Consider the following 458,581-nt stretch of genomic DNA (forward strand, 5'->3'; position numbering starts at 1 on the left):
ACGGAATGTGGACAATTTTTCATACGCTTTAACAAAAACTTCCTGAGTGAGATCCTCTGCATCAGAGCGATTGTTTACCATTTTGTAAATGAAAACGTAGATCATATGCTGATATCGCTGGATGAGGTCGCGATACGCTTCGATGTCGCCTTGAAGAATCCGCTGAATGATTTCGGCGTCGGATTGCATTGAATCTTTGGCCTCCCTTCCCTCTATGAGACGCTGGTGATTCGTAAATGTTTCAGACCAGCGTTTCAATTTCTATAATATCGTATGGATAGCCTTGTTCGACCAGAAAAAGCTGGCGATGGAGCGAAAACTCCTGCTCTCTCGTGTCCCTCGTTACCAATGTATAAAAATGGGCGGTGTTGTTGTCTGTTTTGGGCCTTAAGATACGTCCCAGGCGCTGTGCCTCTTCTTGTCTGGAACCATACGTCCCGGAGATTTGGATTGCGACGTTGGCATCCGGCAAATCAACCGCAAAGTTGGCTACCTTGGATACGATCAGGCGTGTAATTTCCCCTTTTTTAAACTGCGTGTACAAAAGCTCGCGTTCTTTGTCCGGTACTTTTCCTGTAATAAGTGGCAGTTGGAGGGCCGTTGCCATCTGCTCCAGTTGATCGATATATTGCCCGATGATCAAAACGCGATCGTGGGCGTGCCTCTCCAATAGCTCGCGGACGACCTCCAGTTTTTTGGGATTTTCCGCCGCAATGCGAAACTTTTGACGAGCGGTTGCATGTGCATAAGCCTCCCGCCACTTCGGCTCAAAGGGGAGTCGAATTTCTCGGCAATGCGCCTCTGCGATCCAGCCTTGCTCTTCCATGACTTTCCACGGAATCTCGTACTTTTTTGGACCAATCAGCGTGAAAACATCTTCCTCCCGCCCGTCTTCACGAACAAGAGTAGCAGTCAGCCCAAGTCTGCGAGTAGCTTGAATCCCAGAAGTAACACGAAAGATGGGTGCAGGCAACAAATGCACCTCATCGTAAATAATAAGCCCCCAGTCGCGCTCTGAAAAGAGTTTCAGATGAGGAAAATCATCTTCGGCGGTGGGGCGGTATGTAAGAATTTGATAAGTCGCCACAGTTATTGGCTTGACTTCTTTGTTGTCACCAGTGTATTCGCCGACCATGTTTGGATCAAGTCCTGTTTTGTCCAAGAGCTCTGCGATCCATTGACGAACTGATGTCGTATTCGTGGTCAAAATGAGTGTGGCTGTTTGCAATTGGCAAATAGCACCAAGTCCAATGACCGTTTTTCCAGCACCACAGGGCAGGACGAGTACACCGCTTCCCCCGGTCACAGCGCCTCCGGAATAGAAGGCATCGACAGCTTCATTTTGATAAGAGCGCAAGGAGAATGCTCGGCCTCGGGATGTCGTTTCCCGCAAGCTGACTGCACAGGATTCGCCTTCTGTATAGCCTGCCAAATCTTGAACAGGAAACCCGAGCTTGATCAGCTCTTGTTTGATCAGTCCGCGCGCATAGCTTTTGATGACGAATTCATTCTCAAAAAGAGCAGCGATTGATTTATAACTGGTCACCTCTGCTAAAAGAAGTGGGTCTTCACTCATTAATACGAGTTGATCGCCAATGCGTTCCAAACGAAACAAGCCGTATTTTCGCATCGTATCTTCAATTTCTTTGACAATAGTTGGAGGGACACCGTACTTGCTGTAGCTGCCAAGCACTTCTGTTACCTCTTGTGATGTAAGACCAGATGCAGCCGCATTCCAAAGCGATAAAGGGGTGATCCGATACGTATGGATGTATTCTGGGTTCTTGATTAGCTCGGTAAAACCACTGATAGCTTGTCTGGCCTCGGGAAATAGAGGATGCTGCGTTTCCAACAATATCGTTCGATCGCTTTGAACGATCAAGGGCAGGTCTGGACGGTACGACAATAGACTCACCTCATTAAAAAAGGCATAGGAATCAGCACTATGGTATCACAATCTCAAAAAGAAAGAAAAACGAACAGGTAACATTTTGGCGTGGATGGGAAACAATATCCCAAAGCATGGACGGAAAGGATGTCGGGGAGCATGGCAATTTGGGGAAGCTTGTTTCATTTGATCTTGGTCATGATCCTCGTACTCCTGAACGGGTTCTTTGTTGCGACCGAATTCGCGATCGTAAAAGTAAGGGAATCGCGCATTGCACAGCTCGCAGCGGAAGGAAACAAGCGCGCTGTTGACGTCGAGAGAGTCCTCCGCAATTTGGATGCCTACCTCTCCGCGTGCCAACTTGGGATTACGCTGGCTTCATTAGGACTCGGTTGGCTGGGAGAGCCTGCCGTCGCGCATCTCTTGCATCCCGTTTTTCGTTATTTCCATTTAAATGAAACGGTTGTTACCAGTATTTCCTTTATTATCGCTTTTTCGCTGATAACGTTTTTGCATATCGTGCTGGGGGAGCTGGCACCTAAGACACTGGCTATTCAATACTCCGAAAAGGTGGTACTTGCGATAGCCAAACCGATCCAACTCTTTTACAAAATCATGTATCCCTTTATTCAAATGCTGAACTGGTCCGCGAGTCGTTTTCTTGCGCTCTTTCATATATCGTTAGAGCCGCATCAGGAAGCACATACAGAAGAAGAAATACGCATTCTTGTCAACGAAAGTCATAAAAGCGGCTTGATTGATCAAACCGAACTGATGCTGGTCGATAATATTTTTGATTTCTCGGAGACGATGGCAAGAGAAATCATGGTTCCGCGTACGGATATGGTTGTCTTGAACCTGCGCGATCCTTTTGACGAGAACGTCAAGCATGTCCAAAATGGACGGTTTACCCGATATCCAGTAGTGGATGGTGACAAGGACCATGTTGTGGGTAGTTTGCACATCAAGGATATGTTGACAGGGCTTTTGGAAGGAGAGAGCCATGACCTTCAGACCTTCATGCGTTCCATTTTGACGGTACCGGAGACGATCTCGATCAGCCGATTGTTGACTATGCTGCAAAAACAACGTGGGCAAATGGCGATTATCATTGATGAGTATGGAGGGACTGCCGGGCTGGTGACCCTCGAAGATATAATGGAAGAAATTGTTGGAGACATTCAGGACGAGTTCGACGATGAACGCCCAGAGGTAGAACGCAGTGACGGCATGCTGTCATTGGACGGGCGCATGTTATTGGAAGAAGTGGGCGATTATCTGGACATCGAATTAGAGTCGAGCGATGTAGATACGCTTGCTGGCTGGATTTACATGCAGATCGACCATCCGCCGCGCGTGGGGGATCGGGTAAAAGAGGGAAAGTACGAATTTGTCGTGGGAGAGGTCGACCATTACAGAATCACCAGGGTATATGCAAAGAAAGTCGGCAAAGCAGAAGAAGAAATCAGTTCCACGTAAGTGAGGAAAGGGGGGCTTCTCAATGCGTAATATAATTGCTATAATGGGACACAAGTTGCATAGATGGCAATGAGCCTAATTGCTTAGGGTGATTAGGAGCAGCGAAAGAGTAGAGACTAGAGGAGGAAGTACAGATGAGACGAGCAGTCAGTATGGTACTGACCGCATTGCTGGCGTTTTCTTTGGCAGCATGTGGCAACGAAACAGGTGGGAAAACAGAGACAGCAGCAACGACAGGCCAAGGGCAAACAGTGAAGCTGGGGCTGACGCAATTCGTGGAGCACCCTGCGCTGGATGCTATTCATAAAGGAATTTTGGATGGTCTGAAGGATGCTGGCTACGAAGAGGGCAAGAACTTGGAGGTAGACTCCCAGAACGCCCATGGTGACATGAACAATACGGTCTCGATCGCACAGAAGTATGCCGGAGATAAAAAGGATATTGTCGTAGCGATTGCGACGTCATCCGCTCAGGCAGCAGCCAAGGCGATTGCTGACAAACCTGTTATTTTCAGTTCGGTAACAGACCCGATCTCGGCTCAATTGGTTGGCAGTCTGGAGAAGCCAGACAAAAATGTGACCGGGACGTCCGATAAAGTATCGATGGAACAACAATTGAAGCTGGTGAAAACCTTCCTGCCTGAGCTGAAAAAGCTGGGCGTGATCTACACGACCTCCGAAATTAACTCAGAGGTACAGGTCAAAGAATTGGAAGACGCAGCGAAAAAAGAAGGCGTAGGAATCGTTAAGGCAGGCATTTCACAGCTATCCGAAGTGCAGCTGGCAGCTCAAAGTCTTGCTAGTAAAGCAGATGCCATTATTATCCCAATTGACAACACCGTTGTTTCTTCCTTTGAAGCGGTGCTCGGAGCAGCAGAGGCAAACAAAATCCCTGTATTTGCTTCCGATACCGATACAGTGAAACGTGGAGCGGTTGCTACTTACGGGATTGATTACTACCAAATCGGTAAACAAACAGGCAATATGGCTGCCCGTATCTTAAAAGGGCAAAGTGTTGCTGATACTCCTGTAGAGATTTCGAAACAAGCTGATTTGTATATTAATGAAACAGCTGCTGCAAAGTTTGGGCTCACTATTACTGAGGCACTCAAACAACAGGCGAAAGAAATCATCAAGTAAAAAGAGAGCGTCATGCTCTCTTTTTATTCTTTTAAAACCGTTTTATCCATGTTAAACTGTAGAAAAAATTCACGAGGGGGAATTCACTAAATGTTCAAACAAAAGAAGAGTATTAAAATTTTTCAGAGTTTTTTATTTCCTTTATTGCTTTTGTCTGTTACCGCTTGTGGACAGCAAAGCACTACCCCTGCAAACAATCCTACACCCGCTCCTGCAACTACGACGGCATCTGCCCCGTCTACTGAAACTAAGCAGCTGACCATTGGAATTGCCCAATTCGTTGAACACCCCGCTTTGGATGCAGCAAGAGAGGGCTTTATCAGCCAACTGGCTAAAAACGGTTACGAAAAAGACAAGCAAGTAAAAATTGATGTGCAATCCGCTCAAGCGAGCATGGATACAGCCATTCAGATTGCCCAAAAATTTGAGGCTGACAAAGTAGATTTGGTGTTGGCCATTGCGACTCCAATGGCACAGGCTGCCACACAAACGAGTAAAGAAATTCCGATCCTGTTTACTGCGGTAACAGATCCTGTAGAAACTGGTCTGGTTGCAGCGATGGACAAGCCGGGAGCGAACGTAACCGGTACATCGGATATGAATCCAGTCGAAGAGCAATTGAAGCTGATCAAAGAAATGAAAGCTGATGCGAAATCGGTTGGAATCATTTATAGTTCTGGCGAAGTCAACTCCAAAGTACAGGTAGATACTGCAAAAGCTGTAGCTGGCAAGCTTGGTTTAGAAATTAAAGAAGCGGCGATTACGAGCGCGACAGAGGTGAAGCAAGCAGCTGAGTCCATGGTGGGCAAAGTAGATGCTTTCTACGTACCAACTGACAACATGGTCGTATCTTCGATTGCAGCTGTGATCGGAGTCGCTGAAGCACAAAAAATTCCGGTCATCGCTGGTGAAGAAAACTCTGTGAAGAGCGGAGCGATTGCCACTTACGGAATCGACTACACGAAGCTGGGCGAGCAAACAGCCGATATGGCGACAAAAATCCTGAAGGGTGAAGCGAAGCCAGCTGATATGGCTGTTGAAATGCAAGCAGACATGAAGCTCGTATTGAATAAGAAAGCAGCGGAAAAAATGGGTGTGACGATTCCGCAAACCATGCTCGACCGTGCTGGACAAGTGATCGAGTAATAAATGCAGTAATTGGAGGATTTCTTCTATGAATCAACTGGCATTAATGGGAGCCATTGAGCAAGGTTTACTATTTGGTATCTTGGCTCTCGGTGTATATCTGACCTTCCGAGTCCTAAACGTTCCTGACTTGACTGTAGATGGTAGTTTTGCCTTGGGAGGCGCAATCGCAGCCAAATTCATTATCGAGGGCACTAATCCGTTTTTGGCCACCCTACTGGCTTTCATCGTAGGTGGTTTGGCAGGAGCTTTTACGGGCGTCTTGCATACCAAAGGAAAGATTAACGCACTTTTGGCGGGGATCTTGACGATGATCGCTTTGTACTCGATCAATTTGCGTGTTATGGGAAAAGCGAATCTGCCTCTTTTGCGGGAAGATACTTTGTTCACTTATGTGAAGGATATGGGCATTCCAAACCTGGCCGTAGGTGGAGTTACCTTGCTGTCTGGTGTAGCAATCATCTTTATCGTAGGTGTTCTGGTGTTGAAGCTCATCATTGACTGGTTCCTGCATACGGATATGGGTCTTGATTTACGTGCGACAGGTGACAACTCGAAGATGATCCGCAGCTTTGGGGTAAACACGGATTCAACAACGATTATCGGTTTGGCTCTCTCTAATGGCCTGGTAGCTTTAGCTGGTGCCTGGGTAGCTCAATACCAAGGCTTTGCGGATGTAGGAATGGGGATCGGGATGATCGTCATCGGTCTCGCTTCCGTTATTGTCGGGGAAGTTTTGTTTGGCAGCTCTTCGATTTTCCGAGTGACGCTTGCTGTCGTTCTCGGCTCGATTGTGTACCGTTTGGTTATTGCACTGGCTCTGGATAAAGGACTCAATCCTTCTGACATGAAGCTGATTACTGCCCTGATTGTTATCGTTGCCCTGACAGTCCCAACTGTGGCAAAAGGCATCTGGAAAAAGCAGGCGGTACGCACGGCAAGGGGAGGAAGCAGCGATGCTTAAAATTACAAACGTCAACAAAGTATTCAACGCAGGAACTGTGAATGAAAAGATTGCGCTTCGAAACGTCAATCTGCATGTTAAGAAAGGAGAGTTCATCACCGTTATCGGTAGTAATGGTGCCGGTAAATCGACGATGATGAACATGATCTCCGGCGGACTGACACCAGATAACGGAAGCATTCAGATTGACGGGAAAGATGTCACACGCTTGGCGGAGCACCAGCGTGCAGGTCTGATCGGCCGTGTGTTTCAGGACCCAATGGCAGGTACAGCGCCGAACATGACGATTGAGGAAAATCTGGCAATCGCTTTGGGTCGGGGAAAACGTCGTACACTTGGGTTTGGGGTGAATAATCAGAAGCGAGAGCTGTTCCGCGAGCAGCTCAAGCAGCTGGATCAAGGGCTGGAGAACCGTTTGAAGACCAAAGTCGGTTTTCTCTCAGGAGGACAGCGTCAAGCACTGAGCCTGTTGATGGCAACCTTCACGGAGCCGAAGATTTTACTCCTCGATGAGCATACAGCAGCGCTTGACCCGAAACGGGCGCAGTTGATTGTAGATTTAACCGAAAAAATCGTGGAGCGCTATAAACTGACGACAATCATGGTCACGCATAATATGGAACAAGCGTTGAACATGGGTAATCGTCTGTTGATGCTCCACGATGGGGGAATCATCCTCGACATTCCGGATGAGAAAAAACGGACGATGAAACCGCAGGATTTGCTTCGAGCATTCGAAACAGCCCGCGGTGGAGAAAGCTTCAGTGAAGATCGCTTCTTGTTAACCTAATCGGATCGAATCAGCCTTCCCGTTCAAGCGGGGAGGTTTTTTCGTTGGTGGAAAGATACACGTACATGAATCCGGCACCGATTAAAAGGATGCCTGCGACAATGGTGAAAAGCATCGTGCCGCCATATTGCAATAAGACAAGGCTGCCTACGTACGGTCCGCACATGCGGGAAATATCCCAATGCGTTCCCGTAATCGCGAAGTACCGCCCGCGCATCGTTACAGGTGATATCCGTGTGACGAAGGCCATCAAATGAGTCAGACCAATACTTTCTCCGATAACGAGCAACACTTGCAAGGCGAGAAGGACTGGTACGTTGTCGATGAACGCGTAGCCTAAGGATACGATGAGAAAGCAAATGTACGAGCCGCTAATTAACAAGCGAGCGGGCAAGTGCTGAGTCCATTTGACGAGCAAATACTCGAACAGGAGCAACAGGCCTCCTTTTACCGCAATGAGCAAGGCAAGTGTTTGCAAATAGTCTGGCAGCGTGTATTTCAGATGAAGCTGGAGATTCGTCTCGGTTTGCGCGTAAAACAGACTGATGGGCAAAGACAGCATCATAATGGCAAGGGCTGGTCGATAAACCTGCCAGGAGCCGCGTGAACGTACGTCTACTGCTTCTTCGACGGGAGCTTCTGGCAGCGGAGTTTGCGGGATTTTCCACCAGACGGCAAGAGTATAGATCAAAAGCGAGATCGCAGTAAACAAAAATGCCATAGCAGGATCGTACTTGTAAATCATGACTCCGACCAAAGGTCCCAATGCGGCCCCGATACTGCTAGAAGTATTGAGAAGGGCAAAGGCACCGGCCATTTGTGCAGAGGAAATCGTATCAGCGAGATGCGCTCGACTGACAGGGATAAATAGGGAGCGGCCAGCACCGTTGATGATGTACAGGATCGCAAAGCCCAGCATGGAGTCCGCCCAAGCCATTCCCAACATGGCGAAGCCTTGCAGGAAAAGGGCGAGAAGCATGATTGTTTTTCGGCGATAGCGGTCTGTGATGCCACCAGCAAATAGCGTCAGCAAAATCTCGGAGAAGGGCTGCAAACCAATGACGAGCATGGTCATGGTGACAGACCCGCCGATGTTCTCGCTCAAGTACAATACGAGAAATGGAGCGATCATGGCGCTGGATAAAGAGGTGAGTGTTTCGCCGAATAGACGGACCCAGAGGAGTGTCGGATACGTAGCAATGAATCGACGGAGTGCATGAGGGATATGTGACATAAGATAGTCCTTTCTTTCGGCTTTTTCCGGTTAGTTGGTGTTTTTAGAATTGTAAGGTGGCAAAGACCGGAGAAAAAGCGTACGATTAGGCGAATAGCTTTTTCATGTTTTCTGTGGGAATTGGTGGTGGCAAGATGCAGCTCGTTGAACAATACATGCGTTTATTTGCGGGGCGGTCTCATGAAGCGATAGGGCATCCCCTTGACATATCGTTGGCTGAAGTTGCTTCGATTTTATTTTGTACGTTGCGGAATGCGACGCTGACCTTGAAAAAAATGCAAAGCCAGGGGTGGGTAGTCTGGCAGCCGGGGAGAGGCCGTGGCAACCGATCTGTATTGACATGCTTACTTGCTCCCGAAGACTTGATTATGAGCGTTGCCAAAGAACTCGTGCAAAAAGGGGAGATTCGTGCTGCACGGGATATGATCGAGGAATACGGGGTAAATTTTCCTGTGATAAATGAAAAATTTTCACGATGGATGAATAGTCAGTTTGGACACCGTGTGAAGCGGGAAAAGGGAAGTATAGGCAGAGTCGATACCTTGCGTTTGTTTTACAGTCGACCATTCGCAGGGCTTGATCCGATTCATATTCTCCTGCGCTCCGAGTCACATATGGTCAAGCAGCTATTTGATTCTCTAGTCCAGTTTGATCCAGTCACGAGACGGATTGAACCCGCTATCGCTTTTTATTGGGAGGCTAGTGAAGAAGGAAGGCAGTGGACTTTTTACTTGCGGAAAGGTGTCTTATTCCATCATGGCCGTCCACTTGTTGCCGATGATGTGCGCTTTTCCTTCCTTCGTTTGATGGAGCATTCCTATAAACATCGCTGGCTAGCCGCTTCAATCGAGTCGATTACCGTCAAAGATGACTACGTATTGACGATTTCTTTGCATATGTCGGATGAATTGTTTTTACAGGCACTGAGTAAGGAATACATGGCGATAGTCCCCTGTGATTACGTTCTGGAGATGGGGGAGCAATTTGCGCAAATGCCAGTAGGAACGGGACCGTTTCGAGTAGTCCGCAACGACGATTCCATGCTCGTGTTGGAAGCGTTTACGCCATATTTTGGGGGAAGGCCCTTCTTGGACCGAATCGAAATCTGGTGCGTGCCTGGAATGGCAGCAGAAGCGCAGGTAGATGAGAGCTTGTTATCCGTAACGGCTTTGGATGATCATCGTAATAGGAGCTCTCTGGCATGGAGTGACGTTGGCAGATTGGAAGACTGTTTTCAATACGTCAGCTTGAATGGAGCAAAAAATGGTCCGCTGTCACATAGCGAATTTCGGGGTCTCATGGTGGCTATCATTTGTGGACAAGCCTTGAGACAAGAGCTACAGGGAACGAGGGAGCATGCAGTCATCTGGGGTAAAACTGATTCGTTCCAAATAAAAAGAGAGGTGCCGGATTCACAGGAGTTGGTTCGTATTTTCAAAGAGAGCGGGTATCAGGGAGAGGCGCTGTCGCTCTATACGTATCCAGACCTCGATCATATAGAAGATGCCCAGTGGATTCAGAAAACGTGCAAGGAATACGGAATTGCCATAGAGATCAGGTATGCATCCCCGGAGGAGCTTGCCTCGTCTTTGTTATTACAAGAGGCTGATTTAGTTGTGGATAGTGCGAATGTAGATGAAAGGACGGAGCTCTCTTTACGAGAATTTCTACAGGCTGGTGCGTTGAGTATTTCTCATCATTTAGATCCGCATGGAAAGGAAGAGATCGCGCATTGGATGAACCGCATGTCGTGCGTCCAAACAGCACAAGACCGACAAGCTTGCGTAGACAGCATCATGCATACGCTTGCGGCTTGCGGTACGTTTGTCCCGCTGTATTCGAATCGGGTAGAAATGCTTGCACATCCACGGTTATCTGGTGTAAGTCTGGATGCCTATGGCTGGATTGATTTCAGGCGCATTTTTGTTAGGGAATAGCATAAATTTGTCACATAATCATGTGAAACCGCTTTCGTTTTTAAACGTATTATTATATGTAGATATATAGTATGCTCATAACGTTCTTTGAGGAGGAACTATGCCGGTGTATACCAAAACCGAAAAGGACAAACACATTTTGTTTGCGTCCATTCGCTTGATGATCTGCGTCGGGCACGCCGATGGTTATATAGGAAATAAAGAGATAGATCGTATTCATGAAATCGTGAATTCAGAGCACTTTACATTGAAAGAGCGACAAATTTTAATGGATGACATGGACTACCCGAAACGTCCAGAAGTCATCGTGGAAGATCTGGTAGCCATGACCCAGGCTGAAAAGCTCGTTATGATGCGCAAGCTCTACCACATGGCATTGATCGATCGGAAGCTATCCCCGTCGGAAACCAAAGTGATTGCCCGCATCGCTTGCCTGATCGGAATCTCTGAGGAAAAGCAGCGTCAAGTAGAAGAGTGGATTCGCGAAGGAATTGTTTGGCGCGAACGATGGAAAGATATAGTAGAAGAATAGCTGGGGCCCCAATATGATTGGGGTCCTTTCGTTTTAGGAGGAAGCTTGGCGCAGCCTCGTTTTCTACAGTACAATAAGAAAAATAACGTCTTAGCAAGTGGCAACGCTATGGATGAAGGAGGAGACCCTATTTTGCGGATCTTGGTAACGAATGATGATGGCATCGATGCTCTTGGTATCAAGCGGCTGGTAGAAGCTTTGCTCACTTTGGAGGGAGCGGAAGTCTCTATAGTAGCACCGGTTGAAGAGAAAAGCGGGGTCGGACACGGAATCACTTATCGCAGTGCGCTCTCGCCTGAACAGCGTGATTTTTACGGAATGCCGGTGAAAGCGTGGGCGGTCAATGGCAACCCTGCAGACTGTGTAAAAGCTGCTTACCATCTCCTGTTTGAACAGGGGAAAAAGCCGGATATCGTATTCTCGGGGATTAACGTCGGGACGAATCTCGGACGTGATATTTATTACTCTGGTACGTGCAGCGGTGCCAGGGAGGCGGTCATCTTGGGTGTTCCCGGTGTTGCTCTTTCCTATGATAACTGGTTCGATCAAGACAACTACGGCGATGTAGTGGAGATGATTCGTCCGCTTGTAAAAGAATTTAGCGAGCGTGCGATCAAAGGGGAACTGGCGTCAGAGGTATTCTGGAATATCAATATCCCGCATGTACCGCTGAATGAGTTGAAAGGAATGGTTCCGGCCACCTTGTCTATGAACCACTATGAAGACAAATATAGCGAAGAAGCGGAAGGCTATTATTTAGCCCGTGAGTATCCTCAAGTCATGCCACTGGCGGAGCCACTGGACTATGATTTGCTCAAGCATGGCTATATTGCGATTACCCCTGTCCACATTGACGCGACAGACCGGACTCTCTTGAAACAAATGGACAATTGGACATTGCTAAAAGCCTGGGGAAAACAGGAGGAATAACACATGAACGACGACTTTTTTCCTCCGCTAACCCCCGATGACACCCTGCGTTCTCCAGAAGAGTCAACGCAGGGAGAGGTACTCGATCCCGTGGTTTATCACGATTTGTACAAGCTAGCAGAAGAAGAGGGGCTTCCTTACTTTGTCCGTCTTAGTGGCACTGGCGAAGTAGAGCTGTATTTAGTGTTCGAATCGGTGGATGCTTTCAGCGAGCAGACGAGAGATGCCGTTTCGCTCGAATTCAAGACGTATCAAAATAAATTGCTCGCGGTCATTTGGACACTCTCGGACCCGCTGAATCCGCTTGGTTTTCCCTTGACGTTCGACATAGCGCGTGCTAATGACCGAAGCATGGCCTTGAGATTGATCGAGCAGCCGTATACTTCTTTGCACTACCTGGCTTATGCGGATCGTGAGCTTACCCACATCTATTCCGAGTCCCTCTCTTTTTCCCCAGCGGAAGTGGCTCGTACGCATGAGATGATTCAGGCGCTCTATGAGGGAACACCCGATACACTTCCAGAAGAGGTGCAGGTGCGTGAGGAAGAGACCGAAAGCATCTCAGCGATGAGCTTGCCTGGATCTGTTTTTACAGAATCGGGGATGGCCTTCGTATTGCGCTACAAGCACATGAGAGATGTCCATGGTGAAGAAGGAGCCCAGTATTTATTGATGAGTACTGTGCAGCAAGCAGTGTGGGTTATGCGCAGGCACGCCCGCAGCGAGGTCCGGGATACATCCTTTACCGTATGGGCAGCGGAAGCGGGTGATTACGCAATGATCGTGCTGACACCAAGTCTCTCGCATTTATTCGAGGTTGTTCATATGTCAGAGGATGAAGCGAATCCGTTCTCGCGCTTTTTGATGACTTTGCCGGAGTATGTGCAGACGCAGGACGCTTCTCCTTTACAGTTGGGTGCCTATCCACTACTGCGTTATGAGAACGGTCGCCTCTATCATTTGGAGCTGGATGAAGATGTACAGAACGAGCTCGCGCAGATGTTTGCGAAAGCGTTTCCAGGGATGCCTGTCCCTTACCTGTAATTGTTGAGAGATTGTGAAAAAAGACTCTCCCCGGAATTTTTTCGTCTTCGATGAAATAAGGGTAAATAAGTCATTTTTCAACAAAGGATACGACAAGCAGGAATTCGAATTAAGTAAGACAGACATTCCATTGGGGAGAGGTGACGACGATGTACGCTGTTGAACCCAATTTGTTCCAAGCTGTTTCTGAATGCGCCCACCGTTTTCAAGGGGAGATTGAGCAACTGGCACAACGTCATGCACTTACGATCGAAGGAGGGCTTCCTGCCTTGGAGCTGCAGGTACATCCGCAGTTTCAGGCTTTGCTCGAGTACAATCTGTGGGGAGAAGCCGGTTTAGTTGTTATTCATGGGAAATTACATAAGCGCGATCACGTTTGGACAGACTCGTTTTCTGTTAGGATGAAGTTTTCCTTGACGCATGATCCCAGTATCGATATCGAAGGAAAGAAGCAACGCATTGAAGAGTTTTTATACGGGGAAGGAGAGTACTTCTGGAATATCCCTCCCGCTGGCCATGTCGGTCATAGTGAGCTGACGTTGCGCTTTACCTACCAGCCTGGCTCGAATCGTCTTGCGGAATATGTTCGGAGTATTTTGGGAATCGTAACCGGAAAGATGATGGCTGCCTAACGCGGCATGAAAGAGAATGGCTCTCCGTCACAGGAGGGCTGTTTTTTTTGAAGGAGGACAGAAATGCGCTTATTCCTAGCATTGGATATTCCGGCTGAGGCTGCCGCTTATATTGCCGATGTTCAAAAAAGGTTGAAGCAAGATGTGAAGGCGGATAGGTGGCAGTCTCTCGCTAATTTGCATTTGACTTTGCATTTTCTTGGAGAGGTGGATGAGTCGCTCGTACCCTCCATTTGCGAGGACATGGATATTGTCAGCGCGATCATTCAGCCATTTACTCTAGCTGTTGGCAGCTTTGGGGTTTTTCCGAATGCCTTGCATCCACGTGTGCTCTGGCTCGGGCTGCGCGGCCAACTTTCTCCTCTCAAACAGCTGCATTTATTGTTAGGGAGACGGTTTGAATTGCATGAAGGCCTGTCCTACGATCGGAAACGGTATCGACCGCATATTACGCTGGCACGTGGTCCGCATCGCAGTGAGGATGAGCTTGCCCTCATGGATTGGAATGAACGTTATTTAGCGCAGGAGCCGCCACAATGGAAGGCACGGCATTTCCATTTGTATCGTTCTGAGCTGTTGCGGGAGGGCGCGGTACATACGATTATCCACACGAGCACGTTTGATAAAGATCACAGCAAAAAACAAGCGTTGCTTGAATAGACTAAGAAGAAAGGATCAGGGAAGCCTTCCAGAAAGCGGTGGAAAACGGATGGGTGAGTTCACGACCGGCATTCTTTATCCACGCAAATACGAACCGAAAGTACTGATTGCCTTATCCAAGACAGAGCAGCCACACTTCCACAGAAACGTCAACAGCGACTGGAATGCATTTTTCCTGCAGGATGAGTGGCTGGAAACCTCCACGACGCTTGATTTTTTACTGAGACTGTCCAAGCAATTTGTTCCCCTCCTCTGGTTTCATGACGCTGAGGACAATGGCTGGGGCTTTCGTTTGTTCGATGCAGGCTTCGAGGTTGCGTCAGGGACAATCAGCTACTCGCTCGATGTAGAAATGGCGGAAGCGGAGTTTGGAAGGCTTTATCCAGAGATTGACCTGCAGGAAGGAATTGTAGACAGCGAGGACGTTCGGCAAAAGTATGAAGACATACTGGAGAGGGTAGTGCGTTCGGAGTTGTATCGGCGCGAGGTAGGTAAAGGGATCACACGTATCAAACCGCAGTCGTTTAGTCGTATCGTGGGTCCGAAGCAAATTCAGCAGTTACGTTCCCTTTTTGATTTGCAGTTGTTGACAAACGTTGATGACGACACAGGGGCTTCACTGTTGTACGACTCGGTTGACCTGTTCAAAGAAATTTTGGGAATCGAAGAGATGGTGTGGGTGAACTTTGCGTATTTAGCAAGCGGAGGCAGAGAGTAGGAAATAACGAATAAAGCGAACAAAAGCCCAGTGCATCATACTCGCACTGGGCTTTACACTGCCACTTACTTCTTTTTCCACTGTCCAAAAATTTCATCCACATCAAGCAGCATGATTAGCTTGTCGTTCAGTCGGGCAATGCCGTGCAAATACTTGCCCTCTACACCAGCGATAATGGGTGGTGCAGGCTCGATCAAGTTTTGTGGAATATTCATGACCTCAGAGACCGCATCCACGATAATCCCGATGTTCAACCCGTCCATCTGCAAATCGACAAAACGAGTATCATCCGTTTCTTCCATAGGTTCCAAATCAAACATTTTCCGCAAGTTGATTATTGGTAAGATCCGCCCACGCAGATCAATGACTCCTTCGACATAAGGTGGAGATTTTGGAAAACGTGTAATGGGCAGTGGCTTGATAATCTCACGTACGAGTGAAATTGACAGTCCATAATATTCATTCCCCATTTTAAACAAAATCTGTTGGTCAACAGCTACTTCTGCCTCCGAATCATTGCTTCTCTTCGTCAATTCCATGTGCATCATTCCTCTCCGAACCGCTTTCCATGTCTTTACCCATATTGTACCATGGGCAAACCTATTCAGGACGTTTTTTTGTGACAGGCAAAGACTTATGAAAAAGAACAGACCGACAAGCGCCAGGCTCGTCGGTCTGTTTTCTTGATTATGGTTCACGAAGGTCGTTCAATGAGATTCCTTGCTCGAGTGCGAAATCAAAATCATCCACATCGTAAAATTGAACAGGCACGATATATTCCAATATCCGATCCTGATAATCAGGCTGGTCTGTGAGAAGTGGGGCCTCAAATTTCATGGCCGTCAACAATAGCTGTGTCTCTACGGGATCAAATAATTCCCCCCACATGGCGTTGTCTTCTACTTTTACGATTGTCAGGGTCACGCCGTTCGGAAAAGAAAAGGGAACCTTGGACCATGGGGCTATCAGTCCTTTTTCCATTCGTTTGCGGTTGAATGGATCGGCAAAAAATTGGCTCATTTCTTTCATAATCCGACGGACATACTGATCATCGGCAGAATAGGGCATGATAGGTTCAGGACTCTGGATAAATTCGTCCAATTCATAGATTGTCGACGCGGGTATCAGATATTCTACTGGTTGCGATGGGACCATCAACTCCCCGTAGATAGCCAACATGATCGCTTCTATAACGAATTGTTTCGACATTTCGACAACCCTCCTCGTTACCATCATACAAAAAATCGGGGGTACCGTACAAGGGTGGCGAGTAGGGCTCAAAAAGTTCAGGAGGGTGCATCCTTTGTTTGAATCTGCTTTTTTTTCGTCGCTACTACTCATCATTACCATCAACCTCGTATTAAGTGGAGATAATGCCGTGGTCATTGCCATCGCTTGTCGGAAGCTCCCTGTCGAACAACGAAAGCAAGCCATTTTGTGGGGGACGTTTCTTGCTATTATCGTACGTGTGATCGCTACCATTCTTGCTGTTTATTTGCTGAAAATCCCGTATCTGTACTTGATCGGCGGAGTTATCCTCCTATGGATCAGCTACAACCTGTTACGCGAGGACGAGCGGGAGGAAGCAATCAACTCGAGTGAAGACTTGGTTCAAGCGGTCAGGACGATTGTCGTGGCAGATGTGATGATGGGACTGGACAATGTACTCGCTATTGCGGGGGCAGCGAATGGAGATATCGTCCTCATCGTGCTCGGCCTCTTGATCAGTGTGCCTCTCATGGTTTTTGGTAGCCAGCTCATTTTAAAAGCAATGGAGCGCTTTGTATGGCTTATTTATGTTGGTTCAGGTGTCCTAGCTGTGGCAGCGGCGAATATGATTCTCATGGAAAATAAGATGCATGAGTGGATTGGAGGGAGGAGCTGGCTCGAATATGCGATCAAAATGGGGTTGGTTGGTCTCGTGTTAGTTGCGGGGTATTTGCAACGTACGAAAACAACCGGCACCCACGAATGAAAAAACTGAGATGAATAACGAATCTCAGCTTTGTCTCAGGGCTATAAGGTTTTGACGATCGTCACACTCATCCATTCTTTATCGTAGAGATCGATTTCATAGGTGGTGGCTACTTCAGATCCATCTTCATTGGTTAACATACGGATCGTAGGCCGATTCACTGCCAATGGATTCACTTTGGAAACGACCCCGGTATGCCCTGTACTCAGCAATACAGTAGATGCAATTGGATAAATGGCGACGTGCTGCAGGAATAACTTGAGCAGGTCGAGGTCGAAATAGGTGTTTCCTGTAGCGAACAAGTACTCGGTAGCATCACTCGGCGAGTAGCTTTTCCGAAACGGTCGTGGGGAAACTAAGGCATCGTAAACATCCGCGATTGCGACGATGCGTGCATACTCGTGAATGTTTTTCTCACAGAGCTGACGGGGATATCCTGTTCCATTGTATCTTTCGTGGTGCTGAAGCGCACAGTGTGCGGAGACGACCGAGATATTATGTTGATTCCGTAAAATATTAAAGCCTTCTTCGGTATGATATTGGACACGTTGACGTTCTTCTACGCTTAACTCGGTACGCATGGTCCAGAGCTCCTTAGGAACCTGTGTCATGCCGATGTCGAACAAAAGCGCACCAATGCCCAATTCCATCATCTGCTGCTGGTTGTAGCCTTTGGCCATCCCTACCACACCAGACAGAACGGCGACATTGACAGCGTGGTGAAAAAGGTAACCATCCAACACGTGAAGACTGGACAGGTTGACCAAGATGTCTTTGCGACTACTCAGGTCTTGAAAGATTTCCCGAAAAACCTTTTGAAAACTGCTCCCGAATTCAGGTGCGGACGTACGGCGCTTGATCTGCGGCTGATCCATGAGGGTGGTCATCGTTTTGTACACGGCATCCACGGCTTCTTTACGCGTCTCATCGCGGATTACATCTTCCGGCATGATATCTTCTGTATTCTTGTCTTGAATGTAAAGCGTATCAATTCCCAATTGAACAAGCCGTTCAATGTAACGGGGAGTTAATTCTACCCCGATTCCCAACAGAACGTTCCCATTCTCTTGGAACACGCTCTTGGCGATGACATCGCCCGGCTTTACCGAAGTAATATGCAATTTTCTCACAACGAAAGCCCCAGTCCCTTTTTTGATAGAATGTAAATAGTCCTGATTTTCAGTCAGTTCGTTTAGTACCATTTTATCACAATAGAACACGGGGAGACTACCGTTGCCGAAGTACTTCGCTTAATTGTCATTTTTTTCCGTATTGAATAACAAGATTATTGCTCGGCTGCGCGATTTGAACGTGTAAACCAGCGGAATGGATTAAGTGACCAGCGAGGCTCGTAGCGGGCATAGCGCTCCTTGCGACGAGTCAAGCGCTGCTGCATAAGATCCAGTTCAAAAGTAACACGGCGCATTTCCAAGCGGAGGGACTCTTGCATTTCTTCAATGTCTGCAATCTTTTGCAGAATGGTCGATTGCATATGATTCATAGAGGAGAGTTGAGTGAGCTCCTGCTGAAATTGGACGAGTGTCTCGTGGACTGTTATTTCCACTTCTCGCATGCCCGTTCCCAGCTTGTTTGTGGCGCTCAGCGTAACGGCGGTTTCTTCCGCACCTGCGAGTTCTTCTTCCATGAGCATTTCCTCGGGCAAACGACCTTCTTCTATCAGTTGGCGCTGAATATCTTTTAACGAGCTGTTGCCATTGTCTTTTCTTTCCTTCACTTCCTTGAGCAGTTCAAAGCCTGCTTCGCTGATCAAATAGTGACCCTGCGGATTTTTCAGACGTTCCTGAGCAGGTACGAACAAGTCCAGCCAGTTACGCAGTGTACGAACATGCACATCAAGGCGATCAGCTACCTCTTTTGAAGCCATCCAAACTTGTACATCCATCAGAATCACTCCTTTTTTTCCTCTCGGTATTCCCGGTGGACTCATTATAGCACCAAAATTTTCCGGGTAAGAGAGAATCGACAAAGGTTCTAAAAACTAGTGATCTTTCGTCCGATTCGGACAGGTCGTCGTATTTTGTCAAATTTGTTAGTCTGCTCATAATGACCGGGACAGGCGCGTACATATAGAAGGAGTAAACATGTTTTTGCTCGTTGGGTGAGGAGAGGACCGGATGATGCAATCTGTTTTCTGGATTGTCCTTTTGACTGCTGCCTTGGCGAGCAGTATCGGGGGACTGCTGTTATGTCTGCGTGCCTGGTCATCCGGGGCATTGTTTGCGATGATCAGTGCAGGGGCTGGGCTACTGCTGGCGATTACGCTGCTAGATTTGATGCCACATGTCTTTTCTGACAAAAGCTTGTGGTTGATGCCATTTGTGCTCGTTGGCTTTGTTACGCTTTTTGCTTTGGAATTAATCAGCAAGTCGAGCGGAGAGTTCGGCTCCACGGGAATGATTGGGGTCATGACGGGGTTTTTATTACATGCATTTGTGGAAGGGGTCTCCTTAGTCGCTAGCCTGCGGATGGATTCAGAAGTTGGGGTATCCGTGTTGGTGGCGATGCTGCTGCACAAAATTCCGGATGGGGTAACCATCGCTTCTCTTTTGCTGGTAGCGACCAACTCGAGAAAGAAAGCATTTTGGGGGGCGACATCCCTTGGGATCGCGACGATTGCAGGAGCTCTTAGCTTTGGTTTTGCTGAGCGAATGTTTCCGCCGCATTGGTCTGGTATTATGCTGGCTATGACGACTGGTATTTTTTTATATGTATCCGCCAGCCATCTCGTCCCATATATCGGACAAACCAAAAAGGCACAGTACGGCGTTTATTTTGTTGGCGCGATGGCCGTATATCTGATTTTGTCTGCTTTTTTGCACGCGAGCCATTTGCATGCATAAAAGGTCCCTTTCCTAGCCAGTCTAGTCTGAAGGAAGGGAGTGTGGACAGACAGTATGAACCATCAAGAGCAAATGCAAAAGGACGATCTCTTGCAGTCACTCAATGAATTCCCGGTCATGGGGACGTCGTTGAATCCATTGCAGGAATCGTGGGCTTCCCCTGAAGCTCTATCAGCGCTAACCGATCAGGCCGGAAGTACCGATTAAATGTTTTTACACTGCCTCTCCCGTTTATTCACTCGTATCCATGGACAAGATCGGTTATAATGCAGGGGAATAAGTTGGGGAAGGGGCAGATACATAATGAATACATTGTTGCAAGGAAAGAACATCGTCATCATGGGCGTAGCAAACCACCGCAGTATTGCATGGGGAATTGCGCAATCCTTACATAATGCTGGAGCGAATCTGATTTTTACGTACCAAGGGGAGCGTCTGCGTGAAAACGTGGCGGCACTCACTGAAAAATTGGGAGTAGAGTCGCTGTTGGTAAATTGCGATGTCACCAAGGATGAGGATGTCGAAGCGGCATTTGCTGTAATCAAAGAAAAAGTGGGCGTTATTCACGGTCTAGCGCACTGCATCGCGTTTGCGAAAACGGAAGAGCTCGAAGGCGAGTATGTTAACACTTCCCGCGAAGGATATGCACTGGCGCAAGACATTAGCGCATTCTCCCTGGTCGCAGTTGCTCGTGCTGCTCGTCCGTTGATGACGGAGGGCGGAAGCATCGTGACTTTGACTTACCTTGGCGGTGAGCGCGTGATTCAAAACTACAACGTGATGGGTGTAGCCAAAGCTGCGCTTGATGCATCTGTTCGTTATTTGGCAAACGACTTGGGCAAAGAGAATATTCGTATCAATGCGATCTCCGCTGGTCCAATCCGTACGCTTGCTGCAAAAGGAATCCGCAATTTCAACTCCGTGCTAAAAGAAATTGAGGAAAAAGCGCCATTGCGTCGCACGATTGACCAATCGGAAGTAGGCGACACCGCTCTCTTCTTGTTCAGCAATCTCTCCCGAGGAATCACGGGTGAAATTCTGCACGTCGATGCTGGTTACAGCATTATGGGCGGCTAACCAGAAGCAAATTTCCCGAAAAAGAATAACAGGCCCCCTTTTCTCGCATACTATACCCAAATGCGTGAAAGGGGGCTTGTTTTATTATGTTTCCATTGATTACGAACATGGAAGAATTCTTGATTTATATGGGCGGCGGCTTTCAGTACTTACCTGCCCATCTCGGCGATGAAGCGGGAGGTGCGGGTCTTTCGTCCGAATCGCTCTCGGGGGATACCGATACACAAGCTGTGACGGGCCCGGGTAATCGCGACGTATAAGAGACGGCGTTCTTCTTCAAGCGCACCAAAGTCGCCTTTTCGCAGCTCATCCAATGTATACTCATGAGGAAGGGCACCTTCTACCAGATCGGGCAAGAAGACGTGGTCGTATTCAAGACCTTTTGCCCGATGGATACTTAACACATGAACAGCTTCGTCCGGGAGTGGCCGCATTGTGCGCCATTCTTTTTCTTGTCGTGCCATGTGATCGATATAAGCCAAAAAATCGCTGATTGTCCCATGGCGCTTGGAAGCTGCCAGTATTTGCTGCAGCTCATCACTCCAACGTTCCCGGCCATCTTCCCGGTCTTTCGCGCGTTTTTTCAGATAGTCGCGCAGTTTGCCATCCTCATAGATGAGCTCCAACGCCTGAGCAGGTGGAACGTCCTTGCACGCGGTGAGAATCTCATTGATTTGCTGCATGTGCTTGCGCTGATATGGTTTGAGCTGTGTCAAATGCGGGAGAACGTGCAGAATCGGCTTGTCCTCGATGATCGCTTGGCTGCGCAAGGTATTCCACATTTCGGCTGAGATGTAGAGGGTCGACAATATTTCTTTTAGTGCATCGGTATCATCCGGGTTTAACGCGAGCCGCAAATAATTCAGCGTCCAGCGAACCGTCTGGCGTTGGTAAAAGGAATCCTCCTCTTGTGTGTAATGAAAAGGAATCCCGGCTTCGCTCAGGCGCTCCAAAATGGGGCGTGCAGATTCATTGGTGCGGTACAAGATCGCGCATTCACCCAAAATGGCGCCCTGTTCACGGCGATGGATAATTTCATCGGCGATCCGGGAAGCTTGTTCTTCTTCGTCTTCCGGCTCGAATAAATAGGTGTCGCCTTCCTCACGATGAAAGGACTGACATTCCTTTGCCCAACGCTCCCGGTTGTGACCGATCAGTGAGTAGCCAAGACTGACGATCGAGGAATGGGAACGGTAGTTGACCTCGAGTGTAAATGTCGACGCCTGCGGAAAGTCTTTGGTGAAGCCCAAGATGTACTGCGGATCACTGCCGCGAAAGCCGTAAATGGACTGGTCGTCATCCCCGATGACACACAAATTGTTTTGCGGAGCGGCTAATAGCTTGACCGTCTCATACTGAATGCGATTGATATCCTGAAACTCATCGACCATCACATAGGTGATGCGTTCCTGATAACGGCGCAGAAGTCCTGGATCATCACGCAGCATTTCGTAGCAGCCAATGAGCATGTCGTCAAAGTCAAACCAATGATGCTTTTTCTTCGTGGCCTCGTACAGTGGATAAAGCTGGATTGCGCGTTTTTCTGCATCGTTCGTTGCTTCCCGATACGCGACCTCCTGAGGGAGGATGTATTCGTTTTTCCAACGGCTGATAATGCCGAGTGCTTCAGTGATCTCTGTTTCTTTTAACGTGGCAAGGTCGTCATGACCGAGCAGTGCGCCAGTCTCGCGCATCAACCGCCATTTTTGCCAATCCTTTTTCAAGAGACGCTGCTGATCCCAGCGTTCTGGCTGGTGATGCAGGAGCATTCGGTAAAAGATGCTGTGGAACGTACCAGCAATTAGCTCACGAGCTTGTCCAGCGGGTAGCTGGCGGGCAATGCGCTGACGGATTTCATCGGCGGCTTTGGTCGTAAAGGTCACGACCATGATTTGATTCGGCTTCACGCCCAAATCCGAGATCAAGTGAGTCGTGCGTGCAGTCATGACGCGTGTCTTGCCACTTCCGGCTCCGGCAAGGATGAGAAAAGGTCCCTCGGTAGCGTGCACCGCTTGCTGTTGTCCCGGATGCAGGGATTGATCGCGCATTTGCTCAGCCATGTGAGAGATGGTCTTTTTCGGCATGAAGCGTTTGCGGAAAACCGGTGGCTTCGGAGCTGGCGGAGGGGGCGTCGTGCTCGTGCCAATCGTTCTCTTTTTCGGAAGGCGAAAGGAGCCGATGCTCGTTGTATTTGCTTCGTCTACGTCTATGGATGCCTCGTTGTTGTCCTTCGTTGAGAAAGCGAGTGGTTCTTTCGCGTTATCGTCGCTGTGATCCTTTTTGGCCGTAGCAGCCAAGACAGCCTGAAAGGCGGTAGCGGCCGTCTCATTAATCGCTTGTAGCGAATCGAGAGGAGCAGGACCATTTTCCGTCAGAAGCGGGCACTCTGCTCCTTCCGGATGGAAGAAATGCGGCTCAAAGCTGATGCCAGCGTGAAGACGAAGCGCTGATGCACAGGCTGGACAGCGAACCTTGTCCTGTCGGGCAGCCATGCGCCAAAACGGTATGCGGTTGTAGTTCTCAGGTAGCAACAGGATGGGTTTGTTGTCTAGTAAAGCGTAGTTCATCAGGACACCTCGGAAACAAGAAGTGCCCCCTGTCGGCAGGGGACACTTGCCATTATGGTTGTTCTTTTTGATTAGGAGTGCAGCGACACGATATCCTGAGGGACAGCGGACGAATCTTCTGCTCCCAAATACGTGATGCTCACCCGTGTAATGCGATGGTTTTCTAGTTCACTGATCGCAAAAAGATAGCCTTGGAATGTAACGGTCGTGCCTTTTGCGACCTCTTCATTTAACTGGCTGTAGAGCCATCCGGCAATGGTATCGACCTCATCGGAAACGACTTCAATCGATATGTAATCATTCAGTTCTGTCAAGAGAGTTTTGCCGGAAACCGAGAGCGTATTGCTGGAGCTTTCTTCAATTTCAGGGCGCTCATTTTCATCGAACTCATCCTGAATATCACCGACGATTTCCTCCAAAATGTCCTCCATCGTTAACAACCCTGCTGTACCGCCATATTCGTCAATCACGATGGCAAGCTGGGAACGGCGCTTTTGCATTAAGCGCAAGACGTGGCTAATTTCCATGGATTCCGGCACCGTCAATAATGGACGAAGAAAATCAGTTAGCTCTGCTTTCCCTGTCGTGAGCGCAGAGAGGTAAAAGTCTGAGGTGTGCACAAAGCCAATCAGCCTGTCCTTATCCTCATGAGCGACGGGAAAGCGCGAATGGCGTGACTCTCTCATGATTTCGAGGTTTTCGTCAAACGTGTTGTCATCGTAGAGGCAAATCATATCAATCCGTGGAATCATAATTTCCCGGGCAAGGCGTTCGGAAAACACGAAGACATTGTCGACTAACGCCATCTCGGTCTGGTCAATGTGACCACTTTTATGACTCTGGTTCATAAGAAGGCGGATTTCTTCTTCCGTATGAGCCGATTCGGTTTCGGTGGCAGGCTCGATTCCTAGGCGTCTGATTAGTAAATTGGCCGCTCCGTTTAAAAGCCAGATGAGCGGATAGCTCAGCTTGTAGAAGAATATGAGCGGTGCGGCAGTCCATAGGGAAGTCGCCTCCGCTTTTTGAATCGCCAAAGACTTAGGCGCAAGCTCTCCGAATACGATATGGAGAAATGTGATGATAGCAAAAGCGATCGCAAGTGAGGTCGGACCGACCAAATAGGATGGGAAATGAAAAAATGCCATGACAGGCGCGACGTACTGGGCGACGGCAGGTTCACCGACCCAGCCTAACCCCAGCGAAGCCAGTGTAATTCCGAGCTGGCAGGCGGATAGATAGGCGTCGAGTTCTCGTGTGACTTTTTGCGCGTAGCGGGCACTTTTGTTATTGCCTTCACTAACGAGCTGGGTCAGACGAGTTTGGCGAACTTTTACCAACGAGAATTCTGCTGCGACGAAGAAGCCGTTCAGAAGAACCAAAAATACCACAAGCAGCAGATTCAGCGTAATCTCCCCTATCGGACTCTCCAAGCACACCTCCGCCTCCCGCAGTGCGAAAGGTGGAGCACTCACCTCCGATACGATAATGGTATTTTACATGTACGACCCAAAATAGATAAATATTCGATCTAAAACCTGTAATGGATACGCTTTTCATGAGCCATGCTACAGGTTTTCTTGTTACTCGTAAGTATACCAATAGGTCAACCGAACAGTCAAAACGTTCCGATTTGAACGAGCGCATTCTGCGTATTGCTTGGACATACCTGCTTCTTTCCATTCATAAACATAAACGAGCACGGTCCAAGGAGGGAAGCACATGTACTGGCTGCAAAAAAGTGTAGCGATTCTTACAGGGAGCGTGCTTCTAGGCATTGGGGTCAACCTGTTTTTGGTTCCGCATCGCCTAATGGAAGGGGGCATAATCGGGATCGGTTTGCTGGCGACGTATTACATGCAGATGCCGACGGGTCTGGTGATGATATTCGTTAGTATTCCTGTGTATGTCATCGTCTTTTTGTATGATCGCAGCTTGTTTTTTCACAGCTTTCACGGCATGCTGATTTCTGCTTTCTTTATAGACATTCTCTCGGATATGCGTGGTTGGAATCTATGGTCAACTTCCTTTTCCGCAGTTACTGGCGGCGTATTAATTGGAATGGGTGTTGGGTTGATGCTTGCTTACGAGACGAATACGGGCGGGACAGACCTGCTCGCGCAATTTTTTGCCAGACGCTACAAGCTGCGCGTTGCTTTGCTGATTTTTCTAATCGATGGGTTGATCGTACTTTGCTCGACTCAAACGATCGGGATGGAGAGAATGATTTTCTCTTTGCTGACAATCATCTCAGTTGCGGCGACTACGCAAATGTTCAGTGGACTGGGACGACCTTTGCCACCGTATACGATAATAGGCCCGCTTCTTTCGCGTAAAATGGATGATCACTCACCACGGCTCTATGTAATTACAAGCGCGAGATTTAGGAACAGGGAAGGGGAAGGCAATATTTTGGAGAAAATAAATAGGAAAAGGAAGAAATGAGGGACTGTTTTGTCTGGACAAGCATTTCAAATGATAACAGAGCGTGTCGGCTATTTTCCTGGTCACGTTAACATAGGACTTGTCATTGGTGAGCACGGAGCGGTCCTGATTGATTCTGGTCTGGATACCCAAAACGCCAAAAAAATCAAGAAAGGACTGGACGCTATCGCCCAGCCCTTGTATGCAATCATTCAAACGCACTCTCATGCAGATCATTTCGGTGGCAACGCCTACTTGCTCGGATGCTGGCCCGAAGCAAGGGTCTATGCGCCACCGCTGGAAGAGGCGATCATTCGAAATCCCATACTGGAGCCCATTTACTTGAACATGGGTGCAGCCCCACTTGATGATCTCAAAAACAAGTTTTTGCTGGCGCAGCCTTCTCGGGTGGACCACCTCCTTCCGCTGGATGAAGGGATCGAGATAGATGGCGTACCTTTCTTTATCCTTTCTCTGCCAGGGCATAGCTGGCAACAGGTTGGCGTCGTCTGCGACGAGATTTGCTTCGCTGCCGACAGTTATTTAGGCGAAGAGGTTTTGGAAAAGCACAAGCTGCCGTTTCTTGTGGATGCGCATGAGACCCTGCTCAGTCTTCATAAATTGCTTGCAACCAACTACAGGGGATACGTACCTGGGCACGGAGCATATACCACCACCTCTCATGATGCCGTGAACAAAAATATTGCTTGGCATGAGCGGATTTTCTCGGTGATCTGCGACCTTTTAGTAGAGGAGACAACACCAGAAGAAGCATTAACTCTCCTGTGTGAGCGTTTACACATTTCCATAGAAAATGCTTCGAGTTATGTGCTGTTTCGGACGGCGTTTATGGGTTACCTAGTCGGGCTTCAGAAAACAAAGAGGGTGGCATACCGGTTTGAACAAAATCGGTGGTTGTGGAGAACCGTTCAGGATGGAGCCGAGGGAGCAGAAAGGTAATCGGCGATTTCTGCTAGTTTATGCTCGGCAGCTTCGCGGACGGCCTTGGGAATGAAGAAAACTTCTTCGGATGAGGTATTCATATAGAACTTTGCTTCCAAATACGGATGACCCAGTTTGACATTCAGTTCCCCTTTTCCGGTCGTTGTGTTGGTATAGTTCGTAGGGATGCGCAAAAAATACGCGCTGCTGCTGGCGGAATCGTACATGACGACATCGTACGTGGGCATACTGTCCCCGCCGGATCGGTGAAAGCCTTGTTGCCGCAGCATTTTGTCAACATAAGAGAGTGGCTGAACGACACCGGTAAGGGTCTTGTTTTTTAACCGCATGGACATCCTCCTCGGTTCAACCATTGAGAAATCGAGCTTAGTCTCATACTATGTACGGCAATAACAATTCAGACTTGTAAATAAGGAAAAGAAGGAGTGGACGAGGATGGAACATATGGCAGATTTGCATACCCATACAAGAGCGTCAGACGGAACCTGCGAGCCTGCGGAAAACGTACGTTTGGCGAAGGAGGCGGGACTTGCTGCACTGGCGATCACGGATCACGACACGGTAGCAGGGATTCCAGAAGCAATCGAGGCTGCCCACGCACTCGGCGTGGAAATTATTCCGGGAGTCGAGGTGAGCTCCGTAGGGAAGGGGCAGGATATTCACGTTCTCGGCTATTTTGTCCCGTATGAAGACCCGGCTTTTGAAGAGCGACTTTTCCGTTTGCGGGAGACAAGACATGAGCGTAACCAACTGCTGATCGAACGGCTGCAAGAGCTCGGTATCGACATTTCATTGGAAAAGGTATACCAACGCAAGCAGGGCACGGACAAAAACATCGGGCGACCGCATATTGCAGAAGAACTGATGGAGCTGGGCGTCGTCTCAACGATCGCAGAGGCCTTCGATAAGTACTTGGGCAAAGGGGGAGCGGCTTATGTCAATCCTCCACGCATTACGCCGCAGGAAGCGATCACGCTGATCAAAGAGGCAGGTGGAGTGGCGGTGCTGGCTCATCCGGGTCTGTATGACGATGAGGAGCTGGTCCAGGAGTTGATTGTATTCGGATTAGACGGGATTGAAGTCAATCACCCGGACAACGATGAGGTACAAAAAATGCGCTACAGCAAGTGGGCAGCACAATACGGACTTGTTGTAACCGGCGGTTCTGATTTCCATGGTTGGCGTGGAGAGGAGCCGTTTCATGCGATGCTCGGCTCTCATACCGCAGAGATGGATGCTGTTGAACAGCTACGGGCGATTGCGGCGAAGCGGAAGGCGTAATTCATCCATACGTAATGGAAACGACCCTCTTCTCTTTTATGGGAAGAGGGTTTTTGGTGAACTTAAAACAATACGAGCAGAAATGATATCCCTAACCACAAGCATAGGGGGGTGAATAATGCCGTATCTTGACGGGCAAACTTCGTATTTTTTACTTTTTTAAAAAAGCCAATGTAGTTGAAGTCTCCCACAGCGCGCAGGACAAATACAGCGGCACAGACAATGCATCCCCATTGAATCAAAGCAGGGGCTAGGACGGGCGGGAGATAACCACTCTGGGCAAGCAAAAGGTAAGCGGCACAAGTGAGCAAGCAGGCAACGACGACCGTTCCGCCTTTCCCAGGCGAAAAAGTCGGGCGTGAATGATCTGCTGTGGTGGGAATGACGGAATCAGTCCCCCATTTTCCTCCGAAGGCCCAATAAAAATGCAGCAAGGACACGATGACTAAGAAGAGAGCGGATGAGATTGGGAAAACGTGTGTCATGGGAAAGCCTCCTATTGATTTGTAAGGATTTATTTACAAAAGATACGCATCCGTATGTTTTGGGTGAAAATATCCCTGCGCAAGACCATCTGTCAGGCAGGAAGGGGGTAATCAAATCCAAGTCATAAAATGATCCAAGGGTGCGGACATATCAAAAGGCGCTTCCAGATCTCTGCGCACAAGCCAGCCAATATAGAGGAGGTACGCGAGTTGAGCACGTGTCTTTGCATCAGTGGGAGCCAGCCCTTTTTTCTCATACAGGGCGGCTACGAAGCCGATCCTGCGCTGCTCGATTTCCACGAGACGTTTGGAAAGGGCAGAATGCTGTTTCGCCCAGTTGTAGATAGCGGCTTCGATTTTTCGCTCGCTGCTAAAAGCGCTCGACAACAGCTGTTCCAACGACATGCTGTCCGAGTGTGGCGCTCGAATGATCCGCTCGGTCGCATGCTCCTCCCAATAATCGATCATGGAGTCCAGTAGCGCTTGACGATCTGGAAAGTGATGATAAAAGCTTCCTTTGCTGATGTTTAGTTTTCTGGCGAGAGGTTCCACACGAACAGCGTCAATGCCTGCTTCAGCCAACATATCGAGCCCTGCCCGAATCCAATCTTCACGTACGTATTGCATGGTTCACCTCAAAAGATACGGTATCGTATGTTCCTGGTTCCATGTTATTCCACTGGTTGAGATGTGTCAAGAAGCGTTGCTTTTTGATGGAGAAAGTAGCAGAGGGCAACCGCAGGTGATTTCATACCTTTATCGGGTACCAATGAAAAACAACCTCGCTTCGCATGATGATCATAACGAAGACGAGGTTGTTTTTTCGAATGAGGGAATAGAGCTGCACGCAGCTTCTGTTATTCTCGAATGGATTTGACCATCGCAATATGTTCGATACCCGCATCGTCAAACAAGTCGCCAAAAGGTTCATAGCCGAGCTTTTCATAAAACCGTTGGGCTTGCGTCTGCGCGTTCAGCTTCAGGCTGTCAAACCCGTGTTGTTTGGCCAGCTCTTCCATCGCGAGCATGATTTTGCGGCCGAGTCCAGTACCGCGTTCTGTTTTGGCAACCGCCACCCGTTCAATTTTTCCTACCCCAGGTGCGTAGGTGCGGATACGGCTTGCGCCCACTGGCTTTCCATCGCGGTAGGCTACAAAATGAATCGTCCCGCCATCCAGTGTGTCATGCTCATCGATTTCCAAGTCTTCTGGTACTTCCTGTTCTTCAATGAAAACGACTCGACGCACGGACAGGGCATCCGCCAATTCTTGTACAGTGGTGACTCTTTGGATCTGGTAGGTTTGCAGGTTCATCGGTATTCGTCCTTTGTTAGAAAATATCCCTCCCTACAATAGACACGCAGGGAGGGTTCATATTGGAGGAAAGGGTGTTTATTTTTTGAGAAGGAAAGTCTGGTAAACGCTCCAGATGCCATCCTCGAGTTGATAAACCAAGTGGAAGCGATCAATCTCGCTGTTTAGGTCAATTTTTGCCATGCTCAGTTGGCCGGTTACATCCCGCAGCTCATCGTCGGACAGGTCGCGCCCGATGGTCAGATGCGGTACGTATGCGTAGGTTTCTTTTTCATTCACACACTGATTGGCAATCTTTTGATGCAGCTCGTTAAATGGTTCTTTGTTTTGCACAGCCAAATAGATCACGTTGTTGGTAGGGTGGAAAGAAGATACCCGATGGAAATGAGCCGAAAAGCTGTCGGTAGAGGAGGCAACCTGCTCCAGATGGCTCACCAGCTCAGGAAGCTTGGCTTCGTCCAGCTCAAAGGCTTCCTTCAAACGGATATACGGAGGAACCAAAGCATAGCCCGGGTCATAACGTTTCCGGTAAGAGTTCGCTACTTCTTGCACCTTGCTAGATGGGAATATTACGATACTGTACATCATCAGAACCACTCCTCCTTACTATCTATCATGCTCTACAAGATATTATTTTAACAGAAAATTCTTCATTTGTGTAATGTTAAGCGCTGGTCTGTATATTCCTTGCGCCAAAGGAAAGACTGTGTAGTGCAAGGAGGTGCCGCACTGCATGTATACGGCAATGATGATCACATTCATTTTTCTCGTTCTGCTTCTACTGTCTGTGCTGACCTTCACGATCTTGACTGCGATACGAAAAGGAGAATTCGAAGAGGCACTCGTATCGACTATCAAGGATGAAGGTCCACAAGAAGAACAGCCACGGTAAGTTTACCCGTAAAGCGTCTTTAATATACGCGGTAGATTGTGCTGCCAGTGGCCCCACGTATGGTCACCCTCAAACGTTTCATAAACGAGGGTGGCTTTTTTCATGCTCAAAATCTCGCGTAGCTCCTCATTGGCCGCTAGAAGATTCAATGTGCCGCGGCCCGTGCTTACTGCCGTTTCCTCCGTTCCGATCTCCAAATAAAAGGTTTGCGGTACGGAAAAGTCAGCGTCAGCTACCAGCCGATTTAACTTTGCATCCATGGCAATCGACTGACAGGCAACTTGTCCAAACGTATGTGGATAGTGAAGAGCCGTGAACAGAGAGACAACCCCGCCCAAAGATTCGCCTAGAAGTGTTCGTGCGTTTCCCAAAGGATGTGTGGAGTAATGCGTATCGACATAGCTCACGACTTCATCGGCGAGGAAGCGACGGTAGGCCATATGCTCCTTACCATCCGGATGATAACGGTCGTTCCGTTTGCTTTTCTCGACAGGGAGAAAGACAGCGATGATATCAGGCAATTCTTTGTCCCGATTCAATTGATCCAGCAAAGAAGCCATCCTGCCCATTGCCAAGTAATCTTCTCCATCCTGTACGTAGAGGACTGGATACGAGTAAAGTGGCGAGTAGCGTTGGGGTGTGTAGACAACCAGCTTTTCCGGCATCCCCAAATGCCGGCTTTCCAAGATGATTTCCTCAAGGGCCACTGCGGTGTCCTCCTTATTGGGATATTCCTTTCTTTATTATACAGGAGCGAGCGGGCATGCCCAACAGTTTGGGTGCAGGGGCAGTCAGGTTGTAGGCGAAAGATTGTCGCAATTTGGTCAGCGTGTGATACTATGATAGAAACGACTTCACTCGATTTGTGGAAGGGGTTGTCTCTTATATGAAGAAGCAAGTACACAGCACCGAAGTCAGAAACGCTGCTCTCGCACGTTTGGCAGAACGCGGAGTGACGGTGGATGATATCGCGGAGATCGTCTATCTCATGCAGTCGCCATACCATTCAGATCTCACAATGGCGCAGTGCATAGAGAGCGTAAAAGCGGTCTTGGAAAAAAGGGAAATGCAGCACGCCATCCTGGTTGGCGTTGAGTTGGATACGTTAGCAGAGAAGGGTCTCTTGTCCGAGCCGCTCCAATCCATCATCGCGGCAGATGAAGGACTGTTCGGATGCGACGAAACATTAGCGCTAGGCTCCGTATTTGGATATGGAAGTATCGCGGTGACCACCTTTGGACATTTGGATAAGCACAAGGTCGGGGTGATTAAAAGGCTGGATACCAAGTCGGGAGAGGGACGTGTTCATACGTTTTTGGACGACCTCGTGGCGAGCGTGGCAGCCAATGCCTCTAGCCGCATGGCACATCGGATGAGAGATGAGCAGGAGGCGGAGTTGGCACGAAGTGAGGCGTTGAAGCAACAGGGAGCCGAGCTGCGTGTCGAGGAGAAAGGGAAAGGGACGGAACAGGCGGGGTAGGTTAGGTTTGGGATGACGGAGTTTGTTTCGATCGTTACCTAATTATCTTGTTTGTTGTTGTAACCTTTTTTGGATAGTCTTTAGTCTGGAAGGAGCCAATTCTTCACCGGTGTAGCACAAGTGCTTGATGAGTCATGTATGGTAAGATGCTATCATGCAGGTAATCCTCTGTTTTGTAGGGGGGATGCGGGCAGCAGCGGTGGAGAATGGCTTTTTACAAGGTGAAAACAAGCCTGATTTCACTGGGTTTCTTAGTGTTCTTTTGGTACGGGTGAAAATTTTTACAAGAAATTATTCATTTCCTCTTGAAATCTATTTTGCGATGCTGTATAGTAATAAATGTGATCGACGTCCGATACGATTCGGGCCCTTAGCTCAGTTGGTCAGAGCGGTCGGCTCATAACCGATTGGTCGTAGGTTCGAGTCCTACAGGGCCCACCATTAAACGATCACACACATATCCCATGATCCGGTAGCTCAGTTGGGAGAGCACCATCTTGACAGGGTGGGGGTCGCTGGTTCGAACCCAGTCCGGATCACCATAATACAAACGCTAAAACCCTTGGTAATCAAGGGTTTTTCTTATTTTAACGCGACCCCGCTTGTTCCCCTTTTTTACGAACAAATGAAAATTGGTGCCGAAATGGTGCCCTTTATTCCACTAAAGATTTCTTGGTGCCATTTGGTGCCGAGAAGAACATTTCCCCGAAAGCATCGGCTGTTTCCTTTTGCATGTGTGGTGTAATGTGCGAGTAGCGATCCAGCATCTTCACACTTGACCATCCCATACGTTCAGCTATACGTTTATTGTTCTCTCTCATTTTCAAGAGCATAACAACATGAGTATGACGTAGATCGTGGAAACGAATTCTTTTCAGTCCAGCTTTTTCAGTAAGGCGATAGAATGTGCGATTGATGTTTCGTGGTGAAACAGGTGTACCTAACTGTGTGCATATCACCAGGTCGTTATCCTCGTAAATATCCCGGTTTGCCATTTTTTCCTCTTTGGTTCGGTGCCGAAGTTTGTCTAGCTCAATTGCTGTTATCTTATCGATACCGATGGAGCGGATACCTGATGCCGTTTTTGCTCCGGGTTCCAGAGTCTTTCCGTCATGGTTAAGAATTTGCCTAACGGATAGAGTCCTGTTTTTCAAATCTAGATCCTGCCACCGTAAGCCCAGTATTTCTCCTTGCCTCATTCCGGTTGTTACTGCAAGCAGGAGAGCGCAGTAATAGCGATCCTCTTTGGCAACTCCAAGAAGGCGGTGCGCCTCTTCATCTGTCCAATAGAACATTTCCTTTGTTTCAGCTTTGGGGCGATCAACAACAGCAGCTGGGTTTTTTATGATCATGTCCCATCCGGCGGCCTTTTTCAGTGATTCGTTGATGATGGTATGTACTTTTTGGATGTTCTCCCCAGAAAGCCGCTCAGACTCGTGCAGCTCGTTATAAAGATTTTGGATGTGCCGAGGGGTGATGTCAGCTAGGGCAAAGTCTCCCAATGCCGGCAGAATGTGATTATTTACCAATCCCGCATATGTTTCAAGCGTGCGCGATTTGACTTTTGTTTTCTTGTCTCGAAGCCAGTCAACCATGAAGTCTCGATAAATAGTTTTGGAGGCATTGAGGTTCAATCCTTGTCCGAGTTCATTCAAAAGGTCACGTTGGGCCGCTTCAGCTTCTTTTTTAGTTTTGAATCCTCTGCGCTTGATCCTTTTCCGTTTTCCATTCTCATCAATCTCAATTGTGAAATACCAGGGATTTTTTTGAACGTTCTTGTCTTTAGTTACTGCCATCTTCCATTTCCTCCTTGTTTGATAAAGACATTTTAAAATAACATGGATAAGTTAATTCGTCAGCCGCCTTCTGGTGATTTATTTGATGCAATGGAGTACAATGAACTCTTCTTGCAAGTGTAGACAGCCAGACTTTATTGATACCTTTGTTATTCTGTATTCTTTACTTTAGAACGAGTTTGAATAAAGTGTATCTTTCCTTTTTGCTAGCATTGCTAATGCTTCGTCAAAGTTACCAAGAGGATCTTTACTAGAAACTAAATTGAACATAGTTTCTTTTGACAGAAAATATGTATCCCGAACAAAAGGACTAGATAAACAAGCGTATTTATCAATTAGAAAGTCCTTGTCTTTTAAGTGTTCAAAATGCTTTGTATAGTTTCTTTTAAATTCAATAATTATAGGTAACATGTATTCATAAAGGGAAGTAGCATATTGCTTGGTTTCATCGTACTTAGGAATATAGCCTTTGTGAATTACATCATTTCGAAAGGTTACCCATTTTTGAGCAATCTTGGGAGGAGTTTTTTTGTAGTGCAATAACCATATAAAGTAAAATGCACCGAGTTGCCTTTCAGATTGTACAGTAACCATTTTCCAAGTTTCATTCATAGTTGAATAATTAACTTTATGAACACTTAGCAAAACTCTAATACAAAATTCGTAAAATCGTTCAAGAGAAGATGCATAGCTGGACACCGCTTCCCGAGTGTAACCGTCTAATAGCGCAAGTGATCCGAGTTCAAATAATGTTTCAAATTGAGCTTCGTTTAAAATTTGTACAGTTTTATGCCCTTTTTCACAATCTATCTCGTATATTGCGGTATCCTGAATCTCTATAGGGTAAAGTTTTGAAACATCATGGCAAGGCAAACAATTCAGTAGAATTTTCAATGTAATACCTCCTTAATATTTCTATAGTGTTGTATATCGGTTAAATTAAGAAGTGCTATCTTTACGAAGAATTTCACACCCACTGTCCTCTAATTAGCTGACACTCGCGACTGTCCTCTAATCCGAGGACAGTCAAACTTTTTCCTTCATTAGAGCGAAGCCTAAAGAAAATATTAAAGAAATATACTCGCGACATGTCACTCGTATTTAAGAGTGGCATTTTTTTATTTCTCTGAAGAGATACGATCGCGAAACAGAGCATCGAGGTATGCGGTGAAGAGCTGCTTGTCCTGATCGGTGACCGTGTGCCCGTGGTAAGTGATGCTCACGTTTTCTATAACTTCGGTTAGCTCCATTGATCGGGGGTGTTTTGCTCCAACTTCGTATGCGGGATTGAACCGTATGTGAAATTCGTGCGCAATGTCCTGCAGCTCTTGAAGCACATCCCATTTGAACTGAGCATTATCGATATCATTTATCATATTTGCGAATTGGTCAGGTATATCGTCTCTAATTCCGTTTTTGTCGCTAATAGTCACTTCTTTATTTGATTTCACATTGTGATTTTTGAATAACGCTCCGATTCTTTCGCTAATTTCTCCTTCTATTCTTCCAAGAAACGGATGCTCGCGATCGCCGATTAACAAATGAATGAATGATCTAATATGTTCATCAAAAACTCTCGATGTTGCCGAAGGCGAGTTTGGGCTATTTTCGTTAACAACTCCGTGTTTCTTTGCTGTTTCCAGTACCTCCATATATAAATCACCCATGTCTGAAGCGTCTCCTTTTTCATACATCAAATCAATTAAAGCCTCTGGGGTATACTCAAAGTTCTCATCGACATAGTTTTCAATGGAATTAACTAGGTCTTGTTTTACTTCCTCAGTGAATTTTCCACTAGGGGCCATTTTTTTAATCAACTCTCTAAATTCTTCTGTAAATTCAATGCGAAAATCATAGTGAGACATCATTTGAACTCTTTTTTCGTCCGTCAACCCTTCAAAATGTCCACTTTTTTCAAACATTTCACCATATGAGGTAGAAGTTAAATACTTAGAAAGGATTCGAAGTGTCTCTATTGTTGCTTTTTGTGTCCCCGCTTCAATTCTTGCTATTGTGCCGTTGCTAACTCCACTTACTGAAGCTAGTTTACGTTGGCTTTTATAGCCGCTTCTTATTCTCTGCTCTTTAAAAAACTCCCCGAACGCTACTTGGTTCATCTATATGTCCTCCGTAGATTGTTTTTTATATTTTAGCACAAGTGTTTCGTTGCCGAAACAAAATTGAATTTATTCTGCATTGAAACTGTTGCGTTAACTACACACTCATGATATATTATGTGTAGTCGGGTACACAAAGGAGGGGTAACATGAAAATTCGGCTTAAGGATCAAGGCTACTTTGAAGAGCTGCTTATTCGCAAGGGCCATTCGAAGCGATCATTTGCGGAAGCAGCAAACATCGGGCAAGTAACGGCTCTACAGATTGCCAACGGCGACCGTAACCCTAGCCCGCGAATCGCAAAGCGGATTACGGAAGCTTTAGAAGTGGAGTTTGACGAGATTTTTGTAATTGAAAAGCCCGCATGCTCAAAGGCGTGACGAATAAGTGGAGTCTTCCACACATCGCTTCGTTCGGATTGTAGGGAACGGATGGAGGTCGGTATATGCGAATCAAATGCGGAACCTGGCAGCGCCTGTTACTTGGAACTAAGCTGCAACTATTGAAAGCAGTAGCTCGAGGAAAGCGAGGCTGAAAACCGATGATGTTCCTATCAGATCACATGAAAGAGACAGCCGACGTAATGGCTGGGTTTATAACAGGCAGGCTGTTCGTTGAAAGCGGAACAGTTGGCATCCAGCAAGCTAATGGAGAAGAAATCTACCTGGGTGAACGGGATCACATCGAGGTTCGTAACGGTGACGTTTATCAGCGCATCACAATAGTGGAAGCATTGACCGCTAAGACTACAGAAGGTTGGCCTTTGTATGCCGGACTATATGCGAGGGTGAGGTAAAGGGAGAAAGAAACGATGGTTGTCATAGAAGTTTCGGACAGCGTGACTAAATTAATCATTGGAGTCTATTTCAGCAGAGAACGGGCAGAGCAAGAAGTGGCGAAGTCAGATAAAAGCTGGTGGGTGGGCGGACCAGTGTACAAAGAGTTTAAAGGCGTGTCTTGCGATATCTAAAACGTTTGAACACATGCGAGGGTAGTAAAAGGCTGCATATTTACCCAGCTACCATCAGCTTACTAGTAAAACGTGTGTGAACCGTCATGAAATTCACGACAGAAAAGAGGTGGTCATTCTCTTGAAGACGAGAAAAGACATTCTCCGTCCGATCCGAAAGTTGGTTCGCTCTCAATGTGCATCATTCAGCCCTGATAGTAACGGCCATTCCAACTGCTGCTATTTAAGTTCGAACACTCAGCCTCAATGTGTTTTCTATCGAGATGATGAGCAGTATCCAGAACAAATAAAGGCAGGAAAGGTTCGATGCCAATATTTTGAGATGCATGTTCTGCCTGTTGATCCGGCACTGGAATTAGCGTATTGGGGAAAACATCCAGCTGGCGAACAAGGTCAGTCCATCGGAAGGTGTGCGACTTGCGGGAATTCTTTTACTAAACGCTCGAACAGACAAGAATTTTGCTTGAAATGTCGTGAACTGCAAACCCGAAAAGTTAACCGCGCACGACAACGCAAAAAATATTGGGAAGACAAGGGTAAAATCCTCACGATTTAGACCATTAAAAAGCCTGTAACGGCGCGGGTTTGCAAAGTCGGTTTATCGGTGGTGAGTATGTTTACACCTAAAACCTGATTTTTGACCTCTAAAGCGTGAGAAAACAACAAAAACAAGGGGGATAACCAATGCGTACTTCAACGCGCAGGAAAACAAATCGCTCTATTAGCCCAGCGGTGATTGTACATACAGCTCAGCCAATTGAACAGCGACCAGATCCAAACCAGCTCATTCAGCAGTTGGCCCAGCAGATGGCACAAGCATTATTCCAACAGCAGCATGTACAGCCTGTGCAAAATAGACGAAACACGCTCACGGTGAAAGAAGCCCTTGAGGAAGTCTTTGAAAACTCGATTTCAGAGTACAAGCTCTACGCAATGTTGAGGGCTGGGGAAATACCACATGTAAAGATTGGGGCCAAGTATCTGCTACGGCGAGAATCTTTGGAAGCGTGGATGAGGCAGCAGGAGCAGGGGGCTGGCTCATGATTCAAGACAATTGGGAGGGCGTTTGGAAATTGCAGCTAGATTCTCTCAACTTGGTATCACAGAAGAAAGAGAAATGACAGCGTATATTGCCCGAAACACTAAGGTGAGAGGCAATAAAAGACCGACATTGAGAGATTTACAAGCCCTACTCCTCAACATGGACTCGCAAATGGAAGCGAAACAGTTTAAAAAATTGCGGCAGGGACCGGACTATGACTATCAGAGGGTATGTATGTAATCCGCAGTGATCATGAAAGAGAGGTGGTGATGTGAGAGGTTGGATAAAGTTGCACCGTAGTATTATGGAAAGTTCGACATTTCAAAAACTTACAGCAATACAAAAGCTAATTGCTATTTACATTGTGTTGAATGCAAATCACAAAGACGGCGTCTGGATCGATTACTATCGAGGAGCTGAGGTTGAGGTTAAGCGCGGTCAATTAATAACATCTCGGCAAAAAATTATCGATGAGTGGTTCAACAATGACAAAGATGTAACCAACCAAAAAATACGTACTTGTTTAACGAAATTAGAGAAACTCGGATTTTTAACCATCCAATCAACCAACTGGTATACGCTCATAACCGTTGTTAATTACGACATTTATCAAGGTGGTGATGAAGAATATAACCGGCACTCTAACCAAGACATAACCAAGACTCAACCAACACATAACCAGCAGGATAACCATAAACAAGAAGTATTTAAGAATGATCAAGAATGTAAAAAGAAATCTTCTTCCTCTCGAAACAGGTCAAAGACCTATTCCGAGGACAGTGATTATTTCAAAATGGCTCAATACTTTTATGAAAAGGTAAAAGCAGTAGCAGAGGAAGAAGAGCTCCAACATTTGATCATTAAGGCTGATCATCAAAAGTGGGCAGACGAATTTCGGAAGCTTGTTGAGCTAGATAAGGTCCATGACAAGCATTTAATTCGAGATGTAATTGACTGGGTAACATCGGACCCGTTTTGGAAAGTGAATGTCCTTTCCGCCAAGAAGTTCCGGGATAAGTTCGGAGAGTTGGCCTTGAAAATGAGGTCAGCTACAAAACCAAAGCAACAACAAAAGCTCAAGGCAGACCCACGCGACAAGGAAATTGCTTTCCAGCGATGGGTGCAGGAGGGGAACAACCCCGAGAGCTTCAATTGGGGAGATTCTTAGAGGGGAGGATGTGATGTGAGGGTACGGGTAGAGAAAACTACTTTCAAAGCTGTTGAGGAACTGCTCAAGAATGCACAGTTTCTTAAATACATCAATCTTGTGGGCGTGAAGGAGGACAAGCAGTTAACTGATGGTATCGTCCAGCAGCGTAAACAGTTTGTTGAACGAATTGAAAAAGCAGTTGCGCTTCTTGCTCCAAAAGAAATTCGGTTGGTAACCGAGCGGTACCTTTCACAGGATGGGAACTATGTCAAAGATTATGAAGTGTATGAGGCTATGCAGATCAGCGAGTTCACGTACTACAAATATAAAAATAGAGCAATGGAAAAGCTGGCTGAGATTCTAGGCATTAGCTCGGAAGGTCCAGATTCTCATTGGTGCCCACTTTGCAATCGAGGTGTTACCAGTGAAAGGGGCTGATGCGTTACATAAGGGTGAACGAAAAGCAATACTTCAATCTGTTGAATCCCTTCTTGAGAAGTACAGGCTTTGCAAATACCTAATTCCAGAAGACGGCCAATCCATTAGATCAAATCATGATATCGAATCACTGGAAAAGCATCGTACATTCTGTAGAAAGATTGAACAGGCTGTCAGTCAGCTACCGGATCGTGAACAAATTTTGATCAAAGAAAGGTATTTAGGCATCAATACCGATTATATCACCGACTATCGAGTGTATCGCGATCATTTCGATCCACCGATCAGCGAGGGCACTTATACCAAGATCAGGTGGAGAGCTATGTACAGGTTGTCAGTCCTGCTAGGACTTACAGAGTACCAATAAAACTATGAAAAAGGATGATTGAACATGGAAAAAGCTAAATTGATAGATATGGTTACAGGGATCACTTGCGAAGGTGAAAATATCTCGTTTGATGATTTTCTGATTCAGATGTCAGGGAGCGGCGAGATTTATGACGGTTACATTGGCGAACTAATAAGTGTTGCAACTACTGGGGATGTAGAGTGGCACGAGGTCTGCGATTATTTTGTGCCGATTGTAAGGGAAGTCCTTCTAGAAGCCATTCAAGAGGACGACAAAGCTATTTTTATTGGGTTAGCAGAGTCTATCATATTTGCTTGGAACCGGCTGAAGGCGAAACAGAATGCGTTAAAGGAGGCAGATCGGGAGTTTATCTTCAACGAGGAAACACCAGATTTGGCACACGTTGTGGAAAATTTGTTTCACAACTTAAACGAGGGGTGGGAGATAAAAGAAACAGTCTTTTGCGCTGCTGGAAATACCCGTGTTGTGATTAGCAAGAAGGACAAGGAGGTATGGGCTCATGAATCACAGCAAGCGTGCAATATGGTTAGCCGTTAATTCTGGACATGGCGATCGCCTAGTAGAAATCACACAAGAACATACCAGACTTGCCCGAGAATTAATCATAGATCGCTATCGATTGTCGGAGGAGGAGGTGGAGATTTACAAGGCACGTATCGAACAGCTACGCCGGGAGCGCGAAAGCATACTGAAACTGTTTCAGGAGGGTGGGAACGAGGATGGACAACAGAAAAACAGTCTCCCTAAGTCAATTGATCACCGTTATGAAAGACCGGAGTATGGATGCAAGTAAGGTTGAGGCACTCTTAGAAGAAATAAAGGCGGAAAGAAATAATAACCCCACTACGGCGAATAGTGAGGTTATCAAAAACACTTACCCTGCTTGAAACTAGGACATGCCGTCCAAAGTAGATTTTATAACAGCATGGTCTAGGATTGCCATATAAATTCTCATTTCGGTTTCACCCAATTAAAACAAAAGGAGCGATACAGATGTTTGGAAATAAATCGTTACAGCAACATGTTGATGAGTTTTTGGAAAAAGTGAGAGAAAGGGAGGGAAAGATCCAATCAAAAATCGAGGAACTGGAATCTCAATTGGAGTCTCTTATGGATAAAGTAAACGAGCAGACTTCAGCAATGATTGAATTGGAAATTGCGGGTGATGATAGGGGGGCTGAAAAGATTCTAAAAAGTAATCGGCAGATGCAATTACAAATTGAAGAAATCAAGTATCGTATTCAAGAATATCAGGCCCAGTTTGCAAAAACTCAACAATATGAGAAGAGCTTGGAAAAAGTGAAGGCTGCTGCAATTCAAGCTAAAAAGGAGCGGTCTGAGAAAATGACCATGTACAAGAAACAAGAAGAGGAATTGGAACAGCAAATGGAGGAACTAAAGAAAACAAAAGAACAAGTCATTTTGGATTGGCGGGTAGCTCATCACAGCGATATTGAAGGAGGTTTGATTAACCTTGCGCCTTATATTGACAGGAGGGCAAGAAAAATATCATATCCTGAAAATAAGGAATTTATACGTAGCTGGCTAGATGGCGAGTCTATAGAAAAGTACTTCAGTAAACCGATGGAAAAGCAATAAACAGGGCCTAACATAACAATGAGCAACACCGAATCGACAATGAGATATGGGAGTGAAAAAATATGAACAGATGGATAGAAAATCAAAAGAGAGTCAAAGAGTTGGAAAGGCTTGGAGTTCCACTGAACCACATTGTCAAAGCTGCTATTAAAGAATTAAGAAATGCTGAATATATTGACGTAGATCGTGTTAGATGTGAGTACCACCTTACTGAAGGGGATGCACTTGCTGCAGAGATAGTAGCTTCTCTCAAAAGAAAGTGAGTAACTAGGTTGGAAACATGTTTACTGCCCCACACTTTTTGTTGGTAACAACAAGGTAAACAATTCTTATTTACAGGAGGCTTAATGGCCGGAATTCAATCAGAGGGCTAAAAGAATGGGTATTGTTTTTGACGCGGCATACTTTTCCCCCTCAATGTATGGCTACAAATGCCCGTGCTCGGCTTTTATGAATGGTTAGAAAAAAGTTTGAAACATAATTCAGCCGCCTACGGGCGGTTTTTTGTTGGAGACGTAGTCTAGGGACGAATTGCACCTTGCAACGAACTTCAATGGTCGCCAGTAAGCAGGATGATTGACCTCGCTTTAATAATTCTACAACAAGAGATTTGAAGGATTTTCCACTTTTTTGACGAAACAGGGAAGTAGTCAAAAGGGAGGTGATTTTAATGTCTCACGATGCTTCTTTAGAATTAGAAATGGCAGTTCGTAGAGCCTTTGGTCGGGATGCAGGTCGAGGTACGCTATTAGTTGCGAACGCTGATTACATCGATATGGGCTTTGGTTTCGCTGCTCTTACTGGGGCAATTGCTCCATTCTATGTATACGCATCACCGGAAGAACAGGCTGATATCAGTGAGTTTCTCCAGCGTTACACAGAACTTAATGGTGGTAGGTCTAAAGATCATGCTGATTTGATTAGACAAGCTGCGAAGGATCTGGATAAGCTGATTCAAAAACTCAAGAAATAATGACTAATCTACAAGGTTGTTTTCTTTTCTCAATAAGGCCATGATAAGATTGTACAGCCTCATGTATGCATCAAAATGGGAATGCGAGGTATAGCTATGAAAATTGAGTTAGAATTTTTAGATCTATCCAAAACTAGGTTGCACATTGAAGATATGCACTATACCACCGCAGTACCAATTCCGAACATCGGTGAAAAAGTCGTAGTAGAAGGGCATATTTACGTTGTGAAGCAACGAGATTTTTTGTATCTTAGTGGCGGAGATACTGTAGTATCCTTCTGGTGCGAAGACCCTAGAGATAAGAAATAGCGAAACGGCACCCACGCGGTGCTTTTTCTTTTTACTCCATTCCTGGTTGCTGCTGGACTGCCATTCGCGGCAGCTCATACCCCAACACTCCCGGGCAACCCGACCACAGCGGTTAAAGGCTTGGATCGTGGCATCTGCCTCATGCCGAAGTAAGGGAGGAAAAGATTTTGTGGTGCTGGAAACTATTTCTATTGTTTAATCGTATTAGAGAAAAAAGATTATATAAGGAGGGTTATTTTGATTACCTTAAATATGATGGTAGAAGGATTTTCTCCAGTAATTCAGTTTCTGGCTGTCTTGTTTTTGTGGGTAGTTCTTCCAGGAGCTTTCGTGTATAAGCTCTTGGACCGAATGAAGTATTCCTACCAAATTGGGGCATTCATCGGATTAACAGCTCTAATCAAAGTTGGACCATGGTCATAGGGCACCTTGATATAGGTGCTTTTTCTTTTGTCTAAAACAAGAGTATACGTTCGGGTTCTCGGTAAGTTCCCGCTCTATTTCCCGAGAAAAAGGGGTAACAGCCAAAACCTTGTTGTACCAAGGCTTTATCCTCTATCATTTTTCAGAGGGGTAACAGCAAAGTAACAGCAAACGGATATAAACAATAATGATAAGAATGATAATAATAAAAGATATACTCGCGACATGTCACTCGTATTTAGAGTGGTTATATAATTTAAAAGAGCAGATCGGAAATGCTGATGTTTCGAGAAAATAATGTTTTAGACTAGAAAATAAAGTACTAGACTCGCAGGTTCATTATGCTAACGGGCAGTTTAACGCAGCAACTTGGAAACTTTCTCCTAAGAATTGCGTATATAAATCAAGGCAGAAAGAGTGTGGAATGAAAAATGAAATATCTTTGTTCAGTTTTAGTGTTAGTTGGTGCAGTGGTACCAATTGGGTGAACACTGGGAGGTTAATGGGATGAGAATGCCGAGCGACAGTGAGCTGACGTTTCTATTCGAAGGAGACGAGCGACAGCTTCAACAATTTATTGAAAATCATCGTGAAACATTAGAGCGCCATCGATTTGTGCTGGCGGACGAGCTTGCGATCGAGAAGCAAATTCCGATTGTGTTCGCTTACGTATACAGCATCATCGTAGATTGGGGAGAATTTGACGAGGAGATCGTTCGATTGTTCGGTGAACGGCTTCCGGATGAATCGGTGGAGGTGACGACTACGGACAAAGGATTGGACGTTACCTACAATGGACAACTGCATTCGATTGAGCTCACGTTTTCTGGAAAAGATCGCTATATCACAATTCGCGGGTTCCAGGAATTGATCAGGGACAAATACGAAATTCGTCTGTTTGAAGCCTCGTATCTTTCCGATACCCACGAGTTTTTGATATTACCGAAGCGGCAGTGGGAGGAACTGGATGCCCGGTATCCGGCGCGGAAGAGGGAGATGTTCCGCGTCATCGATGGCGATCTGGACTTTCCGTAACCTCAGGACATTATACGAAGGTGTGGCGGGGGCTTCAGTACGGCGGGTACGATAGCTCAATAAACCTGCCAGTCTAACACTTTATATTCTTTGCACAGCTGAAGTGATTGGAGGTAGAGCTGATGGTTCAAGTAAATGATCCAGTAGAACCGTATTTGAGCGGAAAAGGTAGTCATATGAAAAGCGGACTGATCGGACGTATTGTGTCAGTTGAAGAGGATAGTTGGTTGGTACATCTCTTTGTAAAGGACAATATGACTGAGAAGTTCTGATAGATAAGCAAGAGTGGTATCCGACACAGGACGTTGTACATCGTCGAGAGTTCAAAGATGTATAGTGGGATCACAACGGAATATATAAACATGAAGCCGCTCAGTAGTAGTGGCTTTTTTATTTGTAAGAAAGGAGCCAAGGAGAGATGGTATCGAAGTTAAAGCACATGCTGATGTTATGCTGCATTGTGTTACTAATCTATGGATGCGGTACAAGTAGAGAGTTTCTAGTAGTGAAGTACAATGGGCAAGGCAAGGTCATCGCCAGCCGTGATGTCAAAGGTAATCAACCAGTTAAGGATGAGGATGGAGTCTCTTTCTTCATGATGCAAGATGGACAGCAGCTATTCATACAGGTCAGTGGCAATGTTGATGTGATTGAAGTAACTGGCGATGTACAAGCCGCTCTGGAGAGGTTGGGAATCAAAGATGGTTAACTTACCTTGGATGATAGTGAAAACGTCGTGAGCAGGCTTTGAACCCCTGTAGACCTATCGCAAATATTTTACGGGTCCTTCTGGAAGCCGGGAAGAGTGCGGGTGAAGCGAGCCCCGAAATCTCGCTAGATTTATTTTTGAAAAATTACTTTCGCTTTTGCTTAATCCGATCCAAGAGATGACATTTTCAAATTTTGGCTTCATCTGATGACCCGAAAATTGGTATCCCTACTATACGAGGTTAAAACGAAAGTGAGGTGATGAAAATGGCGAAACCAAAGGCGAAGACTGATCGGCTACAAGACAGGGAAATTTCTACGTCAGAATTGGCTGTTATAGTGGCCAAATCCCCGCAATGGATTCGCCAATTGACGAGGGAAATACGAATAAGTAGGAAAAAGTGACTCGAGTCAATTGCAGAGTCTATAAGTTGTTTCAAATTTATTTGCACGTACTGCTTTGTTCACATAATATATAAGAACAGATGTTCTTTCCAGTGACGTACAACGTTGTTTTAGATCTGAAATCGCGCCAAATCTCCAATAGATGAATACATACGTTCGATTATCTAAGGCAATCAGTGCTAAGTATCATATTTGATCCTACGGCTGCTTGAGATTTTAGGTGAGTGGTCGGCTATACTCAGATAAACATTTATCAAATAAGGAATTATATACTAGGAATTTCAAAATATCGACAGGATAACCCATTGTAGTGTCGAAACGATACTAGGTATAAAGCATTATGCTGTTTTTCACGTTTGTTATACGATGGGAGATGATTCCACTGAAGAGAATAGTGTTTATACCTGGAATTATGGGTTCTTCATTATTTGAAGGTAATATCGAGCGCTGGTTTAGAGTTAAAAATAAACACTTAGAGCGCTTGGTTATGGTAAAAGGTAAATCTAAAAATCCTATAACTCCTGGTTTGCCTATAGAATACGGTGTGAACATGGTTGGGACGTTGTTTAGCAAAAATATTATTTATGCTCCAATTATTGATATGTTGAAAAATTTAGAAGGAAGTACTGTTAGCGCACACTTATTTGGGTATGATTGGAGATTAAATCTCTGGGATGTATGTCCAGAGCTACATGATTTTATTTCCCTATTTGACCCAAATGACGAAATAATTATTATTGCTCATAGTATGGGGGGATTGTTAACGCACACTTATTGTCAATGGGCAAGTGGAAGAGGAGTACTTCCAAGAATCAAGCAGGTTATAACTCTTGGAACACCCTGGAAAGGGTCACCTGACGCGTTTTCTTGCTTGATGTATGGAATGGATGAAGGTTTCTTTTTCCCTGATAAGGAAGTGATAAGAGACATCGGAAGAACTTTCCCGTCCTTGTACCAATTGTTACCTTCAAGAGATTATTGCTTAAATGGTTCTTTTGTAAGTGTTGGTGGACGCGAATTAACATGGAAAGATTATATGGATTATATAAAAACTCTACAGGGATGCGATGTATTTGATTTTGATCTCATAAACTTAAATTTGCACAATTCTCTAAAGAAACCGTGGCCGATTGGTGTCGAACATCATAATATCATTGGATATAATCATGGTTCTGTAGGGACACTTACAATTATTGGGCCTGGAGAAGATCTTATGACTCCAACGGATGGAGATGGCACAGTTCCAATCCTTGCCGCTAAGCCATATAATGAAGATACTAGTAACATTGTCTATGCCCACGCCAGCCATCAGGGACTAACTCATCATAGAGCGGTTTTAGAATGGATTCAGAAGTTAATTGGAACAGGAAAAGCTTCTCATGTTGATGGTATATTAGGGCGATATACCCCTAGAGAGGATTGGGTGGTGCAAAGGATTGCGTGCCCAGTAGAAGTTTTTGTTGAGGGAGAGGAAGAAACATTAAATAGTTCTTCTCAAGAAATTACTCGACATACCATAGGAGAAGTAACATATTTAATTCACAATGATCCGCATCCTAAGGATATAAAGGTATTGGTCGAACCATTCGATACCGGAAGAACTGAAATTGAAACATTACAATTTATCCAAAGTAAAGTGGAGTTAGTAAATAAGTTTCCTTCTATCAAGGCTGATCCGACACAATCAACGTTAGTTGAGTTGACATTTAATGACAAACATCCTGTTACAAGTGTAAAAGTTATTGATCAAATGCACAAATCGCATGTAATTCAAGGCATAGATGTTGTTCCAGATGGAACAAAAGCATTGCCAGAAACGTCAATGAGAATTGAGGCAATTGGTAAACACCATCAAGCCCACTATGACGAGAGAGGAGTAGTACTCTCTTTCAAGAACAAAAGTAAAAATGAAAAGGCTCCGAAAATCTTAGAAACGTTGATTAAAGTGAATGACAGTGAATTAATTAGCCACATTAATCAATCAACGGTACTAAGTATAGAGAATGGTTTTCTACAGTATGGGAGAAATGTTATTGAGTATTACTCAAAAGACATTTTCAATAATATTGAAAAACCAAAGAAAAGATACATCTTTGTGGAGCCAATGACCCAAGAGTTTATTACTACTTTAGAGCTTCATCCGGATTATGGAATAAAGCTCAGCTTATCTTCAAAGTATGTCGGTATTAAGTATGATTTTGAGTACCACTTTAGTAATGAAGATGAAATTTTTACGTATAGAGGTCCGATAAAGGTCCCTAGTGGTTGCAAACAAGTTTTTATTAGAGCAAAAAATGATTTTGTTAATGATAGCGCATGGTCATCTGTAGACTTGGAGCTAAACGAATTGATGGAAGCGGTCTGGGATGAAGCGGGTTATAACGAAGGTATCGCAGGAATATTATCAAGGTTACCTCAACCTGAGAGTAATGCGCTAAAAGTACTAATTGGAAAAGTTGAAAAAGGAAAAAATGACGAAATTCCAAAGTTAGGTAAAGCAGTTGAAGTTCATTATCCCAAAGTCACTTATATAATCACACTAATGCCTAATCTTGAAGTATATTTGGATTATCATACACAAATCATACGAAGAGACCAAGATTCAACAACTTTGAGTTTTATTATTTACGATAGTGATGATAACGTGGTGAAGGATTTAAAACCTTCTGTCAAATATACTCTTCTCCCAGCAATAAACCCTCTAAACGAGGTTTTCTATCCTGCCGTTACTAGCAATAAAAAGGGCGTTTATTCTTTTACAGTTCCAATTAAAGATATTTCTAATGAAGTGAATAAAATCAAATTCGATTTTAGAGATGTACATTATAGAAAAAAACCCCTTAAATCACACGTATTTAGATTACAGTAGAAAGGTGGACCGCTGATGCAAATGACGTTTTTGATACTATATGCTATTGGCGGTCTTGCCTTTTTGGGCTCCATGCTTGTTGCAACACATTCCAATAAAGGTGTATGGTTAAATCGACACTTTGGAATGCCATTGTTAAAAAGGAAAGTGGAATTAATTATATTCGGCGAAGTAACGTGGTTTTTGCTTTGGTTGATAGGAGCTTTAATTAGTAAGTCGCAACTCGTGCTGTTACTTGGAGTGCTTCCCATTGTTATTGGCTTGAGTACGTTAATTTCATATTTGTACTTTATTGTTAAAAAGAAAATTGGCGAAAAAAATAATTTCGATATCGCGAATAAAATTGTAATACCTGTTGTAAAAAAGTGGGCGGAAATTTTACCTGATGGAACTGTTATAGAAAATGTTTACTGCTACGTAAAATCCCACAATAATCAATTAGATGGAAGAATTACGATCGAGATAAATTATACTCTGGATCAGCAAATTGGGTGGGATCAATATGTGAAGATTCTTCAGAAGGAGTTAAGACAACCAGTACTGATTGAAGTAAGGTCTGGAGGAAAACGATTATATCCCAATTGGGGTTAGGGCTATCCGAAAAGTGGTATTTCAGCCCACTAACTAAAAAAAGCAAAACCCAAGAATGCCGTTAAATCAACATTCTTGGGTTTTTAATTTCGATGCAATTTACTCGAAAATGGACTTTTTAGACAGCCCCTTTATTTGCAAGTAGTTAGAATATAATTCAGCCAAAAGTATTCAGAGGGGAACTGCATGAGAAGGTAACTGTAAATAGCCATAGACCAGATTCAATACATCGAAATCATCTATCTTGGCAGCAATATCCAGACAACGAAGGGCACCTTGCATCCTCTTGTGACTGCAGGCGACCGGCTAAAAGCGTACTGACTTACAAGGCGGGTTCCGCGTGTCTTATATTCGACAACATACTTTCTATGCATCCAGTGGTGATCCGCCATGCTGTTTGATATCATATTCAAATTTTTGCGGGGGAGCGGGAACTATTCCGCCGGACACAGTAGGATGCCAACCGTTGACGAGTTATGCATTAAAACGGGGCGCAGTCGCGGTGCCATCATAGTTGTGCTTGAAGTTCTGAACCGTGAAGAATACCATCGAGTGGGATCGCATGCAACCTGATCAAATCGTCATACTGGAAGCATGGGAAAGGGATTGTGTGAGATTGCCTCAATGATAGAAAATCCGTTTTCTATTAAATTTGTACTGCTTGAGCCACGAGCTTTGTACCTACAGATGAAAGAGGACGAAAAGTTGGTAAGCAGGTCTGAATTGGAACACGATTTTTTTCAGTACATCTTTCGTAACTCAGCACAGGAGGACTTGCTGTGATAGTGACCTGATAGCAGCCGGTAAAAGCACGCAGCATGTGGGGAACGGCATGGACAGAATAAATAGCTAAAAATAATTGGGAAAAAATGATAAATGCAACATGGAAAAGTTAAAAACATTGGTCATTTACTGCTATGCTTTTTGCGAGTAAAATGAAGGTGGGTGCAGGCAAAAGGGAGAATGATTCGTGAAGAAAACCTGCTTAGCGATCATACTATCTGTATCCATCACGTGGTTATGGCCATGGGTTGTTTTTATCGTCACAAATGAATTTGTATTACTGAACTTAGCTGTAGTGGTTATTTACTTTATTTTTTTAGTATAAGAAGGATAAAGTAACCGGGGAGCACCTTTTCAATTAACTAAAAACAATATCTGCCGAGCACCCTTTAAGGGGGTTCCCTAGGCGGATATTATATAAAAATATGTAGTAATACAATAGGCGAACCCGTCTCCGCATTAAGCAGAGGCGGTTTTTTCGCTTTCTTTGGCTGCCATTCTTGCTTGGGCACGGGCCTTGCTTTGTGTGCAGCTTCTTCATCAGCAGCGGCCTGTGCTTCTTCCGATTTCGCAGTGTACCAAACGTTATCCAGCGCAGCAAAATGTGCGCCCTTTGATTGGATGTTGTCTCGTACTTCCTTCCAAGGTCGACCGTAGCGTTCAGCGCTTTTCAGCCAAAAGTAAGTTCTGTCTTTGACCACCTGCACAGCTCATACCCGATACCTGGGCAACCGTGACCACAGCGGCTAAAGATTTGATTCTGGGGTTGTCACACGCCGAAGTAAGTGGGGTAAAAAAACAAGCACCCGTTAGGTGCTGAAATAACTAAGGAACTAAATTGTGTAATATCATCTGTAATCAAGAAATTATCGCCAGATTGTATTACACTTTGACCTTCTTTAGCTAGTTTGTAAGCAACTTCTTTTAAGGTCAATCCATTTGGAAGAATAATTTCAATGAAACCGTTATATTTCATGTTGACATCTAAGGATGCAGGATTGTTGCTTACTGAGTGACCAGCTGCACGTCGCAAAAGTTCTGTTACCTGACAACCAAGGTCTTTTAAGAGAACATCATGGATTTCGTTCACGAGTTGTTCTGGGGGATGAATTGTTATTCTACCATTGGATGAAGGGAATAATCTGATACTTATTTCCAGCGCGGGGGTGTAGGGAACAGGGACCACATTTGAGTAAGTATGCCATTCAGCTCCTCCATCCCTGCTTCGTCTGCCTCTTATTCGAATACTCCAATCCTGCCCCGGTAAAGTCTTTATAACATAGTACAATTATGGAAACCTCCATGAGTAAGAGGATAGAAGATCTAACGAACGGATTTTCCTGTTGGTTACTGAACGAAAAATTCCGGTAAGTGAGATGATTCCATGAGCTGTTACGGGCTACTTTTTATGAAGTATGAAATTAGGGGAAGTTCCTACTGGTTTATTTTGACATAGTATGCGAAGATACCCGAATAGATAGAATTAAGAAGGAGCGAAAGCAAAATGGACAATACGGTTTCTATTAAACTTCAGAGTATTGAAGGGAAAAATCCTCCTATATGGGCAATAGGGAAACAAAACATTCGTTTTTGGTACTATGAAAATGAACATGGGGAGCAGTGGGTAGCTAAACTTGATAAAGAAACTCTAAAAGTTTCAGGTTTAGATATAGGATGGAAAGAGATTGAACTCACACTAGAGCAGGTGGAAGCTGAGAGAGAGCGCATTACCGAAAGATTACTACTGCTTTCTATCTCTAAAATTCCTAATGTTGGGGAAACATTTGCACGTTCTTACATGGAGACAGCTACAACTCGTCAAACCTCTGTTCAAAAACTTCCTCTTTCTGAATGGATTCTTAATAACGGAGAAATGCTTTGGATTGCCTCAGTTTTAACTGCCGCTATTCCATATATGAAATGGGAGAAAGAAAAAAATTAGTTTCAGATTGTTAGCACCTACGTGGTGTATTTTTTTTATTTAATAACTTAAACTAGCAGGTGAGAAGGAATGGATCACAACTTCCTATCAGACAAACAGATTTCAGAGATCGAGGAAAGGTACAAGAGTCTGCAGCAGCTCATGATGATGGATGTAGATGCGCTGATTAAAGAGGTACGTGCATATCGGGAGCTACTGAAGAATACGGAGAAAGAAAAGCTTAAATCAATGGGGACAGCACGATTGGATCAACTACGATTGGATCAACTACGAGTGGATGAAGAGATGCTGAAGGATTATCATGATGTTCTAACTCCTAAGGATATTCAAAAGATACTTGGGATTAGCGTCAATCACGCTTACGAATTAGTAAACTCTGGTCAATTTCATGTGGTTCGGATTGGACGATTATTCAGAATATCAAAAACGGTTTTTCTCCGCTGGTTAAAGGGACAATGACGGCTAGAAAAGTGGTGCCGAATCTGGTGCCGAAACGTAAAAATGGGCACCAATAAGAGCTAATGCCTAATAAACATATCAACCAACAGAATGCTGTAATATCAAGGTTTATTCAACTTCAACAAAACATAACAAAACTGGTCTGGCGTCTTGACAGGGTGGGGGTCGCTGGTTCGAACCCAGTCCGGATCACCATATATCGAATGATGAAACCCTTGATAATCAAGGGTTTTTCTTATGTCCTCATCCATCCACCCTGACAACATAATCCCTCTACATTGTCGCTTGACAACATTTTGACAACCTTTATTCAACTAAATTCATTTTGAGCGTTTCTGTTTCATCATTTTCTCGAAGTTGTCAGCAGCATCTTTTTGCATATCCGGCATGACATGGCTGTATACATCCATTGTAATTCAAACCCGGCTATGCCCAAGACGTTCAGATACAACTTTAGGATGCTCGCCCATCTGTAATAACATAGTGGCGTGAGTGTGACGTAGATCGTGAAAACGAATGACTGGGAGGCCGATTTTCTTCGTGATTCGTTCGTAGTGTCTCAGTAGGTTGCGAGGGTCTTGTGGTCAGCCGTCATCGTAGCAGACAACTAGATCATTATCCTCATAGCCCTCGCCAAACTGGAGCCGTAATTTGTTTTGCTTTGCCTTATGTAGTTTCAATTCATGCAATATAAACTGAGGGATCGCAATTCGGCGTTTTGCACTTTTGGTCTTTGGTTCTTGAAAGATGATGCCTTGATTAGAAGGCCGATAGAGAGTTTGCTGAATGCTAATTTTAGCATGTTCAAAGTTAATGTCTTTCCAACGCAAGCCGAGGAGCTCTCCACGCCTCATGCCAGTATAGATAGCCAGAACGAACGCAATGTAATACTTGTCTTTCTCAGCATAAGATAAGAACTCATTTGCTTGCTCAGGCGTCCAGGTGATGATTTCCTTTTGTGTGAGTCGACGTTATCCATGATGTTTTTAGGAATGAGCTGCCACTTTACTGCTTGGTTCAGGGCCTTTTTTAATACATCATGGATGTATTTGATCAAGCAGTACAGGTCCTTGGCGGCAAAGATGGACAAGCTTACCAAGACAGTAGCTTGCGAGGAAAAGTATTTTCGTCAATTTGGCGGGATTTCAAGGGATACTTCAGCGTTGACTCATATCGAAATACTCGAGTGCTTGATCTGGAAAGGCGAAGGAATACATCAATGATTGGCGACCACAGGGAAAACTCCTTCGAGAAATTGAAGATGTCAATAGACAGTTGGCGTTTTCGTAGGGGAGGAAGATACCATGAAATGTGCATTTTGTGATGAAGAGATCGTGGGGGACAATCCAGAGTGGATATTGGTAAGCAAGAAGCCATCTGTTGATCATTTTTGTACCTTGGGATGCCTGTCGGGGCATGTAGATGAAATGGCAATCAAGGCGGAAGAGAAAAACGGATTGATACACAAGATCAATTGAGTTAAAAACGGCACTTAATGCGGATCTTCTTTTCCAGGATCAATCCTACGAGGTTACCGATAAATTCGAACACAAAGATTATTAGTTCCACTGGCTTCACACTCCAATTACTCATCTTGTATTTAAATACGAATGTTACAGAAATTGGTTTCAATGCATCTTCACAACAAAATGCTCAGGGAGATAAGGAGGAACAAGTTACGAGCGAGTACAGAATTGATTTGGGCGGGGGACCCGTAGCGAATTGGCGGGAATTGAAGGTTGAAATCGAAAAGCAAAACAGTCCGTTCGATGAATACTATTACGTTTACCGCGAAGATGATCCGGAGGATGCGTACATTTTCCTATCGGATACTGAATTGACCGACTGGCTTGAACAAAAATATCACGATTGGGGTTACTGGGAATGCAAAGACCTTGAGAGCTACATGGATGACATCAAGGTTTGGCAGTTGATACCAAAAAGCACTGTTGAGCGCTGGCCTACCCTATATCGGAGCGCCAAGTCAACAAGCATTGTAGTTGATGACGAGCAATACTATCGCAAAACAAAAGGAATCAACCCAGAGTTCACGATCACAATTTCGCTAAGTTGAGTACTTTACAAAATGTGTATTTAGTGCAGGAACTATCGTTCCTTTCTGAAGCGAATGTATCGACTTTCTTTTACCTGATCCGAATAGATCTTCCGTCGTTTCTCAATTGCTGGGAGTTGGTGAAATGTGATCTTCGACAAAAGGCAAAGAAAAAAATAAGGGATGAGGGGGCTCTGATCATCACGATGGATTAACTGTTGATTCTTCAAGTGTGACACCACCTTTTAGTTTCATGATATCACCAAACTTTGGAGGTTAATAATAAGAAATCAGCCATACTAATTTTACTTAATAGTTATTGAATTAAATGAATCAGTTGGCTCCAATTGTTGGGATCCATTTCCATTAATTCGCCGATCTTCTTTATTGCTTCGAATACATCGTTTTGGATAATAATTCTCTCTTCAATAATAGTTGAACAAAGATGTTCCAAGGCAACGCCCCATTCATTGTGATCCAATAGCTCGAAAATGATGTCCATATCTTTTTTTGGCATTCCACTAGTTTCTTTTACAATCCGAATTATATTTTGACTTTGATTGGGATACATCATTTTCACCACCTTACTGTGATTATAGCAGGAATGGGGAAACAGCTTAACACAACGGTAATTTAGAAAATGTACTCTAAGGCTGTCAGAAATATCCCGAAGAGCAAGAGTATCCAGCCAATCACTACTGTTATGTAGGTTAAAAGCTTCCAGATTCCATAAACAGAGCCTTTTCGTAAACTAATACGACTCCACAGAATCATCCATAATCCCATCAGGGCCGCTTCATTTTGAAGGACTGGAAAAGCAACGCAAATTAATAGACCTGTGATGAAACCTAATAATATTAATTTTAATGAGCGAGTCATATAAAGTACCTCTCGAATTCCAGATTTATGTTTCAAACAATATATGCATTAAAATGATTATTCCTTGAAGTAAATACAAAATTTTACACAATACACGATTTATTAAATGAGAATTAAGAAAAGGGTAGGTGGTGTAGGTGAACGATAAGCTGATCGAACGTGTTTGCGAAAAATGCCCCGCTACTCAATGGGGCAAGAAATCGATCTGTAGTGTCCATAACCTCCACGTTGGTAAAATCGAAACCTGCCCGGAGTGGGACAATTACATCATAGAGAATCAAGGGTTAATGGATCGGAGCGGGCAGCTCGCCTTTATCAATCTCGAGCCAGCTCTTGAAGTTGTACAGAAGGTAGAGGAAGAATCAAGGATTACCATTGGATGGTGAAAGAGGTTGAGCGTCTAAGGAAGGAAATCGACAAGGCGATATTTTCGAATCCATCGATACAAGAGAAATTGGTCGCTACCTATGGTGATACAGGAGGCATGCCAAGCGGGAAAGGGTTACGCCTCTCCACTTTGACCATTTCGGAAGAGCGATACGAAAAGCAAATCGAGCGAATGAAAACCCTTGAGAACAAGGTGCGGCAAATCAATGATTTCGCAATCAGCTTGGGCGATAACAAGCACCGGACAGTCCTTGAATGTATGATGGACGGGATGCGTATGAACAGCATTGCCCGACATGTAGGAGTTTCCCGACAACGATTAAATGAGATGAAGCGGGATATCGTTAACCGATTAGCAAAGGAGCTGTACAGTGAGGAATTGTTAGGTTCCTGAAAGGTTGGCGGACTGACGTTTTTAAAGAAGAGCAGATGCATAAATACTCAGGCAATCCATGATGAAGAAGCCCTCGGGAATGAACCGAGTGGCTTTTGTGGTTCTAAAAACCTATGGTTATAATGGTGTGTTTGTTACTTTATGTCTATTGTTAGTGTGCGTTCCACATCCGATCCTCATTATGTGGGTATTATTTCCTTTTTATATATAGATTGGATATCGGATGTATCGATCAACATGAGAATCTCCCATCTGTATAGAAACCTTTACAGAGAGGAGGAGACTGTTTGCCCAATATTGAAGGTATCAATATCCAGCAGTCAAGTGCTGAACGCAAGAGCTACGTGGTTGTGGGAGCCATTTTATCATGCAGCAGCGGAAGTAAACAGAGTCGGTTAAAAGTGCCGTTCAGCCATGGTGTTTTTGTAAAAGGAAAGCCGCAAATGAATATCATGGATTTCGTTCCTAACGTTAATATCATGCCATTTGGAAAGTGTAGCAGCTTAAAGAATCCCACAGTCGCTTCTGCCACAGCAGCCAATAATGGTGTACTTACACCAATGCCATGTACACCTTTGACGACAATGCCATGGATTGATGGGAAAGCGGATAACCTGGTTGATGGCCACCCCGCATTGTTGAATAAATCAACCAATATGTGTTTCTATTGTGGGCAGATCAAGATTGAAGATGACGGGCAGGATTTGGGTGGTGTGACGATAGGAAATCAGTCGTCAGCAAATAGCGGGCCGCCTGCTGCTGGTTTTGGACAAGGACCAGCTTGCGAAAAGCCGCAGGAAAAGCCTAGCATGTGGGATAGTTTCGTCAAAGGAATCTCGATGCTGGGAGATGTTCCTGCTGCGATGCAAAAAGCGGCAAGTGAGTTGCCAAGCGCTTTGGAGAAAGCAGCAAATGATTTGCCAAAAGGTTTACAGAAGGCGGCAGAGGATTTACCTAAGGGTGTTGGAGCATTTGTAAGGGAAGGCTTTATCGAGCCAATACAAGAAGATTTGGATACGTTGCGGGATGATAAAGTTGATCTAGCGGATGGAATTGCAATTGGCGGACTTGCCTTGGGTGTACTTACGCTGGGGAGAAGTAAAAACATTAAGGATTTTGTGGATGCTGCAAGGAAAGGGAAGAAGAGAACTGGTGGAGGTCAAAACAATTTAAGGAAGATTAAAGATACTAATGGTCTACGTAATGAGCTACCTTTAACTGAGAGCCAAATCAAGGAACTTACAAATTATGCTGAAAAGTTAGGGATGCCGAAGGAAAACATTAATGTAGCAGGTCCTGATGATACCTCCCCGACAGGGTTATTATTTGATACGATTCTAAACATTAATAATGACGTTCTTCCTTCAAATGCAGCAGGGAAATTGTCTGCGAATAGCAGAATTACTGGAAAAGCAACCATAGCACACGAAGTAGTAGGGCATTATGAAGCGGGTCTAGCTGGAAGGTCCTTCCAAGTCATGGATGAAGAACTTAGGCCCATTATTAGGAATTTTGCGTTGGATGAAGCACAAGCAAGTATACGTGCTGCAAGGTTTGCTCCTGATTTAGCACAAACAGAAAGAAATATGCTTTTACGCGATGGAATATCTAGGCTACGAAACGCAGGAATCAGAATCAGAGATGTAAGGGAATTACTTTTCATTGATCGTCGATAGAAGGGAGAAAATCTTTTGGAAATAATGAGATTAGATAATGTAGTTGATATGCCCGGGCGGGGGTTGGTGCTAATCGTTAGCTTTGTTGAATCAGATACACACGACATTACACAACTAAAAAGAATAGTTGGTTCAAAGATAGTCGTAAGCAGCGTGAATGGAACGGATTTCGAATTTTGGGTTAAAGATATTAGTGTGTCATTTTCGATTTCAAATAGCCCACTTATAGGAATAAATATTCAAGAACGAGTGAATGTCGAGGAAATAAAGAAGGGATCAATAGTTTATTTCAATAGGGATTTGTCAGACGGTAATCCCATAGAGTAGAGTGTAGCAATGGATAGTATCTAGGACGATTTTACGATGATCATATCATACAGATTGGCTTCGATGGAGAAATATGTTCACTATACTTTTGAAAGGTTTACAAATCTGACAGACCTGACGTTCTTGACGGTTTTTGCAAGTCAATTAAAAAGCGCTCTATACTAAGGCTACGCACGATGACTAAACCGCTCGAGGGAATATAACCGGGCTGTTTTTGCTTTGGTCCGACAAGTTTGAAAGGAGGGAAGATTATTGAGCCAGTCGGTATACAAGTCACGGCGTTGGAAGCGGAAGCGGGAAGCTATCTTACGAAGCGATAAATACATGTGTCAGGAGAGTAAGCGGTACGGTAAGACTGAACCAGCTACTACTGTGCATCATATTTACCCGTTGGAGTTTTACCCTGAACTAGCGTTCGTGGACTGGAACCTTATTTCTCTTAGTGACAAGCAGCACAACGCTATGCATGAGAGGGTGACTCACGAGCTAACGGCATTAGGACTAGCTTGGCAGGAAAGAGTTCGTTCAAAGTTTGAGGAAAAATATCCCCCCACTTTTTAAAATTTTTTATTTTTTTCCGTGGACCGACTCGGCCAGCCCTTTCCAATAGCGCGAGTTCTGGGAAAAATTTTTTCGGGAGGTGATGGCGGTGGCTAAAGTGACGAAAGCGGCGGTGAAACGCACGACCATTCGTGATATGAAAAGCTTGGGAACGTACAAAAAAGAGTACGATCGGATCATCGAAATCTATGCAGAACTGGTGGAGCAATACGCTGTTTTGAATGGGCGCTTTGCTTCGGAGGGGTACCAATACGAAGTTTCAACGGCGGATGGTAGTACGAAAAAAGCGCCTATCGTCGCTACACTCGAATCCCTCCGAAAAGATAGTTTGGCGTACACGGATCGCTTGTGCTTGAATCCGAAAACCATCGACGGAATCAAGATTGAGAAGAAAAAGACGTCCGCGCTGGCTGCAGCGCTAAGTGGACTTGAGTGAGGCAAAGAACCTTGACGTTGTAATGAAGTACGCCAAGAGCATTGTCAAGGGTAGGAAGATCGCTGGCAGAGAGTTGGTTCAAGCGTGCCGACGATTTCTCAAAGACTTAGAAAACCCGGAGTATGATTTTCGAACGAAGGATGCAGAGTTTGTTATCGGCATCATCGAACGAACCTTTGTTCACGATAAGGGAGAGGCACTAGACGGGACGCCGTTACGCGGTAAGCCGTTCCTTCTTGAACCTTGGCAAAAGTTCATCATATACAACCTGCTAGGATTTTTTAGAGCAGGCACCGAGGAACGCCGCTATAAAGAGGCGTTTATTTTTATTCCTCGCAAAAATGGTAAGACTCGGCTTGTTGCCGCGCTGGCTTGGGCGCTCGCTTTACTTAGTCGCCGATCAGGGATGGTCAAGACCCTATTTAGTAGACAATGAAAAAAATACCTAGGCTGCAAACTGGCGTCGGTACTGAACCGGCGTCAGTTTGTTTAATTTTCTTTGTGGTCGATTGTTATTGTAAAAATGGATGAATTCCTCGATTCGTCTTTGTACCTCATCCATAGTTCGTATATCATAAGAATAGAGGGCTTCTGTCTTGAGATGAGAAAAGAAGCTTTCCATAGAGGCATTGTCGTAACAATTGCCTCGACGGGACATGCTGATTTGGGCGCCAACCTTTGGCACATGTCGTGATAAGCGTAGGACGTGTATTGGAATCCTTAGTCGCTGTGAACGATCAATCCAGTCACGTCCTTATGTTTTTCAAATGCTTTGAGAAAGGTTTGTAAAACAAGGTCATTATCATTTCGAAGACTCATGTGATATGCCACAATTTCATTATTAAACAGGTCTTTTATAGCTGAAAGGTACAACCATTTGTCACATACACGATACTGCGTCATATCTGTTACCCATTTCTGATTTACGAGTTGGTATTTGTCTTGTACACCTCCTTCTTCGTAATTTTTAACCACTTTTTTAGGACAGCATTCTCCATTTCTAAAAGCTTCAAGTAACGATCTTTATCTACATACTCCTTACGGCGTCCACGGTGATCCATCAGTCCAAAATCGCCATACAACCGGAATTGCCTCATCCACACTTTCAGCCGTTGAACATCCACTATCCCCAATTCATCAGCCACTTGCTGTTTCGTCATTCCCTGTAGCCTCATCTCAATAGCTTTCTTCTTCAACGCATAACTAAATGACTGGAATTTTTGCCCCTTTTTAGCCACGAAAAAGCACCCCCTAAAATATTCATCGGTTTTAACACCAGGGTGTTTTTCCAATGTTTACTTTAAGGGGGGTACTACAGTAGACAAGGGGCTTTTCTTTTTTTGTCACTCGTCATAAAACAGGAACAAATGTTCTTGGTGAAAAGGGTGATTAGATTTGCAGTCTGACATTGAGCGGAAGGTATTAAGCGTGATCGGAAACTATTCGGCAGATCGGCGTAGAACACCAACAGTAGATGAATAGTGTATCAAGACAGGTCGTGATAGAGGTGGCATCATAACAATACTAGAAGTGCTTTTAAAAGAGGACTACATGGAGTGGCATAAGTCAGAGCTAGATAAGATGGACGTGTTCGAAACGTGGGAACGAAAGGGACGGTTTTGTGACTAAGCATATCAAACCTAACGAAATACACATACTGATACTAATTTACTAATTTTCTATTTTAATATTTAGTTATTTAAATATTTATAACTATTAAATGTAAATAACGATGAACATAATGGCATATTTTTAGTAGTTATAAATATTTCAATTGACAATGATAATCATTCTTTTTATTATTTATTACGTTCATAATTTCATACTACTTTTTGAAAGAAGGAATTTATATTACAACACGTAGAATCATCTCAAAAATTCATTTATGGCTTAGTATGCTAGCAGGGGTTTTTATAGTACTCATTGGCTTAACAGGAAGTTTGCTTGTGTTTGAACCTGAAATAAACAGCATGCTGCATCCTAATTTGTATAAAGTAACGGAAGGTGAAAAAGTTACGTATCAGCAAGCCTTGCAGGGTGTATCAGAAGCACATCCAAAAGGTCAAATTGATCGTGTATACACTCCAAATGAACCTAACGCTCGAGGAGTTTATTTATTCCGCCTTAAAGAAGGAAAGGAACAACTAAACATATTTGTAGATCCAGGAACAGGATACATAAATGGAACATTAGGGGATAAAGGATTATTCAAGCTAATAACGGAGTTTCATGAAAAGTTGCTGTTAAAAGATTTCAATGGTGAGAAAATCATCGGTATGATTGGATTTATTTTCTTTTTCATTACATTATCAGGATTATATTTATGGTGGCCAGGGATAAAAAAATGGGCACGTGGGTTTATTTTAAGACGTAATGCCAACCCTTACGTACGGCAATATGATCTACATAAAGTCATTGGTGGAGTTTCCATTCCGTTTTTATTGGTTGTTTCGTTAACAGGAGCACTTTTCGCGTATGATGACATGATTTTTGGTTGGTTTGGTGCAGAAGCAAAGGTGATGCCTCCAGAAGAGCAGCTTATCTCAAAAGCTCTTCCCAGTGGGAAACTTCCACTTGATGAATTGTTCAGTAGGGCTGAAAAAGAAGTACCTCAGGGAACACTTATGCAGGTTAGAATGCCCAAAAAGGTGGAAAGAGGAAACCCAGAAGGCGCAGTGGAATTTCGTATCAGCAATTCATTTGATCCAGGCAATGGAAATGTAAAAGTATGGATAGATCAGTATAGCGGAAAAGTAGTGGGCAAGCTAGATCCACATGTTAATAGTGGGCTTATGTATCAAACATGGCACCTTCCATTACATACAGGTAGTTTTGGTGGATTATTTACTAAAATTTTGTATGCCATCGGTGGTCTTACTCCATCTATACTGATGTTCACTGGAGTCTATATGTGGTGGTATAAGAAAAAGAACAAACGGAAACAGAAAATCGACAAAGCCGTAGTATAAACACATGACGACGATGTTAAATCCCGTGTAACCTAACCTGAAATAATGAAATTCTTATGCCTCTCGTAAAACATTTTGAAATGAGAAAACCTCCAGCAATTAAAGTTTCTTATTCAACTAACGGGGTGCTTTAGTGAAATAAGGAATACAAAATTAATCAAACTTTATTAAAAAATCTCATACTTAAGTAAAAAAGGTTTAACTCCATTTTGATTAATATTTTTCAGAATGGAGTTTGTTTAAACGAGCTATTTAAAAAATCTGATTTCAAATCAATCATTACTCAATAATAGAAAGGCTTAGGAGTTGTTCCTAAGCTTTTTTTGGGTTTTAAATGAAAGAAATGTAATGAATATATCATTGGTTTTATGTAGTCAAAAAGATTCTTTTGTTAGCGTTCGGTACATCGATCGCATTCGCTACCCTTCGTACTGTAACAGGGGCCCCAGTCTTTTTTTCTTGCGATTCCCGTTCAGCAATACGGGCTAATGCTAATGGACGTAAATGTACTTTCGCCCAGCCGCTGATATTCATCTTTTTTGTGAGCTCCCACATTTCCTTTTCGAGCGGATCGTTCAAGTTAAAGCATACCGGCTTTGTTTCGGTTGTCATGGCTATCCCTCCCGTTGTGTTGTGCAGCGCTGTGTGATGCTGTGCTACTAGTAGAGAAATGTCACTCGTATTTAGTGTGGCATTTTTATTTGAGAGAAAGGAGTGGGAATGGTTGCAGCTTGTTCTACCGTATGTGCACCTTGAAAACTATCAAATCTACCCAAAACATGGTAATCTTCCCTTATAAGAAGACGATACGAAATACGCGACGATCAATGGGATCAAATTACGATGTTGAGAATATTATGATCGACTAGGAAACCGAGAATTTGGAGGATTACTTCAGTCAATATAAGCATGGGGCGACAAACTGCCTACAAAATGGAAGAAGTTTGGCGTATCCGTATATGAATAAAATGATAGAAAATAAAGGAGAAAATACACGATGGGAATCATGGCCTGTTACTTATCATTAAACGATGCTTTAGCGGATGAAGTTGCCCAGTTAGACAATTCCCATATCGTTGGGAAGATCGAGGAGCTTATGGAAAAACAACGCTGCCCCGTGTATGAGATGGATAAATTATGGGACGGATTGCATTATCTGCTAACAGGGATCTCTGCCTCACAGCCGATTGAGGACAATCCATTAAGCGAGGCTATTGTCGGAGTCCACGTGCTGGATACTGAAGAATTCGTAAGCGTCATTGGCTCTGATGAGCTTCCTCGCATTTTAGAAGCTCTTCATTCTATGGATAGGACCGTCTTGCAGCAACAATACAAGCCAGCCGATTTTAGAGCGAAACAGATTTATCCAGATATTTGGGTGGACGATGAAGCTGAGGAACGTTTCGCAGAACTTATAACGGAACTTAACCAGTTAGCTCATTTTTATGAACAAAGCCTTGCCCAGGGGCATGACATATTGATCAGCATTTATTAAAACCGCTTCTCTTTCATCGGTGTATGTCCAGAAAAGCTATTTGTTTCACTCATATCGGAGTAATGTGACGCTTTTCCTAGTGTATAGTTATAGCATAGAAAGTTATTCACCAGCCGCCTACGGGCGGTTATTTTTTTTCTCCATGACCCGGCAGCAGCTCATACCCAGATGTCGAGCCACCCTGATTACATAACTCCCAAGAGATTGTCGCTTGATAACATTTTAACAACTTTGATTCAACGAAAGCAACCTGAACGTCATTTTTTCATATTTCTCTCAAAGTTGTCAGCAGCTTCCTTTTGTATTTTTAGCACCGCATTGCAAGATTAGCCTATTGTAATTCATGTTGCAGGTATATCGAGCGGGGCAGATTCCGCACCGACAAGGCGGCATTTTTAAAACAAAGGTATATTTGTTATTTTATACCTATTGTTCTTGACCTTTCTATATCCGATATCTCAAAACAAGGGCATTGTTCCCTTATATATATTGGATATTTAACATATCGATCACCATGAGTCTTCCATCTGTATTGAATCCTTTACAGAGAGGAGGAGACTGAATGCCCAACATTGAAGGTATCAACATCCAACAATCAAGTGCAGAACGCAAGAGCTACGTGGTTGTGGGAGCTATTTTATCTTGCAGCAGCGGAAGTAAACAGAGTCGGCTGAAAATGCTGTTCAGCCATGGTGTTTTTGTAAAAGGGAAACTGCAAATGAACATCATGGATTTTGTTCCAAATGTAAATATCATGCCCTTTGGAAAGTGCAGCAGCTTACAAAATCCCACAGTCGCCTCAGCCACGGCAGCTAACAACGGTGTACTTACGCCAATGCCGTGCATACCTCTGACAACAATGCCATGGATAGATGGGAAAGCGGAACAAAATGGCCGGTGACTATCCGGCATTGTTAAATAAATCAACAAATATGTGTTTCTATTGTGGGCAGATCAAGATCGAAGATGACGGGCAGGATTTGGTGGTGTGACGATAGGAAATTATTCGTCAACAAATAGCGAGTCGTCTGCTGCTGGTTTTGGACAAGGACCAGCTTGCGAAAAGCCACAGGAAAAGCCTAGCATGTGGATAATTTCGTCAAAGGAATCTCAATGCCGGGAGACGTTCCTGCTGCGATGCAAAAAGCGGCAAGTAAGCTGCCAGGGGCCTTAGAGAAAGCTGCTAATGACTTGCGAAAAGGTTTGAAAAAGGCAACAGAGGATTTACCAAATGGTATTGAAGTGTTTGTGAAGGAAGGCTTTATCGAGCCAATGCAAGAAGACTTGGATATTTTGCGGGATGGTAAAGTTGATCTTGCGGATGGAATTGCAATTGGTGGACTTGCCTTGAGTGCACTTACGCTGGGCAGAAGTAAAACATTAAGGATTTAGTGGATGCTGTAAGAAAAGGAAAGAAGAAGACAGGTGCAGGTCTTACAAGAAGTACCGGGGATTCTACTAGTTCAATGGATCCAGTTAAATTTGATAGGATGAAAAAGGCATTTGAAAAACAGGGGGGAATAATTGACCAGTCAGAAGAGGCAAAAAGATATTTAGATTACCGTGGGGCAGAGGCTGTCACTTGGAATGAGAAAACAATACAATTAAGGCAGAATCCAACGATACCCGATCAAACGCCAAGAACAGTACTGACCGTAGAAATTGAAGCTGCCGAAAAACTAATAAAATACTGAAAAGGTTACGGCATTCCTAATATTGAAACAAGGGATATTGAGGAGGCGAGAATATGTTTTCAATTGAGGTCAAAACAGCTTTCTTTATCAAGGTTGCCAATATAGTCGCTATCGAAGGAAAGCCTAATGGGGATCTTAAGGGTAAAGTTCTTCATGATGAAACCGATAATTCAAAGTCTTATAATGTAAAAGAAGTTGCATTGGTTAACGGGCGGGAATACATTAGTCCCATAGAATCCATAACTCTTCAATTAGAGCCTGGAGACTATAATGCCGAGGATTTAATAGGAAAAAGATTGATAAGCTACGATTAAGAATTGATTGCGAAGTTTACTAATAATGGGGCTTTTTTCTCCTGAGGGATAACCAGTGCGGTGTCAATCCCTCATATAAGTAGTAAATTTGTTTAGGTTATCTAACAGGTTGACACATCTGACGTTCTTGACGTTTTTTGAAAGTGGATCGATAAACGCTCTATCTAAGGCTACGCACGATAAATAAGCCGCTCGGGTAAAGTACCGGGCGGCTCTTTTGTTGAAATGGTAAGTGAAGAGCATAGCGGGAAAAAATTCTGTCGTAAGTCAGGGGGTTCCAAGTTAACAGCGGGCCGTCTGCTGCTGGTTTTGGACAAGGACCAGCTTGCGAAAAGCCTAGCATGTGGGATAATTTCGTCAAATGAATCTCAATGCTGGGAGACGTTCCAGCTGCGATGCAAAAAGCGGCAAGTGAACTGCCAGGGGCCTTGGAGAAAGCTGCTAATGACTTGCCAAAAGGTTTGAAAAAGGTAGCAGAGGATTTACCAAAGGGTATTGAAGTGTTTGTGAAGGAAGGCTTTATCGAGCCAATGCAAGAAGACTTGGATACGTTGCTGGATGAGGATATCAATCTTGAGGATGCACTTGCAATTGGTGGACTTGCCTTGAGTGCACTTACGCTGGGCAGAAGTAAAAATGTTAAGGATATAGTGAATGCGTTTAAGAAGGGAACGGGCAAAACCCCTGTCCCTACAAAACCCGGTGGGGGAAGCAATGCCAAAGATTTTGTCAATCCACATTCTGAAAAGCACCTGTATGACCCAAGTAGACCATCTACCCCTAATAGGTCACAATATGGGAAAGATGTTAATGTACAGAAATTAAGGCAAGAAACAATGACTAATTCTGATAAGGCATTTTCAAACTTGCCAAATCCTAATAATCCGAATCCAAACCGGATAACCAAGTATTATAAACAATTTGACGGAAACATCAGTACACCTGATACTCCAACGGGAAGTCACAGAGTTTTTGAACACCTAGATGACCCTACCAGAAGTTCACACTTCCCTTATGTGCCAAGAAATAAAGAATGAGTGGGTGAGAGAAAGTGAGTTTATTGTTGTATCATGCTTATTTACCTGAAAATCACACACATTTTGTTTCGGAAGAACAAGTCATGCAAGAAGGAATACAATACTTTACAAAGTCTAATAATCGTTATAGTAACGGTGGTAGAGTAAAAATTGAAAAGACTGAAAGTTTGAGACCTTTTGGTATACCTGAATGGGTTAATTTTAAAGAAGCTATAGGTGTTGATATAGCTAATCGCTTTTTTAAGTCGTTTTGTTTTCCTGTGTTTACGGATAAAACTCTCGTATTTGATAGTGAGATATCCATCTCTATTTATGACCAGGCGTTCTACGATGATTTCAAGGATTTTGATGAAGAAGCCTTGAACTTTGACACAGGAGAAAGCATTGAGCATTGGATTAAGTTGTATTGGAATAGCATGGTGACACTGCAAGAATACTTGTTAAAAAGACCTTATCCAAAACCAGAGATATTAGTGTTTGAGTCAATACCTAAAGAGATTATTCGAGTGTGTGAAGAAAAATCGTAAACTATGATTTGATGCTTGATACATCTGACATTACTGACGGTTTTTGAAAGTGTATCAATAAACGCTCTATACTAAGGCTAAGCTCGATGCATAAGCCGCTCGGGTAAATAACCGGGCAGTTTTTGTATACTCATTATGGACATCTCTCCACATTTGGATCAAGATGGTAAATGGGGAGGCGGAAGTGTGCTTGATATATTTACATGGGTAGTGTCATTAATTCAATTCTTGAAAATGCTGTTAACAGAGACTCCAATGTGCTTACTGTTTATGACGCCATTGGTGTTATTTGTAATTGAGAATAGGGCAAGTATTGCTGAAATTTTGAATTAGCACCTAATTGTGGTGCTTTTTCTTTTGTTCTGCTACGAGATGCAATCACAAGATTGAAAAATGCTGGACTCCGTATACGATCGTTAAGGACGAACTTTATATTCAAGGCAGATAAAAAGGGAGTGTTTTAAATGCAAAAGTTAATGGACGTTGGAGATGTGTTTGAATCCAAAGAACATGGAACTATTATAGTTGGAATTAATCCTATTCTCGCTTCTTTAGATAGGATTGGTGACTGTATTGTAGTTCGGACACCTAAACACAAAGAGTTAGAATTGGAAGTTGTTTCAGTTCAAGTCTCTAATTCACCGACTGATAAAAAAATGCTAGGGATATGTCTTGGTAAATCGGTTAAACCGTCAAATATACCATTAGGATCGGTGGTATATACAGTTTCATAGTCAAAAATAATGAAAGCTTGCTTTTCGTTAGATAAAATTACGATGAATAAGTCGCCTAGATAAATAAGTATGTCTTAAGTCATGGAAACGTATTTTTGGAATGTCCACGCTCTTTAAGACTCGTTTGTATGTTCTGTTCAGATTCCGGGGGGATTTGTATGTCCTTAATGTCGTACAAACGACAAGCTTATTATCTTGATAACTTCTACCTCAAGCTTTATTCCCTTCAAAAATCACACTTCTGTACTTAGGTGACGCAGTGCCACTCTAAAATGTCAAAACTGGTAAATAAAAGCAGGAACCTGTCCTTTTTCGTAGAATATAACCCTCATATAAGTAATTGAGGTGAAAACGTTACATGCTGTTTGTCCTATTTTCAACATTGGAATACCTCGCGATATTTGCTCTTATGACTACGCTATTTCGATTTGGTTTTTTGGTGCATATCAACCGAATTCTCTTTGTGAGTCTGGTATTAATGCTTTTCTCGTTTGGGCTACGACAATTTACGCCATATGGAGACTACGCAACCATAGCTCAAGTCGCGATTATCTTTGGGGCATTAATCTTGGTATGGAACGTGAATTGGGGACATGCTGCCTTAATGACTATGATAACAGCAGGAATCTACTTGGGAATTCAGATGGTGGAAGTGTTCTTCCTGTCCGTCATAGGAACCCTAGAGACAATCGAATCATTACGGGATCGAACCATCTACACGGGGTTTATATTCCAGACAATCTCCGCATTCCTTACCTTTGCATTATGCTTTGGACTCCGGAAATGTAGACTGCAATTTACATTTGTCAGGGACGGAGCGCCGTTCTCTCTTTACCATAGAGTCAACATGGTGATTTTGTCACTGATCATTGTAACAGGTGTATTGATAACGGTCTTGTTTAAATTAGCAAGTACATATGGAATTGCTTCCTTAGTGTGGATTTTCTTTGGGATGGCAATCGGAATCACGATACTGGCATGGCTGGCTATAAAAAGGGATGGGGAATATGATTGAAACTCTTGCTGAAAGAATAGCAATCCAACTAAAGGCGATCAATCCACATGAAACGAAGTCAGTCCCTACCATGAAATTTGGGTTAATCCTTATCATCAACATGCTGCTCATCATTACGAGTAGCCTTACCATTTCACTCATGATAGGGACATTTCAAGGTACTTTACTTACACTGGCCGGATTTTTAGTACTACGTCAATTTTCAGGAGGTTTTCACTATTCATCGTCTGTCTACTGCACCATGACAAGTATAGTGGGAGCCGTATTCATCCCTGTCATTCCCCTACCTAATGATTTTGTCACCCCGATTATTATCATCACATTAGTCTTAGTAGCACTTTTTGCACCGCAAGATATGGAAATGCAATCACGACTATTCAAACAGAACCAGACTTTTCTCCTTAAGACCATCTCAATTATCATCGTCAGTTCATTATTTTACATAGGCAGCGAGACACTGATTAAGACCTTCTTTGTGCAATCGCTGACGCTAATTCCACTGAAAGGAGGTGGAAAAGATGAGAAATAAGGCGATGATGTTCGTAGCGAAGCATGTTTCAGTAATTGCTTCATTTGTTGCGGTATTGGCGGTAACTACAGCATCCTTCGGTTTCGTGGGGAAACCTGAGATTCCAGAGGAATTAAAGAAATAAGGGGCAATGAACGGTGACAACTGGTTGCCGCATTGCGACTCTGTAAATCTTAACTTTGTAAACAGAACATTGTATTGTACTTATAGACTGCTTCTTTCAGAGCGTTACAAATTATCTAACCCCCTTGGTAGACAAGGGGGTTTCTTGTTTTTTGAGCCTAATTCGTTGACGCCAACAACGCTGTTTTGTGAATCGTTAATGAATGGAAGTGGGCTGTCTCTTATTCAGAGAATCGATTTTTGAGACAGCCCTTTTCGCTTAATGTTTAATGAAACTTAGAAAGAGCGAATTTAGCTGTAAAATTCATTTTTTTCATATAGGAAGAATTCGCTCCAGCTTGAAATTGTACTGAAATATTGCCGTCTTTTTGTGCTTGGAATACGCGTCCGTAAGGTGAATTAGCTTGGTATGTACCAATCACTTGATTATCCGCATCAAAGACTGTATAAGAAATCGGGAATCCTGAATTGTTTACAAAAATCGTAAGTTCGTCGCCCTTTTTAAGCGAAAAAGATTCCTTTTGTGTCACTTCGTATGAACTCAGAGAATAGTATTTTGTAACCTCTTGCATGTCTAAAACCGTTGTTGCTGCGCTAGCTTTTGAGACTTCCAATCCTGGCAAAGATACACCCGATAGTACTGCAATTCCTAATGCCCCTGCTAAAATGGCTTTTTTCATAATCGTAATGCCTCCTTTTTTGCTCATTCATGAGCGAAAGTAAATATTTGGAAATTATAACCATTATAACTTCGGTGATAACGGTTATCAATAACTTTTTTGAAATCTCTCACGGCGTGATAAACAAGGCATAAAAAAAGAGAGTGATTCCATTGAATCAACATCCCCCTAAAAACGGGACACACATCCCCGTATCCGGACAAAATCCCTCATTCTCCTCGCACAACCTCTCCGTAAACCCAGGCTCCTCCAGCGCCAGAAATTTAAAATAACAAACAATTTCATGATTCCTTACAGCTACACTATTCAATTGAAAATCCAACAAATACTTCCGATCCACATGCTGATAGTACAATCCTTTCTTCGTAAACGGAGACGGGTACACCTTGGACGGCAAAGTCGGAATAATATCATGGACATTCACGATCCGAACACTGTTCTTTACAGTCTCATTAAACCGCGAAGCAAAGACCGGATCTCCGACACGCGGGCTCCCATATGTATACACAAAAGGATGCGCAAACTTTGTATTCAACGCAATATCCAAACCAGCAAGTGCGGCCAACCCTCCCCCTAAACTGTGCCCCGAAACAAATAGTCTTTTCGATCTAGGGAGCTTGCTCAACTCCCGAATCAATTCATCTCGCGCGGATTGATATATACAAGTAAACCCACGATGGGTCATTCCTGCCTTTCTGACAAAACGATAGGGGACTTGATACAAATCTTGATCAGACTCATTGTCGTTAAATGTGCGTGTACCCCGAAAAGCAACAACGATACTGTCTGATGACTCGGCTACAAAACCAAATACCTCCGGCTCCGGCTCCTCAACACCAGCCAATGCTTGAATCGTCGCGCGCTGACGATAACCTTTTGGCAAGATAAGTGAATCTGCTTCAAAAAGCTGATAGGCCTGATGGATCATGGCCGCAAGTAAAATCGCATCTTCGCTGTTATAAATACGAACGATCATTCATGTGTCTCCCTTTCTGGGGTTCCAGACTGTAAAAGCTAGCATTTGCCTTGAAACGGAATACACGTATCGGTATCGGGACAAAACCCTGGGTTTTCCATACAGAGCGTTTGGGCGTAATCAGGGTCAAGCTGTGTGAGGCTATGAAAATAGCAGGCGATACTATCATTGCGAGGCGTATTATTCAGTTGAAACGAGAGAGGAAACTTGCTTTTTACATGCTGATAATAGATGCCTTCCTGGGTAAAAGGAGGCGGATACTTTTGATCGGGGAAGGTAGGGAAAGAGTCGTGAACATTGACAATGCGTAGACTATTGGCAACGACTTTATTGAAGCGTGAAGCGAAGTGGGGGTCACCAATACGCGGACTCCCATAGGTGTAAACGATTGGGTGCCTAAACTGCGTGTTTACCGCAATATCGAAAGCTGCCAGTACTGCTAGCGCACCGCCGTAGTTGTGTCCGGTTATAAACAGCTTTTTAGATGCGGAAAACTGATTTATTTTTCTAACGAACCGATCCCGTGTTGATTGATAAAGGCATGTAAATCCACGTGAGGTTTTTCCTGCATCTGTAACAAAAGGATAAGGGACTTGTAGGATGTCATAGGCTGCCAAAAGGTCTGCTGGATATGCTGCGTACCCTCTGAAGGCAGCGATGATTTCATCTTTTGATTCTGCCACAAAACCATACAGATGTTCAGTTGGATTCTCTACGTCAGCAGAAGCGCGAATGGTGTATCGGAGTTGAAAACCTTTGGGTAAGATAAGCTTCCCTTCAAAATATAATGGATAAGTCTGGTAGCTCATGGCCGCAAGGAAAATGGCAGCCTGACTAGTAAACATGTTGTCTTCGTCCGAGAAAACCATGTAGACAAATTCCTTTCCGAACAAGAATAGATCGAACTCTTGTCTGTCCCTCCCAAATGAAAGCAGGGAAATCCTATTCGAATGATACTTATCATGAGCTTATGTTTTTAGGGTGGAATGCGTGCTTGTATGAAGAAAATAGCCAACTAGCCGTTCGGAAGTCTGATGAAAAAAGGCGAAATCATCATTCCATGGCTCGGTTCTGCCTGGGCGCACCACTATCCAGGCTGGAAGCAAAGGTGATTCCGAGAGCGGGCGAGATGTGGAGGGATGTACGAAGGGAAAAATAAAAAAGTAAGGACAAGAGAATTCCTTACTTTTCAAAACTTATCTTTCCGAATCAACAAATAAACAATCAACCCTATAATCGGAAAAACCAATAACGCAACAAGCACGATAATGGAGAACTCATTGCTATTCCCTCGTCTCCTCGCATCACGGTATGCCCAAATACTGATCACAATATTCAGCACGTTCAAAAATAAGAAGAGAAGGACCGGAAGAAGCATAATAAAGGTAGAGGGACCAACGCCTACACTAACCAAAGGATCACCTGCTTTTGAATATTTTCAAGACCTTCCCAATTATATAAAAAGATGAGGGAATTGTGTAATGGATTTATTCTATACGTAGACTCGGTCAAAAAGTAGAAGAATAGCCTAGTCGATAGAATATGTAAAAATTGGTATAATCGGAATGTATTCTTTCTACTTTTTACCATACTCGGAGGCGTGTAAGCATTGAGAAAAGCTTCGAACAAAATAAAATGGCTGTCGATGCTCTGCATGGTCGCATTGATAGCTGGGTGTCAACAGGAAACGATCAAACCGATCACATCGGAGAACACCGGCAAATCAACAGAGACCACAGCAAAACCAAGCCCTACTCCAGCCGTCACACCAAATCAAGAAACGGAGAAAGAACCAACAACTAAACCATTTCCAACCGCTAGCCCGGAAGAACAACAAAAAGAACCCCTGTCTCCTTATCAAGTTCTCCATAAAATACGTGAAATAGAAAAAGTGAAAGGGGGAACATATCAGGGGGAGTGGAAAGAGGATGAATACACATTTCACCTACCCGACAAGGACGGGGATCGCCGAAACGCCCGCTACTATGAACGTTCGACTCACCATGTAAAAGTAATTGGAAAAGAGGGTTTGAAGTATTTCTATCATCTTTTTGATCCCGCTACTTATCCACAGACAACCGTGGAGGCGGAAAGGATACAGGTGAATCCGGAAACATGGCAGCAAATGGACAAGATCGAGCAGAAGCTGTATACAAGCGAGGATACATTTCACGCCGAATGGTCGCCGAACTTTCAAGCAGTTGCCTATTATAAGGGAACTACCGAAGAGGGGCAGGCATACATTTGGAAGGTTGGCAACGATTTACCCTCCCCAATAAAAGAGGCTGCCATCGATCGCTATTTCTTTACATGGTCTCCCGATTCTACGTATCTCTTATTGGATACGGGAACGAGCCGACATCGGGGCGGACAAATCTATCAAGTGGCAAACGATAAAATGAGTGAGCCTTTTTCGTATATTTCCCAATTCCATTTCTCACCAGATTCGAAATGGGCAGCATTTTCTTTAGGAAGTGGGAGAGTTGCTAAAGAAAAATACGGGATGGAGGACGAAGAGACAGAAGACATATGGCTGTATGATTTGGCTACCATGAAGCAGGAAAAGCTGCTTCAGTCCGATGATCACACGGACTACTTCCCACTCGAATGGAAGAGTGAAACCGAGCTTCTTTATTGGAAGAAAGATTATCAGAAGAATAAGGAAGAAGAGTTAACGGTGACGATTCCTCAGAAGTAGGAACCCAATACACTCTATGGGATGTAGAGGGTATTGGCTATGTTTTGGAAGGAAACTTCCCCCGAACCTCCTCTAGAAAAGCCTGCATCGCCGGGGCCAAATAACGATTTTTCATATACGCCAAATAAACCGTCCGCTCCAACGCAGGCGAATCAATCGTTTTCCGAACAAGCGAAGCATCTGTTGATCCAAACAAATAGTTCTCCGGAATAATCGTAACCCCCAGATTCTCCCTCACTAACGTCAACGCGGTTTCAAAGCGCTCAATCTCAAATTTAATTTGCGGGTTGACTTGTTCAAATGAAAAGGCGGTTAAAATATCCTCTCTCGTCTGAAAGCCCTCTGTACTAATGATGAATGGCTCATTAGCCAAGTCTTTCAACCGAACCGATTCTTTTTCCGCCAGAGGATGATCCTTGTGCAGGACCAGCATTAAGCGCTCATCGTACAGAGGACGGGATTCGATATCTTCTTCATCGATGAATTGGTTGGTTATGAGCAAATGCGTATGATACTTCCGCAGTGATTCCTTTACAGCTTTCCCGCTCAGCACCTCGATTAGCTTGATGTTAATAGAGGGAAAACGCCCCTGATATCCACGAATGACTTTTGGAATCCAATGCTTTACGGACTCAATGATGCCGATGATGAGATCTCCGCTCCCGGTCAGCTTTACTTCTTCCATCTCTTTTTTCAGCATGTTCATTTGAGAAAGAAGCAGCAACGATTTCTGATACAAAATTTTACCAGCATCCGTCATTTCCATTTTTCTCGTATTTCTCTCTAGCAGAGGAGAGCCGACTTCTTGCTCCAGATTTTTGATCGCGTTACTCAAGGAAGGCTGTGAAATATGCAGCTTTTGTGCGGCTTTGGAGTAGCTCAACTGATCACAAACTGTCACAAAATAGTGCAAATGTTTAATATCCATCTGGATCGATTACTCCTATTTATAGCTTTAAGCTATCAATTTATTCAAATTATATATTAGAAATAATAAGTTTGTCATTATATAATCAATAAACAAAAGGTTCAGAAAGGATGAATAGCTTGCCAATGAATGTATCAGCAGATTTGTGGACCGGCCGGACTGACCATACGGAGAGAAGAAGCAGTTTTCGCTACCATCAGATTGTAGAAATATCGGACTTGGATACATTGCAAGCTGCCAAGGATCGCACAGTCGCTATCATTGGGTTTGAATGTGAAGAGGGAGTGAGGCGCAATCAAGGACGATTAGGTGCAGCCAAAGCTCCAAACGCAATTCGGCAAGCGCTTGCAAGCCTTCCTTGGAAAGTGGTGGAGGGAAAACGGATTGTTGATGTGGGGAATATTACTTGTCCAAACGAAGAGCTAGAAGCTGCTCAAGAAAAATTGGGGAACGCCGTCTCTGCAATCTTTTCCAAAGCCATGACGCCCATTATTTTAGGCGGAGGCCATGAGACATTGTATGGACATTACGTAGGTGTCCGAAAGCATATTGGAAAAGAGGCTTCTCTGGGCATTATCAATATTGACGCTCATTTCGACTTGCGTTCCTATGAAGTTCAGCCTTCATCGGGGACGATGTTTCGACAAATACTAGAACATGACAAAAATAGTAGCTATTTTGTGTTGGGGATTCAGCGCTTCGGAAATACGCAAGAGCTATTTGATAAAGCAGATGAGCTTGGTGTGCGCTATGTGTATGAAGAAGAGATGACAGACGCACGAATGGATGAAATTAGTTTATCTGTAAGCGAATTCATCGAAAAGCACGACCATGTCATGCTGACGCTATGTACAGATGTTTTAAATGCAGCTTTTGCACCGGGAGTAAGTGCTCCATCTCCTTTCGGCTTAACACCAATGGTTGTTCGTACTTTGATCCGTACCGTTGCCGCTCATAAGAAAACGCTTTCTTTTGATATTTGTGAAGTGAATCCGAGTTTAGATGAAAACGGCAGAACAGTAAAGTTAGGTGCTTACTTGACGAATGAAGCCATCATGGGATTACTAGAGAACTAAGGGGAGACAACTATGACGTTAGCACTTAATCAAGTAACGACGATTTTTCTCGCAGTAGCACTTCTCGTATTAGGTACATTCCTCGTAAAAAAGGCTAGTTTCTTGCAAAAGTTTTGTATCCCGGCACCAGTGGTTGGGGGCTTGTTGTTTGCTGTCATTGCAACGGCTTTGAAAGCGACCGGAATTTTACAAATTACATTGGATACTTCCTTGCAAAGCTTGTTCATGCTCACATTTTTTACTACTGTTGGATTGGGAGCGAGCTTTAAGCTGATCAAGCTAGGCGGTAAGCTGCTCGTTATTTACTGGATCGCCTGTGGATTTCTGGCTTTGGCCCAAAACGTAATCGGTGTGTCTTTAGCTTCTGTGTTCGGTATTCATCCATTGATCGGGATGATGGCTGGGGCTGTCTCGATGGAAGGTGGACATGGAGCGGCTAGCGCTTTTGGACAAACGCTTGAAGATATGGGCATTCAATCTGCGTTGGCGGTTGGGATTGCAGCAGCTACCTTTGGTCTCGTTGCCGGGGGCTTGGTTGGCGGACCGACTGTGAAATATTTGATTTCCAAATACGATCTGAAGCCGACGGAAACGGAAGAAGTAGTAGAGACAGTAGAAGAAAAAGGACAACCGATTCACTCGAGTACCTTCTTCATCCAAATCTTGTTGATTACATTCTGTATGGCATTGGGAACGTATTTGGGAGAGCTGTTCTCGACTGCAACCGGATTTGTTCTGCCGGGTTATGTGGGTGCAATGTTTGTAGCGGTGATTGTGCGTAACATCGTAGACAAGCTCAATCCAAAGGGAATCGACATGAAGAGCATCAACCTGATCAGTGACGTGACGCTCGGAATCTTCCTGTCCATGGCACTGATGAGCATCAAGCTGTGGGAAGTTGCCGATCTAGCGCTTCCAATGCTCGTGATCGTATTTGTTCAAGTAGTTTTCATCGTTTTGTTTGGGATTTTCGTCCTATTCCGTTTGCTTGGCAAAAACTACGACGCCGCAGTCATGGTCGCAGGCTTTACAGGGCATGGTCTGGGCGCTACTCCAAACGCAATGGCGAATATGGCGGCCGTAACGGGACGATTTGGTCCTTCGCGAAAAGCATACTTGGTGGTTCCGATCGTCGGTGCCTTCCTGATTGACGTGTTCGCAATGCCAATCATTATTACCACGATTAATTTGTTTAAATAAAGACAATTTAAAAATCCCTTCATGCTGGAGAAAGTCGAGCTGGAGGGATTTTTTGTGCTTACAATCACTTTGGCTTACTCTTAACAATCTAGAGTCTTACAAATAATAGAGAAAAAAGGAAATAATTTCTTGGTTGTTCGCATCGTGTTCGTATATATTTATATAAGAACGTACGTTCCTGTTTTGTTTAACTTTGCAAAGGAAATCTCACCCAGCGATACAAGTTTCAGGGTGGAGATGTAGAATGCTGGCTTGGTAAGAGACAGCAGGAAGGGGATGAAAAGGGGCAGCAACTCCTAGGCAAATTTGAGGCACGAATGCAGAGTCAAAGTTTGCACAAGTAGAAGCCGATGAAAAATTATTTCGTTTTTTTGCGAAAATTGTAACCTTTTGTCATTTTTTGCGTATTAATTGTCAGAAACAACCAAAAAGTAAAAATTGTGGAGGGAAGTAGAATGAGAGAATTTCATGCTGATGTAGTAATTATTGGGGGAGGTACTGGTGGCTGCGCAGCAGCACTGGCAGCAGCGAAATCAGGAAAATCAGTCATTATGACGGAAGAAACCGATTGGATTGGCGGTCAATTTACGAGCCAAGCGGTACCACCAGATGAGCATCCATGGATCGAACAGTTTGGTTGCACGCGCAGCTATCGCACATTCCGTGACAGCGTACGTGATTATTATCGCAACCACTACCCAATGACGGCAGAAGCCCGCGTCATCCCGAATCTTGACCCTGGTAACGGTTCCGTAAGTCGTCTTTGCCACGAACCAAAAGTAGCGCTAGCTGTTTTTTATCAGATGCTCGCTCCTTATATTAACAGTGGTAGACTTACTATTCTGACGAATCACAAGCTGCATGCCGTTCGCATGGATGGCGATAACGTATTGTCGATCACAGTAGAAGATCAGAAGCATCATGATTTTCGTGAACTAGTAGCACCTTATTTCTTGGATGCGACGGAATGTGGAGATGTACTCCCACAAGCCGGCGTAGAATACGTACTTGGCGCTGAATCAGTGGATCAAACAGGGGAGCCAAGTGCTGTTGTCGGGCCGCCACAGCCAAATGATATTCAGGCGTTTACGTATTGCTTTGCCATGGATTATTTGGAGGGAGAAGATCATACCATTGCCAAGCCGGAAATGTATGACTTCTGGCGAAACTACAAAGCAGACTTCTGGCCGGACAAGCTACTTAGCTGGACAGGCTCCAGCCCGCGAAATACTGCTGAATCTGTACGATATGAGCTGTTCCCGGGTACTAAATATTTTCCGCTCTTCACGTATCGTCAGATTGCTGATCCGAAAAACTTCCAAACTGGATTGTACAAGAGTGGCATAACGACCGTTAACTGGCCGCAAAATGATTACTGGCTCGGCTCGATCATTGATGTGCCAGAGGAAGAACGTCAGCGTCACCTCTACGGCGGTAAACAACTGAGTCTCTCCCTTCTGTATTGGATGCAAACAGAGGCTCCTCGCCCAGATGGTGGACAAGGGTATCCAGGACTGCGACTGCGCAAGGATGTAATGGGAACAGAGGATGGATTGGCGATGTATCCGTATATTCGTGAATCCCGCCGGATCAAAGCAGAATTCACCGTATTGGAGCAGCATGTGAGTGCATTTTTCCGCAAAAATGGCAAAGCAGAAGCCTTCCATGATTCCGTTGGGGTCGGCAGCTACCGAATCGACCTGCATCCGAGTACTGCAAACCGTAATTACCTTGATGTGTCTACCTATCCGTTCCAAATTCCGTTGGGCAGCTTAATCCCTGTGCGTGTAAATAACCTGCTGCCTGCGGGCAAAAATCTTGGGGTTACGCATATTACAAATGGATGCTTCCGTCTCCACCCAGTAGAGTGGAACGTCGGTGAAGTAGCTGGTTATTTGACAGCTTATTGCTTGCAATACGGACTGACTCCTCGCGCTGTTCGAAACACTCCTGATGAGCTGAAAAAGTTCCAAGCGTTCTTGTACGCGGAAGGCGTAGAGTACTTCTGGCCAACGATGTACGCACTGTAAGCAGTTGAACGATCTGGTTGCCTGAGTTCGGGATTTCACCGAACTCAGGATTTTTCATGGATAGCGCCAGACCATCCAGCTTTTAAGGCAGCTGAGTTGAACGAGGGGGCTTTCGACAAGAAATCCGTAAGATTTCGTCGACAGTTTCCTGAGGTGTCTGCTCGGAGGAATCGATCCACATGCCGAGCTTTGGTGTTTCGGTCTGCAAGATTTGATTGAGGTGGGGAATTGTCCAAGCACCATACCCTGTTTTGGTACGGGAAGCTTCTCTCTGTTCAATCGCTTTTTCATTTGGCGTGAGTACGACAACATACAATGGACGGCTCCGAATCATTTTAACAAATTCGCTCAAAAAGGGGCCGATCACAACGTCCTGTACAACGACATTAAATCCTTCTTCAAAATAAGTGTCTGCCGCAGAGGCTGTTATTTTGTAGCGCAACCACAACTGACGAATGGCTTCTTCTGACGGCTCGGGCATATATTCCTCTCTGCCATTTACAATCATTCGTCGGAACGAATCACCACGCAGATGGACGCCTCGATTCAGCTTTTCAGCAAGTAACTGAGCTACCGTTGATTTTCCCGAAGCCATAATCCCAGTAACGAGAAAAATGCATCTGTCTGGAACGTTAAGATTGGCATTCTCTTGCCACATCATCATTATCCCACCTTACTCATACAATATTAATGAGTTCGCGCGTGGAAATCATTGGATAATCCTCGTCTTTTTTGAATCATAACATGGCGGTCATGAAAACGCGTTTAAAAAAAGAGGTACAAATAGGATAATATTTCTACGTGTCGAAAAAGGAAGTACAGTCATACCAAAATGAGGGGGACTTTATCGTGATAGGTCCTATTTTTTTGCGCGGGGAATTCATAGAGAAATTTAGGGAGCATCTATTGAATGTGCCTTATTATCAGGTGGTTCATCAAGGAATAAGCTGTGTTGACAACGGAATGAAGAAGGGAAGCACGGATGGAGTAAATGAGATCATCAATCAATTTGTACAGGCTCGTTTCCCTATTATTTGTTCTGCTGGGAGTAAAAGCTCTATACCATTTTGGGACTTTCATCTCGCTTTACAATATGACGAGGAGAAGAGAACAGCTATCATCTGTGAGTTGCTCGTGCGTGAACTAAACCAGGATCATTGTAGAAAAGCGTTACTCATGGCGTATTATTTTTTGGTGAATCCGAAAATGGGCGTAGAAAAGATACAAGCCCCGATGAATCTGTCCGATTTGGCTGATTGCAAAGAATTTGAAGATATCATGATAGAGTTCATTCCGCACCAAAACATCACATATTTGTCTTAGAAGAACAATAACACATGGAGGTGTCAAGGTATGGTGAACCTGATCAAAATCAGAGCGAGTGTATTTATCCCCCAGTCATGGACGGAGCCAAGAACAGATCCGCAAACAGGAAAAACCATTCAATTCGAAGGCGATTCACGAGAATTTACTCCCTATGCCGTTAACACGATGCGTTCCAGAGTGGAGCAAGAGGTTGTCGTAGACTTTATGGAAAAGGAAATTTTTACTTATCAGAACACGGGAATCACGACAGAGAAAATCACGAATCCTGATGGCTCGATTCAGCTGCGAAAAGGAAAAGCGAGTACGGAGGGCATTTTGTGCAGGAATATGGTATGGAAATCGGATGAAGAAGTGAGCTTTGAAATGAGCGCAAGTGCGAGTAATCCCCTTAATGAGCATGCGCCTCCGGTGGACTACTTATTATCGGTAACGGCGAAAAGGGATGGTCTTGTACAGATCGAAGGAGCGCATGATGGCTTTCCTTGCTTTGAGTTTTATAAGCAAGCGGATTTTGGGCCGTTTGAAACGATTTATACCCATGATTTCCGCAAAACAGGTGATACTCCGGCAGCCTTGGGTGGTGAGATGGAATATCACTTTCGTAAGATACTGTAGTCCGAACGTTGTCACGACAAGTATATGGATCCAGACCATCGTCAAAGAAGGACTGTTGAGCTCGTTCTCGTCTTCGGAAAAAGAAGGAGCAACGCACAAGCAAGTTTAGTAATTCGGGACATTGCTTCATTCTATCATAAACCATATCATGAACTAGATCATGGAAGGGAGTAGGCACCAAAAATCTCCCATCCCACGGTTACGAGGAGGTTCTTACCATGAGTCACCCGACGATATTCGATCAATTCCCTGTCATCGAAACAGACAGATTGATCCTTCGACAACCTGATCAACAAGACATAGAAGATATTTTTGAAGTGTTGTCAAATGAAGAAGTGGCGAGATATGTAGGAATAGCAAGGTTTCAATCGATAGCAGAGGCTGAAAATGAACTTCAATGGTATCGAGACTTATTTGAACAAAAACAGGGACTCAGGTGGGCAGTCTCCGATCGTTCCACAGGAAAATTTCTTGGCAGTTGCGGTTACAAACATTATCATGCTGTACATAACAAAGCGGAGATTGGGTATGATCTGAATTTTTCGTGGTGGAATAAGGGGATCATGTCGGAAGCGCTGCGGCCCATCATCGCGTACGGGTTTACGCATATGAATCTAAACAGAATAGAAGCAGAAGCAGATACGCGAAATACGGCATCCATCCATTTGCTCCAAAAATTTGGCTTTCAAGTGGAAGGAATCCATCGAGAAACGGAATTTGAAAATGGGATGTACATTGATCTTGTGAAGCTGGGGCTGCTTCGAAAAGAATATGAGTTGAATTCATAAAAGAATCGTTGTCGATAAGCGGCGGGGGAATGTACGGAATCTTTCATCGTACAGACCCCCGCTCATTTTCTTCCCACCTCAACAGCCACGCGCAAAGCAGACTCAATCGCCCCTTGAATCCAGCCGTGATAATCATTCGAGGTGTGCTCCCCTGCAAAATAAATTTTTCCTTCAGGAGCACCAACGTGAGAAGCCAATTCCGTCTCCTGCAACGGTTTGAACAAGGCAAAGGCACCAGCAGCATGAGGCTGCAATGCCCAATTATGTGCGACCCCCGTAACGAAGGTAGTGTACACCTGCTCCCCATGAATGTCAGCTAGATGCTTTACCGCTTGCATCACTTGTTCTTCTTTCGACATGCTGAGCCACGGAAGATCGTCATCCTCCCATGTGTAACTGACCAATACGACACCCCCGGGGTGATCAAACCCATGGTTGGGAAAGTAGGAGAGGCGAATGGGCGAATCCGTTACGGTTTGTCCGCTCCTTATTCCTTGTGCTTCCCAGAATCGCTGAGAAAACTGGATGCCTATTTTGGATGAGGAAACATAGTGGAGTTGACGAATGGCTTTCCATTTTTGATAGGAAAACAGATCGTACGGTTCAACCTGAACAAACTGCAAGACGGTAAAAGGGATGGTAATAATCACGATATCACCAGTCATCTGAAATCGTTCGTCTGTGTCGGTACGCACGCCAGAAATAGTCATTTGATTTCCCGTCTGGACGATTCGCGTCATTTTATGCCGGAAGTAAATATTGTCCTGTAATTGGGGGAGAAATGCCTGTGGTAGCTGGTCAAATCCCCCTGCTATTTCGTAAAAGCGTGTTGAAGGATCGAACAGGATGAAGTCTCGTAAAATTTCGGGAAAGGCGAGCTCAGGGAAGCCCTCGAAGCCAGTCATGACCTTGATCATGTCGATAGCGGGGGCGGATAAGGAAGGGCCAACAGGATTGAAGCGTATGAACTGATCCATGGAAAAACGATCGTATTTTTTGACGACGATGGGCCAATTCTTCGCGGGATCGAGGTTGATAAAGTCGACGATAGGTTTAATGGCTTGCCCGGCCAATTCATCGAATGTACGGCCTTTTTCATGTGGGGCTACAGGGAAGCGGAGGATGTCAGGATCGCGTTGATAGATCCAACGTCTTGTTTTGATGCCATTTATTGAGAGGATGTCGTTGGGGGAGTTGTTGATAAACGGATGAAGAGGCAGAGCGAATTTCGTCACGTATGCCAGGGTAAGCTCGTGCGTGTGAGGAATACGCATGGCCCCAGCTTCTAGATAATGCCCATGGGTAAAAGGAGAGCGCAGTGTCAAAACTCTCCCGCCTATCCGGTCCGCTGCTTCCAAAATCGTTACGTTGTGTCCCGCTGTTTTTAGCAACGAGGCAGAAACAAGACCAGCCATTCCAGACCCGACGATGATGATAGTGAGGGGGGAGTGGGTTTTGGGGAGACCGTTGCGAATAATGGACAGCATGTCAGGTTGTGTTAAGGAGAAGGAGGGATTATGCATCGATTGTCTCCTTTCCATTTTTTTCGATACTATGATCCTATTCCATGGATGACTCAGGTATGCGTTGTGTAAGTCGATCATACAGGACTCTACCATTTTCATCCAAGAAATGATAGGATGGAGAAAAGGGGAACAAACGATCGGAGGAGTTCGCATGTTACCAATGAATGTTATCTGGAAACCAACGACAGGTGTCGGATATGAGCACTTGAGAATACGGGAGGGTTCGAATAGAATCCACGTAAATAGCATGGTGATCGGGAGGCTGGATGACGCTACCATAACCAGAATCCAATATGAAATTGTCATGGATTCAAATTGGGTCACGCGAGAGGTTTCACTGGCGATCATGGGCGAAGAAGGCGCTTTGCATCTCTCATCGGATGGCAAGGGAAATTGGACGAATGAGGTGGGTGAGCCCATTCCTGAGCTCGTTGACTGTATCGATATCGATATTTCTTGTACGCCTTTCACGAATACTCTGCCGATCCGTCGTTTGTCGTATTCTCCACGAGAACCACAGTCTATCCAAGTAGCCTATTTCTCAGCCCATGAGCTGACGTATAAACAAGTTCAGCAACAATATACACTGCTAGAAGTCAAAGGAGACTCGTCTGTTTATCAATATCGGGCAGGAACATTCGTGGAAAACATCACTGTCGATACAAATGGGTTGGTTCTGAACTATCCAGACCTGTTTATTCGTGAGCAGGTGTAGGGAGAAGGAGTGATTGTCGAGCATGGCTGAAAGGTTTATTGCGGGTATACTGGCCAGTTTTTTATTTACGTTTGGGATTGCACTTCTGTATTTTCAAGATCGATCCTCGGTTCTTCCCGTCGCGATGTTTACGTTCCCGACGGTGTTTCTATTAGGGATTCCGCAATCTCTCGTCATAGATTGGGTCATGAAGCGATTTTCATGGGGTAAGGGAAGTCTCCTTTTCATCCTAGAAGCAATGCTGTACATCGTGGCTGGAATCATCGCAACCATCATGCTTTTCTTAATCGTTACGCATACCTTTAAGCTGCTTCTCAAGTTTTACGTCCTGGGCGTAGCTGCCTCTTTGCTTTATTTTGTTTGCCTGCGTTTCTTAAGACGTAAAAAGAAAGCCCTGCATGTAGCGTAAGGAAAAGGAGCGAGTGCCATGAATGAATGGGTACAAGTCGTGCCAGGCAACATTTTGGAAGCGACAGAAAATATCATCGTGCAGCAGGTCAACTGCATGGGTGTGATGGGCGCAGGGCTTGCCAAGCAAATAAGAGTCAAATATCCAAGTGTTTATACGGAGTACAAGCGGCATTGCGAGCAGTATGCGGATGCGCGTGGCGACCTCCTTGGACAAGTACTGCTTTGTCAGGTTGGGGAAGAGAAGTACATTGCCAATCTTTTCGCACAGCTCGGTTATGGAAAAAAAGGAGTCTACACGAAATATGACATGCTGCAAAAAGGGTTGGAAGAAGTTCTTTCCCTAGCGAAAAAAGAAAATCTGACCATCGCCATTCCATACGGGATCGGCAGCGGATTAGCAGGCGGGGACTGGGATGTGGTGAGTAAGCAGCTTGACGATACTTTTGCTGGTTATGGTGTGAAGCTGTACAAATTCGAAGCGGATTGACGGTAGAAGATCACATGCGCTATAGTAAAGAGAACCATATCTAGGGAGAGATGTTGATGTCGGCGGTAGTTCTTAACTAAAGCAATTCCATACAAAAGGTCTTGATTCATCATTTGAAATTTTGCCATGTAGCAAGGTTTCTTTGTGCTGGATGATAATCGGCCTTGGAATTAGTTAAGAACAACGGATATCATACAATGCCTTAGGTGAAAATCCTATCATTGCGCCCAAAATCCGTGCTGTGTTCAGCGCGGTTTTTTATTTGGTTGCGTTTTGTTTAGGTATCCCAAAAAAAGGGCGGAGAATGACATTTGTTCATTCTTCGCCCTTTTTTATTTTTCATAAAAAAGGAGAAATCAGTCATGAATGAAAAAGCATTGCAATGTCTCGAATACGACAAAATCAAAGAAAAGGTAATGGAATACGCCTTATCGTACGCAGGGAAAAAGCATGTAGAACAAATGAAGCCGATGGACTCTGTCAAAGTAGTGCGTAGTAAGCTGGATGAAACAGCAGAAGCCAAGAACATCCTGCAAAATGGAGCCAGTGTACCAATTCCCGCGCTGGAAGGGATGGAGAAGATTCTTTCCCTGCTGGGGACGGGATATGTATTTGGCGTAAATGATTTTACCAATCTGTACTTGTTCCTTACGAGTTGCTCACAACTAATGAAATACATGGCGGCAAAAGCACAATTGGCGCCACGCGTAAGCACCTATGCAGCATCGATGTACGACGTCCCAAAACTGAAAAATGAAATTGAGCAAAGCATCCGTCATGGGCAAGTTGTCGATTCTGCTAGCAAAGACTTGTTAAAGGTGCGTAAGCGCACCATCGTAATGGAAGAGCGCCTGAAAAGACAACTGGATTCCATCATGAACAAATATCGTTCAATCATGCAAGAAAATGTGATTAGTACACGTAATGGACGCTATGTCATCCCCATCAAAAAAGAACATCGCAAGCAAGTGGCTGGCAGTGTCTTAGATGAGTCGGCGAGCGGTCAAACCGTCTATATGGAGCCGTCGGAGATCAGCACAGTACAGTTCGAACTCACAGCACTCAAGGCAGAGGAAGAACGCGAAGTAACAAAAGTACTGATGCAATTGTCCGCATTCGCGGAAGAATATGCGCATGAACTTACGGTGAATGTCGAGACCGTTGGCTTGTATGACTTCCTTTTCGCAAAAGCGAAGTACGCATTGGCAATCGGAGGCGCGAATGTCGAACTAAACGAAAAAGGGATTATCGATGTCAAGGAAGCAAGGCATCCGCTACTCGGTCCGAAAATGGTGCCGCTGCATATGAAGATTGGTCGAGAGTACAAATCGCTTATTATTACAGGTCCCAATACAGGTGGGAAAACATTGACGTTAAAAACGATCGGGCTGTTAACTATGATGGTGCAGTCAGGTTTGCTCGTACCAGTACAGGAGGGCAGTCGTTTCTCGATTTTTCGCAATATCGCGGTAGATATTGGGGATGGGCAAAGCATCGAGCAGGCGTTAAGCACGTTTTCCGCGCATATTCATAATGTCCTTGAAATCTTGCAGGTTACTGATTCCTCGACACTCGTTCTGATTGACGAGATGGCTACCGGTACAGATCCAGGAGAAGGGGTCGCCTTGTCGATTGCGATCTTGGAGGAGCTGCACCGAAGAGGCGCTACGGTGATCGTGAATACACATTTTAACGAAATCAAAAATTTTGCCTCTGCAACCGCCGGGTTCCAAAATGCACGAATGGAATTTGACGAGGAGACCTTGCAGCCACTGTATCGCTTGCGAATTGGAGAAGCTGGCCAGAGCTACGCATTCCTGATCGCACTGAAGCTGGGTATCCCGTCTGAGATGATTCAGCGGTCGCGGGAAATTACTCGGAATGGATTCACGACTACCACTACGGAAAGGCTGGAACAATACCAAGACGTTGCACAGGAAGAGTATGAGGCTCCCCATTATGTGGAGACACGAATAATAGAAAAGCCAGAAGAAGTGGAAGTAGCGGTGGAAGAGGAAAGACAAGAGCATCTTCCACAGGAGATTTCCGAAAAAGCCACAGATACGCCAGCCACGCCAACGCGTGACAAACCATTTGCTGTTGGTGATTGTGTGTTCATCTCCTATCTGGGGAGAACCGGCATTGTGTTTGCTGCGGAGGATTCCAAAGGCATCGTTGGCGTCATGATTCAAAATCAGAAATATAAAATCAACAAAAAACGCCTCGTCTTGCATATTGAGGGCAAAGAACTGTATCCGGCCGATTATGACATGGACATCGTGTTTGAGACAAAAGAGAACCGGAAGAAGCGCAAAATGATGAGTCGCAAGCATGTCGAAGGAATATCGATCGAGACGAAGCCGGAGGGGTGACGAGGAACGGGCAAAAAGCCGATTTTCTCAAAGAGAGAATCGGCTTTTTGATGTTGACAGGATGAATAGGCTACTTGGCTGTATGACTAACCGTCATTTGTTTACTAACAAGCACCATGATGATCGCCAATAGCAAGAAGTAGATTGGCATGGTGACGAGCGAGCCATTATGAAAATAACTCATGCCGCTGGTGATAAGACTGACGACGATGTAGTAGCCCAAACCAAAAATAGCGCCAGCAGTTCCGAGTACATCGCTGTAGTGGACAAGGGCTAAACTCAGGCAGTTTGGAATCATCATCCCAATCCCCAGCAGAAGAATAAAGAGAGAGGCTACCATAATCGCCAGCGAGACAACGGACGGACGGACTCCATACAAAGTGAAGCTTGTGAGGCATACTGCTCCTAACGTCGTCACTAGTGAGCCGATCAGGATAATGTTTTCAGCCGGGTATTTGCTTAGAAGTTTTTTCGAGAGCATGGCTCCGATCACAGAAGCCAACGCTACGAAAATACCTAAAAACCCAAACACACCAGGAGTCATGCCGAAAAACGCAATGAAAATAAAGGGAGCTTCGGCATAGTAACTAAACAACATGCCATTTGTCGCCCCAATTAAGAAACCAAAAGCCCAAATCCTTTTGTCCGTAACAAGTCGTTTGGCTACCGCAAGCGTGTTTATGCTTGAAGCTGTAGACGTTTTGGTCTCAGGCAACGAGACAAACGCGTAAGCAAAAATCGCTACGCTCATCGCAATCAGCGTGAAGAAAACAGCCTGATATCCAAACGATTGATCCACCCAACCACCGATTAAGGGGCCAATTGCAGGAGTAAAAGCGAGAGCAGCTGAAATCTGAGCAAAAACAGCATGACGCTTGGTCGTGTCAGTACTCTCTCGTAAGATGGTTTGGGTTACCACTGATCCTGCACTCGCACCGAAAGCTTGAATGAACCGGCTCCATAACAACCAGTCAGCTGAATCGGAGAGGAAGCAACCCAAGCTACCCAGGCCGTAAACGAATATTCCCCAGAGCATGGCAGGGCGTCGCCCGATAGCGTCAGAGAGTCTCCCCCAGCAAAATACGCCAAAGGCAAAACCGAGGAAGTAAATACTGAGTGTCAGTTGGATCGTATTGTTACTGGCATGAAGGCGATTGGCGATATCAGGTAACGAAGGTGTATAGATCGTTTCACTAATTTGCGGAAAACCCACCAAAATGATTAACAGTAACAAAGATGGTGTTGAGATTTTTCTATTCACTTATACATTCCCCCTACATTCCGAAAATCTCAAACAGCGTAGGAGGGAGATTACGGGATTGGGGGTTTACATTTGATCAGTCTGGAAAATGAAAGCATATTGTCACCTTACATAAGTAATAGGGGGAAATTTTCCAATAGAATAGCATTCATTGGGAATCGGTGACAAGTCATTTTCGTCTGGTGGTTTACTCACACTTTTCTCTTTTCCCTCGATGTAGGGATGACCTCCCTTTTTTATATTTACTGTTCTCCTACGATCACAACCTCAGGAACAAGGTGAATGCCTGATTGGCTGTGAACTTTTTCCTGAATCTGCCTCATGAGTGTCCATACATCAAGTGCGGTGGCATTGCCGGTATTCATAATAAAATTGGCATGTTTGCTCGATACCTGCGCGCCTCCGTACCGCATGCCCTTTAATCCAGCATCTTCAATGAGCTTGGCAGCAAAATGGCCCGGAGGATTTCTGAATACACTACCTGCACAGTCAAACGGCAGAGGCTGTGTTTTTAAACGTCTTTCTTTATAGTGGTTCCACTGGAGCTTGATGCTGTCGCTGTCGCGCGGGGTCAGCTCAAAAATCGCTTCCGTGATAATGACATCCACATCTTGCAAGGAAGAGTGGCGATAAGAAAAATCCAAATCTGCAGCAACCAGCGAGCGAATGGCTCCCGTTTGCGTGATCACTTCAGTTGAATGGAAAATGTCTGCTATATCCGATCCGTTCGCGCCTGCATTCATATACACAGCGCCGCCGACAGACCCGGGTATTCCACCTGCGAACTCCAATCCACTGAGCCTGTGCTTGTTTGCCAACGCTGCAAGCTTGATCAAGGAGTAGCCAGCCCCAGCGTAAATCTGATTGCCCAAGATTCGGGCATAGTCCAAAGCCTTGTGTAATGTAATGACCGCGCCGCGATACCCCTTGTCTGTGACTAAAAGGTTGGAGCCCTTTCCGATCACCATCCATGGGACATGATGTTCATTCAGTATTTGTATGACCATGATCAGTTGGGATTTACTGCTCGGTGTAATCAGTAAATCCGCAGGTCCGCCAATTTTCCAGGTAGTATGTGCCGCTAAAGGCTCCTGATAAGTCACTTCGACCTGTCGTTTACGGAGAAGGGAGAATACAGGTTTCATTCGTTTCACCTATCCTTCTTGGAAAAAAACACCTTGCACTACAAACACAGTATATGCACTGTTTTATATATATTCAACTAAAATGTTTAATAAATGACTGTTGCGTAGGTTTTGTGCTGAACAAAGAGTGTCACTTTATAAACATGTTTGTTGAATTAGTTATACAAAGGACATATACTGTGAGCGTATCGTTCTTTTCCAATAAAGGGGCGAAGAGAAAATGGAGAGATATAGACACCTATCAACACGTGAATACATTCTATTGTTGCTGAAAAGGGAAGGGGAGCTCAGCACAAAGGATTTGCAAAACAGGCTGGAGCTCACAAAGGTAGCTGTCAGCAGGCAAATGATCCACTTGGAAAAAGATGGTTTTGTTGTGTGCCGAGTAGGTCGTCAAAAAGCAGGCAGACCGATGCACTACTACTCGTTGACAGAGAAAGGTAATGAACAATTTCCGAATGATTACGGGCAATTAGCCGTGGATTTGATGGAGCATATCGTGCTGGCAGACGGGGAAGACCGAGTGGATCAATTTTTCGCAAGACAGCAAGAGAAGATTATCCAGATATACGAGGGGCAAATGGAAGGAAAAGAGTTATCTGAAAGGGTGGCAGAGATGGCAAGCATCCAAGATGACAACGGATTTATGGCGAGATGGGAACAGGTCGGTGATGCGGAATTTGTGATCACGCAGTACAATTGCCCCTATTTTAAAGTAGCAGATCGATATCAAATGATCTGTGCAAGAGAGCTTGATTGTTACCGAGCGTTACTGCAGACGAGCGTAGAACGGACAGAATGTGTGGCAATCGGCGGGAAGAAATGTGTCTATCAGATCCGTTCTACGCAATCGTAGCTGCAAAGCATCATCACGGCAAATGAAACGACAAATGGGAGGGAATGAAAACCATGACCAATTCGAATCCATGGGATGCTGACTGGGAAGTATCTGAACCAATGGCACGCGCACTCATCTTCCGTCAGTTTCCGCAGCTATCTTCTATGCCCATCAAGCTGATCGGCTATGGTTGGGATAATGTGGTCTTTCGAGTGGGGGATGAATATGTTTTCCGTTTTCCTAGGCGGAATGTAGCTGTTGAACTGATCAAAAAGGAAGGAGTGCTGCTGCCAATGCTTGCGGCATTCCTGACGATACCGTATCCGAAGCCAGTTTTTTATGGGGAACCAACCAATGACTATCCATTCCCTTTTTTGGGGTACACGTATGTACCGGGTACGTTTCCAAAAGGCTTGAGCGACGAGCAGCGTGCTTCATCGGCAGTGGCACTTGCGACGTTTTTAAAAAGATTGCACGGGTTTCCGCTCCAACGTGCCTGCGAGAACGGGATCGAACATGATCACAGGAACCTTCTGGACATTGCACAGAGAAAAGAAAAAATGCAGACGTTCTTGTCTACCTTAGCTGTACATATTTCTTGTGAAGATCGGGATGCGATCGCGAATTATTTAGGGCAAGTCGTGATAGACCGAATAAGTCCGCGTGAAGTGATTCTGCATGGAGACTTGCATGTGAAAAATATGCTGGTAGATGAAGCTGGGCATATATCAGGCATTATTGACTGGGGAGATCTCAATGTGGGTCACCCGGGAGCGGATTTAAATGTGGCCTACAGTTTTTTACCGCCACAAGCCCGCCAATCGTTTTTTCTCGCGTATGGAGAAGTGGATGAAGAGACAAAAATATTGGCCAGGATGATGGCCGTGTTCATTCCGATGCTGCTCTGGATGCAAGCCATTGATCACCATGACGAAGAAGTGGCAGAGGAAGCAAGAATGTCGATAAGGCGAGCACTCGCTGACGAATAGGGCATCGGTAAAATGTTTCAGGGGACAAGCGCTAAAGCTCATCCCCCGATTTTTTTATCCGATTCCTAACTCTTCCATTTTTCGATACAGGGTACTTCGCGCAATACCTAGCTTTTTGGCAGCAGCGCTGATGGACGGAGCTTGTGTGATGGCTTGCTGGATCGTCTGTCGCTCTAATTCGCGCAATAATGGTAACGGTTCTCCAGGAGCTTCTGGCAATCCATACTGCTGCTGCCACTCGCTCGGAAGATGGTGAGAGGTGACCCACGAATCACCGTACGCATGTAAAAAGGCTCGCTCCACGATATTGCGCAGCTCACGAATATTTCCGGGCCATGAATGCTGCTGCAAGATCGCCAGGGCAGATTCACAGATACTTGTCGGACCGCCAGCGTATTGGGTATGAAGCTGCTGGAGGAACTCGTCAGCCAAGGTTGCAATGTCTTCCTTGCGTTCGCGCAGGGATGGGATGCGTATTTGCAGGATGTTTAGCCTGTAGTAAAGGTCTGCACGAAACTGTCCATTCCGTACCTCTTCTTCAATGGAACGATTGGTGGCAGCGATAATCCGAATGTCCAATGGCTTTTCTTCGTGAGAGCCCAATCTCGTTACTTTGCGTTCTTCGAGGACACGAAGCAAAAGAACTTGAAGCTCCATGCTCATTTCCCCAATTTCATCAAGAAAGAGCGTTCCTCCATTTGCTGCTTCAAATTTTCCCGATTGCCCTCCTTTTTTTGCTCCCGTAAAAGCTCCTTCTGTGTATCCAAATAGCTCACTGGCGATCAGTTCACGCGGAAGTGCTGCGATATTGACGGCAAGAAAAGGGCCGTCTTTTCGCGAGCTAGAGGAGTGGATAGCACGTGCCAAGACTTCTTTGCCACAGCCTGTTTCTCCGAGCAATAGCGTATTGGATAGAGATTGTGCTGCGATACGCGCTGTATGTAGTTGGGCTTGATAGAGGGGACTATTTGTATGAATCTCTGAAAACGAGTAACTGCTAGCTGTCTTTGACAAGACTGACGTGCATGGGCGAATAAGAAAGAGGCGATACCACGTCTTTTCCCCCAGATCGAGTTCCTCTAAGTACCAATTGGTTAAGCGTTCTTGTTCCCAATCCTCCTCGAGAACAAGGCCTTCAACTAACGAAAATCGTTCTTGTGCCCGCTTGTTAGCAAAAAGTACGATGCGTTCGTCACTGAGTGCGATTAGGCATTCTTGGCTGTTTTCGGCCCATGCGAAAAGAAGACTCTTCCAATTGGGAACAGAATGAGAAGCATGCCTGAGAGCTGGAATCATAGGATCAGTTTGGAGGGCAGTGGAAAGGGATAGAGGAAAAAGCGGCAAAGAGTCATTGTGTAGCATACAGATAAGTGCATCCCTGATCAGAGAAAATTCGTAGGATGAAAGATTCGCAGAGGCCTGTAATTGCTGATAGAGAGAATGTAAGACAGCATGAGAGATCGCGCGGTGATGGGAACGCTCGATTGCGGAGGGAGAATTGAAAGACGAGAGCAGCATGCCAGCTTCAAAAATCGTTCTCGCACCCTTTCTTGGTTATAGTTTGTTTGTTCGATCATGGGACAGGTGTCCGACAAGGAAGCAGGGAAACAAACGACACACAATGACGAAAGCGATACAAGAGTGGAGGGACATTTCTGGTCAACGGCAGATCAACTGCATGACCTGTTTTGCGACAAGCTCTTTGTAGTAAGTATACAGGAGAAAATAGTCAAAAGAATCGGTATCATCAAATTTTTATCGGGACCAGCAAGCATTGGCATGTCATTTGCTTCTTTTTGTGAATGTACGGCATACGCAATTGAACAAGTGAGGGGGAAGCAGCATGCCAGAAGTTTTATTTCGAGTAGACTTGAACAAACCGATGGAGGAGCAGGATACACCTGGTCACAACAGATGGCATCCAGACATTCCAGCAACCGTTTCCGTGAATCCAGGAGCTGTTTTCCGCATGGAATGTAAGGACTGGACGGACGGGCAGATCGCTAACAACGATGACCCTTCCGACATTCGCGATGTCAATCTCAATCGCGTTCATGTACTCAGTGGACCTGTCTGGGTGAATGGAGCAGAGCCAGGCGACCTCTTGGTTGTCGATATTCTCGATATCGGGGCACTCCCCCAATCGGAATGGGGCTTTAACGGGATTTTCGCCAAAGAAAACGGCGGTAGCTTCCTCGTCGATCATTATTCACAAGCGGCTAAGTCGATCTGGGACTTCCACGGCATTTACACGAGCTCTCGCCATTTGCCAGGAGTCAAATTTGCAGGCATTCTTCATCCAGGCTTGATTGGTACCGCTCCTTCCCACCAGCTATTGGATCGCTGGAACCGAAGAGAGAGCGACCTCGTGGCGACAAATCCTGAGCGAATGCCGCCACTTGCGAATTTGCCGACCCCGCACAGTGCCGTGTTGGGTAGTCTTAAAGGAGCAGAGTTTGATCGGATTGCCAGAGAAGCGGCGCGGACTGTCCCCCCTCGTGAGCATGGCGGAAACTGCGATATAAAAAACTTGTCCAAAGGCACTCGCATTTACTTCCCGGTTTATGTAAATGGAGCGAAGCTGTCCATGGGCGATTTGCATTTTTCACAAGGAGATGGAGAAGTGACCTTCTGCGGTGGAATTGAAATGGCTGGTTGGCTGGATCTTCATGTGGACGTCATCAAGGGCGGGATGGCGAAGTATAACATCGTGAACAACCCTGTATTCAAGCCGGGTCCAGTAGAGCCTCGCTATACGGAATACCTCGTTTTTGAAGGAATTTCCGTCCACGAGACGACAGGGCAGCAGCTATACATGGATGCGCATGTGGCTTACCGCAATGCATGCCTGAATGCCATCGAGTATTTGAAAACAGCGATGGGTTTCACGGGGGAGCAGGCGTACATGCTACTGGGAACGGCACCGGTGGAGGGAAGAATTGCGGGGATCGTCGATATTCCGAACGCGTGCTGCACCTTGTCTATCCCGACAAGCATTTTTGATCGAGATATTTTGCCGAAGTAGCCAAGAAAAAGACCGCGAAAGAGGGAGCCAAATACGATGCCGAGATACGATTACATGTGCGAGGATTGTGGTCCATTTGTACAGTGGCTGAAGATGAGCGAGCTGACAGAAAGCGTTGCTTGCCCCGATTGCCAATTACCGTCAAGACGTTTATATGCAGCACCAGGATTGATCATGACACCGCAAGCGCTGCGCCAACGGATCGAGCGTGGTGTGGAACCGAAAATCGTACGGAAACAATCGCATTACCATGAAGGAGCAGGGTGCAGCCATAGCCACGGTAGTCAGACGCACTGGGGACATACCCACAGTCGTGGGGGCAAACGCCCTTGGATGGCCGGGCACTAAACGGAATTGCTGAAAAGGGCGTTCATTCGTTTTCACTCCTTCTTCACATGGTTGGTTCTAGCAGAAATAAACAAAGGCACTCTACAAGATTAGTAGAGTGCCTTTGTTGTAGCTTATGTTGTTTGTGCAATCAATTGGATGCGTGCTGGGATTTTCACTTCCAAGGTCATAACGGACGTGACGACCGTTTGCATGGTGCCGAGAAAATAGATTAGGACTCGCTTTTGTTTGTTAATCGCTGTGGCTGATTGTAGGGAGCGTCAGCGTATCAGTCTTTGCACATAGCAACCAATATTACAGCGTACCGCCAAAATCGTGTTGGCTAAAGTGAACGGCAACATTAAATCCATGAAACTGGATGTAGACTGGGACGATTAATCGAATTCGCTATCTTTCTCAACCGACCCTTTAATAAGTAGAGGGTCGGTTTTTTTGTGCCAGGGCCTCTATAAATTCGATCGCTTCTTGAACCGTAGGTATTTTTCGGACATTCTCTTCGGCAAACTGCTGAGCTTGCGGAAAGTTCGTAGAAGCGATTTGTTTTGCAGCAGCTTCTACGTCATAGGGTGTAAAGCGATGCTCATAGCTGTCACCATCAAGCAATAACCAGTATGCCCCTGGTTTGTCGGCATACGGCATGCCCACACTTCCGGCATTGAGAATACGCAGATCGCTAAGGTGACGTTCAAATTGGACATGTGTATGACCACAGATGACTGTTCGTTGCAGCGTCCCCTCAAAGTAAGCGGCCACAATTACATCAGGAGTGAGTGGGGTGAAAATATCTTCATCATTGGTGGGAATGGCGTGGCAGAATAGCACGTCCTCGAAATCTTCTCGTTTTAACGTGTAGGTAAGAGGGAGTTGCGCCAGAAAGTCACGATGAGAGCGGTTCAATTGCTCCGCAACCCATGACGTGATTTCTCGAACAGAATCAGACATTTCTAGACGTTGCATCTCTCCGTCAAATGTGAGGAGTACTTCACGTTCGCCATTACCACGGATGAATTGCACGGGTGTATCCAATTGGAAGAGTATTTCAAGTGTTTGGACGGGCATCGGCCCTGAGATGATATCCCCTCCGATGACAATAAGATCAGGCTTCACAACTTCAAGTTCTGCCAACGTTGCATGTAGTGCAGGTACATTCCCGTGAATGTCATACAAAGCTGCCACTCTCATCTCACATCGCCTCCCATTCATTCCTGATAGATCTTCAAAATCGTATTTTCAATGATCTGATTTGAACCTATAATGTATCTTGGGCATATCCGCTAAGCTGTGGTATAATTTGGAAGCCAAATTACGATTAAGGAGTATGGATGATGGAAAAAAAATTAATCTTCGGTCATAAAAATCCAGACACAGATTCTATTTGTTCAGCACTTGTGTACGCTGACTTGAAAACAAAATTGGGCGCGAATGTAGAGCCTGTACGCCTGGGTGTAATCAGCAGCGAAACGGCATTTGTGTTGAATTACTTCCAAGTAAAAGAGCCGCGCCTCGTAGAAACAGTGGCGAATGAAGTGAATGAAGTTATCCTTGTAGACCACAACGAGCGCCAACAAAGCGCGAATGACATTGAGCAAGTGCAAGTGGTAGAAGTGATCGATCATCACCGTATTGCAAACTTTGAGACGAGCAATCCTCTCTACTTCCGTGCCGAGCCGGTTGGATGCACGACTACCATTTTGAAGAAAATGTACAAAGAAAACGGCGTAGACATTCCAAAAGAGATGGCGGGCTTGATGCTTTCTGCTATCATTTCGGATACGTTGCTGTTGAAATCCCCGACATGCACCGAGCAAGATGTAGCGGCTGCTCATGAGCTGGCTGAAATCGCAGGTGTTGATTTACAAGCATACGGTCTGGAAATGCTCAAAGCGGGGGCAGACCTGAGCGACAAAACAATCGCACAACTGCTCACATTGGATGCAAAAGAGTTCCAAATGGGCAATGCGAAAGTAGAAATCGCACAAGTAAATGCAGTGGATGTAAATGATGTACTCGCACGCCAAAGCGAACTAGAAGCAGCTATGAATGCAAATATCGCTGAAAAAGGTTTGGACCTGTTCGTGTTTGTCGTAACCGATATCTTGAACAACGACTCTGTTGCGATCGCACTCGGCAGCGCAACAAAGGCAGTAGAAAAAGCGTACCAAGTAACATTGGTGGACAACAAAGCTATTCTGAAGGGCGTTGTCTCCCGCAAAAAGCAAATCGTACCGATTTTGACTGATACATTCCAAGCGCTGTAAGAAATAAGAAGGGCTGCCTATGCACAAGTTGCGGGCAGCCTTTTTCTATGGTTACATTCCTTGGGTAGGGTTGTTGTGCATTTGGTACAAGGTTTGCTGGGCATATGCATCGTCACTGTAATGGGTGATGGCATGTTTATCTCTCGCTTTGAGACTAAGCAGTCCTGTTAATCCCCATCCAGCACCAAGTACAGCTACAAAGAATCCGATGATATAGAGCATAGAAGTCCCCCTTGCACGGTTTTATCTATATTTTAGCAAATGATGAAAATAAAGTAACGCTATTTTTTGATGAAAATGTGTTTGACATTGACGGTCCGTAAATGTGTACGATCAATTTGTCAGGAGGAATGAACATGGAATATACGGTGCAAAAGCTAGGACTCCTGGCGGGTGTCAGCACCCGGACGCTCCGATACTACGATGAAATTGAGCTTCTCAAGCCGGCGAGAATCAATTCATCAGGGTATCGCATTTACGGACAGCTTGAGGTGGATCGATTGCAGCAAATCCTTTTTTACCGCGAGCTGGGTGTGAGCTTGGAGGAGATCAAGGAGATCCTGGATTCACCAACCTTTGATGCTGAACGGGCACTGCGGGAGCACCGCGAGAAGCTCCTGGAAAGGCGAGCGCAATTGGATGCGTTAATCGCCAATGTCAATTTGACATTAGCACAAAGAGAGGGGACCAAAGCGATGAGTGACAAACAAAAATTCGAAGGCTTCAAGCAGAAGTTGATTGACGACAACGAGACGCAGTACGGAGAAGAAATTCGTGTAAAATATGGAAGCGACCAGGTTGACAAATCCCATCAGAAAATCAAAGGAATGACCGAGCAGGAATACACTGCACTAGAGCAGTTGAATGAAGAACTCCATGAGACATTGGCACAGGCTTTTACGACGGGAAATCCTGCTCATGAGCTTGCCCAAAAAGCAGCGGATCTTCACCGTCAATGGCTCAGCTTTTATTGGGACAGCTACAGTAAAGAAGCGCACGCAGGTGTAGCCCAGATGTACGTTGATGACCCGCGCTTTACCGCTTACTATGACAAGGAACAGCCAGGTGTAGCCGAGTTTCTCCGCGATGCAGTGGCCATTTATACCAGCAAGTAAAGAAGTTTCAAACAAAGAAGCTGCGAGCAAGGCAGCTTCTTTGCGTTGTTAAGTTTCGTCATCCCCTTCTACTGCGAGAAAAGCTTTTGTCCCAATGGTGTTGGCAATCCATCCATGCTACGTACGTTGTTTTCTTGTTGATAAGCAAGCAGTTCCTGCTCGTCTTTAGCCAAGGTCCATTTTTGAAGGGTGTCGCGTTCTTTTGAAAAGGAATAGAAGGGAATGGCCCAACCGCAAGAAGTCTTTACTTCAAGGATGTTTACGGTAATGATTTGACGAGCGCCAGGCAGAAGCGGGAAGTCTTTTACGAGCTCATCCCAACGAGGCGTATCTGGGAGAATAACCGTTCCTTTGCCGTAGAGGCGCATGATGAGAGGGGGGCCTTCAAATGCACAAAACATGAGAGTAATCCTGCCATTTTCCTGAAGATGAGCACTGGTTTCATTTCCGCTTCCAGTCAGATCCAAATAGGCGACCTCTGTGGGCGATATTATGCGAAAAGAATCGTACCCTTTTGGTGAAAGATTTACGTGACCATCTGTGTCCATAGGAGCAGAGGCAACAAAAAACATCTGTTGCTTCTTAATAAACGCCTCATGCTCAGGTCGTAATTCAGAAAAAAGCTTCCCCATTTTAGCACCCCTCCAGATAATGGAATTGTCTTTGCTGCCATCATATTACCATGAGAATATGAAGACTTTGTGTTATTCATCCCCACTCCCTACAAAATAGATGGTAAAGTGTAAATATTCCCACAACATAAAGGCGACTCGAGACTTTTGAATAAGGAGGAGTATTTACATGCAAGCAACAGAGCCAATTTATTTAGGGGAACGCATCCATTTAATAGACGGTTTCGATATGGGCTGGGCGGAACGTACGGGGACGTATGTGATCACGGAAGAGAAGCTCACTTTGGTAGAAACTGGGCCAAGCCCCTCCGTCCCATACATCAAGGCCGGTCTCGCCAAGCTCGGTTATACACTGGAACAAGTAACATATATCATTGTGACGCACATTCACTTGGATCATGCGGGAGGAGCCGGACTGTTTCTGAAGGATTGTCCGAATGCAAAGATCGTTGTCCACCCGAAAGGTGCACGTCATCTCGTAGATCCGAGCCGACTGATCGCAGGGGCGAGAGCGGTGTATCATGATGAATTTGATCGATTGTTCGATCCGATTGTGGCAGTTCCCGAGGAGCGGATTTTGATTCGCGGAGACGGGGATACACTAGAGATCGGAGAGAATTGTGTGTTGGAGTTTCTGGATTCACCGGGGCATGCCAATCATCACTTCAGCATCTATGATCCCATAAGCCGCGGCATGTTTACAGGTGATACGGCAGGTGTGCTCTATCCACAGCTTAAAAAGGATGGCATACACCTCGTACTACCATCTACTTCGCCGAATCAGTTTAACCCGGATGCCATGTTAGCGTCTCTAAGCCGTTTTGAAGCGCGCGAGCTGAGCCGCATTTACTTTGGTCATTTTGGGATGTCAGAGCAGGTAGATGACGTGTACCGCCAAATACGCGAGTGGCTCCCCATGTTTGTAGCGGAAGGAGAGACAGCGCTTGCGGCTGGACATACATACGACGAGCTGTCACGTAAGTTATTTGAACGAGTCTCCGATCATATACAGTCACAAGGCATCAGCGGTGACCATGGAATTTTCGACGTACTCAAGCTCGATTTACAAGTATGCTCCATGGGCATTCTAGATTATTTGCACAAACGAGGGGAATAGCCCGCCATAAGCATTCCATTTGCCTGAACCTTTTGTTCAGGCGTTTTTCATTTCTGTTTGTCATTCTTTTTTCATCTAAGGAATGCTATGATGTAGGATGAGTCATGGACTGTGACAAATTCAAACGTAACAGCAAATAGGTGCCTCGTCTTTTTAACAAAAAGATCGGGTGAAAAGGGAAGTCGGTGAAAATCCGACGCGGTCCCGCCACTGTAAATCGGCTCGTTCCTGAGCCGTAAGCCAGGAGACCTGCCTGTTTGTTTTCGTGCCTGTTGCCTTCGCGGAAAGGATCGGCCTATTTCAGGAAGCAGACCATCTTTGGCTGTTTGCCCTGAGGTGCCGACCCTTTTGATTTCCGAATGGAAGCAAGGGTCGCTTTTTTTATTGGAAGGGACAGTCAATCAGACACGCAGAAAGGAAGTTCTACATATGAAACGTTCATTGCGATTCATGATCCCACTACTAGTTGCGGCGAGCCTCGCAGGTTGTGCGGGTAACGATAACGGCCAGCCAGCACCAGGGGGACAAACAAGTGCACCGCAGACAGCACCGCAAGAGAATGCGGCCGAGCAGCCTGCCAAACAAACAACGTATCCGTTGACAGTCAAGGATGCGACAGGAAAAGAAGTAACCTTTGCAAAAGCTCCTGAGCGAATCGTCTCAACATCACCTGCCGAGACAGAGATTTTGTTCGCGCTTGGCTTGGAAAGTCGGATCGTAGCTGTCTCAGACTATGACGATTATCCAGATGCGGCGAAGGCAAAGCCGAAAATTGGCGGAGTCGTCAAACCAAATGAAGAAGCGATTCTCGCTCAAACGCCGGATATGGTCGTTGGTGGGATTTCAATGGAAAAGCCAGTGGCTGACAAGCTGAAATCTCTCGGAATGCCCGTCTATATTACCCATCCGACAAAGATGGATGACATTCTAAACAATGTGTTGGCGATGGGAGTTATCACGAACACACAGGAACAAGCCGAAAAAGTCGTCGCGCAAATGAAGAAAGACATCGCGTACGTTCAAGAAGCGGTGAAAAATGTAAAACCGGAACAGAAGAAAAAGGTATATCTGGAATTCTCCCCAGGCTGGACAGTCGGAAAAGGAGAATTCATGGACGAACTCATCACGCTGGCTGGGGCGACAAACATTGCCTCAGACACCGAGGGATGGAATCCGATCAGTGAAGAAAAGATTTTGCAAAACGACCCTGATGTCATTTTGTACGCGAGCGGAATTACCGATGAAAAGACTGGTGTCAAGCTAGAGGATATGATCGCCAATCGCAATGGCTGGGATAAAATGAAGGCGATTCGTGAAAAACAAATCTTTGGTATGGACCAAAATATTTTGTCCCGTCCCGGTCCGCGTATTACACAAGGCTTGATCGAAGTAGCCAAGGCGATTTACCCTGACTTGGTGAAATAAAATGAAGAAGCGACTGTTCATAGGGGGAGGAGTTAGCTGTCTCGTCCTTCTGGCATCAATAGTCATCAGTATCTCGATGGGGGCGGCACACCTCCCCATTTCGCAGGTATGGCTCATCCTGCTCCATCAAATCCCGGGCTTGTCTGAGTGGATCACCGTAACGTGGCCGGAGTCATCTGAGCAAATTGTCATGAAGGTTCGTTTTCCACGCGTTGTATTGGCTGTCTTGATTGGGGCCTGCTTGTCACTTGCGGGAGCGGGCTTTCAGGGAGTTTTGCGCAATCCGCTCGCCGATCCGTTTACGATGGGCGTGGCATCCGGTTCTGCTGTCGGAGCAGCCTTCTTAATCCTTTTTGGCTTGCAAATCAGCTTTTTGGGTGCATGGAGCACGCCTGTCGTCGCTTTTCTTACAGGATTGCTCAGTTTATGGATCGTACTTGGACTCGCGAACACGCAAGGAAAGCTGCAAACGGAGACCCTGATTTTGTCTGGAGTCGTGGTGCAGGCTTTTCTCGGCTCGCTCGTTTCCTTTATGGTGTCGCTATCTGATCAGACGGTGAATGAGATCGTATTCTGGCTGATGGGCAGCCTGTCATTTCGCGGCTGGGCCTTTACGTACGTCTTGATACCGTACTTGGTCATAGGTGGAATGGTGCTGGTGAGCTATGCGCGTTCCTTGAACCTCTTTGCGTTGGGGGAGCGGCAGGCTGCGCATCTCGGCGTCCATGTGGATCGAACGAAGCTGGTGGTTTTGGTCATCTCGACTCTCCTGACTGCAGCGGCGGTTTCTATCGCAGGTATTATCGGGTTCGTTGGCTTGGTGGTACCGCATCTCGTCCGATTGCTAGTTGGTCCTGACTATCGTATTTTACTGCCGATGGCTGCGATCTGCGGTGGTATTTATGTGCTGTGGGCCGACACTCTTGCCAGAATGCTGCTAAGTCCAACGGAAATCCCGCTCGGTGTCGTGACAGCATTTCTGGGAGCACCGTTTTTCGCCTATTTATTGAAGCAAAATAAACGCTTTAGGAAGAGGTAACGTAAGCTTATGATCAATGTGCGCAACTTGCAAAAATCGTATCACGATACGCCAGTTTTGCACGGAATCGATTTTTGCGTGGACAAGGGAGAATTTTTTGGCATTATCGGACCGAATGGAAGCGGTAAATCCACCTTGCTGAAGATGATTTCAGGAGTCATCAAGGCTGATGCCGGAGACATTTTGCTTCAGGAGAAAAAGCTTCATTCCTATCCACGCAAAGAGCTTGCCAAAATACTGGCTGTTTTGGAGCAAGAGGGTCTTCCGCCAGTCGGATTCCGTGTTCGAGAGGTGTTGGAGATGGGGCGCTTTCCGTACCAAAATTGGCTTGGGGAAGAGAAGCAGGATGTCGCATCCTTCATTGATGAAATCGTACAGATGCTCGGTCTTGAACATTTGGAAGAGCGCACACTGGATCAGTTGAGTGGTGGGGAAAAGCAGCGCGTAGCTTTGGGGAAAGCATTGATCCAAAGACCTCAGGTGCTCTTGCTCGATGAACCCACGACTTACCTCGATATCGGGTATCAGATTCAACTGATGGACATCGTGCGAAAATGGCAAAAGGCGACGCAGGTGACGGTTATTGCTGTGCTGCACGATCTGAATCTGGCCTCTATATACTGCGATCGTATCTTGATGCTGCATAAAGGAAAGCAGATAAGCGTCGGTACACCAAAAGACATCTTGCAAAGTGACAGCATAGAGGCTGTATACGGAACCAGACCGATTGTCATGGAGCATCCTGTTCATCATTTGCCGCAAATTATTTTGCAATCGCAAGTGTAAGGAGACAGATGCATGATCGTACTGATTACAGGTGGAGCACGCAGCGGAAAAAGCACGTTTGCCGAAAAATACGCAGCTCATTTGGGCTCCTCGGGTGTTTACATCGCGACGGCACAAATCACTGATGAAGAAATGGAAGAGCGGATCTTGCACCATCGAGACCGCCGTTTGCAGTCTGGCTTCCCTTGGGAAACGATTGAGGAGCCGTACGGATTGACGGAATGGCTTGCGAAGCTCGGCGCACAGAAGGATATACAGGAACAACAGACAGTGATTTTGGTTGATTGCTTGATCCTTTGGCTGTCAAATTGGCTGTTGCATGATGGAGAGGAGCAGCCGTTTGAGCAAGTGCTCCAGCATGTGGATAGGCTGGTAACCAAGCTAAAGAACTACCCAGGTACCGTTTTACTGGTGACAAACGAAGTAGGCGATGGACTCGTCCCGCAACATCCGTTGGGCCGTATGTTCCGAGACTTGGCGGGGTTGATGAATCAACGCGTGGCTGCCGCTGCCGATCAAGTTTTTCTTGTCACAGCAGGGATTCCGGTGGAGCTTAAAGGACAAGCCTTCCGATTTTAGCTAGGTGAAAAGACGGTTTCGAGTCGTCTTTTCACCTTTTTTGTGATATAATACAAGAAAAGCCATGGAAGGGATCAGGATACCATGCGTCCCCATAGGACGATCTGGAAACGTTTTGACCTCTCCTACATCTAGCTTCGTAGTAGTCGACCGTCACTGAAGACGACTAACCTACTACGAAAGCGAGGCCATATGTATGAGTAGCGACTTATACTTTCGAAGTTCCTCGGTAGTCGGTTGGTCGTCTGTGCCTAAACCGACAAAAATGCGAGGAAACCATGATGAGGAGAGCGCTGCAGTTATCTAAGCGTTACAGTATGATTTTGTTTGGAGCTTGTTTACTTGCTTTTGCGTATTATCACATTAACTTTCAGAACCATTTGTCTGAAGGTGGGTTTGTTGGCTTGGGGTTATTGGCGAAATATGCCTTTGACTTGTCGCCAGCGATGGTGATGCTTTTGCTGGATATCCCACTGTTTTTGGTTGCCTGGTTAGTAAGAGGCCGCCAGTTCATTTGGGACACGATCTTTGCATCACTTGTTTTTACTGTATTTTACGAGTTGTTTGAACGATTTTCACCGATTGTCATGGATATGAGCAGAATGATGCCGCTGGCGTCTGTCTTGGCCGGTGTATTGACCGGACTGGGTACCGGATTGGTTCTGCGCTATGGAGCTGCGACAGGTGGAGACGATATTTTCTCCCTGTTGATCAGTAAGTACACGGGATTGTCCATTGGTACGGTCTTTCTTTTACTGGACGTCATTGTGCTTTGCATGTCGTTCTGGTTCGTACCGATGAAAGAGATGATGTATACCATTTTGGCCGTTGTCATTTCCAGCCAAGTCATCACCTGGACCGTCAATCATGGTGCAGGAATGGAGGTCATGGAAGAGGAGCACGGGCATGGAAGCGTCTCGATGACCCACCGGTAATGAGTAGATATTCAGTTGAAAAACATGCCTATACAAAAGCAAGCAAAAGGCCAAGTCGGTTTTCATGTCGACTCGGCCTTTTGAACGTTTATGATCGTTTTTGTACATAATAACCTGCTTTCCTAGTGGATACTAACCAACACAAAAGATATTATCGAAGGAAAGGACCTGCCATGAGCGATCCGTTTTTTAGCAACTACAAAGCATTCGTTGTCATACCAGCGGATGAGAAGCAAATGGGACCGGAGCCTTTTGACCCGAAGGATTACGTCAGCCATTTCATCTTGACGTTTTCGTTGTACGATGCGGTTATTTCCTCTTGGAGGGAAGCGACAAAGTATAAAGTGCAGGCAAAAAAAGGTCTGTCGAATGTGATCGATGGTTTCAACGCCAAACGCCGTGGTACAGCCCGTTTGCATTTGCTGGAAATGGAAGAAGACCAGGTGTATTTCGTCCTGGCCTTGTCGTTGAAAATCCAAAAAGACAATGAAAAAGCGGTCATGGAGATGATTACCAATCTGCTGGAGAAAGATTTCGCAACGGATTTGTTGATCGGCGAGACCTGGTATCAGATCATTGGTGCCAAAGGGAAATTCGAGCGTAAGCTGTTCTCGTACAGCGTCCAGCCGTACGATTATCGACCGAAGTAGTCTGCTAGCGCTTCCGTAATCGCCTGCGCAGCTTTGTCCTGATAGGACGATGTACGGACGATGCCTTCATCCTTTTGATTCGATAGAAAGCCAAGCTCAAGTAAGACGGATGGATCATTGTTTTCGCGTAGAACGTGGTAATTACCGAATGAAATGCCATTGCTTCCTAAGCCGATGCCACCTGCCAAGCGAGACTCAATCGCCCGAGCTAACGGCTCGTCTTTGTCTTGCGAATAATAAAAGGTGAGGGTACCGCTATTTGGTTTCACAGAAGAATTGTAATGGATGCTAATGAAGGCATCCGCTCCCTTTGATTCGCTAAAAGCGACACGCTGAGCTAGCGAAGGCTTTTCTGTGTCACTCGTCCTCGTCATGAAGACTTGCGCACCCCGCTGTCGCAGCTTGTTGGCGAGCAACATGGACGTTTTGTAATTCAACGTTTTTTCCATGCTATTCCACTTAGTTCCCTGTGTCCCGACATCGGAGCCACCATGTCCTGGGTCGATGACGATGACTTTTCCTTTTAAGCCTGGCGTTTTGGAGCTTTTGGACACCGGAGTGCTGGACTTGGCATCGCCAATATAAGTTGCTGACACCCAGCCTGTTTGTCCGCTGGAAGTTCTCGTTTGGACCCAGTCTCCTTGCTTTTGCAAAATGTCTACACGGGTTCCTCTAGGTAGCGAAAGAATAATTTCATGGCTCGTGCTTGGCCCTTTGCGCATTCGAAGCGAATCCGCCAAAACCGTGCCTTGTTTGCTTTTGACAGTGGCTGTATTGGCTGGTGAAGAAGCTGAACTCGCATTCGTTACCGCTCCTTTTTGCAAGTAATACCCCGCGACCCAGCCTACCTTTTGATTGAATCTAATTTTTGCCCAACCGTATGCTTCATCCGTAATCGTCACGACGGCTCCATTCGGCACGGTAGCGACAATGGAAGCATTGGGGGCTGGCTCACTGCGAACGTTCAGAGAGGTTGCAACCACTTTAGCCTGGATGACACTTGCTGCTTGCGTCGGTTCCGTAATAAACGGCCATGACAGACTAAGCCATAGCCCACATAGGAGAGACGCTTTTTTACATGTTGTTTTCATCATTTCTACCTCTGACTTGGATTAGCTACTATCTCACCTGAACTATCATAAGGGAAATGCAGGAAACCGAATAGGGTATGATTTCCTGATTTTTTGGGACAATCAAAGTGAAGTTTCGGTATACCTTGCCAAGGCGTTCGTTGCTGACTCTGCCATTCGCTGTTTGAGTTGATCGTTTTCTACTACTTTTACCCGCAGGCCGAGAAAACGAATGCGCGATAAAATAAACTCCTGTTCGTCGGATAGAAAGTGCAGGGTGATCGTGTACACCTGCGATTCTGGGTCAAAAGCGACCTCTTTGTCAAAACAGGAAAAGGCGTACAAGATGCGCTGGAGCTCAGCGTTGTAACGAGGGATGACCACAATTTTTGCCATCTGCTTGCGCTGTTGGATCTGTTCCGAAATGGTCGGTAAAAAACTGTCATACCATACATCTTCTATGTAAAGCTCATCGACGGAGCGAATGAGATGCAGCGGAGTCGTGATCAGGCGATTGGAAGACATGTTTAGCCAGATCAGGTACCAGGCCTTCTTGGCAAGTGAATATTCCAGCTTGTAGGGAACCCCTCGTTGATTACGAAAAACCGGGCCTTTGTTCGTGGCTGCGGTTATTTTTATGTGATTCTTGCCGAGAATGATTCGTCGCAGGGTGCGCACGAGTGGACTCCAGAGCTGTTTGGCCTGCGTTTGCGCTTTTTCCACGAATCGTTCTTGTTCGGTCGATTCACTCTCTGGTATGTGTGTTAAACGGCGAAGCTTATCGAGAGTAGCAGGCTCGAAAATTTCTGCCGCAGACGGATTCGCCAGCATCAAGGCCAGCCACGCTTTTTCGTGTGAGGTTACCGGATAAACACCGGCTTCATCCAGCCGCGTCACTAGCTGGTAATTATGTATCTTATCAAACAGATTCATAGTAGGCGAGCAGCTCCTCCCATTCTTTTTGGAATTGCTTGCGAAGAAACAGCGGTTCAAGAACTTCCACGCTCGAACCGAAGCTGCGAATCCACGGAGTAATTTCCATTGTGCTGTTCACGTTTATCTCGTACACAAAGCTCTCCCGTGATTCCTCTGTCACAATCCCCCATTGCCCTTGTGCCTCCACTCGCTCTTGGATAAAGGAATGCGGCGTGTCGCGAGGCTGAAAAAAGCGAAGGCGTACGGTTACGAGTTTTCCCGTATCAATCAGCCAACTGTGGGAAATGCGCTCATCTGCACTTGCTTGCAAGGAAGTGAAAATTTCCGGCGTAACGGATTTGCCTGTTACGAGCTTGGTCATACCTTCCACGCGGTATTTGCGCAGCGGACCATTGCCGCATCCTTGTGCCAGCAAGTACCATCTGCCGTATTGATGATCAAAAATAACCCGGAGTGGGATTACTTTTTGATGTCGGCCGGATGTATCCCGTTGGAAAGCCGGATTTGTATTTTGGGAATCGTAAAACTTTCGACGTTTGGGCGTGTAGTAGTGAAACTCAACGATTTTTCGCTGACGAATGGCTTCCGTGAGAAGCAAGGCTTGATATTCATCGAGAATACGTGAGACGAAATGATATTTGTATAAAAATGCAGATGCATCGGTTAGCTTCAAGCGATATTTGAGATAACGCTTAACTTTTTCCTGTAGAAGATAACCTGGGACGGCCGGTAGCTGTGTATTGGCCATGAAGTCGATGAAATCATACAGATCCAATAGCTCGTCGTCCGTCAGCGAATCCAGTAGCTCACCGTCCAATTGATAAACGTACGGTCTGACCTCACTAACATTTTTTATCGCACCAATTTCTTCGAGGTATTTCATGTCCTGGCGAATTGTTTTTTCATCCGGCTCTGTATCCACAAACGTCTCCAGTAATTCTTTAATGGAGAGAGGCTGTTGTTTGAGCTTTTCCAAGATGTGCGACAGTCGCTCTACTTCCGAATCCTTCAATGATTTGGCATGGTACAAAAACATCAAGAAATTGTCTGTTACCTCAAAATAGTTGTAACGAAGCTGCGCGTAATACTCTTTTTTCTCCTCATCGCCGACATGCTGATAAAAGGTCGATTGGATGTCCTTCAGCTTTTTTATTGTTTTATCAAGCGTATGAACGGAGATCCCGAGTCGCTCGGCTAACTGCTGCCGATTGTAGGCACCAGCGGTCAGAAAGAGGAGACGAAGCAATTGCAGCTCTTTGTCAAAGCTTTCGCGTGCCATTACACTCATCCTTATTCATTCGTCATTTCTTTCCAAATTAGTCCTCATATTACGAAGAGGCTGAAGAGAAGTCAATGAGAAAGTGAGGTTCGTAATACTTTTGCCATGTTCAAATCATATGTGCGGATGGAAAATAAGGGTATGAAAAACAGCGCAGGCTGTGAGCGACAGGAGAAATGGATGATGAAAACAATTTTGCATGGAAACAACCATCGTGAAGTGAAGCTGGAGCATGGAGATGTGCACGTTTTTGCGAACGACGAAGTCTTTACAAGCTTCGGTGAACGCGTATATCAAATGGCAGACAATAATTTGCGTATTCCGCGAAATGTTTATTTTTCGTATACCCCCGATGCGCATGTAGGCGTAGGGACTTGCATTGGGACGACCGCGGTTTGGAATTTTGCCGATGGATTTGTCTCGCCTTCTATCGTCGGATCAGACATTGGATGTGGAATGCGTGTGCATCTAACTCCGTTGCATCGAGACGACCTCAAAGACAAGAGCCTAAAACGGGCATTGATCGAAGCGATTGAAGCGTACGTCCCGACAAACGAACGGGGGAATACACATTTTACGGATATTCGCTTAGAGGAAGTGGTGAAGCATGGCTTAAAAGGACTTCCTGGTAACTACATTCCGGACACAGAAGAAGCGTCTGACACGCTGAGCCGTTCGTTCTCGCATGTGGAAAAGTACACATTTGAATTCGACCATTCCTTCCTGGAGCAAATACCGCAAAAATCTTGGAGTCGTGGGTGGGGACAGTTAGGAACATTGGGTGGAGGTAACCACTTTATTGAAATCCAGCATATCGAGATCGCGGAGGAGAACAGGGAGATTGCGAAAGCGTGGGGACTGTTCGACGGTCAGGTTGTCATCATGATTCATTCCGGTTCGCGGGCGTGGGGGGCAATGCTGGGGCGGGATTACACGAAAAGCTTCAAGGAAGCCATGTACAAATGGGGGATTCATAATCCCGAGCCGAGCCTGGTATATGCTCCGATTCAAAGCGAGGAAGGGCAACAGTATTTGAATTTGATGTACTCCGCGCTGAACTTTGCGGTAACGAATCGGCATATGATCGGATTTTCAGTGGAGCAGGCGTTTCGGGATATTTTCGGTAGTGAGATGCGTACACCAGTTCTATATGATTTGATGCATAATTACGCCTTGAAAGAATTCCATCGCAATACACCGATGCTCGTCCACCGCAAAGGAGCGACGAAGGCGTTGCCAGCAGGTCATTTCCAAAATCCGAAGGCTTATCGTGAAACAGGACATCCAGCTTTAATCCCAGGTTCTATGGGAACATCGTCCTATATCATGGTCGGTTCGGAGGCCGGAGCCAAAAACTTTTATTCGATCTGTCATGGTGCAGGGCGTGTTCGTTCCCGCAAAGCAACCAAGGAGCTTGTGACCATCGATCAATTCGAGCAGGCAATGCGCGTAGGTCAGGAAGATGAGATCATGGTGAATCACCGTTCGCTCGCTTCCATCCTTGATGAATGCCCGCAAGCCTATAAAGATGTGGATCAAATCATCGATTCAGTTGTAGGAGCAAATCTTGCCTCTGTCGTAGCAAAATGTAACCCTCTTATTGTTATAAAAGGAGTATAATGAAGAGTGGCTTCCTGAAAATTTTGGGGGGAGCCACCTTTTGTGATTTAACTTATACTAAATTATAGAAGGTAAATTGTGAACAAATTGCGTGAGAAGTTTAAAAAATAGGTTCGAATGTAACATAAATTGCTTCGCTTCCTCAACCGATACCAAAAGAGAGACAAAATAGGGGAGATAGGGGAACAGATATGCCTACATACTATTACTTCACCTGCCTAAAATGCCGAACCCGGGGGGGAGTATTCGGCGAACAGGCCTGGGGCTGGGGAAACTTTGACATGATTGAGTCCTTCAAATACTTGGCTCACCACATCCGTACATGCGGAGAAGATTCGATTCGCGTGATTTCTGAGGATGTAGATGATTATGTAGATCAACTGCACGGAGAGTACAACACCTTCCTTGAACAAACGAAGCATATATTTCCGCATTCCAAAGATTGGGAGTTCCTTGATCGATGGAAAACACTAAAAGTAGAAGAAATGAAGCTAAAATGGGTCGAGGAAAACCGGATCATGCATCCTGATGATCGGATGAAAATCTGCGGAGTTCTTGATACCGTGGACATCTTGAAAGAAGGGGCGGGAAGAGTCTCCTTTAGTGCTAGTGTGACGGATGACGATGGTAAAGTGTGGAAAATTGTAGCAAGCATGCGCGAATTACCCATCTTAAAACAATCGTATATCATCATTGGCGTCATGCAAGAGCATTCTATATTAGGGGAAGTCATCGAGGTGTTCAAGATGATTCCACGCGTCGCCGTTCAAGAGGAGAGGGGTAACAATCATGATTCTGGAGACAATCGGGCAATTACTAATTAAAGTGCGCGAGGAAAATCCACTTGTACATAATATGACGAACGTAGTGGTCACGAACTTTACAGCGAACGGCTTGTTAGCTCTGGGTGCATCCCCTGTCATGGCGTACGCCAAACAAGAGGTGGCAGACATGGCAAAAATCGCCGGAGCTCTTGTATTGAATATAGGGACATTGAATGAGCATGAGATCGAAGCCATGCTGATCGCAGGAAAATCGGCGAATCAGCATGGCGTGCCTGTTTTGTTTGATCCAGTGGGAGCGGGAGCAACAGCGTACCGAACCGAGACAAGTCAACATCTTGCGCAGGAACTCGACCTTGCCTTCATTAGAGGAAATGCAGCAGAGATTGCCAATGTCATCGGGGAGCGCTGGGAGATAAAAGGTGTGGATGCGAAGGAAGCAGGCGGAGATGTCGAGGACCTAGCGAGAGCAGCAGCGAAAAAGCTAAGGACAATCGTTGCGATTACGGGCAAGGTCGACGTGATTTCGGACGGAGAAATGACTTACTCGATCCATAATGGTCATCCAATCTTAACGAAGGTGACCGGAACTGGCTGTTTGTTGACCTCTGTTATGGGAGCGTTTGCAGCTATTGCAAATGACAAGCTGATCGCAGGAGCTGCCGCATTGGTATGCTACGGTGTTGCTGCGCAGCTGGCAGCAGAGAAAGTAGCTGGAGTAGGTCCAGGCAGCTTCCAAATCGAATTTTTGAATGCCTTGCATAACTTGACCGCAGACGATGTGCGCCGTTTTGGGGATATCGAAAAAAGGGAATAAAAATTCCCCTTTAAAAAAGGGGAGAAAAATGGCCGTAGAACGATTAAGCTAGATATGTTAGACAGTAGCTGTAATTTCGTAGTGAAAAAGACAGCAGCTTCTTCTGGTGCTCTGAGAGTGATAGAAATATAAATTCTACGTGATCATCATCGTATGGACGGACATAAAAACGGGAAATACCATGACAAATAATTTCTCTCTTTAACGTCGGCTCCACACTGGCGTCTGTTCGTATGTGCAATTCCACGCTGCGTACCCTCCTTGGACATTCAATAGAGTACCAAAAAAATACAAGGAAAAACAAGGCAATTATGTCTGTTTCATGTCCAAGTTGTTACCAATTTTCATATGAAAACTGACAAGGAGAACGATTCAGAAAAAACTAGCGAGGATTGCTGGGAAAGCACCCTGTTCGAGAGAAAAAATTCGAGATGAGTCCGGCCATTCTCCCTTTTTCCGTTGAGTTATTTACTTTATTTCGAAGGCAGCGTACGAGCTCCTGATCACAGTGACAAGAAAAATAGCCGTGCTTTTGATAGCATTCATCATGCCTCTTGCAGCATCTGTCGACATCATCAATTGGCGCAGCAGGCCCAGAGCATCCAGGCCCACACCAGTTTCCGTACAAGCAGGGGAAGCCTACGGATCGGCGTTTTCTTTTGGACAACTGACATCACTCCGTCTTGTCAAGGAATACTACTTGTAGCATATTGAACAGAAAGTGAAGTTGCTTTAGGCAATTTCCCTTTTTTCGTTTCAATAGATATTCGCCTGATATGAATGGCAAGGAGATGGACCAAGGGGGAAACTTTCAAAATATCACTTGAAATCATGTTGTGAATATGATAGATTAATTCTTGCCAAAGCGAATGCTTGCAGGCTTGATGGATGGATGTCCGAGCGGCCGAAGGAGCACGATTGGAAATCGTGTAGGCGGTGTCGAACCGTCTCGTGGGTTCAAATCCCACTCCATCCGCCATCATACTTGGCCCGTTGGTGAAGCGGTTTAACACAGCAGCCTTTCACGCTGTCATACAGGGGTTCGAATCCCCTACGGGTCACTATAACATCCCCGTATAATAAACCGGGGTCTCCGCAAAGTACTCGGAATATGCTTCATTGCGTTGGCGTCACTTTGTGGGGTTTCTGGAGGCTTAGCTCAGCTGGGAGAGCATCTGCCTTACAAGCAGAGGGTCGGCGGTTCGATCCCGTCAGCCTCCACCATTTTATATGCGGTCGTGGCGGAATTGGCAGACGCGCTAGATTCAGGTTCTAGTGGTGGCAACACCGTGGAGGTTCAAGTCCTCTCGACCGCACCAAGCAAACCCTATATATGGCGGTCGTGGCGAAGGGGTTAACGCACCGGATTGTGGCTCCGGCACTCGTGGGTTCAAGTCCCATCGATCGCCCCATCTATTTATGTTCAAAATGTAAAAATGAAATAGCCCAGCGGTGGCTCCTGTAAGGAACCTCCGGCTGGGCTTTCTTTGTATTTGTTTACGAGTGATCAGGCTGATAAAAGTGAAGGCGATTGCCAAAAGGATCGGTCACGCTCACTTCACGCGTTCCCCACGGCGTCTCCTCTAAACCAGGACGAGCATACTTGTACTCTTGACGCAATAGGGACTGATGAAAAAGCTCAATGTCCTCTACCTGTACGCGAATCGCTGAGCCAGGACAAGCATCCCCGTGATGCTCAGATAGATGAAGTGTGCACGACGGAGAGGAAATTTGCATGTACAAAGGAAAATGATCCTCGTACTGATGCTCCCAATCAATCTGAAAACCTAGAAACCCCACATAAAACTCTCTTGCCTTCTCAACATCAAATATACGAAAAATCGGCGTGATAATCTGATTCATTTGCCCAGACACCTCCGGATTGTATGGAGGGAGGCGAGGTGCATCCCTTCGTGAAAAATCGTTCGGACAAGCACTTGTGCAATCGTATGCATGCCGGATTCCGTTGCGGGAAATTCTTCTTCTAATCGATCCTTGTAAGCAGTTTGTATCTTCTGAGGTTGTTCTTGTAATAAGGAGACGAGTACTTCGAGTTTCGGTGGTGGTGTATCCCAGTCAGCAGGCTTTGTCCCGAAGTTAAACCATTCGGTGAAGCCAGGGGGGACTGGAATCGTTTCTTTTGTAAGGTGAGCGATCCATAAATACTGATCGAGATGAATATGCCCCAGATTCCACAAGATATTGTTGGAGAAACCATCAGGAATGATGTTCACATCTTCCTCCGTCAAGCCATCGATTGCTTTTAATGTCTCCTGTCGATAATCCTCTAGTTGCTGGAATAACACTTTATGCCGTTTTTCCATATCCTTTCCCCCTAGAGTGGTAGTCTTTGCAAATAAATTCGAGTTAAAGATTCTATCTTCCTTCTATAAGAAGAGGGAGCATCGTCAAAAAAGCGTGCAGAGCCAATTCGTCTGCACGCTTTTTGTATGCGGTTATAAGAAACGGCGCTACATTCTTTCCTGCTCGAGGGCGCGAGAAGGGGAGAATAGTTTCCGCCATTTTACTTGCGGTACGCAAATGGCAGCGAGGATCATGAATACGCCACCCCATTGAGGGAGAGAGACAGTCTCTTGAAGCACGAAACTCGACAAGAGTACGACAGTGGGCAGCTCCACTGCACTTAAAATGGTAGCTAGTCCATTACCGATCCGTGGCACTCCGACGGCTAAACAGAAGATCGGGATGACCGAACCGAAGATCGCAACCAAAAGACCGAGCGGCAGCAAACCTTGCAGAAGCTGACCATTTACCAAGAAAGTTGGTGGATAAATGATCGAGAGCATCAGGGCTGCCATACTAATCGAAACCGCGCTTCGCAAGTATGGATCCATTCCAGGGAGAATACGCCCGCTGAAGAAAATAACCAGGGCAAAGGTCGCGCCAGACATCAGACCGAAGATTAGTCCGACTAGGTCTACACTCTGAATACCGCTTTCGCTAAGTCCACTTGCAAGAACGGTCCCTGCTCCAAGCATAGCCAGAGACACCCATTTTTCAGCGGTCGGCCATTTGCGATCCACAACCGCCTCCAACAAGACACCGATCCAGGTGAACTGAAAGAGGAGAACGATTGCGAGCGAAGCAGAGACCCGGCTAACAGCCTGATGGTAAAAAAGACTGGTTGAGGCCATCATGAGGCTGGCTGGTGCCAAGAGCAACAAATACTTGAACGAAAACCGTTGCTTGGAGAAAAAGATGGCCATGATCGTCATGATCAAGGCGCCAAAAATCAATTGGCTTCCACTCATTTCAAATGGCGTAAAGCCGAGTTGAAATGCATGCTTCATGAAGATCGAGAGGACACCGTAGCTACACGCGCCAAGTAAAACTAAAAAGATAGATCGCCAGTATGTCATAAGTAAAAGTTCCTTTCGTATGACTAAACTCGGAAGAATAATGACTATTGTACTACAGGTCTAAAAGTGGTACAATAAAATTTTTGTCCACTCTTTACTGTGCTACTAAGGTAATTAGATAGCTGCATGCATTGGTAATATGGTAACGAATGAAAGTGTAGGGGACTCCTTATTCTTTGTGAGAATACATAGCTGATTTTTCATATTTCCGTTACACTACTCCATAGAGAAGAAGTTCAAAAAGTCGTCTATAGACAAAGAGAAGGCGAAACACATGGAGGAGCAAGGATGAGACAGGGGATTATTTACGCAATTGTGGCGTATTTGGCTTGGGGGTTACTCCCGCTCTATTGGAAGCTGTTTCAGGCAATGGGAGCATGGGAAATACTCGCTCATCGAATCGTCTGGTCGATTATTTTTGTCGCAATCATTATTCAGGTAACGAAACGCTGGCGCAGTATGTGGCGAGCGGTTACTGGTGTTAAAATGTTCGGAGCATTAGCGATATGTTCACTGCTAATCAGCGCAAACTGGCTCATTTTTATCTGGGCAGTGAATAACGATCAAGTCATGCAAACGAGTCTTGGCTATTACATGAATCCTCTCATCACCGTACTGCTCGGCGTCCTTTTCTTAAAAGAAAAAATGAATGCTGGGCAATGGCTCGCGCTTATATTCGCAGCTTTCGGAGTCATGTTCATCACCTTCCAGTACGGTGAGATTCCATGGGTCTCTCTATCACTTGCGCTGACCTTTGCTTTTTACAGCTTGGCGAAAAAGCTCGTCCGAATGGAGGCGATGATCGGACTGGCGTGGGAGACGCTGTTCGTGGCCCCTATTGCTTTCGGTTATTTGTTGATGCTACAGGTCAATGGGACGGCGACGATGTCATCCTTAGCGTGGTGGCAACTTTTATTGCTGACACTGGCGGGAGTAGCTACTGCCATGCCGCTCTACTGGTTTGCCCAAGCAACGACTAGACTCCCACTTTCCGTTGTGGGCTTCATTCAATATTTGGCGCCTACGATATCGCTTCTATCAGCTGTTTTCTTGTTCGGTGAGTCTTTCACCCAAACACATCTCATCAGCTTTGGATTCATCTGGTCTGCGCTCATCGTATTTACGGTGTCTTCCGTACGCATGAAACGAAAAGCTGCCCCAATCAATCCTGAGGTCGCGATCAAAAAACAAGCGTAACCATAAGAAAACTCCTGACACGCCGAGAAAGACTCGGATATGGTCAGGAGTTTTTATTTACAAGAACGTGATTAGCAAATCGCTTCGCCGTGCTTTTTCATGCGGTACGCACCGTGATTAGTAGGTCCCACATATTTATTGAGTGCAAACGAGTGGCGAATCGCTTCGGTAATAAATTCTTTGGCAACAGCTACTGCGTTGTTTACAGAGCTTCCTTTTGCCAATTCTGCACAGATTGCAGCTGAGAATGTGCAGCCGGCACCGTGCGTAAAGCTCGTCTCAAAGCGCTCTGATTCCAATACTTCGATCGTTTTCCCGTCATAGAAAACATCCACGGCATTGCCGCTTTGAAGTTTGCTGCCGCCTTTTACCACGACATAAGAGGTGCCGAAGTCGTGGATGCGTTTTGCCGCTTCCTTCATGTCATCGACACTTTTCAGTGCGCCCATTTGGCTGAGAATACCTGCTTCGAATAGGTTAGGAGTCGCAACAGTTGCCTGTGGGAGCAAGACTTCACGCAGGCTGATTGCAATTTCTGGATGGAGTGCTTCATCTGCACCCTTACAGATCATCACAGGGTCAACGACAACATTTTTCAAATCGTATTGTTTTATTTTACGGGTAGCGAGGTCAACCAGTTCAGTGGTTCCGAGCATCCCTGTTTTTACAGCATCTACGCCAATTCCTGCGAGTACGGTCTCGATTTGTTTTTCCAGGATCGCGACATCGATCGGAAACACTTCGTGAAACCATTCGTTATGTGGATCTTGGGCTACGATAACGGTGAGGGCGGTCATCCCGAAAACACCAAGCTCCTGAAACGTTTTGAGGTCTGCTTGCTGACCAGCTCCGCCGCTGGTGTCGGAACCTGCAATGGTGAGTGCTTTCTTCATGGTCATTGTGATTATCTCCCTTTGTATACCGCTGCACAATCGAAGCGGATCTATACTGTCATGCGCTGTAATGCCTCTCTCTATATTAAAGAGGAAGAAATCGGTGCTGTCAATAATATCCCCAAAATATAAAAACCGCCTCCCGTAACGGGCAAGCGGTTTATGTATGTGTGCATTTATGCTTGAGAAGCAGCGTGGTGAAATGAGAAGCTGATGGTAGTAGACATGGACTTGGAACGCTTGGTTGCAAGTTGCTTGGCTTGCTTTGCTGCCTCAAACATACTGGGTGCCTTGATGATTTCAACCCATCTGCGTGTTGCTGTTTCAAATAAAAAGCGATAGATAGTCATCTTCTTCGACCCTCCATGGTTTGGTGACATCTATATTGTAATACGTAGCAGACTGCAAAAGGTTACGTAGCTGTTACATATTTTTGAAGAAAGCATGGTTATTTACGTAAATCGTAAAATGTTTCTGAAAGTAGCGTTACGTTTTGCGAAATGTTACGTCTATAGTATGTGATGTTCCATTTTTAGAGAACGAATGAGGTGCGACAAACGATGGTCAATTCAACAGGAGAGCTGACGGTGACAGGGGTCAATCACAGCTACGGAACGGGAAAAATCAAAGTGCCCGTGCTGTATGATATCAACCTTCATATCAACAAGGGAGAATTCGTGGCTTTGTGTGGCTCGTCGGGGTCAGGCAAGTCTACGCTCTTGAACTTGCTTGCAGGTTTGACCAAGCCGGAGGAAGGGAGTGTCATGGTTAGCGGAGCACAGATTTCCAGCTACAGCGAAAATGAACTATGCATGTTTCGCCGTAAAAGTATGGGCTTTATCTTCCAGTCATATAATCTGCTCCCAAATCTGACAGCGTTGGAAAACGTAGAGCTTCCCTTGATTTTTGCAGGCGAAAGCAAGAAAAAACGTCGGGCGAAAGCAACCGAAATCCTCCACCGGGTAGGGCTGGAAGGTCGTATCGACCACAGGCCTAATGAGCTTAGTGGTGGACAGCAGCAGCGTGTCAGTATCGCGAGAGCGCTCGTCAATCAGCCTGGCATCATCTTGGCGGATGAGCCGACCGGGAACCTGGACTCAAAGACGGAACAAGAGATTCTCCTATTAATGAGAGAAATGAACAAGGAAAATGGGACTACGTTCATCATCGTTACCCATGAGCAGGAAGTAGCGGAACAGTCCGACCGCGTCATTTATCTCCAGGACGGACGGGTTGTACAAAAAAGGACAAGACCAGCGTAGGCGAGGGTATGAGGTGAACAAACAGTGAAGGTATTGGATTCTTTTCGCATCGTCTGGAGGAATCTGTGGCGAATGAAGCTACGGACAGCCCTCACGTCGGTTGGTGTCATGATCGGGACTGCTGCAATCGTCGCGATGATAGCACTTAGTTTAGGGCTTAAGGAAAGTGCGGTAAAAAGCTTGGAGAACTTCGGGAACTTGACAGAGATGGACGTCGAGCCATTGCGTTGGTACCAGGAAAAGGGCGAATGGGTTGATGTTCCAGAGGATAAAGTCAAGAAGCTGAATATGCAAGCGGTGCAGGAATTAAAAAAAATTCCTGGCATTCAGGCAGTTATGCCGATAAAAGAATTACGAGAGCAAGCGAAGCTGAAGGTAGGTAGACGAGAAGGTTACGTAGAGCTTATTGGGGTGGATGTGAATGAGTCGGCTGCCTATCGCAAAAATGATATTGAAAAAGGAAGCTATCTGACAGGGGCGCCACAAGAGATAGTGGTTGCTTTCGATGTATCCAGAGAATTGCGCGACGTAGAAAAGGAAAAGCGCGAGGAACGGAGAAGAAAGGCCGGAGCTGGACGGCATGAAATGTCTCAGATGCCACCTCCTGATATAGGGGGCGGAGAAGCACTGAGCTTGAATCTCGTAGACAGAGCGGGGACTCTCATCTTGTCACGCGAATATCGCATCGACGATGAACCGAAATACGAGAAAAAAGAACTGCGTGTGAAGGTTGTCGGTCAATTAAAGAAGTCTGAAGAACGTCGTTCGTCATCTGCGGTTTATGTACCGATTAACGTAGTGAAAGAGCTGAACGAGTGGGTCACGCGCAGTCGAGGTAACGAAGTCGAAGAGGGAGCATCGCGCAGATCACGTGATAAAGCCAAAAAGGATCCTTTTGAATTTGACAGAATTACAGTCAAGGTAGAATCTCGTGAAAAAGTTGAGGGTGTAGTCAAAGCGTTGAAGGAACATGGCTTTGAAGTATGGTCGCCTGCACGTGAGCTGGAAACCATCAATAACTTCTTCTTCGTGATTCAGATGGTCCTCGGAGGAATTGCAGCAATCTCCTTGCTCGTCGCAACCATTGGAATCGTCAATACGATGATCATGTCGATTTTAGAGCGAACCAAAGAGATTGGCATCATGAAAGTAATCGGAGCCACTGTGTTGAATATTCGTTGGCTGTTCTTAATGGAGTCAGGCTTTATTGGCTTAATTGGTGGACTAGCTGGTCTTGGCATGGCATGGGGAGCGGTTGAGCTCGTGAATTACTTCGGAGCGTCTGGTGGTCTCTTGGATAGTCTGAACATGGGGTACGGCGGTGGTGATCCAGAGGCTGAGCCAACAAAATTGGCGGTCATTCCGGGCTGGCTAGCACTCTTTGCGATTGGCTTCTCCTTTATTATTGGGGTGTTGGCGGGAATCTTCCCGGCGATCCGCGCGTCTCGTTTAAGTGCGCTGCAAGCGATTCGATCTGAATAAGTGATGAAATGTGAGGAACGTAAGATGAACAAGAAAAAATGGATCATTATCGCCACAGTCGTGGCCGTTCTTGGAGGGGGCAGCTATTACGGCTATTCGTACTTCAAGGGCGAAGAGGTTACAGAAGAAAATCCAGAAGAAAAACCGACTTTCCCGACAGCCGTCGTGGAACGTGGTGACGTCAAGAAGACGATCAACTCAGCAGGTACAGTGGAAGCGAAGGCACGTGAGGAAGTCAAGCCAGAGCTTAACGGCAAGGTGCAACGTGTGCTAGTCAAGGAAGGGCAGTCAGTGAAAAAAGGTGATGTCTTGTTCACGATCGACAGCTCGGATGCACAGCTGGAAATTCAAAAGCTGGAGCTGGAGATTTTAAAGGCGAAAAAAGAGCTAAGTGAAATTAAACAAAAGAAAGACAATATCAAGGCTACAAAAGAAGGCAAAGTGATTGATGTCCTTGTGGAAGAAGGGCAAGATGTAAGACCGGAACAGGTAGTCGTCAAGCTTGCAAATACCGACTATTTGAAAATTATTGGGCAATTTACTTCTTATGAGTCTGAACGATTCAGTGTAGGTCAAAAAGTGAAGGTATTCATTCCGACCTCCATGTATTTTGTGGATGGTGTTGTCACGGAAGTGGATAGAATTGGTGAAAAAGTAGAAGGTGCTGGCGGAATTCACAATGTCGAGGTATTGGTCAAGAAGCCTGGGGACATTTATGTCGGGGACAAGGGTGAGGTTCAGTTCACGGATGATAAGGGCCTCTTATATGTAAGCCGAAATCAGAAAGAATTCCAGCTGCCGGATGAAATAGAAGTCTTGGCTGGTACTTACGGGAAAATCGGCAAGATCAACGTGAAAAAGGATGATGTAATCAAAGTAGGGCAGCAACTGTTCAAGATGGATATGGAAGCGTCTGGCATGGAGCTCATGGAAAAAGAACTAGCGCTAAAAGGGTCCTTATTGAATATGGAGCAGAAAAAGCGTGAAATTGCGAAGAACCAAGTAACAGCGCCAATTAGCGGTGTCATCACCAAGCTAGGTGTAAAACAAGGCGAAGCGCCCGGATCAGAGCCTGCAGCCATTATTATGGACACGACTTCTGTTTACTTTATGGCAGCCGTCGGAGAACTTGATATTCCACAAATTAAAGTCGGACAGAAGGTCGATGTTTATGTGTATGCGTTTGGTACCGAGCCGTTTAAAGGCAAAGTCATAGAGCTCCCGAAAGAAGGAAAGAAGGAAGAAAAGGAAGTTCGTTTTGCAGTAAAAGTGGAACTGCTAGACAAGGCTGATTTCAAGCATGGAATGACGGGAGACAACGATATTATCGTCGCCCAAGCACAGAATGTTCTGCGCTTGCCAAGCAATGCGGTTGAAATTCTCGGGCCAGGTCAGGGAACGGTAATGGTGAAAGATCCGAGCACTGGAGATCCAATGCCGAAAGAGGTAGAAACCGGGATTGAAGGATATGATTTTATTGAAATCAAAGGTGGCTTGAATGAGGGAGAAGAGGTTCTCGTGACCAACTCCGACGGTATGTAAAAGCCAATCGAATTCGTTTATAAGCGATAGCCCCGTTGCCACTGGCCAAAGACCTAAGCAAACGGGGCTTTTTTTTACATCCATACGATTTTCAACGGTTTCTACGTAATGGTAACGTTGCGGACATTTGCGACGTCAAACTATGTATAGGATGGGAGATTGTATAGCCGTTTTCCTTTGCAAACTGGTCAGCAACAGGTACCATGGAGAGCTGTGCCACGGCAATAGGTTGGTCTGGAAACGTTTGGTGGAGCTGATACAGGGCGTCTTTTATCGCTTCTCTGTAAGCTTCTTGCTTGTTTTCCATGAGCAGGGCAAAAGCATTTTCGACGAGAGATACTTGTATCTCTGGATGAAGGTTGTGGGAATGGGCGTGTTTCACGAGACGCTCCATCGTAGGTTGGACAGTAGCGGGATTGGAGAATAGCAGAACTTGTGGCTTAGAATACCGGGCAAGCTCATGAAAAAAAGGTCCATCGATTGTGAAGATTGGGACAGTGGCTGTTGCCTCATCCTCTGGTGTTAGCAGTGCGGCATATTGCGTGCAAGTGATCACCATTGCATCGACCGCGCAGCTCTGCATCCAGCTTAGTTGCTCACGTAATTTGGTATGTGCTTGTTCTGTGGTATGGATAGGGTTTCCCGCGTTTTTCAGGAGCAAACCTGGATCAACAAAATGAATGAGCTCTACGTCAAAGGCTACGAACGCATCTGATAAGAGGGAAATATTCGAATAATGTCCATGGAGGCAGGCAATACGGGTCATTATGCAGCTCCCCCATGTAGAGTATTCTTCGCTGATTTCTTATGGGCAAGGACGCGAATACGCTTGTAATCGAGCACCCAATGTCCCTCTTGAAATAGAGCAGGACGGAGAATGTCAGTGACGTCCGTACATACTTGCTGGATTTCATCTGAGGACAGTCCCGCAAAAAAAGGACTGCAAAAAGAATTCAGCCAATGCGAAAGCCCCAGGCCCCCACCAGCCATGACAGTCGGGCGATCAAAATGGGAGGCAAGTACGACATGGAAGCCTTGCTTTTCCAAAAGAATTGTGTACGCTCCAATGCTGGGGAAATACCAAGGCGAGCGTTCATCGGCAGATATTCCTTTTCGTGCCAAAACAGTCCGTAATGCTTTTGTGATTTGTCCGCAATTGCCGTGTCCTCCAAATTCGGCGACAAAGCGCCCACCAGGAGCAAGAGCCAACCAAATGGTTTCAACGACTTCTGCAGGACGTTTCATCCAATGGAGTGCGGCATTGGAAAAGACAGCGTCATAGCTGGCATCAGTACGATACGTATGCGCATCGGCTACTTCAAAGGCAAACTGCGGATATTTTTGGCGAGCAGCCTCAATCATGGCGGCAGAAAAGTCGATTCCTGCCACATTTGCTCCCGCAAGCGATAGTTGCGCACATAGGTCACCTGTTCCACAGCCTACGTCAAGAATGCTTTCTCCAGGAGTCGGCTGTAGCCAGTCCACTAACCCTTTGCCGTATTCAGAAACGAAACTCATTTTGGCATCGTATAGCCCGGCATTCCATTGATTGGTTTGAACCATCTGAATCCCCTCCCTTTCATCCATTTTTACCAACTGGGGAGATATAAGTCAAATCTATATAAATTATAAACGAGATAGTATTTAACTATATCTAGCGCGCGAAAAAGCATGACGATCGCAAAGGATATTTCGCCGTTTTTGTCGAATAATCACAGTTGAAAAATTGTAAGGTAGAAAGTAGGAGGACAATTCGTGAAAAAATGGGTTGTAAAAGCACTTCTAGTGTGTTTGGCAACGGGCACCTTATTGTCAGGTGTGTCAGTACCGCCAGCCATGGGGGCCGGGGCAACAGCATCCATGAAAAAAAACAGCCAAGTATCTAAGCCACTCCGGAACCAGCCTGTTCACGATATGGTTATCTTTAACGATTATCAGGTTGCAGGATTGGATTCAAATGGTTGGAACTGGGTGAAGAACGATGAGTTTATTCTTCCTCCCGAGACACCACTTGATATTGACGTGATACAGACCACTTATGGAGCTGGCACCAACCTCAATCGCAAGCAGGTTTTATTGGACGGCGTAGAGTTATCGGAGTATCAAGCCGAAAATACCTCGTCACAGACTTCTTTCAAATGGCAAGTACCTCGGTTTACTATTTCAGCACAAAAGCTGTCCGCTGGTTCGCATACTTTGACCTTTATTGTGGCGGATGCCCAAGGGAAGAGCAGCACGTTGCATGTGCGATTTCTGGTAGAGGCCAAAAATTACCCAAGCATATTTAATGGAGAGAAGGCAGAGGGAGAACCAGTACCAAGTGGCGGGCAAACTGCGATTTTTGGAATGATGGGTTCACACGACTTTACCAGCTCTATTCCGGGCACATGGAAATTAACAAATAAGTCCACGAGTGCAGAGTTGAGGTCTGTTCCTGCGACCGTATTTTCGACGGGGACATTGTTGACGGGGCAGTACGAGCTCCTCTTCGTTCCGGATGATACAACCATGTCACCTTGGATGACGACGATTCAAGTAGGCGTTGCAGAGTTGTACATGGGAACGGATGCAAGCGGTCAAAAACTGACGCAAGATCAGAAAATAACAGCTCCAGCAGCACCAGGGAAGGTTTCGTTGTATTCGCCAACCCCAGGAAGGTGGTCGGTGAACGGAACAGGACAAACCTTGACAGACGCGCAACATTTTGAGGTAGACATTCCTGAGAGACTGGCTGGAATTACAATCGCTGTTACCTTTGAGCCTGTTTCGGGGAAAAAAGAGACATCGTCTATATGGGGCGAGACGTCAGCAACAACGGTTCACATACAAATACCAGGTGCACCAAATGCCTGTGGTCCTGTTGGTGGAAATGTCACGATGGATGTGTTGATGAAGCAGAACGAAAAATCAACACAGCAGGTAGAAAAGATGAACCTGTATTCCTCTGAAAATACAGTCAAGCTGTATCAGAATCCCGTTCATGTGATCTGGCTGGCAACTGCTGCTGAGCACGTCAAAAATGGAAGTGAAGCGGATGACGAAGAGGGGCCGGGGGTATGGGCGATCGATAACGTCATTGTCGACGAGAGCAAATTGAATTGGGATCACACGGCATTGCTGTTGTCCGGATACAAGCCAGGCCGCTACAAAATCAACTATTATAGCAAAAGAGACCCGGCGCAAGTATGGTGCGGCTATGTTCAAGTGATAGAAGATTTGCCTCCAATCAAGTCGTATCCGGCATGTCAGCCGGATGATACAGGTGTAAGTCCGCCAAGTTCGCCACTTCTTCTTCGAAGCGAGAGCGGCAAGGAATACCGGGACGGACAAAAGTTAACTGTGAACGCAGGCGATGATCTCGAAGAATGGGAAGACCTAAGGCTGATCGCTACTCATGCTGAACTTGTCGGATCCAAAAAGATCAGGGATAAGAGCGAAAAGAAGGCCTACTATATGCCGAATTTTGAATGGAAACATGGCGAGATTGGTATTGGTGCTAGTCGGGAGCACAGTAACGGTACCATTTCCTCAGAAAATCGGATCGAGATTTTTTTCGGGGAGGAAGAGATCACCAGCATCAAGCCTAGTAAAGGTGACGACGATGATGGAGAGGGACTTGAATCACTGAATTTGAAAAGGTATATCGATACGAATAAGCCTGGCGAATACAAGATCAAAGTAACGAATACGCTCAAGAATAAGACCTGCAAGGTTATCAGCTCCAAAAGAAAGTACACGAAGAAAAACGATGTAAATGAGCGCAATGAAACATTAACGTTTACAATTGAAGTGAAGTAGATAAGAAAACCCCCTTGCGTGTTGGCATGGGGGTTTTCGACTACAAGGGGAGGAAGTCCTGTGACAAATGAGCAGAAGGCGATCTTGGAAAAGTTCGGTTTTCGGATCGAAGGAGAGCAAGTGAAACATTTGAAGCTGGGGATCGTAAGAAATAAAAAAGAATTCGTCTTTCACGACACGTCAGAAGCGTTGCAGGACTACATCAAGTCCATCCTGCGCAACCAATGTCAGTGGAAGCGAGGAGAATCTGAGTGAGCAGCCAGGGAGGTTGTTGGGGTTGAAAGAGTCTAGGGAGACATTGGTTACGGCATTACGTGAAGTCGAGGCTTGGGAGAAGGACCAGAACGACTTGTGGTTTTGGGAAAAGCTTGGCAGACTTCCTTTTGTTCTGTTGGATCGGATTACGCCTGCATTCGTTCAAGAGAAGCTGGGAAAAGCCGTAGATGAAATGGCAGCCTTTCTTGAGACAGGTGGAACTTATTTGGTGCAGGATGAACCGATATACAAGCGGTTTGGCAAACGGTTAGAGGGACAGGCCCCGTCTTCTGTTAGTGGCAAGGAGGAGATTTGCGCTGTTCCGCTTACGATCATGAATGATGTCGCGATGGAGCTGAAGGATTCACGTGCGAATTTTGCCACGGTACAAGGTGCCACGACTGGATTCGGGGGGATATTTACCCTCGCGATCGATATTCCGCTATTGATGGGGACATCCCTAAAAGTATTACAAGAGATGGCTCTTGCCTATGGCTATCGACCTGAAGAGAAGAGGGAGCGGCTGTTTGTCGTCAAATGCTTGCAGTTTGCTTCATCAGACATCGTAGGGAAAAAAGCGATACTCGCTGAGCTCTCCCGCTTTGATGATCCACATGCACAAAGAGAGGTAATGGCGCAATTGCAGGGATGGCGTGAAGTCGTGGTAACGTACACAGAAAACTTTGGGTGGAAAAAGTTATTTCAAATGGTGCCCATTGCGGGTATTTTATTCGGGGCGTATTTGAATCGCTCAACCGTACAGGATGTCGCCGAAGCGGGGATGATGCTGTACCGCAAACGGCGCATCCTGGAGCGGCTACGTGAGAGCGATAAGAGCGGAGAGATTACGAAGACCACTCCTCAGCAGTAAGAGCGTAGAGGAGATGGTCCTCCCATACACCGTTAATTTGCAAATAGCGTAACGAAAGCCCTTCCTGGCGAAACCGGCCTTTTTCCAAGACGCGAATGGAAGCTTGGTTGCGGGGCATAACAGCAGCTTGTACCCTGTGTAGCCCAGCTTTCGTGAAAGCAAAGTGGAGAGCGAGACTTACTGCTGATGTCGTATAGCCTTTGCCATTGCACGCCTGATCCATGAAGTACCCAATCGTAGCATTTTGCCATGCGCCGCGTGCGACATTCGATAACGCTACACGTCCGATCATCTTTCCTGATTCTCTAGAGAATACGCCGAAAGCATAGGCAGTACCGCGTTCAAAATCAATCTGCGCTTGTGTAATCTGTTCTTGCTGTCCTGTGAGGGTCAGAAATGAAGCGGGGCGGATTGGTTCAAATGGTTGGAGAAAGTCATGATTACGCAGCCGAAGCTCTAGGAGCTCGGCTGCGTCTTGTTGGTGGAGAGGCCGTAAGAGAATCTCGTCCGTATGTAATGACATGAGATCAATCCTCCTTAAAAAGTTGGATTGATAGTATAGCATGTGCCAAAGTATTTGGGAAACACCGATTATCCGAGCAATTCAGCAAATGATACCCCAAATGCTTTGCAAGTTTCCACTTCTTTTGCAGTAGGAGAAAGCTCGATTTTCAATCCTTCCATTGGTGTTTCCGCGCCACGCTCACTCGCCTTTTTCAGCAAAATATCAACAGCTGCACCGACATGCTCGTAAGCGGAATCGCAAGAGCCAAAAGCAACAACCTTTTTCCCGCTGAGGTCAATACCGTCCATTTCCTCATAAAAATCTAGGCATTCGTCTGGCAGTTCGCCATCGCCCCATGTGTAGGCACCAAGCAAGATTCCGTCGTAAGCTTCGAGTTCTTTTGCGTTCGCATCCATCACTTCTTTTATCTCCAGCTCAGCACCAGTTGAACGAATACCTTCTGCAATTGCTTCAGCAATTTCCTGTGTATTCCCTGTCATGCTCGCGTATACCATCAAAATGCTCATAAAACGTAAAACCTCCAATTAGATAATGAGTATCATTCTCATCAATAAAAATAATGAAAATGATAATCGTTGTCAATAACTTTTTTCTTATTGCCACGTTTCATTGATTTTGGTAGAGTTAAATAAAATTATTATAATGTACTCTAAATAGAGGTGCGCCGAAGAAGAGTAAGCCTTTTCGCAATCTGCCAGGGGGCAGGAGAAGGAAGAAAGGCTAGAGCGCCGAAGCTTATGCTATGCCCCTACGTAGCACAGGCTGGGGTGTGTCATGAAAAATGAACATCCTGTCACAAGGGACCATACATCTTTTTGTGGAGCGCTATTTATGATTTGCTTACGTAGTATCAAAAGCAATGAGATAGCGAATGCACTCATTGCTTTTTTTGATTGACCATGCTGTTATTTTGAGGAGGATGTAACTATGAACATGATGGATGCTAACGAAATTATCGCGTTTATTCAAAAAAGCGAAAAGAAAACACCAGTGAAGGTATATGTAAAAGGGAATCTGGAGGGAATCGACTTCGGTGCGAGCTCCAAAGCCTTCATTACTGGTCCTACTGGTGTTGTTTTTGGTGAGTGGAAAGAGATTGAGCCAGTGCTCGCTGCTAACGCAGACAAAATTGAAGATTATGTAGTAGAAAGCGACCGCCGCAACTCCGCCATTCCTTTGCTGGATACAAAAGGGATTCAAGCGCGTATTGAGCCAGGCGCAATTATCCGTGACCAAGTGACAATCGGTAACAACGCGGTCATCATGATGGGTGCTTCCATTAACATCGGTGCAGTTATCGGTGAAGGTACGATGATCGACATGAATGTTGTAGTAGGTGGACGTGGAACCATCGGGAAAAACTGCCACATCGGCGCGGGATCGGTTATCGCGGGCGTTATCGAGCCGCCATCTGCCCAGCCAGTTGTTGTCGAGGATGATGTTGTCATCGGAGCAAATGCTGTCATTCTGGAAGGTGTACGCGTAGGAAAAGGTGCTGTCGTTGCAGCGGGTGCTGTCGTAATTGACGATGTACCTCCATACGTAGTAGTTGCGGGAACGCCTGCACGTGTGATCAAACAAATCGATGAAAAAACTCGTTCCAAGACAGAGATCAAGCAGGAGCTACGTCAGCTGTAAGGGAGAGAGTGCACATGGACTGGCGTTCGCTCGATGAACAATATATCGTCTCCTCTTACAAAAGACTTCCGATTGCCATAGACAAAGGCGAAGGAAATTACTTGTACGATACGAACGGAAAGAGTTATCTCGACTTGTTTACCGGACTCGCGGTAAATGTTCTGGGGCATTCTCATCCGCGCATTGTACAGGCTCTGCGTGAGCAGGGAGAGCGCTTCTTGCATATTTCCAATGTATTTTTAAACAAGCCGGCTATCCGTTTAGCCGAGCGTTTGGTTGCGAACAGCATCAGCGGTAAGGTATTTTTCACTAACTCTGGTGCTGAGGCCACAGAGTCTGCGATCAAGCTGATTCACAAATGGACGAAAAACGAGGGAACAGGTCGTGAAGGCATCGTTGTTTTACGCAACAGCTTTCACGGACGAACACTTGGAGCAGTGCGTCTGACGAGGCAGGCTCACGTCTATCAAGACTTTCCTCAGCCGGCTTTTCCTGTTTATGAACTGGATGCGGAAGACACGGCAGGATTGCGAGCAATTTGCCAGGAAGCAAGACCCGCTGCGGTCGTCATGGAGCCAGTCTTGGGTTCCGGCGGTGTCGTGCCGCTAACGGGAGCGTTCTTGCAAGAGGTAGCTGCGATCTGTGAACGAGAAGGCATGTTATTCATCATGGACGAGATACAGACAGGAATGGGCAGGACAGGAAAGCTGTTTGCTTATGAGCATGCAGGCGTAACGCCAGACCTTATCCTTTTCGCCAAAGGCATAGGGGGAGGGCTTCCCCTTGGCGGTGTCATCGCTGGTCCAAAGCTGATGAACCAGTTCAAACCGGGGGATCACGGAACGACATTTGCACCATCGCCACTGTCTGCAGCCCTGGGGAATGTCGTGTTGGATGAATTGCTTGATCCAGCCTTCATCGCTCACGTAGAAGAAGTGATTGCGTACCTGTGGTCAGGCTTGGAAGCGTTGCGAACGCGTCTTCCAGATCAACTGCAATCCCTTCGCGGAAAAGGCTTGATGGTTGGAATTCCGCTCTCTTCCACCCCGGAAGAGGTAAGCCACTTGCAGCAAGCATTGCTTGACGAAGGAATTCTCGTTGACGTGACGCAGAAAACGATTGTTCGTCTGCTTCCGCCACTAACGTTGACAAAAGCCGATGTGGACCGTTTCCTTACCGTGTTTGAGGAGCAATTAACAACTAGAACAGGTACGAAAAAGGAGGCGTAGACCATGACGACTTCCTTGTTTACACAAATTCGCCGAGACCTGCACCAAATACCGGAGCCCGGCTTTGCTGAAGTGAAGACGCAACAATACTTGCTCGATTATTTGAAAAAGCTGCCTCAGGAGCGAATCGAGATCAAAACGTGGCGGACAGGCATATTGGTCAAGCTGGCAGGAACAAAGCCAAAACGATTAATTGCCTGGCGGACGGATATGGATGGCCTGCCGATCGTAGAGGAAACGTCCTATCCGTTTCGCTCGCTTCATGAAGGGTATATGCATGCATGCGGGCATGACATGCATATGGCGATCGCCCTTGGCCTCCTAACGCATTTTACGGAGCATCCGATAGCAGATGATTTGCTCTTCCTCTTCCAGCCAGCAGAAGAAGGTCCTGGCGGTGCTTGGCCGATGTTGGAAAGTGAAGAGTTTGCAGGGTGGCGACCGGACTGCATTTTTGCCCTGCATATCGCGCCAGAATACCCAGTTGGGCATATTGCGACGAAGCCAGGAATCTTGTTTGCCAACACTTCTGAGCTGTACATTGATTTGGTTGGCAAAGGGGGGCATGCCGCCTTCCCGCACAAGGCGAATGATATGGTGGTTGCAGGAAGCCATCTTGTGACACAGCTTCAATCGATTATTTCGCGCAATATAGATCCATTGGATTCGGCCGTCGTAACGATTGGCAAGCTGGAGAGCGGGACGAAGCAGAACATCATCGCGGAGAAGTCCAGGTTAGAAGGGACCATCCGAACCTTTTCGATGGAATCGATGGCACTCGTCAAGAGCCGCATTGAATCTCTCGTAAAGGGAATAGAAGCGGGCTTTGAGTGCCAGGCAACGATTGACTACGGTGTTGGTTACTGCCAGGTTTACAACGAGGAGCAGCTAACGATAGATTTCATGCAATGGGTACAGGAACAATGTGAAGAGGTAACTCTCATCACTTGCAAGGAAGCCATGACCGGAGAAGACTTCGGCTACTTTTTGAAAGAAATCCCTGGCTTTTTGTTTTGGCTGGGTGTGCAAACGCCGTACGGTTTGCACCATTCCAAAATTGAGCCAAACGAAGACGCGATTGAGGTCGCTATTCGACTGGTCTCCCGGTATTTTACAAGGCTTTCGCAACAGGAGTAGTAGGTGTCAGGAGCAAAAAAGAGTGGCTGGATAGCCGCTCTTTTTTCTGTGTCATTCCCAATATTCTCATCAAGAGTAAGAAGTAGTTACGAGCATCTCTGTGCATAAGTCTTTCTTCCTAAGGTTTTGTGCTTGTGGATAGTGTGGATATTGTTGAAAAAACTTATTAGGGAAGCACAACTATTTCTTTTTCCAAACGTATAAACTAGGGAGAAGTAATTCCGGAATAACAAGCGCTACCGCGCACACATATAGGAGGATTATTGACATGAAAAAAGCATGGTTATCGGCCTTGTTGGCGTTGACTGTAGCAGCAGGGGTGGGGAGCACTACTGCGCTGGGAGAGGGTGCGATGCGCGTATTTTTCGGTGCGGAAACCGTAGCGAGTGAAATGCCAGCATCCAAGGCTGAATCGGTAGAATCAATAGTGAACAAGCTCGGTGGTTTCGTCGATTACGATCAGCAATCTGGCAAATTGCAAGTGATTAAGCCAAACGTAAATATTATTGTGGTCGAAGGGATTCAGCAGACCCGCAATAAAAATGTCGTGTTCAGCAACCCTGTCAAAGGATACAGCGATAAAAATGTGCCTCGTACGTTTAACGTATTCGTAGAGGTTGATGACGCGCCCGCAGCCAAAGACTTGCGCATGCAACTCGTGTTGATCGGACCGGACGGCAAAGAAGTGTCTAAAGGGAAAGAATGGAAATACTCCACGCAAAATGCAAACAGCTTTTATTTTTCTGAGCCTTTTGTATCTACGAAACTCGAAGCATACGGCACTTACAAAGTACAAGTTCAAATGAAAACCGAAAAATTCACTTCTTATGTAGCCGTCGGTGAAAATACATTTACAGTTGGGCGTTAAAAATTATGGCTTGGATGCGTTTCCACTTTGCATGTCCCCGTGCTATAATATAGGGAAAAGCCAATATACTTGGTAATAGCAAGTAAAAGAAAGGAACGATGGGAGCGAATGGAGACAAATCCCCCGCGATCGTCCACGGATGTAGAAGGCCCGAGTATACGCATTGCCTGGAAAGATGAGCAGTCCATTCAGGCAGAGTGGAGCATGACAAAGGAATTCGAGCAAGAAATAGAGCGAAAGTTTGCTATTCCATTTGCTGAACTGCCTTTTGTCCTACGCCTTTTTGATGTGACGTACCGCAAAGAGATCCGAAATGATGGCACTGACCTTTACACTGATTTTGATATCAACCACCGTTCTTCCGAATGGATTTTGTACGGAGTGACGCAAGGATTGGAATATTGCGTCGATCTGGGAATTCGGATGGTGGACGGAAGGTTTTATTCGCTGTCCAGGTCTCAAATGATTTGATCAACGTGCTCAAGCAACGTTACGACTGAGGCAACTGCATTTTTATACGAAACAGCCCCATTATCCACGAGATTTTACTTGTGGCAATGGGGCTTTTGATTTTTATTCATGGACTCATGGCTTCTGTCGCTGGTTGTCCAGCAGTCGCAGGGCAATTGCTAAAGCAGCCCATACTGGCATGGGTTCGTCTAACTTATTTAGCCATTCAGGTGAGGTCAGCAAGCCCTCCTGTAACGCGCGATTGCCCAGCTCCCATTTCCAGGGAGGAAACGTTTGTGGCTCTTCTGGGACAAATTGATCGTACTGGGTCAAGTTGTACGTCTGAATGAGGTTCGTCAGCTTTTCAGCGTATGCAGGATCGGTAGCGTAGCCGGCTTCTTCTAAAGCCTGTGCGGCTTGTGCGGGAGTAGCGGCTGCCAGCACGTTTTTATATGCGGGCTTACGTAAAAACTGGGCATGGTCTTCCATGGATTGCTGGTAATTTTCATAAGCGCGGAACTGGGAAGTACGTGTAACCGTCTTTCCGTTTTCCACCTCTTTGCTTTCGATAGTGACAGATCCGGCAGGTCCCGTTCCCTTTATTCCAAAGAGGTTGTACGAGGATGTCCCAGTTGCAGGATCAACAGGTACTTTTTGACCCCAACCTGACTCGAGTACGGCTTGCGCTATTGTAATGGAGGGGAATATACGATGGTTCTGATAAGACTTTCTGGCGTGGTCAGCAATCAGCTGAATAAATGCTTGGGCATCCATAAGCTCCCCCCTTTCCTCTCTTTGTTATTTGTATGAAAAAAAGAGATCGGGGGGAATAGGCCTGAACATGAAAAACAGTCGATATTTCTCGACTGTTTTTTCATGTTTCTTTATGGTTTTCGAGGTTGGAAATATTGAATACGCTTGTTGAAGAGGTGGAGCTCTGCTTTATAATCACGGGCCAGGTATCGACAGTACTCATTTGCCTTGTTTTTATCGCCGTGCGTCGCTGATTCAGGGAGGGACACTTGTATGTAATGCTTTTCGGAACCGTTTTCATTTTTGCTCCCGACTCCAACAACGATGGCTTTGTACATGTTTGGGTCTTTTCCTCTAAGAAGGAACCACGAGTCCTTTCCTTCAGGGCGTTCTTCTAGGTTGTAAGGGAAAGCGGCATCTGCATAGGTCCAGCCCAACTGCTTTCCTGTTTTTGAGGTCATGTCAACGTATCGCGTAAACTTGGCTTTCACGTCGTCAATACTTACAGATGCTGCGGTAGAACCATCAACGAAATAGATGTAGGCCGATTGAAGTTTCACGACTGCACTCACTCCTAGTACCGGTATTCTGTGCGTTTAGTGTAGCATTGTCTTCCACTCTTTGGCAATGAGGCAGTTGGCGACCAAAAATAATTGCGCGTCTTTTCTGAAAAGTGTAAAATATATATCATATTTATATGCCATTAGATGAACGATAAAGGATCATGGAGGAATATACGCATGCAGGAGGCCTCAATAAGACACGTATTCGAAGCTTTAAACACCATGCGCGCCATCGATGTGGTGAACAAAGAAGACTGGGAGCGGGCAGCGAAGGAAGCCGAATTGGATTCTTCCGTACAGCTAAACATTCTCTGGATCATCTACTGTTATGAAGGTGTACGCGTCACGCAAATTGCAGATTGGACCTTCTGGCATCCCTCATCGATTGTCATTCATATCAAGAAATTAATGGAGAAAGGCATGGTGACCATCGAAAAGTCGGAGTTGGATGGGCGTGTGGTTCACGTATACCCGACTGAAAAAGGAAAAGAAGTATTGGAAGCCAGTCGAAGAAGTGTACCAGATATTTTTAGATTGACGTATGCATTGGAGAAAATGGAGGAACGATACAGTACAGCAGTAGTTGAACTGTTCTTTGAATGTCTCTCCTTTGTCGCGCAATCGTTGCATGGTGCAGAAAAAGTAAGATGGATTCAAGAAGGGGAAGACAGGGTCATGAACCCGACGCGTCTGGTAAATGATGCTGTTTGGGTGGCAAAAACGTGATTTTTCGCTTATACTAGTGAATAATCCGAATATTTCACAAAATTCGGAGGCCAAAATACTGTTGAGGAGGGATTGCTGATGGAGCACTACGACCACTTATACGACGTATCGGAGAATGCTAATGTACGTTTTCTCGGATTTATTTCAGAGGGAACACGATACGACTTTGGCATGGTATTTACACACAAGTTTTATGGGAAGCCGTTGGTGATCTGTATGCAGACAGGGCAATCGACTCTTCTCAGTTCTGAAGATGCGGTGAATCCAGGATACCTGCAAAAAATTTTCAGGCTGGATTCGGAGAACGAGGCAGTAGCGCTTGCTGAGTTTTTTCAGGAGCATTTACCATCCATTCCATTTGAAGAAAATCAGTATTAGGTAACGAGCAGAAGTTTATCTTCTGCTCGTTTTGGTTTTTCTTTAAAATACGGCCTTCTGTTTTTAGTATAATCGTAAGAAATCAAGCAGTAGGAGGAACAGTGAGAATGGATGTACATAAATGGTCGGCCAAAGATTCTCGGGGAGCAATTGTTCTCGTCCATGGAACAGGAGAGCATCATGGGCGTTATGAGCATGTAGCAGCCTATTTCAATCAGGCAGGCTGGGATGTATATGCGGAAGATTTGCCCGGATGGGGGCGCTCTCCTGGGAGACGGGGGCATATTCAATCATTCGAAGACTATTTGTCCCGTGTACGTGAGTGGACGAATACTGCTCTTGCCGATGCGTCAGGAGAGAAGCCTGTATTTTTAATGGGGCATAGTTTGGGGGGGCTCATTGCGACTCGCTTTATTCAGACGGATGAGCGGAGTAAAGAGCTGGCAGGGTTAATTCTCACATCTCCATGCTTGAAACTCAAGCTGACTGTACCGGCGTGGAAGGAGCAATTGGCACAGTTTCTCGATCGGGTCTGGCCAACACTTGTCATGCCTAATGGAATCACTCCCGACATGGTATCGCGCGACGAAGCTGTTCAGGCTGCTTATCAGAACGATCCGCTCAATTATTCCAAGGTAAGTGTTAGATGGTTCACGGAATTGAACCGCTCTATGGAAAAGGCGTGGGAGGAAAGAAATCGAATCAAGCACCCTGTCCTTGTTTTGCAGGCTGGTGCTGATACATTGGTTGATGCGGATGCTGTGGAGCAGTTTACAGCGGGCTTTTCAGATAAACAAAGGTTTGTACGATACGCAGGCTTGCGGCACGAAATTTTGAATGAGCCTGAAAAGGAAGAAGTCATGAAAAAAATCGCGAACTGGTTGAATGAGAATATTTTGATCTAATGTGACATACTAATTATCAACAGATGCATCTTGACTCCGAATGGTGTAGCATATTAAGATGAATGTAACATAACATTTGTAGTAATATGTGAATCAATTGAATGCGGAGGGGACATAGATGGGAACTATCGTATGTCAGACTTGCGGAACCATCATCGAACATTTTGAAAGTAATTCAGTGAAAACGCTTTATGCGGCGTGTAACTGTGACTGCCGACCTGATGACAGACAGGAAAAAGAATAAAAAATAGTCGACAGGCCTATGTGGAGGCCTGTTTTTTTTTGACAACCTTTTCCGTATGGAGGATAATGGATAAGTGTGAGAATCGTTGTAAAAGGAGGAATTGTTTCATGAAGCGAAAACCGATGCAGGGAATGCTGGCTGCTGCACTTTTGGTCACATCTCTGTGGAGCGGGACACCGGCGCTTGCTTACAGTATTGGTGATGAAGAAAAAATCGAGGCAGGCAAGCCTGAAATTTCCGGAGCCGGTTATGACATTTCCAAAAAATATGCCGTGTGGATGGTTGAAGGGGAAGAAACCGTAACCCTTTACAATCTCGATAAAGGTACGCAAAAGCAAATTGGCGACAAGGAATCTGAAAAGACGAATCCAAAAGTCGATGGTGAGTATGTTGTGTGGATCGACTCCCGTGACGGAGGTTCGGACGTCTACCTGTATGACATCGCGAAGGAAGAAGAAACCCGTTTGTCAGATGGATCAGCATCAGTCAATGGTGTGGAGATCGGGGATAAAAACGTTGTCTGGACAGAGAACGGGGATGTTTATCTGTACAAAATTTCTACAGGAGATACAGAGGTCGTATCTGCGAGTGGAAAAGCAAGCAACCCAGTGGTAAGCGATGCGTACGTCGCATGGGAAGACGAACGTGATGGCAACAGCGATATTTACTATTACGATATCAAGAAGAGAGAAGAAAAGGCGGCTGTCGTCCAAAAAGGCGAACAAGGGCGTCCTACTCTTTCCACAAATAAAATTTTGTACGAGAATCGCTCCTATAATCAAATCAACGTGCATACCATCAGCAATGGCAGAAACAAAGAATTGACAAACGGTTCGGCTGACAAAGAATTTGTACATGTGTACAAAGACGATTATGTGTATGCTGAAGGTAAAGATCTGATCTATCGTACCGTCGATAAATCGTCCAAAAAGAAACTTGATTCCAACCTTTCTGGAAAAGTAGGGCCGAGAATTTATGGTGACTACGTTTTGTATGCCAAACAGGACAGGAATAAAGGGCTCCAGCTTCACCTGTATGATCTGGACGATAAAAAGCAAGTTCCGCTGGGGAGTGTAGGTGGCGATCCTGTTGATCCAGTCGGTCACGATCGTTACGTCGCTTATGTATCAAAGTCTAAGAATCACAATTCGATTGTTCTTTACGATATGGAAAAAGGAACGAGCAAATCCATCAGCGACCCAGATCACGATGCAGCTCGTCCTGTCGTAAGTTCCCGTTTTGTTGTCTGGTATGATCAGCGGGAAGACGCACTCTTTTCCTACGATATTCGTAAAGGCGTCCAAACGCAGATAACAAATGAAGATGATGATCAAAAGCCGAGTGAGAAGTTCTATGAAATCGACGGAGAGCGTTTATTGTGGGTCAATGTCGATCGCAGAGCAGAAGTGATCATCACGAATCTGTCCACTGGACAGCATACGCAGGCATCAAGGCTGAAAAGTGAACCGTCAAGCGTTGATATTTACGAGAACTATGCAGCCTGGGTAGTCCAAGATGGCAAAAAGAATGCAACGATCTTTCTCTACGATATCGAAGATGATAAAGCGAAAGAAATTCGTAAAAACGTAAAAGTAGAGAAAGCAGAGCTTGGCGATGATTTCGTGGTTTGGAGTGAAGATACTGGCAATTCCAAAACAGGTTGGGATTTGTATTATTACAACATCGACCGTCAAAAAGTCGATCCACTCCTACGCTATACGGACGGCGACCAGAAAAATCCACAAGCTTCACGAAATATGATTTTATTTGAAGACAATCGTCTGTCCGGAAAAGGCAAGCAGTTCAATTTTGAGCTGTATGATTTCAAAGAGAGGTCATTTAGCGATATCAAGTGGGATGATGACGCGGAAATGAAAGCCCCGCGCATGGGTGGAAATCGCCTTGTCTGGGTAGATGATCGTGACAAAGATCCTTACGTTTACACGTTGGCGTTCGCTCCGGGCGATGACGATGAAGACGATGATGACGATGATGATGATGAAACAGACGAGGACTGACTCTGAATAAAGAATAACTCGAGTCAGGCTACATGAGAGAAAAACAGACGAAAGGATTTCTTTCGTCTGTTTTCTTTTACGTCCGGGATAAATACGGCTTCAAAAGTACGAGTGCGACGAGAAATATAATGACGGCGACATAAGCAGGCAAGAGATGAGTAAAATCAACATAGCCAACAGTAAAATGTATGCCTATACCAGAAACGAAGCCAGGAATGCCTGCTAAAAACAATGTCCACCAAATCCACGCTTCTCCTCGCCTGATCCCCCAAAGACTAATCAGCAAGACGGCCAGCCCATTCGAAACTAATGCCCCGCCAAAGCCAGCGCGGTCATGAGCAATGACAGGAATTAATCGCTCATTGTATGACTGCAAGGTATCAGCAGACACACAGAGGAAGACGAGGTCGGAAGGAACGAAGACACCTGTGACGCCGATGATCGAAATGATGATACCAGCCCCTGTCAAACCAAATCCAATGATGACAAAGAGCAATTGTCCCCATAGAGCCATTTGCCAATCCCGGTCGTTGTGAAGCTGAGGCGGTAGGCGAGTCAAATGAACCTTTGCAGGTGTTCGTAATGCGAGCAAAAACATGGGGAATAACACGAGTGCTAAAATCGCGTGCACGTAATCAAAGTAACCGTATCCAATAAATAAAAAGAAGCTGGAAAATCCAACAGTACCGGAGACGAGCAAGACGGTCCGTGTCCAGTGAATTTCTTTACGTAGGCCATGGTAAGCCAGTTGGCTATACAAAACTCCTATGGATATCATCGTTCCTGCCAGACTAATCCGATCGTGCGACATAAAAGAGAGGATCTGTGCATTTAAGAGCGTAAGCTGGTCAGCTGACATTCCGAGAAAGCGTTCGTCATAGGGGAGGACGACGGTTGTTGCGGCTACCAGCCAAGCAAGTACCCCACCGATCAACATGCCCACGCCCAACAAGATACCCCATACCCATAAAGGAAATAAAAAAGCAGGTCGCTTTTCTTGAGGGGGGTCAGTGATAGGTTGTGATTGCAAGATGGCTTCGTTAATTCGCTTTGGCAAGCCGGGTCCAGAATAGACCAAGCCACTGTGCAACTGCACAAAATTGGCACCCGCTGCAAGAAAGGTCAGAGCATCTTGTGGCTCCAGAATCCCGCCGGATCCAACGATAAGGGCATCTGACCACTGTTCCCGTGCCCAGGAGACAAATTTGACGGCTTGCTCGTGTGAACTCTTCCCCGTGGTGTAAACAGGGGTGTTCGCGCATGGTGAATCTTCCTGAATGCTGCCTCCAGCGACAACTAGACCGTTGAGTCCTGCTTCTTTTGCCGAGGTAAGAATCGGGAGTGCTTCCGCTTCTGTAAGGCTCGGAGGGACCGCCAGCAAGAGTGGTAGATCCGTTTGGTTACGCAAACAGGAAAAATGTTCCACCCACGTGGTATGGCTCCATTCTGGCTGTCCAATATTCGTCCGCGTATCAATAGTGAAAAACGAACAAAAACCCTCCAATCTGTCGATTAGCTCTTGAAGCTCTTCTGTGGCTTCTCTCAGGCTGGTTTCTGGTTGGCAGGCCAATCTGACTCCGATCGGAATTTTGATGCCAGAAGCCCCCTTCAGGCGCCTCAGAAAAGTGTTTATACCATTATTTGACAAATAACCAGAATAGTGGATATCCATGGCGGTAATGTCACGTTGAACGGTGCCATGAGAATCGATCGGTTCTTTGGACACAGGTCCCAGCTCTAGAAACCCGAAGCCGAATTTAGACAGCGCCTGAATGGCGATGCATTCCGTATCCAATCCTGCACCCAACCCGACTGGGGTAGGGAACGTGATCGCGCCCATTGTTTTGGAGAGCTGCGAGGGTGGCTCCATATGTCCCATCCATTCGATGATGGACGGACCACCCGGAATTTTGGCCAAAGTACCGATTGATTTCAAGGTAATCGACTTGGCCCGTTCGGGTGGCATGAGAAAGAGAAGTGGCCGAAACATCGTTTGATACGACCAGTCTGGCATGGCAGCAACGCCCACCTTTCCTGATTTTTCCCATTTCTATCTTATCTCAAAATGTTTGCATAAAAAATAAAAAAGCTGCTCTCTCGTGAAAGAGGCAGCCGTTTTTTGATTCGGTTCACTTAGCCAGAAATGGCGGTTTGTCTTTTTACGACCTTGATCGTTTTTAGTGTCTCATCTTCTGGACCTTGTACGGGTAATCCGACTCGAATGTTTTCTTGAATGTACGCGATATTTTCCTCGGTGATTACCTCTCCAGGAAGGAAAATCGGGATGCCTGGAGGATACACCATGATGAACTCAGTGATGACTCGACCTGCTGCTTCCACCAACGGAATCGTCTCTGTTTCTGCATAGAAGGCTTCGCGAGGGGTGGTGGACAGCACAGGGATATTCGGTAGTGAGATGGTCGGCTTGTCTTCTGCTTGTACGTGCGAAAATTCAACGGACAGATCACGCAAGCCATTTACCAGCGTACGGATGGATTCTTCCGTATCTCCCGCCGTAACGAAGCAGAGGATGTTGTACAGATCGCTCATCTCTACCTCAATGTTGTATTTGTCACGCAACCAGTTCTCGACTTCCCATCCAGTGATTCCGAGATCGCGTACATGGATGAGGAGCTTGGTTGGGTCCATCGCAAAAGTCGCAGGCTTTCCAAGAATCTCCTTGCCAACACAGTAGATGCGCGGGATTTCGTTAATCATATCGCGTGCTTTTGCTGCCAGCTCCATCGCTTGATCCGCGAGCATTTTCCCGTTGAGGGCCAAATGCTGACGGGCCATGTCCAACGATGCGAGGAAGATGTAAGACGTCGAAGTCGTCGTGAGCATACTCATGACCGTTTTCACCCGATCGACATCGACGAGCCCTTCCCGTACATTCAAGATCGATGTTTGGGTCAAAGAGCCACCCAGCTTGTGTACGCTGGTGGCTGCCATGTCGGCACCTGCTTGCATGGCCGAAATCGGCAGTTCCTCGTGAAAATGAATATGCACACCATGAGCTTCGTCGACCAATACAGGAATTTCATAGTTATGCGCCGCCCGCACGATCTCACGCAGGTCACCTGCAATACCGAAGTACGTTGGGTTAATCACCAACAGGGCAGCAGCATCAGGATGGGCTTCCAGTGCTTTTTGCACGGCCTTCACTGTGATCCCGTGAGAAATACCCAGACGCTCGTCCATGGCAGGGTGAATAAAGATTGGGATTGCACCAGCGAAAATTATCGCCGACATAATCGATTTGTGCACGTTACGCGGTACGATAATTTTGTCGCCAGGACTGCAGGTCGCCATAATCATCGCCATGATGGCGCCGCTTGTACCTTGTACGGAAAAAAATGTATGGTCAGCACCGAATGCCTCGGCTGCCAAATCTTGTGCTTCTTTAATCATTGCCTTCGGGTGATGCAAATCATCCAATGGCGCGATGTTGATGAGGTCTATCGAAAGAGCGTTGTCCCCGATGAACTCGCGAAATGCCGGATGCATACCCATACCCTTCTTATGGCCCGGAATGTGAAATTGAATCGGGTTCCGGTTGGCGTGCTCCAACAACCCGCTGAACAAAGGAGTTTTCATTTGTCTCATTACGATCGCCTCACTTTACTAATCAAGAATAATAAGGGGAAAAACAAACAAATTGAGTATAGCAAAATAGGGGGGGAAAGCAAGCGAATTTTTATTCAGGGTTACGTGTGGTGGCAGGAGTTTGGCCCGTTAGCCGAGAAGGTCATTTACACGGGGTGATAAAAGGATGAAAACGAGAGTAACGGAGCTACTTCAAATAGCATACCCAGTCGTTCAAGGCGGCTTGGCTTATTTAGCTTACGCAGATTTGGCTGCGGCTGTGTCAAATGCGGGGGGACTCGGTCAAATTACGGCGATGTCCTTGCCGTCGGCTAAAGCGCTGCGGGAGGAAATTCGCAAGGTTCGTGCATGGACAGATAAACCATTTGGTGTGAATTATGCAATTGGTCAACACGGTCGACCGTATGAAGAAATGCTGGATGTGGCGATTGAAGAAGGGGTGGCAGCTGTTTCGGTAACAGGAGGCAATCCAGAGCCGCTGCTGCGCAGACTCGATGGTCATCCCATCAAAAAGCTTGTCTTGGTTGCGTCTGCCCGCCAAGCACAAAAAGCCGAATCAATTGGCGCGGATGCTGTGATGGCTGTCGGTCAAGAAGGTGGGGGTCACCTGGGGCGAGATGATATCGGGACGTTCGTTTTGATTCCTCGTGTGGTCGATTCCGTGAAAATTCCGGTATTGGCTAGCGGTGGCATCGGTGATGGTCGGGGGATTTTGGCAGCGCTTGCACTAGGTGCAGAAGGTGTGGAGATGGGAACGCGATTTATTGCGACGCAAGAATGTGTCCATGCGCATTCTGCCTACAAAGAGGCGTTGGTTGCTGGAACGGAGCATGATACCGCAGTTATCAAGCGCACACTAGGGGCACCTGCGAGGGTTGTTCGTACACCAGGCTCTGATCATATTCTTCAATTGGAAAAAGAAGGGGTAGGCTACGAGCAGTTAAAGAGCTTCATCAGTGGAGAGAACAATTGCACATTTATTTATGAGGGCGACAGCCAGCATGGCTTTGGTTGGGCTGGTCAGGTTATTGGATTAATTGATGATGTACCAAGTGTTCAACAATTGTTTGACCGCATGTTTAGCGATGTGAACAAGTCATTGGTTCGACTTCGGTCTTTTTCCTAAAACAAAAGAACAGGCCTGCGTTTTTCAAATGAAAGCGGACCTGTTCTTTTGCATATAACTTAACTAAAGAAAGCAAGAGTTGGTCTATCCACGAGAATTTCCTAATGTATAGAGCTTACTCAACACGCCAAATGTTTCTTCGAGACGACTCACCAATGCTTCTCCGTCTGCCAAGATTGGATCATGACGATCAATGGTAATTCCGCAGAGCAACTCCGCTTTTTTTACCTGTGCCAGTCTGTCCACCAGCTTTTTCACGCCAGCCGTGCCCAATTCTTCTTGAGACGTACTTGCTGGTTGCATATGATCCGGGGACCAGTGAAAGTGCTCCGGAACCATCGCAATGACCTCATCCAGACGCTTGTTAAACGCATGGCTGATGATCTCTTTGGAAGGAGACTCGTAGATTACCGCGTACCAAACGAACAAATGTGTTCCCCACAAACCGATTTGAAAGTGCGGGTGTTTTTTGTAACCGCGTTTATCATTCGCCCAGGCAACCCACGTATCTGCTGGTGGGTTCACCGTACGGCGTGCATGCTTTGCTATGTGCGTAAACATTTCATTCCCGGTTGCTACGGAGAGAAAAGGCGCAAAGTGTTGGCTGAGTGCTTCGAATTTGGGACGGATATTGGTTTTGATCGCGTCCATCCGAGCATCCAGTCCATCAATGGCAAAAACGTCAAAATCTTCTTGACGAAAGCCTGAAAACGTTGGCATGTAACAAACACCTCTTTTAAGCATCATCGAACCCTTACTGGAAAGAAAAGGGCGATCGTCCCCGTCAAGGGAGCTTGGAATCCTCCATATGATATCATACCATCCAGGAAAAAAATACATGCCGAGATTTATGAATAGCAAAACCAAAGCCTGAATAATATGATATACCACTCACTCCCTTGCGGCGAAAACAATATCTGAGTATTCTGTCAACAGGAGGAGCCCGTAGAAGATGAATCTCGGCATGGAGTTGGAGTATTTTCATTTGGCAGTTTGGTTTGACCGCAAAACATTGCACGCGATGGTGCAGGCCCTGGTGGAAGCAGGGGTGAGCGTCACGTGGAAAGAATCTCCCGAGCAGTTTCACCTCCTCGTGAACACCACAGATGGCCGATCCGACTGGAAAATGCAGCGTTTAAACGGGTCCTATAAGCTGCACATTACAGGCATTCCTGTCAATGACTCTCGGGTGGCACTGGTACTGTACCATTTCGTAGAGCGGGCGAAAGGGCATGCCATGATCAAGGTCACTTTTGCAGAGTGCGTCTTGCTGAAGCAAATCCAGTACGGAGAAGTTATCAGAATAGTGGAATTAAAAGGAGCTGAGAAAAAAGTGATCTATGAAAAATTTTGCAATGTAACGATGGATCAGGTAATTGCCGCGATGAAACGACGTGACTCGGAAGAACGCATCCCGGTGCTGCGTCTGGAGTTGGATTATGAACTGGCGACGTTGTATGATGCGATGCAAGCCAAAGACCAAAGTCAAATGAAGCAGTCGACAGAGCGACTAAAACAGCTCCGTCGGGAAATGTTGCTTTTGGAAGTGTAGGCAGACTGGAGGATAGCCAAAGGACGATGAGTTTGACACAAACCAATACGGAATGAAAAAGCGACATCTCAAACAAATGAGGGTGTCGCTTTTTTTGGTGGGAAAGTCGCTTATTTAGTAATTGTTGTTTTTATGAAAGACTTGTTTGAATGGGAGGCCCGACGGTTGTACAATAAAGAAGGTTTTTGACAGCATATTTACGCGCGCCCCGGAAAGGAAGGAAAGTTTTGGAAGTGTTCCTATCACAAATCCCCAATGTAGCGATCCTGCTTTTAGCCGTCATCGCATTGACACTGATCCTGTTATGGATCGTGATTATGCAGTCTGTCCGGATCAGTCGATTGAGGAAATCGATCAACCGGATTATGACAGGGACGGGAGGAGCCAATCTCGAGGAAGGCTTGCACCAACTGCTTGATCAGGTAGAGGAAATGAAAAAGCAGCATAGCGATCAGCAGTTTGCCATCAATCGTCTGTCACAACGGATGGCAGCGCAATGCGGCAAGGTAGCGATTATCCGTTACAATGCCTTCGGGGATGTCGGCAGTGATCTTAGCTTTTCGCTGGCGGTAACAGATGACGCTGGGAACGGCGTCGTGATCACCAGCATTTTTGGACGAGAAGAATCTCGCGTGTACGCCAAGCCGCTTGAGCAAGGGACATCGAGCTACCATTTGTCTGAAGAAGAACAGGCTGCGATCAAAAAAGCGATGACCTCAACGGCAGGGATATAAATCCCCCTGAATTTCAATGAAACAGCAAGCATATGAATGAATCAGGGAGTTCTTTTCATTTCTCTGCGTCTGATTGCGGATATTCCGGTTTTTTGCTAAAATTCATCGTCATTTTGCTCAAGACTTTTGAGGGCATCTGAGGTATAATAAAGAAGTCAAAAATGGCTTTTTTGCGAAAAACAAAAAGTAGGTGATCCGCCTTCATTACCCAAATCGATTTTCGATGCGGAGGGCAAGGCCAGGTTCTACAGCGTTCTTTTGTTGATACTTAGCGTATCTCCTCTGTTTTGGATAACTGTTCGGTCATACTCGACCCATGCAAACCAAAAGAATTGAGGAGATATTTATGGCACAGCGTTTAGCAACTAATTACGCCTCGGCCTATTTTACGGTGAATGAAGAAGAGCTGAAGCAGTTCGTTTCGCTTTTCACCAATGAACACATTTCAGTCCAAGTCAAAGTGTGTGACAATGGCGATCGTGACGTAATCTTGAATGACAAGAACGGCGAAATTCAATTGAGTTTCTGTCGGGTTGGCAGCCGCTACTCATGCGACAGCTCGTATCTGATCCGAGATCGGCAGCTGGCAAATGCCATGAGAAAAGCAATGAAAGCGTTCCGAGGCTATGGAATTGTCCACCGGATTTATGACGGCTTCACAATGGTGTATCACTACGATCAAGGATCGGTTGTGAGCATTCAGGAGCTAACCGGAGACGAAGAAGTGTCCATCTTTGAAAATAACTCTCTGCACATGGCCAATGAGCTGGAGGCTTTGTTCCAGCAGGATGGTAGCGAGCAGGAGATTGAGTCCTTACGTCATGAAACGGACCGATGGCTGGATTTGCGTAATTGGGCAAAGAGAACTGCCCCGGAAAAACTTCCAGCAATTGATGTTCGATTAGTAACCTTATCACGACGTCTATTTGAATTAGAAGTTTAGCGAAAAAAGGGTGCCAGAGGCGCCCTTTTTTATGTCCGTGATTACATAGCGAATAACAAAAAGCGGGTTCCTCCTAACAAGAGGTGCCCGCTATTTCTTTTTGCCCTTCCCTTAGCGCAATTGTAATGGTTTGATCATATTGTACCAAATAGCTCCAGCATGATCTGAGCTGGAAACCCCGTTGTTGAGGTATCCATGACTTTCATAGTAACCAATCAAATTTTCCTTACACGTCAGGGTGATCGTCTCCCGACCGGCCACGCTTGCTGATGCTTCCAGGTGTGTGAGGAGCACGGAAGCAATGCCTCGTTTTTGAAAAGAGGGGGAAACCGCTAGTCCTAAGATGGTTTGATGCCCGCCCGTTGTCGGATTTTCTTTAATCTCTTGAAATAAATCATCCGTAATGAAGGAGGATTCGATGACGGGTCCATTCACCAACCCCGCAATGACGCCATCCTCTTCCGCTACAAAAAAACTGTCTGGAATCAATCGAATGCGTTTCTCAAATGCTTCCTGTGTCGCAGCCTCTTCTGGTGAAAAGCAAAGCTGCTCGATGGCGATCAGTGCTGGCAAATCTTCTGCTTTGGCATTGCGGATAGTGATCATGTGTTCCGATCCTCTCCATTCTTGTTCATTTCCTTTCTCGAAAAGTTTAGAACCTTGCCTATTTGATGTCAACGAGAGCCACTTGTAGCAAGGGGGTGCCTTCATCCTGTCGAGAGATTGATTAATTTATTTTTTAGTTCTTGTTTAATCTTCAAAAAGGGTATTGTCAAACTAGGCCGATGCATGGTATTGTTGTTTTCGTTGGAAACAGGATTAGGAACCAGGATTCACTTTAAAGGGTGGATAACAACGGAAACCGCCCCCGTTAGTGAATGACGCAGGTCCTAGCGATGTTTAATATCACACTCGTTAGGAAGGGGGAACCGAAAGATGGAATATTCGACTTTCGGAAGACACGTTGCTGTTGACACATGGGGAGTTCAGTTTGATTTATTGAACGACGCAGAATTTTTGAAAAAGGAAATGATTGAGGCTGCTGAGGCATGCGGTGCTACGGTACTGAGTGTGCAAGCGAAGCAGTTTTCTCCTCAGGGTGCTACCGTACTGGTTCTTCTCTCGGAAAGCCACCTGTCCATTCATACGTATCCTGAGCGCGGCTTTGCTGCTCTGGATTGCTACACGTGTGGGGAAACCGTTGATCCGCAAATCGCCATCGACTACTTGGTATCCGTGCTGAAGCCGGAAAAAACTTACGCGAAGAAATTAGTTCGTGGTTTGGGTGAACTGCAAGTTGTTGAGCCAGAAATGAAACTGGTTGAAGCGGCAAAGTAAGTAACAAATGGAAAAGTTTTCAAGAGGTGCGGGCTCATTCCGCACCTCTTTTATATGGAGCTTCGATTTTTGTTTGTCATCATGGAGTGACAGGAGGAATTTTGCGGCCAATATCATGGAGCAGAGAACGAAATTCCGTGGATGTATTGGTGATCTGGCTGTTCATGCCGGGTCTCACATCAACTTGATTGGTCCGATGCGTCGCCTCTTCATAAATATCTGCATGGATGGCACGAATCCGATCAAATGTGGCTGGGTCGGAGGCTACTTTGATCGAGAAGTTGGGAACACGTGACCGAACAGCTGAGTGGACTTGCTGCTCGATTATGCGGGTTTGCTCAGGTCCAAAATTTTTCCGAACACGAATTCCGATGACGGCATCCGTACCACTCACGAGAACTGTAGCTCTCTCTACACCAGGCACTTCATCTGCCACCAAGGTGAGCTGTTCAGCCAAATCCTGATTGAAACCATTGACCGTATAGCCTTTGTGATAATTGCGGGCATTGATTCCGCCAGTGTAGGCATGATAATCGTGAGTGAGGCTTGTCCTTGCACCTGGGGTATGCTGATAGGTGGTACTTTGTGTGTGCGCTTGATTTTTTGGATGGCTGCTCGAGCTGGCGCATCCGGTTACCATGGTTGCGATGATAAGCAAGCCAACCAAACATTTTGGGCCGTACCGTTTCATACGTTGCCACCTCCATTTTCCTTAGTATGACGAAAATAAAGTCCCTTACTCTGGAAGTGGCTCCCGTAAAAAACTGCCCATTGTGCCGCGTTTCACTACCTGTTAATATGGAAGGTATGCATAATAGAGGAGGTTCACATGAAGCGTCTTGACATACGCAACATTGCAATTATTGCCCACGTTGACCACGGAAAAACCACGCTGGTTGACAAACTTTTGATCCAATCGGGCACATTCCGCTCGAACCAACAGGTAGAAGAGAGAATGATGGACTCTAACGACCTGGAGCGCGAGCGTGGAATCACGATCCTGGCGAAAACTACTTCTGTCAAATACAATGATTTCACGATTAACATCTTGGATACACCAGGCCATGCTGACTTCGGTGGCGAGGTTGAGCGTATCATGAGCATGGTGGATGGCGTTCTGTTGATCGTCGACGCCTTCGAAGGCTGTATGCCACAAACGCGCTTTGTATTGAAAAAAGCGCTGGAAGCAAAAGTTACCCCTATCGTTGTCGTGAACAAAGTAGACCGCGACAATGCACGTCCTCAAGAAGTTATCAACGAAGTGTACGACCTGTTCATTGATCTGGATGCGACGGAAGACCAGCTGGAATTCCCAATCGTATATGCTTCCGGTCTGCAAGGAATTGCTGGACTTGAGCCAGATAAGCTGGAAGGCGACCTTCGTCCACTGTTTGACACCATCGTAGAGCATATGCCTGCACCTGACGCAGACGAATCTGCTCCACTCCAAATGCAAGTAACCATGCTGGACTACAACGACTTTTTGGGTCGTATCGGGATTGGCCGCATCTATCGCGGAACCATGAACTTGAATGAAATGGTATCCGTCACTACGCGCGAAGGCGAAGTGAAAAAAGCGCGGATTCAAAAGCTGTTCGGTTTCTCCGGTTTGCAACGAGTTGAGCAAAAAACAGCAAGAGCGGGAGATATCGTAGCGATTTCTGGTATTGATGATATTAACGTAGGGGAAACGGTTTGCCACGTTGATCATCCAGAGGCATTGCCACTTCTGAAAATTGACGAGCCAACTCTCCAAATGACGTTCCTCGTGAATAACAGCCCGTTTGCTGGTCGCGAAGGTAAGCACGTAACTTCCCGCAAGCTGCGCGATCGTCTGATGTCTGAGCTGGAGACAGATGTATCTCTGCGTGTAGATGAAACGGATTCACCAGATGCGTATGTAGTTTCTGGACGCGGTGAATTGCACTTGTCCATCTTGGTAGAGAACATGCGTCGTGAAGGCTTTGAGCTGGGTGTGTCCAAGCCAGAGGTTATCATTCGTATGATCGATGGTCAAAAAATGGAACCGGCTGAGCTGTTGATCATTGATGTGCCTGAGGAATACACAGGGCCGGTTATGGAGACATTGGGTCAACGTAAAGCGGAGATGGTTAACATGATCAACAACGGCTTCGGACAAGTTCGTCTGGAGTTCATTATTCCATCCCGCGGATTGATCGGATATCGTACAGAGTTCTTGACGATTACACGCGGTTACGGTATTCTCAACCACTCCTTCGACAGCTATCGTCCACTTGTACCAGGAGCGGTTGGAGGACGTCACGCAGGGGTACTCATTTCCCACGAGACAGGAACAGCTACCACGTACGGCTTGATGTCCGTAGAAGATCGCGGAACGATGTTCATTCACCCAGGTACAGAAGTATACGAGGGCATGATCGTGGGCGAGCACAACCGTGACAACGATCTAGTTGTTAACGTATGTAAAGAAAAGCATGCGACAAACGTACGTTCTGCGACCAAGGATGAGACTGTCAAAATGAAGGCTCCTCGCATGTTGTCTTTGGAAGAGGCATTGGAGTATCTGAACGACGATGAGCTGTGCGAAGTAACACCTCAATCCGTTCGTCTGCGCAAAAAATATCTGAACAAATCAGATCGTGAGCGCTATGAGAAGCAAAGACGCTATGAAGCACAACCGCAAGCGTAAGATTGAAAAGAAAAGAACGCCACTTGATCCTTTTGGGGATGAAGTGGCGTTTTTATTTGGGCTTGTCCTTACAACAAACTCTCGATATCAGTGATGAGCTCCTCAGGTTGAGTACGCGCACTGATGCGTTTTATGACATGACCGTCTTTATCCACAAGGAATTTGGCGAAGTTCCATTCGATATCTGGATTTTCTTCGCTCGGGGTATGTTCCTTCAAGTGCTGATATAAAGGGTGAGCGTCAGGACCATTGACATCGATCTTTGCAAATAGCGGGAACGTCACACCGTAATTACGATCGCAGAACGTTGCGATTTCGTCTTCTGTTCCTGGCTCTTGTCCAGCGAACTGGTTGCAAGGGAAGCCGAGAATGACAAAACCCTTATCCTGATAACGCTCATACAGCTCCTGTAGCCCTTTGTATTGAGGAGTAAGGCCGCATTGGCTAGCGACGTTCACGATTAGCAGGACATGCCCTTTGAAGGCGGCCAATGTCTTCTCTTCACCGGAAATCGTTTTGACAGCAATATCATACAAGCTCATCCTATTCCCACCTTTTTCTACTGACATATCCTCATCATAGCATGTACGGCGAAAATCTTGCTAGCAACCTGGAAGAACCTACCGTTTTTTGACACAGAATCCACCACCTGATAAAGTAAGAAAGATAGCGTTTTCCTCAGAAAAAAGGAGTGACTATTCGTTTCATTCCGCCTATGAGTGGCATGTGAAGCGCTAGGAGTTTCACCGCTTGAAGACAGGAGAGATAAGTGATGGACTGGATACAAATCGCATCAACCTATGTGCCAACGAATCCAGATCAGCTCACAGCCTATGACAGCTTTCGCATATGGGCTGATAAATATCGGGCTTGGATTTTGTTTGCGGAATTAATTATTGTCTATTATCTTGGTTTTGCTACCCGTATCCGTATGCCTATTTTGAAAAACGTGCTCTTGTACATCCTTTTATTTGTTGGAGCTCTCATTTTCGCTATATTGGATGTGCAGCTTCCTGTGAAAAGTGCAATGTTCGTAGCAATCGCGATTCTCGTGATTGTAAAGGTAAGGATCAAACCGGAGCAAACTGGGCGAAAGTGAGGAGAACCGCGTGAAGTGTGAAGATGCACTTTTTAACTGGCTCCAAATTCAAGTGGTTGCCGATGCTCGACCAGAAGACCACTCTGCTTTGGAAACAGCCGCTTTTTTCTTGCAATTGCTGCAAGAGGATCATCAAATGAGCGATATCGGCTATCGTCAGGAAGGCAGCTGGTACGTGCTATTTGGGAACGTTGATTCACAGTCCGTGGAAGTGCAATACCCTGCTGAATCAGTTGAAGCTTTATTGGTCGCGATTGAAAGCGAACCGAAGTACAACTGCAATTAACGGGACAAAGACTCCCCTCCACTTGCCGAAATGATCCGGAAGTTGGGTGGAGTTTTTTTGTATCAAGCGCTTTTCATAGGTAATAAGACGCGGTTTCCTGGATGATGCAACTTTTGAAAATGATTTCCCGTCAATATGCATGACCCAAGCAAGCAAGGGGATTTTGGCAGACTAGAAGGGGGAACTACCATTGAAAAAGTACATGACCAAGCCCGTATTAGCAGTGGTGACAGCGGCAGGTATTCTTGGCTGTTTGACGCCAATTTTTGCCAACGCAAGCTCGATTGCAAGTCCAAGTGCCACAAAGGTAGTCATGAATGACGAAGGGAAGCAAGTCACACGCTATAATCTGAAAGAACTTGCCCAAAATGATCCAACCACTCTGAACATGCTCTTGAAGAATCAAGCGGATCACTTGTACATCATTGTAGATGAAATCAACTTGAATACGAAGCTCCAAACGTATATGGAAGAAAACAAAGCGGAGTGGGAGCGTATCTACAACGAGTACTACAGCGACATCTGGCTGGAAGTGCGCCTGACAGAGAATGCTGAAGAAATCGTGAGTGTAAATGCCAAGACGGAAAATAACAAGGTGTACATAAAGGGGATTGTGACTTCGGATGTCACCAAGGTGGTAGTGAAAAAGCCGAATTCCGACATCATTGAAGTCGTTCCGACCAACGAGCACTCTTTTACGGTCAGCTTCGAAGCTCCGGATGCTACTTATGATCCGTATGTAACCGTGAGTGCCTATGCAGGCAGCAAGCTGGTCGATAGCGAAAAGGTAAAGATCGTTCCTAAAGCAGAAGAAGATCAGGAAATGATCATCCATACCATGTCTGTATTGGATGCGAAGAAAAAGGAGTTAAAAGTAAAAGGAATTGTCAAGCAGGGGGCAGACAAAGTAACGGTCACCTATAATGGCGTGAAAAAAGACGCAAACGTGAAGAAGCTGTGGGATGGCGTAGGCAGCTTTACGGTTTCAGTAAAGGATGTACAAGCCGCAAAAGATCAAAAAGCCTTGATCGAGGTTTACGAGGATGGCAAGAAGGTTGATTCCGAATCCGTTCAGGTAGAAATCGTTAACGCTCCTGACAAGGATCAAACGACCGAATATGCCATCAAGGCGACTGCTGTAAACAATCCTGCCGCCAAGTCCATTCAGGTAAAGGGGACAGTAAGCGGCTGGAATAAAAAGGACGATACAGAATGGTTTGTGATCGCTCCTGACGGTAAGAAGAAAGAGATGAAACCAAATGACAAAGGCGAGTTCTCGCTGACATTGTCGTACAAGAATCATTCGTTTAGTGCCAAAACAATTCAATTCGCATTGTATGAAGATGATAAGCTGGTTAAGAAAGCTGACGTTGCATTAAGTACAAAAGCCATTGTCGAGCCTGTGAAGCCAACAGACGAGGATAAAGACGACGATGACGACAAAAAGAAAAAAGAAAAAGGGAAGCAGAAAGATAAGCATCCCAACGGCAACGCGTATGGCTATTGGAAGAAGCACGACAAACATCATAATGACGATGAAGACCAGGACGATAACGACGACAGAGACTAGTCTCTATCGTTAAGGCCGCTGCTTGTAAGTCTCGACGTACTCCACCAATTGTCTGATGTAATCCCCCAGAATAGGGATCGAAAGAAATTGCGTCAAGAGGGAGCCGAGGAAAGCCAAAACGATAGCAGTACCAATCGTCAATCCCAGACCCCGGGCAAGACCTGCGAGGAAATTGATCCAAAGCAGCTTGCGCGGGGCTGTGTAATTTTGGATCACATCTGCAAGTCGGATATCTTCCAGGAACATGGCAATTTTATGCATCCGCTCATTTACCTTCCGAACTTCCTGAAGCTCTTCAAGAACTTGATCAATTTGCTGCATGAGGCGATCTGTAGGTGACAAACTGTCCATCCCCTTCTCATCATTCGGTATTGTTACCTACCAGTCTAGGGAAAAAGACAACCAGAATCAAGGTGGAGAGGAAAGGTTTGCCTATCAGCTAGGCGAAGGGTAAAATGAATGTACAAAACGTTTGTTAGGAGGCATTGAAATGGCTGAAACTGTTTCCCAATCTCTTTCCGAAGATTTATTCAAGCTCTTGCAAAAGGAGCGTTTTGTTACCTTGGGCACAGTAGATCATGAGTCAGGGGCACCATCGCTCAGCTCCTTGTCCTGGACGTACGCTGTCAGCGCCGATACGATTCGTTTTGCTGTGGATAATCGCTCACGTATTTTGACTAATATTACGAAGGAACCGCAGGTTGTCCTGCATTTGATCGGTGCCGGCTCGTCTTTCGCCATTAATGGTCGTGCTTCCGTCAAAACAGACCGACTGGAAGGTGTTCCGCTCAAGCTGGCCATGGTAGAAATCAAAATTGAGGCTGTTCGTGATATTATGTTTTACGGTTCCCGTATTTCTGTAGAACCGCAATATGAAAAGACGTATGACAAAAACGCAGCTGAGAAGCTGGACAATCAAGTTATGACTGCCTTGAAAGAGGCAAATTAACGCTGGAAATAAATTGTTGACAAGAATCCTGCCGATCCTTTAGTATTAGGGTCAATCGAATTGAATAGCAATCTTCTTATCCAGAGCGGCGGAGGGACTGGCCCGATGATGCCCGGCAACCAATCACCTGTATTTTAACAGGGAGATAATGGTGCTAATTCCTGCAGAGTTATTCAACTCTGAAAGATGAGAAGGATTTGCTTACGGTGACGTAAACAAAGCCTTCTTTCAGAGGAAAGAGGGCTTTTTTGATGCCCTCGTATACTATTGGAGGGAGAGAAACAGACATGAAATTGGAAACGAAATTAATTCAGGCGGGAGTAGGCAGAGACGAAAAAACAGGGGCGGTGAGCTTTCCTGTTTACTATGCAACGGCTTATCGTCATCCTGCCTTGGGCCAAAGCACTGGATATGATTATACGCGCACAGCGAATCCTACTCGCACCATTTTGGAGGAGACCATCGCCGAAGCGGAATCAGGAGATGCAGGATTCGCTTGCGCCTCAGGAATGGCTGCTGTTCATACCGTCATGGGCTTGTTTTCCCAAGGGGATCATCTGATCGTTTCACTCGATCTGTACGGGGGAACCTATCGATTGTTTGAGCAAGTGCTCTCTCGGTACGGTCTGACGTTTTCGTACGTGGATTTGCGTGACATTAGTGCACTTAAAAATGCGATTCGCCCAGATACAAAGGCCATCTTCGTCGAGACACCAACCAATCCCCTGATGCAAATTACCGATATTCGAGCAGTCACGCATTTGGCGAAACAGCACAGGCTCCTGACGATTGTAGACAACACGTTCTTAACCCCTTATTGTCAACGCCCACTAGAGCTTGGTGCAGATATCGTCTTGCATAGTGCAACCAAGTATTTGGCAGGACATAACGATGTGCTGGCTGGACTCATCGTAACAAAAGGGGGAGAGTTGTCGGAAAAAATCCGGTTTTTGCACAATTCAGTCGGTGCTGTGCTTGGACCGCAGGATTGCTGGCTTCTCATTCGCGGGATGAAAACATTGGCATTACGGATGGAGCGTCATCAATCCAATGCGTTGATTGTAGCGGAAAAGCTGCGTGAGCATCCAGCAGTGGCGGAGGTATTTTATCCGGGTCTGCCTGAGCATCCGGGGCATGAGATCCAGGTGAATCAAGCGACTGGGCATAGTGGGATGGTAGCGTTTCGCGTACACGATGTGGAACAGGTGGGATTGTTCCTGCAAAATCTGCAAATCGTGTCCTTTGCAGAAAGTCTGGGTGGTGTCGAGTCATTGTGTACGTATCCGGCGACGCAGACGCATGCCGATATCCCACAAGAAGTCAGAGAGCATGTCGGTGTTTGTGATCGATTGTTGCGACTGTCGGTTGGCATCGAGCATCCAGATGATGTCGTATCCGATTTGTTTCAGGCATTGAATGCTAGTTTGGTCGTAGGGGGGAGTGTACGATGAATTTTGCAACCAAGCTCCTCCACGGTTCGACTTGCATGGACCCGTTCACAGGTGCATCGTCGGTTCCGATTTATCAAGCTTCGACGTTTCATCAGGCTGATATCGATCAGCCAGGTACATTCGATTATGCCCGATCAGGTAATCCGACCAGGCAGGCTTTGGAGGAAGCCATTGCGTCGCTGGAGGGAGGTGCACGCGGTTTCGCGTTCTCATCTGGCATGGCTGCTATTTCTAGCGTGTTCATGCTGTTTTCAGCGGGAGACCATGTTGTCGTGGCGGAAGATGTATATGGCGGCACGTTTCGGTTTTTGACCAAGGTATTGTCGAGAATGGGCATCTCCGTTACGTTCGTAGACGCAACAGATACAGAAGCCGTTCGTGCGGCCATAACACCGGCTACAAAAGGGGTTTATCTGGAGACCCCCTCCAATCCTACTTTAAAGGTGACAGATATTGCAGCGGTTTCTCGTATCGCGAAGGAGCACGGCTTGCTCGTCATTGTTGATAATACGTTCCTTACCCCGTATTACCAGCGTCCACTGGAACTTGGCGCAGATGTGGTCATTCATAGTGCAACGAAATTTATCGGGGGGCATAGTGACGTCGTGGCAGGACTGGCGGTGACAAGAGAGGCTGCGTTAGGGGAGCAACTCTACTTTATTCAGAATGGCATGGGAGCGATTTTGGGTGTGCAGGACTGCTGGCTTGTAATGCGTGGGCTCAAAACATTGAAAGCCCGACTGGATGTCAGCACGAAGACAGCCGCGAGCTTGGCTGACTGGTTGTCTACGCATCCACAAGTACACCGAGTCTACTATACGGGACTGACGGATCACTCTGGTCACCTGATTCAAACACAACAAGCGACAGGTCATGGGGCTGTTCTTTCCTTTGATGTAGGGGGCCGCGAGCGAGCAAAAGCGTTGTTTGATCGCGTAAAATTGCCGATTGTGGCTGTCAGTCTCGGGGCAGTGGAAACGATTCTCTCGTACCCAGCTACGATGTCACATGCAGCGATGCCTGCTGAGGAAAGAGCTGCAAGGGGAATTACGGATGGTTTGATCCGTTTGTCAGCTGGTTTAGAGGATTTCGATGACTTGGTGGCTGATTTGAAGCAAGCACTGGATCATTTGCCATCTGAAGCACCCGTCCATAAAGAAAAAGAGGTATTCTCCCGGGCTTAAATCCGGGGGATACCTCTTTTCTTTTAAGGTGTTCCTGTACGATTTACGTTGATTTTGTTTTGTCCTTGCGGCTCTTTGTGCATGCGTTTTTCTTTTACTTGAGAAGGTGTTTCTTCGCGAGGCTGCACACTGCGCGGTAGTTGGGGAATGATCCGACCTACGATATCCGCTAACTCTTCTGTAATTCCGGCGACAGGATGGCCGCGACGAATATCATCTCTCATCTCCCGTAATCGCTGTACGACGGCAGGGTCTGCGGTAACAACGGCATTCGCCCCTTGAGGATCTTCTTTCAGTGCTTCCGCAACCGTGTACTTAATGACGCCAACCTCTGGGCGATCCAAATTCGGGTCTACTGTAATACCGACAACAGCATATTTGCCCAAGACCACAGTAGTCGCGCTGTGTACCCTTTTCACACGTATTGCCAGTTGGGTGAGACGATCAGCGGTGGCTTGGGAAGATTGATTATAAGCAGGCTCAGGAGCTGTTTGTTGAACGCGCTGAGTATGAGTGGCATGCTTGGGCTGTTGGGCAGCCTGATTCGCCGGAGGGTTATTGCCCGACATACATGCTGTAAGCAACAAGCTAAAACCGAGGCAGTAGATCATGATCCGTTTCACAGGCATTCTCCCTTTCCCAGTATTGCCTTCCTTTGTGAGGAGGGCAGGGTTACAAGTATTTTGTTCTGGGCTGCCCATTTTCATTCTGCCACTAGGTCGTCTAACTCTGTCTACCTGAACATAGACTGTAGTACATCACGTCGCCGCACCTGAGCATCCCTCCAAAAATTGCATAGGGTATATAAGAAGGGTAATAGGAGGCGAGATTTTGAAGAAAATCTACGTACTGGACACCAACGTACTCCTGCAAGATCCAAGGGCGATGTTTTCTTTCGCTGACAACGAAATCGTCATACCAGCTGTCGTATTGGAAGAAATCGATTCCAAAAAGCGGTACATGGATGAAATTGGCCGCAATGCTCGGTACGTATCTCGGCTCTTTGATAGTTTTCGTGAGCTGGGGCAACTGCACACAGGCATTACCCTGGAAACAGGTGGGGTGTTTCGGGTGGAACTGAATCATTCCTCTTTCCACCGCCTTCAAAAACAATTCACGGAAATGAGTAATGACAACCGCATTTTGGCGGTCGCCCTAAACTTACAGGAGGAGGAAAACGGAAAACCACAGCCAAGACCAGTCATTTTGGTAAGTAAGGATGCTCTTATGCGAGTCAAGGCTGATGCATTGAATATTTCCGCAGAGGATTTTCTTTCGGATCGAGTAGTGGGGGAGTTCTCCAGTATTTACCCAGGGTATCAGAAGATGATGGTAGCGTCCGACATCATCAAGACTTACTACGCAACAAGAAAGCTGCAGCTGGCCGCCTGTTTTCCACGCTATCGTTTTTACCCTCATCAATTTTTAGTGCTGAAGGACGAATGCAACCCATCTATTTCAGCGATTGGAAAAGTTGACCCGGACGGAAAAATGCTAGAAATGCTTGTGTCAGATGATGATCCGATTTGGGGCATCCGAGCCCGCAACGTGCAGCAACGGATGGCAACCGAATTGTTGCTGCGAGATGATATCCCTTTAGTAACCATGACCGGTAAGGCCGGTACAGGAAAAACCTTGCTGGCATTAGCAGCGGGCCTGCTGCAAATTGAAGACCAGCAAAAATACAAAAAACTGTTAGTGGCAAGACCTATCGTTCCACTTGGAAAAGACATCGGTTATTTGCCCGGCGAAAAAGAAGAAAAGCTTCGACCGTGGATGCAACCGATTTATGATAATTTGGAATATTTATTCAACACGAAACGCCCAGGTGATCTGGATAAAATTTTGGCAGGCATGGGGAGTTTGCAGGTGGAAGCTTTGACGTATATTCGGGGGCGCTCCATCCCTGAACAATTTATTATCATTGATGAAGCACAGAATTTGACAAAGCATGAAGTAAAGACGATCCTGACGAGGGTGGGGGACGGCTCGAAAATTGTACTAATGGGTGATCCTGAGCAGATCGATCATCCGTATCTGGATGAGAGCAACAACGGTTTAACCTACGTGGTAGAGGTATTTAAAGACCAAAAGCTGGCTGGACATATCCAGTTGGAAAAAGGCGAACGGAGTGTGCTTGCACAGTTGGCCGCAGATTTATTGTAAAGAGGAGGTATGAAAAACGACGAGGAGGTCATACTATATTTGTCGAGCCCGATGATTCATGTGAGTAAACGGCGAAATGCCTTGCAGGAGGCGAAGATCCGTGGATAATCATGATCAAGCAATCGACGAAAGTCGTATGGAAATACACCGATTCCTTTAGCTACTTTTCTCTACGATGGAGGTTGAAGAGCCAAAGAGAATAACCGGTAGAACCCCATAAGCAATTCGGGCTCGACAAGGACCGCTCCTCATTGGAGCGGTTTTCATTTTTTGCAGATTCGGAGGAAAAAAGAAAAACGCGGATAAAAAATCCCGCGTTTTTGTCCGATTTTACTTATTTAGCAGCCGCGATCGCTGTTCGCAATGACGAAATACATCCGGTGTGCATTCCTTCATGGAAAAGAGTGAAGACCATCATTTCTCCATAAGTATGCATAGTGCCTTTGTCTCCTAGTTCAAACGGTTTGGGCAATGGATCATTCAAGCGGGATTGTAATTCTTCTTTAATACGCACATGTTGTTCCTTTAGCTCGGCAGCTAAGGCTTCGAGGGAAGGTCCTTCTTTTTGCCAATCAGCGGGCTTGGTTCCTGGAGCAAACATGGCTGCGTAATACGGAGGACATTTCATTCCTTCTGGTCCTAAGAGTAGGTAATCTTGGGTCAGAAGAATATGACCAATATTCCAGCGAATGTTGTTTGTGAAGCCATCTGGAACCACGTCTGCTTCTTCCTCGGTTATTTCCGTCATTCTCGCCAAAAACATTCCGCGAACCAAGTCGTACTGATTCCATACAAAAGAAAAGTTCTGCATAGTAATCCCTGCCCTTCCTCATATTTACATGCACTTCACATCTTACCGCATAAAGAACAAAGGGGAAATATTCAAACTGCAAAAAAATTTGCAAGTTGTCCCTCCAACTCCATACATATGTACAAAGGGGGGAAGCATGATGGTTACGTTGGATTCATCTATTTCTTTTTTGATTTATATAACAGCGGTGTCCAGCGCGGCAGCAGGAGTTACGGAAGCTTTTAAATCAGTCATTCCCTTTTTGGCGACCGACTATGAGGCGAAAGAAAATTGCTGGGAGGATCAGTATGAGGCTGCTCGATTGATGCACTACAAGCGTTTTTTCAATCTACTTATTTCCGTATTGGCTGCGGGTGTCATTTTTGGCATGCTTGGTTTGGACCCAGCACTCATTTTAACGGGTGCTGAATCTGCTTATGTAAAAAATTCTTGGCAGTTAGGAACATGGATGTGGGGAATTGTTGCGGTGTTTGGCTCGCCTTTTTTCGCATCACTCCTCAAAATACTAGAGAGCTTCAAACAATCGGTAGACAACAATTTGCCTCCTAATCGACCGCGCCGCAAAGTCAGCGGAACACGAGAATAAGCTCGTGTCCCTTTAGTTGCCCGATGCTTGCGGATACGCTAAGATAACCAAAAAAGCGGTAGCAAAGGTGGGCACAGCTAAATGATGTGGAAATGCTTGCGAATGACTGCGTTTTGGGTGTTGACAACAGTTGTCTTGGTGGCGTGCTCGGCCCAGTCGGGACCAACTGCTACATTTGACCCCGAAAATCAAAAGGAATACGGAGTAAACGGCATTTATCTCGGGCAGAACATAAAAGAAGCAATGGATATTTTGAAGCCGACCAAAGCTGATTTTATGGATATGGTGACAAGGCAAAGCTACTCGGTAGAGCAGATGGCGCAGGGTGAGGGAGAAGCAGTGATGGGGATGCTGCTGGTTGGTCAGAGTCAGATGATGATCAAAGTCCACAAAGGTGAATTGACTTCGATTATGCTGGGAGGAGTTCCTCGTGAGGACGCACAAAAATTCAAAACATATCGGGGACTCACTATGTTTGATAGTGCTCGGCAGCTAGAGAAGCTGTACGGCAAAGGAGTGGACGAACAAGAAGTGGTGTACGAAGGCAGCAAATACACCGCCCATTTTGGTTTTGTTGACAATCAAGTGGCGTGGTTTCGATTTGATCGTAAATCATCGTAATAAGGAAAAGGGAGTTCGTTTATGAGGAGCTCCCTTTTTTGCATGGAAAGGATTCATTTAGTCGGATGGAGCCAAACGAGCTTCACTTGATAAGCTTTCGCAATTCCCTCAGCCAGTGGAATCAAGCTTTGATCGATCAGGTAGGCTTCGGGTTGTTGCGTATGTTCGGGTATCACGCCTAAAACATGCTCGCGGAGTTGCTCCATGGCAGCCCACTGATCTTTTGATTGGGAGGAAGCCCCAGGCGTTACGATGGCAACGTGATCTGCATATACATACAAATGTTCATTTTGGGAGACAAAACCGATGTCATCAAGTTGATCGATCGTAGTTGTTGACGGGAGCAGTAAGAGAGAAAAGGCATCGCCTAACATGTTGGACTTCTCCAAAATGGTTTCTAGCTTCTCCTGTTCGGCTTGATTCTCTACAATAAAAAGCAGTTTATCCCGATCAAAGACATTGACATGATCTCCGATTTTATGTATGACTTGAGCATAGAAGCCAGGGAGCTTCCCCGCTGGTACATTCAGTTCAATTCCGTACATATGGCGCATGTCTAACCCCCATGTTTGCAACTTGTTTTTACTATCGTATCAAAAAATCAAGGAGGTTTCCTATGACGAATCAAAATCTTGCCATTGAATCCTATGAGTTGGGAGCATTTCAAACCAATGCGTATGTGGTGACAAACACCGCAACCAACCAAACCATTGTGATTGACCCGGGCATGGAGCCAGATCAGTTGCTTCGTGCTCTCGCAAATAAAAACGTCGTTGCTATTCTTTTGACGCATGCCCACTTGGATCATATTGGTGGCCTCAACCAAGTAAGAGAATGGACAAAGGCACCGGTTTACATTCATCCACTGGAGCAGGAATGGCTCACCAACCCTGATCTCAATGGATCTCGACGCTGGAATCTACCTGAACTCATCGTATGTGAGCGGGCTGAGCACGAACTGGAGGATGGCCAGACTCTAGAACTGGCAGGTCTTCACATTCAGGTGTTGCATACGCCAGGTCATTCGCCGGGAAGTTGTTCATTCGTAATTGGCCGGCACTGCTTCGGTGGCGACGTTCTGTTTAACCAGAGCATCGGGCGCACCGATCTCTTCGGAGGAGATTATGAGACACTGATGATCAGCATTCAGGACAAACTGTTTGAGCTCGATGATGAAACTATTATTTATCCAGGACATGGACCAAAGACGACGATCGACTACGAGAAAACGTACAATCCGTTTATCACAGGCATGCTTCGTTAGTCACTTCATCATTCTTTATAAAGGTTGGGAGAGGATTTTGTCAGGTGGTGGAGAAAAGGAAGGGGTCACCATTTTCTAAAGGAGCTATTCAATATGAAGCGAACATGGAAGTGGGCACTCATTCTCGTTATCGCCTGCACGAATCTGGTTGGGTGTGCGGCACCCACCGCCCAAGCAGATAAGACGAACCAAGCTCCCAACGTGAAAGTGCCTGATCCCAAAACACCACCGCAGACAGAGCCCAATCAGGAGACACAACCTCCGACTTTGCCATCAAGATTTCCGGAACAGCGTATCTCCCTTCTTGCTGTTGGGGATATCATGATGCATCAGGAGCAATTGGATGCCGTCTGGGACCCAGCAACGAAAAGCTATGATTTTAAACGTTTTTTCCCGAATGTCATCCCGATGTTCCGTGAGGCAGACTGGGTCATCGGCAATCTTGAGACAACGATGAGCGGTAGCAAGGCAAAATACTCAGGCTATCCGATGTTTAATTCTCCTGAGTCGCTTGCACATACGTTGAAGGAAATTGGATTTACTGCGGTATCGACAGCGAATAACCATTCGATGGACCGCAAAGAACAAGGGGTTCTGCAAACCATCAAATATCTCGATGAAGCTGGTCTACCGCATACGGGAACGTTTTCAAGCCCCGAGGAACGAGATGAGCCCTTGTTGTTGACCAAGGACGGATTCACACTAGCCTTGCTATCGTATACGTACGGAACGAATGGAATCGCGATTCCAGAGGGCAAGCCGTATCTGATCAATCTGATTTCGCCTGCGCTGATGAAAAAAGACATCGCACGGGCAAGAGAAAAAGGAGCCGATCTGGTTGCAGTTGCGCTTCATTTCGGAAATGAGTATCAGCGCATGCCCAGTCCTGAACAAATCAAGACCGCCGAGCAAGCTTTAACATTTGGAGCGGATTTGATTTTGGGTGCGCATCCACACGTGGTACAGCCTTATGAGTGGAAAACGGTTACCCTCGAAGATGGACGTCAACACAAAGGACTGATCACCTACTCATTAGGCAATTTCATCTCTGCGCAGCGATGGGACTACAAGGATGTTGGTGCAATCCTGAAGCTTGTGCTGTACAAGAATGAGTCAGGAGAGGCCAGCATCGAAAGTGCTGAAATGATTCCGACCTACGTTCATTTTTATCGAAAAAATAACAAGCGCAACTATGTCATTTACCCGGTATCAGAAACATTGGAGAAGCTGAAGCAAGGCCAGAAATACCCTGGGCTGACGAAAGAAGCGATCCAGTACATGACCCAATTGCAGAAGGAAATGCCGGCTCATGTCAATAAGGTTGTCTCCAAGAAAAAAGCCAGCTAACGAATAGCTGGCTTTACTTCTTTCCGAATCCAAATGGTAGATTAAATTGGAGTTGGAGCTTTAATTCCTCGTCCATCAGCGTGATGCCCTGCACTTGGATGTTGGGGGAGATCAGCTCCGGATAAAATCCGAGATCGTACGCTTCTTCCATTTCCTCCACGGTCGATTGAGGCAAGGCAAAGCCGTCAAAGTACAGCTCGGAAATGTGGAATTTGAGCTGGGTAGGAGAGACGAGCTCATAATTACCAACGAGCTTGAGCTCCATCTGATCATACGTACCTTCCACGGTCAGCTTGTTATCCTCAAAGGAGAAATGGGATTGTTTAAACAAGGCGTCTTTCTCTATCAAAAAATTGTTGAAGTCAGTCTGGTTGATCGTTAACGTATGCTTGAGGAGACCTTCCGATTGAATTCGATCCGGCGTCGCCAACTCGGGAACTTGAACCATGACCTTCGCGAGCATTCCGAAGAAGGTCTGGAAAGCGGGCAAACCACGTTTTTCCCAGTCTAAAATCAAGTGATTCATCATGGATTCCACAACGGTCGGGTCATCCAGTTTTTGTACATTCTTTTCTTTTTCAGCGGCAACGGCGAGCATCTCTGACAGTTGAAGCTCGTATTTTTTTCGCAGCACTTGAAGTTGTTCCAATCGATTCTTTTTGTCGGTTTGCATCGCGGTGAGCTTGGTGCGCTCAGTATGATAGGACTCTAGTCGAGACATGTCACGCTCGTACAAGATCTCGTAGAAGTCGTACATCAATAAGAACTGATTGAAATTTTCCGCATTTAATAGTAACGTCAGAAGATTGGTACGCTCGCCCATGTAATAGGCCCGCGCTACCTCACCGGCACGACGTTGTGTCGCTTCCATCACCAGCTTTTGCCGTTGTAAGTCGAGATCCATTTGAGCGATTTCTCCGTATGTCCGCATCTCTTCTTCCTTAAGTAAGGTGAGGGTTCGCTCCAGCTCTTTTTGAGTAAAATGCTGCTGCAGGATGAGCTGCTCCAAAGGAGTAGCGGGCTCTTCCTGGGCGAACACCGTTAGTGGACATACAAGTAGGAATAAGACGAGTAGAAATTTGCGCATGATTTCACCTTTTGCTTTTGCCTTTCCATATTGTATGCTTCTTTTCGTATTATAGCCTTATCTAGTTGAATTTGGATAGCAGGAGAAGAGCTTATGACAATGAACGAACTGATACGCGAGGAAATAGAAAGCCAACCAGAAAAAGCGATTACGTTCGCGCGCTTTATGGAGTTGGCCCTCTACCATGACACGCATGGCTATTATATGGTCGAACAACCCAAAGTAGGCAAAGCGGGAGACTTTTATACGAGTGCATCGGTACATCCCGTCTTTGCGGAAACAATCGCAGATGCTGTCTTGGCATTATGGGAGGAGGCGGATATCACTTCGCCTGTTCTCGTGGAGATTGGTGGTGGAACCGGAACTGTTTGCCGTCACATGCTGGAGCGCATCCGTGCGTGCAAGCCAGAGGTATACAAAGAGGTGACGGTCATTTTGATAGAGGCGAGTCCGTATCACCGGAAAATGCAGCAGGAGGCGCTCCAGTGGCACGAGGGTCCGAAGCGTTGGTATTCTTCCGTGAATGAAGCTGCCAAGCATGAAAAAATAGAAGGGGTTATTTTTTCGAATGAGTGGCTGGACGCATTTCCGGTACATATTGTAGAGAAAACCAGTTCAGGCTGGCAGGAAGTGTGGGTGCGTGTTGGAGCGGGCGGGTTGGAAGAGGGCCTGGGGGAGATGACACCAGCGCTAGGAGAATATTTGCGTGGGCTGAACTTGAAGCTGCCAATCGGCATGCGGATCGAGATAAATTTGGCGATGGAGCAAGCCGCACAAGAAGTTTCCTGCCTATTGAAAAAAGGATTCGTCATCACGATTGATTACGGTGACCTACAAGAGGAGCTCTACCATCCCAGTCGAAAAAACGGAACACTGATGTGCTATCATCGTCATCAGGCTCATATGAATCCGTATATCAACATTGGCCAACAAGACTTGACGACACATGTGAATTTTTCTGCGTGGAAGCAGTATGGAGAAAAGGCTGGTTTACGGGAAATAGACTATATGAGACAGGATCGGTTTTTGATGCGGAATGGCTTGCTTCATAAAGCCGTCGCCCATATGGATACAGACCCTTTCACGAGCGTTGCGATGAAACGGAATCGTGCTATTCAGCAGTTGATCGATCCTGCAGGCTTGGGTGGGCGATTTTGGGTCATGGTCCAAGGAAAAGGCACCCGGGAGTAAAAGAAGAAGAGAACACAAAAAAAAGATGCTCATGGCGAGCATCTTTTTTCTTACATTATCAATTGGAGCAAAGCGTGTTCTTGTGGGCCAACAGGCATTACGAAGAACGTGTAATACGTGAATCCAACAAAAGACAGGAACATGAAGCCGAAGAAAATGTTTAAGTATACTCGTTCAGTCAGATTCATGTAGCTCAGCGCTACGAAGAAAGCAGTCAAACTGAAGAAGATGAGCGCCATCGGGTACAATTCTCCCCAAAAGGCCATCAACGCGATCACAATGGTCCAGAAACCTAGAACGCGATACATACGATCCATTTTTGTCCCCCCTTTTTTGCCTCGATCGGTAAGATTTACAAGATTCCTCCCCCATTATATAGGACAGGCGAACACGTGTAAACGATAAAGGTATGACGGATTATTGTCACCCAGGGAGGAGAGACTGGACTTTCCGTGCTAATACTGAATCACCGTATAGTTGCAGGACTGGCACCCGCGAATTTTGGAATCATCCTCACGTAATTCAATGTTCCCCAAGTACGTTTCGAATATTCCCATCAACAGAGCGTTGTGCATCTGGCATACGGCATTCGGATATTTTTTTGCGCTGTCGGAGAAGGTGCAATTATTTACGCGAAAACGTAGCGTTCCTTCTTCCATTGCTTCGATGTCTGGTTTCAATCCCTGAGCCACGACAATCCGATGGACCAGGTCCAATTTTTCTTCCATAGAGGCTACTTCTAAATTGATTCCGCTTTGGACAACCGCCCGTTTTGCCATCTCTGTTCCAATGCGATGTCCCATTTTAATTAGAGCGGCTTCGCCAGCTTCGCCGAGCGAGAGCAGACTTTCAATCGCGATATCGGCCAACAGCTGATAGTCACGAGGTGGGAATTGCAGACTCACAACCTGTTCAGACAGTGAGTACAACCGACTGGGACGTCCTCCCTTACCACTTTTGTCTGTAACAGCAGTGAGTAAATTCACGTCCTCTAACTTCGTCAAGTGCAAGCGTGCCACATTAGGGTGGATAGAGAAGTGATCAGCTATATCCTGAACCGTGATAGGATCTTTACTGTAGGCGACAAATTGGTAAATGGAAAAACGGGTGGGGTCAGCTAAAGCACTGGTTAACTTTTGCGCATCGTGGTCCATGCCGATACCCCTTTCTCAAAACAATCTCCATAAGATCAAATTCAAAAAGTCGTCTTTTCAGCACCGAGAAAGAGGTGAGAACCTGAAAAAGGAGGAGCGGAGTGTAGGGGACCTACATGAGCACCGGACTTTGAAGGTGAACGCCTCTTTCGATGTTGCCCAAGCTTTCAGGGCTCCTTCGTGATCAAAAGACGACTTTTTGAACAATCTTCATAAGTGTATCCCATTTTGTGTTACTTGTTAAGGTAGCAGTGTGCTACAACAGCATATCACACGAATTTTCATCTAGTTTTTAAATTAACTACTATTGACATAGTGTTAATGAAGCAGTAAAATCCAAAGTAAGGAAAGAAATTTTATCAACTAACATTTTGTAAGAGCTTAAACGAAACATCAAGAACTGCAAATGGTAAGACTTTTATAGATGAAATCATTCGTGATAGTTAAGATGGAGGGGTAACCAATGGCCGTTGCTGAACGTACACAAACACAAAAATTAACGTTTTTCACTTATCCGAGCTGTACATCCTGTCGCAAAGCGAAGGCATGGTTGGCAGAAAACGGAGTGAATTACGAAGAGCGTCACTTGTTCAAAAATCCACCGACAGCAGAAGAACTGCTTACTATTATTAAAATGACTTCAAATGGCTTGGATGAAATCTTGTCGACGAGAAGTCAGCGTTTTAAAAACCTGGATGTCGATATTAATGATATGTCGGTGAAGGAGCTGCTCGAAATGCTTAGCGAAGAGCCGCAGCTTTTGAAGCGTCCGATCCTGACTGACGGTGAAAACCTGATCGTCGGATTCAATTCTTCCGCCATGAAAAATCTGTTGTCCTAATGAAGAGGGGGGAAAGACCTCCTCTTTTTTGTTTGTCCATCGAAAGGTAAAATAAAGCCACAAGTTGATATAAAGGTGGGAGTTTTGATGGAGACCTTGCTTTTGCAAAAACAGGGCGGTATCGCCACAATCACATTAAATCGGCCGCATGTACATAATGCCATCAGCGTGGAGCTGGTTGACGAACTACATCAGGTCTTGCAAGATTGCCAAGCCGATCCTAAGGTGAAGGTTCTGATTGTGACGGGGACGGGTAGAAGCTTTGTTTCCGGCGGCGATTTGAATCAGTTTATTGCAGCGCGCGGCTTTGAACAGGCGTATCCTTTGCTCAGTAAAGTGACAGGGCTTTTATCGACTGTGGATCAGTTTCCCAAACCGGTGATTGCCATGATTAACGGTGCAGCGGTCGGAGGTGGCTGTGAGTTTGCGGGCGCGTGTCATTTTCGTTTTGCCAGTGACCGGGCGACCTTCGGATTTGTACAAATCAGCATGCATATTACGACTGGCTGGGGTGGAGGAAGTCGGCTGTTGGACTTGCTGCCAGAGTCAAAAGCACTCGCTCTCTTGCTGACTGGTGACAGATTGTGTGCAGAGGAAGCCAAGTCCTACGGTTTTGTTGACGAGGTATACACAGAAGAGAAGCTGCATGAGGAAGTATATCGCTTCGCTCGAAAAATTGCTGCCCAGCCGCTAGCTGGCATTGAGGCGTACATGCAGATCCTGAAGTGGAAGCGTTTGGGACTTCCGCAAGATGAACGAATCAGGCGCGAAGTGAGTCAATGTGCGCATCTATGGGGTAGCTCTGAACACGTCGCCGTAGTGGAAAGCTTCCTGACAAAGCGCCCAACGTCCTGATCGATGCAGTCCTTTTCGTTTAAACATTTATTTGCTTGGACATACTTTTTCTAGTAGAAAGCGATTCTACAAGAGTAGGGAAAAGCATAGGATGAATTACATCATCCTTTTTAAAGGTAACGGGAGGGACTCATATGGTAGCTTCCAGACAAGACGCATGGACCGAAGATGACGATCTAGTGTTGGCGGAAGTCACCTTGCGCCACATACGCGAAGGCGGCACACAGCTTGCTGCATTTGAAGAAGTGGGTCAAAGGTTGGGAAGGACAGCAGCTGCGTGCGGCTTCCGCTGGAACAGTTGCGTGCGCAAAAGGTACGATGCGGCCATTTCGATTGCGAAAAGCCAAAGGCAGCAATTGAAAAAGCTCGGGAGGATTCAAGCACCGCCTCCTGTGGTGCCTGAGGTCGAGGTCGTCACGTTGCACACAAAACGCTCAGAAACACCAGTAGCAGAGGTACAAAGGTACGCGGATGTAGAGGAGCAGCAGATTGAAACAGTCATTCGCATGCTCGTCAATCAAAAAGAAATGACTCGTCGCTTGCGACAATTGGAACAAGAGTTGGAAGGAAAAGAGTTGGAGTTAAAAGAATTGAAAGAAGCCCACGAACGCGCTAGAAAAGAGCTGGATCAGGTTCAGGGTGTCAATGATGACTACCGTGCGTTAGTACAGATCATGGAACGTGCACGCAAGCTTGCTTTTTTACAGGAAGAGGATTCCAATAAAGCGATCTTCAAAATGGATGAAAATGGAAATTTAGAGCGCGTGGAAAAATAAGCGCAAGGCATGAAAAAAGAAGCGGTGATTGATCCGCTTCTTTTTGTTTACGCATTCATCTGTCGTTCACGTTGGTAATAGGGAGCTAGTCTTGCAGCTCTACGCTCTCTGGCAACCATACGTACGGGTTTTCACCACGATCACGCATGAGGTTGTATTTCACAGGTGTGAAGCCCATTTTCAACCAAAAATCGTCTGCGCGACAGCGGGAGTTGGTTTTAATAGGAGCTCCAAAGCTCTTCGCGTGGTTAACCAAAGCAGTTCCGTAATCTTTGTGACGGTAGTCGGGCAGGACCTCGAGCTTCCACAGCTCATAATAGTCTTGCTCTGGTTGGAAGTAACGGTCATATTTCCCGTCAATTTTGTAGAGGCTCATACGTGCTACCAGAAGATCGTTGTCATAAATACCGTAAAATGGAGATTCCGAATCGTTTTCCACGATGTTCGCCTCCAGGTCTTCCTTCATAGAAAGCTCCTCCAGGCCAAATTCGCGAAACTTCTGGAATTCCTCCAGTGTCTTATAGTTGATTTGCAAACGTCTTACTTCAAACATGGTTAGCCACTCCTCTCACAGCTCTTTGCCTTGGCCACCTTTCGGCCACGCCCCTTTATTATACACGATGATTGGCTTTTCCGAAGTGTTTTTCTTTTTTATATGGAGGGATTGGCAGGAATTGATTTTGCTTCCTTGGAAAAATTTTAAATTTCATCCTAGAACTATGATCATTCTCGTGGCAAAATAGAAAGTAGCATCACATGATACAAACCAGGCAAACAATTTGGAAGCGCTTACGGTTGTGGTCGGTTTGTCAAAGAGGGGAGCGTTGCCATGAACAAGGTATTAATCGCAAACCGTGGTGAGATTGCCAGACGAATTATTCGTACATGCAAGGCAAGAGGAGTGGCTACGGTTGCTGTCTATTCGGATGCAGACAAGGATCTGCCGTTTGTACGTGAAGCAGATGAGTCCGTCCATATTGGTCCACCGCCCGTTCCACACAGTTACCTGAACGTAGAGGCCATTCTTGCAGCAGCGAAAAGCACCGGTGCCGATGCTATTCATCCAGGCTACGGTCTTTTGTCAGAAAACGAAGCCTTTGCCCGCCGCGTTCTGGAAGAAGGTCTTCTATTCATTGGGCCTACCCCTGAGGTCATCGGTCAAATGGGCGACAAGCTGACTGCCCGCCGTATTATGGAAGCTGCGGGAGTGCCAGTCGTTCCAGGGTGCGAGCAGGCTATCGATTCTCCAGATGAAGCAGCTGTCATCGCGATGTCCATTGGATATCCCGTAATGCTAAAGGCTAGTGCTGGCGGCGGAGGAATCGGGATGCACATTTGTCGAGATGAGGCAGAGCTGCGTCAAGCCTACCAATCGGCGAAAGGTCGTGCAAAAGCGTATTTTGGTAACGATGCGATGTACTTGGAGAAATACGTGGAACGCCCGCACCACATCGAAGTGCAGGTCGTCGCCGATCAGCACGGAAACGTCATTCACTTATTAGAACGGGAATGCTCCATACAGCGCAGACATCAAAAGGTGCTCGAGGAAAGCCCTTCTCCCTTTTTGGACACAGCAACAAGAGAGCTACTGTGCGATGCAGCGGTAACAGCGGCGAAAGCAGTGGGCTACTCGGGTGTTGGAACAGTTGAATTTATCGTAGATGAACAGAAAAACTTTTACTTCTTGGAAATGAATACACGCTTGCAAGTGGAGCATCCCGTGACGGAAGAAATGACAGGCATTGACCTCGTGTCGCTCCAACTGGACATTGCCGATGGTCACCCGTTGTCGATCAAGCAAGAGGACGTCAAGGCTCTGCGCCACGCAATTGAGCTGCGCGTCTATGCGGAAGACCCTGTCACCTTCCTGCCATCGCCAGGGACGATTACGTTGTACCAGCCACCTGCATTTGAAGATGTTCGAATTGATGATGGGGTAGAGACAGGTACACAGGTGACTCCTTTTTACGACCCGATGATTGCAAAGGTCATTGTATCGGCAGCGACAAGAGAAGAGGCTGTGTACCAGGCGCAGAAGGCTATGGATCATTTTCTGATTACTGGCATTAAAACGAACATTCCGTTTTTGAAGGAAGTATTACAGGACGAACAATTCCTGGCAGGTAACTATACGACATGGTTTGTTACTGAGCGCGGAGCTGCGTCAAGTAACGAAAAACGCTAATATCCATAATAGGTAAGGGAGAGGACCATCCATGAAACAAGTAGCAGCCAATATGGCAGGAACTGTTATTAATGTCCTGGTGCAGCCAGGTGACGAGATCACTGAAGGACAAGACGTTCTTGTACTGGAATCGATGAAAATGGAAGTTCCTGTACAGGCTCAAGCCTCAGGCAAGGTTGTGGAAGTAAAAGCGAATATTGGCGATTTTGTCAACGATGGCGATATCATCGTCGTTTTGGAATAAGATTAGAATATCTCTAAACTGAGCGGCCGCTAGGTGAGGGGGGATTTGTTGTGCGTGTGCAAATCGTGGAGGTCGGTCCTCGTGACGGGCTGCAAAATGAGAGCGGGATCGTTCCGGCAGCAGCAAAAATCGCGCTGATTCATAAGCTGATAGAAGCAGGCTTGAAGCGGATAGAAGCAAGTTCGTTTGTGAATCCGAAATGGATACCGCAACTGGCGGATGCAGATGAGGTCTTGCAGGGAATCAATCGCAGCCAAGAGGTAACGCTCAGTGCATTGGTTCCAAATATTCGCGGTCTGGAGCGGGCGCGCCAATGCGGACTGACAGAGATTGCCCTGTTTATGTCTGCTTCTCAAACGCATAATCAAAAAAATATCAATAAACGGATAGAAGACACGTATCCGATCCTGCGAGAGGTTGCCCAGGAAGCGCTGGCTCTCGGGATGAAAGTTCGCGGATATATCTCAACGGTATTCGGTTGTCCGTACGAGGGAAACGTTCCGCTGGACAATAGCCGCAGGGTGACAGAGGCTCTGTTGGAAATGGGAGTGTACGAGATTTCTCTCGGGGATACGATCGGGGTTGCAACACCGAAGCAGGTTCATGAGGTCTTTGGAGAACTTGTGAAAGATGTTACGAACGAGCGCTTAGCCGCCCATTTCCATGATACGAGAGGAACGGGATTGGCGAACGTAGCAGCAGCGCTAGAGGAAGGAATCCGCATCTTTGACAGCTCAATTGGTGGCCTCGGCGGATGCCCGTATGCGCCAGGAGCTGCCGGCAACATTTCGACTGAAGATTTGGTCTACATGTTGCATGGAATGGGCTATGAAACGGGCGTCGATCTCGAGAAATTGATTGAGGCGGGGGCGTATATTGGGCAGCAGTTGGGCAAAGAGCTCCCCTCAAAAGTGCTGCGGGCATCGCTCGCAAGCAAACCAGCGGGATGATCTGTATTTTCCACACATTCGCAAAGAGGGGATAAAAGATGACGGTTTCCCTGCAAAGAGAGGGCGCAATCGGCGTGCTAACGCTGCAACGGCCAGAAGTTTTTAACTGCCTCAATCTTGAAACACTTGTGACACTGCGTGGCTTGATTAGTGAAATCAGCCATGATCGTGATATCCGGACGGTCATTGTGACAGGTGCTGGTGACAAGGCGTTTTCCTCTGGCGCGGATTTGAGAGAGCGGCGCTCCATGTCACCACAACAGGTCGATGTCTATATCCAAACGATTCGAGATACGTTCACGGAGCTGGAAAAGCTACCGAAACCAGTCATCGCGGCGATTAACGGACTGGCGCTGGGGGGCGGTACAGAATTGGCGCTGGCGTGCGATCTGCGAATCATGAGTGAACAGGCCCAGATGGGATTAACGGAGACCTCGCTCGGGATCATCCCTGGTGCCGGCGGAACACAGCGTTTACCTCGACTGGTTGGAAAAGGCGTCGCCAAGGATCTGATTTTTACGGCAAGGCGTGTATTTCCCCAGGAGGCACTGTCCATCGGGTTGATCAATCGGATTGTTCCCGCTGATCAACTCATGGAGACAGCCATTTCTTTGGCTGAGCAAATTTCAATGAATGCTCCACTTGCCCTAGCCCAAGCCAAGTTTGCCATCGATTGTGGAGTAGAGGTCGAGTTAGCTAGTGGACTTCAAATTGAAAGCAACGCATACAAGCTGCTCGTCCCCACGAAGGACCGCCTAGAAGGACTCGCAGCTTTTCAAGAAAAACGAAAACCGATATACCGCGGAGAGTGACGAGGGGGATTACGCTGATGACCAAACATTTGGAAGATACATTGCACGAAAAAATCGCCGAAGTAGTGCAAGGGGGCGATGCCAAGTATCATGACAAGCTCAAGGAGCAAAACAAGCTGTTCGTCCGCGATCGCCTCAAGCTATTGTTCGATGACGAGTTCATGGTCGAGGATGGGCTGTTCGCGAATGTCATGGCAGGCGATCTGCCGGCGGATGGAGTTGTCACCGCAATTGGCAAGGTGAATGGTCAAACGGTCTGCGTGATGGCCAATGATTCGACAGTGAAAGCGGGGTCTTGGGGATCGCGGACCGTCGAGAAAATAATTCGCATTCAAGAGACAGCTGAAAAAATGCGTGTTCCTCTTCTTTATCTCGTCGATTCAGCAGGAGCGCGTATCACTGACCAATTGGAGATGTTCCCAGGCCGACGGGGTGCTGGGCGAATCTTTTATAACCAAGTGAAGCTTTCCGGCAAAATTCCACAAGTGTGCATTTTGTTTGGACCTTCTGCGGCTGGTGGCGCTTATATCCCAGCTTTTTGTGACATTGTCATCATGGTCGACAAAAACGCGAGCATGTACTTGGGCTCTCCGCGTATGGCGGAAATGGTGATTGGTGAAAAAGTGAGCTTGGAAGAGTTGGGCGGCGCACGGATGCATTGCTCGGTCAGCGGATGCGGTGACGTACTGGCTGCCGATGAAGAAGAAGCGATTCAAGCTGCACGCAGCTATCTTCGTTTCTTCCCGGCGAACTATACGTTGACGCCACCGACTGCACTGGCGAAAGCCCCTGTGTCTACAGCGAAGGAAATCACGAGCATCGTACCGGAGAACCAAAATGCAGCTTTCAATATGCATGATGTCATTACAGCATTGGTCGACGAGGATTCGTTCTTTGAAATCAAAAAGCTATTTGCCCAAGAGCTGATTACCGGATTGGCGCGTCTGGATGGCAAGCCTGTCGGAATCATCGCCAACCAACCGCGTGTGAAGGGAGGAGTCCTGTTTGTCGATTCGGCTGACAAGGCGGCTCGATTCATCACGTTGTGCGATGCGTTTTCGATCCCACTCCTGTTCTTGGCGGATGTTCCTGGGTTTATGATCGGGACAGCCGTAGAGCGGGCAGGCATTATCAGACACGGGGCAAAAATGATCTCCGCCATGGCGGAAGCCACGGTACCGAAAATATCCGTCATTGTACGCAAAGCGTATGGTGCCGGTTTGTATGCAATGGCCAGCTCTGCGTTTGAACCAGATGCTTGCCTCGCACTGCCCGGTGCCCAAATCGCCGTGATGGGACCAGAAGCAGCAGTTAATGCTGTCTACAGTAACAAAATTCAGGCGATTGAGGACCCTACAGAGCGTCAAGCGTTTATTCAAGAAAAACGCAGAGAATATCAGGAAGACATCGATCTGTACTTACTGGCATCAAACTTGATTGTAGATGCTGTTGTGCCTCCAAGCGAACTAAGACGAGAATTAATCCAGCGCTACGAGGTTTACAAGGAAAAGCGTCACGTTTTTTCGGACAGAAAGCATGCTGTTTATCCCGTGTAAATCAGGGTTCAGGCTGTCGTCAAAAGGCGATAGCCTATTTTTGTACAAAAAACGTGTAAGAGCCTAGGAATATTTCGATAATTAGATCTTTTTTGTGACAATCAATTGAACAATCCCGAAAACTCTGTTATTCTTGAAAAATAAGCATTGATTAATGTGGGTGAACAAATGCTGCTAGAACCAATGACGTGTCAGGTGGTAGTTGTAGGTGGCGGGTCTGTCGGGCTGCTGTATGCAGCGAGGCTCGCACTTTCTGGACAACCTGTCACGATTGTTACACGCAGTTCACTCCAGGCAAATCAGCTAAATGAGCGCGGGCTCAGCTTTCAAAAGCTGAATGGCGAGACAGTCACTGTTCCCGTCGCTGCTCGTCCCATTGAAGAAGGATTGCCTGAAGGGAATCTGTATCTGTTAACTGTAAAGCAGCCAGATTTGCATAGTGTGCTTCCAGCTTTACAAGGGGTAGAGCTTAAGGCAAGAGTAATCGCTTTGCAAAATGGCATGGGTCATTACGAATTGCTTCGAACCGTTTTAACGGAGACACAATGCTTCTTTGCGATTCATACGGAAGGAGCAAGGAGATTGTCGCCTACAGAAGTCGTGCATACCGGTACAGGTACTTTGCGCGTAGGCTCTTGGGAGACTTCTGATTGCAATGATCCACTGATTCGCACATTTGTTGAGTGGGCAATATCAACAGGCATGGAGGCTGTCTATGAAAAGGCAATACAGCCCTTCGCTTGGCGCAAGCTCATCGCAAATGCGCTGATCAATCCGTTAACCGCGCTTTTTGAAATCCCAAATGGTGCTCTCCTCGAAAATTCACATACACAACAGCTCATGCGCGATCTATTTGTGGAAGCAGCTACAGTGGCTGCGTATGCCGGCCAAAAAATCGAGGATGCAGACTTGCAGGAAATTGTCTCCATTTGCCGAAATACTTCCCGTAATCTTTCCTCCATGCTGCAGGATATAAAGAAGCGCAGACCAACGGAAGTGCAATCTATCAACGGATATCTCGTCCAAGTAGGAAAAAAGGCCGGGATTCCGACTCCGCTGCACGAAACCTTGCTTCGCGTTATCCTTTTGAAGTCAGACATGGGAATACGGAAGGAGGGAGGCGACAGTAGATGACCTTTTTGGTGAATGTCTGGGCCTATTTGTGGGGGACGCTGACGGTTGTGCCGTTTCTCGGGTTTCCGCTCGTTTATTTCATCTTGTATGGAATGACGCGGAACAAGAAATTGGCAGGCCGCTTCGCGATAAATATCACGAATCTTTTGGTGATTCGCTCTGCCGTTTCCGCTTACGAACTGATCTGGCCCGAGGCATTTTCCGCTTGGTGGTGGGTATTCTGCTTTTATTTGGTGGTAATTATGCTCCTTGGGTGGGTACAGATGAAGTGGAAGGGGCGGCTCTCCCTCAAAAAGGTAGGATTTTCAGCCTGGCGATTGTCGTTTCTCTGGTTTGGAATCGTCTACATAGTGCTGTTTACGACCGGAATTATCAAAACGATGGGTGTCGTGTAAAGCACTGGTTATACATATCGTATTTATTCCGATAAGAAAGAAGGTTGGAACTATGCGACTTCCCATCGAGACCATCGGGCATAAGATTCGAATGATTCGGAAAGAACGCGGCTTTACCTTGGAAATTATGGCAGGCAAGACAGGGTTAAGCAAAGGTTTGCTGAGCCAAGTAGAGCGTGGAATTTCGCAGCCGTCTCTTGATTCGCTGTGGAAAATCACCAAAGCTCTGGAGTCACCCATCATTCATTTTTTCGAAGATATTGATCAAAAGCAGGTGCATGTGACTCGCTTGCAAAAACGCAGACAACTGGTCTTTCCTGAATCGACGGGCACTTATTCGCTGCTCTCGATGGGAGGTAGTGCCAAGCTGGGGATGCTGGAAGTGCGACTGATGCCTGGAGAAATGGCTGTCGATAAGTTCGTGCAGTCAGAGGGAGAAGAGTGCTTCACGGTCATTAGCGGCAGTGTAACAGCACGCTTCAACGATGAAGAGCATGTATTGGAAGCAGGAGACAGTATTTCATTTGACAGTAGTAAAACACACTCAATCGAAAATACAGGAGAAACGGAGGCCTTGTTAATCTGGTCCGTCACCCCTCCGCAATTTTAATGTAAGCGCAAAAGAGCCTGTATTACACTTTGACAACCCATTTAAGCGGGTTGTCTTGTTTTTTGTGGCTGTGGAGCATGTTATAATTTTGGTTGACCATGGCCCTAAGAAAGGTGAGCTAGCATGAATGTTGAATGTCTCGCGCTTCCATTGGCGAATCCGCTGGCACAGGAGTACCAGCAGCAAAATGCCTCTGCATTACAGTTTTTTGTGCATAATCCCTACCGTGAACAGTCCTACCGACAACGCGTGGAATGGCTTCAAAGTCAATCCTATCCTCACCGGAACCAGCTTGTGGAAGGGTTATATCGTTTTAATAAAGAGATGGGTACTCACCCTGAAGCACTGAAAAATATCGAGTTGCTCAAACAGCCAGACACATATGTGGTCATCGGCGGTCAGCAAGCAGGAGTTCTGGGTGGACCACTCTATACGGTCAACAAAGCTGTTCATCTGATCCAGGCAGCGAAGAGGCTGTCTGCCGAGCTTCAGGCGAACGTCATTCCGGTGTTTTGGATTGCTGGCGAAGATCATGACATCGATGAGATCGATCATGTGTACTGGGGAGCAGACGATGGGAAGCGCCTGCATAAAGAGCGACTGGCTCTGAACAAAAAGGGTCGCCAATCGGCAAGTGCGCTACCCTTGGACCCTGAACTGTGTGCGCAGTTCCTGGAAAGGTTTTTCCAGGGGCAGACAGAGACTGCTGACACCAAACAGATTCGTGAGTTGCTGACGCAGGCCGCAGCAGATTCGCGTACAGTCGCAGAGTGGTTTGCCCGCTTGATGGCAAAATTGTTTGGCAAGCACGGTCTTATTCTGGTTGAATCCTCGTTGCCGTTTGTTCGTGAACTGCAGCAACCCATCTTTTCACAGATCATCGAAAACAATGAGCAAATGGCAAAGGTATTGCTACGGGCAGCGGATCGGATTTCAACCGCTGGCTATCCACTTCAATTGCAAGTGGAAGAGCATCAAGCCAATCTGTTCGTCTATGAGGGCGATGCTCGTTTGCTGTTGGAACGTCACGGGGAGCGCTTTATCAATCGGAGACGTTCGTACAGTCGCGATGAATTGCTCAAGCAGGTAGCGGATTCCCCGGAGCGTTTTAGCACAAATGTCGTTACCCGTGGGTTGATGCAGGAGCATCTGTTTCCTACGCTTGCCTTCATTGGAGGTCCGGGTGAGATTGCTTATTGGGCGTTTTATCGGGAGGTATTCGAGCTATTCGGGATGCAGATGCCGATCGTATTGCCTCGTATGTCCATTACTCTTGTGGAAGGTGCTCAACAGCGACTGCTGGATAGCTTGGGGCTGTCTGTTGAACGAGTCTTGACTGACTTTACCACATGGAAAACCGAGTGGTCCAAAAAGCAGGCGCCACATCCGTTGGAGCAGCAATTCGCATCGGCACGGGAGTCGATCATGTCAATCTATCGTCCGCTGGTAGAGGAGGTCGTTTCTCTCGATGGCGGATTGCGTGGTCTGGCTGAGAAAAATAGTAAGCTGCTGTTGGAGCAAGTCTCCTTTTTGGAAGAGCGTCTGATTCGTTCGCTACAGCAAAAGGATGATGTGGAGCACGTGCGCGTCCAACGAATTGAGACCGCTTTGTTGCCTGAAGGTGGACTGCAAGAAAGAAAGCATTCGTTTTTCCCGTTTGCAAATAAATATGGCCTTGGTTTAATTGACCGATTAGTAGATGCGCCATTCGCGCATGATGGTACTCATCAACTTTATTACCTGTAAAATACAGCGCAAAATAGTCGGATCGTCCTAGAAGTGGGCCCGGCTATTTTTTTGTTGTTTAAGCAAGTGGAAAACTTTTCTTCAGATTATGCCGAAACTTTTCCGACAAATTCTGCGTCTTAGTAGTAATGGATTGTTTTGGGAAAGGTGGTACTCGGGATGCAGATTACATTACAACAAATCGGGAAAAAAGCCACTCTACTAGTTGTTAGCTTGTCGGTTTTATTGACGGGTATCGCAACCGCAGGAATGAAAACGGCCGACGCACGAGAAGAATACGTGGCCCATTCACCTGCATTTATCGACACAAATGGACATTGGGCAGCAAAGGAAATAGGGATTGCTACCAAAAAAGGATTGATCAAAGGATTTCCCGAAGGAACCTTTAAGCCAGAGCAAACGGTGACGCAAGAACAGTTTTTATCCCTGATTGAACGCGTCATACCTTCTTTCACAGGTCATGAGCCTGACAGCTCTATCAAAGAGACCTACTTGCAGGCTGCTGCGGGACGTTGGTCGGAAAAAACCTATCACCATTTGTCTTCAGCGGGTATCATGCCATCCGGGAAACCGACGGATAGCATAACGCGGTTGGAAGCGGCAAGAGCCTTGCTAGCAGCCATCGGGCATCAATCAGAAGGGGAAAAATATCGGGGAACGACTGCGAAGTTTTTCACGGATCTTTCGGTCGAAAATGAAACACAGGTGATGACGGTCTACCCTGCCTACAAAATGGGGATTTTGGCTGGCTTTCCAGATGGAAGCTTTCGTCCTGATGACAAAATCAACAGAGCACAGGCAGTCGTCCTGTTAAATCGTTTGGAAACAAAAATCAGCGAGCTATATCCTGGCAATGTATCGGAGAGCGAGAAAAAGGCAATGACACAAGCTGTCTCGTCCTTTGTAGGTGACGTGATGGAAAAGCAAAAGATTCGTCGCTTTGATGACTTGGTTGCGTATGTAAAGAAAAACAATCTGCCTGTCAGTGAATCGTTTTTACGCGAGCATTTTTCGTTTATGCAATATGAAGTGTATGATTATGTCCGGTTTCCGCAGTTTAATGAGCTGATGTACTTTGCAAAAATCGGGATGAATAAATACAGAATGACAGTTCAATATTACGCAGGAGATTTGGGTGGAAGCGTCGATCGCACGTTTTACCTTTCCTCGAGCGATGGCAAAACGTTTCGACTGATTGGAAAAGATGAATAAGAAAAGAAGGCTGGAAGGTGACCCCAGCTTTTTTTGTGTCAGAGATAACGGGATACAGCCCTAACCTACAGACGAGAGAAGTAGAGGAAGCGGGGGCTTGCGTTTACTCGTGCAGCAGAAATTTTAGGCTACGCGCAGTCGAGTGTGACGACCCAAATTCAAAACTTGGAAGCGATTAAACAGTTACTTCCGAAAATTTGCGTACAAGTAGAAGTGAAAAATGGTACACTGGTTATACCTACCTTTTCCTATCTGAATATCCGAGTATTCCAGCAGTTGATTTCCAATAAAAAGAAAGGGATGCCACAAGCTTTGCTGCGCTTTTTGGAGCTACTTACGGTAGAAACCGCAGTGCCGTAAACTACCGTAAACTGCCGATAATAGGAAAAACAGGTGATGGTTGAACGTGCGTATGATATGATAGAGAAGGTTGCTTTATGAGATAAAAGGAGGTCCATCCATACATGAACACAGTGTCTGAAAGCATCGTAAAAGATATGTCGTTGGCGCACAACGGCCATCTGAAAATTGATTGGGTAAAAGAACACATGCCTGTCTTAAACCGCATTCGCGAGCGCTTTGAAAAAGAGCAGCCTTTTGCAGGCCTGAAAGTTGCGATCTCCTTGCACTTGGAAGCAAAAACGGCTTATCTGGCAAAAGTAGTTCAAGCTGGTGGCGCTGAAGTAACCATTACGGGTTCCAACCCATTGTCCACGCAAGATGACATCTGCGCAGCATTGGTGGAAGACGGTATCCGCGTATTTGCGAAATACAACCCAGATCCTGCTGAATACAAAGAGCACCTGATCAAAACACTGGAAACTCGTCCTGACCTGATCATTGACGACGGTGGCGACCTGATCACTATTTTGCACAGTGAGCGTCGTGATCTGTTGTCTCAAGTGCGCGGTGGTGCAGAAGAAACGACAACAGGTATTCTGCGTCTGAAAGCGTTGGAGAAAGAAGGCAAGCTGGAGTTCCCGATGGTTGCTGTAAACGATGCATTCTGCAAATACTTGTTCGATAACCGCTATGGTACTGGTCAATCCGTATGGGATGGTATCAACCGTACAACAAATCTCGTAGTGGCTGGTAAAACTGTAGTGGTAGCTGGCTATGGCTGGTGCGGTAAAGGTGTAGCGATGCGTGCAAAAGGTTTGGGCGCAAAAGTCATCGTAACCGAAATCGACCCAATCAAAGCGGTAGAAGCTTACATGGATGGATTTGAAGTAATGCCAATGCTTGAAGCTGCGAAGCATGGTGACTACTTCGTAACAGTAACAGGTAACCGCGATATCATCAGCAAAGAGCATTTTGCTGTGATGAAAGATGGCGCAATCTTGTCCAACGCGGGTCACTTCGATGTCGAAGTAAACAAGGTCGATCTGAATGCCATGTCGACATCTTCCCGTATTGTGCGTAAAGATATTGAAGAGTTTGTCTTGACTGATGGTCGAAAAGTGTATCTGCTCGCAGAAGGCCGCCTCGTGAACTTGGCTGCTGGCGACGGACATCCGGCTGAAATCATGGATATGACCTTTGCTCTGCAAGCGGTATCCTTGGCTTATGTCAATGAACAGTACAAAAACATTGGCAAAAAAGTGCTGAACGTACCATTCGAGTTGGATCAAATGGTAGCACAGTACAAGTTGGAAGCTCTGAACATCGGAATCGACAAATTGACAGATGAGCAAAAATCCTACCTGGAAAGCTGGGTCGAATAGTTCCTCGAATCCCGTCTTTTCCCGGCAAAAAAATATGCGAAAAAATCCTGCTTACAAACGCAGGATTTTTTTTTATAATAACAAATAGGTACCAGGTGGGGAAAAGTGGGGGAAAGTGGAGCCAGCCGAAAGGAAAGTGGGGGACCAGGGCGTGTTCATGGGGGAATATCAGCACAGCATCGACGAAAAAGGCCGCCTGACGATCCCAGCCAAATTCCGTGAAGGGCTAGGCGCTTCCTTTGTTATTACCCGCGGGCTGGACCAATGTTTGTTTGCTTATCCGCAAGATGAGTGGAAACAACTAGAGGAAAGACTCAAGTCTCTCCCCTTTACAAAAGCAGATGCTCGCGCATTTACACGATTTTTCTTTTCAGGTGCCACCGAATGCGAGTGGGACAAGCAGGGAAGGGTAAACATACCACCCAATTTACGTGAACATGCAGGTATGCAAAAAGAATGTGTGATCATCGGGGTGTCAAACCGTGTAGAGGTATGGAGCAAGGAACGCTGGGAAGATTATTTTGCCCAGTCAGAAGGCTCTTTTGGAGAAATTGCCGAAAAACTGGTTGATTTTAATTTGTAGCAGCGAGAAGAACAGGAGTGACGACATTGTCGTTTCATCACGTAACGGTTTTGATGGAAGAGGCTGTCGCAGGGCTAAACATTCGTCCTGGAGGCATTTATGTAGACTGTACACTCGGTGGAGCTGGGCATAGCAGTTTGATTGCTTCCAAGCTGACGGAGGGCGGTCGCCTTATCGCCATCGATCAGGACGACTGGGCGCTGGATAATGCCCGCGAAAGACTCGCTTCCTATATGGATAGAGTCACGCTGGTAAAGAGCAACTTTCGTCATATCAAAGACATTGTGAGAGATTTAGGCTTGGCTGGCGTAGACGGGATATTGTTTGACCTCGGGGTATCCTCTCCGCAATTGGACGAGGGAGAGCGCGGCTTCAGCTACAATGCCGATGCGCCTTTGGATATGAGAATGGACCAACAAGCGCCATTGTCCGCCTATGACATTATCAATGAGTGGGAAGAAGAAGAGATTGCCAAGATTATTTGGCTGTACGGAGAAGAGAAATTTTCCCGCCGTATTGCCCGACAAATCGTTCAACAACGAAAGAAGCAGCCGATCAAAACAACAGGGGAACTCGTTGAGTTGATTAAGGAAGGAATTCCTGCCGCTGCACGCCGTACCGGACCCCATCCGGCGAAGCGTACCTTTCAGGCAATTCGGATCGCAGTCAATGATGAATTGGATGCATTCAAAGAGGCCGTCGTCGATGCTATTGAGGTTTTGAATCCAGAAGGTCGCGTAAGTGTCATCACGTTTCATTCATTAGAGGACAGAATCTGCAAGCAAATTTATCAAGACTTTTCAAAAGGGTGCACGTGCCCACCAGCCTTTCCGATTTGCACATGCGGAAATAAAGCGGTAGTAAAAGTCATTACAAAGAAGCCGATTTTGCCATCAGAAGAAGAATTGGAAGCAAACAAGCGTGCACGATCAGCTAAACTACGGGTAGCGGAGAAGCAGTAGACCGGGAACGACGAGAAAGGGGAGGGAGAAGCGATGAGTTATTACTACCGAGGAAATCTAGCTATGGAGTTGGAACAACAATCCCGCTCTGTAACGAAAACAACAAAGCGCACGGTTCGAATCAAGCCAACGATTCCGACCGGAGAAAAATTGCTGTATCTCTTATTTATCTCGTTAACCGTCGTCGGCTTGGGTCTAGTGGGTGTCCGCTACTCGCAAATTTCCCAGTTGAATTACGAAATCCAGAGCACCAAACATGAAAACCGTGTGACGGCAGAAAAAAATGCAACGTTGAAATTGCAAATTGAGCAAATGACCAACCGGGATCGCCTGCAAAAAGAAGCAGAGAAGCAGGGGATGGTATACAATCCAGCAGCTGTACATACGATCGGAAAACCAGATGTACAGGCGAGTTCTCTGCCACAAACACAAATCAAAAAACCTTAAATGTTACTGCTCGTTATGTGCGGTAACATTTTTTCTTAGCTGGGCCAGAGTCTGCTCCTGACTCGGCTAGGTTGCGTTCGTCTCCCCAACAGCCTTTGTTGGGGGGGGCGGGCGATCTTTGATGCGACGGAGTTGAATGGAGATGGAATGGAAACGAAAAGTAAATTGGCGAATTCTCATAGTAGCCTTATGTACGATTTTGATTTTTTCGACGTTGAGCTTTCGAATCTACTGGCTTCAGACCGTCAAAGCTAGTGCTATCATGGAAACTGCAAAAATGCAATGGGACAGGCAACATGTTTTGAAACCAAAGCGTGGAGCGATCTATGATCGAAATGGAGAGATTTTGGCGTATGATGGTAAGGCATACACGGTAAATGCAAGGCTGAAGCCACTTGATACGAGAGACGAAGATGTGGTGAAAGACCCTTACTACACAGCGAATATGCTGGCTCCTATTTTGAATGCGCCTGTTCAAGAATTGGTAAGTAATTTGACCAAGCCGAATAAAGTGGTGGAATTGGGACGCTACGGGCTAAAGATCAGCGAAGCGCAAAGGGACCGAATTCTGAGTTTGCAATACCCGACACTGCCAAGTGGTGAGAAGCTCAAAAAGAATCAGCTCCCAGGGATCTATTTGACTGAAACGACTCGCCGGGTTTATCCGAATAACGCCTTCGCTTCCCATGTAATCGGTTATATTGATTTGTATGATGAACCGAAAATGGGAATTGAGCTGCAAAAGAACAAAGAATTGGCTGGACAAAAGGGACATATTGCCTATCAAAAGGATCGTGCTGGCTACCAACTCCCAGACGGAGAAGGGGAGTATACTCCGGCAAAAGACGGCTCAGATGTATATCTCACCATTGATCGTCAGATACAGGATTATGTAGAACAAGCACTTGATAATGTGGAGAAGCAGTACAAGCCACAGGGCATGACGGTGATTGTAGCTGATCCGCAAAGCGGTGAGATTCTGGCTATGGGCAACCGCTCGCAGTTTAATCCAAATACATACTACAATGGGATTGAGAATTACAATAACCATGCTGTTACCACGATGTTTGAGCCGGGCTCTACGTTTAAGATTATTACGCTTGCGGCGGCGATTGAAGAAAAAATGTTTAATCAGAATGAAACCTATCAATCAGGTGCTTACACGATCAAAGGGCAGATTCCGATTCGTGACCACAACAATGGTCGCGGTTGGGGAACCATCACTTTTTTGGAAGGGGTTCAACGATCCAGTAACGTTTTGTTCGCTAAGTTGGGGTATGAACGGTTGAAGCTGGAGGGCCTGAAAAAATACTTCGAAAAATTCGGGATAGGGCATTTAACCAACATTGAGCTACCGTATGAAAAAAGAGGGAATCTGAACAACATTTATAAACCAAGATCTCCGCGTGACTGGGCTGCAACTACCTTTGGACAAGCCGCGACAGTCACGGCGATTCAGCAGGTGGCGGCTGTAGGGGCAATCGCGAACGGTGGAGAGCTATTGAAGCCGCAAATTGTAAAAGAACTGCGTGATCCCCATACGGGGGCAGTCGTAGAGCGGACGCAGCGTGAAGTTAGGAATCGAGTAGTAAGTGAAGCCACAGCGAAACAAACACGTGATATTTTGGAAACGGTTATTACAGCGGAAGCGGGTACGGGTAAAGCATACAAAATTGACGGCTACCATGTTGCAGGAAAAACCGGAACAGCCCAGAAGTATGAGCGAGGAAAAATTCTGGAGGGACGCTACGTCGCTTCCTTCATCGGTTTCGCGCCAAAAGACAATCCGAAGCTGTTAGTTTACGTCGTCATTGATGATCCGCAAACAGATGCGGGGTATGCGTCTTGGGGTAAAATGATGCTCGCTCCTATGTTTACATCCATTATGGAACGCAGCCTGCAATATTTGCAGCAGCAGCCTGACCTGTCGGCAGTCAAGAATAAACAGAATGAAAAGGCTTCGTCGAAAAAAGAAGCGCAGGCAACGCTGGCATCCTCACCAGCTACATCGAAGACATTGCCTAAGTTTGAAGGGATGTCCACAACAGCCGCGCAATTGCGGGCAAAACAGGACAATTTGACGGTCACGGTAGCCGGAACAGGTACAAAAATCGTCAAACAGTATCCGGAAGCCTATGATCAGGTCGTTCCAGGTGAACAGATCATCCTTGTAACGGACAGGGTAAAAGGAACGAAAATGCCTGATTTCAAAGGAAAATCATTGCGGGATGTCATGGAGTTCAGCTCACTGATCAATCTCGAAATGAAGTCGACTGGAACTGGCTTCGTCATCCAGCAAAGTATTCCTCCAGGAACGGTGATCCAGGGCACAGAGCTGCTTCAGGTAACGCTGCAATCCGTGTCGGAACCATCTGTACCGACTACCCCTCTTCCTGGTCAGGAGGGCAGCACAGTGCCTGCTACAACCACGCCAAACAATCCGGGAGCGAATCCTACTACAAATCCGACAGGAGGAAATAATCAGGCTCCGCCATCTTCCACTCAGCAAACTGGGCAAGGTGGGGCAGCGCAGCCGCCAGCATCTGGACAGGCGCCTCCTCCTGGCAAACCCGGAGACCAATCAACACAAACGCCGACAACTCCATAGTTCTAACTAGTCCCCCCTGCGAATAAGGTTAAGAAGAGACAACCTATTTGAGGGGGGACTCGCTTTGCGGGTATCCAATGCAACTGTACGCCGTCGCATTTTCATCATCTTGATTGTAGGGGTCGTTTTGTATTCGGCGCTTGTCACCCGATTGGGTTATGTTCAATTGATAGAAGGACCGAGACTCTCGCAAATGTCAGATGAACTGCTCAAGCGGGAAATTAAATTTTACCCCAATCGCGGTCGTATTCTAGACAGAAGTGGCAATGAGCTCGTGACGAATATGACTGTACCCACTCTTGTATCGGTAGGGGCGCAAATCAAAGACCCGAAAGAAACAGCGAGACAGCTCGCCATCATTTTGGAGCAAAAAGAAGAAGATGTATTTCGTGCCATTACGAAAAAAGAAATGAGTAACAACCAGATTCCAGGTGGAAGAAAACTGACTGTTGAAAAGGCGAGAAAAATACAAGAATTGAATTTGCCAGGGATATACTTGGCAGGGGATACGAAGCGTTTTTACCCGAACGGAACGATGGCAGCCCATATACTTGGTTTCACAGGCAATTACAATCAAGGGTTGACAGGTCTTGAAAAAATTTATGATTCCTTCTTGATGGGGACCGAGGGGCATATTTCATTTCCGTCAGATGCCAAAGGACGCGTACTGCCAGGCGGAACCGAAGACTACGTAGCACCTGTGAATGGGATGGACATGTATTTAACACTCGACAGTACCGTCCAATCGTTTATCGAACGTGAGCTGGATCAGGCAGTGGTCGCTTATCAGCCTGATGATGTACTGGCGATCGCCATGAATCCAAAGACAGGTGAAATATTGGGTATGGGAAGTCGCCCGACTTTTCAACCGGATGAGTACAGGGACTATCCCTCAGAGGTGTACAATAGAAATCTCCCTATCTGGAAAACATACGAGCCTGGTTCTACATTCAAGATTGTGACACTGGCCGCTGCTTTAAACGAAGGGGTCATCAATCTGAACGAGGGCTTTTACGATCCGGGATTCATTAATGTGGCAGGTAAGCGATTGCGATGCTGGAAGCGGCAGGGGCATGGACAGGAAACGATGCTGGAAGTGGTAGAGAATTCTTGTAACCCTGGCTTCGTTACGATGGGCCAACGACTGCAAAAAGAACGACTATTTGACTACATCAAAAAGTTTGGCTTCGGAAAAAAGACAGGGATCGATTTGATTGGCGAAGAAAACGGGCTGTTATTCAATTTGAATAAAGTAGGACCAGTAGAGCTGGGTACGACTTCTTTCGGTCAAGGGGTATCGGTAACGCCGATTCAACAAATGGCTGCCGTCTCAGCCGCGATCAATGGGGGCAAACTTATGAAGCCGTTTGTCGCCAAAGAATGGCGGGATAGTGTAACACACGATGTCGTAGCGAGGACCTTGCCGACAGAAGTTAGACAGGTGATAACGGAGGAGACTTCTGCCAAAGTTCGGCATGCGCTGGAAAGTGTAGTCGCTCAAGGAACAGGTAATAAGGCATATATTGAAGGGTATCGGGTAGGAGGAAAGACGGGAACCGCGCAAAAAGTAAAAAATGGCCGTTACGTCGATGGGGAATACATCGTGTCGTTTATCGGCTTTGCGCCGGCTGATGATCCGCAGATCGTCGTCTATTTCGCAGTAGACAATCCGAAAGCACTAGCGTTTGGTGGATTGATTGCCGCGCCGAGTGTAAAAAGTATCATGGAATCCTCTCTTCAACATTTGAATATACCCAAACGAAAAGATGGCATCCCCAAGGAAATTAACAAAGCACTTGGAGAAAGGGCGCCAATCGAAGTGCCGAACATGGTCGGACAATCCATGAGAGACGTAGTGACAACGTATGATACTCTGCCGCTCGTCGTTTCAGGTAAAGGTCAGTACGTCATCCAGCAGTCCCCTGCACCCGGAGTAAAAATTGATGAGGGCGGAAAAATTCGCATATACCTTGGTGACAAATCGACCAATTAGCTATAAAATGAGATTTCGAAGGCGGAGGGGAGTAGGCTTGTCTACGTTCGCTCTGCCTTTGTTCGTCAAGACTGCGCCTAAATGATCGGCGTAGCCAAGTACAAATGTTCAAATTTCTGTCTATACTAGTTGGAGAATGGGGTGCCTGTTTCATGTTTCTACGGGATCTGCTCATGCCTTTGTTGCCAGTAACGGTTTCGGGGGATGACAGCATGGAGATTACGGGTTTGACAGCAGACTCGCGCCAGGTAAAGCCCGGCTACTTGTTTGTCTGTCTGACTGGATATACCGTGGATGGACATACGTTCGCGGCCCAGGCAGTGAAGGATGGTGCCGTTGCCGTGTTATCCGAACAAGATCTGGACGTGCCAGCGACTATTGTCAAAGTACCGGATACCCGGCGGGCAATGGCTATGCTGGCTGATCGTATTTTCGGATCTCCTACGAAAGAAGTAAAAGTCATTGGCGTAACGGGGACAAATGGCAAGACGACCACTACGCATCTGATCGACAAAATTTTGTGCGATCAAAGTAAGCAAACAGGCTTAATCGGAACGATCCATATGAGAATTGGAGACGTAACGGAGGAAGTCAAAAATACGACTCCAGATGCCATAGATTTGCAAAGAAGCTTTCGTCGCATGTGCGATGTAAACACAGACTATGCGATTATTGAGGTTTCCTCTCATGCACTGGAGTTGGGAAGAGTCCGCGGTTGCGAAATCCATACAGCGGTTTTTACCAACCTGACCCAGGATCACCTCGACTATCATAAAACGATGGAAAACTATCGCTACGCCAAATCATTGTTGTTTTCCCAGCTGGGCAACGGCTATGACACAGACCGTCTAAAAACGGCTGTACTGAATGCGGATGATGAGGCGTCCGAATTATATGCCACCGTTACACCTGCGCGAGTCATTACTTACGGCATCGATCAACCAGCAGATGTAAGGGCAAAACAAATCGAAATCACAAGTAAAGGAACTTCTTTTACAGTCGAAAGCTTCGCTGGCAGTGCGCGTCTGAACTTGAAGCTGATGGGAAAGTTCAATGTGTATAACGCTTTGGCAGCCATCGCGGTTACACTGGCAGAAGGTATTCCGCTAGGAGAGATCAAAGCGAGCCTGGAACAGGTAGCGGGTGTAAATGGGCGATTTGAAGCAGTAGATGCTGGTCAGCCGTTTGCGGTGCTCGTCGACTACTCTCACACGCCAGACAGCTTGGAAAATGCATTGATGACTGTCAAGGAATTTGCCCGTGGCAACGTATTTTGCATTGTTGGCTGCGGAGGCGACAGGGATCGAACCAAACGCCCGATCATGGCGCAAATTGCAACGAAATATGCTGATCTGACCGTCTTAACATCAGATAATCCGCGCTCGGAGGAGCCGCAGGCGATTCTCGATGACATGCTCGCTGGCTTGTCGGAAGTGGCACCTGATCGTTATACGGCACTGACAGACCGACGCGAAGCAATTGCCCATGCAGTATCGCTTGCAAAGCCGGACGATGTGATCTTGATCGCCGGAAAAGGACACGAAACGTATCAAATTATAAAAGACCAGGTGTTGCCCTTCGATGACCGCGAAGTTGCGCGCGAAGCGATTGCCCGGTACAACCAAGAATAGAACAGATGCCACACACTGCATCGAAAGAAAGGAGGCTCGGGCATGTTCGTTGACAACGTCCTAATCGTCACGATCGTCGCTTCGTTTCTCATCGCCGTACTCATTGGCCCATTGTTTATTCCCTTCCTTCGCCGCCTGAAATTTGGGCAGGCAATTCGTGAAGAAGGGCCGCAATCCCACTATAAGAAGGCTGGAACTCCCACCATGGGAGGCACCATCATTCTTTTGGCACTCATATTTACCGTGCTGAAGTTTGCTAATGCTAAAATGGAAATTTACTTCCTGTTATTGGTGACTCTCGGATACGGTCTAATCGGGTTTTTGGATGATTTCATCAAAATCAAGAAAAAACGCAATCTCGGGTTGACCGCCAAACAGAAGTTTGCTGGTCAGATTGTCTTGGCAATCGGCGCTTATATTTTGCTGCTCATGATGGGGCATGACACGTCCATTCATCTGCCAGGTACACCGTGGAAGCTGGAGCTCGGCTATTTCTACTTCCCATTCCTGTTGTTCCTCTTGGTAGGTACAACGAATGCCGTTAACATCACAGATGGAGTAGATGGACTATTGGCAGGGACGGGAGCAATTGCTTTTGGTGCTTATGCCATCATCGCATGGTTTAGTCAAGATTATGATACCGCTATTTTTAGTGCGGCTGTTGTAGGTGCGCTACTTGGCTTCCTCGTCTTCAATGCACATCCGGCACGTGTGTTCATGGGTGATACCGGTTCACTCGGACTTGGTGGAGCGCTGGCGGGAATTGCAATCATGACCAAGACCGAATTGCTCTTGGCTATTATCGGTGGGGTATTTGTTGTCGAGACGCTCTCTGTTATTATGCAGGTAGTCTCCTTTAAGACACGTGGAAAGCGTATTTTCCGTATGAGCCCCCTGCATCATCATTTTGAATTAACAGGCTGGTCAGAGTGGCGCGTGGTTGTCACGTTCTGGCTCGTTGGTATGTTCTTTGCTGGATTGGGTGTATACCTTGAGGTGGTGACAATCAGATGATGCGTTTTCAAGATAAGCATGTCGTCGTTATTGGTATGGCAAAGAGCGGTGTCGCAGTGGCAAAACTGCTACACCGCTTTGGTGCTCATGTCGTCGTAAATGATAAAAAGCCACGTGAAGAAGCAGTGGGGATAGAAGAGCTGGAATCGTTGGGGATACCGGTCATTTGCGGTTATCACCCCGATGATCTCATTCATGAAGGCTTATCCCTTGTGGTCAAAAATCCGGGGATTCCGTATGAAGCAGCACCCGTCAAGCAGGCGCAGGCACTAGGCATTCCTGTTGTGACGGAGGTGGAGCTGGCCTCCCAGATTGCCAAGGCACCGATTATCGGCATTACAGGCTCTAATGGAAAGACAACGACCACTACGCTCGTTGGACTGATATTCAAAGAAGCGGGTCTGGATGCGAGAGTAGGAGGCAACATTGGTACCGTTTTGTGTGGTCTAGCGGAGGAAGCTGGTCCCGACGAATGGCTCGTTGCCGAATTGAGTAGTTTCCAACTGATGGGGACGAGGGAATTCCGCCCGCATATCGGTGTTTTGCTCAATCTGTATCCTGCTCATCTGGATTACCATCACACCATGGAAGAGTATTTGGCAGCCAAACTAAAAATGTTTGCCAACCAAACGGCAGATGACGCCGCTATTTTGCCATATGACCAACCAGAGATCGTAGAAAAATGCAAAGACCTCCCTGCAGCCATCTACTACTTTAGCAAGAGTCAAGAGGTACCAAAGGGAGCTTTTGTCAAGGATGGTTTGATCCTGTTTGCGGATGGGAATGGGAATACAGAGCCAATCGTTGCGATAACGGATATTACCGTTCCGCATCTGGATAATGCACTGGCAGCGATTCTTGTTGCGAAGCTCGCAGGCGCGGACAAGCAATCGATCATACAAGTTCTTACTACCTTCCCAGGGGTAGAGCACCGGATGGAGTTCGTAGATTCGATCCGTGGTGTCAAATACTTCAACGATTCAAAAGCGACCAATCCGGAAGCGGCATCGCGTGCCTTGCAAGCATGCAAGGAGCCAGTCGTATGGATTTGCGGTGGGCTGGATCGTGGTGTTGATTTTCGGGAACTGCTGCCTGTGATCCAAGGTCGGGTAAAAGCAGTCATCGCTCTCGGGCAAACGGCTCCGATTTTATTGGAACGTGCTCAGGAAGCAGGGATTAATGAGCGTATCCATGTCGATACTGTGGAAAAAGCCGTTCTTGCTGCTTCCCAGTTGGCCGAATCAGGTGATGTGGTCTTACTGAGCCCTGCTTGTGCGAGTTGGGACATGTTTCCTTCGTTTGAGACAAGGGGGAGCATGTTTAAGGACGGCGTGCATAGACTTAAAACAAGCCTAGCATAACGTCCCACTGTATCATCAAGAATATGACAAAAGCGGGACGGCATGAGAAAGGATGACCTGGCACAATGAGCAAGGTACGCTCTGCCCCCGACTTCATAATTATTTTTGCAACACTTTTTTTATTGGGAATTGGCATCGTGATGGTGTACAGCGCTAGCGCGATCGTGGCGCAAAAGCCGCCATTTTCCGATCCGTATTTTTTCGCCAAGCGGCAACTGATCTTTGCGTTGTTAGGGATTACATCCATGTACATTACGATGAATATCGACTACTGGGTGTGGAAGCAATTGGCCAAGCCAGGGTATTTGGTGAGCATCGGCCTGTTAATTCTGGTTTTGATTATCGGGATCGAAGTAAATGGCTCAAAAAGCTGGCTTGGTTTTGGCGCTTTTGGAATTCAACCAGGAGAATTTGCCAAGCTGGGCGTCGTTGCATTTCTGGCGAAGTGGCTCTCCGATAATCAGAAACAAATTGTTTTGTTCCGAAAAGGTCTTATGCCTGCCTTGGGAATTCCCGTTTTGTGTTTTGGCTTGATCATGTTGCAACCAGATTTGGGAACCGGGACGGTTTTGATGGGAACTGCGGTCGTTATGATTTTTGCGTCAGGTGCGCGGGTCAGTCATTTTGTCGGATTGGGAATGATTGGAGTCGTTGGCTTCATTGGCTTGGTTTTATCAGCACCTTATCGAATCAAAAGGATTACGTCCTTCCTCGATCCGTGGTCTGACCCGCTCAATACCGGCTATCAAATCATCCAATCCCTTTACGCAATAGGTCCCGGCGGTTTGTTGGGTCTTGGTCTTGGACAAAGCAGACAGAAGCATTTGTACCTGCCTGAGCCGTACAATGATTTTATTTTCTCGATTGTCGCGGAGGAGCTTGGCTTTATCGGAGGCACGCTCATTCTCCTGCTATTCCTCCTCTTGTTGTGGAGGGGAATGCGGACGGCGATTACAGCTCCAGATTTGTTCGGAAGCCTGCTTGCGCTAGGGATCATTGGCATGATTGCCATCCAGGTTGTCATCAATATTGGTGTTGTGACAGGGATGTTTCCGGTGACAGGAATCACGTTGCCGTTCTTAAGCTACGGGGGGTCATCATTGACACTGATGCTCACTGGTGTAGGTGTCTTGTTGAACATCTCACGTTTTTGTCGATAACAGAAACCTCAACGAGGAGTACGCAATAAGTAAGTAATTCAGTCTATTGCTACTCCTTCTCAAAAAAAGGGTGTGAACGTATGCGTGTCGTCTTAACAGGCGGTGGCACAGGTGGACATATTTATCCGGCGCTTGCGGTGGCGAGAGAAGTTTCTCGCCAAAATCCGCAGGCTGCCTTTTTGTATATTGGCAGTAAAAAAGGCTTGGAAGCAGATTTGGTTCCGAGATCAAATATTCCTTTCCAATCCGTAGAAATTAGTGGATTGAAACGCAAGCTGTCGTTGGACAACCTGAAGACCTTGTGGAAATTCGTCCGGGCTGTTGGCGATGCCAAGAAAATGTTGCGCGAGTTCAAACCGGATGTCGTAATTGGTACGGGTGGCTACGTATGTGGTCCAGTCGTATATGCAGCTTCGCGCTTGGGGATTCCAACTCTAATCCATGAGCAAAACGTAGTGCCGGGCTTGACCAACAAGTTTCTTTCTCGCTCAGCTACATGCGTGGCGGTTTCGTTTAAAGAATCACTTGCCTATTTTCCTCCGTCTAAAACGGTACTGACCGGAAATCCGCGTGCAACGGAAGTCATGCATGGGAATGCGGAGGCGGGTCGTAGCTTTTTGGGCGTGGACAATAGCAAAAAAATCGTGCTGATCTTTGGTGGCAGTAGGGGAGCGCGCGCAATCAATGAGGCTGTGCTTTCGGTGGTTACGCAGTTGGACAAATATGCTGATACTCATTTTGTATATGTGACGGGCGACGTTCATTTTGAAACGATTTCGGCACAGCTTCATGAACGGGGAACACTTCCAAGTAACATTTCTGTGCTTCCTTTCGTCCATAATATGCCGGATGTTTTGGCGGCGACGCATGTATTGGTTGGGCGTGCAGGGGCATCTACCCTGGCAGAAATAACGGCACTAGGTGTGCCTTCGATTTTGATTCCGTCCCCGTATGTCACCAACAACCATCAAGAGAAAAATGCACGGGGATTGGAGCGCGTAGGGGCGGCTCATGTTATTGTAGAGCGGGAGCTTACCGGAGAGAGCTTGCTACTTTCCTTGGAAAATATCCTTGCCAATCCAGCGAAATGGGAAGAGATGAAAAATAGTTCTCTTTCTATGGGGATGCCGCAAGCAGCGACGGAGATTGTGCGTCAATTAGATGCGATTACACGAAAAAAATGATCAGATAGGCGATTGTCACGCCGATCTGGGCGAACGCATAGTATGGAGCAAACACGTGAGAAGACTAGGTCCGACCTAGCAAACGTATCAGGAGGTTCACAAATGAAAAAGATCGCAGATGAACTCATGCAAGCAGGAATCGAAAAAGTGTGGACCGATGAACCCCTTGCTAATCATACAACGTGGCGGATCGGGGGTCCTGCTGATTTGTTAATCCAACCCAAGGATAAAGCATCCTTGCAAAAGGCCTTGCAGATCATCCATCGTCATGAAATTCCTTGGAGTGTAATCGGGCGCGGTTCAAACCTTCTGGTGAGGGACAGAGGGATACGTGGAGCCGTGCTTAAAGTGGCCGAGGGCTTGAGCCACTGTGAATTCAGGGGCGAAGAGGTGTGTGTGGGTGCCGGATATTCCATGATCCGCCTGGCGGTGGAGACAGGCAAGATGGGATTAACAGGTATGGAGTTTGCAGGAGGGATTCCTGGTACGGTAGGCGGCGCCGTCTATATGAATGCGGGGGCACACGGATCTGATCTTTCACGTATTCTTATTGATGCCGAGATCCTTTTCGAAAACGGCGAAAGTAAAGTGTTGAGTAATGAGGAACTGAGCTTTAGCTATCGGACTTCTCTTTTGCAAAAGCAAAAAGGGATCGTGCTAGAGGCCCGTTTTCAATTGCGGAAGGGCGACAGCGAGGAGATTGCGGCTACGCTCGCTGCCAATAAGGAACGACGGCGCAATACGCAGCCACTGCAGATGCCGTGTGCTGGCAGTGTGTTCCGAAATCCGCCGAATGACCACGCAGGTCGCCTGATTGAAGCAGCTGGGCTGAAGGGCTATCAGATCGGGGGAGCTCAGGTTTCAGAAAAACACTCCAACTTCATCGTGAATTGCGGAGGAGCAACGGCTGCCGACGTCCTCACCTTGATTACTCACGTTCGGAGCACCATTCTCGAGAAAAATGGGATTGACCTGCATCCGGAAGTCCTGGTGGTGGGCGAGGGGTAACACGGAGGTGAAAGTTTGGAGACTTTTGCGATCGAAGGCGGAAGACCTCTGTCCGGTTCGCTTCGGATCCAAGGTGCAAAGAACGCTGCTCTTCCTATTCTTGCCGCTGCTGTGCTCGCGGAAGGGCAATTCTATATCTATGACGTCCCCCATCTAAAAGACATTAAGGTCATGCTCGAAATCTTGACATTGCTTGGGGCGAATACGAAGCATGAGGACGGATGTGTCGATCTGGATACAACGTCAGTCTGTGTCCCGCAGGTGCCGGATGATTTAATGAGCCAAATGCGATCTTCGATTTTTTTGGCGGGACCACTCCTGGCACGTCTGGGTGAGGTCACGATTTCCAGGCCGGGTGGATGTGACATTGGAGAGCGCAGGATTGACTTGCATTTGGCAGGATTGACTGCGCTAGGAGCCAAAATCGAAGAATCGGAAGGCTACATTACATTTCGGGCCAAACAATTGCGTGGGTCGAATATCTTTCTTTCCTTCCCCAGTGTGGGCGCGACGGAAAATATTATGATGGCGGCTGTGCTGGCAAAAGGCACGACCCGAATTTGTAATGCAGCACGAGAACCGGAAATCATCGACCTCCAGAATTTCCTGAATGCAATGGGAGCACGGATCAGAGGGGCGGGCACCGATACGATTGAGATCAGTGGTGTACCTCGTTTGCGTTCCGTCAGTTACCGGATCATACCGGACAGGATTGTAACAGGAACTTATCTGCTGGCTGTCGGTATTTCACAGGGACATATCGAATTGACCAATACACTGCCTGAGCAATTGATGGCATTGATTGAGGTCGCCCGTAGCTGCGGTGTTGAAATCAAGACCCGCCATGATATAATGGAAATCAAAAGCACCTCCCGTCCACGTGCCTACGACCGAATCATCACCTCGCCATACCCTGGGTTTCCAACCGATTTGCAGGCGCAGCTGATGGTGTTTCTGTCACAGGCTAGGGGAACGAGTGTCATCAAAGAGACCATTTTTGAAGGAAGATTCAAACATGTGAATGAATTGGCGCGAATGGGCGCCTCTATATACGTAGATCTTGGCTCCGCAATTATTCGGGGTGTCAACAAATTGACCGCTACGAATGTCGAAGCTACTGATCTTCGAGCAGGTGCTGCCTTAGTCCTCGCAGGGCTTGCTGCAGAAGGTGTTACCACGGTGAACCAGATCCATCATATCGATCGCGGATACGATCGGCTGGAAGAGCAGTTGCGTCAATTAGGAGCCGGTATATCACGAGTATCGATTTGACCGAGGGAGAGTGGGCGGCATAATGTTATGCCGCTTTCCCTGTTTTGTTCAATGACATTTATTCGAAATACATCCAGTAATTTACTTTATACTAGGCAGTGAGCCTAAAAAACATGAGGAAGGGTACGGCCATGGCGGTATATGAGGAACGCATTCCGCAAGTCAAGCAACAACGCCCCAGAAGAAGGGGCAACCGCAAGCTGGTCATTCTACTGGTACTGTTTTTTCTTACCATTCTCATCATCGTTTTTATTCGTTCCCCTTACAGTAAGGTGCAAGAGATTCGGGTGATTGGTAATGATATTTATACGACGGAGCAAATCATTACACAATCTGGCTTAATGAAGGACATGCAGTTTCTAAACGTATGGGAGAACAGTGTACGAAATAATATGAAACCGCTAGAGGCCATTAAAGATGTGACGGTGAGCCGCTCTTTCCCCGGATTGATCACGCTACATATTACCGAACAAAAGCGCGTCGCTTTTTGGAGTGGGCAGGACAGAAGCCGCTATGCCTTACTGGATAATGGCTATGTGCTCAAACAGGTCAATTTCGCCAAGCGCGTAGTGGACAGGCCATTGATTAGCTCGTGGGCATCACCTGAGCTACTTCCCCATCTTGCCAAGTCGCTATCGAAATTATCGCCAGATGTACTCGCGGAGATTTCGGATATTACACTGACGCCAACGGTTTACGACAAGCAACGCGTAACGCTATACATGCGCGACGGGAATGAAGTAAGAAGCGTCATCTATAAGCTGGACAAGATGATGAACTGGTACCCGGCGATCGTGAAAGACTTGCCACCAGATACAAAAGGGGTGCTCTCTTTGTTTGAGCAGCCGTGGTTTATTCCGTACGGGGCTCAAGGGGCTATTCCTATACAGGAAGGGCAAGAGCAGCCACAGCAGTAAATGAAAAAGGGGAAAGTAGACAATGAGTCGTCGTCGCAAATTTCATTTATATTTAACCATCGTGACGTTTTCTACCGGCTTTCTAGTGGCCACTTCCTTCGAAACGAACAAGCTTACGCGCAAAGAACGGATGAATGATCAGCTGTTCCAACAGGAAACGCAATTGAATGACCGGATTTTAGCTGAGAAGGAGCAAAATCGGCATCTGGAAAATCAACTGCTCGATTTGCAGCGTCAGGTGGGAAAAGTGGAAGAGGCGATGGCGGAGCGTAAATCGGAGGCTGCTGATACACTCAGTCAACTGGATGCAGCGCGGATGCTGGCAGGGGTAGTCGCTGTCGAAGGTCCGGGTATCGTCATAACGATGCAGGATAGCCAGAATGCAGCGAACAGCGCAGACATCGCAAACTACATCGTGCATGAGCAGGACGTACGCCTGGTCGTCAATGAACTTCGTGCAGCAGGAGCAGAGGCCATTAGCATTAACGGACAGCGTGTGGTGAGCAATTCCGAGATTCGTTGCATTGGACCCACGATCATCGTAAACGGCATCAAGTCGGCCGCTCCATTCGTAGTAACAGCGATAGGGAACCCGGATACACTAGACAGTGCTTTGAACTTGCCGGGGGGTGTTTTGCACTCCTTGCAAGATTTTGTCCATATAAGCGTAGCCAAAAAAGAGAGGGTCGAGCTACCTGCCTTTGTTGGTGACGCGAAAACGAAACACTCCTAAATAAAAGGATGCGTTTACCTATGTTACAAAAAAGCCGTAAAATCACATTTATTCTTGCCATTATTAGTGCTATCATAGGTGTGATGTTGACTGTGCAATTACGAAGCAGTCTGCATCCTGTTCATAAAGAGTCTCGCAGCATCGCGGAACTTCGGACCACGTTGCAAAAAGAACTGGAGAAACACAAAAACCTGCTCGCAGACATTTCAAAGTATAATCAACTATACTACCAATACGAAACCTCACTCAGTGAAGATGAAAGTATCTCCGTTATGAAAGAGGAGTTGGCACGGACTCGCCGAATGGCTGGTATGGTAGGGATGGAGGGAGAAGGCATCGTGCTCGATGTTGTCGATGCCCATACGCCTGAAGCACCAGTTGCGGATGAACATATGCCTGTGCCAGTTGTAGGCGACTATACGATTGACGATGAAGATTTGCGCTGGTTGGTAAATATCCTGTTTGCAAACGGAGCACAAGCTGTTTCCATTAATGGTCATCGACTGATTGCTACCACTGCGATCCGCAATGTGGGAGACGTCATCCAAATCGATACCAGGACGATCAGGGCTCCGTATGAGATAAAAGCATTGGGGGAGCCTGAAGTATTGTTGTCCGCATTGAAGCTGGAGGGCGTAGAGGATAACTTCCAGCTGGCGAATAAAAAGGTGCTGGCAGAAAAACGGGACAAGCTGATGATTTCAGCGAATAACGAAACACGTGTCATTCAATTTATGAAACCTGTGAAACAAAAAGGAGATTCGTAACCATGTGGCTCCCGCTTATCGGATTGATTGTCGGTCTTGTTGTCGGCTTCCTACTGGATTGGCGTGTGCCCCAGGAGTATAGCAGCTATCTATCAATAGCCCTCTTGGCTGGATTGGATACGATCTTTGGGGGGATTCGTTCGTTTTTAGAACGTACTTTTAACGTTCGTATTTTCATGTCTGGATTCTTTTTCAACACACTTTTTGCAGCAGGCTTGGCCTTCATCGGAGGGTTCTTGGGGATTGATCTGTATTTGGCTGCGATCGTGGCTTTCGGGGTCCGCTTGTTTAACAATCTCGCAGTCATTAGGAGAATTGTTCTATCTAAATGGATCAATCAGCAAGAATAACGAGATGAAAAATGGGAAGATGGTCATTTTTTTGCAAAAAATCAATAAGAAAAAAAGGGAATGGTTGTCCTGTGTGGAATAATTTATGCAGGTGTTCTCATTTTAGCAAGAAAAAAGACGTAGCAGGGGAGGTGTCACAGGTTTGGTAAGCAATGAACTCATAGTCAGCCTAGACATTGGAACATCCAAAGTACGCGTCATGATCGGCGAGATCAACAATGGTTCCATTAACATCATCGGCGTCGGACAATCACACTCAGAAGGTATCAAGAAGGGCGTGATTGTAGACATCGACCAAACCGTGCATGCCATCCGAGAAGCAGTTGATCATGCGGAACGCATGGTTGGCGTTTCAATCGAAGAAGTGTATGTGGGTATCACTGGAAACCATATCGATCTGCATGAAACCCAAGGGGTTGTCGCTGTATCCAGCGAAGACCGTGAGATACGAGAAGAAGATATTCAACGCGTAATTCAGGCAGCGAAGGTTGTGGCTATTCCTCCGGACCGTGAAATCATCGAGGTAGTCCCTAAGGAATACATCGTTGATGGACAAGGGAGCATTAAGGACCCACGTGGGATGATTGGTGTCCGACTGGAAATGGAAGGGACCATTGTGACCGGGTTGAAAACGGTCGTACATAACATCGTTCGCTGTACTCAACGAACCAATCTACGTGTAGCTGGAATATTCTTGCAACCGCTTGCGGCTAGCACTGTTGCTCTATCCAAAGATGACAAAAATATGGGTGTCGTTCTTGTCGACATCGGTGCGGGTTCTACCACGATCGGTGTATTTGAGCAGGGGAAGCTGACAGCGACCACCGTGATCGGCATCGGTGGCGACCACATTACGAGCGATATTTCACTCGGACTGAGAACGCATACAGATGTGGCAGATCGTGTGAAAACCAAACACGGCTGTGCCCTTATTGACGAAGCATCTGAAGATGTGAAATTCAAGGTGAACCGGATTGGCAGTGAAGTCGAAAAGCAATTTACGCAAGTGGATTTGGCCAATATTATCGAGCCGCGCGCTGCAGAAATATTCCAATTAGTCGAGGATGCTGTATACAAATTGGGCTACCGCGACGAAATTGCAGGTGGCTATGTTCTTACGGGTGGTACCGTGGCTATGCCGGGCATGTTGGAATTGGCAAAAGAAGAATTGAACGCACCTGTGCGAATTGCGATTCCTGATTACATCGGAGTGAGAGATCCTGCCTACACCACCGGGGTAGGTTTGATTCAATATGCCTTGCAGTTGATGGAGCGCCGCAGCATTCGCGTCACCCCCTCATTCAAGGGCACTCAGAAGCAAACCGTCTCGTCTAAGCCCAAAGAAGGCGGCGGTTTGATGGAAAAAGTGAAAAACTGGTTTAGCGAATTTATTTAAGGGAGTTCGCTTTGCCGAGCTTAACTACGATGACGAAAACGGGGACCGTTTCGTTCCATTGTGTTTAGTTGACAGGCTTCTGTAGCCACGAAGTTTTCTTATGTTGAAGTTGGGGAGGACTAGCAATATGCTGGAATTTGATATGGATATGGAATCCTTTGCACGAATTAAAGTTATTGGTTGCGGGGGCGGAGGTAGCAACGCAGTTAACCGAATGATCGCAGGTGGAGTAAAGGGTGTAGAATTCATTACCTTGAACACCGACGCGCAAGCACTTCAGCTCTCTAGTGCAGATATCAAGCTGCAAATCGGGGAAAAGCTGACACGTGGACTTGGAGCGGGTGCGAATCCTGAGATCGGTAAAAAAGCTGCGGAGGAAAGCCGTGATTTGATTGAAAACGCTCTGCGTGGAGCTGACATGGTATTCGTAACTGCCGGTATGGGTGGTGGTACGGGTACAGGTGCAGCACCTGTTGTTGCAGAGATCGCTAAGGAAATGGGCGCTCTTACCGTTGGTGTAGTAACCCGTCCGTTCTCCTTCGAGGGTCGCAGACGTTCCCAGCACGGTGAGATCGGTATCGCTGCTCTGAAAGAAAAAGTAGACACACTGATCGTGATTCCTAACGACCGTCTCTTGGAAATCGTTGACAAAAATACACCAATGCTCGAAGCGTTCCGCGAAGTTGACAACGTACTGCGACAAGGGGTTCAAGGTATTTCCGACCTGATTGCAGTACCTGGACTGATCAACTTGGACTTCGCTGACGTGAAGACGATCATGACTGAGCGCGGTTCTGCTCTCATGGGTATCGGTGTAAGTAGCGGCGAAAATCGTGCGGCTGAAGCAGCTCGTCGCGCTATTTCCAGCCCACTGCTTGAAACTGCGATTGATGGTGCACGTGGTGTTCTCATGAACATCACAGGTGGTACTAACTTGAGCTTGTACGAAGTAAACGAAGCAGCTGACATCGTATCTTCTGCATCGGACCCGGATGTTAACATGATTTTCGGTGCAGTGATTAATGAGGATCTGAAAAATGAATTGGTAGTGACCGTGATTGCAACGGGCTTCGAGCATAGTCAACGCGCGGCGGAAGCTCCTCGCCGTCAGCAACAGCCGATCAACACGCCTGGCAATCGTCCGACACCAGTTTCTAATACGAATAACAGCCGTGCGAAGGAAGAAGAGGAAGACAAGTCCTTCTTCTCCATGGGCAACCTGGATAATCTGGATATTCCAGCATTCCTGCGCAATCGCCGCCGCAACAAAAACTAAAATGATAAACGACTGTCAAAAGCCTTGTTCCCGTCAGTGGGGACAAGGCTTTTTTTCTTTGAATCGATGAAAAATGTTAGACAAAAAAACCAAAAAAACACCGTCAAGAATTGACAGACTTTACATACACATTGATATATACTGCTTTTACTGATAGAAGTCGTCCTACTATTTACCATTTTTGCTAGGACACATGCTTGCTGCCAAGTCGGTTAAAAGATGAGGGGGAAAGCAAGTGGTTGTGTATCTTGATATCATTCTACTCCTGAATGTGGCTATTGATACCTTGTTACTCTGGTTTACTGCTTATTTTCGTAAAGAGCGCATGGTGTGGTGGAGAATGATACTTGCTTCTCTGTTTGGCTCCGCGTATCTGGTCTTTTTCTTTTTTCCTGTGTTTTCTTCGATGTATCAATGGTGGGTCAAACTGCTCTTTTCTGTCATCGTGCTTTGGATTGCTTTTGGGAACAGGAGGTTGTTGTCCTTTGCGCAAAACTTGATCATTTTTTACTTTGTCGCATTTGTGTTCGGAGGGGGAGTGCTTGGGCTACAGTATTTTTTGGCACCGCAGAGTGAGATTGTAAATGGATTGGTCGTCACGCATAATGATGGGTTTGGTGTTGGGTTCAAGCCAACCTTGGGGATTGTTCTGCTCGGTTTTATCCTGATCTTTTTCCTTGGGAAAAAGAGCTACCGCGCGATTCAGGAGCCGCGAAGAATCGAAACCTTTCTCGTCGATGTAGTCGTTACGCTGGCAGGGGAAAAAGTCATTTGCCGTGGACTTGTGGATACAGGAAACCAGCTCCATGAACCGATTACACGCATACCCGTCATGATTATGGAAAATCGCATGTTCGCACATTTGCTTCCGCCGTCGCTTCTCCGACAAGCCGATGAAAACGGTGGAGTGTGGGAGAAGCTGGACGGATCTTGGGACCATTTGCCCCTAGAATGGCAGTCTCGGGTACGCTTGATCCCGTATCGTAGCGTGTCAAGAGGAATGGATTTTTTACTCGCAATCAAGCCAGACCATGTCATGGTCGTGCAAGACGGGATTCGTTTTGAAACAGAACGGGTGCTAATCGGGCTTAACCCGATCCCATTGGCCGCAGACGGCAAGTATCAGGCCATCGTGCACCCAGCCATGATGGAAACTTATACAGAGGAATCAACCTTTATTCTCAAACGGGAGGGCTAATCATGTATGTAAAACTTCGCCTACAACTCCAATTGACCTGGTACCGAATCTTGCTCTGGCTTGGTGTACGCGCCGAAGAAGTCTATTATATTGGCGGGAGTGAAGCATTGCCTCCACCGTTGACCAGAGAAGAAGAGGAGCTGCTGCTCGGACGACTGCCGTCTGGTGATCCGGCTGTCCGGGGTATGCTCATTGAACGCAATCTTCGTCTGGTCGTTTACATCGCCCGCAAGTTTGAGAATACGGGAATTAACATTGAGGATTTGGTCAGCATTGGCACCATCGGCTTGATCAAGGCAGTGAATACTTTTGATCCAGACAAGAACATCAAGCTGGCAACGTATGCTTCTCGTTGTATCGAAAACGAAATCCTCATGTATCTTCGTCGCAATAATAAAATTCGTTCAGAGGTATCTTTTGATGAACCGCTTAACATTGACTGGGATGGCAATGAGCTGTTGCTCTCCGATGTTTTGGGTACAGAGAATGACACGATCTATAAAAACATCGAGGACCAAGTGGATCGAAAGCTTCTGAAAAAAGCACTGGATAAACTGTCTGACCGCGAGAGAATTATCATGGAGCTACGCTTCGGTTTAGCTGGGGAAGAGGAAAAGACACAAAAGGATGTAGCAGATTTGTTAGGAATCTCACAGTCGTATATTTCGCGTTTGGAAAAGCGAATTATAAAACGGTTACGAAAAGAATTCAACAAGATGGTCTAACGCATATTTTCCCAGCTTGGGGGGATACTGTTCCTAAACCGAAAGAGATGGTGGTTTTTGCCACCTTCTTGGTCGGCTACGCGTCAGTTACGCGGCCTTTCAAGACAACCGGGTTAGGGACTTTTTTCTTGCTTCGAGGAGGGAAAGACGTGACGCGCAATAAGGTAGAGATATGCGGGGTAGATACCTCCAAGCTTCCGGTGTTGACAAACAAAGAGATGCGGGAATTGTTTGAGCGCCTGCAAAGTGGGGAGCTGGCAGCACGCGAGAAGCTGGTCAACGGCAACTTGCGACTGGTGCTAAGCGTAATCCAACGGTTCAACAATCGCGGAGAGTTCGTGGATGACTTGTTTCAAGTGGGCTGCATCGGGTTGATGAAGGCGATCGACAACTTTGATCTCGGACAAAATGTGAAGTTTTCCACGTATGCTGTACCGATGATCATCGGAGAAATTCGACGCTATTTACGGGACAACAATCCGATTCGCGTTTCCCGCTCTTTGCGAGACATCGCGTACAAGGCCTTGCAGGTACGTGACAATCTGACCAACAAACATTCGCGAGAGCCTACCATTATCGAGATTTCTCAGGAATTGAACGTAGCCAAAGAAGACGTCGTGTTTGCACTCGATGCCATCCAAGATCCGGTTTCCTTGTTTGAACCGATTTATCAGGATGGTGGCGATCCAATTTACGTCATGGATCAGATTAGTGACGAGAAGAACAAAGATGTCACGTGGGTAGAGGAAATTGCACTTCGTGAGGGAATGCAGCGGCTAGGTGACCGAGAAAAAATGATATTATCCATGCGATTTTACGAAGGAAAAACGCAGATGGAAGTAGCAGAGGAAATCGGTATCTCACAGGCACAGGTCTCCCGATTAGAAAAAGCGGCAATTGCCCATATGCAAAAGCACGTTCAATCGTAATGAGAAACCAAATAGGTGACCCGGCGGTCTTGTACCGTTCGGGTTTTTTGTACGAGCGGAAACGTTAGTTTTTGAATCGCCTTTCTTTTTGCCAAAAATTCGGGCATATTCCTCTTTGGACTCATATACTGAAAGTAACGGAGAAAAGAAGGTGAGGAAGAATGGTAAAAATCTCTGACTTCCAGACCAAAGAAGTGGTAAATATTCTCGATGGGAAACGGCTTGGGCAAATTTCAGATTTGGAGATCGATCTGCGTCACGGGCGCGTAGAGGCTATCGTCGTACCGGGACCAGGCAAGTTTCTCGGCTTCTTTTCTGCTGGGAACGATTATGTCATTCCTTGGCGCAACATTGTGAAGATCGGGAAAGATGTGGTGCTTGTTCGGATGGAAGAAGCACTTAAAGTTGAAGTGAAAACTTCTGCTGGAGATGAATACTAACGAGTAAGGGGAGAAAGGCACGGATAGCCTTTCTTTTCTTTTCGGCTATGGTATGATTAGCCATATGAGGAAGGTGACAACATGAGAGAACCATTTGTCAGGGTAGAGGATAAGTCAATCCTATCGTTAACAGAGTGGGAGCAACAATTTCCTGGACTAGTGGCGGGGTTTACCATTCGCTCAGGCGGGGAAAGTGAACAACCGTACGGGTCTTTTAATATGGGGCTGCATGTGGGTGATGAATCTGCGAATGTAGTAGCCAATAGACGCAAGCTGGCAGAACAAGTCGGGATGCCATTTTCGGCGTGGACATGCGCCGATCAGGTGCATGGTAACCAGGTATGTCAGGTTACAGCAGGCGGAGCGGGAAAAGAAAGTCTGGAGGACGTCATATCTGCAACAGATGGTTTGTTTACCCTTGAAAAAGGAGTCATGCTGACCTCGTTTTATGCAGATTGTGTTCCTCTCTATTTTCTAGACCCCCAATCAGGTGCAATCGGACTTGCACACGCAGGCTGGAAGGGGACGGTGGGCCGTATTGCCGAGGAAATGGTGAAGGCAATGTCGAAGCACTATGAGGCAAAGCCAGAGGACATTTTCGTCGCAATTGGACCATCCATTGGCGGCTGTTGCTATGAAGTCGATGAGCGAATCATGACACAGGTACGTGCTTGTGCAGGCGATTGGGAAAAAGCAGTGATCTCCTCCACAGGGGAGCGGTATATGCTGGACCTTCGTCAGCTGAACACAGAGATATTGCTCGAAACAGGAATTTCTTCCGGGCATATTTTCTCGACGGATTGGTGTACAAGCTGCAGAACAGACTTCTTTTTCTCACATCGCAAGGAAGCTGGGATACAAGGAACTACCGGACGCATGGCTTCCTATATCGGCTGGAAGGAAAACCTATAGAAGAAAGGGAAGGGTTCGTTATGACCAAGGAACAAGAACTGTTAAAAGAGCGACTGCAATCTATCGAGGCAAGAATTCAGGCTGCTTGCGATCGGGCGAACCGTAAACGTGAAGAAGTAAAAATTATTGCCGTGACCAAGTATGTCGACGCAGATGCCATTGGGGACTTGCTCGCTGTAGGCGTAGAGAATATCGGGGAAAATCGCGTACAGGATGCCCTGCCCAAGCACCAGCTACACGGCGATAAAGGGATCTGGCATTTTATCGGGCACCTCCAGACAAACAAGGCAAAAGAAGTCGTGGGACGATTCCCGTACATCCATTCTCTGGACAGACTATCTTTGGCACAAGAGCTGAATCGACGTGGTGAAGCGCTGGATCATGTCGTAAAATGCTTTTTGCAGATCAATATATCCGCCGAAGAGACAAAATTTGGGCTTAGTCCCAATGACGTATTGGCTTTTTTGCGCGAAACCAGTAATATGAAACATATAAGTATCGTTGGATTAATGACGATGGCGCCTGTTGTCGAAAACCAAGAGGAAGCCAGAGAGGTGTTCCGTGGACTCTATGAGTGGAAGCAACGGATTAACGAAATGGCATTCCCACATGCACAGGTGGAAGAACTGTCCATGGGCATGTCTAGTGATTTTGAAGTGGCCATTGAAGAGGGAGCTACATATATTCGTTTAGGATCGGTATTGGTCAAGCCGGAGTAAAGGCTAGCAGGCCAAACCACGGAGTAAGAGAGGAGGAAGAGTATGGGTGTTATGAATAAATTGATGGGGTTTCTGGGGTTAGAAAACGAGGAATACATCGAAGAGACAACTACGGTCGAAGAGGAAAGAGAAGAGCAAGAATCCTCGCACAAACGCCAGCCGACGGGTCGAGCTAACAACGTGGTGCCGTTTCAAGCACGGGAAAAGGAGGGAATCCGTTTGATTCTCTGTGAACCCCGTCATTACAGTGACGCACAGGATATCGCAGACAACCTGCGTCATCGTAGACCCGTTGTGGTTAACCTCCATCGCGTGGAAAAAGACCAAGCCAAGAGAATTATCGACTTTTTAAGCGGGACGGTCTACGCATTAAACGGCGATATCCAAAAGGTCGGAGACACGATCTTCGTGTGCACGCCTGACCATGTAGATATTCAGGGTACGATCTCCAGTGTGTTGGAAGAGTAGCCATTTAAGATGAATGTAAAAGGGTGAGCTAATGAAAGTTTTCGTAGATATTTTAGATTTTGCCTTTACAGTATATCAATACATGATAATTGCTTACATTTTGATGTCATGGGTTCCTCAAATGAGAAGTACAGGCATTGGACAGTTACTGGAAAGACTGGTTGAGCCTTATTTGGCACCATTCCGCCGGTTTATCCCACCGCTCGGCTTCATCGATATCTCCCCAATTGTCGCATTGATTGCACTGCGCTTTGCCCAATCTGGCCTGTATGCCATTTTGGACCAAATCATGTTCTAGGCGAGTGAAACGATGAGCATATTTGACCATTTTTCAAAAGAAGAACGTCCCTTTGTTGAACGGGCGCTGGAAATGCTGACGCAAGTAGAGCGGAAGCAGGCCATGCGCCTTACTGATTTTGTAGACCCTAGGCAGTTGATGATTATTCAGAGTCTATCCTCACAAGTAAGAGATGTGAAGGTTTCTCCATATGGAGGATACGAGGGTGCCGAGCGAGTTCGTATTATCATCCACCCGGAGTATCTCCCTGTCGAGCCTGATGATTATCGCCTTACCTTATTGGCAATCAAGGCAGATCAGCGCTTTCATGTGCTGGAGCATCGAGATGTGATGGGGGCGATGCTGGGTGTCGGGATGAAGCGGGAGAAATTCGGAGATATGTTGACGGATTCAGCCGGCAGCTATGCGATTGTAGCAGAGGAAGTTGCTGATTTTGTCTGTACGCAGGTGACGCAAATTCATCGGACATCTGTTCAGTTTGAGCGGGTAGCATGGGAGGCGTTTACACCGCCTGCACCCAAGTTTGTAGAGAAAACGATCACCGTTCCATCACCACGAATGGACGCGATAATCGGAGAAGTACACAATATGTCTCGCGCAAAAGCACTGGTGCCAATTCGAGCGGGAAAAGTAAAAATCAACTGGAAAGTAATCGAAGACCCGTCTTATCAACTCCAAATGGGCGATATGGTTTCTCTTGCAGGTCATGGTCGGTTCAAAATTCTTGAAGTATCAGGCCCAACACGCAGCGGAAGACTTCGCATGATTGTCGGACTGGTTACATAAGATGCACCAAGTCGCAAAAAATTGTAAAATACGGCAGGAAACACTGCTAATCCTGTCGAAATGATTAAAGACGAATTATCGGGAAAAGTGGGGGGTTCATGTGCCATTAACGCCGTTGGATATACACAATAAGGAATTCAGCACAGGCTTTCGTGGGTATAACATTGACGAAGTGAACGAATTTCTCGATCAGGTGATCAAAGATTTTGAGCTCTTGATAAAAGAGAAAAAAGAACAGGAAGAGCGCGTAGCCATTCTGAATGAGCGCGTAGATTACTATAAGAGTTTGGAAGAAAATTTGAGCAAGTCGATTCTGGTGGCGCAGGAGACAGCGGAGGACGTGAAGTCGAATGCCCGTAAGGAAGCGCAGCTCATCTTAAAAGAAGCGGAGAAAAATGCAGACCGAATTGTCAATGAAGCATTGGCGAAGTCGCGCAAAATCGCAATCGAAATCGAAGAATTAAAAAAACGTGCCTCGGTTTACCGTATGCGCTTCCGGACGCTTTTGGAAGCACAACTGGAAATGCTGGAGAATGGCGATTGGGACAGCATTGAACAGCCTCAAGTTGATTCGCCTGTAACAGTTGAATAAATCGTTGACGTTCGAGCAATGATGGTATTATAATGAAAGACAACTTTTTCGAAATAAAGCACAAATCATAGACGATGAACGGGAAGAGTACGTGAGTCAGCACTGCCTAGAGAGTCGGGAAAAGGTGAAAACCCGGCCAGTTGCTTTCGCAGAAAATCACCCGGGAGTTCATATCCGAAAACCGAAAGACCTTGATGGTTGCACAGGTGAGTAAGTGAGCGCGTCATTCCCGTTACGAATGAGTGAAGTGGAACGAATCCGATGCAGGCTTTTTTGTCGTACGGGTTTGTTCAATCAGGGTGGTACCACGGGAGCTTTCTCTCGTCCCTTTTATGGGATGAGTGAGGGCTTTTATTTATTTAAGGAGTGAATCAGGCCATGGATTACAGCAAAACCTTAGCGCTACCAAAAACAGATTTCCCAATGCGCGGAAATTTGCCAAGCCGCGAGCCACAGATGCAAGCGGTATGGGAAGAGCAAAATATTTACCAACAAGTGTTAGATCGTACAAAAGACCGCCCGTCTTTTGTCTTGCATGATGGCCCTCCGTATGCGAATGGAGACATCCATATCGGTCACGCACTGAACAAAATCCTCAAGGACTTCATCGTTCGCTACAAATCCATGGCAGGCTTTTATGCGCCGTACATCCCAGGCTGGGATACACATGGTTTGCCGATTGAGCAAGCGATTATCAATGCACAAGGTCTGGATCGTCGCAGCATCGAAGTGAACGATTTCCGCCAGCGCTGTGAAGAATATGCTTGGTCCTATATCGACAAGCAACGTGACCAATTCAAGCGTTTGGGCGTTCGCGGAGATTGGGAAAACCCTTATGTAACACTCCTGCCTGAGTATGAAGCCAACCAAATTCGCGTATTCGGCGAAATGGCGAAGAAGGGTTATATTTACAAAGGTCTGCGCTGTGTGTACTGGTCTCCGTCTTCTGAAACGGCTCTGGCTGACGCGGAAATCGAATACAAAGACAAGCGTTCTCCTTCTATTTACGTCAGCTTCCAGGTAGCAGATGGAAAAGGCAAGCTGGACACAGAAACAGGCGTTGTGATCTGGACAACGACTCCGTGGACATTGCCAGCAAACCTTGCAATCAGCCTGCACCCTGAACTCGAGTACAACGTCGTGAAGGTAGATGGCCGCAAATTCCTGGTAGCCAACGGGCTGATCGAAGCTGCGAGCAAAGAAATTGGCTGGGAAGGCGTAGAGATTCTTGCGACCTTTAAAGGTCAAGATCTGGAAGGTGTAGAAACGCAGCATCCGTTCTACGATCGCAAGTCTCCACTCATCTTGGGTGAGCATGTAACCTTGGATGCAGGTACTGGTTGCGTTCATACTGCACCAGGACACGGGGAAGATGACTTTAACGTTGGTCAAAAATACAATTTGGGTGTGCTTTGCCCGGTAGATCACGAAGGTAAAATGACCAATGAGGCACCAGGCTTTGAAGGTCTGTTCTACGAAGATGCCAACAAAGTGATTACAGAAAAGCTGAAAGAAAACGGAGCACTCTTGAAGCTCAGTTTCTTCACGCACTCCTACCCACATGACTGGCGTACGAAAAAACCGGTTATTTATCGCGCGACAGAGCAATGGTTTGCGTCTATCGACGGATTCCGTGCGCAAATGCTCGAAGCGATTAAAAATGTAAAATGGATTCCGCATTGGGGAGAAACTCGTCTGGCTAACATGATCGCGGATCGTGGCGACTGGTGCATTTCCCGTCAGCGTGTATGGGGTGTACCGATTCCCATCTTCTATTGCAAATCGTGTAATGAACCGATCATTAACGACACGACGATCAACCATGTAGCTGATCTGTTCCGCAATGAAGGATCGAAAGTATGGTTCTCCCGTGAAGCAAATGAACTGGTTCCAGAAGGGCTTTCTTGCACCAAATGCGATTGCAAGGATTTCCGCAAAGAAACGGATATTATGGACGTTTGGTTCGACTCCGGTTCCAGCCACCAGGCTGTTTTGCGCGAAAGAGGCATTGCTTGGCCAGCTGACATGTATTTGGAAGGCTCTGACCAGTATCGTGGCTGGTTCAACTCTTCTCTCTCGACGGGGGTTGCCGTGTATGGCACAGCTCCTTACAAATCTGTCCTGAGCCACGGCTTTGCATTGGATGGAGAAGGACGCAAAATGTCCAAATCCCTCGGAAACGTCGTTGTGCCTCAACAAGTGATTGACAAGATGGGCGCAGATATCTTGCGTCTGTGGGTAGCTTCTGTTGATTATCAGGCTGATGTGCGCATTTCTGATGCGATTCTGACCCAGATCGCTGAGGTGTACCGCAAAATCCGCAATACGTTCCGCTTCCTGTTGGGTAACCTGGATGGATTTAATCCAGCAACAGACCGCGTAGCATACGAAGAGCTAGGAGAGCTGGACCGTTATGTTCTGGCGAAAGCGGCAAAAGTCGCGAAGCGTACACGCAAAGCGTACGATGAATATCAGTTCCATACCGTTTTCCATGCCGTTCACAACTTCTGCGTCATTGATTTGTCCGCGTTCTATCTGGACATTTGCAAGGATCGCCTGTATGTAGAAGCACCAGACAGTCTGAAACGCCGCGCTGCACAGACAGTGATGTACGATTGCTTGCTCAGTCTGGTGAAGCTGGTTGCTCCGCTCTTGCCGCATACAGCCGACGAGGTGTGGGCGTTCATTCCAGGCGTGGAAGAGAAGAGTGTACAGTTGACGGACATGCCAGAAGGCGACGAACAACATCTCAGCTTTGCAGCAGAAGCAGAAAGCAAATGGGATGCGTTCCTGGCGATCCGAGACGAGGTTCTCAAAGCCATGGAAGAAGCGCGCCGCAACAAGGTGTTCGGTAACTCTGTTGATGCGAAGCTGGCTCTGTACCCACAAACGGAAGACGTTGCGAAAACATTGGCAGCAATGGATGATCTGGCTGACCTGTTCATCGTCGCTCACGTGGATGTACACAGCGGGTCTGCTCCTGCAGAAGCGGTACAACTCGAAGGCATTGCTGCCGTGGTCTCAGCCGCAAATGGTGGAAAATGCGAGCGTTGCCGCGTAGTAAAACCTGATGTTGGTACTCGCGAATCGCACGCATCGCTCTGCGTACGTTGCGCTGATGTCGTAGAACAACACTACGCACATGTAACAGAATAAAAATCGGTTGATCAACCTGTCATTCCCTTTAGGGATGGCAGGTTTTTTGCTGTGAAAAACGTCCTGGACGTTTTTCATATAAGTCGAAATGAGCGCATGCGGACCAACAAAAGGGTCATGACGTTTTGTTGGTCATATTTCCTTCGGGACCAAGACATACTACCTGTTGAGGAAAACAAACAAAGGTGGTGTACAGCGTGGACCAAAAGATGGTGGCAAGCTTCCGGGAAAAGCTGCTGGAACAGAAAAAAGAACTGGAAGACCGCGTACAGGACCATTATGGCATGAGAGAACCGATGACAACCTCTTTGCAGGAGTTTGCCATGTACGATAATCATCCGGCAGATATCGGCAGTGAGATGTTTGAACGGGAAAAAGATTTGGCTCTAGACAGTCTCGATCGGGAGACATTAAAAGAGATTGATCAGGCCCTGCAGCGTATGGAGGAAGGTACATACGGCCTGTGTACGGTCTGTGGCGAGCAAATACCCGTGGAGCGACTGGAAGCATTGCCTCAGGCACAAACGTGCAAGGAGCACGCACCAGCGCCGTTAGTCAATGAGTCGCGTCCGATTGAAGAGGAGTTTTTGCAGCCACCATTCGGACGTACGTCTTTAGATGAAAAAGAAGGACAGAACGGATTTGACGGTGAGGATGCTTGGCAAATCGTCGAGGCATGGGGAACATCCAGCACTCCTTTTTCGTACCAGGAACCTGACAAAACGGATTACGAGGAAATGTATATCGAGAGCAATGAGCCGGATGGCTTTGTCGAAGCCGTAGAGGAGATCGGTTATACCGATATTGAAGGCTATCACGGACCGGACAGTGTGCATTTTATGAGAAGCGGCACGTATGAGGAGTATATGAGAAAAGGAGAAGGGAAAGGAAACTTCCTCTCCTATGACGATTATGAGGGAGAGCAAGCAGAACGAGAGGGCATGGATGACTACTCATGAGCAGGTAGCGGTCGCAGACCTGCAAATTGAGCGCGTGGAAACGTATCCGCTTCTTCATCGTCTCTCCCAAGCTTACGGCGATGCGAATGGGTATAAGCGTTATCGAACCAGTTATCTCATTCGGATTATCACACGGGCTGGAATAGATGGCTGGGGAGAAATTATCGATTGGCTCCCGACGCTCCACAAGGGCTTTTGTGAGCGCATTATTCCCTACTTGCTGGGGAAGCAGGTGGATAACAGAGTTGCTATTGTCGATGTCATAGGAAAGTGGCATCAGCGATCGGCTTCAGGTGTCAGTATGGCACTTACGGAAATTTTGGCGAAAGCGGCGGGGCTATCTGTGTGCCAACTGTGGGGAGGCCAGATTCTTTCTGGGATCCCGGTATATGCCTCCCTCCAATCCTACCGTGAGTCAGAAGACTGGATGCAGCAGTCATGGAAGCAAGTCAGCCAGCAAGTCGACGATGGGTTCAAGATGGTGAAAGTGAAGATTGGTGGGCGTTCTGTTCGAGAGGATCAGACGCATATCGAAAAACTGATGAATTTGCTTCCCAAAGAAGTTCAAGTAGCGGTAGATGCCAATCAGAGCTACGATTGTGCAACTGCAAGGAAGTGGGAGGGGCTTTTTTCCCGTTATGATAATTGGCTTTGGCTGGAGGAGCCGATGCCAATGGATCGTACAAACGAATATGTCAAGCTGCGTTCGTCATTATCCATCCCGCTTGCTGGCGGAGAAAACTTGATCCGTTGCGCGCAGTTTTTGCCCTTGTATGAGGAGGGAGCTATCGACATTGCACAGCCTGACTTGATGCATACGGGGGGCATTGACGATTATCGAACGCATTTGCAAATGGCCCGTCAATTTGGTTATCGCGTGTCTCCGCATTCTTTTGATGGCTCGCTGGCACGATTGTATACGTTATTTGCACAAGCTTGCTTGCTGGCATGGACCAAGATGGATAGCCACCCAATTGAGCCTGTCGAATGGGACGTCATGGAGAACCTCTTTACACAATTGTTTCCGCTGCGACCCCTAAATGGCGAAGTGACGCTCCCCGCTGGTGTGGGAATAGGCGTTGAACCTGACTGGGAGATTATGAACGCGTTGCGCTGGGACGGTAGCGCTTATGCGTAAGACAAGGAGTTTCGTATGGCACAAAATGCGAAAAACCTGATTGGGCTTGTCGGGGTTCCATTAGTTATGGTGCTGGGCAACTCAATGCTGATCCCTGTACTGCCTACAATGAAAACGGAAATGAAGCTCACCGCCTTACAGTCGAGCTTGTTGATCACTGCTTTTTCGATTGCAGCAGGTATGGTTATCCCTTTTGCTGGGTATTTGTCGGATCGATTTGGGAGGAAAATTGTCATTATCATCTCCCTTGCCCTGTATGGTCTAGGTGGTTTGGTCGCAGGGCTTGCCGCGTTGTGGATCGATCAACCTTATCTGGCCATCATGGGAGGGCGTGTTTTGCAGGGGATCGGTGCCGCCGGGACAGCGCCTATCGCGATGGCATTGGTAGGGGACCTGTTCGATGGAGCTTCGGAGAGTAGGGCATTGGGGCTCTTGGAGACATCAAACGGGATGGGAAAAGTATTAAGTCCGATTTTTGGCTCCTTGCTTGCTCTCATTTCTTGGTACATGGTCTTTTTAGCTTTTCCGATTATTTGCGGTGTCGTTCTCTTGATGTTTTTATTTCTGACCAAGGAAAAGAAGCAGGAGAAGAAGCCACTCCCCGTCAAGCAGTACATGCATTCGATCGCGCAAGTGTTCAAGCAGCATGGAAAGTGGCTTGTCCCCGCGTTTTTTATCGGGAGTATCTGCTTGTTTACGTTGTTTGGTGTACTGTTTTACCTGTCTGATTTATTGGAGGAAAAATACAAGATCGATGGTGTCATCAAAGGCTTCTTTTTGGCGATTCCCTTGCTCGTGATGAGTATAGCCGCGTATGTGACAGGAGTCATCATCAAAAAGAAGCTGAAGCTAATGCGTCTGTTTGTGATTATCGGTATGTTTTTGCTGGCTACGTCTTACATTCTGGCCAGCTTTGTCCAAGGGGCTTATGTCCTGATAGGCATTTTGGTCATCGGCAGTGTGGGGACGGGGATGATTTTGCCTTGCTTAAACTCCATGATCGTTGGGGCCGTACAAAAAACAGAGCGGGGCATGATTACTTCTTTGTATAGCGGTGTCCGTTTTATCGGGGTTGCGATCGGCCCGCCTATTTTTACCTGGTTGCTCGGGATTTCTCGCACGGTCATGTTTCTATCAATCGCAGGTTTATCGCTCGTTTTCGCTGTAGTTGCGATCTTTTTCTTGAAGCCAAAGCAGGTCGAGCAGCAAGGACAAGGAACAAAAGACAGCGAGACGCAAGCGTGGCGGCAAATATCAGAGGTATTGGGAATTGAACCGGAGACGGTACACGAAGTACAACGTGAGAGAGCCATCGAAAGGTATGGTTTTGATCCAAATGAGCTCGTCAAGCGTGTGTTGTCGGGAAAAAAGGAAAAGGAAAAACAATAAACAGGCTGTCTCTGTCGGTCATTCTCACCGAATACAATGTCGGAGAGCGACAGGGACGAGCCTGTTGATGATGGCTAGGACTCTGCGAAGGGATGACGTAGGGCTCGTTCGAGTGCGAGCGGATACACATCATCATGCAGAATGCGACTAAACTCCTGATTGCCTTTTACATCTCGCGGGATATCCGCAAATACAATGGTGGCAAGCACGTCTGAGCCACTTGGCTGGTTTGTGTAATGTGCTACCTTTGCGATATAAATGTCTTTTCGCATCGAGTCGTTGATGGTGTATTGTCCGATGCGCTCAATCCCTTCCAGAATTGCGCCAGTTTCTTCATAGACCTCACGAACTGCTGCCGCCAAGCTGTTTTCACCTTCTTCTACTTTTCCCCCTGGTAGCTCCACACCGCGTGTACGATGGCGAGTAAATAACAGCTTACCTTGATAAAAAGCGAGGATCAGCACGTGACCTGCTTGGTGGTTACGATACTCTTCTGGGGAAAAGGTTAGCTTGACAGGTAAGCCGAAATCGTCGTAAAAAGCGTACATGCAAAACTCTCCTTCTACATGCTCATTGATCTGTTGTTTTGAATTTGCAAGGAAATATGCTTGACCGCCTTCATCGCTTGACCAACTGCCAGAGACAAACTCGCATAAGCGGCTCCGTTGCTCACGTCTCCGACTGCGTATATCCATGGAGCGTTGACTCGTTGAGACGAATCCGTTTGCAAATAGTCATCGCCAAACGTATCCAAGCCATCGAAGCCAGCTGTGTTTCCATGAACACCAACTCGTGGCAGAATCCAATCAACTACGATCGTCTGCGGATTGCCTTCACGCTTAGAGGTGAGTGACAGAACAGTCCGTGCCTCTTCTTCCTGATGGTCGCTTACTTGTGTTTCCCATAGGACTTGGATGTTCGAAAGGCCTGTGATTTTCTTTTGCCATTCGGGTCGAGCACGCCAGCCACTGCTTCGAACCAACACATAGACTTGTCGGGCATGCAAACTCAAATTTGCAGCACTCTCTAATGCACGATCTCCCCCGCCAATAACGGCGATATCTCGCCCGGCGATGGTGTGCGCTTGGGCAGTTGTAGAAAACCAAGGCGACAGGACGCTCGGACAATCAGCTAGGGTCGGTATCTCATTCCAGCCTACTCCTGTGGCGATGAGTAAATAGTCGACACGATAAACGGATTTGGATGTGGTCACCTGTTTCGTTACCTGATCAATGGAAAGAATGGTTTCGTTCAATCGTATGTTTTGCTGCTGGATGAAAGGATGTGCGATCAGTACCTTTACAAGGGAAGCTCCCTGATCATATACAAGGGGCGGAAAGTCGGTAATCTCGTTGTAAATGTGATGCAATTGGCCGCCGAGTCTATCCGTTTTTTCGATAAGAAGACAAGAAAGACCTAATCGTTGGCACCATATTGCTGCGGACAACCCTGCGATGCCGCCACCTGCGATCAGCACCTGTATGTGTTCCACTCTCAAGTCCCTCCGATTCCCTTATTCATCTATCTAATTCCTCAGTTTTAGACTACCTGTTTCGATTCGCAAGTGCAAGAACTCTCAGGGAAAACCGATCGAGTTGAATCGGCAGGATTCTACATTTTGACGGAAGATTGTGGTAAAATGAAACGAAAGTTTTCCAGAATATATTGAAAAATGAAAAGCACAAAGCACTATGGACCCCGTGATACGAAAAAGGAGTGAACCGAACGTGCAAGCCAAGAATGACAAGCCTCAGGCTCCTGCAAAACAGCCGCGTAAACGGATGAAGCGTGGCCAGCGAAGCAAGCGGATGTATCTGCTCTTGGCGGGTTGCTTATTCCTCTGTTTGTTGGCCGTAGGAGCAGGCTTCGCCCTTAACCAGTTAGACAAGACCCTGGACGTCGTAACAGCCGACCCGTACAAGCTACCGGATCAACCTGCTGTAGAAAAGCCGTACGAGCAAAAGAAATCAATCGCCTTTGTCATCGTCGGGGTGGATACGCGCAAAAACATCGGCATGTTGAACACGGATGTCCTTGTCGTCGCAGTCGCCAATCCGGTTACCCAAAAGCTGAGCATGGTATCGTTGCCTCGTGATACCCGCGTTCAAATCCCAGGGTATCCGGGATATTACAAGGTCAATGAAGTATTTGCAATAGGGGAAAATATCAGGAAAGATGCGGAAATCAAAGGGAATCCTGTCACAGAAAATGGCATGACGATTCTCAAAAAAACGTTGAATTACATGCTGGGGATCTCGGTTGAGCATTATGTGCAGCTCGACTTTGAAGGCTTTACAGCGGTCATTGACAAGCTAGGTGGCATTACGGTTGACGTAGATCGCGATCTGGTATACGAATTGCCGAAGCAAGGGGTATACCGCAATTTGAAAAAAGGGAAACAAGTATTGAACGGCGAGCAGGCACTCGGCTTCGTCCGTCATCGCATCGATCGACGTGGAGGCGCTTACAACTCGAGCGACTTCGATCGCAACCGTAGACAGCAGCAGGTGATTCGTGCCGTGGCAGAAAAGAGCATGTCGATGGATGGATTAACGAGTTTGACAGCTGTGCTGGATACCGTTGGTAAGCATATCAAAACCGACCTCTCGACAGACCAAATAAAAGGATTGGCACTCGATTTTGCCAGCTTTTCGTCAAGCAACATGGTCACTTTGAATAATGGGGCGATCTGGAGTTCTCCTTATTCCTTGTGGCCGAGGGAGAACATGCAAGCGGTTCGAACTGCCCTGCAAAATGAAGTGGGTGTAGCTGGACTGAGCGAACAGCTCAGTAATGCAGCTGTAGCAGAAGTAGCAAAGGTCGAAATGAAAGCGGAGAAGAGAACGTCAGCTCCGAAGTCTACGTCTACAACAGGTACAAAAGAACAGCCAAAAACACAAAAAACAGCGACACCACGACCAAATCCTGCTCCAGATCCAAAACCGCCGACTGTACCAGATAGCAATGGCGAACCCAATCCTGCGTCGACGGATAGTAATATGCCACCACCAGATATTTTGGCCCCGCCTACACCGGCGACAGATACTGCTGACATCGGGCAAACTGGATGATCTTGAGCACACCCCCCAGGCAAAAGCACATATTCTATCGTACATAGACAGTCTTGCCTCTGCGGGAAGGGGAGTGCGTAAGTGATGAAAAACCTGCAAGAGACCATGAAGCAGTTGCAAAAAGCATCCGAAAGTTTGTCCAAGCTCGGTTTTGATCCGGATCATCCGTGGAAAGCATTGAGCCAGATGGGACAGGTGCTGGATACAAACTTTTGGGAGAATATCGCGACGCTTAATAAGCAAGCAGCACAAAAGACGGCCGCCGCAGCCTCGCCAACTGTACCACCCGTGAAAAAGAGGAAAAAAAAGACGAAGGAAAAACCGATGCGTTTCGTGCAGGAAGACGATTCGCATTTTTCCCCAGTCTCGGATATCTTCCAATCAGAGCAAATGCTCATTGTTTCCTGTGAACTCCCGGGCTTCGATCGCGATAGCCTGGAGATTACGCTCTTTGACCAACGTTGGTTGGAGGTCAAGGGGGCCATCAAGGCAAGTGAGCACCAGGGGCTTCGTACACAAGGGGAAAGAAGCTACGGTCCCTTTTATCGAAAGCTGGCTCTTCCGGTTCCCGTCAGTTCAAAAGGGATGAGGGCCCAGTATCAGGACGGATTGTTAGAAATCTATTTGATGCGTGGTAGGGCTGCGAACGAGCGAAAAACAACATTTAAGGCGAGCTTGTAAAAGCAGGTGGTAGTAGAAAATCAAAAAAGAACCTGGGCATTCCTACCAGGTTCTTTTTTATTGCACATAAACGGACGCGATGATACAATCAGATCACGACTGCTTATTTATAGAAATGCATAGATATAACATCTTACACCTTAAACGTACCATGCTGTTGAACTCTTGTCAAATGTTTTTTCTCAATTTAATGGTTAGGGGAGATAGTGAATGAGTTCTTTGGTACTCAGTTTTCAGGAAATGGAAAAAACGCAGCTTTTGCTCGTTGGCGGAAAAGGGCTACGTTTAGGCGAATTGTCAAAAATTCAAGGAATCCAAGTGCCAGAAGGATTTTGTGTAACAACAGTAGGATATCAAAAGGCCGTCGAATCAAACGAGAGGTATCATGCTTTGTTGGATCGACTAACCATGCTAAAAGTACAAGACCGAGATCAAATTGGTGAAATCAGCAGGAAGATTCGACAAATTATTATGGAAGCAGAAATTCCTTCGGATGTTGTGAAAGCCGTTACTCACTATCTCTTACAGTTTGGAGAGGAGCATGCTTATGCAGTGCGTTCGAGTGCGACTGCTGAAGATTTACCACATGCCTCTTTTGCAGGTCAACAAGACACCAATTTAAATATCATCGGCAAAGAAGCAATCTTGCAGCATATCAGCAAATGCTGGGCTTCCCTTTTTACGGATCGCGCGGTAATCTACCGCATGCAAAATGGATTTGACCACAGTCACGTTTATTTATCCGTTATCGTTCAGAGAATGGTTTTCCCACAGGCTTCCGGGATTTTATTTACCGCGGATCCCATTACATCCAACCGGAAGTTACTATCCATCGATGCCAGTTATGGACTTGGAGAGGCACTGGTCTCTGGCCTGGTATCTGCTGATTGTTATAAAGTGCAGGAAGCAGAAATCATCGATAAGAGGATAGCAACCAAAAATTTGGCTATCTACGGACGAAAAGAAGGCGGAACAGAGACAAAACAGATCGATCCTGATCAGCAAAAGACTCAAACACTTGCAGATGAACAAATTTTGCAACTGGAACGTATTGGAAGACAGATCGAAGCTTATTTTGGTTGCCCACAAGATATCGAATGGTGTTTGGTTGATGATACCTTTTCTATTGTCCAGAGTCGTCCAATCACGACTTTATATCCCATTCCTGAAGTGAATGATCAAGAGAATCATGTCTATGTATCTGTTGGTCACCAACAAATGATGACCGACCCCATGAAACCATTGGGATTGTCTTTTTTCCTGTTAACGACTCCTGCACCTATGCGCAAAGCGGGTGGAAGGTTATTTGTTGATGTTACAAATATGCTAGCTTCACCTGACAGCAGACAAATCATAGTAGATACCCTGGGACAATCCGATCCACTTATCAAAGACGCGCTTATGACCGTCATAGAGCGAGGAGATTTTATACAATCGTTACCAACAGATAAAAACGAGCAGAGTCTCGGTAAAAGCAATAAAGGTATAGCGTCTTTAGGTTTTCAAGAACCATTCGAAAACGATCCGACAATTGTTTCTGAGTGGATGGCGCGTAGTCAAACATCGATCGAAGAGTTAAAGCATCACATCCAAACGAAATCAGGACCGGATTTATTTGATTTTATTCGAGAAGACATCCAGCAATTAAAGAAGATTTTATTTGATCCACAAAGCATAGGTGTGATTACGGCTGCTATGAATGCTTCAAAATGGATCAACGAAAAAATGAACAAGTGGTTAGGGGAAAAAAACGTGGCAGACACGCTTTCCCAGTCTGTGCCAAACAATATTACTTCGGAAATGGGACTGGCGCTAATGGATGTCGCAGATGTGGTTCGTCCTTATCCAGAAGTAATTGACTTTTTACAGCATGTAAAAAATGATAACTTTTTGGATGAACTGGTTCAGTTTGAAGGTGGACAGGAAACGCGAGACGCTATCTATGCTTATCTCACGAAATATGGAATGCGATGTGCCGGAGAAATCGATATAACGAAAACGCGTTGGAGTGAAAAACCAATCATACTCGTCCCCATGATTTTAGGTAACATCAAAAACTTTGAACCGAATGCTGGCAAACGGAAATTCGAACAAGGGCGACAGGAAGCTTTGGAAAAAGAGCAAGAGTTATTAGATCGCTTGAAGCAACTACCGGATGGTGAACAAAAAGTCAAAGAAACCAAACAAATGATCGACCTCATCCGGAATTTCAGTGGGTTTAGGGAATATCCAAAATACGGCATGATTAATCGCTACTTCGTGTATAAGCAAGCTTTACTAAAAGAAGCCGAACAGCTTATACGATCTCGCGTTATTCATGAAAAAGAAGATATATACTATCTCAGTTTTGAAGAACTTCAAGAGGTCGTACGCACAAACAAATTGGATGATCAGATCATCAGCAAACGAAAAGACGATTACAAGTTTTTTGAAAAACTGACTCCCCCACGTGTCATCACGTCTGATGGTGAAATCATCACAGGTAAGTACAAACGAGAAAATCTGCCAGCCGATGCGATTGTAGGTCTTCCTGTTTCTTCCGGGATGATAGAGGGGCGAGCACGTGTCATCTTACACATGGAGGATGCTGATCTGGAAGATGGAGATATATTAGTGACCTCCTTTACTGACCCTGGCTGGACACCGTTGTTTGTATCCATAAAAGGTCTTGTCACCGAAGTGGGTGGACTGATGACCCATGGGGCAGTTATCGCGCGTGAATATGGTTTGCCAGCAGTTGTCGGCGTGGAAAATGCTACTACTCTAATAAAAGACGGGCAGCGAATTCGCGTGCATGGAACAGACGGGTACATTGAAATATTGTAGTCAGGGGGCCTCGTGCCTCCTTTTTTGTTTTTAGCCAAAATAAAAACAGTGTCAATGAAAAGCCATTAACACTGCGAGGATTAAATGTTCCCAAACATCGGTTGATCGACGACATTGGGGTCCAGTGTATTCGTAGCGTTGACACCATTGAGCGTGTTGACGACATTACCTGTGTTGCCGCCTCCTGAACCGGAGAATGTCTTGGCGGCTGTTTTTGGCGATATGTTGAGCGTATCTCCGAAGTTAACGGTACCCGAATTATTATTAATATTGACAGCTCCAATGACAGAAGGCACAGCCTACCCCCTCCCTCTAGTTGTCGGCTCTTCTTGGAAAATGTGACGAATATTTACGACTCGCGTTTCGAGTTTTATGGAATCGTTTGAACCAATATGGACGACGGAGGATCCTGCCACGAAAGGGACTTCCACTTTTCGAATGAAAATGTACGGACAGTCGTGGAACGTATCGATGCAAATCGGATGTGAGAGATTAGGGGGAGTTAAAGGAACGGAAAAGGCCGAGTAATTCTCGAACATAAATTCATTTTCATAGAAGATGGCCTGCTCACGTTGGACGGCTAATATGTTCGTGACAGCATCAATCTGCTGGGAATCACCTATTTGCAGAACAGATGAGGTATCGACCGAGAGAACATCCAGCTTACGGACATGACTGGTCCTTCGGTACATGGTGACAACCCTCCTTATGAAGCAGGCAGCGCAGTATCAATCGGGATCGTGGCTCCGACAATCATTGTTTCGGGTGGCGTTTCATAAATCGCTCTGAGATCTACTGTCTGTGTGTCCCCAATAAACAAGGAAGCGGCAGAAGTGAGAGCACTGACGGAGACCTTCTTTACACAAATGGCTTCGTTTATCACTTGATACCTCATCATGGTTCGTTCACCTCACGAGGCAAATTTTTCAGGAATGTTTCGCAGGTCTTGTCGATATCCCGTTTCACTTTTTGGACGGTATTTTGTACGAAAACATCGAACTGCTCTGGTTCTAGTTCATCGGTCGAAAGCTCGCTCAGGTAATACTTAATCCGTTGATCGATCTGCTTTTTAATGTCATCCAAGATAAACGCTCGATAATTGTTATCCAGTGGATAATTGCAATCTGTCTCGATTCTTTCAAGAACGAGGTAGGCATCTGTCTCCAAGTATTGATAAATTTCTTTCTGGACACGTTCAAAAAGTGGGGCATTGCTTTGGTGGGCATTAGGGATATCCATCGACTGATTGATAGAAAAATCACCGATTCCTGCATCATTTCCTTTCGGGTTTAAACCGATATTGAGAGTCCCTTCCAGTCGCTCAACCTTTAGCAGATCGAATTTGTACTCGTTTTTGATGACGGAAGGAATCTGTTTTTCCTTGAGATCATTTACATCTTGTTGCAGCTGTTCAATCATTTGCTGCAATTTCTCGATCTTATTGTTTTGCAATTGTATATAGTCATGTAGCTGTTGAATATACTTCATCATTTCGGGATCCATGTACATGACGACCATCCTTCTTCATCTAGCATACAACGAATTAGCCAAGCCGTGAAAGAGTACCAGGGCGTATGAGTGAAGGCTGAACCAATGGAATGAGGGGCACGAATTCTTCCGCACCGGTTCTGGGCTGCGGCCCCACCTGTGGAGCTGGCTCTGTGTATCCGCCGGTGTTGTACAGTTTGGATACGGGCTTAATAATCCCAGCGCTTCCTATTTGGCACACCGAAGAGTTGCTTATGCCTTCGATCTTGAGCGAATTGATTACGATATGTTGCGTCACAAAAAAATTCATGCGAAATCGCGTCCCTTTGCCCTGAAATCGTTCGTTTCTTCTACAAAAAGCGGGATATCATTGTCGGATTGTTCATTGACGTAGACGACGCTACGTGGAATTTTAAAGGACAGATTGGTACCAGAATTGAATGATCCTCCACCCGCGAAGGTTTTGGCATAAGTGGTAGGTGCGATTTTACGGACGTCTCCGACATTGAAAACGCCGCCCACGTTGTTTACATTGATGACTCCAACGAATGCTGGCATGTTCGGCACATCCTTTTGGGAGAGATCCTCTCTGTATTGTATGTCGTAGGCCATTGGGTGTTCATACCTGTTTTTGCGACCGAATTCATGTGAGCAGCATACGATGTATGGATAGGCACGAGTTTTAGGAAAAGGAGAAAAAGTTCCATGAATATGAAGGTGACGAATAAAAAAATAGACGTCGGTGATTTCAGCTTTGGTGGGGTAAATAAGTCGTCGATTGTGCTGATTGGGGACACAGATGTCCTGTCCTGCTTCTCTATTTTTGATACGCCGCCACATGCCGTGATTTATTCACCGCAGGTTCCTCTCCAGCCGTTAGACATTGGTTTGCGAAGAGGGTAGAAGTGTTTTTACATGTTCGCATATTTAGCTTGGTAGTGGCTGAGAGCCAGCAACGGCCAAATCCAGCGATAGCTGTGATAAGCAAAGTAAGTGCCGCCAGGACGTCCTCCGCCAGTCGGGTAGCGAGTCGTCCAGTCATTTGCTTGATTGTGAGTGAGCAAATGGTGAATCCCTCGTTGCAGCTCTGCTGTCGGCTTTGGTGACACGGCTATCAGTGCATCGGTTGCCCATGCCGTCTGCGAGGGAGTACTTGCTCCTAGGGGGACGTACGTTTTTTTCTGGTCGCTTTGGCAGGATTCCCCCCAGCCGCCGTCGGGATTCTGGTTGGCAACCAGCCACGCAACCGCTTTTTGGATGGCGGGATCAGTAGGGGAAAAGCCAACCGCCATCAGCCCGGTAATTGCAGCCCATGTACCGTATAGGTAAGCAATCCCCCAACGCCCATACCAGGAGCCGTCTGACTCTTGATGTTTGAGAAGCCAGCGGACTCCTTTTTCTACATGGGGATCAGTCAATGCTCGCCCGGCATCGTTTCCGAGGAATTCTAAGGTTCTGCCTGTCAAATCGGCAGAGGACGGATCTGTACTGACGGTATCGGCTCCTTCGATCGGCAGGTGGCGAATGAAATCAGCATCTGTATTTCGTTCAAAAGCAGGCCAGCCCCCATCGTCGTTTTGCATGGATAAGAGCCATTCGAGACCGCGTTTCCAAGCGGCTGCTGATGTTATATTCGTACGGGCGAGCAGGCGCAGAGAGCGCAGAGCTGCCGTCGTATCATCAATATCCGGGTTCATGGTGTTGTAGTCAGAAAAGCCCCAACCGCCAGGCTTTCCTGTTGGATTGCGGATTTTCCAGTCACCGTACGTATGCTGCTGCTTTTGGAGAAGGTAACGATTTGCTTTTTGAATTGCGGGATGTGTGGTAGAAAGTCCGCTTTTTTGCAGAGAAGAAGCCAAGAGTGCCGTGTCCCAGACGGCTGAGGTAGCTAGCTGCAAGTGTGCGCCGTTTTCATATTCGTAGACACTATTCATAAGCCCCTGCATCGCTTTTTGGATAAGTGGGTCTTTCGGAGAAAACCCCTGAGCGAGCAGCGCAAATATCATGAAAAAGGTAGAGGTCGAATAATTGTACAGAGTACCGTCCGGCTCGATTCGCGCCAGGATGTATTGTTCCAGGCGTCGTAGGGCGAGCTTGTGTAGTTGTCCGGGTAAAAAGGGGAGACGCTGCAAGGAATCGTGGATAGTGGCGAGGAACGATTGCCCCTCTTTGAGGAAATTCTCTAGGAATCGATGTGGATATAGACCACGAGAGATAGGTGTATCTGCGTATAGATCGGACAAGTCTGGCGCATTGTCAGGCTTTTTTACATAGTTGCGATCAGCCACAATCATCATGGGGGCAAGATGGACACGTGCGTACCCGACAAAATCGTAAAAGCTGACAGGGGAGCTCGGGGGAAATAGAGCAATCTCGACGGGAACGAGAAAATGCGAGGGCCACTGGTATTGGCCTGTCAAGGCTGTAGAGAATTTGGTTAGCATGTTCGCTTGTGTCAGCCCACCCTTTTCCAAGATAAACGAACGAGCCAGAGCCATTCTCGGTTCGTTCTTCGTATATTTGCCTGATAGCAGAAGGGCGTAATACGAATCAATCGTCGTAGACAGATGACCTTCATACTCATCTGGATACAGCTTCCATGCTCCATTATCGTGTTGGAGAGACGTGATGTGAGCAGTGAGCTTCTCCATCAAACGCTCATCATGAATACCAAGCGTGCGCAATAGGATGATCATGTGAGAATCTGTCATCGGTGAGCTTTCCAGACAAAAGCGCCAAGTGCCATCCTCTTGTTGGCGCTGTAACAAAAAGGCTTGAATGCGGTTGATTTCTTGCAGGACTTCACGCAACTCATTCACCTCCCGATAAAATACAACGTCTGAGAAAGAGAGGGGGAAGAGCATCGATGGGTTTGTCGTGGTATCAATACGCATCACGTCTGCCACTTGCCATGAATCTGGGGAAAGTCCGTACGGCGACGGCACCTTTGCCAGCACAAGATCAAAAGACGGTAGAGCGGATTAGACAGGAGACGCTCGCCCACAACCGTGACAACATAGACAGAACGCGCGCCTATTTGTCGTTTTTTCGAAAGCATCCACAAATTCATTGGGCGTTATTGGCCCATCTCGTATCGCGCAATGCGGGATGGAGTATGACCGATTTACGGGGAGAATTATTGCCTCATTTGCTTCGAACAAAAGAGCAGCAGGATTATTTTTCGTTTTTGGAGCGGGGAAACTGGCTGATTTTTTACGATGCGTACCCTCAATTGTTACTGTATGAAGAGAGTGTTAGGCGACAGACCAACCTTTTTTATTTATTGCCTCATCTGGGCGTCTCTACTTTCATGCAGGCGATTTGGAATCATTTTTGGAAGAAAACTGACAAAGAGCTGCTCGCCATTGGTTTGATTATCAATGAACAAAACTACTTGGAAGAACAGGTCATGAAAGACCCGGGCTATCATAATACAGTTGTCCGTACCATCCCGTTTGCCTTGCAGGAGCTTTTGCAACTGAATTTGATCTTACTTCCCCACCGGAAAGAGGCTGATGCGCAGGGAGGCTCCTTGCAGCTCGCAGGTGAGCGAGTGTTTCATTTTGCCTCCTTACCAGAGAGAATCAGCCTGGGAAAAAGGCTGTACAGTCTGCTGTTCGGGGGTACGAATAGGCAGGAGGCAGCATACGCTTGGGCAATGGAACAGCCACACACAGGCTCGCGAAAAGATTATTGGCCCCATCTTTTTCACGATGTGAATGATACAGCTCCCGGAGGGTCTTACCAGGTAAAACTCATGAACTGTCAGCTGCGCCAAGGGGCAAAGCGGCTGTTTTCCCCAACGCTGCGTCAAGTTTGGAAGCCTATCCACCATGAGCCGCCAAAGGAGTTAGATTGGTACAAAAACAAAAGCGATGTATGGCGGGCGCTGACTCGACCGGAGAAGACAGCCAATGCAGCAGAGATGAGTGAGGCGTATTGCCAGGCGTTGGCCAAAATCGAATGGGCTGTCGCAGCCAGAACGAGAATACTTGGCTAACTTGTAGTAAAATAGAGAGGAATACAGAACGTAAGACTGATCCTCGACGGGTTGCTTAGAGAGTTTTAGAAGGAGCGATTATCATTTGAAGACACTAATTATTGCGGAGAAACCTGACATGGGACGAAATATTGCCGCCGCAATAGATCCTAAAGCGAAAAATCACCGCACCTATTTAGAAGGTGAAAAATACATTATTACGTGGGCAATCGGGCACTTAATTGAACTGGCGGAACCGGAGGCGTACGACCAAAAATATAAAAAGTGGAACATCAATGATCTTCCTATCATTCCCGAGCCATTTAAGCTAGTGCCCAATCGGAAAACAATCGATCAGCTAAAAATGATCGGGCAGTTGGCCAAACGAAGCAATCTGCTGATTAATGCATGCGATGCCGGGCGGGAAGGTCAACACATCTTTTCGCTCATTCAGCGACATCTAAAATTGAGTCAACCTGTTAAAAGACTGTGGATCTCGGACTTGACCCCTGAAACGATCAGGAAAGGATTTGCGGAGATGAAGGATGCCGCAGCCTATGAAAACTTAACGAGGGCAGCAAAAGCTCGTAGTGAAGCCGATTGGCTAATCGGGATGAATGGCTCACGTGCGTTTACGACCAAACATAACGTGCTCCTATCTGTCGGACGAGTACAGACCCCTGTCCTTGCTCTCATTTATGATCGACAGAAACAGATTGAGGCTTTCTCATCAGTTACGTTTTATCAATTGGAAGGGCAGTTTTCGCAGGGGGAGAGGACGTACAAGGGTATTTGGCAAGGTGATCGCTTAACCGATCCATCTAAAGCAGAAATGTTGGCTCGTAAAGTGAAAGGAAAACAAGGGCGGATCGCATCCTACGAAGTAAAAGATACCAAGGAGTATCCATTCAAGCTGTATGACCTGACATTGCTGCAACGTGAGGCCAATGGCAAGTACGGTTTTTCCGCCAAGAAAACCTTGGATATCGCACAGGCACTCTATGAAAAACACAAGGTGATCTCTTATCCGAGAACGAATTCCAACTATGTGACAGAGCAAAATATTCCCGAAATGCACAACACCCTGTCGTCCTTACAAGGAACTGGATATGACGCTCTGGTAAAGGGTGCAAACCGTAGTTTGGTCCATAAAGGCAACAAATCTATATGTAATCCAGCAAAAGTAGACGACCACCATGCGATCCTGCCGACAAATCGTAAGGCTTCAGGGCTTACGCCAGATGAGCAGAAGTTGTACGATTTGATCGTTCGCCGCTTTCTGTCACAGTTTTATCCGCCAGCGGAATATAAGATGCATACGGTCATAACCAACGTGGAAAATGAATTGTTCAAAACGTCGGTGAAAGAACGCAAAAGTCTCGGGTGGAAGATTATTTATGCCGATCAGCAGAAGGAAAAGCCCAAGAATGGAAAAGGTACGGCCAAAGAAGAAGAGGATAAAGAAGAGATTGAAGTGAACGAGCCTTTTATCATTCAATCCGATGCCAGCGTAGTATGCTCGGATGCTATGGTAAAGGAGAAAGAAACACAGCCGCCCAAGCATTTTACGGAAGGAACGCTTCTAAAGGCGATGGAAAGCGCAGGCAAGCAAATCGAGGACGAGGAACTGCGTGATGCGATGAAAGAATCTGGTCTGGGAACGCCAGCAACTCGTGCCGCTACCATCGAACGACTGAAAAAGGTCGGATACGTTGAGATGCAGGGGAAAAAGGTTCAACTTACGCTAAAAGGCCGTACCGTTATCGAATTGATTAGGGGAGCAGGTATCGAACTTTTAACCTCTCCTGAAATGACGGGGCATTGGGAGCGCCGCTTAAATGAGATCTCCCGAGGAACCGCCGCTGACGGACAATTTATGGAGAATGTGAAGAAATTCGCTACGATGATCGTAGAAAAGGTTCGCGTACAATCTCGCGCTGAGAAGACTTTGTTTGAGAGTGAGAGTACCACGCAGAAAGGATCTTCGAAAACAAGAGGACGAGCTGGCGGGCGAAGTACAGGCAAATCAGGTGGCAGGACTGTCACAACAAAGGCTTCAACTCGAGGCGCAGCAAAGATCACTACTACAACTTCGAGTATCATCACCAAATGTCCACGACCGGGTTGCGGAGGCGCCATTTTCATGGGACGCAAAGGTTACGGATGTTCGAATTACAACGTGGGCTGTAAATTCGTTATATGGAAAGAGAATTACGGGCGTATGCTGACGGATACACAGATTAAAGCCCTCATTGAAAAAGGCAAAACGGGTAAAATGAAGCTTGAGCGTCAGGATGGGACACCATTTCAAGCAAAACTTATTTTGAAAAGTGTAGAATCGGGCGAGCTTACTTTCGAACAGTAATTTTTTGTGACACGTAAATCACCAATTTGTTTATTCAAAATAATGTTCTAGACCGGAGATGTTGATCCTACGCAATTCTTGGATAAAAAAATCTCTAGCCTTAGAAAAATAAGTTATATACTGACCACAATATATAATACAGCGGCAACCTAAGACCTGAAAATAAGTCTTAGGCTGGCCGCTGTTTTTTAAATGTTAGGAAGTCTATTTTCTTTTCGGTTACTCTTCGAAAATACGGAAATGTACCCTTGAATCCACGTTCGCGTAAGCTGGGAATAACGATGTTTTTCAGTGAGTTAAGCATTTTATCTCTTTCTACTGACAACTACAATTACCCCAACTTATTTCTTTGCTCGGTTAGACACTGGATTCGATAATTCGCTGTAGGGACGGTTGTCACCGAAGTTGGGAAGCACTGGCACGAGCGGCTCGCTGTCGGGCATGAGTTCAATCGGACGGTGTGCCCGGGTACCATACGCCGAGCCACTGTTCGGCGCCGTAGTCCTCGAACCGCTCTACCTCGGTGAACCCCAGCTTCGCCGCGACGCGCATCGAGGCCTCGTTGGCGGTCTGGGTGGAGAGCACCACCGGCTCGCCGGGATGCGCGTCGGCGAACCAGGCGAGCACCGCTGCGCATGCCTCGGTGGCGTACCCCCGTCCCCACGCCTGCGGCAGGAACATGTAGCCGAGCCCAGGCTCCCCGCCTTCTGGACGGATGTGACCCTTACGCTCCGGGTCGCGCCGATCGAGCGTGATCATGCCGATCGTTGTTCCGTTGAGCTCGACCACGAAAAAGCCGAAGCGCTGCCCGGGCACCTCGGGCAGCGCGCGCTCGAGCTCGTCACGCGGTCGGGAGCCGCCGACGTAGGTGCCCACCTCTGGTGAGGCGAACAGGTCGATCAGCGCCGCACGGTCCCGGGCCTCGGACTGGCGGAGCACGAGCCGCTCGGTCTTGATCGGGGCAGGTGGCCAGGCGACGGGGTGAACTGTGATCTCATCCGACATAGTGTAATCTCCCTTCTCTATTTAATTCTGTTTGTCCATGTCTGACAACATATATCATTCATGTATTCCTCCTCGAGACCACGTAGTACTTCTACGCAATAAGATCAGTCATTTTCATAAAAATAACCCCCTACCAAGGCTAGTTACTATTAGCTTCACTAGGTTAGGGAGGGGTTGATCCATATTTCGACCCCGTTCGTTGAACAAGTTACTATTGGGATTGTCCTAAATATATACCGTCAAGAAACGCGATTGAGACGCGTTCTGCTTCCTTCCTAGGTACAATTTCAGAACCTTGTCTAAGTCGTTGGTACATCTTGATCGTATTTTTTAGCGCGTGGTAGCAACTTTCAAAGCTGTGGATGGGAATCGTTCCTTTTAGTTCCTCCAGTTCCTTGAGAGCGTATTTCTCGAGCTTTCGAACCCCTCGAGGGGAATGACCGTTGCGGATGAGTACCAACGGCCCTAATACTGCATTGCGCATAAAAGTCAGTGTATCGATTAATTCGAATAATTCGCCTCTCCCTAATTTTGTGGCGCAGTAATGCACCCATACCCAGAAGCGATCTTCAATCCATTGAGATTGAGGGAAAGGTAGAGAGGGGCTTGTTTTACTGAGTATCGTTGCAATACCAGAACCTCTCTCCCAAAGAATCAGTGGGTTCTCGACTCGGGATTCGAGCTCTTCCAGTTGGACAAATTTAAGGTCGACATGAAGAGGGGCTGGACCATATAAACAAATAAGCAATCTCGGTTCCCCGACATGCTCGCCTGTGAATGCAGAAAGTAAATGACCGAGTCTTTCGGCAATTTGGAAGCGTTGTTCCATGATCTCATTTCGAAAAGCATAATTGTAGACGATTATTAAATCCAGATCACTATACTCATCCATTTCTCCGTACATCATAGATCCGCCTGCGAGGAGACCTATAAGTCGTTGATCTTGGCTTACATACTCAATCGCTTGCTCAATGAATCGATCATGTAAAGGTAACTTCATGCCAAGCACTCCTTAAAAAGTGACCCATAAAATGGGTATTATTAGAAAGTAACATTTACAATTAGTGGTAGTCAAGGGGATATAGGTCAATATAGCAACAGATCGCATTATCGGACGGGTACATTGAAAAAGGCAAAACGGGTAGAATGAAGCTTGAGCATCAGGATGGAACACAATTTCAAGCAAAACTTATTTGGAAAAGTGTAGAATTGGGCGAACTTGCTTTCGAATAGGTATTATTGTAGATGCGTTTTTGAAACGAAATACCGGTCGCGCTCTACGAAAAGTAAAGGTGAGCCAAATGAAAAATAAATTGTTGAAACTTACTTGCGTAACCATCGTAAATACATGTATAACGGGGACGGCATATTCAGGCCGAACTACCTAGCACGTACTCAAGGAGGAATAATCCATGTCCATTTTTAAAAGACTGCGTGATTTGACCATGTCCAATTTGTACGCATTGATTGAGAAAGCAGAAGATCCAATCAAAATGACAGACCAGTATTTGCGTGATATGCAAGAAGACTTGAGTGAAGCAGAGAAAGCGGTTGCCGCTCAAATTGCTTTGGAAAAGAAATTCAAGGTGCTGTATGAAGAACAGGAAGCCTTGGTGAAAAAGCGTGATGAGCAAGCTCACATCGCAGCACAAGCGCAGAACATCGATCTGGCTCGTCGGGCTCTGGAAGAAAAGAAAGCCGCCGAGCAAAAAATGAATGAATACAAGGACAGCTACGAGAAAAACAAGCTGGCAGCCGACGGATTGCGCGAGAAGCTGGCTGAAATGAAAAAACAGATTACCGAGCTGAAAAACAAGCGCGAGACATTGGTTGCCCGCGTCAATGCAGCAAAAGCGCAAAAGACGATCAATCAGGCAATGGGTAGCTTCGACTCGAACTCGGCTATGTCTGGCTTAAAACGCATGGAAGAAAAAGCACTGCAAATGGAAGCAGAAGCAGAAGCCAGCGGCGAGATTTACAAAAAACAGAGCTCTTTAGATGATGAAATTGCGAAGCTAAATAAGGATCAAGCCGTTGAGGACGAACTGGCTGCTCTGATGAAAAAATATGAGGGGTAAACCGCTTCAGGCGGTTTCCCTTTTTTTCAGACCTTATACACCTTGACGAAAGTGGAGTGATTCGCTTTGACGTGGAACGAGATACTAGGAATGCTGGTTTGGACAGGAGCTGGCGGCATTTTACTCTTTGTTTTAATGTGGATCGATTCGTTGTTTACGAAATACAAGGACATCACGGAAATCAAAAACGGAAACATCGCGGTTACGACGCGTTTTGTTATGAAGCTGTTTGCGCAAGGATATATCTTATCGCAATCCATTATTACCTCCAACCTATTGTGGACAGCCCTGCTCGTTTCTGTGATCTCATTTATCATTCTGTTCCTTTTGGAGAGAATCGTGGAATGGCTGTTAAAGCAAGTAGCCGGACTGGATCTGGAAAAAGGGACGCAGGAAGGAAAGGTGGCACATGCCATGATGGCTGGTTCATTCCATCTCGTGGGTGCCTTGATTTTGGCTGCATGTCTGTAAGACGTGAAAGGGAAGGGAGTACAGCATGAGTTTGATGAAGCGAATCCAAAACATTTTTGCCAAGCATGAGCCTCCTGCACCGGAGAAGAGCATCCTGACGGTGGGACCGGGTGATGTGGTCGATGTATCGCTCGTTACCTATCAAGTAATCGGGAAGGCGAGCAATGCGAGTCGCAAAGCCACGATGCTTACCTTGCAGGATGGAACGACCATTCGCTACCTGTATATCGAGGAACGGGAGAAGATCGTCTATCATCTGTATAGCGTCATTGATGGACGACTGGATTCAATAGACGAGGTACCGACCACGATTGAGATGGATGACGTCACCTACCATTTGGAGGAGCAATATAATGGCGCCATCCAGACTGTGGGAAAAGCGCCGTTTCACACGTCAGGGGAGCAGTACATTTGGCAATTCCAATCGGATCAACGCCAATTGCTGCGGATCGAGTGGCAGGATGGCCGTTTCATGCTCTATGAGGGAGAAAGTGTTCTGCCAGCGGACGTGCAGGTACTGCGGGGAGCATAGAGAGGAGGGACACGTACATGCCAAATCCATGGATGAAATCAATCAAGCTCCTGCTGATTCCGGCGTTGTTCCTCCTTACGCTAGCGGGTTGTGGCAGTCCTGCGGTTGGCGAGACATATCCGCTTGAATCTGTCTCTACCAAGGACAATGGACAGACGTCACGCATCTATCGTGCGGTAGACAAGACCGTACCGGAAGTAGCCTCGGAGCTGGCGGAGCAGAATACGCCAGATGAAATCTCCAAAGAAGATCCGCAGCATATGTTCCTCATTTATCCGGACGAGGTCTACCATTTGCAGCAAGACGCTGCCAAGCCGACGGATACGTTGATCGAGGTTGACAGTAAAGAGTACGTCCGGCAAAATTACGATTCTTCGTTTTTGCAGGGATATATTGTAGCCAGCGTACTGGATGATTTGTTCGACGGACTTAAGAAAAGTACAAAGGGTAGCTATCGTGGCTACTCTAGCAAGGACATATACAAGCCTTCCGGTACGTATCACGTGCCTACAATCGAGGACAAAAAACTAGCGCCGCCGATTACCAAAGAAGGTACGGGTAGTATTTTCAAACGGGGTAATGCGAAGAACGCGGATGGTACGGTAGGTTCTGACGGCAGCCTTTTCAAGAAGAAGGCGGATTCATCTTCTAGCGGTAGTTCAGGCAAAATTATTCGTTCTTCCAGCAGTCAATCGTCGAATTCGAGTGACTCTTTCTCATCCAAACGTTCGAGCTTTTCCCCGCCGAAAAGTAAATCGCCCCCACGAACGAAGGTTGGGGGTTCTGGGCGGATTACAAAACGCCGATAACTGTAAAAACAAGAGAGAAACGAACACCCCCAAACGATTTTGATAGCTCGTTTGGGGGTGTTTTTGTTTTGCTGATTAACGCGGCTTGGTCTCTACCGTATACACAATATCTTCATTTTGATATTTGTACACATACAAGAAGTATCGGCCTGGCTTTACTTGATAATGGGCACTTTGCAGATTTCCCTCCCGCTCTTGCGGGTACGTGACAGGCTGATCCAGATTTCCCTCATGGAATAGCATCCAAGTCACACCTTGTCCCTCTTGAGGGTTTAAAGAAATATGTATTTCTTCTGGTTTATCTACTTGGAAGGCAAAGATATCTTGCCAATCGTTTTCTTTCATGTCCCCTGAGACAGTCGTGCCAATCTTTAATGGACCATTTGCTTGCTCGGTAGAATCATTGCTCTCGTTTTCTTGATAGAGCTGCTCTTGTGGGCGATCTTCCCCCGTAACCAATAAGCGAAACGGTTGGTCCTCTTGTTCTGTACGATACGTATAAGCAGTCACATAGTAAGTCCCTGGTTTCGCATCGAATGATCCGATCAGCTTGTTGCCTTCACGCTTGGTGGGATAGGAGATATAGTTCTCTCTATCTGACTCGTGGAATACAAGCCATGCCACGCCATCTCCTTGCTTCGTTTCCATCTCTACTTGAAGCTGTTGGGTTGATTTCACATCGAGACGGAACTCCTGACTCGGTTTTTGTGGATGAATGATACCAGTGATCGGCTTGCCTAATGAGAGGGAAGATTCTTCAGGATCTGGAACTGGCTTTGGCTTTGGCTGTTCCGTTTCAGAGCCATCTTCTTGAGCCAGCTTCCCGTGGAACACGACATCATAAGCGAAGCGTCCATCTTTTGTCGTACGATAATTGGTGAAGTAGCTCGTAACCGTATCATAGCCATTCCAGGAAAGATCGGATAACTCCTTGAGAAATCCATCTGTGAGGCGGTTCATTTCTTGCCAATCCTGATATTCCTCGTGGGAAGCTCCACCCGTATAGACCCCACGCAAGGTGAAGCTGCGGAAATCTCCCGAGTCTTTTTCATCTGTTTTTACATCGCTCAGAGAAGCAACCTTTGCGATTTGACGATAAACCTCTTCTTTGCTCGTCACGTCCACTTTTTGTAAGTAATCATCTGAAACGAGAGGAACATCCAGCTTTTCATACTGGTCGATCAAATCTTCTAATGTTTCTTGATAGTCACGTTCAAGAGCGCGGTCACGGCTGAATTTTTCGATCAAGTCATCATAAGCAGATACATCATTGGAACGGATCGTATCATTAATTTTATCCAGACGAGCAAAATCATTCTTGAACAGATGGTACTGAAGAGCGAAGGAGTAGTCATAGAATGCCAGGGTTCCGTATTTGGCATGCATCATATCGGCCGCAGTGTAATCGAGATAAGGCGCTGCATTTCGAATATTGCCTACAACTGACTGGCGAGGCTTGATTCCTTCTGTTCGGGTAGCACCTGCGAAAAACTCAGCTCCGCCTTCTTCATACCAAGGCAAGCGGCTGTTTTCATAAATCTTTCCCTGTCCCCACATGCCCGGTACTTCATACCTGCCTTGCAAAAAGTGGACGAATTCATGACGGAACAGCTCTTCCAGACTGTAGATGCTTTGTTCTTTTGTCCGATCGTAGGTGAAGAAAGTACCGGTACCCTCAATGTAAATACCACCGTTGTCTGTGTCGTATCCGTACAAGAAGCGATTCATTTTATATTCATCAGGCGTATTGTAGATGACAATGGTCAGCACATCATCCGGATTGCCGCTCTCCAACTCCTTATCATTACCGATGACACGATGGAATTGTGCCTTTACTTCTTTGGATGCCCAATACAAGCGTTCAACCTGTTCTTCTGTTAGCTTATCTCCCGTTTTGAACACAACCGCTCCGTCATCAAAAGTAAATTGCTGCGGAAGATAATGCTTTTTGCCCTCTTTTACCATTTCCTCGAGGTCGATTTTTTTGCCATTGGCATCCTCGCCATATGCTTCCGCGATTTGTTGCGCCGCAGTGAAGTACGGCTCGCTCCACTTTTTATAGGTTTTCATTGCTTTCGTCAATATGTCATTGGCTTTGTCAGGATCACTGTAGTAGCTTCCTAATTTCCCTGTATAATACAGAGCATTGTTCGTCAACCATACGTGATCAGCGGAAGTGTCACCGTTTTCCGCCATGTCAAAAATGGGGGCGAGAAATGCGTCGATGCTGCCTTTTAGCTCATCTCTTCCTGAATCATCTACTCCCCAAATCAGAACATAACCAATACCTTGAAGGACGCTGTAAAAGGCCTCGCTTGCTTCGCGATCATCTGACCATTTATCCCGATTGTCATTAAAGTCTTCCATTACTTTTGAGAGAATGCCGATTGTCTCTGAATCAACAGTCGTGTTGCTAATTAATTTTCCCGTAGAACTAATGATTTCATTTTGAGTCTTTGTACCTAATGTGAAATTTTGATTGGAAGTAATGGCTTGAAGTGCTGGAATAATCTTTTGCTTATACTTTGGCTCCATCAAATACTTTAATTCTTTATGGTAGTACCCCAAGTAATACCCCGAACGCAAAACCTCTACATAGGTATGGATACCCTGCTCGTCATCCTTGGTGAAGTTTTTGCCACTCTCTTGCAGGGCATCGATGATGGCTTGAACCCGCTCCTGATCCTCATAAAATTCCTGGGTGTCGTCGTTGTAAGTAAACAGCTCAGGGATTTGCGTCCAACTGATTTCCTTCAACAATTCAACAAGCTCTGAATTGTCCAATGTTTTCAGATGCGAGATGCTGTATTTCTCCTGTTTGGCTGCTTGGCGTAGCTGACTCTTCGACATCTTTTCTTGAACGGGTGTATGACCAATTTGCGAATCACTGGGCTCTTGGGATGGGCTTGGCAGCGTGTTTTTGGCTTGAGCTGCTAGTGGCAAGCCTGTCGATATCGTTGAAATTGCAATTGACCCTGCTGTTACCATGCTAATCCATGAACGATTCATTTCTTTCGTTGACTCCTTTTTCATTCTTTTTGGAAGTGGAAGTGAATATTTTATAGTATCGGTATCAAACATGAAAATACTTACAAATAAAACAAAAGGTAGCGGAATATAGCTCTTTCTTCCTGTTTGGAGAAAAGAAAAGAATGTCTAGAGAAGTAGCTTTGTAAGAATGAAAGAAGAGCGACTTTTGTTTGCCTATGACGAAAACATGATTGGTGATCGACAAAAGAAGAAGGGATGTGCATCCAGCATTCGACAGTCTTTGTTAGGAGCATTGGCTATGATTGACAGTGGGAAAGCACAGATAGGCGAAGTTGGCGGAGGAGAGTGCTAGAAGATGCTGGATAAGATTCTCGAACTGCGTTCACGATCCATTTCCATTGCACAAATTGCCAAAGAATGTGGCTTAACGATCGGTCAAGTTAAGTATCGCCTGCAAAAAGACCGTACGAAGCCAGTGACATCACCTCCCGCAAGAACGGAATTGGAATGGCAATTGCCTGCGTTTTATGGTCGGGATCTTGTCAAAGTCATGGCACAAGAACCGACCGTGTTATTCGTCTATTGGGAAATCACTTGGCCGCGTATGAGAATGGTCGCATCGTACCTGCAAGCCGATTATCGTCACATCCAGAAGGGCTTGCGTCTATATGATGTTACCGAACGGTTATTTGATGGAAAAAATGCGCACTCCGTCCGAGATGTGTTCGTACATGAAGAGGCTCATTCCTGGTACGTGAAAGATGTAGAGCCAGGACGTACATACATGGTTGATTTTGGTTTATATGAGCACAATCGGTTTTGTCCGATTTTACGCTCGGAAACAGTGATTACCCCGCGAAATTCAAAAGCGAACTGGGGGGAAGCGTTCATTGATCCCGTCCATGATCCAGCTACACCTTCCTGGTTTGAAAACTTTTCCTCCTACTCGTTGTATACCAAAACATCAAATAAGTGAGGTGTCATTTGTGCACAAAGGTTATCTCTCCCTCGTGTTGCATGCCCATCTGCCTTATGTCCGTCACGGGGATCGGGACGATCGCCTGGAAGAGCGCTGGGTGTATGAAGCCATGCTGGAATGCTATCTTCCCTTGCTCATGGTTTTCGACAAGCTCCTCTCAGACGGCATTGCTTTTCGCATGACCCTTGCTATTTCTCCGACATTACTTTCCATGCTTGATGATGATCTGATCGTGACACGCTTTCGTACACATCTAGCAAAGACCGTTGAATTGGCTGGGAAGGAAGTCAAACGAACCGCATCTATCCCCCAAGAACACCGTATCGCCAAAATGTACGTGGAGCGTTTTCGAGGCATCATTGCCTATTGCCGAAAGTGGGATTTTCAACTGATCAAGGCATTTCGGCATATCGCGGATAGCGAATGCCTCGAACTCATCACTTGCGCAGCCACGCACTCCTTTTTGCCCTATGTGGAAACAGAAGAGGCGATTCGGGCACAGCTTCAGGTGGGCATCGATACACATGAGCGGATTCTTGGAAGACGTCCGAAGGGGATTTGGCTGCCAGAGTGCGGGTATACACCAGGACTGGATCGTTTGCTAAAAGAGGCAGGACTTCGTTATTTCTTTGTAGACAGTCACACGATAGAGCATGCAACGCCATTACCTCGCAGAGGGGTGCTGGCTCCCTTGTTCACACCGCATGATGTGGCTGCCTTTGCCCGAGATGAAGTTGCTTCCCGCCAAGTGTGGAGCTCGATCGATGGTTATCCAGGGGACTATGACTACCGTGAATATTACAGGGATATCGGGTTTGACAGAGAGATGAGCTATATCGAGCCGTACATCCATCCTGACGGCATTCGTGTGCATACGGGTTTGAAATACTATCGGATCACTGGAAAAGAAGGGGATAAAGACTGGTATGAGCCAAGCTGGGCGCGCGAAAAAGCAGCGTCACATGCGGGACATTTCTTGTATCACCGAGAGCGTCAAGTGGAGGAAGCCAGTCACTGGATGGATCGCAAGCCATTGGTCGTCGCTACTTATGATGCGGAGCTGTTTGGTCATTGGTGGTTCGAGGGTCCGCAGTTTTTGGATTTTCTTATGCGCAAAACGGTGTGCGATTCAAAAGAAGTGAAATTAATGACACCATCTGAATATTTGGAGGAGTATCCAGAGCAGGATCGCGGTCACTTGCCGATGTCAACGTGGGGGAGAAATGGCTACGGAGAAGTCTGGCTGAACGAGAACAATGGCTGGATATACAGGCATCTGCATCAAGCGGAGCGGGAATTGATCACAGCGATTACGACCTATTCTGAAAAGAAAGGAGATCACCTTGCCTTACGCTGCCTCAAGCAGGCCGCACGCGAATTGATGCTGGCTCAAAGCAGTGATTGGGCGTTTATTTTAGATGGTCAAACGGTCACACAGTATGCGGTGCAACGCATTCATGACCATTTGGTTCGCATGCGGGCTCTCTTGGCGATGTATCGAGAGGAACAACTGGATGAAGAGGCAATTACGCAAGCAGAAGCTGACTTTCCGATCTTTCCTGACTTGGATATCACGTTCTATTTGCCTAAACAAACGCATAGAGTGAACGTATCGCGTCAATTGGTAGCGGCTACGCAAGGGCAGTCTTCGACAAAAACAGTTTTGATGCTTGCATGGGAATTTCCCCCTCATGTGGTAGGGGGGCTTGGTCGGGCTGTCTACGATCTCGCCAGGCATCTTGTCCAGCAAGGAATAGCGGTGCATGTGCTGACACGTGCGACAGATTCATGCTCCGTAGATGAAACGATGGAAGGGGTTCACGTACACCGTTTGCCTACGTACATTCCCTCTGAACAAGCTGATTTTCTGGCTTGGGTGTTTCAACTGAATTTGGCGATGGTCGATGCTACTTCCCAGCTCTGGTCACTCGGGGTGCGACCAGATATGATCCACGCTCACGATTGGCTAGTCAGCTGGGCTGCGATCGAACTGAAACGGAGGTACTCTCTACCGCTCGTCAGCACGATTCATGCATTGGAACATGGTCGGAATCAAGGCATTCATACAGCGTTGCAGCAAAGAATTCATGAGTGTGAACGTACACTAACACAAAGCTCTGACGCGATGATCGTTTGCAGCAAGTATATGGAGTCGGAAGTCATACGCCTGTTTGGAACAACAACATCCCAATTACGTGTTATTCACAATGGTGTCGATCTCATTCCTCTACCAGATGTTAATCGTGAGCAGCTTCGGCAGGAATTGGCGATAGGGGATGGTCCTATTCTCTTTTTTGTAGGCCGCTTGGTCCAGGAAAAAGGGGTTCACCTATTGTTCGAAGCCATGGCAAAGCTGCGTGCTGAGTTTCCGCATGCAAGGTTGCTTGTAGCTGGCAGAGGACCGATGCAGGATGAGTGGAAGCAGTTGGTTCATCAGATGGGACTTTCTGAACAGGTCCACTTCGTGGGCTTCGTAGACGATAGAAGGCGAAATGAACTGTTCGCCTTGGCTGATGTGGCGGTATTCCCGAGCCTGTATGAGCCTTTTGGAATTGTTGCGCTGGAAGCGATGGCTTTGGGTACGCCTGTTCTGGTTGCGGATACGGGAGGGCTGCGAGAGCTCGTTCGCCATGGCGAAAATGGCGCCATGATGTACACAGGCGATCCCGAATCGCTGACGAATCAGCTCCGCTGGCTACTGCGCGACCCTGATCAGCGGAATCGACTGGCCCAGACAGCTATGCAAGATGTTAAAGCGCTTTATAACTGGACACTTCTGGCTAGTCAAACCATCGATCTATACCGTTCACTGGGCGTACCCGCTTAAAATCGGCATGACAACATAGAATGCAACGATGAAGGAGGAAGAAAAGAAGATGAAGGCAGTCATCATGGCTGGGGGAAAAGGTACACGACTACGTCCGTTAACATGCCACACGCCAAAACCAATGGTGCCACTCTTAAACCGGCCTTGCATGGAGTACACGATTGAGCTATTGAAAAAGCATGGGATTACAGAGATAGCAGTGACACTCCAGTATCTGCCTGATGTTATCCGCGATACGTTTGGTGATGGAACTCGCTACGGTGTTTCGCTCGTCTATTTCGAAGAAACGATTCCGTTGGGCACGGCAGGCAGTGTGAAAAACTGCGCCGATTTTCTCAATGAGCGTTTTGTTGTAATCAGTGGAGATACGTTGACAGACATCGATTTGTCGGCAGCCATACGTTTCCATGAGCAAAATAACGCACTGGCTACGTTGATTTTGACGCGCGTGGAAACACCGCTGGAATTCGGAGTTGTCATGACAGATGAGGGCGGACGCATTACCCGTTTTTTAGAAAAACCGAGCTGGGCGGAGGTTTTTAGCGATACGGTGAATACCGGGATATACGTCTGCGAGCCCGAGGTCTTGTCTTATATAGAAGAAGAGCGGGAAGTGGATTTCAGCAAGGAAATTTTCCCGTCCTTTTTACAAGCAGCAAAGCCTCTATACGGATATGAGGCAAACGGTTATTGGTCTGATATTGGCTCTTTGGAGGTTTACCAGCAAGCCCAGTTTGATTTGCTGGATGGACGCGTACATCTTGAAATAAAAGCACAGGAAATCGCACCGCGCATTTTCTTGGAAAATGATGTTCGCATCGATTCATCAGTCCGTTTGGAAGGCCCTGTCTATATCGGTGAAAATGTACACTTGCAAGCTGGAGTTGCCGTAGGTGCTTATTCCATTCTGGGGAAAAATACGATGATTTCGTCTGGTACGAAGCTGTCCCGGGCGATCATTTGGGAAAATAGTGTCATTGGGAAAAAGACAGAGATCACAGGAACGACCCTCTGCCGCAACACTAGAATTGCAGATTGCGTACAACTCGGGGAAGGGGCGGTCATTGGAGACCAGTGCTTGATAGGGGCGAAGTCAGTGGTAAAGGCAGGGATCAAAATTTGGCCGGATAAGGAAGTCGGGGAAAATGCGATTGTCACCACCTCGCTCATCTACGGTGCCAAGCAAACCAAAAATTTGTTTGGGACGCATGGAATCAAGGGTATTGGCAACGTTGATATTACGCCCGAATTCGTTACAAGACTTGCTGCTGCGTATGCATATTTATTACAAGCAGGGGATAAAATTGCTCTTTCGGCATGCTCACACCCATTTGCTCAGCTATTGAAGCATAGCATCATGACTAGCTTGTGCTCTTCCGGAATTGATACCGTCGATCTCGGGATTGGGAATTCGCCCTTGATTCGATACGGAGTGCGCACGCTGGATTGCAAAGGCGGCATTCATATTTATATGGCAGAGCCTGTGGATGATAAAGAGTTTGTTATCCAATTCATCGATCATGCGTGCTTGCCGATTTCTCGTGATATGGAGCGCAAAATTGAGAATGCTTACTGGCAAGAGACGTATGTTCGCAACCTGAATCGGTTGGGAGCACTACAAGTCGAGCATCAGGTACAAGAGGCTTATCTTCACGCTTTGGTCCAACAGTTGAATGTATCGTCCATCCAGCGTCAGCGCTTCCACCTGTTGATCGATTGTGAACAGCGTTTTTTCCCGAGTTTTCTTGCGCCTCTTTTGCATGCACTGGGAGTTACTGCCGATTACAGCTCCATACAAGAAGGTATTCGTAAAAAGGGAGCGGATTTAGGCGTTCGTCTCGATAAAAATGGCGAGCAATTTACCTTGTTTACCGAGCATGGAGAGAAGCTAGGAAACGAGCAGATCACGGCTCTGCAACTGCTGGCTTGCAGTGGTCAACACCGGCGCATTGGTCTTCCTGTGAGTGCACCGATTGAATTGGAGCATATGGCCCAGCTATTGCAAATGGAGGTTGTACGCACCAAGGTCTCACCGCGCTCCATGATGGAGGTATCGAGCGAACAGCGTTTTCATCCGATGTTTGACGCCGTGTACAGCCTCATGAGAATTCTTTCGTATCTCGCTTCTGAGGAAAAACCGCTCAGCGTTTTATTGGAGCTGCTGCCAGCGTGCCATATGGAGAAAAAGACTGTCTTTTGCCCATGGGCAGCAAAAGGGAAGGTCATGCGCAGAGTGATGGAAGAAAACAAAGGCAAGCTGGTGGAGCTCGTCGATGGAATCAAGGTATACGATTCGAACGGCTGGGTGCTGATTTTACCCGATTCAGAGGATTCGCACGTAAAGGTGATTTCGCAAGGGGCGACGGCAGAGACCGCAGCTACGCTTGCTTCTTCCTACGCGAGGCGAATTGCCGAATATCAGTTTCACGAAAAGAGAGAGATCGACAGCCTATAACGAAAAGGACGTGAAGGCATGCCGAGACCGCTCGTCGTCGGGAACGGAAAACTGCTGATTAATTTTGATGACAAGCTGCACATGCGAGATCTCTATTTTCCGTATGTCGGCCAACTGAATCATGTCGGGGGACATTTTAGCAAGCTGGGGCTTTGGGTGCAAGGTCGCTTTTCATGGCTGGATGAAGACGGCTGGACGCGAAAGCTCGGATACGGACAGGAGTCTTTGGTGACAGATGTTCATGCCCATCATGAACATCTGGGCATCTCCCTGCAAATCGCAGATGGGGTACATCAGCGTGACCCGATTTATTTGAAAAAGGTGTCAGTCCGAAATCTTGCGAGCGAGGTGCGGGAGGTCAGGCTGTTTTTTCATCACGATTTCAGCCTGAATGAGACGGAGGTAGGGGATACCGCTGTTTTTGACCCCATCCTGCGCACCATTTATCACTACAAGCGCAATGTGTACATCATGGCGAATGGAAAAACGGATACGGGTGGGATCAATCAATATAGCGTCGGGATCAAGCGGTTCAACTACGCGGAGGGGACCTGGAGGGACGCGGAGGATGGTCTTTTGTCCGGCAATCCGATCGCACAAGGCTCCGTAGATAGTACGATCTCTTTTTCCCTCATACTGCAACCCCAAGAAGAGAAGGCGCTCTTTTACTGGATGTGCATTGGTGAATCGTATGAGGATGTCAAAGGATTGAACCAGTATGTACTGGAAAGTGATCCGGAACATTTGCTCAGTCGGGTCGCGGTGTATTGGCAGCGTTGGGTCAATAAGGAAGAGCGGGACTTTGCTGATCTTCCGGCAGAGGTTGTCAATCTGTACAAGACCAGCTTGCTTCTCGTGCGCACGCAAATCGATCAAGACGGAGCGATTCTCGCTGCGAATGACTCGGATATTCTTCAATTCAATCGCGACCATTACAGCTACATGTGGCCAAGAGACGGGGCGTTGATTGCGAGTGCGATGGCGAAAGCGGGCTACACGGGAGTGATCGCACCCTTTTTCCGATTTTGCGCGGATGCATTGAACAAGGAAGGGTATTTGCTGCACAAGTACAATCCGGATGGGTCTGTCGGCTCCAGTTGGCATCCCTATATCGTTGACGGAGAAATTCAGCTCCCGATTCAGGAGGATGAGACGGCGCTTGTGCTGTACGCGCTCTGGGAGCAATACAAGAGCGGCAAGCAAATTGAAGACTGTCAAGCGCTCTATCCCACGCTGGTTCGTCCAGCGGCTCGCTTTTTGCTGGAGTATGTCCATCCAGAGCTGCAACTCCCAAATCCGAGCTACGACTTATGGGAAGAGCGACGGGGAATTTTTACGTTTACCAGTGCTACGGTTTTCGCAGGCTTGATGGCTGCGGCTCGTTTTGCCCAGTTGTTCGGGGATGAACGGCGCTACAAACGCTATACAGAAGGGGCAGAGCGCATTCGCGGGGCAATGGAAAAACATCTGTACGACCATGAAATCGGGCGTTTTCTGCGTGGGATTTATGTTAGAGCAGATGGGAGTGTCGAAAAGGATTTCACGGTGGAGAGCAGCTTGTTCGTCTTGTTTGCGCTTGATGTGTTTTCCGTAGATGATCCGAGAGTTGAGCGGACAATGGATGCTGTCAAAAAGAGTTTGCGGGTAGACACGGCGATTGGTGGAATTGCTCGCTATCAAGGGGATTACTATTTCAAAAAATCACATGACACGGTGAAGGTACCAGGAAATCCATGGATCATTTGCACCTTATGGGTGGCTGATTGGGAAATTGCCAAGGCAAAATCGCTCGATGAACTCCAAGAGCCAAAGAACAGACTGACCTGGGTCGTACGGCATGCCCTACAAAGCGGTGTGCTATCCGAACAGCTCGATCCGTATACAGGTGCTCCCGTATCCGTTGCACCCCTGACGTGGTCGCATGCTACTTATGTGGCCACTGTTTTGCGATATTTGGAGAAGGTGAATGAGCTGCGGTAACGAGGGGAGAGATGAGGGGATGACAACGATCCGTTTCGGTACGGACGGTTGGCGCGACATAATCGCAGATGGCTTTACTGTCGAGAATGTCCGTATTGTCGCACAAGCCATCGCCAGCTATACCAAAGAAATCGGTCAACAGGAGCAGCCTGTTTTGGTCGGGCACGACACGCGGTTTCTGGGGAGACGCTTTGCAAAGGAGGTTGCAGCTGTCCTGACCGCAAATGACATTCGTACCTATTTGGTGAACGAGGCAGCGCCAACGCCTGCCGTAGCCTTTGGAGTGAAGCATTTTGCAGCGAGTGGCGCAATCATGATCACGGCCAGTCACAATCCACCCGAATATAACGGAATCAAATACATTCCGGATTACGCTGGACCAGCAACGCCTGCGATCACGCAAAGATTGGAAGAGTGGATCACCGAAACCTGCCAGACCAAATCGGTGCATACGATTACCCTCGCGGAAGCAAAGGCCCGCAAGCTGCTACAAGTCATTGTGCTGCGTCCTCATTACGAGGCGCATCTGAGACGGATGATAAACATGGATGTTTTGAAAAACTCTTCCTTATCGGTTGTTGTCGATGCCATGCATGGTGCCGGTATGGGCTACGTGAGCGGTTTTTTGTCAGAGGCGGGGGTGACAAACGTCGGAATCCGAGAAGTCCCGGATGCGGCTTTTGGTGGAGATTTGCCTGAGCCAAACGATAAGCATTTGCATTTGCTAAAAAAAGAAGTTGTAGAACGCCAAGCATCTCTAGGTCTAGCCAATGACGGGGATGCGGATCGCTTCGGAGTCGTCGACCGCTTCGGACAATATATCACGCCAAATGAAGCACTCGTCCTGCTGACCTATCATTTGCGAAAAAATCGTGGCTTTACCGGACGGATTGTCAGGACAGTAGCAACCACGCATCTACTAGATCGGATGGCTACGCATTATGGTCTTGAGCTGGTGGAGACGCCGGTCGGTTTCAAATACGTCGGTGAGGAAATGCGCAAAGGCGACGTGCTCATTGGTGGAGAGGAAAGTGGCGGTGCCAGCATTCTCGGTCACATCCCAGAGAAGGACGGCGTACTCATCAATTTGTTGCTCGCGGAGATGTGCGCGTATGAAAACAAAGGAATCGATCAAATACTGAGAGACGTATACGAACAGTTCGGCGAGCTGTTCCATACGCGGCTTGATATAAAATTGCCGGAAAAGGATCAATGGGTACAGCAAATGATCGCTACGCCACCTGCACTTATAGGTCCTTATCAGGTTTTAGAGATTCAACGAGTGGATGGGGTCAAGCTATTGCTCGAGGAGGGTCATTGGGTCTTGATCCGTCCTTCTGGCACGGAACCTTTGGTGCGTATTTATTGTGAAGCAACGAATGCGACAGCCTTGCAGAAGCTGCAAGATGCGATTCACGAATGGTTTTTGGAGATTAATGTGTAAACTCAGAAGGAAGAGCCTGCATGAATGTGCCAGGTTCTTCTTTTTTTCGTGGGGTCCTTTAATGCGGCTGCGGAGAAGAGAAGAATATTTCCAGTCTAGGCTCCAGGCTCCGTCCCGCTGTGGGCTAGACTGTCCGCTCCGAAGGGATTCGCGGGGAAACGCAAAAGTGGTAGCCGCTTCGTCGTACAGGCACGGTTGCGTTTCTTTTGCCCGCGAATCCCTTCTCCGCTCGGCAGGACTCCACAAGTCGCTACGTCTGGAAATATTCTTCTCTGTCGTAACTGATGATATTTCTTCATTCTTTCAAAGCTTTAAAAAGCGGGGGAAACTCGTAAAGCTCGTAGAGGAAACAGGAGAAATAAGCGAAGATCTTAGGGACACCGACCGAGGCGCAATGAAAAAAGAGAAACAAGCTTTTAGCGTCCACCTCTGAGATGCCTCCTGAAAGGACGACTTTGGACGCGGGTTTCGCTTTTTTTCATGAAGCCGGGCAGTCAATCCCACAGGCGGTGGCCCTAGAATCTGAGCGTTTTCTCCTGTTTCCTCCCAGCCACAACAGTTGCTTGAAGATCCGTCTATGCGGCTGCGGAGAAGAGAAGAATATTTCCAGTCTAGGCTCCAGGCTCCGTCCCGCTGTGGGCTAGACTGTCCGCTCCGAAGGGATTCGCGGGGAAACGCAAAAGTGGTAGCCGCTTCGTCGTACAGGCACGGTTGCGTTTCTTTTGCCCGCGAATCCCTTCTCCGCTCGGCAGGACTCCACAAGTCGCTACGTCTGGAAATATTCTTCTCTGTCGTAACTGATGATATTTCTTCATTCTTTCAAAGCTTTAAAAAGCGGGGGAAACTCGTAAAGCTCGTAGAGGAAACAGGAGAAATAAGCGAAGATCTTAGGGACACCGACCGAGGCGCAATGAAAAAAGAGAAACAAGCTTTTAGCGTCCACCTCTGAGATGCCTCCTGAAAGGACGACTTTGGACGCGGGTTTCGCTTTTTTTCATGGAGCCGGGCAGTCAATCCCACAGGGGGTGGCCCTAGAATCTGAGCGTTTTCTCCTGTTTCCTCCCCACCACAACAGCAACGTACAAGACCCCCATTTACCAAATCAAAAAAATGAGGTATTCTTGTCCATATGCAATCCTTTCATTGGAATTGGACAGGACTACCTGGCCTCACCAGTGCAAAGGATTTTTTGCCCCTTATGTAGGAAGTGTCTGAATGATCGTAGTAGATGAACCTTCATCAATTTTGTTTTAACGTAATTCGAAGTCGGTAACTGATGAGAGATGATGAGAAACGATGCGGATCGATCAGCATATATTGCAAGCTTTTTTACAGGAAGTTCAAGTGGAGAGTCTGTCGCCAGATGATCCAGTCGTCGTACACCACACGCCATACCCGTGGGAGCTGGTCGGTACCGGCAATTATGCTGCCGTATTTGCCCACCCGGACTATCCGAAGGTAGTGATCAAGCTGTACGCACCTGGAAGACCAGGGGCCGAACAGGAAATCGAAGTCTACCGCAAGCTAGGGGAGACTCGTTCCTTCCCCGTCTGTTATGATTATGGAGAAGGATACTTGGTCATTACGCGGATGAACGGCATCCCCCTGTTTGACTGTGTCCGCTTTGGTATTCCGATTCCTCCGCAGGTGATTGAAGACGTGGAGGAAGCGCTAGAAGAGGCCCGCAGGAAGGGTTTGTTTCCGCATGATGTCCACGGGAAAAACGTATTAATGGATCAGGGACGAGGTTATCTGATTGACGTATCGGATTACTATGTCAATGATACAGATACGAAATGGCGTGATTTACGAAAGGCGTATTACAAGGTGTATCTGCCATTTATCAAGGATCGTGGATGGAAAATTCCATTGTGGATGCTGGAAGCCGTACGCAAAGGCTATCGATTATGCAAAAAAGGAAAGCGCTTGTTCACGTAGGCTGTCTCTGGTAAAATGATCATTTGACATTGTGTTTGTACAGTTGCTGGTCGAAGCAGAATAAGGAGGACATTCCATTGTTGTACTATCTCATTGCGGCAGTAATTATTGCGCTTGATCAGTTTACAAAGTTTTTGGTTGTGAAGTATATGGAACTAGGAGAATCCATTCCTTTGATCGCGGACGTATTTCATCTAACTTCCCATCGAAACATGGGAGCGGCGTTTGGCATTCTGCAAAATCAACGCTGGTTTTTTATTGTCATTACCACGGTCGTTGTGATTGGGATTGTCATTTCTTTGATTCGCTTGGGAAAAAAACAACCTCGTGCATCGTTGGCGCTGTCATTGGTCTTGGGTGGAGCCGTCGGGAATTTCATTGATCGTGCGATGTCGGGTCAGGTCGTAGATTTTCTCAATTTTACGTTGATTAACTTCCCGATCTTTAACGTGGCTGATATGGCCATCACGATTGGTGTGGGGATTTTGCTTCTCGATGTTTTTCTGGATGGGAAGAAAAACCGATAGTCATGAGAATAATAGTAGGAAAGCTCGGATAGGTGGAGAACATACATGAATGACACGCAAATGTTTGAACGATACGATTGGACGGTAGAGCCAGCGGATACAAGCGAGCGAATTGATAAGTTTATCACGCTGCAAAATGAAGATTGGTCCCGTTCACAGGTGCAGGCTTGGGTGAAGGAAGGTCGTGTTACTGTAAATGGTGAACCGATCAAAAACAACTACAAGCTGCAGGTAGAGGACGAAGTGACCCTCCGTGTTCCGCCGCCAAAAGAAATGGCGATCCAGCCAGAGGAGATGTCCTTGGATATTGTATACGAGGATAGCGATGTCGTGGTCGTGAATAAGCCACGTGGTCTCGTCGTGCATCCTGCTCCTGGTCATTACAGCGGGACTCTCGTCAATGGACTTTTGGCACACTGCAAGGATTTGTCCGGAATCAATGGCGTTTTGCGTCCAGGAATTGTCCACCGGATTGACAAGGATACATCCGGCCTGTTGATGGTAGCCAAAAACGACAAGGCACACATGGGATTGGCTGAACAATTGAAAGCACATACGGTCAGTCGGAAGTATGTTGCGATTGTACATGGTGTCATCCCACATGAAATGGGAACGATTGAAGCACCAATCGGGCGCGATCCGAAAAATCGCCAGCAAATGGCGGTCGTTTTTGAAAACAGCAAGCCGGCTGTTACGCATTTTATCGTGCTGGAGCGCTTCAAAGAGTACACGTTGGTGGAACTGAAGCTCGAAACAGGACGTACTCATCAGATTCGTGTACACATGAAGTACATCGGCTATCCCCTGGCGGGCGACCCGAAATACGGTCCGAAAAATACATTGGAGCTCGATGGACAAGCTCTGCACGCGAAAACATTGGGCTTCATCCATCCCCGTACAGGAGAGCAGCTCGAATTCGAAGCGCCAATGCCGAAGGAAATGCTTGACGTCATCGAGTTTCTCAAACAAGCGTAAGAGAACAGGAGGAATAGCCGTGCTAAAAAGATTAGCGCATGTGACGATGTACGTTCACGACTGTGAAGATGCATTGCGGTTTTACACGGAAAAACTCGGTTTTGAAAAACGCATGGATTCTCGTATGGATGATGGTTCTCGTTGGCTCACCGTCGGTCTTCCTGGGCAGCAGATAGAGATTGTATTGCATGACCCTACCCATTGGCATCGGGAAGAGGTTGCGCAGGAAATGCTTCGTCAGGTCGGCAAAAATCCAATGTGGGTTTGGGAGACGGATGATTTTGGGTCCACATACGAAGCACTACGTCAACGCGGCGTGAAGTTTGTGAGTGAACCAAACGAAATGATGTATGGCATGGAGGCTGTTTTCGAGGATCTGTATGGCAATCGTTTTTTGTTGTTGCAGCCAGTCATCCTATGACACTTACATAATGGCAGTTGGATTGGAAAACGCTAGTAGAGAGCTTATTACTTTCTTCTGGCGTTTTTTTATCATTCAATAAGAGTGTAAGGAGTGAATCCCTGTGAACGGAAAATGGGGGAAACTGATCTGTCTTTTTGTCCTTTTGGTTGTACTTGTCACAGCAAACAGTGAAGCAAAGGTGGCAGCCCAAAGCCAAGGGCCAGAGCGTGTGAACAAGGAAATAAGTGTTCCGGCAAAAATGGCATTTACGAGTAACCAACATTTGTTTTTGGTAGACGGACGGGATGCAACGGGAAAGATAAAGCAAATCACCAAGGATGGCTATGCGCAGATCGTGGGCTGGTCGCCAGATGGCAAGTGGCTCCTGTTCGTGAAATACAAAGGCAATGACAATTACTCGACACCAGGCTACGTGTGGATCGTCACAGCTGACGGTAGCAAAGCTGTGCAGGTAGACGAGCGAGCGGTTTTTGAAATGCCGAAATGGTCCCCGAAAGCGAACAAGCTAGCGTACACCGTGAATATCGGCAGTAATGAAGCGCCGAGGCCATTGCTGATTGTAAAAGACGTCCATGAGCAAGGAGAATTCGCTTTGCAAAGTACAACGAAGGCTGATTTCGCAGATTTTGCCTGGATGCCGGATGGGAAAAACATGCTTGTCTCGCTTCCTGCCGAAAAAAATAAGCCGATGACGCTGGCCTTGCACACGCTTGCAGGTAAACCGTTGGCTACCTACCCGATTGCAGAACCGCCAAAAGTGGAGGAAGGTATCTACCCTTGGGCAGCGATAGGATTAAAAGTATCTCCGGATGGGAAGGCTGTGGCCTACTTTGTCCGATATAACTCAGGCTCCTTGTCTGCTGATGGCGTACCTATTCAATGGTTTGATTTGACACAGCCTGCCAAAAAGCCAATTGTGCTCGGTACAGGATTGGCTTATCCTGATTGGCTTGCCTGGACACCAAATAGCGAACAGCTCGCTTTTGTTGATGGCACTGACCGGATCGCCACGAACAACAAACAGTTGAAGCTGGCAGATCGAACAGGACAGGTCAAAACAGTCAGTCCTGGTCCAGTGGCGGTAGACACTTATCCGGTATGGATTCCAAAAGCTCCGTACAGTCTTCTTTTCACCCGAGGATTGGCTACGGCGTATTCATACGACCCAAAGAAGGTCATGGTACCAGAACAAGGCATCTGGCGGCTGTCCGCAGATGGAGCTGAGCAGCAGGTGACAAAAGGGGAAGCGAATACAGCGGACTACTATCCTACGCCGTCTCTAGATGGGAAACAGCTCCTTTTCTTGCGTTTGGATCGAGCGGAGCATGGCTCCCTGTTTATCCAAGGAATTGGCGAGGATGCGGACAAACAAGTCGAGCTGATCAAAGACATTACCGGGGACATTGGTTATTATGCGAACTACTTGCCACCGTGGGTCAGCGTCTATTGGGAATAGTTAGACTTTTCCGGGCTGCATTGACACCCGTCCAGAATCGTGACATAATTCTACATGACGAATGGAACCTTTAAATCCAGTCCAGTGAGGCTGGCAAGGGCACGGAATGACAAACAGGCGGGACGTTTTATAGTCCGGTTAGTTTGTCCGAGGGCTTCTTGTCTCCTGACAAGGAGCCTTTTTTCGTAAGGTCCACTGTTCCCGTCGAAAAGGGGGATATTGAGATGATCAACAAAAGCGTTATTATGGATGAAGCCGCAATTCGCCGAGCGCTTACACGAATCGCACATGAAATTATCGAGCGAAACAAAGGCGTCGAGGATCTCATTATCGTGGGCATCAAGACCAGAGGGATCTACCTCGCGCAACGCCTTGTGGAAAGAATCGAAATGATTGAAAACGTGAAAGTCCCAGTCGGTGAGCTGGACATTACGTTCTATCGTGACGATCTTCAGCACAAGTCCGAAGATGCCATTTTGCAAGGCTCCAAGCTCCCGGATCAAATCACAGGCAAAACTGTGATTCTGGTGGATGATGTTCTCTACACGGGAAGAACAGTGCGCGCCGCATTGGATGCACTGATTGATAATGGCCGCCCACGGATGATTCAACTGGCTGTTCTGGTTGATCGCGGTCATCGCGAGCTGCCAATCCGCCCTGATTTCGTCGGAAAAAATCTCCCTACTGCTCGAACGGAAATTGTCGATGTACAATTGGCAGAAGTGGACGTTATGGACATTGTCTCCATCCGACAGCTACTGTAAAAAGAATAGATTCCTCTTTAAAAACGATCCTGTGAGGTCGGCAAGAGGCAAGATACTTCCCATGACTATGGCGAAGCTAGCCTCTTTGTGTCCGCACAAAGAGGCTTTTTGTATAAAAATTTGTATAAAAGAAGTTTTGAATGAATGAAACAACACAGGGGGCATACAGGCATGAGCCAGAAAAATTACATCGATGTAGACGAAACACCACATATTTCGCGATTGCTGCCACTTAGTATTCAACACTTGTTCGCGATGTTCGGCTCGACTGTATTGGTACCGATCTTAACGGGGTTGGATGTTGCAACGGCCCTCATGGCAAGTGGGATTGGAACCCTTTTGTTCCTATGGATCACCAAAGGAAAGCTGCCGAACTACCTCGGTTCTTCCTTCGCTTTTATCGGTCCGATTATCGTCGTGAGTCAATCACATGGAGTAGGGACCGCGCTCTTGGGTTGCTTCCTTTCCGGGATTGTGTACATCATCGTCGCCGGTATCGTGAAGAAGGCAGGGGTCAAATGGCTCGATCGGGTACTGCCACCAGTTGTCATCGCCTCTGTCATCGTCGTGATCGGTCTGAGCCTGGCTGGCGTAGCAGTAGACATGGCAACGAAAGTCACTGTAGATGGTCAACCACAAATGTCACTGACTTCGATTGAAATCTCGCTCGTTACGGTGGTTATAACAGTACTTGCAGCGGTCATGCTGCGTGGATTCCTTGGTCTCATCCCCATCTTGATCGGTATGGTTTCTGGTTATGTATACACGCTGCTGCGTCACCCTGATTTGATTAACTTTCAAAAAGTAGTAGAAGCAGACTGGTTCATCACGCCACAAAAAATGTTTACGGAGCACTTCAAATTTACCGAAGTCATGAGTGCGATTGGTGACGGCTCTGCATGGATCGCAGCACTGGTCATCGCGCCAGTCGCTTTCGTCACGCTGGCAGAGCATTTGGGTCACTTGCTGGTAACGAGCAAGGTCATGGATCGCGATCTGATGAAAAATCCGGGTCTGCACCGCAGCTTGCTCGGAGACGGGGTGGCGACCTCACTGGCAGCCATTATCGGAGGTCCGCCAGCAACGACGTATGGAGAAAATATTGGTGTCCTTGCAATGACGAAGGTATACAGCCGAGTGGTCATCGGTCTGGCTGCTGTACTGGCAATCATGTTCGCCTTCGCTGGTAAGGTTAGCGCCATTTTAATGACGATTCCAACGCCGGTATTGGGCGGTGTCTCCATCATCCTGTTCGGTATCATCGCGGCACAAGGCTTGCGGATGTACGTCGAGCACAAAGTGAATTTTGCAGACAAGCGTAACATGATTCTCGCAGCGGTCATCCTCGTCACGGGAATCGGCGGATACAAAATCAGTTTTGCAGGTACAGGTATCGCTTTCCTGAACGATCTGACCATCGATAATATCGCACTCTCTACCTTCCTGGGAATCATTCTGCACCTGATCCTTCCAGGAAAAGAGTCCGCGATGGGAGAAGCCCACCTTGAAGAACAAAAACAAATAGACTAGACGTTCCCAATCCTTTAAATCCAGTCCAGAGAGGCTGGCAAGGCAAAGAACGCTGTTTTGGTTGCCCGAAAAAGGCACTCAACCAGCTTCTTGTCTCGCTTGCCTCCAGATGCAAAGCGATGCCAAGAAGCTTTTTCTTTGTGAAAAACGTCTCGACGTTTTTCATAAAACAGGATTTGACCGCTTGCGGTCTGCAAAAGAACGGGCTTGACCGTTCCTTTTGACCAAAAAGAATCGGAGGGATTCATGATGAAAAACGTAGCGCACCTGATTGGCCTCAAAGACTTATCGAAAGAACAGATCATCCAGCTCCTCGAGCGAGCAGAGTATTGGGCTGCCAGACCAACTGAGCAGGCGGATATCCTGCGCGGACGGTTTGTCGCGAATTTGTTCTTCGAGGCCAGCACCAGAACCCGCTTTTCTTTCGAAGTAGCTCAAAAGCGGCTGGGCGCACATGTTTTGAACTTCATTCCGGAAACCTCCTCTACCGTAAAAGGCGAGACGGTCTATGACACGATCCGCACCTTGGAAGCCATGGGCGTGGAAGCAGCCGTTATCCGCACCAAGAAAGAAGGACTGCTGCAAGAGTTGGCAGAAAGAGTAGACCTGAAGCTGATCAACGCGGGAGATGGAACGAATGAGCACCCGACCCAATGCCTGCTCGATCTATTGACCATGAAAAGGAAGTTTGGCAAGCTCTCTGGTCTCACGGTAGCGATCATTGGAGACCTGCGCCACAGCCGCGTGCTCGGTTCTCACCTGTATGCGCTGCCGAAGCTCGGCGTGAATCTGTTGCTCTCAGGTCCTGCTACGATGATGCCAGCGCATATCCCGCAAGGTGTCAAAATCGTGGAAATGGAAGAAGCAGTTCAAACAGCAGATGTGGTCATGATGCTGCGTGTTCAGCTGGAGCGTCATGCGGAATCTCTCTATCTATCGAAGGAAGAGTATCACAAGGCGCATGGACTCACACTGGAAAGAGCCAAAATGATGAAATCCGGCGCAGTTATCATGCATCCGGCACCCGTCAATCGCGGGGTTGAGATTCATACTGATTTGGTAGAATGCGAAACGTCCTTGATTCAAACTCAAGTGACTAACGGAGTTGCAGCAAGAATGGCAGTTCTAGAAACTCTTTTGAAAGGGAGCGAAATGACATGGGAATCATCCTTGGCAACGGCAACGTACTAAATCAGGCGGGGGAACTCACCCCGATGGAAATATTGGTGGAAAAGGGAAGAATCACAGCGAAGGGGGAGACACTCGATCGCGAGGGTCATGAATGGATCGATTGCCACGGCGGCATGATTAGCGCGGGTCTGATCGATGCCCACGTACATCTACGTGAGCCAGGCTTTGAACATAAAGAAACGATCGAAACAGGGGCAAAAGCAGCGGTACAAGGCGGATTTACAACAGTAGCATGCATGCCGAACACACGACCATCCATCGACAGTGTCGAGACCGTGACCTACATTTTGGACAAAGCGAGCGAGGCTGGTATGGCGCGCGTGATCCCGTATGGTGCGATTACCGTTCGCCAATTGGGAAAAGAGCTGACGGATTTCGCAGGGTTAAAAGAAGCGGGGATCTTCGCACTGACAGATGACGGCGTTGGTGTGCAATCAACAGCGATGATGAAAAAGGCCATGCAAAAAGCAGCAGAGCTCGGTATCGCAATCGTCGCTCACTGCGAGGACGAAGACCTGTTGATCCCGGGAGCAGCTTTGCATGACGGGGTGGTAGCAGCTCGACACGGACTCCCTGGAATTCCTTCTGAATCTGAGTCCATCCACGTTGGCCGCGATATTTTGCTGGCAGAACAGACAGGTGTACACTACCACGTATGTCACATCAGCGCGAAAGAGTCGGTGCGTCTGGTACGCGACGGAAAACGTGCTGGCGTAAATGTAACGTGTGAAGTCAGTCCGCATCACCTCTTGCTGTGCGACGAGGATATCCCGGACAATCTGGATACAAATTGGAAAATGAACCCGCCACTGCGTTCTCGTGAGGATCGCGCTGCACTGATTGCGGGATTGAAAGATGGCACCATTGATATGATCGCCACAGATCATGCACCACACACCCAAGAGGAAAAAGCAAATGGGATAAACCGCGCACCATTCGGAATCGTCGGACTGGAGACAGCATTCCCGCTCCTGTACACAAATCTCGTGCAAACCGGAGAGCTGACCTTGAAGAAGCTGGTTGAGCTGTTGACCGTGAAGCCAGCAGAAGCATTCAAACTGCCGTACGGACGTCTGGAAGTAGGCGCGCCAGCAGACCTGACTGTGATTGATCTGGAAACGGAAAAAACAATTGACCCAAGTACATTCGCAAGTAAAGGGATCAACACACCATTTGCTGGTTGGGCATGCAAAGGCTGGCCGACCCTGACGCTGGTTGATGGGAAGATCGTATATCAAAACGTGTAAAACCGACTTGCAGACGAGACACAAGTTTTTACACGATAATGGAGGAGGAGCATAAATGCGTGCAAGATTGATCTTGGAAGACGGAACAGAATTTATCGGGACGGCATTTGGAGCGACAAAGGAGTCCTACGGGGAAGTGGTTTTCAATACAGGGCTGACTGGCTATCAGGAGGTTTTGTCCGACCCATCCTACTGCGGACAGATCGTCACCATGACATACCCGCTAATCGGAAATTACGGGATCAATCGAGACGACTTTGAAGCTGTTCGTCCATACATTCACGGCTTCGTTGTTCGCGAGCATTGCGAGGCACCTAGCAACTGGCGCAATACGAACACACTCGATGAACTGCTGAAAACATACGACATCCCAGGTATTGCTGGAGTCGACACCCGGATGCTGACGAGAAAAATTCGTTACCACGGCACGATGAAGGGCATGATTACAACCAGTGAAGCCCCGTTGGCTGAGTTGGTTGCTGCCCTGAACGGCACGACATTGATGACAGACCAAGTATCACGCGTTTCTACGAAAGGCGTCTTCAGTTGCCCAGGTACAGGTCATCGGGTAGCACTGGTAGACTTCGGAGCCAAGAGCGGGATTTTACGAGAACTGACCAAGCGCAACTGCGACGTAGTCGTCGTGCCTTACAATGTGACAGCAGAAGAGATTCGCCGCATTCAGCCGGACGGAGTTCTCTTGTCCAATGGCCCTGGGGACCCGAAGGACGTACCGCAAGCTGTAGAGATGATTCGCGAAATCTTGGGTGAATATCCTCTGTTCGGAATTTGCCTCGGTCACCAGCTGTTTGCACTGGCATCTGGCGCTGACACGACAAAAATGAAATTCGGACACCGTGGCGGTAACCATCCGGTAAAAGAGCTGCCAACCGGACGCACATATATCACATCCCAGAACCACAGCTATGCAGTCAAAGAAGATTCACTGGCAAGCACGGAACTGGAAGTTACACATATCGCACTCAATGATGGCACCATCGAAGGCGTACGTCATGCAGCGAAGAATGCATTCTCAGTACAGTACCATCCAGAAGCAGCTCCAGGTCCGTATGATTCCGGCTACCTGTTCGACCAGTTTCTTGCGATGATGGAAACCGCTAAGGAGGAAAAAACTCATGCCAAAACAAGATAATCTGAAAAAAATCCTTGTAATCGGCTCTGGACCTATCGTTATCGGGCAGGCTGCTGAATTTGACTATGCAGGCACGCAAGCATGCGAAGCGTTAAAAGAAGAGGGCATGGAGGTCGTTCTGATCAACTCCAACCCTGCGACCATCATGACCGATACAAACATGGCGGACAAAGTATATATCGAACCAATCACACCTGAATTCGTAGCGCGTGTCATTCGTCAAGAGAAGCCGGATGGACTACTGCCTACGCTTGGAGGTCAAACAGGCTTGAACATGGCTGTTGCCCTCTCAGAAGCAGGCGTTCTCGAGCAAGAAAATGTAAAGCTGCTCGGAACCAAGCTGGAATCGATCAAGCAAGCAGAAGACCGCGAACTGTTCCGCTCCCTCATGAACGAGCTAGGTGAGCCAGTACCTGAATCCGTCATCGTGAGCACGGTAGAAGAAGCTGTCGATTTTGCAAACGAAATCGGCTATCCCATCATCGTTCGTCCTGCCTACACCTTGGGTGGTACAGGCGGCGGAATTTGTGAAGATGAAGAAACCCTCCGCGAGATCGTCGCAAGCGGATTGAAATACTCCCCGATTACGCAATGCTTGATCGAGAAAAGCATTGCGGGCATGAAAGAAATCGAGTACGAAGTAATGCGCGATGCCAACGACAACTGCATCGTTGTCTGCAACATGGAAAACATCGACCCAGTCGGCGTTCATACAGGTGACTCCATCGTAGTAGCGCCTAGCCAAACCCTGGCTGACCGCGAGTATCAAATGCTGCGCACGTCCGCGCTGAACATCATCCGGGCGCTTGGCATCGAGGGTGGCTGCAACGTACAATACGCACTCGACCCGCACAGCTTCCAGTACTACGTGATCGAAGTGAATCCACGTGTGAGCCGCTCTTCTGCACTGGCTTCCAAGGCAACAGGCTACCCAATCGCAAAGATGGCAGCCAAAATCGCAATCGGCTACACGTTGGATGAACTGAAAAACCCGGTGACAGGCCAAACATACGCATGCTTCGAGCCAACACTGGACTACATCGTCAGCAAAATTCCACGTTGGCCGTTTGACAAGTTCCAATCCGCCAACCGCAAGCTCGGTACGCAAATGAAAGCCACTGGCGAAGTCATGGCGATCGGTCGGACTTTTGAAGAATCGATCATGAAAGCCATCCGTTCCTTGGAAATCGGCAGCTATCACATCGAGATCGAGGGAGCTGGCGAAATCAGCGAGGAAGATTTGAAAGCACGACTGGTTCACGCAGATGACGAGCGCCTCTTCCTGCTGGCAGAAGCACTGCGCCGTGGCTGGACGATCGAACAACTGCACAGCCTGACCAAGATCGATCTGTTCTTCCTGCACAAGTTCCATAAAATGGTTGCCTTTGAAGCACAACTGGCAGAAGGCTTGACGAGCGAGAAGCTGTACGAAGCAAAACGCATGGGCTTTACGGACCGCAAAATTGCCGAGCTGTGCGGTGAGACAGAAGAAGCAGTACACGCTATGCGCAAAGAAAAAGGCTTTGTACCTGTATATAAAATGGTAGATACTTGCGCGGCAGAATTCGAAGCGCAAACACCGTACTACTACTCCGCATATGAAGTGGAAGACGAGCGTATCGAGACTGGCAAAAAACGTGTAGTCGTGCTGGGCTCCGGGCCAATCCGCATCGGTCAAGGAATCGAGTTTGACTATGCGACTGTCCACGCTGTCTGGGCGCTGAGAGAAGCGGGCTATGAGGCAGTGATCATCAACAACAACCCGGAGACTGTTTCTACAGACTTCAACACGTCTGATCGCCTGTACTTCGAGCCGCTGTACATCGAAGACGTCATGAACATTCTCGATGTAGAAAAGCCAGAGGGTGTCATCGTACAATTTGGCGGGCAAACCGCGATCAACTTGGCTGACAAGCTGACTGCACGCGGAATCAAAATCTTGGGTACGAGTCTGGAAAACATCGATGCAGCGGAAAACCGCGAGAAGTTCGAAGCGCTGCTGCGCGAGCTGGAAATCGCCCAACCACCAGGGAAAACAGTGACGTCCGTCGAGCAGGCAGTAGTGGCAGCAGAAGGTCTTGGCTTCCCAGTCCTGGTGCGCCCATCCTATGTACTTGGCGGACGTGCGATGGAAATCGTCTACAACCAGCCCGAGCTGTTGGAGTACATGGAAAAAGCGGTGAAGGTAAATCCTGATCACCCTGTATTGGTAGACCGTTACATGGTTGGGGTAGAAGCGGAAGTCGATGCGATCTGCGACGGCGAAAACGTTTTGATTCCAGGTATCATGGAGCATATCGAACGTGCAGGGGTGCACTCCGGTGACTCTATCGCTGTATATCCTCCACAATCCTTGTCCCAAGCGATCAAGGATGAACTGATCGACATGACGACAAAGCTGGCGCGTGCCTTGCAAATCAAAGGCTTGCTCAACATCCAGTTCGTCATCTATAAAGATCGCCCATACGTAATCGAGGTCAATCCGCGTTCGTCCCGTACGGTGCCATTCCTCTCCAAAGTAACGGGGATTCCAATGGCGAACATCGCAACGAAAGCGATCCTTGGTCACTCGATCATCGAACAAGGCTTTACACCGGGCTATCATCCAGAGGAAACGATGGTTTCTGTCAAAGTACCAGTCTTCTCCTTCGCAAAGCTGCGTCGCGTTGATATTACGCTCGGCCCTGAAATGAAATCGACCGGAGAAGTCATGGGACGTGAAAGCACATTGGCAAAAGCGTTGTATAAAGGCTTGGTCGCAGCGGGCATGAATATCCCGACACAAGGTACTTTGCTCGTGACTGTTTCTGATAAAGACAAGGAAGAAGCGCTAGACATTGTGAAACGCTTCCGCCACCTCGGCTTCAAGCTGATGGCGACCGCAGGCACAGCCGATTATTTGGAACAAGCAGGACTGCAAGTCACTCGCGTAAGCAAATTGTCCGAAGGCACGCCAAACCTGTTGGATGTGATCCATACAGGCGAAGCGAACATCGTACTCAATACATTGACAAAAGGCAAAACGCCACAACGGGATGGCTTCCGCATTCGTCGGGAAGCAGTAGAGAACGGCGCCGTATGCTTGACTTCCCTGGATACAGCTTCCGCTCTCCTGCACGTACTGGAGACGATCACATTCTCTACAGAAGCAATGCCAGCTCAGCGTGCTGGTGCCAAAGTGGCAGTAACCGTATAAAAAGGGGAGAGCAGCGTGCAACAACAACTAACCGATATTCGCGAACGCATGATTGTCGCGCTCGACTTTTCCACACTGGATGAAGTCAAAAAGTGCATCGAGTCGCTACAGGGGCATATCCGCTATGTAAAAGTGGGGATGGAGCTCGCTTACGCCGAAGGGCCAGCGATCGTTTCCTTTCTGAAGGAAAAAGGACTCAACGTGTTCCTCGACTTGAAGGTTCACGATATTCCCAATACAGCTAAAGGTGCGATGAGAAGTCTGGCGCGTCTGGGAGCAGACATGGTAAACGTTCATGCGGCAGGCGGCGTAGCCATGATGGCGGCAGCGAGAGAAGGCTTGGAGCAAGGGACAGCGGCAGGTGCTGCTCGTCCCCTCCTGATCGGTGTGACGATGCTGACATCCACTGGTTTGCAAACGATGAATCAAGAATTGGCGATTCCGGGAGCGGTGGAGGATGTTGTGGTGCACTATGCACGGATGACCAAGCAAGCAGGTTTGGATGGGGTCGTTGCTTCTCCACTAGAAGTGCCGATGATCAAAAAGGCTGCTGGAGACGCATTTGTAACCGTAACGCCAGGAATTCGTCCACTGGGAGCGGATCAAGGCGATCAGACGCGTATCACGACGCCAGAACAGGCATTCCGCTTGGGCAGTGATTACCTCGTGATCGGACGCGCTATTACGGGTGCTAAAGATCCAGTAGGGGTATGGCAAAGCATCGTCGCAGCAGTGGAAAATGATCGTTCGTAAAGTAGCCAGCTGGAGGGAATAAGTGAAATGACGACATTGACAACCGCTAAGCAAATTGCAGCGAATCTTCTCGAAATCGGGGCAGTTCATCTGCGTCCGGAGCAACCTTTTACATGGACGTCCGGGATCAAATCCCCAATCTACTGCGACAACAGGATCACAATGTCCTATCCGCATGTGCGCCGTGCCATTGCGAGAGCATTTGCAGATTTGATCAAGGAGCAGTACCCAGATGCGCAAGTCGTGGCTGGAACAGCGACTGCTGGTATTCCACATGCTGCATGGGTAGCAGAGCTGCTTGATCTGCCTATGATCTACGTACGCGACAAGGCAAAAGGCCACGGTCGCCAAAATCAGATAGAGGGTGCATTGGCGGCTGGTCAAAAAGTCGTCGTGATTGAAGACCTGATTTCTACAGGAGGTAGCTCCTTGAAAGCAGCGCAAGCAGTACAGGCTGAGGGAGGAGAGGTACAGGGGGTCGTAGCCATTTTCAGCTACCAATTCCCGGATGCCCAAGCCTTGTTTGAGGAAGCAGGCATTCCTTGCACCACCATATCGAATTACACAGCACTTCTGGAAGTAGCTTCAGAGCAAGGAGTTATTACTAGCGAACAGGAAAAAGTATTGGGTGAATGGCGTAAAACCCCGCGTACTTTTTTTGAATAAGTAGTGATGAAGAGTAGGGCGGCGTTCAAACCGTTCTACTCTTTTTTGTTTCGTCATGGATCGTAATATGGTGGGTGACCCTGCGCCTGGATTGTACAGTATTTTTTGACGTGTGCTCTTGCTGAGCAGGTTCCATATCCGGCTTTTACCAATGAAGCGAGGACAATAGTAGACAGTTTATTCGAAAGTCACCAATTGCTTAAAAAGTCGGATTGCTTCTGTTATTTCAAGCCGATAAAACATCTCCGTTCCTTTCTTTTGAACGTTTACTAGGCCCGCTTGTTTTAATATTTTCAAGTAATGAGAAACCGTAGCTCTAGACATGGGAGTATGCTCGAGCGCTACGATTTGCTGCCGAATCGAATATGGATTCTTCCTTGTTTTTGCAACCCATAAAAACAGCGAGAGTGACCATGGCGGCGGAACGGCAACGGTAAGAACAAAGCGTTTTTCATGTAAAAGAGCTAACTTTAGTTAGTGTTAGAAGGAATTTGGGTAATGATATCATATTTATGAATGCTCTTAATCAGGCAGGATATCAGAAAAAGTTCGAAGGAGGAAGAGCGATACACAGAGGAAAGACAAGTCGGTGTATCCAGGCCTGAAAGAATGCAAGCAGGTATCTGATCAAATGACAGAAAAGTACAATGATTGCATACAAGGAGGATTATGGTACATACCAGACCTTTTGAATATGAGCAAGACCAAGCATTTATTTGGGAATTGTACTGTTCTACGAGAACCGAAGAAATGGCTTTTTGGGGGTGGGGTGAGTCGGACAAGCTTGCTTTTTTACAGTCGCAGTTTATCATGCAGCAAAAATCTTACCAAATGCAGTTTCCCGCTCAAAATCATCAAATCATTCTCCGATCCGGGCAGCCTATCGGTCATTTGATCACGGATGCGAGCGGAGAAGTACTGCATCTCGTAGATATTTCTTTGCTGCCTGTATATCGGGGCCAGGGTGTTGGTTCTGGCATTATTGGCGATCTGCAAAAAGAGGCTGAAGCTATCCAATTACCGATCCGTTTACGCGTTTTACAAGGGAATCCGGCCTTTCGATTATATGAACGATTTCATTTCATCGTGACAGACTCAACGGGGCTGTATATGCAAATGGAATGGCAGCCACTTCTGCAAAAATGACCAATCTGTTTGTTTGACAATGGAAATAACCACTGTACATAAGGAGGAAGCAACATGGCAGAGCCATTTCTTGGAGAAATCAGGATGTTTGGGGGAGATTATGCACCACAAGGATGGGCATTATGCGAGGGACAGATTTTATCTATTTCGGAAAACGACACATTGTTTAGTTTGATTGGATTCACATATGGCGGGGATGGACAAACGACTTTTGCGTTGCCTGATTTACGGGGGCGTATCCCGCTCCATCAAGGGAAAAATCCGAGCACAGGAACAACCTTCGCGATAGGTGAAAAAAATGGTGTAGAATCAGTCACCTTAACCGTCTCACAATTGCCCGCGCATACGCATACGGTCCATGCATCATCGCAGCCAGGAACGCAGAATAGCCCTGCCAATGCTGTATGGGCAAAGAATACGCAGCTATATTCAACAAATGCACCTGATGGATCGATGAACGCTTCCAGCTTGAGTACTGTAGGTGGAAATCAACCACACAGTAACCTGATGCCGTTTACGGTTATTAATTTCATCATTGCCCTGTATGGGATCTATCCTCAACAAAATTAACATTTCAATCGAACAGGAGGATTTTACGTGGAACCATTTCTTGGAGAAATTCGATTTTTTCCCTTTCCATTTGCGCCAAAGGGTTGGGCTTTGTGTAATGGTGCGTTGTTGCCTCTCAATGGAAACCAGGCACTGTTTTCCTTGTTAGGAGCTGTTTATGGGGGAGACGGGAAAAACAATTTTGCCCTACCAGATTTAAGAGGGCGTGTCCCCGTTCATAAAAACAATCAACAAGATCGTCCAATCGTACCGCTTGGGATGTCAGCCGGAGAAGAAACGCATGTATTAACAACAAACGAAATACCCGCTCATACCCATACCGCGACGGGCTCGAATGCAGCTGCCAATGAAAAAACAAGCACTGGGAACTACTGGGCACAAGCATCCACCACTACCTATGGGACAACCCCTGATACAACGATGAGTGAGAGTGCGTTGCAAACGGTAGGAGGCAGTGCACCTCATACGAATATGCAGCCGTATTTGGTCGGGAATTTTTGCATCGCGATTCAAGGGATTTACCCGCCAAGAAACTAGAGGAGGCACTATCATATGGATCCGTATATTGGAGAAATTCGTATCTTCGCTGGCAACTTCCCGCCGAGGGACTGGGCTTTTTGTGATGGACAATTGATATCGATCTCTTCCAATCCTGTCTTGTATTCGATATTGGGTGTGAAGTATGGTGGAGATGGTAAAACGACATTCGCGCTTCCCAATTTAAGAGGCTCAGCTCCGATGAACCAGGGGACAGGTCCTGCTTTGACACCGCGTGTGGCAGGTGAGACAGGTGGCGATGCCAACATTACTCTGCTGCAAAACGATATTCCGGCGCATACTCATGTTCCGAATGCGTGCTCAACTCCTACAGTCGATTCACCAACAGGCGCGAATTGGTCATCCACTGTTGGTCGGGGAGCTGTCATTCCTTACTCCAACACGAGTGATGGGACACAGCTTAGCCCGCAAGCAATCGGCACTACAGGCGGGACTCAACCTCATAATAATAGGCAACCTTTTCTTGGACTCTCGTTCATCATTTGTGTAGAAGGCGGAGCTTTTCCAGCGAGAGGATAGGAACCGTATCTTGGACGCTCAATGCTGTGTAGCAGAAGGCGTCTTTTTCGAATGACGGCGATGGTCACAGCCCTTCTTCCATCTTTTCCTACTTTTCGTATTCTTCTTGCGAGACGTATGCATTATAATGGATATGTCCGTGATACTACACGATCGCTTGAAGCAGGACGATCGCAGAGGATGAAGCAGATGACGAAGATAGAGATACTGAGAAGTATGTTGACGAGCGATCAACGCAATGCACCAGTATGGCTGTTATTAGGGTTAGAGCATGCTGAGCAGGGGGATCGTACGGAGGCTTTACAGGCGTTTACGCAGGCCCTTGCCTATGGTAATGAAGCGATGAAGGAAAAAATTGTGATCGAGCTCAACAAGCTACAAAAAGAATCCCCATATTCGCGGACGTTAAAAGGGATCAATCAGAAGGATTCCTCTACATATACGATGTTTACACCTAAGATACGCGTCATTGAAGGGGGCAAAGGGAAGACCAACGCGAAATCGGTTCAACTCGTTGAGAAAACGGCGGGTTTTGGAATGGTCGGCGGGCTTGGACGAGTAAAAGAGGCAATTTTTCAAAGACTCCTACATCCTATTTCGCAACGGTTGCCTCAAAAGAAAAGTACCCTTTTACTTTACGGACCATCGGGGTGCGGAAAATCTTTGCTAGCAAAAGCAACGGCAGAAGAATGCGAGGCTCATTTTTTCTCCATGGCGATCACAGGCGGTCGAGGTATGTATACGCCGTCGAACAGGCCGTTCAACATCGATGACTTACTGACAACAGCCCCTGCCAATAAACCGTTTCTGTTCCTTTTAGATGAACTGGACGGTTCCAGCCATTACGAAGAGCATGCGAACTCCTATCCTAGACAGGAGTTCGATTCCAAATGGCTTCAACAGATAACAAAGGCAGGCGAGTACGACGAACGATTCGTCCTGATGGGCGCAACCAACGTTCCTTGGGAATTGGAGCCTTCCATGCTCCGAACCGCTGGCTTTGATCACTGGATTTTTGTTGGACCGCCAGATCGGCAAGCACGGGAGGATATTTTTCGCTTAAAACTGGAGGGGCGTCCTTCTGAGGTGCTCGATTATGAGCAATTAGCAGGATGGACAGAGTTTTATTCGGGGGCAGACATCGAGTATGTAGTGGAGCTCGCGATGGAGCAGGTATGGCATGATATCGTAACAAAAGGGGTCGATCGCCCGATTCAAATGAGCGATCTACGGGAGGCCATTGCAGCTACATATCCAACAACCATTGAGTGGTTGAGGACTTTGAAAGAACATTTGAAACAAGTGGATGACAACGGAATTTATGATGAAGTGTGGGACTACCTGTCTCTTCACAGTAGAATCTGAAATCCACGAAAAGACTGTCGGCACGCTATCAGGCTGCGGTCTTTTTTTGGTCTAAATGTTAGAATATTGACTCAATACAGTCTTTTCTGTACGCTGAGTGTAGGCACGAACAGTTGCTGGAAGGTGGAGGATACACGATGAAAATCATAGATATATCCCGTCCGTTCATGGCAGGTATGCCGACCTGGCCAGGGGACACTCCCTTTCACTATGTCGTAAACTGGCCCAAAGCGGAGAGTGGCTCAGTCAATGTCGGTAAAGTAACGATGAGTATTCACACAGGCACCCATGTGGATGCTCCGTTTCATTTCGATGACGATGGTCGAAAAATAGCTGAATTGCCCCTAGACTTGTACATCGGTGAGGCAAGAGTGGTAGAGCTTGCTGGACGCTCCAGCATTGGCCCAGAAGATTTTTCCCAGGTTGATCTGGAGGGGGTGGAACGGCTGCTGCTCAAAACATTATCATGGCGTGACCCTCATCAATTTCCTTCAACCATCTGTCATCTGCGAGCGGACTTGCCAGTGTTCCTCGCCAAAAAAGGTATTCGGCTGATTGGAGTAGATGTCCCATCAGTCGATCCGTTGGACAGCAAGGAACTGGCTGCTCATCATGGGCTTCACCAGCATGATATTCATATTTTAGAGGGGCTTTTGCTCGATCATGTCGAACCGGGTGATTACGAACTGATCGCACTGCCGCTGCCTTTGGTAGAAGCTGATGGAAGTCCGGTACGTGCAATCTTGCGTGGTTCGTAAGGCTGCATATTGATAAAGCAGTGATTTTCTCGAATAATAACAGGGTAACCACAAACACCATCATCACGGCGTACGTATGAAGGGAATGAAAAAGTAGATGGAAGCGATGACCTTTGTCCTTTTTGGCGCGACAGGAGATTTAGCAAAACGCAAAATTTTCCCTGCGCTCTTTAATTTATATGTAGATCAAAAGTTGCCTGCTGCCTTTTCGATTATCGGTGTGGGGAGAAGGGACTGGTCTAATGACGAATTTCAGGAAACTGTTCGCCAGTCTGTCCATGAGTTTTCTCGTCGCGCCCAGATTGATTCCCACGAGCTAGACGCTTTCTTGTCTGCTTGTCGTTATGCGGCAGTAGATGTCATAGAACCAAGTGCATATGTAACGCTACATGATCTGGTGCTGCAAAGAGAGCAAGAGCTGCAGATCCCGCAAAACCGGATGTTTTACTTGTCAGTGGCCCCGCAATATTTCGAGGGAATTGCAACCAATATCAAATCCAGCGGGCTGGGTTCAACGACAGGCTGGAAGCGTCTGATCATTGAAAAGCCGTTTGGACATGATTTGCAATCCGCCAAAGAATTGAATGAAAAGCTAGGGAAAGCATTTTTGGAAGAAGAAATATATCGCATTGACCATTACTTGGGAAAACCGATGGTGCAAAACCTCGAGGCACTCGAATTTGCGAACCCGATCTTCCAGGCCCTTTGGAACAATCAGTACATCGCCAACGTGCAAATTACGGCGAATGAAACGGTCGGCGTCGAGGATCGGGCTGGATATTACGAGCCAGCCGGAGCACTACGCGACATGCTCCAAAATCACATGCTGCAAATGCTCATGATCATCGCCATGCAGCTTCCAAAGCGAATCACCTCCGCCCATATCCGCGAAGAAAAACGCAAGGTAATGGCCGCCGTGCGTCCAATGAAGAAAGAAGAAGTCCGCACCCACGTTATTCGCGGTCAGTATAGCGCAGGACATCTTCAAGGAACGTCTGTAGCTGGTTACAGGGACGAGCCTGGTGTCGATCCTGTTTCGATGACAGAAACGTATATTGCCACTCGTGTCTGGATTGATGACCCGTTTTGGCAAGGGGTACCTTTTTATATTCGAACGGGAAAAAGACTGCAAGAGAAATCAACCAGGATCGTCATTGAGTTCAAAAATCCGCACGAAAAGCTATACCAGGAGCAAAATGAAACGACATCGCCTAATTTGTTGATTATCAGCGTGAATCCGAACGAAGGTATTGCCTTGCAGGTAAATAGTAAGAATCCGACAAATAGCGGTAAGATTGAGCCGGTGACCGTAGATTTCAGTGCAGGGACAAATGACGTGCCAGAAGCGTACGAGCTGCTCTTGTTCGATGCGCTCCGAGGGGATTCCACCTACTTTGCACATTGGGACGAGGTCCGGCTGTCGTGGGAGTGGGTGACACCGATTTTGGAAGCCTTCGCTGAAAATTTGGTGCCACTCTTTACGTACGAAGCTGGCTCATTCGGACCGAAGGCCGCGGAGCAATTGCTTGCAGCAGACGGATTCGTGTGGTGGCTGGATAAGGTCGAAGAACGAGTGCCAATCACTTCAACAAGATAGAAAAAAGAAAAGGGAGCGGATGAGATGCGATTTGGCGTAATCGGAACGAGCTGGATCACCGAAGAATTTATCCAGGCTGGTCAAAATGTAGAAGGATTTTCTCTTCAGGCTGTATATTCACGTACCTTCGAGCGCGCCAAGGAATTCGCTGAAAAGTACCATGCTCCATTCGCCTATAATAGCTTAGAAGAAATGGTAGCAAGCAAAAATATGGACGCCGTCTATATTGCGAGCCCCAACTCCTGCCACGCGGAGCAAGCGATCCAGTGCATGGACGCGGGGCTGCACGTATTGTGTGAAAAGCCACTGGCTTCCAATACGATTGAGGCAGAAGAAATGATCAAAGCAGCGAATAGAAATGACGTGCTGCTCATGGAGGCTGTCAAATCTACACTGTTGCCCAATTTTTTTGCGATACAAGACAACCTGCACAAGCTGGGAAAAGTACGACGCTTTATTGCTAGCAATTGCCAATATTCCTCTCGCTATGACGCCTACCGCGAAGGGAAGGTTTTACGTGCTTTTGATCCTGCTTTTTCAAACGGAGCCTTGATGGACATCGGTATCTATTGTCTTTATCCATTACTCATCCTTTTTGGCAGACCAGACGATATCAAAGCAGAAGGAATTGTGCTTGATTCTGGAGTGGATGGAGAAGGTAGTATGTTGTTGAAGTATCGAGAGATGGATGCAATCATTAGCTTCTCGAAAATTACGACCTCCTATCAGCCAGCAGAAATTCAAGGGGAGGACGCTACGATGGTGATCGATCGAATCAACCATCTCAAAGAAGTGGACATTCGTTACAGGGACGGGCGAACCGAACACGTAACAAGGCCTCAGACCCCGAAGACCATGCATTATGAAATAAGAGAATTCCTACACTTGGCGAGGAGCGGGGCCAGACAATCTGCAACGAATTCGCATGAAGTTTCCAAAATGACCATGCAGGTCATGGATGAAGCGAGAAGACAGATGGGGATTGTTTTTCCAGCGGATCGAAAAAAACAGTAGGCAAAGGGGAGGGCGTTTGGGATGAAAATGTATGATGTAACCGCCACCGTTTACGAAGGAATGACAGTGTATAAAAACAAGCCAGAAAAGCAACCGAAAATACGTACGGCTACCAGTGGCTATGTAACCGAATCGAGAATCGACATGGATCTTCACACGGGTACCCATGTGGATGCTCCCCTGCACATGGTGAATGCTGGTGATACATTTGAGAGTATTTCATTGGAAAAGCTAGTGGGCAATTGCAAGGTTCTCGATCTCACAGCGGTAGAGGACAGGATCACCCGCTCCGACTTGGAGAGCTTCGATTTGGTGCGAGGAGATTTTGTCCTGTTTAAAACGAAAAACTCTTTTGAAGAGGCGTTCTCTTTTGAATTCATCTTTCTGTCAGAAGAAGGTGCGGAATATATAAGTGAGCTGGGGGTGCGGGGCATTGGTACCGATGCACTTGGAATCGAACGCAGCCAGGAAGGTCACCCCACACATAAAAAATTGTTTGCAGCGGGAGTCATTGTCGTGGAAGGCTTGCGGCTAGCAGAGGTCCCGCCAGGCGAGTATTTTCTGGTAGCTGCACCACTCAAGCTGATCGGCACGGATGCAGCCCCGGCAAGGGTCCTATTGTTTGAAGGCTTACATAGTAACTTGTCTATTGAAACTGAATGACGAGGAGTGGGAAACATATGCTCAGACGACCAGAGCGCGATGAATACGCTGCTTATTTTGACTATTACATGGGTCTTGTACCGGAGGGGGAGCTCCAAACGATCCTCACGCAGCAAGGAGAGAGGATCGTCGCGTTAGTTTCGTCCCTTGCCCCCGAACAAGTTGATTATCGGTATGCGCCAGGCAAATGGACGGTTAAAGAGGTGTTGGGTCATCTCATCGATGCAGAACGAATCATGAGCTATCGCCTGCTGAGAATCGCGAGAGGAGATCAGACACCCCTCGTCGGTTTTGATGAGAATGCTTTTGTTGAAAACGGGTGTTTTCAGCTAAGAGACCTGTCTGATTTACTGGAAGAGTATAAGGCTGTCCGTGCTTCCACCATCGCGCAGGTGCGAGGAATCTCGCCAGAAGCGTGGTTGCGTACAGGACTTGCCAACGGAAACAAGCTATCTGCAAGGACATTGGCCTATGTGATTGCTGGACATGAAGCTCACCACACTAGCATTTTGATAGAACGGTACTTCGGGTAAGGTAACGTAGCAGTGAGAATAGACAATTTCATAGGTGGAAACAGGTTCCTTAGGGCGTAACCAACTCGCCACAAGGATAATAGGGAAGCTCGGTGCAAATCCGACACGGTCCCGCCACTGTAAGAGGGGAGTCAGCGTCCAACAAGCCACTGGTCTATCAAAATAGACGGGGAAGGCGACGCGAAACGATGATCCCATAGTCAGGAGACCTGCCTGTTTCGACAACACTGATAGACCTACGGGAGATAGGGAGGTGTTAGAGATGGCTTGCAAAAAACAGCGAGTGGACAAGTACGTCCCTCCTTTTCTGGCATTTTCTAACGATCGTCACGGTCGAGCGGAAAATGCTCTTTTTATTTTGGGCAGGATAAAAGAAGAGGAGGGCGTGCGATGATTCAACTTTTCATTTGCCAATGGTGCGGATATGTTGAGGAAAAAGAGATACCTAAGGAAGGCCAGGAGGGCGTGTTTCATTGCGCTTGCTGCAGTATGGAAGAGGTGGAAAGCCTGTTCATCCACAATTGAAAGCCTTGCCAAATTAGCTTGCAATCAGAAAAGAAAGAATTTTGTTGACGCTTGCCTTGGAATTTCTTAGAATAAAGCTCAACAGCATAAATAGTTCTTATCCAGAGAGGTGGAGGGTCTGGCCCGATGAAGCCCGGCAACCGTTGCATATGGCAATAAGGTGCCAATTCCTGCGAGACGTTTCGTCTCGAAAGATAAGAAGCGGGTTACTCCATTAGTAGATGAACCTTCTTCTTAGCGAAGAAGGTTTTTTTAATTTCATATTTTCTTTATCCAGAGAGGTGGAGGGACTGGCCCGATGAAGCCCGGCAACCGTCACGCATATTTTGTGACAAGGTGCCAATTCCTGCAGGACATATACGTCCTGGGAGATAAGGAGGGGGAGCATTAGCTGCTAACAAGCCTTCTTCTTATCGAAGATGGCTTTTCTTTTTATCTAAAACTCGGGGTATGGGGTGGTCAGGATGAGTACAGAAGTGGTACGCGTGGGATTATTGGGATTGGGAACAGTTGGTGGAGGCGTAATCAAAACGATCCGTTCGCAACAGGAGAAGCTGGCTTCTCGTCTGGGAAAACGAATTGAGATCGTCAAGGCATTGGTGCGTGACTCGGAAAAAGAGCGGGCGGTTCATGTCGACCCTGCTTTACTGACAACTGACTTTGAGGATGTATTGAGAAGCGATGTGGATATCGTGGTGGAGGTCATGGGTGGTGTAGAACCTACCTATGACTACGTCCGTGCTTTAATTGAAAAGGGCTGCCATGTGGTAACTGCGAATAAAGAGCTCCTGGCGAAAAAAGGAACAGAGCTAGTCGATTTGGCCAATCAGTATCAAGTGCATCTTGCTTATGAAGCGAGTGTGGCAGGGGGCATCCCGATCTTGAGCGTGCTCCGGCAGTTCCTTCGCACGAACGATATCCAAGGTGTTCGCGGTATTCTCAACGGAACAACGAACTTCATTTTGACGAAAATGGAAGCAGAGCAGCTCTCATACCAAGAGGTGCTCAAGCAAGCGCAGGAGCTGGGCTATGCGGAAGCAGACCCTCGTTCGGATGTAGAAGGCTTTGATGCGATGTATAAATTGTATATCTTGACACAGCTTGTTTATGGAGAAGCGCTGCCTTTAGCGGATGTTGTTCGCAAAGGGATTGCAGATTTGTCAGCGGGTCACATTCGGATTGCGAGCGAGTTGGGGTACCGGATCAAGCTGATCGCGCAGGCTTATCAAGCCGAACAAGAAATTCGCCTATCTGTTGAACCAACCATGCTTCCACTGAGCCATCCGTTGGCGCAAATCCACGACGCATTTAATGCTGTCCAGCTATCCGGTAACATCGTGGGAGACTTGTTGTTTACAGGAAGAGGGGCAGGAGAGCTCCCCACAGCGAGTGCAGTCGTGGAGGATTTGGCCTATTTATTGACACAGCCATTCACACCGCATCCTACCTGGAAAGAAAAAACGGCTGACAAAGCTGGAGTCACGGTGGACTCGGCAGAACACGTCCTCTGTTATCTTGAGGGCTCGTGTCATACTGCTACGCCAGATCGTGTCTTGCATTTCCTCGAGCAAGTAGGAGTGAACGTTCATAAATTAAAAGTCCAATTCGATTTGGGGGGCGTCTTGCGCGCAGGTTTGATCGTGACAGGAATCAGTGAAGAGCATGAGTCCTTATTGAAAAATGATTTTGGCTTAGAAGTACGATGCTTCCCCATTATCGAATCTGCGTAAGTAAGAGGAATAATAAGAAGAAAAGCCGTATTTCTAGTTACCTGGAAACACGGCTTCTTTTGTCAGGGGCAGTCTCCACTGCTTTTGCACGCGGCTGCACACGCCCGTCACTTTGTATCTCGACACTCTCAGAAATGGATTCAATGCGTTTTAGTAGGGCAGCGCCATTGCTTTCATTCATCGGTACAGCTTGTCCCAATTCTGCGTGAAACGGAAGCATCGTCAGCTCACAATCACCACTTTTCGTGCAGGTTGCTTGCAGGACCATCGTTTCCCAAGTCTTGGGTTCGGTTGATCGTGTGAAAATGAAATTGCCGAGACTGTACGCAATCCATTTGTCGTTGTATCGTTCAAAACCTTGAAGGACGTGAGGATGACCGCCGACAATCAAATCTGCACCAGCATCGATGTAGGCACGAGACAGCTCTTTTTGATGATCGATAGGATAATCGTAGCGTTCCTTGCCCCAGTGTGAAATCACCACGACGAGATCCGCTTGATTGTTTGCTTCACGGATCGCTTTCACTGCCAATGTAGGATCATAGGAAGCGGCCATACCTGGCTGGGAATCACCTGCAAACCAGCTCGTTTCGGGAATGACCCTGCTGAAACCGAGAATCGCGATCTTGATGCCGTTCTTTTCTATGAATATAGGCGAATAGGCACGGCTAGCATCCTTACCGGCGCCGACGTATTGAATCCGGTTTTCATCCAAAGCGTCAAAAGTATCCAGCAACCCGGGAACTCCTTGGTCCATGGAGTGATTATTGGCGAGATTTACCACATCAATCCCAGCGTTTTTCATGGCAGGGACAGCAAGTGGCGATGACTTGTAGACATAATCCTTGTTCTGAGCAGGAACACCTGTGGCGGTGATCGGCGTCTCCAAATTGGCAATGGTGATATCATCTTGCAAAAAAAGCGAGCTTACATGTTTGTATGGGTAGTCATAGCTGTTTGCGAGTAGGGTTTTCTCAACATTTCCTGACATCATGATGTCACCGACAAAGGTGAGCTGCACGGAAGTCTTTTGGTTTGCGGTATGATCAGGAGCAGGCGGCGTGTACGGGTTGGCATGTTCTCTATCCATAGCTGTTTGGAATAGGTAGTAGGTTCCGACGACGAAGATGGCCAACACACTAAATAAGAGCGTGCTCTTTCCGGCACGTACCCATTTTTTGCGTGAGTGCTTGCGCCGAGCTTTTACCCGGCTTGATCTGGTCTCGTTCATTTTTCCCCCTTGTCATTCTATCCTTACATAAATGAATTTTGATATTCTATAAGTAATACGAAAAGAGGCGAAAAAAGGTGCGATTAACTTTTGATCATTTGGTTCATTTTGTACAGCAAACTCCAAAGGAAGCAGCGGAACAATTTTGTCAAGCGGGTTTTCATGCGGTTGTTGGAGGGCGTCATGCGCCTTGGGGGACATGGAATAGCCTGAGTTATTTCGGGCTTTCTTATGTTGAATTTTTAGCGGTTGAACACGAGGAGCTTGCTCGACATTCGGAGAATCCCCTCGTACGTCAATGTATCGCGGATGAGGCAAAGGGAGAAGGATTTGGACAGATTGCGCTTCGGACCAACGAGATGGATGCGTGGGCAGAGCGTTTGCGAAGCCAAGGCTTGCAGGTTACTGGACCTGTTGCGGGAAGTCGTACGCGTGATGATGGCACGACGCTTCGGTGGCGGATGTTGTTCCTCGAAGATGCAGATAGTGCTCTTCTCCCGCCATTTCTCATTGAATGGTCGCAAACGGATGATGAGAGAATAGACGATTTGACGAATCGTGGCATCATTGGCGCACATCCGAACGGTGCAGCCCATCTCATATCTGTAGGGTATGCCGTGACAGATCTGGAAGAAGCAACAGCACGTTGGCAAAGCTGGTTTGGGTGGAAGAAGAGCGAAGTATTCCACGATAAAGAACTGGGGGCCATCTGCCAAACCTTTGAACTATCGGGAGGAAATGTAGTGCTTTGCCAACCGACTGAGGAGGGATTGGCGCAGACTGCATGGGAAAATCGCGGGCAAAGACCGTTTTTTGCGAAGCTGGCAGGAGCAAGCAAGAATAGCGAGTATAAGATTGGTGGAGGATCTTACTTTCTCGCAGCGCTGGAATAGTCTTTAGAAACAGGTGTGAAGCGAATGCAGATTTCTTTTTAGATGACTGAATCATAAAAGAAACCACCTCGCAATGGAGGTGGTTTTTTACTAGGTGCCAGACATCTTTTTGGTTAAATTCCGGTACATCACCAGCATCGCGATACGCCAAGGTACGAGCATACCGAATGCGAGCAAGAAGAACAGTCCACCTGTTTGAATCGGTGTAAAGCTATCTTTGATCAACAGCTTAATAATCAGCCGGATGACCAACAGACCGGACAAAATGAAGAAAAACGCACGGGACCGTTTCAAATACACATCTTGCCCAATGATTTCGAAACGTGACGTCATAATCAACGGAATCGAAAAGAAAAGCCCAACCACAAAGGCTGCAATATCAAACTTGGGTGGTAATTGCGCCTCCGGGACCAAGAACATCGCAAACCCTGTCGCCATAAAGAATGGTGGCAAAATAATGCTTTTTGCGGAAGCTGGCTTTTTTTGCCGACGCATTCTCACAAAGATCACTGCAATAGCCATCACGAGAGGCAGCAGGATTCCCAAAATGGGAGAGGAAAGTATCTGCATGGAAAAACGCCTCCATAAGTGTTCAACATACTTTCACTAGTGTACACCAAAGTATGGTCTGTGGGAAAGCGTTTGTCATGGTACGATACCTTCCGATACTAGGCAGCTGCTTCATCGTGGGATCGAACATCCAGCTTATGCTTTTTACTGTAAAAGAAAGTTAACAAGCCAAAGAGCAATGTCACTGAGCCGATGAAGAGGAGGTAGCTGCTAATGCCGAGAAGGTCCAGCCCAACTCCTGTAATCGCGAGAGCCAACAAGAAGAATCCACGATCCAGCATGCTTTTGAAAGAAAAGAATCGCCCTTGCTGGTGTGGAGCTAGGCGCTTCTGGAAAATCGTTGCGGTGACGGGGAAAAAGAAAGCAACGACAAAGCCGAACACGGAGAAGGAAGCAAGCACCATGAATTTGTTATCAGCCAAGGACATGCCAAATTGGGACAGCGCGAAGAAAAAGAGCATGATGGTCGATGCTGCCACGAGGTTTCTGCGGCCTATCCAACGTTTTGCCAAGAGACCGCCAATCAAAATGCTGATTCCTTCTGCCGCATAGATCCATCCCATGAGCTGAGGCTCCCGTTGCAGCTCGCTAAAGTTCAAGATCATCAGGTTCAAACCGCCAAGGAACAAGGTGATCAACCCATTATTAATCAATCCGACAAACAAAGCTGGGTCTTGCCGCGAGATCGTCAATATCTCGCGAAACTCCACTTTTTCCTGAATCTTCCGAGAAGTCACTGGCGGAATGCGGAGAAAGAGCGTAACGACAGCGAGTACAGCGTACGCGATGATGGAGCACACATACAGCATGGACAGGTCCATGGATACAACGAGTATACCGCCGATGGCCGTTCCCCCAATGCGCGAGAGGGTGGAGATATTCAAATATGCGCTGTTCGCCTTGAGTAATTCGTCCTGGGAAAGGATGGCTGGCAAGGAGGCCTGCACGGTCGGAAAATAAAACGCAGCAGAGCATTGCATCACGATCAAAGATACGATCATCCACAGTAGAGAATCGTTTGCAAGAGCTGGGAACATGAAGACGGGGCTGAGTGTTCGGACCAAGCTGGCAAACAGCATGATCTTGCCTTTGTCGTACATGTCAATCACCACACCCGCTTTAGGGGCGAGGAGAATGCTGACCACCAATCCACACATCAGAATCAAGCCCTTCACCGTATCAGAAGGAACGAGTTTCTGCATGAACGCAAGATTGGCAATAATCGAAATCCACATGCCCGCTCCCGCGACGATCTCTCCGCTCATTAAAAGCAGAAAGGTACGATTACGCCATAACATGAGAGCCACTCCAAACATTCGTTAGATAGGTAAAAATTTGAACCGATCCATTCATTTGATAAAAAGCGATTTATCTAGTATAGCATCCATGCAAACGCTTGTATATTTATTGTCATTGTGGGTATTCTTCGTATTCATAACGGACAAACTAACGCAATACTGCGGCCATTACGCCCAAAAGGAGCTATTCGTAAATGGCGCGAAAACGAACGTTACTACTGTTGATCGTGTATGGATTTGCTGCGACTCTCACGATCTTTTACGGACTGGTGGAAAAGCATAGCGTCATTCTCACCTTCTTTTCTTTTCATGTGCTCGTTTGCATCTGTATCCCCGTCATTCATGGATGGTGGGAGAGAGATTTACGAAAGCACTGGCGTTTCGCGTGGGGAAGTTTTGAATGGCAGGGCACTTTATACGGACTGGCAAATGGTGTTCTTATGTTGACAGGAGTGCTGGCTGGACTTTGGTTGCTCTTGCAGGAACCAGGAAGACCTGAAGCCGTTCGAGCTGGCATGGAAGCATGGGGGATTGAACGCCGCTGGATTTGGGGTTTTTCGTTCTACCTCGTTTTCATTAACTCGCTGCTGGAAGAGCTGTTCTGGCGAGGCTTCGTCTTGCAGCGGTTGCGCGCATCCTTATCCCGGTTGATGTCCATTTTTCTTTCCAGCTTTTTTTATTCCCTGTATCACCTGATTATCTCTACGATCCTCTTTGGTTTTCGAAACGGTTTGTTCATTACGGCGATGGTTTTTGGAGCAGGGCTGATTTGGGGATGGATGAAAGGAATGTTTCCTTCGATTTACCCAATCTGGTTTAGTCATTTGTTTGCGGATTTGGGTCTCGCACTAGCTGTGGTTCTCTGGATTTATTGACCGGATAGGGGGGCGAAACGGATGCTGGCGATTCACGAAGAAACGAGACTTCGCAAGCGATTGCTCAGTATACTTCGGCAAAACAGTGAAGCATTTCAACTCTACTATGACACGTACGGGTATACCCCGATTGAGCCGTTGCTGGATTATCTTCGTACGCTGAAAGGGTGCTCATACATAACTAGGGAAGATCTTCACCAAGTGGTGGAGTTCGATCCTGAGCGGAGTATCGAATGGGAGAAAGGAGAACTCATTCGAGTAACCTACGGATTTTTGCCCACGATTGCAAAAAGCAGGCTCATCGAGATTGTACCACCTGACGTTTTCTATTACGGGACACATCGAAAGTTATTAAAACAAGTACTCACTGGCGGCTTGTTGCCAATTGCCAGTGAGTATGTGCAGCTTGCGGATAGACCGGAGCATATTGGAGAGCCGACAGACATATTGCGGCTCGTCACTGTGAAAGCAAAGGAGGCCCATGAAGCCGGCATTTGCTTTTACCGTGTGGGCGAGCGCTATTGTTTGAGCGATGCTATCCCGCCCCGTTATTTGCAGGTGTACGCAGACTAGTTTGACTCGTTGTTTCGACGTGCTTCGCGCATTTGCAACTGGTGCTTGCGTTCTGCTAAAACGTCGCTTCGATCCCTCAAGGTATGCTTATTCAGCAAGTAGGCATCTTGCATATCGCTATCCCGGTGTTCAGGGTGATTTTGCGTCGTACAAGCCTCTTGATACGCGTGTTTCAAAGCATCGGACATGGGCAGGGACAGGCTTCGATAGGGCTGACCATTTTGCATTTCCGTCAGGCGCTCTTCAAGCAGGCTCGCCAGACTGTCACTATCCAACCCAAGCTTTTGGATGTCTAGATGATGCTTTTTGACAAGGGATATGGCGCTTGTGAGCATTTTAATTGCACCTGACTGATTCCCGCGTCTCTGGTGATATAGAGCGACGGAGATTTGAATCAAACCAACCCACACTGGTTGTCGCTCATGTGGAGGAGCGCTTTTCCAATACTCCTCGAGAATCTCATGACACTCAAAATAATCACGTTCTACATGAAACTGGATCAAATAATCCAGATACGGTTGCGGGTACATAGTGATCTTCACCTCACTGCTTGGTTTTCAACGGTTCGTTTATGTACTATTATAAAGCATAAGAGTAGAAAATGAGGTGTAAAACCATTTATGACAAGAGATGAACTCGTAGCCGTATTGGAAAAAAAGCGAATGACCGAAATCATAGAACTGATCGAGGATGCTGAAGCGGGAGAACTGGAAGAGCTCGAGCTCGTGGAAAGCCTGGGATTGCTCATGGATCAGGAGTTGAACAACGAAGTCCTTTCGTTATTGGAGAGCTTGGGTGTTACTATTATTTACCTGAGCGGCGATGAAGAAGACGAAGACGAAGAAAACGACGAAGACGACGAAGACGACGACAATTAGTAAAAAAGAGAACCAACCTTGTGCTTAGTGCCAGGTTGGTTTTTTGCATTCCTTACTTTTGCGTCCATACGCGATTTTTATTTCGTGTAGCGGGGAATTTTTCCCCTCTGGAAAGCTCGATGATCATCGGATTCTGCACACTTGCACCGGACTCACCAATTTCCATGTACACGGCATTTTTTGGAGACTTTTCTCCTTCACGAAAACGGCTGTGTTCTCCCACGAAGGCACCTTCTTCCTAAGGAATTGTCATCTGAATTAGTATGACCCGGTACACTTGCTTCATGCCCTCCCTACTATTGACGATGGATTTTGAATTCCTATACGATCCAATGATTTTTGGAGAGGTCCAAGCCCGGTTATATGGTGAAACCTTATTTGCGACCACCGTGGTATTAATGAGTGCGCAAGCTCGTTACCCATTAAGTCAGATGCATGAGTAAGCTGGAGTTACGCGATCCGATCAGCGATTGACCACTCCTGCTGCTGAATAGCCTACGAGACATCCGCTGATTTTGACTAGTGTATAGACTTCTGTCCATGCCGATATGCCTTCACCTACATACCTTGTAGATGTAACGAACAGGAAGGAGTGAGGTTAATGAGTTGCGGATGCAGAAGATCTCGTCGCAGATGCTTTAAATGCTGCGAAAAGAAAGTGTACAGAAAGCATTGCTTCTACAAGCCACACTACAAAACCCATTGTAAGCCATACGGTCGTAGTTGTGGACACGGTGGACACGGTCACTTTGGAGGCGGTTTTGACCACTTCGGAGGCGGCTACGGCGGCTTCGATGGTTACGGCTCCTCTCATGGTGGCGGGTATGGTGGAGGGTACGGCGGCGGTTACGGTGGAAGTCACGAGAGCAAGTATTAATAGAGAAAGGCGCCGTGACGGCGCTTTTTTCGTTTCTTCGCAAGTTTCGCGCAATTTGTCGTACAATAGAGGAAAAGGATTAATGGAGGTATGGATATGCAATTCCTGAATGGGAAAGAGGAACGAATGTGGGCGATGATCGTACATCTATCTGCCTTCCTTGGTTTTATCGTTCCGTTCGGCAATGTACTAGGACCTTTAATCGTATGGTTGATCAAGCGTGAAGAGGGGGCCTTTTTTTATCAGCATGGAAAAGAGGCACTGAATTTTAGCATCTCGGTGACGATTTATGCCGCCATTTCAAGTTTGCTGATCATCATTTTTATCGGCGCACTATTATTGGGAGCCCTCTTTATTTTTTGGGCGATCTTCGTTATTATCGCTGCGGTGAAAGCGAATGAGGGAAAAGAATTCCGTTACCCGCTCACTCTCCGGTTTATCAAATAACCGTTCTTGGAAAAGTCGTTCCATTTGGGACGGCTTTTATATTTGTTTGAATTTTCTATTATGAAAGAGGGTGAACAGTCGTTCACCTCGAATTACAAGAGAGTGTAGTCGGTGAAGGGGGAGTCAAATCATGTTGACGGGAGTGACGATAGTTGATTTTTCTCGCCATCTTCCAGGTCCGATTTGTACGATGCGCCTGTCCGATTTGGGGGCTGAGGTCATCGAGGTGGAACCTTTTCACGACAAAGCTCACTCACCGTTAACCGGGCCTTCTTACCCGGAAGCTAGAGAGACGGGAGCGTTTTACCTGCGTTCACATTGCAATCATAGAAGTATTTCCATGAATTTGCGGACGAATGAGGGAAAAGCGCTCGCGTTTGCTCTGGCCAGACAGGCTGATGTCGTGGTGGAAAGCTATCGACCAGGTGTGATGCGACATTTGGGACTGAGATGCACCTTGTGGTCATTTATTGCTCCGTGACGGGCTATGGCCAAAGCGGTGAGCTATACCAAATTGGGGGCATGACTTGAATGTCCAGGCAGTGAGCGGATTTCTCTCACTGGTTCGCGATCTAGAAGGAAACCTGTCGTTGCGCGGCGCTTGTGGAACGTGCGCGGACAGGACGAGGAGCTTATTTGGATGTTTCGTCGGCTGACTTGTTTAGCTCTTGGACAGGGCTTCATGCACTGTTTCTGTCCAGAACCCAAGCCAAGTGGAGTGAGCTGGGCAGTGAAGTGGATTGTTGTCTGACCGCCATTGAAGATTGGGAAAACTGGGCAGACAATCCATACGTTGCGAACAGGGAGATAGCATATACGCTGCCTTATTTGAAAAAGAAGTCGCCCGTACAAGAGGGGAGTTTCGCGCATCGTTACAGGGCAGAAAGGTTGTCACCCCCGTGGCACACCGTTTACACGTACGAGCTGCTCAAACGCAAGCTGAACCTCACAGAGGAGGATTTGAGCAGGTTGCAAAGGCAGGGGGTTATTCCTCCTGCTTCTTCATAGGAAAGGGTGAGAAAAATGATGGAACAGGATCATCATACGCAACTGATCGTATCAAAAGCTAGTGGAATCTGCACGATTACGCTAAACAGACCGCATGTTCTCAATGCGATGACGGTTGAAATGTTTTCCCTTTTACAGGACGCAATCGCAAAAGCTTCAGCAGATGAGGAAATCGATGTGCTTATTTTGCGGGGAGGAGGGGGGAACTTTTGCTCCGGTGCTGATTTGGGCGTATTGACTGCGCTGGCGGATAAGAGTGATGCTGATCAATCATTGACGATCATTAATGATTTCATTACCAACTTACATCAAATGCCTAAGCCTGTGATTGCAGTCATCGAGGGAGTAGCCGTCGGAGCGGGACTCAATCTCGCGTTGCATGCTGATTTTGTCATTGCGACGGAAGATGCCCTGTTGCAGGAGCCTTTTGTCCAGATCGGTCTGACGACGGATTTTGGCGGGACATACCTTTTGCCGAGGCTTGTTGGTACGGCGTGGGCGAAGCGGCTCGCATTGCTGGGAGAAAGGATTACAGGGAAAAAAGCGGAGGAAATCGGCTTGATCTATCGGGCGGTAGAAGCCAGTCAAGTCGAAAGTGAGGTTGAAAAATTAGTTGCTGCGGTACGTCGCCTGCCGAAACAAGCATATGCCGTAACGAAAGAAGGGTTGGGACGCTGCCAGGCAAACGGCCTAGAATACGCTCTGGCCTGGGAAAAGCAACAGCAGCCGTCCCTGATCGCACGTCCTGAATTTCAGACGCTTGTCCAAGCGAAGGTAAAGCGGACGTAGCGATTTTTTGGCAGAGAAATACTTAGCTCATGGGATTGATTAGATTGAAAAGTCCAAAGGGAACTTTATCCGTTGAGCAAAGGGCCATTCTGTGATAAAGTAGGGATATCAAGATCCTGCGATGTACGATAGGCCGTAAATGTTTCTAACCTTATACGTGTTTTTCGGGAGACGGAAACTGTGATGGATGTCAGGCCCACCTCCTTTTTGGATGCATGGGAAGGCTGAAGTGCAGAAGGGTCGCCCACCTGTGTGAGCGCAGGTTATAGAAACATGAGGTCAACGGCAGAGCGGGGACTTGGCCGTTTATGAATGCAATGAATCGCCGATAGCAAAAAAAACCACTTGGAATCTGCTTCCAGGTGGTTTTTTTGTGCCTCAATTAATGAGTGGTTTTGTTTTGCTTTCCCGAGCCGTGACCCTGCCCTTGTTTTTGGGAGCCCTGGTCTTGATCTCCGTGATCGACAATGGTCAGGTCCTTTTCAAGCGTTTGGGAGTCTTGGGCATCTTGAAGAATTTGATACATTTGCAGGAAATTCGCTTTTTGTCCCTCAGGAATTCCTTTAATGCGGACGGTCAGCTCTTGCGGTCCATTTTGCTGTTGTCCGCCTTGGCCTCCGCCTTGACTGTTCGCTTGCCCGCTGTGTTCATTTGAACTCGGTTGTTCATCGAGAAAGCTGAGAAACATCGAGTCGCTGTCTTGGTCTTGTTGGTTGTTTTGTCCGCCGTCGTGTGATTGCTGTCCTTGTCCGTTTCCACCTTGTCCACCTTGCTGCTCAAACAGCACGTTGAATTCGTTAAGATCGGTCTGGATGATGCCAATGACGTTCATCCTGATCCTCCTTCCAAAATAAAAATGATGCTTCAGCCCGGATGTTTGGAATGGTGGACACCGTGCCGTTGCAGGTAACCATGGAAAAAGTATTCGACCACCGTAATGGCAAATGTCGTCAACAACAAACCTGATAAGGATATGGTCTGACCAAACAAGTAACAGCCAAGCCACAAGGAGGCATACACGAACAAGAAATCAGCGGAGCTCGCAAACGTATTGTTTGTACGTGGGAGGATTGTCAAATCCAGTACATAACCAAGTAAACTGACAATCACGCTTGCGAGCACGGCAAACGTAAGGGACGTCCCCGACCACCAAAGCCCTGGAATGGCAATGATTCCGTTAAACAAGAGCTTGAGAACGATGTTCAAAGTGCGAACACCACCTTTCATGCCCTTAGTATGAACTTAGGTAGTCGCACTATTCGTAGAAGAGGTGTTTGATTTTAAACGGCGGATCAGTGCTTCGTTTGGTGTTACATACAGTGTTCGTTGTTGCTCGTAGATCACATAGCCAGGCTTGGCCCCGCTCGGTTTTTTTACATGCTTGATAAGCGTGTAATCCACGGGAATTTGACTTCCTTCTTTGGCACGACTGAAATAAGCCGCCAGATTCGCTGCTTCAAGCAACGTCTCGTCCGAAAATTCCCGAGCGCGAATGACGACATGGGATCCAGGGATATCCTTGGTATGCAGCCAAGTTTCCTGCGACGATGCGAGCTTGTTGGTCAAATATTCATTTTGCTTATTGTTTTTGCCGACCAAAATTTCAACGCCGTCCGAAGAAAGGTACGAATCCAGCTCTGGTCTGGTATCTTTTTTCTTGCGCGGACCGCGTTTTTTACGATCACGCATGTAGCCTTGCTCAACGAGCTCCTCGCGAATTTCTTCGGCATCTTTTAAGGTAGCATGCTCTAGCTGAACCAATACACCGTCCAAATACAAGAGTTCAGCCTGCGCTTGCTCAATCTGCTCACTCACGATGGAAAGGCTGTTTTTGGCCTTGTTATACCGCTTGTAATACGACTGCAAATTTTCCGACGGGGTCTTCAATGGGTCGAGCGGAATCGTGATGGTACCTCCCGCTTCGTCATACCAGTTGACTGTGACGAGCTCGCGATCCCCTCGCTTCATTTGGTGCATATTGGCAGTGATCAATTCACCGTACAGGCGGAACTGATCTGCTTCATGCGCATCTTGCAGTGTTTGCTCGAGCTTCTCGATTTTCTTTTCATTTTTATTGCGTTCAACGGTGACAAAACGAATTAAATCGTGCGCACGCTGCTTGACAGTGTCACGGAGCGCCTTTCCTTCGTAAAATGCCTGCAAGCATTCTTGGACGGAAGGATAGGGAGTGGTAACCCCGTTTGAGAGATGTGTCAGCTCGACGACGTGAAAATATGCTTTGCCGTTTGCTTCTACAATGGATGGTACATACTCATGATTATCGATTGTCTTCATCACTTGTGAAAAGGCAACCCACAGTGTTTCACGATTCGCGAGTCCAGCTCTGTGCAATATTTCTTTTGCCAAGAGGGGACTGATCCCGGTATAGCCTTCTACGATTTGTTTATCCAAACGACCCCCGTTCCAGTCGAGGGAAGAAATAAACACTTGCTCGTTTACGGTGAGAGGGTCGCGTTTATCTTGGCTCGGAGGAGAGACGTAAGGTCTGCCAGGCGTAACTTGTCTGTACTGGCTAATGGCGAGCGTCACATGCGTGGCGCTATCCAAAATCATTCCGGTTGCAGGATCGATGAGGATGATGTTACTGTGCTTGCCCATGATCTCTACAATAATTCGGCGGACAGCCGTGTCACCCAGCTCATCCCGGGTGCGTACATCGATGTGAATGATTCGCTCCATCCCGATTTGCTGGACAGATTCAATTACGCCGCCCTCACAATGCTTGCGCAATAGCATGCAAAACATCGGAGCTTCCAGCGGATTCGTGAAATCTTCTGTCGTGATGTGAAGCCTAGGATAGGTCGGGTTTGCAGACAGGAGGAACTTTACCGTTTCTCCTTGTGTCCGTACTTGCATAACAATATCGCTATGGTGGGGCTGGTGGATTTTCGAGATGCGTCCTCCTACCAGTTTATGTAATTCCCGCGCGACGGAGCGGGTTACTACGCCATCAAATGCCACAAAGGTCACCTCAGATCAGGAAAATGGCTAGAATAATAGATAGAGAGCTGCCAGTCACAGTGTAGCATAAGTCAGAGCAAGGAGGAATCTCCTCGTGGTGGGGGGTGTTCGGTTGACACTGCCGAGAGTTGTCTCCTATAATAAATTAACGATTTTGCGTCTATGGAAGTGAAAACTTGTGATTCGAAGCATGACTGGTTACGGTAGAAAAGAAGATAGCAAAGGCTCCATTCGAGCAACAGTCGAGATTCGTGCAGTGAATCACCGCTTTTCTGAGATTGTTGTGCGCCTGCCCAAAGCATGGAATATGCTTGAGGATTCGACTCGTAAGCTGGTTGCACAGTATGTCAGAAGAGGGCGTGTCGATGTCACCGTCTCAGTGGAAGGGAAAAATTCTTCTGCTACGGTCATGGGCATTGACTGGGATGTAGCTGAACAGCTAGTCTCCATTTCCCGCGAGATGACTCAGCGTTTTTCGCTAGAGACGCCATTAACCGTCAAGGATCTGCTACACTTTCCTGGCGTGATACATACCAAAGAGTCAGAGGACAATGTGGAGGAGCTGGCAGAGTGGCTCCAAGACCTGGTCAGGGGCGCGGCATTTGATCTCGTTTCGATGAAAGAGACCGAGGGTAAACTGTTGCACGCTGATCTAGCTAGTCGCCTAACTGCCATCAATACATGGACGCGGGAGATCTCCCAGTTGGCCCCACTATGTAGGGAAGATTACAAGGGCCGACTTGAGCAACGCGTAAGTGAGTGGGCCGGTTTGACACCTTTTGAATTGGACCCTGCTCGTGTAGCGCAAGAGGTTGCCTTTTTCGCTGATAAAAGTGATATTAGTGAAGAGTTGACCCGTTTAGATAGTCATTGCCAACAGTTTGCCAATCAATTAGGCAAAGATGAAGCAATTGGTCGAAAGCTGGATTTTCTGCTCCAGGAAATGAATCGGGAAGCCAATACGATTGCTTCCAAAGCGAATCATTTACGCATTCAGCATCTGGCAGTCGAGATCAAGACAGAACTGGAGAAGATGCGGGAGCAAATACAGAATGTCGAGTAGCATGAAAGGATGGCTGGGCCGTCATGGCAATCAAGCTAATCAATATCGGTTTTGGCAACATCGTTAATGCCAACCGCATTATCTCAATTGTAAGTCCGGAGTCCGCTCCTATCAAACGGATCATCCAGGAAGCGCGCGATCGCAACATGCTTGTGGACGCTACCTATGGGAGACGTACACGTGCGGTCATTATTACAGATAGCGATCACGTCATTTTGTCAGCGGTACAACCAGAAACAGTGGCACAGCGCTTGACTACGAAGGATGACGAATCGGACGAATAAAGTAGGAGTGTAAACAATGAGTATGGTTGATCGTGGTCTCCTTTTGGTTCTTTCTGGACCAGCTGGTGTGGGAAAAGGAACAGTATGCAAGGCGCTTCGTGAAGTGTTGCCTGATCTGGTGTATTCTGTTTCCGCTACCACCCGCCAGCCGCGTCCAGGAGAGGTAGAAGGAGTTAATTACTTTTTTAAAACCAAGGAAGAGTTCAAGCGGATGATTGAAGAAGATGCTCTCCTGGAATGGGCAGAATACGTGGGGAATTACTACGGAACCCCTCGTCAGTTCGTGGACGATATGCTCAATGCGGGGCGCGATGTCATTCTTGAGATTGAAGTTCAGGGTGCTCTTCAAGTAAAAGAGAGCTTCCCGCAAGGTACATTCCTGTTTCTGGCTCCGCCTGATTTAAACGAACTGGAAAACCGGATCGTGGGACGTGGGACAGAATCACAAGAGATCATTCGCAAACGCATGGAAGTGGCGCGTGCTGAAATCGAGCTCATGGACCACTACGATTATGTAGTCGTCAATGACGTCATCGAATCGGCGTGCGATCGTATCCAAGCGATTATTACAGCGGAGCATCTGAAAAAAGATCGTCAGGTTCACAAATATCGCAAATGGTTACAGGAGGTTGAATAGAATTATGTTGTATCCATCCATTGACGAATTGACCGAAAAAGCTGAGAGCAAGTACATCTTGGTAACAGTCGCATCCAAGCGTGCGCGTCAGCTTCGCGAAAACAGCGAAATTCAAGTGGTTAGACCCAAATCCAAAAAGTTTGTAGGTCTGGCGCTGGAAGAGTTCATCTCCGACGAGCTCGTTCACGAGTTTTTGGACGGTCGCAAATAAGCAGTCACCTTTAAAAACAACCTCGCGAGGTTGTTTTTTTCGGATTTCGGATAGGGGAGAAAGGAGAGAGTGCAGATGCATTCGCTTGCAGGAAAACGAATTGTTCTTGGAGTATCTGGCGGCATCGCCGCCTACAAGGCTGCCGCACTGACCAGCAAGCTGACACAAGCAGGTGCATTGGTGCATGTCATTTTGACAGAGGGCGCCTTGCAGTTTATTCAGCCTTTGACGTTTCAAGCCTTGTCTCACCTGCCTGTTTATACAGATACATTTACAGAGCCAGACCCGCATGTGATTAGCCATATTGAACTGGCTGATCGAGCTGATCTCGTATTGATCGCGCCAGCAACGGCAAATGTGATTGGCAAAATGGCGAATGGCATAGCGGATGATATGCTGACGACGACTGTATTGGCAACGAAAGCGCCTGTCATGGTCGCGCCTGCTATGAACGTCAATATGTACAATCACCCTGCGGTTATCGCAAATATGGACAAGCTTACGGCTTATGGTTATCGGTTTGTTGAACCGGGTGTCGGGCTCTTGGCATGTGGCTGGATTGGCAAAGGACGTTTGGCGGAGCCAGAGGAAATCGTCGAAGCTGTTCGTCAATGGTTTGCTTCCGATGAGACGAGACAAACGATCCGAGAAAAAGATTTGCAGGACAAGCACGTACTGATCACAGCGGGACCGACTCGTGAAAAAATTGATCCCGTTCGTTACATAACTAATCATGCCTCAGGAAAAATGGGCTACGCCATCGCGGAAGCGGCACGAGACAGAGGGGCTACGGTCACACTGATTAGTGGGCCGACTACCTTGGCGCGTCCTGATGGAGTAGAATTCATCGCGGTGGAATCGGTACAAGAAATGTTTGATGCCGTCATGGAGCAGTTGCCGAACTGTGATATCGTCGTCAAGTCAGCAGCCGTTTCCGATTATCGACCGAAGCATGTAGCTGAACATAAGATGAAAAAGGGTGATGGTCCACTCGACCTTGTGCTGGAGAAAGCCCCCGATATTTTAAAGACGATTGGTGAGCGGAAAACGAAGCAATTCGTCGTAGGCTTTGCAGCAGAGACCCAAAATGTATTACAGCATGCCCAGTCCAAGCTGGAGCGAAAAAATCTCGATATGATCGTAGCCAATAACGTATTGCTCGAGGGAGCAGGTATGGGGAGCGATACGAATATCGTGACCTTGCTTACCCGTGGCGGAGAGCAACTGGCATTGGATAAATTGAGCAAGCGGGCTGTGGCAGACAAGCTGTTTGATGCTGTCCTTGCCGTGCAAACGCATAAACCGCTCCAAGACCTGTCATGATTGCCCAAATTATCGTGGACGTTCCGGTCAATCGAACGAATCGACCTTTTGATTACCATGTTCCGCCTTGGCTGCGTCCACTGATTCGCGTTGGCAGCCGTGTGGTTGTCCCATTTGGTCCCCGTCAACTGCAAGGCTATGTCATTGGGATCGTAGAGGATGACGAAGCCTTACCAGACCGTTCGCGCCTAAAAGATGTCGTGCAGGTACAAGACGACACTCCTCCTCTTACGCCAGAGCTGCTAAAGATGAGCGAATGGATGTCCAAGCAATACTTGTGTCCGTGGGTAACGGCTGTACAGGCGATGCTACCGGCTGTGCTCAAAGGGAAGTCGGAGAAATGGCTGACGGCGACAGACGCATTAGACGAAGAGGCATGCGGAAGATCGGGGCTTCTGTGGGAATTGTTTCGCAAGCGGCAACTACCGCTAACCGAAGTGGAGAAACAATTTGCGGAGGAGTATTTGCTCGTTCCGGGTTGGATACAGAGTGGTCTGCTTGCTACGGAGTATCAAGTAAGGGACAAAATTACCCGCAAGCAGCAATCTTTTGTCCGAAGCTTATTGGATGAGGGGAAGCTGGAAGAAGCGATTGGTTCGTTGCCAGCACGGGCAGAGCAGATGCGCCGTGTCCTTCAACTGATGCTCGTGCACAAGGAACAGTCCCTATCTGTACAAATGCTGCGGGATGAATACGGAATTACGCGTTCTCCGCTAAAAAGCCTGGAATCGAAAGGCTGGATCGCGATCGAGCAAGTGGAGGTTTACCGGGACCCATATGCCAATCGACGTTTCCAGGAAAAGCAGAAGCCTGTCTTTACCCCGGTACAGAAAGAGGTACTGACACCTATCTTGCAATCGATTGAATCGGGAACGTATGCTTCTTACTTGCTGCACGGTGTTACCGGAAGCGGTAAGACGGAAGTGTATCTCGAAGCGATCGAACGTACGTTGGAAAAAGGGCGCGAGGCGATCTTTCTCGTTCCGGAAATTTCACTGACGCCGCAAATGGTGGAGCGCTTCAAGGCCCGTTTTGGTGCAGACGTAGCTGTTTTGCACAGTGCGTTGTCACAAGGAGAGCGCTATGACGAGTGGCGCAAGATCATTCGCAAACAGGTCAGAGTGGTGGTAGGTGCACGATCTGCCATCTTTGCTCCGTTTCGGAATGTTGGTTTGATTGTGATCGATGAAGAGCATGAGAGTTCGTATAAGCAAGAAGAGACCCCTCGCTATCATGCGCGGGAAGTAGCTTTGTGGCGCGCGAAAGAGAATCAGGGAGTACTTGTCATGGGAAGCGCGACTCCTGCCTTGGAGACGTATGCGCTGGCTACCCGAGGCCGATACGAGCTGTTGCGTATGCCGGAGCGTGTCGGGAATCGCCCGATGCCAGAGGTACATGTCGTGGATATGCGTGAGGAGCTTCAGGCCCAGAATCGTTCGATGTTCAGCCGGAAGCTGCATGAGATGATTGCGGATCGATTGGCAAAAGAAGAACAGATGGTCATTTTCCTGAATCGAAGAGGCTTTTCAACCTTTGTCATGTGCCGCTCCTGTGGCTATACGATGCGCTGCATTCATTGTGATATCTCGCTTACTTATCATAAAACGAATCATACGGCACGCTGCCATTACTGTGGATACACCATTGCACAGCCTAAGCATTGTCCGGAGTGTCAAAGTGAGCATATACGCTTTTTTGGTACCGGAACGCAAAAGGTAGAGGCAGAGCTGGCAAAACTTTTCCCGGGTATCCGGGTTATCCGAATGGACGTGGACACGACCTCGAAAAAAGGCTCCCACGAAGAGCTGCTAAACAAATTCCGCACAGGTCAAGGTGACGTTCTGCTCGGTACGCAGATGATTGCCAAGGGGCTTGATTTTCCACGAGTGACGCTTGCGGGCATTATTGCAGCGGATACTTCCTTGCATCTGCCTGACTTCCGTGCAGCGGAGAAGACATTTCAGCTCCTGACGCAGGTAGGTGGACGCGCAGGGCGGCATGAGCTGGACGGCGATGTCGTGATTCAGACGTATACGCCGGAGCACTACAGCATTATTCATGCGACCAAGCATGATTATCCCGCTTTTTATCAGGATGAAATGATGCAGCGCAGACGAACGGGGTACCCGCCGTATTTCCGTCTCGTATTAATTACATTTAGCCACGAGGATGTACCTGTTGTGATCCGCGGTGCACACACAATGGCTGACTATTTGCGGCAGCGTTTGGCCCAGACAACGGTCCTCTTGGGCCCAGTTGCTTCGCCCATTGCAAGGGTGAAGGATAGATTTCGTTTTCAGATCATGCTAAAATATCGTGATGAACCGCAACTGTCAGACCTGCTCGCTCAGGCGACGGCTGCGTTTGAAGAATGGAACAAACAGCAGAAAGTATTGATGACGATTGACGTCGACCCTTACGTACTGCTTTAGGGAGGATATGAAACACATGGCGATTCGCACAATTGTAAAACATCCAGATCCGATTTTGCGTGAAAAGGCAATGGTCGTAACCAAATTTAATTCCAACTTGCACAAGCTGCTTGATGATATGGCAGACACGATGTACGATGCAGACGGTGTAGGCTTGGCTGCTCCACAAGTGGGCATCTCCAAGCGTGTCATCGTGATGGATTGCGGTGATGGACTGATTGAAATGATCAATCCGGAAATCATTGAGCATGAAGGGGAGCAGTACGATTATCCAGAAGGCTGCTTGAGCATTCCTGGTGTGCAAGGAGACGTTCGTCGCCACAAGTGGATCAAGCTGCGGGGGCATGATCGTAACGGGAATGTGGTTGAGCTGGAGGCAGACGACCTGTTGTCCCGTTGCGCTCAACACGAGATCGATCATTTGAACGGTGTTCTCTTCATCGATGTAGCTGACAAGGTATACAAAGTAAACCCGAACCAGGAAGGGGAATAACCATTTGAAAGATGCTCGCATCCTGTTTATGGGTACGCCTGACTTTGCTGTATCGAGTCTTACGGCTGTCCTTGAAGCAGGCTACAACGTGATTGGAGTCGTAACAAAATCCGATCGTCCCGTTGGACGCAAGCAAGTATTGACGCCGCCCCCCGTGAAGGAGGCGGCTTTGCGTCATGGACTTTTGGTATTGCAACCGGAGAAAATCAAGGCAGAGGAAGCGCTTGAAGAAGTGTTGGCGCTCAAGCCTGATCTGATCATTACCGCGGCGTATGGACAGATTTTGCCTAAAAAGCTGCTCGATGCACCGAAATATGGCTGCATCAATGTGCATGCTTCTCTTTTGCCGAAATATCGTGGGGGTGCCCCGATTCATAAATCAATTGTCGAGGGAGAAACAGAAACAGGCGTGACCATCATGTACATGGTGGAAGCTCTCGATGCAGGGGATATGCTGTCCAAGGTAGTCGTTCCGATTGAGGAGCGCGATACCGTGGGGACCATGTTTGACAAATTGGCTGCGGCAGGCTCTGAGCTGTTGCTGGATACCGTTCCACGCCTATTGGCTGGTGAGCTCGTAGCAGAGCAACAGGATCATTCGGCAGCGACATTTGCTCCGAATATTAAGCGTACAGACGAAAAAATTGACTGGAGCCGTTCGGCTGAACAGATTTACAACCAAGTCCGCGGCTTGAATCCGTGGCCAGTCGCGTTTACTACATGCGAGGGCAAGATTTGGAAGCTGTGGTGGGTAGAAAAAATGCCTGCGGCAGGTGAAGGCAAAGAGCCGGGAACGATCATCGCCCGCGAGGAAGACGGTATCGTTGTCGCTTGCGGTAGCGGTGCAGTGAAAATAACCGAATTGCAGCCAGAAGGCAAAAAACGTATGAGTGCACTCGACTTTTTGCGTGGAGCGGGCAGCAACATTGAAATCGGCACAAAGGTAGGAGAATAGTCCGTGGCAAAAAAGGGAGCTCGTGATATCGCCCTCGATGTTTTGAACAGGGTAGAAGAACATAAGTCCTACAGCAATCTTGAGTTGCGCAATGTCTTGGATCGGGAAAATCTCAGTGCAGCAGATGCAGGACTGGTGACAGAGCTTGTGTACGGTACCATTCAGCGCAAGATGACGCTGGATCATGTCCTGTCCCATTTTGTCGGGAATAAAAAGGTCCAGACCTGGGTTCGTAATTTGCTGCGTCTCAGCTTGTATCAAATTCACTATTTAGACCGTATCCCTGAACGCGCAGCCGTACACCAGGCGGTTGAAATCGCCAAAAAACGCGGTCACCAGGGGATTGCTTCGATGGTCAACGGTGTTTTGCGCAATGTGTTGCGCCAGCCGGATGTGTGGGAGCGTCAGCCAAAAGGCGGACGTGCCTTGCAAATCGCCGTAGTCTATTCTCATCCAGAATGGCTTGTGCGTCAGTGGCTTAGCGTATATGGCGAAGAGACGACGATTGCGATTTGCGAAGCGAACAACAGAACGCCGCATAGCTCTATCAGAGTCAATGCATGGAAAACGACGAAGGATCAAGTGCTGGACAAGCTAGCGGAAGAAGGGCTGGAAGGACAAGCGTCTGCTGTCAGTCCTCATGCTATTCTGATGGAAGGCGGACATGCAGCAGGTTCTCGCATGTTCAAGGAAGGTTACTTCACGATCCAGGATGAGAGTTCCATGCTCGTAGCACCAGCTCTTGCTGCGCAACCAGGCATGCGTGTACTGGATGCTTGCGCGGCACCTGGTGGAAAAACAACGCACATAGCGGAAATGATGGAAAACCGCGGGCAAATCATTGCGAGTGACGTGCATCCGCACAAACGCGATCTGATTACAAATGCAGCGAAAAGACTCGGGATTACGATCATCGAGCCAATCGTCAGTGATGCACTAGACCTACCTGAAAAAGCGCTGGGGACTTTCGATCGAATCCTGCTGGATGCGCCATGCACCGGATTTGGCGTGATTCGTCGCAAGCCTGATCTAAAATGGAATAAAGCGCCGGAAGATGTCCGTGCGATTGCTCAGTTACAGTACGAACTGCTCAAGACATTGGCACCGATGCTTGCTCAAGGTGGTGTCATGGTTTACAGCACATGTACGATCGAGCCAGCAGAAAATCAGGAGATTGTTCGCCGCTTTGTCGAAGAACACCCTGAATTCGTATTCGATGATACACTGGCACAAGACCTGCCTGAGGCTGTCAGAGGGCATGTCGATGAAACCGGAGCCTGCGTACAAATTTTGCCTCACCATTTCGAGAGTGATGGATTCTTTATCGCGCGATTGAAACGAAGAGGATAAGGTAACGGACGTACAAACAAGGGGTGGCGCACCAACAGGTGGAAAATGCCACTCCTTTGCCTTTGTTTGCGAGCGCGCGGATTGGTTTACACTAGGAAAAGCGACGCATTTGTGAATCTGGATGTCAAAACCGTTTGAAGCGAGACGCCCCACGAGGTACAATGATAGAATGGATTTAGGCAAGCAATGATTTTGAGGATGTGGAGATAGAATGCCGTTAACGACATTTACTGGCGCAAAGCCGCTTATTTACAGTTTGACGCAAGATGAAATGAAGGAATGGCTGGTTAGTGCCGGCGACAAAGCATTTCGTGCGCAACAAATTTTTGACTGGTTATATGTAAAGCGCGTCACTTCTTTTGACGAGATGAGCAATTTGTCCAAGGAGCTGCGCGAAAAGCTGGCTGATACATTCCGTATGGAGCCACTCAAGGAAATCACGCATCAGGAGTCGCAGGATGGGACGATCAAGTTTTTGTTCCAGCTTGTCGATGGACATGCGATTGAGACGGTGATTATGCGTCATAACTACGGAAACAGCATTTGTGTTACGACACAGGTGGGCTGCCGTATCGGATGTACGTTTTGTGCATCTACATTAGGGGGACTGAAGCGTAACCTGGATGCAGGTGAAATCGTCTCTCAAGTATTGACGGCACAACGCAGATTGGATGCGGAGGGTGAGCGTGTCAGTCACGTGGTCGTCATGGGGATTGGGGAGCCTTTCGAGAACTTCGAGAGCTTGATGGCGTTCTTGTCCGTCATCAACGATAACCGAGGACTGAATATCGGTGCTCGTCACATTACGGTTTCCACCAGTGGAATTGTGCCGAAGATTTACGAGTTTGCTGAACGAGGCGGACAAGTGAACCTGGCGATTTCCCTGCATGCTCCAAACACGGAGCTGAGAAGCCAGCTGATGCCGATCAACCGCGGCTTCCCGCTTGCTAAGCTCATGGAAGCATGCCACCATTACATTAACAAGACAGGGCGCCGCATCAGTTTTGAGTACGGTCTGTTCGGCGGGAAAAACGATCAGCCCGAGCATGCAGAGGAGCTGGCCGAACTCATTGGTGACATGCTTTGCCACGTGAATCTGATTCCGGTGAACTACGTACCAGAGCGTGATTATGTACGCACGCCACGCAATGAGATTTTTACGTTTAAACGCATTTTAGAGGAAAAAGGAATCAATGTGACCATCAGACGCGAGCAAGGCAGTGACATTGCTGCTGCTTGCGGACAATTGAGGGCACAACACGCTAAAGAAACCGTGGGGTGATGCCATGGAAATCGCGATGAAATCCCATGTTGGCCGCGTTCGTCAGGTTAACGAGGACTATTATGCCTGTGTGACCGATTTAAACGGACGCGTGCTCGCCATTGTAGCAGATGGTATGGGTGGCCATCAGGCTGGTGATATCGCCAGTCGCCTTGCTGTTGAGCGAATAGTAAAAGAACTGCGTCACCTAGATGGGGACCTCGAAGCAGAGGATGTGCGTGAGCAATTGATGAACGCCGTCCTGCTCGCGAATAAAGAAGTCTTTGAATATGCAGTTGAACATCCAGAGTGCAGTGGCATGGGCACAACCGTGGTTGCTGCTTTGTTCGATCATTCCTCCGTGATTACTGCGCATATTGGCGACAGTCGCCTGTATTTTTACAACCAAGACGGTCTGGTCATGAAAACAGAAGACCATTCCCTTGTCAATGAGCTTTTGAAAAATGGACAGATTACAGCCGAGGAGGCGTCTGTCCACCCTCATCGCAACGTCATTATGCGGTCGCTAGGGACAGAACCGGATGTGCTCATTGATCTTGGGCAGTTTGAATGGTCAGAGGGTGATATCGTCTTGATTTGCTCAGATGGACTGAGCAACAAAGTCAGTCATCCATCCTTAGAAGAAAATTTGCAGCAACAGATATCGTTACAAGCGAAGGTGGACGGTTTGGTTCAGGAAGCACTGGATGCCGGTGGGGAAGATAACATAACGCTGGTTGCCGTACGAAATACGCTTGATGCCGGTCAGGAAGAGGGGTGAGAGAGATGGAAGGTCAACGACTGGGAGGACGATACCAAATAGAGTCCCGCGTCGGTGGGGGCGGTATGGCCATTGTATACAAGGCCAAAGATTTAATTTTGAATCGTCCAGTGGCAGTTAAAGTGCTGCGTTCACAATTTGGTACGGACGAAGATTTCGTCAATCGTTTCCGACGTGAAGCGCAGGCGGTGGCGAGCTTATCTCACCCCAATGTGGTTGGGGTGTATGATGTCGGTCAGGAAGGCGATACCCATTACATGGTGATGGAGTACATAGAAGGCTATACGTTGAAAGAGGTCATCATTCAACGTGGCGCGCTGCCGGTAGAAGAGGCAGTGCGGATCGCCGAGCAAATTTGCGATGCACTCGATCATGCGCATCAAAACCAGATCATTCATCGAGATATTAAGCCGCATAACATTATGATTGGAAAAAATGGTCGGGTGAAGGTTACGGATTTCGGGATTGCGAGAGCCGTTACTTCAGCAACGATTACGCATACGAATGCGATGCTTGGCTCTGTCCATTATTTTTCGCCAGAGCAGGCACGCGGTGGGATTACCGGGGAAAAATCCGATATTTACTCGCTGGGGATCGTCTTGTACGAAATGGTAACAGGTGAACTACCGTTTTCTGGTGATTCGCCTATATCAGTGGCGCTCAAGCATTTGCAGGAGCCGCTTCCAGAGCCGCGCCAAGTCAATCCGGCTATCCCACAGAGTGTGGAGAATGTCATTTTGAAGGCGCTGGTAAAGGATCCATTTCTCAGATACGCATCCGCAAGTGAAATGCTAGAAGATTTGGAGACCTGCCTGTTCCCAGAGCGATTAAACGAAGAAAAGCTGACGTTCCCGGTGGATGAAGAGATGACGCGTGTGGTGCCGATCATCACACCCGACATGCTCGAAGGCCACACCAATGGTAAAACCGGAGGAGCGGGGCGTAGCCGCTATGAGCAGCGTACAGAAGAAGAGGGTGCCAAACCAGCCAAGAAACAATGGTGGGTCAAAGCTCTGCTGTGGGTAGGCGGTATCGGACTGTTTTTCGTACTGGCATTCTTCGGGTTTAACTTACTGTTGAATCTGTTCCCGTCCGTTCCAGAGGCGCGCGTACCTCATGTGGTAGGGATCGACGTGTCGCTCGCTGAGAAGAAGATCCAGGAAAACAAACTCGTTGCCCGAATCGTCGAAGAAGCCGATGATACGATAGAAAAGGGTATAGTGATAAGACAGGACCCTGCCCCTCCGATGGGGTTAAAGGAAAATTCCGTTGTGACTTTGTATGTAAGCAAAGGACAACAAGAGATCAACATGCCAAATCTGGTTACGTTGCCGCGAGCAACCGCAGAGGAAGCTTTGAAAAGTAATGGCTTCCAACTGGAGAATGTCAATTTCGTAGAGGAAGCGGACGACAAGGCCGAGGTAGGGACGGTTATCAAGCAGTCTCCAGCCGCAAATGAAAAGGTGTTCCCGACCAAAACCAATGTGACGGTCACGATTAGTAAAGGAAAAGCCTTCGTGAAAATGCCGGATGTTCGTAATATATCGGTAGAAGCTGCACAAGTAGAATTGTACAAGTTAGGACTGGGTGTTGGGAAAATCACCAAAGTGCCTACTTATACGACCGACAAACCAGGTATTGTTCTCAGCACTCACCCTTATGATCCGGGAATGGATGTGCAAAAGGATGTAGCGGTTCCGCTTGAGGTCAGCAATGGCCAATATCCGCAGGACGCCAAACTGGCAAACGTTCCGGTTTATGTAGAGGTTGTACCTGGTGAACCACTGGAAGTGAAAATTGAAGTGACAGATGCTCGTGGAGAGGCAAAAGTTTTCCAGACGGACACGATCACCGAAAATAAAGAGTACGATGTACCAATCGTCTTGGCACCACAGAAGGACTCGGTAGTTAAGGTCTTTGTGAAACGATCGACTGATCAAGGCTTCAATGAATACCAGACGATTCCAGTTTCGTATAACAGCTTGCCATAGTGTAGTGGAGGGACATGAATGCCAGAAGGACGGATTGTGAAAGCGCTCAGCGGTTTCTATTATGTAGCCGACGAAGGGCGAATCTACAGTTGCCGTGCAAGAGGGCTCTTCAAGAAAAAAGATGCAAAAGTAAATCCACTGGTTGGGGATTGGGTCGTCTACGATGCGATCAATGAAGAAGAAGGTTATATCATGGAGGTGGGCGAGCGGACGAATGAGTTGGTTCGTCCGCCCGTTTCCAATGTGGATCAGGCGGTACTCGTCTTCTCGATGTACAAGCCGATGTTCAGTCCGTTGTTGTTGGACAAGTTCCTGACGCACACAGAGCGTGCAGGGATTGATTCCGTGATTGTCTTATCCAAAGCCGATCAGGTGTCGGAAGAAGAAGTCAACGAAATCGTGGAGAAGTATGAAGCGATTGGCTACCGCGTAATTCCGACCTCAACGGCGGATGAACGCGGTGTCGAGGAAGTTCGTGAGATTTTGCGAGACCGCATTTCGGTGTTTGCAGGTCAATCAGGTGTAGGCAAATCCTCCCTGATCAACATGCTGTTTCCGGGTGTCAGCCTGCAGACAGGAGATGTCAGCCAAAAGCTCGGACGCGGAAAGCATACAACGCGTCATGTCGAGCTGATTCCGCTTGCGGGCGGCGGCTATGTGGCAGACACACCGGGCTTCAGTTCATTGGAATTTATCGATTTCTCCGAGCTTGACCTGGCGGAATCCTTCCGGGATTTTGCCGATCGCAGCTCGGAATGCAAGTTCCGTGGCTGTCTTCACGTAAGCGAGCCAGCTTGTGCCGTGCAGGCCGCGCTGGAGGCTGGAGAGATCAGTGAACAGCGCTACGAGCACTACAAACAATTCCGCGAAGAGCTAAAAGAATACCAACGGAGGAACAAACCATGGTAAAAATCGCACCTTCTATCCTATCTGCTGATTTTGCCCGTCTGGGTGAAGAAATTCTCGATGTCGAGAAGGGAGGAGCAGACTGGATTCACGTGGATGTGATGGATGGACATTTCGTTCCAAACATTACGATCGGCCCTCTGATTGTGGAGGCGATTCGCCCAGTGACCAAGCTGCCGCTCGATGTGCACTTGATGATTGAGGAGCCAGATCGCTACATTCCGCAATTCGCGAAAAGTGGGGCAGACTGGATTACTGTTCATCAGGAAGCATGCCGTCATCTGCATCGCACGTTGCACTTGATCAAGGAGCAAGGTGTGAAAGCGGGAGTGGTATTGAACCCGGCTACACCGATTTCCACAATCGAGCCAGTCCTTGCTGATTTGGATATGGTTCTCCTTATGACAGTGAACCCTGGTTTTGGTGGACAAAAATTCATTCACAGCGTTGTGCCAAAGGTTGCCCAGTTGCGTCAAATGCTGAACGAGCGTGGCTTGGGACATGTGGAAATCGAAATCGATGGCGGTGTTAATGCACAAACAGCACGTTTGTGCGAGGAAGCAGGAGCGACTGTCCTCGTTGCAGGCAGTGCGGTATTCAATCAGGCAGATCGTGGTCAAGCGATCGCTGCGATTCGTGGACAGTAAGAATAACGCTTAGCTGGTGTAAGCTGACGACGATATGCAATCGGCGTCAGCTTTTTTTGTGCTTTCCTCTGTTTATAGTTCGTTTGTAATCATCTGAATATTATAACTAGTTATGTGATAAATCAATTAATAATAAATATAAAAGTATAATTATAGTTCATACTATAAATAGAATGGAATCGAATAATCCTTACTAAAATAAGGGTTATTGGTGATTTATGGTAAATCTTAATTAACAAAAATAAAACATTCTGGAAAATATTGCTTTTTGATAAATATAATGATTAAATCAAATTGTACAGATTGTGGTAAAAATTTCCTATCTAAAAGATACTGGCCAGTATCAAGAAATGTTGTCACCCTCTAAAAAAATCGGGAGTTGATCAAGTATGAAATCGTTATGGAAAAACAGTGTAGCGGTTCTCTCCATTCTCTCTATCCTGCCATTTTCACAAACTGCCGTACATGCTGAACAAAAACATTCGGAGTCGACCACGGCTTCTCAAGTAGGCGTGCAAACGAAAAAATTGTCTATCGAAAAAGAAGATACACTGTCAGAGGCTGAACGAGCATTCGTAGGAAAAGTAAAAGAGCGGAAGGGTGTACATCGCCAAGGCGACCTGTATGTGGTCTCCCGTGGTGAATTGCCTACCTCTGGCTATAATTTGAAGGTTGTTGGAACTAAGCAAGGATGGGAAATGCTCACGGTTTATGTAGAGCTGACAAATCCTGCTCCAGAAGATATTATAATGCCAGCGGTGCAAACACCTTATATCATTGTGCGTGCAAGCCTGCCGCCATACACAACAATGGTGTTTATGGATGCAAAAACAGATAAGGTGTTGTTCCAATAAACTGCTTGATGTATAGAAGTAAAAAAAGGCCGGATGATTATATCCGGCCTTTTTCGTCGTAGAATTGCTATTCTCGATGTAAGATGGGTGCTAATTTAAGGCTGATTCGATGTTACATACGTACCAGCGATCAAATCATGGATCGAGCGTTTATCCTGACGAACAGCAACCATGATAGCGCTGACGATTATACCAAGACCGAGTGTAATGATGTACACGATCCCTCCGACCAAGTCGCGTAACAGCATGGTTCCGATTCCTAAAGGTTCTCCATCGACTCGGGCGATGCGAATACCGGCAATTCTTTTGCCAACGGTATAGCCATGCCAAAATACAGGCACGAGGAGGCTGTAGAGCGAGGAAATGATATTCGTAACAAGATTGTCTTCTGTATCGCCTGTAATGATATAGGTGATCAGTACTAGCGGTAATCCGATAATGAGTGCATCTAGCAGTCCGGCACCGAGTCGGCGCCAAAATCCTACAGGATTACTTGGCGATGTGGTGTTTGGTTCCATATTTTCCCTCTCCTTGTTATTCGAATAGGAATATATATGTCTGCCCATTCGAAAATAGTGCAGATAAGGCTCCGTCGTTAAGTAGACGGAGCCTTAATTTTCCATAAAATTATACACCTGTAAATTTATTATGACAAGGTTAAAAACATTCGAAGCATTACGGCAATCCTGCCAGGAATGGCGTCAATGACGATATGCTCATGGGAAGCGTGTGCTCCATCACCAACTGGTCCCAAACCGTCAAGCGTTGGTGTGCCTGCAGCTGCGGCGAAGTTTCCATCGCTGGTTCCACCGACACCTTGCTCTGTCAATTCAAAACCTTCCAGACGCGCTTGTTCCTGCGCATGCAAGAACAGTTGCTCTGTACCGGCAGTTCGTTCCATAGGAGGTTTAGTGATTCCGCCTTCTACAAGCAGCATGGCTTCCGGATGGACAGGGGTCAGTTGACTCATCAATCGGGTAATCCGCTCGCTTTCCTCGCGGCTTTGAATACGAACATCAATTTCGGTCATGGCAAAGTCAGGTACGACGTTCGATGCACTTCCGCCTGTAATGGTACCGACAGATAAGGTTGTGCCCGCTTCATAATTCGTAAACGATTGAATAGCGAGGACGTGGTGAGCCAGCTCAGCAATCGCATTGATCCCCTTGGCGTGATCATTGCCAGCGTGTGCAGCGCGGTCTGTTACCTTTAGAATGAAGTCTCCGCCGCCTTTGCGGCTCGTTTTCAAAGAGCCATCTCCAGCAGCGGGCTCCAGTACCAATGCATATTTACTTCTTTTTGCTTCCTCTCTAATGAGCATTTCGGAGGAAACACTACCAATCTCTTCGTCGGTGTTCCAAAAAAAGACGAGCTTATTTTTGGGCGAAAGATTATGCTCCATCATGGCGCGCAGGGCGAAATAGCTAAAAATGATCCCTGCTTTCATGTCGTATGTACCGGGCCCATAGAGTCGGCCATTTTCCTCGCGACAAGGCTCAACGGCTAATGTTCCAATGTCTTTTACGGTATCGAAGTGACCGAGAATGAGGATTTGTTCATCGCCATCTCCATACTCCATTCGTAGCTGATTTCCGTATTGCTCTTGTGGCAAGCTCTCCACGCGACACCCTAATTGGCGAAAGCGTTCTGCAATCAGGCTGCCTAATCGATCGACAGCTTGCTTGTTATGGGTGGGTGTTTCCATCTCTACATATGTACGCAGTTCCTCGATAATTTCTGGGAGCTGCTGCCGAAAATAGGACGTCCAGTTTTTCTCCATGTCAGCCTCCTGTCATTCCTTTTACTAGCACTATAAAGCTTTGGTTACTTTTCTGCCACAAAAATAAAGATTTGCATATAAAATTCGGTATATTCTTTATTTTAAACGCAAGTAAAAAATGATTGAAATTGTTCAGATTATGAGTAAAATAATCATTGTGATGCATAAAAATAAGTTTTTATGCAAATTAATACTGCGAATAGACTGCTTTATGCGTAAAAATTACAACAACGGGGGTTCATCATGAAGAAAACAAAATCATTTATCTCTCTGGCACTTACTTCTATGCTTGCGGCAGTCGTGATCGCTGGATGCGGTACAGGCAATCAAACCGCAACAGGACAAGCACCTGCGCCTTCTGCTGGCGACAAGAAAACATTGGTCATGGCTACTTCTGCTGACTATAAGCCGTATGAATATCACGATCTGAGCAGCGGTAAAGATGAAATTGTCGGCTTTGACATTGATGTCGCGAAATACATTGCAAAAGAGCTTGGCTACGAACTGCAAATCAATGACATGAACTTTGACGGCCTGGTTCCTGCGCTGCAAACGAATCGTGCGGACTTCGTTATGGCTGGCATGACTGCAACACCTGAGCGTGAGAAGAACGCTGATTTCTCCACCATCTATTACGATGCGAAAAATACGATTGTAGCAAAGAAAGACAGCAATCTTACCAAGCCTGAGCAATTGGCTGGCAAAAAAGTGGCGGTACAGCTCGGTTCTATTCAGGAAGGGGCAGCAAAAAAACTTGCAGATACTGTTTCCGGCTTGCAGATCACTTCGCTGAACAAGCTGCCTGAGATCGTGGAAGAAGTAAAGACGGGTCGTGTAGATGCTGCCATTATCGAGGATACAGTAGCGAAAGGCTTCGTGGAAAACAATGACTCCTTGCAATTCACGACAATGGAAGAAAATGAAAAAAATGGCTCTGCTGTTGCTTTCCCGAAAGGGTCGCCGCACGTACAGAAATTTAATGAAGTGATCAAAAAGATGCAAGAAAACGGGGAAATGGACAAGCTGATCAAAAAATGGTTCGGTCAATAATCTCCAATCATCGAAGAATAACTATGTGAGCAGCAAGAGGGGAGAACGGGCATGAATTTGGATTTCGCGCAAGTCGTGCCCCATATTCCTTTTATATTGAAAGGGATACAGGGGACGTTACTTGTTACGTTGATTTCGGTTGTATTGGGATTTTTCTGGGGCTCTATCCTCGCACTCATTAAAATATCGAATGTGAAGATTCTCAACTGGCTCGCAGTTGCGTATACGTCTGTTTTTCGCGGAACACCTTTGATTTTGCAGCTTACTTTTGTGTATTATGCTACGCCACAGCTTACCGGCTACACCATTTCGCAACTGGAAGCAGCAGTGCTAACATTTACACTGAACTCGGGTGCTTACATTTCCGAGACGATTCGCGGTGGCATTTTGGCGGTGGATAAAGGGCAGTGGGAAGCGGCAAAATCTCTTGGCGTGCCTTATCACCGGATGATGCTGGACATTATTTTGCCCCAGGCTGTCAAAAATATCTTACCTGCACTTGTTAATGAAACGATTGCACTGTTAAAGGAATCTGCACTCGTCTCCACGATTGGTCTTGCAGACATCATGCAGAACGCGAACGTGGTCAAGGGCGCCATCTACAAGTATTTTGAGCCATACCTGATCGCTGGTACCCTGTACTATGTGATGGTCATGCTGTTGACTTGGGTAGCCCGCGTAGTGGAACGGAGGATGAGACGCAGTGATTAAGATCGATAACATTACGAAGTCATTTGGACAACTGAATGTGTTGAAGGGTATCACGACAAACATCGGTAAAGGGGAGGTTGTCGCCATCATTGGTCCATCTGGATCGGGGAAGTCAACGCTATTGCGTTGTATCAACCTGATGGAGACGCCAACGACGGGTACAATTACAATCAATGGACAGGAAATCACAGCTCCGAAAGCTGACGTGATGGACATTCGTCAGCAAATCGGGATGGTTTTCCAGCATTTTCACCTGTTTCCGCATATGACGGTATTGAAAAACCTGACCTATGCTCCGATGAAAGTAAAAGGCATGTCTGCGGCACAAGCGGAACCAAAAGCGAGAGAACTATTGGCGCGCGTAGGGCTGGCAGATAAAGCGGATGTCTTTCCATCACGTTTGTCAGGCGGTCAAAAGCAGCGTGTTGCGATTGCCCGTTCACTCGTCATGGAGCCGAAAATTATGCTCTTTGACGAGCCGACCTCTGCTCTCGACCCAGAGATGGTCAAGGAAGTTTTAGAAGTTATGAAGGGCCTGGCTGATAGCGGAATGACCATGGCGATCGTCACGCATGAGATGCGCTTTGCCGAAGAAGTGTCAGACCGTATTTTGTTCCTTGATGATGGTCGTCTCTTGGAGGATACGCCACCAGGTGAGTTTTTCCAAAAGCCAAGAAGTGAGCGTGCCCAGCAGTTTTTGGAGAAGGTTCGGTAATAAGACTAGCCGCAGTGCCGATGAGGCAGCGGCTTTTTTCTTTGACACAAGCATATACTTGGGCTAGAATCAGAAACATTATCAGTGTAAAAAAATTTTTGTTTATTCTATTCTGAGGAGTGACTATTTTGGATCGTCAACGGTTGGTCATTTTGTTGGAAATGGCGATGATGGCGGCTCTTGCAATCGTATTTAGTCAGATTAAGGTTTTCGAAATGCCACAGGGCGGCTCTGTGTCCCTCGTGATGGTCCCGATCGCCTTGATCGCTGTTCGCCGTGGACTCGCCGCTGGTGTCATTACAGGGCTTGTTGTCGGATTTCTTCAATTGCTCTTGGGCAGTACAGTTGTCCATCCAGTTCAGCTGTTGCTGGATTATCCGCTTGCTTTTGGAGCGTTGGGTCTCGCTGGGTTTGTTCGCCTGTCTGGCTACGAAGGAGCGAAGCAACGAATCATGGTACTGTGGAGCGGCTTGTTCATCGGCGTTATTGGACGATTTGTCTGCCATTTTCTATCGGGTATTATTTGGTTTGGCAGCTACGCGCCAGAAGGTGTACCAGTCTGGCAATATTCCCTCATTTATAACATCACGTATCTACTGCCAGAAATGATTATCGCGGGAGTCGTTTTGACAGTCGTGCTTAGCAGTGCATCTCAGCTGCTGTTTCCCGCACGCGATCGAGTTGCATAAAAAAGAAACGGTATCAAGTACAAACTATCCACATAATGTAATCAGGCAGCGAGGTTTCGTTGCCTGATTTTTTACTTCTTAAGACATATACTTTTTTCATGTGGCAGGATACATGTTTATCCGACAGCAGAATATGATGTAATATGCACGTTTTTGAGAACACCTAAAGGAGGTGCTTACGCGAAATGGGATTGCGCTCCTATCGCCTGCGACAGGGGGGCGCCTTGCGACGTGTTCTCGGGGTTGCGTTGGCTGTCGGGGGAATCACCATTTTCCTGTATTGGGCACCTCCGTGGGTTTGGTATAGCCTATTGGCATTAGCACTCATAGGGGCCGGCGTGTATTTGTATCGTGTGTAGTAATTTCGGTGAGGAGGGGTAGCATGCGGTTTTACACCATCAAGTTGCCGAAGTTCCTTGGTGGCATGATTCGGGGCATCATCGAGGCGTTCAACAAGAAAAAGTGAAGCTTCGGCCCCGAGCCTCCTTTGGGAGAAGAGTGGAGAAACGGGAGAAATGCAAAAAAGCACCTCGAGGGTGCTTTTTTTCGCATAGCTGAGATCAACTATACGCGAGTTACGAGACCGGATTTCAGTGCTCGAGTACTTACATAAACGCGCTTCGGTTTTCCATTTACGAGAATGCGCACTTTTTGTACGTTGACACCCCAAGTGCGGCGAGTTGCGCGCATGGAGTGGGAGCGAGCGTTTCCAGCTTTAGCAGATTTACCTGTTACAAAGCAACGACGTGCCATTACAATCCACCTCCCTTGTTACATATAAACGGGATTTCCTTTGTGGGAAATACAAATACTCGACTATATTAGCACAACATTGCTGTCAATTGCAATACTTGACAAGATGATTTACCCCTACTTTCTCATAGGGTTGATAGGATCGACAAAACGCTTCATTTCTCTTTTGTGTTAGTGTAGAATTGTAAGGAAGCACGGTTACGCTTACCTATGACGGTCAAGCTGTTTAACAGAGGAGGAGTCCTTGCATGACAGTGGAAATGAATACATCGCTAGGAAAGATCGATGTTACAGAAGATGTGATCGCACGGATTGCTGGAGGTGCGGCCATGGAAGTTTTTGGACTTGTGGGCATGGCTTCTCGCAAAGCGTTGAAAGATGGAATCGCTGAGCTGTTAGGAAGAGACAACCTGAGCAAAGGTGTCGTCGTACATAACACAAATGGCGAAGTAGTATTGGACATGCACATTATCGTCAGCTATGGCGTCAAAATTTCCGAGGTGGCAGGCAACGTTCAACGCCGTGTTCGATATACCTTGGAGCAAACGGTAGGCATTGATGTGACTGCTGTTAATATTTTTGTGCAGGGAGTTCGTACAGACAGGGATATGTAAGGAGGAACATCAGTTGGTACATACGCGTCTAGATGGCGTGCTGTTTAGCCGGATGGTTTACCTGGGGGCGAACCTTTTATCCGACAACGTCAGAGTAGTGGATGGATTAAACGTCTTTCCTGTGCCGGATGGCGATACGGGGACAAACATGAATTTGACTTTCTCTTCCGGTGTGGAGGAGCTAACTCGAAAAGAATCCCCCCGAATCACTGAATCAGCAGCTGCTTTGGCAAAAGGTCTGTTAATGGGCGCGCGCGGTAACTCCGGCGTGATTTTGTCCCAGTTATTCCGTGGCTTCAGCAAATCAGTCAATGGAAAAGATGAGGTTAACGCCCGTCAGTTTGCCGATGCCTTGAAAGCTGGTGTTGACTCTGCATATCAAGCAGTGATGAAGCCGGTAGAAGGCACGATTTTGACTGTTGCCCGTGAAGCGGCGGAGATGGCTGTGCGTGCAGCGCGCACGTCAGATGATATTATCTCTGTCATGGAAAAAACATACGAGCAGGCGCAATCTACGCTGTTGCGTACGCCGGAAATGCTGCCTGTTCTAAAAGAAGTGGGCGTAGTCGACTCAGGTGGACAAGGTCTCTTGTTTATTTATGAAGGGTTTTTGCGAGCGTTGCGCGGGGGAGAGCTATCCGCCGATCGTGAGCGTTCGGTACCTACAATCGGTGAGGAAGAGCTGGACAAGCTCATTTCTGAGCAGCATCATGCACAAATCCACATGAAAACAGAAGACATCACGTACGGGTACTGTACGGAGTTCATGGTTCATGTCGAGCATAGCACCGAGCCGAATAAAAAGCCGTTCTCTGAAGCGCTGTTCCGTAGCCATCTGGATACGATGGGCGATTCACTACTCGTCGTCTCTGATGATGAAGTCGTCAAGGTACATATTCATGCAGAGCATCCGGGAAGCGTACTGCAATACGCTCAGCAATTCGGCAGTCTGCATCGATTGAAGATAGAAAACATGCGCGAGCAGCATGCGAACATTCTCAAAGCGGAAGAGAGCAAAGGACACGCGAAGCCAGAAACAGTTGCTCAACCTGCAACAGAGCTGCTTCCATACGGATTGATCGCGGTCGCTGCTGGTGAGGGAATCGCTACGATTCTGCGCAGCATGGGTGTGCATGTGGTAGTAGAGGGCGGCCAAACGATGAACCCGAGCACAGAGGACTTCATGAAGGCCATCGCAGGACTGAACGCCCAGCACATCATCATCCTGCCAAACAACAGTAATATCATCATGGCAGCACAGCAGGCATCCGAGCTCGCAGAAGTTCCTGTTTCTGTCGTACCGACGAAGAGCATTCCGCAGGGATTGGCAGCACTAGTCAGCTTCCGTGCAGATGCCCAGCTGGAAGCAAACGTGCAAGCGATGACCAAGGCGATTGCCCAAGTGAAAACAGGAATGGTGACCCACGCGGTTCGCGACACACAAATGGGTGAGGTACAAATCAAAGAAGGCGATTTTATCGGCATGGCTGAGAAAGAAATCGTCACAGCAGGCCCCGACTTGCTAGCTTGCGCAACGACGCTGCTCTTGGGAATGGTGGATGAAAACTCAGAAATCATTACGATATTCTTAGGAGAAGATACGACAGAAGATCAGGCTCATACTTTGGAAAAAGCTTTGTCTGATGCGTACCCGGATGTGGAAGTTGAGATCCAGGCAGGCGGTCAACCGTTGTATCCATTCATCTTTTCTGTCGAGTAAAAGCCAACTTTTTGAACACGAATAAATAGGGAGAGGAGCGATCGAGAATGCCAATTGTGATTCTTACCGACAGCGCGTCTGATATCGATGCGGCTGCGAGGCAGTCATTGGGGATCGTGGCCGTCCCGTTGAAAATCATGTTTGGGGCGGAAACGTATGTGGACGCAGTCACTATCTCGTCTTCGGAGTTTTTCGATAAGCTGAAGCAATCGAGCGTGATGCCGACGACCTCGCAGCCGTCTCCGCTGGAATTTGCCGAAGCGTATAAAGCAATCCATGAGAAATATGGCAAGGACGTGCAAATCATTGCCATACTCTTATCCGGTTCCTTATCGGGGACGTATCAATCAGCGATGATCGCCAAGTCGATGTTGGACGAAAATATCGACATTACGGTGATCGATTCTCGCAAAGCTTCGTTTGTTCATGGAATGATCTGTGTGGAGGCTGCCAAATCCGCTCAAGCAGGCAAGAACAAGGAACAGATTCTGGATCAGATTGATCGTTATTTGGATGAGGTGCAGGTATACTTTATTGTGGATACGCTGGAGTTCCTGCAAAAAGGCGGTCGGATTGGCAAAGCATCTGCCGTCATCGGCTCGCTCTTGAATATCAAGCCGATTTTGACACTGGATCCGGCCGGGTACGTTTCTGCTTTTGACAAGGTAAGAGGGACGAAGAAAGCTCTGAATCGCGTATTTGAAGCTTTGCAGGAATACGCGCAAGGCGAGCCTGTGAAACTTGCTGTGCTGCACAGCAGTGTTCCAGATCAAGCGGCTGAGCTCTTGGAGCGACTCAAGCAAGAGTTTACGGTAACGGATTCTTGGTTGGAACAGATTGGTCCCGTGATCGGTACGCATACAGGTCCAGGTCTACTCGGGATCGTCATGGTAAAAGACAGGTAAGGCATATATGGTATGGAGAGGAGCTTCCCTGAGGTAGGGGGCTTCTTTTTTATACGTGAAAAATAAGGGGGAGGTTTTGGTGAATAAGGATGAAGTGTACACGCTTCCTTGACGACCCCCTTTCTTTTCAGAGGGAGTTTTTTCATATAACCTGATTTGACCGCATGTTGTCAGCATAAATCGGTTATGATTGCTTTACGTACAGTTTCCTCTGTAGCGCTTTCAAAGGCTGTAGGATACAATGAAAGTGAATCTTGCCCCACCCCTTGTGATTCAGGAGGAGAACCGGTTGAAATACAAAAGCGTATTTGATATTATCGGCCCAATCATGGTTGGACCATCTAGCTCCCATACGGCTGGTGCAGCCCGTATCGGGCGTGTGGCTCGCAAGCTGTTTGGCAGAATGCCTTTGCGAGCAGAAATTGTTTTTTACGGCTCATTTGCAAAAACGTATCAAGGACATGGTTCTGATGTGGCGACAGTGGCAGGAATTCTTGACTTTGACACGTCGGATTTGCGCCTGAAAAATTCGCTGGTGATTGCAGAAAAGGCTGGCATGGAAGTGGAGTTGTCCACTTCTGAGGTTTTGACAGAGCACCCGAACACGGCGCGGATCAAGCTATCTGATGATGAGCATCAGATTGAACTCGTTGGTGTTTCCATTGGTGGCGGGAAGATCGAAGTGTTGGAAGTGAACGGGTTTTCCTTTCAGTTGGGCTTCGATACACCGACGCTCTTGGTTTTGCATGAAGATCGCTTTGGGATGATTGCGGCTGTGGCAAAGGTACTGACCCAGCACAACATTAATGTGGGACTCATGGAAGTGTCTCGACACACACGCGGTTCGCGTGCTTTGATGGCAATCGAAACGGATTCGACGATCTCCCCGGAAGTCCTGGAGGAAATTCGGCAAATCCCCCATATCTTTGACGTATCCCTGCTCGCAATGAACTAAGCAAGAGGACGAGCAGGATTAGAGGAGTGAACAACCAGATGTTTCGTAATGTGGCTGAACTAGTAGAGTTGGCCGAATCCCAGGGAAAGAAGATCTCCCAGGTGATGATTGAAGCAGAAATGGAAGTTTCCCAGCGCAGCCGGGATGCCATTATGCAAGATATGTACGCCAACCTTGATGTGATGGAAAAAGCAGTGCGTCGCGGGCTTACCGAAGATATTCGCTCGCATAGCGGGTTGACGGGCGGCGATGCGAAAAAGCTGCAAACATATATGGAGACCAAGACGTTTTTGTCCGGTCCCACACTTTTGAATGCCGTCTCAATGTCTGTGGCGGTTAACGAAGTAAACGCAGCAATGGGTACGATTGTCGCAACGCCTACAGCAGGAGCATGCGGCATTGTACCAGGGACGTTGTTTGCCGTATCTGACAAGCTGCAGCCAACCCGTGAGGAAATGGTCAACTATTTGTTCACAGCAGGCGCTATTGGGTATTGCATTGCCAATAACGCATTCATTTCGGGTGCAGCGGGTGGTTGCCAGGCAGAGGTAGGTTCTGCAACAGCTATGGCTGCTGCGGCGATTGTAGAAATGGCTGGCGGTACCCCTGAGGAATCTGCCCAAGCAGTGGCGATCGCGTTGAAAAATATGCTTGGTCTGGTCTGTGACCCCGTAGCCGGACTGGTTGAAGTGCCATGTGTGAAACGAAATGCGATGGGAGCAGCGATTGCGACGGTAGCCGCAGATATGGCAATGGCAGGCATCAAGAGCGTAATCCCGACAGATGAAGTCATCGATGCCATGTACCGAATCGGTTGCGCCATGCCGACTACGCTGAAGGAAACCGCACAGGGTGGTCTTGCTGCTACGCAAACGGGCCGCATGATCGAAGCCAAAGTGTTCGGCGTACGGATGGAGAAGTAAGATGGCTGGTGCATATCAATCGCCCGTCTCCCTTTTGCACGGGGTAGGGGAAGAGCGGGCGAAGGCATTTGCAGGACTGGGAATCAACAGTATTGGTGATTTGCTGGAGTATTTCCCGTCTCGCTACGAAGATTACCGTGTGCGCGATCTGACAGAAGTAAAAGACGGAGAGAGGGTCACGCTGGCAGGTACGGTGTACGGCGAACCCTCTGTTCGTTTTTATGGAAAAAGAAAATCACGCCTGTCCGTCAAGGTTGTCATGGATCGTGTCGTGGTGACGGCTGTCTGGTTCAATCAGACGTTTGTCAAAAGCAGGCTGTCGCCAGGCAAGGAAATACTCGTTACAGGAAAATGGGACAAGCACAAGCTCCAAATCACTGTGAGCGAAATGACAGAAGTAGACTCCGAACGCGCGACAAAACGAGGCGAGCTCGCCCCTGTCTATCCACTTGGCGGCGATATGACGCATACACTGCTGCGCAAAACCATTCAACTGGCGTTGCGTCAATACGGCAAGGAGATTCCTGAGATCCTTCCTGCGGATATTGTGGAGCGCTACCGACTGATGCCGCGGATTCATGCCTTTCATTCGATTCATTTTCCGGAAAATGCGGAAGATGGTCGTCAAGCACGGCGACGGATTATGTTCGAGGAGCTTTTCTTATTCCAGCTGAAAATGCAAACACTTCGCAAGATTAATCGGCAGCAAACGGAAGGCGTTGCTTTGGCAATTCCGATGGAAGAGGTACGGGAATTTGTCAAAGGGCTACCGTTCCCGCTGACAGATGCGCAGAAACGAGTAGTAAAAGAAATATTGGATGACATGCGGGCCCCTCATTCGATGAATCGGCTGTTGCAAGGGGACGTAGGCTCGGGGAAAACCGTCGTAGCTGCCATCGCGCTGATTGCTGCGGTGAAAGCAGGTTATCAGGGAGCGCTGATGGTACCGACGGAGATTCTCGCCGAGCAGCATGTGCAGTCATTGACGAAGCTTTTATCCGATTACGGCATTCAGGTCGCGCTCTTGTCAGGCTCCTTGACCGCTAAACGGAGACGCGAAGTCATCGGCTCTCTGCAAATGGGGTTAATCGATGTCGTGGTTGGTACCCATGCGCTCATTCAAGAAGATGTCTTTTTCTCCCGTCTTGGTCTCGTGATTACGGACGAGCAGCATCGATTCGGTGTGGAGCAGCGGCGAATTTTACGGAATAAAGGCTTGTCACCTGATGTCTTGTTTATGACTGCAACGCCAATTCCGAGAACACTGGCAATTACGGCATTTGGCGACATGGACGTCTCGACGATTGATCAAATGCCTGCGGGGCGCAAACCGATTGAGACGACATGGAAAAAGCATGATCAGTTTCCGGCTGTGCTGGAGCAAATGCGGGATGAGCTGCGCAAAGGACGACAGGCCTACGTGATTTGTCCGCTCATTGAGGAGTCGGAAAAGCTCGATGTGCAAAATGCGATTGATGTCCATGCTCAGCTCACACACATTTTCCCTGAATTCGGCGTAGGCCTAATGCATGGGCGACTGCCAGCGAAGGAAAAGGATGCAGTCATGCAAGCCTTTCTGGCGGCAGAGCATGCTGTCCTGGTCAGTACAACGGTCGTAGAGGTTGGAGTAAATGTGCCGAATGCTACCTATATGGTCATTTATGATGCGGAGCGGTTTGGTCTTGCTCAGCTTCACCAATTGCGTGGGCGGGTAGGACGTGGCTCTGAACAGTCGTATTGTGTGTTGATCGCCGATCCGAAATCCGAGATTGGAAAAGAGCGGATGCGTGTCATGTGCGAGACGACGGATGGATTTGAGCTGTCGCAGCGCGATTTAGAATTGCGCGGACCGGGTGATTTTTTCGGTACAAAGCAGAGCGGCTTGCCGGAGTTTAAAGTCGCTGATTTATTAAGTGATTACAAAGCGCTGGAGGTAGCAAGACAGGAGACTGTCAAGCTGGTAACAGAGGACTCCTTCTGGCGCGACGAAAAGTATCACTGGCTGCGAGACTATTTAAAGAATGAGGGCGTGCTGGACGGCGTCGTCTTCGATTAGGAAAGGAAGCCTTCCCACTTCAAAAGCGTGTGGGGAGGCTTTTTCTTTTTTGTGAGGTGAAACTTTAAGCAGGGTATCGACGTCTATCCTCTGTAAGGTAAATTTTTCTAGGAAGAGAGGCGAGTTTTTTGTCTTTGCGAAAAATCCGGGGAATGAGTATGTCCATTGTGTTCGCATTGCTTATCATGACAGGATCTGACTTCGCGCAAGCAACCTCCACGGACAGTCGGATTGCTCAGACTGGCCCATCCCATACCACCAGCCAAACAACAAAGGAATGGAAGCAAAAGGAACTGCCTTTCGACTACGCGGCGATGAAAGAAGACGTAGTCATTCAGCTAAACGATGCTCCGCAACTCCGCTCTCCTCGAAGAGCGGTCGTGGGACCTGCACCACAGGCGTACACCCTCTTTTTTAAAGAAGCTGTGAACCCCGGAACAGTCGAAGCGGCCATCCGCAAAAATGCTCAGGAAGAGACCAAAAAAGTGGACTTGGGTTTCGTGGAGCCGATTTTTACGTTTCACTGGGTGCACGACCGCCAACTTCAATTGCTGGCTACCCTTCCTGACACGCTTGCCAAAGACAGAAGCTGGACGGAATATGTTATAAACGTAGCAGGAGCGAAGACGGTAAAGGGAACTGTGTTTGACGATACGAATAATTTCTCGTCGGTGGTGTTTGCTCCGTCTCAGATTTGGCGAGTCTCCGTCGATGGCAAGGTGAAAGAAAAAATGACGGACTTTGCCGTCAGGACTCCCATGGAGTTTATCGACCCTGAGGAACGGTATGTGTTGCTGGAGCGATTTACAGAATATTGCGAGTGCGACGCGCGTTTCCCTATGCTGTATTCGATTTATGACACACAGACAAAAGAGCTGACTGCTTATCCAGTGGAGCTGACTGACAACTATAGCGGTGCAGGCGACTTCATGGCAGATCGCCGCGGTTTCTTTTTCGCTCATCCACCAAAAGGGACAGAAGTACCGAAAAGCGACTTTGCCACTCGTATCAAGGTAGATGGATACGTACATGGAGCCAGCTTTAGCCATGATCGCAAGCATGTATTGATGGCAGTAGGCAAGACCGAACAGAAAAAAGATCTCGATCTGGTCGTGTACGATTTGGCGACTGCAAAAGAACGGCGCCTCCCAGGTGTAATCAAAGGATGGGTTCCAACAGATGAGATGAATGGGCAAGTCCAGCCCGTCAGTTTTATCGATGATGGACGCTACGCGACGTTTGAAATGAGAACAGAGGAAGAAAGCTTTGAGGAGCTTCGTCAACGCTACGATTGGCAGTCAGGCAAGGTGATCAGCTGGAATCCACCCGTTCCCAAAGAAGCTTGGTCTGGCTATATCCAGTCGACAGATGGCGCTTATCAAATGTATTGGAATGCAGGGGTGTTTAAGGGCGACGTCAAGCTAAAGGAAATGAAGCCAGAAGCGGTATGGATTCCAGGCACTCACCATTTGGTTTATATCGATTGGGAAAAAGCGGAACAAGGAGCGGAGTCCGTGTCGTCGCTCTTCCTGTTCGATGCTGATCGTAAGCAACAATCTGTGCTGGTGAAAGGACTGCCAACGAGTGTATCTATTTTGGGTGCTAGCAACGACGGCAAATGGCTGTATGTCACGACTCCCGAGCTACTTGCCCCTTAGCATGTGAAACCCTTCCGATAGGTAAAGGCTGCGGTCGTTCATTTCTTTTACATCCAGCCAGAGTCGAGGGGCTTTTTGCTCGATGAATGCCGAATGCTTGATCTGACGCAGGATGTTGCGACCGTTGCCTTCGCCCTTTACTGCGATTGTAATACACATGAGTTCAATACTTTGATGAGGATTGGTCAACCCGGCGATGATGACGTAGCCGACGGGGTGGCCTGTTTCTTTTTTTCGGCAATCATATGGAGGATGTCCGGGCTGCCAAGTGCGTGGTGGTACCGCTCTTCGCTCCACGGGATAATGAACGGTATTCTCTGGCGCATTTTCTACTTCGCATACGAATGGAATGTCTGCCGGTGTCGTGCGGCGTAAGTGGATGGTCATGCGTGTTTCTCCTTTTCAGCTTAACATTTGCATACCATAATCAGATTGCCGTCGGGATCGCGGAAGTTGAACCAGTGACCATGCTGGACAGGAACGACGACTTCCACTCCGTTCTCCTTGAGAAATGCATAAGAGGCTTCGATATCCTGTGTGTTGAAATGAAATAAGGGAGCATCATCTGTGATGCGCTTCGGAAAGATTTTGCTGTCTAGAACGAGCGACAGTCCGTTTTGTAAGGGAATGCAGTATATATGTCCGACTATAATCTCACCGTCCGCGGGAAGGCCCAAGAGACGGCAGTACCAGTCGCGTGCGCGTTCGATATCGCTGACGGCTACAAAAATGGCTCCGATTTGGGGGAGCAGCGGGGAAGCGGTTTTCATTGTGAGAAAGCTCCTTTCAGTAGGCGTTTTTCACAAGGTCGCCCCGACATCATCGTGCACGAAATGTCGGATCGCCTGATTTTGCTTCTGCTATTCTGAGGGGGAAAGGGAGGTCATTACCATGGATTTGCTTGCAAAGCTGAATGAAGCTCTGGACTATATCGAAGACAATTTGACCAGCGAGATTGACTACAAAGAAATCGCCCGGGTGGCTTGCTGCTCCGAGTATCACTTCAAAAGGATGTTTTCTTTTCTTGCTGGTGTTCCGCTATCCGAGTACATCCGGCGTCGGCGCATTACGCTTGCAGCTTTTGAGCTTGCGGACAGCAACGAGCGGGTCATTGACATTGCGATCAAATACGGATACGGATCGGCTGATTCCTTTGCCAGAGCTTTTCAGAATGTGCATGGCGTCACTCCGACAGAAGCCAGACACATTGGCCATTCCTTGAAGGCTTATCCGCGAATGACCTTTCATCTATCCATTAAAGGAGGCAATGCCATGAACTACCGTATGGAAGAAAAAGAGGCATTTCGCATTGTGGGTCTGAAAAAAAGAGTCCCGTTGATTTACCGTGGAGTTAATCCAGAGATTGCGGCCATGTGGGCTTCATTAGATATGGCGAGGATTCAACAACTAAAATCGCTATCCGATGTTGAACCACTTGGACTGATCAGTGCGTCCACGAACTTTTCAGAAGGTCGGCTGGAATATGGCGAGCTCGATCACTATATCGGCGTAGCCACTACAGCAGATTGTCCTGATAATCTGGCAGTACTCGAAGTTCCTGCTTCCACCTGGGCGGTATTCGAAGCAGTGGGTCCTTTTCCTGATACGCTGCAAGATGTCTGGGCCCGGATTTATTCGGAATGGTTTTTATCCTCCGGTTATGAACAGGCTGAGGGTCCAGAGATTTTGTGGAACGAAAATAAAGACACTTCATCCCCGACCTTCCGAAGCGAAATTTGGATTCCTGTCGTGAAAAAGTAACCCCTTCTTGGATTCGCTTTCGCTTGCGGAACACCTACCAACGTGTGCTTATCCGAAAAGAAATAATTACCAACTTTTTTTTACGCGAGACAGGCATAAAAGGGAACGTTTGTTTGCTATAATAAGAACAAAGCAACAAGAGAACATAAGTTCTTATTTAGGGGATGATCGTGTGTCCAATGCGAACAAGCGGGTCGTGTTTTTGATCGACATGCAGAGCTTTTATGCCAGTATCGAGAAAGGGGCCAATCGAGAGCTGCGAAACAAGCCGATTGTCGTCGCAGGTGATCCAGAGCGGCGCAGCGGAGTCGTGCTGGCAGCGTGTCCGATTGCCAAGTCATACGGAGTGGTCGCGGCCGAAGCACTGTGGCAGGCACAGCAAAAGTGTCGCCAGCTCGTCGTTGTTCGTCCGCGCATGGAGATGTACATTCGCATCTCCATGCAAATCACTCGCATATTCGAGGCATTTACTGACAAGGTGGAGCCGTACTCGATCGACGAGCAGTTTCTCGACGTGACAGGCAGCGTCCATCTGTTTGGTGATCCGTTGCAGATGGCTGCACAGATTCGGCAGCGCGTCTGGATGGAGATAGGAATCAACTGTCGGGTAGGCATCGGAGAGAACAAGGTACTGGCCAAAATGGCATGAAGACAGACGAATAATATGTGTACATAATTAAAAACGCTGCTATAGCAAGGGATATATAGACATCTTCGTCTGTACATAATTCAATAACAACTCAACTACTTAGCAGCGCCAAAGAAGTAGTTGAGTTCCACATGGCTCTGTAAAATAGCATAATAGTTTCTATTTTATTAACAAGGTGGCCCTCAGATGGAGGAGCAACCTGTCTAAACCTTTGAATCCGACCTTGATTATAAAATGGCCAGTGAATAAATTGGAGAAAAGAGGAATTTAAAGTGTAATGGCGAAAATATTAATAGTTCTAATGAGCTATAGGAGAAGACCATAATTACATTTTAACGCTGGATTAGAGAGGGATCTAATTGTCATATACAATTCAATCAAGTGAGAAAACTAAGTCTATAGGCTCTGACTTTGAGACAAAGGCATTGTTATATTTGATGAATTTTAGAGATGATAGTCATGAAATTCATTATTTTGTTATTGATTTCTTCAATGACCTCACAGGATTAGATAGACTTTCTAACAAGTCATGGGACCTGCAGTCGAAGGCTGCGAAGAAGAACTTTCAGGGTGATATTGGTAAGGAATTAGTTACTTTATATAAAAACTATTCTTCTAGTTTTAGCTTTGACCACTATATTCTTTTTCTAGGTGGAATCGCAGATTCAATCAGATTAGATAATTCGAAGAATATATTCGATATTTGCAATATAAAATCTCAGTCGCTTACAAAAATAGAAAATTCACTTCTAAAAGAATGTATAAAGAAAACGTATATTACTGCGGAGAAAGCAAGCTTAACTGAAATAAAGAAGTTTTTAACAAGAGTAATTTTTGTAATTGATGACAAAGAGAAGAGTGAATACATTAAAAGTATAATCAAAGTGAATCCTCTTATTATTCCATCTGATACTGTATTAGAACAAATTTTCAACCAAATTCGAGATGTACAGTCCTCAAAAAAAAATAACAACATGGTTGAAGGTATTGTGTTGCAAACTAAAGATGAGTTTATTTTCTATAACAGGCATTTAACAAATCAAGAAATAAAAATGATGGTCTTAAATCGTATTATTAATAACAACATCTTGCAAAGAGGCGTTACACCTTCGTTCATACCTGTGTTCAATCGAATACCGGCAACAGAGCAAAAAGATATGTTGGAAGATTGTCAGCACAGTATTGCAAGAACAATTTTTGATAAAAACAATTCCGAAAATTTTTGGAACCTTTTTAATGATATTTATGAGATTATAACTAGTAACAAGACTCTTTCTATTGATTTGGCATATAGGTTGGTAAACAGAGAATTGCTTGAAAAGTTACCATTTTTGAATATGATTTCAGTAATCTATTTCATGGCAGTAATTAAGGACGGTATTTATGATAATTAAAAAAGTGTTAATTGGAAACAATAGTGAAGCATTTATGGAAGAGAGATTTTCCTCTGGGGTTAATATTATCTCGAGTGACGATAACAATAAAGGTAAAACAATTGTAATACAATCAATGATGTATGCATTAGGAAACGATCCAATTTTCCCTTCTTCCTTCAGAGTTAAAAATTATTACTTTATTGTTGAACTGGAAATATCTAAGAATGAATTGGTGTCAATATGCAGAAAAGGAAATTCATTTATAATTATTTTTAGAGGGAATATTTCAATCTTTGATAACTTATCTGAATTTAAGTATTTTGTTAATAGAAATTTGTTCAATATTCCAACTATACTGAAGGATGGTTCTAAGAAACTTGTTGACCCAATGTTACTTTATCAGATGTTTTTTGTAGGTCAAGATAATAAGGACACTTCAAATATCTTTTTAAACGGATATTATAAGAAAGAAGATTTTGTAAATATGTTATATAGCTATAATGGTATTCTTACCACTTCCAGAGGAGAAAACGAGGAGATAAGGAAGAAAATTAAATCAATAGTTAATGAGAAAAAAGTTATTGAGAACAATAATAAAATATTAAAGTCTGCATTTTCGGCAATTGGTATTGCCAGTATGGCAAACGACAGGGAGAAGTTTGAGGCTAAACTTTCTAAGGTTGAGAAGATAAAAAATAGTATTATCCAACTTAACTCAAAGAGAAACAATGCTGCATCGAGGAAGATTAAAAACGAGATTACACTCAAGGAATTACGGTCTCTTAATCAAACACTAAATGCAGGAGAACTTCATTGTTTAGACTGTCATTCCGTAAACGTTGGATATTCAACTGCGGACAGTGCATATACTTTTGATATATCAAGTATTGAAATACGGAATCAGATTTTAACATCCATCGAAGATAAAATCAATGCATACAAAGATGAAATTGATATGATCTCACTAGAAATTAATCGATTTCAAGAAGAGTTGAAATCATTATTATCACAAGATGAAGTAAGTATCGAATCATTGTTAATGTATAAATCTGACCTTGTTAAAGCAAGCGATGCTGATTCAAAATTACTCGCATTAGACAATGAACTTAAGAATCTACATGTTATGTTGAATGAACACGAAACTCTTTCAATAGATGCAGATGCTAAAAAGAAAGAGATGTACTCAATAATAATTGAGAAAATGAATGAATTTTACAAAGCAGTGGATCCCCAAGGCAATATGATATTTAATGACTTGTTTTCCAAAAGGCAATCCGTATATTCTGGGGTAGAAGAAACTGAATTTTATTTATCCAAGTTGTATGCATTACTCTCAGTGCTTAATCATCCATTTCCTATAGTTATGGACTATTTTAGAGATGGTGAGTTATCCTCCAGCAAAGAAAGAAAAGTTCTTGAATTGTTTGGAAAAAGCAAAAATCAAGTTATCTTAACAGTTACTCTAAAGGAACAGGAACTTGGAAAGTACGATAACCATGAATTTATCAATCATATAGACTATACCCCGCACACTCCTTCTAAATTATTAACTACTACATATGTGGATGCATTTTTGGCAGAACTTAAGAAATTTTCATTAAGTTTTGAGTGACGGGAGGGACTTTGAATAAATACCAGATCCGTATCTGATCGGCGAGTTGACTCGCATCACTAAAAACTTTAGAAGATAGTGATCCGGACGGAAACAGATCGGGCGAAAGTCCGAATCGCAAGGAGGCGTTCAATCCAGGCGAAAAATTTTCTTCTTCGAATTCCCTCATTTATATAATGGAACTAAAGAAAAAACAGAGTTTGTGTAATCAAACTCTGTTTTAAATTTTTTTAATGATATGCTTCGGAAGTTGCTTAAAGGAGCCATCTTCATTATTTAAGTAACTCATGACCTGATCAGGAGGAAAATAAATATCTTCGAACCGAAGATGGGGATACGCACTCCAGATATGCGCTAAACCACGTGCATATAATTCCTGTGACCAATCTTCAAATACATCTCCAGAAGGCTGGGTGACGTGGACAACTCGTTCATTATCCGTTTCAATGGTCATATACCGTGGAGGGTAAATGGCTAAAAATTGCTTGTAATTGATTTTGGCATAGATCTCCTTTAATTGGATGGGATGAAGGGTTTTATCTTTATACTTATCAAAATAATTTTCGCCAAATTCTGCTTGAACGCCTGAATCCTCGATACATAGAATAAATCCGATATCGTTCATTTTCATGCCATAAACCGTTTGAAAATAGCTGTCAAAGTAATTGAAGTTTGATTCATCCCAATCCTCAGCCTTATATTCATACATTTTAAATATAAAAATCGAATAAGGTTTTACCGGGATGTATTGAGTTGGAAACCTAATTCCCTGCAATAACATATGCAATGTATGGAATTTTTCCATCGCTTCAGGACTCATAATCGTACCGGCCATCGGGTCCCTTCGATCGATATTGAGAGACAATTTCTTAAAGAATAGACCGTATAGGATTTTGGCAGCCCAGTAAAAGATTTTGTCTTCATCCAACTGTATAAATGAGCCATAACCGCCATCTACGGCTTTCGATATTTCGATTTCCAGTTGAGATAAATGTTCATTGTTGCACGTATTGCAGCAGGGGATTTTTAGCATCCGATAGGGAATTACCGTACCATTTACTAAGGTGATGGTCTGATTCCAAAGATTAAATTTGTGCTGCAGCCATTTTGGAAAGATGTGTTCGTCTGTGTTATTTGTTAGTTCATCGCCGCACAAAAAGCAATGGTTTGGGGAAAGGGGCATGTCCATTTGAAATCACAACCTTTATATTTATCTGTTTTACCTTCCCAATTTTACCATAATTGATAAAATATCAATGGAAAAAGATTCGTAAAAAAAGCTTCACCCGCATGGATCAGCTCAACATTGTGATATTACTTTGGTAGTTATATTAACGATTTTAGGAACAATATATAATTTATCCCAAAATGATATACAAACGGATATTGAAGAAGCCTTGAAAATGTTACTTAAACGAGGTTTCCTTATCAACTAGCGGGTACGATAGTGGAACAAACACAAATAGAGGCTGCTGGTGTTAAAACCGGCAGCCTTTGCAACTAACTGGCAGATTAAGATAACTCTTGGAGAACCCTATTATAAAAAAAGAGTAGGTTCACTAACGGTTTCGATAACGCTAGAAAAAATAGGGTTTCACCTAGTAGGCATGTACAATATGGATTTGATTTTTAGTCTTGTTCGATTGAGTAACTTTCTTATCAACGAACATCAGGAGCACTAAGCGTGGTGACCTGATGCGCCTGAAATAATTAGAGGCTTTCTTCAAAAAAGCTTAAAAGAGAGGGGGCTTAGAAAATTAATGGATGGAGGATTTTAATAATGAGAAACCGACTGAACAGAACCACTCACTCTCAGATAACGCAGAATACAACACGGCATCCCAGGAATTTAGATGCGCTCTATGTCGGCTGCTTGCTTGCTTTTTTAATTCGTTTCTTACACCGTCTGGACCATCTTCAGCTGCCTGTTCCAATAAATATGCGATAGATGCTAACTCTGATCCGGCATGAGACCCATATAGCGTGGCAAGGTTGTATACTTTAAAATGTTGTCTTATGCGAGCCTGTTTAGTCTCTTCCCAATGTTCTGGGGGACTGACAAAGTAGCTTAAAGACACGGGGGTGGTTTGTTCAACTTCTGCATAAAGCCATCGGTCCGTGACAAAAAAGTCATCAAAATAAGGATGAATGGTTACCTCTTTAGCGGAGGCAGGCTGTGTAGCCCTCTTATCAAAATTGCATTCAAAACATGACGGTATCAGATTTACTGGGGTAACGGCTAATGTAGGAAAAGTTGCTTTTGGTAAGAAGTGATCTAAGGTTCTGACCTTTCTGTGACCGCACAATGGACAAGTGTTCTGCGGAGAAGCTGTTCTAATCTTCATATAGTACTCTCGGCCGGGCTGCCCATCCTTAGCCATTTTCGTATTATAAATTTTTTTCATGTCATCACAGCTAACTATTCCTGCAACACTGTTATGTCGATTGATTGTGTGAAGTTCACATTGAGCGGCTTTATCCTCGAATTCTTGTGATGCCCGAATAATCTCTTGTTTACAATCCTCGAGTCGCGCTTTAAATTCTGCATCCTCAATATTACTTATACAAGCAAGAAACACAGTCTCTGGAGAAAAAGTTGGTTTAGGGAGTTTACGCATCTTGATCTGTTTCCTCTCGACGACGTGCTGCTAACAGGTTTCTAATAATCGCTCTAGCCTCTAAACCAAGCTCGTCATTAAAGTAATCAACAACGCTGTCATAGTCACCGAAAGCCTTTACAGCTTTAGAGAGCATTTGATGAAAGCCCGAATGGGTAACCTCTAAATCAAAGACAGCTCTGGTTAAAATGCCAACATTCTCCCCAAATGTCTCTAAATCGGGTCGGTGTGCTGAAGATTCACTCCCTGTTTTCTGAAGGATATAGACACAACTACTAGGTACCTCTTGGAGTACCACAGGAGAATGAGTAGCTACAATAGCAACACCATTCCTCTTAATTAATAGATCTGATAATACGCGTGTAAATGCCGAGAGAAGTGGTGGATGTAGATGCCCTTCAGGTTCATCGAGTACGACCAAGGAACGGTCCTCCACCTTATCTACCAGTTTGGTAATGGTAAGCAATACGATTGCATGACCAGAACTAAGCTTACGAAATAGCACTGGGGCGGTTTTCTTGAATACAGGTTCGTCCATTTGCATAAGTGAAGAAAACTCATATTCTTTAAAAACGGGGTCGGTCTCCAACATTTCTATAGCGTTTAACCATCGGTTTTTTTTAGCTCCAACTCTACACTCCATAAGACTAGTTATTAATTCACGCTGTAGTTCTTCAGGACTTTTTGGTGAAGCAATATACGTATCTCCATTAGTTTTTGGTCGCTTTAGACCTACGTAAGAGTACTGTATTCCTTTATCTTTATTCGATTGTTCGTCCAATGGTTCGGTTTTATCAAAGGCACTGAAGGAAACCGCGACAAGATTAGAGAAAATATTCTCATGGTACATATTCTTAGATGTAAACTCCCCATAAACTTCAGGTTTAGGCGTGATTATAGAATTTATCATATTCGTGAGTAACCGTGTTTTTCCAACACCGTTGCGACCAATTAGGATATGTATATTTGTGGGGGGGTTTGACTCTGGTTCAACCAAAAAATCAAGTTCTAGAGGTGTTTCTCCTTCAAAAGACGGTTCAATGTATTTAAAACGATAACGAGTTAATCTGGCACCACCATTTGCCATATGACGAAACTGTCCCATAACTGTTGTCAGTGTAATACCCCGTAGGAGCGAATCCATAGTTACTCTTTCGTTTAACGCCTTTTCAAACAAAGTAGGATAAAATGCGATATCATTTAACGCCTGAAACACCTTCATTCGAATTTCCTCACCACAGATGTTGTTAAGGTTATCATAATAACTATCATCTTGCCCAAGCGAAAAAAAATTCTCACCTAAACTATCGAAGGATTCAGGAATTTCTGGTCTCCCATAATTTATTGTAGGACTCATACCAAAACGCCCAATTTTAACTCCACCGATATAATGTACGGTGCCCTCTTTGTCGACATAAGCCAAGGTATATAAGGTATGCCATTCACGCCAATCGTTCCAATTGTCATGAATAAGATAAAGTTGCGAATGTGGTGAACTGGGTGGACTAAAACTAGGTGATTTCTTATATTCAATTAACATATGATAATTATCCTCCCTAGAATTTTTGAACAATTTTATAAATATCCATAATGCCAAACGTTACAATTTACGTTAAGAACGTTGTTTTATAGCTACATTTCGATTTTTGAGGCAACAAGGGCATTTAGCCTATAGCTCCATCTTATCGATCTTACATTATCATACTAATTAGTCATTTTGTAGGGTTATGTAGGATGTAACGAAATCCGTGCAGCTTATTTACCAATTCGTACTCAAGGATCTCTGCCCGCTAACCATGCATTGCCCTCGAATTCTAATTAAATGAGCGTTACTTGAAAGGCTGGTGTTTAAGGTTAGTTTCTATTATCTACAATCGTGAATTACTCAAATCTGAATCGGCTACACAATCTATCAAAAGATTTGATAGATTGTCGTCCTGTTCCATTATTCGGCTAAGTAAGAACCATTTAATGAAGCTGTTGCGGGCGGGATAGTGAGATATCGAAGTGGATTTTACCCATTTATAGGATATACAAGTGATATAATGTTATTGTCAAATTTATTATACTAACGGGGGGATCTCTATTCCTACTGATCAAGCCAGATTTCTACAACTAAAACTAAATCAAGTCTCTCAAAGGCATGGTTCGGATAGAGTAGCACTTTTTCGTGGGTTTTATGAAGATATTACTGACGAAAGATTAAAGGAAATGTTTTCAATTTTCCATGCTCAGTTCAACGATTTATTTTCATTTATGAATGATAAAAGCTACGCAACTGGTGGCGGACATTACAATGCTGATGCAAGTAGAGATCTCATTGATCTAATTGAACAGGTCAGAATAGTTCAGTCTACACTCAGAGATGAATTTGCATTTGAGATAAATGACTATTATGAAAAATTAATGGGGAAATGCAGATCTTTTTTATCAAAAAGTAGAGGAAGTACAATCCCGGAAGATTTCCCTTCAATTAATCTTATAGAAGACCAACCTATTTTCATCCTCTCCGAAATTAAATTTATTCCAGGCGTGAAAGCAAGTGTATCAACAAAATTGCGATTTATAGGAGAAGGATCCTACGCAAAAGTATTCAAGTATAAAGACCCTCATTATGGTTCCTTTTTCGCTGTGAAAAGAGCAGAACACGACTTGCGACCCGATGAGTTGGAGCGGTTTAAGAATGAATTTAAAGATCTTAAAACCCTGGATTGCCCCTTCATTATCAAGGCATATAGCTATGATGAAGAAGCAAATGAATATGTCATGGAGTATGCAGACGAGACATTAAGCAAATACATTTATAGGAATAACAGTACACTAACATTTAAAAAAAGGAGGGTTTTGGTAGAACAATTATTTCTTGCATTTAAGTATATTCATTCAACAGGAATACTTCATAGAGACATTAGTTATACGAATATTTTAGTTAAAAATTTCGGAGACAGTTCGACATTATTAAAAGTCTCGGATTTTGGTTTGGTTAAACGCGCAAGCAGCACGCTAACCAGACAGGGGACCGAAATAAAAGGGGCTATCAATGACTACACTGACCTGACCGCAGTTGGTTTTGAAAATTACGAGATAAGACATGAAACATATGCTCTTGGAAAAGTGATTTATTTTATCCTTACTGGCCGATCTAACGGGTATCATCGAGAAAAAAATGATGCGCTGAATGAATTCATATCAAGAGCAATTTCACCTAATAAAGGAATTAGGTTTACTAGTGTAGATGAGATGAGGGATGTATTGGTCGGAAAGGTATATCCTTCTCTTCGAATAAGTGAATTAAGTAAATAAAGTATATTACGATGTTAGATCGTCTTTGGTAAACAATCTGTAGTGTATTATTGGGTCTGGATCGGAAAATGCTACACTGATACAAAATTAATACTTAACAACAGGTGTGAATGGCCATGGAACCATCTATGTGCGTAAAGAGAGCTATAAACGATATGGCGGATCACGGGCAGTTATGCCGTGTCTTGCCGGAAGGAGTCACGCCGGTCACGTCAAGGCGACCAGAGGGAGAGATGCCTATTTCGAGCTCGGTTCCACGCAACAACATAATGGCGATCGAAGATGCGGGCAAGCGTACGATGGAATTTGTCGTGCTGTTCATAACGAACGTGTTCGATGAACCTGAGTTCCATTGGCTCTCCAATCCATATGCCAGCGAGAACAAGGAGCGGTACAGGATTTCTGAGGCCGGTGCGCGGGTGTTCTTCTGGTGGCCAGAGAAAGGCAATGAATAATGATGAGACGTGGGGCTAGTATAATCATTTAGTATCCATAGGAATTCGGTAAAAATGGTAATTGATAAACTGCAGAAGTTCAAACTTGTCCTCTGACAACACTTATCGGAGGATAGGAACATATCCAGTAACGACCGCGATCTCGCGGTTTTTATTTTACTGGTATAATTCTTGCCTGAGAAATGGGAGTTAGTTCTTTGGCATTTACAATTTCAGTGTAAATGGAGCTGGTCAATATTATTGTGGAGAGGAGTTATCATTTGCTTTTCTCATCATATTGAGAATTAGAACTTTTGCAACTGACTTCAATTTTAATATGTCTCTGTAATACGTTAAGAGCCCAGTGCATTGTTTCTGGGCTCTTAGCGTTAACCGATCATTTGCTCTAATAACTCCGAGGCTAGCGTTCTCGAACCACTCAAACCCTTTACATACTTCAATGGCCCCTCACTCGACCACTCGATCCCCTTAAGTTTCTTAATATGACGTGCAGCTGAAGTAAGATCGACTTGTTTACGGGGTTCCTGTATGCAGGTTACAAGAACTTGGGAACCTGCGATTGATAGAGCATCTAAGCATACAATATGTGTTAAGCGTTGGCCTTTATAGTCCATCCATTCTGAAGGGAACAATTCCTTCATTGTAGAGAAATAAAATGTGGCAAGAGAAAGCTTTTCCTCCTTTGTGAAAACACTTAGTTTTTGATTTTTAAACAACAAGCTTAATGTTCGGTATAAGTTTTGAAGTGTAATATGCCTGCTTTTGTTACGTTTGCCGAGGATACTTCCATTATTATGGAAGGGGCTACCGCTCTGGATTAAGAGCTGTGTTGCAACCCAACTAAGTTCATCAGAATCTCTACGTAAATATTTACTTAATGAGGAGCCTATGCCTTTAGCTTTTGTATTAATCGTATCAAAAAGCCTAATCTCCTCATCTTCATCGAGATAATGAAAGGAAAGGAACGGGATGTTTAAATCCGAATTTGTTTCTTGAATGTACCGCTTTATACCCCCTAAACGATGTTGCCCATCCATTAAAGAGGCCTTACCTTTACAGATTAGACGACCATATGCCGGTCGAGCACGATCGTAACAAACAAACTCCCACTTCGATGCAGCGTTGAGTAGGATAGGTGTGAAAAGTGCATCTTCTCCTTTTGAAAGATAAATTGCAAAATCGTGGCTTCTTTTTTGATCGACTGGCCTTTGATATCCTTTACCCGACGGATCATCATATGGCTTTACATAATACAATCCCATTATGGTTGACGCAGATATATTACCCTGATAGGCAATTTTACCTCTGATTTTACTGACTAGAACATTCTCTATAACTACTTGATTTGGAAGTGTTGTGTCCATATTTCATTCTCCTGTAATGACTATAGTATCTTGGTAACAACAATAATAGTTTTTATAAGATCTAAAATCAATTGGTTTTATATGTTATGACTATATTTAATTGCCTGCATGACTTGCCTACTCTTTAAGAGAGGTGGTTTTATGGCAGGGTTAATTAATCAAATCGGGAAACAAATACGTATTCTTCGAAAAAATCGTGGACTTACACAAGAGCAGTTGGGAGAGAAAGTAAAATTACCTCAGTCATATATCGGTGGTGTAGAGCGAGGGGAGAAGAACATCTCAATCGAAACCCTTGAGCGGTTCATTCTTGCTTTAAAAGTTAGCCCTTCTGAGTTATTTGGAACGGAACTACCTTCTGATAAGGAAAAGATTCTGGACTTACTCAAAGTGTTACTTCAAAATCGTAGCTTAAAAGAAATAGAGATCATTTACAACCTATCCAAAGACGTGCTAAGCGCTTTTGATGCCAAAAATGCTGATTAGACTGCTTCAAAAAAGTGGTCTTAAACCGACCACTTTCCGCAGCCGCTGGTCTAGTTGTCGCTATTTCTGAACATATCGGAGACATATTTTGAAATTCGCATACTTATTTCTGCTCGTGCTACATCACGCACTATAGCGAAGGTATCCTCATAACCTCGACACACAAACCGATAATACAGCGCGCTATCTATGCGTTCTTCTTGAAATACTTTAATATTTTTTGCCTTCAGTTTTTTCCTGACCTCACTTAGATCCAGATGGATTCGTGCCATCAATACTTGGGAAGCTTTGAGGTAAAGATTTTTCAATGAATAGGACGAGAGGCCGATTTCTGTACTGTTTTTATCGACTATCGTTAAGATCATCGGCAGAAGAACCGAATCCCTTATTAATTCAAGTTCTTCTTTGCTGGGTAACTCTGGTTTGACCGGCTTTTGTTGCAGATTCTTTCTGCTTAAATATTGTTCTCGGTGTTCTGGAAGCATCATTCGACTAGATTCCCATCGTCCATTATTCTGAAGTTTTTTACTCATCTATAGTGCCCTCCTATTTTCGCACTACGCTCTTGAGCTTGTGCTGCTCCCAATAAAGATGATGCGCGCAAAATCGCTGTGCTTCCGTAGCGATTCTTTATTTGATCTGTGGTGCGTTCTAGCCTTTTGTACCTTTCTCTATTACCGAAGAAGGAAAGTTGGTACTCATCATCACGGCTCAAATTTGATACCACTATTCCAAGTTTTCGAATCGGTTGTTCATCCCAATGGGTATAAAACAACTTCCGAGCTGCTTCAAACACCTCATTGGTTATATTGGTTGGATCGTCAATCGTGATTTGTCTAAAAAATCCCGTAGGTCTGTCAAAGTCAGCACCTTGAGCTCCTACGGATACCACTTTTCCGATGTAGCCTTTGGCACGACAACGGCGACAAACTTCTTCGCTTAACTCAAGCAGTATGACGTCGATATCCTCCTTATGGGAATAGTCACGCGGCAAAGTCGTTTGATGTCCAATAGCTTGTTGATGATCGTGTGTGCCTGGCGTAACTGCGCTTGGGTCTATGCCGTTCGCAGTTTGCCAATACAATTCAGCTTGTATATCACTATTTTTACCCATAACAAGTTTCATTCTACGTTTGAAATCACCAAGTGGAAGTTTGGCTATATCGCCAATTGTCGCAATGCCTATTCGGTTAAAGTGAGCCGTCATCCGTGAACCGACACCGAACATTTTGTTGATGGGCTGAGGCCATAACAGACTATCTATATCGCTTTTAGGAAGTGTGAAGATACCCGTTTCACTTTTTTTAGCCCATATGTCAGTTGCCATTTTCGCCAACATCTTCGTTGAACTTATACCCACCCTAATCCAAACACCGGTAGACATCATTACCTTGACTTGTATTCGTTTTGCAATTTCTTCTGGAGATCCAAAATAAGAAAGCGATCCGGTCACATCCAAAAATTGCTCGTCAATTGAAAATGGCTCAACTAAGTCTGTAAAGGATTCAAAGATCTCAGTAATCATTAGTGATACATCGATATAAGTCTGCATGCGAGGACGTATAACGACTGCATCAGGACATTTAGCGAGAGCCTGACCCAATGTTTCTGCCGTAGTTATTCCAAACTTTTTGGCCACAGGACATGCTGCTAAGACGATGCCTGATCTTCTAGCCGGATCTCCGGCCACAATAACGGGACTATTGCGATATTCTGGACGTGCTGCCTTTTCAACAGATGCATAAAATGATTGGCAATCCGCCAACATTATTACGGGCACCACAATGACACCCCCAAATTAATGCGAAAATATGTTCTTATTATATATCGAATGTACGTTCGTAATACAAGGGATAAATCATCCAGTTCAGGTATTTTTTCCACCCTAATATTTTTCTTCAAGCTCTCAATACAACAATGGTCCCAGAACTCCTGAATAGAGTTCTGGGACCATTGTATGCAAAACCTTGGGCAAAAGGCAAAAGAGGGGTAATCAAATGTAAAATAATTAAAAGAGTCTTTCGCGTAAGAAACAACTGCAAAAATCCAATTATTATTTCGATGAAATTACCAAACTTTCTTGAGATATCTGAATCAGAAACGGCTATTCCTTTGACACTTCACAATTGTACAGCACATACTCATTTAAATTGTGGTCATACCGAACTCCATTGCTATCCATGTAAATTTTATAAACCAGATGACGAAACATATAAAGAACATGAGGCGCAGCTTTTACGATTCATTATTATGGCACTTCAGGATCAGTCACGGGCTAGGTAAAAAATATTGGGAAAAAGAGATGCTTACATTAAAATTCGAGGAGATTAATCCTCTAATTAGCAACAGTTTTAAAAAATTGTTCAGACATTTTGGGCTAAACAATAAAGATGTAAGCAAATTGGAGAAATACTTACGAAAGGTTGCTAAAAACTACATAACAACGCAAAAGGGCTCAAGGGTAACACCTACACCTGTTAGAAGCAATGGAATTAATAAAGGAGACCAAATCATGGTAAGACCGAAATCGTATTCACAAAGGGATTTAAAAAGGTAATATGATAAAATTAACGAAAGTAATGGTTTCGAGGTATATAGCTGAGAAACTGGGTTTGAAAAGTGATCGTATGCTTTGGATGAGTGACAGCGACTCGAGACAGTTTCTTGATGAGTGGTTTGATCGTTTAAAACAGGAAATCGAGATAATAGCCGGTGAGACTACATTTTCAGGCAATATTAACACTGGAAATGAGTTAGAGAGAAGAATAAAACAATTAAAGATTCAAATTGAAGTACTATTGAACGAAAATAAAACCTTGAAAGAAGAAAATTTTCATTTAAGAATGCTTTCCTTTGATAAATTCGGTAAAGCTGACGCTTAGTTCAAGAATGCTACCATACGATAGTTATGATAAGAGAATGAAATGCGACCGTTGCTTGAGGTTAGTTTTAGTTCTAAGCAGGTGTGCCCTCCAAGCATAATGAACATATCAGATTCAACCAAACATATTCCCATATCGGAAATAATCCAGTGTAAATACGAATAACCGAGATGCCTCAGTAAAGTAACTCGCTTCGAAAGTTCAACCAAATAGCGATAGTCGACTGTCCCTTTATACGTGTATACATTAGAAGGGGCAAGATCATCCAGGTGTTCTTTTGTTACCTCAGAGACTTTGTTGATCTCAAATTTTAACGAATGGAATGAAATGGGAGTTGTAGCAAATGGCATTAGTTCGTCCTCGGCTAAACGATAACTTTAACCTACCGTTTACCCAAGAAGAAGTTGATTTTGCTATTCCATTCTTGGATGAAGATATCCCACTTTATTTGGATCCCTTTTTGCTCTGGAAATCACCCTCAATGCAAGATAACTCGTTACATACTGCGGTTGTCAATGCGTTTAACCACCTTGGCTACCTTATGAATAAGGGGAACGATAAGGAAGCTATTGAAATCTTAATTCGTGCGTCTGAATGCAATGAAGCTGGTCTTGGAATGTCTAAGACGAGAAAAGGGGCAAGGATTGGAGAAAAAACAGCTCGAAATATCCTTTCTCTTTTTAACGACATTCCCCAAGTAAATAAAAGCGGCTTCGTTCACTTTGAGGAAATTCAGCTCTTTGTTGACCAGATATCTAGTGACCGTATAAGCGATATCGCATGTAATTTTTTGGAATCATTTCTTATCGATTTTACAATGTCTGAATGTGAGAAACACTCTATTCCAATGTCCAAAATCAGTGTTCATGACATTTATGACTATAAAATGAACAAATTTATAGTGGAAGAAGTATTTCTACCTTCTAATCCCGAAACTCAACAACCTATTCTATTGATGCCCAAACGATGGCTTCGTGTACTTCCTTGGATTAACTATGAAGACTACTTTAAAGACTATTTCATCAAAGAGGTTAGTAAAGAAGACCATGAAACTTCAAGAGTTAAGGTGCTAAACTTTAATCGGCAGAATTATGATGTAGTAAAAGCATATATCTCAACAAAAGAAAGAACGCAAGCTGACTGTAAGAACGACCCGTTATTTAGACCGATCCCTATTACTTCAGCAAAAAGAAAACTTTCTACGATTTTGAAATTACCAACAGGGAAGACGGATAATGCTGACAAAAAATATGAAGATCATATTGTTCAGTTGATGGCTTCTCTCTTGTATCCGCAAATGGATTTTGCTGCAGAGCAAAGTCGTACAGATTCAGGTGTACTAATTCGAGACCTAGTATTTTATAACAATAGATCGTTTGATTTTTTAAAAGATATTTATGATGAATATGGCAGCCGACAGATTGTTATGGAGCTAAAAAATGTAGCAAAGGTAGAGAGAGACCACATATACCAATTTAACCGTTACCTAAACGACCATTTCGGTAGATTTGGTATCATTGTAACAAGAAACCCTTTACCAAGGAGTGTTTTCAAAAACACGATTGATTTATGGTCAGGACAGAGACGATGTATCATCGCTCTTACTGACCAAGACATTGAGATGATGGTTACAATTTTCGAAAGCAAGCAAAGATTACCAATTGAAGTAATAAAAAAGAAGTACATTGAGTTCACACGATCTTGTCCATCATAACGCAAAAGGAGGGGGAATATGGATATTAGTCACTTTGAAAAAGTAGAAGCACAGTTGCAGGGATTATTTAATGAAATTACTGCTCTATCAAAGAAGAAGCCAGATGATGCAATTAACAAATTTAAACTTAAATTTGTTAACCAAATTATTGTAGAAGCGAATAAAATCCTTAAACAGGAGAAACCATTTCCTGATTTTTACTCTTTTGAGGAAGATGACTTACCTACAAACAGTGACGTTGTTATGATATTGTCACAATACATAAGCTGCTTAGAGAAATTACGGTCAGATAATATCACCTCTAACTTAGGCAGTTGGTATTGGAGGGTAAAGGGAGAGCAGACAAGTATCAAAACAGCTCCCCCTAAGAAGATAGCTCCAAGGATTTGAGCGAGAGGGTGTATGAAATGGTTAAAAAAAATAATGAAGATAAGGAAAAACTCCCTACAGAACTTCAGGCTGAACGCTTTGATATGTTGGAGCCAATGTTGGAATCTCATTTACATGAAGTCAGGGAGTTCTCTAAAAAGAAGCAGGATGGCGTACTAAGCAAACTAAAGGTGAACCTAATTAACAGAGTTCTCACCGAAATCAAAGAGGTACTAAAGTACGATCCAACAATTGAATTTCTCGATTTACTTGATGACGAAACCCTCCCTCAAAATGGCGAGGCAGTACTTATCCTTGGGCAATATCAAGCTGCGATGAAACAGTTCCGTTCAAAATATTACGGATGGAATTCCAGAGATGCTCAAACCCGTTGGAGGACCCAGGAAAGACCTTAAGACCCTACTGAGTAGGGTCTTATTTATTTGCAGGATAGCGTCTTTTAAACTTGATTACCGCTTAGATCAGCCCCCATTGTAATGACAAGTTGGGCTATTTGACGCTTATTCAACAACCATAAAACGACTATGCATGTAACTCTAGATGTTATTTATTAAATAAATAATTGTATATATTTTACATAGAATACAGTATTTACAATAAGAGGGAATTGTATTACTATTCTGTTAGCAGCTATGAGTTAGCAGAGGTGAGTTAATAAATCAGCCTGTAAGGAGGTGGCGAAATGACGAAAATAGAAAAGCAAAATAATTCAGTAGAAACCCAAAAGTATACATCTCCAAAATTAGTTAAGCTAGGTTCTGTTGTTCAGCTTACTTTTGGAGGAAGCTCTAACGGTGGGGACTTCTACGCTTCAGGTCATCGTGATTAAAGGTTGTAAATAACATATCCCCGACAATTACCATGGTAATTGTCGGGGATAAAAATCTTTTGAAAGGGGGCTTCACTTGAAATTATCCAGTGGTATTTCGTCTTTTCTGTTAATAATCGAGGCAATTATTTCGTTAGTAGTGGTCTGGATCCTTTTACGATTATTTAAAATGAAGACAATTAATTGGCGTTATGAAACTAATCGTTCAAATCCAGCTCTTATTAGAAGGATTTATAATGCTATATGGACCGTCAGTCAATATATGCCCATTTCATGTAGATGTTTAGAGGTTGCCAGTGCTGTTAAATTTGTGGCTGCAGTTCATCGCTTAAAAGTAACAGTTGTAGTTGGAATCAAATCTTGCCCATTTGTATCCCATGCCTGGATTAATTCACATGATTTACAAATGGGTGTTGAAAACCCAGAAGACTATAAAGTTATAGGAGAATTTTAATATGCATAATTTACACGATTTTTATGGGGAAGTAGGTGATACCCAATCATTGATCAACACGGATTTTACCTCCAAATTATTGTTATGGGGAAAGTCTTGCTTCTTAAGCTCGAAGAAGAATGAAGTTCTTGAATCTGATACGAGGTTTACAATTGCGGTTAGAGGGGCAGGTTTAAAGGCTTCTCACGTTCTTAAACTAATTAATATGGAAGGAATAAATGGTTTAAAAAAGGTTGATGGCAACTGTTCAGTAGTAGTAATTGACCGAAATAAACAAACAATAGTTATGTACCGGGGACCAGTTGGAAGGTATCCTCTTTATTGGAGACAAAGAGACAATATGATTAGTTGGTCGACTGATATAAACCATTTGGAAAAAGAAACACTAGACGCGCTATATTTCTATAGATACTTCATAGGAATGGGTTTAGTTGATTGCTGGGAAGAAACTCCATACAAGGGGATACATCGAGTGCCCAGAGGTCAGGCAATCATATTTAATAAATTCGCTAGGCCGGAAGTTCTTTTTAATGACCAATTGAATCCGAAAACAGGAATGGAAAATATAGGTGAAACAGAGGTGTTTGAACAATACCTAAATCTATTACAAAACTCATTAATTAAGCACCGGGGACAGTCCGCTCTATTCGAATGTAGTGGTGGATTAGACTCGTCGTCGCTCTTAATTGCTAATAAACAATTAAACCATACTGGTGACAGTTCAATTACATATAGATGGAGTGCTTTAAAGGGTCTTGATGAAAGTAATCAGGCTCAAATGATATCACAACAAGCCGATATCCCATGGAATATCGTAGAGGCTGATGAACTATTACCTATGTCTCACATTCATACTTTTGCTGAAGAGCATTTTCCAGACGAACCATCACTAGATTTATTTTTCTATCCTTGGCGGGTACCCATATTCCAAATGGCTAAAAGATTGGGTCATAAAAACATAATAAGTGGACATGGAGCCGATCATTTATTACAAGGAAATTACTGCTTCATAGCAGATTTACTAAAGCAAATGAAAATTAAAACTGCATGGCAACATGCACTAAGCGCTTCAGATGCTGCCTTCGCTAGTGGATTAAAAGCATTCTGGTTTTTGAAGTCATATGGATTGTTTCCTTTATTACATTTATCTCAGAAACCACCATTAATATCAAACTGGGATCCAGCTATTCACAATAGGTTTATAACCCCTAGTTTTATGGTAGATTTCGGAGAGGTAAAAACAATAATGAGAGATATGGAGAATGATATTAAAAAAATTAAACTAAATACTGAGTATGCAACACAACTAAGTAGAACCATGAGTACTATTACACAGATATCAGATTCTGAAGCTTTGGGACGTAACTTTGGTATCGAATTAAACTTTCCGTACATAGATAGACCATTAATTGAATTTATTCTTGGTCTTCCATATAGTTATACAATCCAAGGAAGTGAAGCAAAGGTTATTACAAAACGTATATTTAAAAAATATTTTCCAAAAGATTTTGTAAGAGTACAGGGCGATTATTATCGACTAACTTTTTTGGCTCTACAAAAATATTGGACAGATATCATGAATTTGATTGTAAATAGTCCATTATGTGAGGCAGGGATAATTTCAAGAGAAAGAACAATTGATTTTCTAGAAAAATGGCGTGCTGGGAAAGAAGTAGATTCAACAAGTACTATTATTGCATTAATAAGTGCTTGTTTCTGGATAAGTAAATCGAAAATGTCATTTTAATACTGTGGGGGGAAATAATGAGTTTCCACAATGTAAAAAGAATATTAGCTCCTTTTGCAAAAGAGAAAGTACTAGTAGTGTTCTCGGTATTAGCTGGGGTATTGGCTGCCCTTTTAAATATATCTAGACCAATTCTCCTTGGAAAGATTATTAGCGAGTTGGTTGAGGGCTCCTACTACAACGCTATGTGGCAGTGGTATATCGCATTATATTTCCTTACCTGGCTACTTACGTGGTCCATTTCGTTCCTTTTAGATTATCTTGCGGCCAGAGTTAGTCAAAACATATTAATTAATTTTCGATTGAATATTCTTCGTCACTTCATACGTCTACCATTTCTGGAAAGTGAGAAGATGCCCCCAGGAAGGCTTGGGATGTACGCGACATCTGATCTTCCAAACTGGTCAAATCTCTACGGAATCGTATTGGCACAGGTTGTACACGCAATTTCACAATTTATTGGCGCAGCGATTGCACTTTCAAGTCTCGATGCCAAGCTTACATTATATTTAGTGCCATTTTTAGTAGTAAGTCTTCTAATACCCATCCTCAGTAGTCGTAAAATGATAGGTTTAAGTAAAAGTGCTCAAGATGGAATCAGTAGTGTCATGGAAGATGTGTCAAGTTTATCGCAGGGAATACGTGATCTTATCAGCTTTCAGGCTGGAAAATGGGCAATGGATCGTTATAAAAAATCATGTGAAACTGCATATAAAGCTGTGATTAAACGTGACTTGGCACAATCTGGATTACGAATAGTAAGTGGAGCAACAGAAATTGTTGCTTATGTCTTAATATTGATAGTTGGAAGTGGGCTTGTCGAAAGAAAAGAATTGGGTGTTGGAGAATTGGTGGCTTTTTTGGCGACTATAGAACTAATCTTCTTTCCTGCTCGTTATGCAAATAGTTTATTTAGTCAAATTCAGTATTCTGTTGCATCAGCGAAACGCGTGTGGGAATTTATAGATTTACATGAAGATAAAACTATTATTCCACATGCAAATGGTGTTCAAATGAGTTCAGTTAGTTTTACCTATCCAGGGGCAACAAAAAAAACATTAGATAATATCAACTTGGATGTTCAAGCGGGAAAGCTAATTGCTGTTGTTGGAGAAAGTGGGTCTGGAAAGTCTACTTTGCTCCAAATTATTGCAGGTTTATACAAGCCTACTGATGGGAATGTAAATTACTTGAAAGGCGCGAATACGCCAATATGTTGCGCTTGGCAAGATCCACATCTATTTCACAGCACTGTTTCGGATAACTTGTCTCTAGGACAAAGTTTTCAATTAGACGAGTTGCGAAATGTTGCGATTAGTGTGAATGTAGATCATATGGTTATGAACCTTCCGAACAGATACGATGATCAAGTGATTAACAGAGGAGAAAATTTTTCTGGAGGAGAAAGGCGACGATTATCATTGGTTCGAGCACTTGTTCGTCAACCAGAATTTTTGATCTTAGATGAGCCAACAGCAGGTTTAGATTCTGAGAATGCAAGGATCGTTTGGCAATCAATATTAGAACTAGGTCCTGATGTAACTAAAGTGATCAGTACACATCAAATGGAGGAAGCAAGACAAGCAGACCTTATTATCGTTCTTAAAGAAGGAAAAGTAATTAGGTCAGGTTCTCCCAAGGATCTTATAGGTGAGCATGGTCATTACGCTATACTGACTTAAACAAACTTAAGTTCTTAGAAGGAGATATGAATTTGAAATACAAAATTATGGAAACTGTTTCAAGTGTTGACATTGACGGACAACGATATTTAATGGATTCAAAAACAGCTAATTACTTTTCTTTAGATCCAATTAGTATATATGTTTGGGAAATGTTGAAGGAGAGTAATGATTTTGAAACCATAGTAATAAGGGTTGTAGCAGAGTATAATGCTCAAAAAGAGGACGTAATCGTAGATATTCAATCCTTTATTCATGATCTAATTGAAAATGGATTGTTAAAGGTAGTATCTTAAAACATACATGACTTTTCCACCATACAACTAATACGAAAGTTGGCTTAGGGGTAGAACGGCTTTTCGTGGGGACTTAGATGCTTATAGTGAAGAGACACATAAAAATTTTGAAAGTGCTTATCATGAGTTGACGTTGTTATTACTGATGTAGTAGATCCCCCCTTAGGAAAGCAAAGGCTGCCGATATGGATACCGGCAGTCTCTTTTTGTAGAAAAATGATTAAGTTGTGTTTGACCAGTTCTGCCAACATTTTCGCAAGAGTCCCTATTAAACGGTCTCCAAGTTTTTCAGAGGGATAACTGATCGAAAAGCTACTCAACATTTGACTTAATACGATTAACTCTATAAACGAGAATGTTGCGGAGTATTGTGGAGAAGTTAGGTTGAGACTAGCGACAGGACGTCAACGGGAAACACTTACAGGTTGACGTCTTTTTTTGAGTGAAAGAGTCTTTGACCCAGATTTTCGCAGTGATGGTCTTTCATAATAAAGTGAAACGATTTCATTTCCCAACTTACAACAAAAACAACTCCTTAGAAAGGAATACATAACTTTAACTAATCGGGTAACTCATCATATTCAACTCCCATGAAAATTAACCTCTATGTGTATTATTAAAAATGGCAATACTAAAAAAGACGTAGCTCATTCATTTTTTAAAATTGCAACGTCTGAGTTTTCTGCTTTGTAGATTTTTCTTTGATTAAGAGGCTTCAGTAATAGTAACGGTATATCCCAGCTTTTCTAATCTTTGAACGGAATGTCTTACTATGAACTGCTGTTTTTGCTTCTCAAAATAATCTTCTCCTAAATCGACATACATTTCTTTGCGGGTAAGTAGATAATAGGAGATTCTTAGCATGGCATGAGCTACAGAAATTGCTGCTCGTTTTTTACCTTTTCGTGCTGCTGTTCGCCTATACAAAGCACCGAGGTAATTTTTCGAGCCTCTTACTGAATGAGCTGCTTCCGTTAATGCAGATTTTAAATATTTGTTTCCTTTTTTTGCTTTAGATGACTTTCTTCTTTTTCCGGCGCTTTCGTTGTGCCCAGGCACTAGTCCTGCCCATGAACATAAATGTGCTGCACTTGGAAATTGTTTCTCAATATCTGTTCCAATTTCAGATAAGATTTGTTCAGCCATACGAGTAGCAATTCCTGGTATGGAGTCTAATCGTTCAACATCTTCTTGGAAAGAAGTGACTCGCTGAGAGACCTCACGGTCTAATTTTTCGACTTGTTCATTCAGAAATTCAATGTGATTTAAGATGGTTTTTATCATAAGACGTTGGTGTGGGTTCACATATCCTCGAAGAGCTAACTCTAGTTCGTCTTTTTTTCGTTTCATAGTACGGCGAGCGAAGCTTGCAAGTTTCTCAGGATCTTCCTCACCATCAGCAATTGCATGAAGCATATCTCGACTGGAAACTCCTAAAATATCGGATACAACAGAAGAGAGTTTAATGTTGGCGCCCTCTAAAACCTTTTGAATTCGGTTATGTTGTCGGGCTCGCTCTTCAATTATGCTTCGACGATATCGAACTAGCTCTCTCAACTCGCGCTGATTTCGATTGGGAATATAGCTAGCTGTAAGTAACCCATGTCGGAGAAGTTCAGCGATCCATTCTGCATCTTTGACATCTGTTTTTCTTCCGGGAACTGCTTTCATATGAGTAGCATTAACCACCAAAAATTCAATTGATTCTGCTTCCAATAAATTGACGATTGGCTTCCAAAAAACACCCGTGCTTTCCATTGTTACATGGGTGCACCCTTGTTCTTTAATCCAGTCAATTAGCTTTAATAAGAAAACAGTCTTAGTTGAAAATGTTTGAATCTCCTTTCCTTCTGGTGTAATGATGCATGCAGTAATACTGTCCTTATGAACATCCATACCACACGATCGTTCAATGATTACCTTCATTGAAAACATCCTTCCTACGGCACTACCTATAAGGAGGCTGGTGCAACAATCATAAAAGGACTAATCTCCCATGAGTGCTTCCCGAAAGGGAGCGACAATCTATGATGCACCATGATCGTTGGAGTCAGACTAACGGATGGGCTCGTAGCACCAACTTAAAACGACCTTCCTCTCCAGCCGTAGTAGCAGTATAGACAGATTCAAACCATTTTCATCATCTTTGGTGCAGCAGCGCACGGGTTCAGTATAAAGTTTATTTTCCAAATTCTAGATATTTCTTATCCGTGAACTGGATAGTGTCAACAATTCCAGTCTAGAACATTGTTTCCAAAGAACAATACTTTGACATATCTGCGATGTTGTTTCAGTCTAAATCGAAAGTTGCATCATCTAATAGGGTCTTTTTTCTAAATTTATATATCTACAATGATATATCTTTACATTTTCATACATTTTTTTGTGTTAAGTCTTGATAAATCGACATGCAGAGCTTTTATGCCAGTATCGAGAAAGGGGCCAATCGAGAGCTGCGAAACAAGCCGATTGTCGTCGCAGGTGATCCAGAGCGGCGCAGCGGAGTCGTGCTGGCAGCGTGTCCGATTGCCAAGTCATACGGAGTGGTCGCGGCCGAAGCACTGTGGCAGGCACAGCAAAAGTGTCGCCAGCTCGTCGTTGTTCGTCCGCGCATGGAGATGTACATTCGCATCTCCATGCAAATCACTCGCATATTCGAGGCATTTACTGACAAGGTGGAGCCGTACTCGATCGACGAGCAGTTTCTCGACGTGACAGGCAGCGTCCATCTGTTTGGTGATCCGTTGCAGATGGCTGCACAGATTCGGCAGCGCGTCTGGATGGAGATAGGAATCAACTGTCGGGTAGGCATCGGAGAGAACAAGGTACTGGCCAAAATGGCCTGCGACAATTTCGCCAAGAAACGGGAAGAAGGCATTTTTTGGCTCAAGCGGGAAACGTTAGCGGATACGCTCTGGAAGCTTCCGATTGAAAAGCTGTTCGGAGTAGGCTCACGCATGAAGCGTCATTTTCATCGAATGGGCGTCTATCAGATCGGGCAGCTGGCAGATATGAGGCCGGCCATCCTCACTCGACATTGGGGAGTGAATGGGGAAGTGCTGTGGCGCACGGCTCACGGAATCGACGATTCACCCGTGGCATTGGATTCCTATGATTCACAAAAAGGGATCGGTCATCACATGACGTTGCCGCGGGATTACCATACAGCAGCGGAAATCAAAGTGGTGCTTTTAGAGCTGTGCGAAGAAGTGTGCCGTCGGGCGCGGAAAAAGGAGCTGATGGGCTCTGTTCTGTCTGTGGGCTGTCGTGGAGCCGATTTGGCTGCTGGAACGGGCTTTGGGCGGCAGATGAAGCTCACGGAACAGACGAATGATGCCATGACTTTGTACGAAGCGGCCTGCTTTCTGTTTGACCGTCATTGGCAGGAAACGCCCGTCCGCAGTATCGGGGTCAATCTGGGGCAGCTTGTTCCTGACAACGTGGTGCAACTCAATCTGTTCACGGACAATCACAAGCGGCGTTCGTTGGCACAAGCCATGGATGATATCCGGACCCGATACGGTCAGGACGCCATCCTGCGTGCCACCTCTGCCTTGGAAGCGGGACAGGCGAAAGAGCGCGCACGTAAGATCGGAGGACACTACAAATGACGGAGCCGATGGTGTCAGACGAGCAGGAATTGATACGCCAGTATATTTTATTTGGCATTTTGTTTCGGGCGGTCATGGTCGATCTGGGGCAGATGCGGATTGTGCCATTGAAGTTTTCTTATCAGATGATGTTCGATGAGCTCTCGCGGTGGGCGGAGCGGCAGCATCACCAGCTGCGCCGCATCTTGGGGCAGAGAGGATGCACAGTCGTCAGCTCACGACGTCAGGGACATATGTATGTCGTCCACTATCGACAACGCGGGTATGTACGAGAAGCGATCTATACGATTGAGCTATTGCGGGCAGAGTGTCAGGAGCTCGTCCATGTGTGGACCCGATATGAACAGCGAGGAGAGAACAAGCGATGAGGGAAAAACGTGTGTCCAAAAAGGAAAATGTATTCGTAGCCAGTCGGTTTGTGCTGCCGGAGCATCGGGAAATGTATTTGCGCATCAAGGAAGAAGAGCGCCGCTATGTACCACCCGAGCTGGATCAGGAGCAGCTCAGCGCCTTTAGCGAGCTGGTATGGCAGGCGTTCCAGACAGAGAGCATCCTGACGCTGACCTATTATGACGGACGAGAGCCGCGAAGCCTGTCTGCCCACATTATCCATATTGATCAAGCGGCGAGACGCCTCAAGCTTCGGGTAGGCTCCGAGATTCACTGGGTTCCTTTTGCCAGGCTGCTGCATGTGGAGCTGGCAGCGAGCTCCTGAATGAAGGAAATGCAGGTACATGATGGGCAAGACATGAAAAGTACGCGGAAATCGGCAAAAATAGGCCCCTTTTTCAAAAGCAAGCGGCAAAAAACGGCGTGCCGCGTTGAAACGGTGTGTGCGAGGAAGATGTGAGATTCCTGAAACGAAAAGCGGTCAAAAACAACCGTTTTTCGTGTTTTTTTGGCTTACACGGATTTTGCCAGAAGGGAGGTTTCCTTGTATTGTTAGATTATCTTTTGAAGCATATATTTGACGGATAGAACAAAGGAGATTTTGCATGCTAGCACAAGAAATGGGTGTCATATTCACCAAGCACGCCGATCAAATTACTTCCAAGCGTTGGGGAGAATTCATGCAACAATTGGAGGAAAAAGGCCTGTACGTGCTCATTGAGACAGACACGATCGGAAGAGTGATGAGTCCATTGGGCGGATTGATGCCCATGCCGTGTAAAAGTGAGACGCTCCATATTGTGACAGCTGATGAGCTGGAGCAGCGCGGCTTGCCGCTCGGTCACCACATCGTAACGAAAGCGAAAGAAAAAGTAGTCCAACCATAATCGAAAAAACCAGCGCAACCTTTCCTGTGGGAGCTAGCCTCCAAGTGGGAAAGGTTTTTTGTGTGAAAAACGTCCCCTCTCATCGGGGGATCGAAGCATCTCGACGTTTTTCGTAAAGGTGGATGCGACCGCTTGCGGTCAAACAAAACGGTCATGACCGTTTTGTTGTTCCAAAATAAAAGAACTCCGGCTAGGGGCAAGAACTATCCGGCAATCGGCGGCAGAGGGCGGAAGGTCACATTATGATAAGGGGTAGGACAAAAGAAGCAAGCAGGAGAGAGGAGAACAGGAATGACGACAATGGAGAGCAAAGAGGGAATGCAGCCCAAAAAAGGCGTGCGTCGCTTGCTGGAGATTGCGGATGAGAAGCGCGGATTGCTCGTCGTCTCGGCAATATTGTCTTCCGTAAGCGCAATATGCATGTTGGTGCCTTATGCATCCGTCTATTTCATTTTACGCGAACTGTTAACGCATGCAGCGGCTCCCGCTATGGCGGACGGGGCATACATGATTCGGTGGGGAGTTATTGCGCTTTTGGGACTCGTGGGAAGTCTGGTCATGATGTATGCAGGCGGGATGGTGTCTCATATCGCTGCGTTTCGCATTTTGTACGGAATGCGGGTCAAATTGGCTTCGCATATCGGCCGTTTGCCGCTTGGCTGGCTCAACGGAACGTCTACCGGTGCAGTCAAAAAAACATTGGAGCAAAATGTGGAAAAGGTCGAGACGTTTGTCGCGCATCAGCTTCCGGATTTGGTGCATGTAATCGTGACGACGGTGCTCATGATCGGTGTAATGTTTTACTTGAACGTCTGGCTGGCGCTGGCCTGCGTCGTGCCGATCATACTGGGACTGATTGTACAGATCATTACCTTTTCCGGGGCGAAAACAAAAGAAAATATCAAGAGGTACTACGATTCACTAGAACGGATGAATGGATCTGCCGTCCAGTATGTACGCGGAATGCCAGCGATCAAGGTTTTCGGGCAGACGGTTCATTCCTTCCGGCGCTTTTATGCGGATATGATCACCTATCGGGACTATTGCGTCAAGCATACCGATGATTTTCAAAACGGATTTTTGGTGTTCAAGGTGATTCTGAGCTCATTTGCGGCCTTCATTCTCCCGGTAGGGGTGTTCATGCTGAGTCAAGACCCGCAAAATGTTGCGTTTGCGTCTGTTCTGCTCTTTTTCCTCGTAATGGCGCCAGGTGTATCTGCCCCGATGTTTAAGCTCTTGTTTTTGACCTCTACCCTGCGTGACATTGGCGAGGGTGTGGAGCGCATGGATCGGATTTTGGCAGAGCAGCCCGTTGCCGAACCACTTAGCTCCCAACGTCCACAGAGCTTTGATGTCGCATTTGAAAACGTCTCTTTTTCTTATGCAGCAGAGGGAAAAACAGGAGGAGAGGCACTTTCTCGCATCTCTTTTTTGGCGAAGCACGGGCAGGTGACAGCTCTGGTCGGACCATCTGGTGCAGGGAAGTCTACGGTAGCGAATCTCATCCCGAGATTTTGGGATGTTTCGGAGGGAGCGATTCGCATTGGCCAGATAGATGTCCGGGAGCTGTCGAGCACCGATTTGATGAACACCGTAGCATTCGTCTTTCAGGATACGTTTTTGTTTTACGACACGGTCTACAACAACATTGCCATTGGATTGCCAGAGGCAACGTCAGAAGCGGTCTATGCAGCGGCGAAGGCAGCCCAATGCCATGATTTTATTCAAAAGCTCCCGAAAGGCTACGACACCCTGATCGGGGAAGGGGGAGTCTACTTGTCCGGGGGAGAAGAGCAGCGTGTGGCGGTCGCACGGGCGATCCTGAAAAACGCACCGATTCTTGTTCTCGACGAGGCGACTGCCTTTGCCGATCCTGAAAACGAGTATGAAATGCAACTGGCTCTGGCAGAGCTGATGAAGAGCAAAACCGTCATTGTTATCGCGCATCGCCTGTCGACGATTCGGGATGCCGATCAAATTTTGGTGTTGGAAAAAGGGAAGCTGATCGAACAAGGCAGGCATCAACCATTAGTAGAGGCTAACGGGCTCTATGCCCGGCTGTGGAAGGCTTACACCGATGCGCAAGACTGGCAAATGGGCGAAGGAAAGGAGAGTGTGGATGCAGATGAGTATGCTAAACAATATCACAGCAGGTAAACCAAGGGCGCTGATCAAACCCGTTATGTACACGACACTTGCCAACCTTGCGCAAATCGTGCCATTTGCCTTGCTCGTGGAGGCGGCCCGATTGATTTTTGAGCCGTTTGCCCAGCCGAGTGCCCCATTGAATATCGAGCGACTCTGGTGGGTATGCGGATGGATGGTAGTCTCGTTGCTCCTATTGTTTCTATGCGAAATTCCAGCGTATCGCACACAGTTTCGCGGTGCCTACAGCACGGCGGCAGAAGGGCGAACCAAGCTCGCAGAGCACCTTCGCAAGCTGTCACTCGGTTACTTGAACAAAAGAGACCCAGGGGATTTGGCCAATATGATGATGGGAGATTTTACGATGGTGGAGCACGGGATTTCCCATCTCGTACCGCAAATGTTGGGGGCGATCATCATGCCAATCATGGCGATCGTAGGTCTTTCTTTCATAGATGGGCGGATGGCACTGGCCTTATTTGCTGCGTTTCCTATAGCGATACTCTTGGTGCTGATGACATCGGGACTTCAACGCAGGCTCGGAGCGACGCATATGCGGGCAAAAATGGACGCCGCCAATCGCTTGCAGGAATATTTGAACGGCATTCGCGTCATCAAGGCGTACAATTTGACCGGCGAACGCTTTGTACGGCTGGAGAAATCCTTTCGCGAGTTCATGCAGCAGAGCATACGAATCGAAGGCTTGCTGGGACCGATTGTGCTCGCCGCCATCGCTTTTATCCGGGCGGGACTCACACTCATGGTTATGGTCGGCGTGTATTTGCTCGTAGCGGGTAGCATAGACCTGATCACGTTTGTCATGTTCCTGCTAGTTGGGACACGTATCTTTGATCCATTGACAGCTGCACTCGTCAACTATGCAGAATTCCGTTACCACGAACAGGCGGGGGAGCGGATCGTCCAGTTGCTGTCGGAGCCGATCATGACAGGCGAGCAGCAACCTCCCTCGGAAAACGACGTGAAGCTTGCAGGCGTCTCTTTTGGCTATATCGAAAAGAACGTCCTCAATAACGTGAGCATGCACATGCCAGTCGGTTCGTTTACAGCGTTGGTTGGGCCGTCCGGCAGTGGAAAAAGCACCGTGATGAGACTGATCGCCAGATTTTATGATCCGTCGCAAGGCACTGTTCTGCTAGGCAATCAACCGCTTGTCGACATGGACCCGGAGGCACTCCTCTCCCGCGTGTCGATGGTGTTCCAGGATGTGTATTTATTCCAGGACACGATTGCAAACAACATTCGCTTCGGAAAAAGGGAGGCGACACAAGCTGAGGTCGAAGATGCGGCCAAACAAGCCTGCTGCCACGAGTTCATCACGAAGCTGCCCAATGGCTACGATACGCTCGTAGGAGAAGGGGGAAGCACGCTTTCAGGCGGAGAGAAACAACGAATTTCCATTGCCCGAGCGATCTTGAAAAATGCCCCGATCATTCTCTTGGATGAAGCAACAGCATCACTGGACCCCGAAAATGAAGCGCAAATCCAGAAAGCGATCAATACGCTTATCGAGGGAAGAACGGTTATCGCCATTGCTCATCGCTTGAAAACCATCCGTAATGCTGACAACATCTATGTGCTAGAAAATGGCGCGGTTGTCGAATCGGGACAGCATGATGAGCTTGTGAAGAAAAACGGTTTGTATGCCCGGCTGTGGAAGCTGCAACAAGAGACAAATGGCTGGAGACTCTCTTCCTAAATAAGCGAAAGGAACCCGCTAGGCCAAGTCAGCCGATGCGGGTTTTGTTGTGGGGACACCTTCGATTCAATTGTTCGCTTTTTTAGCAGCAGGAACCTTACGGAATAGCTTGGTCATGCATACCCACGCGATGAGAGGGCCGATTCCGATGCACAGGATCAACCAGTTCAGCGTAAGAGGAGAGACGCTCAAGGATGTTACCAGCAGAAAGATCAGAATTCCCACGAGCCGACCAACGTCCAGAGCGAACTCTCGCAGCACGACATATTCGACCCGATTGCGTGCGCTCTCTTCATTAGTGCCAATCAGATCAAAGATCGTGGAGAGCATGGGCACAGAAAACAGCGGATAAGCGATGGACACGGCAATCCCGAAAATAAGCAGTGTCGTAAAGCTCACCTGCCAAAAAAATACGAAGAGAATCCCCCACATGATGACAGAACCAGTGAGCATTCCCCACTTGCGATAGCGAGGAGCAAACCATTTGGCGATCAGGAAGTAGCTCACAAGCCCGACGGCGGATGTAGTCAGCCAGTAGTTCCCGAGCGTCATCTCGCTTCTCGTGGAAATGTAGACGAGTAGACCAATCACGAAACCGAATACGCCTTCACGCAGTCCTTGACCAGCCAAAGCGCCTGCCGCCCAGCGCCACTCGGGCTCCTCTCGCAAACAACGCAAGGAAAAGCTCCAGGAATACGTCCCTTCCGATTGGCGTTTTTTCAGAAAAAAGCTAATGAACACGCCGACGACAAATAGCGCAAGAGAGATCCCGAAAATAAGGGAGTAGCCGCTGTTGCCGGGAAGCCGCGTAATAAGCAAGCCTGATATCCATGGAGCGAGCATGCCGCCGATGGAAGCAAGAAGCCCTGCCCAACTGTTGAAAAGGTCACGATTGGCAGCATTCGTAATTTCGAAGTACACCACATTAAAAGACAACCAGAAAAATCCATTCGCCATACCCTGAACGAGCCCAAGAGGTACGGCATACGAGACAGCTTTGGGACCTGCCAGAAGAACGAGCAAATAAAAAAGGGCAGAAACTGCCATTCCGGCACGCAGGACATTCATTTTGTTTAGACGCTTCACGTACCAGCCCGCAAGCCAGAAGGTCAGAGCACCCGCGAGATGGGCGGAAAAAGTAAACCAAGCGATGGGGGCAAATTGACTTTTTACCTTCCACAAATAGATGTTCACAAACGTGCCAGAAAGGGCGCCAGCGGCAATGAATACGGCATTGACCAAGAGCAGCAGCTTGGCTTGACTGTCCAGACGACCGGATTGCTTTTGCGAAGAAGGCTTGTGGCGCGACATGTTCAGACCAGTGGACTCCTGTATTTGAAGGAAGGGTGGAAGGTGTTTTTTTGTTTTTTGTTGCATACGTTCCCTCCGCGCAAAAATAGGACATGAACATAACGTGCCCTACCGCTACTGCTTTCAACAGGAAAGTGAGTGAACACCATGTTTTCCCAAATGAAAAAGCGAAGGTCGAAATTTTTTGAACGTTAGTTCATTTCAGGGAGGAAAACGACTAGCAGCAAACAAATTAAGAGGGGATAGGCATACGAAAATACAGAAGCGAACAGAAAAGAGGTCACGAGATGGCGATAACCATTTTCAGAAATGGACGCATTTACACAGGAGATTCCAGGCATTTGTTCGTACAAGCGCTGGTCGTTCGGGATGGAATTGTCCATGACTTAGGCAGCGATGCGGACATGCTTCTTCAATACGGAGGCAGTGAAGCAACAGTCATTGATTTGCAAGGATATACCGCTACCCCAGGTTTGATTGACAGCCACCTACACTTGGGATGGCTCGGTCTGACCTTTTTGCAGCTAGATTTGAGTAAGGCTCGGTCCAAGGACGAGATGCTGTTTCTCTTGAAAGAAAAAGCGCAAGCCACACCGGAAAATACGTGGATACAGGGCTACGGCTGGGATGAGAATTTGTTCGCGGATGGCGGCGGCATTCCGACCATCGAAGAGCTCGATCAAGCTGCACCACATTGCCCGATTCTTCTGGCACGAATATGTGGACATGCGAATCTGGTCAACAGCAAGGCATTAGAGCGATGTGGCTATCATCGTGACATGGAGGTGCCTGCGGGGGGCGTCATTGTACATGATCCTGTAAGTGGAAAGCCAACGGGCGTGCTGTTGGAAACTGCCTCCAACCTGATTACGAAGCATATTCCGAAACCTGACTACGATCAGTTGAAGCCAAGCCTGCGCAGCTCGATTCGCTATGCAATGGCGCATGGATTGACAGGGGCACATACAGAGGATTTGCGTGAATTGGGCGGACTTGCGCAAACGTATCGGCTCTATGATGAGCTCATCAATGGTGAAGAGCTTGCGTTACGGAGCAACCTGCTTGTCTTCTATCCGCATATGCATGAGCTTCGCGATTTAAACATGACGGCAGGTTATGGCAACGCTCATGTGCAAATCGGTGCGGTGAAAATTTTTGCAGATGGGGCATTAGGACGCAGGACGGCTTACCTGTCAGCTCCGTACGCTGATGATCCGAGTACTAGCGGTTATCCTGTGCATGAGCAAGACGAGCTGACAGAGCTGGTTCGACAAGCACGTGGACTTGGGATGCCCATAGCCGTACACACCATTGGCGACAAAGCACTGGAAATGGTGCTGGACAGCTTGGATCAGTTCCCGGCAGTCGCCTATCGGGATCGCCTTATACACACACAAATCTTGCGGCCGGACCTCCTGGACCGCTTGAAGCATCCCCATCGGATTGCAGATATCCAACCGCGTTTTCTCGCAGGCGACTTCCCGTGGGTGATGGATCGCGTAGGACAGGAGCGGATTCAATACTCGTACATCTGGAAAACGATGATGGACTACGGAGTCATTTGCGCTGCGGGCTCGGATACACCGGTAGAACCAATTGATCCACTGTTGGGGATACACGCAGCCGTCACGCGCAAAGCACCAGGAGAAACACACGATGGATACTTCCCGCAAGAAAAACTGACAATGGAGGAAGCGATTCATCTGTTTACATTAGGCAGTGCGCAGGTGACGAACGAAGATCATGTCAAAGGCACGCTGTCTCGTGGAAAATATGCGGATATGACCGTCTATTCCAAAGATTTATTTACCATCGATCCAGACGAGCTCCTCTCGACAAAGGTCATGATGACCATCATTGGCGGAAAGGTTTGCTACACGTCGTGATTGCAAGGCTAAAGCCGAATGACCTCACGGAAATTCGGCTTTTTCTTTTCTTATCGAAATCATTTGGCGATTCGTGTGAGTGGGACCTTGTAGTGCCAGCCAATCCGTTTGTTTTATAGGAGAAACTAATCTTCATCTCCCGTTTTTCCCCGATACATATGGGAGTGTGGATGCCTTCCGTCTACGGTTGTGTATCCCTCGAAATAATGAAAATGACCACCATTTGGTAATGAGATGGCAGGACCTGTTGTTCCTTTAATTCTGTGCGTATGACCATCGCTTATGGCTGTCACAGTATAATACTTATGAACGTGTGGAACCCCTGTTGGAGCTGGCTCCGTCATTCCTGCATAATAGTGAGCGTGACCATCATCACACGAGGTACATCCTGAGAACGCGTGAGTGTGGACGGGTCTACCATCCCAGGTTGAAATATACAAGGTGTGGGAGTGGTTAAAACCATCTCCACTTGATTCTATAACAAATCCTGTCACAGGTATTCGCATTGATATTCCCCTTTTCTCAAACGCGTCATGAAATTACGGACCTTATGGGCAAATGGAAGTGGATCATCAATTGATTCAACATGAATGTACATGATACTAGGACTGTATTGATTGGAAAACGAGAGGCTTCTCTGAATACATGGTCAGAACCCGCCCCCAAAAACGTATTTCTTCTAGAGCGGATTTTCAGTGATGATATATGCCTATGAATATAGTCAGAAGTTTGAAATAGACTCACGCCTAGCCAGCCAAGTTGGATAAGCCCATTTTGAAAAAGAGGACGGAACATTCACCATCGAGCCAAATGAATAATACCCGACATACGTTTGCCATAGAGCTTAAGGAGCTTTATTTTCCTCCATATTTTTGCAAGGAGAAGGAATACCACAGGAAGAAGTAAAAGAACAAAGTTTTGAATGGACGACCGGTCGAATATTGGACCTCTTTGGTCACCGAAGAACGCAATTAATGGGTTCCGAAAAATGAAAAATTACAATGGGCAGACAAACAATAAAAATGTACATGGCTATAAGGGAAGGCTTAAAAATTCTCGCGTATGAATGAGAAGAGGGAAAACAAGGGACTCTCGAGGAATGCTTGAACCAATTGTCTAACATGATCGGGGCTCTGAAAGTTCTTAGCGGGGCAAAACAAAGCGGTAGTCTAGGAGGGTATTATCCTGGACTACCGCTATTTTATGGGCCCGACCTACTTTTCAGACATACTTGCCAGATGCTCCTCAAGACGATCCATGGTCTGTTCGGCACCTGGGACGGCATATGTTTTCACCTTATCGAACACAGCAGCAGTTTCTTCAAAAACGGTGCGATAAGTGAGTTTGGTCTTGCCATCCAGATCCTCGAAGATGGCTGTCGATAGAAAATGAGGAAACACAGTATGTTTGAAGACGATTCGCTCAAGTTGAACGACCTCGACGAAGACGTTGGTGTTGGGAAAATCAACGCCATCAGGACCGTGCATGATAAACTGCCATGTACCACCTGGTTTTAGATCAAACTTCTGAGAAGTCGTCGTAAAACCTCGAGGCCCCCACCACTTCGCCAGGTTCTCCTCTTTCGTCCAAGCATCAAAAACAAGAGCGCGTGGAGCATCCAATATGCGGGTGATCACAATCTCGCACTCACCTACTTGCGCTGCGATTTTGTTTGTTTCGCTGTTTTGGTTCATGTCCATCCCTCCATACTAAGTAGCTTCGTCATGGATAAAATCATTTTTTCTATCATAGCAAATAAATCAGGAGTGGATTTCTTTCAGATTGCTATCTTGCATAACCCATCCGCAAAAACTCAACTCAGGATAAGTGGGTCGTTTTTTTTGTCAGCTGCTTTCCGCGTAGCAATCTCTTCACATCGATTTCCGCAATCAGCACACTAATCAAAACGAGACCTGCGCCTATGTACCCGCGAACAGACAGTGTTTCGCCTGTGACCAAGAAGGCAAACAGGGCAGCGAAGACTGGCTCCAAGGAAAAAATAACACCCGTGTGCGTGGCGGTGGTATATTTTTGGGCCACTGTTTGAACGACAAAGCCAATTGCGCTGCACAATACGCTAAGGGCGAGCACGGCGATCCAAGCATCTGTTGTTTGCGGCAATGTCGGGGTCTCCAGTGCAAATGAAAAAACAATGCCTAAGAGCGCCGTAAAGCCAAGCTGGTAAATTCCCAACTGAATCGTATCCGATTGATTGGCCCATCGGCCTGTTACGGTAATATGTGTAGCGTAAAAAAGGGCGCCAGCTATGCACAGAAGGTCTCCTTGGCTGACGCGAAATTCAGTGCTTAGTGTGAGCAGGCCGATACCGATCATGGCCAGTCCAGCGCCGACAAAGACTCTTTTTTCGGGACGGTTTCTCAAAAGAATAGATAAGAGCGGAACAAAAATAACGGTCAAGCTAACGAGAAAGCCTGCCTGGGAAGCTGTCGTTGATTTCACTCCGTTCGTGATGGTGGCAAAAACCCCGAAAAGGAGCCCACCGAGTATAAAAGCATGAAGCAATGTTTTTCGATTTGTGCCACGCAAGCGCTTATGGAACAAGGCTGCTGCTAGTAGAAAAGCAATGCCAAAGCGGATACCGATCAGATTGAAAGTCTCCAAATCCTTCAATCCCATTTGCATAAATACATACGACGTTCCCCAAAACAGGGTGACCAAAATCATAGCCAAATCGGCTTTCACTTGCGGTTTCATGATGGGATAAGCCTCCTTGCCCGGGAAAAAGCGGGTCCTAATCAGTGTTGCGCCATAAACAGTATACGAGTATCGTTTAAATAAGAAAAATGAATGTTTGTGATGATTTTCATGAATCAGATTCATGGAAAGGAGACGAAGAAGGGTGAGTTTGAACAAGTTTGAGGTAGTGATCACTGTTATTGAGTCGGGAAGCTTAACCAAAGCTGGAGAAATACTAGGTCTGACACAATCCGCGATCAGCCATGCGATTGCGAGTCTGGAGCGGGAATATGGGTTTTCGCTTTTGATCAGAGGACGATCGGGCATTAGCCTCACAAGTAATGGGGAGCGATTGCTACCATACATGCGTGAGACCTTGCGCTGTCATGAGCGGATGAAACAAGAGGTGCTTGCCATCAATGGGTTGGAGGTCGGGACGGTGAGAATTGGAACGTTTACGAGTGTATCCACGCAGTGGCTTCCGGGAATCCTCAAGCGGTTCCAAGATCAGTATCCGGCGATCGAGATTAAGCTAATGGAAGGGTATTACGATGGAATTGAGGGCTGGATTCAAACCGGAGAGATTGATTTCGGCTTCGTCTCCTTACCGACAACAGAGGATTTGGAATCTATTCCTTTAAAAAAGGATCAGATGTATTTGCTGGTGACAGAGGAACACCCGCTCTACAAAGAGGAGCGGGTGCATGTGAGCCGACTGGCCGAGGAGACATTTATCATGCCGAAGACGGGCTGTGACAATGATATACAGCGTTTGTTGGCCCAGTATCAGATTGAGCCGCGAATCAAATATGAAGTAGGGGATGATCACGCGATTATTGCCATGGTGCAAAATGGGCTTGGGATTAGCATTCTCCCGGAAATGATTTTGTTCCGCTTGCCAGCCAATATGCGGATGATCCCGCTTGAAGGAGAGCATTACCGTTCGCTGGGGGTGGCAGCAACCTCTTTTTCCAAGCAGTCACCGGCTGCCAAACGCTTCTTGCAGTTTGTAACCGATTGGGTAAACGAGCAGCAAGCGTAATTCAGACAGACAAATCCCTCCTGACTTCCTTCGCCAGCGGCTGCTTTCGGACAAAGGGCAGGTACAACAAGAAAAACAACGCGAGTGCTACTCCTTCCAACGAAACGATGTACCACGGATACGGGCCCAAAAAGTCAATCAGACTGGGATTGTCCGGTTTGCGCGAGACAAATAAATAATTTCCACCGGTCCATTGGTTGACGAAAAGTGCGACGAGCAAAAGCAGGTTTAAAAAGCCCATCGTTTTCCATACAGAACGGACAGTCGGACGGTAGCCTTCTACCCACGTCATGTACAGGCAAGCAAGGACGATTCCCGCGTGGGCTACGAAAAAATGCACAAAGCGAAAATGCGGAAATGGGTAAAACAACTCGGGTGTAAGCAACGCCTGCATGGCGCCACCAATCCCGGCAAAATACGTAATCTCATACAGTCCGTAGCTTCTCGTCATCAGCATCACGGCAGAAAGAAGGAGAGTCACGCTACATAGCTGCAAGGGTAATGTGTAAGCAGCCGTCCAGCTCTCGGTATAAACATGCCAAAGCTGATAACAAATCTCTGATAACAGCAAGACACCCGCAAGTACGTAACGTGTAGTGAGTCGATTTGTCGGGGCTTGGAGCTTTTGCCGAAATAAATAGGTGAGCACGACCAGACAGAGCACAAGAATCAAGGTGATAACGTGAGAAGTGGAAAACAGCCGAAACGGCTCCCCTGTCAGAAAAAGTGAAAAATAAGGTGAGGTCATGATGATCTCCTCTTTGTTTATTATTTTTTATATTTGAAAATTCACGAAATTTTAACAGATAGCTATTTGTATGATATAAATCTTTGGTTATAATATAAATAGACTACGTTACATCATTGAGAGGAGATATAGTCTTGAACTTAGTGCTCACGGAAAAACAATGCAAGTCTTGCCGGGCTCGCTTGACCGAGTATGAAATCGAGAACAATGGTGCGCTCTGCATGGAATGCTTCAAGGAAGAAGAAGACGAGTAAAAGCAAGGCATACGGCAACTGACTGTCTACTGCTATCTAATAATAAACCCTTTCAATCAGGCCCTCTCTTTTCATAGAGAGGGTCTGATTTTTTTGCAGGTCTTATTCTGGGAGCGGAATGATGAGTTCCATTCTTCGGCTGCCGTCTTTCATGCTTGTTTCAAACAAGATGAGTGTCAGTGTGCTGTTCGGCTCCGCTTTTTTCACTTTCAGTGTATGAGTAAAATCTCCCCAATCAGGAGCAGCGGTTGTAGCCTGCACGAAACCTTGCGTTAGCTCGTTATGTCCATCTTCTACAACGTAATTGAGTACAGCTTCAAATACGCTTGCCTGTCCTTTGATTTCAAACGTGTCTTGGGCGGTTTTCTTCACAGTGACATTGCGGAAAATATCATTGGCATAGACAGTCTCCTGTTGAGCTGGCTGTTCCGTTGGTGGCTTCTCAGGCGTTGTAGGTGGTTCAGAAGCAGGTGTCTTGGGCTCAGTTGCAACGGGTGGCTTCTGTTGTTCTGTTTGAGGGGAAGGGCTATCTGTGCCACTCGTGCATCCTTGCAGCAAGCCGATCGTCAACAGCAGCAAAAGCATTTTTTTCATGGTATCCCTCGATTCTGTCTGGTATGAAATGGTACCTATAAATAGTAAGACGTAAAAACAAATAATAGTGTTTCAGGTGGATGAGTCTTCCTGCATCAAACTGTGGTAGAATGGAGAGGAAGTAGCAACCATTATCCTAGAAGGCTGGTCTGATAACAATGGAACAACAGACGTTTCGAGTGGAAAAAGACTTTCTTGGCGAGAAGCAAATTCCAGTAGAGGCTTATTATGGCGTGCAAACGATGCGAGCAACGGAAAACTTCCCAATCACCGGGTATCGTCTTCATTTTTCCCTCATCAATGCAATGGCAATGGTAAAAAAAGCAGCTGCGATGGCAAATATGGAAGTTTCCAGATTGAATCCGCGGTTAGGAAATGCGATTGTTACTGCGGCGGAAGAAATCATGCAAGGAAAGTGGCATGATCAATTTATCGTCGATCCGATCCAAGGCGGAGCAGGTACTTCGATTAATATGAATGCCAACGAAGTGATCGCGAACCGTGGTCTTGAGATGCTTGGTGAGAAAAAAGGAGATTATTTCCACTTAAGCCCAAATACACATGTCAACATGTCTCAGTCTACCAACGATGCGTTCCCAACAGCGATTCATATTGCAACACTCACGCTATTGGAAAAGCTGCTCGTGACGATGGATAAGCTGCATGATGCATTTGGCCAAAAAGCAAAAGAATTCGATGATGTCATTAAAATGGGCAGAACGCATTTGCAAGATGCCGTTCCGATTCGCTTGGGCCAAGAATTCGAAGCATACCGTCGGGTGCTTGAGCGCGATATCAAGCGTATCAAGCAATCTCGTCAGCATTTATACGAAGTGAATATGGGAGCAACTGCGGTAGGAACAGGTTTAAATGCTGATCCTCGTTACATTACAACAGTAGTCAAGCATCTTGCCGATATCACAGGCTTCCCATTGACAGGTGCAGAGCATCTCGTGGATGCTACACAAAACACAGATGCGTATACAGAAGTATCAGCAGCGCTGAAAGTTTGCATGATGAATATGTCTAAAATCGCGAATGACTTGCGCTTGATGGCATCAGGACCTCGAGCTGGACTGGGAGAAATCTCCTTGCCGGCGCGTCAGCCAGGCTCCTCCATCATGCCAGGAAAAGTCAATCCTGTTATGGCAGAGCTCATCAACCAAGTAGCGTTTCAGGTCATCGGAAATGACCATACGATTTGTTTGGCATCTGAGGCAGGTCAGCTAGAACTGAACGTGATGGAGCCTGTGCTTGTCTTCAACTTGCTGCAATCGATCAGCATCATGGACAATGCATTCGATGTCTTTACGCGCCACTGCTTGGAAGGAATCGAAGCAAACCGCGAGCGCATGAAAGAATACGTGGAAAAAAGCGTGGGCGTCATCACAGCGGTGAATCCTCATCTCGGATATGAGACTGCTGCACGCATTGCCCGCGAAGCTATTTTGACAGGAAAGTCTGTACGTGAGCTGTGCTTGCAACACAATGTACTGACAGAAGAAGAACTGGATCTGATTCTCGATCCATTTGAAATGACGCATCCAGGTATTGCTGGAGCATCCTTACTGGATCGCGACTAAATCCAAAAACTCCCGCGCTTTGCTCATGCGAAGCAGCGGGAGTTTTTGCTTGAAAAAGGAAGGGCTTGCGCTACTTTTTCGGAAGCTGATCCAAGCCCTTGAATTCATAGCCTTGCTTGCGTGCTTCATCGATTATCGTCCCGAGAGCCTCCGCATTGTCTTTGGAGACAGAATGGAGCAGAATAACAGCACCAGGATGCAATTGGGCCATCACATTATCATAAGCGTATTTTGCCCCACGCTGGACTTTTGTATCCCAATCCTTATAGGCGACCGACCAAAAGACATTGGTATAGCCCAAATCTTTGGTAACAGCAAGTGTGCGATCACTGAAAATTCCTCTAGGAGGTCGCAAGTAATGCATGTTAGCCTGTCCGGTTACTTGCTGGACCGCATCGCTTACTTTCGTCAGTTCGTCTTTGATTTTTTGATTCGGTACGGTCGTCATATCGGGATGGCTCCACGAATGGTTGCCGATCAGATGGCCCTCTTTTGCCATTCGCTTTAATAACTCCGGCTGTTCCTTCACAAAATGTCCTGTCACAAAGAAAATAGCGGGGACTTTTTTCGCGAGAAGGGTATCTAAAATCTTTGGCGTGTAGCCATTTTCATAACCGTTGTCAAACGTCAAGTAAAGCTCTTTTTTCGTGGTATCACCTAAAAAAACCGCACCGTGACGATCGACAATGCCTTTAAAGCCTTCCTCGTTGATAGAGGGTAACTGACCATTCTTGCTCTTTTTAAAACCAAAATGGTACGGGTGATCTGGTGAGGCCATAATCGAGTCAACTGGCAAGGCACTTGTAAGCAACAAGCTAATTCCGATCAACAAGCTTTTGATCCATCGTCTTTTCAATAATGAGCTCTCCCTTCTGTAGCGAAGTCATGATGTATGTAAGGTGATTCCCTCAAAAGTTTGTCCAGTCTACTTCCAAATATGTAAACGATACGTAGGCAATAGGGGCTTGTTAGGGAGACGGGTTACTTGCAAGGGCAAGTTGTGTAAAAGTCTACCGTGAGGACGGGGACAGCTGTCCACGCATGAAAAAGAAACTCTTCATATAGTATCAATGTCGACAGTGAAACTGTTGGCAAATGCTTCCAAGAGATCATCTATACCCAGGAGGTGTGGTTAAATGGACGAATGGTTGGAGCAATTACGTGAGGCACTTGGTGAAGGTGCAGAAGAAATGGAAGTAAAAATCGAATACGAAGATGGCACTACGAAAAAATTATACTTTGGTAATAATGACGACGATGACGATGAAGAAGATGAAGATGAAGAAGAGTCTGCGGAAGAAGATTCTGATGCCGAAGATTCCGAGGACGAAGAATCTGACGACGAAGATTCCGATGACGCTTAATTGATTTTTATATGGGAAAAAAGATACGCTTTCATGCGTATCTTTTTTCAGTTGCATTCTGTAATATTAAACATATTTCAAAATGAGGATGGAACAGAAAATGAGCTTTCAAGTGAGCCATCAAATGATAAAAGAATGGTGTGGTCGCCTTTCTTATGAGAGAGGAAAGACTTTTTACCGTTCTGGGAACGTGCTTGTGGAGCATTTTCAACCGGAACCTGCTTGGATCAGAACGACAGTGAGCGCCGGGAAAAATAATTATCAGGTCACCATTGAACTGGACGAGTCTGGTATGGCAGCAGTGTGCAGTTGCCCGACTTTGGCGTCGTACGATCAGTACTGCCAACATATCGCAGCCTCGTTGTTAACCATGCGTGATCTACTAGTAGTCGAGCATCCTAGCAGCTTTTCCACTTCCATTGAAACGAGACAAGCAGGCATGACAGATCAGCCTGATTCCCGGCTAACAGAGGGACTGTTCGGCTTGTTTGTGGACCGCCCGCTTCGGACAAGCCATCATCGTGTGTTGCTGGATTCACGAACAACGCTTGCCTTGGAAATCATATGTAAAATCGTTCCGTACGGCTTTCGCAAAAGCATGATCGGAATAGAGCTAAAGCTAGGGCCAAAGAGGTTGTACATCGTAAAGGACATTCGCGCGTTTTTAGACCAGGTGGATAAGCAGCAAGTGTATCGTTTCTCTAGCCAATTTACCTATGATCCGAATTTGCATCGCTTTTTGCCAGAGCATGAAGCCATCCTCCGTGAACTCCTGCAAATTTACCGCACGGAAAAAATATATCGAGAGACAGCAAGCTACCATTATCAGGAACAGAAGCATGTGGGTGGCGAACGGGTTCTTCTTGTTCCACCCTTTACCTGGGAGCGATTATTTGCTTTGCTACTTACCGCACCGTCTGTTCACATTCAGCATCATGACCAAATGTATCCAACGTTTGCCTGTATAGATGAGCCGCCGCCACTCCACTTCGAATTCGACCAGACCAAAACCGATCAATATCAGCTGGAAGTCCAAGGATTCAAGCAAATCACGGTCTTGGAAGCTTACGGATTGTTGCTCGTAGATGGCAAATGGCACAGACTGCCAAAGGAACAATGCCGCAGTTTGGCAGAGCTAAAGCACTTGTTAGAATCTCATAGCAGTGAGCGGATTCACATTCCCGCAGAAAAAATCGAGCCTTTCATGGTGCAGATTGTTCCGGCCTTGATGAAACTGGGGGAGGTACAAATTGCAAAGGCCGTCTCAGAACGAGTCGTGCAATTCCAGTTAAAAGCCAAGCTGTATTTGGATAGGGTAAGAGATCGGTTGCTGGCGGGGGTTGAGTTTCAATATGGCGATATCGTCATCAATCCGCTGGAAGGGAATGAAGGAGGAGGGCAACGTGGCAGTGAGCTGATTTTGATGCGTGACGGGGAGCAGGAGCGGCAGATTTTGGAGCTGATGGAGGAAAGTGCCTTTACCCGCACGGAAGGAGGGTATTTTCTAGATGACGAGGAAGCTGAATACGACTTTCTTTACCACGTCGTCCCCAAGCTGGAAAAGCTGTTAAAGGTATACGCGACCACTTCGGTAAAAATCAGGATTCAGCCTCTCCACTTACCACCAAAAGTAAAAGTGGATGTCGACGAGCGAACAAATTGGCTGGATTTTCGCTTTGATATGGATGGGATACCCGAGTCCGAGATCCGAAGTATTATCCAATCGGTAGAAGAAAAGCGCAGATATCATCGGCTGTCGAATGGAGCCCTTCTTCCACTGGAGACAAAGGAATTTGAGCAAATCAATCGTTTTTTGGACGAGATGGGCATGCAATATGCGGAGCAAATGGGAAGTGGTTTCCAATTACCTGCTTTTCGCGGGCTGCGCTTGCTTGATATCCCCATGCAGGGACAGTCTGTTCAGCTGGGCAAATCGTTGCGCCAGTTTTTGGAGAATATGCGTAACCCCGATAATCTGGACTTTCCCGTGCCGGAATCTTTGCAGGCGACACTTCGAGATTATCAAAAGTTTGGCTATCAATGGATGAAAACACTGGCTCACTACGGATTTGGGGGAATTCTCGCAGACGATATGGGCCTGGGGAAGACATTGCAAAGTATTACCTTTCTTCTCTCTGTTCTGTCGGAAATCAGGGAACAAAAGCTCCCAGCGATTATCGTGGCTCCTGCTTCTCTTTTATACAATTGGCACAATGAAATCAAAAAGTTCGCGCCAGAAATTCGTAGTGTTATTGTCGATGGCACAAAGGAAGAGCGGAATCAAATCGTTAACGAGCAGTCAGAAATCGATGTGCTCATCACTTCGTATCCGCTCTTGCGTCGTGATCATGCCCAATTCGAGGAGCATTCCTTCCACACCTTGATCTTGGATGAAGCGCAGACCTTCAAAAACTATGTCACCCAAACAGCCCAGACAGTCAAACGAATAAAAGCCAAGCATCGCTTTGCTCTTACAGGAACACCTGTGGAAAACAGGGTAGAGGAGCTGTGGTCCATCTACGATGCTGTTTTCCCAGAGCTTTTTCCGGCGCGAAAGGAATTCCTCGACTTGCCGCGAGATACGATTGCGAAGCGGACGCGTCCATTTTTATTGCGCAGGCTAAAGACGGAGGTACTGAAGGAATTGCCGGCCAAAATTGAAACGTTGCAAAGCGCAAGGCTGTTGCCAGAACAGAAAAAGCTGTATGTCGCCTATTTGGCGCAGCTTCAACAGGAAACAGTGAAGCACCTGTACAACAAAGGCTTTCAAAAAAATCGGATCAAAATTCTCGCAGGCTTGACGAGACTGCGCCAGATATGTTGTCATCCAGCGCTGTTCGTCAAAGAGTATGACGGCGGGTCAGCCAAGCTCGAACAGCTATTCGAGATCATCGGTGAGTGCAAAAACGCTGGGAAGCGCGTTTTGCTCTTTTCTCAATTCACGGAGATGTTAGGAATGATCGGACGCGAGCTGGGGTATCACGGTGTCCCGTTTTTCTATCTGGATGGACAGACACCAGTAGCAGAGAGACTAGAGTTGTGCAACCGATTTAACGAGGGAGAGCGGGATTTGTTTCTCATGTCTTTAAAAGCTGGGGGAACAGGATTGAATGTGACGGGTGCGGACACTGTAATCTTGTATGATCTGTGGTGGAATCCTGCAGTGGAACAACAGGCGGCTGATCGTGCCCATCGTATCGGACAAAAGAACGTTGTCCAAGTGATCAGGCTTGTTGCAGAGGGGACGGTCGAAGAGAAGATGTACGAGCTACAACAAAAAAAGAAAAACTTGATCGAGGAAATCATTACACCTGGGCAAGAGGCAATCTCATCTTTAACCGAGCAAGAAATACGCGAATTGCTGATGATTTAACATGAACAGCTTGACTGTCGCTACCACGCGAGGGGTCAAGCTGTTTTTTTGCGAGACCTTATCCCTGTGCGAATAACGAATTGGCAGACTCCCAATGATATTTGTCCGGTTCGAGATCAGGACATAGCGAATAGCTTATGGAGAAGGACGAAGCATCACCACAGAAGTGTGGGGGGAATGGAATGGAACAATATGTGATTAAGCCATGGGATACCCGAGAAGGGAATGTGGAAACGCCGGCTAACTGGGATTTGACAGTGCCACCAGAAGTAGATGCGATCGCAGAACAAGTGGTCAAAGAGTATGACATGTCCGTAAAGAGCCGTACGCTCATTACTTCCAAGCCAGACAAAGGCGGGGCTATTTGGCGCATCGAGACAGATAAAGGTCCGCGTAGCCTAAAGGTACTGCACCGTACGCCTGAACGCAGTCTCTATAGTGTGGCTTTTCAAGAATACGTCGTCAAACAGGGGGCAAGGGTACCAGCACTGATTCCTGCCCGAAATGGCAGTCTTTTTGTAGAAAAAGGCGGGAAACTCTGGATTGTTACCGATTGGATTGCTTTGCAACCGGCAACAAAAGTAGATTTGGTAGGCGCGCAAGAGCTTTGCTACGGTCTTGGTGAATTCCATCGTCACTCGAAAGGCTATGTTCCGCCCGCAGGAGCCAAAAACTCTTCCCGTTTATATCGTTGGCCCAATCATTATCAAAAGATTGCCAAAAAAATCGGGTGGATGCGGGAAGTAGCAAAAGCCTACAGTGAAACCCCAACAAGTAATTCCATTTTGGCCGTCGTCGATCACTATGAACAGCAAGCATGGGCAGCCTTAGAGAAATTAAAAACATCTGCCTATCCGAAAATGATCAAAATGGGAGAGGCGCACTGGGGATTGGTGCACCAAGATTACGGCTGGTCAAATGGTCAAAATGGTCCGGGAGGGCTTTGGGTCATCGACCTGGATGGCGTGTCGTACGATTTGCCGTTTCGGGATTTGCGCAAGCTCATCACCAGTACGATGGATGATATGGGCGTCTGGGATGTTACTTGGATGCGCGGTATGATCGAAGCCTATCATAAGGCAAATCCACTGGATCGCGAATCGTTTGAAGTGCTCTTAAATGACATGGCAGTGCCAAACGAATTTTATAAGCATCTCAAAGAGATGTTTTATGATCCAGCCACCTTCTTGTCGACAGAAGCGGAAGGCATTCTGCAGCGAGTTTTGACGGGAGATAAAACGAAAGATGCGGCATTGGCAGAGCTCGCGAAAGACATCAGTAAATACGAACCGGGCAACTATGATCAAATAACGGAAGTGATTGAACCGCAAAGGTTGGCATCTGGTATCAAGGAATTGTTACCTGTTGCGTTGTCCATACCAACAGCAGAGGCTTTAGTCGAGGAACCGAAAGCCAAAAAGTCTACGAAGATTAAAGAGTCAAAGGATAGAGACTCAAAGGTCAAGGGATCCAAAGAAAAAGAGTCCAAACTCAAGAAGTCAAAAATCAAGAAGTCCAAAGACAAAGAGCTTGTAATCGACCAGGTAGCCAGTTCCCGTCCGACTTCCGATATACCGCAAGAAAGCCAGCAAGATGGGGCAAGGGTGGAAAGTAGCAGCACAACCCGCAGAGGTCGGATCTCATTTTCGGGAAGTGCACCGTTCATGCCATCAGCACCACTCGCTTCAAGTGAAGAACGAAAACTTGTCCGTCGAAACAAAAAGCGGGTAATGAGCTCTGCTGCCTCAAAAAGCAGCAAAAAGTCAAGCAAGCCTCTAAGCAAAGTACGGATCTCTATCGAGGTAAAAAATAAATCACCAAAAGTAAAATCCTCAAGTCAAGCGGGTAAAAACAAAAAAGGAACTGTGTGGACATCTAAACAGCAGTCCCGGACCGTCACTTCCAACAAAAGCAAGAAGGTTGCCAAGACAGCGAAACCAGTCCGTAATACGCAGTTAAAGAAGCAGCGTCAAAAACCAAAGAAATCGAAAGGCAACTAATGTAAGAAGTCGGAACGGGAAAGGAGAATACGGATGAAAGTTATCATGGTCTGTACAGAAAAATTGCCAGTCCCTCCTATACGAGGGGGAGCGATTCAGACGTATATTGCAGGGATTGCAGATATTCTAGGGAGGCATCACGAGCTGACTATCCTGGGAACGTCGGATCCCACGCTATCGAAGGATGAAATAGTTCGCAATACTCGTTATGTGCGGGTAGATGGTCAAGGGGTGTTCGATATCTATGCGCGCGAAGTAGCTGCTTTTCTGAGTGCGAACAACTATGATGTCATTCATGTTTTTAACCGACCGCGGATGGTTCCTATCATTCGTGAGGTATGCCCGAACGCACGTATCATTCTAAGTATGCACAATGATATGTTTGATCCGGTAAAAATAGGGCAGGCAGAAGCTGCTAGGGCCGTTGCTGAAACAGAACGGATCATCACTATCAGTGATTATGTCGGCCGGGTTATTGCTTCGTTGTATCCCGAAGCCGCAAATAAACTTCGCACGATTTATTCAGGTGTGAACTTGGAAACGTTCGTTCCGGTGGAAGGGTCTAATACGGCGCAGAAGATTCGTCAGGAACTGCGGGCGACGCACAATCTTGGCAACAAACAAGTGATCTTGTTTGTAGGACGACTGACACCGAAAAAAGGGGCCGACATTCTGGTTCGTGCGATGAATGAACTCCGCTCCTACCATTCCAACATCGCTCTCGTCCTGGTTGGAGGGTCCTGGTACGGAGAAAATAAAATCAGTGACTATGCAGCATATGTACGCTCATTAGCGAATCGTTCGCCTGTTCCGGTTATTACAACGGGATTTGTTCCGGCAGATCAGATTCACCACTGGTTCTGGGCGGGGGACGTTTTTGTCTGTCCATCGCAATGGGAGGAACCACTGGCACGTGTTCATTATGAAGCGATGGCTGCCGGACTGCCCTTTGTCACGACAAAGCGGGGTGGAAATGCTGAGGTGATCATAGGAGGCAACGGACTGTTAGTCGAGCAGCCGGAAGACCCTCAAGCGTTTGCTGTACAGCTGAAACAACTATTGTCTAGCCGCGACCTCCAGCGTCAAATGGGGAGAAGCGGACGCCAGCTTGCCGAACAGAGATTTACATGGGAACGAGTCGCAAGAGATGTGCTAGACGTATGGAATAACAGGGGTAGGTAAAACCAAAAAGTGAATGCTACAGCCCACTTCCCTAAAGAGAGTAGAGAAGTGGGCGTTTATTTATACCTAGGGGACGAAGAGTCATGCAATGTCCCGCCAGTGGACTGGCCTGTCTGAACAAAAGGGCTAGTCCTACATGCATTTGTACGAATTGGGGGAGAAGCGGGGAATCTACTACGCACAAACTCCCCGCATCTTTAGGCAATCCAAAAGCCTCGCAGAATATCAGCTTGTTCAATTGGGTTCTGCATTTGGAATAATCGCGACGATATGGGTGATTGGAATAACGATAGAGGCTCCGTTGGTACGTGAGGAGGATAAGGTCCATAATTCAATGAGTCCTTCATCCACTCTAAGAAGCTTGCCGACTCGGTAAGAACGACTCTCAGGTCCCATATCTGTCGTCAGTAAGACCTCCACAAGTTGATCGTTTCTCATGCATTTGCTGAGTTCTTGGCGAAGCCCTTCTATACATGCTTGATCCGCTGATTCTTCCGTTTCGACATCTACCTTTACTATTGGTGCCGGGATGACGATTGGCTTCGGAGCTTCTACTTGTACATAAGGTGCCTCTACTTGTACAACAGGCGATTCTACCTGCACAACAGGAGCTTCTACTTGAGGCGTGGGGCTGGTCACATTCACTTGAGGTGCGCGAACGTAGATACGCACAAAACGGCGTAATTGCCTGAGCAGACTTTTGGATTTGCGTTTGGTAGATCGCTTCTTGCAGCGGCATAAGCGGGCTTGCTTTGCTTTTAGCTTCTTCTTTCTCAATCCTTTCAAAGTCAACACCCTCCTTACTATGCATGCAATATCATATTCAAGAGAGGGATGACCGCATTGGACTAACACCTGATTTGACAAAATCAGGCAGGGAAACATTAGCAAAATTAGATGATTTTTTTAAAAAAGCAGGAAAATCGTGTATACTTATCAGGTAATCTCAAAAAGATAGATGGAGGTTTCTCATGAATCGTACGCCGATTGCCCCCATGGGAGTGGGGAAGCTGTTGGACAAGAGCTTTTCAGTGTATCGCCAGCATTTTGGAGCATTTTTTTTGTTGGCTTTAATTTGGTTCGGTCCATTATTACTCCTGCAGCAACTGCTTCTAGTTGACCTTACCCGAGTGCCTTTGCTCGCACAAGATACAGAAGGTCTAGACTTTGCAGAATCGTTAGGCGCAAGATTTGCTGGACAAGAAGAATTTATGACACAAAGCATTCCTATGCTGCTCCTATTCATATTCCTTGTCGCACCGATCCTTTTGATCATCGGCTATCCGCAAATGCTTTCCGGTTCTATTTTACTGACGAAGGCTGCTCTTGAGGGAGAGACCTTGAGCTTAAAAGATGCCTTGAAGGGGGCACTTCGCCGATTTTGGCCGCTCGCGGGCAGTACTTTCCTATATGGAGTAATTGCGTTTGCAGTGTCGACAGCATTTGTCATCGTATATGGATTGATTTTCTTTATGATCGGCTTCGCTGGTGGAGCGACATTGGAGTCCATGTTTGATCCGTCAGATGAAGGCGGCATTGTGCTTATGATCGTTCTGTTTATATTTGGCTATTTATTCTTAATTGCCGGGATGATGCTCGTACCGGGCTTTTTCTTAATTCGTTGGGGTTTTTATATGCCGATTGTTCTGTACGAACGTGATGGTATCGGAATCGGCGAGAGCTGGAATTTGACAAAAGGAAACTTTTGGCGTCTATTTGGTCTTTTTGTTGTTCTCAGTGTGATTTATTCCATGTTCTCTAGCGGCATACAATTAGTACTCACTGGTGTCTTAGGTACATCTATCCTCACGCAAATGCTTCTGGTTGCACTTACCTGCCTCCTGAGCCCTTGGATGGCCATTGTTTACGCTTTGGCTTACTTTGATCTACGTGTGAGAAAAGACGGGACAGATTTGCAAGAGCTAGTAAGCCGTCAGCTTGCCACATCTGCACCAGTAGAACCAGCAGAACCAGCAACTCCAACCCCTGCACAAGAGCCGGGAGTTACACATGATTAGCACGAGTCCTTGGGTAGATGACAAGGAGCATTTACAAGAGATTCTAGCCAGAGACGAGTTCAATTTGCCCCAAAGCAGTGGAGAGAACTGGGTTCAAAAAGCGATGGAGTTTCTGATCGAGTTGATCGCAGATCTTTTTCAGTGGACCCATATTCCAACTGGTGCGGCTAATACCGTATCTACACTCGTGCTCATTATGGCAGTGCTGGGACTGGTTGGCATCATTTACTGGTTGTTCCGCAGAATGATTTGGGAACAGAAGAAGCATCGACCGCTGTTTATGGACGGTGAAAAAATACGTTCTCATGCAGACTATTTGCGTGATGCGAAAGAAAAAGCAGCACGAGGAGAATGGCGGGAAGGAGAACGCTCGTTGTTTTTGGCGTTGTTGGTTTATTTGCAAATGAAGTCATGGGTTCGTGTGGAAAAATGGAAAACGAATTGGGAATACGCGGAAGAAATTGAGGCGAATCAGCCGAGCTTACGCGAAGTGTTCGGCCGCTTTGCACGAGAATTCGACGCTGTTTGGTACGGGCAGGCACTTGTTGATGAAGGGGCGTTCTGGCAGCGTGTAAACGAACTGGAAGGCATCTGGCGCGAGGAGGGACAGCATGAATAGTTTGCGCACCTATCGTGTCGGAATCGTTGTGGCTACCTTGTTGCTCATCATCGTGGGCTGGTTGATCGTCAAGCCTACAGCTAAGCAACTCCCACCGTACTTGGCTTCGTCTGCACAGCCAAGCGGAATCAAGGCAGTGCTCGTACTACTGGAGGAAAAAGGTAAGCAGGTAAAGGAATGGCGGCAGCCTATGCGTTTTTTACCAACAGCAACTGGGCAGGCCATGCTCGTAGTAGAGCCGGAAAGACTGATGCCAGAGGAACAGATAGCCATTCTGGATTGGGTCAGTGAAGGCAATGATCTGATTCTCTTTCAGTCGAGACCAGAGTGGGAAGACCTTCCCTTTTATACGGAGAACATCCGAGGTAAAGAAAATCAGGAGCGAAACATTCAGGGACCTCTCGTTCAGGGCAGGTTCATGGGCAAAGCAGGCACCTCATTGAGATTTTTAGAAGATGACGACATGGAGCCACTTCTCTACGATGATCAGGGGATACTCGGAGGAAGAACAGAGGTGGGAGATGGCAGTGTTACGTTTTTTCTCGTACCGGAATGGCTAACGAATCAAAAAATTGAGCGACTGTCCCACTTTGAAGCGATCTGGCCGTATGTACAAGGAGATTGGTCTGTTCTTTGGATAGACGAATACCATCATGGCTTGCAAGAAAAACCAGGTTTTTTGGCGATCTATCCGGGATGGCTCATAGCCGCTTGCATGCAACTCGGTATCCTGCTTTTGCTGTATGTGTGGTGGAGAGGAAAACGTTTTGGACCAGTCTATACGCTTAGGGAATGGACGGTGCGTCGTGGTGATGAGACGTTGCTCGCCGTGTCTAGCTGGTATGAGCGAAGAGGGCTGGCACAGGATGCGTTGCGCCATCGAGAAGCGTACATGCGACAACTGTTGTACGATCGGTGGGGAGTGCACCAACGAGCTGATCGTCTGGAAATCGTGCGATATGCCAAAACAAGATGGACAAATCAAGAGGCAGAGAGATTCGACCATCTGCTGGAACGACTGGATCAGGCAAAAAACGAAGGGCGATACTCGCCAAAAATCTTGCTTGCAGACAGTCTTTTGTTGGATGAGATTACGAAGCGTTTGGAGAAGGAGTGACAACTACCGTGGAGCAATTGTTGCAACAAATGGAAAAAGAGCTGGTTGGTCAGCGGCAAAATGTTCGGCTGATGCTAACCGCTTTGGTTGCCGGTGGACACGTCTTGCTAGAGGGCGTACCCGGTATCGGAAAGACGAAAATGGTAAAGACCTTATCTGAGTTAATGGGGGGCGTGAGCAAGCGCGTCCAGTTTACGCCTGACATGATGCCATCGGACATTATTGGTCATGTGGTGTTCAATATGCAGCAGAACCAGTTTGAGACAATCAAAGGTCCTGTTTTCGCAAATTTATTGCTGGCGGATGAGATCAACCGGACTCCTCCGAAAACCCAAGCGGCCCTTTTAGAAGCAATGGAGGAGGGGCAGGTGACGATTCATGGTGTCACATATCCTTTGCCAGATCCGTTTTTCGTCGTCGCTACGCAAAACCCGGTGGAGTACGAAGGAACGTATGTGCTGCCGGAAGCACAGCTCGATCGCTTTTTGTTCAAGCTAACGATGTCGTATCCTTCCCATGAAAATGAAAAGCAAATCCTCGCGAAACATATTCCCAACAAGCGCAGCCACGAGCCTAATCAAGAGCCGCTCTTTACCTGGGAGGCGATTTTGGAGAAGCGACGCCAATTAGAAGAAGTGGTTGTGGATGATTCAATTCTGGAGTACATTACGACACTGATTCGCAATACACGCGAAACGAAACGATTGCTCTTAGGTGCCAGCTCTCGCGCCGGAATCGCCGTGTTGATGGCGAGCAAGGCCTGGGCACTTTTGGACAATCGCAAGTTTGTGACGCCTGATGACGTGAAGATGGTAGCCCGCCCTGCATTGCGGCACCGACTCATTCTGTCACCGCAGGTAGAATTGGAGGGGGGTACCAGTGACCACATCATCGAAGAGACGCTGGCGGCTATTCCAGTTCCTCGCTGATTTTTTGGCAGACCGATTTGTTTTGCCATCTAAGCGACTGCTCGTGGCAGTTTTGCTAGGCACACCTATCGCGGTCGTCGGATTTCTACTTGAGATTGGCTATTCGGCATTCTTTTTGTACAACGGTTTACTCCTGATCGCTAGCATCTTGGATTGGGTTACCATCCCAAAACGGCGAGACTTGGAGATCCGGCGAATCCTGCCTGAGCAGACGGATATCGGACAATCGTTTTCGATCGAGCTTGAGCTTGCCAATAGAAGCGGGCAATCCGTTTCGTACTCCATCGTGGATGATCTTCCGCTGTCATTTGAAGAAGCCGGACCACTCACAGGTGTGATGGAGCAACCCTTAACCAACATCAGTTTTGAAACAAGAGGAAAAGAACGTGGAAAATACGTGTTCCGCTGGCTTTTCATGCGTTGGCATGGCAAGCTAGGCTTGTGGTATCGCCAAAGCCGCTTTGCGTGTGAACAAACGATCAAGGTATACCCTGACCTTTCAGCCGTTCGTGGCTATTTGGCTTCCTTGCAGGAGAGCTTGATCGTCGACGGGAAAAAAATCATGCGCAGGGCGAGAGCGGGGACGGAATTCCATGCGATCCGCGATTACGTGCCTGACGATGATCCGCGGATGATTAACTGGGCTGCTTCAGCACGCTCCCGACGTTTGATGACGAACCAATATCGACCAGAGCATGGCAAGGTGATTACCATTCTGATCGATTGCGGCAGGTTGATGGGCGTCGAGCTGGATAATCAGACGAGACTGGATCGATCGCTGGAGTCTGCGCTCACGTTAGCGGCAGTGGCATTGCGTCAAGGAGATCAGGTGGCGCTTCTAGCCTATTCGCATGAGATTAAGACGTACATACCTCCAGGCAGAGGGCTGCGTCACTTGCACACCCTTTTGGAAGCAACCTACAACCTGACGAGTGATTTTGTAGAGGCTGATCCGGCGAAGGCGCTTGAATTTTTGAATCGCCAGCAGAAGAGAAGGAGCTTGGTGGTTCTTTTTTCAGATATGGAAAACTACCTCGTCGAAGATCAGTTGAGCAATTATTTATGGCGGATGCGCCGTTCGCATTTGCTCTTGCTGCTGTCTTTGGCAGATCCGCTTCTACATGAATGGAGTCATATAGACACGAGCAACAGCAGCTTGGCGTTTACGAAGGCAGTAGCTCAACGGTTCCAGCTCGATCGCAGAGCGTTTCAACAAAAAATGATCGGCGCGGGTATCCAGGTACTGGACGTTCCGGCCGATCAATTGACGCTGACGGTTATCAATACTTATTTAGACATCAAATCAAGAGAAGCTTTGTGAGAATTGGGTCTGTACCCGATGAGGTACCAGGCAATCAGCAAAAGTAATGTGCCGACAGCTACGATGTACTTGGCTTCGAGGGAGAGACTCGATGGCGTAATATAGCCCTCAATGATTCCCGCGATGAACAAGAGTGGGATGGTAGCCAACAGCAGATGCGCAGACTCTTTTGCCGCCTCCAAAAATTGATGTCTTCTTGCATAGCGGCCGGGCACAAGCAGGCGGTATCCCATGTGAAGACCTGCTCCACCAGCAATGAAAATGGCAGTCAGCTCGATCACGCCGTGTGGCAAAATGTAGGCCCAAAACGCATAGCTGCTATCTGCCTGATAGTAGACAGCTGCCAGAGCTCCAACCAGAAGGCCATTGAATAAGAGAAGGTAGATGGGGACGATCCCAAACGTAATTCCACTGACAAAGGCTAGCATCGCGACTTTGATGTTGTTGGTCATAATCGTCGTGGAGATGACTGGACTGTCGAGAGATTCGTGCCCATCTCCCAGCTTGGATGGATCGATCTGCTCAGCCATCCCTTGTGGTAATACATAATACAGGTTGTGTGGATCGACCATGACGGCGGCAAAGCCAGAAATACCACCGATGATGAAGAGAAGCGCTGCCACACCAATGAAGCTCATTCGCTTATGTACGAGACCCATCAAGTAGCTGCCAAAGAACTGCTTGAGCTGCTGCCAGCTACCAATTCGCTGCTTATAAGCCAAATTATGTGCACGTAAGACGAGTTGGTTTAAGTAGAGGGTGATCTCGTCTGCAGGATGGTAGGAGCGTACATAGGCCAAATGAGCAGATGTTTTCTTATATAGTTGTGTCAGGCGATCAATATCGGTTGCACTGATGTGCCGAGGTTGTCGGGTAAAACGCTCCACTAATTGTTCTAGTTCGGCCCAAGAGGCTTTATGCTTGTGCCAAAACGAGGTAATATCCATGTATAATGCCTCCTTCATTAGAAAGTGTGTATTAACTCGAAAAAACCTCAAAGTTTCGAGGGGGGGAGAAAACCATTATGAATGAACCGACATACGTCAGTGGGTCAAATCGAGAAGCGTCTGTCGTTACACCCGAGCATGTAATGCTGCGATTTCAGACGGCAGGTCTGGGCAGCCGGGCCACTGCGATGCTGATTGATACAGGAATCTTGCTCCTGGTTAATCTTACTGTATTTATTTTGTTTGGTATAGTTTTATTTGGAAATGGAGATGATTTTTTCCTGGATTCTGACAACTACGCGTTGGCCATCGTCCTCCTGGTTATCTTCGTAGTCAATTTTGGCTACTATTGGCTACAGGAAGCATTCTGGGGTGGACAGACCGTTGGCAAAAGGCTAGTGGGAATCCGGGTCATCCGTGATAATGGACAACCTGCGACGTTTGTTTCCTCGACGATCCGGAATCTGTTTCGCATCATTGACGCAATGCCAACTGGTTATTTTCTCGGGGCGCTCGTTTGCTTTTTCCACCCCCGTGATAAGCGAATTGGCGATATGGTGGCAGGCACGATTGTCGTCGTGGAGTCAGGACAGCGCTCGACTCTTTTTCAGAAAAAGAAAGACAATCAACCGAATGGCTTTGATTTGAATCATGCGCTACTCGTGCTTGATGAGCGCCAAAAACAGGCGATTACCCGTGAGGACTGGCAGCTGCTTTCCTCCTTCATTAGCAGATTATCTTCATTAACTCAAGCGAAAAAGTATGAACTCGGGAATCAAATAGCCAGCATCATGCGGAAAAAATTAGAGCTTGTTGACGAACAGACCAACAAGGAAGACCCGATCCTGTTTTTGCAAAGACTGCACAATCAGCTGCAAAACGAATTTCAACTCCGAAAATAAAAGGAGGTGCCGCCAATAAAATGGCGGTATTTTCTTTTATTGACGTATTTATCCATGATTCAGCAAAATGCTGCTTCAAAAACTTTCTATGTTATAATGAAACCTCATTCTATGTCACAGAAAGGAGGAGGGAGCCGATGGACGACAAATACATGGGAGCGTCATCGACTTCGTCACCGACACTGCCACTCCCGGCAAACGGGAAGCAGAAAGGAAGACGCAGAAGAGGCAGCCTTTTTCAGGCATTGATTCCCTCCCAGACAGAAGGTAAGCGTCCTTTACTACCAATCGTTTTGGCCGTTCTGGTCTGGGTAGGACTCGCTTATGCTGGATATGCCTTTGCTGTTTATACGTTGGACAAGCAGCAGCAATTTGTGAACCAACGAATTGATCAAATTCAAGAAGATAATCAAAAGCAGATGAAGGCACTGGGAGATCAATTGGCTCTGGTCCAGGAAGAAATGCAAAATGTCCAGAAGGGTCTGGGAAGTCTGGAAGAAGATCTGACATTGACGGGTGAAACCATTGGTGGAACTAACAAGACCAAAGAAGCCCTGCAGGATCGGGTTGACCAGCTCAACAAACAGCTGGTTGATTTGAAAGCATCGCTGAAAAAATTGGAGGATGCTGCCCGTGCTTGGTAAGATCAACCGTTTCTTTCTCTTTCTGTTGGCGCCTGCTCTCGGTTTTTTGGTCGCTTTTGCGCTGGACAATCCCGTGGACAAGCTCCAGACAGAAGGCCTGAAGCTTTCTTCTGCCGTAGCGAAGAGCCAAGCAGATGAGCTGGGGGAACGGCTCAACGACACCAAGGTGCAGCTTCGTAACGTAGAAATCGTCATCGAAGACATCCGGGATCGCTCGAAAAAGGAACAGAAAGAATACGAGCAACAACACAAGAAGATCAGCAGCGCACTTGAAGCGAGCAAATCCCAGACACAAAAATCTGCGGATGTATTGGACACGATCTTGTCCAACATGCTAGGCAAGCCGATCGGTCAACACTTCGGTAAAAACTCGACAGTGAAAGTCTATTCCCTGCAAGAAGGCGGATACCGCGGTTATATGGCCAAAGTTCGCCTCAATGATCCGAATACGTTGAAAATGGTACTGGCCAACAACTCTGTGAAAAGTAAGGGAGAAACGACCAGTCAAGCAGGTAAGCGTACAGGAGCTATTCTTGCGATCAATGCAGGCGGCTTTATGGCGGACAAGCAGGGCAACTTGACTCCGTTAGGTATTACGGTTATTGACGGCAAGATTCGAACCTTTTCCAATAATGCAAAGCTGAGCTTTGTCGGTTTTAACAACAAAGGTCATCTGGTCGGATCAAACATCAAGACGCAGGCCCAAATTACGCAACAAGGGATATTGCAAGGAGCGAGCTTCTTGCCGCGTCTCTTACAGGACGGAAAGCGATTACCTATTCCTCGTGAATGGGCGAATGCGCGTCAACCACGAACGCTGATCGGCCATTTCGACAACGGCGATTTGCTGCTGATTGTCATTGATGGAAGGCGAGACGGCTGGAGTAATGGTGTTACGCTGGAGGAAGCGCAAAGAAAGCTGCAAGAGTGGCATGTCGTGGATGCGTATAACCTCGACGGCGGCGGCTCCAGTGCGTTTTATTACAATGGCAAGCTGTTGAACAAGCCTTCTGGTGGCAAAGAACGACGTGTGGTGAGCAATTTGGTCATCATGCCATAAGCAATAATCGAAACACTCTTCTGAGAAGACGACAAGTCTTGCTGCAGAAGAGTGTTTTTTTCTGTAGAGAAAAGTTTGCCTAGGCAACTGTGAATGTGGGTTGACCTTAAAAAATGCTGAAAATTATAATAATAGTAGTTGTAATGAAATGGAATAGGAGGGATCGCATGAAAAAAGGGATGTTGGTTGCCCTCTCGATTGTTTCCGTGCTTTCGTTTCCTCATTTTGCTGTGGGAAAAGTCCCAGGTGTGCCAGCAGGTGTGCAAGGAGCTACAAAAGGAATTGTCGCTGTCTCTCATCCAGCAGCGGCGCAGGTCGGTAGGGATATCTTGGCAAAGGGCGGCAATGCGATTGACGCTGCGGCCGGAATCCAATTTGCTCTGAATGTAGCAGAACCGTATATGTCCGGTATCGGCGGCGGTGGTTTTATGATGATTTATGTGAAGGATCAAAACAAAGTGACGGTGATAGATAGTCGGGAAGTGGCGCCTTCCAAGGTGACTCCTACTATGTTTTTGCGGGCAGATGGTACGCCGATCCCATTTGAGGAGAGACATACGAGCGGTCAGGCCGTAGGAGTCCCAGGTACATTGCTGGGAGTAGAGCAGGCATTGGAATCGTATGGGACATGGGGCTTGGCAAAAGTGATTGAGCCGTCGATTGAACTGGCAGAAAAAGGGGTTCGCGTCAACTGGGTGTCCGCTCAATTCATTGCCAATTCCATGGAAAAGCTGAAGAAGCACGGGACGGCTGCACAGGTGTTTGCGCCAAACGGCGTTCCACTCAAAGAAGGCGAGATGCTGGTTCAGCCCCAATTGGCGAAAACGTTGAAGATCATCCGCGACAAAGGTTCAGATGCCTTGTATGAAGGGGAAATTGGGAAGGCTCTCGTCGAGGTAGTACAAAGAACGGGTGGCTCCATGACTCTCGATGATTTGCAGGCGTATCAAGTACAAGAACGTGAGCCGGTTCGCGGCATGTATCGCGGATATGAAGTGATTTCGATGGCGCCCCCCAGCTCTGGCGGCTTGACACTCATTCAGATTTTGAAGCTGATGGAAGGCTACGATAACCAAAAGGACGGAAGTGGGTCGGTAGCCTATTTGCATCATCTGATCGAGGCCAATCACCTCGCCTATGCAGATCGGGCGGCGTTTATGGCGGACGAGGATGTTTATCCAGTACCGAAAAAAGGGCTGATTGCGGACGAATACATCACCAAACGGCGTCAGCTCATTCGTGAAGAGACAGCGAATACCAAGGTAGAGGCAGGAGACCCTTGGAAGTACGATCCTGGCAAAAAGCCAGAGGTGTCCATGAAACTGAGAGATCAATCTCCAATCAAGCAGACGACGCACTTCTCTGTGATGGACAAATGGGGGAATATCGTTGCGTATACGACCACGATCGAAGATATTTTTGGCAGCGGTGTGATGGTTCCTGGTTACGGCTTCATGCTCAATAATGAGCTGACAGATTTTGACGCGCTTCCTGGCGGTGTCAATCAGGTCGAGCCTGGCAAGCGTCCACGTTCGAGCATGACGCCAACCATGGTGTTAAAAGATGGGAAGCCTTTTTTAGCAATTGGCTCACCCGGTGGCTCAACAATTATCGCCTCCGTATCGCAGACGATACTCAATGTGATCGAGCATGGAATGGAAATTGAGGATGCCATCCGAGCACCACGCATTTTTTCTAGCAGCTATCCGAATGTGACATGGGAAGCAGGCATTGACCAAGATGTCATCCTGCAATTGATGGCAAAAGGTCACGTCTTTGCTCAGGAACCGACGAACATTGGCAACGTCCAAGCGATTGTGTACGATTTTGAAACGGGAAAAATGTACGGCGGAGCAGATAACACACGCGAGGGCACTGTACTCGGTGTCGATGCTATAGCGTATACGGCTGCTCAGCCAAGCCAGTCTCCAAAAGAAAAAGAAGGCCCCTTTGATTTACGAGTAAACGGCAATGTCTACCCATATACAGCAGAGCAAAAAGTGATGGTAGATGGGGTAGCGTATGTTCACGCCAAAAAGCTGCTGGTAGGGCTGGGACAAAACGTGACGTCCTTCCAGTCTGATGTGGTCATGGTGAAGGGGATTCCTTACTTGCCTGTCAAAAAAGTTGGCGAGAAGCTGGGCTACACAGTCATGTGGAAGGAAGGAGAGCGGTCCATCGAGTTGAATAGCAAAAAGTAGGCTGATCAAGGAAAGGATGTAGCAAAAATGAAGAAGGTACTTGTACTCGGCGGTACGCGATTTTTTGGAAAGCGATTGGTCCAGCTTCTCGTTGAAGCTGGGGCAGACGTTACGGTGGCGACGAGGGGGCGTACCGAAGTGGAGTTGCCTGCCTCTGTCAAAAGAATGACGCTTGATCGCGATGACGTCCATTCACTAGCGGCTGCCGGAGAAGAGCAATGGGACGTGGTGTACGATAACATCTGTTATTCCTCCCAGAATGCAATGGATGCGTGTAAGGTTTTTCGGGGGAAAGTGGGTACGTACGTTTTGACCTCAACTTTGTCCGTCTACGATTATGCCGAGGAAGCACTACAGGAAGAAGCATTTGATTCATACACATATGCAATCAGCCGGAAAACGAGAGACGAGACAACCTATCAAGAGGGGAAGCGTCAAGCAGAAGCCGTCTTTTTTCAGGAAAAGGCCTTCCCTGTCATAGCTGTTCGTTTTCCGATCGTACTGGCGGAAGATGATTACACACGTCGGCTATGGTTTCATATGGAGCATGTGCAAGAGGGTCGACCGATTGGTATCACGAATCCCGCTGCCCGGGTGTGCTTCGTACATGCACAGGAAGCAGCTCAATTTTTGGCATGGGTGCCGACAACGTCCATCACAGGGCCAGTGAATGCGTGCTCGGATGGGACTATTTCGCTTGCTGAGCTGATGGAGACAATTGCGCAAACAGTCGGAAAGCCTGCCCAAATCGAGCAAACGACAGATGCGTCTGATGCGTCTCCCTTTGGATTTGTAGCATCCTTTTACATGGATAACGGTATGGCTAAGGCGGCGGGCTTCCCATTTTGGTCGCTGGATGAATGGTTACCGGCGCTTGTCAAACACCTAAACGAGGAATACACCTTTTGAAAAAGCGTGACCTATCTACCTTTTCTTTCGTAGTACTCCATGGTAAGGTAGAGCAGAACATATGTGTCTGTAAGGAACCAGGAGGATCGATCATGAACAAAAATCGCACTAGCAGCCTTGCGATCGTCGCAGCACTATCAGTAGCATTACTCAGTGGATGTGAACCTCCCTCATTAAGCGGATTGCTATCCAGTGAGTCGAATGGACAGTCCGCGGGAGAGGGAACGCAGTCAACGACCGTTGAGCCAAATAATAAGGAGACAGCACGTCCAGAGCGGGCATCTCTTGCAGAGACGATAAAAGAAGTGGATGGAGTGCCGACCGTTACGAATGCAACAGATCTATCGGTTGTCGTAAATAAACAGCGGGCATTGCCTGGCGATTATATTCCACCAGATTTGGTAGAGCCGAATGTTCCGTTTCCTTTTGATGAAAAAGTGGAGAAGCGATTGCTGCGAGCAGAAGCCGCACAAGCATTAGAAGAACTGTTTGCTAAAGCAAAGACAGAAGGTATGGAACTGTATGCCGTTTCCGGCTACCGTTCGTATAAGACCCAAAAATCGCTGTACGAAACGTATGTAAGGACGCAAGGTGCTGAACATGCCGCTGCTTACAGTGCCGTACCTGGCAAGAGCGAGCATCAGACTGGCTTGGCAATGGATGTATCCGGATATGATGCAAGTACACGTTTGGAAGAATCATTTGCTGAGACACCTGAAGGAATATGGCTGGCGGCCAACTGTGCAGACTTTGGGTTCGTCATTCGTTATTTGAAGGGCAAGGAAGATACGACTGGATATGCGTATGAGCCTTGGCATTTGCGTTATGTAGGGAAGGAAATGGCAAAGGAAATTATGGCAGGTGGCCTTACTTTAGAGGATTATTTTTCTGAAGCGGCAATGGCCCACAAATAACGTCATCGAAAACGAAAAGAGCCGCCCCGATAAGGAGCGGCTTTTTGCTGCCTGGATCCATGTTAACGTGGAAGGCGAATCTGGGACAGAGGCCAGTATACAGCTTCTGCACGTCCTACTACATGATCCAGTTGAACAGGGCCAATGACGCGGCTGTCCATACTGTTGTTGCGATTATCTCCCATGACAAACACACTGCCCTCAGGAATCTTCACAGGATCAAAATCTTCGGTTAACGTTACACCTGCTGTAGAGGTTTTTAGCTTGTTTTCGACCAAATATTCTTCGCTGAGCGGTTGGCCATTGACAAACACTTGATCATTTTTGGCTTCAACGGTGTCACCAGCTACTGCGACCACGCGCTTGATCCAGTTGTCGCCAGTTGCATCTGGATGAATGATGACGATATCGCCAGGTTGCGGTTCTTTGAGGTAGTAAATCGCTTTGTTGACGATGACACGCTCGCGGTCATGCAACGTACTTTCCATGGAACGGCCTTGAACGACGTAGGGAGCCATGACAAATACGTAGATAAAGGCAGTCAATCCGCCAATCAAGACAAACGATTTTAACCAATCGAGCAATTCCACTTTCCATTTTGGTGTAGGGTTGGTTTGGTCCATTGAAATTCTCCTATGTATGTAGTTTCTTTGGCAAATGCCTCGTGAGTGTAAGGCTGTCTTCCCATTATACATGCTTTACGAATAGATACGAAAGATGATTCAAGGAAATAATTGGCTTCGTGGATGTTGCGGGGAAAAATCGTAACATTATTTTGCTAGCTTACCTATTGTCAGTTTTTCCTGTTTGAGTTAAGATGTTCTTGAAATAAGTTTTACAATAAAAATATTAAGTGGTAAACACTTTGTCTGGCTCATACATATCTTTCGTGAAAAGAAATAATTTTGGGAGTCCTATTGATCTTCCGGTACTTAGGCTATATAGTTTTATAGTAAAAGTACTTATATTATTAATTTTCCGAAAATAGGTGATGTCGTGAGCAATATGTCCCGTGCCAGTAAACTTGAGGAACTGGATCGAGTATTTGTCGAGATTGCTCGTTTCTTTATTAACAATTGGCTAGAGGAAGAGTCAATCAGTCCGAAGCAGTTTATCTTGCTGCGTGTGCTACATCAAAAAGGACGAAGCACAGTTTCTGAGCTGGCGACTATTTTGAAGTTATCCAATAGTGCCACCACAATCGCACTCAATCGCTTGGTCAAGGCCGGTTTTATTGACCGGGTTCGAGATGAACAGGATCGACGTGTCGTGTGGGTCACTTTGTCACAACAAGCCGTTCCGACTCTGGAAGGACTTTTGTGCCACAGGAGAGCACTAGTAGGAAAGCTGCTGGAGAATCTGTCTGACGACGAGTTAGAGCAGTTTACGTATTTTCTCAGGAAAATGCAGCAGTGCATATAGCATGCCTTCAAGTTCGTGTCTGGGGACATTCGTGTAAGACAAAAGTGTGTACCGCGGAATGGGAGTGTACACATATGAATAAGAAAAACACACTGATCATGAGTTCTTGTATCCTAGGAGCGGCTCTCTTCACACAAGCTGCATTTGCAGAAGAGGCAGTAAAAGCTACTGAAACGACTACTGCAACAGAAGCAAAAACAACTGCAACTGAAGAAAAACCAGCAACTACAGAAGAAAAACCAGCAACTACTGAAGCAAAGCCAGCTACTGAAGCTACAACAACTGCACCAACAACTAAACCTGAAGTAAAACCTGCGACTCCACAAACAGTTAGCCCAATTCAAGGGCTGAATCAACAAGGTGGCTGGGTTATCATGCCAGGTAAAGATGAGTTTGTATGGGTGAGTGGCCAATATGTTCCAGTAATCTCTAACGTATCTGGCTGGGCAATGATGCCAGGAGTAGATCAATTTGTTACAACTAGTCGCGTAACTCCTGTGAGTGCTCCAGCAGCTGGTTGGACAACGATCGCTCCAGAATCCGATAACGAAAAATAAGCATAGCTGATGATAAAGACGCTTTGTCCCTCGATTGGGCAAGGCGTCTTTTTTGCTAAATCTGGAGATTCCCGTGCAAACTAAAGCGGATAGAAACCAAAAGGAAGGAGGAACGAAAATGGCAGGTTATGAGAAGGGTCAGGCTCGATCCAGGGCGAGAGAGTTGGGGACTGAGGATGCAGGCGGAGCCGTCTACTATCAAGAGGCAGACGAGTATACGGCTGGTCTGGCTACGACGCAGGAGCTGGTCAGTGACATGTACAAGATGGGAACCATTGAGGACAGGGAAGATAAGATGTAAAAACAGAGGAAAAGAGCAAGGCCAGCCCGGATGCAAGGAGGCTGGCCACTTTTTGTTTCCATGATAAAAAATTTTTTATTGACTTAGTAGATGGTATCAGTAAAAATACAAGAGGAATCAGAAAATTTAAAAAGGGTGTGCCACGAATGAGAGACTCACGATTAGATCAATTAGCGTACAATCTGGTTAACTATTCTGTACGAGTACAGCCAGGGGAAAACATTTTGATCAACGCGAAAGGGGACACACCGGATTTGGTGCAAGCCCTCGTGCGTGAGATTTACAAAGCAGGCGGCAATCCTTATGTTCAATTGATTGATCCCGCCGTAAGCCGAGAAATCGCAATGAATTGCAATGAAGAGCAGTTAAAGACCATGGCTCAACATGAAGTTGAACTCATGGAGAAAATGCAAGGTTATATCGGGATTCGTGCAGCGAACAACATCAATGAGATGGCTGATGTTCCAAGTGACAAGCTCGGCATCTATTCTCGCCTATATGAGCTGCCAGTAATGAACGTGCGCGTGCCTAAAACGAAGTGGGTTGTTCTTCGTTATCCGAATCCTTCCATGGCACAACTTGCGAACATGTCTACAGCAGCTTTTGAAGATTTTTACTTCCAAGTATGTAACCTGGATTACGCGAAAATGGATAAAGCAATGGACAGTCTGGTTGACTTGATGAATCGCACAGACAAGGTACGCTTGGTAGGACCTGAAACGGATCTCACCTTCTCAATCAAGGACATCCCTGCTGTGAAATGTGCTGGCCTGCGCAATATTCCAGATGGCGAAGTGTATACAGCACCTGTGAAGGATTCCGTAAATGGCGTAATCACTCATAATGCGCCAACACCATACCACGGCTTCACATTCGAAAATGTTCGCCTGACCTTCAAGGACGGCAAAATTGTGGAAGCAACAGCGAACGATACCGAGCGCTTGAATCAAATTTTGGATACGGACGAGGGAGCGCGCTTCGTTGGAGAATTCGCTATCGGTGTGAATCCTTACATTCGCAACCCTATGAAAGATATCTTGTTTGACGAAAAAATAGACGGAAGCTTCCACTTCACGCCTGGTCAATGCTATGACGAAGCTTACAATGGCAACAAATCATCTGTGCACTGGGACATGGTTTCCATCCAGCGTCCGGATTGGGGCGGAGGGGAAATCTGGTTTGATGACGTCCTAATTCGCAAAGATGGTCGTTTTGTCATTGCAGAGCTTGAATGTCTGAATCCAGAAAACTTGAAAGGGTAAGGTAGCGCCTACCCAAATCATTTGTCGTACTGCCGGAGCCTTTCGTGGGCAAGCATAATATCCATTTCTAGCTGAAATAGCATGTGCAGATTGCTTGAAGGAAGAGTCATTCTGCGTGCTGCGTGGTAGAGAAGGGGCTTGTTTTGTTTGATGACTGTCATGATTTCCACAACGGGAGGAACGACTTGCTTGATTCTTAGCAAATTTTGCAAATAGCGAAGAAGGGTTTGAATACTAGTCTGGTCATCCTTGTTCGGTACCGCTTCAAGCAGGGCGAAAAAGTCTCGGACGATGATACGCTTTGTCTCCTGAGGCTCCACTATGGTTGTACGATTCACTTGATCCACCTCACGGGAAAGAGTAACAGCTTCTTTTCTTTTCCCGCTGAATGACAAGTGATAAACCTTTTGTTTGTTAAAAAGTCTTTGGCATGTGTATGTGCCAAAGACTTTTCGTTTTTATGACTCACGATGACCATCGTAGACGCTTGCTTCCTCCAGGGGAATCCGTATGCGCAGGAGCAGCCAGGCATTCAAGAGAGAAAACGTCAGGGCAGTTGCCACAGCAGAAAATGTCAGGGGGAGTAAAAGCAGCTCAAGCGATACGACCAAGTAGTTGGGGTGACGTATGAACCGGTAAGGACCTCGCTTGATCAAAGCCTCGCGCGGGAGTATGAAGATGCGGGTATTCCACCGCTTGCCCAAGCTGCGAATGCACCAGTAACGAAGCCCTTGCGCGATCAAAAACAGGCTGAACGAAACCGCCCACCAAGAGGGCAGAACCATGGCGCTGCCTTTTCCCACCACTTCGAAAATAAGCGAGAGAAAAAAGAGAAAATGAAGAAGGACGATGTATTTGTAATGACTCGCCCCAACCTCGTAGCCCCCTTTTGAGCGGATATAGCGGGCATTCCTCACGGCAATGAGAAGCTCGACCAGTCGCTGCAACACGACTCCAGCCATGACAAATCCAAAGAAGAGCAACATGACTATCTCGCCTCCAGAAGTAAGAGCTCGGAGCTAAATCCAGGTCCAAGCGCAGCGACCAATCCACGATCTCCTGACTCCCAGGCCTTCTCCATGCTTTTTTCCAAGACGAACAGAACCGTAGGGGAAGACATGTTTCCAAAATTGGTTAGGACATCTTCAGAAAAACGTGTGGCTTCTGTGCCAATGCCCAAAGACCGCTGGTAAGCCGTTAAAACCTTGGCGCCACCTGGATGGAAAATGAAATGACGTAGATGGTCAATAGACATCCCATGCGGTGACAAAAAGCTCTCAACGTTTTCTCGCATCGAAGAACGAATGAGAGTAGGGATGTCGCGAGAGAAAATGACTTTTAACCCCGGATCGGTCAATTCCCATCCCATGACATCTACGGTGTCCGGCCATGTTGTCGTTCGCGCATCACAAAATTGAACCTTTGGCGTGTCCGAAGAGGACAAGACTTGATCTCCTTCTATTAATACGGCTGCAGCTCCATCTCCAAAGAGGCACGTTGCAACCAAATTGCTTTTGGACAAATCTTGTCGGATGAAGGTCAAACCGCACAGCTCTACGCTTACAAGCAATACTCGTCGGGTGGGATAAGCCTGGGTGTACTCACATGCACGCGACAATCCCATCGCTCCACCGGCACAGCCAAGACCCCACAACGGGACACGGGTTGCTTGCGAACGGAGTCCTAAACGGTGGAGCAAGCGGGAATCAAGGCTTGGGGTAGCAATGCCAGTGCTTGATACGAAGATCAGACAATCGATGGATGACGGCTCGACTCCGGCTTTCGTCAAACATTTTCGCGCTGCTTCCTCTGCCAAGGCTTCCGCATGCTCGATATACAATTGATTTTTCTCTGCAAACGGCCGATCCTCCAAAAACCAATCCATTGGCATACTAAAATGTCGCTTCTGAATGTGACTGTGTGCAAACACGTGTAACAAACGGTCTAAATCGGGAAAAGCATCTTGAAAAAATAAGCGTGCCAGCTTCATGGAATCCTCTTGTGTAATCTCGTGGGAAGGTACTGCTGTAGCCACTGCTTCTATACGGGGCATACATTCATTCACTCCCGTCAATTTTTAGTAGCCATTAGCTTCCCCTTTCCAATTGGTTCCAATTCATGCTGTGCCATGTACGTAGACCACAGGCTGATTGTCAGAGTTTTTCTGTGATTCACTTGAATAAATAAGTGGCAGTTTCGTGGCTTTGCTTGAACTTACAAAAAAAGATAGGTAAAATATTCCTGATTATATGAAAAAAGACCTATAATAATTTTCGGGAGATAGGTCTAATGTATGAATAAGAAGAAGGTTACATCGGATAGATCGGGGGTAGTGTACTTTGGGTTCACGCTGGATTAGCTTGGGGGTGTCCTGTGTGATCATCTCGGTTTGGCTGATCGGATACGGATTGCCGACGGATGAGAGTGTGATTGTCTTTCTTTTACTAGTGGCTGTTATTCAGACACTTGCTGCCTATCAAATAGGGAAATATATAGATCAGTTGCGGCAGATGGCTTATCACGATTCACTTACAGGCGTTCTCGTCAATCGCAGGTTTCTGGACAAGTTGGTCGAAGAAGTAGAGTTGGCAAAAAGCAATCATCAATCTGTTACTTTATTGTTTATTGATTTGGACAATTTCAAAATATTTAATGATTCATTTGGTCATTTGGAAGGTGACCGACTCCTTTGCCAATTTGCTAGGCTCTTGCAAGCAAGTGTACGGAAACAAGACACGGTTGGAAGATGGGGTGGGGAAGAATTCGTCGTTTTGTTATCGCATACAGACACAAGAAAAGGACTGGCCATCGGGGAACGAATTCAAAATCAAGTGCGAGACACTCTTTCAGGTGTCACAGTTAGTATCGGAGTAGCCTCGTATCCACACCATGCTGCAACTGCGGAAGAGTTAGCAAAAAAAGCAGATATGCTGATGTATGAAGCGAAAAAAAGAAAAGATTGCATGATGGTGGCTTTCGAATGAAAAGCTAAATATTGGCAAGGCGAACACCCGTCATCTCTCTTGACACGGGTGTTTTTTTTTATTGTAAAGAGCATTTACAAAAACTTAATAATTCCTTAAAGAAAAATATACACATTTGACCTTGATTTTAAATTTACGGAAACAATAACATTCGATATAATCTGTAGGGTGTCATCTAATCAAAGGAGTGAAGAAGTCCCGTATGTTGAAATCAAACAAGTATATCTTCTTTGATCTGTTCGAACAGCAGATTGCCACTGTGCACAAAGGAACTCATCTTTTCTATGAAATGATAGGAAACTATCAAGATCTAGAAACAAAGGTTAAGGCAATCAAGGCTGTCGAGAAAGAAGGAGACGTAATCGTTCGTCGCATCATGAACGAGTTGAACTCTACTTTTATCACTCCGCTTGAGCGTGAAGACATTCACCAACTCGCTCATACGATGGACTCGATGATCGACTACATTGACGGTGTCGCTGATCGTATGTATCTGTACCAAGTGACTCAACCAGATCCACGTGTATTGGCACAAGCCAATATTTTGGTGAAATGTTCGGCTAAGCTGATCGAGCTGATCCGCACACTGCGCAAGCTGGATCATAAAGTCGTTACACAAATTGCTGGGGAAATCAAAGATTTGGAGCATGAATCTGACTCCAACTACCGCAAAATGGTATCTGATTTGTTGAATTCACCTGATACCAACCCAATGGAAGCGATCAAACTCAAAGAGATTTACGATAAGCTCGAAGACTGTGCTGACTTCGCTGAGGACGTTTCCAACCTGGTAGAAGGGATCGTGTTAAAGAATGCCTGATCTTTCGCCAGAGGTGATTATTCTCGTACTCGTCGTCATCATGGCGCTAGCTTTTGACTTTATCAATGGTTTTCACGATACGGCGAACGCGATTGCAACTTCTGTTTCAACGCGAGCATTAAGTCCGAGAACCGCGATTATTATTGCATCCTTGTGTAACCTAATTGGTGCACTCTCGTATACGGGAGTAGCGAAGACAATTGGGGGAAGCATTACCGATCCATTCAAGCTGGAAAATGGATTGGTCGTCGTTTTGGCCGCGTTGACATCTGCGATTTTGTGGAACCTAATCACCTGGTGGTTCGGAATTCCTAGCTCGTCCTCGCACGCGATTATCGGCGGCGTTGCAGGTGCCGCTTTTGGTGCCGCAGGAAGTGGTGCCATTAACTGGTCAGGCTTCATTAGTATTATCCAAGCGTTGATCGTATCACCGCTTGTTGCCTTTGCTGTTGGTTTTGTCGTGATCAAGCTTGTGTCTTGGTTTGTTCGTAACTCAGCGTATCACAAAACCAATAAAGGTTTCCGTTCGATGCAAGTATTGTCAGCATCTTGGCAGGCTTTCAGCCATGGAGCCAACGATGCACAAAAAACAATGGGCGTAATCACCCTTGCTCTGATTTCTGGAGGATTCTTGGTACAAGAACCGGGCGAATTCGTTATTCCACTGTGGGTAAAACTTTCAGCTGCTCTTGCAATGGCTTTAGGTACAGCCTTTGGTGGATGGCGGATCATCAAGACCTTGGGTGGTAAGATTATGAAAATCAAGCCAATTTCCGGTTTCTCAGCAGACCTGTCTTCTGCCTTGATTATCACAATCTTTACAGCTTTGAAACTGCCAGTGAGCACAACGCATGTGATCACATCCGCCATCTTGGGGGTTGGGGCATCGCAAAAGCTGAACGCAGTAAAATGGGGCTTGGCTGGCCGGATTTTGGTCACGTGGGTCATTACCCTTCCGATTACCGGACTATTGGCTGCTGCATGCTACGTCGTCTATGACGTATTCCTGTAGAGCTACATCTTTATCCAACAGACAACAGACACCTTTTCGTGTAGAGTACGCGGGAAGGTGTTCTTTTTCATTAACTTGAGCCTGTTAAACGCTCCCATAAGCCGGGCTTGGGTTTAATTTGCACGAGGCGGACGGCAGAGAATGGGACATAGTCAAGCGAGCCATCCCGTTCTTCAATTAATATGCCATTGGAACTGTAATCATACAATTTGCCTTCTACATATGCGGATAATCCTTGGCCGATCCTATCAGGAGCAAAATGAATACGTACGTAGCGATCGAGATACTCTTCCAAAAGTCCATCATCCATCATAATCCCCTCCTTTTCTCATTCTTTCTCCTAGTTATTTCCTGCATTACGACAATTCAGACAAGGCAAAGAAAAAACCACCCAGTCGGACTGACCTGAGTGGCAATGGATATGGCATGTTGACGTTATTCGATCGAGTTTTGGGAATGCCCGGCCTGCTTGCTTTTGCGTGCAAACACGAGCATCAAGATGACACCGGCTGCAATTAAGCACAGACTGACTAATTGAGCGACACGTAGAGTATCGGCTATCAACAAACTGTCTGTACGCATCCCCTCGATGAAGAAGCGTCCAATCGAATACAGGATCATGTAGCTGAACAAAACCTGTCCATCGAATTTTTTGAATCGGTACAGCATGAGCATGAGAATGGCGAAAACGACAAGGTTCCATAGCGATTCATACAAGAATGTAGGATGGTAATATTGTCCACCGATAAACATTTGCTCGCGGATGAACGCAGGGAACTTTTCCATGAACTCGGCAGAGACAACATCACCATGTGCTTCCTGGTTGATAAAGTTTCCCCAACGACCGATGGCTTGACCCAAAATAACACTCGGCATAAAAATGTCAGCCAAACGAAGGAACGGCAGATTGTGTTTTCGAATATACCAGGCTCCTGCCAGAACACCACCGATTAAACCACCGTGAATAGCCAAGCCGCCTTGCCAAACTGCGAAGATGTCCAGTGGGTTGTCTTTGTACTGCTGCCATTCAAACGTAACATAATACAATCTTGCACAAACGATGGCTGCTGGAATGATCAGAACCACCATGTTCAAGACGTGATCGGGATCAATGCCAGAACGTTTGGAATTGTAGCGGGCGAGATAAGTACCCAAGAAAAACGCCAGCCCCATTATAATGCCATACCAGTGAATCTTTAAGGGGCCGATTGCAATTGCGATCGGATCAATCATGAATGTGCCTCCTTGCCTCAAAACATCTGTGCCAAGTATAGCACAAATCGGCGGCTGGATTCCAACTAATGGCTTACTGGGACTGCAAAAAGCCGAGGATGGCATCAAGGGAGGCCCGTTTTGTCGGAGCAGATACGGATGAGAATAAATCCCCGAATGTTTCCAGACGTTTGGGAACCGTATAAACGGTAAAGTCTGTGGGATGACAATGGGGAACCTCTTCCCACAGGAGTGGTGTTGATACGGTTGCCTGTTCTTTAGCACGGGTTGAATAAGGGGCTGGCAATGTTTTCCCCCGCCAGTGTTGCAAATAGTCAATGTACAGCTTATCGCCCCGATTCTTCACGAAGCGCTCGATGGTTAAAAGTGAGGGATGCTTGCTGACTAAATAGGATGCGATGAAATGTCCGACTTGGCGCGTCTGTTCAAACGAATAGCAAAGTTCGATCGGAACATAGACTTGCAAGCCGCTGGAACCAGATGTCTTGACCCAGGAAGGCAGCTGTAATTCATCGAGCAGCTGCTTCAATAAGAGGCAAGACTCTATCACAACAGCAAAATCATCTGTGGAAGGATCGAGGTCAAACACGAGCTCTGTCGGGGTCTCATCCTTGGCGAGGTGGAAGGATACGTGCCACTCCAATGCTGCTTGATTCGCCATCCACACGAGTGTAGCCCGGTCATTGCACAGTACGTAACGTACATTTTCCCACGTATGCGTTTGTATCCAGTCGGGTGCATAGTCAGGGGCGTTCTTTTGATAGAAGTGCTTGTCGCCGATTCCGTGCGGGTAGCGAATGACGGTTAAGAGCCGATCCTTGCTATACCGGAGCAGTGGGGCTGCAACAATCAGCAAATAACGCAAGTAATCTAGCTTGGTTACCTTGGCGTCTGGCCATAGAGGCTTGTCAGGGTTTGTAATGGGCAATGTGTGATTGTCGATCGTCAGCTCGTACTCTTTTGTTGCAGGGCGCAATGATGTTTTCACCTTCTTTTGAAACGGTATAGGTGTTCCTACTATCTCCCATCCACGATTCTCTATGTAATGGGAATACCTCTTTGCATATATTTCCTGCGAATCAACCATAATACGGGTAGCTTTCCAGTGGTTGGTGATGAAATGAAATTCAAAAAGAAAGATAAAATGAAGGAACTGATTGAGACAATGAATGCCTGCAGCTTGATTGAGCTGGAGGGTATACCGATTTCGCCTCAATTGGGAGAGAACATTGATCTGTTGAAAAAAATGTTCGCTGATTGCTCCGATTTTGTCATACGAGAATTCCGCCTAAAAAACAGTGTCGGTGCGATTGCTGTCTTCGTAGATGGGCTGATTGATACCAAAGAGGTCAATTCTGCACTAAAATCGTTAATGGTGCTTGAAGACGGCGATGAAGATATAAAAGTGATAGAAGAGTCACTTTTGCCTGTTTCCCAGATGGGAAGAGTAGACGATTATAAAAAGCTACTACAGGCTGTACTTTCAGGGGATACAGGTATTCTTGTAGAGGGAAATACAGAAGCGCTTACGCTCGGCATACGTGGAGCAGAAAAACGCTCCGTTAACGAACCAGAAGGGGAAGCGGTCGTTCGGGGGCCGCGTGAGGGTTTTATAGAAAATATTCGCACGAACACGTCGATGCTGCGGCGCAAATTGCGAACACCTCGATTGAAAATGAAGTCCTTGGTAGTTGGACGTGAGACAAACACCAATCTGGTGGTTGCCTTTCTGGATGGGATAGCTGATCCAGAGATCGTACGGGAGGTCACTACTCGAATCAGTAAGATCAATTTAGATGCTGTGCTGGAAAGCGGATATATCGAAGAGATGATCCAGGATAACACATACTCGCCTTTCCCTCAGGTTATGTATTCTGAGCGTCCAGACACGGTTGCTGGGGCATTGCTGGAGGGGCGTGTCGCGATATTTGTGGATGGGACACCGATGGTTTTAATCGTGCCTGTTACGTTTTGGATGATGATGCAGGCCAGCGAGGATTATTACGAGCGATTTCAAATGGCTACCCTTGTTCGACTGCTGCGTTATGTTTTTCTCATCGTTTCGCTCATTACCCCTGCTTTATATGTGGCTATTACGACCTATCACCAACAGATGCTACCAACCACGCTCCTTTTAAGTATTGCGGCTGCGCGCGAGTCTATTCCTTTTCCGGCTATTGTGGAGGCTTTTATCATGGAAATTTCTTTTGAAGCCTTGCGAGAAGCGGGGATTCGTCTCCCGAAAACAGTCGGGCAAGCCGTCAGTATTTTAGGCGCGCTGGTCGTTGGTCAGGCAGCCGTGCAGGCAGGGATTGTTTCTGCTCCTATGGTTATCGTCGTATCGCTCACGGGGATTGCCTCGTTTACCATCCCGCATTTTAATGCATCGATTTCACTCAGAATGCTGCGCTTTCCGATCATGATTGCCGCTTCGATCCTCGGTATCTATGGAATGCTGGTAGTGTTATTGCTAATCCTCGGGCATATGGCCAACCTGCGTTCTTTTGGAGTCCCTTATTTATCGCCGCTAGGACCGCTGTCGATCGGCGATCTCAAAGACGTACTAATAAGAGCCCCATGGTCGATGATGGAAAAACGCCCGAGCTTTTTGGGAGTTCAAAATGCAAGGCGTATGAATGATGGTTTGGCTAATTCTATTCAGCAAAGGGGAGGGCAATCAGGGGTGACAGGCAACCGTCATCCAAACGAGGAGGGACAATCGTGAAGACTGTTACCCGCATGTTGGTTGTGTCGGTCTGTATGTTCCTAGTATCTGGTTGTTGGGATCGGCGTGAAGTAAATGATATGGCTATCGTCATTGCGATGGCGATGGATAAGGAACCAGACGGCAAGTATCGGTTATCTATTCAAGTCCCCCTAGTCAGCAGCCTAGGCGCCCAATCCGGAGGTGGTGGGGGGACGAGTGGCGATAAGAGTTATTACGTTGATTCCGCAGTGGGCAGGACAATTCGGGAAGCGAATGGATTGATCCAAGCAAGAATGTCTCGTGAAATTTACTACTCCCATCACCGGATGATCGTCATAGGCGAAGAACTGGCGAAGGATGGAGTGTCGGATGTGCTGGATATTGTGGCGCGCTTTCCGGAAAACAGATTGACAGCTTACATTGTCATGACAAAAGGCAAAGGAATCGAATTACTAACTGCACAGCCGCAATTTGAACGTTTTTCAGGAGAAGCGATGCGTGAGTTGGTCAAGATGGGTGGGATTTCGGTAACGTTGAAGGATGTGGCCCAGATGCTCAGTACACCAGGGCTTGATGCCATTTTACCCGTTCTGGCAGCAGTGGATTCTCATCCGAAAGGAAAGTCAAAAGAAATAGAGGCGATAGGGGTAGGTTTATTTCGACACGACAAGCTCGTAACCATCTCGAAGCCCAAAGAATTGCTCGGCTTGCGATTGTTCCAACGTGATTTTACCCCGTTTTCTGTTGTGCTCCCCCTTACCAAGCACGAACGGCTTACGATAACTCTTTCGAAGGGAAGGGCGAATATCAAGCCCGTGATAAGGAAGGGTCACATCCATTTCAAAATTGAACTAAACGCTTCTGCCGTTGTGGTGGAGAATTTATCAAACCTCGATCTCGAGGAAGAGAAAAATATTAGAATGCTGCAAGCGAAGCTCGTCAAGCAAATCAATGACGGCGTGACCCATATGATGCACACGATCCAAAAGAAACAATCAGACTTCATTGGGTTAGGAATCGCATTGTCAAGGAATTATCCGCGAGAGTGGCAAGACCGATATCGGAACAAATGGAATGAGGAACTTCCGAAAATCACATATGAAATCCGAACCAAAGTGAACGTGGTCAATTTCGGACAGACAACGAAGAATATAACCAAAGGTGAAGATGATCATGAATAGAATATTTCTGGTCTTTTTTGTCTTCATGCTGTTACTTTCCATTGGAGAATTCATCCTAAAGCGAAAAGGCATGGATGGAAGACAGCAGCGAGTTATTGTTATTTTCTACACCCTAACGATTATTTTTCTATTCGCCTTGCAATTCCAGTATTATCAAGTCCTGCCCACGAGTAACTTCATGAACATTTTCTCACCCCATGTAAAGCGGTGGATGGATCAGTTCGTATAAGGAGGCCCAAGTATGATTCACAAGCAAGTTGTCAATCATCGACAAATTGCCTGGCTCGTCGGCAGTGTCTTGATGACAGGGATGATGATCAGTTTCTTGCGGACTGTCGTTCAGGTAGCAAGGATGGATGCTTGGTTCTCTCAAATTCTCCCCATCTTTTATGCGCTTTTTATCGCTTACGTTTTGAGTGAGCTGGTTGAGGCTTACCCTGGGAAGAATATCTTTGAAATCTTGTTTATTATTGGCGGGAAGTGGATTGGTGGAGCTATCAATCTACTCATTTTGTTTTACATTTGGATCATCCTGGCACTCGATATTAAAGGGGCTGCTGATTTTTTACATATCTCTTTATTGCCTACCACGCCATTGGAGGTCATCTTGCTCGTCTTCGTCCTGCTGATGATGTACTATGGTAAAACGAGTCTTGAGGTGGCGGCGCGGGTAAATGAGTTTTATTTTCCTCTTTATTTCATCATGTGCATTTCGTTATATTTCCTGCTGATTAATGAATACAACATAGAGCGATTGGAACCAATCTTAACCAGTAGCTTGAATCGGATCGTGGTCAGCAACTTTTTACCAGTAGGTATATATGGTGATATTTTTCTCATGGGGGCATTCTTACATGCCATTGTAGAGCCGCGGCTATTTTATGCTGCGATGAAGCACGGGGTCATCCTTGTCGGCTTTGGAACGACGATTATGCTGGTCGTCTTGCTCGGGGTAATGGGCTATGTTATCGCCAGTCGACTGAATTTCCCCATCTATATTCTCGTCCAACAAATCCACGTCACAGATTTTCTGGACAGGGTCGAAATGATCCTCTTTAGTGTCTGGTTCCCCGCTTTCACAATTAAAGTCATTGTCGCTTACTTGGCATTTTTAGTGGGGGTTGGATCATTTGGGGGACAACGGCATTACAATACACTCAATGCTCCGTGTGGATGGTTTATCGTTGTATCGTCCATATTCGTGTTTCCAAATATAGCCCAAATCGATGAATTTATTAGTTATAGCTTCCCGTTGATCGTGCTCGTTTTTCAATTGCCGTTGGCGCTCCTTTTGCTCATTCACGTAAAGCGAAAGAACAAAGGAAGAGAGCAAAGCCTCATTCCAGAAGGAACGAAGCTTTATCGATTTTACCGGTCGATGGTGTGGACCACGACCGTTTGTTTAAGTGGTTGTGTAATCGTGATATTGATTGGCGACTTTTTTAGGGATAAATCAGCGGTAGGTGGGGTTGCGACAGCTGTTACGTACATAGCCCTCCTACTGATAGCGCTGTTGACGAGCTATGGGGAAATGCAGGCTCTAAATCATGGCAAGCAAAAGCTGGGGAGGGCAAAACAGGCTGGATCGTTTCGACAATGAGGTCGAAAGTCAAGGGGACCTTACTCCAAAACACACTGGTGGGGAGGGATATCCACAAAGCCTTGTATGCTTGGCTGTCGCAAGGAATGCCCTTCTTTCCACTCTGCAAATTTGATTTTGACGGTAATTTCCGGCTGTATCCATAAGGTATTGGCTGCGCGTGGTGGCTTATTAACAAAAGACATCTTTTGTTGGACAAGGGGCTGGATTCTCTCCGTGAAAGCGCGCCAGTCCGTATGCGTTAATTTTCCGGTACCGGCATGACCGATGTACCAAAAAGAACCTTGTTGATCGAAGAGGCCCAGAAGCAACGAATTGACAATATGATCCCGAAGCGTAACGCCACCTACGACAGCGATGAGATCCCGGTAGTACTTTTTCTTTCTCCAGCGTTGATCTTTCCCATTGATCAAGTAGCTGCTTGACGCATCCTTCATAATAATTCCTTCCATGCCCTGCGCTTCTACGACACGGTAAAGAGCGTCTCCATCTGGAAAGTTCTCAACTAGCTGCACATGAGGAGTAGGAGTGATGATCTTGCCCAGTAGTTGTTGTCGCTCTGACAGTGGGTAGGAAGTTACCCATTCATGATTCCAGTACAGTACATCGAAGACCATGTATGTCACAGGAACGAGCTTTTGTACCTGGGGGACCTTCTCTAAACGGCGCAGCCCGTCTCTCCTCATGACCTCGTAAAAAGAAGGCTTTCCGTCCGAACCGAGTGCGATTATTTCTCCATCCAAAATCACAGAATCGGCACGACAATACGAGTGAAGATCGGTCACTTCGGGATAATGGAAAGTCCGTTCATTTAGTTTTCGATTGAACAGTTTGACCTCGTGTCCATCGTAGTATGTAAGAATGCGAACGCCATCCCATTTCACTTGGCCTATCCATTGTGGTCCAACAGGTATAGCTTCGGTGCTGGTAGGCTCAAAAGGAAAAAGCGGAGTTAGTTCCATAGCTGCCACCTTTATGTTTAGTTGGGACTTGCCCAGTTTTCTAATACAGTTTCACGGATGGGCATGAACTATACGAGTGGTGCTGGCGGATGCATTCCTGTTTGAATTTTACGAAACTTCTTTATTGATTAAGTATTGAATTCGGGCTATACTACCTGTATTAAGTAACGAATGGTTTAGCGGATTGGGCTGTATCTGGTTGAGCTTCTTCCTCCTTCCGTGGTACGTCCACCACACCTCATGGGAAGGGAGCTGTTCTCTGATATGGCCCTCTTTGTGTCTCGCTCGGGTTGCGAATGTTTGTTGTTCACTTTCTTTAATCCTTTTTTCATTGATATACAATGAGAGACTTGTTTATAATGACTGTGCGAACTCATTTACGAAAGAAGGAATTGACTTGCCGTTTCTTCGGTTTAAAGGCTTTGCGAAGCAAGACATAGAGCCCATTTCTCAGATTCTTATAGAAGAGTTTTCTAAATTTGCTGAGGTAGCTCCGGAAAAGGTGAAATTGGAGCTGCTTCCGGTAGAGCAATTGACGAACAGTCCTTTGTCTGTAGAGATCATGATGTTTCCCCGTGAACAAAAGCAACATGACGCGATTGCTAGCGCCATTCACGGCATTTTGAAGAAGCAAGGCTTTTTGCATATCCATATTTTCTTCATCCTGCTATCGCCTACTCTCTATTATAAAGAAGGACTACCGTTGCAAGTCGGAATGGCGAAATAAGCAAGAAAAAAGGTCGAGATCCTCCAGAAAGGATTTCGACCTTTTCTATTAATAATAGAGGCTTTCGGATTGCAGGCACTTGGAGCATGTTCGCGTAAGTGGAGTTTCGATATAGACGTGGCTGCAGTCTTGTTGAATGAGCCGCAATTGTTGTTTAGATTGCTCTAGCTCAGCCTCTAGTCGAATAATCTTTTCGCGTAAACGACTGGCTTCCTCCATAGGCATCCCCCTTGATTACGACTGGTACAAACGGCTTCCTTGTTCGCGAAACTCACGTGATTTTTTCTGCATCCCTGCAAGAATGGCGGGATCTTGGGCAGCCCCTTGTTCATTGGCGATGTGACGAATGTCGTGCGATATTTTCATGCTGCAAAATTTAGGCCCGCACATGGAACAAAAATGGGCCGATTTGGCGGCTTCTGCTGGCAACGTTTCGTCGTGATATTCGCGGGCGCGCTCTGGGTCCAAAGACAAATTGAATTGATCATTCCAGCGAAAATCAAAACGAGCTTTGGATAAGGCATCGTCTCGCTGTTTTGCTCGCGGATGGCCTTTTGCGAGATCAGCGGCATGCGCTGCGATTTTGTATGCGATTAAACCGTTGCGGACATCCTCTTTATTGGGTAGACCGAGATGCTCCTTGGGCGTTACGTAGCAGAGCATCGCTGTTCCGAACCATCCAATCATGGCAGCGCCAATCGCTGAAGTAATGTGGTCATAGCCGGGGGCAATGTCAGTCGTGAGCGGCCCGAGTGTGTAAAAAGGAGCCTCATGGCAAATGGACAACTGTTTATCCATATTTTCGCGAATGAGATGCATAGGGACGTGACCAGGGCCTTCAATCATGACTTGTACGTCGTATTCCCACGCAATTTTTGTGAGTTCTCCCAATGTTTCAAGCTCCGCGAACTGCGCCTCGTCATTTGCATCCGCAATAGAGCCAGGACGTAATCCATCTCCGAGGGATACACAAATGTCATAGGCCTTCAGAATTTCGCAAATTTCAGCGAAATGCGTATACAAAAAGTTTTCCTCGTGATGGGCCAGGCACCAAGCGGCCAAAATCGATCCGCCGCGAGAGACGATGCCGGTAACACGGTTTGCTGTCATGGGGATGTAGCGCAAAAGAACGCCAGCATGAATCGTGAAGTAATCGACACCTTGTTCTGCTTGCTCAATCAAGGTGTCTCGGTAAACCTCCCATGTCAAATCCTCGGCTCTCCCATTTACTTTTTCAAGTGCTTGATAAATCGGAACAGTACCGACTGGAACAGGACTGTTTCGGATTATCCACTCCCGCGTGGTGTGAATATGTTTTCCCGTCGAGAGGTCCATAATGGTGTCGGCACCCCAACGAACAGACCAAATCATTTTTTCGACTTCTTCTTCCATCGAAGAGCTGACGGCTGACGTTCCGATGTTGGCATTGATTTTGACATGAAAATTGCGGCCAATGATCATCGGCTCGCTTTCCGGATGATTGACGTTAGAAGGGAGGATCGCACGTCCAGCGGCGATTTCTGCCCGTACAAATTCAGGGGAGACACCCTCGCGAATGGCAACGTATTCCATTTCCGGTGTGATGATATTTTTTCGGGCATAATGAAGCTGGGTAACATTTTTCCCTGGCTTTGCCCGTTTTGGTTTGTAGTCCTCTCGAGGGAAAGTGGGGAGGGCGGCTGCCTTGTCTTCGTTTCGGAAGCCGTCATCAACCAGTTGTGGTTCGCGACCAACATACGTTTCCGCATCATTTCGCTCATCGATCCACTGGTGGCGGATGGAGGGCAGTCCTGCTTGAATGTCAGGAACGTAACCCGCTGCGGTGTACTCGCCACTCGTATCGTACACGCGAAGAGGAGGATTGGGTGTGGAGCCAGACAATCCTTCGGTAGGGTGAAGGGAAATCTCGCGCATCGGGACACGGATGTCCGCACGACTACCTATTTCGTATACTTTGTGACTGCCTGGAAAAGATGACACCAATGACATAAGAAAAAACCTCCTTGTTTTGGTTGCACGAAAGCGAGAACCGTTTAGGGAGGCGAAAGAAACTGCCCGCGAAAAAGCGCCGCATAAACAATATGCGACGCCAACGCGAGAGTAGAGAAGAAACGGGTATCCTAAAAAGATACACGCATCTTTTCGTGTCGTATATGACATTCCTCCGCTGGCATTACCCAGTTCAGGTTCAACGGTCGATGGCACAGTACCATCCTCTCAGCCTGGTGATTTCCAAGCTCCCGTGCTTTTTTGTATTTTGGTTTGCAAGAATAGGATAACGGGAAGTCCATTTTATTTCAAGGAAAATTTTCCAGTGGAAAAATTGTGGGTGTGCAACACATTTTCCTCCCCCCTATTCTCGTGAATCGGACTAAAACTGTTTCTGTAGACCCACATGAATCCTATCTGTTACGATGAAGTTCGAAAAAAAGCAACTGCTTCCAGCGCTTTGATTTTCCTCGTTGTCGAAGCAGGATGGAGAAGTATTTTGAGGTGATGAGGTATGGATGTCTATTCGGATCTAAAACAAGGAGAACGTGGAGCATGGGTGAGTATTTTCGCCTACATTTTTTGCTCTGTATTAAAAATAGGAGTTGCGTATGTCACTGCATCGGAAGCCTTAATGGCGGACGGTCTTAACAACTCAACGGATGTCGTCGCATCGATTGCTGTTTTGATCGGGCTGCGTATTGCAAGGAAACCACCTGATAAAGATCACCCGTATGGCCATTTCCGGGCGGAGACGATTTCAGCACTTGTCGCATCATTTATTATGCTATTTGTCGGAGTTCAGGTCGTTACGAAGGCCGTGCCATCCTTGTTTGACTCACATCATTCGGCTCCTGACCTGTTGGCAGGGTGGACAGCACTTGCAACTGCCGTTATTATGCTTTTCGTCTATCGCTACAATAAAAAGCTCGCCATCAAAACAAACAGTCAAGCACTTCATGCAGCGGCCGCTGACAACCGTTCAGACGCATTCGTTAGTATCGGGACGTTTATTGGGGTAGCTGGCGCACAGTTTCAATTGCATTGGCTCGATCCATTAGCTGCTTTTGTCGTTGGTCTTATTATTTTAAAGACTGCTTGGGACATTTTCAGGGAGGCAACCCATCGTTTGACAGATGGCTTTGACGAGAGCGAGCTTGCGGACCTGCGGGCTACGATTTCCTCCATTTCAGGAGTAAAGGATATCAGCGACATCAAAGCCCGCTATCACGGAAGCAGCGTGCTGGTTGATGTTGTGATCCATGTCGATCCAGGTCTGAATGTAGTGGAGAGCCACACCATCACCGAGAAAGTTGAAGAACAGATGCGCAAGATTCACCGGATTAACGCCGTTCATATCCATATTGAACCATGCAGGAAGATGGCCCCTAGCTAGATACCATGATGTGAATACGAAAAACCTGTCCAAAAGTGGGCAGGTTTTTTGTGTAGCCTAACCAGAGGTAGCCTTCTTTTTGCGCAGTGTTTTGGTTGTAGAAGTAGTCGTAGTCTTTTTCGGACTGGCTGCGGTCTCCTTTTTCGATGTCTGCTCTTTTTCGGACGAGGAGGCAGCAGTGGTGCGTTTTCGCGCAGGCTTTGACGGAGTCGGTGCTGGCTCGATTTTGATGGGCACTGCGGCTTGTCCAGCTGTAGACTCTAAGCTTTCTTTAAGGGCCTGCATGAGATCAATGACATTGGTTCTTGCCACAGTAGGTGCGGTGGCGATTTCCTGACCCTCCAATTTTTTCTCAATCAGTTTTTGCAGGTCGGATCGATATTCATCCGTATATTTTGCCGGATCAAAAGGGATTGTCATATTGATAATGAGCTCAGTTGCCATCTTTAGTTCGTTTTCGGCCAACGGTAGAGCCGCTTCAGGCAAGGCGGGCACTTGACTGACGGGACGTACCTCATCTGGATAGAAGATGGTCTCCAGCATGATGCAATGCTCATACAGTCGGATAACGGCCAGGCTTTGCCGATTGCGCATCGTCACCTGTGCAACGCCGATCTTGCCTGTCTGTTCCATGGCGGAGCGAAGCAGGGCGTACGCTTTTTCACCAGTGTCCTGTGGGGATAGGAAATAGCTTTTATGAAAATAAACGGGATCAATCTCCGACAAGTCTACGAAGTCGATAATTTCAATAGCTCTGCGTGTTTCTGGCGTTATGGCTTCCAGATCATCATCGTCGATCATGACAAAATGTCCTTTTTCGTATTCGAAGCCACGGATGATTTCGCTCGTATCTACCTCGCGCTGGCAGTGCGGGCACATTTTTGTGTACTTGATCGGGGTATGGCACTCTTTATGCAGTTGGCGAAAGCGAATATCGCGCTCTTCCGTTGCAGTAAACATACGAACAGGTATATTGACGAGGCCGAAGCTGATTGAGCCCTTCCACACGGTATGCATGCGGATACCTCCTTCACAGTTATTTTTGTATAGTATCTGTATCCGCCAAGAAGAAGTGCCGAGGGAATTGAAGGTGGAAAAGTAAAAAGCCAGCCGATTCGATCCGGCTGGCTAGGTATGCAGCTACTGTCCATGTTTGACGATGTCCGATTGATCTGCACGCGATTGCATGTCACGCGCTAGCTCGACGTCTTTGCCTGTGCGGTCCGCAATGGACTGGGCTTTGGACGCCTTCAGCTTTTGTGCAGATGGTCGTTTTTCTGCCATGAACGACTCACTCCTTTCAGGCAATCTACATGTAGGGGGTGTTGCAGGTACATGTAGTATGCGCTGGACAAAAAAAAATACCCCATCGCCAAAAGGCGAGGGGCAGCCGTTCAACTCCTCCCGATGAAGGGAGCGATGGCACGAAATGCTCCTATCAGACACGTCGTGCGCCAAAGTGAACAGCCTTTCAATTATGGGAGAGGAGAAACCGGAGGAAGAGCTTATGGGGAAACGTAAGTCTTCTCCGCGGTTGTCAGCGACACCGTTGCGTCGCTATTCATCATCTTTTCCAATCGAATGGGGTTATATACCTTTCTTGTGCATAAATTTTTCCAGTTGCTAATTTTACGGGTGTATGCAGTTGTGATAGTATGATATCATTCTCAGTCTTAGAAAATCGCGTCATAAAACATACATATAGGAAAGCAGACAGGTGAAATGAGTATGCGAGTCATCGCTGGTGAACACAGAGGAAGACGGTTGGCAGCAGTTCCGGGCAAAGGAACCAGACCGACAACCGATAAAGTCAAAGAATCGATTTTTAATATGATTGGTCCGTATTTCGATGGCGGGTGGGCATTGGACCTATACGCGGGAACAGGTGGTCTCGGGATCGAGGCATTAAGTAGGGGAGCGGATCGGGCTGTATTCGTGGAGCGAGATCACAAAGCATTTGCTGTGGTAAAACAAAACGTCAGCGCTTGCAGGCTGGACGATTATGCAGAACTATATCGGATGGATGCGGACCGCGCCATTCGCACACTGCGTACACGCAATCAAAAATTTGATCTCGTCTTTTTAGACCCGCCGTACGCCGAGCAAAAAATTGTCGAAGAAATTGAGATGTTGCAGGAGCTGGGAATGTTGGCGGACGGAGCGTGGATCGTGGCTGAGCATGATATCGCAGACTCCTTTCCGGATGCGATTGGTCATTGTGTGAAGGACCGAGCGGCTAAGTATGGGGATACGGCCGTTACTGTGTATTATTACGATTTGGAGCCACAAGCTTAACTTTCAAATCATGGTGCGTAAAGAGCACTAAGGGAGGATAACCCGCTATGGCAATCGCCGTATGTTCAGGAAGCTTCGACCCTGTTACTTATGGGCATCTCGACATTATTGCGCGGGGTGCCAACGTTTTTGATAAGGTCATTGTCGCCGTCTTAATCAATTCAAAGAAAAACTCATTGTTCAGCGTAGAAGAGCGTGTTGAATTGCTTCGTCAGGCAACGGCTGACATGAAAAATGTAGAAGTGGACTCTTTTGACGGCTTGTTGATTGACTATATGAACAAAAAGGGCGCACAGGTGATCATTCGTGGCCTTCGTGCTGTTTCTGATTTTGAATATGAGATGCAGGTCGCCTCGATTAATAAAAAGCTCGACGAAAATATCGAAACGTTTTTCATGATGACGAACAATCAATATTCGTACTTGAGTTCAAGTATTGTGAAGGAAGTTGCGAAATACAAGGCGAGTGTCGCCGATTTGGTGCCACCGATCGTAGAAGAGGCACTGAAGCGAAAAATGGCCGAGTAGATTATCGCGTCTTGCTGCGGTTCATGCGCGAGAGAGTCAGGCTGGTGCACAACAGAATCGCACTGAAGCCAATGGCGAGTCCTCCTGATAATAGCAAGGTCTCCCACCAACTCGTCGTCGGGATCTCAGCTTTCACATGCGCAAATACAGGGATGGCTTTGTCCATGAACCAGGAGCTGGCTGTGGCAAGTGGCCCCCAAAAGACAAAGGTCAAAACCGCAGCTAGCAAAGCGTGCAGGGATCTGGCAATCAAGTAAGGGGCGACGCGAATATCCGTTTCACTCAAGATACTTGCGACCTGCGCGTGAACACTCAAACCACCCCAAGACAATATCGCACTGGCAATGGCTGCTTTCCAGACCAAGGAAACTTCATCAGGTACAATGCTCGCTGCCTGTGCGCCAAGGGTTACTTCGAACAATCCAGCCACGATTGCTTGAGAAAAAGCTGGTGGAAAACCAAAGGGACCGAGAATGATCGAGAGAAGCGTACTGATAATTTGTGTCAGATGAATCGTGGAGAAAAGTTGGATTAATACCGAAAAAACGATGATAAAGCCACCGATCATGAGCAATGTATTCAGAGCGGATTGCACCGCTTCTCCCATTAATTTTCCGAACGGACGTCCATCGCGGATACGTGCCCGATGCATTGCTTGTAGGGCGCGTAAAGGAAGAGGCAGTGAATTTTTCTCCAATGGGGCTGAAGTAATCGCAAAAGGCGCATGAAAACGATAGATCACACCCATGAGTACAGCTGACAAATAATGAGTCAGAGCTAGAATGATGCCCATTTGCTCACTGTGGAAAAAGCCAATTGCTACTGCTCCCATGACGAATAAAGGGTCTCCCGTTGTTGTAAAAGAGACGAGACGTTCACCCTCGGCCTTCGTCACATTGCCTTGCAGACGCAGGCGTGTAGTCAGCTTTGCGGCTACCGGATAGCCGGACGAGAAGCCCATAGCCAGTACGAACCCGCCAGTGCCCGGAACGTTAAACAGTGGGCGCATTAATGGCTCCAGTAACACACCGACGAAATGAACGACGCCCAGACCCATCAACACCTCAGACAGCACAATAAAGGGAAGGGTAGAGGGGAAAACTACCTCCCACCATATTTTTAGACCGCGTACGGCAGCTTCAAAAGATATCTGCGAATAAGCAATCAACGAAATAACAATGAAAACTGTCGAGAGGGCGAGCAACAGAGTAAGTAGGGGTGAGTGGCGTGACATGGATTCCTCCTGAATCGAAGAAAAGTAGTAGTACATGTCTACGTGGCAGGCGGGAGAACTATGCGTAAGCTTGGTCGACGAATATCTCCCAAGTGTGAAAGATACAGCGATTTACCACATAGGCTGGTTACAGGGAGGGGTTTTTCCATGCAGGAAAAGCGAAAACCAATCGTGGGTGTAGCCCTGGGGTCGGGCGGAGCTCGCGGTTTTGCGCATATTGGTGTATTGAATTCGCTAGAAGCACATGGCATCCAGATTGACATGCTGGCTGGCTCTAGTATGGGGAGTTTGATTGGGGCCGTCTATGCCAACGGAATTGAACCGCACATGATGGGAAAGCTTGCCTTGAATTTAAAACGCAAGCATTGGCTTGATTTGACCGTACCCGGCATGGGCTTTGTTACAGGGGAAAAGATCAAGCAATTGATTCGTCTGTTAACGCACGGAAAGCGCTTGGAAGAGCTGAACAAGCCGCTTGCGATTGTAGCCACGGATATTGAAACAGGAGAGCGAGTCGTATTTCGGGAAGGCCCAATTGATCAAGCGGTGAGGGCAAGCATATCCATTCCAGGCATCTTCGTCCCTGAAAAAGTAGGGGGGCGGCTTTTAGTCGATGGAGGAGTCATTGACCGTGTGCCTGTGACGGTGCTGCGTGAAATGGGTGCCGATATCGTGATTGCGGTAGATGTCGCCCAATTCGATACACGGATGGAGGTCAAAAGTATTTTTGATGTTATCGCCCAAACGATTGATGTCATGGAAAGGGAAATTCTGAGACATCAAATCATTGCGGCAGACATCGTAATCAGGCCGGATGTTGGACACTATAGCAGTATCGCGTACACAGGTGTCGAAGAAATTATTGAGCTAGGCGAACGTGCGGGTACTGAACATATTGAACGCATTCAGGAACGAATTGCAAAGTGGGAGGCACAAGAATGAGTGAGGAACAGCTTTATGCCAATAGACGCAGATCTACAGGAACCAGAGGCTTTAGCTGGATACTTGCCTTGGTTTTTGTCTTGCTGGGTATTTCTTTTTTTGTACCGACAAATTATTACGTGAGTCGTCCGGGTTCAGCGATTGAGTTGGGGCCGATGATTCAAGTAGAAGGCGGCAAGAAAGACGAGACTGGCTCCTTCATGCTCACGACAGTTCGAATGGGCGAAGCGAATTTGCCGTGGTATTGGTATGCAAAAATGGCTCAGGATGTTGAGTTGTTGCCCAAGGACCTGGTTGTCAGCGAGGGCGAGGACAGCGAAGATTTTATCCGTCGTGAACAAGCGATCATGGACAATTCACAAAAAATTGCGGAGGCAGTCGCATTCCGTCTTGCTGGCTTCGAAGTGAAAATTGAGAAGCAGGGTGTGTGGGTGATGGGTACTCTGGAAGGGTTCCCTGCGCATAAAGCATTGCAAATCGGAGATGTCATTACGTATGTAGACGGGGTTCGTACATCTGAGGCAAAAGATTTGCTAACAGCCCTCTCTGCAAAAAAAGCAGGCGATCAAATTGAAATTACGTACACTAGAGATGGACAAGAGGCCAAAACGATGTTAACCTTGGAACCACTACCTGAATCCAAGTCAGTTGGAATTGGTGTACGCCCTGACAACAAACAGGAAATCATCATTCCAAAAGAAGTAACCATTGCCTCTCAAGGGATTGGTGGTCCTTCTGCGGGATTGATGATGACGCTGGAGATTTATGACCAGTTAAATACGGAGACGGATTTGACAAAAGGCTATAAAATTGCAGGAACAGGCACGATTTCGTTAGACGGAAAAGTAGGTAGGATCGGTGGCATTAATCTAAAGGTAATCGCAGCGGACAAAGCGGGTGCAGAGATCTTCTTTGCTCCACAGGATACGCCAGATACGAGCTCCAATTACGAGGAGGCGTTAGCAACTGCCAAGCGGATTGGAACGTCAATGAAAGTGGTTCCTATCAAGACGGTAGAAGAAGCGATTACGTACTTGAATGGTCAAAAACCGAAATCTACCTGAGCAAACTAGCTGTCAAGCAAAAATGGTTGACAAAGCTTTAGGCAGGGTCTATAATCATCTTTGTTGTGCATGAGGTGAAAATGCTATGAACATTAAGTTAGCAGAGTTAGAGCACCGAAAAGGAGAGCCATTGCCATTCCAGGTAACTCTGGATGCAGATGAGCTGAAGAAGCGCCATCATGAGATTCGTGGGATTACTCCTGTGACTGCGAGTGGTGAAGCCGTACAGCTGGGCAATCTCTATTACGTAAAAGGAAGCATGAAGGCAGATGTGAATTTTGTCTGCGCGAGATGCTTGAATCCTTTTGTCGATCAGGCAACAGTAGATTTCTCTGAGACATTTGCGCTTGCGGATGATCCGATTCTACAAGATGATGAGGACAGCGATATCCTTCCTCTGGAAGGCGATGAAATCGAGCTGGACTCTCTATTGCAAGAAGATTTCTTACTGGCAATGCCGACCTTCCCGCTTTGCGAGGAGGATTGCAAAGGTCTGTGCCCGACTTGCGGTGTGAATCGTAATGAAGTGGCATGCAGCTGCAAGAATGAGCGTGTTGACCCGCGATTGGCTGGGTTGGCTGACTTTTTCAAAGACAGCAAATAAGTATTCTTACTGTATTCAAGATGATTCGCCGACCATCCGTGGCAGCGTCTCATTTTTGAAGGATGGCATAAGCATTTTGCCTATACTGTCCACCCAATAGAGCTTCTTAGCATTTGTCAGTTGAAGGAGGTGTAAGGAAGATGGCAGTACCTCAACGGAGAACTTCCAAAACCCGTAAAAGAATGCGTCGTACGCACTTCAAATTAGAGATTCCAGGCATGATCAAATGCGATAATTGCAGCGAATACAAGCTTGCGCATCGTGTTTGCCCAAGCTGCGGTCACTACAAAGGCGTGAAAGTAGCGAAGTAATATTCGCTGCTAAGAAAGCAAGGTGAGAAATCGCCTTGCTTTTTTTGTTCCCTTCTAATGCTTATGATTACTTACAAACACTTATTATGACTTGCGTAAATTACTTAAATGGCTTATAATGATGGCAAGATAAGGATGGGGTTGAGGCTTTCGTGTTTCAAGAGGAGAGGCTTGCTGCAATTCTTGCGTATTTGCAGGAGCACCAGCGAATCAGTGTGCAAGAGGTAGTTGAGCAGTTTGGGGTTTCCCGTGACACAGCGAGGCGTGATATCGTCAAGCTGGAGGAGCAGGGTCAAATCCTGCGAACCAGGGGAGGAGCAGTATTGCCCAGCCTCAACAAAAAGAACTACTCTCATCAGGAACGAATGCAGCTTGATTTGACAGGAAAGCGCAGTATTGCGGCAGCAGCGGCTCGTCTGATCAAAGATGGCGATTACTTGCTGCTCGATGCGTCCACGACTGTTCAGCTCACGGTGGAATCCTTGCAGACCTGCGATCATGTCATCATCACGAATTCATTAGCAACTGCCGCCAGTATGTCCCGAAAAGAAGGCGTTCTGGTCAAGCTTTTGGGCGGAGACGTACATGCAGAGGATCAATGTGTGCTCGGTACACGTGTGATTCAAAACCTAGCTGATTTTCATGTGGATAAAGTACTGGTTGGTGCATGCGGTCTTACAAAGGAAGGGCTTATGTCCACGCAGGAAGATCACGGCTTTTTGATCAAAGAAATGATCAAGCGCGCCGATCAAGTGATCATACTCACCGACCATACCAAGTTTGGAAAAAGTATGCTGTATCGCGTTGCAGGTTTTGACCAGATTGATATTATCGTGACCGATAAGCTGCCTGAAAAGGAAATGGCTGAAGCTTTGCACGCCAACGATGTAGAGGTGATTGTAGCTTCTATATGAAGCTATTGATCCATAAAAAAGAGGATAAGTTCTATTTGGCTGGCGTGAATGGGTGACCAGCGTGACAGCAAATGGATTTATCGAAAGAGAGTCCTTCAAATAGGAAGGGCTCTTTCTTTTTTCTTGCATTTGTGTACGGCCCCTGCTATTCTGGTAATCCTGACTTTTCCAAGAGGAGGGTTCTATGGTCTATTGGCGGATTATTTGCAAGAGCTATCGTCGAAATCTTCAGTATCGTTTATCGCATGTCATCAACAATGTCGCAAGCTCGATTTTTGGGCTTGTTTTTATTGCCATTTGGACAGGTGTCCTTTCTGGAAAACAAGTATACGGGCCATATGATGTCAAAACGATGGGGTATTACATCGCGATTTGCCAAAGTGTTCTCTGGATGACAACATTTCTGTCCCCAGGTCTGAATGTGCAAATAGGAGTAAGAAGCGGGGCTGTCAGTCTGGATATGATCAAGCCTGTTCATTATCTCTGGTACATGCTCAGTCAGGAATTTGGACGACTTTTGTACAACGCTTGTTACCGAAGTGTACCGATCGGCTTGTTGCTAGGATTAGCGGTGGGCTTCTTTTTTCCCTCCCAGCCGTTCACTTACTTTTGGTTTATCCTCTCGCTTCTGCTAGGAACGTACATAGGCATGCTGCTCTTTTATCTCGCGGGCATTTCTTCCTTCTGGACGACAGAAATTCGCTGGGTACACCTCATCCTCTTGTCATTGATATTTGGGCTAGGTGGACAAATGATTCCGATAGACTTGATGCCTGGGATGATTGGAAAGGTAACGCCTTATTTGCCCTTTTCCGCTATGATTTATTATCCAGTCATGACTTTGCTAGAGCTTGCACCTCCATATGGCATGCTTGTACAAGCTGGCTGGGCGCTTGTTTTAACGGCAGTTGCTTTGCTGGTGACGAACATGGCAAGAAGAAAGCTAGAAATTCAAGGAGGATAATCATATGTTTGCCCTCTATCGAAAACTGATTGCGGCCAGCATTCGCTCGCAAATGCAATACAAGATAAATTTTGTCACGAGCGCTGCCACGACCGGAATGATTATGGTGCTTGATTTTATTATTCTCTCTGCGATTTTGTACCGATTTCACGATGTGGTCGGATGGAATATTTACGAGGTTGGGATGCTTTACGGAATTTCATCAGCATCTGTCTCCTTGTATCGACTGTTTGCCCCGGAAATCAACGACTTTGAGAAGTACATCGTACAAGGGGAGCTCGATCAATTGCTCATCCGTCCCGTTTCACCGTTGCTTCTGTTACTGACACGTAATCTTGATTTGTCGAGAGTGGGAGGGGTAGTGCAAGGGGTGTCCGTTTTAGTCATCTCATTGTCGGGACTTGCGTCGGAAGGGAAATCGATCATGGCGTTGGTGCTATTCTCACCGATTGCCATTTTGTCTGGCGGATTGATCTATTTCTCGATTGGGCTTGCTACGGCTGGGGTCGCCTTTTGGACGCATCAGATGAAGGACATGCTTACCTTTACGATTTATGCGCCAGCCAATGCTTCCAATTATCCGATCGGGCTATATCCGAACTGGCTCAAATGGCTGTTTTTCTCGGCGATTCCGATCGCATATATAAATTATTTGCCAATGCTGACGCTGCTGGGCAAAGGGGGAGAATGGTTTTATCCGATACTCACCCCGGTAGGCGCAGCGATTGCTTTTTATTTCGCCCGTATGCTATGGAATGTCGGGATTCGACACTACCATAGTACAGGGAGCTAAGGAGGGGTAACATGATTGAAGCAAAGCACATCGAAAAATCATTTTTTCTGACAAAAGCGAAAGAGGGGCGCTTTGCTTCTCTGCGAACACTCTTTTCTCGTGAACGAAGGGAAGTCAAAGCCGTCCACGATATCTCTTTTTCCATTGACAGAGGCGAGTTCGTGGGATATATCGGACCGAATGGCGCAGGAAAATCGACAACAATCAAAATGCTCGCAGGAATTCTTCATCCCAGTCAGGGGGAAATACGAATAGGCGGATATAGTCCGCAGCGGGAAAGAATACAAGTAGCCTCACAAATCGGTGTAGTGTTCGGGCAGCGAACGCAGCTGTGGTGGGATTTGCCAGTCAGAGATTCCTTCGAAATTTTGCAAGCGATGTACAAGATTGATGACAAAGCATATCGGCGATCAATGGAGGCGTATCAGGAATTGCTGGACCTCCATGAATTCCTGGATACGCCAGTGCGTAAGTTGTCGTTAGGCCAAAGGATGAGAGCTGATTTAGCGGCGGCACTGCTGCATGATCCGCCTGTCCTATTTTTAGACGAGCCTACGATTGGGTTGGATGTGGTCGCGAAGACTCGCATCAGAGCTTTTTTAAAAGAAGTGAATCAGACCCAAAAGAAGACCATTCTATTGACGACTCATGATATGGACGATATTGAGCAGCTCTGCAACCGGATCATCGTGATCAATCATGGCAAAAAGATGATGGATACGAGCTTGGCCAATTTGCGACACCAAATAGGGCTGCCAAGCCTCGTACGAATTGAATTTCGACAACCGCCAGAAAAGCTTTATGAGCTAGAGGGAATCGAGCGGATGGAGCTATCAGAGAATGTGCTTTCGATTTACTTCGACAAAGGAAAAATCTCCTCGCCGCGAATCCTTGCCGAAGCGGCGGGTTGGGGTGAGCCTTTGGACATCCAGATGAAAGAACCGGGGATTGAGGAGATCATTCGTCTCATTTACCGCTAGGGAAAGCTACCTAATTTCGTGATCCACACTTGTAATTCCACATCTTCTCCCTTATACTGTGTTTTGGTACCAGGTATTAAAAACAGATCGCAATCATACATAGCACAACTGAATCCTGCTTAAGGGGGTGTTTTGCATCGCCCGCTTGCCAAAAAAAGATCGCCAGTCGCGCTTAGTGCAGTATCTGGCGGATAACCCATTTGCGACGGACGAAGATCTGGCTGAGTTATTTCACGTCAGTATTCAAACTATACGCTTAGACCGACTGGAATTAGGCATACCGGAGCTACGTGAACGAATCAAGACAGTCGCAGAGAAAAGTCTTGATCCTGTAAAATCATTGGGCATCGATGAAATCATCGGTGAAATGATTGATCTACAGCTCGATTCACAGGCCATTTCCGTATTGGAAATTAAAGAAGAGCATGTTTTTTCGAAAACACAAATTGCCAGAGGGCATTATATATTCGCTCAGGCCAACTCATTGGCAGTAGCAGTAATTAACGCAGAGGTAGCGTTGACAGCTACAGCGAGGATCCGCTATGTTCGTCCTGTACGAGCAGGGGAAAAGCTGGTTGCCAAAGCGGTGGTAAGAAGCCGTAACGGCGACGAATGCAAGGTGCGTGTAGAGACGAAGGTCCAAGGTGAATTGGTCTTTACCGCAACCTTCCGAGTCGTTGAAATGTCGAGCTGCCATAACAGCATGAATGAGGAGTAAGGAGGAGTCACGGTTGCGAATTGCAGTGGATGCGATGGGCGGCGATCACGCACCGAAGAGTACCGTATTAGGGGCGCTTGCTGCCATCAAAGAAAACCCGGCCATTACAGTGGTATTGGTGGGAGAGGAACAGGCTATTCGGAACCACTTGCCGCAGGATATTCCGGCAAACATTGAAATCGTTCCTGCAGCGGAAGTGATTTTGCCAGATGATGAACCGGTTCGAGCAGTTCGGCGTAAGAAAAATTCTTCGCTGGTCGTAGCAGTTGAGATGGCGCGCGAGAAAAAAGTCGACGCGATGATCTCGGCTGGGAATACGGGCGCATTAATGACAGCAGGCTTGCTGTACGCAGGTCGCATGGATGGAATCGAGCGCCCAGCGCTTTGTGCCTATATCCCGAATACAAAAGGCCGCGTAACACTGACGTTGGACGTCGGAGCCAATATGGATGCTAAGCCGCATCAGCTAGTACAATACGCGTTGATGGGGAGCCTGTATGCTGAAAAAGTGTTGGGCTTTGAGCATCCAACAGTAGGCTTGCTCAATGTCGGGACCGAAGAAGGAAAAGGGAATGAATTGACGAAAGCGGTTTTTCCTCTCCTTCAAGAGGCTGACTTGAACTTTGTAGGAAATGTGGAAGCACGCGATGTTATGCAAGGAGCCTGTGATGTGCTCGTATGCGACGGCTTTGTAGGAAATGTTTTGTTGAAGGCCGTAGAGGGTACTGCTTCCACAATCTTTTCGCAGTTGAAGCAAGAGTTTACTTCCAGCCTGATTAATATGCTGGGAGCGGCTATTCTGAAACCGGGATTGGTACGTTTTAAAAAGAAAATGGATTATGCGGAATACGGTGGTGCCCCCTTGCTGGGATTGAAATCCCCTGTGATCAAGGCCCACGGTTCTTCGAATGAGCGTGCGATGAAAAACGCGATTGTCAGTGCTACGCGGTTTATTCAGCAGGACGTGAATGAGATTATCCAGCAATCTTTACAGAAAAATACTTTGGGAGAAAGCGAGTGAAGCAGATGAGTGCAAAGCGTTCAGTAGGAATTTTGTCTACAGGCTCTTATACCCCGGAGCGGGTGTTGACGAACTTTGATCTGGAGAAAATGGTGGAAACCTCTGATGAGTGGATTGTTTCCCGTACTGGCATCAGAGAACGCCGCATTAGCTCACCGGAGCAAGCTTCCTCCGACTTGGCTTACGAGGCTGCCAAAGAAGCGCTCGAAAAAGCAAACATCAGCGCAGAACAGTTGGATATGATCATTGTCGCTACCGTAACACCTGACATGTCGTTCCCGTCTACTGCTTGCTTGCTGCAAGAAAAGCTGGGTGCTACACGTGCGGCTGCCATGGATCTTTCCGCAGCATGCACAGGCTTTTTGTACGGAATTACGACAGCGACTCAGTTCATCCAAAACGGTTTATACAAAAAAGTTTTGGTCGTAGGCGTTGAGACCTTGTCCAAAATTACGAATTATAAAGATCGAAATACATGTGTCCTGTTCGGAGATGGTGCAGGTGCGGCTGTTATCGGTGAAGTTACCGAGGGCTACGGCTTCCAGTCGTTTGAGCTTGGTGCAGATGGGTCAGGCGGGTCCCTCTTATGCATGCCTGCAGGTGGTTCCAGAACGCCTGCCTCTGCTGAGTCTGTTGAACAAGGACTGCATTATCTCTACATGGCAGGCGGGGAAGTTTTCAAATTTGCTGTTCGCGTGATGAATTCAGCAACAGAGGCTGTCTTGTCCAAAGCGGGCGTTTCGAAGGATGAGATCGACCTGTTGGTGCCGCATCAGGCAAACAAACGCATCATCGACTCTGCCGTACAGCGTTTCGGTCTTTCTGAGGATAAAGTTGCGATCAACCTGGATCGCTATGGAAACATGTCTTCTGCTTCCATTCCCGTAGCGTTGGATGAAGCAGTAAAGGCAGGGCGTGTAAAAGAAGGCGACAACCTGATTCTGGTAGGGTTTGGTGGCGGCTTGACTTGGGGAGCGACGCTCTTGAAGTGGTGCACGACCCAGGCAGAAGGGAGCAAGTAGGAATGGGAAAAGTAGCCTTTGTTTTTCCGGGGCAAGGTTCACAATTTGTAGGAATGGGGCAAGCGCTCGCCGAACAATCGGAAGCGGCCCGTCACATATTTGAGCAGGCTGATGAAGCGCTCGGCTTTTCCTTGTCGGATCTGTGTTTTGCAGGGCCAGAAGAGGAATTAAAGCTGACAGCAAACACACAGCCAGCCATTTTGACAGCAAGCATCGCTGTGATGGCAGCATTGAATGAAAAGTTGCCTGACTATAAGCCTGCGTTCGTAGCAGGTCACAGCTTGGGTGAGTATTCTGCTCTGGTTGCAGCTGGGGCTTTGTCCTTTGCAGATGCAGTCAAAACAGTGCGAGCTCGTGGTCAGTTCATGGAAGAGGCAGTGCCAGCGGGACAAGGTGCAATGGCCGCTGTCCTGAACATGGATCGCGCAGCACTGCATGCGGTTTGCGAAGAAGTAACAGCATCTGGGCATCCTGTTCAATTAGCGAACATGAACTGCCCAGGGCAAATTGTCATTTCTGGCTCTGCTGAAGGTGTGAAGCTGGCCGGTGAAAAAGCGAAGGAAGCGGGCGCAAAGCGTGTCCTTCCCTTGAATGTAAGCGGTCCGTTCCACTCGAGCTTGATGCAGCCAGCAGCAGACAAACTGCAAGCAGTTTTGGTTGGCGTTACGGTACAAGAAGCGACGGTGCCTGTTGTGGCAAACGTAACGGCTAGACCAGTGTCTGAGGCTACCGTTATTGTAGATCAATTGGTTCAACAAGTTTCCGCCCCAGTTTTGTGGGAGGATTCTGTACAATGGATGGTCGAAGCAGGCGTGACAACCTTTGTAGAAATCGGTCCAGGAAAAGTTTTGGCTGGTTTGATCAAGAAAATCGCACCAGCACCAACGGATATGACGATTATCTCTGTACAGGATATGGATTCGCTTACTGAACTTTTGAACGGAGGGGTACTATGCTAACAGGAAAAACTGCACTGGTTACAGGGGCTTCCCGTGGTATCGGGCGTGCGATTGCATTGAAGCTGGCAGGCGCTGGGGCTAATGTAGTTGTCAACTACGCAGGTAGTGAAGCGGCAGCGAGTGAGACTGTTGCCCTTATTAAAGAAATGGGCCGCGATGCCATCATGATTCGCGCGAACGTTTCTTCTACAGAAGATGTCAACGACATGTTCAAAGCTGCTTTGGATCATTTTGGTGCGATCGATATTCTCGTGAACAACGCGGGAATTACTCGCGACAACCTGATCATGCGCATGAAAGAAGAAGAGTGGGACGATGTGATTGCGACGAATCTGAAGGGTGTATTCAACTGCGTAAAGGCAGCGACCCGCCCAATGATGAAGCAGCGTTCAGGCAAAATCATCAACATCACTTCTGTGGTAGGTGTTTTGGGGAACGCAGGACAAGCAAACTACGTGGCGGCAAAAGCTGGCGTTATTGGCTTGACGAAGACGGCTGCTCGCGAGCTGGCTAGCCGTAATATCACGGTGAATGCTGTTGCACCAGGATTTATCGATACAGAAATGACTGCTGTATTGCCGGAGGATGTAAAAGCAGGACTCACAAGCCAAATTCCGCTTGCCCGCCTGGGACAAACAGATGATATCGCATCTGTCGTGCTGTTCCTGGCATCCGACTCAGCCAACTACATGACAGGCCAAACCCTGCACGTAGACGGCGGAATGTACATGTAGGAAGAAAATCTCAATCGAGCGTTTTTTCGAAAACTGGTTTTTTGAAAGCTCATCCACTATAATACGGGAGAGGGGGTGAAGCAAGATGGCAGATACTTTGGAGCGTGTGAAGAAAATCATCGTTGATCGTCTGGGTGTAGATGAGTCCAAAATTACTTTGGAAGCTTCTTTCAAGGAAGACCTGGGCGCTGACTCCCTGGATGTGGTTGAACTCGTAATGGAACTCGAAGATGAGTTTGATTTAGAGATTTCCGACGAAGATGCTGAAAAGATCACTTCTGTTGGTGAGGTTGTTAAATACATAGAATCTCACAAGTAGTTGATCTGTTGGAAGTCCCGTACCATACGGGACTTCTCCTTCAATAGCCACCTGTACATATTCAAACAAATACACGTTTTGCATGCAGTGAATGTAAGAAGCTGACTGCTGACTTTCATATAGAGGTGATTGCAATGAAACGCAGAGTGGTGATTACTGGTGTTGGTGTCGTTTCTCCAGTAGGGAATGACGCGCAGACTTTCTGGAACAGCTTGCTGGAAGGGAAATCAGGCATTGACCGTGTGGCTGCCTTTGACGCTTCTGATTATCCAACACAAATTGCAGGCGAAGTGAAAAACTTCGATCCTGAGCAGTATATGGACAAGAAAGATATCCGACGTACAGACCGATTCGTTCAGTTTGGATTAGCTGCTGCCAAAATGGCTGTAGAAGATGCAAAACTGGAGATCACGCCAGAAAATGCGGAACGAGTGGGTGTATACATCGGGTCCGGAATCGGTGGTCTGACTACATGGGAAGAACAGCATTCCGTTTTGTTAGAAAAAGGACCGCGTCGCGTGAGTCCATTCTTCATTCCGATGCTGATTGCAAATATGGCGTCCGGTGCAGTATCCATTCAATACGGTGCAAAAGGACCAACGTCCAGCGCGATTACCGCTTGTGCGACAGGTACAAATGCGATCGGTGAAGCACTGCGTCTGATCCAGTTCGATCACGCAGATGTCATGATCGCAGGTGGAGCAGAAGCTACCGTGCGTCCGATGGCATTTGCAGGCTTTTGCTCAGCGAAAGCGATGTCCACCAGAAACGATGAGCCGCAAAAAGCAAGCCGTCCGTTTGACCAAGATCGCGATGGCTTCGTAATGGGCGAAGGTGCTGGTGTTCTGATCATGGAAGAGCTCGAGCATGCGAAAAAACGCGGAGCAACGATCATCGCGGAAGTCATTGGCTACGGGATGAGTGCAGATGCTCACCATATTACTTCTCCATCTCCTGGTGGCGAAGGGGCAGCGCGTTGCATGGCAAGCGCACTGAAAGACGCTGGCGTTGACCCAACAGAAGTCCAATATATTAATGCACATGGTACTTCTACTGGCCAAGGAGATATCGCTGAAACACAAGCGATCAAGAGTGTGTTTGGCGAGCACGCATACAAACTGGCTGTCAGCTCGACCAAATCGATGACAGGCCATCTGTTGGGCGCTACTGGTGGTGTCGAGGCAATCGCGACGGCATATGCGCTGCGTGATCAAGTGCTGCCTCCAACAATCAACTTGGATAATCCGGACCCAGAATGTGATCTGGACTATGTTCCGAACCATGCGCGCAAGGCGACCGTCAATGTGGCTGTTTCCAATACATTTGGATTCGGCGGTCACAACGCAACGGTAATCTTGAAGCGATACGAAGCATAAATGAGCCCTACTGATAGAAAAAGTAGGCAGTCTCCTGGGATGGTGGTGAGGGTGATGAATTTTGCACAGCTGCAAGAAACGATAGGCTTTCGCTTTCGCGATGAAAGCGTTTTGCGGCAGGCATTCACCCATTCTTCCTACGTGAACGAGCAACGCGGCAAACGAATATCAGACAATGAGCGGCTAGAGTTTTTGGGGGATGCTGTGCTGGAGTTGACCGTCTCCCAGTTTTTGTATAAAACTTTTCCGAAGATGAGCGAAGGGGAAATGACGAAGCTGCGTGCAGCCATTGTCTGTGAACCTTCTCTCGTCAAGTTTGCTGAACTGTTGAATTTTGGCGATCTCGTATTGCTGGGAAAAGGGGAAGAGCTGACAGGTGGACGTCAGCGACCAGCCTTGCTAGCGGACGTTTTTGAGGCGTTTGTAGGTGCGCTGTACTTAGATCAGGGGTTGGACGCAGTCTTTTCCTTTATGGAAAAATACGTGTACCCGCGCATTGACAAGGGAGAGTTTGCCCAGGTAACCGACTTCAAGAGCCAGTTGCAGGAATTTGTTCAACAAGACAATCTGGGAGACATCCATTACCGAATAGTAGAAGAAAAAGGACCAGCTCATAATCGAGAATTCGTATCTGAGGTGCTTTTGAACAATCGTTCGCTTGGCATCGGCTCTGGCCGCTCCAAAAAAGAAGCGGAACAGCAAGCTGCTGCAAGAGCATTGGTCAAGCTGGGGGATAAATAATCACTCGTCAGCGAGAAGGGCTGCATCATCTACTACAAGATGGTGCAGCTTTTTTCTTTCGGGTGGGAAACGTAGGGAAACTACTGCGAGATGACCGCGATCTATGATACACTTACCTACAGATGACCATGTAGGCTCGTAGTAGGTAGCTCCTGTTCGATGCAGGAGCTTCTTTTCGGGTACCATCCGATCCTTGCATGTTTGTAAGTCTGTCCATTTGGCAGGCAGTCTTGGATGGTTTCTTAAGGAGGACCGTACGTATGTATTTAAAACGCCTGGAGCTGGCTGGATTCAAATCCTTTGCCGATCGCACGGAATTGGAATTTGTACCAGGGGTAACAGCGGTAGTGGGACCGAATGGAAGTGGGAAAAGTAACGTTTCTGATTCGATCCGCTGGGTGCTGGGGGAACAGAGCGCGAAGTCGTTGCGTGGAGCGAAAATGGAAGACATTATTTTCGCGGGCAGTGACAAGCGCAAGCCAGTGAATTTCGCAGAAGTGACACTCACCTTGGACAATACAGATCGTTCGCTCGATGTGGAATATTCGGAGGTGTCCGTTACCCGCAGAGTGTATCGTTCTGGTGACAGTGAGTACTACATAAACAACAGATCCTGCCGTCTAAAAGACATCATGGAGCTGTTCATGGATACCGGGCTGGGTAAAGAAGCGTATTCGATTATCGGTCAAGGAAAAATTGAGGAAATTCTCAGTACCAAGTCCGAGGATCGCCGTGGAATATTTGAAGAAGCAGCCGGAATCGTCAAATACAAAACACGCAAGCGCGAGGCTGAGAAAAAACTCGATGACACCGAGCAAAATCTGGTTCGGATTCACGATATCGTCAGTGAAATTACGGAGCAGATCGGACCTTTGCAGGAGCAGGCAGAGACTGCAAAGACGTACAAGGAGCTTCATTGCCAGTTGGTTGAGCATGAAGTGGCTCTTTACGTGCAGCAAATTGAAGTCGCTCATACGAAGTGGGAGGCAGCTACAGGACGCGTAGAGGAACTCAAGCACCTGTTAATCGGACAAACGACCGAAGCATCCAAGCAAGAAGCTGAATTGGAGCAAGCGCGTTTTCATGTCACCCAAATCGACCAATCTATCGAAGAACTGCAACAAGTACTTTTGACAGTCAGTGAAGAGACCGAGAAAGTCGAAGGACAACGTGAGGTATTGCGGGAGCGTATGCGCAATCTCAATGCCAATCGCCAGCAGACGATGGAGCAGATGCATCGGATTACCGAGAAGCAGCACGGGCTTGAGGCAGAACTGGCAGAAGAACAAGAGCGGGCCAAGGAAGCAGATCGCCGAATGACCGAAGCCCACGCTTCGCTGCAAGAAGCAGAAGGTCAATTTTTTTCCATGGTGCAATCACTGACGGATGATGTAGAGCGTTTGAAGAGTGATTACTTCGAAAAGCTCAACGAAATGGCGAATCTGCGGAACGAAAATCGCCATCAGGAGCAGCTTCTCAAGACAAGCGAGGCTAGAGTCGAACGCCAATTGTCTGGGAAAAAACAGCTTGATGATGAAGAAGAGCAGCGACTAGCTCAGTTGAGCCAACTCCAAGATCAGCTGGAGAAGATCGTTTCTACCATTCAAGAAACCGGCGTCAGATACAAAGAGCTAGTCGAGGGCATGCCCGAAGGACAAGCCCGGCTTGAAACAGCCCGCCGAGAGTTGCGCCACTGGGAACAAAAGCGGGAAGCAGCGAAGTCGCGTTTTGACTTGTTAAAAGAAATGCAGTCGGAGTTCGCAGGGTTTCAGCAAGGGGTAAAAGAAATTTTGAAAGCACGCGAGCGGGGCTTCAAAGGGATCCATGGAGCGGTCGCTGAGCTCGTTGTCGTACCACAGCAATACGAGACAGCGATGGAAGTCGCATTGGGCGGCGCCCTGCAAAACGTCGTCGTGGACGACGAAGCATCCGGTCGTGCAGCCATTGCTCACTTGAAGCAGCACAATGCGGGTAGGGCGACATTTCTACCACTCGATGTCATTCGTCCGCGCACCTTGCAGGCAAGCGACAAGCGCCAGCTTGAGGCGGAGAGTGGAGTCGTTGGAATCGCGAGTGAGCTCGTGACCTTTGAGGAAGCGTACCGCCCCATCCTTGAAGGTTTATTGGGCAACGTCATTATTACGGAAAAGCTGGAGCAGGCAAACCGTGTGGCCCGTACGCTTGGCTACCGCTATCGCGTCGTGACGCTGGAAGGCGATATCGTGAATGCTGGTGGTTCCATGACAGGGGGGGCCTTGAAAAAGAACAGCACGAACCTGCTTGGACGCAACCGTCAATCAGAAGAGCTGGAAGCGCAGCTGGTAGAAATCGACCAGGCAATTTCTGGGCATACTACCCTTATGGAGCAGCTGACGAAGGAACTGGCGCAAATGCAGCAGGAGCAAGAAGCTCTGCGTACCGAAGGCGAAAGTCTGCGACTGAAAGAACAGGAAGTAAAAGGGCTCTTGCAGCAAAAAGAATCGGAAGGCAGATCCTTGGGCGAGCGAGCAAAGCTCGTTGAACAAGATATTGAAGGCTATCGCCGCGAGATGGAAGAAGCCAAACGAAAGCAAGAGCAGCTGCAAGCGTCTTTGACTGCCATGGAGCAAGAGGAAAAAGAGCTCGGAGCGCAAATCGCAGAAGCAGAGGCGAAGCGTCAAGAGCAGCTCGAATCCAAAGAAGAAATGAATCAAAAAATAACAAGCCTCAAAGTACTGAATGCGCAGGTCAAGCAAGAGTATCAATCACGCTTGGAGCAAACAGAACGTTTGTTGGAGCAAAAAAGCCAATTGCAGCGCGAGTGGGAAGAACAAAACGCGAACTTGGCATCTCTTGATGAGCTGGAGCGTACAAACGAATCGTCCGGGCTTGAGCTGGATCAGCGCATTAGCGAATTGCGCCAGGATAAAGACCGTGTAGCCGGCTTGATTCAAGAGCGGCGAAGTGAGCGGGCAACTCTCTTTTACAAACAGGAGCAAGTGGAACAGCAGGTGAAGGAAATCCGCCGTGAGGTCAAATCGCTCGAGGAAAAGCTTCATCAGGAAGAAGTAAAAGTCAACCGCAACGAGGTAGAGCTCGATCATCTGTTGAATAAACTCTCCGAAGAATACGAAATGAGCTACGATCTGGCGAAGCAAAAATATCCGGCACGTGGCGAGATTCAGGAAGAGACACAAGTGGTCAATCGTCTCAAAAAGCAAATTGGGGCACTTGGCACTGTGAATCTTGGCGCGATTGAGGAGTATGAGCGCCTGTCCGAGCGTCAGCAGTTCTTAAGCTCGCAGGAAGCTGATTTGAATGAAGCCAAAGACATGCTCTATCAAGTGATCCAAGAAATGGACGCAGAGATGTCGCGCCGCTTCAAAGAAACATTTGATGCGATCTCGGAGCAGTTCCGCGACGTGTTTGTCCAACTGTTTGGAGGAGGACGTGCAGATCTTGTACTCTCCAACCCAGATAACCTGCTTGAGACGGGCATCGATATCGTGGCACAGCCACCTGGCAAGAAGCTGCAAAATCTTGCGCTCTTGTCCGGGGGCGAACGTGCTTTGACTGCAATGGCCTTGCTATTTGCCATCCTGCGTGTGAAGCCAGTGCCATTCTGTGTATTAGATGAGGTAGAGGCCGCTTTGGATGAGGCAAACGTTAACCGTTTCGCCGAGTACATGCACTATTTTAGCAACCAGACGCAGTTTATTTGCGTCACGCACAGAAAAGGCACGATGGAGAGCGCAGACGTGCTATATGGTATTACGATGCAGGAGGGCGGCGTGTCCAAACTCGTCTCCGTGAAGCTGGAGGACAGTGACAAGTTTATCGAATCTGCCTCTTAAAACGGATTTGCCAATCAATTGATATTACCCGCAAAGGAAGATGATCATGAGTTTTTTCAAACGCCTTCGTGATGCTATTGTCCATAAGTCCGAAGAGGTCACCCAGAAGTTTACGGATGGTTTGGCTAAAACGAGAGACCTGCTAGTAGAAAAAGTAGAGGATCTGGTACGTCGCTACAAAAAGATCGACGATGACTTTTTTGATGAACTAGAGGAAATTTTGATTACGTCCGATGTGGGCGTTAATACCGTAATGGAGCTCATTGACGACTTGCGGACAGAGGTGCGCAAACAAAAAATCGAGAATGCGATCGACCTGCAGCCCATTCTCTCGGAAAAACTGGTTGCCCTTTTGAAAAATGATGATGCTGCCGATACGACTCTGAATGTAGAGGACGGTCGTCTAAATGTCATTTTGTTCGTAGGAGTAAACGGCGTAGGGAAAACAACTACGATCGGTAAAATGGCGCATATGTTCAAACAGCAAAATAAAAAAGTGCTCCTGGCAGCAGGTGACACGTTCCGTGCAGCAGCGATTGAACAGCTGGAGGTTTGGGGAGAGCGTGTTGGAGTTGACGTAATCAAGCAGCAGCAAGGCTCTGATCCAGCTGCAGTGATCTACGATGCGATTCAGGCAGCCAAATCCCGACAGGTCGATGTCCTGTTGTGCGATACTGCAGGTCGCTTGCAAAACAAAGTCAATCTCATGGAAGAGCTGGCGAAGGTTCACCGCGTATTGCAACGCGAATTGCCAGGAGCTCCGCACGAGGTCTTGCTAGTTTTGGACGCTACGACTGGGCAAAATGCACTCTCGCAGGCGAAAACGTTTGGGCAGTCTGCTGGAGTAACAGGCTTAGTCCTGACCAAGCTGGATGGTACAGCAAAGGGCGGTATCGTCATTGCGATTCGCAACGAGCTGAACATTCCGGTGAAATACGTCGGCTTGGGTGAAAGAATGGATGACTTGCAGCAGTTTGATCCTGAGCAATTTGTTCATGCGCTGTTTGCTGGATTGATCCAAAAAGATGAAACGGAAGAGCAGGAAAACGCGTAAAAACATAGTGTTTCCAAGATAAAAAAATGATGTCAATAAAAAACCTTGACACTAGGTGTGGAATTAGGTACTATAATCTACGTGCTGTAAAGAAAAAGTCTTTACAGTTTGAAACGAGTACCTCATAGCAAAGGATTGGTTTCATGTTAGAAAAGACCAATCAAGTCAATCTCTTGTTTGACTTTTACGCGCCGCTACTCAAGGGCAAGCAGCAAGAATATCTTGAGCTGTACTATCTGGACGATTTATCGCTCGGAGAAATTGCCGAGATGCATGAGGTCAGCCGCCAAGCTGTTTATGATCATATCAAGCGGGCAGAGAAGCAACTGTTCGAATACGATCAGAAGCTTCGCCTCGCTGAGCGTCATGAAAAGCGCATGGCCGTGTTGAATCGAATGAACGAGCTTGTAAATGAGCTGTCGGAGAGCGAGACAAGAGACGAGCTGAACACTTTGCTCCACCAACTGTCAGAGATGGATTAGGAGGGCTCGCATGGCGTTTGAGAGCTTAGCCAATCGGCTGCAAAACGCGTTTGACAAACTGCGCGGCAGAGGGAAAATAGACGAGACCATCGTGAGTGAAGCGATGCGTGAAGTACGTCTGGCCCTGCTGGAAGCAGACGTTAACTTTAAAGTAGTAAAAGACTTCGTTGCTCGTGTCAAGGAGCGCGCAGTCGGTCAGGAAGTTATGAAAAGCCTGACGCCTGGTCAAATGGTGATCAAGATCGTGAATGAAGAGCTGGTCGCTCTGATGGGCGGAAACGTCGCTCAGCTCACGATGGCGCACCGACCGCCGACCGTCATCATGATGGCAGGTCTGCAAGGGGCAGGTAAAACGACCACAACCGGTAAGCTGGCCAAGTACTTGCAAAAGCAAAACCGCAAGCCACTTCTGGTAGCGGGAGACATTTACCGTCCTGCTGCGATCAAGCAGCTTCAGGTTTTAGGGGATCAGCTCAATGTCCCTGTCTTCACACTCGGTGATCAAGTCAGTCCTGTCGATATCGCTCGCCAAGCGATTGAACACGCGAAGACGAATCATCTCGACGTAGTCCTCATCGATACCGCAGGTCGCCTGCATATTGACGAAGCGCTGATGGACGAGTTGAAGCAGATTCGCGAGGTAACCAAGCCCGATGAGATTTTGCTCGTCGTGGACGCGATGACAGGTCAAGATGCCGTCAACGTAGCAGAGAGCTTTAACAGCCAGCTCGAATTGACTGGTGTGGTTCTCACGAAGCTCGACGGTGATACTCGAGGCGGTGCGGCACTGTCCGTCAAAGCTGTCACTGGCAAGCCGATCAAATTCGCGGCGATGGGTGAAAAGCTGGATGCGCTCGAACCGTTCCATCCGGATCGTATGGCTTCCCGTATTTTGGGTATGGGGGACGTCCTCAGCCTGATTGAAAAAGCACAGGCATCCGTGGATGAAGACAAAGCACGCGATATGGAACGCCAAATGCGTCAAGGTGAGTTTACCTTCGATATGTTCCTGGATTCCATGCAGCAGCTTCGCAACCTGGGTCCTTTTGAAGACATTCTCGGCATGCTGCCAGGAATGAACAAGATGAAGGGCAAAATGAACGTGGATGAGAAGCAGATTGCCCGTGTTGAAGCGATCGCCAAATCCATGACCAAACAAGAGCGCGCTAATCCTGATTTATTGAATGCTAGCCGTCGCAAGCGCATCGCAAGCGGAAGCGGAACGAGTATTCAAGAAGTCAATCGTTTCCTCAAGCAGTTCGAGGAAATGAAAAAGATGATGAAGCAATTCTCAGGCGCTGCTGACAAGATGGTCAAGAAGTCGAAGAAAAAAGGCTTCGGATTACCTTTCATGGGTAAAGGCGGAGGCAACAACCAGGGCGGGATGAACTTCCCTTTTAACTTCAAGCCACCGTTCAAGTAAGTAGGCATGATCTCTCGCGACACTGACTTGTCAGCTGGACGCGATGGTTCAGATATAGTAACACCAACGCAGATGCTCTTCTAGCGTTGATTAATACAGGAGGTGACACAACATGGCAGTAAAAATCCGTCTGAAGCGTATGGGTTCCAAGAAAGCTCCTTTCTACCGTGTAGTAGTAGCTGACTCCCGTTCCCCACGCGATGGCCGTTTCATTGAAGAAATCGGTTACTACAATCCGGTTGCTCAACCGGCAGTGGTGAAAATTGATACCGACAAAGCGGTACAATGGATCCTGAATGGTGCAGCTCCAACTGATACCGTTCGTAACCTTCTCTCCAAAGAAGGCGTTATGGCTAAAGTGCACGAAACCAAATACGGCAAGTAAGTCGGTCATCTGGAGGTTTGATGATGAAAGCGCTGGTCGAAACGATCGCTAAAGCTCTCGTCGATCATCCGAATGAGGTTCGTGTTAACGCAGTGGACAAAGAGCGAACTCTCGTCTTTGAATTGTCGGTACACCCTGATGATATGGGGAAGATTATTGGCAAGCAAGGTCGAATCGCGAAAGCCCTGCGCACGGTCGTGATCGCCGCATCCGTGGAAACGGACAAGCGTGTCACGGTTGAAATTGTATGAGAAAAGGCTGGGAGCTTTCCCAGTCTTTTTTCTAATATCCAAGATGCTCATAAACCATGATGGTTTTTCCGAAAGGAGTGGCGAAGGTGCTTACTATATTTCGGACGGTACAGGTTAAACTGATCATTACGGAAGCATCACGGGCTGCTCTCATTGATCAGTATAGCCAACGACTTCGTTTGCAGCGTAAAGAGTGGGAGCAGTGGCAGTTTCAATCGAAAAAGCTTTTAACCGAGGCGAAGAAAAAGTCTGCGGATACATATGCGTTGGCGCAGGAAAAAATAGCGCAGGAAGAGCGGCGACGCAAGGAAAAGATAGATCACCTGACATATACCCTCCAGCAGGTAGAAAATCTCCCAGAGGGTAGCGAGATCGATTACCAGACTGTTCAAAGCCCTGTCTCGATTCAAGAGGGCGATGTCTGGGATGAAATGATGTCCGGAACGGAAATCATGATAAAAGATGGCCTGGTACATGAGATTCGGCTACAAACGAAAAATGGGAACAAAGAAAAGGAGGAATGAACACGTTGAGCCAAAATAGCTTTTACGGAGTAGGCAAACTGGTTAATACGCATGGGCTGCGTGGTGAAGTACGTGTAACACCAACGACTGACTTTCCAGATCAGCGTTTTCGCAAAGGAAATGAGCTGTACTTGTTCCATCCGACACTCAGTGAGCCGCTAAAATTGAAAATCGTTTCTCGCCGCTCGCATAAAAATTTTGAGATTGTGAGCTTTCAAGGCTATGAGCATATTAACGATATCGAAAAGTACAAAGGCGGAGAGCTGAAAATTCCAGAGGAAGCGCTGATGGAATTAGAAGAGGACGAGTTCTACATTCATCAGCTCGTCGGCTGCGTCGTAGTAACCGATGAGGGCGAAGAACTGGGGAAAATCGTGGATGTCATGCAGCCAGGAGCAAACGATGTGTGGGTAGTGAAGGGAAAACGAGGAGAAATCTTGCTGCCGTATATCGATGAATGCATCAAGGAAGTGGACATCGCGAACAAACGTGTGGTCTGCCATCTGATGGAAGGCTTGCTGTAGGAGGAACTTCAGATGCGGATCGATATTTTCACGCTCTTTCCCGAAATGTTTACAGGTGTTTTATCCAGCAGCATTTTGGGAAAGGCAAGCGAAAAAGAACTGGTTGATTTTCACGTCACCAATTTTCGCGATTTCTCTGAGAGCAAGCACGGTACGGTAGATGACACCCCTTATGGCGGTGGCGGAGGAATGGTTTTGAAGCCTGAGCCGTTATTCCGGGCCGTAGAAGCCTTGACAGGAGAGAAAAAACCGCGAGTGATTCTGATGTGCCCACAGGGTGTGCCTTACCATCAGAAGCTTGCAGAAGAGTTAGCGCAAGAAGAACATCTTGTCTTCATTTGCGGTCATTATGAAGGGTACGACGAGCGAATTCGGGAGCATCTCGTCACGGATGAGATTTCCATTGGTGACTACGTTCTGACAGGGGGAGAGCTTGCGGCGATGGTGGTCATTGACAGTGTCGTTCGTTTGCAACCAGGAGCGTTGGGAAACCAGACGTCAGCCGTTGAGGATTCCTTTTCAACAGGATTGCTCGAATACCCTCATTACACAAGACCAGCTGATTTTCGCGGTTGGAAAGTACCAGACATACTGTTGTCAGGTCACCACGCCAATATCGAAATCTGGCGGTTAAAAGAATCGCTGCGGCGAACAAAAGCACGGCGTCCAGATTTGTTGGAAAAGCTCGAGCTGACAGATGAAATGAAAAAGCTATTGGCTGAATTGGAACAAGAAAAAAAGTAGGGAACAAATAGGAAGCAGAGTCTTGTAGTTTTGTGCCCACTGTGTTAATATACTTCTTGTGGCAATTTTGCCCGCTGACTAAGGCGGTCCGCTACTCGTAACGCAGCCTAAGCGGCTGGACCTACGGGTTAGACGAGTAAGAACGTCTATCGGAAGGAGGAAATTCAAATGAACCAAATTATCCGTGAACTGGAAAAAGCGCAATTGAAACAGGACATTCCTGCGTTCCGACCTGGTGACACTGTTCGTGTACACGTTAAGGTTATCGAGGGTCAGCGTGAGCGTATCCAGCTGTTCGAAGGCGTATGCATTCGCCGTCGCGGTACAGGTGTCAGCGAAACATTTACTGCTCGTAAGATTTCTTACGGCGTAGGTGTTGAGCGTACATTCCCAGTACACACGCCTAAGATCGACAAGATCGAAATCGTGCGTCATGGTAAAGTACGTCGTGCGAAACTGTACTATCTGCGCGATCGCGTAGGTAAAGCAGCTCGTATTAAAGAAATTCGTCGATAAGCGTAAAGCTTAGAAAGAGGACTGGCCTGCTTGCCAGGCCTCTTTTTTCCATTTCACGATCTTGAAATAAAATAGTTCATCTTGACATATGTTACAGCTAAGGTTGGACGAGCTTTCATGGGAGGATCGTAAGTCATGAGCGAAGAAATTACCTCCAGTCATAAGAAGAAAAATGAACTATGGGAATGGATAAAGGCACTTGGGATCGCTTTAGTCTTGGCGTTTCTTATTCGTACCTTTTTGTTCGCCCCGTTTATTGTAGAAGGCGAATCCATGGAAAGTACACTACATAACAGCGAAAAATTAGTTGTGAACAAGGCGATTTACTTTTTGCAAGATCCGAAACCTGGTGAAATCATCGTGTTCCATGCTGAAAAGGAGCGGGATTACATCAAGAGGGTCATTGCTGTTGAGGGTGATACAGTAGAGGTCAAAAGCGATCAACTGCTGGTCAATGGCAAAGTGGTAGAGGAACCGTATCTTGCACAATTAAAAGAACAAGCGAAGCAGCAGGGAGAGCCGTTTTTAACCCGCGATTTTCCCCCGGTGCAAATACCAGCAGACCATATCTTTGTGATGGGCGACAACAGGTTGAACAGTCATGACAGCAGAGCCATCGGTCCTGTTACCGTCAGTACGGTTGTTGGTAGAGCTGAATTTACTTTTTGGCCGGTTGAAGGAATTCGCTTAATAAGATAATGCAAAGCTTCAAGGTAGGTGAGACATCATGACGATCCAATGGTTTCCTGGCCATATGGCTAAAGCACGTCGTCAAGTAACGGAAAAGCTGAAATTAATTGATGTAGTCATCGAGCTTCTCGATGCACGTCTGCCGCTTTCCAGCCGTAATCCGATGATTGACGAGATTGTCAGTGATAAACCACGTTTGATATTACTGAACAAAGCAGATTTGGCGGATGAACGGGCAACAGATGAGTGGATCGCTTATTTTCGCAAGGAAGGCATTCGCACATTGCCGATTGATGCTCTGAGTGGAAAAGGTGTCAGCAAGCTGCCAGAAATGTGTAAGGAGCTAGCTGCTGACATGCTGGCAAAGCGCAGTGAGCGTGGGATGCAAGGTCGTGCCATCCGCATCATGATCTTGGGAATCCCTAATGTCGGCAAGTCTTCCCTCATTAACCGCTTGTCCAAGCGCTCCGTAGCGGCAACAGGTGATCGTCCGGCAGTAACCAAGGCGCAACAATGGGTAAAAATGGGCGATACACTGGAGCTTCTCGATACGCCTGGTATTCTTTGGCCGAAATTTGAAGATCAGATGGTAGGTCTGCGATTGGCGGCAAGTGGTGCAATTAAAGACGAGCTCATCGATTTTACGGAGGTAGCATTATTTGTTATCAGCTACATGATGCATTACTATCCGGAACGCCTGATCGAACGCTTCAAGCTAAAAGAATTGCCTGAGGATCGAGTAGAAATGCTCGAAGAAATCGGGAAGAAGCGCGGATGCCTCGTTTCTGGCGGAAATATCGACTATGACAAGGCAGCAGAAATTTTCCTGCGTGAGCTGCGTTCCGGTAAGCTGGGAACGATCTCTGTCGAACGCCCGATTGACTGGGAAATGGACGAACCGATTGGTAAGCCAGTATCTTTTCCAGAATAAACGTTCCAGCCATCAAAAACCTGTCTATCGACATATACGGTAGGCAGGTTTTTACTATGAGGATCGGTAAGGAGAAATGAGTCAATGAATCTAGCGGAAATGTCGATAAAAGAAATACGAGTGACGATGGAAAAGTTGGACGAGGTACCCAAAGATTTTTTACAATTGCTGAAAGACGATAAAAGAGCGGGTGTACAGGCTTTGGCGAAGCAGGCGGAAGCATCGATTGCACGTCAAGAAAAGCTCGCACAGATGTGGAATGACATGACCGTCTATGAGAAAGCCATGTTTGATAAGGGGCATCAATACGTATTCGGGGTTGATGAGGTTGGAAGAGGTCCATTGGCTGGTCCAGTTGTTGCATGTGCTGTGTGTCTGCCCAAGGATTTTTACTTGCCAGGCCTGAATGACTCGAAGAAGATACCCGTATCCACTCGGGAGGCTTTTTGCGAAATTATTCAAAGAGATGCACTTGCTGTGGGAATCGGAATCGTCGATGCAGCAAGAATCGATACGATCAATATATTAGCTGCTACAAAAGAGGCGATGAAGCTGGCAATCCAGCAGGCAGGTAGTGCTCCAGATGTATTACTGATTGACGCCGTGCAGCTAACCGGAATGAGTTGTGAGCAGGTGCCGATTATCGGAGGAGATGCCAAGAGCGTTTCAATTGCAGCTGCATCGATTGTAGCGAAGGTCACCCGTGATCGATTGATGGCCCAGTATGCCGAACAATACCCAGCCTATGGCTTTGAAAAGCACGCGGGCTACGGCACCCCTGAGCATCTGGCAGCAATCGCTCGATTTGGACCTACGGCGATTCATCGCAAGACATTCACTGGCGTTAAAGAACACGCATAAAAAGTGCTAGCAACATACTGCCTACAGGAGGAGGATCTGCATGTTTTCCCCGTCGCAACTTATTCAATCATTCGTGCAAAAAGCACCCATATCCGCTCCGAAGCCGGTTGAGCTTACTCCCGGACAAGTGTTTAAAGGCACGGTAATCAAGCATTACCCGGACAATATGGCGCTCGTACAAGTAGGGGGAATGCAGGTTCAGGCTAAAATGGAAGCAAGTCTGGAACCGGGCCAAAAAGCTTGGCTGCAAGTCCAGCCATCAGCAGGTGTCGTCACGTTGAAGGTTTTGGAAAGCGTCGGGGAAGGAGCTGGCAAAGACGCATCTCTAGAAGGGCTAATGCGGTCACTAGGGATTGCTGATACAAAAGAGAACAAAGCGATCATGCAAGCGCTGCTTGGTGCCAATCTTCCTGTGAATAAGGAAACCATACAAGCTTTTTCAGCCGTTGCACAGCGATTAGGCGTAGACAATGCCACTATTGAGGCATTCATGACTGCCATGAAACGAAATTTGCCACTGACTCCCGATACAATCGCAGGGCTCAAAGCTTTTTTATCGGACAAGCCGATGGGACAGCTCATACAAAACCTGCTGCAGCAAGCCTCGCTCTTTTTAGAAGGAGAGGGCCAGCCTTCACAGACGACGGGTCAAGTTCCTCAAAGCCAATCACAGCAAGCACCCGGACAAGCAAATGCAGCAACGGGAGATGTCAAACAGCTTGTTAGTCAGTTAAAAGAAAAGTTGACAGGACTCTCTTTCCTTATCACGGGCAACGATGGTACAGATGAGGGACTAGCAGTCAAACAAATGTCACAAGGGAATCAGTCAAATCAAGGAGCTTCGCAGAACGCGACTGGGGGAAGCCAGACACAGCCGCTGTCTGCGCAGGGCGGTCAGCCTTCTTCGCAAGTGCAGACATCTCCCCAACCATCAATGCAGGCTTTCAGTAACATATCAACGCCATCACAAGCAGTTGCTTCAACGGTTTCTACTGAGACAGTGCCTGCACCAAACACCGCTGGTAAACAGGTAGACTCGCAGCAAAACGCCATGACCGGAAAGAGCAATCAGTCGATGACTAACCAGACCAGTGGTCCAAGCATCGATTCGAAAATTGCTCGAAACGAGCCAATGCTTACTTCTCCGTCATTACAGATGAATCAGGACCCGGTCCAAAACAAGAAGATGGCAGAGCAAAGGGCGGTAGTGAACGACGCGGGGCAAAAAGTCATCCCACAAATGGTGTCTCAAGCATCTGGTGCAGCGAATGGAGCCACAGCTGCTAACCCGATTGCTGAATTGTTTCGCCATTTAGGCGTAACCCACGAGAGAGAATTGATGGGACAAGCATTTTCACAGGGGGTAAACGATTCGCATTCATTAAAGCAGATGGATACGGTCAAATCCCTCTTACTTCAAATCAGTCAAGCGCCAGCTCAGGCACTTCCAACCGCCTTGCGTGAAGCAGCAGATCAACTGCTGCAACAAGTGACCGGACAACAGTTGATGATGGTACAGCCCTCTAACCAAGCGCTGACTCAAATCGTCATGCAAATTCCGATTCGCCAAGGTGAGGGGGATGAGACGGCTTTCGTCCAAATTGAATCGAAAAAGAAAGGCTCTGGACAGCTTGATCCGGAGAACTGCCGCCTATTCTTTCATTTGGAACTCCAAAGTATGGGGACAACCATGATTGATGTAAGTATCGTTAATCGAATCGTTAACCTGCAAATATTTAACGATACGCCATGGGTGGACGCACTCATTCAAGGGTCCAAGGATCGTTTTGCTGACCAATTACAGGACGTTGGTTACCATCTATCGGCTATGCGTGTCCAGCCAGTCCCGGCCGAGCGCGGGAAGTCAACAAGTCCGATCCAAACCAAAGGCCCCATCCTGGCTGACTATAAAGGGGTTGACCTTCGCGCATGAAGCCGCCATCCTCTTCAGAGCAAAAACGCAAACAGGCCGTTGCACTAAAATACCAGGCGGGTACCATGGAAGCCCCAAGGATTGTGGCAAAAGGCAAGGGGTACGTGGCTGACAATATACTGAAGACAGCAAAGGAGCATGATATACCGGTACAAGAGGACCCATCACTTGTAGAAGTTTTGGGCAAGCTGGATTTGGATCAACAAATTCCTCCGGAGCTGTATCAAGTAGTGGCAGAAATCCTTGCTTTTGTCTATCGCATCGATAAAGGCGGAGGAATCAAATCATGAGCGATCGCCGCCGTCTTCTTGGTCAAAGAGGAGAACAGCTTGCTGAAGGATATTTAGTAAACAAGGGTTTCCGCATTGTCGATCGAAATGTTCGAACAAAACGTGGGGAAATGGACTTGATTGCTCTAGACGGAAATTGCTTGGTTTTCATTGAGGTTCGAACGAGGAGCAGCCAATTTTTTGGAACAGCGGGCGAGTCCATTACTTGGAAGAAGAAACAAAAGCTGCGTGAGCTTGCCATTGAATACTTGCAAAAAACCTCTCAGCCTATCCCAGCCTTTCGTTTTGATGTCGTCGCGATTTATACGGGTACATCAACGCAAGGTGGAGACTATATGAAGCCAGTCATTGAGCACTATGAGAGTGCTTTCTAAGAAAAACGGGCTCTTGACCACGAATATATTGGGGATACGTCTACAGCATCAGTCGCAGAGCCAGCGTACTATGTACTGTACTCGACGCGATGAAACTCCTCCAAGCATCAATATCCGCTTTCCGGCTCAAAAGCTGGGAAGCATTTTTTTTGATGAAACGGATCGATTCGTACAGACAAGTCCATTATTAGTGCCACTTTTGCTTTTGAATCCGGGATATCAACAATTGTTTAAAAGAAAAACAAATATTTTTCAAAAAAACAGCTGATTTGGTGTGACATTTTTCCATCTCATTCGTCAATATAAGTATAGGAAATAATTTGGAGGTAAAAAACATGAAAAAGATTAAGAACAGTTTAATGAAAAACGTCTCCTTAGCAGTAGCAACTATTTGTACTGTTCAGTTCTCCGTTACAGGCATTGCTTCTGCACAAGTTGCGACACCACAACCAGTTCAAGTTTATAGCTTGGTAGCAAGCACTACTGGTTTGATAGCAAGCGAAGGCTCAGTGAACGTCACGATTGGGGATACAGAAACCATTCGCCTTACTTATAATGGCAGCCCTATTGATAACGCATTGGTTGATTGGGAAATTGGCAACTCCAGCATCGCTACTGTCAGCAATGGGGTTGTGTACGGTAAGAAAGCAGGAATGACGGTTGTTACTGCTAAATACAACGGTTATCGAGCTACAGTTAGAGTGACTGTTGACAGGGCACAGATTCTCGAAGCAACGAAAACAGAGGTTTCTGTTAAAAAAGGTAAAAAGACAAACGTTAGTTTGAAATTTGCGGGCAACAGTATCCCTGGATCAAAAGCGACTTGGAAAACCGCGGATAAAACAGTTGCAACTGTTGACGATGGTGACATTAAAGGTATAGGCCAAGGCAGCACAGTCATTACTGCTAACTACAAAGACCAAGAGGTAGAAATCCGCGTTGATGTTGAAGGCGGAAATTCAGATGGTAAGCTGGAATCAGATGTTACCCAGCTGAAAATGGGAAAAGGCGATAAAGAAACAATTAAGTTGACATATGACGATGATAAACTTACTGGTTCCAAAGCAACCTGGAAAACTTCAAAGTCCTCTGTGGCAACCGTGAGCGATTCTGGTGTCGTTACCGCAAAAGGCAAAGGTACAGCAACGATCACGGCAAAATACAAAGGATACGAAGTAGAGATTGATATTTATGTAGATACAGACAGTTCTGGTAAACTGGAAGCAGATGATACCAGCATTTCTTTGAACAAAGGCGACAAACAAACTGTTAAGCTGACGTACGATGGTGATACAATCAGCGGTTCGAAAGCAACATGGAGAACCAACAGATCTTCTGTAGCTACCGTAGATAATGGTGTGATTACAGCAAAAGGAACCGGTACGGCTACCATTACAGCTACGTATAAAGGCGAAAAAGTTGAAATTGAAGTAAAAGTAGATATCTCCTCTGGTAGACTTGAAGCAGAACAAACAAAAATCTCCATGAAAAAAGGGCAGCAAGACTTTGTAATGCTCAAATTCGATAATGAAAGAATTTCTCTTTCCAGTGCAACTTGGAGAACATCTAATTCATCCGTAGCAACTGTAAATAGCATTGGTGTGATTACAGCCCAAGGCAGAGGTACCGCTACGATTACAGCAGAATACAAAGGCTACAAGGTAGAAATTGAGGTAAAAGTAGATAATACTTCCTCAGACATGCTGGAAGCAAGCGATACAAGCATTACCTTGAAAAAAGGCGCGAAAGAAACGATTCGTCTGAAATACGATGGCAGTTCACTCAACGGTTCAAAAGCAACTTGGAAAACTTCTAAATCTTCCGTAGCAACCGTTAGCAGCAGTGGTACAATTACAGCAAAAGCTAAAGGTACAGCTACCATTACAGCTACGTATAAAGGCGAAAAAGTTGAAATTGAAGTAGAAGTTGGCAGCAAAGGCTCAAGCAAGCTGGAAGCAGATGACACAAGCATTACCATCAAAAAGGGCGACTCCGAAAAGATCAAACTCACCTATGATGGCGATGACCTTAGCAGCTCTAAAGCCAAATGGAAGTCCAATAAATCTTCCATAGCTACAGTATCCAGCAGCGGTTCGGTAAAAGGTAAAAAGAAAGGTAAGGCCACTATTACAGCTGAATACAAAGGCTATGAAGTGGAAATCGATGTAACGGTAAAATAATGGATGACAAGAAACTCGCTGAATCTTAATTGGTTCAGCGAGTTTTTTTCCAAGAGAAAGGAAACCCTGTTATTTTTAATGGAGGAGGAAAGATTCTTGAGAGAGATTATCTTGGAAAAGTTAAAAGAAATCGAACAAGCGCATGATTTGAAAGTATTGTTCGCTGTTGAGTCAGGAAGCCGGGCATGGGGATTTCCATCCAAAGATAGCGATTATGATGTACGCTTTGTTTATGTGAAGAAACCGGAATGGTATTTGTCCATTGACGATAAACGGGATGTTGTGGAAGTACCGATCAATGACCTCTTAGATATAAACGGCTGGGATATTCGAAAAGCGCTCAAGCTATTTCGAAAATCGAATCCGCCCTTACAAGAATGGCTTGTGTCAGATATTGTTTATCTCGATACAATTGGCTTTCGAGATGAACTGGTAAGGTTGCAAGAGGAAGTATTTTCGCAAAAGGCTTCCTTGCATCATTACCTCAGTATGGCAAAAGGGAATTTTCGGGACTATCTACAAGGCGAGCAAGTCAAAATCAAAAAATACTTTTATGTATTACGCCCGATCCTCGCATGCATCTGGATCGAAACGTATCATACGAATCCCCCCATCGGATTTCATCAGTTAGTTACAGAGCTGATAACCGATTCTACGTTAAAAGGTAAAATTTCTGAGCTGCTCCAAAGAAAAATAGCTGGGGATGAGTTGAATTGGGAGCCAAGAATCGAAGAGCTTCACCATTTTATTGAGACTCAATTAGACCGTCTAACTGCACTGATAAGCCAATATACAAATGATCTGGAGGACCCAACACACAAGCTGGATGAGATATTTCGGAAGTATTTACAGAAGGCATGGATTGTCAGTTAGTCACGATGGAATCGTTACGATAGATAGGGAGGTACAAATATCTATGCAGGATCATATCCGAAAACATATACAGCAACCTCTCGAAATTCACTTCGATCGACCAGATAAGCCTTATGGCTGCTTCTCCAATTTCTCCAGTCATCCAATAGAGTTGGAAGGGGAACTATGGTCAACCTTGGAACACTATCTGCAAGCCAAGAAAGTTTTCGGGACAACCTTAGAAAAAGAGATCATAAGCAAGGCATTGCAAGCAAAAGTAGAACAGTACCCTGTCATTCGTGAAATTCTGCTCTCTACTGGGGATGCAGACTTAATCGATCGTACAAGTAACGATCCAAACGTACTAGGAAGATTATGGATGGAAGTACGTGAAAGCTTGGATGGGTATCAACCGCATTTCTATTTGCCGCCATGGATTGAGTTTCCAGAAGAGCATCCGTATAGTTTGTTTTGGCGGATGGGCTTTGGTGAGGACTATGTTATGCATTATTGGCCATGGCTAGAGGAAATGAGCGAAGATGCCAGGAAAGAGTATGACGCTTATTTTCCGGTACCAGAGGAATGGAAGTTTGAAGATTTGGATGAGGAGGAAGAATGAAGCTACTGTTCATTTGCAGCTAAATAAGATCAGCAGGCACTGAAACTGGGGCACGCATCAAAGTAATAAGTAGAATGTTTTTGTAAAGCTGTTAGTACCCGTTGTCGATGTATACCGGATTATTATGTATAATGGGGATGATATGGCTCGATCGTACTACCCATACTTATCGTAAAGCGAGGATTTTCACCATGAAGAAAAAACTTGTACTGGTTCTAGATGTTGAAGTAGCAGACAAAGCTGATATGCAGCAACTGGCCGATTCTATGTCCACAGCAATTCAATCCGTGGAAGGGATTGAATTGCAAGACCTAGTTATGTTTGATAACGATGAAAACAATGCTGACAAGCTAATTGCTAACATAAGAAAAGAAATGGCCTAGTAAGGAGAGCAGTCCTGTGTTTTTCGTTTCTGTTCTGGCTTACCTGATCGTTGCTCTCCTCTATGGATTTTGGACGATGAAAAGCCAACAGCTATGGGTTCGACTAACAGGAAATTTCATCGTTCACCTATTGATTGCTGCTATAGTGAGTCTCGGTTACTTTTTTGCGTAAACAAGTGGTTATGACCTGTAAGGGGAGATGAGTGTATGGATTATCAAAAATTGAGTAAAGAACTGTCCTATGCCCTTCGTCATGCCCCCCATGAATATGAGCTGGAGCTAGACGAACAAGGATGGGTACCTATCAAGCAATTGCTTTTGTCACTTCATGAACAGCGCAAGTGGCGTGCGGTTACCGAAGAAGATTTACATACGATGATTGCGTTATCAGAAAAAAAGCGCCATGAGATCAATCAAGGCAAAATTCGCGCCCTCTATGGACATTCAGTGACGCAAAAGATCCAAAAGGAAGAAAAAGAACCACCTGCGCATCTTTTTCATGGCACGCCGCAAAGATTCCTCGATTCTATTTTGGCTAGTGGGCTTGTTCCAAAAGGAAGGCAGTATGTGCATCTGTCTGAAGACGTCCAAACAGCACAGCAGGTTGGGAAAAGACGAGACGATCATCCCGTACTTTTGCGAATCGATGCGAGGCAAGCTTGGCAAGATGGTGTGAAGTTTTACCATGGAAATGAACTGGTTTGGTTAGCAGATCACGTGCAAAAAGAGTATATTTCTGTCTATCAGAAGTAGCTCAATTTGCTTAAGAAGAAACAATACAGCATGAGAAAAGACTCGCATTTAATCGCGGGTCTTTTTTGTACAAGGATAATCGTAGGGAGGTAAAAGCGGCATGGAATTGTTGTTTGCTTTTCTACTGTTGGCAGGACTTTTTGCAATCTATGACGCGATTCGGAGGCTGAACCAGAACATCGTAACGCAAGTGGATCAAACCCAACGAATCATTGAACTACTGAATGAATTGAAGAGAAAGCAGTGAGGTCAAGGGTGACCGAGCACAAGTGCGCAGTTGCTACGATTGGACATTCATGGAGTGATGGTGAGCAATTTTTTATGTATTCCGCATGATGATTACCAGAGTGGTAGCAAACCTCTCCAGCGATATTACGTAAAACGGCGACATAGTTTGGAATTAGGACCGAGATGACAAAATCCGAATTGTATTTGTCTTGTCCGTAGTCGATCAGTGGAAAATCACTAATCAGGAGTAAACTGTAATTACATCTATCTGGCACGGTGTGGTCCCATTCTTGAAGATTTTCAGAAAGATACGGCCAAGATATATTGATTTGAATGTGGTCTCGATCATAAGTCCAGGACCAGCGATTATCGTTTTCCCCATCATATTCAAATGGTTTTAGCAATAATACACGTTCTAAATCGTTGGATAAAGTAATGAGATCCAGGTCGCTGTAAAAGGAAATGCGTTCAAAAATTCTCAATCTAGTTCACCTTCGTTTTACGCTTTTTCATAAAGATAAAGAATGCCATCGTCGATCGACCAACTACGTAATGTATGCCTGCAATCGCTTGTTTGCGAGGGTAAGTATTTTTCAAGGTCACTTACGATTTTTTCCCAATTCTGTTCACTATCATTAATCTCAATGAACTCACCGTAAACCAAGTCAAAAACGAGGTACCCCATTTCGTACTCAATGCAATCGATCTTATAGTAAGAGACACTGTAGACTTCGTCCCAGTCGATATGAACAGGTTCAGCATGTTCGTAGTGGATAGAAATTTGGTGGCAATCAACCGTAAAAATCAAGTAGAACCAACTCCTTACCTATTTATTAGTAGTATACCTGTTGGAGTGAAAGTTTTCCATAAATGTATGGGGGAGTGGCAGGTGCTTGATGAATGAATCATTAAAGAATCAAGAGGAGATGTAACAGGGACAATTGGATTCCATTTTTGGATGAGCAATATTGTCTGGTTTGGGGTGAATTTTATAAGGATTTTAAATTCAAACCAAGCATCCATAGCAGTGATTGGCCTTCCTATCGTTTACCGATTCCTTTTGTTACTTTTGATATTACTGAATATACGGATGATGATATCGATGATCTTGAGGAGAAGTGTGTTACCAACCGATGAATATATCTATGCACTTGATTGGCATCACAAATAGTGACTATTGCTTCTATTTGAATAAAAATTTTACGTGAGGATACTATGGGCATCCCTGGGAGCAATCAATAAGCATTTTTGGAGAAGAATTGATTCATTCATCAGTTTGAGACTAATAGGCCAACTATATTTGGGATGATAGTGCTGAAGGATTAGTCTAATTCGTCCGTATATCTAAAACAACATTAATAGTAACAGGATGTTAGATTCCATTTTTATAAGCGTCGTTTTATAAAATTACACTATGCCCCTTGAACGTGGCTTGGAGATCGCTACAGCTGGATTTCATAATGTGATCGTTAACTGAAACAAAGAAAAATGATACTAATTTCTTCACTCGGCAACTATTTAACTTTTGCAGCAGTTGCAATAGTTTTTGCCACAAAAGGATACGAGGAAAACGCAAATCAAATCAATGAAATAAAGATTTCAAAGGGAGGAATAATTAGATGACAATAAAATTAATCTGTGAGTACTATGAGTCGAATGATAAAGAGAACGTTGAAGTAAGTATAAGTGTAGAACATGAAAGCGAATCAATTTTAGATATTGCTTATTAGCTATTAACAGAATATTACACACTTGAGAACTACAATTTTTCTGATAATAACACCATGTTTGAGGATTGGCACGAAGCGGGAGAATTAAATGATTATAAGTTTCATTAATACATTTCCAAAATTGATAAAACGACCGAGGGTATCAGTTTAAAATCTGCATTACAAATGATGAATAACATCTTTGTTTTAACAAGTAGTGCAAATCAGATTGTTCGTGGAGCAGAAGTGATTTATAGTGAATTCAAAAAGATAAGCCCTGATTTGGAGTTTTTTGAAAGGACATATCGAAAGCGAATCAATTAATTAAAGAGATTGAGGAGATGCAGGAGTCAAATGAGTATTTATTATCTAAAGGGCATATTCCGAATGATATTAATAAGCTAATCGAGAAATACAAGTATTGAAATAAGAAGCATTAGGATAAAAGGATGATTTCATCCAATGGGGGGGGGTTGTCAAAATGGATTATTTGAACTATGAAGATCAGTTTAAAGTAATATTGAACCAAGAAGAAATAAATTACATCCAGAGTCCTCAACTTAGAGAAATCAGAATGAAGTATTGGAGATTAAGACACGAAGCATTTATTGATGAACGAAACATTTCTGATAGCGATTTAGAAAAAGTTTTGGATGATTGATACGTAAGGAACAAAAGGAATTGCAACGCTTTAAAAACACCTGAAGTCGACGATTATTTCTATGATCTTGAGAGTCCCAAAATGAGAAGTTACATAAACAAAAGGCTTGTGCAGCATAATAAGTAGCTTAAATTCATACCACGCGATGAGATTGTTGCAGTAACTCTAATAGCAGTCCTCCCAACCATGGCATTAGTAATCGAGGAGTGTCGTGCTAATTACAAAGACTGGGATAGACTAGTTAGCATTGCTGTTGAGGATATTATTGACAGTCTTGAAGAAGATTCGAAGTATTTGATACTAAAAGAAGAGCATGAGTCAATTAAAGATAATGAAGAAACTCAAAGACAGCAAGCATCTGATGTACTGTTAAAGGAATGGTCAGAACATCTATTAGCCTGTGATGAATTCAAGTTGTGCTCCAACCAAAGATTAAGAACCTCCTTTTTCCAAAATAACTGGATGAGATTTGTTGAAGATTTTGAGAAGAGAAATTCGATTAAGAATAGAGACTTTAGAATTCACGTACAACATGAAATGCTAACTAAGATGGACATGATCTGGAATAGAATTAAAGCAGAAAAATAAAGATGAAATATCGTTTTTATCGGGGAAGGATGCAACCAAATGAAACTTATGCAAAGTAGAAATGTTTTTCATGATGAAGAAATTCAAGAAGTGTTACTGCAACACAAAGAGGCATTTGGTTTCTCTGATATAGTTGATGTTAATGCAATGAAAAGAGAATATGAGTTCTATGTGGCTTTAAATTGTGAAAATGAGCTTGCGGGCTTGGGATGGATAGACACTTTTTATAACGAAGATGGAGAAGTTGAAGCAGAAGTTTCACTATGTGTATACAAGGATGAATCCAATAAAGGTACTGGAACGTTTATATTATTGGAAATGGAAAAGCTGATTGTTAATAGCAACGTCAATATAATTAATTCAATGATCAAAAGGAGCAATCCTAATTATGATTTCGTCGTAGAGTGGTTTCTTAAGCAAGGCTATCAGCTTATTTTGGAAGAGGTAGGTGCTGATACTTGGTTGCAAAAGAGAATATAATTGGCATTTCATTAAAAGTAAGAGGGTGCGGATATGATTAATCAAAATGACACAACAAAGCCGTAAAAAGAGTAAGCGAATGGAAGGATGGATCTGCTGGGTTTAGATTCGAGGAGAGTAGTCTTGGATGGTCTAAAATACACATATTTCATACTGCTGAATTGAGAGCAGCAGATTTAGTTTAAAAGAAAACGAAAAAATTTTAATGAAAAGGAGTGTTAAACGTGGATAGATGTTTTAAATGCTACAACCAATTTCTGTACAGAACCAAATTAGCCTCCTTGAAGGCAATATTTAATTATATATCTAAAAATTCAAAAAATCCTTGAGGTTGTTTGTTAGAACAACCTCAAGGATTTGTCTCTATTCTTCTCTAAAGTAAACCTTCCAATGTGTGGCAGTACTTTCCTCGTCATCTATATACCAGAAAAAGTACTCTACGCCACCAACGGTAATGTATGTTGTTGAAGTAAAATCGCTTCTACTATAATCTTTTTTTGGATACAAATAACTTTTGACTCTACAAGGGTTGCAGGCTTGAGTCGTAATACTATCAGAATTTGACTGTATGCTGCTGCTGGGAAGCTCAGATGTCAGTAGGATGGGACTCGCAGACACTGGTGCTGCCACAACCATAAAAGTGGCAATAGCCAAAGAGCTTAAAAAAGTTTGCTTTCCCTTACTAATCACATAAACACCTCCAGATTTTTTATAAAGGTTGAGTTCCACAATCAAATGGTAACATTTGTCAATAATGGTGTATATAGTAATATAGAACTAATTAATATGTATATATTCTTGAGGCATCCAACTCCTTGAAATGATTAGTGGAATTCTCAGACAGGCAACAAAAAGAAAATAAAATAGGCATTTAATTAGGAGACTTTTCCAATAGTGTGATAAGACGAAAAATAGTTCACTTATAAGAAGATGTACGCTGAGATGCTAAAGGCAATGAATAAATTATTGGATGAACATAAGTCGAAAGGTAATGAAGGTGAAGTAAGAACTCTCGATAATATGATCAAATGGATCTTGGAAGGGGAGAAGGAATAAATCAGACAATCGAAATACGGTAAAGTATACTATCGTGATTGAAAGATTGAAAAACTGCAACAAGAAAATGAACAATTGAAATTACAAAGTGAGTTTATTGTTGAAGAAATTGATGATGAAGATGGCCAAGAACGGATTACGGGTATTTACTGTATCGAGAGTTTAATTGATGGTAAGAAATACGTGGAATGAGTAAGGATGTTTATTCACGTTGGCAACAGCATAGAACGGATCTCCGAGCGAATATCCATCATAACGGTAATCTTCAAAAATCATGGAATCAATATCGTGAAAATAACTTTACTTTCTCCATTTTGGAAGAGTGCGAAGAGAATGAACTTCGAAAAAAGAATGTGAATGGATTGAAGAACTGAGAAATAATGCTTATAACATGACTCATAAGGCGTGTTAAATACTAAACTAACAGACTTTCCATAAAAAATGAGGGGGACCTATTAGGTAATCCTAGAGTGTTCATTTGCTTTAATAGAACCAATCAAATTCCGTTTTTATTAAGCTAAATCTAAATATTTTGTTTAAGTAATACTAATTTGAAACACATAACTGATAATATTTGGGGTTATGTAATGTATGTACTATATATACATAAAGTTAGGAGCGGCTTATTCAATGAAAGCAAAAAGTTCTAACACTGGGTTTTGCAGCTCTTCTCTCAGCATTTTCGGGTCTGTCAAGATTTTTGTGTAAACTCAATCAACCGATATTGAAAAGGTTTCATCCCCTAATTAGGACATCTTCCACGGACCAACAGGGTCAAGGGCGTAAGGCGAAGCGAACCCTTGTTGCGATGGTGGGAGAACATGGAAGGCGGATACGATAAACACTTTCGAAGTAAACAATGGAACTTTCACCACCAACTATTATATGGATGGAGCTTGTCAGTATAAGCTACCGGTCGGCGCTGAATATTATGTGAAAGGTTACATTAGAAGTTACGATTAGTCGCACAATCAAAATGCGTTTGCAAAATTGAGCATCTTGCTACGGTAGGATGCTTTTTTCTTATGTAACAGAGAGCTGTAACTGTGTTTGGATATTATTAATTAAATCATTTTTTTTATGGTATTTTTAACCGTTTAACTAATCGAAAATGTTTAGAATGTTGAGGAAAAAATTGGAAAATCTAAGTAAAGAGAAATTACCGCGAGTGGGAAATCTTCTTCTCGCAATCCATGCTTATAAATAGAAATATCATATATAGAATATATCCACTAAAGATCAGCACTCCTAAAATAGCCATACTAATAGTAACGATGGAGCCAAGCACATAGCTTGGTTTTTTTATTATTTATTGGGGGATTCAGAAAGTTACCTAATCTAATTTTCGATGAAATTATCTAGTGTATGGAGGAAGATTGAATGAATCCAGTAGCCCAAGAGCCTAATTACAAAGAGACTTATGAATTCCTACTTAAATAGCATGAATGATTCTGTAAGGCGTTTAATGTAGCTTTGAACTTCAATTAAAGGGAATACGTTTAGTGGTGATAAGTTTATTAGCCATGTTAAGAAGTTGGATATTGATCCAGCGGTGAAGGGTATTATTTTAGTTAACTATAAGTGAGTTTAATGTTGAAAAGCTTAAAGAAGAAGTGGGCAGGATGGCAGAAGGTAGACCGAGCAAGAACTTGCTGATTTTCTCGGGACGAGTATCCAGACTTTATACACTTGGCGCAAGCGGCACTCGGAGTTTCCGGAAGCCATAAAAAAAAGGGCAAGAATGACGCATATACTTTTAGATATTTCCCGTGTAGTGGCTCCAGCAGATCTTCATATAATCTTGAAACGTAAACTTGATTTTCCTGATGTGTACGGTATGAATTGGAATGCGTTTTGGGACGCAATCACCAGGATGGTAAAGCTACCCAAGAAAATAACTATATCTGGATGGGACGTATTGGAGGAACGACTTCCGAAAGAAGCAGATTCTTTAAATGAACTTCTTAAGGACTATTCAGTACGTTATACTAACGAAATTTTCACAGTATAATATGAACAAAAAAGCGAGACATCTTCTAATTGAGGATGTCCCGTTGCCATTTTTGTTGCTCTATAAATACCTCAAGTGCCTCACAGGGTCTAAAGCCTTTTGTTTATCTTCCTCGCTTTGCTTTTCTAATTCGTAGAAGAATAAGCTTTCATATTCGGAAAGAGGTATGTCTTTCTTGGAGGAAGGGGAAGATGTACCCTCCAAAATTCCGGCTTTCTCCAAAAGCTCCTCATATGTAACGCCCTTTAGATAAGCGGCAAGCACTTTATTTACTTGCCCACCCCCTCTATCTTTTCCTACCCTATAACCAGAGGGGGAGAGGACATGTACGCATGCAGTTATTCAGGCACGGTGCTCGGCATAGACGGAATGGTAGTCACTGTAGAAACAGACATAGCAAATGGCTTGCCTCAATTTGATTTGGTCGGACTGGGTGGTTCAGCAGTAAAAGAAGCGAGAGATCGCGTTCGTGCTGCCTTGCGCAACGCAGGTTACGACTACCCAATGCAGAGGATCACCGTCAACCTGGCACCAGCAGACCAGCGCAAGGAAGGCTCAGGCTTCGACCTTGCTATTGCGTTTGGTATTTTACTAGCCTCGAAGCAAAGGCTCCCTAGACCAGAGAGAATCCTCGTTCTAGGAGAGTTGGCATTAGACGGTTCTCTTCGCGCTGTAACGGGTGTACTCCCCATATTGCTAGAAGCCAAACAAGCAGGATTTACCCACGTGATCCTCCCCGAACAAAATGCAGCGGAAGCACAGCTCGTCGACATTACCGTATTGCCTGCGAGTAATTTGGAAGAGGCAGTGAACTACTGGAAAGAAGGACTTCATAGTAAGAACTCAGAGTTGATTTTTCCTGAATCGGAGACAGGCAAGACAAATAAAAACCAACTGCCCTCAGACTTCGCCAATGTTTACGGACAGCAATTTGTAAAACGTGGCTTGGAGATTGCAGCAGCTGGATTTCATAATGTGATCGTTAACTGAAACAAAGTCAAGTAAATGCGAAAGGACATGAGCAACCAAATGCTTGTGTCTTTTTTATTTATTTGAGCGGAAAAATACCCCATTACCACACTAGTGAGTAGTATTCAAAACAAGGAAGATAACTCCAGTATAGATCGTAAGGTACAGAAATATTTGGTATAATTGTCATATGAATATAAATTCGATTTTATTAAAGATTAACTCATCCTTATTGACAAAATATTCATCAATTATTATCTTTGTCAAGCAACAACCTTGGCGGCTATTATCAATTAAAGTTTCCATTAAATTCAATTAAAACCTCTCCCATAGTTATATTATCTTATAACGCGTCTAAATATGGTTTTATCTTATTAAACACTCCAATGTAGTCTGAGAAGAAAGTTTTCAATAACAGTTCAATAATGGCATCCTTCTCTCTTCTCAGTTCCTCATCTACTCGCTCTCTAATCTCCTCACTTACACGCTCGAGAATATAACTGGGTTCTACAGTTGGGCTTGGTGTAGTTGGGTGTGATATGTCTTCCTCCAATTGTACAGCAAGTAAAGCAAAGTATTTGTCTTTAGCGGTCCCCTCATCATCGTCTATAAAGATAATATAAATGTACATTTCAAACTTGATAACGGTTCCACTTAGCGATATCTCTACATCTGGCACACCTTTAACATTTAGATCTGCAAGAAAAGCCAATTTTTCGCGTAAATACCCCTCGCAAAGTTCCTCGGCTTTGTTCAAAATTTCTGCTTTGACCTTTTCTATGTCAAACATTTCCTGAAGTTCTTTAATTTTCTCTATAACTTCTTTTATAGAATCTACATATTCTTGCTGTTCTGCCGTTAATTCATCATATACGTTTTCAACAAATAGCGTGTAAGCTTGACACACAATTTTGTTCATTGAGTCAATTGCCTCTTGCTTTAGTGAACCGATAGTATTATCTAACTCCTGCCAAGCTTGATTGATCTCATCTTGTGTGCCCCCATCAGCGCCTCTTCCATTAAAACTTCTAACCGTTCTTTAAAAATTTCAAGCTGATCAGTAACTTCAGTCCAATCAAATTCTCGAGTAGCATAATCAGCTACACTTTCCCAATCAAGTGCATTTCTCCCTCTATTAATAATGCCTGCTGGATCTGCTAAAACCTCACCTACTTCTCTACCCGCAGTGATTACATTTTCCACAGAGAATTTAATTTTTCGCCATCCCATATTTATCCCTCCAAACAAAGTAGATACATTCTATCGTTTGTAATGGGTGTAATAAATATGTACTACCTTTCAAATTTGTACTTCAATGAAAGCATAGATTTATTGGAAGTCTTGTGTTAAATTTGTTGGTAAATTATGTAGATTAAAGGGGGATTAGTATGACGATTACAAAATATTTTAAAGTCACTTATCCAAATCAAGTGATTATCTTTCCGTTGAGTTTTACCAATGGTAATTATGTAACTCACAATCAAGTTCTAAGTGAAACTGATTTAGTAGAGAAGATTAAAAATGCTTTAGAGGTGGAAAATAAGCAAGGTGTTTTGTCTGAGGTGGAAAAGCAAGAATGCAATCTAACGTTTGACGAATTCCTCTCACTGCACAATCTGAAATGAGGCATGTATTATGTTAATTGATAAGCAAGTAGTCGTGATAAAAGACGATGGAGGCACATTACCCAAAGGTCATCATAGTCAAGTATTTATTACAAAAGATCACAGTGGTAATGATATTGAATGGTTTAAGGATGCCGCAGGGGTTGAACTAGAAGTAAGGCTGTTTATTAGAAACGGAACAATTATGTATTTATAGGTAAGGGGATGAGTGTTTTACTCATTCTACTCAAACTAACTAAATAAAATAATGAGTTTATGAAGCTGGTTGAACTTCACTTTGAAAGATTGGAAGCATTGTATTGCATTCGATAAGGTAATTAGGTGCTTCGAAAGAGATACAGAGAGATTTGGAAAAGAGTTTGTTTATCAAAATGATTTGGATGCCTACAAGTTTGCAAATATACGTGATTGTCACTACTGTGAAAATATCAAAAATGAAAACAAATAAAGTCGTTTTTTAATGGGGATTAAAAACAATGATCGGGATTAACAGCAAGGTGTTTGTTTTAGAAGGACATTACAAAGGGATAGAAGGAAGAGTAATTGATATCTCGTTGGAAGAAGCTTACCCAATAACTGTTGAATTTATCGATGGAGCATTAGAGTGTTACTATAAAAATCAATTGCAATTGCTATCACAATAAAAGAGACATTTAAGCTAAAGTTGTAAATAATGGAAATAATCTTTATAATTATAATTAATGTAATTGTGTGATATAAAGGAGGTCAATGAAATTGGATATGTCGAGTATTGGTATCAATATTTTTAAAAAAGAAGTGAATGCAATAATAAAACAGGCAGCAATTTATAAACTTAATGGGACAAGCATTGACAAAACTCTTTATTGGAGACTTGAAAGAAATAATCTATACTTTGAAGTAGATGATTACGATAATGCCTTAATTTTTGCAAAAGATGGCTCAATACAAGAATTGTTGTTTGGAATTCATGGACATAATTGTGGCTGGGTTTATGATGATGAAAGTATTAAAAATTCAGTAAAGAGAACACTTGAAGAAGTCAAACAAGAGATTTTACCTTTAGAAAAAAATGAAGAGTTAAGGAAAAAAGAAGAAATTCGCTTAAGAAAAGAGCAAGAGGAAAAAGAAAAGAACGAAAGAATAGAACGAATTAAGAAAATGCTTTCCTGAGATTCAATCAAATACGCAATTGATTGGAAGACTTTGCTACATGAGCGAAGTCTTTTTTGCTTGCATCTTTCTTTGACTGGAGTTCTGAATGGATCAAAATTGAAAGTCTTGTTAGTGTGACAAAGTAATAAATCTAAGTCCACTACTTGTGGACTTTTTAGCAAATAAAATTAAGTTGTAAAATACATTTTTATTTATTTTTCTCTTTCTCTAGACGTTTTTCGATTACATATAGACTTCTATCTTTAAACTGTTTGCGTAGTTCTTCTGCTCTGTCTTTGGTGGTAAGCCATAAATCTCCATATAGCTTTGCGAATTGTTGGAAAAGTACGTTATTATTATCTGTTTCCTCAATTTCTAGGATCTCAGACATTAATTTTTTGTCACTAATAATATTCATTAAGTCGGAATATATTTCACTCAATCTTTTAGACGCAAGGTACGAAATATTTTCACGAGTAGATGGTAAACTTGGGATGATTGATGAGCATACCGCCCTTACATTTTTCTTACCTTTAGTATACGTTGCTTCAGTTTTATCCTCGATAAGTTCTATCTTGATTTGATTCTCTGCTTCTAAATAATCTCCCTGAATAGTCAATGAGTAAACTTCAATATCATGTTGAGTAAGATGCTTTGATAGTTTTTCTAATTGAAAACTTAATACAGCGTACATTTTATCTTTTTTTGAGCCATCATTTTTTCTTTTTGAATCTATTATATTGAACTTTTCAAACCTATTGTCATTCAACAGGTTAACATGAAAACTAACTCTAAATTTATAGATATGTTCACGTTCTATACGATTCTTGTTTTCTAGAATGACCTTGTTAAATTTTGAATCAATATCCTCGTCGAAGATGTCTGTATTTTGCAAAATCCATTCCATAAAAATCACACCTATCTCATTTCAGTTAATAATGTAATGTATTCCCATTTGATTATGATTCTATACAGATCAAAGGCAAACTTTATAAGATTTTAAACAATGACCACTTATAAAATGGTTGAAAATCAAAACAGTTTTTCGAAGTCCTTGGATATGAAAACTATCTATTTTTTACGATTGTCAACATCAGTTTAAATTTCCCCAAATCCATCAATTGAATTTTCCCCACTAGATGGGACCGACAGGTCCCTAATCTAGAGATTGATCTTTTTCCGCAGGTATTTCTGATCTGAAGAATCCGGCTTTCTTTTTTTCTTTAATCCGATAACTTTCTCCCTTTATATTGACCGTACTAGAGTGATGGAGAAGTCGGTCTAAAATAGCAGTAGCCAATACTGAATCCCCAAAAATCTCTCCCCACAGGCCGAACGATTTGTTTGATGTTAGAATAATTGAGCCTTTCTCGTATCTTTCCGCGATAATTTGGAAGAAGAAGTGAGCAGCCGTTTCATCCATTTTGCGATACCCAATTTCGTCAATGATCAAGAGATCAGGCTTTGTAAAGAGACTTAGCTTACGGCGTATCGTATTGGTTCGGTGTGCTTCTTGTAAGCTTTGTACTAGGTCATGAGCTGTAATAAAGTAAACCGAATATCGTTTCGAAATGGCCTCCATCGCTAAAGCGACAGCTAAATGAGTACTCCCAACGCCTGGCGGTCCCAAGAGGACAATGTTTTCTTGGAGTTCGATAAACTGCAGCGTAGCAAAGTCACGGATTCTTCTTTCATCAATGGATGGTTGGAACGAGAACTCAAACTGTGAAAGCGACTTATGATACGGGAGTCGAGCTAAACGTGTTCGAGTGCGTATATAGCGATCATTTTTGGCGAAGATTTCTTCTTGAAGGAGTTTGTCTAGGAATTCTAAATAGGATATATTTTGTTTAGAAGCCTCTTCTGCAAGTTGGTGGAGTATGTCTGGTACACGTACCCATCCGAGTTGTTGGAAGGCTAGTTGAAGTCGTTCTTGGAGGATCATTGAAGTTTCACCTCCTCTTCCGTTAATGCTTCATACACGGATAAAGAACGCTGAAACTTCGGGTGTTGAAACGGAAACGAGACGGGGGATAGGTTGGGGAACCATTTGACCGTTCGTTTTTCGAATCCCCTCGAAGTGTTTTTTATTAACTGCTACTTGATGCCGACCATCGCTTGCTTTTACATGTTCAGTGATGAGAGTTTTATCGTAAAAGAACCGTAAAACGCCAGTTTTCTCATCTTGGATGTGAACAAAGTACCCAATGTATTGAAACGGCACAGAGTAACGGTTTCCTTGATAAGAAACCAGTGAATCATTCGAAACCTTACGAACATGCCTTTCGGCATATTCATAGGGAGTAGGATTCGCTCTTTTTAATGATTCCCTTCGAAGACGCATGGATGGCATTTCATGTGTGGTTCCATGAATGCGTACATTTGCAACCGTATCAAGCCAGTGACGAACTTGCTGATTCAGATCATTCAAGCCGCTGAATGTTCGGATACGTGGCCAGAAATTTTTTCTTATGTATGCGACACCATTCTCGACCTTTCCCTTCGTCCGAGCACGGTAGGGTCTGCAACGCTGCAAGATAAATCCATGATGGGTAGCAAACCGAGCAAATCTTTCGTTCCAAATTACTTGCCCTCGTTCATCCTGGCCGATTACAACTGTTTTCATATTGTCATATAAGCAAGTTTCCGTTATTCCCCCGAAGTATTCCATTGCTCGGGTATGGCATCCCATCAGAGTCTCCAATTTTTCATCCTCTGTAAATTCAACATACAGCATACGAGAGTATCCAAGGACCATTACAAAAGCGTAGATCCGCTTTTTCTGCCCCATCCAATCAACCCGGAATGTTCCCCAGTCTACTTGGGCTTTGTTTACCTGGTGGAGTTTCAAAACGCTCAGTTGCCTTGGAAACGACCGTAGGTCGAATGGGATTCATGAACAGACGAAGAGTGGTTATGCCTCCCGAATATCCTTGCTCCTTGATTTCATCCAATAACACGATTGCGTTCAGACAACCTTCCTGCATTCTTTGGCGAATATAGGTCTTGAAAGGATCTAGTATGCATCTACTTGAAGGTTTTCGCTTGTAGATCTTTGCCTCTGATTCCTTCAGCCATTTACGGATTGTCTTTCGATCTCTCCCTAACTCGTTGGAAATTTGATTGATCGTCATTCCTCTCTGTTTCATATCCTTAATCAGAAAAAACTCCCCATTCTTGACCAAGTTTCTCTCCCCTCTCGGAGAGATTGTCTGATGTAAGTGGGGAATTTTCAAATGATTATATTGAGGATTTTACAACTGATGTTCACACACTTACTAAGTCAGCGTGAATGCACTTAAACCAATACAGATTTTTTGATAAGTGGAATCGATTTACAGAAATCCTACAACATCTGGTCTAGTAAATTCCGGGTCAATATATCTGCAAAATATAAGCTAAGATTGTCTATTTAACGTCTGAATCAATAACCCTTTAATGTCCCTTCTCATTTCACCTAGAAAATGGGAGGGGATATTTGGTTGACTTGCCTTCTCTTAGACAAAGCGATTTTTTAAGGCTTGATGAGAGTGGCGGTGAAATTCGGATGCGATGCAGCTATCCTTTTATTAAAAAATTATAAATAAAATTATTAACAACAAAGTCAACGCTTCAACAGAGTTACTAGAATGAGAATAAGATTTGGAGTTAAGAATTCTATATATTATTAACGAAACATTCAAAATAAATAGTACGAAGGAACTATTTACAAATAAATAGCTTTGAATGAAGATTAATTTAAAATAAAAAAACCATAATATGGGAGAAAAACCATGAAATTGAAGTGTAAGGTTTTGTCTCTGAGTATTTTTGCAGTACTCTCTCTTACCATTGGAGGAGGAAATCAGGGTGTCGTTCTTTCAAAGGAAAACAGTGAGCGAATCTCTATCCAGCAACTAGAAGAAAAGGCGACAGACGATAAAGTAACCATTCTTGTCTTTGATGAAGAGGAGAAAATTTCTGAAGAGATTCATTCAGACGGTCTAAGAATTAAATACATCTGGGATGAAGACCAGCTCATATCTAGTGAGGATAGCCAAGGAGGAGAGGAACGTTACGGTCAAAAAGATGGCAAATTTGTTGTGGAGAGATTTTACAATGACAAATTGATTGAAGTAAAATCAACGAATTTAGTAGAAAGTGTCACAGAGGGTGAGGGTAGTAAAACTGAACTGAGTGAAGCTCTAGTAACGAATGAAAACTATATGGTGAAAGGCTATCGCATGAATGATTTTATCTCGGATACTGAACTTACTAACTCAAAGGATTTGAACGAGGCTAGTATCCAAAAGTTCTTAAATCGAGAAAACTCGATTCTTTCTGATCCTGTAAAGGTCTTCCGTAAAGATAAAAATGGTAGTGTTTATGACGCAAATATAAGCGTATCGTCTGCTAAACTAATTTATAATGCCCAAAAGGATCATGGGATAAGCGCAAAGGTATTACTTGCTCTAGTACAAAAGGAATCTGGTCTTGTGAGAGCAAAAAAAGGTGACATTGATTATGATGATAGAAAGTTTATCTTTGCTTTGGGAAATGGAGCTACAGATGGTGGAGATATGTACAAGCTTTCTGGCTTTGATAAACAATTTGATGGAGCGGCTAGGACGTTGAAAAAACTTTACAACGAAGGTGATAGCAAGTCGTTCCCTGTCATGATGACTGTTAATAATGGTAAAACGGTTAAACACGAGAACGTGACGTACAGGGGTGAAATATGGGTACGAAATGCAGCTACATATGCCATGTTTCGTTATACTCCTTGGACTATAGATACGTCTTTCTTGCCCAAGAAGGTCGGTGGTGGTAACTACCTCTATATTCAATGTTACAATATGTTTTGGTAATTAGACCTACTGTGGCGACTTCACTTGCCGCAGTATATTTCTTTTTTGGAGGGGCTTATGAGAGAATGCTTAAAAGGAGTAATTGTCTGTCTGATGGTACTATTGTTTTCTGGTTGTCATGTTAATCAACCAACAGTTTCATCAACAGAAACGACACAAGAAGCGATAAAATTACCGTCAGCAATTTGGGTTCAAATGTACCTAAAGGGGTCTAATAAGCCACAGCCAGAATTGGTAGATGTGATCAATGATAAGCCACAAGCCGAACAAATTTACAAATGGATGAACGAAGGAACAAAAGATCAATCAGTTGCAGTAGGTAATATTGATACAATCTTTCTCCTAAGATTTGATTTTAGGAAGGGTGAGGAACCTGTAGAGAGTTCAACGTATTTGTATATAATCACTACTGACAAGAAACTATATGCTAAACAAGTAGTATTAAATGAAAAGTATAATCTCGATCAGTATGATAGTAATAAAAACTCTGCACTCGTTAATGAGGCGGGAACTGAAGGATGGCAGGAATTAAAAGCTGGCGTAATTAACAAAGACGTACTATACAACTAGCTAACATGATAAAGTCTTCTTTCTTTTGATAACAGAGCAAGGAAAGGGTAAGCTATATATTAACTCTGTAGTAGAATAATTCAATCAAATACACACATTTCATTAGAAGACTTTGCCAAAAAGAGCGAAGTCTTTTTTGCTTGCATAAAGAGAACGTACATTTCATAAAAGACAAGAATATACGTTCTTGTCTAGGGTATATAAAGCGATAGCATGTCGATAATGAATAGTACCTTGTTGTTCTCCTCTCGTATTTACGGGAAGTTTTATAATTTACGATAATGATTTACCGAAACTTTCTCCATTTTTAGTTATTATTTATCTGGTGTGTTAACCTTGGCACTCGGAAATAATGATTAAAATGGTTACTCACTTTAGGGAGGGTAATATGATGGATGAAATAATCATTGAGGGGGATGTGTTTCAATTAAAAGGGAATGAAGATGGTACTGGTTCATATGAAAGCAAAAACAACAAAAAATATCACTCAGAAAACATATTCGATGGTTCCAAGGGTAACGGAAAAGAACAAACTCAATCCCAGAATAATAGCAGAAACATTGAAAATACTGTACGAACAAGGAGTCAGAGTAAAGTAAGATCTGAACCCTTTGATGGTTATTTGAAAAGGTAATATATGATCCTCATCACACCGTAAAAAATGGGGTCTGTCAAGATTTTTGTGTAAACTCAATCAACCGATATTGAAAAGGTTTCATTCCCTAATTAGGACATCTTTCATGGAACCAACAGGGTCAAGGGCGTAAGGCGAAGTGAACCCTTGACGCGTTGGTGTAGAGAAAGACAATCCCTTCGGGGATGAAGCCTTTCTTTGTTTGTTAACGGATGTGTGGACGTACGCGATCCTGAAAGAAAACAGGTAGCTGCATCAGTATTTGTCCCCAATTGTGGACTCGTCCTGTCCATTTTCGTAAGACATCCATAGTCACGAGATATAACATCTTAAGTAGAGCATCGTCGGTGGGAAAAACAGCTTTTCCCTTCGTTACTTTTCGAAGTTGCCGATGGTAAATTTCAATAACGTTGGTCGTATAGATGAGCTTTCGAATCTCTGGGGGATATTTAAAGAAGGTAGCAATCTCATCCCAATTGGTGCGCCAAGAGCGTACCATCAATGGATATTTACTCCCCCAAGTTTGCTCAGACTGATCGAGTTCTTCTAGTGCAGCTTGCTCCGTTGGAGCTTTGTAGATAGGCTTTAATTCAGCTGTAACTCTTTTTAAATCCTTATAAGAAACATATTTGATAGAGTTATGGATTTGATGGATGACGCACTTCTGAATCTCTGACTTTGGATAACATGCTGAAATGGCCTCCGTAAAGCCCCGGAGATTATCGACGGTGGTAATGAGAATATCCTGGACTCCACGATTTTTCAGTTCATTGAGTACATGTAGCCAGAATTTAGCCGATTCATTCTCTCCAATCCACATTCCAAAGACATCTTTATGACCGTCAAGGTCAATTCCAATGACCATATAGGCAGCCTTGTTTACGATGGCCCCGTCCTGCTTTACTTTAAAGTGAATAGCATCTAAGAAAACAACGGCATATACCGATTGCAAGGGGCGATTTTGCCACTCTTTAATCAGTGGAACGATTTTGTTTGTGACATTAGAGATGAGTGTTGGTGAGACTTCGATGCCGTAGAGCTGTTGCAGGTGGTCTTGAATATCACGTGTAGACACGCCTTTTGCGTACAGCGCAAGGATTTGATCTTCGATCCCTGTTACATTTGACTGGTGCTTCTTTACAATGACAGGCTCAGATTCTCCCTCACGATCACGTGGAATTTGAATGTCAACTTCGCCATACTCAGAGCGCACCGTTTTTTTACTATGACCGTTACGGCTGTTGGCTGTCCGCTTATTTTTCGTGTCATGCTTGGCATACCCAAGCGTGGACTCAATCTCTCCTTCGAGCATTTCTTGGATCGTTTCTGCAAACAATTCCTTTAACGCTGATTGTACGTCGCCTACTGACTTCATATCCTTCTCTTTGATCCACTGACTATTCATTACGTTATACTAACGAAATTTTCACAGTAGAATATGAACAAAAAAGCGAGACATCTTCTAATTGAGGATGTCTCGTTGTCATTTCTGTTGCTCCGCTAAATACTTCAAGTACCTCACATGCTCTAAAGCCTTCTGTTTATCTTCTTCACTTTATTTTACTTTTCTTATTCGTAGAAGAATAAGTTTTCATATTCGGAAAGAGGTTTGTCTTTCTTGGAGGAAGGGGGAAACTGTACCCTTGGAAATTCCGGCTTTTTCAAAAAGCTCCTTATATGTAACGCCCTTTAGCGCAAGCACTTTATTTACTTGCCGACCCCCTCTATCTTTTCCTACTCTATAACTAGAGGGGGAGAGGACATGTACGCATGTAGTTATTCAGGCACGGTGCTCGGCATAGACGGAATGGTAGTCACTGTAGAAACAGACATAGCAAATGGCTTGCCTCAATTTGATTTGGTCGGACTGGGGGGTTCAGCAGTAAAAGAAGCGAGAGATCGCGTTCGTGCTGCCTTGCGCAACGCAGGCTACGACTACCCAATGCAGCGGATCACCGTCAACCTAGCACCAGCAGACCAGCGCAAGGAAGGCTCAGGCTTTGACCTTGCTATTGCGTTTGGTATTTTACTAGCTTCGAAGCAAATGCTCCCTAGACCAGAGAGAATCCTCGTTCTAGGAGAGTTGGCATTAGACGGTTCGCTTCGCGCTGTAACGGGCGTACTCCCCATATTGCTAGAAGCCAAACAAGCAGGATTTACCCACGTGATCCTCCCCGAACAAAATGCAGCGGAAGCACAGCTCGTCGACATTACCGTATTGCCTGCGAGTAATTTGGAAGAGGCAGTGAACTACTGGAAAGAAGGACTTCATAGTAAGAACTCAGAGTTGATTTTTCCTGAATCGGAGACAGGCAAGACAAATAAAAACCAACTGCCCTCAGACTTCGCCAATGTTTACGGACAGCAATTTGTAAAACGTGGCTTGGAGATTGCAGCAGCTGGATTTCATAATGTGATATTGGTGGGGCCACCAGGCTCAGGGAAAACTCTTTTAGCTACTTGCCTGCCTGGTATCATGCCGAACATGACTATTCATGAATCGTACGAAGTGACAAAAATATACAGTATTGCTGGTCAATTGAAGCGGGAGAGTGGGCTTGTCGAGGAGAGACCTTTTCGTGCACCGCACCATACGATTACCGCTACTGCACTGATTGGCGGTGGTGCACAAATCCCGCGTCCAGGAGAGTGTAGCTTGTCTCACGGTGGTATCCTTTTCCTTGATGAGATGCCCGAGTTTTCTCGGCATGTATTAGAGGTACTGCGCCAGCCGCTGGAATCAGGGGTTGTCACGATTGGACGATCTAAGCAGGTTTTTACCTTTCCTGCTCGGTTTCTGTTAATTGGTTCATGCAATCCGTGCCCTTGCGGATTCTTCGGTACCCGAGAGAAGCAAACCTGCTCATGCTCTCCCCAACAAATCTACAAGTACCGCTCAAAGCTCTCAGGTCCCTTACTAGACCGCATCGATTTGCACATTGAGGTACCAAGAGTGCCAGTTCAACTTCTTCACAACAGAATAGCAGAGGAATCCTCAAAGGACATTCAACAGCGTGTAGAACAAGCGAGGGCTGTTCAATGCGAAAGATACCACTATCGCCAAGGATGTCCATTTAACAGTGTGATGAATGGCGAAGAGTTGCGCCAATTTGCTCAAATAGATAAGGAAGGGCAAGAGATGCTGCAGTTAGCTTTCGAGACTCTCGGTTTAAGTGCCCGAGCTTACGATAGGATAGTCAAAGTAGCAAGAACTATCGCTGATTTAGAGGGCGCTTCCAACGTAGAGGTAGCACATGTAGCTGAAGCGATTCGTTACCGAGCATTGGATCGTGGATTACTTTTTTGATATGTTTTCATTATTGTTCATCTAGGCAAGGACTGTAGATATGGAAAGAGACTCTCTAATTGGCAAGGGTAGGAACATAAGTAAAGAAACGAGTATAGATCGTGTTAAAGAATGGAATGCACAAATCCGAAAAGGCGATCAAGAAGTTATTTCAGAAAGTCTAGCTGCTAAGGCGATCCCGTAACCTTTTGAAGCTACATCTCCTATGGAAAACTATAAAGATGGAGCTATTGAGACTCTTAAGAAACAGAACCCGGGAATTGAGATACAAAAAGCTTCTATTCTTATCAAAGTGAAAAGCTCCTTTAAAATTTTG

The 458,581-nt window shown here is 46.3% G+C and carries 484 protein-coding genes, 7 tRNA genes, 1 other RNA gene, 8 pseudogenes, 7 riboswitches and 1 other annotated feature (1 of these 508 cut by a window edge); of the genes and pseudogenes, 368 read left to right on the forward strand and 132 right to left on the reverse strand.

The features are described 5' to 3' along the window. Positions 1–189, reverse strand: the beginning of a protein-coding gene (locus tag E8L90_RS03015; protein WP_137027932.1) for an RNA polymerase sigma factor. It extends 381 nt beyond the left edge of the window; the window shows 189 of its 570 coding nt (coding positions 1–189); it begins with the start codon at positions 187–189; the stop codon falls past the left edge of the window. Between the two features lie 52 nt (positions 190–241). Continuing rightward, complete coding sequence (locus E8L90_RS03020) at positions 242–1,906, reverse strand: DNA repair helicase XPB (RefSeq protein WP_341870805.1); 1,665 nt, start codon at positions 1,904–1,906, stop codon at positions 242–244. A 141-nt stretch (positions 1,907–2,047) separates the two neighbouring features. Between E8L90_RS03020 and E8L90_RS03025 the strand changes: the two genes are divergently transcribed. From E8L90_RS03025 to E8L90_RS03045, 5 genes are all read left to right on the forward strand, one after another. Then, positions 2,048–3,367: a hemolysin family protein gene (locus tag E8L90_RS03025; protein WP_137027934.1), complete on the forward strand. Its 1,320-nt coding sequence runs from the start codon at positions 2,048–2,050 to the stop codon at positions 3,365–3,367. 134 nt (positions 3,368–3,501) lie between these two features. Continuing rightward, complete coding sequence (locus E8L90_RS03030; RefSeq protein WP_137027935.1) at positions 3,502–4,506, forward strand: ABC transporter substrate-binding protein; 1,005 nt, start codon at positions 3,502–3,504, stop codon at positions 4,504–4,506. 90 nt (positions 4,507–4,596) lie between these two features. Beyond that, positions 4,597–5,652 carry an ABC transporter substrate-binding protein gene (locus E8L90_RS03035; protein ID WP_137027936.1) on the forward strand — a complete coding sequence of 352 codons (1,056 nt, stop codon included), beginning with the start codon at positions 4,597–4,599 and terminating at the stop codon, positions 5,650–5,652. Between the two features lie 28 nt (positions 5,653–5,680). Then, on the forward strand, positions 5,681–6,616 hold the full coding sequence (locus tag E8L90_RS03040; protein WP_137027937.1) for an ABC transporter permease: 936 nt from the start codon (positions 5,681–5,683) through the stop codon (positions 6,614–6,616). Next, positions 6,609–7,406: an ABC transporter ATP-binding protein gene (locus tag E8L90_RS03045; protein WP_137027938.1), complete on the forward strand. Its 798-nt coding sequence runs from the start codon at positions 6,609–6,611 to the stop codon at positions 7,404–7,406. The genes E8L90_RS03040 and E8L90_RS03045 overlap by 8 nt, the downstream gene beginning before the upstream one ends. 10 nt (positions 7,407–7,416) lie before the next feature. Here E8L90_RS03045 and E8L90_RS03050 read toward each other — a convergent pair whose 3' ends face one another. Continuing rightward, positions 7,417–8,640 (reverse strand): MDR family MFS transporter, encoded by a 1,224-nt coding sequence (locus E8L90_RS03050; RefSeq protein WP_137027939.1) that lies wholly within the window; start codon positions 8,638–8,640, stop codon positions 7,417–7,419. A 134-nt stretch (positions 8,641–8,774) separates the two neighbouring features. Between E8L90_RS03050 and E8L90_RS03055 the strand changes: the two genes are divergently transcribed. From E8L90_RS03055 to E8L90_RS03085, 7 genes are all read left to right on the forward strand, one after another. Then, complete coding sequence (locus tag E8L90_RS03055; protein WP_137033244.1) at positions 8,775–10,577, forward strand: SgrR family transcriptional regulator; 1,803 nt, start codon at positions 8,775–8,777, stop codon at positions 10,575–10,577. A 100-nt stretch (positions 10,578–10,677) separates the two neighbouring features. Beyond that, on the forward strand, positions 10,678–11,109 hold the full coding sequence (locus E8L90_RS03060) for a tellurite resistance TerB family protein (protein WP_137027940.1): 432 nt from the start codon (positions 10,678–10,680) through the stop codon (positions 11,107–11,109). A 108-nt stretch (positions 11,110–11,217) separates the two neighbouring features. Continuing rightward, positions 11,218–12,039: a 5'/3'-nucleotidase SurE gene (gene surE, locus E8L90_RS03065; protein WP_208759455.1), complete on the forward strand. Its 822-nt coding sequence runs from the start codon at positions 11,218–11,220 to the stop codon at positions 12,037–12,039. 3 nt (positions 12,040–12,042) lie between these two features. Next, positions 12,043–13,083 (forward strand): hypothetical protein, encoded by a 1,041-nt coding sequence (locus tag E8L90_RS03070; RefSeq protein WP_137027941.1) that lies wholly within the window; start codon positions 12,043–12,045, stop codon positions 13,081–13,083. A 149-nt stretch (positions 13,084–13,232) separates the two neighbouring features. Then, positions 13,233–13,715: a hypothetical protein gene (locus tag E8L90_RS03075; protein ID WP_137027942.1), complete on the forward strand. Its 483-nt coding sequence runs from the start codon at positions 13,233–13,235 to the stop codon at positions 13,713–13,715. Positions 13,716–13,778: 63 nt separating this feature from the next. Then, positions 13,779–14,375, forward strand: coding sequence for an RNA 2',3'-cyclic phosphodiesterase (thpR, locus tag E8L90_RS03080; RefSeq protein WP_137027943.1), 597 nt, complete (start codon positions 13,779–13,781; stop codon positions 14,373–14,375). A gap of 49 nt (positions 14,376–14,424) precedes the next feature. Next, positions 14,425–15,093: a hypothetical protein gene (locus tag E8L90_RS03085; RefSeq protein WP_137027944.1), complete on the forward strand. Its 669-nt coding sequence runs from the start codon at positions 14,425–14,427 to the stop codon at positions 15,091–15,093. A gap of 65 nt (positions 15,094–15,158) precedes the next feature. Here E8L90_RS03085 and E8L90_RS03090 read toward each other — a convergent pair whose 3' ends face one another. Beyond that, a complete protein-coding gene (locus E8L90_RS03090) occupies positions 15,159–15,632 on the reverse strand; it encodes a chemotaxis protein CheW (RefSeq protein ID WP_137027945.1) in 474 nt (157 codons plus the stop codon). A gap of 148 nt (positions 15,633–15,780) precedes the next feature. Beyond that, positions 15,781–16,302 carry an ADP-heptose synthase gene (locus E8L90_RS03095; protein WP_137027946.1) on the reverse strand — a complete coding sequence of 174 codons (522 nt, stop codon included), beginning with the start codon at positions 16,300–16,302 and terminating at the stop codon, positions 15,781–15,783. An 85-nt stretch (positions 16,303–16,387) separates the two neighbouring features. On the opposite strand from E8L90_RS03095, the gene E8L90_RS03100 reads away from it, so the two are divergent. Continuing rightward, complete coding sequence (locus tag E8L90_RS03100; RefSeq protein WP_137027947.1) at positions 16,388–17,068, forward strand: TerC family protein; 681 nt, start codon at positions 16,388–16,390, stop codon at positions 17,066–17,068. Between the two features lie 41 nt (positions 17,069–17,109). Here the strand turns inward: E8L90_RS03100 and E8L90_RS03105 are convergent, their stop codons facing one another. Then, entirely contained in the window at positions 17,110–18,198 is a 1,089-nt protein-coding gene (locus E8L90_RS03105) for an HD-GYP domain-containing protein (protein ID WP_137027948.1), read from the reverse strand. A gap of 155 nt (positions 18,199–18,353) precedes the next feature. Continuing rightward, positions 18,354–18,971 (reverse strand): MerR family transcriptional regulator, encoded by a 618-nt coding sequence (locus tag E8L90_RS03110; RefSeq protein WP_137027949.1) that lies wholly within the window; start codon positions 18,969–18,971, stop codon positions 18,354–18,356. Between the two features lie 232 nt (positions 18,972–19,203). Between E8L90_RS03110 and E8L90_RS03115 the strand changes: the two genes are divergently transcribed. The 3 genes from E8L90_RS03115 (at position 19,204) to fabI (ending at position 21,006) form a co-directional block, all read left to right on the forward strand. Further along, a complete protein-coding gene (locus tag E8L90_RS03115; RefSeq protein WP_137027950.1) occupies positions 19,204–19,929 on the forward strand; it encodes a ZIP family metal transporter in 726 nt (241 codons plus the stop codon). A gap of 54 nt (positions 19,930–19,983) precedes the next feature. After that, positions 19,984–20,136 carry a hypothetical protein gene (locus E8L90_RS30075; protein ID WP_167497576.1) on the forward strand — a complete coding sequence of 51 codons (153 nt, stop codon included), beginning with the start codon at positions 19,984–19,986 and terminating at the stop codon, positions 20,134–20,136. Positions 20,137–20,232: 96 nt separating this feature from the next. Continuing rightward, the gene (gene fabI, locus E8L90_RS03120; protein WP_016742464.1) at positions 20,233–21,006 is read left to right on the forward strand and encodes an enoyl-ACP reductase FabI; all 774 of its coding nucleotides are present in this window, start codon (positions 20,233–20,235) and stop codon (positions 21,004–21,006) included. Between the two features lie 149 nt (positions 21,007–21,155). Here fabI and E8L90_RS03125 read toward each other — a convergent pair whose 3' ends face one another. Continuing rightward, complete coding sequence (locus tag E8L90_RS03125) at positions 21,156–23,573, reverse strand: UvrD-helicase domain-containing protein (protein WP_137027951.1); 2,418 nt, start codon at positions 23,571–23,573, stop codon at positions 21,156–21,158. Positions 23,574–23,644: 71 nt separating this feature from the next. After that, positions 23,645–25,009: a hemolysin family protein gene (locus E8L90_RS03130; RefSeq protein WP_137027952.1), complete on the reverse strand. Its 1,365-nt coding sequence runs from the start codon at positions 25,007–25,009 to the stop codon at positions 23,645–23,647. 283 nt (positions 25,010–25,292) lie between these two features. On the opposite strand from E8L90_RS03130, the gene E8L90_RS03135 reads away from it, so the two are divergent. Further along, positions 25,293–26,015, forward strand: coding sequence for a YitT family protein (locus E8L90_RS03135; RefSeq protein ID WP_137027953.1), 723 nt, complete (start codon positions 25,293–25,295; stop codon positions 26,013–26,015). A 9-nt stretch (positions 26,016–26,024) separates the two neighbouring features. Continuing rightward, positions 26,025–26,954, forward strand: coding sequence for an MBL fold metallo-hydrolase (locus E8L90_RS03140; protein WP_137027954.1), 930 nt, complete (start codon positions 26,025–26,027; stop codon positions 26,952–26,954). Here the strand turns inward: E8L90_RS03140 and E8L90_RS03145 are convergent. Continuing rightward, positions 26,924–27,286: a hypothetical protein gene (locus E8L90_RS03145; protein ID WP_137027955.1), complete on the reverse strand. Its 363-nt coding sequence runs from the start codon at positions 27,284–27,286 to the stop codon at positions 26,924–26,926. The genes E8L90_RS03140 and E8L90_RS03145 overlap by 31 nt on opposite strands. A 106-nt stretch (positions 27,287–27,392) precedes the next feature. On the opposite strand from E8L90_RS03145, the gene E8L90_RS03150 reads away from it, so the two are divergent. After that, a complete protein-coding gene (locus E8L90_RS03150) occupies positions 27,393–28,238 on the forward strand; it encodes a PHP domain-containing protein (RefSeq protein WP_137027956.1) in 846 nt (281 codons plus the stop codon). A 62-nt stretch (positions 28,239–28,300) separates the two neighbouring features. On the opposite strand, the gene E8L90_RS03155 is transcribed toward E8L90_RS03150, so the two are convergent. From E8L90_RS03155 to E8L90_RS03170, 4 genes are all read right to left on the reverse strand, one after another. After that, positions 28,301–28,723, reverse strand: coding sequence for a DUF3995 domain-containing protein (locus tag E8L90_RS03155; protein WP_137027957.1), 423 nt, complete (start codon positions 28,721–28,723; stop codon positions 28,301–28,303). Positions 28,724–28,834: 111 nt separating this feature from the next. Then, complete coding sequence (locus E8L90_RS03160) at positions 28,835–29,350, reverse strand: TetR/AcrR family transcriptional regulator (protein WP_137027958.1); 516 nt, start codon at positions 29,348–29,350, stop codon at positions 28,835–28,837. 230 nt (positions 29,351–29,580) lie between these two features. Further along, a complete protein-coding gene (locus E8L90_RS03165; protein WP_137027959.1) occupies positions 29,581–30,036 on the reverse strand; it encodes a GNAT family N-acetyltransferase in 456 nt (151 codons plus the stop codon). Between the two features lie 78 nt (positions 30,037–30,114). Then, a complete protein-coding gene (locus E8L90_RS03170; protein WP_017250309.1) occupies positions 30,115–30,624 on the reverse strand; it encodes a YjcG family protein in 510 nt (169 codons plus the stop codon). Positions 30,625–30,769: 145 nt separating this feature from the next. On the opposite strand from E8L90_RS03170, the gene E8L90_RS30080 reads away from it, so the two are divergent. Continuing rightward, entirely contained in the window at positions 30,770–30,928 is a 159-nt protein-coding gene (locus E8L90_RS30080; protein WP_017250308.1) for a hypothetical protein, read from the forward strand. Positions 30,929–30,930: 2 nt separating this feature from the next. Here the strand turns inward: E8L90_RS30080 and E8L90_RS03175 are convergent, their stop codons facing one another. Then, positions 30,931–31,635 carry an alpha/beta hydrolase gene (locus E8L90_RS03175; RefSeq protein ID WP_137027960.1) on the reverse strand — a complete coding sequence of 235 codons (705 nt, stop codon included), beginning with the start codon at positions 31,633–31,635 and terminating at the stop codon, positions 30,931–30,933. 179 nt (positions 31,636–31,814) lie between these two features. Between E8L90_RS03175 and E8L90_RS03180 the strand changes: the two genes are divergently transcribed. From E8L90_RS03180 to E8L90_RS03190, 3 genes are all read left to right on the forward strand, one after another. Then, a complete protein-coding gene (locus E8L90_RS03180; protein ID WP_137027961.1) occupies positions 31,815–32,408 on the forward strand; it encodes a phosphatidylglycerophosphatase A family protein in 594 nt (197 codons plus the stop codon). A gap of 364 nt (positions 32,409–32,772) precedes the next feature. Continuing rightward, positions 32,773–32,849, forward strand: a tRNA-Ile gene (locus E8L90_RS03185). A gap of 25 nt (positions 32,850–32,874) precedes the next feature. Next, a tRNA-Val gene (locus E8L90_RS03190) sits at positions 32,875–32,950 on the forward strand. 111 nt (positions 32,951–33,061) lie between these two features. Here E8L90_RS03190 and E8L90_RS03195 read toward each other — a convergent pair. The 3 genes from E8L90_RS03195 to E8L90_RS03205 all read right to left on the reverse strand — a co-directional run bounded on the left by E8L90_RS03195 (position 33,062) and on the right by E8L90_RS03205 (position 36,321). Further along, positions 33,062–34,204 (reverse strand): site-specific integrase, encoded by a 1,143-nt coding sequence (locus tag E8L90_RS03195; RefSeq protein ID WP_137027962.1) that lies wholly within the window; start codon positions 34,202–34,204, stop codon positions 33,062–33,064. A gap of 168 nt (positions 34,205–34,372) precedes the next feature. After that, positions 34,373–35,098, reverse strand: coding sequence for a hypothetical protein (locus E8L90_RS03200; protein WP_137027963.1), 726 nt, complete (start codon positions 35,096–35,098; stop codon positions 34,373–34,375). Between the two features lie 224 nt (positions 35,099–35,322). Continuing rightward, the gene (locus E8L90_RS03205) at positions 35,323–36,321 is read right to left on the reverse strand and encodes a helix-turn-helix domain-containing protein (protein ID WP_137027964.1); all 999 of its coding nucleotides are present in this window, start codon (positions 36,319–36,321) and stop codon (positions 35,323–35,325) included. A 149-nt stretch (positions 36,322–36,470) separates the two neighbouring features. On the opposite strand from E8L90_RS03205, the gene E8L90_RS03210 reads away from it, so the two are divergent. The 20 genes from E8L90_RS03210 (at position 36,471) to E8L90_RS03295 (ending at position 49,203) form a co-directional block, all read left to right on the forward strand. Beyond that, entirely contained in the window at positions 36,471–36,701 is a 231-nt protein-coding gene (locus E8L90_RS03210) for a helix-turn-helix domain-containing protein (protein ID WP_137027965.1), read from the forward strand. Positions 36,702–36,862: 161 nt separating this feature from the next. After that, on the forward strand, positions 36,863–37,117 hold the full coding sequence (locus E8L90_RS03215; RefSeq protein ID WP_162309029.1) for a hypothetical protein: 255 nt from the start codon (positions 36,863–36,865) through the stop codon (positions 37,115–37,117). A gap of 15 nt (positions 37,118–37,132) precedes the next feature. Continuing rightward, complete coding sequence (locus E8L90_RS29840; protein ID WP_162309030.1) at positions 37,133–37,291, forward strand: hypothetical protein; 159 nt, start codon at positions 37,133–37,135, stop codon at positions 37,289–37,291. Positions 37,292–37,412: 121 nt separating this feature from the next. Then, positions 37,413–37,847, forward strand: coding sequence for a hypothetical protein (locus tag E8L90_RS03220; protein ID WP_162309031.1), 435 nt, complete (start codon positions 37,413–37,415; stop codon positions 37,845–37,847). A 128-nt stretch (positions 37,848–37,975) separates the two neighbouring features. After that, positions 37,976–38,335 carry a helix-turn-helix domain-containing protein gene (locus E8L90_RS03225; protein ID WP_137027968.1) on the forward strand — a complete coding sequence of 120 codons (360 nt, stop codon included), beginning with the start codon at positions 37,976–37,978 and terminating at the stop codon, positions 38,333–38,335. Positions 38,336–38,604: 269 nt separating this feature from the next. Continuing rightward, positions 38,605–39,501 carry a hypothetical protein gene (locus tag E8L90_RS30575; RefSeq protein ID WP_244297141.1) on the forward strand — a complete coding sequence of 299 codons (897 nt, stop codon included), beginning with the start codon at positions 38,605–38,607 and terminating at the stop codon, positions 39,499–39,501. Between the two features lie 15 nt (positions 39,502–39,516). Continuing rightward, positions 39,517–39,921, forward strand: coding sequence for an ArpU family phage packaging/lysis transcriptional regulator (locus E8L90_RS03235; protein WP_137027969.1), 405 nt, complete (start codon positions 39,517–39,519; stop codon positions 39,919–39,921). Then, the gene (locus E8L90_RS03240; RefSeq protein ID WP_137027970.1) at positions 39,908–40,288 is read left to right on the forward strand and encodes an ArpU family phage packaging/lysis transcriptional regulator; all 381 of its coding nucleotides are present in this window, start codon (positions 39,908–39,910) and stop codon (positions 40,286–40,288) included. The genes E8L90_RS03235 and E8L90_RS03240 overlap by 14 nt, the downstream gene beginning before the upstream one ends. 24 nt (positions 40,289–40,312) lie before the next feature. Next, positions 40,313–40,828: a hypothetical protein gene (locus E8L90_RS03245; RefSeq protein WP_137027971.1), complete on the forward strand. Its 516-nt coding sequence runs from the start codon at positions 40,313–40,315 to the stop codon at positions 40,826–40,828. Further along, the gene (locus tag E8L90_RS03250) at positions 40,791–41,084 is read left to right on the forward strand and encodes a hypothetical protein (protein ID WP_137027972.1); all 294 of its coding nucleotides are present in this window, start codon (positions 40,791–40,793) and stop codon (positions 41,082–41,084) included. Before E8L90_RS03245 ends, E8L90_RS03250 begins: the two co-directional genes overlap by 38 nt. A 200-nt stretch (positions 41,085–41,284) precedes the next feature. Next, positions 41,285–41,890 (forward strand): hypothetical protein, encoded by a 606-nt coding sequence (locus tag E8L90_RS03255; protein WP_137027973.1) that lies wholly within the window; start codon positions 41,285–41,287, stop codon positions 41,888–41,890. Positions 41,891–41,952: 62 nt separating this feature from the next. Continuing rightward, positions 41,953–42,153, forward strand: a complete 201-nt coding sequence (locus tag E8L90_RS03260; protein WP_137027974.1) for a hypothetical protein — start codon at positions 41,953–41,955, stop codon at positions 42,151–42,153. A 407-nt stretch (positions 42,154–42,560) separates the two neighbouring features. After that, on the forward strand, positions 42,561–42,863 hold the full coding sequence (locus E8L90_RS03265) for a hypothetical protein (RefSeq protein WP_137027975.1): 303 nt from the start codon (positions 42,561–42,563) through the stop codon (positions 42,861–42,863). 96 nt (positions 42,864–42,959) lie between these two features. Next, complete coding sequence (locus E8L90_RS03270; protein ID WP_137027976.1) at positions 42,960–43,172, forward strand: hypothetical protein; 213 nt, start codon at positions 42,960–42,962, stop codon at positions 43,170–43,172. Positions 43,173–43,409: 237 nt separating this feature from the next. Further along, positions 43,410–43,595 carry a hypothetical protein gene (locus E8L90_RS03275; RefSeq protein ID WP_137027977.1) on the forward strand — a complete coding sequence of 62 codons (186 nt, stop codon included), beginning with the start codon at positions 43,410–43,412 and terminating at the stop codon, positions 43,593–43,595. A 507-nt stretch (positions 43,596–44,102) separates the two neighbouring features. Next, positions 44,103–44,630, forward strand: coding sequence for a hypothetical protein (locus E8L90_RS03280; RefSeq protein WP_137027978.1), 528 nt, complete (start codon positions 44,103–44,105; stop codon positions 44,628–44,630). A 122-nt stretch (positions 44,631–44,752) separates the two neighbouring features. Continuing rightward, entirely contained in the window at positions 44,753–44,902 is a 150-nt protein-coding gene (locus E8L90_RS29845) for a hypothetical protein (protein ID WP_162309032.1), read from the forward strand. Positions 44,903–45,048: 146 nt separating this feature from the next. Beyond that, the gene (locus tag E8L90_RS03285; RefSeq protein ID WP_137027979.1) at positions 45,049–45,339 is read left to right on the forward strand and encodes a hypothetical protein; all 291 of its coding nucleotides are present in this window, start codon (positions 45,049–45,051) and stop codon (positions 45,337–45,339) included. Between the two features lie 777 nt (positions 45,340–46,116). Further along, on the forward strand, positions 46,117–48,612 hold the full coding sequence (locus E8L90_RS03290; protein WP_162309033.1) for a lipase/acyltransferase domain-containing protein: 2,496 nt from the start codon (positions 46,117–46,119) through the stop codon (positions 48,610–48,612). A gap of 15 nt (positions 48,613–48,627) precedes the next feature. Further along, entirely contained in the window at positions 48,628–49,203 is a 576-nt protein-coding gene (locus tag E8L90_RS03295) for a hypothetical protein (RefSeq protein WP_137027981.1), read from the forward strand. A gap of 1,196 nt (positions 49,204–50,399) precedes the next feature. Here E8L90_RS03295 and E8L90_RS03305 read toward each other — a convergent pair. Then, positions 50,400–50,687, reverse strand: coding sequence for a hypothetical protein (locus E8L90_RS03305; protein WP_137027982.1), 288 nt, complete (start codon positions 50,685–50,687; stop codon positions 50,400–50,402). Between the two features lie 68 nt (positions 50,688–50,755). Continuing rightward, positions 50,756–51,274, reverse strand: a complete 519-nt coding sequence (locus tag E8L90_RS03310) for a hypothetical protein (protein WP_137027983.1) — start codon at positions 51,272–51,274, stop codon at positions 50,756–50,758. Positions 51,275–51,490: 216 nt separating this feature from the next. Between E8L90_RS03310 and E8L90_RS03315 the strand changes: the two genes are divergently transcribed. After that, entirely contained in the window at positions 51,491–51,928 is a 438-nt protein-coding gene (locus tag E8L90_RS03315) for a hypothetical protein (RefSeq protein WP_137027984.1), read from the forward strand. Positions 51,929–51,997: 69 nt separating this feature from the next. Further along, the gene (locus tag E8L90_RS31210) at positions 51,998–52,387 is read left to right on the forward strand and encodes a helix-turn-helix domain-containing protein (protein ID WP_341870806.1); all 390 of its coding nucleotides are present in this window, start codon (positions 51,998–52,000) and stop codon (positions 52,385–52,387) included. Positions 52,388–52,803: 416 nt separating this feature from the next. On the opposite strand, the pseudogene E8L90_RS30580 reads toward E8L90_RS31210, so the two are convergent. Beyond that, positions 52,804–53,337 (reverse strand): annotated as a pseudogene (locus E8L90_RS30580) (site-specific integrase). Positions 53,338–53,426: 89 nt separating this feature from the next. Between E8L90_RS30580 and E8L90_RS31285 the strand changes: the two are divergent. From E8L90_RS31285 to E8L90_RS03335, 3 genes are all read left to right on the forward strand, one after another. Further along, a complete protein-coding gene (locus tag E8L90_RS31285; RefSeq protein WP_137027985.1) occupies positions 53,427–53,711 on the forward strand; it encodes an ORF6C domain-containing protein in 285 nt (94 codons plus the stop codon). Further along, positions 53,692–53,865: a hypothetical protein gene (locus tag E8L90_RS30085; protein WP_167497577.1), complete on the forward strand. Its 174-nt coding sequence runs from the start codon at positions 53,692–53,694 to the stop codon at positions 53,863–53,865. Before E8L90_RS31285 ends, E8L90_RS30085 begins: the two co-directional genes overlap by 20 nt. 254 nt (positions 53,866–54,119) lie before the next feature. After that, positions 54,120–54,461 carry a hypothetical protein gene (locus E8L90_RS03335; RefSeq protein WP_162309034.1) on the forward strand — a complete coding sequence of 114 codons (342 nt, stop codon included), beginning with the start codon at positions 54,120–54,122 and terminating at the stop codon, positions 54,459–54,461. Positions 54,462–54,756: 295 nt separating this feature from the next. Here E8L90_RS03335 and E8L90_RS03340 read toward each other — a convergent pair whose 3' ends face one another. Then, positions 54,757–55,014 (reverse strand): MafI family immunity protein, encoded by a 258-nt coding sequence (locus tag E8L90_RS03340; RefSeq protein WP_137027987.1) that lies wholly within the window; start codon positions 55,012–55,014, stop codon positions 54,757–54,759. 442 nt (positions 55,015–55,456) lie between these two features. On the opposite strand from E8L90_RS03340, the gene E8L90_RS30585 reads away from it, so the two are divergent. The 6 genes and pseudogenes from E8L90_RS30585 to E8L90_RS03375 form a co-directional block, all read left to right on the forward strand. Then, positions 55,457–55,705, forward strand: a complete 249-nt coding sequence (locus E8L90_RS30585; protein ID WP_244297142.1) for a hypothetical protein — start codon at positions 55,457–55,459, stop codon at positions 55,703–55,705. After that, complete coding sequence (locus tag E8L90_RS30590; RefSeq protein ID WP_244297143.1) at positions 55,699–56,100, forward strand: hypothetical protein; 402 nt, start codon at positions 55,699–55,701, stop codon at positions 56,098–56,100. Before E8L90_RS30585 ends, E8L90_RS30590 begins: the two co-directional genes overlap by 7 nt. Before the next feature lie 287 nt (positions 56,101–56,387). After that, positions 56,388–56,804: pseudogene (locus E8L90_RS31215) on the forward strand (DUF4280 domain-containing protein); the annotation flags it as partial. Positions 56,805–57,800: 996 nt separating this feature from the next. Beyond that, positions 57,801–58,103, forward strand: coding sequence for a hypothetical protein (locus E8L90_RS03360; protein WP_137033251.1), 303 nt, complete (start codon positions 57,801–57,803; stop codon positions 58,101–58,103). Between the two features lie 643 nt (positions 58,104–58,746). Then, positions 58,747–59,100, forward strand: a complete 354-nt coding sequence (locus E8L90_RS03370) for a P27 family phage terminase small subunit (protein WP_137027991.1) — start codon at positions 58,747–58,749, stop codon at positions 59,098–59,100. 22 nt (positions 59,101–59,122) lie between these two features. Continuing rightward, positions 59,123–59,506: pseudogene (locus E8L90_RS03375) on the forward strand (terminase large subunit domain-containing protein); the annotation flags it as partial. A gap of 39 nt (positions 59,507–59,545) precedes the next feature. On the opposite strand, the gene E8L90_RS31290 reads toward E8L90_RS03375, so the two are convergent. The 3 genes from E8L90_RS31290 to E8L90_RS03390 all read right to left on the reverse strand — a co-directional run bounded on the left by E8L90_RS31290 (position 59,546) and on the right by E8L90_RS03390 (position 60,338). Next, complete coding sequence (locus E8L90_RS31290) at positions 59,546–59,758, reverse strand: IS3 family transposase (protein WP_162309035.1); 213 nt, start codon at positions 59,756–59,758, stop codon at positions 59,546–59,548. A gap of 62 nt (positions 59,759–59,820) precedes the next feature. Further along, the gene (locus E8L90_RS31295; RefSeq protein ID WP_137027993.1) at positions 59,821–60,003 is read right to left on the reverse strand and encodes a DDE-type integrase/transposase/recombinase; all 183 of its coding nucleotides are present in this window, start codon (positions 60,001–60,003) and stop codon (positions 59,821–59,823) included. Between the two features lie 20 nt (positions 60,004–60,023). Continuing rightward, positions 60,024–60,338 carry a helix-turn-helix domain-containing protein gene (locus E8L90_RS03390; protein ID WP_137027994.1) on the reverse strand — a complete coding sequence of 105 codons (315 nt, stop codon included), beginning with the start codon at positions 60,336–60,338 and terminating at the stop codon, positions 60,024–60,026. Positions 60,339–60,932: 594 nt separating this feature from the next. On the opposite strand from E8L90_RS03390, the gene E8L90_RS03400 reads away from it, so the two are divergent. After that, positions 60,933–62,069: a PepSY-associated TM helix domain-containing protein gene (locus E8L90_RS03400; RefSeq protein WP_279633643.1), complete on the forward strand. Its 1,137-nt coding sequence runs from the start codon at positions 60,933–60,935 to the stop codon at positions 62,067–62,069. Positions 62,070–62,435: 366 nt separating this feature from the next. Here E8L90_RS03400 and E8L90_RS03405 read toward each other — a convergent pair whose 3' ends face one another. Beyond that, the gene (locus E8L90_RS03405) at positions 62,436–62,681 is read right to left on the reverse strand and encodes a hypothetical protein (protein WP_137027995.1); all 246 of its coding nucleotides are present in this window, start codon (positions 62,679–62,681) and stop codon (positions 62,436–62,438) included. Positions 62,682–63,066: 385 nt separating this feature from the next. On the opposite strand from E8L90_RS03405, the gene E8L90_RS03410 reads away from it, so the two are divergent. The 11 genes and pseudogenes from E8L90_RS03410 to E8L90_RS03460 all read left to right on the forward strand — a co-directional run bounded on the left by E8L90_RS03410 (position 63,067) and on the right by E8L90_RS03460 (position 69,538). Beyond that, the gene (locus tag E8L90_RS03410) at positions 63,067–63,564 is read left to right on the forward strand and encodes a YfbM family protein (RefSeq protein ID WP_137027996.1); all 498 of its coding nucleotides are present in this window, start codon (positions 63,067–63,069) and stop codon (positions 63,562–63,564) included. A gap of 562 nt (positions 63,565–64,126) precedes the next feature. Next, a pseudogene (locus E8L90_RS03415) lies at positions 64,127–64,556 on the forward strand (DUF4280 domain-containing protein). Between the two features lie 94 nt (positions 64,557–64,650). Then, positions 64,651–64,956 carry a hypothetical protein gene (locus tag E8L90_RS03420; protein WP_137027997.1) on the forward strand — a complete coding sequence of 102 codons (306 nt, stop codon included), beginning with the start codon at positions 64,651–64,653 and terminating at the stop codon, positions 64,954–64,956. Then, on the forward strand, positions 64,956–65,258 hold the full coding sequence (locus tag E8L90_RS03425; protein ID WP_137027998.1) for a hypothetical protein: 303 nt from the start codon (positions 64,956–64,958) through the stop codon (positions 65,256–65,258). The genes E8L90_RS03420 and E8L90_RS03425 overlap by 1 nt, the downstream gene beginning before the upstream one ends. 53 nt (positions 65,259–65,311) lie before the next feature. Beyond that, positions 65,312–65,572 carry a hypothetical protein gene (locus E8L90_RS03430; RefSeq protein ID WP_137027999.1) on the forward strand — a complete coding sequence of 87 codons (261 nt, stop codon included), beginning with the start codon at positions 65,312–65,314 and terminating at the stop codon, positions 65,570–65,572. A 395-nt stretch (positions 65,573–65,967) separates the two neighbouring features. Then, on the forward strand, positions 65,968–66,609 hold the full coding sequence (locus tag E8L90_RS30595) for a hypothetical protein (protein WP_244297144.1): 642 nt from the start codon (positions 65,968–65,970) through the stop codon (positions 66,607–66,609). A gap of 14 nt (positions 66,610–66,623) precedes the next feature. Continuing rightward, positions 66,624–67,136 carry a DNA polymerase III gene (locus tag E8L90_RS03440; RefSeq protein ID WP_137028000.1) on the forward strand — a complete coding sequence of 171 codons (513 nt, stop codon included), beginning with the start codon at positions 66,624–66,626 and terminating at the stop codon, positions 67,134–67,136. Between the two features lie 464 nt (positions 67,137–67,600). Next, positions 67,601–67,870, forward strand: a complete 270-nt coding sequence (locus E8L90_RS03445) for a hypothetical protein (RefSeq protein WP_137028001.1) — start codon at positions 67,601–67,603, stop codon at positions 67,868–67,870. 358 nt (positions 67,871–68,228) lie between these two features. Continuing rightward, on the forward strand, positions 68,229–68,885 hold the full coding sequence (locus E8L90_RS03450) for a hypothetical protein (protein WP_137028002.1): 657 nt from the start codon (positions 68,229–68,231) through the stop codon (positions 68,883–68,885). Further along, on the forward strand, positions 68,878–69,414 hold the full coding sequence (locus tag E8L90_RS03455; RefSeq protein WP_137028003.1) for an accessory gene regulator ArgB-like protein: 537 nt from the start codon (positions 68,878–68,880) through the stop codon (positions 69,412–69,414). The genes E8L90_RS03450 and E8L90_RS03455 overlap by 8 nt, the downstream gene beginning before the upstream one ends. Then, positions 69,404–69,538, forward strand: a complete 135-nt coding sequence (locus tag E8L90_RS03460) for a cyclic lactone autoinducer peptide (RefSeq protein WP_137028004.1) — start codon at positions 69,404–69,406, stop codon at positions 69,536–69,538. The genes E8L90_RS03455 and E8L90_RS03460 overlap by 11 nt, the downstream gene beginning before the upstream one ends. A gap of 265 nt (positions 69,539–69,803) precedes the next feature. On the opposite strand, the gene E8L90_RS03465 is transcribed toward E8L90_RS03460, so the two are convergent. The 4 genes from E8L90_RS03465 to E8L90_RS03480 form a co-directional block, all read right to left on the reverse strand. After that, positions 69,804–70,217 carry a hypothetical protein gene (locus E8L90_RS03465; RefSeq protein WP_137028005.1) on the reverse strand — a complete coding sequence of 138 codons (414 nt, stop codon included), beginning with the start codon at positions 70,215–70,217 and terminating at the stop codon, positions 69,804–69,806. Positions 70,218–70,374: 157 nt separating this feature from the next. Continuing rightward, positions 70,375–71,193, reverse strand: a complete 819-nt coding sequence (locus E8L90_RS03470; protein WP_137028006.1) for a lipase family protein — start codon at positions 71,191–71,193, stop codon at positions 70,375–70,377. A 38-nt stretch (positions 71,194–71,231) separates the two neighbouring features. After that, on the reverse strand, positions 71,232–72,062 hold the full coding sequence (locus tag E8L90_RS03475; RefSeq protein WP_137033255.1) for a lipase family protein: 831 nt from the start codon (positions 72,060–72,062) through the stop codon (positions 71,232–71,234). A gap of 320 nt (positions 72,063–72,382) precedes the next feature. Further along, complete coding sequence (locus E8L90_RS03480; RefSeq protein ID WP_137033256.1) at positions 72,383–72,571, reverse strand: PLDc N-terminal domain-containing protein; 189 nt, start codon at positions 72,569–72,571, stop codon at positions 72,383–72,385. 231 nt (positions 72,572–72,802) lie between these two features. Between E8L90_RS03480 and E8L90_RS03485 the strand changes: the two genes are divergently transcribed. Next, positions 72,803–73,891, forward strand: a complete 1,089-nt coding sequence (locus tag E8L90_RS03485) for a hypothetical protein (RefSeq protein WP_137028007.1) — start codon at positions 72,803–72,805, stop codon at positions 73,889–73,891. A 37-nt stretch (positions 73,892–73,928) separates the two neighbouring features. On the opposite strand, the gene E8L90_RS03490 is transcribed toward E8L90_RS03485, so the two are convergent. After that, complete coding sequence (locus tag E8L90_RS03490) at positions 73,929–74,819, reverse strand: LysR family transcriptional regulator (RefSeq protein ID WP_137028008.1); 891 nt, start codon at positions 74,817–74,819, stop codon at positions 73,929–73,931. 110 nt (positions 74,820–74,929) lie between these two features. On the opposite strand from E8L90_RS03490, the gene hutG reads away from it, so the two are divergent. The 3 genes from hutG (at position 74,930) to E8L90_RS03505 (ending at position 79,125) form a co-directional block, all read left to right on the forward strand. Next, entirely contained in the window at positions 74,930–75,895 is a 966-nt protein-coding gene (gene hutG / locus E8L90_RS03495; protein ID WP_137028009.1) for a formimidoylglutamase, read from the forward strand. Between the two features lie 12 nt (positions 75,896–75,907). After that, entirely contained in the window at positions 75,908–77,095 is a 1,188-nt protein-coding gene (gene gltS, locus E8L90_RS03500; protein WP_137028010.1) for a sodium/glutamate symporter, read from the forward strand. A gap of 455 nt (positions 77,096–77,550) precedes the next feature. Then, positions 77,551–79,125, forward strand: a complete 1,575-nt coding sequence (locus E8L90_RS03505) for an FAD-dependent oxidoreductase (RefSeq protein WP_137028011.1) — start codon at positions 77,551–77,553, stop codon at positions 79,123–79,125. An 82-nt stretch (positions 79,126–79,207) separates the two neighbouring features. Here the strand turns inward: E8L90_RS03505 and E8L90_RS03510 are convergent, their stop codons facing one another. Next, positions 79,208–79,783, reverse strand: coding sequence for an AAA family ATPase (locus tag E8L90_RS03510; RefSeq protein WP_244297489.1), 576 nt, complete (start codon positions 79,781–79,783; stop codon positions 79,208–79,210). Between the two features lie 191 nt (positions 79,784–79,974). Between E8L90_RS03510 and E8L90_RS03515 the strand changes: the two genes are divergently transcribed. The 3 genes from E8L90_RS03515 to E8L90_RS03525 all read left to right on the forward strand — a co-directional run bounded on the left by E8L90_RS03515 (position 79,975) and on the right by E8L90_RS03525 (position 81,854). Then, positions 79,975–80,448: a hypothetical protein gene (locus E8L90_RS03515; RefSeq protein WP_137028013.1), complete on the forward strand. Its 474-nt coding sequence runs from the start codon at positions 79,975–79,977 to the stop codon at positions 80,446–80,448. Positions 80,449–80,478: 30 nt separating this feature from the next. Next, positions 80,479–81,066, forward strand: a complete 588-nt coding sequence (locus tag E8L90_RS03520; protein WP_137028014.1) for a DUF3238 domain-containing protein — start codon at positions 80,479–80,481, stop codon at positions 81,064–81,066. Between the two features lie 218 nt (positions 81,067–81,284). Beyond that, complete coding sequence (locus E8L90_RS03525; RefSeq protein WP_137028015.1) at positions 81,285–81,854, forward strand: GNAT family N-acetyltransferase; 570 nt, start codon at positions 81,285–81,287, stop codon at positions 81,852–81,854. Between the two features lie 62 nt (positions 81,855–81,916). Here the strand turns inward: E8L90_RS03525 and E8L90_RS03530 are convergent, their stop codons facing one another. Then, on the reverse strand, positions 81,917–83,377 hold the full coding sequence (locus E8L90_RS03530) for a flavin monoamine oxidase family protein (RefSeq protein WP_137028016.1): 1,461 nt from the start codon (positions 83,375–83,377) through the stop codon (positions 81,917–81,919). Positions 83,378–83,531: 154 nt separating this feature from the next. On the opposite strand from E8L90_RS03530, the gene E8L90_RS03535 reads away from it, so the two are divergent. The 4 genes from E8L90_RS03535 to E8L90_RS03550 all read left to right on the forward strand — a co-directional run bounded on the left by E8L90_RS03535 (position 83,532) and on the right by E8L90_RS03550 (position 87,365). Further along, positions 83,532–84,095, forward strand: a complete 564-nt coding sequence (locus E8L90_RS03535; protein WP_137028017.1) for a putative glycolipid-binding domain-containing protein — start codon at positions 83,532–83,534, stop codon at positions 84,093–84,095. Between the two features lie 22 nt (positions 84,096–84,117). Continuing rightward, complete coding sequence (locus E8L90_RS03540) at positions 84,118–84,504, forward strand: hypothetical protein (RefSeq protein WP_137028018.1); 387 nt, start codon at positions 84,118–84,120, stop codon at positions 84,502–84,504. An 18-nt stretch (positions 84,505–84,522) separates the two neighbouring features. After that, complete coding sequence (locus tag E8L90_RS03545; RefSeq protein ID WP_137028019.1) at positions 84,523–84,993, forward strand: macro domain-containing protein; 471 nt, start codon at positions 84,523–84,525, stop codon at positions 84,991–84,993. 362 nt (positions 84,994–85,355) lie between these two features. After that, positions 85,356–87,365, forward strand: a complete 2,010-nt coding sequence (locus E8L90_RS03550) for an endonuclease MutS2 (RefSeq protein ID WP_137028020.1) — start codon at positions 85,356–85,358, stop codon at positions 87,363–87,365. Positions 87,366–87,435: 70 nt separating this feature from the next. Here the strand turns inward: E8L90_RS03550 and E8L90_RS03555 are convergent, their stop codons facing one another. Continuing rightward, entirely contained in the window at positions 87,436–88,626 is a 1,191-nt protein-coding gene (locus E8L90_RS03555) for a multidrug effflux MFS transporter (protein ID WP_137028021.1), read from the reverse strand. A 242-nt stretch (positions 88,627–88,868) separates the two neighbouring features. Continuing rightward, complete coding sequence (gene murB, locus E8L90_RS03560) at positions 88,869–89,771, reverse strand: UDP-N-acetylmuramate dehydrogenase (RefSeq protein WP_137033258.1); 903 nt, start codon at positions 89,769–89,771, stop codon at positions 88,869–88,871. Between the two features lie 220 nt (positions 89,772–89,991). Here murB (E8L90_RS03560) and E8L90_RS03565 point away from each other — a divergent pair, with 220 nt between their 5' ends. Both E8L90_RS03565 and E8L90_RS03570 read left to right on the forward strand, forming a co-directional pair. After that, entirely contained in the window at positions 89,992–90,627 is a 636-nt protein-coding gene (locus E8L90_RS03565) for a helix-turn-helix transcriptional regulator (protein ID WP_137028022.1), read from the forward strand. A 53-nt stretch (positions 90,628–90,680) separates the two neighbouring features. Beyond that, positions 90,681–91,598 carry a phosphotransferase gene (locus E8L90_RS03570; protein ID WP_137028023.1) on the forward strand — a complete coding sequence of 306 codons (918 nt, stop codon included), beginning with the start codon at positions 90,681–90,683 and terminating at the stop codon, positions 91,596–91,598. 54 nt (positions 91,599–91,652) lie between these two features. Here E8L90_RS03570 and E8L90_RS03575 read toward each other — a convergent pair whose 3' ends face one another. Then, positions 91,653–92,960 (reverse strand): sigma-54 interaction domain-containing protein, encoded by a 1,308-nt coding sequence (locus tag E8L90_RS03575; RefSeq protein WP_137033260.1) that lies wholly within the window; start codon positions 92,958–92,960, stop codon positions 91,653–91,655. 481 nt (positions 92,961–93,441) lie between these two features. On the opposite strand from E8L90_RS03575, the gene fmdA reads away from it, so the two are divergent. Further along, positions 93,442–94,623, forward strand: a complete 1,182-nt coding sequence (gene fmdA / locus E8L90_RS03580) for a formamidase (RefSeq protein WP_137028024.1) — start codon at positions 93,442–93,444, stop codon at positions 94,621–94,623. A gap of 36 nt (positions 94,624–94,659) precedes the next feature. After that, complete coding sequence (locus tag E8L90_RS03585; RefSeq protein WP_137028025.1) at positions 94,660–94,971, forward strand: FmdB family zinc ribbon protein; 312 nt, start codon at positions 94,660–94,662, stop codon at positions 94,969–94,971. Positions 94,972–95,379: 408 nt separating this feature from the next. Here the strand turns inward: E8L90_RS03585 and E8L90_RS03590 are convergent, their stop codons facing one another. Beyond that, a complete protein-coding gene (locus E8L90_RS03590; protein ID WP_137028026.1) occupies positions 95,380–96,153 on the reverse strand; it encodes a metallophosphoesterase family protein in 774 nt (257 codons plus the stop codon). Between the two features lie 143 nt (positions 96,154–96,296). Between E8L90_RS03590 and E8L90_RS03595 the strand changes: the two genes are divergently transcribed. After that, positions 96,297–97,229, forward strand: coding sequence for a manganese-dependent inorganic pyrophosphatase (locus E8L90_RS03595; RefSeq protein WP_137028027.1), 933 nt, complete (start codon positions 96,297–96,299; stop codon positions 97,227–97,229). 51 nt (positions 97,230–97,280) lie between these two features. Here E8L90_RS03595 and E8L90_RS30090 read toward each other — a convergent pair whose 3' ends face one another. Further along, positions 97,281–97,451, reverse strand: coding sequence for a hypothetical protein (locus tag E8L90_RS30090; RefSeq protein WP_167497578.1), 171 nt, complete (start codon positions 97,449–97,451; stop codon positions 97,281–97,283). A 134-nt stretch (positions 97,452–97,585) separates the two neighbouring features. Here E8L90_RS30090 and E8L90_RS03600 point away from each other — a divergent pair, with 134 nt between their 5' ends. Then, a complete protein-coding gene (locus E8L90_RS03600; protein ID WP_137028028.1) occupies positions 97,586–98,344 on the forward strand; it encodes a MerR family transcriptional regulator in 759 nt (252 codons plus the stop codon). 68 nt (positions 98,345–98,412) lie between these two features. On the opposite strand, the gene E8L90_RS03605 is transcribed toward E8L90_RS03600, so the two are convergent. Continuing rightward, positions 98,413–98,976, reverse strand: coding sequence for a pyridoxamine 5'-phosphate oxidase family protein (locus E8L90_RS03605; RefSeq protein WP_137028029.1), 564 nt, complete (start codon positions 98,974–98,976; stop codon positions 98,413–98,415). A gap of 169 nt (positions 98,977–99,145) precedes the next feature. Here E8L90_RS03605 and E8L90_RS03610 point away from each other — a divergent pair, with 169 nt between their 5' ends. The 7 genes from E8L90_RS03610 (at position 99,146) to E8L90_RS03640 (ending at position 105,507) form a co-directional block, all read left to right on the forward strand. Then, positions 99,146–100,093, forward strand: coding sequence for an MBL fold metallo-hydrolase (locus tag E8L90_RS03610; RefSeq protein WP_137028030.1), 948 nt, complete (start codon positions 99,146–99,148; stop codon positions 100,091–100,093). 121 nt (positions 100,094–100,214) lie between these two features. After that, positions 100,215–100,364, forward strand: a riboswitch (cobalamin riboswitch). 158 nt (positions 100,365–100,522) lie between these two features. Then, the gene (locus E8L90_RS03615) at positions 100,523–101,518 is read left to right on the forward strand and encodes an ABC transporter substrate-binding protein (protein WP_137028031.1); all 996 of its coding nucleotides are present in this window, start codon (positions 100,523–100,525) and stop codon (positions 101,516–101,518) included. Position 101,519: 1 nt separating this feature from the next. Beyond that, positions 101,520–102,557, forward strand: coding sequence for a FecCD family ABC transporter permease (locus E8L90_RS03620; RefSeq protein ID WP_137028032.1), 1,038 nt, complete (start codon positions 101,520–101,522; stop codon positions 102,555–102,557). A gap of 9 nt (positions 102,558–102,566) precedes the next feature. Further along, positions 102,567–103,343 (forward strand): ABC transporter ATP-binding protein, encoded by a 777-nt coding sequence (locus E8L90_RS03625; protein ID WP_137028033.1) that lies wholly within the window; start codon positions 102,567–102,569, stop codon positions 103,341–103,343. A gap of 12 nt (positions 103,344–103,355) precedes the next feature. Next, on the forward strand, positions 103,356–103,922 hold the full coding sequence (gene cobU / locus E8L90_RS03630) for a bifunctional adenosylcobinamide kinase/adenosylcobinamide-phosphate guanylyltransferase (protein WP_137028034.1): 567 nt from the start codon (positions 103,356–103,358) through the stop codon (positions 103,920–103,922). A gap of 278 nt (positions 103,923–104,200) precedes the next feature. Then, a complete protein-coding gene (locus E8L90_RS03635) occupies positions 104,201–104,857 on the forward strand; it encodes a YitT family protein (RefSeq protein ID WP_137028035.1) in 657 nt (218 codons plus the stop codon). Positions 104,858–105,030: 173 nt separating this feature from the next. Beyond that, positions 105,031–105,507, forward strand: a complete 477-nt coding sequence (locus E8L90_RS03640) for a hypothetical protein (protein ID WP_137028036.1) — start codon at positions 105,031–105,033, stop codon at positions 105,505–105,507. Here E8L90_RS03640 and E8L90_RS03645 read toward each other — a convergent pair. The 3 genes from E8L90_RS03645 to E8L90_RS03655 all read right to left on the reverse strand — a co-directional run bounded on the left by E8L90_RS03645 (position 105,492) and on the right by E8L90_RS03655 (position 108,792). After that, positions 105,492–106,598 (reverse strand): N-acetylmuramoyl-L-alanine amidase family protein, encoded by a 1,107-nt coding sequence (locus E8L90_RS03645; RefSeq protein ID WP_137028037.1) that lies wholly within the window; start codon positions 106,596–106,598, stop codon positions 105,492–105,494. The genes E8L90_RS03640 and E8L90_RS03645 overlap by 16 nt on opposite strands. A gap of 102 nt (positions 106,599–106,700) precedes the next feature. After that, on the reverse strand, positions 106,701–107,510 hold the full coding sequence (locus E8L90_RS03650; RefSeq protein WP_137028038.1) for a WYL domain-containing protein: 810 nt from the start codon (positions 107,508–107,510) through the stop codon (positions 106,701–106,703). Further along, complete coding sequence (locus E8L90_RS03655; RefSeq protein ID WP_208759413.1) at positions 107,497–108,792, reverse strand: helix-turn-helix transcriptional regulator; 1,296 nt, start codon at positions 108,790–108,792, stop codon at positions 107,497–107,499. The genes E8L90_RS03650 and E8L90_RS03655 overlap by 14 nt, the downstream gene beginning before the upstream one ends. 183 nt (positions 108,793–108,975) lie before the next feature. On the opposite strand from E8L90_RS03655, the gene E8L90_RS03660 reads away from it, so the two are divergent. The 8 genes from E8L90_RS03660 (at position 108,976) to E8L90_RS03705 (ending at position 113,423) form a co-directional block, all read left to right on the forward strand. Next, complete coding sequence (locus E8L90_RS03660; RefSeq protein ID WP_137028040.1) at positions 108,976–110,412, forward strand: RtcB family protein; 1,437 nt, start codon at positions 108,976–108,978, stop codon at positions 110,410–110,412. 191 nt (positions 110,413–110,603) lie between these two features. Then, a complete protein-coding gene (locus tag E8L90_RS03665; protein WP_137028041.1) occupies positions 110,604–111,236 on the forward strand; it encodes a hypothetical protein in 633 nt (210 codons plus the stop codon). Beyond that, positions 111,202–112,011 (forward strand): hydroxyethylthiazole kinase, encoded by an 810-nt coding sequence (gene thiM, locus E8L90_RS03670; protein ID WP_137028042.1) that lies wholly within the window; start codon positions 111,202–111,204, stop codon positions 112,009–112,011. Before E8L90_RS03665 ends, thiM begins: the two co-directional genes overlap by 35 nt. Before the next feature lie 886 nt (positions 112,012–112,897). Further along, positions 112,898–112,990, forward strand: a tRNA-Ser gene (locus E8L90_RS03685). Positions 112,991–112,998: 8 nt separating this feature from the next. Continuing rightward, positions 112,999–113,072: transfer RNA gene (locus E8L90_RS03690), tRNA-Glu, on the forward strand. Between the two features lie 87 nt (positions 113,073–113,159). After that, positions 113,160–113,235, forward strand: a tRNA-Val gene (locus E8L90_RS03695). A gap of 8 nt (positions 113,236–113,243) precedes the next feature. After that, positions 113,244–113,330 (forward strand) — tRNA-Leu (locus E8L90_RS03700). A 17-nt stretch (positions 113,331–113,347) separates the two neighbouring features. Further along, positions 113,348–113,423: transfer RNA gene (locus E8L90_RS03705), tRNA-His, on the forward strand. An 85-nt stretch (positions 113,424–113,508) separates the two neighbouring features. Here E8L90_RS03705 and E8L90_RS03710 read toward each other — a convergent pair. The 3 genes from E8L90_RS03710 to E8L90_RS03720 form a co-directional block, all read right to left on the reverse strand. Then, a complete protein-coding gene (locus E8L90_RS03710; RefSeq protein WP_137028044.1) occupies positions 113,509–113,874 on the reverse strand; it encodes a glyoxalase superfamily protein in 366 nt (121 codons plus the stop codon). Beyond that, complete coding sequence (locus tag E8L90_RS03715; RefSeq protein ID WP_137028045.1) at positions 113,871–114,335, reverse strand: DinB family protein; 465 nt, start codon at positions 114,333–114,335, stop codon at positions 113,871–113,873. The genes E8L90_RS03710 and E8L90_RS03715 overlap by 4 nt, the downstream gene beginning before the upstream one ends. 147 nt (positions 114,336–114,482) lie before the next feature. Continuing rightward, on the reverse strand, positions 114,483–115,391 hold the full coding sequence (locus E8L90_RS03720) for an EamA family transporter (RefSeq protein WP_137028046.1): 909 nt from the start codon (positions 115,389–115,391) through the stop codon (positions 114,483–114,485). 288 nt (positions 115,392–115,679) lie between these two features. Between E8L90_RS03720 and rarD the strand changes: the two genes are divergently transcribed. Beyond that, the gene (rarD, locus tag E8L90_RS03725; protein WP_137028047.1) at positions 115,680–116,588 is read left to right on the forward strand and encodes an EamA family transporter RarD; all 909 of its coding nucleotides are present in this window, start codon (positions 115,680–115,682) and stop codon (positions 116,586–116,588) included. Positions 116,589–116,659: 71 nt separating this feature from the next. On the opposite strand, the gene pdxK is transcribed toward rarD, so the two are convergent. Then, positions 116,660–117,487: a pyridoxine/pyridoxal/pyridoxamine kinase gene (gene pdxK, locus E8L90_RS03730; protein WP_137028048.1), complete on the reverse strand. Its 828-nt coding sequence runs from the start codon at positions 117,485–117,487 to the stop codon at positions 116,660–116,662. A gap of 170 nt (positions 117,488–117,657) precedes the next feature. Further along, complete coding sequence (locus E8L90_RS30100; protein ID WP_007723176.1) at positions 117,658–117,831, reverse strand: hypothetical protein; 174 nt, start codon at positions 117,829–117,831, stop codon at positions 117,658–117,660. Between the two features lie 210 nt (positions 117,832–118,041). Here E8L90_RS30100 and E8L90_RS03735 point away from each other — a divergent pair, with 210 nt between their 5' ends. From E8L90_RS03735 to E8L90_RS03745, 3 genes are read left to right on the forward strand one after another with little or no spacing between them, the layout of a single operon-like run. Then, entirely contained in the window at positions 118,042–118,743 is a 702-nt protein-coding gene (locus tag E8L90_RS03735) for an ABC transporter ATP-binding protein (protein WP_137028049.1), read from the forward strand. A gap of 24 nt (positions 118,744–118,767) precedes the next feature. Further along, positions 118,768–120,225, forward strand: a complete 1,458-nt coding sequence (locus tag E8L90_RS03740) for an ABC transporter permease (protein WP_137028050.1) — start codon at positions 118,768–118,770, stop codon at positions 120,223–120,225. 24 nt (positions 120,226–120,249) lie between these two features. After that, complete coding sequence (locus tag E8L90_RS03745; protein WP_137028051.1) at positions 120,250–121,767, forward strand: efflux RND transporter periplasmic adaptor subunit; 1,518 nt, start codon at positions 120,250–120,252, stop codon at positions 121,765–121,767. A gap of 91 nt (positions 121,768–121,858) precedes the next feature. Here the strand turns inward: E8L90_RS03745 and E8L90_RS03750 are convergent, their stop codons facing one another. Then, positions 121,859–122,533 (reverse strand): hypothetical protein, encoded by a 675-nt coding sequence (locus E8L90_RS03750; RefSeq protein ID WP_137028052.1) that lies wholly within the window; start codon positions 122,531–122,533, stop codon positions 121,859–121,861. Further along, positions 122,533–123,330 (reverse strand): class I SAM-dependent methyltransferase, encoded by a 798-nt coding sequence (locus E8L90_RS03755; RefSeq protein WP_137028053.1) that lies wholly within the window; start codon positions 123,328–123,330, stop codon positions 122,533–122,535. The genes E8L90_RS03750 and E8L90_RS03755 overlap by 1 nt, the downstream gene beginning before the upstream one ends. A 192-nt stretch (positions 123,331–123,522) precedes the next feature. Between E8L90_RS03755 and E8L90_RS03760 the strand changes: the two genes are divergently transcribed. The 3 genes from E8L90_RS03760 to E8L90_RS03770 are packed head-to-tail and all read left to right on the forward strand — an operon-like array spanning position 123,523 to position 126,691. Beyond that, on the forward strand, positions 123,523–125,565 hold the full coding sequence (locus E8L90_RS03760) for a hypothetical protein (RefSeq protein WP_137028054.1): 2,043 nt from the start codon (positions 123,523–123,525) through the stop codon (positions 125,563–125,565). 60 nt (positions 125,566–125,625) lie between these two features. Continuing rightward, complete coding sequence (locus tag E8L90_RS03765; protein WP_244297145.1) at positions 125,626–125,820, forward strand: hypothetical protein; 195 nt, start codon at positions 125,626–125,628, stop codon at positions 125,818–125,820. A gap of 13 nt (positions 125,821–125,833) precedes the next feature. Then, on the forward strand, positions 125,834–126,691 hold the full coding sequence (locus tag E8L90_RS03770) for an EcsC family protein (RefSeq protein ID WP_137028055.1): 858 nt from the start codon (positions 125,834–125,836) through the stop codon (positions 126,689–126,691). Here the strand turns inward: E8L90_RS03770 and E8L90_RS03775 are convergent. Both E8L90_RS03775 and E8L90_RS03780 read right to left on the reverse strand, forming a co-directional pair. After that, positions 126,666–127,214: a GNAT family N-acetyltransferase gene (locus tag E8L90_RS03775; protein ID WP_137028056.1), complete on the reverse strand. Its 549-nt coding sequence runs from the start codon at positions 127,212–127,214 to the stop codon at positions 126,666–126,668. The genes E8L90_RS03770 and E8L90_RS03775 overlap by 26 nt on opposite strands. A 68-nt stretch (positions 127,215–127,282) precedes the next feature. Beyond that, positions 127,283–127,723, reverse strand: coding sequence for a flavodoxin (locus E8L90_RS03780; protein ID WP_137028057.1), 441 nt, complete (start codon positions 127,721–127,723; stop codon positions 127,283–127,285). A gap of 140 nt (positions 127,724–127,863) precedes the next feature. Continuing rightward, positions 127,864–128,053, forward strand: a riboswitch (Lysine riboswitch). Between the two features lie 91 nt (positions 128,054–128,144). Between E8L90_RS03780 and dapD the strand changes: the two genes are divergently transcribed. The 5 genes from dapD to E8L90_RS03805 all read left to right on the forward strand — a co-directional run bounded on the left by dapD (position 128,145) and on the right by E8L90_RS03805 (position 132,560). After that, a complete protein-coding gene (gene dapD / locus E8L90_RS03785; protein WP_137028058.1) occupies positions 128,145–128,855 on the forward strand; it encodes a 2,3,4,5-tetrahydropyridine-2,6-dicarboxylate N-acetyltransferase in 711 nt (236 codons plus the stop codon). Between the two features lie 14 nt (positions 128,856–128,869). Further along, entirely contained in the window at positions 128,870–130,084 is a 1,215-nt protein-coding gene (locus E8L90_RS03790; RefSeq protein WP_137028059.1) for an aspartate aminotransferase family protein, read from the forward strand. A gap of 3 nt (positions 130,085–130,087) precedes the next feature. Continuing rightward, a complete protein-coding gene (locus tag E8L90_RS03795) occupies positions 130,088–131,221 on the forward strand; it encodes an N-acetyldiaminopimelate deacetylase (protein WP_137028060.1) in 1,134 nt (377 codons plus the stop codon). A 268-nt stretch (positions 131,222–131,489) separates the two neighbouring features. Then, the gene (locus E8L90_RS03800; protein WP_137028061.1) at positions 131,490–132,089 is read left to right on the forward strand and encodes a hypothetical protein; all 600 of its coding nucleotides are present in this window, start codon (positions 131,490–131,492) and stop codon (positions 132,087–132,089) included. A gap of 108 nt (positions 132,090–132,197) precedes the next feature. Then, entirely contained in the window at positions 132,198–132,560 is a 363-nt protein-coding gene (locus E8L90_RS03805; RefSeq protein ID WP_007723202.1) for a DUF4912 domain-containing protein, read from the forward strand. Between the two features lie 114 nt (positions 132,561–132,674). On the opposite strand, the gene E8L90_RS03810 is transcribed toward E8L90_RS03805, so the two are convergent. Both E8L90_RS03810 and E8L90_RS03815 read right to left on the reverse strand, forming a co-directional pair. Next, on the reverse strand, positions 132,675–133,313 hold the full coding sequence (locus tag E8L90_RS03810) for a glycoside hydrolase family 73 protein (RefSeq protein ID WP_137028062.1): 639 nt from the start codon (positions 133,311–133,313) through the stop codon (positions 132,675–132,677). A gap of 110 nt (positions 133,314–133,423) precedes the next feature. Then, positions 133,424–133,852 (reverse strand): DUF1885 family protein, encoded by a 429-nt coding sequence (locus tag E8L90_RS03815; RefSeq protein ID WP_137028063.1) that lies wholly within the window; start codon positions 133,850–133,852, stop codon positions 133,424–133,426. Between the two features lie 180 nt (positions 133,853–134,032). Between E8L90_RS03815 and E8L90_RS03820 the strand changes: the two genes are divergently transcribed. From E8L90_RS03820 to E8L90_RS03840, 5 genes are all read left to right on the forward strand, one after another. Then, positions 134,033–134,581, forward strand: coding sequence for a MarR family winged helix-turn-helix transcriptional regulator (locus E8L90_RS03820; protein ID WP_026134060.1), 549 nt, complete (start codon positions 134,033–134,035; stop codon positions 134,579–134,581). Between the two features lie 78 nt (positions 134,582–134,659). Beyond that, complete coding sequence (locus E8L90_RS03825; protein WP_015892160.1) at positions 134,660–134,959, forward strand: DUF3055 domain-containing protein; 300 nt, start codon at positions 134,660–134,662, stop codon at positions 134,957–134,959. Positions 134,960–135,066: 107 nt separating this feature from the next. Beyond that, positions 135,067–135,864: an alpha/beta hydrolase gene (locus E8L90_RS03830; protein ID WP_137028064.1), complete on the forward strand. Its 798-nt coding sequence runs from the start codon at positions 135,067–135,069 to the stop codon at positions 135,862–135,864. Between the two features lie 118 nt (positions 135,865–135,982). Then, positions 135,983–136,108 carry a GapA-binding peptide SR1P gene (locus E8L90_RS03835; protein WP_137028065.1) on the forward strand — a complete coding sequence of 42 codons (126 nt, stop codon included), beginning with the start codon at positions 135,983–135,985 and terminating at the stop codon, positions 136,106–136,108. Between the two features lie 107 nt (positions 136,109–136,215). Then, positions 136,216–138,126, forward strand: a complete 1,911-nt coding sequence (locus E8L90_RS03840; protein WP_137028066.1) for a TolB-like translocation protein — start codon at positions 136,216–136,218, stop codon at positions 138,124–138,126. Positions 138,127–138,202: 76 nt separating this feature from the next. Here the strand turns inward: E8L90_RS03840 and E8L90_RS03845 are convergent, their stop codons facing one another. Both E8L90_RS03845 and E8L90_RS03850 read right to left on the reverse strand, forming a co-directional pair. After that, the gene (locus E8L90_RS03845; RefSeq protein ID WP_137028067.1) at positions 138,203–140,140 is read right to left on the reverse strand and encodes a beta/alpha barrel domain-containing protein; all 1,938 of its coding nucleotides are present in this window, start codon (positions 140,138–140,140) and stop codon (positions 138,203–138,205) included. A 119-nt stretch (positions 140,141–140,259) separates the two neighbouring features. Beyond that, positions 140,260–141,732, reverse strand: coding sequence for an aminotransferase class I/II-fold pyridoxal phosphate-dependent enzyme (locus E8L90_RS03850; RefSeq protein ID WP_137028068.1), 1,473 nt, complete (start codon positions 141,730–141,732; stop codon positions 140,260–140,262). 166 nt (positions 141,733–141,898) lie between these two features. Here E8L90_RS03850 and E8L90_RS03855 point away from each other — a divergent pair, with 166 nt between their 5' ends. Next, entirely contained in the window at positions 141,899–142,858 is a 960-nt protein-coding gene (locus E8L90_RS03855; RefSeq protein WP_137028069.1) for an NAD(P)H-dependent flavin oxidoreductase, read from the forward strand. A gap of 84 nt (positions 142,859–142,942) precedes the next feature. Here the strand turns inward: E8L90_RS03855 and E8L90_RS03860 are convergent, their stop codons facing one another. Next, complete coding sequence (locus E8L90_RS03860; protein WP_137028070.1) at positions 142,943–143,578, reverse strand: YktB family protein; 636 nt, start codon at positions 143,576–143,578, stop codon at positions 142,943–142,945. 232 nt (positions 143,579–143,810) lie between these two features. On the opposite strand from E8L90_RS03860, the gene E8L90_RS03865 reads away from it, so the two are divergent. The 3 genes from E8L90_RS03865 to E8L90_RS03875 all read left to right on the forward strand — a co-directional run bounded on the left by E8L90_RS03865 (position 143,811) and on the right by E8L90_RS03875 (position 146,087). Beyond that, on the forward strand, positions 143,811–144,410 hold the full coding sequence (locus E8L90_RS03865; protein WP_137028071.1) for a hypothetical protein: 600 nt from the start codon (positions 143,811–143,813) through the stop codon (positions 144,408–144,410). A gap of 227 nt (positions 144,411–144,637) precedes the next feature. After that, on the forward strand, positions 144,638–145,144 hold the full coding sequence (locus E8L90_RS03870) for a DUF4446 family protein (protein WP_137028072.1): 507 nt from the start codon (positions 144,638–144,640) through the stop codon (positions 145,142–145,144). Between the two features lie 346 nt (positions 145,145–145,490). Continuing rightward, positions 145,491–146,087 carry a hypothetical protein gene (locus E8L90_RS03875; RefSeq protein ID WP_137028073.1) on the forward strand — a complete coding sequence of 199 codons (597 nt, stop codon included), beginning with the start codon at positions 145,491–145,493 and terminating at the stop codon, positions 146,085–146,087. A 111-nt stretch (positions 146,088–146,198) separates the two neighbouring features. On the opposite strand, the gene E8L90_RS03880 is transcribed toward E8L90_RS03875, so the two are convergent. After that, a complete protein-coding gene (locus E8L90_RS03880) occupies positions 146,199–146,693 on the reverse strand; it encodes a GNAT family N-acetyltransferase (protein WP_137028074.1) in 495 nt (164 codons plus the stop codon). A gap of 330 nt (positions 146,694–147,023) precedes the next feature. Here E8L90_RS03880 and speD point away from each other — a divergent pair, with 330 nt between their 5' ends. Then, entirely contained in the window at positions 147,024–147,425 is a 402-nt protein-coding gene (gene speD / locus E8L90_RS03885) for an adenosylmethionine decarboxylase (RefSeq protein ID WP_007723244.1), read from the forward strand. A 79-nt stretch (positions 147,426–147,504) separates the two neighbouring features. Here the strand turns inward: speD and E8L90_RS03890 are convergent, their stop codons facing one another. Beyond that, positions 147,505–148,116 (reverse strand): YhcN/YlaJ family sporulation lipoprotein, encoded by a 612-nt coding sequence (locus E8L90_RS03890; protein WP_137028075.1) that lies wholly within the window; start codon positions 148,114–148,116, stop codon positions 147,505–147,507. A 138-nt stretch (positions 148,117–148,254) separates the two neighbouring features. On the opposite strand from E8L90_RS03890, the gene typA reads away from it, so the two are divergent. Then, positions 148,255–150,096 carry a translational GTPase TypA gene (gene typA, locus E8L90_RS03895; RefSeq protein ID WP_017249600.1) on the forward strand — a complete coding sequence of 614 codons (1,842 nt, stop codon included), beginning with the start codon at positions 148,255–148,257 and terminating at the stop codon, positions 150,094–150,096. A gap of 68 nt (positions 150,097–150,164) precedes the next feature. On the opposite strand, the gene E8L90_RS03900 is transcribed toward typA, so the two are convergent. Further along, entirely contained in the window at positions 150,165–150,638 is a 474-nt protein-coding gene (locus E8L90_RS03900; protein WP_137028076.1) for a glutathione peroxidase, read from the reverse strand. A 230-nt stretch (positions 150,639–150,868) separates the two neighbouring features. Between E8L90_RS03900 and E8L90_RS03905 the strand changes: the two genes are divergently transcribed. The 3 genes from E8L90_RS03905 to E8L90_RS03915 all read left to right on the forward strand — a co-directional run bounded on the left by E8L90_RS03905 (position 150,869) and on the right by E8L90_RS03915 (position 153,051). After that, positions 150,869–151,195: a YlaH-like family protein gene (locus E8L90_RS03905; protein ID WP_137028077.1), complete on the forward strand. Its 327-nt coding sequence runs from the start codon at positions 150,869–150,871 to the stop codon at positions 151,193–151,195. 10 nt (positions 151,196–151,205) lie between these two features. Then, positions 151,206–151,481 (forward strand): hypothetical protein, encoded by a 276-nt coding sequence (locus E8L90_RS03910; protein WP_137028078.1) that lies wholly within the window; start codon positions 151,206–151,208, stop codon positions 151,479–151,481. Between the two features lie 190 nt (positions 151,482–151,671). Next, the gene (locus tag E8L90_RS03915; RefSeq protein WP_137028079.1) at positions 151,672–153,051 is read left to right on the forward strand and encodes a hypothetical protein; all 1,380 of its coding nucleotides are present in this window, start codon (positions 151,672–151,674) and stop codon (positions 153,049–153,051) included. Positions 153,052–153,060: 9 nt separating this feature from the next. On the opposite strand, the gene E8L90_RS03920 is transcribed toward E8L90_RS03915, so the two are convergent. After that, on the reverse strand, positions 153,061–153,402 hold the full coding sequence (locus tag E8L90_RS03920) for a DUF5665 domain-containing protein (protein ID WP_007723262.1): 342 nt from the start codon (positions 153,400–153,402) through the stop codon (positions 153,061–153,063). A 139-nt stretch (positions 153,403–153,541) separates the two neighbouring features. Between E8L90_RS03920 and E8L90_RS03925 the strand changes: the two genes are divergently transcribed. The 3 genes from E8L90_RS03925 to E8L90_RS03935 all read left to right on the forward strand — a co-directional run bounded on the left by E8L90_RS03925 (position 153,542) and on the right by E8L90_RS03935 (position 156,635). Beyond that, on the forward strand, positions 153,542–154,000 hold the full coding sequence (locus E8L90_RS03925; RefSeq protein WP_137028080.1) for a pyridoxamine 5'-phosphate oxidase family protein: 459 nt from the start codon (positions 153,542–153,544) through the stop codon (positions 153,998–154,000). Positions 154,001–154,073: 73 nt separating this feature from the next. Beyond that, a riboswitch (SAM riboswitch) is annotated at positions 154,074–154,193 on the forward strand. Between the two features lie 94 nt (positions 154,194–154,287). Continuing rightward, the gene (locus E8L90_RS03930) at positions 154,288–155,451 is read left to right on the forward strand and encodes an aminotransferase class I/II-fold pyridoxal phosphate-dependent enzyme (RefSeq protein ID WP_137028081.1); all 1,164 of its coding nucleotides are present in this window, start codon (positions 154,288–154,290) and stop codon (positions 155,449–155,451) included. Continuing rightward, positions 155,448–156,635: a trans-sulfuration enzyme family protein gene (locus E8L90_RS03935; protein WP_137028082.1), complete on the forward strand. Its 1,188-nt coding sequence runs from the start codon at positions 155,448–155,450 to the stop codon at positions 156,633–156,635. Before E8L90_RS03930 ends, E8L90_RS03935 begins: the two co-directional genes overlap by 4 nt. A 23-nt stretch (positions 156,636–156,658) precedes the next feature. Here E8L90_RS03935 and E8L90_RS03940 read toward each other — a convergent pair whose 3' ends face one another. Continuing rightward, a complete protein-coding gene (locus E8L90_RS03940; protein ID WP_137028083.1) occupies positions 156,659–157,264 on the reverse strand; it encodes a YhcN/YlaJ family sporulation lipoprotein in 606 nt (201 codons plus the stop codon). 202 nt (positions 157,265–157,466) lie between these two features. Between E8L90_RS03940 and E8L90_RS03945 the strand changes: the two genes are divergently transcribed. Next, positions 157,467–158,801: a PhoH family protein gene (locus tag E8L90_RS03945; RefSeq protein WP_137028084.1), complete on the forward strand. Its 1,335-nt coding sequence runs from the start codon at positions 157,467–157,469 to the stop codon at positions 158,799–158,801. A 334-nt stretch (positions 158,802–159,135) separates the two neighbouring features. Here the strand turns inward: E8L90_RS03945 and E8L90_RS03950 are convergent, their stop codons facing one another. Then, complete coding sequence (locus tag E8L90_RS03950) at positions 159,136–159,612, reverse strand: DinB family protein (RefSeq protein WP_137028085.1); 477 nt, start codon at positions 159,610–159,612, stop codon at positions 159,136–159,138. 139 nt (positions 159,613–159,751) lie between these two features. On the opposite strand from E8L90_RS03950, the gene E8L90_RS03955 reads away from it, so the two are divergent. Beyond that, positions 159,752–160,198: a hypothetical protein gene (locus E8L90_RS03955; protein ID WP_137033264.1), complete on the forward strand. Its 447-nt coding sequence runs from the start codon at positions 159,752–159,754 to the stop codon at positions 160,196–160,198. An 81-nt stretch (positions 160,199–160,279) separates the two neighbouring features. Continuing rightward, on the forward strand, positions 160,280–160,819 hold the full coding sequence (locus E8L90_RS03960; RefSeq protein ID WP_137028086.1) for a hypothetical protein: 540 nt from the start codon (positions 160,280–160,282) through the stop codon (positions 160,817–160,819). Between the two features lie 53 nt (positions 160,820–160,872). Here E8L90_RS03960 and E8L90_RS03965 read toward each other — a convergent pair whose 3' ends face one another. After that, positions 160,873–161,373, reverse strand: a complete 501-nt coding sequence (locus E8L90_RS03965; RefSeq protein WP_137028087.1) for a hypothetical protein — start codon at positions 161,371–161,373, stop codon at positions 160,873–160,875. A 62-nt stretch (positions 161,374–161,435) separates the two neighbouring features. Here E8L90_RS03965 and E8L90_RS03970 point away from each other — a divergent pair, with 62 nt between their 5' ends. Together E8L90_RS03970 and E8L90_RS03975 are read left to right on the forward strand one after the other, a co-directional pair. Continuing rightward, positions 161,436–162,083 (forward strand): MBL fold metallo-hydrolase, encoded by a 648-nt coding sequence (locus tag E8L90_RS03970; RefSeq protein WP_137028088.1) that lies wholly within the window; start codon positions 161,436–161,438, stop codon positions 162,081–162,083. A gap of 93 nt (positions 162,084–162,176) precedes the next feature. After that, positions 162,177–163,430: a CapA family protein gene (locus E8L90_RS03975; RefSeq protein WP_137028089.1), complete on the forward strand. Its 1,254-nt coding sequence runs from the start codon at positions 162,177–162,179 to the stop codon at positions 163,428–163,430. Between the two features lie 13 nt (positions 163,431–163,443). On the opposite strand, the gene E8L90_RS03980 is transcribed toward E8L90_RS03975, so the two are convergent. Then, positions 163,444–164,517, reverse strand: a complete 1,074-nt coding sequence (locus tag E8L90_RS03980) for a hypothetical protein (protein WP_137028090.1) — start codon at positions 164,515–164,517, stop codon at positions 163,444–163,446. Between the two features lie 93 nt (positions 164,518–164,610). On the opposite strand from E8L90_RS03980, the gene E8L90_RS03985 reads away from it, so the two are divergent. Next, the gene (locus E8L90_RS03985; RefSeq protein WP_137028091.1) at positions 164,611–165,708 is read left to right on the forward strand and encodes a class I SAM-dependent methyltransferase; all 1,098 of its coding nucleotides are present in this window, start codon (positions 164,611–164,613) and stop codon (positions 165,706–165,708) included. Between the two features lie 50 nt (positions 165,709–165,758). Here E8L90_RS03985 and E8L90_RS03990 read toward each other — a convergent pair whose 3' ends face one another. Together E8L90_RS03990 and E8L90_RS03995 are read right to left on the reverse strand one after the other, a co-directional pair. Beyond that, positions 165,759–166,025 (reverse strand): DUF2626 domain-containing protein, encoded by a 267-nt coding sequence (locus E8L90_RS03990; RefSeq protein ID WP_015892123.1) that lies wholly within the window; start codon positions 166,023–166,025, stop codon positions 165,759–165,761. A gap of 138 nt (positions 166,026–166,163) precedes the next feature. Continuing rightward, entirely contained in the window at positions 166,164–166,862 is a 699-nt protein-coding gene (locus tag E8L90_RS03995) for a helix-turn-helix transcriptional regulator (protein WP_137028092.1), read from the reverse strand. Between the two features lie 463 nt (positions 166,863–167,325). Between E8L90_RS03995 and E8L90_RS04005 the strand changes: the two genes are divergently transcribed. The 3 genes from E8L90_RS04005 to E8L90_RS04015 all read left to right on the forward strand — a co-directional run bounded on the left by E8L90_RS04005 (position 167,326) and on the right by E8L90_RS04015 (position 169,334). Next, positions 167,326–167,703, forward strand: coding sequence for a Spx/MgsR family RNA polymerase-binding regulatory protein (locus tag E8L90_RS04005; RefSeq protein WP_137028093.1), 378 nt, complete (start codon positions 167,326–167,328; stop codon positions 167,701–167,703). A gap of 87 nt (positions 167,704–167,790) precedes the next feature. Then, positions 167,791–168,558 (forward strand): enoyl-CoA hydratase/isomerase family protein, encoded by a 768-nt coding sequence (locus E8L90_RS04010; RefSeq protein ID WP_137028094.1) that lies wholly within the window; start codon positions 167,791–167,793, stop codon positions 168,556–168,558. Positions 168,559–168,692: 134 nt separating this feature from the next. Further along, positions 168,693–169,334, forward strand: a complete 642-nt coding sequence (locus E8L90_RS04015; protein ID WP_137028095.1) for an RsfA family transcriptional regulator — start codon at positions 168,693–168,695, stop codon at positions 169,332–169,334. Positions 169,335–169,419: 85 nt separating this feature from the next. Here E8L90_RS04015 and E8L90_RS04020 read toward each other — a convergent pair whose 3' ends face one another. Beyond that, entirely contained in the window at positions 169,420–169,887 is a 468-nt protein-coding gene (locus tag E8L90_RS04020; protein ID WP_137028096.1) for an N-acetyltransferase, read from the reverse strand. Positions 169,888–170,163: 276 nt separating this feature from the next. Between E8L90_RS04020 and E8L90_RS04025 the strand changes: the two genes are divergently transcribed. The 44 genes and pseudogenes from E8L90_RS04025 (at position 170,164) to E8L90_RS04245 (ending at position 216,273) form a co-directional block, all read left to right on the forward strand. Then, on the forward strand, positions 170,164–171,519 hold the full coding sequence (locus E8L90_RS04025) for an acetyl-CoA carboxylase biotin carboxylase subunit (RefSeq protein ID WP_137028097.1): 1,356 nt from the start codon (positions 170,164–170,166) through the stop codon (positions 171,517–171,519). A gap of 31 nt (positions 171,520–171,550) precedes the next feature. Beyond that, positions 171,551–171,763, forward strand: a complete 213-nt coding sequence (locus E8L90_RS04030; RefSeq protein ID WP_048033767.1) for a biotin/lipoyl-containing protein — start codon at positions 171,551–171,553, stop codon at positions 171,761–171,763. A gap of 50 nt (positions 171,764–171,813) precedes the next feature. Beyond that, positions 171,814–172,713, forward strand: a complete 900-nt coding sequence (locus tag E8L90_RS04035) for a hydroxymethylglutaryl-CoA lyase (RefSeq protein WP_137028098.1) — start codon at positions 171,814–171,816, stop codon at positions 172,711–172,713. 38 nt (positions 172,714–172,751) lie between these two features. Next, the gene (locus E8L90_RS04040; RefSeq protein WP_137028099.1) at positions 172,752–173,525 is read left to right on the forward strand and encodes an enoyl-CoA hydratase-related protein; all 774 of its coding nucleotides are present in this window, start codon (positions 172,752–172,754) and stop codon (positions 173,523–173,525) included. A 17-nt stretch (positions 173,526–173,542) separates the two neighbouring features. Continuing rightward, on the forward strand, positions 173,543–175,081 hold the full coding sequence (locus tag E8L90_RS04045; protein ID WP_137028100.1) for an acyl-CoA carboxylase subunit beta: 1,539 nt from the start codon (positions 173,543–173,545) through the stop codon (positions 175,079–175,081). A gap of 168 nt (positions 175,082–175,249) precedes the next feature. Then, a complete protein-coding gene (locus tag E8L90_RS04050) occupies positions 175,250–176,215 on the forward strand; it encodes a ketopantoate reductase family protein (protein ID WP_137028101.1) in 966 nt (321 codons plus the stop codon). Then, positions 176,212–176,610 (forward strand): DUF3397 domain-containing protein, encoded by a 399-nt coding sequence (locus tag E8L90_RS04055; protein WP_137028102.1) that lies wholly within the window; start codon positions 176,212–176,214, stop codon positions 176,608–176,610. Before E8L90_RS04050 ends, E8L90_RS04055 begins: the two co-directional genes overlap by 4 nt. Before the next feature lie 52 nt (positions 176,611–176,662). Continuing rightward, a complete protein-coding gene (locus tag E8L90_RS04060; RefSeq protein WP_106840057.1) occupies positions 176,663–177,220 on the forward strand; it encodes a helix-turn-helix domain-containing protein in 558 nt (185 codons plus the stop codon). 123 nt (positions 177,221–177,343) lie between these two features. Continuing rightward, positions 177,344–178,966, forward strand: coding sequence for a bacillithiol biosynthesis cysteine-adding enzyme BshC (gene bshC, locus E8L90_RS04065; protein WP_137028103.1), 1,623 nt, complete (start codon positions 177,344–177,346; stop codon positions 178,964–178,966). Positions 178,967–179,125: 159 nt separating this feature from the next. After that, positions 179,126–180,178, forward strand: a complete 1,053-nt coding sequence (locus E8L90_RS04070; RefSeq protein WP_137028104.1) for an S-layer homology domain-containing protein — start codon at positions 179,126–179,128, stop codon at positions 180,176–180,178. A gap of 99 nt (positions 180,179–180,277) precedes the next feature. Continuing rightward, positions 180,278–180,352: pseudogene (locus tag E8L90_RS31300) on the forward strand (LysR family transcriptional regulator); the annotation flags it as partial. 290 nt (positions 180,353–180,642) lie between these two features. Next, positions 180,643–181,902 (forward strand): adenosylhomocysteinase, encoded by a 1,260-nt coding sequence (locus E8L90_RS04085; protein ID WP_137028105.1) that lies wholly within the window; start codon positions 180,643–180,645, stop codon positions 181,900–181,902. Between the two features lie 151 nt (positions 181,903–182,053). Further along, positions 182,054–182,485: a division/cell wall cluster transcriptional repressor MraZ gene (mraZ, locus tag E8L90_RS04090; RefSeq protein ID WP_017249567.1), complete on the forward strand. Its 432-nt coding sequence runs from the start codon at positions 182,054–182,056 to the stop codon at positions 182,483–182,485. Between the two features lie 17 nt (positions 182,486–182,502). Then, positions 182,503–183,447 (forward strand): 16S rRNA (cytosine(1402)-N(4))-methyltransferase RsmH, encoded by a 945-nt coding sequence (gene rsmH, locus E8L90_RS04095; protein WP_137028106.1) that lies wholly within the window; start codon positions 182,503–182,505, stop codon positions 183,445–183,447. 33 nt (positions 183,448–183,480) lie between these two features. Next, positions 183,481–183,894 carry a cell division protein FtsL gene (gene ftsL2, locus E8L90_RS04100; RefSeq protein ID WP_137028107.1) on the forward strand — a complete coding sequence of 138 codons (414 nt, stop codon included), beginning with the start codon at positions 183,481–183,483 and terminating at the stop codon, positions 183,892–183,894. Positions 183,895–184,036: 142 nt separating this feature from the next. Then, positions 184,037–186,502, forward strand: coding sequence for a penicillin-binding transpeptidase domain-containing protein (locus tag E8L90_RS04105; RefSeq protein ID WP_137028108.1), 2,466 nt, complete (start codon positions 184,037–184,039; stop codon positions 186,500–186,502). A gap of 64 nt (positions 186,503–186,566) precedes the next feature. Beyond that, positions 186,567–188,495, forward strand: coding sequence for a stage V sporulation protein D (locus E8L90_RS04110; RefSeq protein ID WP_137028109.1), 1,929 nt, complete (start codon positions 186,567–186,569; stop codon positions 188,493–188,495). Positions 188,496–188,647: 152 nt separating this feature from the next. After that, a complete protein-coding gene (locus E8L90_RS04115) occupies positions 188,648–190,126 on the forward strand; it encodes a UDP-N-acetylmuramoyl-L-alanyl-D-glutamate--2,6-diaminopimelate ligase (RefSeq protein WP_137028110.1) in 1,479 nt (492 codons plus the stop codon). 42 nt (positions 190,127–190,168) lie between these two features. Continuing rightward, positions 190,169–191,140 (forward strand): phospho-N-acetylmuramoyl-pentapeptide-transferase, encoded by a 972-nt coding sequence (gene mraY, locus E8L90_RS04120; protein ID WP_137028111.1) that lies wholly within the window; start codon positions 190,169–190,171, stop codon positions 191,138–191,140. Continuing rightward, positions 191,137–192,501, forward strand: coding sequence for a UDP-N-acetylmuramoyl-L-alanine--D-glutamate ligase (gene murD / locus E8L90_RS04125; RefSeq protein ID WP_137028112.1), 1,365 nt, complete (start codon positions 191,137–191,139; stop codon positions 192,499–192,501). The genes mraY and murD overlap by 4 nt, the downstream gene beginning before the upstream one ends. 65 nt (positions 192,502–192,566) lie before the next feature. Continuing rightward, on the forward strand, positions 192,567–193,661 hold the full coding sequence (gene spoVE, locus E8L90_RS04130; protein WP_137028113.1) for a stage V sporulation protein E: 1,095 nt from the start codon (positions 192,567–192,569) through the stop codon (positions 193,659–193,661). Positions 193,662–193,741: 80 nt separating this feature from the next. Continuing rightward, positions 193,742–194,845 (forward strand): undecaprenyldiphospho-muramoylpentapeptide beta-N-acetylglucosaminyltransferase, encoded by a 1,104-nt coding sequence (gene murG / locus E8L90_RS04135; protein WP_137028114.1) that lies wholly within the window; start codon positions 193,742–193,744, stop codon positions 194,843–194,845. A gap of 102 nt (positions 194,846–194,947) precedes the next feature. Beyond that, positions 194,948–195,853 (forward strand): UDP-N-acetylmuramate dehydrogenase, encoded by a 906-nt coding sequence (murB, locus tag E8L90_RS04140; protein WP_137028115.1) that lies wholly within the window; start codon positions 194,948–194,950, stop codon positions 195,851–195,853. 15 nt (positions 195,854–195,868) lie between these two features. Next, the gene (gene murA / locus E8L90_RS04145; RefSeq protein ID WP_137028116.1) at positions 195,869–197,125 is read left to right on the forward strand and encodes a UDP-N-acetylglucosamine 1-carboxyvinyltransferase; all 1,257 of its coding nucleotides are present in this window, start codon (positions 195,869–195,871) and stop codon (positions 197,123–197,125) included. A 131-nt stretch (positions 197,126–197,256) separates the two neighbouring features. Beyond that, positions 197,257–198,042, forward strand: a complete 786-nt coding sequence (locus tag E8L90_RS04150; protein WP_137028117.1) for a cell division protein FtsQ/DivIB — start codon at positions 197,257–197,259, stop codon at positions 198,040–198,042. A gap of 22 nt (positions 198,043–198,064) precedes the next feature. Next, the gene (locus E8L90_RS04155) at positions 198,065–198,775 is read left to right on the forward strand and encodes a DUF881 domain-containing protein (RefSeq protein ID WP_137028118.1); all 711 of its coding nucleotides are present in this window, start codon (positions 198,065–198,067) and stop codon (positions 198,773–198,775) included. A gap of 20 nt (positions 198,776–198,795) precedes the next feature. Continuing rightward, on the forward strand, positions 198,796–199,542 hold the full coding sequence (locus E8L90_RS04160; protein ID WP_137028119.1) for a DUF881 domain-containing protein: 747 nt from the start codon (positions 198,796–198,798) through the stop codon (positions 199,540–199,542). A 2-nt stretch (positions 199,543–199,544) separates the two neighbouring features. Next, positions 199,545–199,892 (forward strand): small basic family protein, encoded by a 348-nt coding sequence (locus E8L90_RS04165; protein WP_007717721.1) that lies wholly within the window; start codon positions 199,545–199,547, stop codon positions 199,890–199,892. A 142-nt stretch (positions 199,893–200,034) separates the two neighbouring features. Beyond that, positions 200,035–201,288, forward strand: a complete 1,254-nt coding sequence (ftsA, locus tag E8L90_RS04170; RefSeq protein WP_137028120.1) for a cell division protein FtsA — start codon at positions 200,035–200,037, stop codon at positions 201,286–201,288. A gap of 127 nt (positions 201,289–201,415) precedes the next feature. After that, positions 201,416–202,564 carry a cell division protein FtsZ gene (gene ftsZ, locus E8L90_RS04175; RefSeq protein WP_137028121.1) on the forward strand — a complete coding sequence of 383 codons (1,149 nt, stop codon included), beginning with the start codon at positions 201,416–201,418 and terminating at the stop codon, positions 202,562–202,564. 235 nt (positions 202,565–202,799) lie between these two features. Beyond that, the gene (gene spoIIGA / locus E8L90_RS04180; RefSeq protein ID WP_137028122.1) at positions 202,800–203,762 is read left to right on the forward strand and encodes a sigma-E processing peptidase SpoIIGA; all 963 of its coding nucleotides are present in this window, start codon (positions 202,800–202,802) and stop codon (positions 203,760–203,762) included. A gap of 2 nt (positions 203,763–203,764) precedes the next feature. After that, complete coding sequence (sigE, locus tag E8L90_RS04185) at positions 203,765–204,487, forward strand: RNA polymerase sporulation sigma factor SigE (RefSeq protein ID WP_007717727.1); 723 nt, start codon at positions 203,765–203,767, stop codon at positions 204,485–204,487. Between the two features lie 149 nt (positions 204,488–204,636). Further along, on the forward strand, positions 204,637–205,416 hold the full coding sequence (gene sigG / locus E8L90_RS04190; protein WP_007717728.1) for an RNA polymerase sporulation sigma factor SigG: 780 nt from the start codon (positions 204,637–204,639) through the stop codon (positions 205,414–205,416). Between the two features lie 161 nt (positions 205,417–205,577). Then, complete coding sequence (locus E8L90_RS04195; protein WP_137028123.1) at positions 205,578–205,856, forward strand: YlmC/YmxH family sporulation protein; 279 nt, start codon at positions 205,578–205,580, stop codon at positions 205,854–205,856. Positions 205,857–205,937: 81 nt separating this feature from the next. Next, positions 205,938–206,768 (forward strand): peptidoglycan editing factor PgeF, encoded by an 831-nt coding sequence (gene pgeF, locus E8L90_RS04200; protein WP_137028124.1) that lies wholly within the window; start codon positions 205,938–205,940, stop codon positions 206,766–206,768. Positions 206,769–206,788: 20 nt separating this feature from the next. Next, on the forward strand, positions 206,789–207,487 hold the full coding sequence (locus E8L90_RS04205) for a YggS family pyridoxal phosphate-dependent enzyme (RefSeq protein ID WP_137028125.1): 699 nt from the start codon (positions 206,789–206,791) through the stop codon (positions 207,485–207,487). Positions 207,488–207,529: 42 nt separating this feature from the next. Then, positions 207,530–207,955 carry a cell division protein SepF gene (locus tag E8L90_RS04210; RefSeq protein ID WP_017249548.1) on the forward strand — a complete coding sequence of 142 codons (426 nt, stop codon included), beginning with the start codon at positions 207,530–207,532 and terminating at the stop codon, positions 207,953–207,955. Positions 207,956–207,986: 31 nt separating this feature from the next. Continuing rightward, a complete protein-coding gene (locus tag E8L90_RS04215) occupies positions 207,987–208,253 on the forward strand; it encodes a YggT family protein (RefSeq protein ID WP_137028126.1) in 267 nt (88 codons plus the stop codon). Positions 208,254–208,265: 12 nt separating this feature from the next. Further along, positions 208,266–209,039 carry a YlmH family RNA-binding protein gene (locus E8L90_RS04220; RefSeq protein WP_137028127.1) on the forward strand — a complete coding sequence of 258 codons (774 nt, stop codon included), beginning with the start codon at positions 208,266–208,268 and terminating at the stop codon, positions 209,037–209,039. 100 nt (positions 209,040–209,139) lie between these two features. Then, positions 209,140–209,631, forward strand: a complete 492-nt coding sequence (locus E8L90_RS04225) for a DivIVA domain-containing protein (RefSeq protein WP_007717747.1) — start codon at positions 209,140–209,142, stop codon at positions 209,629–209,631. A 65-nt stretch (positions 209,632–209,696) separates the two neighbouring features. Further along, positions 209,697–209,963: a binding site (T-box leader), on the forward strand. 46 nt (positions 209,964–210,009) lie between these two features. After that, positions 210,010–212,787 (forward strand): isoleucine--tRNA ligase, encoded by a 2,778-nt coding sequence (ileS, locus tag E8L90_RS04230; protein WP_137028128.1) that lies wholly within the window; start codon positions 210,010–210,012, stop codon positions 212,785–212,787. Between the two features lie 185 nt (positions 212,788–212,972). Then, positions 212,973–213,746: a TraR/DksA C4-type zinc finger protein gene (locus tag E8L90_RS04235; RefSeq protein ID WP_137028129.1), complete on the forward strand. Its 774-nt coding sequence runs from the start codon at positions 212,973–212,975 to the stop codon at positions 213,744–213,746. Then, entirely contained in the window at positions 213,733–214,884 is a 1,152-nt protein-coding gene (locus E8L90_RS04240) for a mandelate racemase/muconate lactonizing enzyme family protein (protein WP_137033265.1), read from the forward strand. The genes E8L90_RS04235 and E8L90_RS04240 overlap by 14 nt, the downstream gene beginning before the upstream one ends. A 15-nt stretch (positions 214,885–214,899) precedes the next feature. Continuing rightward, positions 214,900–216,273, forward strand: a complete 1,374-nt coding sequence (locus E8L90_RS04245; protein WP_137028130.1) for an MFS transporter — start codon at positions 214,900–214,902, stop codon at positions 216,271–216,273. A 74-nt stretch (positions 216,274–216,347) separates the two neighbouring features. On the opposite strand, the gene E8L90_RS04250 is transcribed toward E8L90_RS04245, so the two are convergent. Together E8L90_RS04250 and E8L90_RS04255 are read right to left on the reverse strand one after the other, a co-directional pair. Then, positions 216,348–216,821 (reverse strand): NUDIX domain-containing protein, encoded by a 474-nt coding sequence (locus E8L90_RS04250; RefSeq protein WP_137028131.1) that lies wholly within the window; start codon positions 216,819–216,821, stop codon positions 216,348–216,350. A 14-nt stretch (positions 216,822–216,835) separates the two neighbouring features. Continuing rightward, positions 216,836–217,765, reverse strand: coding sequence for an NAD(P)/FAD-dependent oxidoreductase (locus tag E8L90_RS04255; RefSeq protein WP_137028132.1), 930 nt, complete (start codon positions 217,763–217,765; stop codon positions 216,836–216,838). A gap of 235 nt (positions 217,766–218,000) precedes the next feature. Between E8L90_RS04255 and E8L90_RS04260 the strand changes: the two genes are divergently transcribed. The 3 genes from E8L90_RS04260 (at position 218,001) to ppsA (ending at position 222,851) form a co-directional block, all read left to right on the forward strand. Beyond that, complete coding sequence (locus tag E8L90_RS04260; RefSeq protein WP_137028133.1) at positions 218,001–219,344, forward strand: LCP family protein; 1,344 nt, start codon at positions 218,001–218,003, stop codon at positions 219,342–219,344. 84 nt (positions 219,345–219,428) lie between these two features. After that, complete coding sequence (locus E8L90_RS04265; protein WP_137028134.1) at positions 219,429–220,025, forward strand: Hsp20/alpha crystallin family protein; 597 nt, start codon at positions 219,429–219,431, stop codon at positions 220,023–220,025. 210 nt (positions 220,026–220,235) lie between these two features. Further along, positions 220,236–222,851 carry a phosphoenolpyruvate synthase gene (gene ppsA, locus E8L90_RS04270; RefSeq protein WP_137028135.1) on the forward strand — a complete coding sequence of 872 codons (2,616 nt, stop codon included), beginning with the start codon at positions 220,236–220,238 and terminating at the stop codon, positions 222,849–222,851. A gap of 80 nt (positions 222,852–222,931) precedes the next feature. Here ppsA and E8L90_RS04275 read toward each other — a convergent pair whose 3' ends face one another. From E8L90_RS04275 to E8L90_RS04300, 6 genes are read right to left on the reverse strand one after another with little or no spacing between them, the layout of a single operon-like run. Beyond that, positions 222,932–223,147, reverse strand: coding sequence for a spore germination protein (locus E8L90_RS04275; RefSeq protein ID WP_007717765.1), 216 nt, complete (start codon positions 223,145–223,147; stop codon positions 222,932–222,934). Between the two features lie 3 nt (positions 223,148–223,150). After that, entirely contained in the window at positions 223,151–223,543 is a 393-nt protein-coding gene (locus E8L90_RS04280) for a spore germination protein GerPE (RefSeq protein WP_137028136.1), read from the reverse strand. Positions 223,544–223,557: 14 nt separating this feature from the next. Beyond that, a complete protein-coding gene (locus E8L90_RS04285; protein WP_137028137.1) occupies positions 223,558–223,749 on the reverse strand; it encodes a spore gernimation protein in 192 nt (63 codons plus the stop codon). Next, a complete protein-coding gene (gerPC, locus tag E8L90_RS04290) occupies positions 223,746–224,360 on the reverse strand; it encodes a spore germination protein GerPC (protein WP_137028138.1) in 615 nt (204 codons plus the stop codon). The genes E8L90_RS04285 and gerPC overlap by 4 nt, the downstream gene beginning before the upstream one ends. Before the next feature lie 34 nt (positions 224,361–224,394). After that, a complete protein-coding gene (locus E8L90_RS04295) occupies positions 224,395–224,649 on the reverse strand; it encodes a spore germination protein GerPB (protein WP_137028139.1) in 255 nt (84 codons plus the stop codon). Beyond that, positions 224,646–224,897, reverse strand: coding sequence for a spore germination protein (locus tag E8L90_RS04300; RefSeq protein WP_016740748.1), 252 nt, complete (start codon positions 224,895–224,897; stop codon positions 224,646–224,648). Before E8L90_RS04300 ends, E8L90_RS04295 begins: the two co-directional genes overlap by 4 nt. Positions 224,898–225,044: 147 nt before the next feature. Here E8L90_RS04300 and E8L90_RS04305 point away from each other — a divergent pair, with 147 nt between their 5' ends. After that, complete coding sequence (locus tag E8L90_RS04305) at positions 225,045–225,242, forward strand: hypothetical protein (RefSeq protein WP_137028140.1); 198 nt, start codon at positions 225,045–225,047, stop codon at positions 225,240–225,242. Between the two features lie 8 nt (positions 225,243–225,250). On the opposite strand, the gene shc is transcribed toward E8L90_RS04305, so the two are convergent. Beyond that, positions 225,251–227,233, reverse strand: a complete 1,983-nt coding sequence (shc, locus tag E8L90_RS04310) for a squalene--hopene cyclase (RefSeq protein WP_137028141.1) — start codon at positions 227,231–227,233, stop codon at positions 225,251–225,253. Between shc and E8L90_RS04315 the strand changes: the two genes are divergently transcribed. Beyond that, entirely contained in the window at positions 227,206–228,339 is a 1,134-nt protein-coding gene (locus E8L90_RS04315) for a DUF2515 domain-containing protein (RefSeq protein WP_137028142.1), read from the forward strand. The genes shc and E8L90_RS04315 overlap by 28 nt on opposite strands. Before the next feature lie 85 nt (positions 228,340–228,424). Beyond that, complete coding sequence (locus E8L90_RS04320; protein ID WP_137028143.1) at positions 228,425–230,683, forward strand: type IA DNA topoisomerase; 2,259 nt, start codon at positions 228,425–228,427, stop codon at positions 230,681–230,683. Between the two features lie 447 nt (positions 230,684–231,130). Here E8L90_RS04320 and E8L90_RS04325 read toward each other — a convergent pair whose 3' ends face one another. Together E8L90_RS04325 and E8L90_RS04330 are read right to left on the reverse strand one after the other, a co-directional pair. Next, positions 231,131–231,688 (reverse strand): GNAT family N-acetyltransferase, encoded by a 558-nt coding sequence (locus tag E8L90_RS04325; RefSeq protein ID WP_137028144.1) that lies wholly within the window; start codon positions 231,686–231,688, stop codon positions 231,131–231,133. Positions 231,689–231,899: 211 nt separating this feature from the next. Beyond that, positions 231,900–232,688: a nucleotidyltransferase domain-containing protein gene (locus E8L90_RS04330; protein ID WP_137028145.1), complete on the reverse strand. Its 789-nt coding sequence runs from the start codon at positions 232,686–232,688 to the stop codon at positions 231,900–231,902. Positions 232,689–233,100: 412 nt separating this feature from the next. Between E8L90_RS04330 and E8L90_RS04335 the strand changes: the two genes are divergently transcribed. The 4 genes from E8L90_RS04335 to E8L90_RS04350 all read left to right on the forward strand — a co-directional run bounded on the left by E8L90_RS04335 (position 233,101) and on the right by E8L90_RS04350 (position 235,578). Beyond that, positions 233,101–233,766, forward strand: a complete 666-nt coding sequence (locus E8L90_RS04335) for a PspA/IM30 family protein (protein WP_137028146.1) — start codon at positions 233,101–233,103, stop codon at positions 233,764–233,766. 66 nt (positions 233,767–233,832) lie between these two features. Continuing rightward, positions 233,833–234,237 carry a DUF350 domain-containing protein gene (locus E8L90_RS04340; RefSeq protein WP_137028147.1) on the forward strand — a complete coding sequence of 135 codons (405 nt, stop codon included), beginning with the start codon at positions 233,833–233,835 and terminating at the stop codon, positions 234,235–234,237. A 25-nt stretch (positions 234,238–234,262) separates the two neighbouring features. Next, positions 234,263–234,769 (forward strand): DUF4178 domain-containing protein, encoded by a 507-nt coding sequence (locus E8L90_RS04345; RefSeq protein ID WP_137028148.1) that lies wholly within the window; start codon positions 234,263–234,265, stop codon positions 234,767–234,769. A gap of 17 nt (positions 234,770–234,786) precedes the next feature. Beyond that, on the forward strand, positions 234,787–235,578 hold the full coding sequence (locus tag E8L90_RS04350; RefSeq protein ID WP_137028149.1) for a DUF4247 domain-containing protein: 792 nt from the start codon (positions 234,787–234,789) through the stop codon (positions 235,576–235,578). A 75-nt stretch (positions 235,579–235,653) separates the two neighbouring features. Here the strand turns inward: E8L90_RS04350 and E8L90_RS04355 are convergent, their stop codons facing one another. Next, on the reverse strand, positions 235,654–238,587 hold the full coding sequence (locus E8L90_RS04355; protein WP_167497579.1) for a collagenase: 2,934 nt from the start codon (positions 238,585–238,587) through the stop codon (positions 235,654–235,656). A 169-nt stretch (positions 238,588–238,756) separates the two neighbouring features. Between E8L90_RS04355 and E8L90_RS29850 the strand changes: the two genes are divergently transcribed. The 13 genes from E8L90_RS29850 (at position 238,757) to E8L90_RS04425 (ending at position 255,868) form a co-directional block, all read left to right on the forward strand. Beyond that, complete coding sequence (locus E8L90_RS29850; protein WP_162309010.1) at positions 238,757–238,921, forward strand: hypothetical protein; 165 nt, start codon at positions 238,757–238,759, stop codon at positions 238,919–238,921. Positions 238,922–238,924: 3 nt separating this feature from the next. After that, positions 238,925–239,545, forward strand: coding sequence for a DUF4912 domain-containing protein (locus tag E8L90_RS04360; RefSeq protein WP_137028151.1), 621 nt, complete (start codon positions 238,925–238,927; stop codon positions 239,543–239,545). Between the two features lie 10 nt (positions 239,546–239,555). Continuing rightward, entirely contained in the window at positions 239,556–242,375 is a 2,820-nt protein-coding gene (locus tag E8L90_RS04365) for a 1,4-alpha-glucan branching protein domain-containing protein (RefSeq protein ID WP_137028152.1), read from the forward strand. 49 nt (positions 242,376–242,424) lie between these two features. Further along, on the forward strand, positions 242,425–244,830 hold the full coding sequence (locus E8L90_RS04370; RefSeq protein ID WP_137028153.1) for a sugar phosphate nucleotidyltransferase: 2,406 nt from the start codon (positions 242,425–242,427) through the stop codon (positions 244,828–244,830). Positions 244,831–244,848: 18 nt separating this feature from the next. After that, complete coding sequence (locus tag E8L90_RS04375; RefSeq protein ID WP_137028154.1) at positions 244,849–246,810, forward strand: glycoside hydrolase family 15 protein; 1,962 nt, start codon at positions 244,849–244,851, stop codon at positions 246,808–246,810. Positions 246,811–246,829: 19 nt separating this feature from the next. Beyond that, positions 246,830–248,254 (forward strand): phosphoglucomutase/phosphomannomutase family protein, encoded by a 1,425-nt coding sequence (locus E8L90_RS04380; RefSeq protein ID WP_137028155.1) that lies wholly within the window; start codon positions 246,830–246,832, stop codon positions 248,252–248,254. 1,296 nt (positions 248,255–249,550) lie between these two features. Further along, entirely contained in the window at positions 249,551–250,192 is a 642-nt protein-coding gene (locus E8L90_RS04395) for a serine/threonine-protein kinase (RefSeq protein ID WP_137028157.1), read from the forward strand. A gap of 77 nt (positions 250,193–250,269) precedes the next feature. Then, positions 250,270–250,719, forward strand: a complete 450-nt coding sequence (lspA, locus tag E8L90_RS04400) for a signal peptidase II (protein WP_137028158.1) — start codon at positions 250,270–250,272, stop codon at positions 250,717–250,719. A 45-nt stretch (positions 250,720–250,764) separates the two neighbouring features. After that, positions 250,765–251,694 (forward strand): RluA family pseudouridine synthase, encoded by a 930-nt coding sequence (locus tag E8L90_RS04405; protein ID WP_137028159.1) that lies wholly within the window; start codon positions 250,765–250,767, stop codon positions 251,692–251,694. A 19-nt stretch (positions 251,695–251,713) separates the two neighbouring features. Beyond that, on the forward strand, positions 251,714–252,115 hold the full coding sequence (locus E8L90_RS04410) for a VOC family protein (RefSeq protein ID WP_137028160.1): 402 nt from the start codon (positions 251,714–251,716) through the stop codon (positions 252,113–252,115). A 103-nt stretch (positions 252,116–252,218) separates the two neighbouring features. Continuing rightward, positions 252,219–253,574, forward strand: coding sequence for a hypothetical protein (locus E8L90_RS04415; protein WP_244297148.1), 1,356 nt, complete (start codon positions 252,219–252,221; stop codon positions 253,572–253,574). A 224-nt stretch (positions 253,575–253,798) separates the two neighbouring features. After that, a complete protein-coding gene (gene pyrR, locus E8L90_RS04420; RefSeq protein ID WP_007728461.1) occupies positions 253,799–254,338 on the forward strand; it encodes a bifunctional pyr operon transcriptional regulator/uracil phosphoribosyltransferase PyrR in 540 nt (179 codons plus the stop codon). A gap of 171 nt (positions 254,339–254,509) precedes the next feature. After that, entirely contained in the window at positions 254,510–255,868 is a 1,359-nt protein-coding gene (locus E8L90_RS04425; RefSeq protein ID WP_137028162.1) for a solute carrier family 23 protein, read from the forward strand. Positions 255,869–255,882: 14 nt separating this feature from the next. Here the strand turns inward: E8L90_RS04425 and E8L90_RS29855 are convergent, their stop codons facing one another. Next, positions 255,883–256,116, reverse strand: a complete 234-nt coding sequence (locus E8L90_RS29855) for a hypothetical protein (protein WP_162309036.1) — start codon at positions 256,114–256,116, stop codon at positions 255,883–255,885. A 1-nt stretch (position 256,117) separates the two neighbouring features. On the opposite strand from E8L90_RS29855, the gene E8L90_RS04430 reads away from it, so the two are divergent. Genes E8L90_RS04430 through pyrE form a run of 6 tightly spaced genes read left to right on the forward strand, consistent with a single transcriptional unit; the run spans position 256,118 to position 264,074 of the window. Next, positions 256,118–257,059, forward strand: coding sequence for an aspartate carbamoyltransferase catalytic subunit (locus E8L90_RS04430; protein ID WP_137028163.1), 942 nt, complete (start codon positions 256,118–256,120; stop codon positions 257,057–257,059). Then, on the forward strand, positions 257,026–258,306 hold the full coding sequence (locus tag E8L90_RS04435; RefSeq protein ID WP_137028164.1) for a dihydroorotase: 1,281 nt from the start codon (positions 257,026–257,028) through the stop codon (positions 258,304–258,306). Before E8L90_RS04430 ends, E8L90_RS04435 begins: the two co-directional genes overlap by 34 nt. 55 nt (positions 258,307–258,361) lie before the next feature. Beyond that, on the forward strand, positions 258,362–259,459 hold the full coding sequence (locus E8L90_RS04440) for a carbamoyl phosphate synthase small subunit (RefSeq protein WP_137028165.1): 1,098 nt from the start codon (positions 258,362–258,364) through the stop codon (positions 259,457–259,459). After that, a complete protein-coding gene (gene carB, locus E8L90_RS04445) occupies positions 259,443–262,655 on the forward strand; it encodes a carbamoyl-phosphate synthase large subunit (RefSeq protein WP_137028166.1) in 3,213 nt (1,070 codons plus the stop codon). The genes E8L90_RS04440 and carB overlap by 17 nt, the downstream gene beginning before the upstream one ends. Before the next feature lie 15 nt (positions 262,656–262,670). Continuing rightward, positions 262,671–263,408 (forward strand): orotidine-5'-phosphate decarboxylase, encoded by a 738-nt coding sequence (gene pyrF, locus E8L90_RS04450; RefSeq protein WP_137028167.1) that lies wholly within the window; start codon positions 262,671–262,673, stop codon positions 263,406–263,408. A gap of 27 nt (positions 263,409–263,435) precedes the next feature. Further along, positions 263,436–264,074, forward strand: a complete 639-nt coding sequence (pyrE, locus tag E8L90_RS04455; protein ID WP_137028168.1) for an orotate phosphoribosyltransferase — start codon at positions 263,436–263,438, stop codon at positions 264,072–264,074. A gap of 177 nt (positions 264,075–264,251) precedes the next feature. On the opposite strand, the gene E8L90_RS04465 is transcribed toward pyrE, so the two are convergent. After that, positions 264,252–264,476, reverse strand: coding sequence for an ArsR/SmtB family transcription factor (locus tag E8L90_RS04465; RefSeq protein ID WP_425267125.1), 225 nt, complete (start codon positions 264,474–264,476; stop codon positions 264,252–264,254). Between the two features lie 267 nt (positions 264,477–264,743). Between E8L90_RS04465 and E8L90_RS04470 the strand changes: the two genes are divergently transcribed. From E8L90_RS04470 to E8L90_RS04520, 12 genes are all read left to right on the forward strand, one after another. Beyond that, positions 264,744–265,220: a GNAT family N-acetyltransferase gene (locus E8L90_RS04470; RefSeq protein WP_137028169.1), complete on the forward strand. Its 477-nt coding sequence runs from the start codon at positions 264,744–264,746 to the stop codon at positions 265,218–265,220. A 54-nt stretch (positions 265,221–265,274) separates the two neighbouring features. Next, the gene (locus E8L90_RS04475; RefSeq protein WP_137028170.1) at positions 265,275–265,790 is read left to right on the forward strand and encodes a phage tail protein; all 516 of its coding nucleotides are present in this window, start codon (positions 265,275–265,277) and stop codon (positions 265,788–265,790) included. Between the two features lie 27 nt (positions 265,791–265,817). Continuing rightward, on the forward strand, positions 265,818–266,327 hold the full coding sequence (locus E8L90_RS04480; RefSeq protein ID WP_137028171.1) for a phage tail protein: 510 nt from the start codon (positions 265,818–265,820) through the stop codon (positions 266,325–266,327). A gap of 15 nt (positions 266,328–266,342) precedes the next feature. Next, positions 266,343–266,867, forward strand: coding sequence for a phage tail protein (locus tag E8L90_RS04485; protein ID WP_137028172.1), 525 nt, complete (start codon positions 266,343–266,345; stop codon positions 266,865–266,867). A 189-nt stretch (positions 266,868–267,056) separates the two neighbouring features. After that, on the forward strand, positions 267,057–268,232 hold the full coding sequence (locus tag E8L90_RS04490) for an AAA family ATPase (RefSeq protein ID WP_137028173.1): 1,176 nt from the start codon (positions 267,057–267,059) through the stop codon (positions 268,230–268,232). Between the two features lie 137 nt (positions 268,233–268,369). Continuing rightward, positions 268,370–268,990, forward strand: coding sequence for an arylformamidase (gene kynB / locus E8L90_RS04495; protein WP_137028174.1), 621 nt, complete (start codon positions 268,370–268,372; stop codon positions 268,988–268,990). 97 nt (positions 268,991–269,087) lie between these two features. Further along, entirely contained in the window at positions 269,088–270,587 is a 1,500-nt protein-coding gene (zwf, locus tag E8L90_RS04500) for a glucose-6-phosphate dehydrogenase (protein ID WP_137028175.1), read from the forward strand. A gap of 24 nt (positions 270,588–270,611) precedes the next feature. Then, positions 270,612–271,601 (forward strand): Gfo/Idh/MocA family protein, encoded by a 990-nt coding sequence (locus E8L90_RS04505; RefSeq protein ID WP_137028176.1) that lies wholly within the window; start codon positions 270,612–270,614, stop codon positions 271,599–271,601. A gap of 21 nt (positions 271,602–271,622) precedes the next feature. Beyond that, positions 271,623–272,264 carry a cyclase family protein gene (locus E8L90_RS04510; RefSeq protein WP_137028177.1) on the forward strand — a complete coding sequence of 214 codons (642 nt, stop codon included), beginning with the start codon at positions 271,623–271,625 and terminating at the stop codon, positions 272,262–272,264. A gap of 17 nt (positions 272,265–272,281) precedes the next feature. Then, a complete protein-coding gene (locus E8L90_RS04515; RefSeq protein WP_137028178.1) occupies positions 272,282–272,797 on the forward strand; it encodes a DinB family protein in 516 nt (171 codons plus the stop codon). A gap of 25 nt (positions 272,798–272,822) precedes the next feature. Next, a riboswitch (cobalamin riboswitch) is annotated at positions 272,823–273,028 on the forward strand. Between the two features lie 159 nt (positions 273,029–273,187). Beyond that, on the forward strand, positions 273,188–273,322 hold the full coding sequence (locus tag E8L90_RS31055; protein ID WP_279633644.1) for a hypothetical protein: 135 nt from the start codon (positions 273,188–273,190) through the stop codon (positions 273,320–273,322). A 94-nt stretch (positions 273,323–273,416) separates the two neighbouring features. After that, a riboswitch (SAM riboswitch) is annotated at positions 273,417–273,523 on the forward strand. Between the two features lie 65 nt (positions 273,524–273,588). Next, positions 273,589–273,700: riboswitch (SAM riboswitch) on the forward strand. Between the two features lie 86 nt (positions 273,701–273,786). Beyond that, positions 273,787–275,052: a homoserine dehydrogenase gene (locus tag E8L90_RS04520; protein ID WP_137028179.1), complete on the forward strand. Its 1,266-nt coding sequence runs from the start codon at positions 273,787–273,789 to the stop codon at positions 275,050–275,052. Between the two features lie 37 nt (positions 275,053–275,089). Here E8L90_RS04520 and E8L90_RS04525 read toward each other — a convergent pair whose 3' ends face one another. Continuing rightward, entirely contained in the window at positions 275,090–276,283 is a 1,194-nt protein-coding gene (locus tag E8L90_RS04525) for a CapA family protein (protein WP_137028180.1), read from the reverse strand. Positions 276,284–276,360: 77 nt separating this feature from the next. On the opposite strand from E8L90_RS04525, the gene E8L90_RS04530 reads away from it, so the two are divergent. Beyond that, entirely contained in the window at positions 276,361–277,176 is an 816-nt protein-coding gene (locus E8L90_RS04530; protein WP_137028181.1) for a VOC family protein, read from the forward strand. 90 nt (positions 277,177–277,266) lie between these two features. Here E8L90_RS04530 and E8L90_RS04535 read toward each other — a convergent pair whose 3' ends face one another. Both E8L90_RS04535 and E8L90_RS04540 read right to left on the reverse strand, forming a co-directional pair. After that, positions 277,267–277,746, reverse strand: coding sequence for a CcdC family protein (locus E8L90_RS04535; protein WP_137028182.1), 480 nt, complete (start codon positions 277,744–277,746; stop codon positions 277,267–277,269). A 98-nt stretch (positions 277,747–277,844) separates the two neighbouring features. After that, positions 277,845–279,044: an MFS transporter gene (locus E8L90_RS04540; RefSeq protein WP_137028183.1), complete on the reverse strand. Its 1,200-nt coding sequence runs from the start codon at positions 279,042–279,044 to the stop codon at positions 277,845–277,847. A 194-nt stretch (positions 279,045–279,238) separates the two neighbouring features. Here E8L90_RS04540 and E8L90_RS04545 point away from each other — a divergent pair, with 194 nt between their 5' ends. Then, positions 279,239–279,919: a CPBP family intramembrane glutamic endopeptidase gene (locus E8L90_RS04545; protein ID WP_137028184.1), complete on the forward strand. Its 681-nt coding sequence runs from the start codon at positions 279,239–279,241 to the stop codon at positions 279,917–279,919. 21 nt (positions 279,920–279,940) lie between these two features. After that, positions 279,941–280,492, forward strand: a complete 552-nt coding sequence (locus E8L90_RS04550) for an RNA 2'-phosphotransferase (protein WP_137028185.1) — start codon at positions 279,941–279,943, stop codon at positions 280,490–280,492. Here E8L90_RS04550 and E8L90_RS04555 read toward each other — a convergent pair. After that, on the reverse strand, positions 280,489–281,022 hold the full coding sequence (locus E8L90_RS04555) for a DUF309 domain-containing protein (RefSeq protein ID WP_137028186.1): 534 nt from the start codon (positions 281,020–281,022) through the stop codon (positions 280,489–280,491). The genes E8L90_RS04550 and E8L90_RS04555 overlap by 4 nt on opposite strands. A 90-nt stretch (positions 281,023–281,112) precedes the next feature. Here E8L90_RS04555 and E8L90_RS04560 point away from each other — a divergent pair, with 90 nt between their 5' ends. Further along, complete coding sequence (locus E8L90_RS04560) at positions 281,113–281,370, forward strand: hypothetical protein (RefSeq protein ID WP_137028187.1); 258 nt, start codon at positions 281,113–281,115, stop codon at positions 281,368–281,370. A 52-nt stretch (positions 281,371–281,422) separates the two neighbouring features. Here the strand turns inward: E8L90_RS04560 and E8L90_RS04565 are convergent, their stop codons facing one another. After that, on the reverse strand, positions 281,423–281,593 hold the full coding sequence (locus tag E8L90_RS04565) for a YjzC family protein (RefSeq protein ID WP_017249478.1): 171 nt from the start codon (positions 281,591–281,593) through the stop codon (positions 281,423–281,425). 538 nt (positions 281,594–282,131) lie between these two features. Here E8L90_RS04565 and E8L90_RS04570 point away from each other — a divergent pair. From E8L90_RS04570 to ssrS, 6 genes are all read left to right on the forward strand, one after another. Beyond that, on the forward strand, positions 282,132–282,356 hold the full coding sequence (locus E8L90_RS04570; protein WP_244297149.1) for a hypothetical protein: 225 nt from the start codon (positions 282,132–282,134) through the stop codon (positions 282,354–282,356). Further along, positions 282,344–282,694 carry a DUF4870 domain-containing protein gene (locus tag E8L90_RS04575; protein WP_017249475.1) on the forward strand — a complete coding sequence of 117 codons (351 nt, stop codon included), beginning with the start codon at positions 282,344–282,346 and terminating at the stop codon, positions 282,692–282,694. The genes E8L90_RS04570 and E8L90_RS04575 overlap by 13 nt, the downstream gene beginning before the upstream one ends. 130 nt (positions 282,695–282,824) lie before the next feature. Beyond that, positions 282,825–283,175, forward strand: a complete 351-nt coding sequence (locus tag E8L90_RS30600) for a CoA transferase (protein WP_244297150.1) — start codon at positions 282,825–282,827, stop codon at positions 283,173–283,175. A 155-nt stretch (positions 283,176–283,330) separates the two neighbouring features. Beyond that, positions 283,331–283,702: a hypothetical protein gene (locus E8L90_RS30605; RefSeq protein WP_244297151.1), complete on the forward strand. Its 372-nt coding sequence runs from the start codon at positions 283,331–283,333 to the stop codon at positions 283,700–283,702. An 18-nt stretch (positions 283,703–283,720) separates the two neighbouring features. Further along, positions 283,721–284,491: an enoyl-CoA hydratase/isomerase family protein gene (locus E8L90_RS04585; RefSeq protein WP_137028188.1), complete on the forward strand. Its 771-nt coding sequence runs from the start codon at positions 283,721–283,723 to the stop codon at positions 284,489–284,491. A 110-nt stretch (positions 284,492–284,601) separates the two neighbouring features. Further along, positions 284,602–284,792: non-coding RNA, 6S RNA (gene ssrS, locus E8L90_RS04590), on the forward strand. Between the two features lie 81 nt (positions 284,793–284,873). Here the strand turns inward: ssrS and E8L90_RS04595 are convergent. From E8L90_RS04595 to E8L90_RS04605, 3 genes are read right to left on the reverse strand one after another with little or no spacing between them, the layout of a single operon-like run. Continuing rightward, on the reverse strand, positions 284,874–285,323 hold the full coding sequence (locus E8L90_RS04595; protein ID WP_137028189.1) for a hypothetical protein: 450 nt from the start codon (positions 285,321–285,323) through the stop codon (positions 284,874–284,876). Positions 285,324–285,355: 32 nt separating this feature from the next. Then, the gene (locus E8L90_RS04600; RefSeq protein WP_137028190.1) at positions 285,356–285,697 is read right to left on the reverse strand and encodes a DUF2512 family protein; all 342 of its coding nucleotides are present in this window, start codon (positions 285,695–285,697) and stop codon (positions 285,356–285,358) included. Between the two features lie 36 nt (positions 285,698–285,733). Further along, positions 285,734–287,473: an Rqc2 family fibronectin-binding protein gene (locus E8L90_RS04605; RefSeq protein ID WP_137028191.1), complete on the reverse strand. Its 1,740-nt coding sequence runs from the start codon at positions 287,471–287,473 to the stop codon at positions 285,734–285,736. Positions 287,474–287,651: 178 nt separating this feature from the next. Between E8L90_RS04605 and E8L90_RS04610 the strand changes: the two genes are divergently transcribed. The 15 genes from E8L90_RS04610 to E8L90_RS04680 all read left to right on the forward strand — a co-directional run bounded on the left by E8L90_RS04610 (position 287,652) and on the right by E8L90_RS04680 (position 302,661). After that, on the forward strand, positions 287,652–288,536 hold the full coding sequence (locus tag E8L90_RS04610) for a YicC/YloC family endoribonuclease (protein WP_137028192.1): 885 nt from the start codon (positions 287,652–287,654) through the stop codon (positions 288,534–288,536). A gap of 23 nt (positions 288,537–288,559) precedes the next feature. Further along, complete coding sequence (gene remA / locus E8L90_RS04615) at positions 288,560–288,820, forward strand: extracellular matrix/biofilm regulator RemA (RefSeq protein WP_015891999.1); 261 nt, start codon at positions 288,560–288,562, stop codon at positions 288,818–288,820. Between the two features lie 16 nt (positions 288,821–288,836). Then, positions 288,837–289,457, forward strand: coding sequence for a guanylate kinase (gene gmk / locus E8L90_RS04620; protein ID WP_137028193.1), 621 nt, complete (start codon positions 288,837–288,839; stop codon positions 289,455–289,457). A gap of 4 nt (positions 289,458–289,461) precedes the next feature. Beyond that, the gene (rpoZ, locus tag E8L90_RS04625; RefSeq protein WP_016742004.1) at positions 289,462–289,668 is read left to right on the forward strand and encodes a DNA-directed RNA polymerase subunit omega; all 207 of its coding nucleotides are present in this window, start codon (positions 289,462–289,464) and stop codon (positions 289,666–289,668) included. Positions 289,669–289,743: 75 nt separating this feature from the next. Then, positions 289,744–290,991, forward strand: coding sequence for a bifunctional phosphopantothenoylcysteine decarboxylase/phosphopantothenate--cysteine ligase CoaBC (gene coaBC, locus E8L90_RS04630; protein WP_137028194.1), 1,248 nt, complete (start codon positions 289,744–289,746; stop codon positions 290,989–290,991). Continuing rightward, complete coding sequence (gene priA, locus E8L90_RS04635; RefSeq protein WP_137028195.1) at positions 290,988–293,423, forward strand: primosomal protein N'; 2,436 nt, start codon at positions 290,988–290,990, stop codon at positions 293,421–293,423. Before coaBC ends, priA begins: the two co-directional genes overlap by 4 nt. Positions 293,424–293,439: 16 nt before the next feature. Continuing rightward, positions 293,440–293,916 carry a peptide deformylase gene (gene def, locus E8L90_RS04640; RefSeq protein ID WP_137028196.1) on the forward strand — a complete coding sequence of 159 codons (477 nt, stop codon included), beginning with the start codon at positions 293,440–293,442 and terminating at the stop codon, positions 293,914–293,916. 4 nt (positions 293,917–293,920) lie between these two features. Beyond that, the gene (gene fmt / locus E8L90_RS04645) at positions 293,921–294,871 is read left to right on the forward strand and encodes a methionyl-tRNA formyltransferase (protein ID WP_137028197.1); all 951 of its coding nucleotides are present in this window, start codon (positions 293,921–293,923) and stop codon (positions 294,869–294,871) included. A gap of 3 nt (positions 294,872–294,874) precedes the next feature. Beyond that, positions 294,875–296,221 carry a 16S rRNA (cytosine(967)-C(5))-methyltransferase RsmB gene (gene rsmB, locus E8L90_RS04650; RefSeq protein ID WP_137028198.1) on the forward strand — a complete coding sequence of 449 codons (1,347 nt, stop codon included), beginning with the start codon at positions 294,875–294,877 and terminating at the stop codon, positions 296,219–296,221. A gap of 211 nt (positions 296,222–296,432) precedes the next feature. Next, the gene (rlmN, locus tag E8L90_RS04655; protein ID WP_137028199.1) at positions 296,433–297,503 is read left to right on the forward strand and encodes a dual-specificity RNA methyltransferase RlmN; all 1,071 of its coding nucleotides are present in this window, start codon (positions 296,433–296,435) and stop codon (positions 297,501–297,503) included. 4 nt (positions 297,504–297,507) lie between these two features. Then, positions 297,508–298,263, forward strand: coding sequence for a Stp1/IreP family PP2C-type Ser/Thr phosphatase (locus E8L90_RS04660; protein WP_137028200.1), 756 nt, complete (start codon positions 297,508–297,510; stop codon positions 298,261–298,263). 5 nt (positions 298,264–298,268) lie between these two features. After that, on the forward strand, positions 298,269–300,254 hold the full coding sequence (gene pknB / locus E8L90_RS04665; RefSeq protein WP_137028201.1) for a Stk1 family PASTA domain-containing Ser/Thr kinase: 1,986 nt from the start codon (positions 298,269–298,271) through the stop codon (positions 300,252–300,254). 18 nt (positions 300,255–300,272) lie between these two features. After that, positions 300,273–301,163, forward strand: a complete 891-nt coding sequence (gene rsgA, locus E8L90_RS04670) for a ribosome small subunit-dependent GTPase A (RefSeq protein ID WP_137028202.1) — start codon at positions 300,273–300,275, stop codon at positions 301,161–301,163. Beyond that, on the forward strand, positions 301,157–301,807 hold the full coding sequence (rpe, locus tag E8L90_RS04675; protein ID WP_106653322.1) for a ribulose-phosphate 3-epimerase: 651 nt from the start codon (positions 301,157–301,159) through the stop codon (positions 301,805–301,807). The genes rsgA and rpe overlap by 7 nt, the downstream gene beginning before the upstream one ends. A 389-nt stretch (positions 301,808–302,196) precedes the next feature. Beyond that, a complete protein-coding gene (locus tag E8L90_RS04680; protein ID WP_137028203.1) occupies positions 302,197–302,661 on the forward strand; it encodes a protease complex subunit PrcB family protein in 465 nt (154 codons plus the stop codon). A 95-nt stretch (positions 302,662–302,756) separates the two neighbouring features. Here the strand turns inward: E8L90_RS04680 and E8L90_RS04685 are convergent, their stop codons facing one another. Together E8L90_RS04685 and E8L90_RS04690 are read right to left on the reverse strand one after the other, a co-directional pair. Then, positions 302,757–303,179 (reverse strand): RDD family protein, encoded by a 423-nt coding sequence (locus E8L90_RS04685; protein WP_137028204.1) that lies wholly within the window; start codon positions 303,177–303,179, stop codon positions 302,757–302,759. A 128-nt stretch (positions 303,180–303,307) separates the two neighbouring features. Beyond that, positions 303,308–304,441: a M20 family metallopeptidase gene (locus E8L90_RS04690; RefSeq protein ID WP_137028205.1), complete on the reverse strand. Its 1,134-nt coding sequence runs from the start codon at positions 304,439–304,441 to the stop codon at positions 303,308–303,310. 243 nt (positions 304,442–304,684) lie between these two features. Between E8L90_RS04690 and E8L90_RS04695 the strand changes: the two genes are divergently transcribed. The 6 genes from E8L90_RS04695 (at position 304,685) to spoVM (ending at position 308,072) form a co-directional block, all read left to right on the forward strand. After that, on the forward strand, positions 304,685–305,491 hold the full coding sequence (locus E8L90_RS04695; protein ID WP_137028206.1) for a transporter substrate-binding domain-containing protein: 807 nt from the start codon (positions 304,685–304,687) through the stop codon (positions 305,489–305,491). A gap of 51 nt (positions 305,492–305,542) precedes the next feature. After that, positions 305,543–306,202, forward strand: coding sequence for an amino acid ABC transporter permease (locus E8L90_RS04700; protein WP_137028207.1), 660 nt, complete (start codon positions 305,543–305,545; stop codon positions 306,200–306,202). Then, positions 306,195–306,917 carry an amino acid ABC transporter ATP-binding protein gene (locus tag E8L90_RS04705; protein ID WP_137028208.1) on the forward strand — a complete coding sequence of 241 codons (723 nt, stop codon included), beginning with the start codon at positions 306,195–306,197 and terminating at the stop codon, positions 306,915–306,917. Before E8L90_RS04700 ends, E8L90_RS04705 begins: the two co-directional genes overlap by 8 nt. Positions 306,918–307,045: 128 nt before the next feature. Continuing rightward, complete coding sequence (gene thiT / locus E8L90_RS04710) at positions 307,046–307,606, forward strand: energy-coupled thiamine transporter ThiT (protein ID WP_137033267.1); 561 nt, start codon at positions 307,046–307,048, stop codon at positions 307,604–307,606. A 185-nt stretch (positions 307,607–307,791) separates the two neighbouring features. Further along, entirely contained in the window at positions 307,792–307,965 is a 174-nt protein-coding gene (locus E8L90_RS30105) for a hypothetical protein (RefSeq protein ID WP_007728365.1), read from the forward strand. A 23-nt stretch (positions 307,966–307,988) separates the two neighbouring features. Then, positions 307,989–308,072: a stage V sporulation protein SpoVM gene (gene spoVM / locus E8L90_RS04715; RefSeq protein ID WP_005831022.1), complete on the forward strand. Its 84-nt coding sequence runs from the start codon at positions 307,989–307,991 to the stop codon at positions 308,070–308,072. A gap of 98 nt (positions 308,073–308,170) precedes the next feature. Here spoVM and rpmB read toward each other — a convergent pair whose 3' ends face one another. Beyond that, positions 308,171–308,359 carry a 50S ribosomal protein L28 gene (rpmB, locus tag E8L90_RS04720; RefSeq protein WP_005831020.1) on the reverse strand — a complete coding sequence of 63 codons (189 nt, stop codon included), beginning with the start codon at positions 308,357–308,359 and terminating at the stop codon, positions 308,171–308,173. A 248-nt stretch (positions 308,360–308,607) separates the two neighbouring features. On the opposite strand from rpmB, the gene E8L90_RS04725 reads away from it, so the two are divergent. The 7 genes from E8L90_RS04725 (at position 308,608) to E8L90_RS04755 (ending at position 317,190) form a co-directional block, all read left to right on the forward strand. Then, entirely contained in the window at positions 308,608–308,973 is a 366-nt protein-coding gene (locus E8L90_RS04725; RefSeq protein ID WP_007728362.1) for an Asp23/Gls24 family envelope stress response protein, read from the forward strand. Between the two features lie 13 nt (positions 308,974–308,986). Further along, on the forward strand, positions 308,987–310,693 hold the full coding sequence (locus E8L90_RS04730; RefSeq protein ID WP_137028209.1) for a DAK2 domain-containing protein: 1,707 nt from the start codon (positions 308,987–308,989) through the stop codon (positions 310,691–310,693). Between the two features lie 47 nt (positions 310,694–310,740). After that, the gene (locus E8L90_RS04735; RefSeq protein WP_137028210.1) at positions 310,741–311,598 is read left to right on the forward strand and encodes a DegV family protein; all 858 of its coding nucleotides are present in this window, start codon (positions 310,741–310,743) and stop codon (positions 311,596–311,598) included. Between the two features lie 289 nt (positions 311,599–311,887). Then, positions 311,888–312,553 carry an L-serine ammonia-lyase, iron-sulfur-dependent subunit beta gene (gene sdaAB / locus E8L90_RS04740; RefSeq protein ID WP_137028211.1) on the forward strand — a complete coding sequence of 222 codons (666 nt, stop codon included), beginning with the start codon at positions 311,888–311,890 and terminating at the stop codon, positions 312,551–312,553. Between the two features lie 38 nt (positions 312,554–312,591). After that, complete coding sequence (sdaAA, locus tag E8L90_RS04745; protein WP_088908296.1) at positions 312,592–313,476, forward strand: L-serine ammonia-lyase, iron-sulfur-dependent, subunit alpha; 885 nt, start codon at positions 312,592–312,594, stop codon at positions 313,474–313,476. Position 313,477: 1 nt separating this feature from the next. Continuing rightward, positions 313,478–315,532, forward strand: a complete 2,055-nt coding sequence (gene recG / locus E8L90_RS04750) for an ATP-dependent DNA helicase RecG (RefSeq protein ID WP_137028212.1) — start codon at positions 313,478–313,480, stop codon at positions 315,530–315,532. Between the two features lie 158 nt (positions 315,533–315,690). Continuing rightward, positions 315,691–317,190, forward strand: coding sequence for a hypothetical protein (locus E8L90_RS04755; RefSeq protein WP_137033269.1), 1,500 nt, complete (start codon positions 315,691–315,693; stop codon positions 317,188–317,190). Here E8L90_RS04755 and E8L90_RS04760 read toward each other — a convergent pair. Both E8L90_RS04760 and E8L90_RS04765 read right to left on the reverse strand, forming a co-directional pair. Then, positions 317,176–317,577, reverse strand: coding sequence for a GNAT family N-acetyltransferase (locus E8L90_RS04760; RefSeq protein WP_244297153.1), 402 nt, complete (start codon positions 317,575–317,577; stop codon positions 317,176–317,178). The two genes, E8L90_RS04755 and E8L90_RS04760, sit on opposite strands and share 15 nt — an antisense overlap. A 20-nt stretch (positions 317,578–317,597) precedes the next feature. Next, the gene (locus E8L90_RS04765) at positions 317,598–317,960 is read right to left on the reverse strand and encodes a VOC family protein (protein WP_137028213.1); all 363 of its coding nucleotides are present in this window, start codon (positions 317,958–317,960) and stop codon (positions 317,598–317,600) included. A gap of 121 nt (positions 317,961–318,081) precedes the next feature. Between E8L90_RS04765 and E8L90_RS04770 the strand changes: the two genes are divergently transcribed. From E8L90_RS04770 to E8L90_RS04785, 4 genes and pseudogenes are all read left to right on the forward strand, one after another. Continuing rightward, entirely contained in the window at positions 318,082–318,951 is an 870-nt protein-coding gene (locus E8L90_RS04770) for an AraC family transcriptional regulator (protein WP_137028214.1), read from the forward strand. Between the two features lie 172 nt (positions 318,952–319,123). Then, a pseudogene (locus E8L90_RS04775) lies at positions 319,124–319,597 on the forward strand (Y-family DNA polymerase); the annotation flags it as partial. A 362-nt stretch (positions 319,598–319,959) separates the two neighbouring features. After that, positions 319,960–320,994 carry a hypothetical protein gene (locus tag E8L90_RS04780; RefSeq protein ID WP_137028215.1) on the forward strand — a complete coding sequence of 345 codons (1,035 nt, stop codon included), beginning with the start codon at positions 319,960–319,962 and terminating at the stop codon, positions 320,992–320,994. After that, the gene (locus E8L90_RS04785) at positions 320,984–322,588 is read left to right on the forward strand and encodes a hypothetical protein (protein WP_137028216.1); all 1,605 of its coding nucleotides are present in this window, start codon (positions 320,984–320,986) and stop codon (positions 322,586–322,588) included. The genes E8L90_RS04780 and E8L90_RS04785 overlap by 11 nt, the downstream gene beginning before the upstream one ends. A gap of 220 nt (positions 322,589–322,808) precedes the next feature. Here the strand turns inward: E8L90_RS04785 and E8L90_RS04790 are convergent, their stop codons facing one another. From E8L90_RS04790 to E8L90_RS04800, 3 genes are all read right to left on the reverse strand, one after another. Beyond that, positions 322,809–323,777: a hypothetical protein gene (locus E8L90_RS04790; RefSeq protein ID WP_137028217.1), complete on the reverse strand. Its 969-nt coding sequence runs from the start codon at positions 323,775–323,777 to the stop codon at positions 322,809–322,811. A gap of 568 nt (positions 323,778–324,345) precedes the next feature. Next, positions 324,346–325,206, reverse strand: a complete 861-nt coding sequence (locus E8L90_RS04795; protein ID WP_137028218.1) for a hypothetical protein — start codon at positions 325,204–325,206, stop codon at positions 324,346–324,348. Next, positions 325,199–326,746, reverse strand: a complete 1,548-nt coding sequence (locus E8L90_RS04800) for an AAA family ATPase (protein WP_137028219.1) — start codon at positions 326,744–326,746, stop codon at positions 325,199–325,201. Before E8L90_RS04800 ends, E8L90_RS04795 begins: the two co-directional genes overlap by 8 nt. A gap of 671 nt (positions 326,747–327,417) precedes the next feature. Between E8L90_RS04800 and E8L90_RS04805 the strand changes: the two genes are divergently transcribed. Together E8L90_RS04805 and E8L90_RS04810 are read left to right on the forward strand one after the other, a co-directional pair. After that, positions 327,418–328,509, forward strand: a complete 1,092-nt coding sequence (locus E8L90_RS04805; RefSeq protein ID WP_244297154.1) for a protein kinase domain-containing protein — start codon at positions 327,418–327,420, stop codon at positions 328,507–328,509. A 233-nt stretch (positions 328,510–328,742) separates the two neighbouring features. Then, positions 328,743–328,964 carry a hypothetical protein gene (locus tag E8L90_RS04810; RefSeq protein WP_137028221.1) on the forward strand — a complete coding sequence of 74 codons (222 nt, stop codon included), beginning with the start codon at positions 328,743–328,745 and terminating at the stop codon, positions 328,962–328,964. A gap of 368 nt (positions 328,965–329,332) precedes the next feature. Here E8L90_RS04810 and E8L90_RS04815 read toward each other — a convergent pair whose 3' ends face one another. After that, positions 329,333–330,328, reverse strand: a complete 996-nt coding sequence (locus E8L90_RS04815) for a DGQHR domain-containing protein (protein ID WP_137028222.1) — start codon at positions 330,326–330,328, stop codon at positions 329,333–329,335. Positions 330,329–330,469: 141 nt separating this feature from the next. On the opposite strand from E8L90_RS04815, the gene E8L90_RS04820 reads away from it, so the two are divergent. Then, positions 330,470–330,814 (forward strand): helix-turn-helix domain-containing protein, encoded by a 345-nt coding sequence (locus E8L90_RS04820; RefSeq protein ID WP_137028223.1) that lies wholly within the window; start codon positions 330,470–330,472, stop codon positions 330,812–330,814. Positions 330,815–330,864: 50 nt separating this feature from the next. On the opposite strand, the gene E8L90_RS04825 is transcribed toward E8L90_RS04820, so the two are convergent. After that, positions 330,865–331,347 (reverse strand): YhjD family protein, encoded by a 483-nt coding sequence (locus E8L90_RS04825; RefSeq protein ID WP_137028224.1) that lies wholly within the window; start codon positions 331,345–331,347, stop codon positions 330,865–330,867. Beyond that, positions 331,344–332,597, reverse strand: a complete 1,254-nt coding sequence (locus E8L90_RS04830; RefSeq protein ID WP_137028225.1) for a DNA polymerase IV — start codon at positions 332,595–332,597, stop codon at positions 331,344–331,346. Before E8L90_RS04830 ends, E8L90_RS04825 begins: the two co-directional genes overlap by 4 nt. Positions 332,598–333,372: 775 nt before the next feature. Here E8L90_RS04830 and E8L90_RS04840 point away from each other — a divergent pair. The 9 genes from E8L90_RS04840 to E8L90_RS04875 all read left to right on the forward strand — a co-directional run bounded on the left by E8L90_RS04840 (position 333,373) and on the right by E8L90_RS04875 (position 340,808). Continuing rightward, entirely contained in the window at positions 333,373–333,696 is a 324-nt protein-coding gene (locus E8L90_RS04840) for a hypothetical protein (protein WP_137028227.1), read from the forward strand. Between the two features lie 343 nt (positions 333,697–334,039). Continuing rightward, on the forward strand, positions 334,040–335,410 hold the full coding sequence (locus E8L90_RS04845) for a hypothetical protein (protein ID WP_137028228.1): 1,371 nt from the start codon (positions 334,040–334,042) through the stop codon (positions 335,408–335,410). A gap of 18 nt (positions 335,411–335,428) precedes the next feature. Next, on the forward strand, positions 335,429–335,800 hold the full coding sequence (locus E8L90_RS04850) for a hypothetical protein (protein ID WP_137028229.1): 372 nt from the start codon (positions 335,429–335,431) through the stop codon (positions 335,798–335,800). Between the two features lie 17 nt (positions 335,801–335,817). Continuing rightward, positions 335,818–336,195: a hypothetical protein gene (locus tag E8L90_RS04855; protein ID WP_162309037.1), complete on the forward strand. Its 378-nt coding sequence runs from the start codon at positions 335,818–335,820 to the stop codon at positions 336,193–336,195. Positions 336,196–336,482: 287 nt separating this feature from the next. Further along, positions 336,483–336,629 (forward strand): hypothetical protein, encoded by a 147-nt coding sequence (locus E8L90_RS30110; RefSeq protein ID WP_167497580.1) that lies wholly within the window; start codon positions 336,483–336,485, stop codon positions 336,627–336,629. Between the two features lie 76 nt (positions 336,630–336,705). Beyond that, positions 336,706–337,083, forward strand: a complete 378-nt coding sequence (locus E8L90_RS04860) for a lasso peptide biosynthesis B2 protein (RefSeq protein WP_137028231.1) — start codon at positions 336,706–336,708, stop codon at positions 337,081–337,083. A 1-nt stretch (position 337,084) separates the two neighbouring features. After that, positions 337,085–338,830 carry an asparagine synthase-related protein gene (locus tag E8L90_RS04865; protein WP_137028232.1) on the forward strand — a complete coding sequence of 582 codons (1,746 nt, stop codon included), beginning with the start codon at positions 337,085–337,087 and terminating at the stop codon, positions 338,828–338,830. Between the two features lie 17 nt (positions 338,831–338,847). Next, positions 338,848–340,512, forward strand: coding sequence for an ABC transporter ATP-binding protein (locus E8L90_RS04870; RefSeq protein WP_137028233.1), 1,665 nt, complete (start codon positions 338,848–338,850; stop codon positions 340,510–340,512). 32 nt (positions 340,513–340,544) lie between these two features. Continuing rightward, a complete protein-coding gene (locus E8L90_RS04875) occupies positions 340,545–340,808 on the forward strand; it encodes a PqqD family protein (protein ID WP_162309038.1) in 264 nt (87 codons plus the stop codon). A gap of 705 nt (positions 340,809–341,513) precedes the next feature. On the opposite strand, the gene E8L90_RS04880 is transcribed toward E8L90_RS04875, so the two are convergent. Then, positions 341,514–342,734, reverse strand: a complete 1,221-nt coding sequence (locus tag E8L90_RS04880; RefSeq protein ID WP_137028235.1) for an IS110 family RNA-guided transposase — start codon at positions 342,732–342,734, stop codon at positions 341,514–341,516. Between the two features lie 482 nt (positions 342,735–343,216). On the opposite strand from E8L90_RS04880, the gene E8L90_RS04885 reads away from it, so the two are divergent. The 6 genes from E8L90_RS04885 to E8L90_RS04910 all read left to right on the forward strand — a co-directional run bounded on the left by E8L90_RS04885 (position 343,217) and on the right by E8L90_RS04910 (position 349,558). Beyond that, the gene (locus tag E8L90_RS04885; protein ID WP_137028236.1) at positions 343,217–344,419 is read left to right on the forward strand and encodes a DNA polymerase IV; all 1,203 of its coding nucleotides are present in this window, start codon (positions 343,217–343,219) and stop codon (positions 344,417–344,419) included. After that, on the forward strand, positions 344,416–344,787 hold the full coding sequence (locus E8L90_RS04890) for a YhjD family protein (RefSeq protein WP_137028237.1): 372 nt from the start codon (positions 344,416–344,418) through the stop codon (positions 344,785–344,787). The genes E8L90_RS04885 and E8L90_RS04890 overlap by 4 nt, the downstream gene beginning before the upstream one ends. Then, a complete protein-coding gene (locus E8L90_RS04895) occupies positions 344,784–345,134 on the forward strand; it encodes a YolD-like family protein (protein WP_137028238.1) in 351 nt (116 codons plus the stop codon). The genes E8L90_RS04890 and E8L90_RS04895 overlap by 4 nt, the downstream gene beginning before the upstream one ends. Before the next feature lie 280 nt (positions 345,135–345,414). Next, the gene (locus E8L90_RS04900; protein WP_007728325.1) at positions 345,415–345,696 is read left to right on the forward strand and encodes a hypothetical protein; all 282 of its coding nucleotides are present in this window, start codon (positions 345,415–345,417) and stop codon (positions 345,694–345,696) included. A 318-nt stretch (positions 345,697–346,014) separates the two neighbouring features. Further along, a complete protein-coding gene (locus E8L90_RS04905) occupies positions 346,015–347,853 on the forward strand; it encodes an ABC transporter ATP-binding protein (protein WP_167497634.1) in 1,839 nt (612 codons plus the stop codon). After that, positions 347,822–349,558: an ABC transporter ATP-binding protein gene (locus E8L90_RS04910; RefSeq protein WP_137028240.1), complete on the forward strand. Its 1,737-nt coding sequence runs from the start codon at positions 347,822–347,824 to the stop codon at positions 349,556–349,558. The genes E8L90_RS04905 and E8L90_RS04910 overlap by 32 nt, the downstream gene beginning before the upstream one ends. A gap of 66 nt (positions 349,559–349,624) precedes the next feature. Here E8L90_RS04910 and E8L90_RS04915 read toward each other — a convergent pair whose 3' ends face one another. After that, complete coding sequence (locus E8L90_RS04915; RefSeq protein WP_137028241.1) at positions 349,625–350,935, reverse strand: MFS transporter; 1,311 nt, start codon at positions 350,933–350,935, stop codon at positions 349,625–349,627. A gap of 221 nt (positions 350,936–351,156) precedes the next feature. On the opposite strand from E8L90_RS04915, the gene E8L90_RS04920 reads away from it, so the two are divergent. Beyond that, positions 351,157–352,755 carry an amidohydrolase gene (locus E8L90_RS04920; protein ID WP_137028242.1) on the forward strand — a complete coding sequence of 533 codons (1,599 nt, stop codon included), beginning with the start codon at positions 351,157–351,159 and terminating at the stop codon, positions 352,753–352,755. A 125-nt stretch (positions 352,756–352,880) separates the two neighbouring features. Here E8L90_RS04920 and E8L90_RS04925 read toward each other — a convergent pair whose 3' ends face one another. The 3 genes from E8L90_RS04925 to E8L90_RS04935 form a co-directional block, all read right to left on the reverse strand. After that, entirely contained in the window at positions 352,881–353,261 is a 381-nt protein-coding gene (locus E8L90_RS04925; RefSeq protein WP_137028243.1) for a YmaF family protein, read from the reverse strand. Positions 353,262–353,969: 708 nt separating this feature from the next. Continuing rightward, on the reverse strand, positions 353,970–354,449 hold the full coding sequence (locus E8L90_RS04930; protein WP_137028244.1) for an SRPBCC family protein: 480 nt from the start codon (positions 354,447–354,449) through the stop codon (positions 353,970–353,972). 124 nt (positions 354,450–354,573) lie between these two features. Continuing rightward, complete coding sequence (locus tag E8L90_RS04935) at positions 354,574–355,470, reverse strand: DMT family transporter (RefSeq protein ID WP_137028245.1); 897 nt, start codon at positions 355,468–355,470, stop codon at positions 354,574–354,576. Positions 355,471–355,615: 145 nt separating this feature from the next. Here E8L90_RS04935 and E8L90_RS04940 point away from each other — a divergent pair, with 145 nt between their 5' ends. Then, on the forward strand, positions 355,616–356,494 hold the full coding sequence (locus E8L90_RS04940; protein ID WP_137028246.1) for a LysR family transcriptional regulator: 879 nt from the start codon (positions 355,616–355,618) through the stop codon (positions 356,492–356,494). Position 356,495: 1 nt separating this feature from the next. Here the strand turns inward: E8L90_RS04940 and E8L90_RS04945 are convergent, their stop codons facing one another. Together E8L90_RS04945 and E8L90_RS04950 are read right to left on the reverse strand one after the other, a co-directional pair. Further along, positions 356,496–357,242, reverse strand: coding sequence for a YwaF family protein (locus tag E8L90_RS04945; RefSeq protein ID WP_137028247.1), 747 nt, complete (start codon positions 357,240–357,242; stop codon positions 356,496–356,498). Positions 357,243–357,598: 356 nt separating this feature from the next. Beyond that, positions 357,599–358,090, reverse strand: a complete 492-nt coding sequence (locus E8L90_RS04950) for a Gmad2 immunoglobulin-like domain-containing protein (RefSeq protein WP_137028248.1) — start codon at positions 358,088–358,090, stop codon at positions 357,599–357,601. A gap of 158 nt (positions 358,091–358,248) precedes the next feature. Between E8L90_RS04950 and aspA the strand changes: the two genes are divergently transcribed. Continuing rightward, positions 358,249–359,673: an aspartate ammonia-lyase gene (aspA, locus tag E8L90_RS04955; RefSeq protein ID WP_425267097.1), complete on the forward strand. Its 1,425-nt coding sequence runs from the start codon at positions 358,249–358,251 to the stop codon at positions 359,671–359,673. Positions 359,674–359,743: 70 nt separating this feature from the next. Here the strand turns inward: aspA and pdaA are convergent, their stop codons facing one another. After that, entirely contained in the window at positions 359,744–360,529 is a 786-nt protein-coding gene (gene pdaA, locus E8L90_RS04960; protein ID WP_137028250.1) for a delta-lactam-biosynthetic de-N-acetylase, read from the reverse strand. Between the two features lie 280 nt (positions 360,530–360,809). On the opposite strand from pdaA, the gene E8L90_RS04965 reads away from it, so the two are divergent. From E8L90_RS04965 to E8L90_RS04980, 4 genes are all read left to right on the forward strand, one after another. Beyond that, positions 360,810–361,037: a DNA primase gene (locus E8L90_RS04965; RefSeq protein ID WP_137028251.1), complete on the forward strand. Its 228-nt coding sequence runs from the start codon at positions 360,810–360,812 to the stop codon at positions 361,035–361,037. A 100-nt stretch (positions 361,038–361,137) separates the two neighbouring features. After that, positions 361,138–364,410 (forward strand): DEAD/DEAH box helicase, encoded by a 3,273-nt coding sequence (locus tag E8L90_RS04970; RefSeq protein ID WP_137028252.1) that lies wholly within the window; start codon positions 361,138–361,140, stop codon positions 364,408–364,410. A 182-nt stretch (positions 364,411–364,592) separates the two neighbouring features. Further along, positions 364,593–366,410, forward strand: a complete 1,818-nt coding sequence (locus E8L90_RS04975; RefSeq protein WP_137028253.1) for a CotS family spore coat protein — start codon at positions 364,593–364,595, stop codon at positions 366,408–366,410. 33 nt (positions 366,411–366,443) lie between these two features. Beyond that, a complete protein-coding gene (locus E8L90_RS04980; RefSeq protein WP_137028254.1) occupies positions 366,444–367,592 on the forward strand; it encodes a glycosyltransferase family 4 protein in 1,149 nt (382 codons plus the stop codon). A gap of 234 nt (positions 367,593–367,826) precedes the next feature. On the opposite strand, the gene E8L90_RS04985 is transcribed toward E8L90_RS04980, so the two are convergent. Further along, positions 367,827–368,387, reverse strand: coding sequence for a hypothetical protein (locus tag E8L90_RS04985; RefSeq protein ID WP_244297155.1), 561 nt, complete (start codon positions 368,385–368,387; stop codon positions 367,827–367,829). Positions 368,388–368,563: 176 nt separating this feature from the next. Here E8L90_RS04985 and E8L90_RS04990 point away from each other — a divergent pair, with 176 nt between their 5' ends. The 5 genes from E8L90_RS04990 to E8L90_RS05010 are packed head-to-tail and all read left to right on the forward strand — an operon-like array spanning position 368,564 to position 373,596. Then, on the forward strand, positions 368,564–369,610 hold the full coding sequence (locus E8L90_RS04990) for a DUF7847 domain-containing protein (protein WP_137028256.1): 1,047 nt from the start codon (positions 368,564–368,566) through the stop codon (positions 369,608–369,610). Further along, positions 369,603–370,229 carry a DUF4129 domain-containing protein gene (locus E8L90_RS04995; protein ID WP_137028257.1) on the forward strand — a complete coding sequence of 209 codons (627 nt, stop codon included), beginning with the start codon at positions 369,603–369,605 and terminating at the stop codon, positions 370,227–370,229. Before E8L90_RS04990 ends, E8L90_RS04995 begins: the two co-directional genes overlap by 8 nt. Then, positions 370,222–371,346 (forward strand): DUF4350 domain-containing protein, encoded by a 1,125-nt coding sequence (locus tag E8L90_RS05000; RefSeq protein ID WP_137028258.1) that lies wholly within the window; start codon positions 370,222–370,224, stop codon positions 371,344–371,346. Before E8L90_RS04995 ends, E8L90_RS05000 begins: the two co-directional genes overlap by 8 nt. A gap of 8 nt (positions 371,347–371,354) precedes the next feature. Further along, on the forward strand, positions 371,355–372,275 hold the full coding sequence (locus E8L90_RS05005; protein WP_137028259.1) for an AAA family ATPase: 921 nt from the start codon (positions 371,355–371,357) through the stop codon (positions 372,273–372,275). Beyond that, on the forward strand, positions 372,226–373,596 hold the full coding sequence (locus tag E8L90_RS05010) for a DUF58 domain-containing protein (RefSeq protein ID WP_137028260.1): 1,371 nt from the start codon (positions 372,226–372,228) through the stop codon (positions 373,594–373,596). Before E8L90_RS05005 ends, E8L90_RS05010 begins: the two co-directional genes overlap by 50 nt. Here E8L90_RS05010 and E8L90_RS05015 read toward each other — a convergent pair. Then, positions 373,563–374,543: a stage II sporulation protein M gene (locus tag E8L90_RS05015; RefSeq protein ID WP_137028261.1), complete on the reverse strand. Its 981-nt coding sequence runs from the start codon at positions 374,541–374,543 to the stop codon at positions 373,563–373,565. The two genes, E8L90_RS05010 and E8L90_RS05015, sit on opposite strands and share 34 nt — an antisense overlap. 77 nt (positions 374,544–374,620) lie before the next feature. Here E8L90_RS05015 and E8L90_RS05020 point away from each other — a divergent pair, with 77 nt between their 5' ends. The 6 genes from E8L90_RS05020 (at position 374,621) to E8L90_RS05045 (ending at position 381,173) form a co-directional block, all read left to right on the forward strand. Next, positions 374,621–375,445, forward strand: coding sequence for an RDD family protein (locus E8L90_RS05020; protein WP_137028262.1), 825 nt, complete (start codon positions 374,621–374,623; stop codon positions 375,443–375,445). Positions 375,446–375,582: 137 nt separating this feature from the next. After that, a complete protein-coding gene (locus E8L90_RS05025; protein ID WP_137028263.1) occupies positions 375,583–376,089 on the forward strand; it encodes a coiled-coil domain-containing protein in 507 nt (168 codons plus the stop codon). Further along, entirely contained in the window at positions 376,070–377,149 is a 1,080-nt protein-coding gene (locus E8L90_RS05030; protein WP_137028264.1) for a phosphodiester glycosidase family protein, read from the forward strand. Before E8L90_RS05025 ends, E8L90_RS05030 begins: the two co-directional genes overlap by 20 nt. Positions 377,150–377,316: 167 nt before the next feature. Beyond that, the gene (ggt, locus tag E8L90_RS05035) at positions 377,317–379,350 is read left to right on the forward strand and encodes a gamma-glutamyltransferase (RefSeq protein ID WP_137028265.1); all 2,034 of its coding nucleotides are present in this window, start codon (positions 377,317–377,319) and stop codon (positions 379,348–379,350) included. 27 nt (positions 379,351–379,377) lie between these two features. Then, positions 379,378–380,259 (forward strand): NAD-dependent epimerase/dehydratase family protein, encoded by an 882-nt coding sequence (locus E8L90_RS05040; protein ID WP_137028266.1) that lies wholly within the window; start codon positions 379,378–379,380, stop codon positions 380,257–380,259. Positions 380,260–380,351: 92 nt separating this feature from the next. Further along, a complete protein-coding gene (locus E8L90_RS05045; RefSeq protein WP_137028267.1) occupies positions 380,352–381,173 on the forward strand; it encodes a M15 family metallopeptidase in 822 nt (273 codons plus the stop codon). A gap of 62 nt (positions 381,174–381,235) precedes the next feature. Here the strand turns inward: E8L90_RS05045 and lepB (E8L90_RS05050) are convergent, their stop codons facing one another. Beyond that, a complete protein-coding gene (gene lepB / locus E8L90_RS05050; protein WP_137028268.1) occupies positions 381,236–381,796 on the reverse strand; it encodes a signal peptidase I in 561 nt (186 codons plus the stop codon). 373 nt (positions 381,797–382,169) lie between these two features. On the opposite strand from lepB (E8L90_RS05050), the gene E8L90_RS05055 reads away from it, so the two are divergent. The 4 genes from E8L90_RS05055 (at position 382,170) to E8L90_RS05070 (ending at position 384,715) form a co-directional block, all read left to right on the forward strand. Further along, complete coding sequence (locus E8L90_RS05055) at positions 382,170–382,595, forward strand: MarR family winged helix-turn-helix transcriptional regulator (RefSeq protein WP_137028269.1); 426 nt, start codon at positions 382,170–382,172, stop codon at positions 382,593–382,595. 74 nt (positions 382,596–382,669) lie between these two features. Continuing rightward, a complete protein-coding gene (locus tag E8L90_RS05060; RefSeq protein ID WP_137028270.1) occupies positions 382,670–383,152 on the forward strand; it encodes a hypothetical protein in 483 nt (160 codons plus the stop codon). A 118-nt stretch (positions 383,153–383,270) separates the two neighbouring features. Then, a complete protein-coding gene (locus tag E8L90_RS05065; protein WP_137028271.1) occupies positions 383,271–383,453 on the forward strand; it encodes a YozQ family protein in 183 nt (60 codons plus the stop codon). Between the two features lie 146 nt (positions 383,454–383,599). Next, entirely contained in the window at positions 383,600–384,715 is a 1,116-nt protein-coding gene (locus E8L90_RS05070; RefSeq protein WP_137028272.1) for an aminopeptidase, read from the forward strand. A 17-nt stretch (positions 384,716–384,732) separates the two neighbouring features. On the opposite strand, the gene E8L90_RS05075 is transcribed toward E8L90_RS05070, so the two are convergent. The 3 genes from E8L90_RS05075 to E8L90_RS05085 all read right to left on the reverse strand — a co-directional run bounded on the left by E8L90_RS05075 (position 384,733) and on the right by E8L90_RS05085 (position 386,768). Further along, positions 384,733–385,053 (reverse strand): hypothetical protein, encoded by a 321-nt coding sequence (locus E8L90_RS05075; RefSeq protein WP_137033270.1) that lies wholly within the window; start codon positions 385,051–385,053, stop codon positions 384,733–384,735. Between the two features lie 120 nt (positions 385,054–385,173). Then, complete coding sequence (locus E8L90_RS05080) at positions 385,174–385,701, reverse strand: isoprenylcysteine carboxyl methyltransferase family protein (protein ID WP_137028273.1); 528 nt, start codon at positions 385,699–385,701, stop codon at positions 385,174–385,176. A gap of 2 nt (positions 385,702–385,703) precedes the next feature. After that, positions 385,704–386,768, reverse strand: coding sequence for a type III polyketide synthase (locus E8L90_RS05085; protein WP_167497581.1), 1,065 nt, complete (start codon positions 386,766–386,768; stop codon positions 385,704–385,706). A 322-nt stretch (positions 386,769–387,090) separates the two neighbouring features. On the opposite strand from E8L90_RS05085, the gene E8L90_RS05090 reads away from it, so the two are divergent. From E8L90_RS05090 to E8L90_RS05100, 3 genes are all read left to right on the forward strand, one after another. Further along, positions 387,091–387,699, forward strand: a complete 609-nt coding sequence (locus tag E8L90_RS05090; RefSeq protein WP_244297156.1) for a GGDEF domain-containing protein — start codon at positions 387,091–387,093, stop codon at positions 387,697–387,699. Between the two features lie 202 nt (positions 387,700–387,901). Further along, the gene (locus E8L90_RS05095) at positions 387,902–388,519 is read left to right on the forward strand and encodes a DUF47 domain-containing protein (RefSeq protein ID WP_137028276.1); all 618 of its coding nucleotides are present in this window, start codon (positions 387,902–387,904) and stop codon (positions 388,517–388,519) included. Further along, a complete protein-coding gene (locus tag E8L90_RS05100; protein ID WP_137028277.1) occupies positions 388,512–389,531 on the forward strand; it encodes an inorganic phosphate transporter in 1,020 nt (339 codons plus the stop codon). The genes E8L90_RS05095 and E8L90_RS05100 overlap by 8 nt, the downstream gene beginning before the upstream one ends. A 70-nt stretch (positions 389,532–389,601) precedes the next feature. Here E8L90_RS05100 and E8L90_RS05105 read toward each other — a convergent pair whose 3' ends face one another. The 3 genes from E8L90_RS05105 to ligD form a co-directional block, all read right to left on the reverse strand. After that, a complete protein-coding gene (locus tag E8L90_RS05105; protein WP_244297157.1) occupies positions 389,602–389,844 on the reverse strand; it encodes a hypothetical protein in 243 nt (80 codons plus the stop codon). 122 nt (positions 389,845–389,966) lie between these two features. Beyond that, positions 389,967–390,764 carry a prolipoprotein diacylglyceryl transferase gene (gene lgt / locus E8L90_RS05110; protein ID WP_137028279.1) on the reverse strand — a complete coding sequence of 266 codons (798 nt, stop codon included), beginning with the start codon at positions 390,762–390,764 and terminating at the stop codon, positions 389,967–389,969. A gap of 73 nt (positions 390,765–390,837) precedes the next feature. After that, positions 390,838–391,740 (reverse strand): non-homologous end-joining DNA ligase, encoded by a 903-nt coding sequence (gene ligD / locus E8L90_RS05115; RefSeq protein WP_137033272.1) that lies wholly within the window; start codon positions 391,738–391,740, stop codon positions 390,838–390,840. 144 nt (positions 391,741–391,884) lie between these two features. Here ligD and E8L90_RS05120 point away from each other — a divergent pair, with 144 nt between their 5' ends. Genes E8L90_RS05120 through E8L90_RS05135 form a run of 4 tightly spaced genes read left to right on the forward strand, consistent with a single transcriptional unit; the run spans position 391,885 to position 396,252 of the window. Further along, positions 391,885–393,489 carry a spore germination protein gene (locus tag E8L90_RS05120; RefSeq protein ID WP_137028280.1) on the forward strand — a complete coding sequence of 535 codons (1,605 nt, stop codon included), beginning with the start codon at positions 391,885–391,887 and terminating at the stop codon, positions 393,487–393,489. Continuing rightward, positions 393,486–394,652, forward strand: a complete 1,167-nt coding sequence (locus E8L90_RS05125; RefSeq protein WP_137028281.1) for a Ger(x)C family spore germination protein — start codon at positions 393,486–393,488, stop codon at positions 394,650–394,652. The genes E8L90_RS05120 and E8L90_RS05125 overlap by 4 nt, the downstream gene beginning before the upstream one ends. Then, entirely contained in the window at positions 394,645–394,881 is a 237-nt protein-coding gene (locus E8L90_RS05130) for a hypothetical protein (protein ID WP_137028282.1), read from the forward strand. The genes E8L90_RS05125 and E8L90_RS05130 overlap by 8 nt, the downstream gene beginning before the upstream one ends. 12 nt (positions 394,882–394,893) lie before the next feature. After that, complete coding sequence (locus E8L90_RS05135; protein ID WP_137028283.1) at positions 394,894–396,252, forward strand: GerAB/ArcD/ProY family transporter; 1,359 nt, start codon at positions 394,894–394,896, stop codon at positions 396,250–396,252. A 20-nt stretch (positions 396,253–396,272) separates the two neighbouring features. On the opposite strand, the gene E8L90_RS05140 is transcribed toward E8L90_RS05135, so the two are convergent. Beyond that, positions 396,273–397,214 carry an ATP-dependent DNA ligase gene (locus tag E8L90_RS05140; RefSeq protein ID WP_137033274.1) on the reverse strand — a complete coding sequence of 314 codons (942 nt, stop codon included), beginning with the start codon at positions 397,212–397,214 and terminating at the stop codon, positions 396,273–396,275. Positions 397,215–397,611: 397 nt separating this feature from the next. Here E8L90_RS05140 and E8L90_RS05145 point away from each other — a divergent pair, with 397 nt between their 5' ends. Continuing rightward, positions 397,612–397,941 carry a DUF1904 family protein gene (locus tag E8L90_RS05145; RefSeq protein ID WP_137033276.1) on the forward strand — a complete coding sequence of 110 codons (330 nt, stop codon included), beginning with the start codon at positions 397,612–397,614 and terminating at the stop codon, positions 397,939–397,941. A gap of 48 nt (positions 397,942–397,989) precedes the next feature. Here E8L90_RS05145 and E8L90_RS30115 read toward each other — a convergent pair whose 3' ends face one another. Beyond that, the gene (locus E8L90_RS30115) at positions 397,990–398,160 is read right to left on the reverse strand and encodes a hypothetical protein (protein WP_167497582.1); all 171 of its coding nucleotides are present in this window, start codon (positions 398,158–398,160) and stop codon (positions 397,990–397,992) included. A 15-nt stretch (positions 398,161–398,175) separates the two neighbouring features. After that, entirely contained in the window at positions 398,176–399,930 is a 1,755-nt protein-coding gene (gene thiC, locus E8L90_RS05150; RefSeq protein WP_137028284.1) for a phosphomethylpyrimidine synthase ThiC, read from the reverse strand. Between the two features lie 152 nt (positions 399,931–400,082). After that, a riboswitch (TPP riboswitch) is annotated at positions 400,083–400,195 on the reverse strand. A gap of 249 nt (positions 400,196–400,444) precedes the next feature. On the opposite strand from thiC, the gene E8L90_RS05155 reads away from it, so the two are divergent. Continuing rightward, the gene (locus E8L90_RS05155) at positions 400,445–401,326 is read left to right on the forward strand and encodes a cation diffusion facilitator family transporter (protein ID WP_137028285.1); all 882 of its coding nucleotides are present in this window, start codon (positions 400,445–400,447) and stop codon (positions 401,324–401,326) included. A gap of 57 nt (positions 401,327–401,383) precedes the next feature. On the opposite strand, the gene ku is transcribed toward E8L90_RS05155, so the two are convergent. Both ku and E8L90_RS30120 read right to left on the reverse strand, forming a co-directional pair. Next, entirely contained in the window at positions 401,384–402,343 is a 960-nt protein-coding gene (ku, locus tag E8L90_RS05160) for a non-homologous end joining protein Ku (protein ID WP_137028286.1), read from the reverse strand. A 123-nt stretch (positions 402,344–402,466) separates the two neighbouring features. Continuing rightward, complete coding sequence (locus E8L90_RS30120) at positions 402,467–402,610, reverse strand: hypothetical protein (RefSeq protein ID WP_016743266.1); 144 nt, start codon at positions 402,608–402,610, stop codon at positions 402,467–402,469. A 444-nt stretch (positions 402,611–403,054) separates the two neighbouring features. On the opposite strand from E8L90_RS30120, the gene rsmD reads away from it, so the two are divergent. Then, the gene (gene rsmD, locus E8L90_RS05170) at positions 403,055–403,621 is read left to right on the forward strand and encodes a 16S rRNA (guanine(966)-N(2))-methyltransferase RsmD (RefSeq protein WP_137033278.1); all 567 of its coding nucleotides are present in this window, start codon (positions 403,055–403,057) and stop codon (positions 403,619–403,621) included. A 47-nt stretch (positions 403,622–403,668) separates the two neighbouring features. Beyond that, positions 403,669–404,148 (forward strand): pantetheine-phosphate adenylyltransferase, encoded by a 480-nt coding sequence (gene coaD / locus E8L90_RS05175; RefSeq protein WP_137028288.1) that lies wholly within the window; start codon positions 403,669–403,671, stop codon positions 404,146–404,148. Position 404,149: 1 nt separating this feature from the next. Here the strand turns inward: coaD and ylbJ are convergent, their stop codons facing one another. Then, the gene (gene ylbJ, locus E8L90_RS05180) at positions 404,150–405,382 is read right to left on the reverse strand and encodes a sporulation integral membrane protein YlbJ (RefSeq protein WP_137028289.1); all 1,233 of its coding nucleotides are present in this window, start codon (positions 405,380–405,382) and stop codon (positions 404,150–404,152) included. Between the two features lie 147 nt (positions 405,383–405,529). Between ylbJ and E8L90_RS05185 the strand changes: the two genes are divergently transcribed. The 39 genes from E8L90_RS05185 (at position 405,530) to E8L90_RS30130 (ending at position 438,693) form a co-directional block, all read left to right on the forward strand. Beyond that, on the forward strand, positions 405,530–406,324 hold the full coding sequence (locus E8L90_RS05185) for a patatin-like phospholipase family protein (RefSeq protein ID WP_137028290.1): 795 nt from the start codon (positions 405,530–405,532) through the stop codon (positions 406,322–406,324). Further along, positions 406,321–407,388 (forward strand): SepM family pheromone-processing serine protease, encoded by a 1,068-nt coding sequence (locus E8L90_RS05190; protein ID WP_137028291.1) that lies wholly within the window; start codon positions 406,321–406,323, stop codon positions 407,386–407,388. Before E8L90_RS05185 ends, E8L90_RS05190 begins: the two co-directional genes overlap by 4 nt. 85 nt (positions 407,389–407,473) lie before the next feature. After that, a complete protein-coding gene (locus E8L90_RS05195; protein WP_087346950.1) occupies positions 407,474–407,992 on the forward strand; it encodes a YceD family protein in 519 nt (172 codons plus the stop codon). A 140-nt stretch (positions 407,993–408,132) separates the two neighbouring features. Further along, positions 408,133–408,303 carry a 50S ribosomal protein L32 gene (rpmF, locus tag E8L90_RS05200; protein ID WP_005834357.1) on the forward strand — a complete coding sequence of 57 codons (171 nt, stop codon included), beginning with the start codon at positions 408,133–408,135 and terminating at the stop codon, positions 408,301–408,303. Positions 408,304–408,455: 152 nt separating this feature from the next. Beyond that, the gene (locus E8L90_RS05205; protein ID WP_137028292.1) at positions 408,456–409,217 is read left to right on the forward strand and encodes a DeoR/GlpR family DNA-binding transcription regulator; all 762 of its coding nucleotides are present in this window, start codon (positions 408,456–408,458) and stop codon (positions 409,215–409,217) included. A gap of 184 nt (positions 409,218–409,401) precedes the next feature. Then, complete coding sequence (locus tag E8L90_RS05210; protein WP_137028293.1) at positions 409,402–410,181, forward strand: ABC transporter permease; 780 nt, start codon at positions 409,402–409,404, stop codon at positions 410,179–410,181. Positions 410,182–410,185: 4 nt separating this feature from the next. Continuing rightward, entirely contained in the window at positions 410,186–410,974 is a 789-nt protein-coding gene (locus E8L90_RS05215; protein ID WP_137028294.1) for an ABC transporter permease, read from the forward strand. Between the two features lie 11 nt (positions 410,975–410,985). Then, entirely contained in the window at positions 410,986–411,954 is a 969-nt protein-coding gene (locus E8L90_RS05220) for an ABC transporter ATP-binding protein (protein ID WP_137028295.1), read from the forward strand. Positions 411,955–412,081: 127 nt separating this feature from the next. Beyond that, the gene (gene fapR / locus E8L90_RS05225) at positions 412,082–412,672 is read left to right on the forward strand and encodes a transcription factor FapR (protein ID WP_137028296.1); all 591 of its coding nucleotides are present in this window, start codon (positions 412,082–412,084) and stop codon (positions 412,670–412,672) included. A 13-nt stretch (positions 412,673–412,685) separates the two neighbouring features. Continuing rightward, complete coding sequence (plsX, locus tag E8L90_RS05230) at positions 412,686–413,693, forward strand: phosphate acyltransferase PlsX (protein ID WP_137028297.1); 1,008 nt, start codon at positions 412,686–412,688, stop codon at positions 413,691–413,693. Positions 413,694–413,698: 5 nt separating this feature from the next. Beyond that, positions 413,699–414,715 (forward strand): beta-ketoacyl-ACP synthase III, encoded by a 1,017-nt coding sequence (locus tag E8L90_RS05235; RefSeq protein ID WP_137033280.1) that lies wholly within the window; start codon positions 413,699–413,701, stop codon positions 414,713–414,715. 2 nt (positions 414,716–414,717) lie between these two features. Continuing rightward, positions 414,718–415,674 (forward strand): ACP S-malonyltransferase, encoded by a 957-nt coding sequence (fabD, locus tag E8L90_RS05240; RefSeq protein ID WP_137028298.1) that lies wholly within the window; start codon positions 414,718–414,720, stop codon positions 415,672–415,674. Continuing rightward, positions 415,668–416,408: a 3-oxoacyl-[acyl-carrier-protein] reductase gene (gene fabG / locus E8L90_RS05245; protein WP_137028299.1), complete on the forward strand. Its 741-nt coding sequence runs from the start codon at positions 415,668–415,670 to the stop codon at positions 416,406–416,408. Before fabD ends, fabG begins: the two co-directional genes overlap by 7 nt. Before the next feature lie 85 nt (positions 416,409–416,493). Then, entirely contained in the window at positions 416,494–416,727 is a 234-nt protein-coding gene (acpP, locus tag E8L90_RS05250; protein WP_005834336.1) for an acyl carrier protein, read from the forward strand. 134 nt (positions 416,728–416,861) lie between these two features. After that, positions 416,862–418,103: a beta-ketoacyl-ACP synthase II gene (gene fabF, locus E8L90_RS05255; RefSeq protein ID WP_137028300.1), complete on the forward strand. Its 1,242-nt coding sequence runs from the start codon at positions 416,862–416,864 to the stop codon at positions 418,101–418,103. A 54-nt stretch (positions 418,104–418,157) separates the two neighbouring features. Then, a complete protein-coding gene (rnc, locus tag E8L90_RS05260; RefSeq protein WP_026043146.1) occupies positions 418,158–418,844 on the forward strand; it encodes a ribonuclease III in 687 nt (228 codons plus the stop codon). Positions 418,845–419,104: 260 nt separating this feature from the next. Next, the gene (smc, locus tag E8L90_RS05270; RefSeq protein ID WP_137028302.1) at positions 419,105–422,677 is read left to right on the forward strand and encodes a chromosome segregation protein SMC; all 3,573 of its coding nucleotides are present in this window, start codon (positions 419,105–419,107) and stop codon (positions 422,675–422,677) included. A gap of 46 nt (positions 422,678–422,723) precedes the next feature. Next, complete coding sequence (ftsY, locus tag E8L90_RS05275; protein WP_137028303.1) at positions 422,724–423,731, forward strand: signal recognition particle-docking protein FtsY; 1,008 nt, start codon at positions 422,724–422,726, stop codon at positions 423,729–423,731. 143 nt (positions 423,732–423,874) lie between these two features. Further along, the gene (locus E8L90_RS05280) at positions 423,875–424,213 is read left to right on the forward strand and encodes a putative DNA-binding protein (protein ID WP_137028304.1); all 339 of its coding nucleotides are present in this window, start codon (positions 423,875–423,877) and stop codon (positions 424,211–424,213) included. 10 nt (positions 424,214–424,223) lie between these two features. After that, positions 424,224–425,636, forward strand: a complete 1,413-nt coding sequence (ffh, locus tag E8L90_RS05285) for a signal recognition particle protein (protein WP_137028305.1) — start codon at positions 424,224–424,226, stop codon at positions 425,634–425,636. A gap of 112 nt (positions 425,637–425,748) precedes the next feature. Then, positions 425,749–426,021 (forward strand): 30S ribosomal protein S16, encoded by a 273-nt coding sequence (rpsP, locus tag E8L90_RS05290; protein WP_007719713.1) that lies wholly within the window; start codon positions 425,749–425,751, stop codon positions 426,019–426,021. 23 nt (positions 426,022–426,044) lie between these two features. Further along, on the forward strand, positions 426,045–426,272 hold the full coding sequence (locus tag E8L90_RS05295; protein ID WP_007719711.1) for a KH domain-containing protein: 228 nt from the start codon (positions 426,045–426,047) through the stop codon (positions 426,270–426,272). Between the two features lie 86 nt (positions 426,273–426,358). Continuing rightward, a complete protein-coding gene (locus E8L90_RS05300) occupies positions 426,359–426,796 on the forward strand; it encodes a YlqD family protein (protein WP_137028306.1) in 438 nt (145 codons plus the stop codon). Beyond that, positions 426,793–427,320, forward strand: a complete 528-nt coding sequence (gene rimM / locus E8L90_RS05305; protein ID WP_017249366.1) for a ribosome maturation factor RimM — start codon at positions 426,793–426,795, stop codon at positions 427,318–427,320. The genes E8L90_RS05300 and rimM overlap by 4 nt, the downstream gene beginning before the upstream one ends. 12 nt (positions 427,321–427,332) lie before the next feature. Further along, a complete protein-coding gene (gene trmD / locus E8L90_RS05310; protein WP_137028307.1) occupies positions 427,333–428,064 on the forward strand; it encodes a tRNA (guanosine(37)-N1)-methyltransferase TrmD in 732 nt (243 codons plus the stop codon). 168 nt (positions 428,065–428,232) lie between these two features. Further along, on the forward strand, positions 428,233–428,580 hold the full coding sequence (rplS, locus tag E8L90_RS05315; protein WP_007719703.1) for a 50S ribosomal protein L19: 348 nt from the start codon (positions 428,233–428,235) through the stop codon (positions 428,578–428,580). Between the two features lie 135 nt (positions 428,581–428,715). Next, on the forward strand, positions 428,716–429,279 hold the full coding sequence (lepB, locus tag E8L90_RS05320) for a signal peptidase I (RefSeq protein ID WP_137028308.1): 564 nt from the start codon (positions 428,716–428,718) through the stop codon (positions 429,277–429,279). A 28-nt stretch (positions 429,280–429,307) separates the two neighbouring features. Then, positions 429,308–430,201: a ribosome biogenesis GTPase YlqF gene (ylqF, locus tag E8L90_RS05325; protein WP_137028309.1), complete on the forward strand. Its 894-nt coding sequence runs from the start codon at positions 429,308–429,310 to the stop codon at positions 430,199–430,201. Positions 430,202–430,285: 84 nt separating this feature from the next. After that, complete coding sequence (locus E8L90_RS05330) at positions 430,286–431,062, forward strand: ribonuclease HII (RefSeq protein ID WP_137028310.1); 777 nt, start codon at positions 430,286–430,288, stop codon at positions 431,060–431,062. Positions 431,063–431,102: 40 nt separating this feature from the next. Further along, the gene (locus E8L90_RS05335; RefSeq protein WP_137028311.1) at positions 431,103–432,995 is read left to right on the forward strand and encodes a hypothetical protein; all 1,893 of its coding nucleotides are present in this window, start codon (positions 431,103–431,105) and stop codon (positions 432,993–432,995) included. Then, positions 432,992–433,285 (forward strand): EscU/YscU/HrcU family type III secretion system export apparatus switch protein, encoded by a 294-nt coding sequence (locus E8L90_RS05340; RefSeq protein ID WP_137028312.1) that lies wholly within the window; start codon positions 432,992–432,994, stop codon positions 433,283–433,285. Before E8L90_RS05335 ends, E8L90_RS05340 begins: the two co-directional genes overlap by 4 nt. Then, positions 433,282–433,659: a YraN family protein gene (locus E8L90_RS05345; protein ID WP_137028313.1), complete on the forward strand. Its 378-nt coding sequence runs from the start codon at positions 433,282–433,284 to the stop codon at positions 433,657–433,659. Before E8L90_RS05340 ends, E8L90_RS05345 begins: the two co-directional genes overlap by 4 nt. A gap of 335 nt (positions 433,660–433,994) precedes the next feature. Continuing rightward, positions 433,995–435,839, forward strand: coding sequence for an Ig-like domain-containing protein (locus tag E8L90_RS05350; protein ID WP_137028314.1), 1,845 nt, complete (start codon positions 433,995–433,997; stop codon positions 435,837–435,839). Between the two features lie 96 nt (positions 435,840–435,935). Beyond that, positions 435,936–436,712, forward strand: coding sequence for a nucleotidyltransferase domain-containing protein (locus E8L90_RS05355; protein ID WP_137028315.1), 777 nt, complete (start codon positions 435,936–435,938; stop codon positions 436,710–436,712). Between the two features lie 43 nt (positions 436,713–436,755). Continuing rightward, positions 436,756–437,310 (forward strand): NADAR family protein, encoded by a 555-nt coding sequence (locus tag E8L90_RS05360; RefSeq protein ID WP_137028316.1) that lies wholly within the window; start codon positions 436,756–436,758, stop codon positions 437,308–437,310. Between the two features lie 191 nt (positions 437,311–437,501). After that, positions 437,502–437,693, forward strand: coding sequence for a hypothetical protein (locus E8L90_RS05365; RefSeq protein WP_137028317.1), 192 nt, complete (start codon positions 437,502–437,504; stop codon positions 437,691–437,693). 16 nt (positions 437,694–437,709) lie between these two features. Next, positions 437,710–437,865 (forward strand): hypothetical protein, encoded by a 156-nt coding sequence (locus E8L90_RS30125; RefSeq protein WP_167497583.1) that lies wholly within the window; start codon positions 437,710–437,712, stop codon positions 437,863–437,865. A gap of 35 nt (positions 437,866–437,900) precedes the next feature. After that, positions 437,901–438,446, forward strand: a complete 546-nt coding sequence (locus tag E8L90_RS05370) for an RNA 2'-phosphotransferase (RefSeq protein WP_137028318.1) — start codon at positions 437,901–437,903, stop codon at positions 438,444–438,446. A gap of 100 nt (positions 438,447–438,546) precedes the next feature. Beyond that, entirely contained in the window at positions 438,547–438,693 is a 147-nt protein-coding gene (locus E8L90_RS30130) for a hypothetical protein (RefSeq protein ID WP_167497584.1), read from the forward strand. Between the two features lie 480 nt (positions 438,694–439,173). On the opposite strand, the gene E8L90_RS05375 is transcribed toward E8L90_RS30130, so the two are convergent. Beyond that, a complete protein-coding gene (locus E8L90_RS05375; protein WP_137028319.1) occupies positions 439,174–439,482 on the reverse strand; it encodes a hypothetical protein in 309 nt (102 codons plus the stop codon). Between the two features lie 146 nt (positions 439,483–439,628). On the opposite strand from E8L90_RS05375, the gene E8L90_RS30610 reads away from it, so the two are divergent. The 5 genes and pseudogenes from E8L90_RS30610 (at position 439,629) to E8L90_RS05395 (ending at position 442,112) form a co-directional block, all read left to right on the forward strand. Further along, positions 439,629–439,811, forward strand: coding sequence for a DUF2716 domain-containing protein (locus E8L90_RS30610; protein WP_244297158.1), 183 nt, complete (start codon positions 439,629–439,631; stop codon positions 439,809–439,811). 95 nt (positions 439,812–439,906) lie between these two features. Further along, positions 439,907–439,954, forward strand: a pseudogene (locus tag E8L90_RS30615) (hypothetical protein); the annotation flags it as partial. 910 nt (positions 439,955–440,864) lie between these two features. Next, entirely contained in the window at positions 440,865–441,044 is a 180-nt protein-coding gene (locus E8L90_RS05385; protein WP_137028320.1) for a hypothetical protein, read from the forward strand. 186 nt (positions 441,045–441,230) lie between these two features. Then, a complete protein-coding gene (locus E8L90_RS05390; RefSeq protein WP_137028321.1) occupies positions 441,231–441,632 on the forward strand; it encodes a hypothetical protein in 402 nt (133 codons plus the stop codon). A 39-nt stretch (positions 441,633–441,671) separates the two neighbouring features. Further along, entirely contained in the window at positions 441,672–442,112 is a 441-nt protein-coding gene (locus tag E8L90_RS05395; RefSeq protein WP_137028322.1) for a hypothetical protein, read from the forward strand. 363 nt (positions 442,113–442,475) lie between these two features. Here E8L90_RS05395 and E8L90_RS05400 read toward each other — a convergent pair whose 3' ends face one another. Continuing rightward, complete coding sequence (locus tag E8L90_RS05400; RefSeq protein WP_162309039.1) at positions 442,476–442,802, reverse strand: hypothetical protein; 327 nt, start codon at positions 442,800–442,802, stop codon at positions 442,476–442,478. A gap of 2,107 nt (positions 442,803–444,909) precedes the next feature. Between E8L90_RS05400 and E8L90_RS31305 the strand changes: the two genes are divergently transcribed. Both E8L90_RS31305 and E8L90_RS05415 read left to right on the forward strand, forming a co-directional pair. Continuing rightward, positions 444,910–445,179 carry a barstar family protein gene (locus E8L90_RS31305; RefSeq protein WP_137028324.1) on the forward strand — a complete coding sequence of 90 codons (270 nt, stop codon included), beginning with the start codon at positions 444,910–444,912 and terminating at the stop codon, positions 445,177–445,179. A gap of 324 nt (positions 445,180–445,503) precedes the next feature. Beyond that, a pseudogene (locus E8L90_RS05415) lies at positions 445,504–446,163 on the forward strand (magnesium chelatase domain-containing protein); the annotation flags it as partial. 328 nt (positions 446,164–446,491) lie between these two features. Here E8L90_RS05415 and E8L90_RS05420 read toward each other — a convergent pair. Together E8L90_RS05420 and E8L90_RS05425 are read right to left on the reverse strand one after the other, a co-directional pair. Further along, positions 446,492–447,067 (reverse strand): hypothetical protein, encoded by a 576-nt coding sequence (locus E8L90_RS05420; RefSeq protein ID WP_137028325.1) that lies wholly within the window; start codon positions 447,065–447,067, stop codon positions 446,492–446,494. Positions 447,068–447,108: 41 nt separating this feature from the next. Continuing rightward, positions 447,109–447,378: a hypothetical protein gene (locus tag E8L90_RS05425; RefSeq protein ID WP_137028326.1), complete on the reverse strand. Its 270-nt coding sequence runs from the start codon at positions 447,376–447,378 to the stop codon at positions 447,109–447,111. Between the two features lie 158 nt (positions 447,379–447,536). On the opposite strand from E8L90_RS05425, the gene E8L90_RS05430 reads away from it, so the two are divergent. The 4 genes from E8L90_RS05430 (at position 447,537) to E8L90_RS05440 (ending at position 448,925) form a co-directional block, all read left to right on the forward strand. Continuing rightward, a complete protein-coding gene (locus E8L90_RS05430) occupies positions 447,537–447,773 on the forward strand; it encodes a hypothetical protein (protein ID WP_137028327.1) in 237 nt (78 codons plus the stop codon). 10 nt (positions 447,774–447,783) lie between these two features. Beyond that, a complete protein-coding gene (locus E8L90_RS05435) occupies positions 447,784–447,969 on the forward strand; it encodes a hypothetical protein (protein WP_137028328.1) in 186 nt (61 codons plus the stop codon). Positions 447,970–448,249: 280 nt separating this feature from the next. Then, positions 448,250–448,417, forward strand: a complete 168-nt coding sequence (locus E8L90_RS29860) for a hypothetical protein (RefSeq protein WP_162309040.1) — start codon at positions 448,250–448,252, stop codon at positions 448,415–448,417. 85 nt (positions 448,418–448,502) lie between these two features. Beyond that, entirely contained in the window at positions 448,503–448,925 is a 423-nt protein-coding gene (locus E8L90_RS05440; RefSeq protein ID WP_162309041.1) for a hypothetical protein, read from the forward strand. A 190-nt stretch (positions 448,926–449,115) separates the two neighbouring features. Here E8L90_RS05440 and E8L90_RS05445 read toward each other — a convergent pair whose 3' ends face one another. The 4 genes from E8L90_RS05445 to E8L90_RS30620 all read right to left on the reverse strand — a co-directional run bounded on the left by E8L90_RS05445 (position 449,116) and on the right by E8L90_RS30620 (position 452,092). After that, on the reverse strand, positions 449,116–449,814 hold the full coding sequence (locus tag E8L90_RS05445; protein WP_137028330.1) for a hypothetical protein: 699 nt from the start codon (positions 449,812–449,814) through the stop codon (positions 449,116–449,118). Positions 449,815–450,063: 249 nt separating this feature from the next. Beyond that, positions 450,064–450,852, reverse strand: coding sequence for an IS21-like element helper ATPase IstB (gene istB, locus E8L90_RS05450; RefSeq protein ID WP_137028331.1), 789 nt, complete (start codon positions 450,850–450,852; stop codon positions 450,064–450,066). Positions 450,853–450,882: 30 nt separating this feature from the next. After that, the gene (gene istA, locus E8L90_RS05455; protein WP_244297160.1) at positions 450,883–451,698 is read right to left on the reverse strand and encodes an IS21 family transposase; all 816 of its coding nucleotides are present in this window, start codon (positions 451,696–451,698) and stop codon (positions 450,883–450,885) included. A 4-nt stretch (positions 451,699–451,702) separates the two neighbouring features. Further along, on the reverse strand, positions 451,703–452,092 hold the full coding sequence (locus E8L90_RS30620; RefSeq protein WP_244297161.1) for a hypothetical protein: 390 nt from the start codon (positions 452,090–452,092) through the stop codon (positions 451,703–451,705). Between the two features lie 588 nt (positions 452,093–452,680). Here E8L90_RS30620 and E8L90_RS05460 point away from each other — a divergent pair. The 3 genes from E8L90_RS05460 (at position 452,681) to E8L90_RS05470 (ending at position 454,958) form a co-directional block, all read left to right on the forward strand. After that, on the forward strand, positions 452,681–453,754 hold the full coding sequence (locus E8L90_RS05460) for a hypothetical protein (protein WP_137028332.1): 1,074 nt from the start codon (positions 452,681–452,683) through the stop codon (positions 453,752–453,754). Between the two features lie 57 nt (positions 453,755–453,811). Continuing rightward, on the forward strand, positions 453,812–454,324 hold the full coding sequence (locus E8L90_RS05465) for a hypothetical protein (protein WP_137028333.1): 513 nt from the start codon (positions 453,812–453,814) through the stop codon (positions 454,322–454,324). Positions 454,325–454,715: 391 nt separating this feature from the next. After that, positions 454,716–454,958, forward strand: coding sequence for a hypothetical protein (locus E8L90_RS05470; RefSeq protein ID WP_137028334.1), 243 nt, complete (start codon positions 454,716–454,718; stop codon positions 454,956–454,958). Positions 454,959–455,163: 205 nt separating this feature from the next. Here the strand turns inward: E8L90_RS05470 and E8L90_RS05475 are convergent, their stop codons facing one another. After that, a complete protein-coding gene (locus E8L90_RS05475) occupies positions 455,164–456,363 on the reverse strand; it encodes an IS256 family transposase (RefSeq protein WP_137028335.1) in 1,200 nt (399 codons plus the stop codon). A 357-nt stretch (positions 456,364–456,720) separates the two neighbouring features. Between E8L90_RS05475 and E8L90_RS05485 the strand changes: the two genes are divergently transcribed. Beyond that, complete coding sequence (locus tag E8L90_RS05485) at positions 456,721–458,265, forward strand: YifB family Mg chelatase-like AAA ATPase (RefSeq protein ID WP_137028336.1); 1,545 nt, start codon at positions 456,721–456,723, stop codon at positions 458,263–458,265. Positions 458,266–458,581 lie beyond the last annotated feature (316 nt).

Source organism: Brevibacillus antibioticus, assembly GCF_005217615.1.
GTDB classification, from domain to species: domain Bacteria; phylum Bacillota; class Bacilli; order Brevibacillales; family Brevibacillaceae; genus Brevibacillus; species Brevibacillus antibioticus.

Excerpts from the sequence above, each read along its gene's own strand:
- coaD (WP_137028288.1), top strand. The coding sequence starts at position 403,669 with ATGGCAATCGCCGTATGTTCAGGAAGCTTCGACCCTGTTACTTATGGG.
- E8L90_RS03465 (WP_137028005.1), bottom strand. The coding sequence starts at position 70,217 with ATGAAAAAAGCCATTTTAGCAGGGGCATTAGGAATTGCAGTACTATCG.
- E8L90_RS05100 (WP_137028277.1), top strand. The coding sequence starts at position 388,512 with ATGCCTGATCTTTCGCCAGAGGTGATTATTCTCGTACTCGTCGTCATC.
- E8L90_RS04030 (WP_048033767.1), top strand. The coding sequence starts at position 171,551 with ATGAAACAAGTAGCAGCCAATATGGCAGGAACTGTTATTAATGTCCTG.
- E8L90_RS04380 (WP_137028155.1), top strand. The coding sequence starts at position 246,830 with ATGACAACGATCCGTTTCGGTACGGACGGTTGGCGCGACATAATCGCA.
- E8L90_RS04435 (WP_137028164.1), top strand. The coding sequence starts at position 257,026 with ATGGGAATCATCCTTGGCAACGGCAACGTACTAAATCAGGCGGGGGAA.
- E8L90_RS30080 (WP_017250308.1), top strand. The coding sequence starts at position 30,770 with ATGTATACGGCAATGATGATCACATTCATTTTTCTCGTTCTGCTTCTA.
- E8L90_RS04245 (WP_137028130.1), top strand. The coding sequence starts at position 214,900 with ATGGCACAAAATGCGAAAAACCTGATTGGGCTTGTCGGGGTTCCATTA.
- E8L90_RS03665 (WP_137028041.1), top strand. The coding sequence starts at position 110,604 with ATGCCTACATACTATTACTTCACCTGCCTAAAATGCCGAACCCGGGGG.
- fmdA (WP_137028024.1), top strand. The coding sequence starts at position 93,442 with ATGCCAGAAGTTTTATTTCGAGTAGACTTGAACAAACCGATGGAGGAG.
- E8L90_RS04045 (WP_137028100.1), top strand. The coding sequence starts at position 173,543 with ATGACCAAACATTTGGAAGATACATTGCACGAAAAAATCGCCGAAGTA.
- E8L90_RS03615 (WP_137028031.1), top strand. The coding sequence starts at position 100,523 with ATGAAACGTTCATTGCGATTCATGATCCCACTACTAGTTGCGGCGAGC.
- E8L90_RS05340 (WP_137028312.1), top strand. The coding sequence starts at position 432,992 with ATGAAGCCGCCATCCTCTTCAGAGCAAAAACGCAAACAGGCCGTTGCA.
- murD (WP_137028112.1), top strand. The coding sequence starts at position 191,137 with ATGATGCGTTTTCAAGATAAGCATGTCGTCGTTATTGGTATGGCAAAG.
- E8L90_RS04525 (WP_137028180.1), bottom strand. The coding sequence starts at position 276,283 with ATGAACGAGACCAGATCAAGCCGGGTAAAAGCTCGGCGCAAGCACTCA.
- E8L90_RS03480 (WP_137033256.1), bottom strand. The coding sequence starts at position 72,571 with ATGCTTCTTCCGGTCCTTCTCTTCTTATTTTTGAACGTGCTGAATATT.
- E8L90_RS03245 (WP_137027971.1), top strand. The coding sequence starts at position 40,313 with ATGGAAAAAGCTAAATTGATAGATATGGTTACAGGGATCACTTGCGAA.
- spoVM (WP_005831022.1), top strand. The coding sequence starts at position 307,989 with ATGCGGTTTTACACCATCAAGTTGCCGAAGTTCCTTGGTGGCATGATT.
- spoVE (WP_137028113.1), top strand. The coding sequence starts at position 192,567 with ATGAGCAAGGTACGCTCTGCCCCCGACTTCATAATTATTTTTGCAACA.
- E8L90_RS03840 (WP_137028066.1), top strand. The coding sequence starts at position 136,216 with ATGAAGCGAAAACCGATGCAGGGAATGCTGGCTGCTGCACTTTTGGTC.
- E8L90_RS04355 (WP_167497579.1), bottom strand. The coding sequence starts at position 238,587 with ATGAATCGTTCATGGATTAGCATGGTAACAGCAGGGTCAATTGCAATT.
- E8L90_RS03940 (WP_137028083.1), bottom strand. The coding sequence starts at position 157,264 with ATGCCTGTGAAACGGATCATGATCTACTGCCTCGGTTTTAGCTTGTTG.
- E8L90_RS04690 (WP_137028205.1), bottom strand. The coding sequence starts at position 304,441 with ATGGAGAAAAACTGGACGTCCTATTTTCGGCAGCAGCTCCCAGAAATT.
- murB (WP_137028115.1), top strand. The coding sequence starts at position 194,948 with ATGAAAAAGATCGCAGATGAACTCATGCAAGCAGGAATCGAAAAAGTG.
- E8L90_RS30590 (WP_244297143.1), top strand. The coding sequence starts at position 55,699 with ATGGTGAAAGAGGTTGAGCGTCTAAGGAAGGAAATCGACAAGGCGATA.
- E8L90_RS05095 (WP_137028276.1), top strand. The coding sequence starts at position 387,902 with ATGTTGAAATCAAACAAGTATATCTTCTTTGATCTGTTCGAACAGCAG.
- E8L90_RS04895 (WP_137028238.1), top strand. The coding sequence starts at position 344,784 with ATGAGGGAAAAACGTGTGTCCAAAAAGGAAAATGTATTCGTAGCCAGT.
- E8L90_RS03950 (WP_137028085.1), bottom strand. The coding sequence starts at position 159,612 with ATGCAGAACTTTTCTTTTGTATGGAATCAGTACGACTTGGTTCGCGGA.
- E8L90_RS03850 (WP_137028068.1), bottom strand. The coding sequence starts at position 141,732 with ATGAGACAAATGAAAACTCCTTTGTTCAGCGGGTTGTTGGAGCACGCC.
- E8L90_RS04115 (WP_137028110.1), top strand. The coding sequence starts at position 188,648 with ATGTTTCTACGGGATCTGCTCATGCCTTTGTTGCCAGTAACGGTTTCG.
- E8L90_RS04910 (WP_137028240.1), top strand. The coding sequence starts at position 347,822 with ATGAGTATGCTAAACAATATCACAGCAGGTAAACCAAGGGCGCTGATC.
- E8L90_RS04250 (WP_137028131.1), bottom strand. The coding sequence starts at position 216,821 with ATGTACGCTTTTTACGACGATTTCGGCTTACCTGTCAAGCTAACCTTT.
- rpoZ (WP_016742004.1), top strand. The coding sequence starts at position 289,462 with ATGTTGTATCCATCCATTGACGAATTGACCGAAAAAGCTGAGAGCAAG.
- E8L90_RS30090 (WP_167497578.1), bottom strand. The coding sequence starts at position 97,451 with ATGCTCTATATCATCGGATTCTTTGTAGCTGTACTTGGTGCTGGATGG.
- E8L90_RS30075 (WP_167497576.1), top strand. The coding sequence starts at position 19,984 with ATGAACCATCAAGAGCAAATGCAAAAGGACGATCTCTTGCAGTCACTC.
- E8L90_RS05360 (WP_137028316.1), top strand. The coding sequence starts at position 436,756 with ATGCAGGATCATATCCGAAAACATATACAGCAACCTCTCGAAATTCAC.
- murB (WP_137033258.1), bottom strand. The coding sequence starts at position 89,771 with ATGAAACCTGTATTCTCCCTTCTCCGTAAACGACAGGTCGAAGTGACT.
- E8L90_RS03985 (WP_137028091.1), top strand. The coding sequence starts at position 164,611 with ATGACAATGAACGAACTGATACGCGAGGAAATAGAAAGCCAACCAGAA.
- E8L90_RS03620 (WP_137028032.1), top strand. The coding sequence starts at position 101,520 with ATGAAGAAGCGACTGTTCATAGGGGGAGGAGTTAGCTGTCTCGTCCTT.
- E8L90_RS04425 (WP_137028162.1), top strand. The coding sequence starts at position 254,510 with ATGAGCCAGAAAAATTACATCGATGTAGACGAAACACCACATATTTCG.
- E8L90_RS04060 (WP_106840057.1), top strand. The coding sequence starts at position 176,663 with ATGCGACTTCCCATCGAGACCATCGGGCATAAGATTCGAATGATTCGG.
- E8L90_RS03640 (WP_137028036.1), top strand. The coding sequence starts at position 105,031 with ATGAGCGATCCGTTTTTTAGCAACTACAAAGCATTCGTTGTCATACCA.
- E8L90_RS04980 (WP_137028254.1), top strand. The coding sequence starts at position 366,444 with ATGAAAGTTATCATGGTCTGTACAGAAAAATTGCCAGTCCCTCCTATA.
- E8L90_RS03900 (WP_137028076.1), bottom strand. The coding sequence starts at position 150,638 with ATGAGCTTGTATGATATTGCTGTCAAAACGATTTCCGGTGAAGAGAAG.
- ylqF (WP_137028309.1), top strand. The coding sequence starts at position 429,308 with ATGACGATCCAATGGTTTCCTGGCCATATGGCTAAAGCACGTCGTCAA.
- E8L90_RS03585 (WP_137028025.1), top strand. The coding sequence starts at position 94,660 with ATGCCGAGATACGATTACATGTGCGAGGATTGTGGTCCATTTGTACAG.
- E8L90_RS05000 (WP_137028258.1), top strand. The coding sequence starts at position 370,222 with ATGAATAGTTTGCGCACCTATCGTGTCGGAATCGTTGTGGCTACCTTG.
- pyrR (WP_007728461.1), top strand. The coding sequence starts at position 253,799 with ATGATCAACAAAAGCGTTATTATGGATGAAGCCGCAATTCGCCGAGCG.
- E8L90_RS04855 (WP_162309037.1), top strand. The coding sequence starts at position 335,818 with ATGGTTAAAAAAAATAATGAAGATAAGGAAAAACTCCCTACAGAACTT.
- E8L90_RS05195 (WP_087346950.1), top strand. The coding sequence starts at position 407,474 with ATGAACATTAAGTTAGCAGAGTTAGAGCACCGAAAAGGAGAGCCATTG.
- E8L90_RS04050 (WP_137028101.1), top strand. The coding sequence starts at position 175,250 with ATGCTGCTAGAACCAATGACGTGTCAGGTGGTAGTTGTAGGTGGCGGG.
- E8L90_RS04845 (WP_137028228.1), top strand. The coding sequence starts at position 334,040 with ATGGCATTAGTTCGTCCTCGGCTAAACGATAACTTTAACCTACCGTTT.
- E8L90_RS03260 (WP_137027974.1), top strand. The coding sequence starts at position 41,953 with ATGAACAGATGGATAGAAAATCAAAAGAGAGTCAAAGAGTTGGAAAGG.
- E8L90_RS31305 (WP_137028324.1), top strand. The coding sequence starts at position 444,910 with ATGACGCATATACTTTTAGATATTTCCCGTGTAGTGGCTCCAGCAGAT.
- E8L90_RS04700 (WP_137028207.1), top strand. The coding sequence starts at position 305,543 with ATGAATTTGGATTTCGCGCAAGTCGTGCCCCATATTCCTTTTATATTG.
- E8L90_RS03605 (WP_137028029.1), bottom strand. The coding sequence starts at position 98,976 with ATGGGGAAGCTTTTTTCTGAATTACGACCTGAGCATGAGGCGTTTATT.
- ftsZ (WP_137028121.1), top strand. The coding sequence starts at position 201,416 with ATGCTGGAATTTGATATGGATATGGAATCCTTTGCACGAATTAAAGTT.
- ffh (WP_137028305.1), top strand. The coding sequence starts at position 424,224 with ATGGCGTTTGAGAGCTTAGCCAATCGGCTGCAAAACGCGTTTGACAAA.
- E8L90_RS04470 (WP_137028169.1), top strand. The coding sequence starts at position 264,744 with ATGGTACATACCAGACCTTTTGAATATGAGCAAGACCAAGCATTTATT.
- rpe (WP_106653322.1), top strand. The coding sequence starts at position 301,157 with ATGGTAAAAATCGCACCTTCTATCCTATCTGCTGATTTTGCCCGTCTG.
- E8L90_RS03720 (WP_137028046.1), bottom strand. The coding sequence starts at position 115,391 with ATGACATACTGGCGATCTATCTTTTTAGTTTTACTTGGCGCGTGTAGC.
- E8L90_RS03475 (WP_137033255.1), bottom strand. The coding sequence starts at position 72,062 with ATGGTTTTCTCGGACGAAGACAACATGTTTACTAGTCAGGCTGCCATT.
- E8L90_RS03660 (WP_137028040.1), top strand. The coding sequence starts at position 108,976 with ATGAAAACAATTTTGCATGGAAACAACCATCGTGAAGTGAAGCTGGAG.
- E8L90_RS03845 (WP_137028067.1), bottom strand. The coding sequence starts at position 140,140 with ATGCCAGACTGGTCGTATCAAACGATGTTTCGGCCACTTCTCTTTCTC.
- E8L90_RS03835 (WP_137028065.1), top strand. The coding sequence starts at position 135,983 with ATGGGAACTATCGTATGTCAGACTTGCGGAACCATCATCGAACATTTT.
- E8L90_RS03160 (WP_137027958.1), bottom strand. The coding sequence starts at position 29,350 with ATGCAATACGTACGTGAAGATTGGATTCGGGCAGGGCTCGATATGTTG.
- E8L90_RS03205 (WP_137027964.1), bottom strand. The coding sequence starts at position 36,321 with ATGAACCAAGTAGCGTTCGGGGAGTTTTTTAAAGAGCAGAGAATAAGA.
- E8L90_RS03890 (WP_137028075.1), bottom strand. The coding sequence starts at position 148,116 with ATGAAACGGTACGGCCCAAAATGTTTGGTTGGCTTGCTTATCATCGCA.
- carB (WP_137028166.1), top strand. The coding sequence starts at position 259,443 with ATGCCAAAACAAGATAATCTGAAAAAAATCCTTGTAATCGGCTCTGGA.
- E8L90_RS03880 (WP_137028074.1), bottom strand. The coding sequence starts at position 146,693 with ATGATCACTATCCGCAATGCCAAAGCAGAAGATTTGCCAGCACTGATC.
- E8L90_RS03340 (WP_137027987.1), bottom strand. The coding sequence starts at position 55,014 with ATGATGTATCCCAATCAAAGTCAAAATATAATTCGGATTGTAAAAGAA.
- E8L90_RS04375 (WP_137028154.1), top strand. The coding sequence starts at position 244,849 with ATGCCGAGACCGCTCGTCGTCGGGAACGGAAAACTGCTGATTAATTTT.
- E8L90_RS03795 (WP_137028060.1), top strand. The coding sequence starts at position 130,088 with ATGACGACTTCCTTGTTTACACAAATTCGCCGAGACCTGCACCAAATA.
- E8L90_RS03110 (WP_137027949.1), bottom strand. The coding sequence starts at position 18,971 with ATGGATGTACAAGTTTGGATGGCTTCAAAAGAGGTAGCTGATCGCCTT.
- E8L90_RS03780 (WP_137028057.1), bottom strand. The coding sequence starts at position 127,723 with ATGAGCATTTTGATGGTATACGCGAGCATGACAGGGAATACACAGGAA.
- E8L90_RS04105 (WP_137028108.1), top strand. The coding sequence starts at position 184,037 with ATGGAATGGAAACGAAAAGTAAATTGGCGAATTCTCATAGTAGCCTTA.
- E8L90_RS03575 (WP_137033260.1), bottom strand. The coding sequence starts at position 92,960 with ATGCTACACAATGACTCTTTGCCGCTTTTTCCTCTATCCCTTTCCACT.
- E8L90_RS03865 (WP_137028071.1), top strand. The coding sequence starts at position 143,811 with ATGAATCTCGGCATGGAGTTGGAGTATTTTCATTTGGCAGTTTGGTTT.
- E8L90_RS03600 (WP_137028028.1), top strand. The coding sequence starts at position 97,586 with ATGGAATATACGGTGCAAAAGCTAGGACTCCTGGCGGGTGTCAGCACC.
- E8L90_RS03450 (WP_137028002.1), top strand. The coding sequence starts at position 68,229 with ATGCTGTTTGTCCTATTTTCAACATTGGAATACCTCGCGATATTTGCT.
- E8L90_RS04210 (WP_017249548.1), top strand. The coding sequence starts at position 207,530 with ATGGGTGTTATGAATAAATTGATGGGGTTTCTGGGGTTAGAAAACGAG.
- E8L90_RS03935 (WP_137028082.1), top strand. The coding sequence starts at position 155,448 with ATGAATTTTGCAACCAAGCTCCTCCACGGTTCGACTTGCATGGACCCG.
- E8L90_RS04865 (WP_137028232.1), top strand. The coding sequence starts at position 337,085 with ATGCATAATTTACACGATTTTTATGGGGAAGTAGGTGATACCCAATCA.
- E8L90_RS29855 (WP_162309036.1), bottom strand. The coding sequence starts at position 256,116 with ATGAATCCCTCCGATTCTTTTTGGTCAAAAGGAACGGTCAAGCCCGTT.
- dapD (WP_137028058.1), top strand. The coding sequence starts at position 128,145 with ATGAACATGATGGATGCTAACGAAATTATCGCGTTTATTCAAAAAAGC.
- E8L90_RS04430 (WP_137028163.1), top strand. The coding sequence starts at position 256,118 with ATGAAAAACGTAGCGCACCTGATTGGCCTCAAAGACTTATCGAAAGAA.
- E8L90_RS03990 (WP_015892123.1), bottom strand. The coding sequence starts at position 166,025 with ATGGATCGTATGTATCGCGTTCTAGGTTTCTGGACCATTGTGATCGCG.
- speD (WP_007723244.1), top strand. The coding sequence starts at position 147,024 with ATGGAATATTCGACTTTCGGAAGACACGTTGCTGTTGACACATGGGGA.
- rimM (WP_017249366.1), top strand. The coding sequence starts at position 426,793 with ATGAACACGTTGAGCCAAAATAGCTTTTACGGAGTAGGCAAACTGGTT.
- E8L90_RS04725 (WP_007728362.1), top strand. The coding sequence starts at position 308,608 with ATGACAGTGGAAATGAATACATCGCTAGGAAAGATCGATGTTACAGAA.
- E8L90_RS04335 (WP_137028146.1), top strand. The coding sequence starts at position 233,101 with ATGTCCATTTTTAAAAGACTGCGTGATTTGACCATGTCCAATTTGTAC.
- E8L90_RS04395 (WP_137028157.1), top strand. The coding sequence starts at position 249,551 with ATGCGGATCGATCAGCATATATTGCAAGCTTTTTTACAGGAAGTTCAA.
- rlmN (WP_137028199.1), top strand. The coding sequence starts at position 296,433 with ATGCCGTTAACGACATTTACTGGCGCAAAGCCGCTTATTTACAGTTTG.
- lgt (WP_137028279.1), bottom strand. The coding sequence starts at position 390,764 with ATGATTGATCCGATCGCAATTGCAATCGGCCCCTTAAAGATTCACTGG.
- E8L90_RS04085 (WP_137028105.1), top strand. The coding sequence starts at position 180,643 with ATGAACACAGTGTCTGAAAGCATCGTAAAAGATATGTCGTTGGCGCAC.
- E8L90_RS03360 (WP_137033251.1), top strand. The coding sequence starts at position 57,801 with ATGAGATTAGATAATGTAGTTGATATGCCCGGGCGGGGGTTGGTGCTA.
- E8L90_RS04265 (WP_137028134.1), top strand. The coding sequence starts at position 219,429 with ATGAAAAACCTGCAAGAGACCATGAAGCAGTTGCAAAAAGCATCCGAA.
- E8L90_RS03315 (WP_137027984.1), top strand. The coding sequence starts at position 51,491 with ATGGACAATACGGTTTCTATTAAACTTCAGAGTATTGAAGGGAAAAAT.
- E8L90_RS04285 (WP_137028137.1), bottom strand. The coding sequence starts at position 223,749 with ATGATGAGGTATCAAGTGATAAACGAAGCCATTTGTGTAAAGAAGGTC.
- E8L90_RS05105 (WP_244297157.1), bottom strand. The coding sequence starts at position 389,844 with ATGATGGATGATGGACTTTTGGAAGAGTATCTCGATCGCTACGTACGT.
- E8L90_RS03095 (WP_137027946.1), bottom strand. The coding sequence starts at position 16,302 with ATGTCGAAACAATTCGTTATAGAAGCGATCATGTTGGCTATCTACGGG.
- E8L90_RS30130 (WP_167497584.1), top strand. The coding sequence starts at position 438,547 with ATGGAATTGTTGTTTGCTTTTCTACTGTTGGCAGGACTTTTTGCAATC.
- E8L90_RS03970 (WP_137028088.1), top strand. The coding sequence starts at position 161,436 with ATGACGAATCAAAATCTTGCCATTGAATCCTATGAGTTGGGAGCATTT.
- E8L90_RS05365 (WP_137028317.1), top strand. The coding sequence starts at position 437,502 with ATGAAGAAAAAACTTGTACTGGTTCTAGATGTTGAAGTAGCAGACAAA.
- E8L90_RS30105 (WP_007728365.1), top strand. The coding sequence starts at position 307,792 with ATGGGATTGCGCTCCTATCGCCTGCGACAGGGGGGCGCCTTGCGACGT.
- E8L90_RS31295 (WP_137027993.1), bottom strand. The coding sequence starts at position 60,003 with ATGACGCAGTATCGTGTATGTGACAAATGGTTGTACCTTTCAGCTATA.
- E8L90_RS05080 (WP_137028273.1), bottom strand. The coding sequence starts at position 385,701 with ATGTTGCTCTTCTTTGGATTTGTCATGGCTGGAGTCGTGTTGCAGCGA.
- E8L90_RS30085 (WP_167497577.1), top strand. The coding sequence starts at position 53,692 with ATGAAATGTGCATTTTGTGATGAAGAGATCGTGGGGGACAATCCAGAG.
- E8L90_RS03905 (WP_137028077.1), top strand. The coding sequence starts at position 150,869 with ATGGACTGGATACAAATCGCATCAACCTATGTGCCAACGAATCCAGAT.
- E8L90_RS05135 (WP_137028283.1), top strand. The coding sequence starts at position 394,894 with ATGATTCACAAGCAAGTTGTCAATCATCGACAAATTGCCTGGCTCGTC.
- E8L90_RS03210 (WP_137027965.1), top strand. The coding sequence starts at position 36,471 with ATGAAAATTCGGCTTAAGGATCAAGGCTACTTTGAAGAGCTGCTTATT.
- E8L90_RS05350 (WP_137028314.1), top strand. The coding sequence starts at position 433,995 with ATGAAAAAGATTAAGAACAGTTTAATGAAAAACGTCTCCTTAGCAGTA.
- E8L90_RS05190 (WP_137028291.1), top strand. The coding sequence starts at position 406,321 with ATGAGTGAGGAACAGCTTTATGCCAATAGACGCAGATCTACAGGAACC.
- E8L90_RS04510 (WP_137028177.1), top strand. The coding sequence starts at position 271,623 with ATGAAAATGTATGATGTAACCGCCACCGTTTACGAAGGAATGACAGTG.
- E8L90_RS04885 (WP_137028236.1), top strand. The coding sequence starts at position 343,217 with ATGCAGAGCTTTTATGCCAGTATCGAGAAAGGGGCCAATCGAGAGCTG.
- E8L90_RS04770 (WP_137028214.1), top strand. The coding sequence starts at position 318,082 with ATGGATTTGCTTGCAAAGCTGAATGAAGCTCTGGACTATATCGAAGAC.
- E8L90_RS05235 (WP_137033280.1), top strand. The coding sequence starts at position 413,699 with ATGAGTGCAAAGCGTTCAGTAGGAATTTTGTCTACAGGCTCTTATACC.
- E8L90_RS03090 (WP_137027945.1), bottom strand. The coding sequence starts at position 15,632 with ATGGAATTGACGAAGAGAAGCAATGATTCGGAGGCAGAAGTAGCTGTT.
- E8L90_RS03255 (WP_137027973.1), top strand. The coding sequence starts at position 41,285 with ATGTTTGGAAATAAATCGTTACAGCAACATGTTGATGAGTTTTTGGAA.
- E8L90_RS29850 (WP_162309010.1), top strand. The coding sequence starts at position 238,757 with ATGAAAGAAGAGCGACTTTTGTTTGCCTATGACGAAAACATGATTGGT.
- def (WP_137028196.1), top strand. The coding sequence starts at position 293,440 with ATGGCGATTCGCACAATTGTAAAACATCCAGATCCGATTTTGCGTGAA.
- remA (WP_015891999.1), top strand. The coding sequence starts at position 288,560 with ATGGCAATCAAGCTAATCAATATCGGTTTTGGCAACATCGTTAATGCC.
- E8L90_RS04880 (WP_137028235.1), bottom strand. The coding sequence starts at position 342,734 with ATGAAGGTAATCATTGAACGATCGTGTGGTATGGATGTTCATAAGGAC.
- E8L90_RS31055 (WP_279633644.1), top strand. The coding sequence starts at position 273,188 with ATGATTCAACTTTTCATTTGCCAATGGTGCGGATATGTTGAGGAAAAA.
- smc (WP_137028302.1), top strand. The coding sequence starts at position 419,105 with ATGTATTTAAAACGCCTGGAGCTGGCTGGATTCAAATCCTTTGCCGAT.
- E8L90_RS04520 (WP_137028179.1), top strand. The coding sequence starts at position 273,787 with ATGAGTACAGAAGTGGTACGCGTGGGATTATTGGGATTGGGAACAGTT.
- E8L90_RS05430 (WP_137028327.1), top strand. The coding sequence starts at position 447,537 with ATGACGATTACAAAATATTTTAAAGTCACTTATCCAAATCAAGTGATT.
- E8L90_RS03875 (WP_137028073.1), top strand. The coding sequence starts at position 145,491 with ATGGCACAGCGTTTAGCAACTAATTACGCCTCGGCCTATTTTACGGTG.
- ftsL2 (WP_137028107.1), top strand. The coding sequence starts at position 183,481 with ATGAGTTATTACTACCGAGGAAATCTAGCTATGGAGTTGGAACAACAA.
- E8L90_RS03800 (WP_137028061.1), top strand. The coding sequence starts at position 131,490 with ATGAAAAAAGCATGGTTATCGGCCTTGTTGGCGTTGACTGTAGCAGCA.
- E8L90_RS05440 (WP_162309041.1), top strand. The coding sequence starts at position 448,503 with ATGAAATTGGATATGTCGAGTATTGGTATCAATATTTTTAAAAAAGAA.
- ppsA (WP_137028135.1), top strand. The coding sequence starts at position 220,236 with ATGAGTTCTTTGGTACTCAGTTTTCAGGAAATGGAAAAAACGCAGCTT.
- E8L90_RS03710 (WP_137028044.1), bottom strand. The coding sequence starts at position 113,874 with ATGAATCAGATTATCACGCCGATTTTTCGTATATTTGATGTTGAGAAG.
- E8L90_RS03650 (WP_137028038.1), bottom strand. The coding sequence starts at position 107,510 with ATGAATCTGTTTGATAAGATACATAATTACCAGCTAGTGACGCGGCTG.
- E8L90_RS05420 (WP_137028325.1), bottom strand. The coding sequence starts at position 447,067 with ATGAACAAAATTGTGTGTCAAGCTTACACGCTATTTGTTGAAAACGTA.
- E8L90_RS04685 (WP_137028204.1), bottom strand. The coding sequence starts at position 303,179 with ATGGAACCAAACACCACATCGCCAAGTAATCCTGTAGGATTTTGGCGC.
- E8L90_RS03405 (WP_137027995.1), bottom strand. The coding sequence starts at position 62,681 with ATGACAACCGAAACAAAGCCGGTATGCTTTAACTTGAACGATCCGCTC.
- E8L90_RS03455 (WP_137028003.1), top strand. The coding sequence starts at position 68,878 with ATGATTGAAACTCTTGCTGAAAGAATAGCAATCCAACTAAAGGCGATC.
- E8L90_RS04405 (WP_137028159.1), top strand. The coding sequence starts at position 250,765 with ATGAATGACACGCAAATGTTTGAACGATACGATTGGACGGTAGAGCCA.
- E8L90_RS04020 (WP_137028096.1), bottom strand. The coding sequence starts at position 169,887 with ATGTTTGAAGTAAGACGTTTGCAAATCAACTATAAGACACTGGAGGAA.
- E8L90_RS03430 (WP_137027999.1), top strand. The coding sequence starts at position 65,312 with ATGTTTTCAATTGAGGTCAAAACAGCTTTCTTTATCAAGGTTGCCAAT.
- hutG (WP_137028009.1), top strand. The coding sequence starts at position 74,930 with ATGAATAGCTTGCCAATGAATGTATCAGCAGATTTGTGGACCGGCCGG.
- E8L90_RS30100 (WP_007723176.1), bottom strand. The coding sequence starts at position 117,831 with ATGACTATCTATCGCTTTTTATTTGAAACAGCAACACGCAGATGGGTT.
- E8L90_RS03215 (WP_162309029.1), top strand. The coding sequence starts at position 36,863 with ATGATGTTCCTATCAGATCACATGAAAGAGACAGCCGACGTAATGGCT.
- E8L90_RS03750 (WP_137028052.1), bottom strand. The coding sequence starts at position 122,533 with ATGACCCGTATTGCCTGCCTCCATGGACATTATTCGAATATTTCCCTC.
- E8L90_RS04970 (WP_137028252.1), top strand. The coding sequence starts at position 361,138 with ATGAGCTTTCAAGTGAGCCATCAAATGATAAAAGAATGGTGTGGTCGC.
- E8L90_RS04805 (WP_244297154.1), top strand. The coding sequence starts at position 327,418 with ATGTTTTCAATTTTCCATGCTCAGTTCAACGATTTATTTTCATTTATG.
- pknB (WP_137028201.1), top strand. The coding sequence starts at position 298,269 with ATGGAAGGTCAACGACTGGGAGGACGATACCAAATAGAGTCCCGCGTC.
- E8L90_RS31285 (WP_137027985.1), top strand. The coding sequence starts at position 53,427 with ATGGATGTATTTGATCAAGCAGTACAGGTCCTTGGCGGCAAAGATGGA.
- E8L90_RS04815 (WP_137028222.1), bottom strand. The coding sequence starts at position 330,328 with ATGGACACAACACTTCCAAATCAAGTAGTTATAGAGAATGTTCTAGTC.
- E8L90_RS03170 (WP_017250309.1), bottom strand. The coding sequence starts at position 30,624 with ATGATGTACAGTATCGTAATATTCCCATCTAGCAAGGTGCAAGAAGTA.
- E8L90_RS04350 (WP_137028149.1), top strand. The coding sequence starts at position 234,787 with ATGCCAAATCCATGGATGAAATCAATCAAGCTCCTGCTGATTCCGGCG.
- E8L90_RS03285 (WP_137027979.1), top strand. The coding sequence starts at position 45,049 with ATGGTATCGAAGTTAAAGCACATGCTGATGTTATGCTGCATTGTGTTA.
- E8L90_RS04585 (WP_137028188.1), top strand. The coding sequence starts at position 283,721 with ATGGAACAGGATCATCATACGCAACTGATCGTATCAAAAGCTAGTGGA.
- E8L90_RS04785 (WP_137028216.1), top strand. The coding sequence starts at position 320,984 with ATGATAATTAAAAAAGTGTTAATTGGAAACAATAGTGAAGCATTTATG.
- E8L90_RS03830 (WP_137028064.1), top strand. The coding sequence starts at position 135,067 with ATGGATGTACATAAATGGTCGGCCAAAGATTCTCGGGGAGCAATTGTT.
- E8L90_RS04850 (WP_137028229.1), top strand. The coding sequence starts at position 335,429 with ATGGATATTAGTCACTTTGAAAAAGTAGAAGCACAGTTGCAGGGATTA.
- E8L90_RS04505 (WP_137028176.1), top strand. The coding sequence starts at position 270,612 with ATGCGATTTGGCGTAATCGGAACGAGCTGGATCACCGAAGAATTTATC.
- E8L90_RS04920 (WP_137028242.1), top strand. The coding sequence starts at position 351,157 with ATGGCGATAACCATTTTCAGAAATGGACGCATTTACACAGGAGATTCC.
- E8L90_RS04300 (WP_016740748.1), bottom strand. The coding sequence starts at position 224,897 with ATGCCAGCATTCGTTGGAGTCATCAATGTAAACAACGTGGGCGGCGTT.
- E8L90_RS05020 (WP_137028262.1), top strand. The coding sequence starts at position 374,621 with ATGAATGAACCGACATACGTCAGTGGGTCAAATCGAGAAGCGTCTGTC.
- E8L90_RS04040 (WP_137028099.1), top strand. The coding sequence starts at position 172,752 with ATGACGGTTTCCCTGCAAAGAGAGGGCGCAATCGGCGTGCTAACGCTG.
- acpP (WP_005834336.1), top strand. The coding sequence starts at position 416,494 with ATGGCAGATACTTTGGAGCGTGTGAAGAAAATCATCGTTGATCGTCTG.
- E8L90_RS03060 (WP_137027940.1), top strand. The coding sequence starts at position 10,678 with ATGCCGGTGTATACCAAAACCGAAAAGGACAAACACATTTTGTTTGCG.
- gerPC (WP_137028138.1), bottom strand. The coding sequence starts at position 224,360 with ATGTACATGGATCCCGAAATGATGAAGTATATTCAACAGCTACATGAC.
- E8L90_RS03270 (WP_137027976.1), top strand. The coding sequence starts at position 42,960 with ATGAAAATTGAGTTAGAATTTTTAGATCTATCCAAAACTAGGTTGCAC.
- rpsP (WP_007719713.1), top strand. The coding sequence starts at position 425,749 with ATGGCAGTAAAAATCCGTCTGAAGCGTATGGGTTCCAAGAAAGCTCCT.
- E8L90_RS04015 (WP_137028095.1), top strand. The coding sequence starts at position 168,693 with ATGGTAGCTTCCAGACAAGACGCATGGACCGAAGATGACGATCTAGTG.
- E8L90_RS03960 (WP_137028086.1), top strand. The coding sequence starts at position 160,280 with ATGATGTGGAAATGCTTGCGAATGACTGCGTTTTGGGTGTTGACAACA.
- E8L90_RS03530 (WP_137028016.1), bottom strand. The coding sequence starts at position 83,377 with ATGCATAATCCCTCCTTCTCCTTAACACAACCTGACATGCTGTCCATT.
- E8L90_RS03735 (WP_137028049.1), top strand. The coding sequence starts at position 118,042 with ATGGTCAATTCAACAGGAGAGCTGACGGTGACAGGGGTCAATCACAGC.
- sigE (WP_007717727.1), top strand. The coding sequence starts at position 203,765 with ATGTATGTAAAACTTCGCCTACAACTCCAATTGACCTGGTACCGAATC.
- E8L90_RS03930 (WP_137028081.1), top strand. The coding sequence starts at position 154,288 with ATGAAATTGGAAACGAAATTAATTCAGGCGGGAGTAGGCAGAGACGAA.
- E8L90_RS30600 (WP_244297150.1), top strand. The coding sequence starts at position 282,825 with ATGTTGACGGGAGTGACGATAGTTGATTTTTCTCGCCATCTTCCAGGT.
- E8L90_RS04305 (WP_137028140.1), top strand. The coding sequence starts at position 225,045 with ATGAATATGAAGGTGACGAATAAAAAAATAGACGTCGGTGATTTCAGC.
- E8L90_RS03965 (WP_137028087.1), bottom strand. The coding sequence starts at position 161,373 with ATGCGCCATATGTACGGAATTGAACTGAATGTACCAGCGGGGAAGCTC.
- E8L90_RS29845 (WP_162309032.1), top strand. The coding sequence starts at position 44,753 with ATGGTTCAAGTAAATGATCCAGTAGAACCGTATTTGAGCGGAAAAGGT.
- E8L90_RS05030 (WP_137028264.1), top strand. The coding sequence starts at position 376,070 with ATGCTGCCCGTGCTTGGTAAGATCAACCGTTTCTTTCTCTTTCTGTTG.
- E8L90_RS03045 (WP_137027938.1), top strand. The coding sequence starts at position 6,609 with ATGCTTAAAATTACAAACGTCAACAAAGTATTCAACGCAGGAACTGTG.
- E8L90_RS31290 (WP_162309035.1), bottom strand. The coding sequence starts at position 59,758 with ATGTCCCGTCGAGGCAATTGTTACGACAATGCCTCTATGGAAAGCTTC.
- E8L90_RS03595 (WP_137028027.1), top strand. The coding sequence starts at position 96,297 with ATGGAAAAAAAATTAATCTTCGGTCATAAAAATCCAGACACAGATTCT.
- rpmF (WP_005834357.1), top strand. The coding sequence starts at position 408,133 with ATGGCAGTACCTCAACGGAGAACTTCCAAAACCCGTAAAAGAATGCGT.
- E8L90_RS04330 (WP_137028145.1), bottom strand. The coding sequence starts at position 232,688 with ATGAAGTTACCTTTACATGATCGATTCATTGAGCAAGCGATTGAGTAT.
- E8L90_RS04325 (WP_137028144.1), bottom strand. The coding sequence starts at position 231,688 with ATGTCGGATGAGATCACAGTTCACCCCGTCGCCTGGCCACCTGCCCCG.
- E8L90_RS04680 (WP_137028203.1), top strand. The coding sequence starts at position 302,197 with ATGAAATCGTTATGGAAAAACAGTGTAGCGGTTCTCTCCATTCTCTCT.
- E8L90_RS03790 (WP_137028059.1), top strand. The coding sequence starts at position 128,870 with ATGGACTGGCGTTCGCTCGATGAACAATATATCGTCTCCTCTTACAAA.
- E8L90_RS04760 (WP_244297153.1), bottom strand. The coding sequence starts at position 317,577 with ATGACCATCCACTTACGCCGCACGACACCGGCAGACATTCCATTCGTA.
- E8L90_RS05015 (WP_137028261.1), bottom strand. The coding sequence starts at position 374,543 with ATGGATATTACCTCGTTTTGGCACAAGCATAAAGCCTCTTGGGCCGAA.
- E8L90_RS03540 (WP_137028018.1), top strand. The coding sequence starts at position 84,118 with ATGGCTGAAAGGTTTATTGCGGGTATACTGGCCAGTTTTTTATTTACG.
- E8L90_RS05330 (WP_137028310.1), top strand. The coding sequence starts at position 430,286 with ATGAATCTAGCGGAAATGTCGATAAAAGAAATACGAGTGACGATGGAA.
- E8L90_RS03410 (WP_137027996.1), top strand. The coding sequence starts at position 63,067 with ATGGGAATCATGGCCTGTTACTTATCATTAAACGATGCTTTAGCGGAT.
- E8L90_RS03050 (WP_137027939.1), bottom strand. The coding sequence starts at position 8,640 with ATGTCACATATCCCTCATGCACTCCGTCGATTCATTGCTACGTATCCG.
- E8L90_RS03150 (WP_137027956.1), top strand. The coding sequence starts at position 27,393 with ATGGAACATATGGCAGATTTGCATACCCATACAAGAGCGTCAGACGGA.
- ylbJ (WP_137028289.1), bottom strand. The coding sequence starts at position 405,382 with ATGTCACGCCACTCACCCCTACTTACTCTGTTGCTCGCCCTCTCGACA.
- E8L90_RS04005 (WP_137028093.1), top strand. The coding sequence starts at position 167,326 with ATGGCCGTTGCTGAACGTACACAAACACAAAAATTAACGTTTTTCACT.
- mraY (WP_137028111.1), top strand. The coding sequence starts at position 190,169 with ATGTTCGTTGACAACGTCCTAATCGTCACGATCGTCGCTTCGTTTCTC.
- E8L90_RS03265 (WP_137027975.1), top strand. The coding sequence starts at position 42,561 with ATGTCTCACGATGCTTCTTTAGAATTAGAAATGGCAGTTCGTAGAGCC.
- E8L90_RS05370 (WP_137028318.1), top strand. The coding sequence starts at position 437,901 with ATGGATTATCAAAAATTGAGTAAAGAACTGTCCTATGCCCTTCGTCAT.
- priA (WP_137028195.1), top strand. The coding sequence starts at position 290,988 with ATGATTGCCCAAATTATCGTGGACGTTCCGGTCAATCGAACGAATCGA.
- E8L90_RS04485 (WP_137028172.1), top strand. The coding sequence starts at position 266,343 with ATGGATCCGTATATTGGAGAAATTCGTATCTTCGCTGGCAACTTCCCG.
- E8L90_RS04755 (WP_137033269.1), top strand. The coding sequence starts at position 315,691 with ATGTCCATTGTGTTCGCATTGCTTATCATGACAGGATCTGACTTCGCG.
- E8L90_RS03820 (WP_026134060.1), top strand. The coding sequence starts at position 134,033 with ATGCAGGAGGCCTCAATAAGACACGTATTCGAAGCTTTAAACACCATG.
- pgeF (WP_137028124.1), top strand. The coding sequence starts at position 205,938 with ATGAGAGAACCATTTGTCAGGGTAGAGGATAAGTCAATCCTATCGTTA.
- E8L90_RS03715 (WP_137028045.1), bottom strand. The coding sequence starts at position 114,335 with ATGGAAAAACGGCATAAAGTGTTATTCCAGCAACTAGAGGATTATCGA.
- E8L90_RS30115 (WP_167497582.1), bottom strand. The coding sequence starts at position 398,160 with ATGGAGGAAGCCAGTCGTTTACGCGAAAAGATTATTCGACTAGAGGCT.
- E8L90_RS04545 (WP_137028184.1), top strand. The coding sequence starts at position 279,239 with ATGGCGCGAAAACGAACGTTACTACTGTTGATCGTGTATGGATTTGCT.
- E8L90_RS05460 (WP_137028332.1), top strand. The coding sequence starts at position 452,681 with ATGAAATTGAAGTGTAAGGTTTTGTCTCTGAGTATTTTTGCAGTACTC.
- E8L90_RS04165 (WP_007717721.1), top strand. The coding sequence starts at position 199,545 with ATGTGGCTCCCGCTTATCGGATTGATTGTCGGTCTTGTTGTCGGCTTC.
- E8L90_RS05215 (WP_137028294.1), top strand. The coding sequence starts at position 410,186 with ATGTTTGCCCTCTATCGAAAACTGATTGCGGCCAGCATTCGCTCGCAA.
- ileS (WP_137028128.1), top strand. The coding sequence starts at position 210,010 with ATGGATTACAGCAAAACCTTAGCGCTACCAAAAACAGATTTCCCAATG.
- E8L90_RS03470 (WP_137028006.1), bottom strand. The coding sequence starts at position 71,193 with ATGATCGTTCGTATTTATAACAGCGAAGATGCGATTTTACTTGCGGCC.
- E8L90_RS03535 (WP_137028017.1), top strand. The coding sequence starts at position 83,532 with ATGTTACCAATGAATGTTATCTGGAAACCAACGACAGGTGTCGGATAT.
- E8L90_RS03625 (WP_137028033.1), top strand. The coding sequence starts at position 102,567 with ATGATCAATGTGCGCAACTTGCAAAAATCGTATCACGATACGCCAGTT.
- E8L90_RS04935 (WP_137028245.1), bottom strand. The coding sequence starts at position 355,470 with ATGAAACCGCAAGTGAAAGCCGATTTGGCTATGATTTTGGTCACCCTG.
- E8L90_RS03920 (WP_007723262.1), bottom strand. The coding sequence starts at position 153,402 with ATGGACAGTTTGTCACCTACAGATCGCCTCATGCAGCAAATTGATCAA.
- E8L90_RS05435 (WP_137028328.1), top strand. The coding sequence starts at position 447,784 with ATGTTAATTGATAAGCAAGTAGTCGTGATAAAAGACGATGGAGGCACA.
- E8L90_RS03805 (WP_007723202.1), top strand. The coding sequence starts at position 132,198 with ATGGAGACAAATCCCCCGCGATCGTCCACGGATGTAGAAGGCCCGAGT.
- E8L90_RS04515 (WP_137028178.1), top strand. The coding sequence starts at position 272,282 with ATGCTCAGACGACCAGAGCGCGATGAATACGCTGCTTATTTTGACTAT.
- E8L90_RS04345 (WP_137028148.1), top strand. The coding sequence starts at position 234,263 with ATGAGTTTGATGAAGCGAATCCAAAACATTTTTGCCAAGCATGAGCCT.
- E8L90_RS05220 (WP_137028295.1), top strand. The coding sequence starts at position 410,986 with ATGATTGAAGCAAAGCACATCGAAAAATCATTTTTTCTGACAAAAGCG.
- E8L90_RS04825 (WP_137028224.1), bottom strand. The coding sequence starts at position 331,347 with ATGAGTAAAAAACTTCAGAATAATGGACGATGGGAATCTAGTCGAATG.
- E8L90_RS04575 (WP_017249475.1), top strand. The coding sequence starts at position 282,344 with ATGCAATTCCTGAATGGGAAAGAGGAACGAATGTGGGCGATGATCGTA.
- ku (WP_137028286.1), bottom strand. The coding sequence starts at position 402,343 with ATGCATACCGTGTGGAAGGGCTCAATCAGCTTCGGCCTCGTCAATATA.
- E8L90_RS03525 (WP_137028015.1), top strand. The coding sequence starts at position 81,285 with ATGAGTCACCCGACGATATTCGATCAATTCCCTGTCATCGAAACAGAC.
- E8L90_RS03645 (WP_137028037.1), bottom strand. The coding sequence starts at position 106,598 with ATGAAAACAACATGTAAAAAAGCGTCTCTCCTATGTGGGCTATGGCTT.
- E8L90_RS04150 (WP_137028117.1), top strand. The coding sequence starts at position 197,257 with ATGGCGGTATATGAGGAACGCATTCCGCAAGTCAAGCAACAACGCCCC.
- E8L90_RS05060 (WP_137028270.1), top strand. The coding sequence starts at position 382,670 with ATGAATAAGAAAAACACACTGATCATGAGTTCTTGTATCCTAGGAGCG.
- E8L90_RS03995 (WP_137028092.1), bottom strand. The coding sequence starts at position 166,862 with ATGGACCACGATGCGCAAAAGTTAACCAGTGCTTTAGCTGACCCCACC.
- surE (WP_208759455.1), top strand. The coding sequence starts at position 11,218 with ATGGATGAAGGAGGAGACCCTATTTTGCGGATCTTGGTAACGAATGAT.
- E8L90_RS04555 (WP_137028186.1), bottom strand. The coding sequence starts at position 281,022 with ATGTACCCGCAACCGTATCTGGATTATTTGATCCAGTTTCATGTAGAA.
- E8L90_RS04490 (WP_137028173.1), top strand. The coding sequence starts at position 267,057 with ATGACGAAGATAGAGATACTGAGAAGTATGTTGACGAGCGATCAACGC.
- kynB (WP_137028174.1), top strand. The coding sequence starts at position 268,370 with ATGAAAATCATAGATATATCCCGTCCGTTCATGGCAGGTATGCCGACC.
- E8L90_RS31210 (WP_341870806.1), top strand. The coding sequence starts at position 51,998 with ATGGATCACAACTTCCTATCAGACAAACAGATTTCAGAGATCGAGGAA.
- E8L90_RS04195 (WP_137028123.1), top strand. The coding sequence starts at position 205,578 with ATGGTAAAAATCTCTGACTTCCAGACCAAAGAAGTGGTAAATATTCTC.
- rsmD (WP_137033278.1), top strand. The coding sequence starts at position 403,055 with ATGCGAGTCATCGCTGGTGAACACAGAGGAAGACGGTTGGCAGCAGTT.
- E8L90_RS03510 (WP_244297489.1), bottom strand. The coding sequence starts at position 79,783 with ATGTGGCAAGAGAATGCCAATCTTAACGTTCCAGACAGATGCATTTTT.
- E8L90_RS04155 (WP_137028118.1), top strand. The coding sequence starts at position 198,065 with ATGAGTCGTCGTCGCAAATTTCATTTATATTTAACCATCGTGACGTTT.
- E8L90_RS04800 (WP_137028219.1), bottom strand. The coding sequence starts at position 326,746 with ATGTTAATTGAATATAAGAAATCACCTAGTTTTAGTCCACCCAGTTCA.
- E8L90_RS04280 (WP_137028136.1), bottom strand. The coding sequence starts at position 223,543 with ATGTACCGAAGGACCAGTCATGTCCGTAAGCTGGATGTTCTCTCGGTC.
- E8L90_RS04795 (WP_137028218.1), bottom strand. The coding sequence starts at position 325,206 with ATGCGTAAACTCCCTAAACCAACTTTTTCTCCAGAGACTGTGTTTCTT.
- E8L90_RS29860 (WP_162309040.1), top strand. The coding sequence starts at position 448,250 with ATGATCGGGATTAACAGCAAGGTGTTTGTTTTAGAAGGACATTACAAA.
- E8L90_RS04560 (WP_137028187.1), top strand. The coding sequence starts at position 281,113 with ATGACAAGAGATGAACTCGTAGCCGTATTGGAAAAAAAGCGAATGACC.
- E8L90_RS03490 (WP_137028008.1), bottom strand. The coding sequence starts at position 74,819 with ATGGATATTAAACATTTGCACTATTTTGTGACAGTTTGTGATCAGTTG.
- E8L90_RS05140 (WP_137033274.1), bottom strand. The coding sequence starts at position 397,214 with ATGGAACTAACTCCGCTTTTTCCTTTTGAGCCTACCAGCACCGAAGCT.
- E8L90_RS04160 (WP_137028119.1), top strand. The coding sequence starts at position 198,796 with ATGTTACAAAAAAGCCGTAAAATCACATTTATTCTTGCCATTATTAGT.
- E8L90_RS05425 (WP_137028326.1), bottom strand. The coding sequence starts at position 447,378 with ATGGGATGGCGAAAAATTAAATTCTCTGTGGAAAATGTAATCACTGCG.
- shc (WP_137028141.1), bottom strand. The coding sequence starts at position 227,233 with ATGCGTATTGATACCACGACAAACCCATCGATGCTCTTCCCCCTCTCT.
- E8L90_RS05280 (WP_137028304.1), top strand. The coding sequence starts at position 423,875 with ATGTTAGAAAAGACCAATCAAGTCAATCTCTTGTTTGACTTTTACGCG.
- E8L90_RS05470 (WP_137028334.1), top strand. The coding sequence starts at position 454,716 with ATGGATGAAATAATCATTGAGGGGGATGTGTTTCAATTAAAAGGGAAT.
- E8L90_RS03070 (WP_137027941.1), top strand. The coding sequence starts at position 12,043 with ATGAACGACGACTTTTTTCCTCCGCTAACCCCCGATGACACCCTGCGT.
- E8L90_RS04925 (WP_137028243.1), bottom strand. The coding sequence starts at position 353,261 with ATGCGAATACCTGTGACAGGATTTGTTATAGAATCAAGTGGAGATGGT.
- E8L90_RS05465 (WP_137028333.1), top strand. The coding sequence starts at position 453,812 with ATGAGAGAATGCTTAAAAGGAGTAATTGTCTGTCTGATGGTACTATTG.
- E8L90_RS03825 (WP_015892160.1), top strand. The coding sequence starts at position 134,660 with ATGGAGCACTACGACCACTTATACGACGTATCGGAGAATGCTAATGTA.
- E8L90_RS05345 (WP_137028313.1), top strand. The coding sequence starts at position 433,282 with ATGAGCGATCGCCGCCGTCTTCTTGGTCAAAGAGGAGAACAGCTTGCT.
- E8L90_RS04735 (WP_137028210.1), top strand. The coding sequence starts at position 310,741 with ATGCCAATTGTGATTCTTACCGACAGCGCGTCTGATATCGATGCGGCT.
- E8L90_RS03125 (WP_137027951.1), bottom strand. The coding sequence starts at position 23,573 with ATGAACTACGCTTTACTAGACAACAAACCCATCCTGTTGCTACCTGAG.
- E8L90_RS03810 (WP_137028062.1), bottom strand. The coding sequence starts at position 133,313 with ATGGATGCCCAAGCATTTATTCAGCTGATTGCTGACCACGCCAGAAAG.
- E8L90_RS03655 (WP_208759413.1), bottom strand. The coding sequence starts at position 108,792 with ATGGCACGCGAAAGCTTTGACAAAGAGCTGCAATTGCTTCGTCTCCTC.
- E8L90_RS05120 (WP_137028280.1), top strand. The coding sequence starts at position 391,885 with ATGAAATTCAAAAAGAAAGATAAAATGAAGGAACTGATTGAGACAATG.
- E8L90_RS03055 (WP_137033244.1), top strand. The coding sequence starts at position 8,775 with ATGCAGCTCGTTGAACAATACATGCGTTTATTTGCGGGGCGGTCTCAT.
- E8L90_RS04315 (WP_137028142.1), top strand. The coding sequence starts at position 227,206 with ATGGGTTTGTCGTGGTATCAATACGCATCACGTCTGCCACTTGCCATG.
- gltS (WP_137028010.1), top strand. The coding sequence starts at position 75,908 with ATGACGTTAGCACTTAATCAAGTAACGACGATTTTTCTCGCAGTAGCA.
- E8L90_RS03955 (WP_137033264.1), top strand. The coding sequence starts at position 159,752 with ATGGTTACGTTGGATTCATCTATTTCTTTTTTGATTTATATAACAGCG.
- E8L90_RS03505 (WP_137028011.1), top strand. The coding sequence starts at position 77,551 with ATGAGAGAATTTCATGCTGATGTAGTAATTATTGGGGGAGGTACTGGT.
- E8L90_RS05210 (WP_137028293.1), top strand. The coding sequence starts at position 409,402 with ATGGTCTATTGGCGGATTATTTGCAAGAGCTATCGTCGAAATCTTCAG.
- E8L90_RS04975 (WP_137028253.1), top strand. The coding sequence starts at position 364,593 with ATGGAACAATATGTGATTAAGCCATGGGATACCCGAGAAGGGAATGTG.
- E8L90_RS05070 (WP_137028272.1), top strand. The coding sequence starts at position 383,600 with ATGAGAGACTCACGATTAGATCAATTAGCGTACAATCTGGTTAACTAT.
- E8L90_RS04905 (WP_167497634.1), top strand. The coding sequence starts at position 346,015 with ATGCAGCCCAAAAAAGGCGTGCGTCGCTTGCTGGAGATTGCGGATGAG.
- E8L90_RS04440 (WP_137028165.1), top strand. The coding sequence starts at position 258,362 with ATGCGTGCAAGATTGATCTTGGAAGACGGAACAGAATTTATCGGGACG.
- E8L90_RS03035 (WP_137027936.1), top strand. The coding sequence starts at position 4,597 with ATGTTCAAACAAAAGAAGAGTATTAAAATTTTTCAGAGTTTTTTATTT.
- coaBC (WP_137028194.1), top strand. The coding sequence starts at position 289,744 with ATGCATTCGCTTGCAGGAAAACGAATTGTTCTTGGAGTATCTGGCGGC.
- E8L90_RS03030 (WP_137027935.1), top strand. The coding sequence starts at position 3,502 with ATGAGACGAGCAGTCAGTATGGTACTGACCGCATTGCTGGCGTTTTCT.
- rpmB (WP_005831020.1), bottom strand. The coding sequence starts at position 308,359 with ATGGCACGTCGTTGCTTTGTAACAGGTAAATCTGCTAAAGCTGGAAAC.
- rsgA (WP_137028202.1), top strand. The coding sequence starts at position 300,273 with ATGCCAGAAGGACGGATTGTGAAAGCGCTCAGCGGTTTCTATTATGTA.
- fabG (WP_137028299.1), top strand. The coding sequence starts at position 415,668 with ATGCTAACAGGAAAAACTGCACTGGTTACAGGGGCTTCCCGTGGTATC.
- E8L90_RS03860 (WP_137028070.1), bottom strand. The coding sequence starts at position 143,578 with ATGCCAACGTTTTCAGGCTTTCGTCAAGAAGATTTTGACGTTTTTGCC.
- E8L90_RS04900 (WP_007728325.1), top strand. The coding sequence starts at position 345,415 with ATGCTAGCACAAGAAATGGGTGTCATATTCACCAAGCACGCCGATCAA.
- E8L90_RS03370 (WP_137027991.1), top strand. The coding sequence starts at position 58,747 with ATGGCGGTGGCTAAAGTGACGAAAGCGGCGGTGAAACGCACGACCATT.
- E8L90_RS04070 (WP_137028104.1), top strand. The coding sequence starts at position 179,126 with ATGCAGATTACATTACAACAAATCGGGAAAAAAGCCACTCTACTAGTT.
- murG (WP_137028114.1), top strand. The coding sequence starts at position 193,742 with ATGCGTGTCGTCTTAACAGGCGGTGGCACAGGTGGACATATTTATCCG.
- typA (WP_017249600.1), top strand. The coding sequence starts at position 148,255 with ATGAAGCGTCTTGACATACGCAACATTGCAATTATTGCCCACGTTGAC.
- E8L90_RS03195 (WP_137027962.1), bottom strand. The coding sequence starts at position 34,204 with ATGGCAGTAACTAAAGACAAGAACGTTCAAAAAAATCCCTGGTATTTC.
- istB (WP_137028331.1), bottom strand. The coding sequence starts at position 450,852 with ATGATCCTCCAAGAACGACTTCAACTAGCCTTCCAACAACTCGGATGG.
- E8L90_RS05295 (WP_007719711.1), top strand. The coding sequence starts at position 426,045 with ATGAAAGCGCTGGTCGAAACGATCGCTAAAGCTCTCGTCGATCATCCG.
- E8L90_RS04370 (WP_137028153.1), top strand. The coding sequence starts at position 242,425 with ATGAAGGCAGTCATCATGGCTGGGGGAAAAGGTACACGACTACGTCCG.
- E8L90_RS03855 (WP_137028069.1), top strand. The coding sequence starts at position 141,899 with ATGAAAACGAGAGTAACGGAGCTACTTCAAATAGCATACCCAGTCGTT.
- E8L90_RS05025 (WP_137028263.1), top strand. The coding sequence starts at position 375,583 with ATGGACGACAAATACATGGGAGCGTCATCGACTTCGTCACCGACACTG.
- E8L90_RS03295 (WP_137027981.1), top strand. The coding sequence starts at position 48,628 with ATGCAAATGACGTTTTTGATACTATATGCTATTGGCGGTCTTGCCTTT.
- E8L90_RS05040 (WP_137028266.1), top strand. The coding sequence starts at position 379,378 with ATGAAGAAGGTACTTGTACTCGGCGGTACGCGATTTTTTGGAAAGCGA.
- E8L90_RS04360 (WP_137028151.1), top strand. The coding sequence starts at position 238,925 with ATGCTGGATAAGATTCTCGAACTGCGTTCACGATCCATTTCCATTGCA.
- aspA (WP_425267097.1), top strand. The coding sequence starts at position 358,249 with ATGGAACAACAGACGTTTCGAGTGGAAAAAGACTTTCTTGGCGAGAAG.
- E8L90_RS03545 (WP_137028019.1), top strand. The coding sequence starts at position 84,523 with ATGAATGAATGGGTACAAGTCGTGCCAGGCAACATTTTGGAAGCGACA.
- gmk (WP_137028193.1), top strand. The coding sequence starts at position 288,837 with ATGAGTATGGTTGATCGTGGTCTCCTTTTGGTTCTTTCTGGACCAGCT.
- E8L90_RS04790 (WP_137028217.1), bottom strand. The coding sequence starts at position 323,777 with ATGGACATGCCCCTTTCCCCAAACCATTGCTTTTTGTGCGGCGATGAA.
- E8L90_RS04870 (WP_137028233.1), top strand. The coding sequence starts at position 338,848 with ATGAGTTTCCACAATGTAAAAAGAATATTAGCTCCTTTTGCAAAAGAG.
- E8L90_RS04660 (WP_137028200.1), top strand. The coding sequence starts at position 297,508 with ATGGAAATCGCGATGAAATCCCATGTTGGCCGCGTTCGTCAGGTTAAC.
- E8L90_RS03570 (WP_137028023.1), top strand. The coding sequence starts at position 90,681 with ATGACCAATTCGAATCCATGGGATGCTGACTGGGAAGTATCTGAACCA.
- E8L90_RS05445 (WP_137028330.1), bottom strand. The coding sequence starts at position 449,814 with ATGGAATGGATTTTGCAAAATACAGACATCTTCGACGAGGATATTGAT.
- recG (WP_137028212.1), top strand. The coding sequence starts at position 313,478 with ATGGCTGGTGCATATCAATCGCCCGTCTCCCTTTTGCACGGGGTAGGG.
- E8L90_RS04215 (WP_137028126.1), top strand. The coding sequence starts at position 207,987 with ATGAAAGTTTTCGTAGATATTTTAGATTTTGCCTTTACAGTATATCAA.
- E8L90_RS04220 (WP_137028127.1), top strand. The coding sequence starts at position 208,266 with ATGAGCATATTTGACCATTTTTCAAAAGAAGAACGTCCCTTTGTTGAA.
- E8L90_RS04295 (WP_137028139.1), bottom strand. The coding sequence starts at position 224,649 with ATGAATTTTTTTGTGACGCAACATATCGTAATCAATTCGCTCAAGATC.
- E8L90_RS04205 (WP_137028125.1), top strand. The coding sequence starts at position 206,789 with ATGACCAAGGAACAAGAACTGTTAAAAGAGCGACTGCAATCTATCGAG.
- ftsY (WP_137028303.1), top strand. The coding sequence starts at position 422,724 with ATGAGTTTTTTCAAACGCCTTCGTGATGCTATTGTCCATAAGTCCGAA.
- E8L90_RS04240 (WP_137033265.1), top strand. The coding sequence starts at position 213,733 with ATGACTACTCATGAGCAGGTAGCGGTCGCAGACCTGCAAATTGAGCGC.
- E8L90_RS03250 (WP_137027972.1), top strand. The coding sequence starts at position 40,791 with ATGAATCACAGCAAGCGTGCAATATGGTTAGCCGTTAATTCTGGACAT.
- E8L90_RS04550 (WP_137028185.1), top strand. The coding sequence starts at position 279,941 with ATGCTGGCGATTCACGAAGAAACGAGACTTCGCAAGCGATTGCTCAGT.
- E8L90_RS05085 (WP_167497581.1), bottom strand. The coding sequence starts at position 386,768 with ATGCCCCGTATAGAAGCAGTGGCTACAGCAGTACCTTCCCACGAGATT.
- E8L90_RS03520 (WP_137028014.1), top strand. The coding sequence starts at position 80,479 with ATGGTGAACCTGATCAAAATCAGAGCGAGTGTATTTATCCCCCAGTCA.
- E8L90_RS03085 (WP_137027944.1), top strand. The coding sequence starts at position 14,425 with ATGGGTGAGTTCACGACCGGCATTCTTTATCCACGCAAATACGAACCG.
- E8L90_RS03040 (WP_137027937.1), top strand. The coding sequence starts at position 5,681 with ATGAATCAACTGGCATTAATGGGAGCCATTGAGCAAGGTTTACTATTT.
- E8L90_RS04025 (WP_137028097.1), top strand. The coding sequence starts at position 170,164 with ATGAACAAGGTATTAATCGCAAACCGTGGTGAGATTGCCAGACGAATT.
- E8L90_RS05155 (WP_137028285.1), top strand. The coding sequence starts at position 400,445 with ATGGATGTCTATTCGGATCTAAAACAAGGAGAACGTGGAGCATGGGTG.
- pyrE (WP_137028168.1), top strand. The coding sequence starts at position 263,436 with ATGACGACATTGACAACCGCTAAGCAAATTGCAGCGAATCTTCTCGAA.
- E8L90_RS03225 (WP_137027968.1), top strand. The coding sequence starts at position 37,976 with ATGCGTACTTCAACGCGCAGGAAAACAAATCGCTCTATTAGCCCAGCG.
- E8L90_RS03445 (WP_137028001.1), top strand. The coding sequence starts at position 67,601 with ATGCAAAAGTTAATGGACGTTGGAGATGTGTTTGAATCCAAAGAACAT.
- E8L90_RS05065 (WP_137028271.1), top strand. The coding sequence starts at position 383,271 with ATGGCAGGTTATGAGAAGGGTCAGGCTCGATCCAGGGCGAGAGAGTTG.
- zwf (WP_137028175.1), top strand. The coding sequence starts at position 269,088 with ATGGAAGCGATGACCTTTGTCCTTTTTGGCGCGACAGGAGATTTAGCA.
- E8L90_RS04810 (WP_137028221.1), top strand. The coding sequence starts at position 328,743 with ATGCCTATTTCGAGCTCGGTTCCACGCAACAACATAATGGCGATCGAA.
- E8L90_RS04695 (WP_137028206.1), top strand. The coding sequence starts at position 304,685 with ATGAAGAAAACAAAATCATTTATCTCTCTGGCACTTACTTCTATGCTT.
- pdxK (WP_137028048.1), bottom strand. The coding sequence starts at position 117,487 with ATGACCATGAAGAAAGCACTCACCATTGCAGGTTCCGACACCAGCGGC.
- E8L90_RS04930 (WP_137028244.1), bottom strand. The coding sequence starts at position 354,449 with ATGAACCAAAACAGCGAAACAAACAAAATCGCAGCGCAAGTAGGTGAG.
- E8L90_RS03155 (WP_137027957.1), bottom strand. The coding sequence starts at position 28,723 with ATGACACACGTTTTCCCAATCTCATCCGCTCTCTTCTTAGTCATCGTG.
- E8L90_RS04820 (WP_137028223.1), top strand. The coding sequence starts at position 330,470 with ATGGCAGGGTTAATTAATCAAATCGGGAAACAAATACGTATTCTTCGA.
- E8L90_RS04595 (WP_137028189.1), bottom strand. The coding sequence starts at position 285,323 with ATGAACGTCATTGGCATCATCCAGACCGATCTTAACGAATTCAACGTG.
- E8L90_RS03025 (WP_137027934.1), top strand. The coding sequence starts at position 2,048 with ATGGCAATTTGGGGAAGCTTGTTTCATTTGATCTTGGTCATGATCCTC.
- E8L90_RS03775 (WP_137028056.1), bottom strand. The coding sequence starts at position 127,214 with ATGTCATTACATACGGACGAGATTCTCTTACGGCCTCTCCACCAACAA.
- E8L90_RS03280 (WP_137027978.1), top strand. The coding sequence starts at position 44,103 with ATGAGAATGCCGAGCGACAGTGAGCTGACGTTTCTATTCGAAGGAGAC.
- fabI (WP_016742464.1), top strand. The coding sequence starts at position 20,233 with ATGAATACATTGTTGCAAGGAAAGAACATCGTCATCATGGGCGTAGCA.
- E8L90_RS04475 (WP_137028170.1), top strand. The coding sequence starts at position 265,275 with ATGGCAGAGCCATTTCTTGGAGAAATCAGGATGTTTGGGGGAGATTAT.
- E8L90_RS03635 (WP_137028035.1), top strand. The coding sequence starts at position 104,201 with ATGATGAGGAGAGCGCTGCAGTTATCTAAGCGTTACAGTATGATTTTG.
- E8L90_RS04540 (WP_137028183.1), bottom strand. The coding sequence starts at position 279,044 with ATGTTATGGCGTAATCGTACCTTTCTGCTTTTAATGAGCGGAGAGATC.
- E8L90_RS03180 (WP_137027961.1), top strand. The coding sequence starts at position 31,815 with ATGAAGAAGCAAGTACACAGCACCGAAGTCAGAAACGCTGCTCTCGCA.
- rarD (WP_137028047.1), top strand. The coding sequence starts at position 115,680 with ATGAGACAGGGGATTATTTACGCAATTGTGGCGTATTTGGCTTGGGGG.
- E8L90_RS05485 (WP_137028336.1), top strand. The coding sequence starts at position 456,721 with ATGTACGCATGTAGTTATTCAGGCACGGTGCTCGGCATAGACGGAATG.
- E8L90_RS03550 (WP_137028020.1), top strand. The coding sequence starts at position 85,356 with ATGAATGAAAAAGCATTGCAATGTCTCGAATACGACAAAATCAAAGAA.
- fabD (WP_137028298.1), top strand. The coding sequence starts at position 414,718 with ATGGGAAAAGTAGCCTTTGTTTTTCCGGGGCAAGGTTCACAATTTGTA.
- rplS (WP_007719703.1), top strand. The coding sequence starts at position 428,233 with ATGAACCAAATTATCCGTGAACTGGAAAAAGCGCAATTGAAACAGGAC.
- fabF (WP_137028300.1), top strand. The coding sequence starts at position 416,862 with ATGAAACGCAGAGTGGTGATTACTGGTGTTGGTGTCGTTTCTCCAGTA.
- E8L90_RS04915 (WP_137028241.1), bottom strand. The coding sequence starts at position 350,935 with ATGCAACAAAAAACAAAAAAACACCTTCCACCCTTCCTTCAAATACAG.
- E8L90_RS03925 (WP_137028080.1), top strand. The coding sequence starts at position 153,542 with ATGGCTGAAACTGTTTCCCAATCTCTTTCCGAAGATTTATTCAAGCTC.
- E8L90_RS04965 (WP_137028251.1), top strand. The coding sequence starts at position 360,810 with ATGGACGAATGGTTGGAGCAATTACGTGAGGCACTTGGTGAAGGTGCA.
- E8L90_RS03115 (WP_137027950.1), top strand. The coding sequence starts at position 19,204 with ATGATGCAATCTGTTTTCTGGATTGTCCTTTTGACTGCTGCCTTGGCG.
- E8L90_RS04945 (WP_137028247.1), bottom strand. The coding sequence starts at position 357,242 with ATGACCTCACCTTATTTTTCACTTTTTCTGACAGGGGAGCCGTTTCGG.
- istA (WP_244297160.1), bottom strand. The coding sequence starts at position 451,698 with ATGGGGCAGAAAAAGCGGATCTACGCTTTTGTAATGGTCCTTGGATAC.
- E8L90_RS05130 (WP_137028282.1), top strand. The coding sequence starts at position 394,645 with ATGAATAGAATATTTCTGGTCTTTTTTGTCTTCATGCTGTTACTTTCC.
- E8L90_RS04995 (WP_137028257.1), top strand. The coding sequence starts at position 369,603 with ATGATTAGCACGAGTCCTTGGGTAGATGACAAGGAGCATTTACAAGAG.
- thiC (WP_137028284.1), bottom strand. The coding sequence starts at position 399,930 with ATGTCATTGGTGTCATCTTTTCCAGGCAGTCACAAAGTATACGAAATA.
- E8L90_RS30595 (WP_244297144.1), top strand. The coding sequence starts at position 65,968 with ATGCAAAAAGCGGCAAGTGAACTGCCAGGGGCCTTGGAGAAAGCTGCT.
- ggt (WP_137028265.1), top strand. The coding sequence starts at position 377,317 with ATGAAAAAAGGGATGTTGGTTGCCCTCTCGATTGTTTCCGTGCTTTCG.
- E8L90_RS05395 (WP_137028322.1), top strand. The coding sequence starts at position 441,672 with ATGAAACTTATGCAAAGTAGAAATGTTTTTCATGATGAAGAAATTCAA.
- E8L90_RS05385 (WP_137028320.1), top strand. The coding sequence starts at position 440,865 with ATGGATTATTTGAACTATGAAGATCAGTTTAAAGTAATATTGAACCAA.
- E8L90_RS03565 (WP_137028022.1), top strand. The coding sequence starts at position 89,992 with ATGGAGAGATATAGACACCTATCAACACGTGAATACATTCTATTGTTG.
- E8L90_RS03135 (WP_137027953.1), top strand. The coding sequence starts at position 25,293 with ATGTACTGGCTGCAAAAAAGTGTAGCGATTCTTACAGGGAGCGTGCTT.
- E8L90_RS29840 (WP_162309030.1), top strand. The coding sequence starts at position 37,133 with ATGGTTGTCATAGAAGTTTCGGACAGCGTGACTAAATTAATCATTGGA.
- E8L90_RS30110 (WP_167497580.1), top strand. The coding sequence starts at position 336,483 with ATGACGAAAATAGAAAAGCAAAATAATTCAGTAGAAACCCAAAAGTAT.
- E8L90_RS05475 (WP_137028335.1), bottom strand. The coding sequence starts at position 456,363 with ATGAATAGTCAGTGGATCAAAGAGAAGGATATGAAGTCAGTAGGCGAC.
- cobU (WP_137028034.1), top strand. The coding sequence starts at position 103,356 with ATGATCGTACTGATTACAGGTGGAGCACGCAGCGGAAAAAGCACGTTT.
- E8L90_RS03745 (WP_137028051.1), top strand. The coding sequence starts at position 120,250 with ATGAACAAGAAAAAATGGATCATTATCGCCACAGTCGTGGCCGTTCTT.
- E8L90_RS04010 (WP_137028094.1), top strand. The coding sequence starts at position 167,791 with ATGGAGACCTTGCTTTTGCAAAAACAGGGCGGTATCGCCACAATCACA.
- E8L90_RS04840 (WP_137028227.1), top strand. The coding sequence starts at position 333,373 with ATGATAAAATTAACGAAAGTAATGGTTTCGAGGTATATAGCTGAGAAA.
- E8L90_RS30120 (WP_016743266.1), bottom strand. The coding sequence starts at position 402,610 with ATGGCAGAAAAACGACCATCTGCACAAAAGCTGAAGGCGTCCAAAGCC.
- thpR (WP_137027943.1), top strand. The coding sequence starts at position 13,779 with ATGCGCTTATTCCTAGCATTGGATATTCCGGCTGAGGCTGCCGCTTAT.
- sdaAA (WP_088908296.1), top strand. The coding sequence starts at position 312,592 with ATGTTTCGTAATGTGGCTGAACTAGTAGAGTTGGCCGAATCCCAGGGA.
- lepB (WP_137028268.1), bottom strand. The coding sequence starts at position 381,796 with ATGGACCAAACCAACCCTACACCAAAATGGAAAGTGGAATTGCTCGAT.
- E8L90_RS04765 (WP_137028213.1), bottom strand. The coding sequence starts at position 317,960 with ATGAAAACCGCTTCCCCGCTGCTCCCCCAAATCGGAGCCATTTTTGTA.
- E8L90_RS04055 (WP_137028102.1), top strand. The coding sequence starts at position 176,212 with ATGACCTTTTTGGTGAATGTCTGGGCCTATTTGTGGGGGACGCTGACG.
- E8L90_RS04535 (WP_137028182.1), bottom strand. The coding sequence starts at position 277,746 with ATGCAGATACTTTCCTCTCCCATTTTGGGAATCCTGCTGCCTCTCGTG.
- E8L90_RS03165 (WP_137027959.1), bottom strand. The coding sequence starts at position 30,036 with ATGAACCTGCAAACCTACCAGATCCAAAGAGTCACCACTGTACAAGAA.
- thiM (WP_137028042.1), top strand. The coding sequence starts at position 111,202 with ATGATTCTGGAGACAATCGGGCAATTACTAATTAAAGTGCGCGAGGAA.
- trmD (WP_137028307.1), top strand. The coding sequence starts at position 427,333 with ATGCGGATCGATATTTTCACGCTCTTTCCCGAAATGTTTACAGGTGTT.
- E8L90_RS04890 (WP_137028237.1), top strand. The coding sequence starts at position 344,416 with ATGACGGAGCCGATGGTGTCAGACGAGCAGGAATTGATACGCCAGTAT.
- E8L90_RS05390 (WP_137028321.1), top strand. The coding sequence starts at position 441,231 with ATGGCATTAGTAATCGAGGAGTGTCGTGCTAATTACAAAGACTGGGAT.
- rnc (WP_026043146.1), top strand. The coding sequence starts at position 418,158 with ATGAATTTTGCACAGCTGCAAGAAACGATAGGCTTTCGCTTTCGCGAT.
- E8L90_RS03290 (WP_162309033.1), top strand. The coding sequence starts at position 46,117 with ATGATTCCACTGAAGAGAATAGTGTTTATACCTGGAATTATGGGTTCT.
- E8L90_RS03075 (WP_137027942.1), top strand. The coding sequence starts at position 13,233 with ATGTACGCTGTTGAACCCAATTTGTTCCAAGCTGTTTCTGAATGCGCC.
- E8L90_RS04950 (WP_137028248.1), bottom strand. The coding sequence starts at position 358,090 with ATGAAAAAAATGCTTTTGCTGCTGTTGACGATCGGCTTGCTGCAAGGA.
- E8L90_RS03980 (WP_137028090.1), bottom strand. The coding sequence starts at position 164,517 with ATGCGCAAATTTCTACTCGTCTTATTCCTACTTGTATGTCCACTAACG.
- E8L90_RS03975 (WP_137028089.1), top strand. The coding sequence starts at position 162,177 with ATGAAGCGAACATGGAAGTGGGCACTCATTCTCGTTATCGCCTGCACG.
- E8L90_RS05335 (WP_137028311.1), top strand. The coding sequence starts at position 431,103 with ATGTTTTCCCCGTCGCAACTTATTCAATCATTCGTGCAAAAAGCACCC.
- E8L90_RS03590 (WP_137028026.1), bottom strand. The coding sequence starts at position 96,153 with ATGAGAGTGGCAGCTTTGTATGACATTCACGGGAATGTACCTGCACTA.
- E8L90_RS03145 (WP_137027955.1), bottom strand. The coding sequence starts at position 27,286 with ATGCGGTTAAAAAACAAGACCCTTACCGGTGTCGTTCAGCCACTCTCT.
- E8L90_RS05185 (WP_137028290.1), top strand. The coding sequence starts at position 405,530 with ATGCAGGAAAAGCGAAAACCAATCGTGGGTGTAGCCCTGGGGTCGGGC.
- E8L90_RS04990 (WP_137028256.1), top strand. The coding sequence starts at position 368,564 with ATGAATCGTACGCCGATTGCCCCCATGGGAGTGGGGAAGCTGTTGGAC.
- bshC (WP_137028103.1), top strand. The coding sequence starts at position 177,344 with ATGAATGTTGAATGTCTCGCGCTTCCATTGGCGAATCCGCTGGCACAG.
- E8L90_RS03460 (WP_137028004.1), top strand. The coding sequence starts at position 69,404 with ATGAGAAATAAGGCGATGATGTTCGTAGCGAAGCATGTTTCAGTAATT.
- E8L90_RS03610 (WP_137028030.1), top strand. The coding sequence starts at position 99,146 with ATGCAAGCAACAGAGCCAATTTATTTAGGGGAACGCATCCATTTAATA.
- lepB (WP_137028308.1), top strand. The coding sequence starts at position 428,716 with ATGAGCGAAGAAATTACCTCCAGTCATAAGAAGAAAAATGAACTATGG.
- E8L90_RS05045 (WP_137028267.1), top strand. The coding sequence starts at position 380,352 with ATGAACAAAAATCGCACTAGCAGCCTTGCGATCGTCGCAGCACTATCA.
- E8L90_RS03755 (WP_137028053.1), bottom strand. The coding sequence starts at position 123,330 with ATGGTTCAAACCAATCAATGGAATGCCGGGCTATACGATGCCAAAATG.